Annotated in this window: 390 protein-coding genes, 23 pseudogenes and 1 riboswitch (1 of these 414 running past the window's edge); of the genes and pseudogenes, 169 read left to right on the top strand and 244 right to left on the bottom strand. The window is 62.5% G+C overall.

Features of this window, described 5'->3' with window-relative positions:
- Positions 1-369, top strand: the end of a protein-coding gene (gene nhaR / locus ABIE53_RS23680; RefSeq protein WP_006047663.1) for a transcriptional activator NhaR. 528 nt of this gene lie to the left of the window's left edge; 369 of the gene's 897 nt are visible here — the last part of the coding sequence; the start codon falls outside the window, past its left edge; its stop codon occupies positions 367-369.
- A gap of 570 nt (positions 370-939) precedes the next feature.
- On the opposite strand, the gene rpoD is transcribed toward nhaR, so the two are convergent.
- From rpoD to ABIE53_RS23655, 5 genes are all read right to left on the bottom strand, one after another.
- Entirely contained in the window at positions 940-3363 is a 2424-nt protein-coding gene (gene rpoD / locus ABIE53_RS23675; protein WP_192700447.1) for an RNA polymerase sigma factor RpoD, read from the bottom strand.
- Positions 3364-3454: 91 nt separating this feature from the next.
- The gene (gene dnaG, locus ABIE53_RS23670) at positions 3455-5329 is read right to left on the bottom strand and encodes a DNA primase (protein ID WP_029971451.1); all 1875 of its coding nucleotides are present in this window, start codon (positions 5327-5329) and stop codon (positions 3455-3457) included.
- A 102-nt stretch (positions 5330-5431) separates the two neighbouring features.
- Positions 5432-5878, bottom strand: coding sequence for a GatB/YqeY domain-containing protein (locus tag ABIE53_RS23665; RefSeq protein ID WP_006047659.1), 447 nt, complete (start codon positions 5876-5878; stop codon positions 5432-5434).
- Between the two features lie 259 nt (positions 5879-6137).
- A complete protein-coding gene (gene rpsU, locus ABIE53_RS23660; protein ID WP_006047658.1) occupies positions 6138-6350 on the bottom strand; it encodes a 30S ribosomal protein S21 in 213 nt (70 codons plus the stop codon).
- 68 nt (positions 6351-6418) lie between these two features.
- The gene (locus ABIE53_RS23655) at positions 6419-7636 is read right to left on the bottom strand and encodes a BaiN/RdsA family NAD(P)/FAD-dependent oxidoreductase (RefSeq protein WP_192700448.1); all 1218 of its coding nucleotides are present in this window, start codon (positions 7634-7636) and stop codon (positions 6419-6421) included.
- Between the two features lie 112 nt (positions 7637-7748).
- Between ABIE53_RS23655 and tsaD the strand changes: the two genes are divergently transcribed.
- Complete coding sequence (gene tsaD, locus ABIE53_RS23650) at positions 7749-8777, top strand: tRNA (adenosine(37)-N6)-threonylcarbamoyltransferase complex transferase subunit TsaD (protein ID WP_029971448.1); 1029 nt, start codon at positions 7749-7751, stop codon at positions 8775-8777.
- Positions 8778-8887: 110 nt separating this feature from the next.
- On the opposite strand, the gene folE2 is transcribed toward tsaD, so the two are convergent.
- From folE2 to ABIE53_RS23630, 4 genes are all read right to left on the bottom strand, one after another.
- The gene (gene folE2 / locus ABIE53_RS23645) at positions 8888-9694 is read right to left on the bottom strand and encodes a GTP cyclohydrolase FolE2 (protein ID WP_053859668.1); all 807 of its coding nucleotides are present in this window, start codon (positions 9692-9694) and stop codon (positions 8888-8890) included.
- Positions 9695-10008: 314 nt separating this feature from the next.
- Positions 10009-11916 carry a 1-deoxy-D-xylulose-5-phosphate synthase gene (gene dxs / locus ABIE53_RS23640; RefSeq protein ID WP_006047654.1) on the bottom strand — a complete coding sequence of 636 codons (1908 nt, stop codon included), beginning with the start codon at positions 11914-11916 and terminating at the stop codon, positions 10009-10011.
- 84 nt (positions 11917-12000) lie between these two features.
- Positions 12001-12882: a polyprenyl synthetase family protein gene (locus ABIE53_RS23635; RefSeq protein WP_053859669.1), complete on the bottom strand. Its 882-nt coding sequence runs from the start codon at positions 12880-12882 to the stop codon at positions 12001-12003.
- Complete coding sequence (locus ABIE53_RS23630; protein WP_006047652.1) at positions 12879-13187, bottom strand: exodeoxyribonuclease VII small subunit; 309 nt, start codon at positions 13185-13187, stop codon at positions 12879-12881. The genes ABIE53_RS23635 and ABIE53_RS23630 overlap by 4 nt, the downstream gene beginning before the upstream one ends.
- A gap of 288 nt (positions 13188-13475) precedes the next feature.
- Between ABIE53_RS23630 and ABIE53_RS23625 the strand changes: the two genes are divergently transcribed.
- Entirely contained in the window at positions 13476-14582 is a 1107-nt protein-coding gene (locus ABIE53_RS23625; RefSeq protein ID WP_029971445.1) for an aromatic ring-hydroxylating oxygenase subunit alpha, read from the top strand.
- 163 nt (positions 14583-14745) lie between these two features.
- Positions 14746-15615, top strand: coding sequence for a sulfurtransferase (locus ABIE53_RS23620; protein WP_053859670.1), 870 nt, complete (start codon positions 14746-14748; stop codon positions 15613-15615).
- Between the two features lie 111 nt (positions 15616-15726).
- Here the strand turns inward: ABIE53_RS23620 and ABIE53_RS23615 are convergent, their stop codons facing one another.
- The 3 genes from ABIE53_RS23615 to polA form a co-directional block, all read right to left on the bottom strand.
- Positions 15727-16599, bottom strand: a complete 873-nt coding sequence (locus tag ABIE53_RS23615; protein ID WP_192700449.1) for a dienelactone hydrolase family protein — start codon at positions 16597-16599, stop codon at positions 15727-15729.
- A 121-nt stretch (positions 16600-16720) separates the two neighbouring features.
- Entirely contained in the window at positions 16721-18067 is a 1347-nt protein-coding gene (locus ABIE53_RS23610) for an NAD(P)/FAD-dependent oxidoreductase (RefSeq protein WP_192700450.1), read from the bottom strand.
- Between the two features lie 155 nt (positions 18068-18222).
- Entirely contained in the window at positions 18223-20964 is a 2742-nt protein-coding gene (gene polA, locus ABIE53_RS23605; protein WP_029971444.1) for a DNA polymerase I, read from the bottom strand.
- A gap of 1 nt (position 20965) precedes the next feature.
- Here polA and ABIE53_RS23600 point away from each other — a divergent pair, with 1 nt between their 5' ends.
- Entirely contained in the window at positions 20966-21709 is a 744-nt protein-coding gene (locus ABIE53_RS23600) for an LOG family protein (RefSeq protein ID WP_013342013.1), read from the top strand.
- A gap of 85 nt (positions 21710-21794) precedes the next feature.
- Here ABIE53_RS23600 and ABIE53_RS23595 read toward each other — a convergent pair whose 3' ends face one another.
- Complete coding sequence (locus tag ABIE53_RS23595) at positions 21795-22709, bottom strand: transcriptional regulator GcvA (protein ID WP_006047644.1); 915 nt, start codon at positions 22707-22709, stop codon at positions 21795-21797.
- A 97-nt stretch (positions 22710-22806) separates the two neighbouring features.
- On the opposite strand from ABIE53_RS23595, the gene ABIE53_RS23590 reads away from it, so the two are divergent.
- Positions 22807-23376, top strand: coding sequence for a chromate transporter (locus tag ABIE53_RS23590; RefSeq protein WP_006047643.1), 570 nt, complete (start codon positions 22807-22809; stop codon positions 23374-23376).
- Positions 23373-23900: a chromate transporter gene (locus ABIE53_RS23585; protein ID WP_006047642.1), complete on the top strand. Its 528-nt coding sequence runs from the start codon at positions 23373-23375 to the stop codon at positions 23898-23900. Before ABIE53_RS23590 ends, ABIE53_RS23585 begins: the two co-directional genes overlap by 4 nt.
- Before the next feature lie 73 nt (positions 23901-23973).
- Here the strand turns inward: ABIE53_RS23585 and ABIE53_RS23580 are convergent, their stop codons facing one another.
- Positions 23974-25500, bottom strand: coding sequence for an AMP nucleosidase (locus ABIE53_RS23580; RefSeq protein ID WP_006047641.1), 1527 nt, complete (start codon positions 25498-25500; stop codon positions 23974-23976).
- A 199-nt stretch (positions 25501-25699) separates the two neighbouring features.
- On the opposite strand from ABIE53_RS23580, the gene ABIE53_RS23575 reads away from it, so the two are divergent.
- From ABIE53_RS23575 to ABIE53_RS23560, 4 genes are all read left to right on the top strand, one after another.
- Positions 25700-26095, top strand: coding sequence for a hypothetical protein (locus ABIE53_RS23575; protein WP_006047640.1), 396 nt, complete (start codon positions 25700-25702; stop codon positions 26093-26095).
- A gap of 254 nt (positions 26096-26349) precedes the next feature.
- The gene (locus tag ABIE53_RS23570) at positions 26350-27345 is read left to right on the top strand and encodes a homoserine kinase (RefSeq protein WP_006047639.1); all 996 of its coding nucleotides are present in this window, start codon (positions 26350-26352) and stop codon (positions 27343-27345) included.
- Complete coding sequence (locus tag ABIE53_RS23565; protein WP_006047638.1) at positions 27336-28145, top strand: BPSS1780 family membrane protein; 810 nt, start codon at positions 27336-27338, stop codon at positions 28143-28145. Before ABIE53_RS23570 ends, ABIE53_RS23565 begins: the two co-directional genes overlap by 10 nt.
- An 18-nt stretch (positions 28146-28163) precedes the next feature.
- Positions 28164-29645: a cryptochrome/photolyase family protein gene (locus ABIE53_RS23560; protein WP_192700451.1), complete on the top strand. Its 1482-nt coding sequence runs from the start codon at positions 28164-28166 to the stop codon at positions 29643-29645.
- A 163-nt stretch (positions 29646-29808) separates the two neighbouring features.
- Here ABIE53_RS23560 and ABIE53_RS23555 read toward each other — a convergent pair whose 3' ends face one another.
- Together ABIE53_RS23555 and ABIE53_RS23550 are read right to left on the bottom strand one after the other, a co-directional pair.
- Positions 29809-29985, bottom strand: a complete 177-nt coding sequence (locus ABIE53_RS23555; RefSeq protein ID WP_006047636.1) for a DUF3563 family protein — start codon at positions 29983-29985, stop codon at positions 29809-29811.
- A gap of 119 nt (positions 29986-30104) precedes the next feature.
- A complete protein-coding gene (locus ABIE53_RS23550; protein WP_192700452.1) occupies positions 30105-31295 on the bottom strand; it encodes an extracellular catalytic domain type 1 short-chain-length polyhydroxyalkanoate depolymerase in 1191 nt (396 codons plus the stop codon).
- A 336-nt stretch (positions 31296-31631) separates the two neighbouring features.
- On the opposite strand from ABIE53_RS23550, the gene ABIE53_RS23545 reads away from it, so the two are divergent.
- The 4 genes from ABIE53_RS23545 (at position 31632) to ABIE53_RS23530 (ending at position 34662) form a co-directional block, all read left to right on the top strand.
- Complete coding sequence (locus ABIE53_RS23545) at positions 31632-32333, top strand: phosphatase PAP2 family protein (RefSeq protein WP_192700453.1); 702 nt, start codon at positions 31632-31634, stop codon at positions 32331-32333.
- Positions 32334-32464: 131 nt separating this feature from the next.
- Positions 32465-33238 (top strand): molybdate ABC transporter substrate-binding protein, encoded by a 774-nt coding sequence (modA, locus tag ABIE53_RS23540; RefSeq protein ID WP_192700454.1) that lies wholly within the window; start codon positions 32465-32467, stop codon positions 33236-33238.
- A gap of 46 nt (positions 33239-33284) precedes the next feature.
- The gene (gene modB, locus ABIE53_RS23535) at positions 33285-33959 is read left to right on the top strand and encodes a molybdate ABC transporter permease subunit (RefSeq protein ID WP_006047632.1); all 675 of its coding nucleotides are present in this window, start codon (positions 33285-33287) and stop codon (positions 33957-33959) included.
- 1 nt (position 33960) lies between these two features.
- Positions 33961-34662, top strand: a complete 702-nt coding sequence (locus tag ABIE53_RS23530; RefSeq protein WP_192700455.1) for a sulfate/molybdate ABC transporter ATP-binding protein — start codon at positions 33961-33963, stop codon at positions 34660-34662.
- Positions 34663-34756: 94 nt separating this feature from the next.
- On the opposite strand, the gene ABIE53_RS23525 is transcribed toward ABIE53_RS23530, so the two are convergent.
- Both ABIE53_RS23525 and ABIE53_RS23520 read right to left on the bottom strand, forming a co-directional pair.
- Positions 34757-35593 (bottom strand): TOBE domain-containing protein, encoded by an 837-nt coding sequence (locus tag ABIE53_RS23525; protein ID WP_192700456.1) that lies wholly within the window; start codon positions 35591-35593, stop codon positions 34757-34759.
- 79 nt (positions 35594-35672) lie between these two features.
- Positions 35673-36056 carry a tautomerase family protein gene (locus ABIE53_RS23520; protein ID WP_107710466.1) on the bottom strand — a complete coding sequence of 128 codons (384 nt, stop codon included), beginning with the start codon at positions 36054-36056 and terminating at the stop codon, positions 35673-35675.
- 99 nt (positions 36057-36155) lie between these two features.
- Between ABIE53_RS23520 and ABIE53_RS23515 the strand changes: the two genes are divergently transcribed.
- On the top strand, positions 36156-37007 hold the full coding sequence (locus tag ABIE53_RS23515; protein ID WP_029971433.1) for a LysR family transcriptional regulator: 852 nt from the start codon (positions 36156-36158) through the stop codon (positions 37005-37007).
- A 20-nt stretch (positions 37008-37027) separates the two neighbouring features.
- On the opposite strand, the gene ABIE53_RS23510 is transcribed toward ABIE53_RS23515, so the two are convergent.
- On the bottom strand, positions 37028-37564 hold the full coding sequence (locus ABIE53_RS23510; RefSeq protein WP_192700457.1) for a hypothetical protein: 537 nt from the start codon (positions 37562-37564) through the stop codon (positions 37028-37030).
- Between the two features lie 112 nt (positions 37565-37676).
- On the opposite strand from ABIE53_RS23510, the gene ABIE53_RS23505 reads away from it, so the two are divergent.
- Both ABIE53_RS23505 and ABIE53_RS23500 read left to right on the top strand, forming a co-directional pair.
- Positions 37677-38114: an MbcA/ParS/Xre antitoxin family protein gene (locus ABIE53_RS23505; RefSeq protein ID WP_029971431.1), complete on the top strand. Its 438-nt coding sequence runs from the start codon at positions 37677-37679 to the stop codon at positions 38112-38114.
- Entirely contained in the window at positions 38111-38812 is a 702-nt protein-coding gene (locus ABIE53_RS23500) for an RES family NAD+ phosphorylase (RefSeq protein WP_006047625.1), read from the top strand. Before ABIE53_RS23505 ends, ABIE53_RS23500 begins: the two co-directional genes overlap by 4 nt.
- 21 nt (positions 38813-38833) lie before the next feature.
- Here the strand turns inward: ABIE53_RS23500 and ABIE53_RS23495 are convergent, their stop codons facing one another.
- The gene (locus tag ABIE53_RS23495; protein ID WP_006047624.1) at positions 38834-39571 is read right to left on the bottom strand and encodes a metallophosphoesterase; all 738 of its coding nucleotides are present in this window, start codon (positions 39569-39571) and stop codon (positions 38834-38836) included.
- 370 nt (positions 39572-39941) lie between these two features.
- Here ABIE53_RS23495 and ABIE53_RS23490 point away from each other — a divergent pair, with 370 nt between their 5' ends.
- The 8 genes from ABIE53_RS23490 (at position 39942) to treY (ending at position 59551) form a co-directional block, all read left to right on the top strand.
- On the top strand, positions 39942-40604 hold the full coding sequence (locus ABIE53_RS23490) for a DUF1345 domain-containing protein (protein WP_192700458.1): 663 nt from the start codon (positions 39942-39944) through the stop codon (positions 40602-40604).
- Between the two features lie 441 nt (positions 40605-41045).
- The gene (locus ABIE53_RS23485) at positions 41046-44510 is read left to right on the top strand and encodes a maltotransferase domain-containing protein (RefSeq protein WP_192700459.1); all 3465 of its coding nucleotides are present in this window, start codon (positions 41046-41048) and stop codon (positions 44508-44510) included.
- Positions 44507-47968, top strand: a complete 3462-nt coding sequence (treS, locus tag ABIE53_RS23480; protein ID WP_192700460.1) for a maltose alpha-D-glucosyltransferase — start codon at positions 44507-44509, stop codon at positions 47966-47968. Before ABIE53_RS23485 ends, treS begins: the two co-directional genes overlap by 4 nt.
- Positions 47961-50171: a 1,4-alpha-glucan branching protein GlgB gene (glgB, locus tag ABIE53_RS23475; RefSeq protein WP_006047620.1), complete on the top strand. Its 2211-nt coding sequence runs from the start codon at positions 47961-47963 to the stop codon at positions 50169-50171. The genes treS and glgB overlap by 8 nt, the downstream gene beginning before the upstream one ends.
- 150 nt (positions 50172-50321) lie before the next feature.
- On the top strand, positions 50322-52529 hold the full coding sequence (gene glgX / locus ABIE53_RS23470; protein WP_006047618.1) for a glycogen debranching protein GlgX: 2208 nt from the start codon (positions 50322-50324) through the stop codon (positions 52527-52529).
- Positions 52530-52563: 34 nt separating this feature from the next.
- Complete coding sequence (treZ, locus tag ABIE53_RS23465) at positions 52564-54492, top strand: malto-oligosyltrehalose trehalohydrolase (protein ID WP_192700461.1); 1929 nt, start codon at positions 52564-52566, stop codon at positions 54490-54492.
- Positions 54489-56699, top strand: coding sequence for a 4-alpha-glucanotransferase (gene malQ, locus ABIE53_RS23460; protein WP_192700462.1), 2211 nt, complete (start codon positions 54489-54491; stop codon positions 56697-56699). Before treZ ends, malQ begins: the two co-directional genes overlap by 4 nt.
- The gene (gene treY / locus ABIE53_RS23455; RefSeq protein ID WP_192700463.1) at positions 56696-59551 is read left to right on the top strand and encodes a malto-oligosyltrehalose synthase; all 2856 of its coding nucleotides are present in this window, start codon (positions 56696-56698) and stop codon (positions 59549-59551) included. Before malQ ends, treY begins: the two co-directional genes overlap by 4 nt.
- 20 nt (positions 59552-59571) lie before the next feature.
- On the opposite strand, the gene ABIE53_RS23450 is transcribed toward treY, so the two are convergent.
- Positions 59572-60912, bottom strand: a complete 1341-nt coding sequence (locus ABIE53_RS23450; RefSeq protein ID WP_006047614.1) for a hemolysin family protein — start codon at positions 60910-60912, stop codon at positions 59572-59574.
- A gap of 128 nt (positions 60913-61040) precedes the next feature.
- Positions 61041-61853 carry a sensor histidine kinase gene (locus tag ABIE53_RS23445; RefSeq protein ID WP_053859686.1) on the bottom strand — a complete coding sequence of 271 codons (813 nt, stop codon included), beginning with the start codon at positions 61851-61853 and terminating at the stop codon, positions 61041-61043.
- Between the two features lie 185 nt (positions 61854-62038).
- Here ABIE53_RS23445 and ABIE53_RS23440 point away from each other — a divergent pair, with 185 nt between their 5' ends.
- Positions 62039-62380, top strand: coding sequence for an FKBP-type peptidyl-prolyl cis-trans isomerase (locus ABIE53_RS23440; protein ID WP_006047612.1), 342 nt, complete (start codon positions 62039-62041; stop codon positions 62378-62380).
- Positions 62381-62425: 45 nt separating this feature from the next.
- Positions 62426-63220 carry a helix-turn-helix transcriptional regulator gene (locus ABIE53_RS23435; RefSeq protein WP_192700464.1) on the top strand — a complete coding sequence of 265 codons (795 nt, stop codon included), beginning with the start codon at positions 62426-62428 and terminating at the stop codon, positions 63218-63220.
- 130 nt (positions 63221-63350) lie between these two features.
- Here ABIE53_RS23435 and ABIE53_RS23430 read toward each other — a convergent pair whose 3' ends face one another.
- The 30 genes and pseudogenes from ABIE53_RS23430 to ABIE53_RS23285 form a co-directional block, all read right to left on the bottom strand.
- Positions 63351-64541 carry an O-succinylhomoserine sulfhydrylase gene (locus ABIE53_RS23430; protein ID WP_192700465.1) on the bottom strand — a complete coding sequence of 397 codons (1191 nt, stop codon included), beginning with the start codon at positions 64539-64541 and terminating at the stop codon, positions 63351-63353.
- A gap of 319 nt (positions 64542-64860) precedes the next feature.
- Entirely contained in the window at positions 64861-66411 is a 1551-nt protein-coding gene (purF, locus tag ABIE53_RS23425) for an amidophosphoribosyltransferase (RefSeq protein WP_006047609.1), read from the bottom strand.
- Positions 66412-66558: 147 nt separating this feature from the next.
- A pseudogene (locus ABIE53_RS23420) lies at positions 66559-67054 on the bottom strand (CvpA family protein).
- 8 nt (positions 67055-67062) lie between these two features.
- Positions 67063-67980 carry an SPOR domain-containing protein gene (locus ABIE53_RS23415; protein ID WP_192700466.1) on the bottom strand — a complete coding sequence of 306 codons (918 nt, stop codon included), beginning with the start codon at positions 67978-67980 and terminating at the stop codon, positions 67063-67065.
- 29 nt (positions 67981-68009) lie between these two features.
- Entirely contained in the window at positions 68010-69320 is a 1311-nt protein-coding gene (gene folC, locus ABIE53_RS23410; RefSeq protein WP_192700467.1) for a bifunctional tetrahydrofolate synthase/dihydrofolate synthase, read from the bottom strand.
- Positions 69321-69500: 180 nt separating this feature from the next.
- Positions 69501-70373, bottom strand: coding sequence for an acetyl-CoA carboxylase, carboxyltransferase subunit beta (gene accD, locus ABIE53_RS23405; RefSeq protein WP_006047605.1), 873 nt, complete (start codon positions 70371-70373; stop codon positions 69501-69503).
- Positions 70374-70452: 79 nt separating this feature from the next.
- Positions 70453-71265 carry a tryptophan synthase subunit alpha gene (trpA, locus tag ABIE53_RS23400; protein ID WP_107710454.1) on the bottom strand — a complete coding sequence of 271 codons (813 nt, stop codon included), beginning with the start codon at positions 71263-71265 and terminating at the stop codon, positions 70453-70455.
- 41 nt (positions 71266-71306) lie between these two features.
- Positions 71307-72218 carry a DNA-methyltransferase gene (locus ABIE53_RS23395; RefSeq protein WP_053859692.1) on the bottom strand — a complete coding sequence of 304 codons (912 nt, stop codon included), beginning with the start codon at positions 72216-72218 and terminating at the stop codon, positions 71307-71309.
- Positions 72219-72229: 11 nt separating this feature from the next.
- Positions 72230-73423 (bottom strand): tryptophan synthase subunit beta, encoded by a 1194-nt coding sequence (trpB, locus tag ABIE53_RS23390; RefSeq protein WP_029971417.1) that lies wholly within the window; start codon positions 73421-73423, stop codon positions 72230-72232.
- 56 nt (positions 73424-73479) lie between these two features.
- A complete protein-coding gene (locus ABIE53_RS23385; protein WP_029971416.1) occupies positions 73480-74202 on the bottom strand; it encodes a phosphoribosylanthranilate isomerase in 723 nt (240 codons plus the stop codon).
- Complete coding sequence (gene truA, locus ABIE53_RS23380) at positions 74199-75011, bottom strand: tRNA pseudouridine(38-40) synthase TruA (RefSeq protein WP_192700468.1); 813 nt, start codon at positions 75009-75011, stop codon at positions 74199-74201. The genes ABIE53_RS23385 and truA overlap by 4 nt, the downstream gene beginning before the upstream one ends.
- A complete protein-coding gene (locus ABIE53_RS23375; RefSeq protein WP_192700469.1) occupies positions 75008-77539 on the bottom strand; it encodes a FimV C-terminal domain-containing protein in 2532 nt (843 codons plus the stop codon). Before ABIE53_RS23375 ends, truA begins: the two co-directional genes overlap by 4 nt.
- A gap of 140 nt (positions 77540-77679) precedes the next feature.
- A complete protein-coding gene (gene asd / locus ABIE53_RS23370) occupies positions 77680-78801 on the bottom strand; it encodes an aspartate-semialdehyde dehydrogenase (RefSeq protein ID WP_192700470.1) in 1122 nt (373 codons plus the stop codon).
- Positions 78802-79197: 396 nt separating this feature from the next.
- Positions 79198-80265 carry a 3-isopropylmalate dehydrogenase gene (leuB, locus tag ABIE53_RS23365; RefSeq protein ID WP_029971412.1) on the bottom strand — a complete coding sequence of 356 codons (1068 nt, stop codon included), beginning with the start codon at positions 80263-80265 and terminating at the stop codon, positions 79198-79200.
- Positions 80266-80302: 37 nt separating this feature from the next.
- Positions 80303-80956, bottom strand: coding sequence for a 3-isopropylmalate dehydratase small subunit (gene leuD / locus ABIE53_RS23360; RefSeq protein WP_107710452.1), 654 nt, complete (start codon positions 80954-80956; stop codon positions 80303-80305).
- Between the two features lie 86 nt (positions 80957-81042).
- Positions 81043-81201, bottom strand: coding sequence for an entericidin A/B family lipoprotein (locus tag ABIE53_RS23355; RefSeq protein WP_006047595.1), 159 nt, complete (start codon positions 81199-81201; stop codon positions 81043-81045).
- 5 nt (positions 81202-81206) lie between these two features.
- Positions 81207-82616, bottom strand: a complete 1410-nt coding sequence (leuC, locus tag ABIE53_RS23350; RefSeq protein WP_053859696.1) for a 3-isopropylmalate dehydratase large subunit — start codon at positions 82614-82616, stop codon at positions 81207-81209.
- A gap of 210 nt (positions 82617-82826) precedes the next feature.
- Positions 82827-83129, bottom strand: coding sequence for a DUF3331 domain-containing protein (locus ABIE53_RS23345; RefSeq protein ID WP_244231048.1), 303 nt, complete (start codon positions 83127-83129; stop codon positions 82827-82829).
- Positions 83130-83336: 207 nt separating this feature from the next.
- The gene (locus ABIE53_RS23340) at positions 83337-83852 is read right to left on the bottom strand and encodes an Ohr family peroxiredoxin (RefSeq protein WP_044020415.1); all 516 of its coding nucleotides are present in this window, start codon (positions 83850-83852) and stop codon (positions 83337-83339) included.
- Between the two features lie 194 nt (positions 83853-84046).
- Entirely contained in the window at positions 84047-85039 is a 993-nt protein-coding gene (locus ABIE53_RS23335) for a LysR family transcriptional regulator (protein ID WP_029971854.1), read from the bottom strand.
- 227 nt (positions 85040-85266) lie between these two features.
- Entirely contained in the window at positions 85267-86145 is an 879-nt protein-coding gene (locus tag ABIE53_RS23330) for an RNA polymerase sigma-70 factor (protein ID WP_053859698.1), read from the bottom strand.
- A 139-nt stretch (positions 86146-86284) separates the two neighbouring features.
- Positions 86285-87265 carry a DedA family protein/thiosulfate sulfurtransferase GlpE gene (locus tag ABIE53_RS23325; protein WP_192700471.1) on the bottom strand — a complete coding sequence of 327 codons (981 nt, stop codon included), beginning with the start codon at positions 87263-87265 and terminating at the stop codon, positions 86285-86287.
- A gap of 30 nt (positions 87266-87295) precedes the next feature.
- A complete protein-coding gene (locus tag ABIE53_RS23320) occupies positions 87296-87709 on the bottom strand; it encodes a carboxymuconolactone decarboxylase family protein (protein WP_165919864.1) in 414 nt (137 codons plus the stop codon).
- Positions 87706-88905 (bottom strand): DUF3734 domain-containing protein, encoded by a 1200-nt coding sequence (locus tag ABIE53_RS23315; RefSeq protein WP_192700472.1) that lies wholly within the window; start codon positions 88903-88905, stop codon positions 87706-87708. The genes ABIE53_RS23320 and ABIE53_RS23315 overlap by 4 nt, the downstream gene beginning before the upstream one ends.
- A gap of 10 nt (positions 88906-88915) precedes the next feature.
- Complete coding sequence (locus tag ABIE53_RS23310) at positions 88916-89698, bottom strand: 3-hydroxybutyrate dehydrogenase (protein WP_192700473.1); 783 nt, start codon at positions 89696-89698, stop codon at positions 88916-88918.
- A gap of 16 nt (positions 89699-89714) precedes the next feature.
- Positions 89715-90494 carry an acetoacetate decarboxylase gene (locus ABIE53_RS23305; protein ID WP_114157917.1) on the bottom strand — a complete coding sequence of 260 codons (780 nt, stop codon included), beginning with the start codon at positions 90492-90494 and terminating at the stop codon, positions 89715-89717.
- Positions 90495-90534: 40 nt separating this feature from the next.
- The gene (locus ABIE53_RS23300; protein WP_107710446.1) at positions 90535-91524 is read right to left on the bottom strand and encodes an alpha/beta fold hydrolase; all 990 of its coding nucleotides are present in this window, start codon (positions 91522-91524) and stop codon (positions 90535-90537) included.
- A gap of 175 nt (positions 91525-91699) precedes the next feature.
- Positions 91700-93157: a mechanosensitive ion channel domain-containing protein gene (locus tag ABIE53_RS23295; RefSeq protein WP_192700474.1), complete on the bottom strand. Its 1458-nt coding sequence runs from the start codon at positions 93155-93157 to the stop codon at positions 91700-91702.
- A 108-nt stretch (positions 93158-93265) separates the two neighbouring features.
- Positions 93266-94474: an NAD(P)/FAD-dependent oxidoreductase gene (locus ABIE53_RS23290; protein ID WP_192700475.1), complete on the bottom strand. Its 1209-nt coding sequence runs from the start codon at positions 94472-94474 to the stop codon at positions 93266-93268.
- 225 nt (positions 94475-94699) lie between these two features.
- Entirely contained in the window at positions 94700-95422 is a 723-nt protein-coding gene (locus ABIE53_RS23285) for a hypothetical protein (RefSeq protein WP_192700476.1), read from the bottom strand.
- Between the two features lie 299 nt (positions 95423-95721).
- On the opposite strand from ABIE53_RS23285, the gene ABIE53_RS23280 reads away from it, so the two are divergent.
- Positions 95722-97302, top strand: a complete 1581-nt coding sequence (locus ABIE53_RS23280; protein WP_310076462.1) for an ATP-binding protein — start codon at positions 95722-95724, stop codon at positions 97300-97302.
- Between the two features lie 76 nt (positions 97303-97378).
- Here ABIE53_RS23280 and ABIE53_RS23275 read toward each other — a convergent pair whose 3' ends face one another.
- Both ABIE53_RS23275 and ABIE53_RS23270 read right to left on the bottom strand, forming a co-directional pair.
- Positions 97379-97957, bottom strand: coding sequence for a YbhB/YbcL family Raf kinase inhibitor-like protein (locus tag ABIE53_RS23275; protein ID WP_192700477.1), 579 nt, complete (start codon positions 97955-97957; stop codon positions 97379-97381).
- Between the two features lie 186 nt (positions 97958-98143).
- Positions 98144-99076: an MBL fold metallo-hydrolase gene (locus ABIE53_RS23270; RefSeq protein WP_006047577.1), complete on the bottom strand. Its 933-nt coding sequence runs from the start codon at positions 99074-99076 to the stop codon at positions 98144-98146.
- A 277-nt stretch (positions 99077-99353) separates the two neighbouring features.
- A riboswitch (FMN riboswitch) is annotated at positions 99354-99513 on the top strand.
- Between the two features lie 70 nt (positions 99514-99583).
- Between ABIE53_RS23270 and ABIE53_RS23265 the strand changes: the two genes are divergently transcribed.
- Entirely contained in the window at positions 99584-100084 is a 501-nt protein-coding gene (locus ABIE53_RS23265) for a 6,7-dimethyl-8-ribityllumazine synthase (protein WP_192700478.1), read from the top strand.
- Between the two features lie 65 nt (positions 100085-100149).
- On the opposite strand, the gene ABIE53_RS23260 is transcribed toward ABIE53_RS23265, so the two are convergent.
- The 9 genes from ABIE53_RS23260 to ABIE53_RS23220 form a co-directional block, all read right to left on the bottom strand.
- Entirely contained in the window at positions 100150-100941 is a 792-nt protein-coding gene (locus tag ABIE53_RS23260) for a glucose 1-dehydrogenase (protein WP_107710440.1), read from the bottom strand.
- Positions 100942-100968: 27 nt separating this feature from the next.
- Positions 100969-102438, bottom strand: a complete 1470-nt coding sequence (locus ABIE53_RS23255; protein WP_192700479.1) for an FGGY-family carbohydrate kinase — start codon at positions 102436-102438, stop codon at positions 100969-100971.
- Positions 102439-102472: 34 nt separating this feature from the next.
- Positions 102473-103555: an ABC transporter permease gene (locus tag ABIE53_RS23250; protein WP_310076461.1), complete on the bottom strand. Its 1083-nt coding sequence runs from the start codon at positions 103553-103555 to the stop codon at positions 102473-102475.
- A 20-nt stretch (positions 103556-103575) separates the two neighbouring features.
- Positions 103576-105114: a sugar ABC transporter ATP-binding protein gene (locus ABIE53_RS23245; RefSeq protein ID WP_006047572.1), complete on the bottom strand. Its 1539-nt coding sequence runs from the start codon at positions 105112-105114 to the stop codon at positions 103576-103578.
- Complete coding sequence (locus ABIE53_RS23240) at positions 105111-105746, bottom strand: DUF2291 family protein (protein ID WP_192700480.1); 636 nt, start codon at positions 105744-105746, stop codon at positions 105111-105113. Before ABIE53_RS23240 ends, ABIE53_RS23245 begins: the two co-directional genes overlap by 4 nt.
- Positions 105747-105818: 72 nt before the next feature.
- Positions 105819-106763: a D-ribose ABC transporter substrate-binding protein gene (locus ABIE53_RS23235; RefSeq protein WP_006047570.1), complete on the bottom strand. Its 945-nt coding sequence runs from the start codon at positions 106761-106763 to the stop codon at positions 105819-105821.
- A 67-nt stretch (positions 106764-106830) separates the two neighbouring features.
- Positions 106831-107628 (bottom strand): GolD/DthD family dehydrogenase, encoded by a 798-nt coding sequence (locus ABIE53_RS23230; protein ID WP_192700481.1) that lies wholly within the window; start codon positions 107626-107628, stop codon positions 106831-106833.
- A gap of 32 nt (positions 107629-107660) precedes the next feature.
- Positions 107661-108605, bottom strand: coding sequence for a transketolase family protein (locus tag ABIE53_RS23225; protein WP_029971834.1), 945 nt, complete (start codon positions 108603-108605; stop codon positions 107661-107663).
- On the bottom strand, positions 108598-109452 hold the full coding sequence (locus tag ABIE53_RS23220; RefSeq protein ID WP_114157911.1) for a transketolase: 855 nt from the start codon (positions 109450-109452) through the stop codon (positions 108598-108600). The genes ABIE53_RS23225 and ABIE53_RS23220 overlap by 8 nt, the downstream gene beginning before the upstream one ends.
- A 176-nt stretch (positions 109453-109628) precedes the next feature.
- Here ABIE53_RS23220 and ABIE53_RS23215 point away from each other — a divergent pair, with 176 nt between their 5' ends.
- Both ABIE53_RS23215 and ABIE53_RS23210 read left to right on the top strand, forming a co-directional pair.
- Positions 109629-110426 (top strand): DeoR/GlpR family DNA-binding transcription regulator, encoded by a 798-nt coding sequence (locus ABIE53_RS23215; RefSeq protein ID WP_114157910.1) that lies wholly within the window; start codon positions 109629-109631, stop codon positions 110424-110426.
- Positions 110427-110795: 369 nt separating this feature from the next.
- Complete coding sequence (locus tag ABIE53_RS23210; RefSeq protein WP_006047565.1) at positions 110796-111047, top strand: GlsB/YeaQ/YmgE family stress response membrane protein; 252 nt, start codon at positions 110796-110798, stop codon at positions 111045-111047.
- Positions 111048-111158: 111 nt separating this feature from the next.
- Here the strand turns inward: ABIE53_RS23210 and ABIE53_RS23205 are convergent, their stop codons facing one another.
- Positions 111159-112484 (bottom strand): DUF1479 domain-containing protein, encoded by a 1326-nt coding sequence (locus tag ABIE53_RS23205; RefSeq protein WP_376916122.1) that lies wholly within the window; start codon positions 112482-112484, stop codon positions 111159-111161.
- Between the two features lie 77 nt (positions 112485-112561).
- Here ABIE53_RS23205 and ABIE53_RS23200 point away from each other — a divergent pair, with 77 nt between their 5' ends.
- A complete protein-coding gene (locus ABIE53_RS23200) occupies positions 112562-113659 on the top strand; it encodes an AraC family transcriptional regulator (protein ID WP_192700483.1) in 1098 nt (365 codons plus the stop codon).
- 163 nt (positions 113660-113822) lie between these two features.
- On the opposite strand, the gene gltA is transcribed toward ABIE53_RS23200, so the two are convergent.
- The 7 genes from gltA to ABIE53_RS23165 form a co-directional block, all read right to left on the bottom strand.
- On the bottom strand, positions 113823-115124 hold the full coding sequence (gene gltA / locus ABIE53_RS23195) for a citrate synthase (RefSeq protein ID WP_006047562.1): 1302 nt from the start codon (positions 115122-115124) through the stop codon (positions 113823-113825).
- Between the two features lie 72 nt (positions 115125-115196).
- The gene (locus ABIE53_RS23190; protein WP_006047561.1) at positions 115197-115469 is read right to left on the bottom strand and encodes an FAD assembly factor SdhE; all 273 of its coding nucleotides are present in this window, start codon (positions 115467-115469) and stop codon (positions 115197-115199) included.
- Between the two features lie 85 nt (positions 115470-115554).
- Positions 115555-116259, bottom strand: a complete 705-nt coding sequence (locus ABIE53_RS23185; RefSeq protein WP_006047560.1) for a succinate dehydrogenase iron-sulfur subunit — start codon at positions 116257-116259, stop codon at positions 115555-115557.
- A 30-nt stretch (positions 116260-116289) separates the two neighbouring features.
- On the bottom strand, positions 116290-118065 hold the full coding sequence (sdhA, locus tag ABIE53_RS23180; RefSeq protein WP_006047559.1) for a succinate dehydrogenase flavoprotein subunit: 1776 nt from the start codon (positions 118063-118065) through the stop codon (positions 116290-116292).
- 4 nt (positions 118066-118069) lie between these two features.
- Complete coding sequence (gene sdhD, locus ABIE53_RS23175) at positions 118070-118438, bottom strand: succinate dehydrogenase, hydrophobic membrane anchor protein (protein WP_006047558.1); 369 nt, start codon at positions 118436-118438, stop codon at positions 118070-118072.
- Positions 118439-118440: 2 nt separating this feature from the next.
- Positions 118441-118857, bottom strand: a complete 417-nt coding sequence (gene sdhC, locus ABIE53_RS23170; protein WP_006047557.1) for a succinate dehydrogenase, cytochrome b556 subunit — start codon at positions 118855-118857, stop codon at positions 118441-118443.
- Positions 118858-119026: 169 nt separating this feature from the next.
- Positions 119027-119827, bottom strand: coding sequence for a GntR family transcriptional regulator (locus tag ABIE53_RS23165; RefSeq protein ID WP_006047556.1), 801 nt, complete (start codon positions 119825-119827; stop codon positions 119027-119029).
- Between the two features lie 584 nt (positions 119828-120411).
- Between ABIE53_RS23165 and ABIE53_RS23160 the strand changes: the two genes are divergently transcribed.
- The 6 genes and pseudogenes from ABIE53_RS23160 (at position 120412) to acnA (ending at position 128627) form a co-directional block, all read left to right on the top strand.
- Complete coding sequence (locus ABIE53_RS23160) at positions 120412-121395, top strand: malate dehydrogenase (protein ID WP_006047555.1); 984 nt, start codon at positions 120412-120414, stop codon at positions 121393-121395.
- Between the two features lie 189 nt (positions 121396-121584).
- On the top strand, positions 121585-122583 hold the full coding sequence (locus tag ABIE53_RS23155) for an HpcH/HpaI aldolase/citrate lyase family protein (protein WP_192699479.1): 999 nt from the start codon (positions 121585-121587) through the stop codon (positions 122581-122583).
- Positions 122584-122608: 25 nt separating this feature from the next.
- Positions 122609-123778 (top strand): bifunctional 2-methylcitrate synthase/citrate synthase, encoded by a 1170-nt coding sequence (gene prpC, locus ABIE53_RS23150; protein WP_192699480.1) that lies wholly within the window; start codon positions 122609-122611, stop codon positions 123776-123778.
- Between the two features lie 100 nt (positions 123779-123878).
- Positions 123879-124382, top strand: coding sequence for a hypothetical protein (locus ABIE53_RS23145; protein WP_192699481.1), 504 nt, complete (start codon positions 123879-123881; stop codon positions 124380-124382).
- Positions 124383-124407: 25 nt separating this feature from the next.
- Positions 124408-125859: a bifunctional 2-methylcitrate dehydratase/aconitate hydratase gene (locus ABIE53_RS23140; protein ID WP_192699482.1), complete on the top strand. Its 1452-nt coding sequence runs from the start codon at positions 124408-124410 to the stop codon at positions 125857-125859.
- Between the two features lie 45 nt (positions 125860-125904).
- A pseudogene (gene acnA, locus ABIE53_RS23135) lies at positions 125905-128627 on the top strand (aconitate hydratase AcnA).
- Between the two features lie 1157 nt (positions 128628-129784).
- Here the strand turns inward: acnA and ABIE53_RS23130 are convergent.
- On the bottom strand, positions 129785-130039 hold the full coding sequence (locus ABIE53_RS23130) for an Hpt domain-containing protein (protein WP_374710220.1): 255 nt from the start codon (positions 130037-130039) through the stop codon (positions 129785-129787).
- Here ABIE53_RS23130 and ABIE53_RS23125 point away from each other — a divergent pair.
- Positions 130004-130345 carry a hypothetical protein gene (locus ABIE53_RS23125; RefSeq protein WP_310075643.1) on the top strand — a complete coding sequence of 114 codons (342 nt, stop codon included), beginning with the start codon at positions 130004-130006 and terminating at the stop codon, positions 130343-130345. The two genes, ABIE53_RS23130 and ABIE53_RS23125, sit on opposite strands and share 36 nt — an antisense overlap.
- Here ABIE53_RS23125 and ABIE53_RS23120 read toward each other — a convergent pair.
- The 6 genes from ABIE53_RS23120 to ABIE53_RS23095 form a co-directional block, all read right to left on the bottom strand.
- Positions 130342-130977, bottom strand: a complete 636-nt coding sequence (locus ABIE53_RS23120; RefSeq protein WP_006047547.1) for a response regulator transcription factor — start codon at positions 130975-130977, stop codon at positions 130342-130344. The two genes, ABIE53_RS23125 and ABIE53_RS23120, sit on opposite strands and share 4 nt — an antisense overlap.
- A gap of 138 nt (positions 130978-131115) precedes the next feature.
- The gene (locus ABIE53_RS23115) at positions 131116-132177 is read right to left on the bottom strand and encodes an OmpA family protein (protein ID WP_192699484.1); all 1062 of its coding nucleotides are present in this window, start codon (positions 132175-132177) and stop codon (positions 131116-131118) included.
- 154 nt (positions 132178-132331) lie between these two features.
- On the bottom strand, positions 132332-133171 hold the full coding sequence (locus tag ABIE53_RS23110; RefSeq protein WP_006047545.1) for an ABC transporter permease: 840 nt from the start codon (positions 133169-133171) through the stop codon (positions 132332-132334).
- A gap of 15 nt (positions 133172-133186) precedes the next feature.
- Positions 133187-134464 carry an ABC transporter permease gene (locus tag ABIE53_RS23105; RefSeq protein ID WP_192699485.1) on the bottom strand — a complete coding sequence of 426 codons (1278 nt, stop codon included), beginning with the start codon at positions 134462-134464 and terminating at the stop codon, positions 133187-133189.
- Between the two features lie 117 nt (positions 134465-134581).
- A complete protein-coding gene (locus ABIE53_RS23100) occupies positions 134582-135631 on the bottom strand; it encodes an ABC transporter substrate-binding protein (protein WP_006047543.1) in 1050 nt (349 codons plus the stop codon).
- A 105-nt stretch (positions 135632-135736) separates the two neighbouring features.
- Positions 135737-136855 carry an ABC transporter ATP-binding protein gene (locus ABIE53_RS23095; RefSeq protein WP_006047542.1) on the bottom strand — a complete coding sequence of 373 codons (1119 nt, stop codon included), beginning with the start codon at positions 136853-136855 and terminating at the stop codon, positions 135737-135739.
- A 130-nt stretch (positions 136856-136985) separates the two neighbouring features.
- On the opposite strand from ABIE53_RS23095, the gene pdxR (ABIE53_RS23090) reads away from it, so the two are divergent.
- A complete protein-coding gene (gene pdxR, locus ABIE53_RS23090; RefSeq protein WP_192699486.1) occupies positions 136986-138536 on the top strand; it encodes a MocR-like pyridoxine biosynthesis transcription factor PdxR in 1551 nt (516 codons plus the stop codon).
- Between the two features lie 35 nt (positions 138537-138571).
- Here the strand turns inward: pdxR (ABIE53_RS23090) and ABIE53_RS23085 are convergent, their stop codons facing one another.
- Both ABIE53_RS23085 and ABIE53_RS23080 read right to left on the bottom strand, forming a co-directional pair.
- Positions 138572-142435, bottom strand: a complete 3864-nt coding sequence (locus tag ABIE53_RS23085; protein WP_192699487.1) for a DUF748 domain-containing protein — start codon at positions 142433-142435, stop codon at positions 138572-138574.
- A gap of 211 nt (positions 142436-142646) precedes the next feature.
- A pseudogene (locus ABIE53_RS23080) lies at positions 142647-144081 on the bottom strand (DUF1254 domain-containing protein).
- Positions 144082-144357: 276 nt separating this feature from the next.
- Here ABIE53_RS23080 and ABIE53_RS23075 point away from each other — a divergent pair.
- Together ABIE53_RS23075 and ABIE53_RS23070 are read left to right on the top strand one after the other, a co-directional pair.
- Entirely contained in the window at positions 144358-146679 is a 2322-nt protein-coding gene (locus ABIE53_RS23075) for a heavy metal translocating P-type ATPase (RefSeq protein ID WP_310075639.1), read from the top strand.
- A 197-nt stretch (positions 146680-146876) separates the two neighbouring features.
- Entirely contained in the window at positions 146877-148850 is a 1974-nt protein-coding gene (locus ABIE53_RS23070; protein ID WP_192699489.1) for a methyl-accepting chemotaxis protein, read from the top strand.
- Between the two features lie 166 nt (positions 148851-149016).
- Here the strand turns inward: ABIE53_RS23070 and ABIE53_RS23065 are convergent, their stop codons facing one another.
- The 7 genes from ABIE53_RS23065 to ABIE53_RS23035 form a co-directional block, all read right to left on the bottom strand.
- Positions 149017-149628, bottom strand: coding sequence for a flavin reductase family protein (locus tag ABIE53_RS23065; RefSeq protein WP_006047536.1), 612 nt, complete (start codon positions 149626-149628; stop codon positions 149017-149019).
- A 160-nt stretch (positions 149629-149788) separates the two neighbouring features.
- Entirely contained in the window at positions 149789-150751 is a 963-nt protein-coding gene (locus tag ABIE53_RS23060) for a 3-hydroxyacyl-CoA dehydrogenase family protein (RefSeq protein ID WP_374710219.1), read from the bottom strand.
- Between the two features lie 113 nt (positions 150752-150864).
- Complete coding sequence (locus ABIE53_RS23055; protein WP_006047534.1) at positions 150865-151170, bottom strand: hypothetical protein; 306 nt, start codon at positions 151168-151170, stop codon at positions 150865-150867.
- A 428-nt stretch (positions 151171-151598) separates the two neighbouring features.
- Positions 151599-151757 (bottom strand): hypothetical protein, encoded by a 159-nt coding sequence (locus tag ABIE53_RS23050; protein ID WP_167450680.1) that lies wholly within the window; start codon positions 151755-151757, stop codon positions 151599-151601.
- 198 nt (positions 151758-151955) lie between these two features.
- Positions 151956-152261 carry a hypothetical protein gene (locus tag ABIE53_RS23045; RefSeq protein WP_192699490.1) on the bottom strand — a complete coding sequence of 102 codons (306 nt, stop codon included), beginning with the start codon at positions 152259-152261 and terminating at the stop codon, positions 151956-151958.
- A gap of 188 nt (positions 152262-152449) precedes the next feature.
- Positions 152450-154084 (bottom strand): hypothetical protein, encoded by a 1635-nt coding sequence (locus tag ABIE53_RS23040; RefSeq protein WP_192699491.1) that lies wholly within the window; start codon positions 154082-154084, stop codon positions 152450-152452.
- Between the two features lie 128 nt (positions 154085-154212).
- Positions 154213-154899, bottom strand: coding sequence for an MgtC/SapB family protein (locus tag ABIE53_RS23035; RefSeq protein ID WP_006047530.1), 687 nt, complete (start codon positions 154897-154899; stop codon positions 154213-154215).
- Between the two features lie 227 nt (positions 154900-155126).
- Here ABIE53_RS23035 and ABIE53_RS23030 point away from each other — a divergent pair, with 227 nt between their 5' ends.
- A complete protein-coding gene (locus tag ABIE53_RS23030) occupies positions 155127-156236 on the top strand; it encodes an AGE family epimerase/isomerase (RefSeq protein ID WP_192699492.1) in 1110 nt (369 codons plus the stop codon).
- Positions 156237-156477: 241 nt separating this feature from the next.
- Entirely contained in the window at positions 156478-156681 is a 204-nt protein-coding gene (locus tag ABIE53_RS23025) for a cold-shock protein (RefSeq protein ID WP_006047528.1), read from the top strand.
- A gap of 111 nt (positions 156682-156792) precedes the next feature.
- On the opposite strand, the gene ABIE53_RS23020 is transcribed toward ABIE53_RS23025, so the two are convergent.
- A complete protein-coding gene (locus tag ABIE53_RS23020; RefSeq protein WP_192699493.1) occupies positions 156793-158424 on the bottom strand; it encodes a methyl-accepting chemotaxis protein in 1632 nt (543 codons plus the stop codon).
- A gap of 269 nt (positions 158425-158693) precedes the next feature.
- On the opposite strand from ABIE53_RS23020, the gene ABIE53_RS23015 reads away from it, so the two are divergent.
- On the top strand, positions 158694-159128 hold the full coding sequence (locus tag ABIE53_RS23015; RefSeq protein WP_053859731.1) for a PaaI family thioesterase: 435 nt from the start codon (positions 158694-158696) through the stop codon (positions 159126-159128).
- A gap of 59 nt (positions 159129-159187) precedes the next feature.
- Here ABIE53_RS23015 and ABIE53_RS23010 read toward each other — a convergent pair whose 3' ends face one another.
- The 9 genes and pseudogenes from ABIE53_RS23010 to ABIE53_RS22970 form a co-directional block, all read right to left on the bottom strand.
- Positions 159188-160036: an ureidoglycolate lyase gene (locus tag ABIE53_RS23010; RefSeq protein ID WP_029967367.1), complete on the bottom strand. Its 849-nt coding sequence runs from the start codon at positions 160034-160036 to the stop codon at positions 159188-159190.
- 77 nt (positions 160037-160113) lie between these two features.
- Positions 160114-160857: an SDR family oxidoreductase gene (locus tag ABIE53_RS23005; protein WP_006047524.1), complete on the bottom strand. Its 744-nt coding sequence runs from the start codon at positions 160855-160857 to the stop codon at positions 160114-160116.
- A 55-nt stretch (positions 160858-160912) separates the two neighbouring features.
- Positions 160913-161743 carry an amidohydrolase family protein gene (locus ABIE53_RS23000; protein WP_192699494.1) on the bottom strand — a complete coding sequence of 277 codons (831 nt, stop codon included), beginning with the start codon at positions 161741-161743 and terminating at the stop codon, positions 160913-160915.
- Between the two features lie 7 nt (positions 161744-161750).
- Complete coding sequence (locus tag ABIE53_RS22995) at positions 161751-162791, bottom strand: aldo/keto reductase (protein ID WP_053859733.1); 1041 nt, start codon at positions 162789-162791, stop codon at positions 161751-161753.
- 111 nt (positions 162792-162902) lie between these two features.
- Positions 162903-164217 (bottom strand): annotated as a pseudogene (locus ABIE53_RS22990) (UxaA family hydrolase).
- A 42-nt stretch (positions 164218-164259) separates the two neighbouring features.
- Complete coding sequence (locus ABIE53_RS22985; RefSeq protein ID WP_192699496.1) at positions 164260-164586, bottom strand: UxaA family hydrolase; 327 nt, start codon at positions 164584-164586, stop codon at positions 164260-164262.
- A gap of 36 nt (positions 164587-164622) precedes the next feature.
- Positions 164623-165690: an ABC transporter permease gene (locus tag ABIE53_RS22980; protein WP_192699497.1), complete on the bottom strand. Its 1068-nt coding sequence runs from the start codon at positions 165688-165690 to the stop codon at positions 164623-164625.
- On the bottom strand, positions 165680-167221 hold the full coding sequence (locus ABIE53_RS22975) for a sugar ABC transporter ATP-binding protein (protein WP_192699498.1): 1542 nt from the start codon (positions 167219-167221) through the stop codon (positions 165680-165682). The genes ABIE53_RS22980 and ABIE53_RS22975 overlap by 11 nt, the downstream gene beginning before the upstream one ends.
- A gap of 8 nt (positions 167222-167229) precedes the next feature.
- Entirely contained in the window at positions 167230-168291 is a 1062-nt protein-coding gene (locus tag ABIE53_RS22970) for a sugar ABC transporter substrate-binding protein (RefSeq protein WP_310075631.1), read from the bottom strand.
- 281 nt (positions 168292-168572) lie between these two features.
- On the opposite strand from ABIE53_RS22970, the gene ABIE53_RS22965 reads away from it, so the two are divergent.
- Both ABIE53_RS22965 and ABIE53_RS22960 read left to right on the top strand, forming a co-directional pair.
- Positions 168573-169361: an IclR family transcriptional regulator gene (locus ABIE53_RS22965; protein ID WP_006047516.1), complete on the top strand. Its 789-nt coding sequence runs from the start codon at positions 168573-168575 to the stop codon at positions 169359-169361.
- A 163-nt stretch (positions 169362-169524) separates the two neighbouring features.
- Positions 169525-170070 carry a hypothetical protein gene (locus tag ABIE53_RS22960; RefSeq protein ID WP_053859735.1) on the top strand — a complete coding sequence of 182 codons (546 nt, stop codon included), beginning with the start codon at positions 169525-169527 and terminating at the stop codon, positions 170068-170070.
- A gap of 66 nt (positions 170071-170136) precedes the next feature.
- Here ABIE53_RS22960 and ABIE53_RS22955 read toward each other — a convergent pair whose 3' ends face one another.
- The 3 genes from ABIE53_RS22955 to ABIE53_RS22945 form a co-directional block, all read right to left on the bottom strand.
- Positions 170137-171744 (bottom strand): ShlB/FhaC/HecB family hemolysin secretion/activation protein, encoded by a 1608-nt coding sequence (locus tag ABIE53_RS22955; protein ID WP_502922746.1) that lies wholly within the window; start codon positions 171742-171744, stop codon positions 170137-170139.
- A 336-nt stretch (positions 171745-172080) separates the two neighbouring features.
- The gene (locus ABIE53_RS22950; RefSeq protein WP_192699499.1) at positions 172081-173991 is read right to left on the bottom strand and encodes a two-partner secretion domain-containing protein; all 1911 of its coding nucleotides are present in this window, start codon (positions 173989-173991) and stop codon (positions 172081-172083) included.
- A gap of 273 nt (positions 173992-174264) precedes the next feature.
- Positions 174265-176643, bottom strand: coding sequence for a bifunctional acetate--CoA ligase family protein/GNAT family N-acetyltransferase (locus tag ABIE53_RS22945; protein ID WP_192699500.1), 2379 nt, complete (start codon positions 176641-176643; stop codon positions 174265-174267).
- 266 nt (positions 176644-176909) lie between these two features.
- On the opposite strand from ABIE53_RS22945, the gene ABIE53_RS22940 reads away from it, so the two are divergent.
- The gene (locus ABIE53_RS22940; protein ID WP_029967355.1) at positions 176910-177779 is read left to right on the top strand and encodes a LysR substrate-binding domain-containing protein; all 870 of its coding nucleotides are present in this window, start codon (positions 176910-176912) and stop codon (positions 177777-177779) included.
- 147 nt (positions 177780-177926) lie between these two features.
- Here ABIE53_RS22940 and ABIE53_RS22935 read toward each other — a convergent pair whose 3' ends face one another.
- From ABIE53_RS22935 to ABIE53_RS22890, 10 genes are all read right to left on the bottom strand, one after another.
- Positions 177927-179528 (bottom strand): peptide chain release factor 3, encoded by a 1602-nt coding sequence (locus tag ABIE53_RS22935; RefSeq protein WP_192699501.1) that lies wholly within the window; start codon positions 179526-179528, stop codon positions 177927-177929.
- 558 nt (positions 179529-180086) lie between these two features.
- Positions 180087-181469 (bottom strand): MFS transporter, encoded by a 1383-nt coding sequence (locus tag ABIE53_RS22930; RefSeq protein WP_192699502.1) that lies wholly within the window; start codon positions 181467-181469, stop codon positions 180087-180089.
- A 65-nt stretch (positions 181470-181534) separates the two neighbouring features.
- The gene (locus ABIE53_RS22925; RefSeq protein WP_192699503.1) at positions 181535-182974 is read right to left on the bottom strand and encodes an NAD-dependent succinate-semialdehyde dehydrogenase; all 1440 of its coding nucleotides are present in this window, start codon (positions 182972-182974) and stop codon (positions 181535-181537) included.
- Positions 182971-184008, bottom strand: coding sequence for an aldo/keto reductase (locus tag ABIE53_RS22920; protein WP_006047507.1), 1038 nt, complete (start codon positions 184006-184008; stop codon positions 182971-182973). Before ABIE53_RS22920 ends, ABIE53_RS22925 begins: the two co-directional genes overlap by 4 nt.
- 62 nt (positions 184009-184070) lie before the next feature.
- On the bottom strand, positions 184071-184595 hold the full coding sequence (gene fae, locus ABIE53_RS22915; RefSeq protein WP_006047506.1) for a formaldehyde-activating enzyme: 525 nt from the start codon (positions 184593-184595) through the stop codon (positions 184071-184073).
- 598 nt (positions 184596-185193) lie between these two features.
- Positions 185194-185484 carry an H-NS histone family protein gene (locus ABIE53_RS22910; RefSeq protein ID WP_006047505.1) on the bottom strand — a complete coding sequence of 97 codons (291 nt, stop codon included), beginning with the start codon at positions 185482-185484 and terminating at the stop codon, positions 185194-185196.
- A gap of 126 nt (positions 185485-185610) precedes the next feature.
- Positions 185611-186810: a serine hydrolase domain-containing protein gene (locus tag ABIE53_RS22905; protein ID WP_192699504.1), complete on the bottom strand. Its 1200-nt coding sequence runs from the start codon at positions 186808-186810 to the stop codon at positions 185611-185613.
- A gap of 78 nt (positions 186811-186888) precedes the next feature.
- Positions 186889-187092: a hypothetical protein gene (locus ABIE53_RS22900; protein WP_006047503.1), complete on the bottom strand. Its 204-nt coding sequence runs from the start codon at positions 187090-187092 to the stop codon at positions 186889-186891.
- Between the two features lie 531 nt (positions 187093-187623).
- The gene (locus ABIE53_RS22895; RefSeq protein ID WP_006047502.1) at positions 187624-187887 is read right to left on the bottom strand and encodes a hypothetical protein; all 264 of its coding nucleotides are present in this window, start codon (positions 187885-187887) and stop codon (positions 187624-187626) included.
- 88 nt (positions 187888-187975) lie between these two features.
- Positions 187976-189451: a sigma-54 interaction domain-containing protein gene (locus ABIE53_RS22890; RefSeq protein ID WP_006047501.1), complete on the bottom strand. Its 1476-nt coding sequence runs from the start codon at positions 189449-189451 to the stop codon at positions 187976-187978.
- Between the two features lie 328 nt (positions 189452-189779).
- Between ABIE53_RS22890 and ABIE53_RS22885 the strand changes: the two genes are divergently transcribed.
- From ABIE53_RS22885 to ABIE53_RS22865, 4 genes and pseudogenes are all read left to right on the top strand, one after another.
- Positions 189780-191180, top strand: a complete 1401-nt coding sequence (locus tag ABIE53_RS22885) for a GntP family permease (RefSeq protein ID WP_006047500.1) — start codon at positions 189780-189782, stop codon at positions 191178-191180.
- 709 nt (positions 191181-191889) lie between these two features.
- The gene (locus tag ABIE53_RS22880) at positions 191890-192291 is read left to right on the top strand and encodes a RidA family protein (RefSeq protein WP_192699505.1); all 402 of its coding nucleotides are present in this window, start codon (positions 191890-191892) and stop codon (positions 192289-192291) included.
- 770 nt (positions 192292-193061) lie between these two features.
- Positions 193062-193181, top strand: a pseudogene (locus ABIE53_RS22870) (ESPR-type extended signal peptide-containing protein); the annotation flags it as partial.
- A 255-nt stretch (positions 193182-193436) separates the two neighbouring features.
- Complete coding sequence (locus ABIE53_RS22865) at positions 193437-196835, top strand: YadA family autotransporter adhesin (protein ID WP_310075621.1); 3399 nt, start codon at positions 193437-193439, stop codon at positions 196833-196835.
- A 159-nt stretch (positions 196836-196994) separates the two neighbouring features.
- Here the strand turns inward: ABIE53_RS22865 and ABIE53_RS22860 are convergent, their stop codons facing one another.
- Entirely contained in the window at positions 196995-200522 is a 3528-nt protein-coding gene (locus tag ABIE53_RS22860; RefSeq protein ID WP_192699507.1) for a response regulator, read from the bottom strand.
- Between the two features lie 371 nt (positions 200523-200893).
- On the opposite strand from ABIE53_RS22860, the gene ABIE53_RS22855 reads away from it, so the two are divergent.
- The 6 genes from ABIE53_RS22855 to ABIE53_RS22830 all read left to right on the top strand — a co-directional run bounded on the left by ABIE53_RS22855 (position 200894) and on the right by ABIE53_RS22830 (position 207179).
- Positions 200894-201499: a DinB family protein gene (locus tag ABIE53_RS22855; RefSeq protein ID WP_192699508.1), complete on the top strand. Its 606-nt coding sequence runs from the start codon at positions 200894-200896 to the stop codon at positions 201497-201499.
- 401 nt (positions 201500-201900) lie between these two features.
- Positions 201901-202152, top strand: a complete 252-nt coding sequence (locus tag ABIE53_RS22850) for a hypothetical protein (protein ID WP_006047495.1) — start codon at positions 201901-201903, stop codon at positions 202150-202152.
- Positions 202153-202480: 328 nt separating this feature from the next.
- A complete protein-coding gene (locus ABIE53_RS22845; RefSeq protein WP_192699509.1) occupies positions 202481-203473 on the top strand; it encodes a DedA family protein/thiosulfate sulfurtransferase GlpE in 993 nt (330 codons plus the stop codon).
- A gap of 95 nt (positions 203474-203568) precedes the next feature.
- Positions 203569-205284: an FAD-dependent oxidoreductase gene (locus tag ABIE53_RS22840; protein WP_006047493.1), complete on the top strand. Its 1716-nt coding sequence runs from the start codon at positions 203569-203571 to the stop codon at positions 205282-205284.
- Between the two features lie 206 nt (positions 205285-205490).
- Positions 205491-205766 carry a hypothetical protein gene (locus tag ABIE53_RS22835; RefSeq protein ID WP_006047492.1) on the top strand — a complete coding sequence of 92 codons (276 nt, stop codon included), beginning with the start codon at positions 205491-205493 and terminating at the stop codon, positions 205764-205766.
- Positions 205767-205913: 147 nt separating this feature from the next.
- Positions 205914-207179, top strand: coding sequence for a winged helix-turn-helix domain-containing protein (locus ABIE53_RS22830; RefSeq protein ID WP_114157877.1), 1266 nt, complete (start codon positions 205914-205916; stop codon positions 207177-207179).
- A 21-nt stretch (positions 207180-207200) separates the two neighbouring features.
- On the opposite strand, the gene ABIE53_RS22825 is transcribed toward ABIE53_RS22830, so the two are convergent.
- From ABIE53_RS22825 to ABIE53_RS22815, 3 genes are all read right to left on the bottom strand, one after another.
- Entirely contained in the window at positions 207201-207800 is a 600-nt protein-coding gene (locus tag ABIE53_RS22825) for a LysE family translocator (RefSeq protein WP_192699510.1), read from the bottom strand.
- A gap of 127 nt (positions 207801-207927) precedes the next feature.
- Positions 207928-208191, bottom strand: coding sequence for a hypothetical protein (locus ABIE53_RS22820; RefSeq protein WP_006047489.1), 264 nt, complete (start codon positions 208189-208191; stop codon positions 207928-207930).
- 221 nt (positions 208192-208412) lie between these two features.
- On the bottom strand, positions 208413-209324 hold the full coding sequence (locus tag ABIE53_RS22815; RefSeq protein ID WP_192699511.1) for a DMT family transporter: 912 nt from the start codon (positions 209322-209324) through the stop codon (positions 208413-208415).
- 171 nt (positions 209325-209495) lie between these two features.
- On the opposite strand from ABIE53_RS22815, the gene ABIE53_RS22810 reads away from it, so the two are divergent.
- Positions 209496-210416, top strand: coding sequence for a helix-turn-helix domain-containing protein (locus tag ABIE53_RS22810; RefSeq protein ID WP_192699512.1), 921 nt, complete (start codon positions 209496-209498; stop codon positions 210414-210416).
- Between the two features lie 35 nt (positions 210417-210451).
- Here the strand turns inward: ABIE53_RS22810 and ABIE53_RS22805 are convergent, their stop codons facing one another.
- From ABIE53_RS22805 to ABIE53_RS22790, 4 genes are all read right to left on the bottom strand, one after another.
- Complete coding sequence (locus tag ABIE53_RS22805; protein WP_192699513.1) at positions 210452-213472, bottom strand: FAD-binding and (Fe-S)-binding domain-containing protein; 3021 nt, start codon at positions 213470-213472, stop codon at positions 210452-210454.
- A gap of 40 nt (positions 213473-213512) precedes the next feature.
- Entirely contained in the window at positions 213513-214298 is a 786-nt protein-coding gene (locus tag ABIE53_RS22800; protein ID WP_192699514.1) for a 2-keto-4-pentenoate hydratase, read from the bottom strand.
- A 3-nt stretch (positions 214299-214301) separates the two neighbouring features.
- Positions 214302-215588 (bottom strand): MFS transporter, encoded by a 1287-nt coding sequence (locus ABIE53_RS22795; RefSeq protein ID WP_029967320.1) that lies wholly within the window; start codon positions 215586-215588, stop codon positions 214302-214304.
- A gap of 173 nt (positions 215589-215761) precedes the next feature.
- Complete coding sequence (locus tag ABIE53_RS22790; RefSeq protein WP_192699515.1) at positions 215762-216982, bottom strand: pyridoxal-phosphate-dependent aminotransferase family protein; 1221 nt, start codon at positions 216980-216982, stop codon at positions 215762-215764.
- A gap of 162 nt (positions 216983-217144) precedes the next feature.
- On the opposite strand from ABIE53_RS22790, the gene ABIE53_RS22785 reads away from it, so the two are divergent.
- Positions 217145-217873 carry a GntR family transcriptional regulator gene (locus ABIE53_RS22785; protein WP_192699516.1) on the top strand — a complete coding sequence of 243 codons (729 nt, stop codon included), beginning with the start codon at positions 217145-217147 and terminating at the stop codon, positions 217871-217873.
- 330 nt (positions 217874-218203) lie between these two features.
- On the opposite strand, the gene ABIE53_RS22780 is transcribed toward ABIE53_RS22785, so the two are convergent.
- Positions 218204-218662: a hypothetical protein gene (locus tag ABIE53_RS22780; RefSeq protein WP_107710654.1), complete on the bottom strand. Its 459-nt coding sequence runs from the start codon at positions 218660-218662 to the stop codon at positions 218204-218206.
- Between the two features lie 112 nt (positions 218663-218774).
- Here ABIE53_RS22780 and ABIE53_RS22775 point away from each other — a divergent pair, with 112 nt between their 5' ends.
- On the top strand, positions 218775-219014 hold the full coding sequence (locus ABIE53_RS22775; protein ID WP_192699518.1) for a hypothetical protein: 240 nt from the start codon (positions 218775-218777) through the stop codon (positions 219012-219014).
- A gap of 105 nt (positions 219015-219119) precedes the next feature.
- Here the strand turns inward: ABIE53_RS22775 and ABIE53_RS22770 are convergent, their stop codons facing one another.
- The 4 genes from ABIE53_RS22770 to ABIE53_RS22755 form a co-directional block, all read right to left on the bottom strand.
- The gene (locus tag ABIE53_RS22770) at positions 219120-220451 is read right to left on the bottom strand and encodes an MFS transporter (protein WP_192699519.1); all 1332 of its coding nucleotides are present in this window, start codon (positions 220449-220451) and stop codon (positions 219120-219122) included.
- A 60-nt stretch (positions 220452-220511) separates the two neighbouring features.
- The gene (locus ABIE53_RS22765) at positions 220512-221501 is read right to left on the bottom strand and encodes a hydroxymethylglutaryl-CoA lyase (RefSeq protein WP_310075607.1); all 990 of its coding nucleotides are present in this window, start codon (positions 221499-221501) and stop codon (positions 220512-220514) included.
- Positions 221498-222691: a CaiB/BaiF CoA transferase family protein gene (locus tag ABIE53_RS22760; RefSeq protein WP_006047477.1), complete on the bottom strand. Its 1194-nt coding sequence runs from the start codon at positions 222689-222691 to the stop codon at positions 221498-221500. Before ABIE53_RS22760 ends, ABIE53_RS22765 begins: the two co-directional genes overlap by 4 nt.
- Positions 222692-222810: 119 nt before the next feature.
- Positions 222811-223749, bottom strand: a complete 939-nt coding sequence (locus tag ABIE53_RS22755; RefSeq protein ID WP_006047476.1) for a LysR family transcriptional regulator — start codon at positions 223747-223749, stop codon at positions 222811-222813.
- Between the two features lie 228 nt (positions 223750-223977).
- Here ABIE53_RS22755 and ABIE53_RS22750 point away from each other — a divergent pair, with 228 nt between their 5' ends.
- A complete protein-coding gene (locus ABIE53_RS22750) occupies positions 223978-224940 on the top strand; it encodes a GlxA family transcriptional regulator (RefSeq protein ID WP_029967308.1) in 963 nt (320 codons plus the stop codon).
- An 81-nt stretch (positions 224941-225021) separates the two neighbouring features.
- Positions 225022-225780, top strand: a complete 759-nt coding sequence (locus ABIE53_RS22745) for an SDR family oxidoreductase (protein WP_192699520.1) — start codon at positions 225022-225024, stop codon at positions 225778-225780.
- A gap of 691 nt (positions 225781-226471) precedes the next feature.
- On the opposite strand, the pseudogene ABIE53_RS22740 reads toward ABIE53_RS22745, so the two are convergent.
- The 3 genes and pseudogenes from ABIE53_RS22740 to ABIE53_RS22730 all read right to left on the bottom strand — a co-directional run.
- Positions 226472-226796, bottom strand: a pseudogene (locus ABIE53_RS22740) (response regulator).
- A 272-nt stretch (positions 226797-227068) separates the two neighbouring features.
- On the bottom strand, positions 227069-227362 hold the full coding sequence (locus ABIE53_RS22735; RefSeq protein WP_376916090.1) for a diguanylate cyclase domain-containing protein: 294 nt from the start codon (positions 227360-227362) through the stop codon (positions 227069-227071).
- Positions 227343-228221 (bottom strand): annotated as a pseudogene (locus tag ABIE53_RS22730) (CHASE3 domain-containing protein); the annotation flags it as partial. The gene ABIE53_RS22735 and the pseudogene ABIE53_RS22730, both read right to left, overlap by 20 nt.
- A gap of 316 nt (positions 228222-228537) precedes the next feature.
- Between ABIE53_RS22730 and ABIE53_RS22725 the strand changes: the two are divergent.
- The gene (locus ABIE53_RS22725; protein WP_192699521.1) at positions 228538-229323 is read left to right on the top strand and encodes a YkgJ family cysteine cluster protein; all 786 of its coding nucleotides are present in this window, start codon (positions 228538-228540) and stop codon (positions 229321-229323) included.
- A 30-nt stretch (positions 229324-229353) separates the two neighbouring features.
- On the opposite strand, the gene ABIE53_RS22720 is transcribed toward ABIE53_RS22725, so the two are convergent.
- From ABIE53_RS22720 to ABIE53_RS22710, 3 genes are all read right to left on the bottom strand, one after another.
- Entirely contained in the window at positions 229354-229938 is a 585-nt protein-coding gene (locus ABIE53_RS22720; RefSeq protein WP_374710218.1) for a hypothetical protein, read from the bottom strand.
- A gap of 256 nt (positions 229939-230194) precedes the next feature.
- Entirely contained in the window at positions 230195-230674 is a 480-nt protein-coding gene (locus ABIE53_RS22715) for a nuclear transport factor 2 family protein (RefSeq protein ID WP_006047470.1), read from the bottom strand.
- A 30-nt stretch (positions 230675-230704) separates the two neighbouring features.
- Positions 230705-231397, bottom strand: a complete 693-nt coding sequence (locus tag ABIE53_RS22710; RefSeq protein WP_192699523.1) for a TetR/AcrR family transcriptional regulator — start codon at positions 231395-231397, stop codon at positions 230705-230707.
- 108 nt (positions 231398-231505) lie between these two features.
- On the opposite strand from ABIE53_RS22710, the gene ABIE53_RS22705 reads away from it, so the two are divergent.
- On the top strand, positions 231506-232156 hold the full coding sequence (locus ABIE53_RS22705; protein WP_029967296.1) for a YceI family protein: 651 nt from the start codon (positions 231506-231508) through the stop codon (positions 232154-232156).
- A 41-nt stretch (positions 232157-232197) separates the two neighbouring features.
- On the opposite strand, the pseudogene tdh reads toward ABIE53_RS22705, so the two are convergent.
- Both tdh and ABIE53_RS22695 read right to left on the bottom strand, forming a co-directional pair.
- A pseudogene (gene tdh, locus ABIE53_RS22700) lies at positions 232198-233230 on the bottom strand (L-threonine 3-dehydrogenase).
- Positions 233227-234442, bottom strand: a pseudogene (locus ABIE53_RS22695) (glycine C-acetyltransferase). Before ABIE53_RS22695 ends, tdh begins: the two co-directional pseudogenes overlap by 4 nt.
- Before the next feature lie 130 nt (positions 234443-234572).
- Between ABIE53_RS22695 and ABIE53_RS22690 the strand changes: the two are divergent.
- The 3 genes from ABIE53_RS22690 (at position 234573) to ABIE53_RS22680 (ending at position 236853) form a co-directional block, all read left to right on the top strand.
- Entirely contained in the window at positions 234573-235211 is a 639-nt protein-coding gene (locus tag ABIE53_RS22690) for a helix-turn-helix domain-containing protein (protein WP_192699525.1), read from the top strand.
- Between the two features lie 102 nt (positions 235212-235313).
- Complete coding sequence (locus ABIE53_RS22685) at positions 235314-235715, top strand: DUF2471 family protein (protein ID WP_029967289.1); 402 nt, start codon at positions 235314-235316, stop codon at positions 235713-235715.
- A gap of 55 nt (positions 235716-235770) precedes the next feature.
- Positions 235771-236853: a tyrosine-type recombinase/integrase gene (locus tag ABIE53_RS22680; protein ID WP_192699526.1), complete on the top strand. Its 1083-nt coding sequence runs from the start codon at positions 235771-235773 to the stop codon at positions 236851-236853.
- Between the two features lie 84 nt (positions 236854-236937).
- Here ABIE53_RS22680 and ABIE53_RS22675 read toward each other — a convergent pair whose 3' ends face one another.
- Positions 236938-238143 (bottom strand): DNA-binding protein, encoded by a 1206-nt coding sequence (locus ABIE53_RS22675; protein WP_192699527.1) that lies wholly within the window; start codon positions 238141-238143, stop codon positions 236938-236940.
- A gap of 1839 nt (positions 238144-239982) precedes the next feature.
- Between ABIE53_RS22675 and ABIE53_RS22670 the strand changes: the two genes are divergently transcribed.
- On the top strand, positions 239983-241332 hold the full coding sequence (locus tag ABIE53_RS22670) for a replication initiation protein (protein ID WP_114157863.1): 1350 nt from the start codon (positions 239983-239985) through the stop codon (positions 241330-241332).
- Positions 241333-241455: 123 nt separating this feature from the next.
- Here ABIE53_RS22670 and ABIE53_RS22665 read toward each other — a convergent pair whose 3' ends face one another.
- Both ABIE53_RS22665 and parA read right to left on the bottom strand, forming a co-directional pair.
- Positions 241456-242514 (bottom strand): ParB/RepB/Spo0J family partition protein, encoded by a 1059-nt coding sequence (locus tag ABIE53_RS22665; protein ID WP_029967283.1) that lies wholly within the window; start codon positions 242512-242514, stop codon positions 241456-241458.
- Positions 242515-242539: 25 nt separating this feature from the next.
- The gene (gene parA / locus ABIE53_RS22660) at positions 242540-243202 is read right to left on the bottom strand and encodes a ParA family partition ATPase (RefSeq protein WP_006047459.1); all 663 of its coding nucleotides are present in this window, start codon (positions 243200-243202) and stop codon (positions 242540-242542) included.
- 1261 nt (positions 243203-244463) lie between these two features.
- Between parA and arsC the strand changes: the two genes are divergently transcribed.
- Both arsC and ABIE53_RS22650 read left to right on the top strand, forming a co-directional pair.
- On the top strand, positions 244464-244823 hold the full coding sequence (arsC, locus tag ABIE53_RS22655; RefSeq protein WP_192699528.1) for an arsenate reductase (glutaredoxin): 360 nt from the start codon (positions 244464-244466) through the stop codon (positions 244821-244823).
- Positions 244824-245008: 185 nt separating this feature from the next.
- Positions 245009-245299, top strand: a complete 291-nt coding sequence (locus ABIE53_RS22650; RefSeq protein WP_192699529.1) for a DUF1272 domain-containing protein — start codon at positions 245009-245011, stop codon at positions 245297-245299.
- 59 nt (positions 245300-245358) lie between these two features.
- On the opposite strand, the gene ABIE53_RS22645 is transcribed toward ABIE53_RS22650, so the two are convergent.
- Positions 245359-245562, bottom strand: a complete 204-nt coding sequence (locus tag ABIE53_RS22645) for a zf-HC2 domain-containing protein (RefSeq protein ID WP_192699530.1) — start codon at positions 245560-245562, stop codon at positions 245359-245361.
- Positions 245549-246157 carry an RNA polymerase factor sigma-70 gene (locus ABIE53_RS22640; RefSeq protein WP_029967272.1) on the bottom strand — a complete coding sequence of 203 codons (609 nt, stop codon included), beginning with the start codon at positions 246155-246157 and terminating at the stop codon, positions 245549-245551. Before ABIE53_RS22640 ends, ABIE53_RS22645 begins: the two co-directional genes overlap by 14 nt.
- A 453-nt stretch (positions 246158-246610) precedes the next feature.
- On the opposite strand from ABIE53_RS22640, the gene ABIE53_RS22635 reads away from it, so the two are divergent.
- Entirely contained in the window at positions 246611-246742 is a 132-nt protein-coding gene (locus tag ABIE53_RS22635) for a hypothetical protein (RefSeq protein WP_006047453.1), read from the top strand.
- Between the two features lie 137 nt (positions 246743-246879).
- On the opposite strand, the gene ABIE53_RS22630 is transcribed toward ABIE53_RS22635, so the two are convergent.
- A complete protein-coding gene (locus tag ABIE53_RS22630) occupies positions 246880-247086 on the bottom strand; it encodes a hypothetical protein (RefSeq protein ID WP_006047452.1) in 207 nt (68 codons plus the stop codon).
- 280 nt (positions 247087-247366) lie between these two features.
- On the opposite strand from ABIE53_RS22630, the gene ABIE53_RS22625 reads away from it, so the two are divergent.
- The gene (locus tag ABIE53_RS22625; RefSeq protein ID WP_192699531.1) at positions 247367-247921 is read left to right on the top strand and encodes an NADPH-dependent FMN reductase; all 555 of its coding nucleotides are present in this window, start codon (positions 247367-247369) and stop codon (positions 247919-247921) included.
- 94 nt (positions 247922-248015) lie between these two features.
- Here ABIE53_RS22625 and ABIE53_RS22620 read toward each other — a convergent pair.
- A pseudogene (locus tag ABIE53_RS22620) lies at positions 248016-249126 on the bottom strand (hypothetical protein).
- Between the two features lie 218 nt (positions 249127-249344).
- Positions 249345-251627, bottom strand: coding sequence for a hybrid sensor histidine kinase/response regulator family protein (locus tag ABIE53_RS22615; RefSeq protein WP_053859768.1), 2283 nt, complete (start codon positions 251625-251627; stop codon positions 249345-249347).
- 675 nt (positions 251628-252302) lie between these two features.
- Here ABIE53_RS22615 and ABIE53_RS22610 point away from each other — a divergent pair.
- The 8 genes from ABIE53_RS22610 to ABIE53_RS22575 all read left to right on the top strand — a co-directional run bounded on the left by ABIE53_RS22610 (position 252303) and on the right by ABIE53_RS22575 (position 259750).
- Positions 252303-252671 (top strand): response regulator, encoded by a 369-nt coding sequence (locus tag ABIE53_RS22610; protein ID WP_006047448.1) that lies wholly within the window; start codon positions 252303-252305, stop codon positions 252669-252671.
- Complete coding sequence (locus ABIE53_RS22605; protein WP_006047447.1) at positions 252664-253287, top strand: chemotaxis protein CheC; 624 nt, start codon at positions 252664-252666, stop codon at positions 253285-253287. The genes ABIE53_RS22610 and ABIE53_RS22605 overlap by 8 nt, the downstream gene beginning before the upstream one ends.
- A complete protein-coding gene (locus ABIE53_RS22600) occupies positions 253284-254222 on the top strand; it encodes a sensor domain-containing diguanylate cyclase (protein ID WP_006047446.1) in 939 nt (312 codons plus the stop codon). The genes ABIE53_RS22605 and ABIE53_RS22600 overlap by 4 nt, the downstream gene beginning before the upstream one ends.
- A gap of 210 nt (positions 254223-254432) precedes the next feature.
- A complete protein-coding gene (gene hpnD, locus ABIE53_RS22595; RefSeq protein WP_006047445.1) occupies positions 254433-255281 on the top strand; it encodes a presqualene diphosphate synthase HpnD in 849 nt (282 codons plus the stop codon).
- 4 nt (positions 255282-255285) lie between these two features.
- Positions 255286-256581 (top strand): hydroxysqualene dehydroxylase HpnE, encoded by a 1296-nt coding sequence (hpnE, locus tag ABIE53_RS22590; protein ID WP_044020292.1) that lies wholly within the window; start codon positions 255286-255288, stop codon positions 256579-256581.
- Positions 256581-258623 carry a squalene--hopene cyclase gene (gene shc / locus ABIE53_RS22585; RefSeq protein ID WP_192699533.1) on the top strand — a complete coding sequence of 681 codons (2043 nt, stop codon included), beginning with the start codon at positions 256581-256583 and terminating at the stop codon, positions 258621-258623. The genes hpnE and shc overlap by 1 nt, the downstream gene beginning before the upstream one ends.
- 3 nt (positions 258624-258626) lie before the next feature.
- On the top strand, positions 258627-259376 hold the full coding sequence (locus tag ABIE53_RS22580) for a phosphorylase (protein WP_192699534.1): 750 nt from the start codon (positions 258627-258629) through the stop codon (positions 259374-259376).
- Positions 259373-259750, top strand: a complete 378-nt coding sequence (locus tag ABIE53_RS22575; RefSeq protein WP_192699535.1) for a pentapeptide repeat-containing protein — start codon at positions 259373-259375, stop codon at positions 259748-259750. The genes ABIE53_RS22580 and ABIE53_RS22575 overlap by 4 nt, the downstream gene beginning before the upstream one ends.
- 53 nt (positions 259751-259803) lie before the next feature.
- Here ABIE53_RS22575 and ABIE53_RS22570 read toward each other — a convergent pair whose 3' ends face one another.
- Together ABIE53_RS22570 and hpnN are read right to left on the bottom strand one after the other, a co-directional pair.
- Positions 259804-260874, bottom strand: coding sequence for an MlaA family lipoprotein (locus ABIE53_RS22570; RefSeq protein ID WP_192699536.1), 1071 nt, complete (start codon positions 260872-260874; stop codon positions 259804-259806).
- Positions 260875-260876: 2 nt separating this feature from the next.
- Positions 260877-263492 (bottom strand): hopanoid transporter HpnN, encoded by a 2616-nt coding sequence (hpnN, locus tag ABIE53_RS22565; RefSeq protein ID WP_053859773.1) that lies wholly within the window; start codon positions 263490-263492, stop codon positions 260877-260879.
- Between the two features lie 349 nt (positions 263493-263841).
- Between hpnN and ABIE53_RS22560 the strand changes: the two genes are divergently transcribed.
- Positions 263842-264447 carry an MlaC/ttg2D family ABC transporter substrate-binding protein gene (locus tag ABIE53_RS22560; RefSeq protein WP_006047439.1) on the top strand — a complete coding sequence of 202 codons (606 nt, stop codon included), beginning with the start codon at positions 263842-263844 and terminating at the stop codon, positions 264445-264447.
- Between the two features lie 77 nt (positions 264448-264524).
- Here the strand turns inward: ABIE53_RS22560 and hpnH are convergent, their stop codons facing one another.
- Together hpnH and ispH are read right to left on the bottom strand one after the other, a co-directional pair.
- Positions 264525-265679 (bottom strand): adenosyl-hopene transferase HpnH, encoded by a 1155-nt coding sequence (gene hpnH / locus ABIE53_RS22555; RefSeq protein WP_006047438.1) that lies wholly within the window; start codon positions 265677-265679, stop codon positions 264525-264527.
- Positions 265680-265689: 10 nt separating this feature from the next.
- A complete protein-coding gene (ispH, locus tag ABIE53_RS22550; RefSeq protein ID WP_006047437.1) occupies positions 265690-266634 on the bottom strand; it encodes a 4-hydroxy-3-methylbut-2-enyl diphosphate reductase in 945 nt (314 codons plus the stop codon).
- Positions 266635-266975: 341 nt separating this feature from the next.
- On the opposite strand from ispH, the gene ABIE53_RS22545 reads away from it, so the two are divergent.
- Positions 266976-268157, top strand: coding sequence for a glycosyltransferase (locus tag ABIE53_RS22545; RefSeq protein ID WP_006047436.1), 1182 nt, complete (start codon positions 266976-266978; stop codon positions 268155-268157).
- 81 nt (positions 268158-268238) lie between these two features.
- Here ABIE53_RS22545 and ABIE53_RS22540 read toward each other — a convergent pair whose 3' ends face one another.
- Together ABIE53_RS22540 and hpnA are read right to left on the bottom strand one after the other, a co-directional pair.
- Positions 268239-268781 carry a hypothetical protein gene (locus ABIE53_RS22540; protein WP_192699537.1) on the bottom strand — a complete coding sequence of 181 codons (543 nt, stop codon included), beginning with the start codon at positions 268779-268781 and terminating at the stop codon, positions 268239-268241.
- Between the two features lie 93 nt (positions 268782-268874).
- Entirely contained in the window at positions 268875-269885 is a 1011-nt protein-coding gene (gene hpnA / locus ABIE53_RS22535; protein ID WP_192699538.1) for a hopanoid-associated sugar epimerase, read from the bottom strand.
- Between the two features lie 125 nt (positions 269886-270010).
- Between hpnA and ABIE53_RS22530 the strand changes: the two genes are divergently transcribed.
- Positions 270011-270304: an acylphosphatase gene (locus ABIE53_RS22530; RefSeq protein WP_006047433.1), complete on the top strand. Its 294-nt coding sequence runs from the start codon at positions 270011-270013 to the stop codon at positions 270302-270304.
- Between the two features lie 132 nt (positions 270305-270436).
- Here ABIE53_RS22530 and egtD read toward each other — a convergent pair whose 3' ends face one another.
- Entirely contained in the window at positions 270437-271417 is a 981-nt protein-coding gene (gene egtD, locus ABIE53_RS22525; RefSeq protein WP_006047432.1) for an L-histidine N(alpha)-methyltransferase, read from the bottom strand.
- A gap of 467 nt (positions 271418-271884) precedes the next feature.
- On the opposite strand from egtD, the gene rarD reads away from it, so the two are divergent.
- Positions 271885-272775: an EamA family transporter RarD gene (rarD, locus tag ABIE53_RS22520; RefSeq protein ID WP_006047431.1), complete on the top strand. Its 891-nt coding sequence runs from the start codon at positions 271885-271887 to the stop codon at positions 272773-272775.
- A 49-nt stretch (positions 272776-272824) separates the two neighbouring features.
- On the opposite strand, the gene ABIE53_RS22515 is transcribed toward rarD, so the two are convergent.
- Positions 272825-273364, bottom strand: coding sequence for an Mpo1 family 2-hydroxy fatty acid dioxygenase (locus ABIE53_RS22515; protein ID WP_006047430.1), 540 nt, complete (start codon positions 273362-273364; stop codon positions 272825-272827).
- A 110-nt stretch (positions 273365-273474) separates the two neighbouring features.
- Between ABIE53_RS22515 and ABIE53_RS22510 the strand changes: the two genes are divergently transcribed.
- On the top strand, positions 273475-274188 hold the full coding sequence (locus tag ABIE53_RS22510) for a Crp/Fnr family transcriptional regulator (RefSeq protein WP_192699539.1): 714 nt from the start codon (positions 273475-273477) through the stop codon (positions 274186-274188).
- Between the two features lie 184 nt (positions 274189-274372).
- Here the strand turns inward: ABIE53_RS22510 and ABIE53_RS22505 are convergent, their stop codons facing one another.
- The 6 genes from ABIE53_RS22505 to ABIE53_RS22480 form a co-directional block, all read right to left on the bottom strand.
- Positions 274373-274765, bottom strand: coding sequence for a hypothetical protein (locus ABIE53_RS22505; protein ID WP_114157847.1), 393 nt, complete (start codon positions 274763-274765; stop codon positions 274373-274375).
- A 182-nt stretch (positions 274766-274947) separates the two neighbouring features.
- Entirely contained in the window at positions 274948-275208 is a 261-nt protein-coding gene (locus ABIE53_RS22500; protein WP_006047427.1) for a hypothetical protein, read from the bottom strand.
- Entirely contained in the window at positions 275201-275950 is a 750-nt protein-coding gene (locus ABIE53_RS22495; RefSeq protein WP_053859779.1) for a DNA/RNA non-specific endonuclease, read from the bottom strand. Before ABIE53_RS22495 ends, ABIE53_RS22500 begins: the two co-directional genes overlap by 8 nt.
- Positions 275951-276265: 315 nt before the next feature.
- Positions 276266-276625: a DUF3564 domain-containing protein gene (locus ABIE53_RS22490; RefSeq protein ID WP_006047386.1), complete on the bottom strand. Its 360-nt coding sequence runs from the start codon at positions 276623-276625 to the stop codon at positions 276266-276268.
- 190 nt (positions 276626-276815) lie between these two features.
- Entirely contained in the window at positions 276816-278531 is a 1716-nt protein-coding gene (locus tag ABIE53_RS22485) for an acid phosphatase (protein WP_192699540.1), read from the bottom strand.
- 129 nt (positions 278532-278660) lie between these two features.
- Positions 278661-278948 (bottom strand): hypothetical protein, encoded by a 288-nt coding sequence (locus tag ABIE53_RS22480; RefSeq protein WP_006047384.1) that lies wholly within the window; start codon positions 278946-278948, stop codon positions 278661-278663.
- A 140-nt stretch (positions 278949-279088) separates the two neighbouring features.
- On the opposite strand from ABIE53_RS22480, the gene ABIE53_RS22475 reads away from it, so the two are divergent.
- On the top strand, positions 279089-280045 hold the full coding sequence (locus ABIE53_RS22475; protein WP_053859781.1) for an IclR family transcriptional regulator: 957 nt from the start codon (positions 279089-279091) through the stop codon (positions 280043-280045).
- Between the two features lie 38 nt (positions 280046-280083).
- On the opposite strand, the gene ABIE53_RS22470 is transcribed toward ABIE53_RS22475, so the two are convergent.
- The gene (locus ABIE53_RS22470; protein WP_192699541.1) at positions 280084-281157 is read right to left on the bottom strand and encodes a porin; all 1074 of its coding nucleotides are present in this window, start codon (positions 281155-281157) and stop codon (positions 280084-280086) included.
- Between the two features lie 430 nt (positions 281158-281587).
- Here ABIE53_RS22470 and ABIE53_RS22465 point away from each other — a divergent pair, with 430 nt between their 5' ends.
- The 14 genes and pseudogenes from ABIE53_RS22465 to ABIE53_RS22400 all read left to right on the top strand — a co-directional run bounded on the left by ABIE53_RS22465 (position 281588) and on the right by ABIE53_RS22400 (position 294997).
- Positions 281588-281902 carry a non-heme iron oxygenase ferredoxin subunit gene (locus tag ABIE53_RS22465; RefSeq protein ID WP_006047381.1) on the top strand — a complete coding sequence of 105 codons (315 nt, stop codon included), beginning with the start codon at positions 281588-281590 and terminating at the stop codon, positions 281900-281902.
- A gap of 1 nt (position 281903) precedes the next feature.
- Complete coding sequence (locus tag ABIE53_RS22460) at positions 281904-282215, top strand: recombinase-like helix-turn-helix domain-containing protein (RefSeq protein WP_006047380.1); 312 nt, start codon at positions 281904-281906, stop codon at positions 282213-282215.
- A gap of 54 nt (positions 282216-282269) precedes the next feature.
- A complete protein-coding gene (locus ABIE53_RS22455; RefSeq protein ID WP_192699542.1) occupies positions 282270-283349 on the top strand; it encodes an aromatic ring-hydroxylating dioxygenase subunit alpha in 1080 nt (359 codons plus the stop codon).
- Positions 283342-284109, top strand: a complete 768-nt coding sequence (locus ABIE53_RS22450) for an SDR family oxidoreductase (RefSeq protein ID WP_006047378.1) — start codon at positions 283342-283344, stop codon at positions 284107-284109. The genes ABIE53_RS22455 and ABIE53_RS22450 overlap by 8 nt, the downstream gene beginning before the upstream one ends.
- Positions 284110-284135: 26 nt before the next feature.
- The gene (locus ABIE53_RS22445; RefSeq protein WP_006047377.1) at positions 284136-284663 is read left to right on the top strand and encodes a cupin domain-containing protein; all 528 of its coding nucleotides are present in this window, start codon (positions 284136-284138) and stop codon (positions 284661-284663) included.
- Positions 284664-284696: 33 nt separating this feature from the next.
- Positions 284697-285600 (top strand): annotated as a pseudogene (locus ABIE53_RS22440) (alpha/beta fold hydrolase).
- A complete protein-coding gene (locus ABIE53_RS22435; protein ID WP_192699544.1) occupies positions 285601-286494 on the top strand; it encodes an IclR family transcriptional regulator in 894 nt (297 codons plus the stop codon).
- A complete protein-coding gene (locus ABIE53_RS22430) occupies positions 286491-287303 on the top strand; it encodes an SDR family oxidoreductase (RefSeq protein ID WP_006047374.1) in 813 nt (270 codons plus the stop codon). The genes ABIE53_RS22435 and ABIE53_RS22430 overlap by 4 nt, the downstream gene beginning before the upstream one ends.
- On the top strand, positions 287296-288954 hold the full coding sequence (locus ABIE53_RS22425; protein WP_192699545.1) for a thiamine pyrophosphate-binding protein: 1659 nt from the start codon (positions 287296-287298) through the stop codon (positions 288952-288954). The genes ABIE53_RS22430 and ABIE53_RS22425 overlap by 8 nt, the downstream gene beginning before the upstream one ends.
- Entirely contained in the window at positions 288947-289777 is an 831-nt protein-coding gene (locus ABIE53_RS22420) for an aspartate dehydrogenase (RefSeq protein WP_029967225.1), read from the top strand. The genes ABIE53_RS22425 and ABIE53_RS22420 overlap by 8 nt, the downstream gene beginning before the upstream one ends.
- A 48-nt stretch (positions 289778-289825) precedes the next feature.
- A complete protein-coding gene (locus tag ABIE53_RS22415) occupies positions 289826-291316 on the top strand; it encodes an aldehyde dehydrogenase (RefSeq protein WP_192699900.1) in 1491 nt (496 codons plus the stop codon).
- Positions 291317-291343: 27 nt separating this feature from the next.
- Positions 291344-292310, top strand: a pseudogene (locus ABIE53_RS22410) (VOC family protein).
- The gene (locus ABIE53_RS22405; protein ID WP_192699547.1) at positions 292303-293568 is read left to right on the top strand and encodes an NAD(P)/FAD-dependent oxidoreductase; all 1266 of its coding nucleotides are present in this window, start codon (positions 292303-292305) and stop codon (positions 293566-293568) included. The pseudogene ABIE53_RS22410 and the gene ABIE53_RS22405 overlap by 8 nt, the downstream one beginning before the upstream one ends.
- Positions 293569-293593: 25 nt before the next feature.
- Positions 293594-294997 carry an MFS transporter gene (locus ABIE53_RS22400; protein ID WP_006047368.1) on the top strand — a complete coding sequence of 468 codons (1404 nt, stop codon included), beginning with the start codon at positions 293594-293596 and terminating at the stop codon, positions 294995-294997.
- Between the two features lie 118 nt (positions 294998-295115).
- Here the strand turns inward: ABIE53_RS22400 and ABIE53_RS22395 are convergent, their stop codons facing one another.
- The 3 genes from ABIE53_RS22395 to ABIE53_RS22385 all read right to left on the bottom strand — a co-directional run bounded on the left by ABIE53_RS22395 (position 295116) and on the right by ABIE53_RS22385 (position 297189).
- A complete protein-coding gene (locus tag ABIE53_RS22395) occupies positions 295116-295577 on the bottom strand; it encodes a GNAT family N-acetyltransferase (RefSeq protein ID WP_029967215.1) in 462 nt (153 codons plus the stop codon).
- Between the two features lie 150 nt (positions 295578-295727).
- Positions 295728-296831, bottom strand: a complete 1104-nt coding sequence (locus ABIE53_RS22390) for an NAD(P)/FAD-dependent oxidoreductase (RefSeq protein ID WP_192699548.1) — start codon at positions 296829-296831, stop codon at positions 295728-295730.
- A 154-nt stretch (positions 296832-296985) separates the two neighbouring features.
- Entirely contained in the window at positions 296986-297189 is a 204-nt protein-coding gene (locus ABIE53_RS22385; protein WP_006047365.1) for a DUF3562 domain-containing protein, read from the bottom strand.
- Positions 297190-297537: 348 nt separating this feature from the next.
- Here ABIE53_RS22385 and ABIE53_RS22380 point away from each other — a divergent pair, with 348 nt between their 5' ends.
- The 4 genes from ABIE53_RS22380 (at position 297538) to ABIE53_RS22365 (ending at position 301800) form a co-directional block, all read left to right on the top strand.
- Positions 297538-298137 (top strand): cytochrome b, encoded by a 600-nt coding sequence (locus ABIE53_RS22380; RefSeq protein ID WP_192699549.1) that lies wholly within the window; start codon positions 297538-297540, stop codon positions 298135-298137.
- A gap of 53 nt (positions 298138-298190) precedes the next feature.
- Complete coding sequence (locus ABIE53_RS22375; RefSeq protein ID WP_192699550.1) at positions 298191-299642, top strand: glycosyltransferase family 2 protein; 1452 nt, start codon at positions 298191-298193, stop codon at positions 299640-299642.
- A 144-nt stretch (positions 299643-299786) separates the two neighbouring features.
- Entirely contained in the window at positions 299787-300995 is a 1209-nt protein-coding gene (locus ABIE53_RS22370; RefSeq protein ID WP_006047362.1) for a Rieske 2Fe-2S domain-containing protein, read from the top strand.
- A 352-nt stretch (positions 300996-301347) separates the two neighbouring features.
- On the top strand, positions 301348-301800 hold the full coding sequence (locus ABIE53_RS22365; RefSeq protein WP_192699551.1) for a rubredoxin: 453 nt from the start codon (positions 301348-301350) through the stop codon (positions 301798-301800).
- Here ABIE53_RS22365 and ABIE53_RS22360 read toward each other — a convergent pair.
- Positions 301797-302645 carry an oxidoreductase gene (locus tag ABIE53_RS22360; protein WP_006047360.1) on the bottom strand — a complete coding sequence of 283 codons (849 nt, stop codon included), beginning with the start codon at positions 302643-302645 and terminating at the stop codon, positions 301797-301799. The two genes, ABIE53_RS22365 and ABIE53_RS22360, sit on opposite strands and share 4 nt — an antisense overlap.
- Positions 302646-302780: 135 nt before the next feature.
- Entirely contained in the window at positions 302781-303701 is a 921-nt protein-coding gene (locus ABIE53_RS22355) for a LysR substrate-binding domain-containing protein (protein WP_192699552.1), read from the bottom strand.
- A 132-nt stretch (positions 303702-303833) separates the two neighbouring features.
- On the opposite strand from ABIE53_RS22355, the gene ABIE53_RS22350 reads away from it, so the two are divergent.
- On the top strand, positions 303834-304604 hold the full coding sequence (locus ABIE53_RS22350; protein ID WP_192699553.1) for a transporter substrate-binding domain-containing protein: 771 nt from the start codon (positions 303834-303836) through the stop codon (positions 304602-304604).
- Between the two features lie 40 nt (positions 304605-304644).
- A pseudogene (locus ABIE53_RS22345) lies at positions 304645-305761 on the top strand (succinylglutamate desuccinylase/aspartoacylase family protein).
- A 106-nt stretch (positions 305762-305867) separates the two neighbouring features.
- On the opposite strand, the pseudogene ABIE53_RS22340 reads toward ABIE53_RS22345, so the two are convergent.
- Together ABIE53_RS22340 and ABIE53_RS22335 are read right to left on the bottom strand one after the other, a co-directional pair.
- Positions 305868-308019: pseudogene (locus ABIE53_RS22340) on the bottom strand (phosphocholine-specific phospholipase C).
- A gap of 57 nt (positions 308020-308076) precedes the next feature.
- Positions 308077-308403, bottom strand: a complete 327-nt coding sequence (locus tag ABIE53_RS22335) for a hypothetical protein (protein WP_192699556.1) — start codon at positions 308401-308403, stop codon at positions 308077-308079.
- Between the two features lie 176 nt (positions 308404-308579).
- On the opposite strand from ABIE53_RS22335, the gene ABIE53_RS22330 reads away from it, so the two are divergent.
- The 5 genes from ABIE53_RS22330 (at position 308580) to ABIE53_RS22310 (ending at position 316556) form a co-directional block, all read left to right on the top strand.
- On the top strand, positions 308580-310547 hold the full coding sequence (locus ABIE53_RS22330; RefSeq protein WP_192699557.1) for an amylo-alpha-1,6-glucosidase: 1968 nt from the start codon (positions 308580-308582) through the stop codon (positions 310545-310547).
- Positions 310548-310598: 51 nt separating this feature from the next.
- Positions 310599-313406 carry an MGH1-like glycoside hydrolase domain-containing protein gene (locus ABIE53_RS22325; protein WP_192699558.1) on the top strand — a complete coding sequence of 936 codons (2808 nt, stop codon included), beginning with the start codon at positions 310599-310601 and terminating at the stop codon, positions 313404-313406.
- 88 nt (positions 313407-313494) lie between these two features.
- Entirely contained in the window at positions 313495-315114 is a 1620-nt protein-coding gene (gene zwf, locus ABIE53_RS22320) for a glucose-6-phosphate dehydrogenase (protein ID WP_192699559.1), read from the top strand.
- Between the two features lie 35 nt (positions 315115-315149).
- A complete protein-coding gene (locus tag ABIE53_RS22315; RefSeq protein WP_006047351.1) occupies positions 315150-315950 on the top strand; it encodes an ROK family protein in 801 nt (266 codons plus the stop codon).
- A gap of 72 nt (positions 315951-316022) precedes the next feature.
- Complete coding sequence (locus ABIE53_RS22310) at positions 316023-316556, top strand: YbhB/YbcL family Raf kinase inhibitor-like protein (protein ID WP_374710217.1); 534 nt, start codon at positions 316023-316025, stop codon at positions 316554-316556.
- A 52-nt stretch (positions 316557-316608) separates the two neighbouring features.
- Here the strand turns inward: ABIE53_RS22310 and ABIE53_RS22305 are convergent, their stop codons facing one another.
- Positions 316609-317604 (bottom strand): aldo/keto reductase, encoded by a 996-nt coding sequence (locus ABIE53_RS22305; protein ID WP_107707079.1) that lies wholly within the window; start codon positions 317602-317604, stop codon positions 316609-316611.
- Positions 317605-317826: 222 nt separating this feature from the next.
- Here ABIE53_RS22305 and ABIE53_RS22300 point away from each other — a divergent pair, with 222 nt between their 5' ends.
- On the top strand, positions 317827-318144 hold the full coding sequence (locus ABIE53_RS22300; RefSeq protein ID WP_192699560.1) for a high-potential iron-sulfur protein: 318 nt from the start codon (positions 317827-317829) through the stop codon (positions 318142-318144).
- A gap of 120 nt (positions 318145-318264) precedes the next feature.
- Here ABIE53_RS22300 and ABIE53_RS22295 read toward each other — a convergent pair whose 3' ends face one another.
- On the bottom strand, positions 318265-318738 hold the full coding sequence (locus ABIE53_RS22295; RefSeq protein ID WP_192699561.1) for a GNAT family N-acetyltransferase: 474 nt from the start codon (positions 318736-318738) through the stop codon (positions 318265-318267).
- 876 nt (positions 318739-319614) lie between these two features.
- On the opposite strand from ABIE53_RS22295, the gene ABIE53_RS22290 reads away from it, so the two are divergent.
- The 6 genes from ABIE53_RS22290 (at position 319615) to ABIE53_RS22265 (ending at position 324230) form a co-directional block, all read left to right on the top strand.
- Entirely contained in the window at positions 319615-319884 is a 270-nt protein-coding gene (locus tag ABIE53_RS22290) for a DUF1488 family protein (RefSeq protein ID WP_006047345.1), read from the top strand.
- Between the two features lie 854 nt (positions 319885-320738).
- Positions 320739-321212 carry a hypothetical protein gene (locus ABIE53_RS22285; protein ID WP_192699562.1) on the top strand — a complete coding sequence of 158 codons (474 nt, stop codon included), beginning with the start codon at positions 320739-320741 and terminating at the stop codon, positions 321210-321212.
- A gap of 380 nt (positions 321213-321592) precedes the next feature.
- Complete coding sequence (locus ABIE53_RS22280; RefSeq protein ID WP_006047342.1) at positions 321593-321946, top strand: YciI family protein; 354 nt, start codon at positions 321593-321595, stop codon at positions 321944-321946.
- Positions 321947-322089: 143 nt separating this feature from the next.
- Positions 322090-322503 (top strand): YciI family protein, encoded by a 414-nt coding sequence (locus ABIE53_RS22275; protein WP_192699563.1) that lies wholly within the window; start codon positions 322090-322092, stop codon positions 322501-322503.
- 40 nt (positions 322504-322543) lie between these two features.
- Positions 322544-322951 (top strand): VOC family protein, encoded by a 408-nt coding sequence (locus tag ABIE53_RS22270; protein WP_006047340.1) that lies wholly within the window; start codon positions 322544-322546, stop codon positions 322949-322951.
- A gap of 4 nt (positions 322952-322955) precedes the next feature.
- Positions 322956-324230 carry an RNA polymerase sigma factor gene (locus tag ABIE53_RS22265; RefSeq protein ID WP_053859809.1) on the top strand — a complete coding sequence of 425 codons (1275 nt, stop codon included), beginning with the start codon at positions 322956-322958 and terminating at the stop codon, positions 324228-324230.
- A gap of 87 nt (positions 324231-324317) precedes the next feature.
- Here the strand turns inward: ABIE53_RS22265 and ABIE53_RS22260 are convergent, their stop codons facing one another.
- The 3 genes from ABIE53_RS22260 to ABIE53_RS22250 form a co-directional block, all read right to left on the bottom strand.
- Entirely contained in the window at positions 324318-324935 is a 618-nt protein-coding gene (locus ABIE53_RS22260) for a LysE family translocator (protein WP_029967175.1), read from the bottom strand.
- Between the two features lie 12 nt (positions 324936-324947).
- A complete protein-coding gene (locus ABIE53_RS22255; RefSeq protein ID WP_192699564.1) occupies positions 324948-325526 on the bottom strand; it encodes a DUF4337 domain-containing protein in 579 nt (192 codons plus the stop codon).
- Positions 325527-325654: 128 nt separating this feature from the next.
- On the bottom strand, positions 325655-326599 hold the full coding sequence (locus ABIE53_RS22250) for an AEC family transporter (protein WP_192699565.1): 945 nt from the start codon (positions 326597-326599) through the stop codon (positions 325655-325657).
- 137 nt (positions 326600-326736) lie between these two features.
- Here ABIE53_RS22250 and ABIE53_RS22245 point away from each other — a divergent pair, with 137 nt between their 5' ends.
- Both ABIE53_RS22245 and ABIE53_RS22240 read left to right on the top strand, forming a co-directional pair.
- Positions 326737-327603, top strand: coding sequence for a LysR family transcriptional regulator (locus ABIE53_RS22245; RefSeq protein ID WP_114157820.1), 867 nt, complete (start codon positions 326737-326739; stop codon positions 327601-327603).
- A gap of 135 nt (positions 327604-327738) precedes the next feature.
- On the top strand, positions 327739-328278 hold the full coding sequence (locus tag ABIE53_RS22240) for a GNAT family N-acetyltransferase (RefSeq protein ID WP_053859813.1): 540 nt from the start codon (positions 327739-327741) through the stop codon (positions 328276-328278).
- Between the two features lie 61 nt (positions 328279-328339).
- Here ABIE53_RS22240 and ABIE53_RS22235 read toward each other — a convergent pair whose 3' ends face one another.
- Entirely contained in the window at positions 328340-329068 is a 729-nt protein-coding gene (locus ABIE53_RS22235) for a GNAT family N-acetyltransferase (protein WP_192699566.1), read from the bottom strand.
- Positions 329069-329184: 116 nt separating this feature from the next.
- Here ABIE53_RS22235 and pdxR (ABIE53_RS22230) point away from each other — a divergent pair, with 116 nt between their 5' ends.
- The 3 genes from pdxR (ABIE53_RS22230) to ABIE53_RS22220 all read left to right on the top strand — a co-directional run bounded on the left by pdxR (ABIE53_RS22230) (position 329185) and on the right by ABIE53_RS22220 (position 331967).
- On the top strand, positions 329185-330699 hold the full coding sequence (gene pdxR / locus ABIE53_RS22230) for a MocR-like pyridoxine biosynthesis transcription factor PdxR (protein ID WP_192699567.1): 1515 nt from the start codon (positions 329185-329187) through the stop codon (positions 330697-330699).
- A 199-nt stretch (positions 330700-330898) separates the two neighbouring features.
- Positions 330899-331300 carry a hypothetical protein gene (locus ABIE53_RS22225; RefSeq protein ID WP_006047331.1) on the top strand — a complete coding sequence of 134 codons (402 nt, stop codon included), beginning with the start codon at positions 330899-330901 and terminating at the stop codon, positions 331298-331300.
- 67 nt (positions 331301-331367) lie between these two features.
- Positions 331368-331967, top strand: coding sequence for a flavin reductase family protein (locus ABIE53_RS22220; protein ID WP_029967167.1), 600 nt, complete (start codon positions 331368-331370; stop codon positions 331965-331967).
- Here ABIE53_RS22220 and ABIE53_RS22215 read toward each other — a convergent pair.
- On the bottom strand, positions 331874-332401 hold the full coding sequence (locus ABIE53_RS22215) for a GNAT family N-acetyltransferase (protein WP_192699901.1): 528 nt from the start codon (positions 332399-332401) through the stop codon (positions 331874-331876). The two genes, ABIE53_RS22220 and ABIE53_RS22215, sit on opposite strands and share 94 nt — an antisense overlap.
- A 404-nt stretch (positions 332402-332805) precedes the next feature.
- Between ABIE53_RS22215 and ABIE53_RS22210 the strand changes: the two genes are divergently transcribed.
- Together ABIE53_RS22210 and ABIE53_RS22205 are read left to right on the top strand one after the other, a co-directional pair.
- Positions 332806-333834: a hypothetical protein gene (locus ABIE53_RS22210; protein WP_029967162.1), complete on the top strand. Its 1029-nt coding sequence runs from the start codon at positions 332806-332808 to the stop codon at positions 333832-333834.
- A gap of 871 nt (positions 333835-334705) precedes the next feature.
- Positions 334706-335182, top strand: coding sequence for a hypothetical protein (locus tag ABIE53_RS22205; RefSeq protein WP_192699568.1), 477 nt, complete (start codon positions 334706-334708; stop codon positions 335180-335182).
- A 90-nt stretch (positions 335183-335272) separates the two neighbouring features.
- On the opposite strand, the gene ABIE53_RS22200 is transcribed toward ABIE53_RS22205, so the two are convergent.
- The 20 genes and pseudogenes from ABIE53_RS22200 to ABIE53_RS22105 all read right to left on the bottom strand — a co-directional run bounded on the left by ABIE53_RS22200 (position 335273) and on the right by ABIE53_RS22105 (position 354059).
- Positions 335273-336106, bottom strand: a complete 834-nt coding sequence (locus tag ABIE53_RS22200) for an AraC family transcriptional regulator (RefSeq protein ID WP_107707060.1) — start codon at positions 336104-336106, stop codon at positions 335273-335275.
- A gap of 209 nt (positions 336107-336315) precedes the next feature.
- Positions 336316-337827, bottom strand: coding sequence for a DHA2 family efflux MFS transporter permease subunit (locus tag ABIE53_RS22195; RefSeq protein WP_192699569.1), 1512 nt, complete (start codon positions 337825-337827; stop codon positions 336316-336318).
- 222 nt (positions 337828-338049) lie between these two features.
- Positions 338050-338274: a DUF3658 domain-containing protein gene (locus ABIE53_RS22190; RefSeq protein WP_376916059.1), complete on the bottom strand. Its 225-nt coding sequence runs from the start codon at positions 338272-338274 to the stop codon at positions 338050-338052.
- Positions 338275-338475: 201 nt separating this feature from the next.
- On the bottom strand, positions 338476-339147 hold the full coding sequence (locus tag ABIE53_RS22185) for a glutathione S-transferase (protein ID WP_192699571.1): 672 nt from the start codon (positions 339145-339147) through the stop codon (positions 338476-338478).
- A gap of 90 nt (positions 339148-339237) precedes the next feature.
- Positions 339238-340461 carry a dienelactone hydrolase family protein gene (locus ABIE53_RS22180; RefSeq protein ID WP_192699572.1) on the bottom strand — a complete coding sequence of 408 codons (1224 nt, stop codon included), beginning with the start codon at positions 340459-340461 and terminating at the stop codon, positions 339238-339240.
- 43 nt (positions 340462-340504) lie between these two features.
- Positions 340505-342146: pseudogene (locus ABIE53_RS22175) on the bottom strand (AMP-binding protein).
- Between the two features lie 61 nt (positions 342147-342207).
- Complete coding sequence (locus ABIE53_RS22170; RefSeq protein ID WP_107707047.1) at positions 342208-342603, bottom strand: RidA family protein; 396 nt, start codon at positions 342601-342603, stop codon at positions 342208-342210.
- Positions 342600-343043 carry an acyl-CoA thioesterase gene (locus ABIE53_RS22165; RefSeq protein WP_192699574.1) on the bottom strand — a complete coding sequence of 148 codons (444 nt, stop codon included), beginning with the start codon at positions 343041-343043 and terminating at the stop codon, positions 342600-342602. Before ABIE53_RS22165 ends, ABIE53_RS22170 begins: the two co-directional genes overlap by 4 nt.
- Positions 343040-344272, bottom strand: a complete 1233-nt coding sequence (locus tag ABIE53_RS22160; RefSeq protein WP_192699575.1) for an acyl-CoA dehydrogenase family protein — start codon at positions 344270-344272, stop codon at positions 343040-343042. The genes ABIE53_RS22165 and ABIE53_RS22160 overlap by 4 nt, the downstream gene beginning before the upstream one ends.
- 1 nt (position 344273) lies before the next feature.
- Complete coding sequence (locus ABIE53_RS22155) at positions 344274-345125, bottom strand: enoyl-CoA hydratase family protein (RefSeq protein ID WP_192699576.1); 852 nt, start codon at positions 345123-345125, stop codon at positions 344274-344276.
- Positions 345126-345156: 31 nt separating this feature from the next.
- Complete coding sequence (locus ABIE53_RS22150) at positions 345157-345729, bottom strand: MarR family winged helix-turn-helix transcriptional regulator (protein WP_192699577.1); 573 nt, start codon at positions 345727-345729, stop codon at positions 345157-345159.
- On the bottom strand, positions 345726-346499 hold the full coding sequence (locus ABIE53_RS22145) for an SDR family NAD(P)-dependent oxidoreductase (RefSeq protein ID WP_192699578.1): 774 nt from the start codon (positions 346497-346499) through the stop codon (positions 345726-345728). Before ABIE53_RS22145 ends, ABIE53_RS22150 begins: the two co-directional genes overlap by 4 nt.
- Positions 346496-348868, bottom strand: a complete 2373-nt coding sequence (locus ABIE53_RS22140; RefSeq protein WP_192699579.1) for a bifunctional salicylyl-CoA 5-hydroxylase/oxidoreductase — start codon at positions 348866-348868, stop codon at positions 346496-346498. The genes ABIE53_RS22145 and ABIE53_RS22140 overlap by 4 nt, the downstream gene beginning before the upstream one ends.
- A 118-nt stretch (positions 348869-348986) precedes the next feature.
- Complete coding sequence (locus tag ABIE53_RS22135; protein ID WP_192699580.1) at positions 348987-349730, bottom strand: SDR family NAD(P)-dependent oxidoreductase; 744 nt, start codon at positions 349728-349730, stop codon at positions 348987-348989.
- Between the two features lie 32 nt (positions 349731-349762).
- On the bottom strand, positions 349763-350899 hold the full coding sequence (locus ABIE53_RS22130) for an amidase (RefSeq protein ID WP_192699581.1): 1137 nt from the start codon (positions 350897-350899) through the stop codon (positions 349763-349765).
- The gene (locus ABIE53_RS22125; RefSeq protein ID WP_192699582.1) at positions 350896-351411 is read right to left on the bottom strand and encodes a nuclear transport factor 2 family protein; all 516 of its coding nucleotides are present in this window, start codon (positions 351409-351411) and stop codon (positions 350896-350898) included. The genes ABIE53_RS22130 and ABIE53_RS22125 overlap by 4 nt, the downstream gene beginning before the upstream one ends.
- Positions 351412-351415: 4 nt before the next feature.
- On the bottom strand, positions 351416-351796 hold the full coding sequence (locus ABIE53_RS22120; RefSeq protein WP_192699902.1) for a hypothetical protein: 381 nt from the start codon (positions 351794-351796) through the stop codon (positions 351416-351418).
- A gap of 53 nt (positions 351797-351849) precedes the next feature.
- The gene (locus tag ABIE53_RS22115; protein ID WP_192699583.1) at positions 351850-352224 is read right to left on the bottom strand and encodes a tautomerase family protein; all 375 of its coding nucleotides are present in this window, start codon (positions 352222-352224) and stop codon (positions 351850-351852) included.
- Between the two features lie 54 nt (positions 352225-352278).
- Positions 352279-352779 carry an aromatic-ring-hydroxylating dioxygenase subunit beta gene (locus tag ABIE53_RS22110; RefSeq protein WP_029967127.1) on the bottom strand — a complete coding sequence of 167 codons (501 nt, stop codon included), beginning with the start codon at positions 352777-352779 and terminating at the stop codon, positions 352279-352281.
- A complete protein-coding gene (locus ABIE53_RS22105) occupies positions 352776-354059 on the bottom strand; it encodes an aromatic ring-hydroxylating oxygenase subunit alpha (protein WP_029967125.1) in 1284 nt (427 codons plus the stop codon). The genes ABIE53_RS22110 and ABIE53_RS22105 overlap by 4 nt, the downstream gene beginning before the upstream one ends.
- A 155-nt stretch (positions 354060-354214) precedes the next feature.
- Here ABIE53_RS22105 and ABIE53_RS22100 point away from each other — a divergent pair, with 155 nt between their 5' ends.
- The gene (locus ABIE53_RS22100) at positions 354215-355135 is read left to right on the top strand and encodes a LysR family transcriptional regulator (RefSeq protein ID WP_192699584.1); all 921 of its coding nucleotides are present in this window, start codon (positions 354215-354217) and stop codon (positions 355133-355135) included.
- 18 nt (positions 355136-355153) lie between these two features.
- Here the strand turns inward: ABIE53_RS22100 and ABIE53_RS22095 are convergent, their stop codons facing one another.
- From ABIE53_RS22095 to ABIE53_RS22065, 7 genes are all read right to left on the bottom strand, one after another.
- Complete coding sequence (locus ABIE53_RS22095) at positions 355154-356122, bottom strand: PDR/VanB family oxidoreductase (RefSeq protein WP_114158103.1); 969 nt, start codon at positions 356120-356122, stop codon at positions 355154-355156.
- A 40-nt stretch (positions 356123-356162) separates the two neighbouring features.
- Entirely contained in the window at positions 356163-357467 is a 1305-nt protein-coding gene (locus ABIE53_RS22090; protein ID WP_006047302.1) for an MFS transporter, read from the bottom strand.
- Between the two features lie 142 nt (positions 357468-357609).
- Positions 357610-358530 carry a LysR family transcriptional regulator gene (locus ABIE53_RS22085; protein WP_029967122.1) on the bottom strand — a complete coding sequence of 307 codons (921 nt, stop codon included), beginning with the start codon at positions 358528-358530 and terminating at the stop codon, positions 357610-357612.
- A gap of 48 nt (positions 358531-358578) precedes the next feature.
- The gene (locus ABIE53_RS22080; protein WP_192699903.1) at positions 358579-359268 is read right to left on the bottom strand and encodes an ethyl tert-butyl ether degradation protein EthD; all 690 of its coding nucleotides are present in this window, start codon (positions 359266-359268) and stop codon (positions 358579-358581) included.
- Positions 359269-359270: 2 nt separating this feature from the next.
- Positions 359271-359774, bottom strand: a complete 504-nt coding sequence (hpaC, locus tag ABIE53_RS22075) for a 4-hydroxyphenylacetate 3-monooxygenase, reductase component (protein ID WP_192699585.1) — start codon at positions 359772-359774, stop codon at positions 359271-359273.
- Between the two features lie 21 nt (positions 359775-359795).
- Positions 359796-361010, bottom strand: coding sequence for an acyl-CoA dehydrogenase family protein (locus ABIE53_RS22070; protein ID WP_192699586.1), 1215 nt, complete (start codon positions 361008-361010; stop codon positions 359796-359798).
- A gap of 32 nt (positions 361011-361042) precedes the next feature.
- Positions 361043-362401 carry an MFS transporter gene (locus ABIE53_RS22065; RefSeq protein ID WP_258196072.1) on the bottom strand — a complete coding sequence of 453 codons (1359 nt, stop codon included), beginning with the start codon at positions 362399-362401 and terminating at the stop codon, positions 361043-361045.
- 290 nt (positions 362402-362691) lie between these two features.
- On the opposite strand from ABIE53_RS22065, the gene ABIE53_RS22060 reads away from it, so the two are divergent.
- The 3 genes from ABIE53_RS22060 to catA all read left to right on the top strand — a co-directional run bounded on the left by ABIE53_RS22060 (position 362692) and on the right by catA (position 365150).
- The gene (locus tag ABIE53_RS22060; RefSeq protein ID WP_192699587.1) at positions 362692-363828 is read left to right on the top strand and encodes a muconate/chloromuconate family cycloisomerase; all 1137 of its coding nucleotides are present in this window, start codon (positions 362692-362694) and stop codon (positions 363826-363828) included.
- 25 nt (positions 363829-363853) lie between these two features.
- Positions 363854-364144 (top strand): muconolactone Delta-isomerase, encoded by a 291-nt coding sequence (gene catC / locus ABIE53_RS22055; protein WP_006047295.1) that lies wholly within the window; start codon positions 363854-363856, stop codon positions 364142-364144.
- A 70-nt stretch (positions 364145-364214) separates the two neighbouring features.
- Positions 364215-365150 carry a catechol 1,2-dioxygenase gene (gene catA / locus ABIE53_RS22050; protein ID WP_192699588.1) on the top strand — a complete coding sequence of 312 codons (936 nt, stop codon included), beginning with the start codon at positions 364215-364217 and terminating at the stop codon, positions 365148-365150.
- Between the two features lie 64 nt (positions 365151-365214).
- Here catA and ABIE53_RS22045 read toward each other — a convergent pair whose 3' ends face one another.
- The 3 genes from ABIE53_RS22045 to ABIE53_RS22035 all read right to left on the bottom strand — a co-directional run bounded on the left by ABIE53_RS22045 (position 365215) and on the right by ABIE53_RS22035 (position 367253).
- Positions 365215-365826: a hypothetical protein gene (locus ABIE53_RS22045; RefSeq protein WP_192699589.1), complete on the bottom strand. Its 612-nt coding sequence runs from the start codon at positions 365824-365826 to the stop codon at positions 365215-365217.
- Between the two features lie 54 nt (positions 365827-365880).
- Positions 365881-366801, bottom strand: coding sequence for a hypothetical protein (locus ABIE53_RS22040; protein WP_107707033.1), 921 nt, complete (start codon positions 366799-366801; stop codon positions 365881-365883).
- A gap of 104 nt (positions 366802-366905) precedes the next feature.
- Positions 366906-367253 (bottom strand): hypothetical protein, encoded by a 348-nt coding sequence (locus tag ABIE53_RS22035; protein WP_192699590.1) that lies wholly within the window; start codon positions 367251-367253, stop codon positions 366906-366908.
- 591 nt (positions 367254-367844) lie between these two features.
- Between ABIE53_RS22035 and ABIE53_RS22030 the strand changes: the two genes are divergently transcribed.
- Positions 367845-369215, top strand: coding sequence for an MFS transporter (locus ABIE53_RS22030; RefSeq protein WP_192699591.1), 1371 nt, complete (start codon positions 367845-367847; stop codon positions 369213-369215).
- A 41-nt stretch (positions 369216-369256) separates the two neighbouring features.
- On the opposite strand, the gene ABIE53_RS22025 is transcribed toward ABIE53_RS22030, so the two are convergent.
- Together ABIE53_RS22025 and ABIE53_RS22020 are read right to left on the bottom strand one after the other, a co-directional pair.
- On the bottom strand, positions 369257-369910 hold the full coding sequence (locus ABIE53_RS22025; RefSeq protein WP_192699592.1) for a Vgb family protein: 654 nt from the start codon (positions 369908-369910) through the stop codon (positions 369257-369259).
- A gap of 9 nt (positions 369911-369919) precedes the next feature.
- A complete protein-coding gene (locus ABIE53_RS22020) occupies positions 369920-371146 on the bottom strand; it encodes a helix-turn-helix domain-containing protein (RefSeq protein WP_192699593.1) in 1227 nt (408 codons plus the stop codon).
- 123 nt (positions 371147-371269) lie between these two features.
- On the opposite strand from ABIE53_RS22020, the gene ABIE53_RS22015 reads away from it, so the two are divergent.
- From ABIE53_RS22015 to ABIE53_RS22005, 3 genes are read left to right on the top strand one after another with little or no spacing between them, the layout of a single operon-like run.
- Positions 371270-372037 carry a DUF899 domain-containing protein gene (locus ABIE53_RS22015; RefSeq protein ID WP_192699594.1) on the top strand — a complete coding sequence of 256 codons (768 nt, stop codon included), beginning with the start codon at positions 371270-371272 and terminating at the stop codon, positions 372035-372037.
- 8 nt (positions 372038-372045) lie between these two features.
- Complete coding sequence (locus tag ABIE53_RS22010; protein ID WP_192699595.1) at positions 372046-372873, top strand: DUF2182 domain-containing protein; 828 nt, start codon at positions 372046-372048, stop codon at positions 372871-372873.
- A gap of 40 nt (positions 372874-372913) precedes the next feature.
- Positions 372914-373423 carry a DUF1697 domain-containing protein gene (locus ABIE53_RS22005; protein WP_114157796.1) on the top strand — a complete coding sequence of 170 codons (510 nt, stop codon included), beginning with the start codon at positions 372914-372916 and terminating at the stop codon, positions 373421-373423.
- 105 nt (positions 373424-373528) lie between these two features.
- On the opposite strand, the pseudogene ABIE53_RS22000 reads toward ABIE53_RS22005, so the two are convergent.
- From ABIE53_RS22000 to ABIE53_RS21975, 6 genes and pseudogenes are all read right to left on the bottom strand, one after another.
- A pseudogene (locus tag ABIE53_RS22000) lies at positions 373529-375269 on the bottom strand (ABC transporter substrate-binding protein).
- A gap of 106 nt (positions 375270-375375) precedes the next feature.
- Positions 375376-375657, bottom strand: a complete 282-nt coding sequence (locus ABIE53_RS21995; protein ID WP_006047285.1) for a DUF2160 domain-containing protein — start codon at positions 375655-375657, stop codon at positions 375376-375378.
- Positions 375657-376469, bottom strand: coding sequence for a carbohydrate ABC transporter permease (locus tag ABIE53_RS21990; protein WP_006047284.1), 813 nt, complete (start codon positions 376467-376469; stop codon positions 375657-375659). The genes ABIE53_RS21995 and ABIE53_RS21990 overlap by 1 nt, the downstream gene beginning before the upstream one ends.
- A complete protein-coding gene (locus ABIE53_RS21985; RefSeq protein ID WP_029967086.1) occupies positions 376459-377355 on the bottom strand; it encodes a carbohydrate ABC transporter permease in 897 nt (298 codons plus the stop codon). Before ABIE53_RS21985 ends, ABIE53_RS21990 begins: the two co-directional genes overlap by 11 nt.
- On the bottom strand, positions 377352-378476 hold the full coding sequence (locus ABIE53_RS21980) for an ABC transporter ATP-binding protein (RefSeq protein WP_192699596.1): 1125 nt from the start codon (positions 378474-378476) through the stop codon (positions 377352-377354). Before ABIE53_RS21980 ends, ABIE53_RS21985 begins: the two co-directional genes overlap by 4 nt.
- A complete protein-coding gene (locus ABIE53_RS21975; RefSeq protein ID WP_192699597.1) occupies positions 378463-379557 on the bottom strand; it encodes an ABC transporter ATP-binding protein in 1095 nt (364 codons plus the stop codon). The genes ABIE53_RS21980 and ABIE53_RS21975 overlap by 14 nt, the downstream gene beginning before the upstream one ends.
- 343 nt (positions 379558-379900) lie before the next feature.
- Between ABIE53_RS21975 and ABIE53_RS21970 the strand changes: the two genes are divergently transcribed.
- From ABIE53_RS21970 to ABIE53_RS21955, 4 genes are all read left to right on the top strand, one after another.
- Complete coding sequence (locus ABIE53_RS21970) at positions 379901-381844, top strand: putative bifunctional diguanylate cyclase/phosphodiesterase (protein ID WP_192699598.1); 1944 nt, start codon at positions 379901-379903, stop codon at positions 381842-381844.
- Between the two features lie 59 nt (positions 381845-381903).
- Positions 381904-382332: a hypothetical protein gene (locus ABIE53_RS21965; protein WP_192699599.1), complete on the top strand. Its 429-nt coding sequence runs from the start codon at positions 381904-381906 to the stop codon at positions 382330-382332.
- Between the two features lie 125 nt (positions 382333-382457).
- A complete protein-coding gene (locus tag ABIE53_RS21960; protein WP_192699600.1) occupies positions 382458-384146 on the top strand; it encodes a purple acid phosphatase family protein in 1689 nt (562 codons plus the stop codon).
- Positions 384147-384288: 142 nt separating this feature from the next.
- Positions 384289-384729 (top strand): hypothetical protein, encoded by a 441-nt coding sequence (locus ABIE53_RS21955; protein ID WP_006047277.1) that lies wholly within the window; start codon positions 384289-384291, stop codon positions 384727-384729.
- A gap of 93 nt (positions 384730-384822) precedes the next feature.
- Here the strand turns inward: ABIE53_RS21955 and glnQ are convergent, their stop codons facing one another.
- From glnQ to ABIE53_RS21925, 6 genes and pseudogenes are all read right to left on the bottom strand, one after another.
- Positions 384823-385551 (bottom strand): glutamine ABC transporter ATP-binding protein GlnQ, encoded by a 729-nt coding sequence (gene glnQ / locus ABIE53_RS21950; protein ID WP_006047276.1) that lies wholly within the window; start codon positions 385549-385551, stop codon positions 384823-384825.
- Entirely contained in the window at positions 385548-386204 is a 657-nt protein-coding gene (glnP, locus tag ABIE53_RS21945; protein WP_029967077.1) for a glutamine ABC transporter permease GlnP, read from the bottom strand. Before glnP ends, glnQ begins: the two co-directional genes overlap by 4 nt.
- A 65-nt stretch (positions 386205-386269) precedes the next feature.
- Entirely contained in the window at positions 386270-387022 is a 753-nt protein-coding gene (gene glnH, locus ABIE53_RS21940; RefSeq protein WP_192699601.1) for a glutamine ABC transporter substrate-binding protein GlnH, read from the bottom strand.
- A 271-nt stretch (positions 387023-387293) separates the two neighbouring features.
- On the bottom strand, positions 387294-388049 hold the full coding sequence (locus ABIE53_RS21935; RefSeq protein ID WP_114157789.1) for an enoyl-CoA hydratase: 756 nt from the start codon (positions 388047-388049) through the stop codon (positions 387294-387296).
- A pseudogene (locus ABIE53_RS21930) lies at positions 388046-389213 on the bottom strand (CaiB/BaiF CoA transferase family protein). Before ABIE53_RS21930 ends, ABIE53_RS21935 begins: the two are co-directional and overlap by 4 nt.
- A gap of 146 nt (positions 389214-389359) precedes the next feature.
- Positions 389360-390247 carry a LysR family transcriptional regulator gene (locus ABIE53_RS21925; protein WP_053859854.1) on the bottom strand — a complete coding sequence of 296 codons (888 nt, stop codon included), beginning with the start codon at positions 390245-390247 and terminating at the stop codon, positions 389360-389362.
- A gap of 250 nt (positions 390248-390497) precedes the next feature.
- On the opposite strand from ABIE53_RS21925, the gene ABIE53_RS21920 reads away from it, so the two are divergent.
- Positions 390498-391811, top strand: coding sequence for an MFS transporter (locus ABIE53_RS21920; RefSeq protein WP_029967070.1), 1314 nt, complete (start codon positions 390498-390500; stop codon positions 391809-391811).
- A gap of 163 nt (positions 391812-391974) precedes the next feature.
- Here the strand turns inward: ABIE53_RS21920 and ABIE53_RS21915 are convergent, their stop codons facing one another.
- On the bottom strand, positions 391975-392772 hold the full coding sequence (locus tag ABIE53_RS21915) for a hypothetical protein (protein ID WP_192699603.1): 798 nt from the start codon (positions 392770-392772) through the stop codon (positions 391975-391977).
- A 352-nt stretch (positions 392773-393124) separates the two neighbouring features.
- Here ABIE53_RS21915 and ABIE53_RS21910 point away from each other — a divergent pair, with 352 nt between their 5' ends.
- A complete protein-coding gene (locus ABIE53_RS21910; protein ID WP_192699604.1) occupies positions 393125-393418 on the top strand; it encodes a DUF1330 domain-containing protein in 294 nt (97 codons plus the stop codon).
- Between the two features lie 106 nt (positions 393419-393524).
- Here the strand turns inward: ABIE53_RS21910 and ABIE53_RS21905 are convergent, their stop codons facing one another.
- The 3 genes from ABIE53_RS21905 to ABIE53_RS21895 form a co-directional block, all read right to left on the bottom strand.
- The gene (locus ABIE53_RS21905; protein WP_006047266.1) at positions 393525-394376 is read right to left on the bottom strand and encodes a carbohydrate ABC transporter permease; all 852 of its coding nucleotides are present in this window, start codon (positions 394374-394376) and stop codon (positions 393525-393527) included.
- Positions 394373-395263 (bottom strand): carbohydrate ABC transporter permease, encoded by an 891-nt coding sequence (locus ABIE53_RS21900; protein WP_192699605.1) that lies wholly within the window; start codon positions 395261-395263, stop codon positions 394373-394375. Before ABIE53_RS21900 ends, ABIE53_RS21905 begins: the two co-directional genes overlap by 4 nt.
- Positions 395264-395361: 98 nt before the next feature.
- Positions 395362-396594 (bottom strand): ABC transporter substrate-binding protein, encoded by a 1233-nt coding sequence (locus ABIE53_RS21895; protein WP_192699606.1) that lies wholly within the window; start codon positions 396592-396594, stop codon positions 395362-395364.
- Between the two features lie 276 nt (positions 396595-396870).
- On the opposite strand from ABIE53_RS21895, the gene ABIE53_RS21890 reads away from it, so the two are divergent.
- From ABIE53_RS21890 to ABIE53_RS21880, 3 genes are all read left to right on the top strand, one after another.
- Positions 396871-397644, top strand: a complete 774-nt coding sequence (locus ABIE53_RS21890) for an SDR family oxidoreductase (RefSeq protein ID WP_006047263.1) — start codon at positions 396871-396873, stop codon at positions 397642-397644.
- 27 nt (positions 397645-397671) lie between these two features.
- Positions 397672-398748 carry an ABC transporter ATP-binding protein gene (locus ABIE53_RS21885; protein WP_192699607.1) on the top strand — a complete coding sequence of 359 codons (1077 nt, stop codon included), beginning with the start codon at positions 397672-397674 and terminating at the stop codon, positions 398746-398748.
- 63 nt (positions 398749-398811) lie between these two features.
- A complete protein-coding gene (locus ABIE53_RS21880) occupies positions 398812-399672 on the top strand; it encodes a MurR/RpiR family transcriptional regulator (RefSeq protein ID WP_192699608.1) in 861 nt (286 codons plus the stop codon).
- Here the strand turns inward: ABIE53_RS21880 and ABIE53_RS21875 are convergent.
- The 3 genes and pseudogenes from ABIE53_RS21875 to ABIE53_RS21865 all read right to left on the bottom strand — a co-directional run bounded on the left by ABIE53_RS21875 (position 399669) and on the right by ABIE53_RS21865 (position 403170).
- Positions 399669-401207, bottom strand: coding sequence for a Fic family protein (locus ABIE53_RS21875; protein ID WP_192699609.1), 1539 nt, complete (start codon positions 401205-401207; stop codon positions 399669-399671). The two genes, ABIE53_RS21880 and ABIE53_RS21875, sit on opposite strands and share 4 nt — an antisense overlap.
- A gap of 244 nt (positions 401208-401451) precedes the next feature.
- Positions 401452-402207: pseudogene (locus tag ABIE53_RS21870) on the bottom strand (IclR family transcriptional regulator); the annotation flags it as partial.
- Between the two features lie 107 nt (positions 402208-402314).
- Positions 402315-403170: pseudogene (locus ABIE53_RS21865) on the bottom strand (IclR family transcriptional regulator).
- A 277-nt stretch (positions 403171-403447) separates the two neighbouring features.
- Between ABIE53_RS21865 and ABIE53_RS21860 the strand changes: the two are divergent.
- From ABIE53_RS21860 to ABIE53_RS21840, 5 genes and pseudogenes are all read left to right on the top strand, one after another.
- Positions 403448-404409: pseudogene (locus ABIE53_RS21860) on the top strand (MBL fold metallo-hydrolase).
- Positions 404410-404474: 65 nt separating this feature from the next.
- Complete coding sequence (locus tag ABIE53_RS21855; RefSeq protein WP_192699611.1) at positions 404475-406184, top strand: FAD-dependent oxidoreductase; 1710 nt, start codon at positions 404475-404477, stop codon at positions 406182-406184.
- Positions 406185-406232: 48 nt separating this feature from the next.
- On the top strand, positions 406233-406469 hold the full coding sequence (locus ABIE53_RS21850) for a DUF2783 domain-containing protein (RefSeq protein ID WP_006047255.1): 237 nt from the start codon (positions 406233-406235) through the stop codon (positions 406467-406469).
- A gap of 101 nt (positions 406470-406570) precedes the next feature.
- On the top strand, positions 406571-407911 hold the full coding sequence (locus ABIE53_RS21845) for an MFS transporter (protein ID WP_053859863.1): 1341 nt from the start codon (positions 406571-406573) through the stop codon (positions 407909-407911).
- A gap of 69 nt (positions 407912-407980) precedes the next feature.
- Positions 407981-408682 (top strand): 4'-phosphopantetheinyl transferase family protein, encoded by a 702-nt coding sequence (locus ABIE53_RS21840; RefSeq protein ID WP_192699612.1) that lies wholly within the window; start codon positions 407981-407983, stop codon positions 408680-408682.
- 124 nt (positions 408683-408806) lie between these two features.
- Here the strand turns inward: ABIE53_RS21840 and ABIE53_RS21835 are convergent.
- The 7 genes and pseudogenes from ABIE53_RS21835 to ABIE53_RS21805 form a co-directional block, all read right to left on the bottom strand.
- Positions 408807-409281: pseudogene (locus ABIE53_RS21835) on the bottom strand (Lrp/AsnC family transcriptional regulator).
- 530 nt (positions 409282-409811) lie between these two features.
- Entirely contained in the window at positions 409812-410612 is an 801-nt protein-coding gene (locus ABIE53_RS21830; protein ID WP_029967052.1) for an SDR family oxidoreductase, read from the bottom strand.
- A gap of 141 nt (positions 410613-410753) precedes the next feature.
- Complete coding sequence (locus ABIE53_RS21825) at positions 410754-410909, bottom strand: DUF3309 family protein (RefSeq protein WP_006047249.1); 156 nt, start codon at positions 410907-410909, stop codon at positions 410754-410756.
- 143 nt (positions 410910-411052) lie between these two features.
- Positions 411053-412282 (bottom strand): YbfB/YjiJ family MFS transporter, encoded by a 1230-nt coding sequence (locus tag ABIE53_RS21820; RefSeq protein WP_192699613.1) that lies wholly within the window; start codon positions 412280-412282, stop codon positions 411053-411055.
- Between the two features lie 76 nt (positions 412283-412358).
- Positions 412359-412985, bottom strand: a complete 627-nt coding sequence (locus tag ABIE53_RS21815) for a TetR/AcrR family transcriptional regulator (protein WP_192699614.1) — start codon at positions 412983-412985, stop codon at positions 412359-412361.
- Between the two features lie 177 nt (positions 412986-413162).
- A complete protein-coding gene (locus tag ABIE53_RS21810) occupies positions 413163-413369 on the bottom strand; it encodes a hypothetical protein (RefSeq protein ID WP_029967048.1) in 207 nt (68 codons plus the stop codon).
- A gap of 343 nt (positions 413370-413712) precedes the next feature.
- Positions 413713-413931: a hypothetical protein gene (locus ABIE53_RS21805; RefSeq protein ID WP_114158097.1), complete on the bottom strand. Its 219-nt coding sequence runs from the start codon at positions 413929-413931 to the stop codon at positions 413713-413715.
- Positions 413932-414413: 482 nt separating this feature from the next.
- On the opposite strand from ABIE53_RS21805, the gene ABIE53_RS21800 reads away from it, so the two are divergent.
- A complete protein-coding gene (locus ABIE53_RS21800) occupies positions 414414-416597 on the top strand; it encodes a serine/threonine protein kinase (protein WP_192699615.1) in 2184 nt (727 codons plus the stop codon).
- Positions 416598-416658: 61 nt separating this feature from the next.
- Here the strand turns inward: ABIE53_RS21800 and ABIE53_RS21795 are convergent, their stop codons facing one another.
- The gene (locus ABIE53_RS21795) at positions 416659-418653 is read right to left on the bottom strand and encodes an SUMF1/EgtB/PvdO family nonheme iron enzyme (protein WP_192699616.1); all 1995 of its coding nucleotides are present in this window, start codon (positions 418651-418653) and stop codon (positions 416659-416661) included.
- A 380-nt stretch (positions 418654-419033) separates the two neighbouring features.
- Between ABIE53_RS21795 and ABIE53_RS21790 the strand changes: the two genes are divergently transcribed.
- The 9 genes from ABIE53_RS21790 (at position 419034) to ABIE53_RS21750 (ending at position 431698) form a co-directional block, all read left to right on the top strand.
- Entirely contained in the window at positions 419034-419537 is a 504-nt protein-coding gene (locus tag ABIE53_RS21790; protein WP_192699617.1) for a DUF4399 domain-containing protein, read from the top strand.
- A gap of 38 nt (positions 419538-419575) precedes the next feature.
- On the top strand, positions 419576-420010 hold the full coding sequence (locus ABIE53_RS21785; protein WP_006047241.1) for a DUF4399 domain-containing protein: 435 nt from the start codon (positions 419576-419578) through the stop codon (positions 420008-420010).
- A gap of 265 nt (positions 420011-420275) precedes the next feature.
- Entirely contained in the window at positions 420276-420557 is a 282-nt protein-coding gene (locus ABIE53_RS21780; protein ID WP_006047240.1) for a hypothetical protein, read from the top strand.
- A gap of 318 nt (positions 420558-420875) precedes the next feature.
- Positions 420876-422213, top strand: coding sequence for an efflux transporter outer membrane subunit (locus ABIE53_RS21775; RefSeq protein ID WP_502922739.1), 1338 nt, complete (start codon positions 420876-420878; stop codon positions 422211-422213).
- 259 nt (positions 422214-422472) lie between these two features.
- Positions 422473-425100, top strand: a complete 2628-nt coding sequence (locus ABIE53_RS21770) for an FHA domain-containing protein (RefSeq protein WP_192699619.1) — start codon at positions 422473-422475, stop codon at positions 425098-425100.
- Complete coding sequence (locus ABIE53_RS21765) at positions 425078-426451, top strand: beta-barrel domain-containing protein (protein WP_006047237.1); 1374 nt, start codon at positions 425078-425080, stop codon at positions 426449-426451. Before ABIE53_RS21770 ends, ABIE53_RS21765 begins: the two co-directional genes overlap by 23 nt.
- A 37-nt stretch (positions 426452-426488) precedes the next feature.
- The gene (locus ABIE53_RS21760; RefSeq protein WP_107707003.1) at positions 426489-427241 is read left to right on the top strand and encodes a peptidylprolyl isomerase; all 753 of its coding nucleotides are present in this window, start codon (positions 426489-426491) and stop codon (positions 427239-427241) included.
- Positions 427242-427283: 42 nt separating this feature from the next.
- Entirely contained in the window at positions 427284-430340 is a 3057-nt protein-coding gene (locus ABIE53_RS21755) for a peptidase domain-containing ABC transporter (protein ID WP_192699620.1), read from the top strand.
- Entirely contained in the window at positions 430340-431698 is a 1359-nt protein-coding gene (locus tag ABIE53_RS21750) for a sigma-54 interaction domain-containing protein (RefSeq protein ID WP_192699621.1), read from the top strand. Before ABIE53_RS21755 ends, ABIE53_RS21750 begins: the two co-directional genes overlap by 1 nt.
- Before the next feature lie 19 nt (positions 431699-431717).
- Here ABIE53_RS21750 and ABIE53_RS21745 read toward each other — a convergent pair whose 3' ends face one another.
- Positions 431718-432488: a PP2C family protein-serine/threonine phosphatase gene (locus tag ABIE53_RS21745; RefSeq protein WP_029967036.1), complete on the bottom strand. Its 771-nt coding sequence runs from the start codon at positions 432486-432488 to the stop codon at positions 431718-431720.
- A 5-nt stretch (positions 432489-432493) separates the two neighbouring features.
- Positions 432494-432781 (bottom strand): hypothetical protein, encoded by a 288-nt coding sequence (locus tag ABIE53_RS21740; RefSeq protein WP_006047232.1) that lies wholly within the window; start codon positions 432779-432781, stop codon positions 432494-432496.
- Between the two features lie 462 nt (positions 432782-433243).
- Here ABIE53_RS21740 and ABIE53_RS21735 point away from each other — a divergent pair, with 462 nt between their 5' ends.
- Together ABIE53_RS21735 and ABIE53_RS21730 are read left to right on the top strand one after the other, a co-directional pair.
- Positions 433244-433738 (top strand): lecithin retinol acyltransferase family protein, encoded by a 495-nt coding sequence (locus ABIE53_RS21735; protein ID WP_192699622.1) that lies wholly within the window; start codon positions 433244-433246, stop codon positions 433736-433738.
- Positions 433739-433778: 40 nt separating this feature from the next.
- The gene (locus ABIE53_RS21730; protein ID WP_006047230.1) at positions 433779-434033 is read left to right on the top strand and encodes a hypothetical protein; all 255 of its coding nucleotides are present in this window, start codon (positions 433779-433781) and stop codon (positions 434031-434033) included.
- Here ABIE53_RS21730 and ABIE53_RS21725 read toward each other — a convergent pair.
- A complete protein-coding gene (locus ABIE53_RS21725; protein WP_006047229.1) occupies positions 434030-434908 on the bottom strand; it encodes a LysR family transcriptional regulator in 879 nt (292 codons plus the stop codon). The two genes, ABIE53_RS21730 and ABIE53_RS21725, sit on opposite strands and share 4 nt — an antisense overlap.
- 100 nt (positions 434909-435008) lie before the next feature.
- Here ABIE53_RS21725 and bla point away from each other — a divergent pair, with 100 nt between their 5' ends.
- On the top strand, positions 435009-435956 hold the full coding sequence (gene bla, locus ABIE53_RS21720) for a class A beta-lactamase (RefSeq protein ID WP_192699623.1): 948 nt from the start codon (positions 435009-435011) through the stop codon (positions 435954-435956).
- A gap of 37 nt (positions 435957-435993) precedes the next feature.
- Here the strand turns inward: bla and ABIE53_RS21715 are convergent, their stop codons facing one another.
- The 3 genes from ABIE53_RS21715 to ABIE53_RS21705 all read right to left on the bottom strand — a co-directional run bounded on the left by ABIE53_RS21715 (position 435994) and on the right by ABIE53_RS21705 (position 438535).
- Positions 435994-436344: a response regulator gene (locus ABIE53_RS21715; RefSeq protein WP_006047227.1), complete on the bottom strand. Its 351-nt coding sequence runs from the start codon at positions 436342-436344 to the stop codon at positions 435994-435996.
- 5 nt (positions 436345-436349) lie between these two features.
- Positions 436350-437822: an ATPase domain-containing protein gene (locus ABIE53_RS21710; RefSeq protein WP_006047226.1), complete on the bottom strand. Its 1473-nt coding sequence runs from the start codon at positions 437820-437822 to the stop codon at positions 436350-436352.
- A 242-nt stretch (positions 437823-438064) separates the two neighbouring features.
- Positions 438065-438535 carry a MarR family winged helix-turn-helix transcriptional regulator gene (locus ABIE53_RS21705; protein WP_044020370.1) on the bottom strand — a complete coding sequence of 157 codons (471 nt, stop codon included), beginning with the start codon at positions 438533-438535 and terminating at the stop codon, positions 438065-438067.
- Positions 438536-438630: 95 nt separating this feature from the next.
- Here ABIE53_RS21705 and ABIE53_RS21700 point away from each other — a divergent pair, with 95 nt between their 5' ends.
- Positions 438631-439677, top strand: coding sequence for a squalene/phytoene synthase family protein (locus ABIE53_RS21700; RefSeq protein WP_192699624.1), 1047 nt, complete (start codon positions 438631-438633; stop codon positions 439675-439677).
- A 119-nt stretch (positions 439678-439796) separates the two neighbouring features.
- The gene (locus ABIE53_RS21695; protein WP_107706996.1) at positions 439797-440045 is read left to right on the top strand and encodes a hypothetical protein; all 249 of its coding nucleotides are present in this window, start codon (positions 439797-439799) and stop codon (positions 440043-440045) included.
- 214 nt (positions 440046-440259) lie between these two features.
- Here the strand turns inward: ABIE53_RS21695 and ABIE53_RS21690 are convergent, their stop codons facing one another.
- The 5 genes and pseudogenes from ABIE53_RS21690 to ABIE53_RS21670 form a co-directional block, all read right to left on the bottom strand.
- Complete coding sequence (locus ABIE53_RS21690) at positions 440260-440577, bottom strand: DUF4148 domain-containing protein (protein WP_006047222.1); 318 nt, start codon at positions 440575-440577, stop codon at positions 440260-440262.
- A 165-nt stretch (positions 440578-440742) separates the two neighbouring features.
- Positions 440743-442272 carry an alkaline phosphatase family protein gene (locus tag ABIE53_RS21685; protein WP_192699625.1) on the bottom strand — a complete coding sequence of 510 codons (1530 nt, stop codon included), beginning with the start codon at positions 442270-442272 and terminating at the stop codon, positions 440743-440745.
- A gap of 227 nt (positions 442273-442499) precedes the next feature.
- Positions 442500-443363, bottom strand: coding sequence for an ABC transporter permease (locus tag ABIE53_RS21680; RefSeq protein ID WP_192699626.1), 864 nt, complete (start codon positions 443361-443363; stop codon positions 442500-442502).
- 16 nt (positions 443364-443379) lie between these two features.
- Positions 443380-444174, bottom strand: coding sequence for an ABC transporter ATP-binding protein (locus ABIE53_RS21675; RefSeq protein WP_006047219.1), 795 nt, complete (start codon positions 444172-444174; stop codon positions 443380-443382).
- Positions 444175-444212: 38 nt separating this feature from the next.
- Positions 444213-445233: pseudogene (locus tag ABIE53_RS21670) on the bottom strand (ABC transporter substrate-binding protein).
- 241 nt (positions 445234-445474) lie between these two features.
- Here ABIE53_RS21670 and ABIE53_RS21665 point away from each other — a divergent pair.
- Complete coding sequence (locus tag ABIE53_RS21665; RefSeq protein WP_006047217.1) at positions 445475-446152, top strand: response regulator; 678 nt, start codon at positions 445475-445477, stop codon at positions 446150-446152.
- Positions 446142-447540, top strand: a pseudogene (locus ABIE53_RS21660) (sensor histidine kinase). Before ABIE53_RS21665 ends, ABIE53_RS21660 begins: the two are co-directional and overlap by 11 nt.
- A 7-nt stretch (positions 447541-447547) precedes the next feature.
- Here the strand turns inward: ABIE53_RS21660 and ABIE53_RS21655 are convergent.
- From ABIE53_RS21655 to ABIE53_RS21635, 5 genes are all read right to left on the bottom strand, one after another.
- Entirely contained in the window at positions 447548-447835 is a 288-nt protein-coding gene (locus ABIE53_RS21655; RefSeq protein ID WP_006047215.1) for a transposase, read from the bottom strand.
- A 101-nt stretch (positions 447836-447936) separates the two neighbouring features.
- Positions 447937-449205, bottom strand: coding sequence for an isoprenylcysteine carboxylmethyltransferase family protein (locus ABIE53_RS21650; protein ID WP_192699627.1), 1269 nt, complete (start codon positions 449203-449205; stop codon positions 447937-447939).
- Between the two features lie 76 nt (positions 449206-449281).
- Positions 449282-451048 (bottom strand): collagen-like triple helix repeat-containing protein, encoded by a 1767-nt coding sequence (locus ABIE53_RS21645; RefSeq protein WP_192699628.1) that lies wholly within the window; start codon positions 451046-451048, stop codon positions 449282-449284.
- A gap of 275 nt (positions 451049-451323) precedes the next feature.
- Positions 451324-452487: an iron-containing alcohol dehydrogenase gene (locus tag ABIE53_RS21640; RefSeq protein WP_192699629.1), complete on the bottom strand. Its 1164-nt coding sequence runs from the start codon at positions 452485-452487 to the stop codon at positions 451324-451326.
- The gene (locus ABIE53_RS21635) at positions 452484-452792 is read right to left on the bottom strand and encodes a putative quinol monooxygenase (protein WP_006047209.1); all 309 of its coding nucleotides are present in this window, start codon (positions 452790-452792) and stop codon (positions 452484-452486) included. The genes ABIE53_RS21640 and ABIE53_RS21635 overlap by 4 nt, the downstream gene beginning before the upstream one ends.
- On the opposite strand from ABIE53_RS21635, the gene ABIE53_RS21630 reads away from it, so the two are divergent.
- The 3 genes from ABIE53_RS21630 (at position 452791) to ABIE53_RS21620 (ending at position 456723) form a co-directional block, all read left to right on the top strand.
- On the top strand, positions 452791-453030 hold the full coding sequence (locus ABIE53_RS21630; protein ID WP_157140579.1) for a hypothetical protein: 240 nt from the start codon (positions 452791-452793) through the stop codon (positions 453028-453030). The genes ABIE53_RS21635 and ABIE53_RS21630 overlap by 2 nt on opposite strands.
- A gap of 80 nt (positions 453031-453110) precedes the next feature.
- Entirely contained in the window at positions 453111-454160 is a 1050-nt protein-coding gene (locus ABIE53_RS21625) for a TauD/TfdA family dioxygenase (RefSeq protein ID WP_006047208.1), read from the top strand.
- A 334-nt stretch (positions 454161-454494) separates the two neighbouring features.
- On the top strand, positions 454495-456723 hold the full coding sequence (locus tag ABIE53_RS21620; protein ID WP_114157766.1) for an NADP-dependent isocitrate dehydrogenase: 2229 nt from the start codon (positions 454495-454497) through the stop codon (positions 456721-456723).
- A 164-nt stretch (positions 456724-456887) separates the two neighbouring features.
- On the opposite strand, the gene ABIE53_RS21615 is transcribed toward ABIE53_RS21620, so the two are convergent.
- Positions 456888-457115 carry a hypothetical protein gene (locus ABIE53_RS21615; protein ID WP_006047206.1) on the bottom strand — a complete coding sequence of 76 codons (228 nt, stop codon included), beginning with the start codon at positions 457113-457115 and terminating at the stop codon, positions 456888-456890.
- Positions 457116-457406: the final 291 nt, after the last annotated feature.

The raw sequence follows: 457406 nt of genomic DNA, 5'->3' as shown, positions 1-457406 counted from the left end.
CTGCTGCAGGGCGTTCGCAAACGCTTCCCGTTGTCGCTCGGTCAGTTGCCGTTGTTGCTGCCCGGCACCGAGTCGGCGGTGCGCCGCAAGCTGGATCACTGGCTCGCGTCGCGCGCGATTTCACCGCGGATCGTCGGCGAATTCGATGATGGCGCGATGGCCCTCGCGTTCGGCCGCGAAGGACGCGGTCTGCTGTTCGCGCCGACCGTGCTCGAGGCGCAGTTGCAGGCGGAACACAAACTGACCACGGTCGGCCAGATCAATACGATCGTCGAGGAATTCTTCGCGATCTCGATCGAGCGCCGCATTAGCCATCCGGCTGTCGCGATGATCATCGACGCCGCGCGCAGCGAACTGTTCAATGCGTAGACGGCAACGCGCAGGCACGCACCAAGAAAAAAGCCACTCGCGATGAGTGGCTTTCGAAATGTTTGGTGGGCCTCCCGTGAGTCGAACACGGCACCAACGGATTATGCTAACCAGCTACGGCTTTCGCCGCCCCTTTCGGGTTTGTGGTCTGGACTGTCTCTTGTCTTTACGACCTGCCCGTTCAGTCTCTACACGTTCTCTCAAAGAGAGCTTCGCTCGGGATTGCCACGCTGCGAGCAGCAGAGGTTTCCCCGAATTTGAGCAGTTCTACCAGGGGGCAGAGCTAACTTACCCCAAGGCAACCCATTCACGACTCACCATGCCAAGCCGCATGGTTTAGGTGAGCCTTTGCTAAGTCCGCTGCTCTAACCAGGCATGAGCTAGAGGCCCTGAGAACTCGGGATTTTACCGTATCGGATGCAAACAACGAAGGGCTTCGCGTGCGGCCCGCCTTCTGACTGGCCGACTACATGAAAAATGGGCTTCCGCAACCGCTTCGCTTTTGCGAAACGACCGGGAAGCCCCTTCAACATCATGTGCCGCTAACAACGCTTCAGACAATCGCGTCGATCAGTTGCCTTCAAGGAACGACTTCAGTTTGTCGGACCGGCTCGGGTGACGCAGCTTGCGCAGCGCCTTCGCCTCGATCTGACGAATCCGCTCACGCGTGACGTCGAACTGCTTGCCGACTTCCTCGAGCGTGTGATCGGTGCTCATCTCGATACCGAAGCGCATGCGCAACACCTTGGCTTCGCGCGGCGTCAACGAGTCGAGCACGTCTTTCACGACATCGCGCATGCTCGCGTGCAACGCGGCGTCTGCGGGCGCGACCGTGTTCGTGTCTTCGATGAAGTCGCCAAGATGCGAATCGTCGTCGTCACCAATCGGCGTTTCCATGGAGATCGGCTCTTTCGCGATCTTCATGATCTTGCGGATCTTGTCTTCCGGCATTTCCATCTTCTCGGCCAGCGTTGCCGGGTCCGGCTCGAGTCCGGTTTCCTGCAAGATCTGACGCGAGATGCGGTTCATCTTGTTGATCGTCTCGATCATGTGAACCGGAATGCGGATGGTGCGCGCCTGGTCCGCGATCGAACGCGTAATGGCCTGGCGAATCCACCACGTTGCATACGTGGAGAACTTGTAGCCACGACGATATTCGAACTTGTCCACCGCCTTCATCAAGCCGATGTTGCCTTCCTGAATCAGGTCGAGGAACTGCAGACCGCGGTTCGTGTACTTCTTCGCAATCGAAATCACGAGACGCAAATTCGCCTCGGTCATTTCGCGCTTGGCCTGACGCGCCTTCAGTTCGCCGGCCGCCATCTGACGGTTGGTTTCCTTCAGGTCCTTCAGCGGCAGTACAACACGCGCCTGCAAATCCAGCAGACGTTGTTGCTGCTCGCGAATGGCCGGAATGTTCCGCGTGAGGATCGCGCTATACGGATGCCCTTCGCTGACGATCTTGTCGGCCCATTCGAGATCCGTTTCGCTACCCGGGAAACGCGCGATAAATTCGGCGCGCGGCATGCCGCACTTGTCGACGACCGTGTGCAGAATCTGACGCTCGACCTGACGCACTTCATCCACTTGCGCGCGCAACGTGTCGCACAGACGCTCGACGGTACGCGCGGTGAAGCGGATCGTCATTAGCTCGTTCTGGATGGTTTCCTGCGCCTTCAGATAGGACTTGGACTTGTAGCCTTCCTTCTCGAACGCGCGACGCATCTTGTCGAACCATTCGCTGATGAGGGCAAATTTTTCGAGCGACGCACGCTTGAGCGCTTCCATTTGCGCTGCGTTGGCCGTGGCCTGCGCGGTGCCGTCGTCTTCTTCCTCGTCCTCTTCGTCCTCTTCCTCTTCTTCCTCGTCTTCGCTCTCGATGGCTTCCGCTTCCTGCACCGAGAAGCCGTCCGCGTCTTCCGCGTCGGCGTCGATCAGGCCGTCGACCAGTTCGTCGATGCGGATTTCCTCATTCGCGACGCGCTCGGCCATGGCCAGAATGTCGGCGATCGTAGTCGGGCACGCGGAGATGGCCATCACCATGTGCTTCAGGCCGTCTTCGATCCGCTTCGCGATCTCGATTTCGCCTTCGCGCGTGAGCAGCTCGACCGTGCCCATTTCGCGCATGTACATGCGGACGGGGTCGGTCGTGCGGCCGAATTCGGAGTCGACGGTGGAGAGCGCGACTTCGGCTTCCTCTTCCACTTCGTCGTCCGACGAAGCGGCCGGAGCGTTGTCGTTCAGCAGCAGCGTTTCGGCATCGGGCGCCTGCTCGTAGACAGCCACGCCCATGTCGTTAAACGTGCTGATGATGCCTTCGATCGCCTCGGTCTCGGTGAAGTTGTCCGGCAGGTGATCGTTGATTTCAGCGTACGTGAGGAAGCCGCGCTCCTTGCCGAGCTTGATCAGCGCGCGCAGTTTCGAACGACGCTCTTCCAGTTCCTCGACCGTGCCGGGCTGCGACGACGAAAACGCGTCTTTCAGCAGCGCCTTTTCTTTCGCACGGCGGTCGCGAGCCTTGGCCTTTTCCACTTTGCCGGGAGCGGCCACAGGGGTTTCTTCGCTTTGGGTTGCGTCGTCATCGACGGGTACTTCATTCAGCTTTTTCGTCATGGAGTTCGCCGTACCGGCTGTAGTCTCGACTCGCGGCTGGTGGACAACAGCCGGTTGAACCGTGGATACTGGAGTCTCGCGCACTGCCGCATCGTCCTGCGCGACAGCCGCTTCCCTTGCGCTTCTGACACCCGGCCGCCTCGCAGCCGGAGGCGGTACGGCTTGCGCCGTCTTCGTGACCGCCGTTGCCACTCCTTTTGCCTTGCCTGCCGGCTCCGCTTGCGCGGGCGAAGTGGTCGATGATTTTCTCCTGGCAGCCGGTGTCACGCTGGCAGCAGACACCTTCCGGGTAGAAGAAACCAACTTGGCCGAGGCGACCTTTGGGGTCTGCTCCGTGGAGCGTGGGCCTGTTTTGCTCTTTCCACCTGTAGTCTTTGCCATCGCATCGCCTTTTCGCCTTTGCTAGGAAAACCCTTGAAAAACAAACCGCTGGAAACCTTTTATTATACCACTCAGGCTTCTGCGGCTCCGCCTACAAGCCGAGCTGGCGCTTCATGTCAGCTCGCTTACGATTAAGCTCCGCGAGTTCCGCGAACTCCTCCGGTGTGTGCCGGGATTGCCGCGAAAGCTGCTCGAGACGATCGCAATAAGCGTCGTAACGCATCTTCAGAATCGCCGCTTTCAATTCCTCTCCGACGATCCGTTCCTGCTCGCGCCGCTCCTCGATGACGGTCGCATCTTCCGGGTCCTTCAGCAACAAATCCCGGACATTTTCATCATAGTCCAGAATTTTGCGAAAGATTTCCTCGAAAGTTGGGGCGTTTGCACCGTTTCGCAATAGGTCGGAGAGCAACTGGAACTCCGCCGAATCGCCGAGTGCGCGCGCGTGCGTCGTCACTTCCTCGAATAGCTCGCCGTGCCGCGTGACGGTCAGCAGCGCCTGTTCGGCCTCCTCGTCGAGCACCGCGACCGTGCGCGGATACATCACAAGATTGCGCAGTGTCTTTTCCTCGATGCCCGTGACGCTGCGCCGGTCCTTGCGAGCCGGCGCGAGGCGCGCGGCCGCCGCGATGCGCGAATCGACCTCGCAGAGCGCGGCCACCTCGTCGAACGGCACGTCGAGCCGGTCGGCGAACATATGCATGATCTGCGCGCGCAACGCATTGGCCGGCAGCGCCTGCAACAGCGGCTTCGCGTCGAACAGCGCGCGCGCCCGGCCTTCGGGCTGATCCAGTTCCTTGCCGGCGAGTACCTCGTTCAGCATGAACTGTGACAGCGGCATCGCACGCTCGACCTGCTCGGCGAACGCCTCCGTGCCGAATTCGCGCACGTAGCTGTCCGGGTCGTGCTCCGTGGGCAGAAACAGGAAGCGGATGGTCCGGTTGTCCGCCGCATGCGGCAAGCAGGCGTCCAAAGCCCGACGCGCGGCGCGCCGCCCAGCCGAGTCGCCGTCGAAACTGAAAATGACCGTGTCGGTCTGGCGCATCAGCTTCTGCACATGGACCGGCGTGCAAGCCGTGCCGAGCGTGGCGACCGCGTTCTGGAACCCCAATTGAGCCAGCGCGACCACGTCCATATAGCCTTCGACGACCAGCACGTAGCCCTGTTCCCGAATCGCGAGACGCGCCTCGAAGAGGCCGTATAACTCGCTGCCTTTGTTAAATAGCGGCGTTTCCGGAGAATTCAAATATTTCGGCTCACCGCCGTCCAGCACGCGGCCGCCGAAGCCGATCACCTGTCCCTTCACATTGCGTATCGGGAACATGATCCGCTCGCGAAAGCGGTCGTAGCGCCGGTTCTGACCCTGTGCGTCCGATTTTTCGCTGACGATCACGAGACCCGATTCGACCAGCGAGTCATCGCGATAGTTCGGAAACGCGGCTTCGAGGTTCTGCCAGCCGTCCGGCGCGTAGCCGAGGCCAAAGCGCGCGGCGATCTCGCCGGTGAGGCCGCGCTTCTTCAGATATTGGATCGCGACCGGCGCGCCGCGCAGTTGCTTGCGGTAGTAATCGCAGGCGGTCTGCATGACGTCGGAAAGCGCGGTGGTGACTGCTTTGGAAGCGGCCGGCGAATAGCCGCCGCCCGAGCCGCCTGCGCCTCCGTAGCCGGGCGAAGGCTCGTTCGGCACTGTCAGGCCGACGGATTGCGCAAGTTCGTTGACGGCTTCGGGAAACGAGGCGCCGACGTGTTCCATGAGGAAACCGATCGCCGTGCCGTGGGCGCCGCAGCCGAAGCAGTGATAGAACTGCTTCGTCGGACTAACGGTGAACGACGGGCTTTTCTCGTTGTGAAACGGGCAAAGCCCCATGAAGTTCGCGCCGCCCTTCTTCAACTGCACGTACCGGCCCACCACGTCGACGATATCGACGCGGTTGAGCAGATCCTGCAGGAATGACGGAGGAATCAAGGTAGATGACGCTGCCTGAATGACTGCCTGAAACACCCGATGCGGCGCGCGCCACGCTCAACCGCGGGCACGCGAACCACACACACAGCCCGCGCTTTCGCCTTACTTCGCGAGCGCGGCTTTGACCTGCGCCGACACCGCCGTCATGTCGGCACGGCCCGCGAGCTTCGGCTTCAGCACGCCCATTACCTTGCCCATGTCCTGCGGACCGGCGGCGCCGGTTTGCGCGACGGCGGCCTGCACCTCGGCAACGATTTCCGCCTCGGACATCTGCTCGGGCATGTATGCCGAAAGAATGGCCAACTCCGCCTTTTCCTTGTCAGCGAGATCCGTGCGGCCCGCGCCTTCGAACTGGCTGATCGAGTCCTTGCGCTGCTTGATCATCTTGTCGATGACAGCAGTCACCGCGGCGTCGTCCAGCGTCACACGCTCGTCGACTTCGCGTTGCTTGATCGCGGCGAGCAGCAGCCGGATCGTGCCAAGACGCTCGGTCTCACGTGCCCGCATGGCGGTTTTCATATCGTCGTTGATCCGGTCTTTGAGGCTCATCACTCACCTGAATGCGTTGAAAATTGAGAACCGGCCGCGTCGGACATACGCACAAGCACGCACAAGCACGCATAAGCAGCGCATGAACACAAACGCCCGCTTGGGACTGCTTCCTCAAGCGGGTTGACGCAATTGTGCGTAGTGGATGCGACCCTGCTGGCTGGTCCGAAGAGACCGTGTTTTCCGTGACGGCACTGGTTGCGCCGTCACCGGTTCGTTGTCGTTGTTCCGTTGGACTGCAACAGCGGCAACACCAGAATCAGTAGAACTTCTTTGGCAGCATCTGGCTGCGCAGACGCTTGAAATGACGCTTCACCGCGGCGGCCTTCTTGCGTTTGCGCTCAGCCGTAGGCTTTTCGTAAAACTCGCGCGCCCGCAGTTCCGTCAGCAACCCGCTTTTCTCCATGGTGCGCTTGAAACGGCGCATGGCGACTTCAAACGGCTCGTTGTCTTTTACGCGGATGGTCGTCATTTTTCAATAACGGAACTTTGTAAAGGTTCAGGAGTATAGCAGAGCTTTTACACAAAGCCACTGCGCCGTCAAGCCCCCCGAGCGTACTCCGCGGCAGCCTGGCCGGCCGCCACGCCCGACGCCCAGGCCCACTGAAAATTGTAGCCGCCGAGCCAGCCGGTGACGTCCACCGCCTCGCCGATGAAGTACAGGCCCGGCGCGCGGGCGCTCATCATCGTCGTCGACGAAAGGTCGCGGGTGTCGACGCCGCCGCGCGTCACTTCGGCCTTGCGGTAGCCTTCGGTGCCGTTGGGCGTGAGCGTCCAGCGCGACAGCGCCTCGCCGATGCGCCGTAGCGCCTTGTCCGGCAGATCGGCCACGCGCGCTTCGGCGGGAATCTGATGGGTGTCGAGCCACACGTGGGCGAGCCGCTGCGGCACCCATTCCGACAACAGATTCGCGATCTGGCGGCGGGTCCCGGTCTTCGCTTCGAGCAACGCGGCAGCCGCATCCTGGTTCGGCAGCAGATCGATGTGGATCGGCTCGCCCGGCTGCCAGTAGCTCGAAATCTGCAGCACGCCAGGGCCGGAAAGCCCGCGGTGCGTGAGCAGCAAATCCTCTTCGAATTCGGCGCCCGTCTTCTTGTTCCCCGTCGCGATCCGCACTTCCAGCGAGACGCCCGACAGCGCCGAAAACGGCTCCCAGTCGGCGGCGGCAAAAGTCAGCGGGACGAGCGCGGGGCGCGTGTCGATCAGCTTGTGGCCGAATTGCTTCGCCAGACGATAAGCAAAATCCGTCGCGCCGATCTTCGGAATCGACAGCCCGCCCGTTGCGACGACGAGCGCGCGCGCCGCAACCGGACCCGCATTCGTGTCCAGCGTGAAGCGGCCTTCGGCGTCCTGCCTCACATGTTCGACGGACAGCGGCGTGCGCCAGGCGACGTGCCCCGCGTCGCACTCGCTTTTGAGCACGTTGATAACCGCGTCGCTCGACTCGTTGCAGAACAACTGGCCCTTGTGCTTCTCATGCCACGTCACGTGATGGCGCTTGAGCAGCGCCATGAAATCGCGCGGCGTGTAGCGTGCGAGCGCGGAGCGGCAAAAATGCGGATTCGCCGACAGATAATTGACCGGGCCCGCGTACAGATTCGTGAAGTTGCAGCGGCCGCCGCCCGAGATGCGGATTTTTTCCGCGAGACGCTGCGAGTGATCGATCAGCACGACACGCCGGCCCAGTTGCCCGGCCACGGCCGCGCACATCATGCCGGCCGCGCCCGCGCCGATCACTGCGATATCGAAAGATTCCATGGGGCCGCATTGTACCTGCGGGCCGGCGGCGCCTTGCCCGCGCTGCTATACTTTCAGGCTTACTTCTCTGCGTTGCGGACGCTCTCAAGCGTCCGTTTCAGCCCCACCAGACATGCTCGTTCTCGGCATCGAAAGCTCCTGCGACGAAACCGGCCTCGCGCTCTACGACACCGAGCGCGGCCTGCTCGCGCATGCGCTGCATTCGCAGATCGCGATGCATCGCGAGTATGGCGGCGTGGTGCCCGAACTCGCGTCGCGCGATCATATCCGGCGTGCGCTGCCCTTGCTCGAAGAGGTGATGGAGCGCGCGGGCGCGGCACGTGGCGACATCGACGCGATCGCCTACACGCAAGGGCCGGGGCTCGCGGGCGCGCTGCTGGTGGGCGCAAGCGTCGCCAATTCGCTGGCGATGGCGTGGGACAAGCCGACCATCGGCATTCATCATCTGGAAGGGCATTTGCTGTCGCCGCTGCTCGTCGACGAACCGCCGCCGTTTCCGTTTGTCGCATTGCTGGTGTCGGGCGGCCATACACAGTTGATGCGCGTGACCGACGTGGGCGTGTACGAAACCCTTGGCGAGACGCTCGACGACGCCGCCGGCGAAGCCTTCGACAAAACCGCCAAGTTGCTTGGCCTAGGCTATCCGGGCGGCCCGGAAGTCTCGCGCATGGCCGAATTCGGCACGCCGGGCGCGGTCGTGCTGCCTCGTCCGATGCTGCATTCCGGTGACCTCGACTTCAGTTTCAGCGGTCTGAAAACGGCTGTGCTCACGCACGCGAAAAAGCTCGGCGGCGCGAACATCTGCGAGCAGGCGAAAGCGGACCTGGCGCGCGGTTTCGTCGACGCAGCCGTCGATGTGCTGGCAACCAAGTCGATCGCCGCGCTCAAGCGCACGAAGTTAAACCGCCTCGTCGTGGCGGGCGGCGTGGGCGCGAACCGGCAGTTGCGCGAAGCGCTCTCGGCGGCGGCGCAAAAGCGCAACTTCTATGTGCATTACCCGGACTTGTCGCTGTGCACGGACAACGGTGCAATGATCGCGCTCGCCGGTGCGTTGCGGCTGCAGCGCTGGCCGGATCAGTCGGGCAAGGACTACGCGTTTACCGTGAAGCCGCGCTGGGATTTGAGCTCGCTCGCGCGCTGAACGTGAGTCAGATTTTCACGTAGCGCCCGACGCATCCCGTGTAAATGCCGACAAAAAAGCCGCTTCAGCAAGCGGCTTTTCATTCAGTCATTGCCGGCTATCAGTCGGCGTTAAACCACTCGCTTATCGCGTTCGATCACCGCATACGCGCTGTGATTGTGGATCGACTCGAAGTTCTCGGCCTCGAGCACATAAGCGACGATCCGCTCGTCCGCGTTCAGACGTTGCGCGACGTCGCGCACCAGGTCTTCGACGAACTTCGGGTTCTCGTACGCGCGCTCAGTGACGAACTTCTCGTCCGGGCGCTTGAGCAAGCCCCACAGTTCGCACGACGCTTCTTCTTCGGCGATACGGATCAGGTCTTCCACCGCGACCTCGCCTGCCAGTTCCGCGTTGATCGTGACGTGCGAGCGCTGGTTGTGCGCGCCGTACTGCGAGATCTTCTTCGAGCACGGGCAGAGGCTTGTGACCGGCACCAACACTTTCAGGAACAGACGCGTTTCGCCATTACGCGTCTCGCCGGTCAGCGTGACTTCGTAATCAAGCAGGCTTTGCACGCCCGACACCGGCGCGGTCTTGTTCACGAAGTAAGGAAACGACACCTCGATGCGGCCCGCCTCGGCCTCGAGCTTTTGGAGCATCGCGGCGAGCATCGTGCGGAACGTCGCCGGTTCGAGTGGCGCCTTGTTCTCCTCGAGCAACGCGACGAAGCGCGACATGTGCGTGCCCTTCTGATCGGCGGGCAAATGGACGTCGAGGTTCCAGGTGCCGACCGTCGGCTGCGCATCACCGCTTTGTGTACGCACCGTCAGCGGATGGCGCACCGCCTTGACGCCAACCCGCTGAATCGGAATCTGGCGGGTATCCGGCGTGCTTTGCACGTCGGGCATCACAAAGGCGGGATTCATCTGATTCATGTTCTTGTCCTTTCAGGAAGACGCTGACTCGCCACCCTGTTTTCAACTTCGCAGAAAATCTCCGCTCCTTGAAGGAAGTCTTCGTGGATGGAGAGTCGCCCCTTTGAGGCGTTCGCGAAGCGACAGGTTTGTGAGTCGTCAGCGGCCGCGCGAAGCAAAAACCGCAACGGCAAACGCCGGCCCCTGCCGGCGTTCGATGATGGGCACACGCCCATCGACTCAAGTTAGAGATGGCGCATCGTGACGGCCGGCGCGTTGATCAAGCGGCTAGCCTGACTGGTCAACAGATGCGATCGACCAGCTTAAGCCTCCGCTCAAGCAACCCGCTTAACCGACGATTGCGCGCCGACCGCGCCGCTCGACAGGAAGCGTTCGCGAATCGACTTCGCGATGCCCGCGGCGTCCAGTCCGCATGCGGCGAGCAGCTTGGCCGGATCGCCATGATCGATGAAGCGGTCGGGAAGGCCCAATTGTAGTACCGGACGCATAACCCCACTCTCAAGCAGGGCTTCGACGCACGCCGAGCCTGCGCCGCCCATCACACAGCCTTCTTCGACAGTGACGATGGCGTCGTGCGTTTCCGCCAGTTGACGCACGAGGTCGGCGTCGAGCGGCTTCACGAAACGCATGTTCGCCACCGTGGCGTCGAGTTGCTCGGCAGCCGCGAGCGACGGCGCGACCATCGTGCCGAACGCGAGGATCGCAATGCGCTTGCCCGCCGGTTGCGAGGTTTCGCGACGCACTTCGCCCTTGCCGACCGGGAGCGCGGCCATCTGCTTGACCGTCGCCACGCCGGTGCCGGCGCCGCGCGGATAGCGAACCGCCGTCGGGCACGACTGCTGCAGCGCCGTGTACAGCATCTGGCGGCTTTCGTTTTCGTCCGACGGAACCATCACCATCATGTTCGGAATGCAGCGCATGAACGCGAGGTCGTAGGCGCCCGCGTGCGTCGCACCGTCCGCGCCGACCAGACCCGCACGGTCGATGGCGAACACCACCGGCAGATTCTGCAGCGCGACGTCGTGGATCAACTGGTCGTAAGCGCGCTGCAGGAACGTCGAATAGATCGCGACGACCGGCTTCATGCCGTCGGCGGCAAGACCGCCGGCGAACGTGACCGCGTGCTGCTCGGCGATGCCGACGTCGAAATAGCGATCCGGGAAGCGCTTCTCGAACTCGACCATGCCCGAGCCTTCGCGCATGGCCGGCGTGATGCCGACGACGCGCGCGTCGAGTTCGGCGGCGTCGCACAGCCATTCGCCGAACACCTGCGTGTAGGTTTTCTTCGACGGCGCGGAGGCCGGCTTGATGCCCTCGGCCGGATTGAACTTGCCGGGGCCGTGGTACAGCACCGGATCGGCCTCGGCCAGCTTGTAGCCCTGGCCCTTCTTCGTCACCACGTGCAGGAATTGCGGACCGCGCAGTTCCTTGATGTTTTGCAGCGTGGGAATCAGCGAATCGAGATCATGGCCGTCGATCGGGCCGATGTAGTTAAAGCCAAATTCCTCGAACAGCGTAGCCGGCACGATCATGCCCTTCGCGTGCTCTTCGAGCTTGCGCGCCAGATCGAGCATGGGCGGAGCGACACGCAGTACGCGCTCGACGCCCGCGCGCGCCGCAGCGTAGAAGCGTCCGGACATGAGCCGCGCCAGATGGCGATTGAGCGCGCCCACCGGCGGCGAAATCGACATGTCGTTGTCGTTCAGGATCACGAGCAGCGGCACGTCGTCTTCAACGCCCGCGTTGTTCATGGCTTCGAACGCCATGCCCGCCGTCATGGCGCCGTCGCCGATCACGGCGATGCCCATGCGGTTGTCGCCCTGCAGCTTGCTCGCGATAGCCATGCCGAGCGCCGCCGAAATAGACGTGCTCGAATGCGCGGTGCCGAACGTGTCGTACTCGGATTCGTCGCGCTTCGGGAAGCCGGAGATGCCGCCCAACTGGCGCAGCGTGTGCATCCGTTCGCGGCGGCCCGTCAGAATCTTGTGCGGATACGTCTGATGGCCGACGTCCCACACGATGCGGTCGTGCGGTGTGTCGAACACATAGTGCAGAGCAATGGTCAACTCGACCGTGCCGAGGTTGGACGAGAGATGGCCGCCCGTCTGCGACACGCTGTCGAGCACAAAAGCGCGCAACTCGTCGGCAAGCGGTTGCAATTGGCGGCGATCGAGGCGGCGCAGGGCGGCCGGGTCGTCGATGGTTTTCAGCAAGTCGTACATCGTCGTTCCATTGTAGGAAAACTTACGCGCCCGCACTTCATACACGCACCTTGTGGGACGGTGCGCGGCGGCGGGCTTTCGCGTTCAGCTAACCCGGTTCACCACCAGGTCGGCCAATTCGGCAAGACGCTGCGCGCGTGCGCCGAACGGCGCCAGCGCGGCGTGCGCGTCGCTGCGCAACTGCGCGGCGAGCGAACGCGATGCGTCGAGCCCAATAATCGACACGTAGGTCGGCTTGCCGTCCTTCGCGTCCTTGCCTGCTGTCTTGCCGAGCGTCGCGGAATCGGTCGTGACGTCGAGAATATCGTCGACGACCTGAAACGCGAGACCGACCGCGGCCGAATAGGCGTCGAGCGAACGCATCGCGTTTGCGTCGGGCGCCTCGCCCGCCAGCGCACCCATGCGCACCGCGGCGCGCAGCAACGCGCCGGTCTTCATGCGGTGCATGGTTTCGAGCTGCGCGCGCGTCAGCGTATGACCGACGCTCGCGAGGTCGATTGCCTGTCCGCCGCACATGCCGATCGAACCGCTCGCGAGAGCCAGTTCGCGCACGAGCGCCGCCTGTTGCTGCGGCGCCAGCACATCGGACGTCAACGAAACGAAAGCCTGCGATTGCAGCGCGTCGCCAACCAGCAGTGCCGTGGCTTCGTCATATTTGACGTGTACCGTGGGCTTGCCGCGACGCAGTGCGTCGTCGTCCATGCAGGGCATGTCATCGTGCACGAGCGAATACACGTGGATCATTTCAAGCGCCGCTGCCGCCGCATCGAGACACTCGGCGCGCGCGCCGGTGAGTTCGCCCGCCGCATGGCACAGCAACGGGCGGACCCGCTTGCCGCCGCCGAGCACCGCGTAGCGCATCGCTTCGTGAAGCTTTGCAGGCTCCGTTGTTTCAGCCGGCAAGTAGTGTTCGAGTGCCGCTTCGACGCGCTCGAGCACCGAGCGAGTCCATTGTTCGAATGTCATAGGTCGTCCCCGCTTTCAGTAGCGGCTGTTCCTGCTGTATTCACGGGCAGTGGCTTGAGCGTCTCGCCGTCGAGCACCCGTACCTGCTGCTCGACCTTCTCGAGCTGCTGCTGGCAAAACGCCACCAGAGCCGCGCCGCGCCGATACGCGGACAGCGACTCTTCGAGGCTCAGATTGCCGCTTTCCATGCGTGCAACCAGGCCCTCCAGCTCCGCCTGCGCCGCCTCGTAATTCTCGGGCAGCGGCGTGTTGTCGACGCCCTCGGCTGGCGCGGCAGCGGTATCGTTCGACGCGGTCTTCGCCATGAATAGTCGCAAAAATTAAAACAAGTCGGACATTCTACGGCAAAAGCGATAAATCCGATCTCTCAGCCCACCTTCGGGCTGCGTGTTCGCCGGTGGCCGCCCTGTCAGTCTCGCAGAAAAAAATCGATCGGTCTGTGCCGAAAAGGCCGAACTTTCCCGACATTTTTGACCCAAATCAGTGACTTAACTGTCCCAAGGAGGGGGAAACAGGTATAATCTCGGGCTCCCTAAATCGAATCTTCGATGGTTGGGTTGTTCACTGCTTTCACGTCTTCATCGGGAGTGGGAATGTCCAATCTGAGCAATGCATTGCAGTTGCGGTCTGTTCACAGCCAACTGCCAGTCACGGCTTACTTTGACGAAGCGCTTCTAACGCGCGAAATCGAAACCCTTTTCAGGAAAGGTCCCCGTTACGTCGGGCACGAGCTCATGGTGCCGGAAGTGGGGAATTATTTTGCCTTGCCCAGCGAAAGCGAGGGGCGCGTGCTCGTTCGTAACCAGCAGTCGCAAGTCGAACTTCTGTCGAACGTGTGCCGCCACCGGCAGGCCATCATGCTCAACGGCCGCGGCCACGCGGAGAATATCGTCTGTCCCCTGCACCGCTGGACATACGACCTCAACGGCCAGCTTCTCGGCGCTCCGCATTTTGCGGACAACCCCTGTCTGAATCTCGGCGCCACGCCGCTGCAGAACTGGCAAGGGCTGCTGTTCGAAGCACAAGGCCGCGACGTCGCGCGCGATCTGTCCAACCTCGGCACCAGGCAACACTTCGACTTCTCGGGCTTCATGTTCGATCACGTCGAAGTGCACGAGTGCAACTACAACTGGAAGACCTTTATCGAGGTCTATCTGGAGGACTATCACGTTGCGCCGTTCCATCCGGGCCTCGGCAGCTTCGTCAATTGCGACGACCTCGCGTGGGAATTCGGCGAGTGGTACAGCGTGCAAACGGTGGGCGTCCACAAAGGCCTCGAGCAGCCGGGCAGTCCGACGTACCGCAAATGGCACGACGAAGTCCTGCGTTTTCGCGGCGGCAATCCGCCCGAGTTCGGCGCGATCTGGATGGTGTACTACCCTGGCATCATGATCGAGTGGTATCCGCACGTGCTGGTCGTGTCATGGCTGATTCCGCGCGGTCCGCAGAAAACCACCAACGTGGTCGAGTTCTATTACCCTGAGGAAATCGCGTTGTTCGAGCGTGAGTTCGTCGAAGCGGAGCGCGCCGCGTATATGGAAACGGCGCGTGAAGACGACGAGATCGCCGAACGCATGGACGCGGGCCGCCGGGCACTCATGGAACGCGGCGAGTCGCAGGTTGGTCCATACCAGAGCCCGATGGAAGACGGCATGCAGCACTTCCACGAGTTCCTGCGGCGCGAACTGGGCACGATCTAGAATCGGCGCTCACGCATCACCTCATTCGCGTTTGCACGAACGCATGGAAAGACGGGCTTCGGCCCGTCTTTTTTTGTTTAGACTAACGATATAGCCCAGCCATCCGGTCGCGTCATGAGGCCGCCGGCAAGGGAGCCGCCATCGCCCGCATCGAGGAGACGTCATGCCCCACACTCACTACACCACTTTGATCTCCGCGACCAATCTCGCGGAACGGCTCGCCGAGGCACCGGGCAGCGTGTTCGTCATCGACTGCCGGTTCGATCTGGCCGACCCCGAAGCCGGCGAAAAGGCGTATCTCGCCGGACATCTGCCGGGCGCGCATTATCTGCATCTCGACCGCGACCTGTCGGGGCCGAAGACCGGCACCAATGGACGCCATCCGTTGCCGGATCGCGAGCGGCTCGTCGAAACGCTGGAATCGCGCGGCCTGAAGCAAGGCCAGCAAGTTGTCGCGTATGACGCGCAAGGCGGCATGTATGCCGCACGCGCCTGGTGGCTGCTGCGCTGGCTCGGCCACGACGCCGTCGCGCTGCTCGACGGCGGATTGCAGGCGTGGGAAGCCGCGGGCCAGCCGCTCACGCAAGACGTGCCGCCGCAAAACACCGGCGACTTCAAGGCCGGCGCGCCGCTTTCCGTTACCGTCGACGCGCACATGATCGAGCGCAATCTCGGCTCGAAGGAACGCGTGGTGGTCGACGCCCGCGCGGCCGACCGCTATCGCGGCGAGAACGAGACGCTGGATCGCGTAGGCGGCCATATTCCCGGCGCGCTCAATCGCTTCTTCAAGGACAACCTCACCGCCGACGGCCGCTTCAAGCCGGCTCACACGCTGCGCGACGAGTTCCACGTGCTGCTCGGCGACACGCCGCCGGAACACGTCGTCCTGCAATGCGGCTCGGGCGTGACAGCGTGCGTCAATGCGCTTGCAATGGAAGTGGCCGGCCTGCATGGCGCCGCGCTCTACGCGGGTTCCTGGAGCGAATGGAGTTCGGACCCGAAGCGGCCCGTTGCGACCGGGCCGAAGCCTTGAGGCCGCGCGAAGATTAAGTCTGAAAGACGAAAGGCCGTTGCCGCTTATAAGCGGCAACGGCCTTTTTTCATTCAGCAAACGCACCCGCCTCCAAACACTCCGAATCGCCCGTCAAGCCACGCCGTGCTGCTTGAACCAGGTGAGCGCGCGGCGCCAGCCATCTTCGGCATCGGCCTTCTTGTAGCTCGGCCGATAATCCGCGAAGAACGCATGGCCCGCATCGTCGTAGACAACGAACTGCGAACCGCGCGCGACGTTCGGCCCTTGCGCGATCGCCTGCTTCATCTGCTCGAGCGATTCCTGCGGAATGCTCTGATCCTGCAAGCCGTAAAGACCGAGCACCGGCGCGTGAAGATCGGCCACGCGGTCGAGCGGATTCGCCGGGTTGGTGGCCGTGTGATCGCCGGCTACGCGCCCATACCACGCGACCGCCGCCTTCAGCCGCGGCTCGTGCTCGGCATACAGCCAGGCCATGCGGCCGCCCCAGCAAAAGCCCGTCACACCGAGGCGCTTCAGATCGCCGCCGTGCTCGCCGGCCCATGCAACGGTCGCGTCGAGATCGGCCAGCGCCTGGTCGTCCGGCACTTTGTTGAGGATCTGCTGACTGATCTGCGCAATGGTCGGCAGCGCCATCGGATCGCCTTCGCGGACAAACAGATCCGGCGCAATGGCCAGATAGCCGAGTTTGGCGAAGCGCCGGCAAACGTCGGCGATATGCTCATGCACGCCGAACGCCTCGTGAATCACGATGATCACCGGCAGATGCGTCTTGCCCTTCGGCTGCGCGCGATAGGCGGGCACCAGCGTGCCGCCCGAGCGCACGGCAATTTCGCCGGCCTCGAGACCTTCGCTATCGGTATGGATGGTTTGCGCCGACACCGGCAACACCGCAGCCGCGAAGCCGGTGCCGAGTGCGGCCTTGATGAAGGTGCGTCGATTGAAGGGAACGTGCGGGGCGAGGCTGTCGACATCGGGGTTCAGCATGCGGGCGCTCCTCGTTGAACGGTGGAGGCAACAGGATACGCCTCACGCGTGTCCCGTTGCAGATCCGAACATGCGAACATGCAACCACGCGCGAACGTGCGGACAGCGACATGCCGCGCAGTCAGTGCAGCTTGACCCGCGGCAACGTGGTGCGCCGCAGCCAGTGCGCGAACGTGTCGAGCACCATGCGCGCATAGCCGTGCAGCGCGGCGATATGCAGCCGGTACAGCGACATGTACATGAAGCGCGCGAACAGCCCTTCAATCAGCATATTGCCGCCGATCACCCCGCCCATCAGATTGCCGACCGCGCTGAAGTGCCCGAGCGACACGAGCGAGCCGAAGTCGCGATACGTGAACTCGGGCAGCGGCCGGTTCTCGAGCCGCGCCGCCAGCGCCTTCAACAGAAAGCTCGCCTGCTGATGCGCGGCCTGCGCGCGCGGCGGCACATTCTTCTCGTTGCCCGGCCACGGACACGCCGCGCAATCGCCGAGCGCGAACACGTTGTCGTCGATTTCGGTTTGCAGCGTGCGGCGCACGTTGAGTTGACCAAGCCGGTTGACGGGCAGGCCGTCGAGCTGGCTCAGGATAGCGGGCGCCTTGATGCCCGCCGCCCACACGGTCAGATCGGCGCGCACTGTTTTGCCGCTCGCCGTGCGGATGATGCCGGGCGCGACCTCGGCCACCGTTTCGCTCGTCATCAGCCTGACGCCGAGCTTGGTCAGCAATTCGGCCGTTGCCGTCGACACGCGCTCCTGCAAGGCCGGCAAAATGCGCGGCCCCGCTTCGATCAATACAATGCCCACGTCATGCCGCGGATCGAGCTTGTGCAGACCGTACGCCGACAACACCTGCGCCGTGTTGCGCAATTCCGCCGACAGTTCGACGCCAGTCGCGCCGCCGCCGACAATCGCCACCTGAATGCGCGGCTCGGTTGAAGGCGACGTGCCCGGTCCCGACTCGACCGGTTCATGCGCCTGATGCTCGGCCCGCATGCAAGCCGCGATAAGACGCTTGCGAAAGCGCTCGGCCTGGCTGACGGTGTCGAGTGCAAGGGAGAATTCCGGCGCGCCTTTCACGCCGAAGAATGCGGTCGTGCTGCCGATCGCGATGATCAGCGTGTCGTACTCGAGCTGGCGTACGGGCAGCAGTTCGGCGCCGTCGTCGTCGAGTACGGTGCCGAGCGTGAGGCGCTTGTTCGCGCGATCGAGTCCCGTCAGCTCGCCCTGCTGAAACTCGAAGCCATGCCAGCGCGCTTGCGCCGCATATTCGAGTTCCTGCGTGAACGGGTCCATGCTGCCGGCCGCCACTTCATGCAACAGCGGCTTCCAGATATGCGTCGGGTTACGGTCGACGAGCGTGACCTGCGCACGCGTGCCCGCCTTGTTGTTGTGACCATAGCGATCGCCCAGGCGAGTTGCCAGCTCGAGTCCTCCTGCGCCTCCGCCAACGACGATAAAACGATGCATTGAACTCTCCGTATTTGCCGATGGGTTGTGCGTCGTAATCGCGCGCCGCGGGCACGCGTTCTTACCGATTGTCCGTGAGCCGCACGGGTTGTCACAAGCTGCCAATTTGCATGTGTGACATGCAAACGACGCTATTGCGCGCCGTCACACCTGCGTCAATGCGCTTCCTCCCAGTTGAGCCCCGCGCCGACTTCCGCGACCAGCGGCACTTTCAGCGCGGCGACGCCGCACATCAACTCCGGCAGACGCTTGCGCACGTCGGACAGTTCTTCGTCGGGTACTTCGAGGATCAGTTCGTCGTGCACCTGCATGATCATGCGCGTGCCGATGTTCGATTCTTCGATCCACTTCTGCACGGCGATCATCGAGAGCTTGATGAGGTCGGCGGCCGTGCCTTGCATCGGCGCGTTAATCGCCGCGCGTTCGGCGGCCTGACGACGCGGACCGTTGCCGCCGTTGATTTCCGGCAGCCACAGCCGTCGGCCGAAAACGGTCTCGACGTAACCCTTGGCTTTCGCGCTCAAGCGCGTCTCGTCCATATAACGCGCGACGCCCGGATAACGTGCGAAATAGCGGTCGATATAAAGCTTGGCGGCATCGCGCGTAATGCCGAGATTCGACGCGAGGCCGAACGAGCTCATGCCGTAGATCAGGCCGAAGTTGATGACCTTCGCCACGCGCCGCTGATCGTTCGACACTTCGAGCGGCGTCACGCTGAAAATTTCCGCGGCGGTCGCGCGGTGAATGTCTTCACCTTCCGAGAAGGCGCGTAGCAACGATTCGTCGCCGGAAATGTGCGCCATGATGCGCAGTTCGATTTGCGAGTAATCCGCGGAAACGAGCTTGTGTCCCGGCGGCGCAATGAAGGCTTCGCGAATGCGGCGGCCTTCGCCGGTGCGCACAGGAATGTTCTGCAGGTTCGGATCGTTCGACGCAAGACGCCCCGTGACCGCGACGGCCTGCGCATAGTTCGTGTGCACGCGGCCCGTGCTTGCGTTGACCATGCGCGGCAGCTTGTCGGTGTACGTGGACTTCAGCTTCGACAAGCCGCGATGTTCGAGCAGAATCTTGGGCAACGGATAATCTTCGGCGAGCTTTTGCAGCACTTCTTCGTCCGTCGAAGGCGCGCCGCTCGGCGTTTTCTTCACGACCGGCAACTCGAGTCGTTCGAAGAAGATCTGGCCAATCTGCTTCGGCGAACCGAGGTTGAATTCGCCGCCGGCGAGCACATATGCCTCGCTCTCCAACTGGATAAGCCGCGTTGCAATTTCGCTGCTTTGCTGACGCAACTTTTCCGCGTCGATCAAAACGCCGCTGCGCTCCATCTTGCGCAAAACGCGCGACGTGGGCACTTCGATGTCGCGATACACATGCTCGAGCGTTTCTTCCGCCGCGAGCTGCGGATACAGCGTTTGATGCAGACGCAACGTGATGTCGGCGTCTTCGGCTGCGTATTCGGCGGCCTTGTCGAGCGCGACTTCGTCGAAACCGATTTGCTGCGCGCCCTTGCCCGCGACGTCTTCATACTTGATCGTCTTGATGCCGAGATGGCGCAGCGCGAGGTTGTCCATGTCATGCGGACGATGCGATTCCAGCACGTACGATTGCAGCAGCGTGTCGTGTTCGACGCCGCGCATTTCAATGCCGTAATTGGCGAGCACCTGTTCGTCGTACTTCAGATGCTGACCGACCTTCTTGTGCTCCGCGCTTTCGAGCCACGGCTTGAGCTTCGCGAGCACTTCATCGCGCGGCAGTTGCACGGGCGCATCCGGGCCGCGATGCGCGACCGGCACATAAGCCGCATGACCTGCCTCAACCGAGAACGACAGGCCCACGATTTGCGCGACCATCGGATCGAGCGACGTGGTTTCCGTATCGAACGAAGTGATCTCCGCTGTGTTGATCTTTTGCAGCCACGCGTCGAATTGCTCCCACGTCTGCACGGTTTCGTAGTGCCGTTCGTGATCGACGGTGAGCGCCGGCGGCACGTCGGTTTCCGGACCTTCGACCGCATCGGCAATTTCCACCTCGCGCAGCCAGGTCTTGAAGCCGTGGCGCGTGAACACGTCGCGCAATTCCTCCCGCGATTCCGGGCGGCTCTGCAAATTTTCCTCGATCGACGCGATATGTTCGGTCAGATCGCAATTGCGTTCGACGGTGACGAGCTTGCGCGCCATCGGCAGAAAGTCGAGCGCGCGTCGCAGATTGTCTCCTACCGCACCTTTGATCTCGTCCGCATGTGCGACGATGCCATCCAGCGACTCATATTGCGTCAGCCATTTGAGCGCGGTTTTCGGCCCGCATTTCTCGACGCCCGGCACGTTGTCGACGGTATCGCCGATCAACGACAGGTAGTCGACAATGCGCTCCGGCGGCACGCCGAATTTGGCGAGCACGCCGGCACGGTCGAGCTTTTCGTTGGTCATCGTATTGATGAGGGTGACATGATCCGACACGAGCTGCGCCAGATCCTTGTCACCAGTCGACACGATCACGTTCATGCCGCGCTTTTCCGCCTCGGTGGAAAGCGTGCCGATCACGTCGTCGGCTTCCACGCCGTCGATCATCAGAAGCGGCCAGCCGAGCGCGCGCACGGCCACGTGAATCGGCTCGATTTGCCGCGACAGATCGTCCGGCATGGAGGGACGATTCGCCTTATAGTCGGGATACCAGTCGTCGCGAAACGTTTTGCCCTTGGCGTCGAACACGCACGCGCTATACTCTGCTGTGACTTCCTTGCGCATGCGCCGCAGCATGTTGATCATCCCATAGAGCGCACCCGTGGGACCACCGTCGGGCCCGCGCAGATCAGGCATCGCATGGTAGGCCCGGTACAGATAACTCGAACCGTCGACCAATAGCAGGGTCTTACCTTCAAGGCTTCGTTCTTCAGGCATTATGACTAAGAGAAAAGTGATTCCGAGTCTGCGATCACTCGCAGATCAAGAGCGCGCAACGGCAAAAAAGGCCCGCGCATCGTGGCAGATGTTCACGATTATGGCAGAGTTTATTGAGGCGACCGAGTACCTCTCGGAGATTCGCCCGGCTGTCAGCATCTATGGTTCAGCGCGCCTGAAACCGAACTCGCCGTATTACAAACTCGCCACGCAAATCGCGCGCAAGCTGTCGGATGCGGGCTTCGCCGTGATCTCCGGCGGCGGCCCCGGCATCATGGAAGCCGCGAATAAAGGCGCGCATGCAGGCAAGGCGCCTTCGGTTGGCCTCAACATCGAGTTGCCGCACGAGCAATCGGGCAATCAGTGGCAAGACATCTCGCTGCGCTTTCGTCACTTCTTCACGCGCAAGGTCACGTTCGTCAAGAACTCCGACGCAGTGATCGTCATGCCCGGCGGTTTCGGCACGTTGGACGAACTCGCCGAAGTGCTCACGCTCATTCAAACCAAGAAGTCGCGCCACGTGCCGATCATTCTGGTCGGCGCTGAGTTCTGGGAAGGTCTGCTTGCGTGGTTCAAGAATTCGCTCACGCCAATGGGTCTCATCAATCCGACCGACATCGACCTGATGCAGGTGATCGACGATCCGGACCAGGTGCTCGAAGCGGTGTTGAAGTTCTACGAAGATCGCGAAGGCGCCGAGCCGCAGCCGACCAAGTCGGAAGAAGACCGGATGTTCTATCTGTAACGCAAGCACGCGGAAGCGTTAAAAAAGCGGGCAGCCTTTGTGCTGCCCGTTTTGCGTTTGTGCTTCATGTTTAATGTTTAACGGCCTACGTCTGCGCCTGCACCTGCATTTGCATCTCGTCCGTCTGATCGCCTTGCGCCTGCAACCATTCGCAGAATTGCGCGACGAGCGGCGCATTCGCGACCTCCCTGCGTGCGACCCACCAATAGCCGCGCGCGTCGATCCGCGGTCCGGCGAGCGGCACGACGAGCCGGCCCGACGCGAGTTCGTCGGCGAGCAGCGGCAATGGGCCGAGCGCCACGCCGAGTCCATCCACCGCGGCCTGCAACGCCAGATAGAAGTGATCGAACGATTGCTTTTTGCGGCACTTGGCCGTCACGCCCGCCGCTGATAACCAGTTGCTCCACGCATCGGGCCGCGTGTCCGAATGCAGCAGCACATGCCGCGCGAGATCGTCCGCGATTCGGATCGGCGAGCGCTGCAGCAACGCGGGACTGCATACGGGCAGCTCGCTCTCGCCGAGAAAATGGCCGCTCACGCAGTTCGCCCAATGCGCGGGACCGCGCCGCACCGCGACGTCGAAACTGTCCAATGTCTCGACGGGCGCATTCGACGTTGCGAGCCGCAGTTCGGCGTTGGGCACCTTGCGCTGGAACTGATGCAGGCGCGGCAGCAGCCACTTCATCGCGAACGTCGGCAGCGCATTCACGCGCAGCACGTGCACGACGCCGGTGTCGCGCAACTGGTCGGTGGCGTGCGCGATGCTGTCGAACGCGGCTTGCACCGTCGACAGATAGCGGCGGCCGTCGGCCGTCAGCCGCACACGCTTGCCGTGACGCTGGAACACCTGCACGCCGAGCCAGGACTCGAACGCGGCGACCTGCCGGCTGATTGCACCGTGAGTCACATGCAGCTCGTTCGCGGCGGCGCTGAAGCTTTCGTGACGCGCCGCAGCTTCAAAGGCGCGCAGCGCGGGGAAGGGAGGAAGATTGCGAGCCATGCTTGTGATTGTAGGTCACAAGGCGCGGCGCAAAAATCGTTTTGTCGCGCGGCGGTTCGGCGCTAACCTTCTGAGCTTGAACTGGAAGCGAAGCGCCATGGACCACAACCTCACCTCACTCGATTCCGCCACGGGCCCGAAGCCCACCGTGCGGGAAATTTTTAGCGGCTTTCTCGGCCTGGGCCTGATCTCGTTCGGCGGCGCGTTGCCGCTCGCGCGCCGCGCGCTCGTCGAGCAACGCCGCTGGTTGAGCGCCGAAGACTTCACCGATCTGCTCGGCCTCTGCCAGTTCCTGCCAGGCGGCAATGTGATCAATCTTTCGGTCGCCGTTGGCATGCGCTTTCGCGGAATTGCGGGCGCGCTTGCCGGATTGCTTGGGTTGATCGCTGGGCCGTCGCTGGTCGTGATCGGTCTGGGCGTGCTGTACGAACGCACGCAAGACGACCCGCATGTGCGCCATCTGTTCGCGGGGCTTGCGGCTGCCGCGGCGGGCCTCCTGATTTCGATGGCGATAAAAATCGTGCTGCCGTTGCGCAATAAACCGATGGCCGCGCTGATCGCCGCGCTCGGCTTCATCGCGATTGCGATCATGCGGCTGCCGCTCCTGCCTACCATGCTGGTGCTGACGCCGCTCAGCATCTACGTTGCATCGAGGAACGCGCAATGAACGACACGCTGATTTCCCTCGCGATCATTTTCAGCCAGCTTTCGCTGCTCGCATTCGGCGGCGGGAACACCATTCTTCCGGAGATGCAGCGTCAGGTGGTCGAGGTGCATCACTGGATGCCGGCCAGCGAATTCAGCGCGCTGTTCGCGCTCGCGCAAGCCGCGCCGGGGCCGAACCTGATGATCGTCACATTGATCGGATGGCACGTGGCCGGTTGGCCGGGCATGCTGGTCACGTCGATTGCGAAGTTCGGGCCGTCGTCGATCGTGACGATATTCGCGCTGCACGCGTGGGACCGTTTCAAGGACCGCCCGTGGCGGCGTTACGCGCAAGTCGGACTCGTGCCGGTGACGGCCGGCATCGTCGCGGCGAGCGCGGCGCTGATTGCGCAAGCGTCGGATTCGACGGCGATCGCATGGGCAATTACCGCGTTGACCGCGGCGGTCGCGTTGAAGACGCGCATTCATCCGCTGTGGCTGCTGGCCGCCGGGAGCTTGATCGGGCTTACGGGCTTCGGGCAGTAAGGCGGGTTGCGGTCGCGGTTGCAAACGCAGAAGCGCGCAGCGAAAACCACTGCGCGCTCCCGAAAACGCCGCGTTACTGAAACGCCACTTCCGCGAAACTGCGCAGCTTGCGGCTATGCAAACGATGCAGCCCATTCTCGCGCAAAAGCTCCATCGCCTTCACGCCGATTTGCAGATGCTGATCGACCTGCGCGCGATAAAACTGGTCCGCCATGCCGGGCAGTTTGAGTTCACCGTGCAGCGGTTTATCGGACACGCATAGCAAGGTCCCGTAAGGCACACGGAAACGGAACCCGTTCGCGGCGATCGTCGCGCTCTCCATATCCAATGCAATCGCGCGGCTTTGCGACAGCCGTTGCACCGGCTCACGATGATCGCGCAACTCCCAATTACGGTTGTCCACACTCGCGACCGTGCCCGTGCGCATCACGCGCTTGAGTTCCACACCGTCGAGTTGCGTGACCTGCGCGACCGCGCGCTCGAGCGCGACCTGCACTTCGGCGAGCGCCGGAATCGGCACCCACAGCGGCAAATCGGCGTCGAGTACATGGTCTTCGCGCACATAACCGTGCGCGAGCACATAGTCGCCCAGACGCTGCGTATTGCGCAGACCCGCGCAGTGGCCAAGCATGATCCACGCATGCGGACGCAGCACGGCGATGTGATCGGTGATGGTCTTCGCGTTCGACGGCCCCACGCCGATGTTGATCATCGTGATGCCGCTGCCGTCCGCGCGCTTCAGGTGATACGCGGGCATCTGCGGTAGACGCGGCGGCGCCGTGCCTTCCTGCGCCTGCTCGCCGAGATTCTCGTTGTACATGACGACATCGCCCGGTTCGACGAACGACGTGTATTCGCTGCGATAGGCGCGCAGTTCCTCGTCGTCGGTATGGGCCATCATCGTGCGGCCCAGCTTGACGAACTCGTCGATATAAAACTGATAGTTCGTGTACAGCACGTAGTTCTGGCAATGCGTCGGCGAAGTCGCCGTGTAATGCTTCAGCCGATGCAGCGAGAAATCGACGCGCGCCGCCGTGAAGAGCGCGAGCGGATGCGGATCGCCAGCCAACGGCTCATACGTACCGTTGACGATGCGGTCGTCGAGCAGCGCGAGGTCCGGCGTGTCGAACACGTCGCGCATCAGGAACAGACGCTCGCGATCGAGATCGCCCTCGAGGTGAATGCCTTCGGCGAACGCGAAGTGAATCGGAATCGGCTGATCGGACACGCCGACTTCGATCTTCACATGATGGTTCTTCGCCAGCAGCCGCAATTGCTCGCGATAGTAGTTGCCGAACAGATCGGGCCGCGTCACCGTGGTCTCGAACACGCCAGGCCCCGCGACGAACCCATAGGAGCGGCGCGAATCGATATGCGTGTTCACTTCGGTGCAGACGCGCACGAACGGATAGCATGCGCGCACCCGCCGCTCGAACAGTTCGTTGCGGCGATAGCGCGCGAAGGCGTCGCGCAAAAAGGAGGTGTTCGCTTCGTAGATCGCCGACAGGCGGGTGACAGCTTCGGCAGCGTCGTCGAAGGATTCGGTCGGGAAGCTGTTCGCGGGAGTTTGCACCGCGCGTTGATTGGTATCGTTGTTCATCTTCGTTCGCCTCGATTGATGAGACGACATTACCACGGAACCCGTGATCGCCAAATGACCGCGCCGCGCGTCGACATGCGCCGCCGCGGCGTTCGCGCAATCGCGGACGCGTCGCGCGAAAGCGGCGCAAAATAAGGGATCGCGCCCGTGGCAGAGGTCTGGATTTGCTAGAATCGGGGCACCCTTCCGGAGAATCACCATGAAGCCGCTCCTTCCCGTCGCCGTTGCACTGGCCCTTGCCTTTGGCAACGCCGCGATGGCTGCTCAGCCTGTCGACGCCACGCCGCCTCCAGGCGCGCCGCAGTCCGCCAACGAACGCGCCGGTCTGCCCGACCTTGACAAGATCAACCGGCCGGCCGCCGAGGTCAGTTCGAAGGTCGAGATCAACGTCCCGCGCACGCCGAGCTTTTACGAGCGCAGCGCGAACGGCACCGAAATCACCGAATACCGCGACAAGGGCAAGCCGGTCGAAATCAATGTGCATTCGAACCTCGGCACGCGCTATCAGATGAGTGCGCCGCTCGACACGTCGCCATCCGTGCGCGACAACGGTCGCGCGAGCACGCGCTTGCCGTCGGTGAATCTGAGGTACTGATGAATCGCGGGGCAGTGGCCTCGCCCCGCTTTTGCCAACGCGCGCGTGGATATGGCGTCGCGAAGTTGGCCGCCTGACCGCTTGTGCGGCTTCCGCTGCTTTAGCCGCTGTAACCGTTTCGATGCCGCTGTTGCCGTGAATCCCGCTGCCGTTTGCGGACCCGCTGTTCGCGCGTTCGCCACTGCCTTGACCACCGCACGTATGTTGCTGGCCGCACCGCGCCAGCCCGACCAACCTGATCCGACGTTCCCCGCATGGCTGTCTTCACCGCTGTCACCGAATCCCAACTTGCAGAATGGATGCGCCATTACGATCTCGGCGACGTCGTCGAATTTCGCGGCATCACATCCGGCATCGAAAACAGCAATTTTTTTCTGACGACGACGCGCGGCGAATACGTCCTCACCATTTTTGAAAAGCTCACGGCCGGGCAGTTGCCGTTCTATCTGAACCTGATGCGCCATCTGGCGGCGCACCGCGTACCCGTGCCGGACCCGATGCCGCGCGAGGACGGCTCGCTGTTCGGCATGCTGCACGGCAAGCCCGCGGCGATCGTGACGAAACTGGAAGGTGCGCCCGAGCTCGCGCCGGGCGTCGAACACTGCATCGAAGTCGGCCAGATGCTGGCGCGCATGCATCTCGCTGGGCGCGATTACAGCGGCTATCAGCCGAATCTGCGCAGCCTGCCGTGGTGGAAGGAAACCGTGCCGACCATCGTGCCGTTTCTCGAAGGCGAGCAGCGTGAACTGCTGTCGTCGGAACTCGCGTATCAGGAAGCGTTCTTCGCATCCGCCGATTACGCGGCGCTGCCCGAAGGCCCGTGCCACGCCGATCTGTTCCGCGACAACGCGATGTTCGCGCACGCCGCGCCCGACACCGGCCACGAAGTGCGGCTCGGCGGCTTCTTCGATTTTTACTTCGCCGGCTGCGACAAGTGGCTGTTCGACGTCGCGGTGACGGTGAACGACTGGTGCGTGGACCTCGCCACCGGCAAGCTCGATCACGCGCGTACCGAGGCGATGCTGCGCGCGTATCAGACCGTGCGTCCTTTCACCGTCGAGGAAAACCATCATTGGGGCGACATGCTGCGGGCGGGCGCGTACCGTTTCTGGGTGTCGCGCCTGTATGATTTTTATTTGCCGCGCGCGGCCGAGTTGCTCAAGCCGCACGACCCCGGCCATTTCGAGCGCATTCTGCGCGAGCGCCTGTCCGGCGTCGCACTTCCTGGCATCCATACCTCATGCAACTGATCGAAGTCCCCGCGAAAACCGGCTATGTGTGGTTCCGGCAAGGCATCTGGCTGTTCCGCAAGAATCCGCTCGCGTTCCTGACGCTCTTCTTCACCTATCTGCTGGTGATGACGCTCGTCGCGCAAATTCCGCTGATCGGCAGCGTTTTGCCGCTCGCGTTCATTCCCGGCGTCGCGGTCGGCTTCATGGCCGCGTGCCGCAACACGATCGCCGGCAAGCCGGTGTTCCCGACGATTCTCGCGGACGGTTTCCGTTCCTACGGCTCGGTAGTCGCGCGCCGGCTGATCGTGCTCGGCGTGTTCTATGTGATCGCGATGGCGCTGGTGCTGGCGGGCTCGGCGCTCGCCGACGGCGGCATGCTGCTCAAGGTGATGCTCGGCGCGGCCGGCGCAATGGACCCCGAGGCGATGGCCAATAGCAATATGCCGCTTGCCGTGGTCACGGCCTTCGCGTTCTACATTCCGGTGGCCATGCTTTTCTGGTTCTCGCCGATTCTTGCTGCCTGGCATGACGTGCCGCCCATCAAGGCGATGTTCTTCAGCCTCGTTAGTTGCTGGCGCAACCGCGGCGCGTTTGTCGTGTTCGGCGCGCTGTGGTTCGCGGTGGCGACAACCGTATCGCTCGGCTTGTCAGTGCTGATGCAGGCGCTCGGCGCCGGCGACTTCGCGTTCGCCGTGCTCATGCCGGCCACGATGATCGTCACGACCATGCTGTATTGCTCGTTCTACGCGACATATCGCGGCTGCTACGGCGTACAGGCGCCGCAGACGCCCGATCTGCCGAGCACACCGGCGACCTGAGGGCGCCGCGCGTCCGTCGTGAACGACACTTTCGACACCGCGCTGGTCTGGTTCCGCCGCGACCTGCGCACCACCGACCACGCCGCGCTGTACCACGCGCTCAAACACTGCGAGCGCGTCTGGTGCGTGTTCGTGTTCGATACGACGATCCTGCAACCGCTCGTCGACACATGGCAGGCCCGCCATCCGGGTGCGCCGGCGCAAGACCGGCGCGTCGAGTTCATTCTTGCGTCGCTGCGCGAACTGGACGACGCGCTGCGCGAGCAAGGCGGTGGTCTCATCGTGTTATACGGCGATCCGGCGGATCTCGTGCCGAAACTGGCCGACGAGCTTCGCGTCGACGCGGTGTTTGCGAACCACGACTACGAACCCGCCGCGATCGAGCGAGACGAGACCGTGCGCGAGCGGCTCGCCGAAGCGGGCCGCGCGTGCCTGACGTTCAAGGACCAGGTGATCTTCGAGCGCGCGGAATTGCTGACCGGCCAGAACAAGCCGTTCACGGTGTTCACGCCATACAAAAATGCCTGGCTCAAGCAGTTGACGGGCTTCTATCTGAAGCCCTACCCGGTCGAAACTTACGCGAATCACCTCGCCGCGCTGCCGCCGCAACTGAACAGCCAGTTACCGACGCTCGAGCAACTCGGCTTCGCGCCGGGCAACCTCGCGGAACTGGACTTGCCTACGGGCATGAGCGGCGCACAGCGTCTGCTTGACGACTTCGTGACGCGAATCGCCAGCTACGCCGAGCGGCGCGATTTTCCGGCGGCCAGGGGGCCGAGCTACTTGTCGGTGCATCTGCGCTTCGGCACGGTGTCGATCCGCACGCTCGCGCGACTCGCTCACGAGATATCGCTGCAGCCGGATGGCCTGGGAGCGGCGACGTGGTTGTCGGAACTCATCTGGCGGGATTTTTACTTCATGATCCTGTCGCATCACCCGAGGCTTGCGGGCGGCGCATCGTTCAAGCAGGAATATGACGCGCTGCGCTGGGAGCAAGGCCCGGCAGCGGATGCCGCGTTCGCCGCATGGTGCGAAGGCCGCACGGGCTACCCGCTGATCGACGCGGCGATGCTGCAACTGAACCGCACCGGCTACATGCACAATCGCCTGCGCATGGTGACGGCGAGTTTTCTGGTCAAGGATCTGGGTATCGACTGGCGGCGCGGCGAACGCTATTTCGCCGACCAATTGAACGACTACGACTTCGCAGCGAATAACGGCGGCTGGCAGTGGGCGGCGTCGACGGGATGCGATGCTCAGCCCTATTTCCGCATCTTCAATCCGATCACGCAGTCGGAGAAATTCGATGCCGACGGGCGGTTCATCAAGCGCTATTTGCCGCAGCTCGCGAAGTTGCCGGCCAAATGGGTTCATGCGCCGTGGTTGGCTGGCGCGCAAAAACTGGCGGCGTTCGGCGTGGTGCTGGGCGAAGATTACCCGGCGCCGATCGTGGATCACGCGCAAGCAAGGGCGCGGACGTTGGCCCGATTCGGCAAGTGAGCACACGCTCACATGAAACTAACGATGCAGCCGGAGGATGGCTCGCTTCGGCTTAATTGAGTTCGAAAGCTCAAAAGCTTGAAAACTCGGGGGCAAAAGCAAAGTCGCTCAAGCCCCGCACCGGCGTCCTTCACTACCGCCGATGCTTCAACTGACGCGCAGCTTAGTGCTGGCTCATCCACGACGGCTGACGGAAGTTCGCTTCGCGATCCAGCTTGCGCATGCGGAATTCCAGGTCGTACAGGTCAGTGGCTTCGGCGAGGAACGCGTCAGCGCGTTCTTTGGCGAGTTGTTCGGGCGACTTCGTCAGAAACAGGAACAGGCGGCTAAGCAGGTACATGGTGAACCTCGGCAATGAGTGTTGGCGTTAGCTTGGTGTTAACGCCTAGGGGATAACCCCTATTATAGGGAAAACCCTAGGCGCGCGCCAGCATTCATTTTCGAAGTGTTGCTCGGATGTCACCGGGCCTGAGCGGACGCCTCGTCGGCGGTGCTTTCAACAACGCCCGCGCCCACTCGCCGTTGATGCTTGAAGAACTCCCACACCATTGCGCTCGCGTCCGGACCCTTGGACGAATGGAACGGCACGGCGTCGTCGCCGCCGGCCCACGCGTGCGCGAGTCCCTGCACGCGGCACAGGCGCACCACGCGCCGGCCGCTGCGGAAATAGTCGCGAATCGTCACGCCGCCTTTGCGCTCTTCGCGCAATTCGCCGGCTTTGCGCGCGCCCTTCGGATCGACCATCCGGTTCAGCCGCAGAAACTGGGTCGCGAGCTGGTCGGCGTTGACCGCCGCAACGACATGGTCGGCGTCGCCGTGAAGGATGATCGCCGGCATGCCCGGATAATTGGTGACGTCGGCCACTTCGTCGGCGAGTTCGACGGGATCGCGCCGTGCGCCGCGCCGCATCACGTCCATCGCCGTGATGCCCGAGCGGGCTTCGCCGAAAGCGGGGCCCGAATGCAGCGCGACCGCGGCGAAGCGCTCGGGATAACGCAGCGCGAGCAGCGCCGTCAGCCCGGCGCCGGCGGAAATGCCGGCGACATACACGCGCTCGCTGTCAAAGCCGTGCTGCACGATCAACGAATCGACGAGCGACGCCACCGCGCGCGCCTCGGCGCCGCCCGCGTTCTCGCCCGCGTCGTACCAATGCCAGCAACGGTGCGAGTGCGCGTGCTTCGATTGTTCGGGATAAACGACCGCAAAGCCGTAGCGATCCGCCAGCACGTTCATCCGTGTGCCTTGCGCGAATTCGTCGATGGACTGGGTGCAGCCGTGCAGCATCACGACGAGCGGCATGCTCTCGAGTGCGTGGCCCGACGGCACATACAGCCCATATTGGAGATGATTGACGAGCCGTCCCGGCGCCGCGGGCGCCGAATGAAACGAACGCGTCCACGCACCGCTCGCCCACGCGGCCGCGCGCGGACGCACCCGCGATTCGCGCGCGGCAGCGTGCGGCGTCTCGCGTTTGGCGGGAGTACGGAGCGCGGCGGACTTGAGCGGGCGAACTTTCGTCGACGGCTTGCTGGACGCCGGCCGGGCCGGGCGCGTCGTGGTGCGCTTGGTGGTCTTGTGGGCGTGCTCGCTCTGAATCGCCAGCAGGCGCTTAAGACCGCCGAGCCAGATCTTCGATAGACTTTTTGCCATCGGCGCAAAAACCTCGCAAAAAGGGGCAGGACTGCCGGGTGAAACCGGCTTCTTGTGCAATGCACAATAACATCAATCGAGCAGCGATGCAGAACGCGTCACGCGAATTCGCCGCCCCGTTTTTTTGCGATGAACCCGTGCGGTGACGACGCGCGCGCAGCGCTGCCGGCCCCTGTTGGCCACCTAACGTCCCGAAACAAAAAGGCTTTTCGTACGGCGCGAGCCGTCGATGGCCGCCGTCTATACTGGCGGTTGTCGCGCGCGTCGTCGATTTGCCCGGCTCGCGCGTTGCAGTCTGATATGAACGATTCTATGCGGCCCTGATCGCCTTTTCCGATGCCTGAATTGCCTGACTATCTGTGGTACTCCATCACCAGCCTGGGCGGTGCCGGGATGACGCTGCCGCTCGCGTTCGCCATCGCGCTGTGGCTCGCGGTCGGCTATACGTGGCGCATGGCGGCGGGCTGGCTGGTGCTGCTCGGCGCGGCGATCGGCGTCGTGACCGTCACGAAACTCGCGTTCCTCGGCTGGGGCGTCGGCGTGCGCGAGCTGGATTTCACGGGCGTCAGCGGCCACGCGATGCTGTCCACGGCGGTCTATCCCGTCGCGCTGTTCCTGATGCTGCTGTGGACGCGTCCACCGCTTCGCGTGCTCGGCGTTCTGCTCGGACTCGGGGCCGGCATGGCCGTGGGCGTGTCGCGCGTCGTGCTGAGCGCGCACTCGCCTTCGGAAGCGATCACCGGCTGTCTCGTCGGCGCCGTTGCCGCGCTGCTTTTCGTGCGGATGGCATGGAAGGCCCAGCCCGAGCGCCTTTCGGCGGTTCCGGTCGCGGTGAGCCTGATGGTGCTGGCGGTGCTGATGCACGGCGTGCACGTGCCGACGCAGCGCTGGGTGACGCACATCGCGCTGAAAGTGTCGGGGCATGACCGGCCCTTCATCCGCGCAAAATGGAAGGCCGTGCGCGATGTCCAGCCGGGCGCCGCGCCGGTCTCGCAGACGCGCGACACGCTCGCGCTCATCAGTTCTTCCCACGTTTAAACGCGTTTTCGCTCTGGCTCGCTGCTGTATTTGACCGGCCGAATGTCGGTCATGCCAGCGCTATAACCTCGTCTATATTACGATAAGCGTTTTAACCACCGCTCCGGCATACGCCCGAGTCTGATACGTTCATGACGCCTCCCCGCCGCCTGCTGAAACAAGCGCTGCTTGTCGCCAGCGCGTTTTCCGTTGCCTTGAGCGCCAACGCACGCGCCGATGAGTTGATCGTCTCGGCCGCCGCGAGTCTGACCAACGCATTCAAGGCCGTCAGCGACGCCTTCGAAAAGCAGCACGCCGGCACCAAAGTGCTGCTCAACTTCGGCGCGTCCGACGTGTTGATGCAGCAAATCGCCAAAGGCGCGCCCGCCGACGTGTTCGCCTCGGCCGATCAGAAGGCGATGGACAAGGCCGCCGCCGAAAAGGTCATCGTGCCGGCCACGCGCAAGGATTTCGCGGCCAACTCGCTGGTGCTGATCGTGCCGACGGAGAGCCGTTTTGCGCCGTCGAGCCTGAACGAACTGGCATCGTCGAACGTGAAACGGATCGCGTATGGCGATCCGGCGTCCGTGCCGGTGGGCCGCTACACGCAAGGCGCGCTGCAAGCTGCGGGCGTGTGGGACGCGGTCAGCGCCAAAGCCGTGCTGGCGGCGAACGTGCGTCAAAGTCTCGACTACGTGTCGCGCGGCGAAGTGGACGCCGGTTTCGTGTTCGGCACCGACGCCGCGATCGTGCCGGGCAAGGTAAAAGTCGCGCTGAGCGTGCCGACGCAAACGCCGATTACCTATCCGATCGCGCAAGTGGAAGGCAGCCGGCACGCGGCGGATGCGCAGGCTTTCGTCGACTTCGTGTTGTCGCCGGCGGGCCAGGCGGTGCTGGCGAAGTACGGCTTCAAGCCCGCTCACTGATCGGCCATCACCGCCCATCCACTTACGCCCACAGGAACCGCAAGTCATGCAACAAGCCTGGATTCCGCTGATGCTGTCACTGAAAGTGGCGGGCTGGGCGACCGCGCTGAATCTCGTGTTCGGCGTCGCGGCAGGCTTCGGCTTGTCGCGCTGGCGCTCGGGGGCGCGCGACATCGTGGATTCGTTGCTGACACTGCCGCTCGTGATGCCGCCGACCGTGCTCGGCTACTACCTGCTGGTTCTGCTCGGGCGACGCGGCGTGATCGGCGCGTGGCTCGACCGCTTCGACATTCAACTGGTCTTCACCTGGCAAGGCGCGGTGATCGCGTCGACGGTGGTCGCCTTCCCGCTCGTGCTGAAGTCCGCGCGCGCCGCATTCGAAGCCGTCGATCCGCAACTCGAGCGCGCCGCGCGCACGCTCGGCGTCAGCGAAACGGCGGTGTTCTTTCGCGTGAGCCTGCCGCTTGCCGCGCGCGGCATTCTCGCGGGCGGCTTGCTGGCGTTCGCGCGGGCGCTCGGCGAATTCGGCGCCACGTTGATGATTGCGGGCAATTTGCCGGGCCGCACGCAAACGCTTTCGGTCGCGGTCTACTCAGCCGTGCAAGCCGGCGACGACAGCACCGCGAATTTCCTCGTGGTCGTGACTTCGGTGACGTGCGTCGTCATCCTGCTGCTCGCCGGCCGCCTCGTGCCGCAACGCACGCTTCTGGTTTCCCGCTGATATGCCGCTAAGCGTCGACATCCGCAAGACTTTCGAGAGCGCCGAGCGCCGCTTCACGCTCGACGTCGCCTTTACCGCGACCACGCAGCGGGTGGTGCTGTTCGGCCCGTCGGGCGCGGGCAAGAGCCTGACGCTGCAGGCGATCGCCGGCCTGCTGCGTCCCGACGAAGGCACGATCACGCTGCATGGCAAAGCGCTGTTCGACAGCGCGCGCGAAATCGATCTGAAGCCGCAGGCGCGTCAGGTCGCGTATCTCTTCCAGGACTACGCGCTGTTTCCGCATCTGAACGTGCGCCAGAACATCGGCTTCGGCTTGCAGCGCGGCTGGTTCAATCCGCGCGCGCGCAACAGTTCCGCGCAAGTCGATTACTGGCTCAATGCATTGGAGTTGCGCAGCGTCGCCGGCCATTATCCGGCGCAGCTTTCCGGTGGACAGAAGCAGCGTGTGGCGTTGGCGCGGGCGCTGGTGGCCAACCCGCAACTGCTGTTGCTGGACGAGCCGTTTTCCGCGCTGGACAGCCATTTGCGCCAGCGCATGCGCCAGGAATTATCGGAGTTGCAAACGCGGCTCGACATTCCGATGGTGTTGATCACGCACGATCCCGACGACGTCGCCGCGTTCGGCGATCAGGTCGTGCAGATCGGCGACGGACGCGTCCGCGAACACCAGGCATTCAGCGGCTACGTGCGCAGCGAGACGTGAACGTGATCTGAGCGCACTTTCGTCGCGCGTTTCACCGTTTCAGTCCGCTCAGTCCGCTCAGTCCGCTCAGTCCGCTCAGTCCGCTCAGTCCGCTTCATTCCTTTACGCCGAGTATCACGCTCGATGCCTTGAAGGCCGCGACCGCGCTCGCGCCCTCCACGAGACCGAGCGCCTCGGCACTCTGGTTCGTGACGACGGCGGTAATGACCGCGCCGCCTTCGAGCACGAGCGACACTTCCGCATTGACCGCGCCGCGCTTCACGCTCTGCACACTGCCGCGCAACTGATTGCGCGCGGACAGTTTCAGCGGCGCGCCGCTTTCATCTTCGACGAACAGCACGACCCACGACGCCTTGATCAGCGCGAACGCCGCCGCGCCGACCGTGAGGCCGAGCGCCTCGGTGCTTTCGTGCGTGAGAACGGCGACGATCGTATGGCCGCCGGGCAGCGTCAGCGAGATTTCGTCGTTGATGGAGCCGCGCGTGATCTGCGAAACCGTGCCGTATAGCTGATTGCGCGCGCTCGTCTTGACGCCGATGCGGCCGATCAGATCCCAGTCCGTCGCAAAGCCTTCGATGGCCGCGCCCGCGCGCTCCAGAAAGCGCCGATGCTCGCGCTCCACTGCGCGAAACGTCTCGATGAGCTTGACCGCGCGCGGCGTCAGCGTCGTGCCGCCGCCGCCCTTGCCGCCCGTGAGCCGCATGACGAGCGGCTCACCGGCGAGATTGTTCATGGCGTCGACGGCGTCCCACGCGCCCTTGTAGCTCATGCCAACGGCCTTCGCGGCGCTGGTGATGGAGCCCGTTTCGCCGATCGCCGCGAGCAGCGCGATTCGCGACGCGCCGCCGAGCGTGTTCGCGCCCGCCTGGAACCAGACGGAGCCGCCGAGTTCCAGCGGCTCGTGGGACGAATCGTTGCGGTCGGATGTCATGGCGCGGGCGGTCGGGGATCAGCGGTCTGGAATGAAAAGGGCAGCGGATCATTATAGCGACCGGCCTTCCTGGCACCGCTCACAGCGCGTAGTGCGCAATCCCGTTGCCGAACGACCAGTTCTCCTTGACCACTTCCACGAGACTGATCAGCACGTCTTCGCGCCGCAGTCCCGGCGACTCGTGCAGTTCGTCGACGAGGCGTTGATAGAGCGCCTTCTTCTGCTCGAGCGTGCGGGTGTTGCTCACGGTCAGTTGAATCATCACGAGATCGTCCGTTCGCTGGACGTTCAGATACTGATTGTCATAGACAAAGTTCGCGGCGTCGTGCTCGCTAATGAGCATGAAGATGTCGTCTTTCGGCACGTTGAACGTGGCGACGAGCGCGCGCTGGATGCTGTCCGTGAGCGCCTTCCGGTATTCGACGGGTTTGCCGGCGCGCAAAGCGATGCGGGTGAAAGGCATGACGTTCTCCTTCGAGGTGGTGAATACATGCACACAGCGTAGGCTCGCTCAGCCATAATAAACAGACATCTTTCGCTATTTCATCTATGTTGGATTGAAATGAAAGTCCTCGATCTCGACGCCGTTCGCGCGTTCGTGCTCGTCGCCGACCTGTGCAGTTTCACGCGCGCCGCCGACGCGCTCGGCACCACGCAATCCGCCGTCAGCCTCAAGCTGAAGCGGCTGGAAGCGCATCTGGGCAAGCAGTTGCTGGAGCGCACGCCGCGCGTCGTACGGCTTTCCGTCGACGGCAAGGCGTTTCTCGGCGCCGCGCGCGAACTGCTGGGCGCGCATGAGCGGGCGCTGGGGTCGCTGTCGGTGGAGCGTCGGCGGCTGGCGCTCGGGTTGAGCGAACACGTCGCGGGCCCCGATCTGCCGCAATTGCTCGCGCGGCTGAATGCGCACGATCCGGCGCTGGTGGTCGAACTGCACCTCGGCACGTCCGCCGCGCTGCTGGCCCAGTTCGACGAGCGCCGGCTGGACGCGGTCATCGTCCGTTATGGCGCTGACGAGCCGCCGCGCGACGACGCACAGGTGCTGTTCAGCGAACCGGTCTGCTGGCTCGCGACGCCGGCGTGGCTGCCGCGCGTCGGCGAGCCTTTGCCGCTGGCGCTGTTGAGCGCGCCGTGCAATGTGCGCGACGTGGCGCTGCGGACGCTGACGGAGGCGTCGGTGGCATGGCAGGAGGTGTTTGTCGGCGGTGGCGTCGCGGCTGTCGGCGCGGCCGTTGCAGCAGGGCTCGCGGTGTCGCCGCTGGCGAGAAGAGTGGCGCCGCGCGGTTTAGTCGATGTCGGCGCGCGGCTCGGCTTGCCGTCGTTGCCGGAATCGCGCGTGACGCTGCACTCGCGCGTGAAGGACGCGCGTTTGAGGGAAACGCTGCGGCTGGTGACGAGCGGGCTGGCGGGCGGTTGAGCGCGCGCCGGCTCGGGCGTTCAGTGCAAAATCGGCGGAAGAGAGCCGCTGCGGGCTGTCGCAGGATTGGCGACTGCGTCTAACTGATCCGCGGCAGTGTTAGCGGCGAGCGCCGGCGTCTTGTGGTCCGCTGGCGCCGGGCGGGCAACCGAGCCTTTCGCTGTGCCGGCAATCTTCACTACACCGCCATGCGCGCTCTGACCTTGCGCGATGTTTGCATGAATGGCCTTCGCGTGATCGGACTTCGTCTGAACGACTTGGGCCGGGCGCTTGGCGGCATCCGCGACGCCCGCGCTCTTTGGCTTTGCCTTGCCGCTCGCGAGGCCCGAAGCCTTATTAGCGCCCGCGGTTGTCACATGCTTTACGTCTGTCTTCGACTTAGCGGTCCCCGCAGACGCCACATGCTTGGCAGCACTCTTCGCCCGCGCCTTCGCCGCTCCATGCTTCCCGTGCGCCGCCGCCTCAGGCGGATTCCACACTTCGCTATAACCGCTCGCCATTGCCGCGCCGGACGCGCACAACACCGCAACCGCCGTTGCTACTGCACGAAACCTCATCTCCTGAACTCCTGAATTCTTTGCTTTACGACGAGCCGGGATTATATTCCCTTGCAAAAATCCCGAAATAGACTAGCATAGGAAATAAGTACATATAAGGACTTACCCGCTCATGGCACATGCCGCCCGCGCCGCCCAAGCTGAAGCGCCGATTCGTCCGCCGCTTTCGGAACCCTCGTTTGCAGAAATGTCCGCAGCGGGATTGCGCGCGTTCTTCAACATCGCACGAGACTGGGACTTGAGCGCGGACGAACAGATCGTCCTGCTCGGCTCGCCAGGCCGCTCGACTTTCTTCAAATGGAAGCAGGCGCCGGAAACGGCGCGGCTAGGCCGCGACACGCTGGAACGTCTGTCGCTGCTGCTAGGCATCTACAAGGCGCTGCAAATTCTCTTGCCGCAACCCAGCGCCGCGGACAACTGGGTCAAGCGTCCCAACAGCGCGCCGCCGTTCGGCGGCCGCCGCGCGCTGGATCGCATGCTGGCCGGCAACATTAGCGACCTCGTCGCCGTGCGCCAGTATCTCGACGCAATGCGAGGCGGCTGGGCGTGACAGAACCGCATTGGCAGGACCGCTGGCGCAGCGCGCCACTGGATTGGTCGCCCGCGTATCGCGTGATTCCCACACGCTTTCCGGCCGTCAATCTGTTCGACCGGGTTGCATCGGCGGAAGATTTCGACGCGCTCTACGCGCTCGAAGCCATGACCAACGACCGCCTGCGCACCGAAATCGGCGAACTCGATCTCGTGCCGCGCGAAGAACGCCGCTTCGGGCCGGGTTATGGACCGATCATGGCCGCGCTCACGCATCTCAATCCGCTCGGCAGCCGTTTTTCCGACGGCACGTACGGCGTGTTCTATTGCGCCCGCTCGCGCGCGACCGCCATCGCCGAAACGCGTTATCACACGGGAAAATTCCTGGAAGCCACCGCCGAGCCGCCCATGCGTCAGCAGATGCGTCTCTACACGGTGGCGGCGCAAGGCGAAGTGGTCGATCTGCGCGGCGACCCGAAGCTGGACCTCGCGGTGCTGTCGCCGGACGACTATCTCGCCGGCCAGTCGCTCGGACGTGCGGTGCGCGAAGCGGGAGCGCCGGGCATCGCGTATCCGTCGGTGCGCGACCCCGAAGGCGAATGCCTCGCCGCGTTCAGAACGACGCTGCTGCGCGATTGCCATCACGCGGCGTACCTGGAATACAACTGGAACGGCAGCAGCGTGGATATGGTGTTCGAACTCAGCCAGGTCGGCTGACACGCGTCGAGCAACGCGCGATCAGGGCAGCGCCAACGCCGCCGCGCCTTCCGCGCGCGCTTCTTCGACGGAAATGGACCAGCGCCGCAGCGCCCTCGGCTCGACCAAAGTCAGCCTGCCGCCAGGCCCGAACGCGCCCGTATCGACGAACACCTGCGAGCCGATCTGCTTGATGTCGCGCATCGGCGTATGGCCGCAGTAAGTGAGCGACAAACCGCGTTGCCGTTGCGGATCGCCGTTGCCCATCGCGAGTTCGCGTCCCCACAGCATTTGCTGGCGCGTGTCGGAAGAGAAATTGCCGGCGTCGAGTTCGGCGTCGGTGCCGAAAAATTCGGCGTGCAGAACATTGAAACGCTCCGGCCCGCTGCCCACCACGCGCGCGAGCGGCAGCGTGCGCAGCCGCTCCGCATAGCGGCGCAAACTTTCGTCGGGCAGGTTGGCGGCCCACGCGCCGCCTATGCCGTACCACCACTGACGCCGCAAGCGGCCATCGGCGACGGCGCACAGCGCGTCTTCGTGATTGCCGAGCACGGCGAAGAACCACGGCTTGTCGAGCAGCGCGAGCGCCTGCTCGGAATGCTCGCCGCGATCCACGAGATCGCCGACTGAAAACAGCCGGTCGCACGCCGGGTCGAACGAAACCAGGCGCAGCAGATAGCGCAATGCATCGACACAACCGTGCAAGTCGCCGACGACGAAGTCGCGGCCGCTCCGGTTGGCCGGGTGGTGCTGAACAGAGATGTCGAGTACGGAAGCCATAAGCCCATGATAATGCGCAATGTCCGACGCGTATGCGCGCTGCCTCTCGTAGCGCGGCAATCGAAAGCGCAAAGTTGACACAAAATCACGCGAAAACGACAGGTTACGGGCAGATTTTGCCGGAAAATCGCCGACTTGAGGGCGCGTCCTTGCTGGCTTCGCAAACTGCCAACTGGCTGTGCTCATTGGCCGATAAACGCCGATTCGACGCCCATGCGCGGCTAAAGTTGCGGGAAGCGCCACGCGTAGGGCTCGGCCTGCAATGCGCTTTCGATTGAAAGCGGCCCGCAAGGCCGTTACGGAACACTACGGGCGCATCAACAGACTCCGCGCCACTTCAGCGCCACTTCAGCGCCTCGCTCGCCATTCCATGTTCACAAAATATTATCCGCAAACACTTCGCAACCGCCCACGCATGCTGATCGCCCTCGCGTTCGGCGTCGCGGCTGCCGTGTTGATCCCCGCGCACATACGCCCGATGGCGCGCGTACTCGTCGGCTGGGACACGACCGTGTGGAGTTACCTCGTGCTGATCTGGGCGCACATGGTCCGCGCCGACGAAGGCAACGTGCGCGATTCCGCGCGCCGCGACGATGAGAACGCAGGCGTCGTGCTGTTCGTGATATGCGCCGCCACCGTCGCCAGCATTGCCGCGATCGTGCTCGAGCTTGCTTCGGCGAAAGGCACGGCGGGCGCGTCGACGGTATGGCACTACACGCTGACCGGACTCACGATGATCGGCGCGTGGTTCATGATTCCCACCATCTTCACGCTGCACTATGCGCGGCTCTATTACGACACCGACGTGCCCAAAACGCCGCTGCTGTTTCCCGACCGCTCGCTCACGCCCGACTATTGGGACTTCCTGTACTTCTCGTTCACGATCGCGGTCGCTTCGCAGACGTCGGACGTGGTGCTGCGCTCACGCACCATTCGCCGCGCGGCGCTCGCGCAATCCATCTTGTCGTTCTATTTCAACGTTGCCGTGCTCGGCTTGTGCGTGAACATCGCAGCGGGCTTGCTCGGCTCGTGACCTGCTCCGCTGGGCGCGCGCATCGCCGCCCGGCAACCTCTCCTTTTCCGCTCCGCTGAATTCCGCGCAGACGAGTCCCGTGTAAAACGCGGACGATTGCAGCGCCTTTTACACGCGCCCGCCCTCTGCGGCAGCGTCGGGCCGCAAGCCCCGGAGCAAGCCTCCCCATAAGGGCACCCGCACCCCTTCATAGCGCGCCGGCCGAGTTCACTGGCACAGGCCTTGCTGACTTCCGCAGACGTTCTGGCCGGCTCGCGTCGCGACGCCTGGCGGCGAGGCACCCGTAACTGGCCAGCGGCGTGACGATCTTTGCACTACATTGACCAAGTACGCGCCGACAGTTCACGAATCGCGCGGCCGCCGGCTCTGGAAGCCCAATGAGCGCTGTGATCGCATGCCAACTGCATCCACACCGCAGCAGGACAAATCTGGAAACGACCGATGGAACCTCCAAAAGGGTACGCGCCGCGGATCTATTTTTTTCATTCACTTCTTGTTGGGCCGCTTGACGCGTGGCCGGCGCAGTTCGCCCACGCGGCCGCGCTCGGCTTCGATCATGCGCTGATCGGCAGTCTGTTCGAGCCGGGCCGGGCGAGTCATGGCCAGGTGGTCGGCAATCATGCGCGCCTGCATCCGGTGTTCGAAGCCGGGCAGTCCGCCACGGACGCTATCCGCACGCTCGCGGACGCCGCGCACCAGCATGGCCTGACATTGCTGGTGGATCTCGTGATCGACCGCGTGGCCGCCGACGGCGCGCTTTACGCCGAGCATCACGACTGGTTCCATCCACTCGAGACCGAAGAGGCGCGCCTCGATCCGCGCCACGTGCATCGCGAGGACAACGTCGCGTACGCCAACTTCAACGATGCCGGCACGCGCGCCGCGCTCGTCTCATGGTGGACGCAGCAACTGCTCGCGCTCGCCGACGCGGGTATCGGCGGCTTTCGCTTCGACTCGCCGCATCGCGTGCCCGCCGACGTGTGGCGGCAGTTGCGCGATGCCGTGCGCGCCGCGCATCCCGACGTGCGCTTTCTCGCCGCGACGCCCGGCCTCGCGCGCAGCGATCTTCCGGCGCTCGAAGGCGCCGGCTTCGACAGCGTGTTCTCGTCGCTGCGCTGGTGGGACTATCGCGAAAGCTGGATGGCCGACGAGTACGCGGCGCTCGCGCGCATCGGCGGACCCATTGCTTTTCCGGAAGCGCCTTACGGTACACGGCTCGCCGCCGAGTTGAGCGATCCGCACGATTCGGGCATCGTCGAACGGGCTTATCGGCGCGCGCTCTTCACGTCCGCGTCAATCGGCGCTGGCTGGATGATGCCGATGGGCTTCGAATACGGCGTAAGCGAACCGATGTCGCAAACGCGCGGCGACGCGTCGCAATTCGCGCTCGCTTGCCAATCCAAACGATTCGACCTCTCGCAACAGATCTCGCGCGCGAACGAACTCGCACGCACGGCCGGCGCGCTGCACGCGAACGGCGAGTTGCGTCCGTTGAGCGGACCGGGCGCGCCCGCCGCCGTGCTGCTGCGCGCGGATCGGCCCGACGTGCGCGATGCCGGGGAAGCGGTCCTGATCGCGATCAATCCCGAACTCGGTGCGCCGGTTCGCGTGGACCCGGCGCGCTTTCTCGCGGGCGTACCCGGCAATTTCACGCGCTTCATTCCGCTCGATGCACCGGGCCACGCGTCGCCCACGACATTGACGCCGTTCACGCTGGCGCCCGGCGCGGTGCGGCTCTTTCAGGCCGTGACGGAAAAACCGATCTGCCTCGCGCCGCCCATCGACAAGGCGAACAGCAAGCGCAGCGGCCGCAAGACCGTGCTCGAAGCACTCAACGCGCCGCGCGTGGCAATCGAAAGCGTGATGCCTTCCGTCGACAACGGCCGCTTCCCCGCGAAGCGCAGCGTCGGCGAGCGGGCCGAGATCAGCGCCGCGATTTTCGCCGAAGGCCACGACAAGATTGCCGCCGCGGTGCTGTGGCGCGCCGCCGACGAAAACACATGGCACGAAGTGCTGATGACTCCCGCGCAACCCGCGGGCCTCGACATCTGGAAGGCGCGCATTCCACTCGAACGCATGGGCCGTCATGAATTCACGGTGATTGCGTGGCGCGACGACTTCGCTTCGCTCGTCGAACATGTCGAGAAGAAATTGAAGGCGGGGCAAACGGTCGAAACCGAACTCGACGAAGCCGCGCATCTGTTCGCGCTCGTCCTCGCCGAAGTCGAAACGGCCGAAGGCGCGGACAAGGAGCCGCTCGAACACATCGTCAAAGACTTCACGAAGGCCGACGACGAGACGAAGCTCAAGCTGCTGCTCGATCCGGCCACCGCGAAGGCGATGACCGCCGCGCGGCATCGCCCGTTCCTGAGCCGCGATCCGGTGACCTACAAGATCGACGCCGAACGCACGGCCGCGCGCTTTGCAAGCTGGTACGAGATCTTCCCTCGTTCGATGAGCGACGACGAAGCGCGCCACGGCACCTTCGCCGACGTCACGAGGAAGCTGCCGCGCATTCGCGACATGGGCTTCGACGTTTTGTACTTTCCGCCGATTCATCCAATCGGCGTGACCAATCGCAAGGGCCGCAACAACACGCTGAACGCGCAGCCGGGCGACGTGGGCAGTCCGTATGCAATCGGCGCCGCGGAAGGCGGCCATACCGCCGTGCATCCGCAGCTCGGCACGCTCGACGACTTCAAGGCGATGCTCGCGGCCGCGCACGCGCACGGACTCGAAATCGCACTCGACTTCGCGATTCAGTGCTCGCCGGATCATCCGTGGCTGAAGGAGCATCCGACATGGTTCGCGTGGCGTCCCGACGGCACGCTGCGTTACGCGGAAAATCCGCCGAAGAAGTATCAGGACATCGTCAATCCTGACTTCTATGCACACGACGCTAAGCCCGACTTGTGGCTCGCGCTGCGCGACGTGATCCTGTTCTGGATCGAAGCGGGCGTGCATATTTTCCGCGTGGACAATCCGCACACGAAGCCGTTGCCGTTCTGGGAGTGGATGATCAACGACGTGCGTTCGCGCTATCCCGACACGATCTTCCTCGCCGAAGCATTCACACGGCCGCGCATGATGAACCGGCTCGGCAAGATCGGCTTCTCGCAGTCGTACACGTACTTCACGTGGCGCGAGTCGAAGCGCGATTTCATCGAGTATCTGACGGAGCTCACGCAAACCGGCGCGCGCGATTTCTATCGGCCGAACTTCTTTGTGAATACGCCGGACATCAACCCGCGTCATCTGCAATCGCAGGGACGCACCGGCTTTCTGATTCGCGCGGCGCTCGCGTCGACGCTCGCCGGATTGTGGGGCGTGTATAGCGGCTTCGAACTATGCGAGGCGGCGGCGTTGCCGAACAGCGAGGAATACCTCGACTCCGAGAAGTACCAGTTGCGCGCGTGGGACTGGAACCGGCCCGGCAACATCATGGCCGAGATCACCACGCTGAACCGCATTCGCCGCGCGAATCCCGCGCTGCAAACGCATCTCGGTCTCACGTTCCTGCCCGCGCACAACGACAACATTCTGTTCTTCGAAAAGGCGACCGAAGCGCGCGATAACGTGATCCTGGTCGCGATCAATCTCGATCCGTTCAACGAACAGGGCGCGGACATCGAACTGTCGTGGGACACCTTCCAGAAATGGAATCTGCATGACCACGGCCCGCTTGAAGTGACCGACCAGATGACGGGCGCCCGTTTCGAATGGCATGGCCGCTGGCAGCATGTGCGGCTCGGCACGGGTCAGCCTTTTTCGATCTGGCGCATCGCGCCGCTCGGCGGCCTGCCCGCCGAACGTCCCGATGAAGCCGACAGCGATTCGAGCAGTGCCCCGCCTGGCGCCTTTCACGCAGACGCCGGCAACCCTACCCCGACGGAAGGTGCGATATGAAGCGTGACGATCCCTCTCAGGCCGCGTCGCAAGCACATGCGAGCGCGGCGACTGCCAGCGCAACCAACGCGCGCACGCGTCGCCGCGGCAAGCCGGCGGCGCTCAGCGACGATCCGCTCTGGTACAAGGACGCGATCATTTATCAGGTGCACATCAAGTCGTTCTTCGATGCGAATAACGACGGCGTCGGCGATTTTCCCGGCCTGATCGCGAAGCTCGACTACATCGCCGAACTCGGTGTGAACGCGATCTGGCTGCTGCCGTTCTATCCGTCGCCGCGCCGCGACGACGGCTACGACATCGCCGATTACCGCAACGTGCATCCGGATTACGGCCAGCTCTCCGACGTCAAGCGCTTCATTCAGGAAGCGCACGCGCGCGGCATCCGCGTGATTACCGAACTGGTAATTAACCACACGTCGGACCAGCACCCGTGGTTTCAGCGCGCGCGCCGCGCGAAGCCAGGCTCGAATCATCGCAACTTCTATGTGTGGTCCGATACCGATCAGAAGTACCAGGAAACGCGCATTATCTTTATCGACTCCGAGCCTTCGAACTGGACACACGATCCGGTCGCGGGCGCGTACTACTGGCATCGCTTTTACTCGCATCAGCCCGATCTGAACTTCGACAATCCCGCGGTGCTGCGCGAGGTGTTGCAGATCATGCGCTTCTGGCTCGATATGGGCATCGACGGGCTGCGTCTGGACGCGGTGCCGTATCTCGTCGAACGCGAAGGCACGAACAACGAGAACCTGCCCGAAACGCACGAAGTGCTGAAGAAGATTCGCGCGACCATCGACGCCGAGTATCCGAACCGCATGTTGCTTGCCGAAGCCAACCAATGGCCGGAAGACGTGAAGGAATATTTCGGCGACGAAGACGAATGCCACATGGCCTTCCACTTCCCGCTGATGCCGCGCATCTACATGTCGATTGCGAGCGAGGACCGCTTCCCGATCACCGACATCATGCGGCAAACGCCGGACCTCGCGCCGTCGAATCAATGGGCGATCTTCCTGCGCAATCACGACGAACTCACGCTCGAAATGGTCACGGATTCCGAGCGCGACTACTTGTGGAACACCTACGCAAGCGATCGCCGCGCGCGCCTGAATCTCGGCATTCGCCGCCGTCTCGCGCCGCTGATGGAGCGCGACCGCCGCCGCATCGAGCTGATCAATTCGCTGCTGCTGTCGATGCCAGGCACGCCCGTGATCTATTACGGCGACGAGCTCGGCATGGGCGACAACATTCACCTCGGCGATCGCGACGGCGTGCGCACGCCGATGCAATGGTCGTCGGATCGCAACGGCGGTTTCTCGCGCGCCGATCCCGAGCAACTCGTGCTGCCGCCGGTGATGGGCTCGCTCTACGGCTTTGACGCGGTCAACGTCGAAGCGCAAAGCCGCGATCCGCATTCGCTGCTCAACTGGACGCGGCGCATGCTCGCCACGCGTCGCGCGAAACAGACGTTCGGGCGCGGCACGATCCGTTTCCTGAAGCCGGAGAACCGCAAGATTCTCGCGTATCTGCGCGAATTGCCCGGCGAGCCGCCGATTCTTTGCGTCGCGAATCTGTCGCGTGCGCCGCAAGCGGTGGAACTCGATCTGTCGGAATTCAACGGCGCGGTGCCGATTGAAATGACCGCCGATTCCGTGTTCCCCGCGATCGGTCAATTGACTTATCTGCTGACCTTCCCGCCGTATGGCTTCCTGTGGTTCCTGCTGTGTGAAGGCGGTCAGCGTCCGACGTGGGCGCAGGCGCATCCCGAGCCATTGCCGGAATTCGTGACCATCGTGATCCGCGAAGGCCAGGCCGGCCCGACGCCTGAAAACGTGCGGCTGCTCGAATCGGAAGTGCTGCCTTCGTGGTTGAGCCGGCGCCGCTGGTTTGCATCGAAGGATCAAAAGATGCATGCGGTGCGGCTCGCCGCGTTGACCACGATCCCGAACGGCGGCTTCGCGTTCACCGAAATCGAAGCGGACGTCGGCAAGCACACGGAACGCTACGTGGTGCCGATCGCGATCACGTGGGGCGGCGAGACGACGACGCCGCTCTTTCTGCAGCTTGCGTTGGCGCGCGTACGGCGCGGCCGCAACGTCGGGCATCTCACCGACGCGTTCGCGCTGCCGATTTTCGCGCACGGCGTGCTGCGCAAATTGCGCGAACGCGCGGTCGTGCCGACCGTGCAAAAGAGCGAGATCAGGTTCATTCCAACCGACCGTTTCGCGGAGCTCGACAATCTCGGCGAACGCCCCGAAATCCGCTGGCTTGCGGCCGAGCAAAGCAACAGCTCGCTGATCATTGCCGATGCCGCGGTGCTCAAGCTCGTGCGGCGTCTCGTGAGCGGCATTCATCCGGAAGCGGAAATCAGCCGCTATCTGACGCAACTCGGCTATGCGAACACGGCGCCGCTCTTTGGCGAAGTCGTGCGCGTCGACCCCGAGGGCGTGCCGCATACGCTCGCGATCGTGCAAGGCTTCGTCGACAACCAGGGCGATGCGTGGAACTGGTCGCTCGATTATCTGCGCCGCTCCGTCGACGAACTCGCGATCACGATCGATACGGAAGCGTCGTCGGCACCCGATCGCGGCAACGAGGCGATTCTGCTCGAAGGCTACGCGGCGTTGGCCGGCATCATCGGCAGACGGCTTGGCGAGTTGCACGTCGCACTCGCTTCGCCGACCGACGACCCCGCGTTCGCCCCCGAACCGACGAGCGCCGAGCAGGTGAAGGCGTGGGTCGACGGCACGCAGTCGATGCTCGCAAGCGCGCTCGATCTGCTCGCGCCGCGCATCGACCAGTTGCTCGATGCGGACACGAAGGCGCTCGCGCAAAGTCTGATCGACCGGCGCGCGGCGCTCGCCGAAGCTGTCGACAAGCTCATCGCGCCGGACACGCAGGCGCTGCGCATTCGCATTCACGGCGACTTCCATCTGGGCCAGGTGCTGGTCGCGCAGGGCGACGCGTATCTGATCGACTTCGAAGGCGAGCCCGCGCGTTCGCTCGAAGAGCGTCGGCAGAAGTCGAGCCCGCTGCGCGATGTGGCCGGCCTGATGCGTTCGCTGTCGTATGCGAGCGCCGCGGCGCAGTCCACGACGGAAGCCGCGCCGCAACAGACCGCGGACCGCAAGCGCGCGCTGTTCGACCGTTTCCGCGCGGAAGCCACCAACGTCTTCCTGAAGGAATACCGCGCGGCCACCGCCGAAGCGCCGACGCCGCTCGTCGCGCCCGAGGCGGAGCAGGCGCTCCTCGATCTGTTCCTGATCGAGAAGGCCGCGTATGAAATCCGCTACGAAGCGGCCAACCGTCCGACGTGGCTCAGCTTGCCGGTGCGAGGCCTTGCGGCGCTCGCGAGCCGGCTGCTCGGCGACACCGGCGCGCCGCACGATTCCTCAACCCAGGCGCCAGACGCCGCCACACCGCCTCATCCGGCCGAGGGCGATCATGAGTGAACACGATCCGGCCGCAGGCCTCCAGCCGCTCGACATCGACGCGCTCGTCGAGGCGCGCCATCCCGATCCTTTCTCGCAACTCGGGCCGCATCACACCGACGGCGGTCCCGTGGTGCGCGCGCTGTTGCCGAATGCCGCGCACGTCAGCGTGATTTCGCGCGCCGACGGCGCGCTGCTCGGCGAGCTTCAGCAGTTGCGTCCTGGCCTGTTCGCGGGCCGCGTGAGTTCGGCGGCGCCGTATCGCTTGCGCATCGACTGGCATGGCGTCGTGCAGGAAATCGAGGATACCTACTCGTACGGCCCCGTTCTCGGCGATGAACCGCTCGGCCGTCTCGCGGGCGGCGATCCGTATGCGGTGCTCGAATGCCTCGGCTCGCGTCCGATGGAAATCGACGGCGTGCCCGGCGTGCGCTTCGCCGTGTGGGCGCCGAATGCGCGGCGCGTCTCCGTGGTCGGCGACTTCAATGCGTGGGACGGCCGTCGTCATCCGATGCGTCTGCGTCATCAGGCCGGCGTGTGGGAACTGTTCGTGCCGCGCGTCGGGCCGGGCACGCGCTACAAATACGAGTTGCTCTCGCGCGATGGTCATCCGCTGCCGTTGAAGGCCGACCCTTGCGCGATGCAAAGCGAGAAGCCGCCAGGCACGGCGTCGGTGGTCGCGCATGTCGACGAGATCGAGCAGTTTCCGTGGACCGATCACGAGTGGATTCAGTCGCGCGGCGCGAAGCAGACGCCGCGTTCGCCGATCTCGATCTACGAGGTGCATGCGGAGTCGTGGCTGCGCGTCGCCGAAGAAGGTCAGCGCGGTCTCAATTGGGAAGAGCTCGCCGAGCGCCTGATTCCGTATGTGAAGACGATGGGCTTCACGCACGTCGAATTTCTGCCGGTCGCGGAGCATCCGTTCGGCGGATCGTGGGGCTATCAGCCGCTCGGGCAGTTCGCGCCGTCCGCGCGCTTCGGCAAGCCGGAGCAGTTCGCCGCGTTCGTCAACAAGGCACACGAAGCCGGGCTCGGCGTGATTCTCGACTGGGTGCCCGCGCACTTTCCAAACGACGCGCACGGTCTGATCGAGTTCGACGGCACGCCGCTTTACGAGCATGCCGATCCGCGCGAAGGCTACCACCAGGACTGGAACACGATGATCTACAACCTCGGCCGCAACGAGGTGAGCGCGTTCCTCGTCGCCTCCGGTCTCGCGTGGCTGAAGCGCTATCACGTCGACGGCCTGCGCGTGGATGCGGTCGCGTCGATGCTGTATCGCGATTACTCGCGCGCGGCCGGCGAGTGGGTGCCGAACATCTATGGCGGACGCGAGAATCTCGAGTCGATTGCGTTCCTCAAGCGTTTGAATCATGAAGTCGGTTATGTGCCCGGCGTGCCTGGCGCGATCACCATCGCCGAGGAATCGACGGCATGGCCGGGCGTGACGGCGCGCGTCGAAGACGGCGGCCTCGGCTTCCATTTCAAGTGGAACATGGGCTGGATGCACGACACGCTGCACTACATGCACGAAGATCCGGTGTATCGCCAATACCATCACCACAACATGACGTTCGGCATGGTGTACGCGTATTCGGAGCGCTTCGTGCTGCCGCTTTCTCACGACGAAGTGGTGCACGGCAAAGGCTCGCTGCTCGGCAAGATGCCAGGCGATACATGGCAGAAGTTCGCCAATCTGCGCGCGTATTTCGGCTTCATGTGGACGCATCCGGGCAAGAAGCTGCTCTTCATGGGCGGCGAATTCGGTCAGATCGCCGAGTTCAATCACGACGCGTCGCCGCACTGGCATCTGCTCGACGACGCGCATCATCACGGCGTGCAGTTGCTGGTGCGCGACCTGAATCGCCTGTACCACGACGAGCCGGCGCTGCATCTGCTCGACAGCGAGCCAGGCGGCTTTGGGTGGCTGATCGGCGACGACAGCGCCAACAGCGTGTTCGCGTATCGACGCACCGACGGCGCGGGCCGCGAGCTCGTCGTGGCCTGCAACATGACGCCGGTGCCGCGCGTCGGCTATCGCATCGGCCTGCCGCGCGAAGGGCGCTGGTCGGAAGTGTTGAACACGGATGCGGGCGTGTACGGCGGCTCGAACATGGGCAACGGCGGCGTGATTCACACCGAGGCGATCTCGAGCCACGGCTGGCCGCATTCGGCTTCACTGACCTTGCCGCCGCTGGCGACGATCGTGCTGCGCGCCGATTGAGCGGCACTGACCGCGGAATCCGGCAGCGCCGCCCGATTCCGCCCGAGTCCGCAGAAGGCGAGCGCGCGGCCTGTGCGATGACAGGCCGCGCGCTCGTCGCATGAAGCACCGCGCTCGCGCTCCATCGAATCAGAACAAGGAAGGGGAACCATGTCGCATGCAATGCCCGACCGGCTTCTGCCCGGCTCGCCGTATCCGCTCGGCGCGAGTTGGGACGGTCTAGGTGTCAACTTCGCGGTGTTCTCGGCGAACGCACAGAAAATCGAACTGTGTCTGTTCGATCCCACCGGCCGCAAGGAAATCCGACGCTACCCGATGCCCGAATGCACCGATGAGGTCTGGCACGGCTACCTGCCGAACGCGCATCCCGGCACCGCATACGGCTTTCGCGCGCATGGGCCGTATCAGCCACAACACGGGCATCGCTTCAATCCGCACAAGCTGCTGCTCGATCCGTACGCGCGCAAACTGGTCGGACAGTTCCGCTGGTCGGACGCGCTGTTCGGCTATCGCGTGCATTCGAATCGCGCGGATCTTTCCATCGACCGGCGCGACTCCGCGCCTGCCATGCCGAAATGCGTGGTGATCGACGAAGCGTTCGACTGGTCGCACGACAAGCGCCCGAATGTGCCCTGGGGCGAAACTGTGATCTACGAAACGCATGTGCGCGGCGCGTCGATGCTGCGCGCCGATCTGCGTCAGCATGAGCGCGGCACGTTTGCCGCGCTGTCGTCGCCGGAATTTATCGAGCATCTGCTGAAGCTCGGCGTGACTGCCGTTGAGCTGCTGCCCGTTCATGCGTTTCTGAACGACCGCTTTCTCGTCGAGCGCGGCCTGCGCAACTACTGGGGCTACAACACGGCGGCGTTTTTTGCGCCCGAGCCGTCGTATCTGAGCACGCATCGGCTCGACGAAATGCGCATTGCCGTGCGCCAGTTGCATGCGGCCGGCATCGAAGTGTTTCTCGACGTGGTCTACAACCACACGTGCGAAGGCAACGAAATGGGCCCGACCGTTTCGTGGCGCGGTCTCGACAACGCGAGCTACTACCGCCTGATTCCCGGCGACGAGCGGCATCACATCAACGACACCGGCTGCGGCAACACGGTCAATCTGCTGCATCCGCGCGTGCTGCAGATGGTGATGGATTCGCTGCGCTACTGGTCGACCGCGTTCAACATCGACGGCTTCCGTTTCGATCTCGGCGTGACGCTCGGGCGCGAGCCGCATGGTTTCGATCCGGGCTCCGGTTTCTTCGACGCGTTGCGCCAGGACCCGGTCCTCTCGCAACGCAAGCTGATTTCCGAACCGTGGGACATCGGTCCGGGCGGTTATCAGCTCGGCAACCATCCGCCGGGTTTCGGCGAATGGAACGACCGTTTCCGCGACACCGTGCGCCGCTTCTGGCGCGGCGACGCGGGCCTGCGCCAGGACCTGGCCGCGCGCCTGACGGGTTCCGCCGATCTCTTCAACCGCCGCTTTCGCAAGCCGTGGGCGTCGATCAATTTCGTCGCGTCGCATGATGGTTTTACGCTCGCCGACATGACCGCCTACGAGGACAAGCACAACGAGGCGAATCGCGAAGACAACCGCGACGGCCATAACGAAAATTGCAGCAGCAACTGGGGCGTCGAAGGACCGACCGACGACCCCGCGATTCTCGAAACACGCAAACGCGTGGCGCGCTCGATGATGGCGACGCTGTTCGTCGCGCTCGGCACGCCGATGATGCTTGCCGGCGATGAATCGTTGCGTACGCAGAACGGCAACAACAATGCGTACTGCCAGGATAACGAAATATCGTGGATCGACTGGGAACGCGCCGATTCGCCGGACGGACGCCAGATGACCGATTTCGTCGCGCGCGTGGTGGCGCTGCGCAAGCAGCATCCGCTGTTGCGCGAAACGCGTTTTCTGTTCGGCGACCGCGAAGTGCTGCCGGGTCTTTTCGACATTGGCTGGTTCGACGAAAACGGCGAGCCGCTGACGATCGAAGCATGGGAAGACCCGGAAGGCCGCGCGTTTACCTTGCGGCGCGCGGGCCCAGGTCTGAACGGGGAAACCGAAGTATTGTTGATGATGCTCAACGCGAGCGCGGAAACTCTGCGTTTTACACCGCCTCCGCCGCACCTGGAATGGCACGTGCTGTTAGACACTGCGGATACGCAAGGCGCCCCGCACCGGCTCGCCGCAATGGATCTGGAAGTGGCCGCTCGCGGGCTCGTGATACTCGCCGCGCACCCGGTCGGCGAAGCCGACTGGCAAGCGGGCTGGAAAGCCGGCGCGCAGCACGGGCAGCGGCTATTGACGGCGTTGCCGCCGCGTCCGGGCGAGCATCCGTTTGCGAACGATGCGTGAGCAATCCGACAGCAAAACCGAATGGTGAAGAGTCATGTCCGAACATCCAATCGATCCTCACGCGCATCATTACGCGCATTGCCTGCCGTTCGGCGCGCAATTGCTCGGGCCCAAGGGCGCGAATCCGCGCACGCGTTTTCGTTTCTGGGCGCCATCGTGCAAAAGCGTGCAGGTCGAAATCGAGAACGGCGCCGCGCAAGGCGCGCATGAAATGACGCCGGCCGGCAACGGCTGGTTCGAAGCGAGCGTCGAGAGCGGCGCGGGCACGCTGTACCGCTTTCGTCTCGACGACGGCAATGCGGTGCCCGATCCGGCGTCGCGCTTTCAGCCGCAAGACGTGCATGGTCCGAGCGAAGTCATCGACCCGCGCGCGTATCGCTGGGAACATTGCGACTGGCATGGCCGGCCGTGGGAAGAAACCGTGTTGTACGAACTGCACGTCGGTGCGATGGGCGGCTATCAGGGCGTGCAAAAACGCTTGCCCGCGCTCGCGGCGCTCGGCGTGACGGCGATCGAACTGATGCCCTTGAACGACTTTCCGGGCAAGCACAATTGGGGCTATGACGGCGTGCTGCCCTACGCGCCCGATTCCGCATACGGCCGCCCCGAGGAACTGAAGGCGCTGATCGACGCCGCGCACGGTCTCGGCCTAATGGTGTTTCTCGACGTGGTCTACAACCATTTCGGCCCTGACGGCAACTATCTGCACGAATACGCGCGCTCGTTTTTCCGCGAAGGCACGCATACGCCGTGGGGCCCGGCCATCGACTTCGAGCGCAGTGAAGTCAGCGACTTTTTCATGGACAACGCCGTCTACTGGATCAACGAATACCGGATAGACGGCCTGCGTTTCGACGCGGTTCACGCGATCGACAATCACCGCTGGCTGCGCGAGCTGTCCGATCATATTCGCGCCCATGTGCAGCATGGCCGCCATGTGCATCTGGTGCTGGAAAACGAGCACAACAGTGCAAGCCTGTTGGAGAACCACTTCAACGCGCAATGGAACGACGACGCGCACAACACGCTGCATGTGCTGCTGACCGGTGAGACCGAAGGCTATTACCACGCGTACGAGGATCAGCCGATCCGCCGTCTTGCTCGCGTGCTCTCCGAGGGCTTCGCGTATCAGGGCGATCCGTCGCCGCTGCACGACGGCGCGCCGCGCGGCGAATCGAGCGGGCATTTGCCGCCCACGTCGTTCGTGATGTTTTTGCAGAACCACGATCAGATCGGCAATCGCGCATTCGGCGAGCGTCTGCGCAAGCTCACGTCGGATGACGCATTGCGCGCGGCCACCGGCTTGCTGCTGCTGTCGCCGCAAATTCCGCTGCTCTTCATGGACGAGGAATACGGCTCGACGCAGCCGTTCCTGTTCTTCACCGATTACACCGGCGATCTCGCCGACGCCGTGCGCGAGGGACGTCGCCGCGAGTTCGCGCGTTTCTCGTCGTTCAGCGACGAAAAACGTCGCGCGCAGATTCCCGATCCGAACGACGTGAAGACGTTTGCCGCATCGTCGCCGCCCGAGCCCGTGACCGCCTCGTCTTCTACTGCGCAGGATGACGAAGCAAAAGACCGCCTCGACTGGATGCACTTCTACAAATCCGCGCTGACGGTACGCGCAAAACTGATCACGCCGCGTCTGAAGCACGGCAAGGCGCTCAACGCAACGGTGCTTGTGGATGAAAACGGCACGGACGCGAATGCGCTGATAGCACGCTGGAAACTCAGCGATGGCGAGACGCTGTCGCTCGCGCTCAATCTGTCGAAGCAAAGCGTGCCGTTTAACGATGTGCCTGCCGGCAAGGTCATTTTCGAAACGCCGCCGCGCGTGCGCGAGCAGATCGACGCAAACGTGTTGCCGCCGAATGCGTTCGTCGCGTGGCTGACCGGCGACATCAACGACTATGCGATCGGTCATGATGCGCGCATCGTCGGCAAAGAGGAGCGCCGCTCGTGAGTACCCGACGCTCTGGCGATACGATCGACACGCTCGCGGCGCGCGCCGGCTTCGAGGTGGAGTGGGAAGACGCGCATCACAAGGTGCATCGCGTGCCCGAGAAGACGCTCGCGGTTCTGCTCGAACGCATGGGCTTGCCGTGCGGCAACGCGACGCAAATCCGGCAAAGCGCGGCCGCACTCGACGCCGAATTGTCGGGCCGCAAACTGCCGCCGCTGATGACCGCCGAAGTCGGGCGCGGCATTGCGTTGCCCGCGACCGCGCTCAAGTCGGGCAGCCATTACCGCATCGAACTGGAAAGCGGCTCCATCATCGACGGACGCTTTACCGCGCCCAAAGGCGAAGAGGCGTTGCTCGCGCCCATCGACGAACCCGGTTATCACACGCTCGTCATTCACGAACAGCGCGTGACGCTCGCGATCGCGCCGTCGCGCTGCTATACCGTCGCCGACGCATGGCGCACGTTGCGTGACGACGAGCGCGCCGAGGCGCCGCCGCTATGGGGCGTGGCCGCGCAGTTGTATGGCTTGCGACGCGTGGGCGACGGCGGCATCGGCGATTATTCGGCGCTCGCCCGCATCGCGACGGAGAGCGCAAAACGCGGCGCGCATGCGCTCGCCGTGAGCCCGACGCACGCGATGTTCAGCGCGGAGCCCAATCGCTTCAGTCCGTATTCGCCGTCGTCGCGTTTGTGGTTGAACGTCACGCATATCGATCCGGCAGCGGTGTTCGGCGCGGACGCTGCGCGCGCCGCGATGGAGTCCGCACAAGCCGCGGACGCGTGGACCGAACTCGAAGGCTTGCCGTTGATCGACTGGCCGAAGGCGGTCGTGCTGAAGCTGAAGGTGTTGCGCGCGTTGTTCGAGAATTTCTGCGCGCATGACCGGGCCCACGACGGCGCGCCCGATACGCCGCGCGCGCTCGAATTTCACGGCTTTTGCGAACGCGCGGGACGAGCGCTCGAAGATCATGCGCGCTTCGAAGCGCTGCAGGCCGCGCAACTCGCGCAAGGCGGCAACGGTCATTGGCGCGACTGGCCGGAAGCATTGCGCGATCCGCGCAGCCCGGAAGTGGATGCGTTCGCGCAAGCGCATCGCCATGAAGTCGACTTTCATCTCTTTCTGCAATGGCTTGCCGCGAAAGGTCTGTCGCACGCGCAACACGCGGCGCGCGAGGCGGGCATGGCGGTCGGTGTGATCGCCGATCTCGCCGTGGGATGCGACAGCGCGGGCAGCCATGCATGGTCCTACCGCGACGACATGCTGCAAGGCGTGTCCGTCGGCGCGCCGCCCGACCTCTTCAATCAGGCGGGACAAAGCTGGGGCCTCACCACGTTCTCGCCGCGCGCGATGCGCACGCAAGGCTTCTCCGCGTTCATCGACATGCTGCGCGCCGCCTTTGCACACGCTGGCGGAATTCGCATCGATCATATTCTTGGCTTGCGGCGCCTGTGGCTCGTGCCGGAAGGCGAGAGCGCGCGCAACGGCGCGTATCTGCGCTATCCGCTCGAAGACCAGTTGCGTCTGATCGCGCTCGAATCGTGGCGGCATCGCGCGATTGTGATCGGCGAAGATCTCGGCACCGTGCCGCCCGGCTTTCGCGAGCGGCTCAACGAGCATGGCATTGCCGGCATCCGCGTGCTGTGGTTCGAACGCGGCGAAGACGGCACAGGCTTCAAGCCGCCGCAGGCGTGGGACCGCAATGCGGTCGGCACGACGACCACGCACGATCTGCCGACCGTCGCCGGCTGGTGGGCCGGCAGCGACATTAGCTGGCGCAACAAGATCGGCCAGACGATGGCGCGCCCCGATGGCCGCGATCCCGAAGAAGCCGCGCAGGAAGAGCGCGCGAGCGACCGCGCCGACCTGTGGCGCGCGTTCCAGGAAGCCGGCGTGGCCGCGCCGGATGTCGACGCGCCGCCGCTCGAGAGCCCGCCCGTCGACGAAGCTCTCGCCTTTGTCGCGGCAACGCCCGGCCCGCTCGTCACGTTTCCGCTCGAAGACCTGCTCGCGCAGAGCGAACAGCCGAACTTGCCCGGTTCGATCGACGAGCATCCGAACTGGCGCCGCCGCATGAATCTGCCCATCGACGAAATGTTTCTCGACGACGCCTTCTGCGACCGGCTGCTCGCAGTCGACCGGGCGCGCAGCGCCGCAACCGTTTCCACTCCTTCAGCCAATACCGCTTCGGAGCCTGATACGCCATGACCGTCCCACGCTCCACTGTTCGCCTCCAGTTTCATCGGGGCTTCACTTTCGACGATGCCGCGAAGCACGTCGAGTATTTCGCCGCGCTCGGCATCAGCCATGTGTACGCGTCGCCGATCACCACGGCCGAGCCCGGTTCGATGCACGGCTACGACACCGTCGATTACACGCATGTGAGCGCCGAATGCGGCGGCGAGGCGGCCCTGAAGCGCCTCGTCGAAAAATTGCACGCGCACGGCATGGGGCTGATCGTCGACATGGTGCCGAACCACATGGGCGTCGGCGGCTCGAGCAATGTGTGGTGGCTCGATATTCTCGAATGGGGCCGTCACAGCACGTACGCGCGTCACTTCGATGTGGACTGGCATTCGCCCGATCCGGCGTTGCGCGGCAAGGTGCTGCTGCCGACGCTCGGCGCGCCGTATGGCGACGAGCTGGCGTCAGGCCGCATCGCGCTGCATTTCGCCGCGGACAGCGGGCGCTTTTATGTCGGCTACGGACCGCACGTGTTTCCGGTGTGTCCGGTCGATTACCCGTCGATCCTGCAAAGCGCCGATCGCGCCGATCTCAGCGCGCTCGCCGAGCGCTTCCAGGGACTGACGACGCAGCCCACCGATCAGCCGCGCGCCGCCGAAGGCCGCGAGATGCTGCGCGAGTTCGTTGCGCTAAACGGCGAGTCGGCCATTCAATTCGCGCTGCAAACCTATTCGCCCGAAGATCCGCTCACGCGCGACCGCCTGCATCGGCTGCTCGAACGCCAGCATTTCCGCCTCGCGTGGTGGCGCACCGCCGCCGACGAAGTCAACTGGCGGCGCTTCTTCGACATCTCGACGCTCGCCGCCGTGCGCGCCGAACGGCCCGAGGTCTTCGAAGCGACGCATGCGCTGGTTTTCCGTCTGTATCAGGAAGGCGTGATCGACGGTCTGCGGATCGATCACGTCGACGGCCTCGCCGAGCCGCGCGAGTACTGTCAGCGGCTGCGGCAACGTCTGACGGAATTGCGCGATACGACGCCGTATGTGGTCGTCGAAAAGATTCTGGCGCGCGGCGAACCGCTGCGCGACGACTGGCCGGTGGACGGCACGACCGGCTATGACTTCATGAACGACGTCGGCGCGCTGCTGCATGACCCGGCAGGTGCAGAGCCGCTTGCCGACGCGTGGGCCGAACTCACGGGCCGCAGCCCGAATTTCGCGGATGAAGCATTGGCCGCGCGGCGCAAGATCGTCGCGGAGAATCTATCGGCGGAACTCGACCGCGCGGCGCGCGCGCTGCATCGCATTGCGCGCGACTCGCTCGCCACGCGCGATTACACGTTCACCAGCCTGCGCCGCGTGTTGACCGAACTGGTCGTGCATTTTCCCGTGTACCGCATCTATCCGCAAAGCGGCTTGCGCAGCGCCGCCGACAACGTGTTCTTCGAGCAGGCGCTGGCGGGCGCGCGCGCGACGCTTTCGCGCGCCGATCATGGCGTGCTCGAACGTGTCGATGCGTGGCTCGGCGGCGGCGTCGACGACACGCAGAGCGCGCGCCACGGTCAGCCGCAGCAAGGCCCGAACGGCGCACCGCCCAACCATGCCGGCTCCGCGCGGCGCACCGCGCAAACGCTGTTCTCGCAGTTGACCGCGCCGGTTGCCGCGAAGGCCGTCGAGGACACCGCCTGCTATCGCTATGGCCGGCTGTTGTCGCGGTGTGAAGTCGGCGCCGATCCGGGCGAGTTTGCGTTGTCGGTCGAGCAGTTTCACGCGGGCAACGTCGAGCGCTCGCAGCGCTTGCCTCACGCAATGCTGACCACCGCCACGCACGATCACAAGCGCGGTGAAGACGTGCGCGCGCGGCTCGCGGTGCTGAGCGAAATTCCGCACGAGTGGACGGCGACGTTGCGCGCGTGGTCGACGTTGAACGCGCCGCAGCGCCGCTCGCTCGACGGCAAGCCGGTCAGCAGCGTCGGGCAGGACACGAGCTACGACTGGGCGCCCGGTCCCGCCGCCGAGGCGATGCTGTATCAGACGCTGGTCGGTTGCTGGCCGCCCGACCTGCAGCCCGACGACCAGGCGGGCGTCAAGGCATTGGCCGAGCGCGTCGCGCAATGGCAGTTGAAGGCGCTGCGCGAGGCGAAGCTGCAAACCAACTGGTTCACGCCCGACGAAGCCTACGAAGCCGGTTGCCGCGACTTCCTGTTCGACATTCTCGCGCCGCAGCGGCGCGACGGGTTCCTCCAGGAACTGGCCGCGTTTGTCGCACGCATCTCGCGCGCCGGCGCGCTCAACAGTCTGCAGCAGACCGTCTTGCGGCTTGCATCGCCTGGGATTCCCGATCTTTATCAAGGCACCGAGTTGTGGGACTTCAGCCTCGTCGATCCGGACAATCGCAGGCCCGTCGATTTCGACGCGCGCGCCGCGTTGCTCGCGGAAACGCCGCCGTCCGAATTTCTGTCGACGTGGCGCAACGGACGCGTGAAGCTCGCGGTCGTGCAGCGCGTGCTCGCGCTGCGCGCGCATTTGCCGGAGTTGCTGAGCCAGGGCACTTATCTGCCGCTGACCGTGCGCGGCGCGCATGCGTCGAATGTGATCGCGTTTGCGCGGCGGCATGGCAATGCGTGGGCGGTTGTCGTCGCGAGCCGGCTTGCGGCCGGGCTGCTCGGCGGCGAAGGCGATCTGCCGATGGTGGACCCGGAGAAGTGGCAGGACACCGCCGTCGAGATGCCCGCCGATCTGTCCGCGCGAGCGCTCTTCGACTGGCTGAGTCCGGCCGCGCCGAAGGTCGATGAGAACGGCTTGTTGTGTCTACGCGATGCGCTCGCCGCGATGCCGATTGCGGTGCTGGTTGAGGACGGCGTGCCGCGGAGTTGACGGCGGCTTTAGCGCTTTCGCTAACCGCCTTCGTCGTCGAACACCTTGGGGTACACGCGCACGAGCACGATGCGCGGTCCCTTCATCTTTTTCACGACCACGTCGAAGCGGTCGAATTCGACGCGCTGCCCTTCGGTCGGCAAATCGTTGAGCGCCTGAATCACGAGGCCGCCAACGGATTCGGCCTTGCCTTCGTCGATGTCGATGCCCAGTGCGCGTTCGAGCGACACGACCGGCAAGCTGCCCTTGCCCATCAACGTGCCGTCGTCCATGCGCGACCAGTCGGCGTCGCCCTGGCGGAATTCGTCGTGAATCTGGCCGACTAGCGCGCCGAGCAGATTGTCGAGCGTGAGAAAACCAATGGGCTTCGAATTCTTGTGGCCCACCAGCGCGAAATGCGGCGCGCCCTTGCGGAATCGGCGAAACAGTTCGAGTGCCGGCATATCGGGCTTCACGTATTGAACGGGCCGCGCGTAGTGCGACAGATCGTCGAGCGTGCTGCCGGCATGGCGCGCGAGCAGCAAGTCCTTCAGGTGGATCATGCCGGCCACGCGTTCGCCGGACGCATCCTCGAAAAGCGGGTAGCGGCTGAAGCGATGCCGCGCGACCACCTGCATGTTTTCGCGCAATGGCAGATCGACACGCAGGCCGATCATTTCGTAGGCCGGACGCATCAGGTCCGACACGGTCATGCGCGAAAAATCCAGCGAATGCGCGATGGTGTTCCACTCGTCCTGACTGTACGCGTCTTCCGGCGCGCCGCGCTCCGACGCGACATTACGGCGGCTGCGCAGGATGAGCTTCAGTTCGTCGGTCGAATAATGCGAGTCGTGCGCATGCTCCGCGTGGAGGCCGGCGAGTTTGAGGACCGCGTTCGCGCTCGTGTTGAGCAGCCAGATCGCCGGATACATCGCCCAATAAAAACCGTACAGCGGCGTGGCGGCCCATAGCGAGACCTTTTCCGCTTCGCGAATTGCGAGCGACTTCGGCGCGAGTTCGCCGACCACGATATGCAGAAACGAAATGCACGAAAACGCGAAGAACAGCGAAATGCCGTGAATCAACTGCTCGGACTGCACACCGGCGATGCTGAAGAGCGGCGTCAGCAGTTCGGCAAACGCGGGCTCGCCGATCCAGCCAAGCCCGAGCGAGGCGAGCGTAATGCCCAACTGACACGCGGACAGATACGCGTCGAGGCGGCCATGCACCTTGGCGAGCAGGCGCCCGCGCATGCCGTGGTGTTCGGCGAGACTGCGCACGCGCGTCTGCCGTAACTTGACCAGGCCGAATTCGGCGGCAACGAAGAAACCGTTCAGGGCGACGAGAAGCAATGCCCCGAGAAGGGCGACAACCTGGATCAAAGCGGCGGGCTCCGGCAACAAAAGTTGTCAGTATAGAGGGTGAAAGCTCGTCGAAAAGTTAATCGCCGATGACGCGTGCCATGAGTAAGTGCCGTAAGCGCCGTAAGCGCCGTAAGCGCTGCAAGCGTTCATCGCGCTGCCGGGGCGCTCAACGGAACGCGCAACGACAGGGTGGCGGGAGCGGCGTCGGTGGCGTCCTGTTGCTCGAAGCCGCCGCCATGCGCTTCCGCGACGCGCTTGCACAGCGCGAGCACCCACGCGATGCGATTGGCTTCGCGCGGCTCGCGAGCCTGCTTCCGCGCAAACGCTTCGAGCAGATGAGGCAGCGACGCATCGACCAGCGCGGCGCTCGCCTCGTACGTGACCGCGGCATGCCAGGCCGTTGCATCCGCACGCGCTTCAAGCGTGACAGCCGAGTCTTGCGCGCTCGATTCGACCGCAAAGGTGAGCATCATCCATAACGCGGCGGCGAGGCGCTCGCGGTCGCCATTCAGTTGCTCGGTGCCGAGTTGAGAATTGACGACGACTTCGACGCCGCGCGTGCGCGCGAGGCCCGAGCGCACTTCTTCCGCGGTTTCGTCGAGCAGCGGATGCAGCGGAAACGGTGCATACGCGAGCGCGAGCGATTTCGTCTCGGCGCGGGTGGCGTCGACGACCGTTTCGAGCAACTTCACCTGTTGATCGACACCGTTGCGAATGCCGGTCACCGCACGCTGCGAATTGGGATCGTTGGGGTCGAGCTTGCGCTCCAGCACATAAGCCCAGCTATGAATAGCGTTCAACGGACCGCGCAAGTCGTGCGACACGAGCGACAGCACATGGTCGCGCATGAAAAGCGCGGCTTCGGCGCGCAGATGCGCGGTGCGTTCGGATACGGCGAACGCGGAAGCCGCCGGCTGGGTCCCGGTTGCCCCGGCCGTTCCCGTTGTAGACGTTGTCACGATCGACCTCTCAGGCAATGCATCATGATTGGGAAAGTCCCATTATAGGCATGCCACCGGACGCCACCAGCCTGGCCGGATGGCTATTGCTGGCCGCAATCCGCGTGCCGCGCCGCGCTGTTCGACTGGCCTGCGTCAACGCGCCTACAATGTCGGTTTTACGTTTGTGAACCAAGGAGCGACATATGTCGACTGTGACTACCGAATCCGGCTTGAAGTATGAAGACATCGTTGAAGGAACGGGCGCGGAAGCGGTTGCTGGCAAGACCGTCAGCGTGCATTACACCGGCTGGCTGACCGACGGCCAGAAGTTCGACTCGAGCAAGGATCGCAACGATCCGTTCGCGTTCGTGCTCGGCGGCGGCATGGTCATCAAGGGCTGGGACGAAGGCGTGCAAGGCATGAAGGTCGGCGGCACGCGCAAGCTGACCATTCCGCCGCAACTCGGCTACGGCGTGCGCGGCGCGGGCGGCGTGATTCCGCCGAATGCGACGCTCGTGTTCGAAGTCGAACTGCTCGACGTTTGAGGCTTCGGCCATCCGTTTCGCCGCTGGTCTGTTGCCTGACTTTCGATGACGCACGCCGCCGTTACCGCACCTAGCGTTTCGCTGCGCCGCTTCGGCGCGGCGCAGGCGTCGGACGTGCACGACTTCCACCAGGTCGTGCTCGGACTCGACGGCGCGATGGTGATGGCGGTGGACGGCGTCGCGCAACGAATCGACGCGCGCTGCGCGTGGCTGATTCCAGCAGGCGCGCGGCACGATTACGCGGGGCTCGGCGAAAACCGGCAGTTGGTGCTGGACTTGCCGGCCGCGACGCTCGCCGTGCCCGAGCGATTGTTCGATCGGGCACGGGCTGTTGTCGTCGATGCGCCGTTTACCGAACTCGTGCAGCGCATTGCGTCGCACGCGGCGGAGGGCGCGGACGACACGCAGCGCGCGCCGGCGGACGATCTCGATGTGCGGCGTTTTCATTGGGACGCGGCTGCGCGACTCGGCGCGGCGTTGATTGCCGGCGCCGGCATGCAAGGCGCCGAAGCGCCCGCGGCCGGGCTCGACTTCGCGCGGATCGACCGCTGGTTGCGCACGCATCTGTCCGAACCGCTGCGTATTGCCGGCCTTGCCGCGCATTGCGGCTTCGGCATGCGGCGCTTCCATCAACTTTTTATCGACGCGTTCGGCGAAACGCCGCATCGCTATTTGCAGCGGCTGCGGCTCGATACGTCGCTCACGCTGCTCGCCGATCCGCGGCTTTCGCTGGCGGACATCGCGCTCGACATCGGTTTCGGCGATCAGAGCGCTTATACGCACGCATTCACGCGACGGTTCGGGTTAGCGCCTGGGCAGTGGCGCGCGTTGCGGCATTGAGCGGTTTTGGGTCGAGGGCGTTGAGCTTCAGACGCTGCCGCATCGACGCATCAAACTTCGCCGCATAAAAAAGCGCGCTGGCCAATAAGCTCAGCGCGCCCTATACCTACTCTCTGCGATAACTCAGCACTCAGCCAGCGAGGCCGCGCTCCAGATCGGCGCGAATATCCGCCGGATTCTCCAATCCCACCGCGAGACGAATCAGGCCCTCGGTGATGCCGGCCGCTTCTCGCGCTTCGGGCGTCACCCGGCCATGCGTTGTCGTCGCCGGATGCGTGATGGTCGTGCGCGTGTCGCCGAGGTTGCCCGTGATCGAACAGATCTTCGTGCTGTCGATCACGCGCCACGCGTTCGCGCGCATCTGCTCGGGCGTGTCGCCCTTCAACTCGAACGAAACGATCGCGCCGCCCGCCTTCTGCTGACGCATCGCGAGCGCGTGTTGCGGATGCGATTCGAGACCGGGATAGAACACGCGCTTCACGGCAGGATGCGAGTCGAGCCAGCGCGCGAGTTCAAGCGCATTCGCCGACTGCTTTTCGACGCGCAGCGACAACGTTTCCAGGCCCTTGAGCAGCACCCACGCGTTGAACGCGGACAGCGTCGGCCCGGCGCTGCGCACGAACGGAAAGACCTTTTCCATGATGAACTTCTTCGAGCCGACCAGCGCGCCGCCGAGCACGCGCCCCTGGCCGTCGAGGAACTTGGTGGCCGAATGCATGACCACGTCCGCGCCGAGCTTCAACGGCTGCTGCAACGCCGGGCTGCAAAAACAGTTATCCACGACGAAGAGCGCATTCGCCGCCTTGGCGATCTTGCTGATCGCCTCGATGTCGGCAATCTCGGTCAGCGGATTCGACGGCGTTTCGAGGAAGAACATCTTCGTCTCCGGACGCACCGCGTTTTTCCACGCATTGAGATCGGTGGGATCGACAAACGTGGTCGTGATGCCGAACTTGCTGAATATCTGCGAGAACATGCCGAGCGTCGAGCCGAACAGCGCCTGCGAGCTGACCAGATGGTCGCCGGCCTGCAGCGTGGACATCACCACCGACATGATCGCGGCCATTCCCGAAGCCGTCGCCATGCAGGCTTCGCCGCCTTCGAGCGCGGCCAGACGGTCCTGGAACATCGAGACGGTCGGGTTCGTGAAGCGCGAGTACGTGTAATAGTCCTCGGACTTCTTGAAGCGCTCGGCTGCGTCCGCGGCACTCGCGAAGACGAAGCTCGAGGTGAGGAAGATCGCTTCGGAATGCTCGTTGAAGTCGCTGCGCACCGTGCCCGAGCGGACTGCCAGCGTATCGAAGTTCAGGGAGTCGTCCATAGTCGTTGTGGTTTCCAAAGTTCCATGACTGCATTCGGCGCGCGGCTTGCGTCATGCAACCAGACCGCGTGGTCGAATGGCAGTAACAAAAAAAGCCCGTTTTTGCGCCGGCGCTTTTTGCGTCGGTACAAACGGGCTTCATGTGCGGGGAAAGCTGGAGCGGAGGCGGACAAGTGCGGCTTTTCCACCATTCGCTTTAGCTGTTTCGGGTTGCCCCGCGTCCGCAAGCTGAGATCAAATCGACGCAAGCCATCATGCTAACACGCTCGCGGCGCGGCGTGCAGCGACGCACGCGATGCCGCGAACGCGCGGTCGGCATTTAACCTACCGACAACTGCAAGTGTAACTGCGAGCGAGCGGGACCGCCGCCGTCGATGGCTTCGCTCGCGGCGTCGCGATCCGATTGCGACGACGGCGCGAGACGCGCGGTTTCGATGCGGTCGAGATACTCGGTCGTCACGTCGCCGGTCACGTAGTTGCCGTCGAAGCACGAAGCCTCGAACTCCTTCAGCGCCGGATTGATGTCGCGCACGGCCTGCTTGAGGGCGTCGACGTCCTGATACACGAGATGATCCGCGCCGATCATGCGCGCGACTTCTTCGTCCGAGCGGCCATGCGCGACCAGTTCGCCGCGCGTCGGCATGTCGATACCGTAGACGTTCGGGAACTTCACCGGCGGCGCCGCCGAAGCGAAGATCACCTTGTTCGCGCCGGCATCGCGCGCCATCTGCACGATTTCATGCGAGGTGGTACCGCGCACGATCGAGTCGTCGACGATCAGCACGTTCTTGCCCTTGAACTCGATGCCCATTGCGTTCAGCTTCTGGCGCACCGACTTCTTGCGCACCGCCTGGCCCGGCATGATGAAGGTGCGGCCCACGTAACGGTTCTTGAAGAAGCCTTCGCGATACTCGACGCCCAGCTTCTTCGCGACCTGCATCGCGGCCGGACGGGACGAATCGGGAATCGGCATGACGACGTCGATCGCGACATCGGGCAGTTCGCGCCTGATTTTCTCGGCGAGGTAATCGCCCATGCGCAGACGCACGTTATAAACCGGCACGCCGTCGAGCACCGAGTCCGGACGCGCGAGATACACGAGTTCGAAAATGCACGGGTTCAGGCTCGGGCTCGTCGCGCATTGCTGCGAGTGCAAGTTGCCGTCGAGGTCGATAAACACCGCTTCGCCCGGCGCCACGTCGCGTACGAATTCGAAGCCGATACCTTCGATCGCCACCGACTCCGACGCCAGAATCCATTCGACGCCTTCCGCCGTCTCCTGCTTGCCGAGACACAGCGGGCGAATGCCGAACGGGTCGCGGAAAGCGAGCAGGCCGTAACCGGCGATCAGCGAAACAATCGCATACGAACCCCGCACCCGCCGATGCACGCCCGACACCGCCTTAAAGAGCGCCGCCGGATCGAGCTGCAGGCCCGAGCTCGAAAGCTGCAATTCGTGCGCGAGCACGTTGAGCATGACTTCCGTGTCGGAATTGGTGTTGATGTGGCGGCGGTCGATGCGGAACATCTCATCTTTCAACTGCTGCCAGTTAGTCAGATTGCCGTTGTGCGCGAGGATGATGCCGAACGGCGCGTTCACGTAGAACGGCTGCGCTTCTTCTTCGCTCGACGCCGAGCCGGCCGTCGGGTAACGCACCTGGCCGATGCCGGTATTGCCCGGCAGGCTGCGCATGTTGCGCGTGCGGAACACGTCGCGCACCATGCCGTTGGCCTTGTGCATGTGGAAATTGCTGCCGTTCGCTGTCGCGATGCCGGCGGCGTCCTGACCGCGGTGCTGCAAAAGCAGCAGGCTGTCATAGATCAGCTGGTTGACCGGAGAATGGGAAACTACGCCTACGATGCCGCACATGGCATGTCCTTCAAAGGTACGAAATTCGTCAGAGCGGCCGGTGCCTCGCGAAGCGCGCGCGATATGCCGCGACGGTTCGCGACATGATGACAAGGCAACCGGTTTGAGCCGGAGTCCTGCCGCGTTCCCTTTTCGCTTAACTGATCGTCACACGCGGACGTACGCAGCGAGCGTTTCCGGAAGCAGCGGTTTCATTACGTGCACGCCCTCTACCGCATATGGCCGCAGCAAGGCGTTGCGCCAGAATTCCTGTTGGGGCAGTTCGGTCAGGCCTGCGAGGGCGACCAGAATCAGCACCAGAACGACCCCTCGTACGAGGCCGAACATCAAAACCGAGCGAGCGGTCCACGCCGCTCAAGCCGGAAGCCTGCACGATGCGGCTCAGGAGCGCATTCAGCACGCTCGCCACCAGCACCACGCCGATCGCCACCAGCGCGAAGGCCAACAGCCACTGGGTCAGCGCGCCGCCCGGCCACGTGGACGGGATATACGGCACGACATAACCGACGAAGCGGCAGGCAATGAAAAACGCCGCGATCCAGCCGATCAGCCCGAACACCTCGGACAAAAACCCGCGCCATGTGCCGCGCAAGGCCGACAAACCGATCACCGCCATTACAGCGTAGTCGAAGGCAGTGAACATCGCTCGCTTTACTGGCCAGCGCCGTTGTTCGTGCCCGAACCCAGACCCGCCTCGCGAACCTTCGCGATGGCGGCGCTTGCCGCCGCGCGATCCGCGAATGGTCCGGCGCGCAACAGCGTGAGCGTCGAGCCGTCAGCCTGCTTCCGATGTTCGGTATATGCGGGCACTCCCGCCGCTTTCAACTTGCTTGCCCAGTTGCGCGCATTGGCTTCGTTTGCAAAAGCGCCGAGCTGGACGGCGAAACGGTTGCCTGGCGGCGAGGCCGGCGTGCCGGAATTCGCGTCTGCGCTCGCGGCGACGTTGCTTTCATCCGCGGATGGCGCGGCGGCCGTGGCATTGCTGCGGGCCGCCGGCTTGCTGGTCGGCTTGGCCGTCACGGCAGGCGCTGTCGATGTGGCGGGCGCCGGTGTCGGCGCGGTGTTGGCTGCGACGGCGGGCGCTTGCGGCTTCGTAGCGGGCTTCGCGGCGGACGCCGAAGCTGCGTTCGCGTCGGCCCGCCTGGTGTCCTTCGACGGCGCTTGCGTGGCCGGCGCGAGGCTCGAAGCGGCGAGTGCCGCGTCCGGCGTCGGATTGTCCGGCGCGACGCCAGCCTGCGTGTCGATTTCGTGCTTTGCGAGTTTCGGTGCGGGACGACTGGGGATGTCGATGGAGATGTCGTCGGTAACGGGCTTCGGATGCGAGTCAAGCACCATCGGCAGGACGACCACTGCCGCGACGACCATCGCGATCGCGCCGACGAGCCGCCGCCGCGCGCGCTGCTTTTCCGGCAACGTGGGGTCGAGCAGCATCGCATCGGCATCGACGGTGCGCTCGGTGCGGCGGGTCCGCCGCTCCACGCGCTCGCTACGGGCGGCCCGGGTGGAACTGGTGTTTGCGCCGCGCCGGCTTGGCGCGTCGTCTTTCTTGCCGAACGAGAAAATTCCCATGAATCGCTTGGTTCGAGCGTGGCGCCCGTTCAGTGTTGCTGCGATTTACGGTAGGCCATCACGCCTGCTACCGTATAGAAACTGCCGAAAACCACGATTCTATCATTCTCTGACGCCCGCTTTAGCGCATCTTGGTACGCGTCGGCGGGGTTGGCGTAACGCGTGACGCTGCTGTCGGCGCTGTCTTCCACGCCCTGCTCGCGCAACGCGGCTTCCAGTTGCCCGGCCGAGGCCGCTCGCGGCGTGGGCAGATCGGTCACGCACCAGTGATCGATTTCGCCCTTCAGATGCGCGAGCACGCCGGCGATGTCTTTATCGCCCATCATGCCGAACACGCCATAGGTGTACGGAAAAAAGCCCATATTGCCGAGATTCTGGCCCAGCACCGCGGCCGCGTGCGGATTGTGGCCGACGTCCAGCACGACCGCCGGCTTGCCCGGCAGGACCTGGAAACGGCCAGGCAACTCGACGTTCGCGAGCCCAAGCCGGATATCCTGGGCCGAAACCGGCAGGCGATCACGCAGCGCCTCGAGTCCGGCCAATGCAGCGGACGTGTTGATCAATTGATTCGCGCCGCGCAACGCCGGATAGGCAAGCGCCGAGCGCCGCAGCGTCGGGCCGACGTAGTTCCATTGCTGACGCTCGCTGCCGGCCTGGCCTTCGTAGCGGAAATCGCGGCCGAATAGCCACAGTTCAGCGCCGATCTGCTCCGCGTGCTCGATCAGCGTTTGCGGCGGCACCGGGTCCGCGCAGATCGCCGGCTTGCCGGAGCGGAAAATCCCCGCCTTTTCGAGCGCGATTTTCTCGCGCGTGTCGCCGAGATATTCGGTGTGATCGATGTCGATACTGGTGATGATCGCGCAGTCGGTGTCGAGAATATTGACGGCGTCAAGGCGCCCGCCGAGGCCCACTTCGAAGATCACCGCGTCCAGTCCGCGCGACGCGAACAGGCTCATGATCGCGAGCGTCGTGAATTCGAAATACGTTAGCGACACCGGTTGGGCGAGGCTTGAACGCGCGGCCTCGACCTTCTCGAAGTGCTCGAGCAGATCGGCATCCGTCGCCATCTGGCCGTTGATCCGCGCGCGCTCGTTGAACGACAGCAAATGCGGCGACGTGTGACAGCCCACCGTGAAACCGGCGCGCAGCAGGATCGATTCGAGAATCGCGCAGGTCGAGCCCTTGCCGTTCGTCCCGCCAACCGTGATGACCGGGCACGCAAACGAGAACTGCATCGCGTCGCGAACCTGGCTGATTCGCGCGAGCCCCATGTCGATGCCGACCGGATGCGCGGATTCGAGATGCGTGAGCCACGCGTCGAGGGTGGGGAATGTGGTCATCGGGTGAATCGCGAGAAAATCATTGAGCGGTGTGGCAAACATGCGCGGCGCAGGGCCTCGCGCAGTATGTGAGACCGTGATTATCCCGGAAATGACAGCGCGCCGCTTGATTGCTCAAGCGGCGCGCTGTTTTTTGCGTTTTTCCCGACGACGAAGACGTCTGTCGTTGGCCTTCGCAGCTTACGCGACGGCGTCCGCCGGCTGATGGCTCAACAGCGCCATCAATTGAGCGAGTTCCTCGCGCAGCTTGCGGCGGTCCACGATCATGTCGATCGCACCCTTCGTCAGCAGAAACTCCGCGCGCTGGAAGCCTTCCGGCAGTTTTTCGCGCACGGTCTGTTCGATCACGCGCGGGCCGGCGAAGCCGATCAGCGCCTTGGGTTCGGCGATCACGACGTCGCCGAGAAACGCGAAACTCGCGGATACGCCGCCCATGGTCGGATCGGTCAGCACCGAGATGAACGGCAGCTTGGCCTCGGCCAGCTTTGTCAACATCGCCGTGGTCTTGGCCATTTGCATCAGCGAGAGCAGGCTTTCCTGCATCCGCGCGCCGCCCGATGCGGTGAAGCAGATAAACGGCACCTTTTGCTCGAGCGCGTTCTGCGCGCCGCGCGCAAAGCGCTCGCCGACCACCGAGCCCATCGAGCCGCCCATGAACGAGAACTCGAAGCAGGCCACGACGACCGGCAACGTGTGAATCGCGCCGCCCATGACGACCATGGCGTCGGTTTCGTCGGTGTCGTCCATCGCCTCTTTCAGGCGGTCCGGGTACTTGCGGCTGTCCTTGAACTTGAGCGCGTCGACCGGAACGATTTCCTGGCCGATTTCATAGCGTCCTTCCGGGTCCAGCAGGCCGTCGAGCCGCTCGCGCGCGCCAATGCGCATGTGGTGATCGCACTTCGGGCAAACATGCAGATTGGCCTCGACGTCGTTGCGATACAGCACGGCTTCGCATGACGGGCACTTGATCCACAGGCCTTCCGGAATCCCCTTGCGGCTCTTCGGGTCGGTTTGTTTGATTTTTGGCGGCAGCAGCTTATCGAGCCAGCTCATATTGAATCCTTCTGGGGTCAACGGTTGCGCAAACGGCGGGACGAACCCGCCGCTCACACTACAGACGACAAAATCACTGTTATCGGGCAGTCGCGACGCTATCGAGCGCCTCGCGCACCTCTGCGATGAAACGCGTGAGCGTCTCGGCAGCGGTTTCGGGGGCCGCCTGCTCGAGCAATTGCACGATACGGCTACCGATCACGACGGCATCGGAAACTTCGCCCACGAGACGCGCCGTTTCCGCGTCACGGATGCCAAAACCGACGCCGACCGGTAGGGGCACGCGCGACTTGATCGCCGGGATTTTACTCGCGATGCTGGAAACGTCCAGATTTGCCGCTCCGGTCACGCCTTTCAGCGACACGTAATAGACGTAACCGCTCGCGATCTTGCCGACTTCGGCGATGCGCTCGTCAGTCGACGTGGGCGCCAGCAAAAAGATCGGATCGATCCCCGCCGAACGCATTTTTTCGGCGAAGTTAGCGCATTCTTCGGGCGGATAATCGACCACCAGCACGCCGTCGACGCCGGCTTCCTTCGCCGCCTGCGCGAAGGCTTCGGTGCCCATGCGCTCGATCGGATTGGCGTAGCCCATCAGCACGACCGGCGTCGTGTCGTTGGTTTCGCGAAAGCGTTTCACATCGGCGATCACATGGCGCAGCGACACGCCGTGTGCGAGTGCCCGCTCGGACGATTGCTGGATCACGGGGCCGTCCGCCATCGGATCGGAAAACGGCACACCGAGTTCGATGACATCCGCGCCGCCGGCGGCGAGCGCATGCATGAATTCGACCGTGCGGGCCGGGTCGGGGTCGCCGGCCGTCATGAAAGGAATCAGGCCTTTTTTGCCCTGCTCGGACAGTGCGGCGAACGTGTTCTTGATACGGGACATGGAGTTGTTCTCGATTGAGCTACTGCGCTCGGCGCGTAGCGTCATTGCACTTCGGCTTGCCGTTGCGTTTTGGCTTTGGCCGGCCGACGCGCGGCGGGCGCGGCAGCAGCGGCGCTGACGCGTTCCCGCGCTATCGCGCAGTAACTTTCATTGATCTCATAGCCGACGAATTCGCGCTGCTGGCGGGCGCAAGCGACTGCGGTGGTGCCGCTGCCCATGAAAGGGTCGAGCACGCGGCCGCCCTTCGGACAACTGGCCAGCACCATTCGCTCGACAATCTCCAAAGGCTTTTGCGTGGGATGATCGACGCGTTCGGCGTGTTGCCGATGCAGCCTCGATACAGACCAGACGTCCTTTGGATTATAGCCAAGCTCCAGCCACTTACTGCCTTCGAACAATTTACGAGAACGCGCCTTCTTCGTGACGGCATCGTACGGGATGCGGACGGGATCGAGGTCGAAGTAATAATCTTTCGACACCGCGAAGAAACCGATGTTGTCGTGCACCGAGGTGAATCGGCGCGTCGTTCCGCCCATGCTCGGCACGCGCCGGTCCCAGATGATTTCGTTGATCATCGTGAGCTTTGTCTTCAGGAAGCTGAAGATTTCCGGCGCGTACTGCCAGGTGCAGAAGATGTAGAGCGAGCCCGACGGCTTGAGCTTCGGAATAGCAAGCTCGAGCCAGCCACGCGTCCAGGCGAGGAAGTCGTCGCCGGTGCGCATGTCGGAGTCGTTGCCGTAGTCCTTGCCGAGCCCATATGGCGGGTCGCAAAGAATCAGGTCGATCGACGCGTCGGGAATATTCGCTACATCGGTCAAGAAATCGCGGTTCAACAACTGGATGCCCGCGGGCACCTGCGGCAACAGCAGCGCAGGCGCCTCGGGCGCCAGAAGCTCGCCGGCCGGCGTCGTTTCACTGGTCGCCGGCTGCGGCTCGTCGAACTCGTCGCGCATCGTGGCGGCGCTCAGAACTGGATGCCCGATCGCTCCGCGACCGTGTGCATGTCCTTGTCGCCGCGGCCGGACAGGTTCACCAGCAGGTGCTTGTCTTTGGCCAGCGTCGGCGCGAGCTTGGTGGCGTAAGCCAGCGCGTGACTCGACTCAAGCGCCGGAATAATGCCCTCGATGCGGCAGCAGTCGTGGAACGCCTTGAGCGCTTCTTCGTCGGTGATGCCGACGTATTGCGCGCGGTTGCTCTCTTTTAGCCACGCGTGCTCGGGCCCGACGCCCGGATAGTCGAGGCCGGCGGACACCGAATGCGTCTCGATGATCTGGCCGTTCTCGTCCTGCAGCAGATACGTGCGATTGCCGTGCAGCACGCCGGGGCTGCCGCCGATCAGCGAAGCGGCGTGACGACCGGACTCGATGCCGTCGCCGGCCGCTTCGACGCCGATCAACTGCACCGAAGTATCGTCGATGTACGGATAAAAGATGCCCATCGCGTTCGAACCGCCGCCCACGCACGCAATCACCGCGTCCGGTTGCCGCCCGATGAGCTCGGGCATCTGCACCTTGCATTCGTCACCGATCACGCGCTGAAAGTCGCGCACCATCATCGGATAAGGATGCGGCCCCGCCACCGTACCGATGATGTAGAACGTGTTTTCGACGTTGGTCACCCAGTCGCGCATGGCCTCGTTCAGCGCGTCTTTCAGCGTGCGCGAGCCCGACTCGACCGGCACCACGGTCGCGCCCAGCAGTTTCATGCGGTAGACGTTGGCGGCCTGGCGGCGCACGTCTTCGGCGCCCATGTAGACGATGCACTCCATGCCGAAGCGCGCGGCGATGGTCGCGGTGGCAACACCGTGCTGCCCGGCGCCGGTTTCGGCGATCACGCGCGGTTTGCCCATGCGCTTCGCGAGCAGCGCCTGGCCAATCACGTTGTTGATCTTGTGTGCGCCGGTGTGGTTCAGGTCTTCGCGCTTCAGAAAAATCTGCGCGCCGCCGAGCATCTCGCTCCAGCGCTGCGCGTGATAAATCGGCGAAGGCCGGCCGACGAAGTACTTCAGCTCGCGCTCGTACTCGGCGACAAACTCAGGATCTTTCTGGAATTTTTCGTAGGCTGCGCGCAGCTCGTCGAGCGCGTGAACCAGCGTTTCGGCGACGAACACGCCGCCAAACTGGCCGAAATGGCCTCTTTCGTCAGGCAAGTTATACATGTGGATCACTCTTTTCGTGGCGCGCGGCGAGCTCTTTGGAGCGCCGCGCCGCGGAATCATCCGGCGTCCGCCGCGCGCACTGCGCGTACGAACGCCGCCATCCGGGCGTGATCTTTCACGCCCTTGGCGCCCGGCACTTCGATGCCGCTCGAGACATCGACCGCGTACGGGCGCACGCGATGGATCGCATCACTGACGTTTTGCGCGTTCAACCCACCACTCAAAACGGCCCGACGCGCGAGCTCTGCTGGAATAAGTGACCAATCGAAAACCTTCCCGCCGCCGCCATAGCCTTCGACGTGTGTGTCGAACAGAAAGCCATTGGCGCCTGAATAGTTGAGAGCCGATTCTACCAAATCGGCCGGTCGAGTATCCGCCGCAACGCGCAGCGCGCGCAACCAAGGCAAACCCGCAATGCCGGCGAGCGATTCGCACTGCTCGGCGGTCTCGTCGCCGTGAAACTGCAACAGCGAGAGCCCGACGTTGCTGACCACTTCACGCACCCATTCCGGCGACGGATTCACGAACAAGCCGACTACCGACACGAACGGCGGCACATCCTGCATGATTTCGACGGCCTGCGCGACGCTCACCGAGCGCGGACTTGGCGGATAGAACACGAGGCCGATGGCGTCCGCGCCCAATTCGATCGCGTGGTTGACGTCGGCCGGATTCGACAGGCCGCACAGCTTGATGCGCGTGCGCCGGGGCACGGCTTGCTGTGCGGCGCCCGTATCTGACTCTGACGCTGCTGTTGCGAGGTTTTCGGTCGAACTCATGTGTGTGCCTGCTCGTTCCATACGGTGCTCCACGGCACGCTGCCGGTCTGCGGCGCGGGCACCTCGAAGTGCTCAGGATAGCCCACCTGCGCGAGATACAACCCGTCCGGCATGAAGGTCGGCGCCGCCGACTCGCGATCGCGGCTCGCCAGCACCTCGGCCATCCACTCGACCGGACGACGCTTCTTGCCGATATACACCAGGCATCCCATCAGGTTGCGCACCATGTGATGCAAAAACGCGTTCGCCCTGAAACGGAAATGCACGAAGTCGCCGTACTGTTCGATGTCGATCTGATGCAGATGCTTGATCGGCGTCTTCGCCTGGCATTGCGACGAGCGGAACGCCGAAAAGTCGTGCTCGCCGATCAGATGAGCGGCCGCCGCCCGCATCGCTTCAATGTCGAGCGGCGTGTGCACCCAACCCGCCCGCGCCGCCAGCATCGGCGAACGCACCGGATGCACGTACAGCAGATAGTAATAAGTGCGCTCGAACGCGGAAAACCGCGCGTGGAACGCCTCGGGCATCGGCTTGGCCCATTGCACGGAAATCGTCTTCGGCAAAAACGTATTCGTGCCGCGGACCCATGAGACGTCGGCCCGCTCGAGTTCGGTATCGAAGTGCACGACCTGGCCGAGGCCATGCACGCCCGTATCCGTCCTGCCCGCGACGACGGTATGCACAGGCGTCTGTGCGAACTCGCGCAGCGCCCGTTCCAGCTCGTCCTGAACCGTGTTGCCATGCGGCTGCGACTGCCATCCGCAGAACGCCGATCCGTCGTACTGAATGCCTAAAGCAATGCGCTTCACGACAACGGAGCGAGCGTCGAGAGCAACGCGCGGGCATCGTTGCGCGTGGCCGGATCGTTGGCTTCGATCACTTCGTTGATCAGCGTGCGCGCGCCGGCCAGATCGCCCAGTTCGATGTACTCGGCGGCCAGATCGAGCTTGTTTCGCGCGATGCGGGCAAGATCCGCCGGCGTGAACGCGGGCAGCGGCTGCGCGGGGCTCGGCGGGAGTTCCAGGTCGAAGTCGAGCTTCAGCGCGCCGAAACCGGCCGCGCCCAAGGTGCCCGCGCCAAGACCCGCTACGGCGCCAGGCCCGGCGGTGCCGGCCGCGATTTCGTCGGCGGCATGCGGCGCTTGTTCGGCGTTGGGCGGCGGCGGCACCGCTTGACGAGCGGTGGCTTCCGGCGACGCCACGGGCTGGCTGCTTAGCGACTGCGGTGCGCTCACGGTGTCGGCTGCCGACCCCACGCGCGGCGGCAACGGCATATCGAGGCTGCCGAACGCGGTGAGCGCGTCGCGCGGGAATTCCGCCGATGCGGGCGCGCGCGGCTGGTCGTGATCGACTTGGGCGCGCGTTGCCGGTGCTTCTGGGATCGACGGCTCCATCGGCTCGGGCGGCAACGGCTCGTCATCCCATTCCAGACGATGGGACACCGGCTCGGGCTCCCACGCCTCGTTGAACGGCTGGAGCGGCGCTCGCGGCAACGCGTCGGCGCCTAGTTCGGCGGCGGCGTCGAGGCTCGCGGCTGTCGTCGCGTCGTCCAGGTTGTGGCGATGTTCTTCCGATGCGAGGCCGCTTTCGTCGAAGGCAGCGGGTTGTTCCGGCGAGTGTGATTCGAAAGCCGCCGATGGTTCATGAGGCGCCGCTCGATCTGCCTGTTCCGATGCAGGCTCGTGCGCTGCTACGCGTTCAGCCGCGGGCTGCTCCGACGCGAGTTGGACTTGCCTTGCAGTTGCCTCGTCTGCCGCGGCTTGCTGGGCTGCGGTTTCCTCGCTGGCGCTAGCGCCAGTTGCGGCGTTTTCCGCTGTCGAACGCTCGGCCGCGAGGCGTGCTGCGTCGAGGTCCTGCTCAGCCGCGACGCGGTCATGCGCAGCCTCGTCGGCTGCCGCGCGTTCTGCCGCTTCGCGCTCGACGGCGCCTTGCGCAGCCGCCTGCTCCGCCGCTTCGCTCGCCTCTGCCTCGCGTGCGGTTGCGGTGCGGATTTCCGCCTCGCGCTCGGCCGCGATGCGCTCCGACATTTCGCGTGCGGCGGCGTCGCCTTCAGCCGCTTCGCGCTCCGCCTCGGCCATCGTTGCGGCGTGGCGCGCGGTCGCGGCGTCTTCGGCGGCGTCTTCGGCGTCGGCTTCGGGTTCGCGTTTGGCGATGTCAACGGGGATAGCAGCCGGAACTACCGGCACGGCGTCATTGGCCGCCGCAGCCTTCTCGGATGCCTCCGAAGCCTCCGCTCGCTGCGCGTCGGCCAAACGCTCCCGCTTACGCCGACCGAGACGCAACGCAGTCAGCAGCACGACCAGCGCCGCGCCGACCGCCGCGCCCACGGCGAGATTCGTCTGCGAAAGGCCGGCCTGGTTCGACGTCGATACAGCAGCGCCCGGATGACCCGACACGACAGCCGGGGCCGATGCGCCCGCCGCCGGTTGCACGCCGCTCGCCGACGACTGCGCAGCCGGCGCCGCTGGCGAGCCGCCGATGCCATGCTTCTGCAACTCCATCAGCACGCGATTCTTGAGCGCGAGCAGTTGCTGCAAGCTCGACACCTGCGCGCGCGGCTGCGATGCACCCGTGCCCGCGCTGGCGGCTTCGCTCGCTGACGGCTGCACGGACCCCGCCCACACATGCGTGCCGCTCGCGGCGGACGTCGGCTGCGCACCAGCAGCAGCCTCCGACGACGCGGCGCCGGCCCCGGCCGACGCTGCCGAACCCGCGTCCGATGCCGCATTGGCGTTGGCCTGAACCGCAGGCGCTGCCGACGGCGCAGCCTGCGTCGCGGGAGTTTCCGCCCCTGGCGCGCTCGCCGCCGCACTCGCCGCCGCATTGCCTTGCGCGGCGCCGCTCGCGGCCGCCGCGACCGAAGCATTCGACGACGACCCGCTGCCAGCCGCCGGCCCCGAAGCAGCAGCCGCTGGCGTTGCACCCGCCGCCGCAACCACTGCGCCCGACGCGTCCAGCGGCGGCACCGTCAGCACCGCCCCCAGACGCATCCGGCTCGGATCGTGGCCCATGAAGGCGTTCGGGTTCGCGTCGAAGACAGCGCGTGCCGCGCGTGCGAGCGTGGCGCGATCGTGTGATTGGGTGACGGCAATTGCCACGTCGTTGAGCGACTGCCCCGGCTTGACCGTGTATTGCCCACCCGCCGAATAAGAGGCCGACGCGGCTTGAGCCGCAGATGCCGTGGCGCCTTCGGGCGCGCTCGCGGCGTCGCCGGGCGCGGCCATCGCGCTGCCCAAACCGGCGCCCGTCAGCATCAACGCCAAAGCGGCCGTGGCCGCGGGGCGGCCGGTACGTGGGCGCGCAAACATGGCCCGAAGGGAAGAGAGTCGAGGTTTCATCGGGACTCCTGGCGCGTCAGCGCGCGGCCCTTTTTTGCGGTTATAAAGAGACAAGATAATCGGAGCACACAAATGAAAAAAGCGCCGCGCAAGCGCGACGCTTCTTGAGTTTTCTACGCGTCGTGAGCGCGTAGTTTACTTTACTTGTCGAGCACAATGCGAAGCATGCGGCGCAGCGGCTCGGCCGCGCCCCACAACAGCTGATCGCCGACAGTAAATGCCGACAGATATTCGCCGCCCATGGCCAGCTTGCGAACGCGGCCGACCGGCACCGTCAGCGTGCCCGTCACCACTGCCGGCGACAGATCGCGCATCGACGCTTCGCGTTCGTTCGGCACCACCTTCACCCAGTCGTTGCCCGAAGCGAGGATGCTGTTCACTTCGTCAAGCGGCACGTCCTTGTTCAGCTTGATGGTCAGCGCCTGCGAGTGGCAACGCATCGCGCCGATCCGCACGCACAGGCCGTCGACCGGGATCGAACCCGGCGTGCCCATGGCCGGCTTGCCGAGAATCTTGTTGGTTTCGGCGCCGCCCTTCCACTCTTCCTTCGACATGCCGTTGCCGAGATCCTTGTCGATCCACGGAATCAGCGAGCCGGCGAGCGGCACGCCGAAGTGATCGGTCGGCATGCTGTCGCTGTTCATCGCTTCGAGCACGCGACGGTCGATATCGAGAATCGCCGAAGCCGGGTCCGCGAGTTCGTTCTTCACTGCGCCGTGCAGCGTGCCCATTTGCGACAGCAGTTCGCGCATGTTCTGCGCGCCCGCGCCGGAGGCGGCCTGATACGTCATGGCCGTCATCCAGTCGACGAGGTTTTCGCGGAACAGACCGCCGAGCGCCATCAGCATCAGGCTGACTGTGCAGTTACCGCCGATGAAATTCTTTTGGCCCTTGACCAGCGCGTTCTTGATCACGTCGAGATTAACCGGATCGAGAATGATGACCGCGTCGTCCTTCATGCGCAGCGACGAAGCCGCGTCGATCCAGTAGCCGTTCCAGCCGGCCGCGCGCAGCTTCGGGAACACTTCGTTCGTGTAGTCGCCGCCCTGGCAGGAGATGATTGCTTCGCACTTCTTCAGGTCGTCAACGCTTGTCGCATCTTTGAGCTTGGTCTCGTTTTTGGCGAACGACGGCGCGTTGCCGCCCGCGTTGCTGGTGCTGAAAAACACCGGTTCGATCAAGTCGAAATCGCCTTCCTGCTGCATACGCTGCATCAGGACGCTGCCGACCATGCCGCGCCAACCTACGAGACCTACGTTCATGACTTCATACCCTTCGAGTGGAAACTTCCCCGCATCTTTGCCCGCAGTGACCGCGCGGGGAAGATGAGCGGGCACGACGGACGATCAGCGTTTCGTGATCGTTTTCGGGGTAATCGTTTTAATCAGTGCTTTGGTGGTAATGGCGAGCTCAACCACACGGGCCGTTTTGCCGTGCAGTTTCGAAATCGAGGAGATTTGAGCCATCTGTGCCATCGCTACAATATACACGAAAACCGGAATCCGGCGACGTCCCTAACCGTCGCTGCCGCCCGTATTACACGCACGAATCGGCCTGTTGCAGGCCGATTCGCGTATTAAAGATCATTTTAACGAACTGATTACCGCCGACTTAAACGCGGGGCGCGGCCATCTACGCCCCACATGCACGAGCCTCTTTTACAGTGCTGCGACCACTGCGTCGCCCATCGCCACCGTGCCGACCTGCTTGCAACCGGGCGTGAGAATGTCGCCGGTACGGTAGCCCTGTTCGAGCACCTTCTTGACCGCGTTCTCGATGCGATCCGCCTGCTCCGCCTTGTTCAGCGAATAACGCAGCATCATGGCAGCCGACAGAATAGTCGCGAGCGGATTCGCCACGCCCTTGCCGGCGATGTCCGGCGCGGAACCGTGCGACGGCTCGTACAAGCCCTTGTTGTTCTTGTCGAGCGAGGCCGACGGCAGCATCCCGATCGAACCCGTGAGCATGGCGGCTTCGTCGGAGAGAATGTCGCCGAACATGTTGCCGGTCACGATCACGTCGAACGACTTGGGCGCCTTCACGAGCTGCATCGCGGCATTGTCGACATACATGTGCGACAACTCGACGTCCGCGTATTCCTTGGAGACGTCGATCATCACGTCTTTCCAGAACTGCGACGTTTCGAGCACATTCGCTTTATCCACCGACGTCAGCTTCTTGCCGCGCTTTTGCGCTGCCTGAAACGCGACGTGCGCGATGCGGCGCACTTCGGGCTCCGAATAACGCATGGTGTCGAAGCCTTCCTTCGCGCCCGCAAAAAGACCGTCCGGCGCTTCACGCACGCCGCGCGGCGCGCCGAAGTAAATGTCGCCGTTCAGTTCGCGCACGATCAGGATGTCGAGGCCCGAAACGATCTCTTCCTTCAGCGACGAAGCGCCGGTCAATTGCGGATAGCAGATGGCCGGGCGGAAGTTCGCGAACAGTTGCAGATGCTTGCGCAGGCCGAGAATGGCCTGCTCCGGGCGCAGCGCGCGTTCGAGCTTGTCGTATTTCCAGTCGCCGACGGCGCCGAACAGGATCGCGTCGGCTTCCTTCGCGAGCGCGAGTGTCGAATCGGGCAGCGGATGACCCTTCGCCTCGTAGCCCGCGCCGCCAACCGGCGCTTCTTCCAGTTCGAACTTTTCGCCGAGCACGTTGAGAACCTTGACGGCCTCCTTGACGATTTCGGGGCCGATGCCGTCGCCCGGCAACACTGCGATCTTCATGCGAATTCCTTGGTGATTTTCTTCGAGACTTCGAGTCTTATCCGACGATGCGGTGAGCAAGCCACGGCTGCTTCGCGATGCGTTCGGCTTCGAACTGGCGGATCTTGTCGGCGTGACGCAGCGTGAGGCCGATGTCGTCGAAACCGTTCAGCAAACAGTATTTGCGGAATGCCGCCACTTCGAACGGATACTCGGCGCCGCCGTCCGCCGTGCGCACGACCTGCTTGTCGAGGTCGATGGTCAACTGAAAGCCGTTGAACGCATACGTCTCGTTGAACAGGTGATCGACTTGTTGCTCGGTCAGCACGATCGGCAACAGGCCGTTCTTGAAGCAGTTGTTATAGAAAATGTCGGCGAAACTCGGCGCGATGATCGCGCGGAAGCCGTATTGCTGAAGCGCCCACGGCGCGTGTTCGCGCGAGCTGCCGCAGCCGAAGTTCTTGCGCGCGAGCAGCACCGACGCGCCTTGATAACGCGGCTGGTTCAGCACGAAGTCGGGATTCAGCGGACGCTTCGAATTGTCCTGACCCGGCTCGCCGTGGTCGAGGTAACGCCACTCGTCGAACGCGTTCGGACCGAAGCCCGTGCGCTTGATCGACTTGAGGAATTGCTTGGGAATAATCGCGTCCGTGTCGACGTTCTCGCGATCGAGCGGCGCCACGACGCCGGTGTGTACGATGAATTTATCCATGACGCTTGCGCCTGTTTCAGGACCGGCGATGCGCGTGGCGGCACGAAAGCCGCTCGCTGCGTCGCCGGCAAAAAATCAAAAACCGGTTATTTCTCAGCGTGATTGCTGATCGAATTGCCGAGGTGCGACATGTCCTGCCCAAATCCGTGCACCGTGTTGCAGCCGGCCAGGCCGAGCAGCAACCCAGCCAGAGTACCGAGCGCGAAGCGGCGCAGTAGAGTAGTGCGATTCATGTTCTTCATCATGCGATTTATCCCAGCTTGCGAATATCGACAAAATGCCCTTCGATAGCCGCGGCTGCGGCCATGGCGGGGCTCACGAGATGGGTACGGCCACCGGCGCCCTGACGACCTTCGAAATTACGATTCGACGTGGACGCGCAACGCTCGCCCGGATCGAGCCGGTCGGCGTTCATCGCGAGGCACATCGAGCAGCCCGGCTCGCGCCATTCGAAACCGGCGTCGGTGAACACCTTGTCGAGGCCTTCACGTTCGGCCTGCGCTTTCACCAGACCCGAGCCCGGCACGACCATCGCGAGGCGAATGTTCGGCGCGACGCGGCGGCCCAGTTTCTTCACGACGTAAGCCGCGGCGCGAATGTCTTCAATGCGCGCGTTGGTACACGACCCAATGAAGATTTTATCCGGCTTGATGGACTCGATCGGCGCATTCGGTTCGAGCGCCATGTATTTGAGCGCGCGCTCCATCGCCTCGCGCTTGCCCGGGTCCTTCTCGCGCTCGGGATCGGGCACGCGGCCGTCCACGGCGGTGACCATTTCCGGCGACGTGCCCCACGTGACTTGCGGCACGATATCGGCCGCGTTCAGTTCGACCACGCGGTCGAACTGCGCGCCTTCGTCGGACTTGAACTGCTTCCAGTAATCGACTGCGATGTCCCACTCCGCGCCTTCGGGCGAGAACGGACGGCCTTTCAGGTATTCGATCGTGGTGTCGTCCACAGCGACCATGCCGGCGCGCGCGCCGGCTTCGATCGCCATGTTGCAGACCGTCATGCGGCCTTCCATGGAGAGCGCGCGAATGGTCGAGCCGCCGAATTCGATGGCGTAGCCCGTGCCGCCCGCCGTGCCGATCTTGCCGATGATCGCGAGCACGATGTCTTTCGCCGTGCAGCCGCGCGGCAGCGGTCCTTCGACCTTGACCAGCATGTTCTTGCTTTTCTTCTGCAAGAGCGTTTGCGTGGCGAGCACGTGTTCCACTTCCGACGTGCCGATGCCGTGCGCGAGCGCGCCGAACGCGCCGTGCGTGGACGTGTGCGAGTCGCCGCATACGATCGTCATGCCCGGCAGCGTGGCGCCCTGCTCCGGCCCGATGATATGGACGATGCCCTGGCGCAGGTCGTTCATCTTGAACTGCGTGATGCCGTAGGCGTCGCAGTTCGAATCGAGCGTGTCGACCTGCAGCTTCGAAACCGGATCGGCGATGCCGTGGCTACGGTCGGTGGTCGGCACGTTGTGATCCGACACGGCCAGATTCGCGCTGATGCGCCACACCGGACGCTCGGCCAGCTTCAGGCCTTCGAACGCTTGTGGGCTGGTGACTTCGTGCAGCAGGTGACGGTCGATATAGAGAATCGTCGTGCCGTCTTCTTCCGTGTGGATCACGTGCGTGTTCCACAATTTGTCGTAGAGAGTCTGTGCCATGGTATGCGGGGGTAGTAATGACTGCGGGCTGACTGTGTCGGTCGATTATGCCACGCGAAGTCACGCCGTGGGCCGCGCAACCATGCAAAAAAGCGATAAAAAACAGGGAGTTGGGTGGTAGTGTCGATACCTGTATCGGCGGCACCCGGCAAGGTTTAATGCCGGCGCTGGTGCCGGGATCGAACGATGCAGCGCCGATCGCGCCACACATCACCCCAGCACAAGCAGCCTCTCCGCATACCCCGTCAGCACCGAAGCCAGGATCATCTCAAGCGCATTCGACGGCGGTGCGGTGCCGCGGTGGAACGGCCGGAACACCACATCGCCCCGCTTGACGGACATGCCGCTCAGCGCGCAAACACCTCTGACGCGCGCATAGCCGGCGCGCCAGGTCTGATCGAGATAGCTGCCGCGCGTGGCGTCGCTCCACGAAACGAGCACCGTCGTGTCGGTTTGCCATTCGATGCTTCGAATCGTAGGCAGGCGGCCGTTGAACACCGCATGCGCAGCCAACGGGCGGCTGCGTCGGTTGCGGCGCCCCGACGCCTCGCAAACCGCCGATGCAGTCTCATGCCAATGCGCGCTCAGCCGTCCGATAATTTGCGACCAGGGGTCGGGTCCACACATCTCCGGTTCTCCTGCGACTTGCAGCGGCGATCGCCTGCACAATGCATCGCCTCTGGCTTTAGAGTCTCATGGCTGCGGGCTGACGCTGCCGGCTTACCGCTTTGGCACGCTGTCCGGCCGCGCGAGTGCGACGACGCTCACGATCCCCTCGCGCGCCATCTTCGCGTACGGACAGAAACGTTCGGTGTCGCGCACGAGTGCTTCCGCAATGGCCGGCTCAACGCCCGGCAAATGAATGCGGACCTGCGCAATCAGCCTGAACAGGCCATCGACGGGGTCCCGCCCGAAATCGACCGTCACTTCCACCTTCGCGTCGACGATCGCTATCTCCGCCTTGGCGGCGAGCAGGTTCAACGCGCCGTGAAAGCATGCGGCATAGGCGGCGGCAAACAACTGCTCGGGATTCGTCCCGCCGCCCGGGCCGCCGAGCGCTGCGGGCAGGCGCAAGTCGAGGTGGAGTTGGCCGTCGTCCGACTGGACTACGCCGGATGCCCGGCCATGACTCGTCTCGCCGCCCGTGGCGGTCACGGTCGTCGAATACAGTGACTGAAAGTCTGGCCCGAAGTACTTATCGAGCAGCGTGAGGGGCGGCGGATGCAAAGGGCTCATCATGTATGTCCGACAGCCGTTGGCTCACGCCGGGGCTCGCAACCAGTCGAACCATGCGCGTGAGTTCGCGACTCTGTAGGTAGTGCGCCGGACCGGCGTGGATGCGCCGTCAGCGTATGAGTGCATCGTAGGTGCGCGGCCGCCCGTCGGGAAGGCTTGTGCGGCGACGCACCGTGTTGCCTCCAAAGCACCAATCAGAGCGCCGGCACCGCCATCATGGTGCTTAGGCATTGCAGGTCGAGCGCGCGCGTTTGTTCCGCCATGTAGTCGATGAACACGCGGATTCTGGCGGGCAAATGCTTGCGGCTGAGATAACAGACATAGTGACCGCGGTCGTCCGGCGCATATTGGGCGAGGCAGGAAACCAGGCGCTCTTTCCGCAACAGATCGCAGACCTGGTAGGCCGGCAATTGAGCGATGCCCTCGCCGTCGAGCACGGCCTGCACGATGAGGTCCATGTCGTTGAAGGTGTGCTGCGCTCGCGGCAACTGCTTTTGTATGAGTCCATCGACCTTGAACTCCCAATCGCTTACGCGCCCCGACGCACTGCGGAAGTTGATGCACCGATGCTGGGCGAGATCGTCGACATGACGCGGCACACCATGTTTTTTCGCGTACTGGGGCGACGCGCAGACGATCATCTGCATCGGTATCAGTTGCTTTGCCACGACTTCGCTGTCCTCCATGCGCCCGTCGCGAAAGCCGACATCGACGCGATCCGCGATGAAGTCGGCAGGACGATCGTTCAGCAACAGTTCGAGCGCTATGTCTGGATACCGCGAGCGAAAACCGCGCAGCAGCGGCGCGACGATCTTGCGGCCGAATCCGGGTGTCGAGCAGATACGCAGATGGCCGCGCGGCGGTCCGTTACGCAATTCGCGCATGTCCTCGAGCGCCTGCACGATGCGTTCGACGCCCGGATGACAGTTCTGATAAAACAGTTCGCCTTCGCGGGTCAGCGACGTGCTGCGCGTGGTGCGCAGAAAAAGCCGCGCATCGAGCTGCGCTTCGAGCTTTTGCACGTTTCGGCTGACGGCGGAGCGGCCAATGCCGAGGCGGTCACCCGCCTTGGCAAAGCTGCCTTCATTGGCCACGGCGAGAAACGAAACGACACCGGCGTAACTCGTGGCAAAGCTGCTCGCGAGCGAATTGTCGGTCAAGGGGCGGGCGGAATGATCGTCGGACATGGGCGGGCACGATTTAAAGGTTTCGTACTCGACAAGACGTTTTAACCCGGCCGTCTGTGACAAACCCGGCTCACGAATCCGCTGGGATAGACAATCTGCCAGTCCGCCCGCAATTTCAGCCGCGCGATGGCGGGCGCGCCCTTCCCGTTCAGCAATGTTGCCGCATCGATTTCGCTGCTATTGCAATTAATCGTATAAACGTTGTCCAGACCTGGCGGGGTCGCGAATCATCGGCCGTCGAATCTGGCCGCGATGCGCGCCAGCTTGTCGGGATTTCGCTGCACCTGAATGCGCACAATGCGCTCGCCATCCGTCTCGTACGTCTGCGCCGATTCGAGTGCGCCGTCGAAAAAACGCAACAGTGCCGCCTGGCTGTTGAGGACGATGAGTTCGACGCGCAGTCCGCTTTTGTAGCGAAGCGCAGCCGCATAAAAAAGCTGCGCGATGCGCCGCCCGCCCACCATCGGTTTTGGAAAGCTCTGCACCCGGCCGCCGCCATCGCCCATGAGCACGGCATCTTCGGCAAGCATTGAATTGATCGCCGCAAAATCGCCGCGCTGCAAAGCGTGCGCAAAAGTCTGCAACAACCGATGATGCGTCTCCCGCGACACGACGTAGCGCGGACGATCGTCGCGCAACTGCGCCTTCGCGCGGCTCACCAGTTGCCGGCACGCCGCTTCGCTCTTGCCGATGGCTTTTGCTATTTCATCGTAGTCGGCATCGAATACTTCGCGCAGCAGGAAGGCCGCGCGCGCCTCAGGACTCAGCCGTTCGAGCAGCATCAGAAAGGCGACGGACACATCGTCAGCGCGCTCCTTCGCCTGCTCCGGCGTTGCGGGATAGTCGGTAACGTGCGGCTCAGGAAGCCAGATGCCGGTGTAATGCTCGCGCTGGATTTTCGCGGCGCGCAAACGGTCGATGGAGATCCGCGTCGTCACGGCGACAAGCCACGCTTCCGCGTTCTCGATGGTCTCCCGTGTGGTCGAATGCCAGCGCAACCAAACGTCCTGCACCACGTCTTCCGCTTCTGCGACCGAACTCAGCATCCGATATGCAATGCCCTGCAAACGCGGGCGTAGCTTGTCAAAAACGCTGGTGTCGTCCATGGAGCGGTCCTTGTGCACAGTACATGGGATCTATTGCGTTTCCGTGGCAGAAACGCATGACCAAACCGCGCACATACGCCCGCGCGATCATTCGCGCCGATCAGTATACCGTCATGAAATCCGGCACCTCCGCCAATCTTTACTGCGCACGGCGCTCGCTGCCGGCTGCTGGTACAGGGGCAACGTTGAAACCCGCGTCGCGCCATGCGTCGATGCCTCCGGTCAGCGGCAACGCAAGTCTGATTCCGGCGCGCCGCAAACGGCCGGCCATCCATGCGGCGGACACTTCTCCCGGGCACGAGCAGTAAATGACGAACGTCCGGTTCGCGTCGTACGCCCGTACTATCTCGCTGCATTTGCGTTCGTCGGCGAATACGGCGCCCGGAATGACGAACGGATCGAGCGTCCGCCTTTCCGGGGAACGAATGTCGAAGATAACCGGCCGCGGTTCGTCGGTTAGCAAACCGTGCAACTCCACCGCATCGATCCGCGACGTTTCGAGCGCTTTGGACAGCATGAGATGCCGGCAATAGCGATAGCAGCAATACAGCGCGAGTGCACTTGCGACGATACCCAGCGCCCGCCAGCCGAGATGCGAAATCACCGCGAATAACAGGTCGATCTGCGCGGCGAAAGCTCCGCCAATAGCGAGCGCGATGGAAGCCCACAAGGCCACTCCAGCGCAATCGCAGGCGATGAAGTACCGCAACCTCACCGCCATTGCCCCGCACAACGGCACTGCAACGAGCGACAGGCCGGGGACGAAACGGGCGACGATCAGAACTCGCACGCCCCAGCGCCCGAAGAACCGCTCGGTTTTTCTCACACAACTATCACGCGACGACGATAAGAGACAAACCGTTCGAAGCGTGCGTTCGCCGAATCGTCTTCCGCCTTCATACCAGACGAGATCGCCAAGCACTCCGCCCAACGCGGCAGCCCCTAACGTCGACGCGAAATGCGACACTGCCGATTGCTGGGCACCGGTTGCAATCGTGATGCTGGCGCCGACCGTAATCAACGTTGGCATAGCGGGCACAGGCAGACCGAGTGACGCGCCAAGCACACTCAGGAATACGACGAGCGCGCCGTACTGCGCGATGAGTTCATGGGAAAACACGTTGCCTCCTGACCCGGGAACGGCCGGGTGCTATTGGACGTGCCAGGGAACAGCGGAATTGACCGCGATACCGGCGGTGCAACAACGGATGACCTCGCCGGTCGACCACAATGCGCTGCTGCTCCAGTACCTGAACAGCTCTGAGATTTGCGTCTCGTTGAAGTACTTCCGCATGCGCGACCAGATTTCATCGGACGCCGATTGTTCGCTGACACCCGAAAGATGTTCAGTCCAGGCCAACGCGGCCTTCTCCGCATGACAGAAAACATCGGCGCGCCGCCAGCTTCCGATATGCTCGATCTTCGATGTGGCGACGGCAGCTTGCAGCGCGAGGCGCAGGCCGTGCTGAACGCACAGCAAACAACCGTTGATTTGCGATGCGCGCAACTCGAGAAGCGCGATCAGGCCCGCATCGAGCGAGCCGCAGTGGATTGGCCGCGTCACGATTTCGCACCCGGCCTGTATCGATGCACGTCGTGACTGATAAAGCCGACTTCACGGCTGGGAATATCGAACCACTCGGGATGACAGAAGGAATTGCGAATGTCGTCTAATCCACTTGCCCAGTGCTCATTCAATGTGTCCTTGCTGAACTCGTAGTCCTTATAGTGGCCTTCGAACGACTTGTTCTTGTAGATCAGATGCACGACATTCACCGCGCTGCCATCCGCCGTCTTCTGCGCTTCCTGAATGACCGCATGATCACGGCGCGCGGACTCGGGGATATGTTCGAGCAGTGCCTTGATGAGCTGAGCGTGCTTCTGGTTCTGCGCCATGAAGGCGGTGACGGCCCGCGTACGGCTTGAATACTGAATGTCCTTGACACGCTCGTTGACGTCGAGAAAATCACCTGGCAACTTGCCGCGCGAACTCCACAAATCGACCTGCAGAACGAGCGTGTCTCTGTGCTGACTCTCCCTGATAATTTCCGTCAGCGGCGTATTGGAGACGAGCCCTCCGTCCCAGTAAAACTCTCCATCGATCTCGACGGCGGGAAACCCTGGCGGCAGCGAGCCGGACGCGATGAAGTGCTCCGGCTTCAGTCGCATCGTCGAGTTGTCGAAGTACACGAGATTGCCATTCCGTACGTTGACAGCGCCCACCGAAACACGGATGCCTCCATCGTTGATCCGGTCGAAGTCGGCGTACTTCATCAGCGTTTCACGCAACGCAGTGGTGTCGTAATAGCTGACTTCGTCGGGACGCCTCTTCACGAGATCGGCCGCAAGCGTGCGCATACGCGGCGAGAAAAATCCCTGCTGCCCCTCGACCAGCGTGCGCGTTGCCGCCCACGCGCTCGACCACTTGCGCGCCATGTCTTCACAGCCCGGATAGACGGGCAGCAGGGAACGGACATGCGAGAAAACATCCGCGGGTTGACTTATCGTGTTCCAGAATCCGCGTAGCGCCTCGACCCGGTCTTCCGGCGCGTTCCCCGCAATCACTGCGGTGTTCAACGCGCCGATCGATATGCCGGAGATCCGGGTCGGCTCAATACCCACTTCGGCAATCCCTTCGTATACGCCGGCCTGATACGAACCCAGGGCTCCGCCACCCTGGAGCACAAGTCCGATTTCATCGTACCGGGGCAGCCTGAAAGGAGACGGCTGCTGCAACTCTTTGCGCTGACTCGATCTCACGGTTATCCCCTTACTGCATGAACCAGCCGTGGCTCACCACGACGGACTGGCCGGTCAGCGCATTCGATTCGAAGCCGGCGAGAAACGCGACCGTATTGGCGACATCGGCCAGCGACGTGAACTCGCCATCTACCGTGTCCTTCAGCATCACGTTTTTCACGACCTCCGCCTCTGAAATTCCGAGCACTTTCGCCTGCTCAGGAATCTGCTTGTCCACCAGCGGCGTTCTGACGAAACCAGGGCACACGACGTTCGCGCGCACACCGTGCGGCCCGCCTTCCTTCGCGACAACACGTGCAAGCCCAAGCAGCCCATGCTTGGCCGTCACATAAGCCGACTTAAGTTGCGATGCCTCGTGCGAATGCACCGAACCCATGTAGATAACCGCGCCGCCTTTGCCCGATGCATACATATGCCTCACCGCTGCCTTAGTAGTGAGGAACGCACCGTCGAGATGGATAGCCATCATCTTTTTCCAGTCGGAAAATGCGTAGTCCTCGATCCGGTTGACGATCTGAATACCGGCGTTCGACACCAATACGTCGATGCCGCCGAATCGGCTTACCGTATCGGCAATGCCCGCATTGACCGCCTCTTCGTTCGTCACATCCATGGAGAGAGCAACCGCGCGGCCACCGCTGCGGACGATGTCTTCGGCCACTTTCGTTGCGCTCGGGAGATTCAGATCCGCTACGACGACCGTCGCTCCGTCCGCGGCCAGCTTGCGTGCGCATTGCTCGCCAATTCCGCTCGCCGCGCCCGTGACGAGCGCCACTTTGTCTTTCAATGCCATATATCCTCCGGGAGAGTTATTGGTTCACTACGAGTTTCATCGGATCGACGGAGGCAAGGTAGTCGTGCGCCACCTCGCCCACATCGAGTGTGAGATTGGCGACGACGTGACGCGCGCCGATTACCTTGCGAACGGGCAGGTCCGCGACCGAAGCCAGCGCGTGCGGATGAAGTTCGAGCGCAGCCGGCCCTTCCCAGGCGCCGGTCACCTGAACGTCGCGCAAAAAGAAGCGGACGAGTTCGCATATTCGAACCGAACCGTCGACGTGCGGTATTACCTTGAGCAGATAGTTGGGTGTGTCGGCGAGCTTGTGTTGCTCGGCAGCGGCGTCGAGCGGACGATACTTATAGCCCATCGTGCCGGTGGCAATTCGCTGCGTGCCGTAGTCGAGCGTTCCGAGCAAGGTGTCTTTTCCATCAATCGAAAGCCGCGGCGAAGCGAGCTTCTTGGGAAAGCCCCAGATTTCCCGGCCGCCGGCGATCGGACCTTCGTCGTCCAGATACATCGAGTGCGTGTAGTTCGCCTTTCTGCCCTGCTCGTCCAGAACCGAGATGACCTGACCGCTCTCCGTATAGTCGCCAAACCCCGACGAATCCGGCATACGAATGAACTCGTAATGAACGATCGCGTTATCGACCTTCAAAGGTTCGGGAACGACGGCTCTTAGCGCCTCGATATCCGTCTCGTAGGAAATAATGAAGTACTCCCGGTCGACGAACCGGAACGGCGGACGCGGGTATGCCGGATTGTGCAGCGGCATCGAAAAAGCATGTTTGCGGATATCGTCTTTTGTCACGGCTCACTCCTTGGTTGCTTTGAATCACGCTTTCCGCAAACTAGCTTCGCAGGAAAGACAAGAGGTCCTGATTGAGCTGGTCCTTGTGGGTATCGGTCAATCCATGCGGCGCACCGGGATAAATCTTCAGGATCGCGTGAGGCACGAGTTTCTTGCTCGAACGGGCTCCAACATCCACGGGAACGACCTGGTCGTCGTCGCCGTGAATGATCAGCGTCGGTCGGTCGAACTTCAGCAGATCCGCCGTGAAATCGGTTTCGGAATAGGCTTTGACCGATTCGTAGACGTTCTTGAAACCACCGCTCATTCCCTGACGCCACCATGCGTCGATCAGACCTTGCGACACCTTGGCGCCCGGCCGGTTAAAGCCGTAGAACGGACCGGCGGGAATGTCCTTGAACAATTGCGAGCGGTTGGCGATCATCGCGGCGCGAACGCTATCGAACGATTCAATAGGTACACCTGTCGGATTGCCGGGCGTTTTAACCATCAGCGGCGGCACGGCTGAAATCAATCCGATCTTCGATACGCGTGACGTACCGTGCCGGCCCACATAACGCGCGACCTCGCCCCCGCCGGTCGAGAACCCGATAACGGCTATCTCGCGCAGGCCGAGGGTGTCGATGACTGTCGCGAGATCGTCCGCGTAGTGGTCCATGTCGTTGCCGTCCCACGGTTGGCTCGAGCGGCCGTGACCGCGGCGATCATGTGTGATGACTCGAAACCCGTGCGACGCCAGAAAGAAGGCCTGGTTTTCCCAGCTATCCGAGTTGAGCGGCCAACCGTGACTCAGCGTGACGACGGGAGCGTCTTTCGCGCCCCAATCCTTGAAGTACAGGCTCACTCCGTCCCGGGTGCGGATAACGTCACCGGTATGGTTTGCGGACGACATGTGCGCGACCGCCGCGCCGGGTCCTGACTGCTTGCCGGCGGCCGATGCCACCGTTGTCGTCAACGTTGCGGCAACTCCGCCAATCAGCAGGTTGCGGCGTTTTGCGTCGGGGGAAACGTGTCCCAAGTCTTTAGTCATGGCTCAAGTCCAGGAATTATTCGACCGGGAGATAAGGGAATTGGCTTGCTTACCGGTCGAGTATTCAGAGTAACGACGACGCGTTTATCGGCCCAGTTAAGCGCTGCAAAACTCCGTTTATCTTTCTACGTACACCCAACTAAAAATAGCCGTTTCCTTTAACGACGCTTAACAATCAGAACTTCAACGCATGCAGCCGATGAATCTTATCCAGAAGCCAATGGAAGCTGGCGTGCTCATCGTCTGCATGAGCGGCGTTCTTCATCGCCATCTTGTGCAACATGTCTTGCCGTTGGGAAAGCAGCCGGCACATCCGATGAGTCACTTCCTGGCTATCCCTCAATAGAGGCGTCACAGCGTCTTTACTCAATCTGTAAATGACACTCCGGGTGAGCGTCACGATCTTCACCTGAACCGGCAAACCCGCGAGTAGTCCGGTCTCGCCCATCGTATCGCCAGGTCCGAGACGCACCACTTCGACGGCCCCGGTAGATTGCTCCGTTGAAACACTCAGCACGCCCGAGTCGACGATTGCGAGACTGTCGGGCACCACTTCCGGCGTGAAGATCACCTGCCCCGCGTCGTATTCATGCCGCACCATGCAACTGGAAAGCATCTTCAACTCGTCGTCGCCGATGGCGGCGAACAGTTCGATGCGTCTAAGCAGGCGCTCCTCGGCGTTTGCCACAATGGCCGTGACAGATGGCACGCCTGGTGGCCGCAAAGCGACTCCCGCGGCGGTGAGGTGTCGATAGCAGAGGTCGTACAGTTCGTTCGTCAATGGCGTCTTTTTCGCCGTGTCATCCACGAAAGCCGTTGCTTCGTACTGAATGGAATGTATCGTCGATTTTCTCGCCTGCACGAAGGGAGCCGGTGTCGGCAGAATGGAACGCGCCGCAGCCAGTGCGCATTCAAGCGCTGCAATCACCGTTGCAGGCCGCTCGTCGGGCGAAATTTCCAGAGACACCGTCACGCCATGCAAAGCGTGCGGCCGGTTCGTATTGGTGATATTTGCCTTTGCCGCCGCGGCATTGGGAACGATGGTTACATTGCCGTGCGAATTGAGAAGATGCGTTGCTCTCCAGTTCATCTCGATCACCTTGCCTTCGGCGCCGTCAATCGAGATCCAGTCACCCACGCGGTACGGTTCCGTGGAATTCAGTACGATGCCCGCAAAGACATCGTGCAAAGTACTTTGAATAGCCAAACCGAGAATAACGGCCAATGTTCCCGACGTCGCAATCAGGCCGCGAACGGGTATTTCCAGAACGAATCCCGTCGCGGCTACTGCCGCGGCAAGAAACACCACGGCGCCGAATACGTCCTGAAACAGTCTCTGCTTGCGCCAGGTCTGCGGCAGCAGAAGTGCGTCGAGAGCAAGCGTGAACAGGCGGGCACCTGTCAGCCACCAGAATATCTTCAGGGCCTGCGCCGCTTCGTGAAGCAGCGACGCTTCAAGATGCGTAGCCTGTCGGAAGGGGCTGAGGCCCGCGGTGAAAATGCTCGCCGTGAACACGGCAAAGATCGCGAGCCGAAGCAATAGACGCGAAACGTCTTGCTTCGGCACTTTGAAACGCCACAGTGCCACGTCGATCAGAACGACGGCATAACCGAACACCAGCGAATCGCTCACGGACGCTCCGACGGGAAAAACGCGCCTGACGAGTACTCATGCCGCCCCCGCCCGGAGCCATAGTGAACGACTAACCGCGATGCCCGAACGCACTAACGTACTAACGCATTAGCCAAATGACGCGAGCGGGTCGCCTGCCGCGAGTGCATCGGCGCGATTCGGCGCCGGTGGATAGATCCACTGCGTATTGATCATCTGCTTGCGTGCTTTTCCTTCTGCATGCGTCAGCTTGATCTGGCGGTCCCAGCCTTCTGAATAGACCGCGCCCCACTCGCCGAGATCGAGACAAGTCGCATAAAACGGCTGGGTATACGCAAGCGTCGATTCGCCGATCAGATCGGCCGCGACATTGTGGCCGCCGAATTTGCCCATCACCATTGCGTGCTGACAGGACATCAACGCGTAGTGCCCTTGATCGTCGCTACGCACTCGCGCCACATCGCCTGCGACGAACACGCCGGGCGCTTCTTCCACGCGCAGATCGGGTGCGACTTCGACACGGCCAAGCGGGTCGAGTCGCGACGAAACCTGCGCTGCAAGCGTGCTCGCTCGCATGCCGCCCGCCCATACCACCGTGTGCGCTTCGATATGTGTACCCGAGGCGGTTCGGACGCCACTCGCGTCGACCGATACGACACTCGAGCCCAATACCGCTTCGATGCCCAGCGAAGCGAATGCCTCGGCGACGAAAGGCCGCGGGTTAGGTCCAAGATCGGGACCGATGTCGGCCTGCGAACCTACGACGATCACTTTGATCGCCGCATCCGGGCCGAATAGCGCGCGCATTCGTTTAGGCAATTCGGTTGCGATCTCGATGCCGGTAAAGCCGCATCCCACCACGGCAACGGTATTTCGAGCGCTTGAATCGGGCAGCTTCGCGAGTTCCTTCAGATGGTCTTCAAGTGCCGATGCGTCCTCCATGCAATCGACCGAGAATGCATACTCGGCGAGCCCTGGAATCGACGGCCGGCTCAGCTTGCTGCCGCTCGTAAGCAGCAACCGGTCGTAACCGAGCGTGCGGGTTGCGCCGCTCGCGGCTATCACACGCACGGTCTTATCGCCGACAGCGATTTCATCGACACTGCCCTCGACGTAGTTCACACCGACGGCGTCAAGCAGAGGCAAAAGCGGCGCGGACATCAGATGCGGCTCGCTTTCGTACATCCGTGGCCGGATCTCCAACTCGGGTTTCGGCGAGATAAGCGTAATGTCGATGTCGCCAGCCGTTGCGCCGGCACGGTCGCGCACGCGAGCCGCGCCAAGCGCGCCCCACACTCCGGCGAAGCCGGCACCCACAATCAAGATCTTCTGCGACATGATTCTTGCCCTAAGTTTTTAAATTGCCAAGTTGACGATGTGCACCGGAACTCACGACAAACCGAGCTCTGCTGCGCTGCGCGACGATCGCTAATGATCGCGGCGGCCGACTCATCTGCCGCCCGCCGTCACGACAAATCGTAGACTTGGTGTTCGAATGGCAGTAGGCACGCAAAGGAGATCACCGTGTTGTCTCGGGGACAACAATCGACGGCTTCAATGTCGTCAATTCATTCTGGCGAGCTCGGCTTCGAGCGTCGCATGGGGATGTTCGCCATCCTCCTTGGCAAGATTCACGATGGTGCGAATGCTCCACGGCGCTTCTGATCTGGACGCGTGTTGTTCAGCCGCAGTCGCGTGTTCCTGCATTGCCTGCTTTACGCCATTGGGAAAGGCAACCCTCGTGTCTCCCACCGCCGTCTGCAATACATGCAATACGGCTTGGCCAAACTTCACGCATTCTTCGCGCGTCGGCATTTTTCCTTTCTGCATGACCGAGTCTTTCCAGTCGTTCTGTTGGTGGCTGAGTAGAACGGGACGCCGCGCGCAGAAGTTCCGGTAGTTCAGCAAGTAGGCTTCCTGGCGATTTTGTGGGCTAATGCCCAGCAGCTTCCACGCGGCATCGAAACGCTCTTTCTTTATTCCGTTCTCGTACGCCATCGCGCGCAGAAAGAATTCGTGAAAGGCTTCGAGACTCGCGGTGCAGGACGATACCGATTGTCGATAGTGTCCATCGCGTATCGCGTAAGCGGCGAGTTCAAAAAGAATCTCGAACTTCTGCTGCCGCAATGCCACGATCTGCTGATGACCGCGCGAGCACTCGGATCTATACCTTCCGTCGCCGTCGGGTCGAAGATCCAGCAAAACAGAAGAAAGAACGGAATTCCCTGCGGAGCTTCCGTCCGGGTTGCATTCGAGGCAAATAATGGGAACCGATATCTTTGTCATGGCATGTCTCACAGTTGGATGTTGTTTCTCGCTTCTCGCCGCATCAACTCTTCTCTTCTCGCCCCACCAGCAGATCACGCGCGGAGGCGCAAACCTCGTTCGAGACCAGGTCTCGCTGGCACTCTATGCCCAATCAACCGCTTCTGCAGATGAGGTACGGTGAATGGGCTAGTACGCCAATCGCTCGATGGTCCGATGTTGTCCTGGCGGCAACACTGTGATATCCCGCTGGCGTCTTCCATGTTCTCACCGGCGCAACTAGGATTGCTTGTGACGCAATGTTTCGTCGCGGAGAGACCGTGGTATGGGTCTATTCCAATGCACCTGAATCGCGCAATCCGGAGTCTGCTGAGAAGATGAATGCCAAGGAAGATTTTTTGCGTTCCGGCGTGGTGACAAATAGCGACCGGCAGGACTACGGCGAGGCCATATCATTTGGGCCGTTCACGCTGTTTCCGGCCGAGAGGCGTCTCGAACGGTCAGGTTCATTCGTGCAAATAGGCAGCCGCGCGCTGGATATTCTTATTGCGCTTATTCAGAACGCCGGACAGGTCGTGGAGCGGCGCATGTTGATGTCGCATGCGTGGCGGAATATCGTCGTGGACGAAAGCAACCTGCGCGTGAACATTGCTGGATTACGCAAAGCACTGGGCGACGGCGAGGACGGTGCGCGCTACATTAAAAACGTTCAGGGCATCGGCTACTGCTTTGTTGGTCAGCTTACGCGTGAACGCATCGTTGTCGAATCCAGTTCGTTGTTTGCTGAACCGTCTTCCCGAGTACATTCCGGCGACTTCACACCAGGAGCCGCCTGCCCGCAAGGTCGCGACGAGGTCTTGCGAACGCTTGCGTCCGACTTGGGCAGACATCGGCTCATATCTATTGTGGGACCGGGAGGCATCGGCAAAACGACAGTCGCCATTGCTCTCGCGAAGAGACTGTCCGGAGTGTTTCCTTCGGAGATCCACGTCGCCGATTTGAGCGAAGTTACTCATGGCGATACGGTAGCGCTCACGCTCGCTCGTCTGCTTGGGTTAGGCGATCTTCACCACATACCCGTCGCATGCATCGCCAATTATCTTTGCACCCGGCGCGCGCTGATCATTCTGGACAACTGCGAGCATGTCATCGACGAGGTGACGTCGCTCACAACGCAAATCCTCGCGGTCTCATCCGCGACCTATTTCGTGCTGACAAGTCGCGAGGCGCTACGAGTGAAATACGAACACGTCTGCCGCCTGCCTGCGCTCGAAGTCCCGCCGGGACCCGAGGTGATTTCGATCGAACATGCGCATACTTATCCCGCCGTGCAGGTATTCATTCAACGCGCTCTGGAAGCGGGCGCGAGATTCCCGCAGACCAGCAAGAGCTATGCAGCCATTTCGGAGATGTGCCGCGAACTGGAAGGCGTCGCGCTTGCAATCGAACTTGCTGCGGCGCGCGTCGCGACGTTTGGCCTGGCCGGCACCATGACGCTGCTCGGAACCCGCTCACGTCTTCAATGGCAGGGATGCCGCAATGCGCCTGCGAGGCATCGGAGTCTCGCCGCATCGATTGGATGGAGTTACGCGCTGCTGTCGGACGAGGAGAGGTCCGCTTTCCGTCGGTTGTCGTCGTTTGAACAGCCGGCAACGCTCGATGCGGTCCTCGCGGCGGTGGCGAACGGAACGAATGGAACGGGCGATCTTTCGAATGCGATAGACGTAGTTGAAGGTCTGGTTGCAAAGCACATGCTGCACATCCAGCCCGGACCGGACGACTTGCCTCGCTATCGGCTCGCGGCTTCGGAAAGAATCTATGCACGAGAACAACTCAATCAGCCTGCGCTCGATAAGCGGAGCATCGTGCAATTGAACGGCGTGCAGAGGATTTGTATTTGAAATACTGCAACCGTTCACCGGCAGCCGAGCTGCCAGGAACGGTTGCCGATATCCTGGTTCTTGCACCCGTCAATCGTTAATCGTTAGTCGACGCGCGATGATATCTCGCGACATACTTCGCCTGAGCAATGACTTTCCCATGCATCTGATAGGCGACGACTGCGGGACTCGCCGCCGGGGCGACATCGATTTGCGCCACGTCGAGAGCAGACGCCGTCACGACATATCGATGCGATTCCCCTTTAGGCGGACACGGTCCGCCGTATCTGGATTCGCCGAAGTCCGTCAACGTCTCAATGGCGCCTGCCGGCAAGAGCTTCGGATTGCCGGAAGCGCCTTTTTCGAGCGACGACTCGGCAGGTGGAATATTGGCGATCTCCCAATGCGTCCAGCCGAGCCCGCCAGTCGGCGCATCAGGGTCGAAGATGGTCACGACAATGCTCTTTGTGCCGCGCGGAACGTGAGCCCATGAAATGCGCGGCGAAACGTTGTTGCCGTGACAGCCAAAGCCTCCGTACACCTGCTCGTTCGAAAAGTGCCCGTCACGCAGGTCATCGACCCTGATCGTGAACGGCTCGGCGCCGGCTATCGCGGGGATGACCGCCAGCGCCATCGACGTGCATAAAATTGCGGGCAACAAACTCTTCACTCTCATGATGCGCTCCGTTGAAGGATGAAAGATGCGTGCAACCGGTATCAACGGCACCGCATTGATCTGCCGCGGTCACACCAGGGCAAGTGACCGTTTGCAAAAAACCGCCGTGAGCCTTGTGCGCTCGTGGCGGTTTTCTGACAAACGTCAGTGCAATCTATACGGCGATGGTTGATCGTCGGGCACCGATCAGTAGTCCCACACCACCGGCACAAAATGGAAGCCGTTGTCCGTCTTCGCAACGTGACCGATGGATGGGAACGCGACGTGCGCTGCGGCCAGCAGAGCGCCGGTTTCAGCGGCTTCATTGAGTAGCGCGATACGCACGTCCGCAGCCAGTTCAGGATCGTGCTCGAAGCCGTTTTGCCAGTCGGGATGGTCGAAGTTGACCTCGAAAATCGCGTCGCCCACGAACGTCAGTTTTTCGCCGTTCGATGCGACGTCCACGACGCAATGCCCCGGCGTGTGTCCACCCGTCACGCGCGCCGACACGCCCTTGGCAACTTCCACGGTCTGATCGAACTGCACGATGTTTTCGCGGTAGAGTTCCGCGAACGTCGCAGCAGCCTTGCGTAGCGCCGGAGGAACAGTTTCCGGCATCACCGTCCTGCTGAAGTCCGGATTTTTCCAGAACTCTACTTCCTTCGCCGACACGTGAATGCGCACGTCCGGGCGCAGCTTGGCCCTGACGCCGGCAACGTTCAGGCCGCCGACGTGGTCCATGTGCATGTGCGTGATCACGATGTCGGTAATCGCAGCGAGGTCGATGCCCGCCGACTCCAGGCGCATCACCGAGCGGCCGGCGCGCGTGAAGTATTCGAAACCGTCGCCCACGCCCGAGTCGATCAGGATCAGGCGGTCGCCGCTGCGCACGAGCGCAATATTCAGCGCCCAGTCGAACATGTCGCGCTGCAGGAAGCGACCATCGAACCATTCGTTGCGGTCAGCTTCGCTCACGTTAGTCGACATGGTGGAGGTGGGCAGCGGCAGAACGCCATCGCTGATCAGCACGACGTCAACGTCGCCCACGCGCACGCCGTAGCGGGAAGACACGAGTTCGCCTGACCCTTCTTTGCCGACGTTGGCGATAACCGGCCGCACATTGCGAGTTGTTTCGCTCATGTTCAATAGTCCAATTGATTAAGTGGGGTGAGCCGCACTGCACCGCGCGACGCGGCTTACGAGCACGACTACGAGTGTCACGCGCTCCGTATTGCCTGCATTTCGAAGGAGCGTGTGACAGATAGTAGTCAGCGAGGACGAGCGCCAGTAGCATCGCGAATGCGTACACCATGTTGCCTGGAGGGCAACAATTTCAGGCGGGCGGAGAGTGAAATTTGGTGCGGGTGGCGCAGCAGATTTGCCGGATACGTGGTAATTTACGCACCGTTCTTCAAGAACACGTTCTCGGGGCGGGGTGCGATTCCCCACCGGCGGTAATCGTCTTTTGCAGACGTAGCCCGCGAGCGCTCTGTTTCGATATTGCTGCGATAACAGAGGTCAGCAGACCCGGTTGGATTCCGGGGCCGACGGTATAGTCCGGATGAAAGAGAACAGAACAGCCAGAATGCCCGCACTGGCGGGAGACGGCTGTTCTTCGCCCTGTTCACACAAAACAGGCTGAACTCCATGAACACATCTCACTCGATCGAAGCACAAGCAGCATTCGTTTCCGGCGGCAACCGCGGTCGCATCGCTTTTGTCCAGGCGTGCTGGCACCGCGACATCGTCAACCAATGCAAAACCTCTTTCCTTAAGGTCATCGAGGACTTTGGTTATGCGAGCGGCGACATCGATCTTTATGAAGTACCCGGAGCGTTCGAGATCCCGCTGCACGCAAAACGGCTGGCACAGAGCGGTCGATACGCTGGCATCGTTGCGGCCGGACTCGTTGTCGACGGGGGCATCTATCGCCATGAATTCGTCGCTCAAGCAGTCATTTCAGGCTTGATGCAGGTTCAACTCGAAACAGGTGTTCCTGTGTTCTCTGCCGTGCTGACGCCGCACCACTTTCACCACGGGGAAGAGCATGTGAAGTTCTTCACTGAGCACTTCGTCGTGAAGGGCGCAGAAGTGGCGCGCGCTTGCGGCGAGACAGTGAATAAGCTTTCGCTATTGCAGACCGCCTGACGCTCACGGACCGATTCCGATAGAAAGTCGCGAGGCAACGTGTCTCGCGACCTGCGAACGCGGCCTCAGGACATGAACATTCCGCCATCGACGTTCACGGTCTGCCCCGTGATGTACGACGCGTCATCGGACGCCAGGAACGCGACCAGACCTGCTACATCCTTGTCGCTACCTGCACGCTTCATGGGAATGTTCTCGACCCACTCGGCCATGAGTTCGCCAGGCTTGTAATTGCCCAGCAGCTTGCCCCACGCTTCGTCGTTATACGACCACATGTCAGTCGCGATGATGCCGGGGCAGAACGCGTTCACTGTGATGCCCGTTGGCGCCAGTTCTTTCGCGAGGCTCTGCGTGATGCCCAGAACGCCAAACTTGCTGGCTGCATAGTGCGGGGTATAGACGAAACCTTGTCTGGCCTGTCCCGACGCCGTATTGATCAGACGGCCCGCTTTCCCGGCACGCAGCATCCGTCTCGCCGCTTCCTGGCAACACAGAAAAACGCCTTTGGTGTTCACCGCAAGTACGTTGTCCCATTCCTTCTCGGTCAGATCTTCCAGCTTCGCGATCGTAATGACGCCCGCGTTCTGGACTGAAACATCAACCTCACCTAGCGTGGCCGCCACTTCCTCGTAGAGCGCGACAACCTGTTCCTTGCTCGTGACATCGGTTTGCACGGCGATGGCCTCGAAGCCGGAATCGCGTAGCTGCGCGGCAGCGTCGTGCACGGCTTTTTCATTCGCCGACACGCACACTTTCGCGCCCTCCTGCGCAAAGCGCCTGGCAATGCCCAATCCGATACCCCGGCTGCCGCCAGTGACAACCACCACCTTGTTTTCGAAACGCTGCTGGAATGCCATATGCCGATCTCCACTAATCGACGGAGCTCAAAGCCGTCGTATCCATTGCAACCATTGCTCGTGATTTCTTGCAGCCGCTTCGACGCCTGGCCCTGGTTCGACGCGTCGTGCCACCACGCGAGTCTCGCGATAGGCATCGAGCGAGTTGATTAATCCGAGCTTCAACGCGGCAAGCACTGCTGCGCCCGCAGCCGATATCTCGCTCAGCGTCAGCGTGCTGACTGGCCGGTTCAATGTGTCCGCCAGGTATTGAAGAAGGAATGGCCGCTGAACCAGTCCTCCGTCGAGAAAGAGTTCGCGCAACGGGACGTCGGCAGCGCGCTCCATGACTGCGATCACGTCCCTGATCTGATAGACGATCGATTCATAAGCTGCGCGCACGACGTTTTGCCAGGACGTCGAGAAATTCAGCCCGACGATTTGCGCGCCGCCTGGATATTTCCAGTGCGGGCAACCGATTCCCGAAAAAGCCGGAATAAGAAACACGCCGCCGTTATCGTATTCCGTGAACGCCTCTTCTGCTTCCGCGAAATCCTTGACGATGCGCAGCTTTTCCTTGAGGAACGAAGGCGTTGACCCCGCACTGATGACGATGCCTTCCAGCGCGTAATCCACCCGCTGTTCGGTGGCAAAGCAAAGCGTCGACACGAGACCGTGGTCCGCGGGCAAGGGCTTGCCGCCCACGTTCATCATGATCGAGGAGCCCGTTCCCATTGTCGCCTTGGCAAATCCGGGACTGAGGCAGCCTTCGCCAACGGCCGCCGCATGGGAATCGCCGATCATCGATACGATCGGCACGGGTCGATCGAAAATGCCGTTGAAATCGCTCGCGCCGAAATCGGATGCCGACGGACGCAATTCAGGCAGCCGCAGTTTCTGCAAACCGAAATCGGCGAGCAGTTCGCGATCCCATTCAAGTCCTGCAAGATTGAACAGCATGGTTCGCGACGCGTTCGTGTAATCGGTGCGATACACGTCGCCGTTTGTCAAACGGTACAGAAGCCAGCTATCGACCGTGCCGAAGCGAGCGGTGCCGGCGGCAATATGCGTGCGCACCCGCTCATCGTTTTCGTTAAGCCAGATGAGCTTCGTTCCCGAAAAGTACGGGTCGATCAATAGTCCCGTCTTCTCTGCAATGACCTGTGCCCTGCCTTCCTGCTTCAGACGCTCGCATATCGCGAGAGAACGTTGGCACTGCCACGACACTGCCGGAACGATCGGGCGACCTTCGTCATCCCACAGCACGACCGTCTCACGCTGATTCGAGATGCCGACACCTGCTATCTGTTTCCGGTCGCCTTTGAATTCACCGAGGCAAATGGAGACCGCTTGCAGTACCGACTCATAAATCAGCTGCGGGTCCTGCTCGACGAATCCGTTGCGAGGATGCGTACACGGTACGGCCACGAAACCGCGAGCGTGCACCTGCCCTTCCGCATCGAACACGAGTGCTTTTGTACCGCTCGTGCCCTGATCGATTGCCAGAACATATTGCATGTTGCTTTCCAGAAGACGGCTCAACTCGTGACGCTCACGCGGTGAGCGAAACCATGCGGCTTTGCAGGCGCTGCTGCAACTGATCGATGACGACAGCGAAGATGATGACGAGGCCCTTGATCACCATCTGCCAGAAATCGCTGATACCGCACATCACCATGCCGTCGCCGAGAATGCTGATCACACAGGCGCCGACGACCGAACCGAAGACCGTACCGCGGCCACCCATCAACGCAGTTCCTCCCAATACGACCGCGGCAATCGCGTTCAGCTCGAACGTCTGGCCGGTCAATGGGTGAGCGGTCTGCAACTGCGCAGTGATCACCAGTCCGACGATCGCCGCACAGAATCCCGAGAACATGTACACGAACAGCTTCACGCGGTTGGTGCGGATTCCCGAGAAGCGCGCCGCCTGCTCGTTGCCGCCGATCGCATAGATGCGCCGGCCAAGCGGCGTGCGCCTCGCAACAAAAATGGTGATGGCAGCAAGAATCACGAGAATCCACACGGGCATGGAAAGGCCGAGAATTGTGCCGTTGCCGAGGAATTCGAAGCCCGTATTGCCCAGAGCCGGATTGCCTCCGAGATCGGCGAACGTGCTGCCGTTATTCACGAGCAGTGCTGCGCCGCGTACGACATACAGCATGCCGAGGGTTGCAATGAACGGTGCCACATTGAGCGCCGTTATCAGGTAACCATTCACCGCACCGATGATCGCGCCGAGCGCGCATGCAATCAGCGTCACGCCCCACGGGTTGAAGAACACGACGTGATGATCGATCTTCACGCCTTCGAGCAGAAGATAGCCCGCCGCCATCCCGCTTATTCCGACAATGGAACCCACGGACAGGTCGATGCCGCCCGTCAGAATCACGAGCGTCATGCCGATCGACAGAATCGCGACGATAGTCACGTGTTTCGCCATGATCAGCATGTTGCTTGTCGACAGGAAGTTCTCGGTTGCAAGCGAGAACACGATAATGATCGCAAAGAGCGCAATGAAGATTCGCAGCTTGAGCAGGTTCACCGCCATGCGCGAAGCCATGTAAGCGGATTGCCGGTTGTGCTTGCCGTGAACCGGTTGAATCGAAGGAGTGCTGCTGTTCTGAGTAGTCATGGTTTCCACCTCATGGTGCTTCACACTACGGCTGTCGCGGGCGTTGACGCGCGCACGATGCGCTCGCTGTCAAACTGTGCACGTTCCATGATCGCCGTCAGCTTGCCGCTGGCCATCACGAAGACCCGATTGGAAACAGCCATTGCCTCGTCCAGTTCCGAGGTCGCATACACGACTGCAATGCCTGACTGCGCGAGCACGCTGATCGTCTTGTACACGTCCTCTTTTGCACCTACGTCGATTCCGCGCGTCGGCTCGTCCATCAGCAGTACTTTCGGCGACGTCAGCAATGCCTTGCCGATCACCACCTTCTGCATGTTTCCGCCCGACAGCGACGTGATCGGCGCATCCACCGACGACGCCTTGATTGCGAGGCGCTTGACGATATCGTTGGACGCAGAGAGCTGCCGGTCGCGTCGCAGTGCACCGAACGCGAGACGGCGAGTGAATCTGGACAGACTGGACAGCGTCATGTTTTCGAGGATCGACATGAGCTGCACCATCCCCTGCTTCTGTCTGTCTTCGGGTACGAGCGCAATGCCCGCCTCGATCCGTTTCGGAATTGGCAGATCTTCGATTGCCTTGCCGGCGAGTTCTATTTCGCCGAGAGCCAGCGGCTGCGCGCCGAGTAAAGACTCGAGCAGTTCAGTGCGGCCGGCGCCCATCAAGCCGTAAATTCCAATGACTTCTCCGGCCCTGACGGAAAACGAAACATGGTCAACCGCGTAGATGCCATTCGAGCGCTTCAGCGCAAGGTCCTTGACCTTCAGGACTTCCTCGCCGATTGCGTGCTGCTCGAATGCGAAACGCTTCTTCGACGATCCGACCATCGCTTCGATGATCCAGGGAATGTCGATATTCGCGATGTCGTCTTCTGCGACGAGGCGCCCATTGCGCAATACCGTAATGCAATCCCCGATCGCCATGATTTCCTCAAGACGATGCGAGATGTAAATGACCGTGACGCCCTCTTCCTTGAGCTGCGCAATGATCTTGAAGAGAATCTCGACTTCCGTCTTCGAGAGCGCGGAAGTCGGCTCGTCCATGATGAGCACCTTGATGTGCTTGGAGAGCGCCTTTGCAATTTCGACCAGTTGCTGTTGCCCGACGTAGAGATCGCCGAGCCGCATGCGCGGGTCGATTGGAATCTGCAGACGGTTAAGCAGTACTTTCGCCTGATGGTTCTCGTCCTTCGTGCGGATTACACCGGAACTGGTCAACTCATTCCCTGCGAAGATGTTCTCCGCCACGGTCATATCGGGAAAGAGGTTCAATTCCTGGAAGATGATGCCGATGCCGTGCTTTTCGGCGCTACGCACGTCCGTGATGTGGGCAATCTTTTCATCGACCCATATCTCTCCCGATGTCGGCGTCTCGGCACCGGCGAGCAGCTTCATCAGCGTCGATTTGCCGGCGCCGTTTTCGCCGATCAACACATTGACCTTGCCGCGTCGCACCTTGTAGTCGACTTCGACCAACGCAGCGGTGCCCGGATAGACCTTGGACAGTCCGCGCGTCTCGATCACGTTGGCGGGATTCATGGTGTGCGGTTGGTTCATTTCCATGTCACCGGAATTGCGCGGATTTCGCCCGTCGGTTCGCTCCAACTGCTGAATACCGCGGCTACGTCGACCGTGTCGCCCACTTTAGGCTTGAGCGACTTTTGCGCTCGCGCGACCACCAGCTTGTTCAGGTCCTGTCCGAATACGGCGAAACGCGTCTGATCGTCGAAGTCGCTGTACTTGACGCCGGGGAATCCGTCGCGCACGCCAGTACCGATCACGACCGGCCCCGTCTCGAGTGCGACATGGACGGGCTCGCCGCCCGAAGCGGGCGTGACATCGACGAATACCTTCCCAACGCGCGACGAAGTGTCGACCTTGATAACCTTGCCCTGCACGCGTATCCAGAAGTTGCATGGAAAAGCCGCGCTTTGGCGAAAGCCGTACTCCTTGCAGGCGTTCTCGAAGTTCTGACCGGCAGCGCCGATCACCTGTGCAGCGGGCCTGGCATTCTTGTCCGCATACGGAATCAGTTGTTCATTCAGGATCTTTTCCGGGTCCGGGCCTTGATGCTGGCCCTGACTGCGAATCTGGGCCAGCTCGGTATCCGTCACGACGTGACACCCGGCAACTGAAACGAGAGCGACGACCACCAGCGCGAACCTGGCTACAGATGGGGAAAACACCATGACAACCTCTCCTGACGACACGTCAACAGGTGCAGCGCCGGCCGCACCCGCCTACTTGAAAAGCTGGCGCGCTTACTTGTTGTAGTAGAAGTCTTTGACGTGCGACGCGTTGTCCTTCGTAATCAGGATGCCGCGCGTGAGCTGGCGCTCCGGTTCGCCGGTCTTGCCCGTCGTGATGTACTTGTTGAGCAGGTCGACGCCGTGAATCGCGAGGCCCTGCGCTTGCAACATGACGCTCGCCTTCAACTTGCCTTGCATGAGCGAATCGCGCTCGTCATTACTGCCGTCGATACCCATCACGACAACGTCTTTCTTGCCGGCGGATTCGAGCGACGCAATCGCGCCGAGGGCCACGGGCCCATTGCCGCAGATCACGCCCTTGATGTTCGGATGTTCCTGCAGGATCGAGTCCATTGCCTGCTTGCCGGGCAGCAGCGCGCCCTTGGCATCCTGACGCGCAACCATCTTGAGATCCGGATACTGGTCAAGCACCTGGTGGAAAGCCTGCGAACGGGTCACACAATTCTTGTCTGCCTGATTGCAGGTGAGCTCCACATATTCGCCCTTTTCGCCGATCGCTTCCACGAACTTCTGCGCGACTTCAGTACCCGCCTGCAGATTGTTGTGGCTCAGTTGTGCGATGGCAATGCCATCCTTCGGGATCTCGCGGTTGATCAGCACGACCGGCACCTTCTTTTCCTGCGCGGTGCGAACCGTGGCGACGCTACTGTTCGAATCCGCATTGTCGAGAATGATGCCCTTCACGCCTTTGCCGATCACCAGATTGACCAGTTCATTCTGCTTGTTCACATCCTCGCCGTGCGACAGCACGATGGTGTCGTAGCCAAGCTTCTTCGCCTCGGTGTCGGCGCCCCTGGCTTCGGCGGCGTAATACGGATTGTCGAGCGCGTTCACCAGAATGGCGATGGTTCCTTTAGAAGCGGCGAGTGCATCGACGGAATGAACCGCTGCGAACGAAGCAGCGACGGCAGCAACAAGTGCGATCTTCTTCAGCATTTTTTGTCTCCAGATTGATCTCTTTCTTAACGTGTTGCAGCCTCGGACCGGCTGCGCTCGAACTGCATCAGCAGATGGTGTATCCCCCATCGATCATGATGTCAGCGCCGGTGATCATGTCCGCTCCATTCGAGAGCAGAAACAGAATGGCCGCGGCAATCTCATCCGTGTACGCAAAGCGTCCGACGGGTATTAGCTTCTTCATCGCTTCGCCCTTTTCGCCCTCCCAGGCGGCTGCGCCCATCGGCGTCAGCACAACGGTCGGCGAAACGGTATTCACCGTTATTCCGCGCAACGCCCATTCTTTGGCCAGCACTTTCGTCATACCGATCAGCCCGGCCTTGGCAGACGTGTACGCACAATGCTTGTCGATCGCCACGGTTGCAGCCTGCGAAGCAATATTGACGATCTTGCCTCCGTGGCCGCTCGCGAGAACATGCCGCGCGAAATGCTTCGCGCACAGGAACGGACCCGTGAGGTTCACGCCGATCTGCTGCTGCCATTCGTCGACAGCGATGTCTTCGGCTGCCGTCAGCGTGATGCAGCCGGCCGCATTGACGAGCAGATGAAGATCGCCGAAGTGGCTGAGCGCAGCCTTCATTGCCTTTTCGACGTCGGCCTCGTTAGCGACGTCGCATGGAAACGCCCGGGCGTTAGCGGCTCCGAGTTCTTCGATCGCCGCCTGCACGCGCGGCTCTTCGAAGCTCGGATAGAAGATCGCAACGCGGGCACCCTTCGCGATAAGCGCTGCGTTCGTCGCCATCGCGATACCGCCCAGACCACCCGTGACGACGGCGACCTTGCCGTCGAGCCGGAAGTCGAAGTCGACGCCATGACGCAGCGACATGTCGTACTGAATTGCCATTCCAGTGTCTCCTTGAGGTCTTTGCTATACGTTCAATGCGCGCACTGGGCGCGAATTGCGTCGGCGATACCTGCCGCGTCGATTCCGTAATGGCGCCGGATGCCTTTGCGCGTACCGTAGTTTGCGAATTCGCCTTCGGTGATGCCGAGCATGGTCAGCGGTTTCGAGAGCTGACGCCGAGCCATCAGCACAGCGGTAAGCGCGCCGATGCCGCCATGAAGCGAATGTTCCTCAACGGTGACAATCGAGTCATGAGCCGCAATGATTTTTGCGAGCGCATCGGCATCGAGCGGCCTGATCGAAGAGAGGTTGACGAGCGTCGGCGCAATGCCATGCTCTGCCTTCAGCGACTCGCAGGCTTCGAGCGCCTCGCCGACCACGGAGCCCAACGCAATCACCGCGACGCGGCTGCCCTCGATCACCACGTCCGGGCGACCAGGCTCGAAACGGTAGCTCGCCTCGTGAACGATCGGAAACTTCGCGTTATCGAGCCGGATATACACGGGACCTTCGACGGCCGCGGCGTATTCGATCATCTGCACGACTTCGATCCCGTCGCACGGCGCAAGAATCTGCACGTTGCCGAATCCGCTCATGATCGAAATGTCGTCGATGGCATGGTGCGTCGACGCCAGCGGGCCGTAGGCGACACCGGCGTTCAAGCCCAGCATCTTCACGTTTGTCGCGCTATAGCAGACGTCGTTCTTCACCTGCTCGTTAGCGCGAGCCACGAGGAACGGTGCAGCGTTGGCCGTGAAGACGACATGGCCGCCCAGGGCCAGGCCCGCGGCCATACCGACCATGTTCTGTTCCGCGATGCCGACATTGATGACCCGTTCGGGGTACGTCTCGAGAAACGGGCTGATCTTCGACGTGGACGTCGAGTCCGCGACCATCACGACAATGTCGCGGCCTTCGGCCGTCAACCGTCCGAGCGCGCTGACCGCACCGTCCCGCAAATCGGCGTACTCACGCATGGTCCAGTTCCTCCAAGGCCTGCTTCAGTTGCGTTTCGTCCGGGACCTTGTGATGCCATGCCGGCACGTTCTCCATGAACGACACGCCGCGGCCCTTGATCGTATGAGCGATGAGGACTTTCGGCTTCCCGTTTTCGTAGTCCAGACTTTCGATCAGTTTCCAGATGGCGTCGGCCTGATTACCGTTGACGTCGTGCACTTCGAAGCCGAAGGCCCGGAATTTTTCGTCGAGCGGGTCCATGTCCATGATGTTGTGGGTGAAGTCCGCCAGTTGCAGCCGGTTGCGGTCGACGATCACCACGAGATTGGCCAGTTCGAAATGCGCCGCCGCCATTGCGGCTTCCCAGTTCGAACCCTCTTCCAGTTCGCCGTCGCCTGTGAGAACGAAAACGCGGCCGACTGAGCCTTGCGTGTTAGCGGCATGACGCCGCTTAGCCATCGCGAGCCCTGCCGCGATCGGGAAGCCGTGTCCGAGCCCGCCCGTGTTGACTGTCACCAGCGACGGCAGCTTTTGCCTGACCGGATGTCCCGGCAGACGCGAACCGTCCTTGAGATACGTGAGAAGTTCTTCGTCAGCCAGCCAGCCGAGTTCGGCAAAACAGGAATAGAGGCCGCCTACGCCGTGTCCTTTGCTGAGGATGAATTCGTCGTGCCATTTGACGGTGCCGTCCGACTGAACTTGGTAGCGGAGCACATGGAAGTACAGCGCCGCGAGCACATCGGCCTCGGACATGTCGCCGCCCGTGTGGCCGCTCTTTGCAGCGGAATTCATCACGCAGATTTTTTTACGGATTTCCTGCGCCCGCCGATGTAGGGCGTCGCCAGACTGCTTGTAGGGGTTTTCCATTCCCAACTCCCGAACTTCCCGTTTGCTTGAGATTCAGTTTCTGTTACTTTCTTTCGAAAGTCAAAGAGAAATAGATGGAAAGCGGGAAAACCCCTGGCCGGGCCATACTGCTGCCGTTTAGGGCACAATATCGACGGGTGTTGTGAAGCCGCACCGACGCTTCGCGGGATGAGCAAATGGACCAACGGACAAGAACAGAGAAGATCTTTGAGAAAGTGCAGGCCGCCAGGCTGGTAAAGCTTTCCGAGCTTTCCAGCGAGTTTGGCGTTTCGATGCCAACTATTCGAAAAGACATTGATGAGCTGCAGAAGCAGGGACGCGTTGAACGCGTTCACGGCAACGTCCGCCTGGTCACGTCGGAGGCGGGTCCGAAGCGGCATTTTGTCGATCGGGCCAACATCCTTCCGACAAGTCCGGAAAAAGCGCTGATCGGACGGATGGCGGCGAGCCTCGTCAAGAACGGCGACTCCATCATTCTGGATTGCGGTGCGACGACGACCGAACTCGCGAAAAATCTTCTTGATCGTCAGAACCTGCGGATCGTGACGAATGCGCTCAACATCGCGATCATTCTCGGCGCGGAGCCTACCAACCGGATCATGCTGACGGGCGGCGAATTTAAGCCGGAAACCATTGCGGTCTCAGGAGAAAAGGCGTCGGCCTTTTTCCAGGGCATGTTCGTCGACAAGCTGTTTCTGGCTGCCGGTGGTGTGTCGAAAGAATCCGGTATTTCGTACCCCGACTTCATCGACCTGCACGTTAAGCGGGCGATGATCGATGCGGCAAAGACCGTCTACCTTCTCGCCGATTCCGGCAAGTTCGGAAAACGCGAGTTCGCGGCGTTCGGGGCGATGGACCGAATCGACTACCTTGTCACCGACGGGGGCTTGACGGACGACTTCGCAAAGTGGCTCGGCGATAACGGCACGCAGATCATTTACGCTGCGGACGAGACGGACGAGTTGGCGCGCTGAGGGACAGCAGCGCTAAGTGCTTCGTCCGACGTTGCGGCGGCGGCTCCTGGTTCCGCGATGATTTCCACGCCGTCGGGCTCGAACGCAATTCGCCTATCGCGCGGCCAGGTCGAGCCGACAATCGATACCCGCATCAGCATCACCGACAATCCAACGCAGTGCTCAACGGCAAAAGTGCGGGACATTCCCGGACGTCGTAGTGGCGCCTGGACCTGGGCGCGATTGTTGCGACGGCGCACGCGATGCACAAACCAATGCGCCTTTTTTGGCCCTATCCCGCGTCTCGCGTATGCTCCGAAAAGCGTCGCCGGGAAAGCGGCAGCTCGTAGTAAAGAAGACTGAAGTACTCACACTCTTTGGGAGGTCAGCATGTTTTCCTTCATTGGTACAGTGATCGTAGGGCTGGTCGTCGGATTGATTGCGCGCGCGCTGAAGCCAGGCGACGACCGCATGGGTCTCATCATGACCATCATCCTCGGCGTTGCCGGCTCGCTGATTGCGGGCTACGTCGGACGTGCGCTGGGCTGGTATCAGCCGGGGCAGCCGGCAGGCTGGGTGGCGTCGGTGATTGGGGCGATCGTGCTGCTGGTCATTTATGGAATCGTGCGGCGCCGGGCATGAGCACCTGGCAGTGACGCGCCGCGCGTCATGACGAAACGCGGCGCGCCCGCCGGAGTCGGCTCTGGTCTGCAAGCGAATAAACCGAGTCGCCGCCGGCGGGCATCCGATGCTTTAGCGCGAAAGATCGAAGCCGAGTTGCGCGCGGCCAAGCGTCGTCAAATCGCTTTCCTGCGCGCGGCCGGCGAAGTCCGTTTCGAAGTGGTCGGCGGGAAAGTCGGGCGGGCTTTCGCCGCGCAAGAAGCTCGGCAACTGACGCTTCAGGTAGGCCTCGTTTTTCGCGCACCACGGCGCCGAAGCGATGTACATCACGTTGCTGTAGCCGCTGCCGCGATGCGCGTCTTCGACGGAATGCACGACGTCGCTGTGCCAGAACACCGCGTCGCCCGGCTGCATGTGCGGAATCGGCGTGACTGCTTCGAGCAGCAGGCCGTGCCATTCGGGCTTGATCGACAGCGCGCGGGCGGGTTGAGCGCCGCATAGTTCGTCGTCGGGAACGTCGTCCTGCAATGCTCGCAGAATCACGTAAGCCATCGCGTTGGCGATCGGGATCAATTGCAATGTGCCGTCGCCGGGGCCTTGCGGCGTTAGCGCAGTCCAGCCCTGGAAAGTGCGAAACATCGAACACACGGCCGGCGACGGAATTTCCTGCACGTCCGGCCGATACGCGGCGTCGAACGGGTCATACGCGCGCCAGTTGCCCGACAGCACATGCCGATAAACCTGCTGAAAATTCGTGTCGAGCCAGCGCTCGACCGAGCCGCCATCCACGTGCGGCGACAAACCGAGCGACTCGGAACCCGGCGGCCGGCGACGAATCCGATCCGCGTACACCGGCACGCGCTCGGGATCGAAGTGCCGCCGGCCTTCGCTCTCCGACGTCCACAGGCGGTTGAGGAACACGCGCGTATTCGTTAGCTGTTGCGACTGGCGCGCGGCCGTTTGCGGCTTCGACCAGTAGACGCCGTAAATCTGCGGCTTGCTCGACGCGAGGTTGCCGAAATACTTGTCTTCCGCGCGATGCGCCAGCTTGGCGTCGAGGTCGTTGCGCTGCACGTATTCGGCGATTTCGTCGTTCCAGTCGCTTGCTTGCTGCCGGTCGAAAACGCCGCGCACGACGCATGCGCCGCGCGTTTTGATGCTGGCGATCGTCGCCTGATCGACAGCGCCGGACACAATCGACGAATAATCGAACACGCGGAATCGCATCGCGCCCCTGCGCGCGGTCGCGGTGAATCGCGTCGATCTGCTGGCGGATCGCGCCTTCCACCTGCTCGAACACTTGCTTGTGGTTCGGCAGCGCGGCGCGCAACGTGCGCTTGGTGCTGCGAATAGCCTCGGGAAGATTGTCGATGACGAGCGGCATGGGTTGTCTCCTTGAGATGATCTGTGTGCTTCGGCCTTCCTGCAGATTAAGGATGTTCGGCCATCGCCAAGCATGCTTTACGGCCACATACCGATACAATCCAGACATTCGCCGCCGTTTCCGGCTCCCCAGTGCGGCCAGGCTGCCTATCGTGAAACCTCAATACGAACGCGTCACCATTCCGGACGGCTGCTCGATCCGCGTCTACCATCGGCAGCTCGCGCAGATACCGTTCGAGTGGCACCACCACCCGGAATACGAACTCACGCTGACGATGAATAGCCGCGGCCGCCGTTTTATCGGCGATCACATCGCGGACTACAGCGGCGACGATCTCGTGCTCGTGCCGCCCGACATGCCGCATACGTGGGCGTCGACGGCACCGATCGACGCAAGCGCGCCTCAGGTGGCGATCGTCGTGTGGTTCAGCGGCGACTGGGCGCGGCGAATCGCGGACTGCTGCCCGGAGTTCGCGTCGCTGCGCACGCTGCTGCGGCGCGCCGCGCCGGGGCTGCGCTTTCCGAGCGAGGCCGCTGCGTCGATGCGCGAACGAATGGAGGCGTTGCTGGACCCGTCGCCGCGCGTGCGGCTTGGCGCTGTGCTCGACGTGCTCGCGCGGCTTGCGGAAGGCGCTTCGGAGCCGTTGGCGTCGCCAGCGGCGTATCGAAGTGCAACGAAGCGAGGCGGTGCGTCAACGTATAGCGCCGTGCGATTTACCGGGGCGGGCCGACCGGCCGATTCCGTCGAGGCGGGAGCGGGAGGTGAAGCAGAATCAAGAACGCGTCGCCCCGTCGGAGGCGTTACCGTCACGCCGGGCGCAAGCGCGTCCGAAGCCGAGCGGCTGAACCGCGTCCTCGATCTGCTCGACCGGCGCTTTCACGAGCCGCTGCGGATCACCGAACTGTGCGAGGTAGCGAACCTGTCCGAGCGCTCGTTGCACCGCTACTTCGTGCGGCATCTCGGCGAAAGCGTCGGGCGCTATCTGAACCGTCTGCGGATCGGCTATGCCACGCGTCAACTGACGGACACGACATGGCCCATCGCGCTGATCGCAGCGAAGGCCGGCTTTGCGAATCTGGCCAATTTCAATCGACAGTTTCTGTCGGCGCGCGGCATGACGCCGAGCGCGTATCGACGCTTCTTCGAGACGCATGGCCGGACCGCGAAAGACGCAGCCGCGACGCCGCACAATTTGCAAATGCGTCCGCCTTCGCTCGAAAGGTCGGGAAGGCGGCAGCGGCGCGAATGAGCTTCCACGACGAACGGCTCGCCGCACGCAACACGCGTCGCAATACGCGTCGCAATACGCGTCGAAAACAGAAACGCCCCAACGGTGTGCCCGTTGAGGCGTTTTCTATCTCAAGCGTTGAAGCCCACTCAAGCCCGTAGCAGGCCAGGCAGACTCAACCCGCTCAGCGTTGCCCGATCGGCTTCGCCTCACGCGGCGTATCGCCGATGAACAACTGACGCGGACGGCCAATCTTCTGCTCAGGATCGGCGATCATTTCGTTCCACTGCGCAATCCAGCCGACCGTACGCGCCATCGCGAAGATACACGTGAACATCGACGTCGGGATGCCCAGCGCGCGCTGCACGATGCCCGAGTAGAAGTCGACGTTCGGGTACAGCTTGCGCGACACGAAGTATTCGTCTTCCAGCGCGATCTTTTCCAGTGCCATGGCGAGCTTGAACAGCGGGTCGTCGTGCAGGCCCAGTTCGTTCAGCACTTCGTGGCAGGTTTCGCGCATCAGCTTCGCGCGCGGATCGTAGTTCTTGTAGACGCGGTGACCGAAGCCCATCAGCTTCACGCCCGAGTTCTTGTCCTTCACCTGCTTGATGAACTCAGGAATGTTGTCGACGGAGCCGATTTCTTCCAGCATGTTCAGCGCCGCTTCGTTCGCGCCGCCGTGCGCCGGGCCCCACAAGCAGGCGATGCCCGCTGCGATACACGCGAACGGATTCGCGCCCGACGAACCGGCGAGACGCACGGTCGACGTCGACGCATTCTGCTCGTGATCCGCGTGCAGAATCAGGATACGGTCGAGCGCGCGCACCAGCACGTCGTTGACCTCGTACTCCTCGCACGGGTTCGAGAACATCATATGCATGAAGTTCGCGCTGTACGACAGGTTGTTGCGCGGATACGCGAACGGCTGGCCGATGCTGTACTTGTACGCCATCGCGACCAGCGTCGGCAGCTTCGCGATCATGCGAATGGCCGACACTTCACGGTGACGCGGATTGTTGATGTCCAGCGAGTCGTGATAGAACGCCGACAGCGCGCCGACTGCGGCAACCAGAATGGCCATCGGGTGCGCGTCGCGACGGAAACCACGGAAGAAGAAGTGCATTTGCTCATGCACCATCGTGTGATTCGTGACGGTCTTCACGAACTCGGCCTTCTGCTCCGTGTTGGGCAGTTCGCCCTTCAGCAGCAGATAGCACGTTTCGAGGAAGTCGGCGTTTTGCGCGAGGTTGTCGATCGCGTAGCCGCGGTACAGCAGTTCGCCCTTATCGCCGTCGATGTAGGTGATCGCCGAGTTGCACGCCGCCGTCGACATGAAGCCCGGGTCGTACGTGAACTTGCCGGTCTGGCCGTACAGCTTGCGGATGTCGATCACGTCCGGGCCGAGAGTGCCCTTGTAAATCGGCATTTCAACGCTCGGCGAATTGTCGCTGAACGATAGCGTGGCTTTAACATCTGACGGGGTCATAGCACATCCTCAATCGAAGTATGTAAACAGGGTTTCGATAATTGCACGCCTGGAACAACGCACTCGCGGCGCTCAAGCGTTGCGCAGCAGCTCCAGGACCCGAATCACATCGGGGTCGGCAAGCTCGCCTTCAGGTTCCTTGCGCGCGAGAAGCAAGTCCATCAGGTCGTTATCGCTCAGCTCGAGCAGGCGCGTAAGTGCGCCCACATCGGCATCGCTGAGGTCATGCTCATATCGGCTGAAAAAACGTTCAAAGATCAGATCGTTTTCCAGCAGGCCCCGCCGCGCGCGCCAGCGAAGACGCGCGCGGCGGAGAGGATCGGACTGATGCGATGCATCGTTCATGTCAATACTTGCCGGGTCGCTCCGCGGCGCTCCGACCGCTCTTTCGGGCAGCCAACGACACGAAGCGTGGGTTATTCACTTCACTCTAGACAGTACGGCGAACCATCAATTCCTTGATCTTGCCAATCGCCTTCGTCGGGTTCAGTCCCTTCGGGCAGACGTCGACGCAGTTCATGATCGTGTGGCAACGGAACAGACGGTACGGATCTTCGAGGTTATCCAAACGCTCGCCGGTCGCCTCATCACGGCTATCCGCGATAAAACGATAAGCCTGCAACAGACCCGCCGGACCCACGAACTTGTCCGGATTCCACCAGAAGCTCGGGCACGACGTCGAGCAGCTCGCGCACAGAATGCACTCATACAGACCGTCGAGCTCGTCGCGCTCTTCCGGCGACTGCAGACGCTCCTTCTCCGGCGGCGGCGTGTCGTTGATCAGGTACGGCTTGATCGAGTGATACTGGTTGAAGAACTGCGTGAAGTCGCAGATCAGGTCGCGCACCACCGGCAGTCCCGGCAGCGGACGCAGCACGATCTTCTGCGGCAGATCGTTCAGGTTCGTCAGACACGCCAGACCGTTCTTGCCGTTGATGTTCATCGCGTCCGAGCCGCACACGCCTTCGCGGCACGAACGGCGGAACGACAGCGTTTCGTCGAGCGCCTTCAGTTTCACCAGCGCGTCGAGCAGCATGCGCTCATGCGAGTCGATCTCGATCTCATACGTCTGCATGCGCGGCGCCGCGTCCCTGTCCGGATCGTAGCGGTAGATTTCAAATGTACGCTTGGCCATATTGTGGGTCCTTTGACTTGTGCGTGTGCCTTAGAAGGTCCGCGCCTTGGGCGGCACCGATTCAACCGTCAGCGGCTGCATGTGCACCGGCTTGTAGTCGAGGCGGTCGCCCTCGCTGAACCACAACGTATGGCGCAGCCAGTTTTCGTCGTCGCGATGCTCGAAGTCGTTCTGCGCATGCGCGCCGCGGCTTTCCTTGCGTGCCTCGGCCGAGACCATCGTCGCGCGCGCGACTTCGATCAGGTTCGCCACTTCCAGCGCCTCGACGCGCGCGGTGTTGAACACCTTCGACTTGTCCTTCAGGTGGATATTCTCCACACGTGCGGCCACTTCGCGGATCGCCTCGACGCCTTCGGAGAGCAGCGCCGACGTGCGGAACACGCCCGCATGCTTCTGCATCGTGCCGCGGATGTCGTTCGCCACCGACTGCGCATACTCGCCCGACGACGAGCTTTCCAGCTTCGCCAGACGCGACAGCGCGAAGTCCGCCGCATCGGCCGGCAGCGGCTTGTGGTCCTTGATTTCCTTCACGTGCTTCACGATGTGATTGCCCGCCGCGCGGCCAAACACCACCAGATCGAGCAGCGAGTTCGTGCCCAGGCGGTTCGCGCCGTGCACCGACACGCACGAGCATTCGCCGACCGCGTAGAAACCGTTGACCGGCTCCTCGTGACCGCGCGCCGTACCGACCACCTGACCGTGGATGTTCGTCGGAATGCCGCCCATCTGGTAGTGAATGGTCGGCACGACCGGAATCGGCTCCTTAATACAATCGACGTTGGCGAACTTCAGCGCGATCTCGCGGATCGACGGCAGACGCTTCATGATCGTCTCGGCGCCGATGTGCGACAGGTCCAGCAGCACGTGGTCCTTGTTCGGACCGACGCCGCGGCCTTCCTTGATTTCCTGGTCCATCGAGCGCGAAACGAAGTCGCGCGGCGCGAGATCCTTCAGCGTCGGCGCGTAACGCTCCATGAAGCGCTCGCCGTCCGAGTTACGCAGAATGCCGCCTTCGCCGCGCACGCCTTCGGTGATCAGCACGCCCGCGCCCGCCACGCCCGTCGGGTGGAACTGCCAGAACTCCATGTCCTGCAGCGCGATGCCCGAGCGCGCCGCCATGCCCAGACCGTCGCCGGTATTGATGAACGCATTCGTCGATGCCGCGAAGATGCGGCCTGCGCCGCCCGTGGCGAACAGCGTCGTCTTGCCTTCGAGGATATAGACGTCGCCCGTTTCCATTTCGAGCGCGGTCACGCCGAGCACGTCGCCGTCGGCGTCGCGGATCAGATCGAGCGCCATCCATTCGACGAAGAACTGCGTCTTCGCCGCAACGTTCTGCTGATACAGCGTATGCAGCAGCGCGTGACCGGTGCGGTCAGCCGCCGCGCACGCGCGCTGCACGGGCTTCTCGCCATAGTTTGCGGTGTGGCCGCCGAACGGGCGCTGGTAGATCGTGCCGTCGGCGTTACGGTCGAACGGCATGCCGAAGTGTTCGAGTTCGTACACGGCGTTCGGCGCTTCGCGGCACATGAACTCGATCGCGTCCTGGTCGCCGAGCCAGTCGGAGCCCTTGATCGTGTCGTAGAAGTGGTAGTGCCAGTTGTCCTCGCTCATGTTGCCGAGCGACGCGCCGATGCCGCCTTGCGCGGCGACCGTATGCGAGCGCGTGGGGAACACTTTCGAGAGCACGCACACCGACAGACCCGCGCGCGCCAGTTGCAGCGACGCGCGCATTCCCGAGCCGCCCGCGCCGACGATAACCACGTCGAACTTGCGACGCGGCAGGGCATTCTTGATTGCAGCCATGCTTTTACACTCTCCAGAGAATCTGCGCGGCGTAGCCCGCACACGCGAGCAGCCAGACGATCGTCAGCGCCTGCAGCAGCAGACGCACGCCCACGGGCTTCACATAGTCCATCCAGATGTCGCGGATGCCGACCCACGCGTGATAGAAGAGCGAGAGCAGCGTGACGAAGGTGGCGAGCTTCATCCATTGCGTGGCGAAGATCGACGCCCAGCCTTCATAGGAGAAGTCGCGCGCGCCGAAGAACCAGGCGAGCAGGATCACCGTGTAGAGCGCCATCACGCAGGCGGTGATGCGCTGCGCGAGCCAGTCGCGCAGACCGTAGTGGGCGCCCACGACCAGACGCTTCGAGCCGATTCGGTTATTGGCTGCCATGTTTAGAATGCTCCGAAGAGTTTGAGCGCGAACACGATGGTCAGCAGCGACGACACCACGAACACCACGATCGAGGTCTGCTTGCCTTTCTCTTTGGTGACGGCTTCATGGTTGGTGTCCATCAGCAGGTGGCGAACGCCGGCGCAGAAATGGAACAGGTAGGCCCACGCGAGCACCAGCGTGATGAGCTTGACGATGAGGTTGGAGAGAAAGCCCTTGAAGACCTCGAAGCTCAGCTCGGAAGTCAGGCTCTGGTCGAAGAGGTACAGCAGGAACGGCAACGCGACGAACAGCAGGCCGCCGCTCAGCCGATGCAGAATCGACACGCGCCCCGCAAGAGGCAGGCGATACGCCGTCAATATCTGCCCGATACCGATGTTCCGGAACTCCGGCCTCGGTTTTTTTACCGCTTCAGCCATGCTAGACCCCCTGCTATGTAGTTCACACCAATCCGCAATTTTAGCGCCTTTTCATTTCGCGCTGCAGCGAAAACCCCGACAGGTCCATTGCAGCGCGCGCAATAAAGGCGCCGTCAAACGGCGCGCGTGTGGGACGCCGCGCCTTCAATCCAGCTCGGTCCAGCCCGATTTAGCTAAGATCGTTCTGATAGTAGTACCCGGTTGTGACATACCAACCTCGCCGGACTTCCACCGGCCGATCCCCATAGGTGTAGGACACGCGCTCGACGGACAGCAGCGGAAAACCGGGCGGCACCTGCAGCAGATCGGCCACCGACGGCTCCGCGGCGACCGCGCGGATTTTCTCCGTGGCGCGGATCATGCGCGTGCCGAACTCCGTCTCGAACATCGCGTAAAGAGGACCCTTGTACTCCGACAGCCGCTCCAGCGTCAGCCCGCGAAACACGGCGCCTGGCAGCCAGATTTCATCGAGCACGGTCACTTCGCCGTCGAACTGCAACAGACGCTTGATGAGCACAACGGGATCGGCGGGCTTCAGGTCAAGTTGCCGCGCGATGTCCGCCGATGCACGCAAGCGCCGGCACTCGAGCAGGCGGCTAACGTGGGGATGTTCGGCGCCGTCATCGGCAAGTAACCGCAAAAAGCGAAACTGCGCGCGATCTTCGTTGTGCGTCGCAACGAACGTGCCCTTGCCCTGGCGGCGCACGAGCAGGTTCTCGGCGGCGAGTTCGTCGATCGCTTTACGCACCGTGCCCTGGCTGACCTTGTATCTGGCCGCTAATTCGACTTCACTAGGAATGATCTCGCCGGGCTTCCATTCACCGCTTTCGAGACTCTGCGTGATCAGCCCTTTGATCTGCTGGTACAGCGGGCTGAAAGTGGGTGACGCAGCGGGGACGGCCGCGGATGCACCTTCGCCCGCGGCCGCCTGGCCGCCGGGATTCGTGGTGTTGGCCGGGTTCGAATTCATGCGCGCATTTCATCATAAAGCGCTGGCTCGCGTCCAGCGTTTCCCCGGCAATAGATGTGTCTTATATAAGACATAAGATAATGTTGACTTTGCCTCTGCCGACTCCTACACTCCTTGTCGAGCAAGGGTTTGCGGGCGTTTTGACGGCCCTGCGCTGCATCCGGTTTGGCAGCGCCGCCACGCACCGGAGCCACTCTGCACCATGCTGTTCCCACGCAGTCCAGGGTTTCGATTCGCCGCCGTTCGTTGGTCCGACGCTTGCCGAAACGCGCTGTTTGCAGGAGCCCGCACCGTGCAGCGGCTGCCCCGGCGCCTCAATGACCGCTCCCGCTCTGAAGAAACGGCCGCTTCCCCGTTTGATATGTCGGCGGAAGAAGGGCGAAGCGCCGGCTCAAGAGAGCTCAGCAGTACCGGTTTCCGGCATGGCGGTCTTGCCGCAGCGCCGCTTTCGGCCCGCAATTAACGGGCCGGCAGCGAGCCTCCCGCGAACAGCGAATTCCGCCGTGTTTAACAACGCTTCGCTGAACGCGCATATAGAATGGCGTTTTCCCTAGCGTCTAACGCATCGTCCTGGAGATTTCTCAATGGCTAAGCCCGCAAAGCGCGTTGCCGTCACCGGCGCCGCAGGTCAAATTGCTTACTCCCTGCTGTTCCGCATCGCCAATGGTGATCTGCTCGGCAAGGATCAGCCGGTGATCCTGCAACTGCTCGACCTGCCGCAAGCGCAAGGCGCCGTCAAAGGCGTCGTGATGGAACTGGATGATTGCGCATTCCCGCTGCTGTCGGGCGTCGTGATCACGGACGACCCGAAGGTCGCATTCAAAGACGCCGACGTCGCCCTGCTGGTCGGCGCGCGTCCGCGTTCGAAGGGCATGGAGCGTAAAGACCTGCTGTCGGCAAACGCCGAGATCTTCACGGTTCAAGGCAAGGCGCTGAACGAAGTCGCCAGCCGCGACGTGAAGGTGCTGGTGGTCGGCAACCCGGCCAACACGAACGCCTACATCGCGATGAAGTCGGCACCGGACCTGCCGAAGAAGAACTTCACCGCCATGCTGCGTCTGGACCACAACCGCGCGCTGTCGCAACTGGCCGCGAAGTCGGGCAAGCCGGTCGCTTCGATCGAAAAGCTGGCTGTGTGGGGCAACCACTCGCCGACCATGTACCCGGACTTCCGCTTCGCGACCGCAGAAGGTCAAAACCTGACCAAGCTGATCAACGACGACGAATGGAACCGCAACACGTTTATCCCGACCGTCGGCAAGCGCGGCGCGGCGATCATCGAGGCACGCGGTTTGTCGTCGGCGGCGTCGGCGGCTAACGCTGCAATCGACCACGTGCGTGACTGGGTGCTCGGCACGAACGGCAAGTGGGTCACCATGGGTATTCCGTCGGACGGCTCGTACGGCATTCCCGAAGACATCGTCTACGGCGTTCCGGTGATCTGCGAAAACGGCGAATACAAGCGCGTGGAAGGCCTGGAAATCGACGCGTTCTCGCGCGAAAAGATGGACGGCACGCTGCAGGAACTGCTGGAAGAACGCGAAGGCGTTCAGCATCTGCTCGGCTAAGCACCTGATGCAGACCAACCGGAACTCCGTAGCGTCACCGCGGCGGGTTCCGGTTTTTTTCGTGCGAATCGAGCAGACCAGTCGATTCGCACCTGATCCGAGCGCGTTTTGCCTGTCTGCCTGTACGACCGGACAGAGCGCGCCCGAATCGGTTTTTCCTCAACAAAACCCACGCCCCTGACGCCGAAGATGCGCGCCCTCACACCCGCCGAAGTGCTGTTTGACGGCGAAGTGCCGCCCGCTGTGCTGCCTGCCTGCGATCACTACGCCGGCAGCGAAAAGCTGATGCTGAAATCGCTCGCGTTGCAGCAGCAACTGGGTCCCGTGTTCGACATCACACTCGACTGCGAAGACGGCGCGCAAGTCGGCCGCGAAGCGGAGCATGCGGAGTTGGTCGCGTCGCTCATCGGCAGCGAGCATGACCGCTTCGGACGCGTCGGCGTGCGGATTCACGGCTACGATCACCCGTACTGGCGTGACGACGTGCGCCTGATTCTGCGCGCGGCGAAGCGAGCGCCTGCTTTCATCACGCTGCCGAAAATCCGCAATGTGCTGGACGCAGCCGAAATGGTCGCGTTCATCGAAGCCACGCGGCGTGAGCTTGGCATCGCAAAAGCCATCCCGGTGCAACTGCTCGTCGAAACGCATGGCGCGCTCACGCGTGTGTTCGATCTTGCCGCATTGCCGGGCGTCGAGGCATTGAGCTTCGGCCTGATGGATTTCGTCTCCGCGCACAACGGCGCGATTCCCGACACGGCCATGCGCTCGCCCGGCCAGTTCGATCATCCGCTCGTGCGGCGCGCGAAGCTGGAGATTTCAGCGGCTTGCCATGCGCACGGCAAGGTGCCGTCGCACAACGTCAGCACCGAAGTGCGCGACATGAGCGTGGTCGCGAGCGACGCCGCGCGGGCTCGCAACGAATTCGGCTACACGCGCATGTGGAGCATTCATCCCGCGCAGATTGAGGCCATCGTGGGCGCGTTCGCGCCGCGCGACGAGGAAATCGCCACCGCCGCCGAAATTCTGCTGGCCGCGCAGTCCGCTCAATGGGGACCCACGCGCCATCGCGACACCTTGCACGACCGCGCGAGCTACCGCTATTACTGGTCGGTGCTGCGTCGCGCGCGATCCACCGGCCGCGCGATCCCGCAAGATGCCGCGCCGCTTTTCGGGGACGTGAAGCAATGAGCACGCAAACAGGAGACAGCGGCAGATGAGCGAGACAACGCAAACCGCCGGCGTACAAGGCGGCTTCAAACCGAAAAAATCCGTCGCGCTGTCCGGCGTGACTGCGGGCAATACGGCGCTGTGCACGGTCGGCAAGACCGGCAACGATCTGCATTACCGCGGCTACGACATTCTCGACATCGCGGGCAATTGCGAATTCGAAGAAATCGCCTATCTGCTCGTGCATGAAAAGCTGCCGACGCAAGCCGAACTTACCGCCTACAAGACGAAGTTGAAGGCGTTGCGCGGCCTGCCCGCGAACGTCAAGGCCGCGCTCGAATGGATTCCGGCGGCCGCGCATCCGATGGACGTGATGCGCACCGGCGTGTCGGTGCTCGGCACGGTGCTGCCGGAAAAGGACGATCACAACCTGCCGGGCGCGCGCGACATCGCCGACAAGCTGATGGCGTCGCTCGGCTCGATGCTGCTCTACTGGTATCACTATTCGCACAACGGCAAGCGCATCGAAGTCGAAACCGACGACGATTCGATCGGCGGCCACTTCCTGCATCTGCTGCATGGCGTGGAGCCGCCGAAGTCGTGGGTCGAGGCGATGCATGTGTCGCTCAATCTGTATGCCGAACACGAGTTCAACGCGTCGACGTTCACCGGCCGCGTGATCGCGGGCACGGGTTCGGACATTTACTCGGCAATTACCGGCGCAATCGGCGCGCTGCGTGGCCCGAAACACGGTGGCGCCAATGAAGTGGCGTTCGAAATCCAGTCGCGCTATCAGACGCCGGACGAAGCGGAAGCCGACATCCGCAGGCGCGTCGAGAACAAGGAAGTGGTGATCGGCTTCGGTCATCCGGTCTATACGATCTCGGACCCGCGCAACAAGGTCATCAAGGAAGTCGCGAAGAAGCTGTCCAAAGAAGCGGGCAACAACAAGCTCTTCAATATCGCCGAGCGTCTTGAAACAGTTATGGCTGAAGTGAAAAAGATGTTTCCGAATCTCGACTGGTTCAGCGCGGTTTCGTACCACATGATGGGCGTGCCGACGGCCATGTTCACACCGCTCTTCGTGATCGCACGCACTGCAGGCTGGAGTGCGCACATCATCGAGCAGCGGATCGACAACAAGATCATCCGTCCGAGCGCGAATTACACGGGACCTGAGAATTTGAAGTACGTGCCGCTAAATAAGCGAAAATAGCGGTCGCTGTGCGCTTTGAAGGCGCTGCAGTTCAACCCCGCGGCCGCCAGGACCGGTAGACCGCGTACCGTTTAACTGAAATTAGATAGAAAGGTTCTCCATGAACAAGTTGATGATCGCCGCCGTGATTGGCGCCCTGTCCACGACGATGCTGACCGTCGCGACTGACGCCGCCGCGCAAACGGCGACCACCACAAAGCCCGCCGCCAAGGCCGTGGCCAAGAAGCCGCAGCCGCGCCGTCTGATCAAGCGCAAGGCAAACCCGGTGAAGGAAGCGAAGCTCGATCCGGTCCCGGAAGGCGCGGAAAAATGGTCGTGCAACGAAGGCCTGTCGTTCGATCTGAAAGGCGACATGAAGCGTGACCAGATCGTCACGGTTCACTGGGCGAACAAGAACTACAATCTGCCGCGTCAGTCCACGACCACGGGTGCGGATCGTTTCCACGACGCCGCCACCGGCATGGATCTCGTCGTGATCCCGACGAAGGCCATGCTGTTCTCGGACAAGGACAGCTCGCGTCTCGCCGACGAATGCAAGACGGCAGCCATGGTGCAAGGCGCGCCGGCTCCGACGCAATCGAACGCGATCAACAAGACGAACTAACTGTCGTCATCAGGAAGAGCTCTCGATGTCCGCTCCGATTTCCAACGTGCGACCCGACCCGGACAAAGTCCTGGTCGATATCGTCGACTACGTTCTGGACTATCCGATCGACAGCGCGCTCGCGCTGGAAACCGCGCGTCATTGCCTGATCGATACGCTCGGCTGCGGACTCGAGGCGCTCACCTACCCTGCCTGCACCAAGCTGTTGGGACCCATCGTGCCGGGCACGATCGTCCCCAACGGCGCCAAGGTGCCGGGCACGCCGTTCCAGCTCGACCCGGTTCAGGCCGCGTTCAACATCGGCGCGATGATCCGCTGGCTCGACTTCAACGACACCTGGCTTGCCGCCGAATGGGGTCATCCATCGGATAACCTCGGCGGAATTCTCGCGACAGCCGATTGGCTCTCGCGTACGGCCATCGCAGCGGGCAAAGCGCCGCTGACGATGAAAGACGTGTTGATCGCGATGATCAAGGCGCACGAAATTCAAGGCTGTATCGCGCTCGAAAACTCCTTCAACAAGGTCGGGCTCGATCATGTATTGCTGGTGAAGCTCGCGTCCACGGCGGTCGTCGGTCAGCTGATCGGCCTCACGCGCGACGAGCTCATCAACGCGGTCTCGCAGGCGCTCGTCGACGGGCAAGCGCTGCGCACGTACCGCCATGCGCCGAACACCGGCTCGCGCAAATCGTGGGCCGCCGGCGACGCGACCTCGCGCGCCGTACGTCTCGCGCTCATTTCGAAAACTGGCGAGATGGGCTATCCGTCGGTGCTGACGGCGAAGACGTGGGGCTTTTACGATGTGCTCTTCAAGGGCAACGCGTTCAAATTCCAGCGCCCGTACGGCTCCTATGTGATGGAGAACGTGCTCTTCAAGATCTCATTTCCGGCCGAGTTCCACGCGCAGACCGCCGTGGAAGCGGCCATGACGTTGCAGGCGCAGCTCGTCGCGCACGGCAAGCATGTGGACGACATCCGCAAGATCACGATCCGCACGCACGAAGCCGCGATTCGCATCATCGATAAAAAAGGTCCGCTCAATAATCCGGCCGACCGCGATCATTGCATTCAGTACATGATCGCGGTGCCGCTGATCTTCGGCCGCCTGACGGCTGCCGATTACGAAGATTCGATCGCGCAAGACGCGCGTATCGATGTGCTGCGCGCCAAGATGCAATGCGTCGAAGACGCGCAGTTCACGAAGGATTACCACGATCCCGAGAAGCGTTCGATCGCCAATGCACTGACGATCGAATTCAACGACGGATCGCAGTTCGACGAAGTCGTAGTCGAATACCCGATCGGTCATAAGCGTCGTCGCGAAGACGGAATTCCGTTGCTGGTCGAGAAGTTCAAGACCAACCTCGCGCGCCGCTTCCCGGTCAAGCAACAACTGGCGATCCTCGACGTGTCGCTGGATCAGGCGCGGCTCGAAGCCATGCCGGTCAATGAGTACGTCGATTTGTACGTCATCTAGTCAAGTTAAGTACTGTAGTTCCGCGATCAAACCAAGGAAAACACCATGGCCCACAACCTCCACAAAACGCTCAAGGAATTCGACAGCGGTTCCGGCAAAGGCAAGTTCTACTCCCTGCCGCAACTCGGCAAGGCACTGAACATCAAGATCGACCGCCTGCCGGTTTCGATCCGAATCGTGCTGGAATCGGTGCTGCGTAACTACGACGGCAAGAAAATCGCCGAAGAACACATCACGCAACTGGCGAACTGGAAGCCGACGGCGGCACGCGTCGACGAAATCCCGTTCGTCGTGTCGCGCGTGGTGCTGCAGGACTTCACCGGCGTGCCGCTGCTCGCCGACATCGCTGCAATGCGCGGCGTCGCGAAGCGCGTGGGCAAGAATCCGAAGTCGATCGAGCCGCTGGTGCCGGTCGATCTGGTCGTCGATCACTCGGTGCAGATCGACCACTTCCGCGAAAAGAACGCGCTCGACCTGAACATGAAACTGGAATTCCAGCGCAATAACGAGCGCTACCAGTTCATGAAGTGGGGCATGCAGGCATTCGACACGTTCAAGGTCGTGCCGCCGGGCGTCGGCATCGTTCACCAGGTGAACCTCGAGTACCTCGCACGCGGCGTGCACAAGAAGGCCGACGGCACGGACACCGTGTACTACCCGGATTCGCTGGTCGGCACCGACAGCCACACGACGATGATCAACGGCATCGGCGTGGTCGGCTGGGGCGTGGGCGGCATCGAAGCAGAAGCCGGCATGCTCGGCCAGCCGGTGTACTTCCTGACGCCGGACGTGGTCGGCGTGCACCTGAAGGGCAAGCTGCGCGAAGGCGTGACGGCAACCGACCTGGTGCTGACCATCACCGAACTGCTGCGTAAAGAGAAGGTTGTCGGCAAGTTCGTCGAGTTCTTCGGCGAAGGCACGCGCTCGCTGTCGCTGCCGGACCGCGCGACGATCGGCAACATGGCGCCGGAATACGGCGCGACCATGGGCTTCTTCCCGGTCGACGAAAAAACCATCGACTACTTCAAGGGCACGGGCCGCACGGACGCAGAAATCTCGGCGTTCCAGAACTACTTCAAGGCTCAGAACCTGTTCGGTATTCCGAAGGACGGCGACATCGACTACACGAAGGTCGTCACGCTGGATCTCGGCACCGTCGCGCCGTCGCTGGCAGGCCCGAAGCGTCCGCAAGACCGCATCGAAATCGGTCATGTGAAGTCGACGTTCAGCGACCTGTTCTCGAAGCCGGTTGCCGAAAACGGCTTTGCGAAGAAGCCCGACGATCTGAACGCGCAATACACGACGACCAACGGCGTCAACGTGAAGAACGGCGACGTGCTGATCGCCGCGATCACGTCGTGCACGAACACGTCGAACCCGAGCGTGCTGCTGGCTGCCGGCCTGCTCGCGAAGAAGGCTGTCGAAGCTGGCCTGACGGTCGCTCCGCACATCAAGACGTCGCTGGCTCCCGGATCGCGTATCGTCACCGAATACCTGACGAAGACCGGCCTGCTGCCGTACCTCGACAAGCTCGGCTTCACGCTGGCCGCTTACGGTTGCACGACCTGTATCGGCAACGCGGGCGATCTGACGCCGGAACTGAACGAAGCGATCACGAAGAACGACATCGTGGCCGCAGCGGTTCTGTCGGGCAACCGTAACTTCGAAGCGCGTATCCACCCGAACATCCGCGCGAACTTCCTGGCTTCGCCGCCGCTGGTCGTGGCTTACGCGATCGCCGGCAACATCACGCGCGACCTGATGACCGAACCGGTCGGCAAGGGCAAGGGCGGCAAGGACGTCTACCTCGGCGACATCTGGCCGACCAGCGACGAAGTGAACGACCTGCTCAAGTTCGCGCTCGACGCCGAAGCGTTCCGCAAGAACTACTCGTCGCTGACCAAGAAGGGCGACCTGTGGAGCAAGATCGAAGGCGAGGAAGGTCAGGTCTACGACTGGCCGAAGTCGACGTACATCGCAGAGCCGCCGTTCTTCGGCGACGACTTCTCGATGACGCCGGCCGACAGCATCGCCGCCGTGAAGAACGCGCGCGCGCTGGGCATTTTCGGTGACTCGGTCACGACCGACCACATCAGTCCGGCTGGCTCGATCAAGGAAGACTCGCCCGCAGGCAAGTGGCTGAAGGCAAACGGCGTGCAGAAGGCCGACTTCAACAGCTACGGCTCGCGCCGCGGCAACCACGACGTGATGATGCGCGGCACGTTCGCGAACGTCCGGATCAAGAACCTGATGATCCCGGCGAAGGCAGACGGTTCGCGCGTGGAAGGCGGCCTGACGATTCACCAGCCGAGCGGCGAACAACTGTCCATCTATGATGCAGCGATGAAGTACATCGACGCCGGCACGCCGACCATCGTGTTCGGGCCGCGGGCGAAGAGTACGGCACGGGCTCGTCGCGCGACTGGGCGGCGAAGGGCACGCAACTGCTGGGCGTGAAGGCTGTGGTCGCACGCAGCTTCGAGCGGATTCACCGTTCGAACCTGGTCGGCATGGGCGTTCTGCCGCTGCAATTCAAGGGCTCGGACAGCGTGCAATCGCTCGGCATTACCGGCGAAGAAACGTACGACATCGAAGGGCTCGGCGCGGACTTCAAGCCGCAGCAGGAAGTGACGCTCGTGATTCGCAGCAAGGACGGCCAGGAGAAGCGCGTGCCGGTGCTGCTGCGTATCGACACGCCGATCGAAGTCGACTACTACAAGCACGGCGGTATTCTGCCGTTCGTGCTGCGTTCGCTGCTGGCTGCTTAAGGCTCGCGACGACGCAAACAGCTTGCTGTTTTGCAGGGGCTGCGTCCTGTGGAGGGCGCAGCCGACTTTTGAAGCCCGACCTTGGTCGGGCTTTTTTTTCGTCGATTTTCGTCGCTGGTTTCTCGGCGCTTATGGTTGTGCGCGGTCGGCCTGGAAAGCGGCGGGATTGTCGGTAATCCGGCGCTGCGTCATGTGAGCATTCCAGTCGGAGTCGGCTTGCGAAGATGCCGGCGACGTTGCACGTGTGTTGGCGTTTGCGCGCCGCTGTTGAGCGGCCCAATCGAACAGTGCCGCGCTCTCGGTTGAGTCGTTTGCGAGAGTTCGCGGTGTGGGCCGCTCGGGTTGCCCCTGTCCCCTCGATACCGAAGAGTTCGCCAGCGAATCAACCGAATGGTTCGATCCGCGACGCAGTCTTTCAATTTCCACGCGATCCGCCAGTGCCGCTGTAGTTGTCGCAGTGCGATACGCTTTTGCCAAGCGGTTGTCCGCGGCGATATGGCGTTGCGTACCGGCGTTACGCTGCGAGTCGGCACGTTGTTGCGGCGAACTCGCTGTGTCGACGCGATGTGCGGCTTGCGGTGACCGAGCCGTCACTGACGATGACGCCTGCGCCTGCGCAGTACGTTGAGGCGCTTCTGCCACGCGTGGCATCGGCTTGGGTGCGTCCGGCTGGACGTCTGCTAATGGCTGAACTGTCACGCGGCCAGTACGCGTCGACGTTGCAGACGGCTTTGCCGCTGTTGCGAATTGATCGGCGACGTCGTGCGTGGAACAGGTCGCCAGGAGCCACGCGAGCGCAATGCTGCAGCCCACGAAGATCGCGGCGCCAAGCATCCGATCCGAACGCGACGAATGCGGACGCACGTACTCCGCCTGGAGATAATGCCGCGCTTCTGCCAATTGCTCGTCGAAACGGCTGTCCGAATTGGGCCGCTGCGGCAACTTGTAGAAGAATCGGAACCTGTTGTTCGGTGGATTCCGTCGGCGAGGTTGCGACCTTGGCGTGTATTGCGGCACGCCCGGCATTGCCGGTTGCGGGACGCGTTCCTGCGTGTACGACGCCGACCGTCGCCACGAGCCGAAAGGCGGCGGCAAACCGGACAGCGGACGCGAACTGGGAAGCGCAAGCGCGCCCTCGATCAAGGCCAACGGCCTGTTCATGGTCGTGCGCTCCGATGTTCGTCACGCACGCCTTCGAGTTGCTCGATCAGCGCCCGCATGCGTGCGGCAAGCGCATCAATTAGTCTGCAAGTGTGCTCCGATCGCGTGCTGGGTACGCGCCGCAATGCGTCCATCAAACTGTGCGCGCCGACAAGTCCTAGCGCCCCGCTGAGCCTGTGCAATAGCGGCGGTAAATCGTCGAAGTCGCCTTCGCTTTGCAGATTGCCGAGACGGTCGAGATCGTTGCGCATCGCCACGCACCATCCTTCGAGAAATGCGCCGAGATCGATCCCTTCGTGGATCAGTGCATCAAGATAGCGGCGATCGAATGGCTCGAAAGAAGGACTCACGCCTTTGCCGGAATCGCGAGCTTGCTCGCGCGAGTCGGACGGCCGCGCGTCAGCGTCAGCCCGCGACGTGCTTCTCCCAACAGCGGGGAGGGTGACCTGCTGCGTTGCGCGCGCGCCTTCCAGCTCAACAGCGCGCTGCGCCGGCTGGTGGCAATCGGCGCCTTCGCCGCAATGCAGACTGGTCTTGTGCATGGCGCGTGGAACTAGCTGATCAGCTTGTGCAACGAAGCAAACTCGATCAACGCTGCGAGCGACGACACCCCGAGCTTCTCCTGGATACGGCTCTTGTAAGTGCTCACGGTCTTGTCGCTCATGAAGAGCGCGTCGCCGATCGCCTTGTTCGACATGCCTCGCGAGAGCATCTGCAAAATGACGAGTTCCTTGTCGGACAGCAGCATGATCCGGCCTTCCTCGCCGCTCGGCGCCATGCCCGGCGCAATGCTCGCGCCGTTGGGTCCGACCGGAAAAACCGTATAGCCCGCGAGCACCGCTTCGACGCCGCGCAAGATTTCCTTCATGTCCTGCGACTTGCCGACGAAGCCATGAACGCCCGAACGCATTGCGCGCGGCGCGAAGGTCGCCGCGTCGTGGCCCGACAGCACCATCAGGCGAATCGACGGATGCACGAGCTTCAGACGCGGAATCACATCGAGTCCGCTGATGCGCGGAATGTCCAGGTCGAGTATCGCGAGGTCGGGCTTGTATTGACGAGCCATCTCGACAGCGGTCTGGCCGTTGTCCGCCTCGACCACTTGTTCGACGCTAAGCAGTTGCATGAGCTGCAACCGGACAATCATCCGGAACGCTGGGTGGTCATCGATAATCAGAATAGTCGACATGTGTTGCATTTCTCCTGAAAAACTTCCATTTCCGGTTGGGTCGATCATGGACTTCTGACGGCCCTCTCGTGACCTCCCGGCAGCCATAAGCCGTTGGCGTCCGCGGGGTACGACGTTCGTGTGCGCAGCCTGAGCACATCAGGAAGGCGCGACGACGAACTCGATCTCCACCCTCCGGTTCGGTGCGAGACATCGCACCAGTTCGTCGCGCCTGGTTTGCCGGCATTGCGCCACCGGTTTCGCACTGCCAAGCCCGCGAATCGCGATGGGCACGGTGACGCCGCGAGCGCGCAGATAGGCTGCTACCGTTTGCGCGCGTTGCAGCGACAGGCTCTGGTTACGGGCGTTGTCGCCGAGACGGTCGGTGTAGCCGGTGATTCTGAGTTCGCGAAGCGTGGCCGTTGTCTTCATGCTTCGCGCCACTTTGTCGAGCTCGCGTCTGCCGGCGCTCAGCATCGCGGCATCGTTGCCGCCGTCGAAACGGAACAGCGAGTCGGCGCGCAGCGTGACCGTTCGCGGTATTGCCGGACTCTGCGCCGCAGCGCTCGCGGGCGCGGCCTGCTTGCATTGCAGCGCGCTCTCGGCCGATTTACGCAAGTTATCCTGAATGTCCGGCAGACGCTTTTCGGCATGAGCGAAGTTGCGTACCCATGCATCATGGCCCGCTTGCATGAGCTCGACTTCAGCGCATGCGAGCGGCTGCTGCGCTTCGCGACAGGAAGCCGTGACCGGGTCCGACTTGATGGTATTGACGATCTTCCACAGATCGGGACGCACCACGGAGACGGTGCGCAGCGCCGGATTGGCAGCCGATAACGACGTGCCATTTTCAAGGCCCAGGGTGATGACCGCCGCCTGACCGATGGCCTCTTCGACGAAACCCCAATGGTCGCCGGCTTGCCGCGCCTCGTGGCCCGCGCTGATCCAGCACTGCGCCTTCGCGCGGAAATAGCCGTTCTGTTCAGGCGGCAGGCGGTTCAGCCGTGCTTGCAATGACGCGAGCGCCGTGCCGCCGCTGGCAGCGGGCGCGTATGCGTTGATCCATTGCGGGTTGGCGGCGCCTGCCGCCTCGTCTTGCGAGGCGCCAATGCCGGATTGAAGCAGGGTGGGGTCTTGAATGCCGAGCCGTGCGCGCGCGGCGTGATCCGCGCAAGCTGTCAGCGTGAGCGCACACACAAGCACGGTTAGCGGGATTTTCATTGGTTATCTGCGCCTCGCGCATCTTTTTATCAAGGGATAAAAGTATGACGAGACGCAGAAGCCCGCGGAATGGGATGAATCTTAGAACGGTGTCAAGAGTTGTCGATTCTCATGTTGCATCAACGAAGTTACCGACTATTTGCTCGCGCCGCATTTACGCCCGAACCGCGCGCGCCGCATTGCGGCCACGAAGCCATTCCAGCGCCAGCAATAAGCACGTCGAAAAAATAATCAGAATGGTGGCGAGCGCTGCAATCGTCGGGCTGATATTTTCGCGGATGCCGGTGAACATCTGGCGCGGCAGTGTCGTCTGGTCCGCGCCGGCCAGGAACAGTGTGACGACGACTTCATCGAACGACGTCGCGAACGCAAACAAGGCGCCGGAAATCACGCCTGGTGCAATCACGGGCAATGTGATGCGAAAGAACGTCTTCACCGGATTTGCGCCAAGCGACAAGCTCGCGCGCACGAGGTTGTAGTTGAAGCCCTGCAAGGTCGCGGCCACCGTCGTCACGACAAACGGCACGCCGAGCGACGCATGCGCGAGAATCAGCCCGACATACGTATTGGCGAGTCCGAGCGGCGCAAAAAACAGATACATGCCGACGCCGACAACAACCACCGGCACGATCATCGGCGAAATCAGGATTGCCATGAGCAAGCCCTTGCCGCGGAAGTTGGCTTTCGTGAGGCCGATTGCCGCCAGCGTGCCAAGCACAGTCGCGACTACGGTCGCGGACGGCGCGACAATAAAGCTATTCTTAGCCGCCATACGCCATTCATCGGACGCAATCAGATTCTGATACCAGCGCAGAGACCAACCCGGAATCGGATAGACGAGGAACGTACTCGATGAGAACGACAGCGGCACGATCGCGAGCACGGGCAGGATCAGATACAGCAGCGTGAGCACGGCAAGCGCACGCAACGCGAAATACCACGCGCGCTCCACCCAGGACGTGTGCGGCGCGAACAGGGGCTTGGCAAGTTTCATGTCGGTAGGCTCCGTTCAGCCGAGGCTCAGCGATGAACGCGTGAAGCGTCCATAGATCACATACAGCACCAGCGTCGCGGCAAGCAGCAGCGCGCCGAGCGCACACGCCATGCCCCAGTTGATCGTCACGTTGGTGAAGTAGGCCACGTAGTAGCTGACCATCTGGTCGTTCGGGCCGCCGAGCAGCGCCGGCGTGATGTAGTAGCCGATCGCCAGAATGAAGACGAGCAACGCGCCGGCGCCGATGCCGGGATAGGTCTGCGGCACATACACGCGCCAGAATGCGGCGAAGGGATGGCTGCCGAGCGAAATGGCCGCGCGCTGATACGTCGGCGGAATCGACTTCATCACGCTGTAGAGCGGCAGGATCATGAACGGCAGCAAAATGTGCGTCATCGAAATATAGACGCCGGTACGGTTGAACAGCAGCGCGAGCGGATCGTGCAGCAGGCCGCTGCCCACTAGCGCCTTGTTCACGAGACCTTCGCTCTGCAAGATGACGATCCATGCCGCGACGCGCACGAGGATCGACGTCCAGAACGGAATCAGCACGAGAATCATCACGAGATTCGCGCGACGCTCCGACAGCGTCGAAATCCAGTAAGCGAGCGGATAGCCAAGCAGCAGCGCGAACAACGTAACGGCAGCGCCGATCACGAAGGTGCGGGTGAACACGGCGAGATAGATCTGCTGGTCGGGATCGGTCGGAATGATGTGACCGAACGCGTCCTGCTTGTGATCGAGCGAAGCGAGCACGTAGAACGGCGAATACGGACTGCCGTTCTTCGCGATGGCTTGCCAGTACGCGATGTTGTTCCAGCGTTCGTCGAGCTCGGCGAACTTCGCGTGAAATTGCGCGGGCGTCAGTTGCAACGGCTTGCTGTTGTCGTCGACGAAAGGCATCGCGCGCGCCGACTTTGCCACCAGCGAGCGATAACCAGAAATCTCCACATTGAGCCGGCGGGCGAGCGCGCCCATGCCGTCGCTATCGGCGATGGCGGTCAGGTCGGTCGCTAGCGCGGCGTATGCGGCATCGGACGGCGGCGTCTTGCGGTCCCATGCGTGCAGTGCGCTGAGCGTATGCGGCAACGCGTTCACGACTTCGGGATTCTGCGCGGCGCGGGTCAACAACGCGCCGATCGGCACGACGAAGATCAGCAGCAGAAAAATCGCGAGCGGCGCGATGAGCAGCAGCGCCATCGCACGCTTTTTCGCTTCCGCGGCCTTCAGTTCGCGCTTGAGCCGGCCGGTTGATTCCGGCGTGGAATCGGCGGCGATCGTCATCGTAGTCACACCTGGTCTCCCTGCAAAGCTGCGGACCGGAGTCAGCGTTAGTCCGGCTCCAGTCCATCCACCCGCGCGCGCAGCGGATCGCTCCAACGCGCGCGCGTCATCGCATCACTTCACGGCTTACTTCGAAGCCCACGACGAGAAACGCTGCTCCAGCTCGTCGCCGTGATCGGTCCAGAACGACAGGTTCTGCAGCACCGCGTTCTTGCCGTTAGCCGGCGAGTTCGGCAGATTCGAGAGCGTCTTCGCGTCGAGCCCCTTGATCGCCGCCACGTTCACCGGACCATAAGCGATGTGGTGCGCGTAGTCCTGCTGCGGCTTGGACGAAAGCGTGTACGCGATGTACTTTTCGGCCAGCGCCTTGTTCGGCGAGCCCTTCGGAATCGCCCAATAGTCGAGGTCGTAAATACTGCCGTTCCACACGACCTTGAGGTTCTTGCCTTCCTTCTGCGCGGCGTCGATGCGGCCGTTATACGCGGTCGACATCACCACGTCGCCCGCCACGAGAAACTGCGGCGGCTGCGCGCCCGCCTCCCACCACTGGATGTTCGGCTTCAGCTCGTCGAGCTTCTTGAACGCGCGGTCCTGGCCTTCCTTCGTCGCCAGCACCTTGTAGACGTCTTTCGGCGCGACGCCGTCGGCCATCAGCGCGAACTCGAGGTTGTAGCGCGCGCCCTTGCGCATCGCACGCTTGCCCGGAATCTTCTTCACGTCCCAGAAATCGGCCCAGCCGGACGGCGCACTCTTCAGCTTGTCGGCGTTATACGCGAGCGCCGTCGACCACACGAAAAAGCCCACGCCGCAAGTTTGCGGCGCTTCAGGAATCAGATCCGACTTCTTGCCGATCTTCGACCAGTCGAGCTTTTCATACAGACCTTCGTCGCAACCGCGGCCGATGTCGCCCGACTCCACTTCCACCACGTCCCAGTTGACATGCTTGGCTTCGACCATCGCCTTGACCTTGGCCTGCTCGCCGTTGTATTCGACGGCGGTCACCTTGCTGCTGGTCTGCGATTCGAACGGCTGGTTGAACGCTGCCTTTTGCGCGTCCCCGTTGGCGCCGCCGAAGTTGACGACCGTCAGTTCGGCCGCATTCACCTGCGCCGCGCCCAGCGCGAGCGCCACAGCACCGACAGCGATGGCGCAGCGCGATTTCCCGATCTTGCTCATGGTGTGTTGCTCTCCTTTGGTGGTGGTTTCAAGCATGAGTCCATGCGACGTTCTTATGTGCTGCTGACTGCCCCGCTGATGCAATCATGCTCGCGTTTGCCGCGCTTACGCCCCCGCGAATACCCGCAGATGCTCGGGCGCGAACTCGAGCGCGACGGGCGCGCCGGGTGCGAACGCGTTGAGCGCGTCGGTGCCGAGCGGCACCTTGACGAAGCACTCGTCCTGCTGCGGCAAACCGCAGCGCATACGGACGTGATCGCCGAAATAGATGAGTCCGCGCGCTTCGCCGGCAAGCGCGTTGGCGCCCGGCCGCGCAGCGCCGTTGGCATGTCCATTGCCGCCCGCCGAGAGCTTCATGCGTTCCGGCCGGATGCACGCGATGGCCGGCGTGCCCGCCCGCGCGCCGCCGATGTTGCGGCCCGTCACTCGTGTGCCGTCAGCCAGATGAAGCTCGCAATATTCGCCGTTTACGTTCGCGATCGTGCCGCGCAGCTTGTTGCTGTCGCCGATGAAGTTCGCGACGAATTCGTTGCACGGCGATTCGTACAGACGGTCCACCGTATCGAGTTGCTGCACGATGCCTTTATCGAAGACGGCGACGCGATCGGACATGGTCAACGCCTCGCCCTGATCGTGCGTGACGTAGACAAAGGTCACGCCGAGCTTCTCGTGCAGCGACTTCAGTTCGTACTGCATGTGTTCGCGCAATTGCTTGTCGAGCGCGCCGAGCGGCTCGTCCATCAGCACGAGTTTCGGCTCGAACACCAGCGCGCGCGCAAGCGCAATGCGCTGCTGCTGTCCGCCCGAAAGCTGCGCGGGATAGCGCTTGGCGAAGCTCTCCATGCGCACCATCTTCAATGCGTTATTCGTGCGATGCGCGCGCTCTTCCGCGGAAACCTTGCGCACGGTCAGCGGATACGCGACGTTCTGCTCGACCGTGAGATGCGGGAACAGCGCGTAGTTCTGAAACACCATGCCGATGTTGCGCTTGTGCGGCGGCACGGTATTGAGCAATGTGCCGTCGAGCCAGATCTCGCCGCCGGTGGGAAATTCGAAGCCGGCGAGCATCATCAGACAGGTGGTTTTGCCGGAGCCCGACGGCCCGAGCAGCGTCAGGAATTCGCCCTGATAGATGTCCAGATCCAGTTGCTTGACGACCAGCGTTTCACCGTCGTACGTCTTGCGCACGCCTCGAAAGCTGACGATCACTTCATCCGTTTTCATCGCCGTAGTCTCCTCTGCGGTCGAGCCGGCTGCTCTTGCGTAACAGCGGGCTTGCATCAATTGCGTGGCCCACTATAGACCGTTACGGTTCTACAATATGGAACCATTTCATTATTCCGGATAGAACCACTTGGATACGATCATCTTGTCGGATTGGCTCGCCGCCAGGCTTGATCGCGCGGCCTCGGAACCGCTCTACCGGCAGACGTTGCGGCTGATGCAGCAGGCCATTCTCACCGGTCAGTTGCCGCCTGGCACCAAGCTGCCGAGTTCGCGCACGCTCGCCGAAGACCTGGGCATCGCGCGCAATACGGTGCTGCATGTGTACGACCAGTTGACCGCCGAAGGCTACGTGATCTCGACCACGGGCAGCGGCACTTATGTCGCCGACACGCAGCCGGACACCGCCGCCGTCAACGCGCGCCGAAAGCCGGCGGTGGCGGCGGTTGGCGCTACGGCCGATGCGGCAGTCGGCACGCAAACCAAACCGCCGAAGCGCGATCTGAACGATCTGTCCAATCGCGGGCGGCGTCTGATCGGCCAGGCCGGCGTCTCGGCGAAACAATGGGGCGCCTTCATGCCGGGCGTGCCGGACGTCGCGGAATTTCCGGCCCGAACGTGGAGCCGCCTGCAAGCGCGTTTGTGGAAAGAAGCGAATCCGGATCTGCTGACGTATGCGCCCGGCGGCGGCTATCGTCCGCTGCGCCGCGCGTTGTCGGACTATCTGCGCGTCGCGCGTTCTGTGAATTGCACGCCGGATCAGATCATCATCACTACGGGTATTCACCAATCCATCGATCTCGCCGTGCGTCTGTTAACCGACGTCGGCGATCGGGCCTGGGTGGAGGAGCCGTGCTATTGGGGCGCGCGCAGCGTGTTGCAGTCGTCGGGAATCACGCTGGTGCCGGTGCCCGTGGACGATGAAGGTCTTAATCCGCGTGAAGAGGATTTGCGGGAGCCGCCGCGCCTCGCGCTCGTGACGCCGTCGCATCAATACCCTCTCGGCATGGTGATGAGCCTCGCGCGCCGCCGCACGTTGCTCGAATACGCGCGTCAGCACAACGTGTGGATCATCGAGGACGATTACGACAGCGAGTTTCGCTACGGCAGCCGGCCTCTTGCGTCGCTGCAAGGTCTCGACGAAGCCGGTCAGGTCATTTACGTGGGCAGCCTCGGCAAGATGCTCTTTCCGGGTCTGCGCATGGGCTACATGATCGCGCCGGAGCATCTCGTCGATACATTTCGCATGGGCGTCGCGGAGCTTTATCGCGAAGGACAGTTGATGCAGCAAGCCGTCATGACCGACTTCATCATGGACGGCCACCTCACGTCGCACGTTCGGCGCATGCGCGCGCTGTACGGAGAGCGCAGGCAAATTCTGATCGATGCGATCACCGCGCGTTTCGGCAGCGAACTGCCGGTCATGGGCGACGAAGCGGGCTTGCATCTGGTGCTGGGTCTGCCGGATCACGCGGACGACCGCGCGGTGACGGCGGCCGCATTCGACGCCGGCGTGATCGTGCGGCCGCTCGCGACCTATTACAGCAGCGATCCGCCCGCGCGGCGCGGGCTGTTGCTCGGCTATGCGTGCGTGCCGAACGAGAAGATCGGGCCCGCGTTCGACACGCTCGCGCGCGTCATCGAGCAGACCGCGTTGAAGACGCCGACGCGCGCCGCCTGAGCGACGCGCCTACGACGGCGCGCACGTGACCTTACTCACTTCAGCCCGAAGTCAACGCGCGTAGTCGCGCCTTTGTCCTTGATGCCGTCCGCGTCGAGCTTCGGCGCGACGACAAACACGCGGCTGCTGTCGATCTTGCCATCCAGATACTGCTGCACGCTTTGCGCCCGCTGCTGCGCAAGCTGCCGCAGGCTGGCCTCGTCGATGGGCGCGTTCGCTGCGAGCGCGCTCTTCATGTCGTCGTCGGGCAAGGACTTCGTCAGGCCGACGAAATTGCGCGGCTTCTTGAAGTCCGCGGACTTGTAGGCCTTCGTCAGATACTTGTCGTATTCCTTCGGATCGACGGTGACGCTCGACAGGTCCACGCTCTCGCCGTTGCCCACCACGTCCTTGATTTTCTGCTGCTTGACGAGGCGGTCCACGTAGCGCATGCGCAACGCGGGCTCGTCGATCTTCGGGTCGACGCGGCCGATCAGATCCATCTTGATCGACGGCTTCGCGCCGAGCGCCTTCACGATCGTCTCGAGCTTCTTGGTGTCGGCGTCGGTGAGTTGCGCGGAGCCCGGTTCGAACTCGACGTAGCCGAGTTCCTCGCCGCTGCCGCCGAACGCGTTCGCGATCAGCGAGAACGGCGCGGTCACCGCCTTTTGCAGCAGATTCAGCACCGCATGCCAGATCAGGCCGCCAATGCTGAACTCGGGGTTCGACAACGAGCCGGACACCGGCAGATTGACGTCGATCTCGCCGCGCGAATTTTTCAGGAGCGAGATGGCGAGCCGTACCGGCAGTTTGGTCGCCGTATCGTTTTCGATGTGATCGCCGAACGTCAATTGGTCGATGAACAAATGGTTGTCCGCGTTCAACTGGTCGTTCTCGAGCTTGTAGTGAAGATCGACGTTCAGCTTGCCCTTGGTGATCGGATAGCCCGCGTATTTCGCGGAATACGGCGTGAGATTGGTCAGCTCGATGTCGTGCGCGCTCGCGGTCAGATCGAGCGCCGGTTTCGCGATCAGCGGATTGACGGTGCCGCGAATCGACAGCGGACCATTGGCGGCCAGCTTCGCCGCGATGTCGACGGGCGCGGACGTGGTCGACTGCGTGCCGAATGCGCCGACGGTGCCCTGAATGCCAACCAGGTTCGCCGTGAAGTTCGGCTTGATGAAGTTGTCGGTGTAGGTCACGCGGCCTTGCTGCAAGACCAGTTGGCCGAAGTGCAGCTTGACCGGACTTTGCGGCGGCGTCGCGGCAGTGACGGTGGCGGGCGTGGTGGGCGCAGCGGTCGTGGTGGACGACGCCGGCGCGGACGCGGACGCCACGATCGGTACCGACGCGGCAACCACGGCCGAGGCCGTCGGCGGCGTCAACGGCACGGGCTCCGCGCCGTCCTTGGCGTTCTTGTCGCGCGTGAGCGACTGCGCCGCGCCGCTCTGATGCGCGACCACGTCGTTAAGGTTGAGCTTGCCTTGCGCATCGAGCAGCACGCGTCCATAGAACTTCGTGAAGGTGACGCGCTCCGCGTCCACGGACGTCCCGCGCTCGTCGTAATCCGCCTTCAGCCCGGTCAGCGCGAGCGAGCGCCACCCGGCGAACGGATCGGAGGTGGCCTTGTCGAGCATGCGCACGTCCACAAGCGCCACGTCGCCGCGATAAGTCGCCTTCAACGACTTCGCCTGAGTCAACGCAAGATCGCCGCTGCCGTTGAGCAGCGCGCTCGCAATGGTCGCATTCAACTGGCTGCCGAAGTACGGTTCGAACGCCGCCGCGTCGAGCCGGTTCGCGTTCACCTTGACCGCAACCTTGAGCGGCGTCGCGGTGACGTCGCCCTTCAGGCCGAGCGTGCCCTTCTTGTTCAGCGTGGCTTGCAGTTCCACGGGCAGCGGACGGCTCAGGTCGTCGCTGATCTGCTGCACTTTCAGTTGCAGCGGCGCGATGCCGAGTTTGACCGGCTGCGGCGTGGTGTTGTCGGTGAAATTGGCGGTGCCGTCCTTCACGTTCAGCTCGCCGATCTTGTAGTGCCATGCCGGACCTTCCGCCTGCGCCTTCTTCACAGCATGAATGGCCGTGCGTTTCGGCTCCGCCTCATGCGGACCGGCGAGCGACGCAAGGTTGATGCTGCCGTCTTTCAGCCGTTGCACGTCGACGGCGAGGCCGGTCGTGTCGACGCTCGTCACATCGGCGGTGCGCGCGTTCAGGTCCACCTGCTTGACCTTGACGCTGCCCTGCGCGAGCGAGATCACAGGAGCCTTCGCGCCGCGCGTCGTCAATTTCAGCGATTGCAGATCGAGCTGCGAGTCCGCGACCATCACCGCGGCCGGCGACTTCGACCAGTTCGCGCCGATATTCGCGGTCGTCGAAAGCGTGCCGTCGGTGACTTGCGCCACGGTTGCCGCATCGAGATAAGGTTGCAGCAGCGGCAGATTCAGCGACCTGATATCGAGTTTGGCGCTCGCGGTTTTGGCGGCCAGGCTCAATGCGCCTGCGACGCCCAGTGAACCGCCGCTGCGTTTGAGGTTCGTGTTGAGCGTGTAGTGCGCGGGCGCGGTGGCGAGCGTCGAAAAATCGGTCAGCGTGACCGCGAGCTTTTCCATACCGACGTCGACGGGACGCGACGTAGCTTCGTCGCGTGCGTTGACGGTGCCGTCGTTCAGTACGAAGCGTTTGATCGAGAGGTCGAGCGGCGGTGCGGGTTTGTCCGCGCTTTTTTGCGCTTCGTGCTGAGCGTTGTTCTGCGCGCCGCTTGCCGCCGATGCCGCCGACGGTGCCGCCGCTGCGGAGCCAGGCGCCGGCGAACTCGCCGCTTGCGCCGCATTCTTCGCAGCCGAAGGCGCCGGCGCGGGGGCGAACATCTTCTCGACGCTCAGCGCTCCGTTCCTGTCGCGCGCGAGATTCGCGATCGGCGCGTCGATACGAATGTCGTCGAAGTGATAGACGCTCTTCAGCGGCTCGAGTGTGCGCACCGCGACATGCACCGCGCGCGCGGCGAAAAACGGCGCCTTGCTTGCGTCCCGCACGTCGACATCGTTCAGATCGACGGTGCCCGCCACGCGCAGCGTGGGCGCGTCGTTCGACATCACGAAGTTGAGCTTCAGATCCGTCGAGAGCTTGCCCGCCTGCACGATCACCGGCAGTTTGGTCGGCACATATGAGATGAGGCGCGGCACGTCGAGCCCTTCGAAGCGCAACGACACTTCCGACTCGCGCGACGCGGCGAACGGTTTCGTCTTGCCGTCGATGGCGAGCGGACTGCCGTCGATGCGCGCGCGCAGCAACGGCTCGACGAAGATATCGGTTTTCGACGGCAACGTGGCGATAAACGGAATGCCGAGCTTCCATTGATCGATCACATGCGTCGCGCCGAGCAGTTTGTCGTCGAACGTAATCTGGCCGTTCTCGAGACGAATGTTCGACACGGAGAAGAGCGTCGGCTTGCTGTCGGGCGTGCTTGGCTGCTTCGAGAATTTCTCGATCAGATCGGTGAAATTAAAGCGCTGCGCGTCGTAGCGAACAATATGAAAACGCGGCGAATCAAGCTGTATTTCATCGACAATCGGCGCCGCGCGAAACAGCGAACTCCACGACGGCTGAACAATAAGCCTTTCGATGTCCACGAAATCGCCCGCGCCGCCGCGCTCGCCGATATGCACGCGGTCCGCTTCGAGTTTCAGCGTATAGGGATTGAGCGCAATGCGGCCAATCGTAGCGGGCCGGTCGAGTTGCTTGCTGAGCTGTTGTTCGGCGATATGGCGAATCAGCGGCGGCGCCGCGAAAAAGCCCAGCAGTCCGAACACTACGATGAAGATCAGCAGACCGGTGATGACGCGACGTGTGCGGCGCGACTGCGCGACATCGCGCATGGTCTGCATGGAAGACGCGAGTGATGCTTTATTGATGCTTGCCATGCTCGGTTTTGGGTAATGCGGCGGCAAGCCGGCCGCGACACGAAAATCCCGCAAGCGGCAGTATAAGTCGTGAATCTTTCGTCGGATAGAAATGTAAGCCGTGCTTACACAATCGCCGGCGCTCTACAACCGCGCGTCCGTCATTGACCGCGAAGTCGTGACGGACGCGCGCTGCCGGCCTTCGAATCTTGCCGACTATGCGAAGCGCAAGTTACTGACGCACGACGGCGGGCGGCTGCCACGTGCCGTCGGTGGCTTGAGGCTTCGGCGCATAAAGGCGCAGCACGAGTTGCAGATCGGCGCGCGGCGCCGGGCAGCCAGTTGCCGCTCTTGCCGCGCGTCGACGAGACCGTGACATCAAGCGATCCATCGCGATTGCGGCGCGCGCCGTTGCGATCGCCGACCGCAATACGCGCCGGCGCGCTTTCGCCGAGCGCGCCGTCCTTCGTATAAGCGGTGATCGACCAGAAGCCGCGCACCGGCGGCAACTGATTCGGCGCGAAGTGAATCACATAGCGATTCGCGCCGTTGAGCGCGTGACCGTCGCTGTCCTGAGTGACGACCGCGCGCACTTCATCGTCTTTCGTGCCGATGCCCGGCTGCGCGAAAGCGGCGTAAGCGCGCAGCGCATAGTCGGGGCCGTAGCTACCCACGCCGTCGCCGAACCAGCTCCAGCCGTTGCCCGTCAGCAGGTTGGACGGCGGCGTGACCACGCGCTCGTGGCCGTCGGCAAGACCCGCTGCAATGGCGTCCGATGCGCCCGGCAGCTTCACCGGCTGGCCCGGCGTCACGCCGAGGTCGGAGAGAAACTTGAGCGCGTGCGGATCGGCTGGCGTCGGCGGGTTGTCGGGCAGCGCCTGCGCGAGCCGGTTGAAGAAGCCGTTTGCGTCGAGCGCGGCGACCTGTGCGGCGGGCGTGCCGGATGCACCCGCGGCGCCAATGGCGCCGGTGGGCGCATCGGCATTACTGCGCGGCGGCGCAATCGACGCCGAGCGCGTGCTGCCCGCGTACACCGAAAGCGGCGCCACGCGAATCGCGCGCTGCAGTTTGCGAACCGCCGTCAGATCGCGCGTGCCGTTCGACTGGACGCGCACGCTCACCCATGCGTTGCGGGTCGGCACGTCGACGCGCTTGACGTTTTTCGGCAGATCGCCCTGCCAACCGGGTCCGACGAACGCGATGGCCTGCGCCTTGATGCCGTTCGCGCGCGTCGCGAACTGGTCGGCCGTCGACCACACCACGTTGGTCCACATATCGAGCACGCGGGCGTCCACATAGCGGCCGCGCGAGTCGGGCAGCGCGAGGATCACCGGTTCGCTGCCGACGTCGAGCCAGCCGGTGGAGTCCAGCGTGTCGAGGCTCGGCTGCATCGGATTCGCCGCGCCGATGGGCGGCAGCGCCTGCGCATGGCGCAGCGTATTGAGCGGCGCCTGGCCGGGCTCGGTGCCGACGGCCGCGTCGCGCGCCACCCCCATCAGCACCAGTGGATAGCCGAATACATAGGAATCGGCGACTTCGTCCTTGATCCAGCCGGTGGATTTTTGCGTCGTGGACGGCGTCGACGCGCAACCAGCCAAAAATGCGAGGCCTGCGAGCGATGCGCAGGTCCAGTAATTCGTAAACACTGCTCGGCGATTTTTTATCATTCGTTCAGAGGGCGGAACGTGCTGTCCAAAGGGAGACGCCGGCGTGAGGGCAACAGTGCTCGCGCGGTCTCCCAAAACCAGCGCAGCCAGTCCGCGTTGCATCGCCGACAACATCGCGTTGTATCGTATCCGCGCTCACCAGGCAAGCGCAAAGGCGTGAATCGCTGATTGCCGCAAAGCCCGGCGCGTGGCGAGACTGCGCTTGACCTTCCCATCATGGGAAGGTCGATACTAGGCTTCATCATGCGGCCGATGCCGCCACGAGCCTTCATCACCATGACCGAACTTGCCGCTGCTGCCCGTCCTGCCGACGCCGATCCGATCCACACCGCCGAGCTGGAAATCGGCGGAATGACCTGCGCGTCGTGCGCGATGCGCGTCGAAAAAGCGCTGGCGAAGGTGCCGGGCGTCGCCGGGGCGTCCGTCAATCTGGCGACCGAGACCGCGAGCGTCAATCTGATGAGCGATGCGGCGACCGGCGCGGCGGTCACTGCCGACGCGCTCATCGCCGCCGTCAAGAAAGCCGGCTACGAAGCCGCGCTGGTCGCGCCGCCGGACACCGCGCCGGAATCAGTCGATGCCGGCCCGTCCAGCGCTGCCGGCGCTTCCGGCGCCGCCGCGCCGTCCGCCGCCGAGCGCAAACGCAGCGAGGCACGCCGCGAACTCGCGGCCGTGCTCGTCTGCGCTCTGCTGACGCTGCCGCTCATCGTCCCGATGATCGCCGCATGGTTCGGCACAGAGGCGATGCTGCCGGTCTGGCTGCAGTTCGGCCTCGCGTCGGTCGTGCAGTTCGTGTTCGGCGCGCGCTTCTATCGCGCGGCCTACCGCGCGGTGCGCGCCGGCGCGGGCAACATGGACTTGCTGGTCGCGCTCGGCACGTCGGCGGCGTATGGCATCAGCGTTTATCAACTCGCGCGTCATCCAGACGACGCGATGCATCTGTACTTCGAAGCGTCGGCGGTCGTCATCACGCTCGTGCGCTTTGGCAAATGGCTCGAAGCGCGCGCGAAGCGCCAAACCACCGACGCAATCCGCGCGCTCCAGGCGCTGCGGCCCGAGCGCGCGCGCATTCGCGTCGGCGCGGGCGAGCGCGAAGTGCCGCTCGCGGAAGTGACGGTCGGCAGCGTCGTGATCGTGCGGCCGGGCGAACGCGTTCCGGTCGACGGAGCGGTGCTCGAAGGCCGCACGCACATCGACGAATCGCTGATTACCGGCGAAAGCCTGCCCGTCGCCAAACAGACTGGCGACGCGGTGACCGCCGGCTCAATCAACGGCGAAGGCGCGATTGCCGTGTCCACCACCGCGACCGGTGCGGAAACGACGCTCGCGCGGATCATTCGGCTTGTCGAAAGCGCGCAGGCCGAGAAGGCGCCGATCCAGCGGCTCGTCGACCGCGTCAGCGAAATCTTCGTGCCGGCGATTCTGGCGATTGCGGCGCTCACGCTGATCGGCTGGCTGCTGGCGGGCGCCGGCGGCGAAACGGCGATCCTGAACGCGGTCGCGGTGCTGGTGATCGCCTGCCCGTGCGCGCTCGGCCTGGCGACGCCGGCCGCGATCATGGCCGGAACCGGCGTCGCGGCGCGGCACGGCGTGCTGATCAAGGACGCCGAGGCGCTCGAAACCGCGCATCGCGTGAATCTTGTCGCGTTCGACAAAACCGGCACGCTGACCATCGGGCAGCCTTCGGTGACGGCGTTCGAACCGGTCGGCGAGATCGCTCGCGATGAAGCGCTCGCGCTCGCGGCAGCCGTGCAGCGCCAAAGCGATCACCCGCTCGCGCGGGCCGTCGTCAGCGCGTATGAGGCGGCGAAATCCAGCGCGCACGCGCCGACCGCCAGCGACGCGCGCGCCGTGGCCGGCCGCGGCGTCGAAGCCGAAGTCGGCGGCCGCAAGCTCGCGCTCGGCAGCACGCGCTGGCTCGATGAACTGGGCGTCGAACTTCCGCCGCCAGTCGCCGCGCGCGCCCGCGAACTCGAAGCGGCCGGCAATACCGTGTCCTGGCTCATGCAGCTCGATCCGTCGACGCCGGTCGCGCTCGCGTTGATGGCATTCGGCGACACCGTCAAACCGACCGCGCGCGCGGCCGTCGCGCGGCTCGCGGCAATGGGCGTGAAAAGCGTGCTCGTGACCGGCGACAATCGCGGCAGCGCGGCGAGCGTCGCGCAAGCACTCGGCATCGACGAATTTCATGCGCATGTGCTGCCGGATGACAAGGCTCGCGTGATCCGCGATCTGAAAATCCGCAGCGCGGGCATCGTCGCGATGGCCGGCGACGGCATCAACGATGCGCCCGCGCTCGCCGCCGCCGACATCGGCATCGCGATGGCGACCGGCACCGACGTCGCGATGCACGCGGCCGGCATCACGCTCATGCGCGGCGACCCGGCGCTCGTGGCCGACGCAATCGACATTTCGCGCAAGACGTGGCGCAAGATCCAGCAAAACCTGTTCTGGGCATTCGTGTACAACCTGATCGGCATTCCGCTCGCCGCCTTCGGCTTGCTGAATCCGATGCTGGCCGGCGCGGCCATGGCGTTCTCGAGCGTGAGCGTGGTCACAAACGCGCTGTTGCTGCGCACGTGGACGACGAAGCGCTGACGGGCTGACGCCGCGTTAAGGCGCTGTCAGACGGTGCGTTGAGACGTGCAGACAGGCGCTTTGAAGCGCCGCAGTATTACGAAAAGCTTCCAGTTCGCTAAAGGAAGCGTTATCGGCGGCCGTAAACCAGACACGATGCCGGCGGGTGCCTGCGCGCCCGCCGTGCATCGTTTGTCCTTCTTACTCCGCACACGTCCATGAAATCATTCTCTTTGCGCGGCGCCAGCGTCGGCGCGCGGCTCGCCGTACTTTCGTGCGTGCTGGTCGCGTTGATTTTCGCCTCGTTCACGTGGGCGCTCACGCGCAGCGCCGGCGAGCAGGTCAGCGACCAGGTGCTTGAACGCATCGCCGAAAAAGATCGCTCGATCGCCGCGATGATCAGCTTGTTCGACAAGGCGCTGTCCGCCGAAGTGGACCGCTCGACGTCGCTGTTCGCGAGCTTCCTGCCCAGCACCTATACGCTCGACGAAACGCAGAAGATCGACGTGAACGGCGTTGCCACGCCCACGTTCAAAGCCGGCGACAAGGTACTGAACATGGACTTCACTATCCCCGACCAGTTTCTCGAACGCAGCGGCGCGGTCGCCACGATCTTCGCGCGCACGGGCGACGACTTCGTGCGCGTGACGACCTCGCTGAAAAAACAGGACGGCTCGCGCGCAATCGGCACGCTGCTCGACCGCAACGGACCGGCGTATGCGCTCGTCGTCGCCAACAAGACCTATACCGGGCTCGCCGCGCTGTTCGGCAAGCGCTGGATCACGCAATACCGGCCGGTGACGGACGCGAGCGGCCGCGTGATCGGCGCGCTGTTTGTCGGCGTGAACGTCGATCCGGAAATCCAGCAGGTCCAGGACGGCATCCGCAAGCTGAAGATCGGCGACAGCGGCTATTACTTCGTGGTCAACGCGTCGAAGGGCGCGGACCGCGGCAAGCTGGTCGTGCATCCGGCCGCCGCCGGCCAGAACGCGGACAACGCGAACGCGCCGTATCAGCAAATGCTCGACATGAAGGAAGGCCGGCTGGAATACAGTTCCGCCGACGCCACGCTTGGCGAGCAAGGCGCGCGCGACAAGTTCGTTTCGTTCATCACCGTGCCGGAATGGCAATGGCTCGTGGGCGGCGTCGCGCCGCGCGACGAAGTGATGGCCGAAGTCAACGCGACGCGCAATCACTTCCTGATCGCTGGCTTCGTGCTGGTCGGCGTGTTCGCGGTCGTGTTTCTGTTCGCGGTGCGCCGCCTCGTCAGCCGGCCGCTCGACGAAGCGGTCAAGGCGTCCGAGCGCTTCGCGTCGGGCGATCTGAGCGTGCGCGTCGCCCAGGGCGCAAGCGGACGCGCCGACGAAATCGGCCGCCTGATGCGCTCGATCGACGGCATCGGCGAAGGTCTCGCGCGCATCGTTTCGCAGGTGCGCAGCGCGTCGACGGATATGTCGGAAGGCACCGAGAAGATCGCCACGGGCAGCGGCAACATCGCCTCGCGCATCGCGACGCAGGCAAGCAGCCTCGAAGAAACCGCGGCGAGCATGGAGCAGATCACGTCGACGGTGCAGCAGAACGCCGATCACGCGTCGCAAGCGAATACGCTGGTCACGCGCGCGGCGGACGCGGCGCTCGAAGGCGGACGCGCGGTCGAACGCGTGGTGTCGACGATGGGCGACATCAGCCGCTCGTCGCAGAAGATCGCCGAGATCACGAGCGTGATCGAAGGCATCGCTTTCCAGACCAACATTCTTGCGCTTAACGCGGCCGTCGAGGCGGCGCGCGCTGGCGAGCACGGCAAGGGCTTCGCGGTCGTCGCCTCGGAAGTGCGCGCGCTCGCGCAGCGCAGCGCGGCTTCGGTGAAGGAGATCGAAGGTCTGATCGCCGAATCGACCGCGACCGTGCAAAGCGGTTTCCAGATTGCCGAGCAGGCCAGCTCGACGATGCAAGGCATCGTTCAGCAGGTCGGCCAGGTGCGCGCGATCATGGGCGAGATCAGCGTGGCGTCGCGCGAGCAGTCGGGCGGCATCGAGCAGGTCAATCTCGCCGTCACGCAGATCGGCGAAGCGACGCAGCAGAACGCGACCATTGTCGGGGAAGCGGAAGAGGCGGCTGCGGAATTGCGCGACCATGCGGCGCGTTTGGCGCAAGTGGTTAGCGTGTTTAAGCTTGAGAGTGGGCGGGATTGAGTGGGTTCGAGGCGCGGGTGCGGTTGGGATGAGGCGCGCTTGAATGCGCGCTCGGGGCGGGACTGAGCCGCGCTCGAAGGCGCGGTCCAAGCGTGCTCCCGCTGTGCATTGCTCGGGCTGTACGTTGCTCGGGCTGCGGGCGCGCCACCTCTGCAGAGGCCTGCTGTTACGCGGTCGGCCTGAACATCTCGAACATATTGCCAATCTCCGCGTAATCCGCGCGATAACCGGCGCGCATGATGGGTTGCGCGGCGTGCGTATCGAACAATCCATCCTTCAGATAAGCCTCGTTGATGTGCACGCCGACCACCTGCCCGAGCGACAGGTAGTTGTCCATCGGCTTGCCGTCGAGCGTATGCAGCCGCACGACCTGCAGCAGCTTGCATTCGAGCGCGGCCGGCGATTCCGCGACGTGCGGCACCTGCACGTTACGCCCCGGCGCAGGCGTGAGCCCCGCGAGCTCGAATTCATCGACATGCGGCGCAACCGGCGCGGACGAACGGTTCATCTGCTCGGCGAGCGGTTTCGTCGCGAGATTCCAGACGAATTCGCCGGTGGCCTCGATGTTGGAAACGCTGTCTTTGCGCCCCTCGCTGCAAAAACCGATGATCGGCGGAAAAGTCGCGAACGCGCCGAAAAAGCTGTACGGCGCGAGATTCAACGTGCCGTCGGTGTCGCGAGAAGAAATCCATCCGATCAGACGCGGCGCGACGATCGCCTTGAACGGATCGTGCGGAAGGTTGTGGCCGGCGGCAGGGTCGTAGAAGTAGTGGGACATGGGCGTGGCGCGTGTTGGAAGGATGATGGGTAGTTATAGCGCAGAGTCGCGGCGGGCGGTGCAACATGCGTTTAACAGGGTTTAGCTTGTAATTTGCGAATACAGGCTTAAGCCTGTATTCGCGATTTATATGCCTTAAGTCAGCCGTATCGCCGTAACCCTACCCCCGCCCGATCACCCGCTTGCGCCCTTCCTTCACCTGCGCGAGATGCGCTTCGTCCCAGTCATAAAACCCGGCACCGCTGCGCACGCCGACGCGCCCCGCGTCCACCTGCCGACGCAGCAGATCGAGCACGTCTTCGTCTTTCGCGAGCTCGGGCATCAGATGCGTGGATATATCGAGGAAAGTGTCCAGCCCGCCCATGTCCGCCGCCTCCAGCGGACCGACGATTCCCCAGCGGCGCCCAAGCGACGCCTTCATGACGCGGTCGACCACATCCGGCGTTGCCGCGCCCGAGCGCACGATGTTCAGCGCCTCGCGCAATACCGCGAACTGCAGACGGTTGCCGACGAATCCGGGAATCGCCTTCGCCAGAACCACCGGCTCCATGCCGATCGCGCTCATCAATTCCGCGGTCTTTGCGGTGACGTCCGGCGCAGTCGCGCTTCCCGGCACCACTTCGACGAGCGGAATCATGTGCGGCGGATTCCAGAAATGCGCGATGACAAAGCGCTCTTTTGCGCGCAACGGCGTGACCAACTGATCCGGCGGGAAGCCGCTTGTGTTGCTGGCGAGAATGGCGTCGTCGGCGAGAAGCGTCGACAGCTTTTCGTATAGGCGGTGCTTCACTTCCAGCACTTCTGGAATCGCTTCGATGACGAAATCGGCGGAGCGCATTACGTCCAGCGCGGCATGCGTCTCGATATGCGCGAGCGCCGCCTGCTTCGCCTCCGGCCCGATGCGGCCCGCGTCGATCAGTTCGTCCAGCACCGCTTCGGCTTTCGGCACGACGCTCGCGAGACGAGCCGCGTCGACGTCATGGACGACCGTCCGGTGTCCGTGCAACGCGCTTTGCGTCGCGATGCCGACGCCCATCAACCCGGTACCCACTACGCCTATCACTGCCTTTGCTGCCTTGCTCACGCCGCTACCTCGCTGACAATCCATAAAGCGTTGAAGCATAGCGCAGCCCGAGCATGCGTCATGCCGAACGCGACAAAGCCGGCCTTCCTCGCGGAAGAGCCGGCTTTGTCAGCTTCGCGCCGTTTCAGGCGGCACGAAGGTTCATGCGCGAATTAGTAGCGCGCAGGCGGACGGTGCTCGTCGCGGCCGTGGTGACGCGGATCATAGTCGTGCGGGTGATGACGCATCCACTCGTCGTGCTGCCAATAGCGATGGCCGTCGTAATAACGATCGCCGTGCCAGCCGATGTCGATCGACACGCCGACCGGCATCATATGCGGCTGACCATAAACGACCGGCGCCGGGCCGTGTTCGACGATGACGCGTTCCTGAGCGGACGCGCCGCCGGCTGCCAGCATGGCGCCGCCGGCCAGCAATGCCGCGACGATAGTCCGCGATGTCTTGTTGAAGGCTTTCATGGTTCTCTCCCGTAAAGTTCGGATCAAGCCGGCGCCGCGCTGCATTTGACCCGGGTTTTGGGCCTGCACACGACGCCGTGCGCTTGAAAACCACTTTAACGACGCAAACCGCATGAAGACGTGAGCACTTGTAAGCGCACATTTCAAAGATAGGGACGGATGGCGTTAGCGCCTTCTCGGCTGAGACCTGCGGGCAATAAGGCTCTCGGGGCCGAGCGCGCGCTTTGCGCGGCGCAATCACGTCAGCCGCCGTTACATTCATTTCGGCGGGGAAATATAAGACGGCAGAGAACCCGCTGAAGCGGCGCGCCAGGCGCCGAATAAACAAAAGCCACGGCACGCTTTCGCGGGCAGTGGCTTGAAATGATGCGCGCGCACTCGAGGTGCGCACCCGGCGCTTTAACGCGCGCGGGCCGAACAGCTTGCTATTAGTCGGTCAGCTTGATGCCGAACAGCGTGGCTTGCGCCTTGCGCTGACGCTCGGCTTCGCGGGCGCGTGCCGCGTACGAGTAGTCCGCGTCCAGCGGCAGGTGGGGCGACGCAAAGAGGTCGCTGACCTTTTGAAACAGTGCAAAGATGAAGCTCATGGCGACTCCCGGTTGATTGCTGCATTTGCTAGGGTTTTCCCTTAAGAAGAATTATAGGGTTTTCCCTAGGCGAAAGCTAGTGCAGCGCAGCAATAAATCGGAGGTGCGACGCCTGGCCGCATGTACGGACATATTGCGTTGCAACATGACAACGTCCCTTTTTTTGCCCAGCCTTCCGTTTGTCGCCGTCAGCGCTTATTACAGCGTCGTCGGCCCTGCTTTCGGGCTGGCCGCTCGCCGCTTTGACGGCCCGCTTTTGCGCGGGTTGACGGCGGCGGCGTCGACGGAGCCTTCCGCCGACGGGTCAGCCGCCACCAGCGTCGCGCCGTTGACGGACACGATCAGCCCCGGCAGCGTGCGCGTCGGCTGGTCTTGCGGCTTGACGGCGGCGCCGGTGGCCGAGAACTCGACGTTCAGGGCCCAGTGTCCGTCATGTATGCCTTGATCGCGCAGAAGCGCGCCGATCAGGTCGTCGATGGAATATTTGTGTTCGCTCGTCGGCATGTGGCTCGGGTCGGATGAGGCGCTCGCGTGTCCGATTCGGCTTCGCGGCAGCATGCAGAGTGTAGAGCGCGCGATCGCGATTGCGGCGGACGGCGGGCGGCGTCCGCCTTACGGCGTCTATCCGGGCGAGGCGGTGGAAATCGCGGCGCGGCCGGCATTGCGCCGGCGCGGCGGGGACTCGCGGACGATCAGCGCGTGGCGGTCTTCGGCTTGTGCGCGTGTTGAGTACGGATGGCGCGCTTGCCGTTCGCTGTCGGCGTCGTGGTGGCTTGCTGCGGTGCTGCGCCCGCTGCGGCGCCCGCCGTCTGCATCACGGCCGGGGAAGCGGCCTTCGCAGCGGCTGCATTGGCCATCGCCAATTGGGTGTCGAGCAGACTGGCCATCGCGGCCTGCTGGTTCTGCATCATCTCTTCGACGCGATGCTGCTGCGCCGTCGTCTCGCGCGTCAGGCGCATGAGGAGCAGCGTTTGCGTGATGCCGATCGCGACCGTCATCAGCAGCGCGCCGACCACGATCGACAGCATCCATTTCATGCGGCGCGAATGGTCGGTCGCCGCGCGGCGCTGGTCGGCGATCACGCCGTACAGCGCATCGACGGTGTCCGCGAAGGCGGTTGCACGGGCGCGGTCGAGTTCGGGCGCGGTGGGCGCGGTGGGCGCGGTGGGCGCGGCGGCGGCGGGTTCGGCGCGTTGGGCTTCTGTCGCTGCTGTCGCGGTTGACGTTGCGCCGCGCGCCGACGTCAGTGCAGTGGCGGTGCGTTTAGTCTCTGGCGCTTCGGTGGCCACGGTCGCAGTCGGTGTCGTATCGCGCGCCGAGGTGGGCGCGGTGACTGTGCGTTTAGTGTCGAGTGCTTCTTTCGCTGCAGTTGCGGTTGACGTTGTATCGTGCGCCGACGCGGCCGCGGTGCCGATGCGTTTGGTTTCCGGCGCTTCTATGCCTGCGGTTGCAGTTGCCGTTGCGTCGCGCGCTGATCCAATCGCCGATGGCTTCGTCTCGTCCGCAAATGAGCTCGCAAATCTGTCCGTCGACGCGGCCGTCCGACGCGCTTGCGCGTCCGCCGCCCTGGACGACGCCACGCCTGCGGCCAACCCAAGCCCAGACTCCAGCGCTACAGCCGCTCCGCCGCGCGGGCTCGCTGCAGTCGCATCCGCCAAGCCAGGCAGCGCCGCTTCCGTTCGCTCGGTCGAAGCCAACCGCTGCCCGGATTTGGCGTTCCCCTGTCTTGCGCCGTCACCAGCCGCCGAGTCCACACTCGCGCCGCCAGGCTCCACGGCCTGACGCAGCGCGGTCACGCTGCGCGCGACGGTCGCGGCCGCCATAGCCGGCGTAAGCGCCGGAGTCGCCAGCTTATCGCCGTCAGCCGAATCCACAGCCGACGATTCGCGCGCCACATCCGACGCAACGGCCGCCGACGGCTCGATCTCCAGCCCAGTCAATTGCGCGCTCACCACCTCAGATTCGTCACTCTTCCCGCCGCGACCTGTCCGCCGCGCCGCCTTACCACCATCCATCGACGCACCCTCAGCCGACGCATCCAAAGCGCCCACCGCCGCGAGCACCACATCGGGCAGCTCGAAGCCATGCAGCGTGCCTTGGCGGATGTCGATATTCATCGCTTCCAGCGTCGCGCGGGTGGGGTCGTCGGGGAACAGGTCGAGCGTGCTGTCGTCGCGCGCGACGTCGCTCAGTTGCGCGAGGCGTTGCGCCGAGCGCGCGGCGCGCGCCAGCTTCTTTTCGGTTTCGGTTGGGACGGTGGCCTGCCGACGCTTCTTCGAAGCGGCGCGCTCAGGCCGGGACTGCTTGGTTACTGCGGAATCTGCCATAGAGAAGAAAGCGGCCGTCGCCGGGGAGCGGGCGCCGGCACCGCTCGTCAAATGCCATTGGAATTTTTCGAGACCGCATTGTCGCATGGCGCCCACCGCCGCCGAAGCCATTCGCCGACGATTTTCGCTTAACCCGACGCGTCGTCCTGACGGAACTCCCTCACGCCCTGCAACTGACGCAAGCGCGTGCAAATCGCCTCGTATTCGACACTCGACACGCGATGCAGCGTGATCATCACCTCGTCGCATTCGGGCGTTTCGTCGCTCTGCTGCATCACGAATTGCTTCACGCGCGGGCTCGCCGCGCCCAGCTCGTCGTGCAGCGAGTGAAACGTGAGAGTGCCGCGCTCGACGAGCATCGTCACCTGGCGCCGCTGCTTCACGGTGATGAAGCGCCGCTCAAGCGGCTTGATGCCCGCGAGGATGATCAGAATGATGACGGTCGCCGCAATCGACGCCGTATAGAGCCCGCCGCCGACCGCAAGACCGATCGCGGCGACCGACCAGAGGCTGGCCGCCGTCGTCAGCCCGCGCACGATTTCGCCGCGCAGCAGAATCGAACCCGCGCCGAGAAAGCCGATTCCAGAGACGACCTGGGCCGCCATCCGCGAAGGATCGAGCACGACGTGTTCGCCGGTGAGCACCTCGGCGAAACCGTAGGCCGACACGATCATGATCAGCGCCGAGCCCACGCACACGAGCATGTGCGTGCGCAAGCCCGCGGCCCACGACAGACGCTCCCGCTCGAAGCCTATGACGCTGCCGAGCGCCGCGGCCAGCACCAGACGGGAGATGAGATCAAAGTTGCCGAGCATCGTCTTCTCTCCTTCTTGAAGTTATTAAGCCTTTTCGCTGCCGATTTTGGGTGCCGGCTCGCATCCGTTTGCATTATGCTAAGCCGCGTGCCGTTGCTGGTTCCGCCGCTCCTGCTGCACCCGCCGCTCCTGTCGTACCCGCGAGGCAGGCCGCACGCCGCAGCCGCGCTGCCGCCGAACCCGGCCCGCTCTCACGGGCGCCTTGAAACCCGCGCTTGAATTTGATTATGCCCAGCACCCACTCTGACGCCGCCTCGACGATCGCGCTCGCCGCCGGCCTGCGCGACCACTTCAACGGCGTCATCCTGCCCATGTGGCGCGGGCCCGGTTTCAACCCCGCGCTCAGGTTGCCGTACGAAGCGCTCGTCGCGGAAGACCACCGTCCGGCGCCCGTCGAGCGTTACCGGGCAATGGCGTGCGCGCGTCAACTGTTCGTGTTCTCGCAGGCCGGCGATGCGGCCCACGCGCAAGTCCTGTTCGATTCGCTCACGCGCACTTTTCAGGACACGGAACACGGCGGTTGGTTCTACAGCGTGGACGCGCAAGGCGCCCCGCTCGACACCGTCAAAGACCTGTACACGCATGCGTTCGTCGTCTTTGCGTGCGCGGAATATGCCGGCCGCTCGGGCAATCGCGACGCGCTCGAGATCGTGCATTCAACGTCGGCGCTGATCCAATCGCGCTTTACCGCCGACGACGATCTCTTCAACGCCGCGCTCACCGCCGACTTCGCGAACGTGACCGGCACGCCGATCCAGAATCCGTTGATGCATTTGACCGAAGCGTGGCTCGCCGCGCGCGAGGCCACGCGCGACAACGCTTTCGACGCCGCGCTGCGGCGCCTCGCCGGCGCCGTCGCTCGTCACTTCGTGCATGCGCCGTCGGGCTGCATCGCCGAATTGCCGGTCGGCGCGCCGGACAATCGCCTCGAGCCAGGCCATCAGTTCGAATGGTTCTGGCTGGTCACGCAGGCACGCGAACTGTTCGACGGCTCCGGGCTTGCGGAAGCGTTGCCGCGCGCGTTCGCCTTCGCGCAACGTCATGGCGTGGATCAGGAAACCGGCGGCGTGTATGCGTCGCTGAATGAAGACGGACAAGTCAAAGACCCGATCCAGCGCATCTGGGCGCAGACGGAATATCTGCGTGCACTCGCGAGCCACGACGATGCCGCCGTACGCGCGGCGCTGCCGCGGCAAATCGAACTGTTCCAGCAGCGCTTCCTGCGGCCGCAAGGCTGGTTCGAATGCAAAACCTCGGCCGGTGAAGTCGCGCGCGCCGACATGCCGTCGACTACCCCCTATCACCTCGCCACCGCTTTCGACGCGTTACCGGCCTGAAGCGCCGAAAATTCCGGGGCGGGAACGGCCGGGGCAACCCTTAATACCAAGGGTTTACCCTGGTTCGAGTAATGCGTTTTTTGCGCCGTTGACACCGGAAAAACCCCCAAACCTGGGAATACCCGAATACTGGTTGATTGGCGTCCGTCATAAAGACGTGATACAACTCGTACTTCGCGCTCGATCTCGGGTTGAGAAGTAGCGGTCGCGAATGCAATACACAACATTTACTGGATTAAAAATGGCAACAGGTACTGTGAAGTGGTTTAACGATGCAAAGGGCTTTGGTTTCATTACGCCGGACGACGGCGGCGAAGACCTGTTCGCGCACTTTTCGGAAGTTCAAGGCAGCGGCTTTAAGTCCCTGCAAGAAAACCAAAAGGTGTCGTTCGAAGTGAAGCAAGGCCCGAAGGGCAAGCAAGCTGCGAACATCACGCCGGCCTAAGTACTTACGGTACTTTGAGCTTTGCGTAGGCGCTTGCGCCTGACAAAAAAATGGCCCGCTTTTGCGGGCCATTTTCTTTTTGCGGCTGCCTGATTTTTATGCGCAGACGATTTAAATCGCGCGCATTCGCGACAACGCAAATTGCGCAGATTGCGCAGATTGGACCGGCATTGCGTCGAACTGTTGTGTCCGCAACACAGCTTCAGAAATTTCGAAGACGGAAACCGCCTCCTTCAATTGCTGCGTCTGTTGATGCAGCGAAGCCGCCGCTGCCGCCGCCTCTTCCACGAGCGCCGCGTTCTGCTGCGTCATCTCGTCCATCTGAACCACGGCCTGATTCACCTGCTCGATGCCCGTGCTTTGTTCGAGCGACGACGCGCTGATTTCCGCCATCATCTGCGTGACGCGGGAAATGGACGCCGACACGTTGCTCATCGCCTCGCCGGCGTGCTCGACCAGCGCGGAACCGCCCTGGATTTCGGCAACCGACTCGCTGATCAGCGTCTTGATCTCCTTCGCCGATTGCGCGCTGCGCTGCGCGAGCCCGCGCACTTCGCCGGCCACGACCGCGAAGCCGCGGCCCTGCTCGCCCGCGCGCGCCGCCTCGACGGCCGCATTCAGCGCGAGGATATTGGTCTGGAACGCAATGCCGTCAATCACCGAAATGATCTCGGCAATCTTGTCCGAGCTTTGCGCGATGCCGCGCATCTTGTCGACGACCTTGTCGACCACTTCACTGCCGCGCGAGGTGGCCTCCAAAGCGGTCTCGGCGAGCGCATTGGCCTGACGCGCGTGGTCGGCATTCTGACGCACGGTGGCGGTCAGTTCCTCCATGCTCGATGCCGTTTCTTCCAGCGATGCCGCCTGGTTCTCCGTGCGTGCAGACAAATCGGCGTTGCCGGTCGCGATTTCATCGGCGCCAAGGTGAATCGAATCGGCGGATTCGCGCACGGTCTGCACAGTGCGAGCGACGCTTGCCTGCATCTTCGCCAGGCCCGAGAACAGCCGGCCGATTTCATTCGTGCCGCGCGCGGCGATCGGCTGATCGAGGCGCCCTTGAGCGATGCGCTCGAAGTGACGGCCGGCTTCCTCGAGCGGCGCGACCACGCCACGGCGCAACGCCAGATGCACGGCGAACGTTCCGCCGACCAGCGCCAGCAAAATCACAATGCTGACGACGCGGAAAGTCGCCATGCGCGCGTCGATCGAATCCAGCGACGCGCGGCTCGCGGCGTTACCGAACTGCGTGAAGTTATGGAGCTCGGTCAGATAGGCATCCTGGAACGACTGCGTCGGCTGATCGAGAAAAGCCTGAATGTTGTTCGCGTCGAGAAACTGCGCGAGCTCGCTGAGCGCGCCATGCAGCTTCTTGTAGCGCTCGGCGAGCGCCGCCGCGCGTGCGCCGTTTTCGTCGCTGGTTTTCGGCGCGCTCGAGAACGCGTTGAACGACTGCTCGGCGGCCGTGAGCTGCTCGCGGGCATGCTGGACGATGTCCGTCGGCTCCGCGCCGCCGCGCACCATCCGCGTACCGGCGCGCGACAGGTTGATACGGGCGTCCATCAGATGCTGCGTCGTTTCGTTGACGGCATCGACCTGCTTCAACGCGATATTCGCGAGGTCGCCAACGTCGTGATGAGTGCGCGTCAACGACCAGAAACCCAACCCCACCGTGACAAGCTGGAAAACGCAGAACGCGGCCAGGACACATAACAGGCCGGATGCGACCTTGATCTTGCTGAACATCGTGAACACCTGAAGGCAAAGAATAACGGGAGCTACGTCAGGGTTAACGGCAGCATCAAAGCTGGCTGAAGATCAAATTCGTCAAAGTTCGCCTTACGATGCGTTTACGTCGGCCATCGTCTGAATTTCTGTCGACCGACACAAGCATGCCGCGCAGATATTTCCGATTCACCTTGACGGCGTGCGTCGGCGCTTCCTAGAGTGGGTAGGGACCGACGAGCGCACCCTCGTGCGCAATGCCACCGCGGGCCTTCCTCGAAGGAATCACAATGACTGACCTACTCGACCGGGCGCGCGGCGCATTGCACGCCCAGCCGTTCAGCATGCTGTTAGGCGCCGAGCTGATGTACACGGGCACCGGCGAACTCGCGCTGAGCCTGCCGATCCGCGACGAGCTGCGGCAGCAGCACGGCTTCGTGCACGGCGGCGTGATCAGCTATCTCGCCGACAACGCGCTGACCTTTGCCGGCGCGCTCTCGCTGGGGCCGAAGGTCGTGACGGGGGAATATAAGATCAACTATCTGCGTCCGGCCGTGAACGGGACGCTGATTGCGAGGGCGCAAGTGGTGTATGCAGGCCGCCATCAGGCGACCTGCCAGTGCAACATCTTCGTGATGGACGGCAACCGCGAGAAACTCGTGGCGGTTGCACAAGGCACGATCAACCGGATCGGTGAGAACGGCGACCACGAACCGGCGAATTGAAGTTGCAGGCGCGAAGCTCATGCGCCGCGCGCCCCGCGCCCGCATCGGCCGCGAGCGTTTTACTCCGCCGCGTAGGTCTTCTGCGTTTGTTCGCCGAGACCTTCGATGCCGAGGCGAATCGTCTGCCCCGGCTTCAGATACACCGGGTTCGGCTTCACGCCCATGCCCACTCCAGGCGGCGTGCCAGTGGAAATCACGTCGCCCGGTTGCAGGCTCATGCACTGCGACACATACGAAACCAGCTTGGCGACGCCGAACACCATCGTCTTCGTGTTGCCGTTCTGATAGCGGTGACCGTCCACTTCGAGCCACAGGCCCAGGTTCTGCGGATCGGCGACTTCGTCGCGCGTGACCATCCACGGGCCGATCGGGCCAAACGTGTCGAAGCCCTTGCCCTTGTCCCACGTGCCGCCGCGTTCGATCTGCCATTCGCGTTCCGACACGTCGTTGATCACGCAATAGCCGGCGACGTAGTCGAGCGCATTCGCTTCGTCCACGTACTTCGCGGGCTTGCCGATCACCACGCCGAGCTCCACTTCCCAATCGGTTTTCTTCGAGCCGCGCGGAATTTCCACGTCGTCGTTGGGACCGGAAATCGCGCTCGTCCACTTGTTGAAGATCACCGGTTCGGCGGGCACGGGCAGATTCGATTCAGCCGCGTGATCCGCGTAATTCAAGCCGATGCAGATGAATTTGCCGATCTTGCCGACGCACGGACCAATGCGCGGATTGCCTTCGACCACGGGCAGCGAGGCCGCGTCGACTGCACGCAGTTTGGCGAGGTTTGCGTCGGTCAACGCCGCGCCGTCGATGTCGGCGACCACGCCGGACAGATCGCGAATCTTGCCTTGCGCGTCGAGCAAGCCCGGCTTTTCCTGGCCTTTCGGCCCGTAACGAAGCAGTTTCATCGTTGCACTTTCCTCTGGGTTTCAGTGGTGTTCAGTTGGTACGTCAACGCGCGCCGGCTCAGGCAGGCGCGCATGAATCAGTTCGACCAGCCGCCGTCGATCACATGCGCATGGCCAGTCGTGAACGCCGACTCGTCCGACGCGAGATACAGCGCCAGCGCGGCGATCTCTTCCGGCTTGCCGATGCGGCCCATCGGCTGACGCGCGACGAACGCGGCCTGCACGGCTTCGAGCGTCGCGCCTTGTGCCGCGGCCTGCGCGGCGATTCGCTGTTCGAGCGACGGCGACGACACCGTGCCCGGGCAAATCGCGTTACAGCGTACACCACGCGTGATGAAGTCCGCGGCGACCGATTTGGTCAGCCCGACCACCGCCGCCTTCGACGCGCTGTACGCGAAGCGATTCGGCACGCCCTTCACGCTCGACGCCGCCGACGACATATTGATGATCGAGCCGCCGCCGCGCTCCAGCATGCCGGGCAGGAATGCGCGGATCATCCGGTACATCGCCTTCGCGTTCAGGTCGAACGCGAAGTCCCAATCTTCCTCGCTGCATTCGAGGATCGAGCCCGCATGCACAAAGCCCGCGCAGTTGAACAGCACGTCGATCGGACCGATTTCGGCGGCCAATGCCTTGATCGCCTCGCCGTCGAGCACATCGAGCTTGCGCGCCTCGACCGGTTTGCCGGCGAGGCCGTCGATGCGAATGTCCGTGGCGATCACACGCGCGCCTTCGCGTGCGAACATTTCCGCGGTCGCGAGCCCGATGCCTTGTCCCGCTGCGGTAATCAATGCTGTCTTGCCGGCCAGTCTTTGCGTCATCTACGACTCCAGTTGAATGGGCTTAACCTGTGTTGGTCTGTTTGCTTGGGTCACATCACAGTCGATAAAACGCTGCGGCGTTGCCGCCGAAAATCGCTTCGCGCTCGCTGTCGGCGAGCGACGAAAGCAGCGTGTTCGCCACCGAATGCCACAGCAGATAATCGCCGTTGAGTTCGAGCACCGGCCAGTCGCTGCCCCACATCAGCCGGGCGGGACCGAACATGGTCAGCAGATGCTCGACGTAGGGCCGCAGCGTGTCTTCGGTCCAGCCTGGCGACGCCTCGGTCGCGAGTCCGGACAGCTTGCAGTGCACGCCGGGCAACGCGGCGAGCCGCGTAATTGCATCGGCCCAGGTCTGCCAGCCCGCCTGACCGTAGCGGATCGGCGGCTTCGCGCCGTGGTCGATCACGATGCGCAGCGCCGGAAAGCGTCGCGCGAAGGTTTCAACGTGTTCGACGTGCCGCGCGTAGATCAGCGCGTCGAAAGCGAGGTCGTGTGCGATCAGCGCGTCGATGGCCGGCGCGAGATCGGGATTCGCGATCCAGGTGTCGTCGGGCAGATCTTGCAGCATCGGGCGCACGCCCTTGAACTTGGGCTCGTCCGCGAGCGCGCCGATCAAAGCCGGTGCGGTGGGCAGCAGCAGCGGCACCCAGCCGACCACGCCGGCAATCGACGGCTCGTTGCGCGCGATGTCCAGCAAATAACGCGTTTCGTCGATGGTCGGCGCCGCCTGCACGACCACCGTTTTCTCGATGCCGGTTTGCTCCCGCAACGGCGCGAGATCCGCCGGGCCGAACGGCCTGTACAGAATCTCGAGTTCCGGCGTGAGCCATTCGTAATCGCCGCGGGCGGGGTCCCAATAGTGCTGGTGGGCATCGATACGCATGTTCTGTTCAGTCCTCTGGCGCGGGCGCGCGGGCGTCGAGCAGGCCCTCGTCGCGCAACGCGGACCACAAGGCCGCCGGGATGGGCAACTCGAACGACGCCGCGTTCTCGCGCAGTTCTTCGGCACTGCGCGCGCCGGTCAGCACGGTGGCGACCGCCGGATGCGCATACGGAAACTGCAAGGCCGCGGCGGCGAGCGGCACGCCGTGCGCGCGGCACACCGCTTCAAGCCGCGCAACACGCTCGATCACTTCGCGCGGCGCCTCGCCGTAGTTGAATTTCAGATCGCCTTCGACACCGCGCGCCAGAATGCCCGAGTTGAAAGCGCCGCCCAACAGGATGCTGACGCCGCGCTGTTCACACGCCGGCAGGAGGTCGTCGAGCGTCGTCTGTTCGAGGAGCGTATAACGGCCCGCAAGCAACGCGCAATCGATATCGAACTCGGCCATCGCGTCGAGAATCACGGCGCTTTCGTTCACGCCGAGTCCTACGGCCTTCACCGCGCCGGCCGAGCGCAGTTCGTCGAGCGCCCGAAAGCCGCCGCCTTCGGTCAGTTGCCGCCAGTAATGCGGATTGTTGTCGCCGTGCGTGACGCGGCCAATGTCGTGCACCAGCAAAATGTCGATGTCGACGATGCCGAGCCGCTGCTGGCTGTCTTCGAACGAACGCAGAATACCGTCGTGCGTGTAGTCGTAAATCGCCTCGAAGGGCAGCGGGTTCTGCCAGCCTTCCTTGCCGTCGTAGGGCGTCGTGCGCGGCACGAAGCGGCGGCCTACCTTGGTCGACAGCGCATACTCGCCACGCGGATAGCGGCGCAATGCGTCGCCCAGACGATGCTCCGCCTTGGTGTGCCCGTAATGCGGCGCGGTGTCGAAATAGCGAACGCCGGCGTCCCACGCGGCCGCGATGGTCGCGTGCGCTTCTTCATCCGACAGGTCGCGATAGAGGCCGCCAAGCGGCGCGCTGCCGAGGCTCAAGCCGGTTAATTCCAGCGCGCTACGCCCGACGCGGCGGCGCTGCCGAACCTTCGAACCGATCGTTGCGGTCATGTACCCGTCTCCATCCTGGTCACACTCTGTCGAATGAGCTTTTTATCACACCGCGAGCCGACGCTCAGTGCGGTTCTTCACTGCGGTTCTTCGTTGCCTTATTGCGTTGCGTTACTGCGGCTCGACCGCAACAACACGACGCGGCGCCGCCACGCTCGACGGCAGGCACGCGGGCCCGACCGGCTCGAACGTCTTGTACGTCAGAATGAATTCCTGGTGGCCCAGCATTTCCGATTTCGACGCCGCGCCTTGCGACACCGCCACGGTCTGCTCGAACACCTCGCGGCCCACTTCGTCGAGCGTGCCGCGCCCTTCCAGAATGCGGCCTGCGTCGACGTCCATGTCGCCGGACAGATTGCGATATGTCGCGGGATTCGCGCACACCTTGATGACCGGCGAGATCGCCGAGCCCACCACCGAACCGCGTCCGGTCGTGAACAGAATCACATGCGCGCCCGCACGCAATCAGTTCGCCGATTTCCGCATTGTCGCTGATGTTCGGAAAGCCGAAACGCGGCTCGCCGTCCGGCACCACGTCGAGCAGATACAGGCCGCCGGTCGGCGGAATATCGCCCGGCTTGACGATGCCCGCGATTGGCGACGCCCCGCTTTTCGCATACGCGCCGAGCGACTTTTCTTCCTGCGTGGTGAGGCCGCCGTCCGCGTTGCCGACCGCGAAACTGCCGTGGCCGAGAATCGAGTAATAGCGCGCCGCCTTGGCCACACACTCGACGATCGCATCGCCGAGTTCGGGCCGCGCCGCACGCGTCTTCATATGAAACTCGCAGCCCACGAGTTCGCCGGTTTCCTCGAAGATGCAGGTCGCGCCCGCGTCGATCAGATGATCGAACGCACGGCCCACGGCCGGATTCGCGGTGATGCCGCTGGTGCCGTCGGAGCCGCCGCAAATCGTGCCGACCACGAGTTCGCTCAGCGCCATCGGCACCTTCTGCTGCGCGGCGAGCTGCTCGCGCGCGCCGCGAACCCAGTCCACGCCATACTGAATCGTGCTGCGCGTGCCGCCTTTCTCCTGGATGGTCAGCACTTCGACGGGACGGCCGCTCGCGCGCACGACATCGACGAGGTAGTGCTTGTTCATGCTCTCGCATCCCAGCGACACGAACAGCACCGCGCCGACGTTCGGATGCGTGGTCAGCCGCTCGAGCATTTTCTCCGCGTAGCCGTTTGGATAGCAGCCGGGAAAGCCGATCAGATGAACCGGCGCTTCCTGCGCGGCATGCGCGTCGCCGAACGCGTCGAGCGGCTCGCGAAACTGCGTGACGATCTCGCGCGCCACATGATGCGCGCACTCGACCAGATACGCGACCGCAACCACGTTGCGGATGCCCTTGCGGCCGTCGCTGCGCAGGTAGCCTTGCAGCGTCGGCTGTTGCGCAGAGGCGCTTGCTACGGATGTCTCAGTCATGTTCGTTCCAGCGCGGCGCAAGGCCGCCTCGTGATGCGCAAATCAGTGGTGGACGAATTGATAACCCGCGTCGTGCGTGTACGTCGGCAGGTAATCGCTTTCGAGGTTGTGCGTATGCAGATGCTCGCCGCGCGGCACCGCTTCGGTGACGTGGCCGATCACGGCGCCGTAGCGCAGCACCTTGTCGTCTTTCGCCAGATCGCGGCGCGCCACCTTGTGCCCGAGTTCGATGGTCCGCGAGAGCGTGACGCTTTCGCCTTCGATCTGCACCTGCGTGCCGGCGTCGAGACGCGCCGCCGCGATCAGGCAGTTGTCGTCCGGACTGAGCAGGATCAGTCGCGGATCGGTTTCTTGTTGGCGGCTCGTCAAATGAGTTCTCCGTCAGGCCGTTGAATGAGCGTTGTGTTAGTTCTGGCCTTCGCCGCTCGCGAGGCGCGCCACCATCAGCGAGCCGAGGATGATCGCGCCGTAGATCGCCTGAATCCAGAACGACGGCACTTGCGCCAGAGTCAGCAGGTTTTGCACGACGCCGAGCAGCAGCACGCCGGAGAGCGCGCCGATCATCGTGCCCTTGCCGCCGTCGAGCGAAATGCCGCCGATCACCGCTGCCGCGAACACCGTAAAGATCATGCCGTTGCCCTGGTTCGCATTGATCGCGCCGACATAGCCGGTCACGATCAGGCCGCCGACCGAGGCCAGCATGCTGCCGAGAATGAACACGCCCCACGTGATGCGCTCGACGCGAATGCCCGCCGCGCGCGCCGCTTCCGGATTGCCGCCGATCGCATAGAGCGCGCGGCCGAGCCGGTGATAGCGCAGCATGAAGGCGGCGATCGCGAACGCCACCGCGGCGAGCCACACCGACAACGGCAAGCCCAGCACGATGGTGGTCGCGAGCGAGAAGAACGACGGCGGCATGTCGAACAGCGTGCCGCCCTTGGTCGCGCCGACGAGCATGCCGCGCAGCACGATCAGCATGGCCAGCGTGACGATGAAGGCGTTCAGCCGCAAACGCACCACCAGAAAACCGTTGATCGCGCCGACTACTGCGCCGACCGCGAGAATCGCCAGCAAGCCGGCCGCGGCGGGCCATTGCGTGCCGAATCCGGCCGAGGCGGCCGGCATCACGAGCATCGCGCCCACGGCCGGCGCAATGCCGACCGTCGATTCCAGCGACAAATCGAATTTGCCCGTCAGCACGATCAGCGATTCGGCGAGCACGACAAGCGCGAGCGCCGCCGACGCGCCGAGCACGCTGATCAGATTCGCACGCGTGAGAAAGCTCGGGCTCACGAACGCGCCGATCACGATCAGCAGCACGAGCGCAGGCAACAGCGCGAGTTCACGCAAGCGGGCAAGTTGCGAGCGTCCGCGTTTGCCGCGCAAAGCCGATGCAGATGCGGATGCGGACGCTTGCGCGTGGACCTGGGCCTGCGCCGCGCCGAACGCGGGACTGGGCACACTATTCTTCATGGAGACTTACTCCTTCAACGGATGCAATCAGATCCTGGTCCTGCCAGCCCGCGGGAAATTCCGCGGCGATACGGCCACGGAACATGACCAGAACACGGTCACAGGTGCGCAGATCGTCGAGTTCGCCGGACACGACCAGCACGGCCTTGCCTTCTTCGCGCACGCGATCCACGACGGAGAGCAGCGCTTCTTTCGATTTCACGTCGACGCCCGCCGTGGGGTCGATCAGCACCAGCACGTTGGGATTGGTGGCGAGTGCGCGCGCCATCACGACCTTCTGCTGATTGCCGCCCGAGAGGCCCGATACGACGTGCTCCGGTCCTTGCGCGACGATGCCGAGCGCGTCGATCATCTTCTGGCCGAACGCGTTTTTCTTTGCGGGCGTCGCGATGCCGAACTTGCCGAAGAGCCGCGCGATCGTCATCGACGCGTTTTCCGCGATCGATTGCGTCAACACGAGCCCCTCGTGATGGCGGTCTTTAGGCACGCAGCCGATGCCGTGCGCAAGCGCCGCGGGCACATCGCCGGGCGGCAGGCTCACGCCGTCCACGCTGATCGTGCCGCGCTTCGCCGCGCGCAGGCCGGCAATCGCTTCCGCCACGCTCGTGCGGCCGCTACTCGTCGCGCCGGTCAAGCCGATGACTTCGCCGCGCTTGACGGCGAACGACACGTCTTCGTAATCCGCGCCGCTGAGCCGGTCGACTTGCAGCGCAATCGCGGTGTCGGCGCGCAACGGTTCGCGCGCCGCCGCGTCCGCGACCAGAAGGCCGCCGCGTTCGCCCGTCATCGCTTCGATCAACTGTTCGCGCGGCAACGCGGAAACCGGCGCGCTGACGATATGCCGCGCGTCGCGCAACACCGTGACCGCCTGGCAAATCTCGTACACCTCCTGCAGATGGTGCGAGATGAACAGGAAGGTCACGCCTTCGCGCTGCAATTCCTCGATACGCCGGAAGAGCCGCTTGATTTCGTCGCCGTCGAGCTGCGCAGTGGGTTCGTCGAGGATGATGAAGCGCGCGCCGTACGACAACGCCCGCGCGATCTCGACGAGTTGCCGCGCCTCGACGCTCAGGTCGCCGGCGCGCGCGTCTTCACGCACGTCGATCTTCCAGTGGTCGAGCAAGGCGCGCGCGTCGCGGCGCATGGTTCGCCAGTCGATCACGCCGCCTCGCGACGGCTGCCGGTTGATGAACAGATTTTCCGCGACGGACAGGTCGCGAATGATCGTCGAATGCTGATAGACGCAGGCCACGCGCTCGCGCCATGCATCGCGGTCGGCGAGCGGCGGCGCGGGCTCGCCGTTAAAGCGCACGTCGCCGGTATCGGGTTTGCGCAAGCCGGTCAGGATCGACACGAGCGTCGACTTGCCCGCGCCGTTGCGCCCGACGAGCGCATGCGACTCGCCGGGCATCACGCGAATGCTCACGTCGTTCAGCGCCGCCGTCGAGCCGTAGCGTTTGGTGACCGACAATGCTTCGACCACCGAAGCAATTCGCGCGCGTGACGTGCGCTCGCTGATGTCGCCGCTCATGTCGCCGCTCATTTGACGGTGTTGCCCCACAGCGCCTTGTCGTCGACATTCGACTTCGTGACGAGCGGCGCGGGCAACTGGTCTTCGAGGATGCCCGGCGCGAGCTGGATGATCGTGCTGCCGTGATCGGTCGGGCCCGGCTTGAAGGTCTGCCCGGCCAACGCCGCCTTGATGTAGTAGAGGCCGTACTTCGCGTACGAATCGGCGGGCTGCGACACGGTGGCGTCGATGTCGCCGCGGCGGATCGCGTCGAATTCCTGCGGAATGCCGTCGTTGCTGACGATCACGACGTGCTTTGCGTCGCCGGCCGGAAACAGCATCTGCTTGCGACGCAGCGTTTGCAGCGTCGGCGACAGATACACGCCGCCCGCCTGCATGTAGATCGCCTTCACGTCGGGATTCGCGGTAAGCAGGCTGTCGAGCCCGGTAGCCGCCACGTCGCCCTTCCAGCTCGCCGGAATTTCCAGCAGCTTCAAACCGGGAAAGCCCTTCAGGCATGAGCGGAACGCCTCGGAGCGGTCGCGTCCGTTCACCGAACCGAGGTCGCCCATGATCTGCACGACCTTGCCCGACTTCACGTGTTCGCCGATGTACTTGCACGCCTTCTCGCCGTACGCGTGATTGTCGGCGCGCACGACCATCGCGATCTTGCCTTGCGTCGGTGCGACATCGACGGCGACGACCGGCACGTTGCGCGCCGTCGCGGCGTCGAGCGCGCGGCTGATCGCGGCGGAGTCGAGCGGGCCGACCACGATGCCCTTCGCACCCAGGTTCAACAGGTTGTTCATGTCGGTGATCTGCTGCACCGGATCGCCGTTCGAATTCACCGGCGCGAGGATGTCGATGCCCATCTCCTTCGCGTACTTCGGCAGATAGTTGTTGTACGACTGCCAGAACGGCGACGTCAGCAGCGGCAGGCCGAGGCCGACCTTGCCTGTCTCGGCGGCCTGCGCAGCGCCGCCCAGACTCAAACCGGCGATGCACGCAGACGCGGCCGCGGTGAAGAGCGACTGACGGAACGAACGGGAAAACGATTGGCGAGCCGGCTTCGGCTCTTTCGCGAACGACATGACTGTGTCTCCTGATATGCGTTGTTGACTGCGTGAACCGGTCGTGGATGCCGGCACTTCGTCCTGCGCTTTCTTATGTGCATTGGCGACTCTGTGCGAATCTTGGCGTGCGCTCATTCACCAATGAACGTATTATTCATATACGGACTTTTCGAAGTCAAGCGAAGTGCACTGCACCAACCGTCCGTGTTTTCCCTGGACGCATCGGCGCGCACGGAGCGCGCTGCGGCACTTACACTCAAGCGCCACTTACTGAGAACAGCTCACGGAACTCGCTCACGATGGACGCAGAAGACAAGGACGATGCCGACCGTTATCGCGCGCCCGCGCTCGACAAGGGCCTCGACATCCTCGAGTTGCTGGCCGAGCAGAAGGAAGGGCTCACGCGCGCCGAGATCACGAAGCTGCTCGGGCGCAATGCGAGCGAGATGTATCGGATGCTCGAGCGTCTGGTCGCGCGGCAGTACGTGGTGCGCTCCACGGGCGGCGACCGCTATTCGCTTAGCCTGAAGCTGTATGCGCTGGCGCATCGTCATCCGCCGATGAACCGGCTCATCTCCGAGGCGTTGCCGCTGATGCAACGTTTCGCCGATGCCGCCGAACAATCGTGCCATCTGGCCGTGTACGACCGCGGCAATCTGCTCGTCATCGCGCAAGTGGATGGACCGGGCACGTGGGGCATGTCGGTGCGGCTCGGTTCGCGCGTCGGCTTGATCGACACCGGCTCGGGCCGCGTGATGCTCGCGTTCCAGACCGTCGAACAGCGCGCGCAGATGCTTGCCGAGCACACCAAGGTCAAGGGCGAAGTGACGATAGACCGCGAGGCGCTCGAAGCCGCGTGCGAGCGGATTCGAGCGGCCGGTTTCTCGCAGAAGGACAGCCAGCAGACGTTCGGCGTGACCGACGTCACATTCCCGGTTCTCGGCCCGTCCGGCCAGGCGATTGCGGCGCTCACCTGCCCGTATCTGAAGCGTATCGACGAATATGTCGCGCCCACGCTCGCGGCCGCAACGACGCTGCTGCGTGAAACGGTGCAGGCGCTTTCGATGTTTCGCGAGCAGACGGTTTGAGGTGTGGTGGAAGTGCAGTTGCGGTGTCTGCGGCGTGTGGTCGATGGAATTCGCCGCGGCAAGTTTGATTAGAAGCGGGCCGCTTGCGCATATGGTTTAGAATGGCGGCCCTCTCAAAAAACGACGCCGCGTGAAGTCATTCGTGCGCATCCATCGATAAGCAATGGCGAAACTTCTGACCGATTCCGAATTCCAGCGTTTTTCCGAACTCCAGCAGAAGCAATCGAGCTTCACGATCACACCGGAAGAAGCCGACGAACTGCGCGACATCGTCGCTCATGCGCAAAAGCGCCGCGACGATCGCGCGGCGGCAATGCAGAGCATCGAGACTTTCATCCAGCAATTCGACATCAGCCCGGACGAGCTGTTTTCGCCGGAGCAGATCGGCGAGGCGGCGCGCACCTATGGCCTGATTCCGGCCGCCAAGAAGGAGCGCGTGCTGCCGCCGTCGTTCACGTTCAACGGCAAGCCGTACCAGTGGACGACGCGCGCGCTGCCGGACGACATTCGCGTACCGCTGTTCGATGCGTTCAAGGCGGGGCAGTCGGTGAAGTCGTTTATCGCGACGCCAAAAGATGCCAATCGTTGCGCGGCGACGATCGCGCGACTGGAGCGTGAAACCGGTGCGGTGTACGCGGATGCGTGGCTCGAAGAGTTGGCGGTGACGCGGGCGCAGGTTGATGAGGCGGCGGGGAAGTTGGGGGCGTGACACCTGCGCCAACGGCCCTGATTTAGAAGCAACGAGACGCTGCGGGCGTCGTTATTGCCGCCTTTCCTAGAAGGTCGCGGACACAGTGACCCAGGTCTGCTGTCGCGCAGTCTGAGCGAGCGGCCGGCCCGCACGCATCGCATAACTTAGCTGCGCGGCGACGCCCTTGCCGCCGTAGCTGGCGCCAATGCCGTAACCCTGCAGCCGCGCATAAGCGGCGGGCATTGGGCCGTCGGCGCGCGTTCGACCTCGCGCGTCGTCATAAAACACCTGCACAGATGCGCCTGGCAGCATACTTAGGGACTTGCTGGCGGCAATCGACAAGATCAGCCCGTCGTCGACCGAGGCCGCATTCTGGTCATAAGCGCGCACGGCAAGCGGACCGCCAAGCCCCATTCTTTCCTGACTGTCGAGACTGCCGCTGGCGTATTGGCCGCGCACTTGTATCGTCGCGCGGATGGTCGGTGTAATGGCCTGGACGTAAGCGAAAGATGGCTCGGCTTTGTAGAAGTCGAATCGCCGGCCGTTCAGCGCCGGCGCGCTACCTGAGTAGTCCGCCTCTCTCAGCTTTGACGTACCTCGGCTAAGCACTGCGCTGTATTGGATAACGTTTCGGCGCTCGCCGATTTCGCCCGCCGCGACACCTTCCGCGCGCACCGACGCAACGGCACTGCGCTGCTCCGTGCGGAGTATGTCGCCGAACCGCTCATCGCTCGAACGTTTGAAGTCTAGACCGGCGCCTACATCGAGACTGGCCGCGTCTGAACGGATCAACGGACTGCTGCCATAAATGCTGACGACGTTCGCCGCTCCCGTTCCCAGACCTGCGAAGATTCCACCGAGCCGGTAATCCACATGCGAGTATGCGACGCTGGCGCGGCTCGCTCCGAGACCCGTCAGCATGTCGTAGGAAATGCGGCCGAGGCGAGTTCGCCCGTCTTGTCCGCCGCGCGTCTGCATGAAGCGCGGCGTGGCATAGACCGTCGCCTGCAACTGATCGCCTAGTCCTAACGGATTGTTGATGCCGCCGGTCAGCCCAACGCGGCGCCAGCCCGCTTGTCTCGAGCCGGCGTTGTCCATGACTGCCGCGCCGTAGAAGCGTTTTCCCGGCACCACGTCCACCGTGACGATGGTGCCACCCGGCTCCGTTCCCGCCGACAACGTCGACGCAGTCGAGTCAATGCCGGGGATACCTTCAACAAGACGCGTGTTGCGCTCAATGTCGCGCAAGGAAGGTGCTCCGTCATGGGTCGACTCAATGATTTCGCGCAGGTGGTCGGTGGCGACATCGGAGTGGTTTTCAACATTGACGGATTCAACGTGTCCGCGCGCGATCTCGAAGTGCACGATACCGTCGGTCATTGTCTGCGGAGGGAGGATGACGCGTACGAGAGAATCGCCGCCGTGGTATAGCACGGTGGTAAGCGCATCGCGCAGCAACCGCAACTGTGACAGCGTGACGTTACGCCCGCGCCACGGCGCGAGGAATTCATCGACGCGCTGTTGCTCCTCGTCAGACAGCGCACCGCCAAAGTCGAAACCGTACACGGGGAAAGTGAACTCGCCGCTGTCGGGTTTTGCTTCGTGCGAATTCGACGGCTCGCCAGGCATCGCTGGAACCATTCCGGGCTCAACTCCGACGCCTTGCTTAAGTTCAGGATTCTGCCGAAGCAAAGAACCGGCGTTCGTTGGCTCGTATGCATGAGCGGTAGCATGCCAGGCAGTCAAACCAAATAGCGGTAACCATGCGCCGCCAAGACTCTGGCGCAAATATCTGAATCGAACAGCGGCTTTCGGCATGAAGGATAGGCAAGCGCGTCGGCGACAGCTCATACGAGCGGCCGCGACGTCAGGAGGGGAAACGGGAAAATGGTGAAGCGACGCGGCAGCACGGAAAAAGACGAACAGAGGTGGTACACACCTCTGCGTCTCATGCTTGCGCGCTATTTCGCTTCATGAATAAAAGCCGCTGGCGCAACGAGCGTCACCTCGTCGCGCCAGCCGTAGTGCCTAGAGGTTCGCGGACTTCGGCAAGATGCGGATATTGCCGTCCTTGTTCGTTGTGTTGGCCGGCAGGTTGATTTCTTGCGCCGTCAGCTTTCCACCAAGGTGGGCAAAATTCGCGTCGACGGTGATCCGGTTTCCGGCCTGCACGGTACCCGTTTCAACATTGCGGCCACTCAGCGTAACGTTGTTGCCTGCCTTGGTACGCGAGAACCGACTCTGTGACAGGGAAGCGTCCGCGTGCAGCGCAACGTCGCCATTGCCGCTAACCACGTTACCCGTTTGCGAGAGCTGGCCGCCGGCCATTACCGCTATGCACGCCATGTCTGCGGGGCACGGCGGGTTGTACATTCTGGAATTGACCGAAATATTGCCGTCCGCCTTCACGTTCCCAGTGAGCGTAACGTCGCCGCCGTCGATGTTAATGGTCTTGGCCTGGACATTCGCCACGCGCAATGAACCGTTCGGGCGCCGCGGCCAGACCGGTAAGCGCGATTCGGACTTCAGGGTAACGCCGGTTCCAGCAGACGTGTTGACGCCGTCGGCCTGGACGAGATTCGCGCCGGAAATCATGTTAACCGAGCCCGTGGTCGCCATCACATTGGCGCGTTGATGCATATCGCCCGTGTAGGTTTGAGCGTACACACTGTCGAGAGCGCGAATCGGCGCATTCACGTTGACATCAGCCCCGTCCAGATACACGGACCTCGCGTTGATGCGGCCATTCGTCGTAACGACGCCGCTGGCGTCAGGCACAGTCATGTTGTCGCCGTAGTAGGCTGCGGACCCGATGTTGACATCGCCACCAGCGTTGATCAGACCGTTCATATCCACGCGACCGCCGTCAGAGTGAACCTGTACGGAGCCGCCGGTCTTCAAGGTTGCCCCGGCGCCGACGGTCACTTCACGGCTTGATGGTGCGGGAGATACTGCCCGGGGAGCGGCGGACGAATCGAACATCTGATAGAAAGCTGGCGCCACATTTCCCCTGACGGCCGAGGACGTGATCGAGATACCGCTGTCAGCCGTCATTTGACCGTTCGCGCTGATCTTGCCACCGTCGCGCGAGGCAAGCTGGACAGTGCCGCCTTGACCCGCCGACGCACTGGTTGCCTCGATCTGGCCGTTGTTCTGAATCACAGTGCCGAGCACCGCGCCAGTGGCCGCAGCGGACAGCGTGGCGTTGCCGCCCTTGGCGACGATCACACCGTAATTGGCGGCCAATGCCTGCTCCGCTTGCCGACCCACCTGGACTGAAAAGCCCGAGTCGTTGATGGCCATCGCCACGCCATTGGCAGCGCCGAGCGCGACGTCTTTAGCGCGAATCGACCCGTTGTTAACAACCTGAGGCCCGAGCAACGCCACGGATTCCTGCGCGGTCAGTTGACCGTTGTTCGTTACCTTGCCTTCTCCGCCGCTGGCAGAAAAATTCAGGTAGCGCTTATTCTGGACGAGCTTGCCGCCTTCCATGAACTGCTGGTCGTTCACATCCAGCGTGGACGCCACCAGGCTTCCGACATTGACCTTGGCGCCGTTGCCGAACACGACGCCCGCCGGATTCACCACGAACACCCTGCCGTTCGCCTTCAGCACACCGTCAATCTGTGTAGGATTTGCCGTGGTCACACGGTTCAGCAGCGCTGAACTCGTGCCCGGCTGATTGACGACCACCGACTGGTCCTGACCGATATTAAAGTTCTTCCAGTTGACGATCATCTTGTCGCTTGACTGCGAAATCGTCGTTTTGTTCGCCTGCGTTTTGATCGTGCCCGCGCCTGCGGCCACCATTCCGCCTTCGACAGCCCATGCTGTGCTGCTGCAGCCCAAGGCCGCAGCCAGCATGGCGGGAAGAACGGCGAAGCGATAATTCGGCTCTGTGACGCGCCCGCTTGTCTCGCGGGTAATTTTCTTAGTCATCTGTCAACCTGTTAAGACAGCTAAATAAAATCGTCATGCGAGCAAGCGTATAGAGCACGCGCGACGACACTCGAAAGGAAGCGTAATTAAGTCGTAATATTCTATTCACGCTTCTGTTGGGATGCTTGACGAAATCTCTGAACGTCCCGCTGGCTTGTCAGCGTGCAGTTGTCTGTTTGGCTGGGTCAATGTGCGTCAAGCATCACTGCGGCGTCAGTAGAAAGTCGGCGAACGGATAACGATCCTTCAATGGCGCACATGCCGCTGACATCGCTAACCCTGCTTATCCACCCCCTCATCCAGCGCCATCCGAAACCCCACCACGCCCGGATCTTCCGTCGGCGTCATCGTGAAGCCGCTCGCCCTCGCGAGCGCGATCATCGCGGTGTTCTCGCGCAGCGCCTCGCCCACCAGCCAATGCGTGCCGCGTGCCCGCGCATACCGGATGATCCGGTCCGTCAGCAAACGCCCGAGCCGTCGCCCCTTCTGATCCGAGCGGATCGCCACCGCGAACTCGGCCGTTTCGTTATCCGGATCGGCAACCGCGCGCACCACGCCGAGCGTGCGCGAAACGCCGGCTTCGTCCCGCACGGTCGCGATCAGCGCCATTTCGCGGTCGTAGTCGATCTGTGTCATGCGCGCGAGCTGCGAATGATCGAAGCTGCCGACCGCGCCGAAGAACCGCAAGCGCAAATCCTCAGGCGTCATTGCTTCGACGAAATCGTGATGCGCGGCCTCGTCTTCCGGGCGAATCGGCCGCACGGTCACACGCAGACCTTCCCAGTCGAGCGTCTCTTCGAAACGGCGCGGATACGGCACGATCGCGAGCCGGCTGCGTTTCGCCGCAATGCTGACGATCGGCTCAAGCACCGCGACGTGGTCGTCGTACACATTGAGCGTCAACGACAATCCGACGATCTCCTTCACATCGCACACCGCGTGCGACAGCGCCGTGAGCGCAGCGAGCGCCGGCTCGGGCGCGACGAGCCGCGCATAAGGCGACCGCGTGACGATGTCGCGCGCGAGAACCGGGTTCAGCGGCGGCAGGCCGTACACGCGCAACGGCTCGGAGACACCATCGGCGGATGGCGCGGTGAAGCGGAACACCGGGCCAAAATTATCGTCATCGTGAAGCGCGACCGCGATGCCGACTATCGGCTTGGCCTCATGCGCGCCGCCCGCTTCGTTTTCGACCCGAAGCCCGAACCGCTCCAATAGGCCCGCCGCGGCTTCGCCGGTTAGTTGGTGCTCACCTGCCGCGAGCGCCGCGCAAACCTGCGCTTGCGCGGCGTCGATTGCGTCGGGGACTTCGGCAGGCAAACCCTCCGGCGTCTGCATCAGCAATTCGCGCCCCATCCGATAATCGACGAGACGTGCGAACGCGCGGGCGAGCCGCTGCGGCGTCGTGTGAACCGGAATGCCTTGCGCGTGCAACGCATCGCGCGTAGCCGCGTCCACGCCGCCAAAGAAACAGGCGAGCAGACCGCGATAGGCGAACCGTTGATTCGCGATCAATGCCTGCGCGACCTCGTCGACCGGCGCGCTATGCGTCGATGCATGCACGACGAAAGCCGTGCCGGTGCCGCGATGTTGCGCCAGCAGCTTTAGCGCCGTGCCGAAATGCTCGGGACGCGCGTCGTCGCCGAGTTGCAGCGGATTGCCGCCCACCACGTTCGGCAACGCTTGCTGCAATGCCTGCGATGCTTCGTCCGGCCACGGCGCGAGCGTATCGCCAGCGGCGGCGAAGGCGTCGCAGGCCAATGTTGCGAGGCCGCGGTCGCTCGTAATCAGCGTCGCCGTCGCGCCCGCGGCGACGCGGCCCACGCCGAGCGTCTCGATTTCGTCGAGCAAATCGTCGAGTGCATCCACGCGGACCATGCCCGCGCGGCGGAAGGCAGCGGTGTACAGCGCGTCCGCCGGATCGGCGCGGCCCGAACGCAGCGCGAGCACCGGCTTGTTGCGCGCCGCGGCGCGAGCCGCCGACATGAACTTGCGCGCCGCCCGCACGCTGTCGAGTTCAAGCAGAATCGCGCGCGTGCCGGGATCGCTCGCCAGATAGTCGAGGACGTCGCCCGCGTCGACGTCGGCCTCGCCGCCCAGCGCGACCGCGTGCGAAAAGCCGAGGCCGCGCGCGTGCGCCCAGCCGAGCACGGCATTGGTCAGCGCATTCGATTGCGACACCCACGCGACGCCGCCCGCCTTCACCGTGCACGACGGCGCGCCGAAATGCGCGCGCAGCGCCGGCGACACGACGCCGAGACTACCCGGCCCGACGATCCGCAACAGATGCGGCCGCGCCGCCGAAAGCGCATGCCGCAACGCGAGCCGGTCGTCATCGCAGCGTGCTTCGCCGACGATAATCGCCGCGCGCGTGCCCAAGCCGCCGAGCTTGTGAATGATCGAAGGCCAGGTCGCGGGCGGCGTGCAGATCAGCGCGACGGTCGGCGCTTGAGGCAAGTCGCCGGCATCGGCGATCACGGCGTGGCCGTTGAGCGTGTGGTACTTCGGATTGACGGGCCACAGCGGGCCGTCGAAGCCGCCTTCCAGGAGCCGCGCCCACACCATCGCGCCGGTGCTGCCCGGCCGCTCGGAAGCGCCGATCACGGCGACGGATTTCGGTCGGAACAACGCGTCGAGATTGCGAACGGTCACAGGCGCTCCGCAGATGAAAGGGCGCGCCGCTCGGGCGTCGACGCGCGCGTCTTCGTCAGGATAGGCGAAGTGGAGCGATCGCGCGGCGCTTCTCGAACGCAAGCCTTGGCCGCCGTCAATCGACGCTTGATTAACGCGACCGCGCGCCGGGATTTTTTTAGCGTGCGCAGGCAAAATACCGCGCTTCAGTGCGACAATCGCAGACGATCCGCGCGCCTTCCCATCGGCCGCACTGCCCCGGATGTCAAAGAATCAGAAGGTGATGTATGCGACGCTTGCCATCGCTCATCGCGTTGCGCTTTTTCGAGGAAACCGCGCGCCACATGAGCTTTAATCGCGCGGCGAGCGCACTGTGCGTGACGCAAGGCGCCGTCAGCCGGCAGATCAAGCTGCTCGAGGAATCGCTCGGCGCGAAGCTGTTCGAGCGCGACCACAAGGGCATCCGCCTGACGCCGGTGGGCGTGCAGTTTCTGCCTTGCCTGTCCGACGCATTCGATACGATCGAGCGCGGCTTCCGTCAGATCACCGCGGCCAAGGGCCGGCGCCGTCTCGTGGTTGCCGTGCCGCCCACGTTCGCGACGCAGTGGTTCTCGCCGCGGCTCGGTTCGCTGGCCGACGAAATGCCCGACGTCGAATTGTCGATCCGCACCGAGCCCACCACGGACTGTCATTGCAACATCCGCTTTGGCCGGCACGCGCTGGCCGATACGCATTCCGAACTGCTGATGACCGAGCGCCATGTGCTCGTGGGTGCGCCGAGGTTGCTCGGCGAGCCGCTCGACAGGCTGCTTGAACACATGCCCGCGCTGCATGTGCTGCACAACGACGCAAGGCTCGACCTATGGCCGAACTGGCTGGCCACGGCGGGGCTGCCCGCGCGTTACGCGGAAAACGGCATTGAATTCTCGACGCTCGAACAGGCGATTCGCGCGGCGCGCAAGGGCGCGGGACTGGCTATCGTCGACAGGAACATGATCGTCGAGGAACTCGCGGACGGCAGTCTTGCGCGCTTCTCGGATGTGGAAGTGGCCGGCCCGTTCGGCTACTGGCTCGACGTCGCGCCACAGCACGCCGCGCTTGAATATGTGCAGGCGTTCGCGGCCTGGCTGCGGGAGGAAGTGTTGAAGATGGGCTGATGGAGCCGTGTCCGGCGGCAGTGCCCATGCAGGCAATGAGCCCGCAATCGAATGGAAAAAGCCGCGTGGGCATGACTGCACCACGCGGCTTTTTGTTGTTGCGTAAGTTTGTTACGTAAGCCGCTGTGAGCTCGCGGCCCGCCTGCGTTACATCGCCTTCTTGAACGGCGCGCCCGAATGCTCGCGCAACTCGTTGAACACGATCTTCGGCCACGCCTTTTGCGCGACTTCGATTTCCGAGACATGCGAAGCGAGATACGTCGGTGCGTCGGATGCGTCGAGCGCGATCCGCGCCGCGTATGAATCTGTGAAGCGGCGCAGCTCGGCCGGATCGTCGCAAGTGACCCAGCGCGACATGCGGTAGCGCGCGGGCGCCATGCGCACATCGACCTTGTACTCAGTCGACAGCCGATGCGACACCACTTCGAACTGCAGTTGCCCGACTGCGCCCAGGATCATCAAGCCGCCCACTTCCGGACGGAACACCTGAATCGCGCCTTCCTCGCCGAGTTGCTTCAACGCTTCGCCAAGCTGCTTGGCGCGCATCGGATCGACCACTTCGACGGTCTGAAAAATTTCCGGTGCAAAGAACGGCAGCCCGACGAATTGCAGAGCCTCGCCTTCGGTCAACGTATCGCCGAGACTCAGCGTGCCGTGATTCGGAATACCGATGATGTCGCCCGGATACGCCTCGCTCACCGTCTCACGCCGCTGCGACAGAAACGTCACGACGTTATTTGCGCGGAATGTCTTGTTGGAACGCGTCACCTTCACGGCCATGCCGCGCTCGAAACGCCCCGAACACACGCGGATGAACGCCACGCGGTCGCGGTGCGCGAGATCCATGTTCGCCTGCACCTTGAACACGACGCCGGTGAACTTCGGCTCGTCGGGCATCACCGGACGCTGCACGGTCATACGCATCGACGGCGGCGGAGCCAGGTCCACCAGCGCGTCGAGAATTTCCTTCACGCCGAAGTTGTTGATCGCGGAGCCGAACAGCACCGGCGACTGCTGACCGGCAAGAAACTGCTCGCGGTCGAAATCGGGCGTGGCGCCGGTAATCAGATCGATCTCTTCCTTCGCCTTCACCCAGCTTTGGCCGAAGCGGCGTTCGCCTTCCTCGCTGCTCAGCGCCTGCAGCGTTTCGACGTCGCCGCCCGCCTTATCTTGCCCGGCGCGGAACACGCGAACCTGATCGCGCTGAATATCGTAGACGCCCTGGAAATCCTTGCCCATGCCGATCGGCCACGTGAACGGCACCGCCGCCACGCCCAGATGCTGTTCGATTTCGTCGAGCAGGTCGAGCGGCTCGCGCACTTCACGGTCGAGCTTGTTGATGAACGTGACGATCGGCGTCTTGCGGCTGCGGCAGACTTCGAGCAGCTTGAGCGTTTGCGCTTCGACGCCGTTCGCGCCGTCGATCACCATCACCGCGGCATCGACCGCGGTCAGCACGCGGTACGTGTCTTCGGAGAAGTCTTCGTGGCCCGGCGTGTCGAGCAGGTTGATCACCGCGTCGCCGTACTCGAACTGCATCACCGAGCTGGCGACGGAAATGCCGCGCTGCTTTTCGATCTCCATCCAGTCGGATGTCGCGTAGCGATTGCTCTTGCGGCCCTTCACGGTGCCGGCGATCTGAATCGCGCCCGAGAACAGCAGCAGTTTTTCGGTCAGCGTGGTCTTACCCGCGTCCGGGTGGGAAATAACCGCGAAGGTGCGGCGGCGTTTGAGTTCGGAGACTGACATCGGGTCTGGCGGTCACGGATAGGGGTTCGGCGGTCTTCGGAAGCGGCTGGCTTCCGGGCTGCCGCGCGTGGCGCGGCGGCGTCGAGCTGCGGGAGTCGGGTCGGGAACCCGCATCACTATGGCAACCGGGCCGCGTCGGAAAACAGGTCGGGAACGAGCGTTCGACAATACGGATAATCGCCAGCGCAGAACAGCGCAGGGAACGAATGATACACGCCGGGACGCCGGACGTGGGAAAGCCGCCCGCGAGGGGCGGCTGTCTGGGGAGGGGGATTGGGGAGGCGGAGAGTGCGTTAGGTCGTTGCGGTGGTCCGCGGGCGGTCGTGCCTTCGTGCCGTAGTGGTCGCCGTGGCGAGCGGAACTTGGCGCCGGCCGCCGGGCAATTCGCGCGCGGTTCGAGGTTCGAGGTTCGAGGTTCGAGGTTCGAGGTTCGAGGTTCGAGGTTCGAGGTTCGAGGTTCGAGGTTCGAGGTTCGAGGTTCGAGGTTCGAGGTTCGAGGTTCGAGGTTCGCGGTTCGCGGCGCCCGGCTTCCGGCTCCCGGCTCGCCGCGAATACGCCCTACCCGCCGCTCGCCTGGTTCAACGTCAAATGCTTCGTTTCAGGCGCCCACGCGATCGACACAACCATGCCGACGAGCAGCACCGCCGCCAGCACCATCATCGTGACGTGAAACCCGAAGCCGGCAATGCCGAGCGGCAACAGAAACGTACCCACCGCCGAGCCGAGACGGCTGCACGCAATCGCGAGACCGACGCCGCACGCGCGCACTTCGGTCGGAAAGCACTCCGGCGGGAACACGCCGACGAGATTCGAGAACGCCGACATGGTCAGCGTGAAAATGCCGAACGCGACGATCATCGCGAGCGTCGCCGACTCCGGCAGCACGCTCAACGCGATCAGCGAAACGCACGTCACCGCGAACGAGCCGATCAGGAAAACACGCCGCGACAGCTTGATGGTCAGCCAGATCCCAATCAGTGCGCCAAGCACGAGAAAGCCGTTCAGCAGCAGATCCGCGCCGGAATCGTTGTTCAGGTGAATCGCTTTCAGGATGGTCGGCAGGAACGTGTAAATCGCGAAGTACGGAATGACGAGACACACGAAAAACGCGCAGTTGAAAATCGTCCGGCGAATCAGGTCTTTTTCGAAGAGACGCATGAACCCGCTGGCCGTTTGCGCGTGTTCGTCGTGCACGCCGTCGAGCGTCACGTTTTCGCCGAAGTGCTTCAGCACGACCGACTTCGCCTCCGCAACGCGGCCCTTGCCGAGCAGCCAGCGCGGCGACTCCGGCGTGCCCATGCGCGCGATCAGCACGATCACCGCGGGAATTCCCGCCGAGGCGAGCAGCCAGCGCCACGCATCGGGCGACGCATCGGCGTAATGCATGCCCAGCACGTTTGCGACCACATAGCCGACGGTCCATATCACGCTGAACGATCCAAGCAATGTTCCGCGATGCTTGCGCGGCGAGAATTCCGCGAGAATCGCATGTCCGACGGCGAAGTCGCCGCCCATGCCGAAGCCGATCAGCACGCGCAGCAAGCACAGTTCGAAAGGCGAGTGCACGTAGAACTGCGCAAAAGCTGCCACGGTGATGATGACAAAGCTCATCAGGAAAATCTTCTGCCGGCCAAGCCGGTCCGACAACCAGCCGAACACGAGGCTGCCGAGAAAAATGCCCATCAGCGCGGAGCTGCCGATCATGCCCATCCAGAAGGCGTCGATCGGCATCTGACGATTCATCGCGGCGAGCGCGTAGCCGATGGTGCCGAGCGCGAATCCCTCGGTGAAGTGCGCGCCGAACGTGAGGCCCGCAATCTTGATGTGAAACGCATTCAGCGGCACGTCGTCGATGGAAACGGCGCGCGTCGCGGACGACGCCGCAGCGGGGAACGCAGGCGCGAGGCCGAGCGCACTTGCCTGGATATCCTGATTATTCATCTTGTCTCCTGTGTTTGTTCTGAGCGACGGATGCCGCGTAACGACATCCGCCAACGGTCTAACGATCAGCGCCCCAAGCCGCCCATCATCATGTACTTGAGCTCGGTGTATTCATCGAGTCCGTACTTCGACCCTTCGCGGCCAAGGCCCGATTGCTTCACGCCGCCAAACGGCGCGACTTCGGTGGACAGAATCCCTTCGTTGATGCCGACCATGCCGCTTTCGAGCGCCTCGCCGACACGCCACGCGCGCGCCAGATCGCGCGTGTACAGATAGGCCGAGAGTCCGAACGGCGTTGCGTTGGCAGCGGTAACGGCTTCGTCTTCGGTCTTGAAGCGAAAGCACGCGGCGACCGGCCCGAAGGTTTCTTCTTGCGCGATCAGCATCGAACTGGATGCATCGACGAGAACCGTCGGCTCATAAAAGGTGCCGCCCAGCGCGTGCCGCTTGCCGCCGGTCAACACCTTGGCGCCTTTCTGCAATGCGTCGGCGACGTGCGCTTCGACCTTGCTCAACGCAGCCTGATTGATCAGCGGACCCTGTTCGACGTCGCCTTGCAACGCGTCGCCCACGCGCATCTTGCGCGCGGCCTGTGCGAGCGCCTGCGTGAACGCGTCGTAGATGCCGTCCTGCACATAGAAGCGATTGACGCACACGCAGGTTTGCCCGGTGTTGCGAAACTTTGAAGCCATCGCGCCTTGCACGGCGGCGTCGATGTCGGCATCGTCGAAAACGATGAACGGCGCATTGCCGCCAAGCTCGAGCGAGAGCTTTTTCAACGTATCCGCCGACTGCTTCGCGAGCAATTTGCCCACGCGCGTGGAGCCCGTGAACGACAGCTTGCGCACCACGTCGGATTCGGTGAGCGCGCCGCCGATCGCGACGGCATCGCCGGAAACGATGTTGAACACGCCCGGCGGAATGCCCGCTTTCGCGGCCAGCACGGCCAGTGCAAGCGCGGACAACGGCGTTTCTTCCGATGGCTTGAGCACCATCGTGCAACCGGCCGCGAGCGCGGGACCGGCCTTGCGCGTGATCATCGCGAGCGGGAAATTCCACGGCGTGATGGCCGCGACGACGCCCACGGGTTCACGCGTCACGATGATCTTCGCGTTCGGATTCGGGCTCGGAATCACGTCGCCATAGGCGCGCTTCGCTTCCTCCGCGAACCATTCGAAAAAGCTCGCCGCATAGCCGACTTCGCCGCGCGCTTCGGCAAGCGGCTTGCCTTGTTCGCGCGTCAACAGCTCGGCCAGCGCATCGCGATGCTCGAGCATCAACTCGCCCCAACGCCTGACACGCGCGCCGCGCTCTCTCGCGGTCAACAGGCGCCACGCGGAAAGCGCACGCTCGGCAGCAGCAATGGCTTGCGCCGTCTCCGCCGCGCCGCCCTTCGCGACTTGCGCGATCACTTCGCCTGTCGCGGGATTGCGGACGGGATAGGTCTCCGCGCTTTCATACCACTCGCCGCCGATGTAATGCCCGGTTCGAAGAAGTTCGCTCATGCCGCTTTCTCCAGGTTTTCGACGAACGCGCCTTGCGCAAGCCGCGGCTCGCGCGCAATGCGCTTGCCGGCGGTGTAATCGTTGATCAGATCGCACGGTGTGTAATTGCGTTCGAGTTCGAAGAACTCGTCGTCGGAGAGCGTCGTGCCGAGCGCGGCGAGCGCGCTGTCGAACTGCGCCGGCGTATCCGCGCCGACCAGCATGCTCGCCACGCCTTCGTGGTTGAGCACCCATGCCTGCGCGATCTGCGCAGCGGACACGCCGCGCCGCGCGGCGACGCGCGCGACCGACGCCGCGATTTCGCGCGACACGTTATCGCCGTACATTTGCGCGGTGAAGAAGTCGGTCTGATTGCGCGTCGAGTTGGCGTCGCTCGTCAACAGGCCGCGCGCGAGCGGACTGAACACCGACACGCCGACTCCCTGATCCTGGCAATACGGGATCATCTCGCGCTCTTCTTCGCGATACGCCAGATTCAACTGCAACTGCATGTTGATCGGCTTATGCCAGCCGTTGCGCTCGCAGACCTGCATGATCTTCGCGAACTGCCACGTGTACATGGTCGATACGCCGATATAGCGCGCCTTGCCCGCGCGAACGATATCGTTCAGCGCACTCATGGTTTCCTCGACCGGCGTGTTCACGTCGAAGAAATGCAGCATGTAGATGTCCACGTAGTCCATGCCGAGGCGCGCGAGCGAGCCGTCGATGCCGTCCATGATGTGCTTGCGCGAATGGCCGCCGGCGTTCTGATAGACGCCCATGTCGTAGCCGACCTTCGTCGTCACGACGATTTCCTCGCGGCGCGCGAGGCGCTTCAGAATGCGGCCCACGACTTCTTCGCCGACGCCCGTCGAATAGAAATCGGCGAGGTCGATGAAATTGACGCCGGCTTCGAGCGCGTGTCGAACGATGGGCTCGCTGCGCGCTTCGTCGAAAATCCAGGGCTTCCAGTGCGGCGTGCCCATGTTCATCGTGCCGAGGCACAAGCGCGAAACCTTCAGGCCGGATTGGCCGAGGCGAATGTATTCCATGAAACCTGTCTCCTTGTAGTTCGGATGCGGCGCGTGCAGTCGACGCCGCGCTCAGCGTGTGGTCAGCGTTGTTTCGGCGTGTAGAAGGGATTCGAGACGTCGCGCGCGGCCGCGAACACTTCGTCGCGATGCGGCAGCCCTTTCATCGCCGCGACAATGGCGTTCCTGCACGCGCGGTAGTTGTTTTCGAAGACGGCGTCGAGGTCGTCGGTGGCCGGATTGACCCAGTTCGCCGACACGACCACCCAGTCGTTCTCCGCTTCAGCCGGGAGCGTGCCGTTCTCGAGCGACTCGGCCACTGCCTTCGCGATGCCCGCCTGCGACGCGCCCCACGTCGCGTTGCCGTGAAACTCGCTGCCGATCTGCGCCTTGTTCACGTAGAGCGTCAACGGCTTGGTCGGCACGCCCGGACGCGCGATGACGACGAATGGCGCGTGACCCGCCGAAGGCGTCGCCAGCGCCGTCGCGAAGGCTTGCCCCGCAGGACCGTTGCGTGGGCCGACCAGCACGTTGATATGCGCGAGGTTCACGCCCGGCCCTTCGAATCCTTCGCCGATAAAGAGTTGTTTGTCCGCCGATACGCTCATGGTCTTTCCGTCGAGTTAAGTGGATGACCGATTGTGGCGTTCGGCGTCCGCGACCATGTATCGATGAGTTTTGATCCGGGGTATGAGGCGAACTCAACTCCGGGTTTGTCCCGACGAGTGCGGACGAACGTTACGACGCATCGCGTTGCCGGTGACGACGCGCGCAAAGGTGAGGGTTTTCGGGACTAGCAGCGACGAGGCGTGGAGGACAGCGAAAGGTGAGCATCCGCGAACTGCATATTGCACCGACAATACCGCGCGAGGCGCCCGCCGACGCCTATCCGCGAAAGACCGATGGACGCAACCGGAGCTTCGCCGGATTCTTCGCACAGCCTGGGAATGCCCGCCAGCAAAGGCTGGCGCGGGTTTTCGGCGCGTCGGTGAGACCCGATGCTTGCGCCGGGCTCACCTCGCGGCCGGTGCGCGCCGCAGAGAAACCAGGCTCACCGAAGCAATGCCGCCAGGTGCAAGCCGCCGGTTTCTATTCACCAGTCGAATCGGGAATTGAAGCAAAGGTGAGCGTTTTCGGGACTTGTGCAGCGGTGCGAAAAAAGCCGCGGGCATCGTCACCTGAGAGTGATGGGTCACGCAATGCGCGCTACGCGTCGATCAGATAGCGATCGCGATTCTTGCCCGCAAGCCAACCCGGCGAACGGCCACGCCCGCTCCACGTCTCGCCGGTTTTCGGGTTGCGATACTTGGCGACCGCAGCGCCTTTGCTCGCCGCCGTACGAGTTTTCGCGAAGCCGAGTTCCTCGGCCGTCAGGTCGTACTCGGCAATCTTCTGCTTGATGTCGGCGATAGCTTGCGCGATCTCCTTTTCGCGAGCCGCCGCGACTTCCTTGTGAAGCTTTTCGAGCTGAGCGGTCAACTGCTTGTAAGAGGCCATGACGAAATGCTCCCATTGATTGTGGCGGACCGACATGCGGACGCTATCAGACCAAAAAACGCTGGAAAGAGAAAGCCCGTCATCGTGCGGCGCTTGAACGAGCGGCGGACCATTGGCGAGGCGCGCTCAATCGTCAATTGCATCGTACACGCGACGTTCGAAGTCGACTGCCATGGGAAACGGATCGATTGAACGGCGCTGAATCAGCATGACGCCGATAAGATCTTCCACCGGATCGGCGAACCAGCTCGTGCCAAAAGCGCCGGGCCAACCGAAAGAGCCGATCGAACGATAGCCTTGCGGCAACTGCTGCGCGGGATCGTCGACGATCGACAAGCCGAGGCCAAAGCCCTGACCCGCCCACATCGCATGACCAAACGCCGGCAGGCGGCGCTGCTCGCGCGTCAGAAAGTTCGAACGCATCAGATCGACCGAGCGATGCGAGAGCAAGCGCGTGTCGCCGACACGTCCGCGCCGCAAAAGCAACTGCGCGAATTGCAGATAGTCCTGCGCGGTCGAAACGAGCCCGCCGCCGCCGCTTTGAAAACGCGCCGGATTCGCCCAACGGCTCGCCGACGCGTGATCCTCGACCACGCGCCGCCGCGTGCCGGCATCGACGCCATAGGCGGTGGCGAGCCGTGCGAGTTGCGGCTCGGGCACCCAGAAAGCGGTGTCGCGCATGCCGAGCGGCTCGAAAATCCGCGTGCGGAAAAACTCGCCCAGCGGCATGCCGGTCACTCGTGTGATCAATGCGCCGAGCACGTCGGTGGCGACGCCGTAATGCCAGCGCGAGCCGGGCTGAAACATCAATGGCAATCCGGCGATGCGCGCGAGCCACGCGTTCACATCGGCGCGCGCGTCGAGACCGTTGAAGGCGGCCGCATAGGCTTCGGCTAGCGGCCCGGTCGCCGTGAAGTGATAAGCGAAGCCCGCGCGATGAGTCAGCAAGTCGAGCACGGTCAGCGGCGCGCGCGCCGGGTCGGTTTGATCGAGCGGGCCGCCGGGGTCGCGCAGCACGCGCGGCGCGGCGAATTCAGGCAGCCACTGCGCGATCGGCGCGTCGAGCGTGAGCCGGTCTTCTTCCACCAGCATGAGGATGGCGGCGCTCGTCACCGGCTTGGTCATCGACGCGATGCGAAACAGCGTATCGCGCTCCATCGGCAATGACGGGGCTTCGTCGCGCAGACCGAGCGCCTCGAAGTAAGCGGTTGCGCCGCGCCGCCAGACGAGCGCGACGACGCCGGCCACATCGCCTCGTTCGACGTAGCCCAGCAACGTACCCGTCAGCACCGCGAGCCGAGGCGATGAAAATCCCACTGCTTGCATATCGATGTTGTCCGGCCTGGCTTCGTCGATGGATCGTAATGAGGCGAAAAACCGCTGCCGACAGCAGAGGCTATCGCCTCAGGCTTTTTGGCGCTCCTCGAGTGCGGCGAGCGCGGCATTCAGCCGTTTGATGCGATTGACTTGCGTCGGCACGCGAACCGCGCCGGAAACCGAATCGATGCGATTGCGCCAATAAGACAGCGGTATTCGGTCTTCAGCGGAAATGTGTGAAATGACGTGTTCTAGATGTCGGATGTCTTTTTCGAGTTGATGGTGATTCATTCGTTTCCCCGGAATGCTCGTTGACTTAATTCGAAACGCAACGTTAAGCACAGATTGTGCCGCTCTCAAAGCCTGTTTTTCTTGGTCGGCAAGTTCTTCCCGCCTTTTGCCGATTGGCCTCCCTATCCGGCAAAAGCTGCTCATCGCATGCGTTAGCGAACCTGTGAAAATAGAATACTGCCGCTTAATTCAGGGTTCCGTTACCTTCCGCACCGACTTCACTCCAGTGCGAAAAAATACAGTGACTTTTTATTGCTGTCGATCCGTTCGGAATAAATCTTGTCAAATCGAAATTCATTATGCGGCGCGCATAGTGGAACTTCCTTCGTCTGACCGCATTAGAAGCATATATTTATGACGCGGATGCACGTATCGAGAAACGCGCACGTGGAGTAATGAGGAGAGCGCAGACAACGGCGCGCGGATTAAGCCGCTTTTTAAAGGAAGGCGAGCGCAGCCCGTCGACGGGTTGCGAATCGCAGAATACAGTGAAAGTCCGGCCGCGCGCCGCATGACGCGGCGCGCATCGCGTTACTTCGCGCGGCAGGCGTAGATCAGGCTAAGCGTGCCGTTACTCGTGGATTGGCGCACGGTGTCGAACGCGCCGCCGCTGCAGCTTGCGGCCGCCTGCTGCGCGCAGGAGTCGGAACCCGCGGGGCATTCGACCAGCGTCGTCGGGCGGCCGTCCGACAGAAACAGCGGCGCGCTGCTGCCGCAGCCGCCCAGCGCGGCGCCGGCTGACACCGCCAGCATCAGGCCGAGATAGCGCGCAAGGAAAGAGAAGCTCCGGTTCATATGAAACCCCGATCACGTCTTGTTTTTCGATCACGCGATTGTGCCACGCGGCCATGACGCTGCGTGACAGGATGCAGGCCCGCTCCGCTCAAACCTGGATGCCGTGTGCCGCGATCTTCTTGTACAGCGTCGCGCGCCCCATGCCGATTTGCGCAGCGGTCTCGATCACGCGCCCGCCGTTCGCACGCAACGCATCGCTCAGGAAGCGCTTTTCGAACGCCGCCATCGCGTCGCTCCATGACGATGGCTCGCGCGCCGCATCCGCGCCGCTCGCAGCCGTCTGTGATGAGCCGTCCGGCGTCTGCGCCGTCGCGCCTTGCGCGCCGCTTTGTCCCGAACCGATGAACGGCGCAAGCGCGCGCGCGTCGATCCGTTCGCTGTCCGACAGCATCACGGCCCGCTCAAGCGTATTGCGCAACTCGCGCACGTTGCCTGGCCACGCATACGAGCACAAGAGGCGCAACGCGTCGTCCTGCAATTCGTAGTGACTGCCGCCGCGTGCCTGCGTCGACAGGTCCTCGAGCATTGCGTACGCGAGCGCTTCGATGTCCGACGTGCGCTCGCGCAGCGGCGGAGCATGAATCGTCAGCACGTTCAGCCGATAGAACAGATCGGCACGGAAACGGCCCGCCGCGACCAGCGCCGGCAAATCCGCGGACGTGGCCGCGATGATCCGCACGTCGGCGCGCACGATCCGGTTGGAGCCGAGCGGCTCGAACTCCTTGTCCTGCAGCACGCGCAGCAGTTTGCCCTGCAAAGGCAGCGGCATGTCGCCGATCTCATCGAGAAAAAGCGTGCCGCCGTTCGCCAGTTCGAACTTGCCGACCCGTCCCTTGCGATCCGCGCCCGTGTAGGCGCCAGGCGCCGCGCCGAAGAATTCGACTTCGAGCAGGGTGTCCGGAATCGCGGCCACGTTGACGGTCACGAGCGGCTGATTCGCGCGAGCCGAGCCGCCGTGGATCGCATGCGCGAGCAATTCCTTGCCGGTGCCGGTCTCACCCAGTAAAAGCACCGGCGATTCGAGCTGCGCCGCGCGGCGCGCCTGGCGCTTCACTTCCAGACTGGCCGCGCTGGTGCCGACAAAACTGCCGAATGTGTACTTGGCTCGGCGGGCCTGCGCGAGCGACTGACGCGTCGCGATCAATTCTTCCTGCACGCGCGAATAGTGGGAAAAAAGCGGCGTGAGCGCCTTCAACTCGTCGAACAGCGCGAAGCCGACGGCGCCGACCGTCGCACCGGCGTCGTCCTTCAGCGGAAGACGCGTGACGACGAGCGGCTCGCGGTCCGTTTCGAGAATGTCGAGCAGAATCGGCTTGCCGGTTTTGACGACCTCGCGCATGAGGCTGTTTGGAATCACCGCTTCGCAATCGCGGCCAATCGCCTGCTCGGGGTCGGCAAAGCCGAAGCGCGCCGCATAGCGCTTGTTGATCCACACGACGCGCGCATCGGCGTCGACGATAAACGTGCCTTCGCTGAAGTTCTCGAATGTGCGGAAGAGGGAATCCATCGCGCGGCGCAGCACGTCGCCGTAGATGGCGGGAAGTCCCGCCCAGTCGTTCATCATGTTGTCGATGTCTCCGGCTATCGTTCTATTTGTCGCTTGTCTCTTTTCGTGGACAAGCTTATCTCAACGTAGAGATCGCCGGCAACCCCATCGCCATGCGGATTTCGTGTCAATACCGGACACACTTCGCACGATTGACGTCCCCGTTTGGAGACGTTTGGGTACAATCGGCGGCGGCACGTCTCCCGGTTTTGCCGGCTTTTGGCCCGCCGCGTCAGCGCGCGAGCCAACGCCGGCCGCATGGCATGGAACCTGCGTTCGCGGGCGCCATGCCGTCGTCAGCGGGAGACGGCGTACACGTAGAACAAACCAAGCTTCTGGAGACTCAATGTCCTTTGTCATCGTCCTTGCCGCGCTGGCGTTTCTGATGTTCGCCGCGTATCGCGGCTACAGCGTTATCCTTTTCGCGCCGATCGCCGCGCTCGGCGCCGTCCTTCTGGTCGATCCCGCCGCCGTCGCGCCCGTGTTCACGGGCATCTTCATGGAGAAGATGGTCGGCTTCGTCAAACTCTATTTCCCGGTGTTTCTGCTCGGCGCCGTGTTCGGTAAGGTCATCGAACTGTCCGGCTTCTCGGAGTCGATCGTGGCGGCCGCGATTCGCTATATCGGCCGCTCCCGCGCCAATGCGGTGATCGTCGCGGTGTGCGCGCTGCTCACCTACGGCGGCGTCTCGCTGTTCGTGGTGGTGTTCGCCGTCTACCCGTTCGCCGCCGAACTGTATCGCCAGAGCAATATTCCGAAGCGCCTGATGCCCGGCGCCATCGCACTCGGCGCATTCTCGTTCACGATGGATTCGCTGCCGGGCACGCCGCAAATTCAGAACATCATCCCGACGACGTTCTTCAAGACGACGTCGTGGGCCGCGCCCGCGCTCGGCGTGATTGGCTCGCTGTTCATCATCGTGGTGGGTCTCACCTATCTCGAGTGGCGCCGCCGCTCGGCGATGGCAACCGGCGAAGGCTACGGCACGGAACTCGTCAACGAGCCGGAGCGCGTGGAGTCGAAGCAATTGCCGCATCCGTTGCTGGCGATTGCGCCGCTGGTTCTGGTGGGCGTCGCCAACTTCTTCCTGACTCGCTGGATCCCCGACGCGTACGGCACGTCGTACACCGTCGCGCCGGATATTCTGCCGGGCGTTCACACGCCGCTCACCACGACGATCAAAACCGTGCTGGGGATCTGGGCTGTCGAAGGCGCGCTGCTTCTCGGCATCGTCATGGTCGTGGTCACCGCGTTCGGCCGCGTGCGCGAGCGCTTTGCGATCGGCACGAAGGCCGCCGTGGCGGGCGCGCTGCTGGCGTCGCTGAATACGGCGTCGGAATATGGTTTCGGCGGCGTGATCGCGGCATTGCCTGGCTTTGTTCTGGTCAGCGACGCGCTGAAGAGCATTCCGAATCCGCTCGTCAATGCGGCCGTCTCGGTCAGTTCGCTGGCGGGCATTACCGGTTCGGCGTCGGGCGGCATGAGCATTGCGCTCGCGGCCATGTCGGACGTGTTCATCAAGGGAGCGGAGGCGGCGCATATTCCAATGGAAGTGCTGCACCGCGTGGTCGCAATGGCAAGCGGCGGCATGGACACGCTGCCGCATAACGGCGCGGTGATCACGCTGCTGGCGGTGACCGGGTTGACGCACCGTCAGTCGTATCGCGACATTTTCGCGGTGACGGTCATCAAGACGCTGGCGGTGTTCTTCGTGATCGCCGTTTATTACACGACGGGGCTGGTTTAAGAAGGGCTTGGGCGGGTTCGGGGACTGCTGGTCCTGAACCCGCCCATCAGCATCTGGCGCGGCGAGTCGCCCGTCTCGTTTGCGAGCCAGACGACATCGTCTTTCCACGGCTCGTTGCTCGTCAAGCGCGCTAACTTCTCCTGCAAAATCGCGATCCACGCGGTGGCGAATCTCGGTAGCTCGCGTTCCTGAAGTCGGAGCATGCGCTCGCGATTTTCGACAATACCGGGCTCGAGCAGCCGCAGATGAACTAGTCAGTCATGGCATCAAGTTTCTGCGCTGGCCGTGTAGAAAGTTAGTATCACTACCTATTAGTGGTCATGTCATATCCGGCTTCGAATAGCAAATTCAATTGAGTCACTACCTCCAGAAAACAGGCTCTCGCTGCAATCATTCTCTTGGTGTCCGTGTGCGCAAAGCGGTCGACGGCGCCGGAGATGGGCGAGAACGACGCAGTGGCGCCTCGCCGATTTTCGCAAGTGCTCGAGAACTTGCTCGGAGAGCGGGTGACTGTGTCGTGTTGCCCAACGCAGGTCACGCGATGGCGCCTGAGCAGCCGAAAGCAATGGCCGACGCGATCCCGACGTTCGCGAAGCGCGTCAATCAGTAAGTGATTCCACGATGTCCAGACATCGGCGTCGGCCACGCGTCGCGACTTTTGATCGGTTATCGTATCAACCCACATTCGCAGCCGTGAGGTGCAATCTCCATGAGCCCTACCCCCGCTTTCTGGATGGTCCCCGGCGCGCCGACGCCGGTCGGTCCGTTTTCGCACGCCGTGGAAACCGACGGCTGGGTCTTCCTCACCGGCCAGATGCCGACCTCGCCCACCGACGACGCCGCGCCGCTTCCCGAAGGCGTGGTCGCGCAGACGAAGCGCGTGATGGACAACCTCGTGCTCGTGCTGCAAGGTCTCGAACTCGGCTTGCAACACGTAGTCGCCGTGCGCATTTTCCTCACCGAGTTCAAGCGCGACTATGCGGCGATGAACGACACTTATCGCGCGTACTTTCCCGCCGACGCGCTGCCTGCCCGGACGTGCATCGGCGTAACGGCATTGGCGCGTGACGCGCTGGTGGAAATCGACTTCATCGCGCGACGGCCGGGCTGAGCGCCGAGGCCTCAGCACTGGCTCGATAGCCCATCCTGAGCAATTCGTTTTGCCGCAGCTTCAGGCCGTGCCGTGCCGCGGCCTTCACCCGATGTTCGCGACACCGTTCGAGAATCGCGAATCGGTTGAATGGGCAATGGCCTTCTCCATGACGTCCGGCTTATTGAGAGCGGACTAATTATCCAATCAAATGCGAATGGATTAAAACGGGCGATGTAAAAAGTCCCGTTGTGACCATTAATAATTGCATGCAGCGGGGAAGGCGGCGGCGTTTCTATTACATCTAATACGACCAGTATTTTCCGACATTCAATGCACATGTCCGGCGCTGATATTTTCGCTTTGTTGAAATTGAGGCGACTATTCAAGCATTTCTTCGCTACCACACCTTGCGGTACTTTTCGTTGGGACAATTCCTAAAAGCGTCCGCGCCACATTCTTGCGTCTTGCATTTTCTTGATCTCCGTCACCGCTGATTTCTGAATTTTCCCTGGTATTTAGGAATAGTCCTATTGAGCCATCGTTCAAGTCTCATAAAGTTCGGTTGTTGCCGGCAATTTTGAGACGGGGTGTGACTTAGCTATCGAGCTGAATTCAAATCCATAGTGGACGAGCAGTCGTCGCATAATCGTGAATCGGTGTGCGATTCATTTGATTTTTGGGCGATTTAATTGTGACGAGCCGAGCGCAGTAATCGTCACGTCCACTCCCAAGCCTGAGTTGAGCAGCGACAGAACGCGTGACGATATTTGTTCAATAAGGGGTTTTAAATGAATAAAGCATTTCGCTCGGTTTGGAACGAGTCAACCGGCACTTGGGTGGCTGCGCAGGAAGATGCAAAAGGAATAAGCAAAAATTCGAAGCCCGCTTGTAAGAGTAGGCTGAGCGCTATTTCCTGGTCGTTAGGCGGTACGGCGGGCATTGCGCTTGCGATTTTTTCTTTGCCGGCATCTGCAAGCGTTTTGTGTCTGTATGACAATAATGGAAAAGACCAGGTCTCCAGTAATTCGACATTTGCTAGTGGCTGTTCAAGCCGGTACGTGCCCTCCAGCGACTACTATGCCCTCCTCGAATCCGGCTCGCCGTCTGGAGCTGCCGGCATCGTGCTCCAGGCTGGAAACATAACGTACTACCTGGCCAGCACGATGACCCAGAACACGCTCACAATGAGCGTGTCCGACACCAACGTGTTGTTGGACGGCCTGGCGCCAGGAGCAGTAACAGCCTCAAGCCTGAATGCTATTAGCGGTTCCCAGCTTTACGGTACGGCAAGTACCACGGCGGCCGCGCTAGGCACGACGATGGCGGCGAACGGCACGATCGTTGCGCCTGGCTACGCGCTGCCGCAAGCGAATGCAATCGATGGGACGTCGGGCCCGGCTAACAACGTGAGTTCGGCGTTCGCTACGGTCGATACAGCCCTGGGCAAGTTAAGCGACAAGCTCAGCGCAGGCATCGAGTACTTCCACGCGAACTCGGCGCTGGCGGATTCGTCGGCGATTGGCTCCGAGGCAATCGCGATCGGTGGGGCCGCGGCCGCATCCTCCGGTGGTGCGATTGCCGTGGGCCAGCTAAGTATGTCCAACGGTACGGCTGCTGTTGCAATCGGCCAGAATGCAACCGCCACTGGCATTGCCAATATCGCGATCGGTCAACGCGCCACCAATGCGGCGACTCTCAACAATTCGATTGCAATTGGCGGAGACTCAAAATCGGGTGGTCAGTCAAGTTCGCTGGGTAATAGTGCCGACACGTCGGCAACCACATTCGCAGTCGCTGTCGGTCACAGCAGCGTGGTGACAGGTAGCTCCGGCACCGCGCTGGGTGCCGGAGCGTCGGCAGCGACGGCGAACTCGGTAGCGCTCGGCTCGAACTCGGTGGCGAACTCGACGACGCTGGCGACGGCAGGCTTCACGCCGACGGGCGGCACGGCGATTTCGGCAGGGACGGCAGCCGGCGGCGAAGCGTCCGTGGGCTCGGCAGGTGCAGAGCGTCGCATCACGAACGTCGCGGCAGGCCTGAACGCCACGGACGCGGTGAACCTGAGCCAACTGATGTCGGAAGACGCGAAGGTCAACACGATCAACAACAACGTGAACAACCTGAGCAACACGGTGAACAACATCGTGAACGGCGGCGGCATCAAGTACTTCAACACTAACTCGACGCTGGCGGATTCGTCGGCAACGGGCACGGATGCAGTTTCGATCGGCGGCAACGCTCAGGCGACGACGGCGAACTCGGTAGCGCTCGGCTCGAACTCGGTGGCCAACTCGGCGACGCTGGCGACGGCAGGCTTCAACCCCGGCGGCGGCGCAATCTCGGCAGCCACGGCGGCAGGCGGCGAAGTGTCGGTAGGCGCTTCAGGTGCAGAGCGTCGCATCACGAACGTGGCAGCAGGTCAGAATGCGACCGATGCGGTGAACGTGAGCCAGTTGCAGTCGGAAGACGCGAAGGTGAACCAGATCGGCACGAGCACAGCGGCGTCGCTGGGTGGCGGTTCGACCTACGATTCGACGACGGGCACGATCACGAACCCGACGTACTCGGTGGGCGGCACGACCGTCAACAACGTGGGTGACGCGCTCACCAATCTGGACGGCCGTACGACGCAGAACACCACGAATATCGGCAGCCTGACGCAGAACATCAACAACGGTACGGTCGGCCTCGTGCAGCAGGACGCAACGTCGCGCAACGTCACGGTGGCGAAGGATACCGGCGGCACGGTGGTGAACTTCACGGGTACGGCAGGTTCGCGCACGCTGACCGGTGTAGCAGCAGGCGCGCTCAACGCCACGAGCGTGGATGCGGTGAGCGGTTCGCAGTTGTACGCGACGAACCTGAACGTCTCGAACCTGACGAACGTCGTCAACAACATCAGCAGCGGCGGCGGCATCAAGTATTTCAACGCTAACTCGACGCTGGCGGACTCGTCGGCAACGGGCACGGATGCAGTTTCGATCGGCGGCAATGCTCAGGCGACGACGGCGAACTCGGTGGCACTGGGCTCCAACTCGGTTGCCAACTCGAGCACGCTAACGACGGCAGGCTTCAACCCGGGCAGCAGCGCAATCTCGGCAGCAACGGCAGCCGGCGGCGAAGTGTCGGTAGGCGCTTCAGGTGCAGAGCGTCGCATCACGAAAGTCGCAGCAGGTCAGAACGCGACCGATGCGGTGAACGTGAGCCAGTTGCAGTCGGAAGACGCGAAGGTGAACCAGATCGGCACGAGCACGGCGTCCTCGCTGGGCGGCGGTTCGACCTACGACACGACGACGGGCACGATCACGAACCCGACGTACTCGGTAGGCGGCACGACCGTCAACAACGTGGGTGACGCGCTCAGCAATCTGGACGGCCGTACGACGCAGAACACGTCGGACATCACCAACATCAACAACACGCTGAACAACATCACCAATGGCGGCGTCGCTACCAGGTACTTCCACGCCAACACGACGTTGCCGGATTCACAGGCGACGGGCGCGGAATCGGTGGCGATCGGCGGCAACGCGCAATCTCTCGCGACGAACTCGGTTGCGCTGGGTTCGAACTCGGCGGCTGATCGTGCCAACACGGTGTCGGTCGGCTCGGCGGGCAACGAACGCCAGATCACCAACGTCGCAGCCGGCACGGCCGACACGGACGCAGTGAACCTCGCTCAGTTGAAGGCCTCGGGCATCATCAACCCGAACGGCACGACCAACGCGGCAGTCACGTACGACCACAACGCCGATGGTACGACCAACTACAGCAGCGTGACGATGGGTAACGGTGCTGCGGGCGGCACGACGATTCGCAACGTGGCAGCAGGCACGTCCGGTAGCCACGCAGTCAACGTCGACCAGATGAACGCAGCGATCTCGACGGCGACGGACATTGCCAAAGCAGCCAGCAACCCGATGTTTGCAGCAGACGGCAACCAGGACACGCAGATGGCTAGCGCAACTGGCTCGTATTCGACTGCGATGGGTGCCAGCGCCAATGCCGGCGGCAAGCAGTCGATTGCAGCCGGCAACAATGCCAACGCAAGCAGTGAAGGTGCAACTGCGATCGGCGCCAATACTCAGGCGACCGGCAAGGGTTCGGTTGCCCTGGGTTCCGACTCGGTGGCAGACCGCGACAACACGGTGTCGGTGGGCTCGGCAACGAACCAGCGCCAGGTCGCCAACGTCGCAGCCGGTACGGCGACGCACGACGCAGTCAACTTTGGTCAGTTGAACGACGCGATCGGCAATCTGCCGGCCGGCATGACGGCAAAGACCTACGTCGATCAGCAGATCAACTCGGTGCAGAACAGCGTCAACCAGGTCGCCAGGAGCGCTTACTCGGGTATTGCGGCAGCCACCGCGCTGACGATGATCCCGGACGTCGATGAGGACAAAAGGATCGCGGTCGGTATCGGCGGCGGTTCGTACAAGGGTGCGCAGGCTGTGGCGCTCGGCATCTCGGCGCGTATCACTGACAACCTGAAGATCAAGGCCGGCGCGGGCACCAGCGCGGGTGACACGACGGTTGGCATGGGTGCTTCGTATCAGTGGTAAGTGCCGTGATGGATCGGACGCAAGTCCGGTCCATCAACCGGATCTGCGTTGACTGAACTGCAAGCGGCGCCCTTGTCCGTCGGACCCTTGGCAAGGGCGCCGCTTCAATCACTGCATTGGTGAAAATGAACACTTCTCTCTTTAAATCTATGCGCCGACTCAATGCGCCGACGCTTCGTCGACGCCATAGCGATCGCACAACGCTTCGTGCAGCGACACGGCGCGCTCGTCCATCTCCGTCGTCCAGCTCTCGCTTTCGTTGCATAGCCGCTGCAACTGCCTGCATTCGTCGACGAATCCCGGCTCCTGCACGATCACGAACGCGCCGCTCGCGCTATGCGCCCAGCCGGCCAGCGCCTCCCGGTCTTCTTCATCGACGATGGCGAGAAGCCGCGGCAAGTCGTTCTTCAAATGCTCCTTGAGCATCGCGGTGTAGCGCGCCCTCTTATCGACGGTGAGTGTGCTTGCAGCCGAGGCAGCGGACGCCGGCTCTGTCGTGCGCGCCGCGCTGTCCTTCGCGACGGGCGCCACCGCGACCAGCGCAGCCTCGAGTTCGCTCAACGAAGCGGGCTTCGACACATGACCGCTGAAGCCGCGCTCGCGCCAGCTATGCGCTTCCTGATTCTCCGCGACCGCGCTGAAGGCAAGCACCGGCACCTGCTGGTCCCGCTCGCGCAGCGCGGCAAGCAGTCGATAGCCGTCCATCGCCGGCATGTGGATGTCGGTGAGCACGGCGTCAAAACGCTTCGCCTGAAACGTGGCGAGCGCCTGCTCGCCGTCTGGCGCGATGGTCGGCACACAGCCGAGCGTCGCAAGCTGTTCGGCGATCAGGCTCTGGATCAGCGGATTGTCTTCGGCAACCAGAACCCTGAGTCCTTGCAACGCCGGATGCGTCGCCACGGAAGGCGCGGGAGCAGGCGCCGCGTCCAATGCGTTCGATGCGTCCATCTCCGATGCCGCCGCTGCCGCCGATGCGGACACCGCAGCAACAGGCACGCCGTCGACGGCCTGCTCGATGGCCCTGCGAATCGCCGTGGCGCTGAATTCGGTCACTTCGAGCACGCCTTCATCACGCGCGCGCGGTCGCGCCGGGCCCTCGCGAGTGATCCACACGGCGCTCAGCGGCTGCAACGCGCGCAAGCTCGCGATCGCCTCGAGATCGTATGCGTCGGAGACAATCAGCGCCATTGCGCAGTTCGTCCGCAGCCAGTTCTGCGCGTCAGCCAGCGTCGAGACGACGTGCGCGCTCCAGCCAAAGTGTTCGAGCCAGCGGTCGAGCAGATTGACGATCTCGCGATCGGGAAACAGCGCGAGCAGCGGTCCACGCGTTGCCGCCTGAGGCGCAGGTTTTTCGTCAGGCGACGCAACCAGCGGAATCGATACATTGAATACGCTGCCGACGCCCACCACGCTTTCCGCCGACACCGCGCCGCCCATCAACTCGCACAGCCGCGCGCAGATCGCGAGTCCAAGGCCGGTGCTTTCCGCGCCGCGCGAGGCGCCCGCCTCGCCTTGCACAAACGGCTTGAAAAGCCGCCCGACGAGTTCCTCGCTCATGCCGGGCCCCGAATCGGAGACGCGGCACTTCAGGACCGGGTGGCCTGGCGTGTCGTCGGCGAGTTCCGCTTGCAGCGTGATCTTGCCGCTCGACGTGAACTTGAATGCATTGCTCAACAGATTGTTGATGACCTGCGCGATCCGCATTCTGTCGCCGATCACGGTGCGATCGATCGCGGGCGAAAGCAGCGAATAGAAACGCACGCGCCGATCGCCCGCCATCGACGCATACGACAGCGCGATGTTCTCGAATGCGTCGAGCAGCGCAAAGGGCGCGCGCACCAGAAGCATTTCGCCCGCATCGATCTTGGAGAAATCGAGAATGTCGTTGACGACGCGGCGCAGCGCATCGCCCGCCACGTTCAGACTGGCGAGCCGCTGCGCATGCGCGTCGAGCCCAGGCGTACGCGCGAACAGTTCGAGATTGCCGAGCAGCGCATTCAACGGCGTCCGGATTTCGTGACTCATCGCGGCGAAAAAATTCGTGCGCGCGCGCATCATCGCTTCCGACGTCTGCTGCGCTTGCCGCAGTTGCTGTTCGAGCTCGTGCTGCGCGGTCACGTCGAGGATCGCGCAGAACAACACGTCCTCGCCGGCATAACGAGCGGGCGCATAGGTGAACTGCAGGAAGCGGGCGGGCGTGCTGTCCGTCTGAACCGGCGCCGAGGACGCTTGCGGAGGCGCCGGCTGAACTTCCTGCACGGGCCTCGCCGGTGCGACGAAAGCGGCAATCCGCGCCAACGCGGCCGCCGAAACCTGCTCCGGCACCTTCGTCAGAAACTCGGCGGCAATATGCGGCGGCAGGCGGCTCGTGCCCGGCTCGATACCCAGGAGTTCGGTGGCGAGTGCATTCGCGGTCAATATCGAACAGTCGCTTCGCCGGACGATGCACAGTCCGACCGGCGTCGCGCTCACCAGAATGTGATTGAGCGTCTCGCTTTCCAGCGCGCGCGAGGTCTCGGCGAACGCACTGCGCAGAAGCCGCAGTCCGAAGAAGCGCGCGGTCAGCGCGATAGCCAGCAGCACCAGCAACGCGAGCCCGCCGATCACGCCGAGTTGCCAGCCGAGCGCCACGGCGAGCGCGCCCCACGGCACGTAGCCGACCAGCGAGCCGAAGCCCGGCATCAACGGCTCGTGAAAAATCGCGCCTTCGCGGCCGAAGTGGAAGGCGTGAGACGGGGTCGCGGCTATCGTCCGTTGCAGCCTCGCGCCGGTTTGCGCGCTGAGCGCGGCGGAAGATACGAGAATGCGCCGGTCAGGGCCCATCAGCAAAGTCGCGCCCGCGCCGCCGGGCGGCGCAAGGCGCGCGGCGAGCACGTCGAGCGAAACGCTTGTGGCGATCAGCGTGACAGGCTTGTCGCCTTCGTAGTAGGCACTCACCACCGAGATGACCGGCGTGTTGCGCAGCGGATCGCGATACGGTCCGATCCACACGTGCTCGCCTTTGCCGGGCACGCGCTTGCCTGTTTGCGCTTGCAGCTCATGCTCGATCGTGTCGCGCAACGTGCCGATTACCGCCTCTTGCGGCGGCGGCGCCCGCGTGGCCCCGGCTCCAACGTCGGTTGCCGAATCCGCGAGCGAAGGCAAAATCACGGCGTAATTTTCATCGAGGCCGATCAGCGTCGCGTGCTGCGCGAGTTCGAACGCCTGCTGCGTGACCAGCGTCGATTGTGCGGATTCATACAGCCGCCAGACTTTGTCGCCGAACTGCGCACCCCACGCCGCGCGCGTTGCCTGGCCGATGACGATGTCGAATTCCGCGTCGACCCGGTCGACCTTGCCGCGCGCCGCGCCCGTCTGCGCGATGGATCGCTCCACCGCTTCGGGTGCGCGCCGCACCTGGGTCGCGCTGTAGTAATAGTCGAGAGTGAATTCGGTGCGCCGCAAGAACGACTCTTTGCGATGCAGAAGCAGCGACAGGTCGGTGGCGCTTTGCGTGGCGAACGCACGGCGGTATTCCAGTTGCTTCAGCCCCGCGACCACAGCCAGCAGGAGCGAAAAGATCACCACCATCAGCATCAATGAGCCGATTGTCGCGAGATAAACCCGCCGCTGGCGCTTCGCGTTTTTTGCGAGCGAGGCAAACGCCTGAGCGAGTGACTCTTGAGTACGATCAAGGATTTTCTGCATCGGCCCAAGTACGTTGCGGTTCGCGCAGGCAGACCGCTGCGATCTTTGGCGAACCACGTCTGCTGACCTATACCGGCGCAGTGTAGTCTTTTTGAAGATGATGCGCGATGCATCCGGCACCTTTTACGCATTGACCTTTCACGCATTGACCTTACGCATTGATCCGATAGATCAGCATTACTCCCACCTCGACAGCGATGAATTGGCGACCCACGATGCATGCGTCAGTGCCCGATGAATGCATGGGGCGGACTGACCCAAGTAACAACGGCGTTTAGCGGCCCGTCGCAAGACGGGCCGTTTTTTTTGTGCGCGGTCTATGCTGTTCAGGCGCAGAGGTCGATGTGCGCACACCATCCACGGAGGCAGACATGATTCGTTCCGACTCGCGAGGCGCTGCGCCGCGCGATGCGCTGTCTGAGCATTTCAGCGACATGGCGCGCAACAACGCGTGGTCCAACCTGCGCCTTTACCGCGCATGTCTGAGCTTGAGCGACGAAGCGTTCGCCGCGCACCGGGTGAGCTTCTTTCCGTCGTTGCAGCTCACGCTGAATCACATTCTGCTGGTGGACCGCTACTACTTCGACGCGCTGATCGGCGGCGGCCAGGGCCTCACGATTTTCGACGACGAAGTGCCCTATCCGCGCGCCGCGCAACTATGGCAGGCTCAGGCGGCCAGCGACCACGCGCTGCTGAGCTTCTGCGAATCGCTGACGGCCGACGACTTGCAGCGCGAAGTGCAAATCGACCGGGGCCCGTCGATCGGCGTGCAACGCGAACGCATCGGCAACGTGCTGCCGCATGTGTTCGTGCATCAGATCCATCATCGCGGACAGGTTCATGCGATGTTGAGCGGCACCGCCATCGCGCCGCCGCAACTCGACGAGTTCTTTCTCGATGCCGACGCGCCGCTGCGCGCCTCGGAGATGCGGGAGTTGGAGCGCATGCGTGACGAGCGTGATCGTCCGCCGCTATAGCGTCGCGGCGCGCAAGGGTTGCGGGCCGAGGCTGCGACACGCGCCTCATGATCTCTTCAGGTGCGCTTTGCATCGGGCGTTTTTGCCGATCAGCGCGCACGCGGTTGCGCGTCGCGTCTAACCGTACCGCGCGTCACCCGCATGACAACGTCGAAGAACGATTGCACCGCGACGGGGCAGGAAAAATGCAGCCGTCGTCGCGACGACTCCGTTAAACTCATTGTCACTGCGAACGTCATCGCCTGCGTGGGCGCGCGGCCCGCAAGGCCACGCGCACGGCGGCGCTCGGGCTTGCAGGCAGAGGCGCCGGCAATCGCCAAAAGCGTCAACATTGCGCGACAGACGGCGCGTCATGCTGCCCGTACAATGATTCGATCAACAACGGAACAAGGACAACTTCGATGCGCACTACCGGGTCCTCCGGGTCAATGGCCCTGCTCACCGAATACGACGACGCAACCGGGCGTGAACTGCGCACGCTGCGCCTCGAATCGACAGAAGACGGCAAAGGCATCCTTCTGGTCGAAGTCGACGAGCGCAAGCCTGGCATCCATCGGGAAGTCCGCTACGAAATCACGCCGGCGGAACTGATTGCCGCGATTCGCGCGCACGGCGCAGAGTTGCCCGGCGAGCAGCACAATCATCGTCAATAACGCAAAGGTGCGGCGCCTCGCGGTGGGCGCCGCGTAGGCAGCGGTTTTCGCCGGCATTGCAGTCGGCGTTTGTTGCTCGCGGTTCTGATGCTCGCCGCTCTGTTGCTCGTCCTTCCCGCAGTCTTCGCGCGCCGATTTTATTCAGAGCGCGCGAGCTTTAATCGTTTTTGATTATTAGAATCCGGGCCGCGCGGCGGTAGCGCTTCCAACCCCGAATAACCGGGGCATTTCAAGGGCTTTGCACGTCTTGAAAATGGTCCATAATCGCTCCATTCTCCTTTGCTTCCCTACTGCGCGCCGTGCCTGAAAAGGCCGCGGATGTAAGTCGATGCTACATGACCTCGTCGAGCAATATGGCCCGGCGCTCATCTTTGTGAACGTGCTGGCCGCCTCCATCGGCCTGCCGGTGCCGGCCATGCCGTCGCTCGTGTTGTTCGGCGCGATGGCCGCAATGCATCCGGGCTCCGTCGGCACGGAATTGCTGCCGGTGCTCGTGCTGTCGATCTTCGCGACGCTGATCGGCGACAGCGCCTGGTATCTGGCGGGCCGGCTGTACGGTGGCAATACGCTGAAAACCATCTGCCGTCTGTCGCTGTCGCGTGACACGTGCGTCAAGAAAACCGAGCGGTTTTTCGGGCGTTGGGGCGTGCGCGTGCTGGCCGTCGCCAAGTTCGTCCCCGGCCTGTCGATCGTGTCGATTCCAATGGCGGGCGCAATGGGCACGCGCTACCGCACGTTCCTCACCTACGACAGCATTGGCGCCGCGTTGTGGTCGGGCACGGGGCTCATCGTCGGCGCGTTGTTCGCGCGTCAGATCGACATGGTGTTCGCAGCCGCCGGGCGTCTCGGGCGCACTGCCGGCGCGGTCGCCATCGCGTTGCTGCTGTTGTATGCGGTGTACCGCTGGATTCGCCGTCGTCAGTTGATCAACAAGCTCGCGTCCGCCCGCATCGAAGTGGACGAGCTCGCCGAGCTGGTCGCCGCGGGCAACACGCCGGTGCTGTTCGACATCCGCTCGCAAGAGAAGCGCAAGCTCGATCCGTTCGTGATTCCCGGCTCGCAATTCGCCGACGAACGGCAGCTCGATCAGATCGTCGCCACTTATCCGCGCGATCAGAAACTGGTGATCTACTGTTCGTGCCCAAATGAAATTTCGGCCGCATGGATGGCCAAGCAGTTGAACGAAGCGGGCTTCGACGACGTGCTGCCGCTGCGCGGCGGCATGGAAGCCTGGCGCGACTCCGGCCGGCCCGTCGAGGGCTTGCCCGGCATGCCGCCACCCGAAGCCGCCGTCGAGCACATCGCGCCGAAAGCGGTCTGACGCCGCGCGCGGCACCTTCGCTAGCGCGCGCGCTGGCGGATGCGCGCCGTCGCGCCTTCGTTCAGTCAATCAACGAACATCGAGGGAGCGGTTCGATGCTTTCCACTGCAGAACCCGAAGTACAGCCCGATGCGGTAGTCGCGGACGCACCGTTTTCCAATCTGTCGACGCGCATGCACCAGATGTTTCCCGAGCTCACCGCGGCGGAAATCGATCGCGTGCGCAAGTTCGGCGAAGTCGGCCAATGGCAGGCTGGCGAGCTGCTGTTCGAGACGGGCCACACCGGCCCGGGCATGTTCGTGCTGCTCGAAGGGCGCGTGAAGATTTCCCAGCGCGACGGCATCGGCCGTGAAGTGGTGATCGGCGAACACGGGCCGGGGCATTTCCTCGCTGAGGTCGGTCAACTGTCCGGGCGTCACGCGCTCGTCAACGGCATGGCGCTCACTCACGTCAAGGCGTTGCTGATTCCGCCGGAGAGGCTGCGCGCGCTGCTCGTGGCGGAAGCCGAGCTTGGCGAGCGCATCATGCGCGCGCTGATTCTGCGGCGCGTATCGCTGATCGAAAAAGGCGCGGGCGGGCCGATCCTGATCGGCAGCAGTACCGACGCACGGCTCGTGATGCTGCAAGGCTTCCTGTCGCGCAACGGCCATCCGCACTCCACGATCGACGAATGCGATGAGGACGCGTTGCGCCTCGTCGAGCAGTTCGGCGCGCAGGACGGAGACATGCCGCTGGTGATTTGCCCCGACGGCTCAGTGCTGCGCCATCCGAGCATGCCGGAACTGGCAACCGCGCTCGGCCTGCTGCCCGATCTGAACGACTGCATGGTCTACGACGTCGCGATCGTCGGCGCGGGGCCGGCCGGACTTGCCACCGCGGTCTATGCGGCGTCGGAAGGTCTCTCGGTGATCGTGCTCGACAGCCGCGCGCCGGGCGGCCAGGCGGGCGCGAGCTCGCGAATCGAAAACTATCTGGGCTTCCCCACCGGCATCTCCGGTCAGGCGTTAGCGGGCCGCGCGTTCGTGCAGGCGCAGAAGTTCGGCGCACACGTCGCCATTCCTGTGCATGTGAAGGCGCTGCATTGCGGCGAGGCGCCGTACCGGCTCGAGCTCAAATGCGGCGGCCATATCAGCGCGCGGACCATCGTGATCGCGAGCGGCGCCGTGTACCGGCGCCCCGCGCTGGAAGGACTCGACCGTTTCGAGGGACGCGGCGTGTACTACTGGGCGTCGCCCGTCGAAGCGAAGCTGTGCAAGCGCCAGCAAGTCGTGCTGGTGGGCGGCGGCAATTCGGCCGGCCAGGCCATCGTCTATCTGGCGACGCACGCGGCCAAGGTCCACGTACTGATCCGGCGCAGCGGCTTCGAGGCGACCATGTCGCGCTATCTGATCGACCGTATCCGCTCGTTGCCGAACGTCGTCGTTCATCCGAATTCGGAGATCGGCCAGCTCATCGCGGACGAAAGCGGACTCGCGGCGGTCGCCCTGAAAAAGCCTTTGCCCGACGGCACCGAGCAGATCGACACGCGGCATCTGTTCCTCTTCACCGGCGCGGACCCGAACACCGACTGGCTGCGCACCTGCGGCGTGGAACTTGACGAGAAGGGCTTCGTGTTGACGGGCACGGGCGCGGACGGCGCGTCGGCTTGCGACCTCGCGACCACCGTCAAAGGCGTGTACGCGATCGGCGACGCGCGCGCGGGTTCGACCAAACGCGTGGCGGCGGCGGTCGGCGAAGGCGCGGCCGTGGTCGCGCAAATTCACCAACTGCTGGCCGTTTCCGCGGACGAAGCCGTCGCCTCCGTGGCCTGAACCGCGCTCATACAAGGGCCGCTGCCGCCGCCACACGCGGAGCGGCGGCCCTGCAGTAATCCCCTCCGAAGTAATCCCCTGTTACACACGCCTGCAACTCGTTGCACCTGCTTTTCTTTCTGCCTCGTAAGATAGACGTCAGCCATTCGACAGTGAATGCCGACCGTCGAAACAGCCATTGTCTTGCTGGGACACAGGAGAAAAGCATGAACACACGCGCGATCGTCTTCGCCGCCTTCGGACTTGCCGCCGCCTGCGCATCGACTGCCGCTTCCGCTCGCGTCGACGTCGGCGTGTTCGTCAACACGCCGGGCCCCGTCTATGCCGCGCCGCCGGTCATGTACGCGCCGCCGCCGGTCGTCTATGCGCCTCAGCCGGTCTACGGTTACGGCTATCGCGACGACTATTACCGGGAGCGCCGCTGGCATCACGATCACGGCCGTCATCGCGGCTGGGACAAGCATCACGGCCGCGGCTGGTAATCGTCGGAGCGAGCAACTCGGCCGCGCGCCGCTTCGCTCGTCACGACGTCAACCACGGCGCCGACGCATTCACGCTACAGTAGCGTCTGCTGATTCAGGCGGGCTTTCTGCCCGCTTCATGGCAGTCACTTACTGAACGACGTCCGCGTGAAGACTCTTTCGCTTTCCGCCGCTCGCACACTCCACCTGGCCGCGCAAGGTCTGCTGTCGCCGCCGCGCCGCAAGGCCACCAAAGCCGACGTGCTCGAAGCAATCCGCCGCATGGCGCAATTGCAGATCGACACGATTCATGTGGTCGCGCGCAGTCCTTATCTCGTGCTCTTTAGCCGGCTCGGCGCCTATCCGCAGCAATGGCTCGACGAACATCTCGCCGCAGGCAAGCTGTTCGAATACTGGTCGCATGAAGCCTGTTTTCTGCCGATCGAAGACTACGGGCTGCTGCGCCATCGCATGCTGGACCCGAGCGGCATGGGCTGGAAATACGCGGCCGATTGGCACCACAAACATCGCAAGGACATCGACGCACTGCTCGAACACATTCGCGCAACGGGCCCCGTGCGCTCGGCGGATTTTGCTCGCGAGTCCGGCAAAGGCAACGGCTGGTGGGACTGGAAACCGGAGAAGCGTCATCTGGAAGTGCTGTTCGCCATCGGGCAATTGATGGTGGCCGAGCGGCGCAATTTTCAGCGCGTCTACGACGTCACGGAACGCGTGTTGCCGCACTGGGACGACGCTCGCGATCTGCCGCCGCAACAGGCCGTCGCCGACGAACTGCTGCGCCGCACGTGCCGCGCGCTCGGCGTCGCGCGGGCCGACTGGGTCGCGGACTACTACCGGCTGCCGCGCCGTCCGTATCGCGACGAACTTCATGCGCTTGCCGATCAAGGGGAACTGATTCCTGTGCAGGTGCCCGGCTGGAAGCAGGACACGTTCGTGCATCGCGACTTCGGCCCCATGCTCGACGACGCCGCGAGCGGCAAGCTCGCATCGACGGTGACGACGGTGCTCTCGCCATTCGACCCGGTCGTGTGGGATCGCAAACGCGTGGCCGCGCTGTTCGACTTCGACTACGCGATCGAATGCTATACGCCGGCAGCGAAGCGCAAATACGGCTACTTCGTGCTGCCTCTGCTAAGCCGCGGGCGTCTGGTCGGCCGCGTCGATGCGAAAGCGCACCGCGCGGAAGGTGTTTTCGAATTGAAATCGGTGCACATGGAAGCGGGCGTACGCCCAAGCGCGCGGCTCGCGGGCGATCTGCGACGCGCGTTGCAACGGTGTGCAGATTGGCACGGCACGCCGCATCTGCAGATCACGTCGGCGGCGCCGGAATGGCGCGAAGCGCTCAGCGCGGGCGAGGACGAAGCGGAAACCGAAGCCGAAGACGTGAAACCGAAAGTGAAAGCGAGCGCATAGGCACGCCTTCAGCGCGTGCCGTCAATGCAACGCCGACCATGCAAGCGTCAGCGAAAACACGCCGAGCACGACCGACGCGCCGCGCTGGATCTTCGCCGGATCGAGCCAGCCGAGCTTGCCGCTGCCGAGCGCCGCGCCGAACGCAATCCACGCGAGCGCGATCGGCGCGAGAAGGCACGCGAATATCAGCATCGACAGCAGATACGCCGGCCAAAGCGCGAAAGCAGCAGCCGGAAAGATGGTGCCCGCGAACAGCAGCGCCTTGGGATTGAGCAGCGTCGCGATGAACAGGCGCAGCGTGCCGCTCGCTTTTTGCGTCGAGTCCGGCAGCGCGACGGCCGCGCGCCACATATCGACGGCGAGCCACGCGATGTACGTCCCCGCCGCCACGCGCAGCAACGCGGGCAGCCAGGGCAGCGCGTGCGCGGCCTGTGCGAGAAAGCGTCCCCAGACGGAAATGGCGACGAGATAGCCGGCGAGTTCGGCGGCTATGAGCGGCAGCGAGCGCCGCACGCCCTGGCGCAGACCAGCCGACGCGAGCAACGTATTGGTGGGGCCCGGCGTGATGAGCACGACGACAATGCCGACGGCTAATAACGCGATAGCGGACGCAGAGAACATGGAAAAGGCGCAATGGTGGAAACAGTGCGCCTTTTTATCACAGAAGCGGATTCGGCCCGCAAACAGGCTCTATCGCGATAACCGGCCGCAATCGTCAAGGGTCAAGCGGCCAGCCGCGAGAGTCCGCTCAGTGCTCGAGCTTCGCGCGCAGTTCGCGGGCGGCTTCGAGCAAGCCTTCGTAACCGGAACGCGCATGCTCGGGCAAGTCGGGATCGCCGACGAACGTGCCTAGCGTTTCGATCAGGCTGTACAGAATGCCCTTCGCGGCACCCGACGCAATGCTGCCGGATGACACCTGCTGATTCACGTGACTGAGCGCCGCGTCGAGGTTGTCGAGATCGGGCCGGTCGCCGGTGGGCGGCTTGGGCGTGGGCGTTACGTCTTGCGTCATGATGATGCATCTCCCCGTTGAAGCTTCGGTAAACGAGCGATCCTTTCACGTTTGTTATATACCGATCGCGCGTTGCCGTCTATTCGTGATCCGCGCGAGGAGCCCGCAGCGATTCGCCGCACGGGCCCGCGCGCTGAGGTTCGCAGCGCTCCCGAAATAGCTCACCGATGGCCTTGACGAACGCGGCGTCCGTGCGTCGTCGTCTCTATGTCGTTATGTCCTTACGCCTTCATGTTCGTGCAATGGCCGCGTCGCCCGAAGATGCGCCGGGTCATGTCGAAGGCGATGAGGTTGCCGGCCACCACGAGCAGCAATCCGACCACGGCCAACGCGGACCACTGGTAGCCTTCGAATACCGTCGACACCGCGAGCGCCACGATCGGAAAGAGCACCGTCGAATAGGCCGCGCGCTCCGGGCCGATGCGCCCCACCAGCATCAGATAGGCGGTAAAGCCAATCACCGAGCCGAAGATCGCGAGATACGCGAGCGCGCCGACGTAACGCGCGGAGGGCTCGATCGCGAACGGGAAACCGGCCACGACGCTGCCCACTGTCAGCACGCTCGCGCCGATCAGCATGGCCCAGCTATTCGTGGCGAATGGATGCAAGCCCATCGATTGCATGCGGCTCGACAGCAGATTGCCCGCCGAAAAACACAAGGTGCCGAGAAACGCGATGCCAAGCCCGAGCCACGCCGCGTGATCGCCGAGATGCCCGCTCATCTGCTGGACGAACAGACACACGATGCCGACGAGGCCGAGCATCGCGCCCGCAATCGCCGAAGGCTGCAACGGGCGCCCCATGAAAAGCCGTCCGTTGATCGAATTGAGAAGCGGCGCCGTCGAGAATACGACGGCGACGAGCCCGCTCGGCACCACCTGTTCGGCGTAGTAAAAGCACAGAAAGTTGACGCAGAAGAGCGCGAGCCCCTGCGCGAACAGAAAGCGCCATGCGGCGCGCGGCGGCCACATCGGCCGGCGCATGATGCGCAACAGCGCGAACAGCACTAAGGCCGCGATCCAGAAGCGCCACGCGATCGACACCGGCGGCGGCACCGAGCCCAATTGCCATTTGATCGCGATCCACGTGGTGCCCCAGATCAGGACGGTAATGGCATAAAGAAAGAGATTCATGGTCAAGCCTGCAAGCGGCGGATACGGGAGTTCGACTATGCGTCGGCGCGGCTCGCGGCACTTGTCCAGGATTGCGCATTTTTTGGCGCGCGTCGCCAGGGCGTGTGTTGTCATGCGCGGCGGGTCGTATACTTGCCACTATTCCTCGCAAGAAAGACACCCGCCCATTCCGTGAACACGAGCCCGCCCGTCCCCGCGATCGACGCCACTGAAACGCCGTTCGGCATTCAGTCGGTATGTCACACGCTCGGCACCTCGAATGCGAATCTGGACCGCTTCGCGTGGCTCGGCGACGGTCTCGCGATTGCCGTCTGGACGCGCGACACCGAAGTCGCGGAAACCGTCTACGAGCGACCAGGCCATCACACGTTGTCGTGCTATCTGGACGGCGGCTATCGCACGGAGCGTCAGAAAATGCCGGGGCGTTATGGCGCGCCGTCCCGGCTGTGCGCATTGCCCGGCGATCATGAATCGCGTTGGTGGGTCCGCGGCCATATGCACTTCATGCACCTGTATTTTCTGCCCGAGCACTTCACGCAGCGCGCCGTGCAGGAACTCGACCGCGAACCGCGCGAGCTGACGCTCGCCGATCGCACGTATTTCGAAGATGCGCGCATTGCCGGGTTATGTCAGTCGCTCGCCAACGAGCATTGGGACGATGCCGACGGCTTGCTGCGCACCAACGAAACCGCGCATGAAGTGCTGAGTCTGCTGCTGCAGGCGCAAGGTGTGCGGCGCAGCGGCGTCGCGCTGAAGGGCGGCTTGTCGGTCGGGACGCGGCGGCGTCTGCGCGATTACATCGAGAGCCATCTCGCCGAGCCGCTCACGCTCGGCGAACTCGCGAGTATCGCCGCGTTGTCGGAGTTTCACCTCGCGCGGATGTTCCGCACGTCGTTCGGATTGCCGCCCGCTGCATGGATCGCGCAGCAGCGGCTAGAACGCGCCCGGACGCTGCTGCGCACCACCGCGCTGCCGCTCGCGCAAGTCGCCGGACTATGCGGCTATGCGAACGCCAGCCACTTGAGCCATCGTTTCCGCGAAGGCGTCGGTGTGTCGCCGGGCGCGTACCGGCAGGCTATGTCGGCGGTGTGATAGCAGCGGGCTTTTAGCGCAGCGCCCGCGCCGTGTCATTGCAGCGCCATCGCCAGCACGCGCGCGACGTGGATCGCCTCGACACCCGCGCCGTCATGAATCTGATGACGGCAGCTCGTGCCGTCGGCGACCATGATCGTGCCGGCGTCCATTTTGCGCACTGCCGGCAGTAGCGACAACTCGGCCATCGCCTGCGAAGTCGCGTAGTGCTCCGCTTCGTAGCCGAAGCTGCCGGCCATTCCGCAGCACGACGATTCCACCGTCGATACCGTCAGTTCAGGAATCCATTTCAACACCGTTTGGACGGGCGTGAAGGCGTCGAACGCCTTCTGATGGCAATGGCCATGCACGAGCGCCTGTTGCGTCGCCAAAGGCTTCAGCGCAAGCTGCAAGCGCCCGGCCTGTTGCTCGTGCACGAGGAATTCTTCGAAGAGAAACGCCTGTTTGGCGAGCCGCTTCGCTTCGTCGCCGAAACCGTAGTGCAGGAATTCGTCGCGCAACGACAGCAGGCACGAAGGCTCGAGTCCGACAATCGGCACGCCGCGCTCCACATACGGCTCGAACAGATCCAGCATGCGCCGCGCTTCGTGCTTCGCTTCATCGACAAGCCCCGCGGCCAGGAACGTGCGCCCGCAGCAGACCGGCCGCTCGCCTTGCCGCGTGTTGAAATGCACCGTGTAGCCCGCGGCTTCCAACACCTTCTGCGCGGCCCGCGCGTTGTCAGGCTCCATGTTGTTGTTGAACGTATCGACGAACAGCAGCACTTCCTTCAACGCCGCGCCGCGCGCGTTCACAGTCGGCTTCGCGCTCGACAGAAACGGTTTTGCGAAACGCGGCAAGCTCCGTTCGCTTGCAAAGCCGACCGAACGCTTGAACCACGTCGACAGCAACGGCACGTTGTCGGCAAATGCGATGAGGCCCGGCACGCGGCTCGCCGTTGCCGCGTAACGCGGCATGAAGGCAACCAGCTTGTCGCGCAGCGTCAGTCCGTGCCGCTTCACGCGCGCCGCGCGCGCCTCGATCTTGAACTTCGCCATATCGACGCCGGTCGGGCAATCGCGCTTGCAGCCCTTGCACGATACGCAGAGATCGAGCGTGTCCTTGACGTCGTCGCTTGCAAGGCCGGCTTCGCCGAGTTGTCCCGAGATCGCGAGGCGCAACGTGTTCGCGCGCCCGCGCGTCACATGCTGCTCGTCTTTCGTCACGCGATAACTCGGGCACATGGTGCCCGCGTCGAACTTGCGGCAGTGGCCGTTGTTGTTGCACATTTCGACGGCCTTCGCGAGACCGCCCGACAGATCGTTGCCGCTGCCCGGCGCGCTCTCGCGGCCCGTCAGCGGATCGCGTTCCACATTCCACGCGGACCAGTCGAGCGCGGTGTCGATGCGCCGTTCGCGATAGCCTGGAGCGAAGCGGAAGTAGCGCGCGTCGTCCATTTTCGGCGGACGCACCATCTTGTCGGGATTGAAGCGGTTGTCCGGATCGAACAGCGTTTTGATCTCGCTGAACGCCTCGTTCAGTTTCGGGCCGTATTGCCACGCGACCCATTCACCGCGGCACAGGCCATCGCCGTGTTCGCCCGAATAGGCGCCCTTGTATTCGCGCACCAGCGCCGCGGCTTCGTCGGCGATCGCGCGCATTTTGACGGCGCCGTCGCGACGCATGTCGAGAATCGGCCGCACATGCAGCGTGCCGACGCTTGCGTGCGCGTACCAGGTGCCTTCCGTGCCATGCCGATGAAAAACTTCCGTCAGCTTGCTCGTGTATTCGGCGAGATGTTCGAGCGGCACGGCGCAGTCTTCGATAAAGGACACGGGTTTGCCGTCGCCCTTCATGCTCATCATGATGTTGAGCCCGGCCTTGCGCACTTCCCACAGCGCCTTTTGCGCATTCATGTCCGGCATTTCGACGACAGAGCCAGGCAAGCCGAGATCGGCCATCAATTCGGTGAGCTGCCTGAGTGACTCGAGTTGCGCGTCGCGCGATTCGCCGGCGAACTCGACGAGCAACACCGCTTGCGGTTCGCCGACCAGCGCCCTCGCGACCACCGGACGAAACGCGGGGTTGCTCATCGCGAGATCGATCATCGTGCGATCGACCAGTTCAACCGCGACCGGCTTCAGCTTGACGATGTGCTGCGTGAAATCCATCGCCTGCCAGAAGGTCGGAAAGTTGACGACGCCGAGCGTTTTGTGCGCGGGCAGCGGCGCGAGCTTCAACGTCAACTGACGGCTGAACGCGAGCGTGCCCTCGGAACCGACCAGCAGATGCGCGAGGTTGGCGACGCCGTCGTCGGTATAAGCGCGCGGGTTCTGACAATCGAACAGGTCGATGTTGTAGCCGGCCACGCGGCGCAACACTTTCGGCACGCGCGCCGCGATTTCGTCGCGCTCGCGCTCCGCGATCCGCTTCACGCCTTCGAGTATCTGCTGCAAGCGTGCGCCTTGCGGCGCGTCGCGCAACGACGCGAAACGCGCTTCGCTGCCGTCGGCGAGAATCGCGTCGATGGCCTCGACGTTGTGCACCATGTTGCCGTATTCGATCGAACGCGAGCCGCACGAATTGTTGCCCGCCATGCCGCCGATCGTGCATTGCGCTGCCGTCGATACATCCACGGGAAACCACAAGCCATGCGGCTTGAGCCACGCGTTCAGATGATCGAGCACGACGCCTGGCTCGACGGTAACCGTGCGTGCGTCCGCATCGAAATCGACGATGTTATTGAGCCACTTGCTCGTGTCGATCACGAGCGCTTCACCTACAGTCTGTCCGCATTGACTCGTGCCGGCGCCGCGCGCGAGCAGCGGCACTTTTTCGCTGCGCGCGATGTCCAGCGCGATGCGCAAATCATCCTGATCTCGCGGCACCACGACACCGACCGGCATGATCTGGTAGATGGACGCATCGGTCGCATAACGGCCGCGGCTCGCTGCATCGAACAGCACGTCGCCGCGCAATGCCTTGCGCAGATGTTGCGCAAGCGGACTCGTCAGACGCGCGGCGGACGGCACAAGATGAATCGGCTTGACCAGCAAAGCGGAAGTGGGATTCGTCATAACGTCGATGGTTATTGCGTTGCGTGCGTTGCGCAAAGGTTCAGTACAACGTGCCGCTCACGGACGGCAGTCCTTCAATGCGTCCGTGCGCGAGGCCCGCGCTTCGCGGGAAGAACATGCCGGTGTATGAACCCGTGGTGACGACCATGTCCGGCGTCACCGCAATGCCGCGCGATGTCGCGTGATTGACGAGCCACGTGAGCGAGCGGCGCGGATCGCCGGCCGGGTTGGCGGGCGTCAGTTCGACGACATCGCGTCCGTTGAAATCGAATCGCAGCGCAGGCGAGGCAAACGGAAAATCGTCGTGATACGGCATGAATTCGCCGACGATCAGCGCGCCAAAGTTCTGCAAGTCCGCGAGTTGCGCGAGCTTGTCGATGTCGGGCCACGCGGCGAAACGGCTCGCGACAATTTCAATCGTCGCGCCGAACGAACCGATTGCCGCGTGCACGTCGGCCTCGCTATAAGGCGTTGCCGAAGGCTCGAAGCGGCGGCCGAAGCGAAAGGCGATTTCGAGTTCCAGCCCCAACGGTGCAAAGGCCGCGCGCGGCAATGTGGAGCCGTCGGAATGCAAGTCGATGCGCGGCAGCGGCGCACCCTGGATCGGGCCCGTTGGCGACTTGGCGCCGATCTTCCAGCCGCCGATGCGCGCGCCGCCGATCGCCAGAATCTCGTGCTGGATCGCATAGGCCGCGTCGGCGTCGGCGGGCGTGAGGTTGGGCTGCGGCTTGCCGAGCGTCGCATGATCGTGGCGGGCATCGGCAAGCAGGCGGCTAAGGGGCGAGGCGCCCGGCTTCATTGCGTCGGCGTGAGGGGACTTGAGCATCGCTCAAACGCCCATGCTGGTGGAAACCTGCCCCTTGTCCGCGGCATTGCCTGCGAACTTGCTTTCCGGCTGCATGCGGAACGCGAGCACGACACCGAGCGCCATCAACAGCATGCTGCCGACGAACGGCAATTCCCAACTGCCGAAATAGTCGATCAGGAAGCCGCCCACCACTGGCGAGATGATCGCCGCGAGCGCCGAGCCCGTGTTCATCATGCCGCTCGCGGTGCCCGAGGCGTCCGGCGCGATGTCCATCGGAATCGCCCACATCGGTCCAATCGTCATTTCGGCGAAGAAGAAGCCCGACGCGAGACACGCCATCGACAGATACAGGTGGTGCGTGAACATCAGCGGAATCAGCGACAGCAGGCAGAAGAACATGCACACCGACACCATCCAGCTACGCGCGCGCTTCAGGCTCCCCGTGCGCGTATAGATGAAGTCGGTCACGATGCCGCCGAGCGTGTCGCCGACGACACCCGCGAGAAACACGGCCGAAGCGAAGATCGCCGACTTCTTCAATTCCAGGTGATAGCTGTGCAGGAAGTACTGCGGAATCCAGCTCAGGAACAGCCACAGTGTCCAGCCGTAGCAGAAGTAGACGATCGTGACCGGCGCCATGCGGCGAAACAGCTTGCTCCAGGGCACGCCCGCCGACTTTGCTTTCGGCGCGGGCAGCACTTCGAGTTCTTCCTTCGTGATACGCGGATGGTCTTTCGGATGCTCGGTGAACGTCAAAGCCCACACGACGACCCACAACAGACTGAACGCACCGCAGATGTAGAACGATTCGCGCCATCCCCAGTTCGCCATCACGAGTACGACGATGCCGGGCGCGACCGCATTGCCGACGCGCGACGCCGCATGCGTGATGCCCTGCGCGAAACCGCGTTTTTCTTTCGCGACCCAGCGCGCCATCGCGGATGTCGCCGCCGGAAAGGTCGCGCCTTCACCGAAACCGAGCAGCACGCGCGCTGCCAGCAGCGAGATGAGGCCACCGGCAAAACCGGTCAGCAAGGTCGCGATGCCCCACACCGCGCCGCACGCGAGCAGCGTGCGTCGAGCGCCGAAACGGTCGCTGACCCATCCGCCGATGATCTGGAAAAGCAGATACGGATACGCGAAAGCCGAGAACACCAGGCCGACTTCCGTATGCGAAAGATGGAATTCCTTGCCGAAGCCCGCCGCCGCCGTACTGACGTTGACGCGGTCCAGGTAAGTGATGAAGTACATGATGCAGAGCATCAATAGAACGATACTGGTCGCACTGGTCACACGAAACCGCTTCATCGTCTCTCTCCATTTGCATGTATCGACGGCGTTCCTGAGATGGCGCGCTTCGTCGTCGCGAGACGGCACGCGCCGCCTCGCCATCGCATTGTTCGGGGCCGCGTTCTACTGCGCGGCTTCATGACGGAACTGACTTCGTTGATGCCTGCTTGTTGTTATTGATGCGGCCTCGCTTACGCTGCCGCCCTCAAACCCGAGGCTTGCGTCGGCTCGCTCAACCAGTCCATCGCGGCAGGCAGACCGCTTTCGTCGAGCGGCACGCCCGCGAGCCGCATGCCCATTTCGCAGCCGGCCAAGGTGGCGAGCAACATCAGATCGTTGCAATCGCCCAGATGGCCGATGCGGAACATGCGGCCTTTCATCTTGCCGAGGCCCGTGCCGAGCGACATGTCGAACCGTTGGTAGATGAGCTTGCGCACCGCGTCGGCGTCGATACCCTCGGGCATCATCACGCCGGTCAACACCGGGCTATACACGGCCGGATCGGCGCACTGAATGTCGAGCCCCCACGCACGCACCGCGCGACGCGTCGCCTCGGCAAGACGCTCATGACGCGCAAAGACGTTGTCGAGCCCTTCGCCGAGAATCATGTCGATTGCCTCGTGAAGGCCGTAAAGCAGATTGGTATTCGGCGTGTACGGCCAGTAGCCGGTCTTGTTCATCTCGACGATGTCGCTCCAGTCCCAGAAGCTGCGCGGCAGTTTTGCCTGCTTGCTGGCGGCCAGAGCCTTCGGCGAAATCGCGTTGAAGCTGATGCCCGGCGGCAGCATCAAGCCCTTCTGCGAGCCTGACACCGTCACGTCGACGCCCCACTCATCGTGGCGATAATCGGCGCAGGCGAGACCCGAAATCGTGTCGACGAGCAACAGCGCGGGATGGCCCGCGGCGTCGATTGCGCGGCGCACGGCAGCAATGTCCGACGTGACACCTGTCGACGTTTCGTTGTGCACGACGCACACTGCCTTGATCGAATGCTGCGTGTCGGCGCGCAGCCGTTCTTCGATCAGGTTCGGTTGAACGCCGCGCCGCCATCCTTCGATACCAGGCAAGCCGAGAAACTCGGGCTTCAGGCCGAGACTCTCCGCCATCTTTTTCCAGAGCGTCGCGAAATGCCCGGTCTCGTACATCAGCACGTGATCGCCGGGACTCAATGTGTTCGAGAGCGCCGCTTCCCATGCGCCGGTGCCGGACGCCGGATAAATCACGACCGGATGCTGCGTCTTGAAGATCTTCTTGATTCCGTCGAGCACCTTCAAACCCAGTTCGCCGAATTCCGGCCCGCGATGGTCGATGGTGGGATAGCTCATCGCCCGGAGGATGCGATCCGGCACCGGACTCGGCCCAGGGATCTGCAGGAAGTGACGGCCAGCGGGGTGGAAATCTAACTTCAGCATTACGCTCCTCCGATTGAATTTTGCATGCAAAAAACTATATCAGACGAAGTTGCGCGAGCGAAAGGCGAAAATTGCGTGCGGGCACAGGTGTTTACCCGCGCCGTATCGCTGTGGGCGGTGATCCGATAAAATTGCGGCAGAGAGGCATCTGAGGACGTTTGTATGCAAAATTCTGAAATTGAAGCAGGTTCGGCGGGTTCGGCAGTGTTGCCGAAAGTAGAGCGTCAGCGTTTGCACGACACGGTGGTCGAGCACATTCGCCGGTTTATCGTCGAAGGCGTATTGGAGCCGGGCAAGAAGTTGAACGAGCGCGAGTTGTGCGAAACGCTCGGCATTTCACGCACGCCGTTGCGCGAGGCGCTCAAGGTATTGGCCGCTGAAGGGCTGATCGAGATTTCGCCGAATCGCGGCGCGTCGGTGTCGAAGATGTCGGAAGCCGAACTGCGCGAGACCTTCGAACTGATGAGCGGTCTCGAGGCTTTCTCGGGCGAACTCGCGGCCGAGCGAATGACGGCGGCCGAGCTCGCCGAAATCAAGGCATTGCATTACGCAATGCTCGCTTGTCGCGCGCAGAACGATCTGGCCGGGTACTACAGCCGCAATCAGGCGATTCACGACAAGATCAACGAGGCCGCGCGCAATTCCGCGCTGCGCCAGACGTATGTGTCGGTGAACCGGCGTTTGCAGGCGCTGCGCTTTCGCTCGAATTTTCAGATTCCGAAGTGGGATCGCGCGATTCATGATCACGATGAAATGCTGAAGGCGCTCGAGGCGCGCGACGGCAAGAAGCTCAGCGCGATTCTTCGGCAGCATCTGCTTGATAAGCGCGATGCGGTGTTGCAGGTTCAGTCGCGGGAAGAGGTGGCGGGGGGAGCGGGGTTATCCACGTAAATTGTGCGTATTGCTGTGGATAACGTTCTTATAGTCGGCGCAAGTGGTTGATGCGATGGCTGAATTTGCAGGCGAGTGATGTATGGGCAGGGAGGGGTGGGTTTGAGTACTCTGCCCTTGGTACGCTTTCATCGCGGCCTGCGCGGAAAAATGTATTCCTCGCTGTCGTTCGAACATTTGTTCACCTACGTTTCCCCGCACGCCCGCTGCGGTGCAGGGAAAACGGCCATTCTCCCAATCGCTGTCTCGAATAGCCTATGGATGACATCTGCCATTCCGCGCCGAAAGGTGGCAAAACCCCAGGCGCAACGCAGTGGCAGCGATGCAACTTCATGGCCTCAGCAGTTTGTACACCGTCGCTGACTTCCGCCAACGGGAGAACGCCCATGCATTCATCGCCAAACCCGCGAGAAGGCAAACGACGGTTCCGACCGTATTGGCGCCTCCACTGAGGACTTCACCCAACCACTTAATTGAAAAAGCGGCTGAGATAACGGCAATAACGACAAACGAACCCAAAGACTTTACGGGCGAATTGACGCCGCAGATCTGCCCAGTCGCGTGATCCACCCAGCCGACCAGTGTCTGCCAGTTATCCGGGTCGCGCAGTACTGCGGTCACTACCGTGCCGCTTTCAAGCCTCGGCTTGCCGTCCATCTTCACGGCGTACTGACGTCGTCCAGCGATTGTTACGTTAAACATTGTGGCGACCGTGCCGCCACTCCTGTCTTTCTCAAAAACAACGCCTCCTATGTCGTCAAGGGTTACTGTAATGGCGCGGTAGGTCATGGGCAAATGGTGCGGTGATTGATTCAAGAAGTTCTACGGGCTCATTGTGCCAACTCGAGCGTATCGTTCTCGATTTTTATCAACTGCGCACGCATGAAGGAGCAGGACCTCTATGATTCAAGATCAGGCGATCGCGCAGCAAGTAAGCGACCGACTATTGCAAGTGAACGGCGCGCTAGACGAAGCCGTCGTCTTCGTTCAGGACAACTGTTCTGCTATCGAGATTCAGGCGTTCAAACGGGCTATGGGCGAGATCATGTACAAGGTGTTCGAAGAAGCCCTCATCCCCATCTACAAGAAGCATCCGATTCTTGTCCCCGAAGGACTGCGCGTGAGTGGCATCACTGATTGAGACACCGCAGGGCAAAGCAGGGCGCGGGACACCGCGCCCCAACTGCGCAAACGCGCACCAAAGTGCGCGTCTCCCCACATAGAAACGCACTACACCTCAAGCGCCCTACCGCACCCCATCCCTGGCCCTGAGCGACTCCGGCAACCCCCGCAACACAATCAACGCACAAATCACGCTCATCGTCCCAATCACATACAAAGCCGGCGTCGTGCTCCCAGTCAGATCCCTGACGCGTCCCACCATGATAGGACTCACGATCCCGCCAAGCTGTCCGAGCGTGTTGATCAACGCGATGCCGCCCGCCGCGCCCGCCCCCGTCACCAGCTTCGGCGGCAATGCCCAGAATGCCGGGATCGACGCCACCACGCCCCCGCCCATCACCGCAAGCGCGACGATCAGGAAGCCCGTCTGTTTGTCGAAGAAACCGGCCGCAAAGAATCCGATCGCCGACATCACCAGCAAACCGAACACGAACTTGCGACGCTCGCCGCTTGCATCGGACAAGCGCCCCACAACCACCATGCAGATCGCGCCGCACACATAAGGCACGGCTGTCAGCAAACCGATCAGCGTCGGATTATGCGTACCTGCCACGCGGATCAAATGTGGCGCCCAGAAATTCAATCCATACGACGCCACCTGAATCAGAAAATAGACGAGCCCCAGCGTGAGAAATCCCGGCGTCTTTATCGCGCCGATGAACGAATGCCCAGTCTCAGGATGACGGCTCTGCTGCGCAATCTGCTCAGCCAGGAATGACTTCTCCGCGGGCGACAGCCAGTTCGCGTCGTCGATGCGATCTTTCAGCAGCTTCAGCACAAGATAACCAAGCAGCACGCACGGCAGGCCGCCGAGCAGGAACAGCCAGTGCCATCCCGGCATGCCAAGCACGCCGTTCATATGGCCGATGACAAGCCCCGCCAGCGGCGCGCCGACCAGCCCCGAAAACGCCGACGCGAGAAACAGCATCGACGTAATGCGACCGCGATAGCTCGGCGGAAACCACAGCGTGAGGTAGTACAGCACGCCCGGCGCGAAGCCGGCTTCCATCGCGCCAATCAGAAAGCGCAGGCCGTAAAACTGCCATTCGGTGTTGACGAACACCATCGCCGCGGTCGCGAGTCCCCACGAAATCATGATGCGCGCAATCCAGCGCCGCGCACCGACCTTGTAGAGGAACAGATTGCTCGGCACCTCGAACAACACATAGCCGATCACGAACAAACTCGCGCCGAGACCATATGCGGTGTCCGACAAGCCGAGATCGCTTTGCAACTGAAACTTCGCGAAGCTGATGTTGATGCGGTCGAAAAACGCAAACAGATAGCAGATCATGATGAGCGGCATCAGCCGCCATGCCACTTTGCGGATGATGGCCGCCGCGCCGTCCGCGCTCTGTTCACGGCCGCCGGTTGCGATTGCGCCGAGGTCACTCATGATTCGTCTCCAATGCCGGATTCGGCTGCGCCGTCCGGTCGTTTAGTGGATCAGGGAAAGTCAGATTTGCAGCACGTAGTCCGGCACGGGATGCAGGTCACGATTGCGCCCCGCCTTCGCCACTTGCCCGGGCACGTCGTGGCCCAGCAAAGCCGGCAACGCTCGCGACAGCGCGAGCAGTTTCTCGAGGTCGATTCCCGTGGGAATACCCATTTCGTCGCACAGATTCACGAGGTCCTCAGTGCAGATGTTGCCCGACGCACCGGGCGCAAACGGGCATCCGCCGAGACCGCCCAACGCGGCGTCGAAGCGCCGCGCGCCGGCTTCGTAGGCGGCCAGCACATTGGCGAGCCCGAGTCCGCGTGTATTGTGAAAATGCAGCGTGAGCGCCGACGACGGCACGCGTTGCAGCACTCGCTCGACGAGCCGCGTCACCTGGCGCGGATTAGCCATGCCCGTCGTATCGGCGAGCGTGATGCCCTCAATGCCCATCTCGCGGTACGTACCGACAATGCTGACCACGCGGTCCTCGTCGATCGTGCCTTCGAACGGACAGCCGAACGCCGTCGCGACGGATGCGTTCAACAGCACGCCCGCGCCCTTCACGTGACGCACGATGTCGCCAAACGCCGCCAGCGACGACTCGCAGCTCATGCGCATGTTGGCGCGGTTGTGCGTCTGACTCGCGGACATCACGAGATTCAGTTCGTCCGCCTTCGCGGCGAGCGCGCGCTCGGCGCCCTTGAGATTCGGCACGAGCGCGACGTAGATCACGCCCGCGCGCCGCTCGATCTGCTGGAACACGGCCTCGCCGTCGCGCAACGCAGGAATGGCTTTCGGCGATACGAACGAGCCGGCCTCGATGCGCGTGAAGCCCGCCGTCGAGAGCGCGTTGATCAATTGGATTTTGTCGGCGGTGTCGACCCACGTCGGTTCGATCTGCAAGCCGTCGCGCGGCGCGACTTCCTGCACGATGAGCTTGTCGGCGACTTGTGAGTTCAATTCGCGGTTCGTTGCACCGTTCGTTGCATGTGTCGTTGCATGTGTCATTGCACGGCTCCTTCGCGGCGCAGCCGCTCGATCTCTTCACTCGCGAAGCCGAGTTCGCTCAGCACGCTTCCCGTATGTTCACCGAGCGCGGGGCCTTGCCAGCGCACTTCGCCTGGCGTCTCCGACAGCTTCGGCACGATGCCCGGCATCTTCACCGAGGCGCCGCCCGGCAGTTGTGCCTGCAACAACATGTCGCGCGCCTGGTAGTGCGGATCGGCGACGATGTCCGCGACGGAATAGATGCGCCCCGCCGGCACTTCAGCGCGTTCGAGCGCGGCCAGCACGTCGTCGGTGGAATGATGCGAGGTCCATGCGGCGATCGCCTCGTCGAGCATCGCGCAGTGTTTGGCGCGGCCGTCGTTGTGCGCGAGCGCGGGATCGTCGGCGAGGTCGGCGCGGCCGATCACCTGCATGAGGCGCCGGAAAATCGGATCGCTGTTGCCGGCGATCACGACATAGCCGTCGTCTTCGGTGGGATAGGTGTTGGACGGCGCGATGCCAGGCAGCGCCCCGCCGCTTCGCTCGCGAACGTGGCCGAGCAGATCGTATTCGGGGACGAGACTTTCCATCAGATTGAAAACGCTTTCGACGAGCGACACGTCGACCACTTGCCCGTCGCCCTGCCCTGTCTTCACACGCAGCAGCGACATCAACGCGCCGATCACGCCATGCAGCGACGCGAGCGAATCGCCGAGACTCACGCCGACGCGCGCCGGCGCGCCGTCCACCTCGCCCGTCGTGTAGCGAATGCCGCCCATCGCTTCGCCGATTGCGCCGAAGCCCGGACGGTCGCGGTATGGGCCCGACTGGCCATAACCGGAGATACGCACCATCGTCAGTTTGGGATTGATCGCGTGCAGCACGTCCCAGCCGATGCCGAGCTTTTCGAGCGCACCAGGACGCAGGTTTTCGATGACGACATCGGCCTCGGCCGCGAGCCGCTTCACGATCTCGACGCCCTCCGGCGACTTCAGATTCACGCACACCGACTTCTTGTTGCGCGACTGCAGATACCACCAGAGCGACGTGCCTTCGTGCAGCTTGCGCCATTTGCGCAGCGGGTCGCCGGTTTGCGGCGCTTCGATCTTGACGACGTCCGCGCCGAACTCGGCCATCAGGCGCGCGGCAAACGGCGCGGCGATCAGCGTTCCGATTTCAACGACGCGGATACCTTGAAGGGGTCCACCCATGTGCTGTCTCCGAAGTGGTTTTCTCTTGGGAGACAGCTTGCAGGCGTGCGGCGGCCGCGTCCAACCGCAATTCGCCAACGACCGTTCGCGAACGACGAACGCTCAAGCGCGGCGCAGATTCATGCCGCCGGCGTTTGCGTGGCTTCGGAGGCTTCTATCGAACGCAGATGATCGAACAGCAAACGGCTCACGGGCGAGAGCGCATCGACATCGCGCACGACCAGCACGAGGCTGCGCTCCGACCAGTCGTCTTCGAGCGGCGCGCCGACAAGCCCGAGCGGCCGTCCCATGAGTTCATAGACTTTGCGCGGCAACACGCCGACGCCCATGCCCGCCTGCACCATCCGGCAAACGGCGTCGAAGCCCGGCACGTGGATGCGCAATCGCAACGGCTTGCCGGCGACGCGCGCGGCGATATGCGTTCGCGCATTGATCGAACTCGCGGCGTGCAGACCGACGTGATCGCCGTCGAGCGTTTCGGCAAACGCCACGCTCGTGCGCGCGGCGAGCGGATGATCGTCGCGCATCACGAGCACCAGCGAATCGCGGCGATAGTGCTCGACGTGCAGCTCGCGCGTGTCGGCATCGGCGGAACAGATGCCGAGATCCGCGAGGCTATCGTCCACCGCTTCGACCACGCCGCCGCTGGGCCGCTCTTCGAGGTCGAGCTTCACGCGCTCATGCAGCAACTGGAACGCGCGCAAATCTTCAGGCAAAAATTCGACGATGGCAGACAGGTTCGCCATCATCCGTACATAGCCGCGTACGCCGCTCGCATGGCCAGCCAGTTCGATGCCGATGTTTTCGATGTCGCGCATCACGCGCCGCGCATGATGCAGCAGCGTTTCGCCGGCCGGCGTGAGCGTCATGCCGCGCGCGTTGCGTTGAAAGAGCGTCGCACCCACGGCCTGTTCCAGTTCGAGCAGCCGCTTGCTCGCAGCGGAGACGGCAATGGCCTCGCGCTCCGCGGCACGCGTGAGCGTGCCTTCCTCGTAGACGGCGAGGAACAGTTGAAGCGTGGTCAGGTCGAGCTTGCGGAGAAGGTTTTTAATCACCATGACGCGGCGCCGGAAGTTCGGTCAGTGGCTAATCATCCCATATGCGGCGCGTGAATCATTGCTTGCGCGACGAGTATGCGAGGCTGTTTGGCCTCGCCGTGCAGCGTCAAAGCGCGTTTGGTATGCTGGGCCACCGCGTTTTCCCCGACAATCGCGCGAGGCCGTCGAACGCTGCCCATCGCACCGCGTTCACTGCCGCGGTTTGCTTATCGTGAAAGGAATCATTCGATGCCCACCGTCGCGATCGCGATCTTTGCTGGCGTGCAGGCGCTCGACGTCGCCGGTCCCGTCGACGTCTTCTCAGAAGCGAACCGCTTCATCGCGCCGGACGCGCGCTACGAGGTCACGCTTCTGAGCGCGCAACAAGCACCGCTGCGCGCGTCCAATGGCATGACGCTGATCGCCGACGCCGTGTTCGCGCGCGCTCGCAAACCGTTCGACCTCGCGTTAGTCGCGGGCGGCCCCGCGCTCCCCGAAGGCGCTCCGCCCGAGGCGTCGTTGCTCGACTGGTTGACCAACATCGCGCCGCAATGCGGCCGTTACGGCTCCATCTGCACGGGCGCTTTCGCGCTCGGCCATGCCGGTCTGCTCGACGCGCGCAACGTCACGACGCATTGGCAGCACGCGGCCCAACTCGCCGCGCAGTTTCCGAAAGCGCGCGTCGACTACGACCGCATTTATCTGCGCGACGGGCAACTGGTCACTTCCGCGGGCGTGACTGCGGGTATCGATCTGTCGCTTGCGCTCGTCGCCGAAGATCACGGTGCGCATATCGCGCTCGCGGTGGCAAAGCGGCTCGTCGTGTTCGCACAGCGCCAGGGCGGACAGTCGCAATTCAGTCCGTATCTCACGGCGCCCGTCGACGAAACATCGCCGGTTGCAAAAGTCCAGGCGCATGTGATGGAGCGCATTCACGAGAGTTTTACAGTCAAGCAACTCGCCGATGTCGCCGGCATGAGCTCACGCAATTTCGCGCGCGTGTTCGTGCAGGAAACCGGCGTGACGCCGCATGAATTCGTCGAGCGCGCGCGTGTCGATGCGGCGCGCAAGCTGCTGGAAAGCAGCGGCGCGGCGCTGAAAGCGATTGCCTACGATTGCGGTTTCGGCACCGCGGATCGCATGCGGATCGTCTTCGTGAAGAGAATCGGCGTCACGCCGATGCAATACCGCGAGCGCTTTCGCGCGGCCTGAAAGCGCGCGAGCGGCGCCGCTGCGCGTGCGAAACATGCGTGAGAAGATAACGGCCTGCATGAGCTATCTTCAAGGAACGACATGAATCCCTCTTCTCCCATTCGCGCGATCGTCACCGGCCATACGCGCGGCCTCGGTGCGGCGCTCGCCACGCAACTGCTTGAGCGCGATGTCGCGGTGCTCGGTCTCTCACGCTCGCGTCATGCGTCGCTCAAACAGCGCTTTCCCGCGCTGCTCGATGAAGTTGAACTCGAACTCGCCGATACGTCGCGTGTTGCGCAATGGACGGCGACCGATGCACTGCGCGCGTTCGTCAGCGGCGCGAAGACTGTGCTGCTGATCAACAACGCGGGCATGGTGCAGCCGATCGGTCCGATCGACGCGCAGGACGCAGCGGCCATTGCCAGCGCAGTGAGCCTGAACGTCGCGACGCCGCTGATGCTCGCAAGCGCGCTAGCCGCGGCAAGCTCCAACGTAAGCGACCGGCGCATCATGCATATTTCGAGCGGCGCGGCGCGCAACGCTTACGCCGGCTGGAGCATCTACTGCGCGACGAAGGCCGCGCTGGACCATCATGCGCGCGCCGTCGCACTCGATGCCACTCGCGCGCTGCGTATTTGCAGTCTCGCGCCGGGCGTCATCGATACGAACATGCAGGCGGAGATTCGCAGCACCGGCGTCGAACAGTTTCCAATGCGTGAGAAGTTCGAGGACTTGAAGCGCAACGGTCAGCTTTCGACGCCCGAGCAAGCCGCGGCTCAGTTGCTCGACTATGCGTTCAGCGATGCATTCGGCGAAACGCCGGTGGCCGATATTCGCGAGGTTGGGAAGCGGGCGTGATGCGCTGTTGATGCGCTGGGGTGCACAGTCACTATCGCGGCTCCTGAAAAGTCTCACCTTTGGGCGCGGGCGGCGATGATTCGTGTGCTTTTTGCAGCGGCGCGTCGCGCGAATTGCGCTTGATATGCAGTGGTTTTACCGCGCTGCTGCTGCGGCTTGCATCGCCACCTGCGCCCAGAACAGCGGGCTCCCGAAAATCCTCACCTTTGGCACACAGCAGTCGAAGGCCGGCAGGAGGGAGCAGTTTCACAACTCCCGAAAACCCTCACCTTAAGCGCTTGCGGACCGCCCGCAAAGCCATGCTGGGCGTGGGCCGAAGGCGTCAGAACAGGCGAATCCCGAAAACTCTCACCTTTAGAAGCACGCGAATGATCGGGATACCCAGGTAAGACGTTGACGTGCGGTGCGGTGACAAAACGACTCGCAAACCGCGAACCGTCCGACTCGATATGGACGGTGAGCCACACGCGCTGCACTCGCTCACGGATCGCCGCAGCGTCGAAGTGCTCCCGAATTCCCTCACCTTAGAGCGGATGAAGCCCCGGGACGACACAGCTTTGGCCTCCGCACCAGGCGGACATTTAGCGGATTTCGCCCATTTCCGCGACGATAATGCGTGCGAATCAAGCGCGGAACTCACGCGCCGAACCGCTCCCGAAAACCCTCACCTTTGAGGCGTGGCGCGCAAGGGTCAGTTCGCGAGCTTATAAAACGTCTCCAGCACCGCGTCGCCCTTGAACGGCTTCACGATCGAGCGCTTGACGCCCGCAGCCTTGCGGCGTTCTTTCATTGCCGGGCTGCTTTCGGTTGTGAGCATGATGACGTTGACGGTCTTGTTCGCGAGCTCCCGCGAATTTTTTCGACCATCGTGAGGCCGGCTATATCCGGCGTGTCTACGTCGCTGATCAACGACCTTGATGCTTTGCCATGCATCGCTCATGTCGATGCCGAGACCGTTCCGGTTCCGAAAGAAAACCAGCCACTTCGTCGCGCACAGTACTGGACTCCTCCACGATCTCACCTTTGCGGCGACCTCCTGGAACTCCTCACCTTTGCGGCGACCTCCTGGAACTCCTCACCTTTACGCACGCTGTCGGGTGAAATGCAGCAAAGGTGCGGCGTGAATCCTGGGACGACTCACCATTGCAGGCGTCGCGTCATCTCCTGGAACATCTCACCTTTGCATTGAAGACGTCGATGGTGATGCCGTCTCCTGGAATTCCTCACCATCCTGGAACGGCTCACCTTTGGCGATATCCGCAAGCAACGTGCGGACTCACGCGATACGTTATCGCGTCAGCTTGATGACATTCGACAGCCCCGCAGCCGGCGAATTGCCGAAGCTATAGGTCGAACGCCCGCTGCGTTTGGCCGCGTACATGGCGGCATCGGCGACGTCGAGCAAGCCCGCGATGCTCTGCACTCTGTCGGGAAACGTGGCGATGCCGATACTCACGCCAAATCGCAAAACGGCCACCGTACTCTTTGTCGCCGATTGCTCGCACACCTGAGACAAGGCGCTCGGCGAGTTCCCGCAATTGGGCGTCGTCGCCGCAATCGGTTGCGAGCAGCACGAACTCATCGCCGCCGACACGAGCGAGCATGTCGCTCTGCCGCGTCGCGGCCCGCAGCGATTCTGCAAGCCGACGCAGCAACACGTCGCCGGCGCTATGGCCCATCGCGTCGTTGACCTTCTTGAAGCCGTCTATGTCGAGGTACAGAAGCGCGATTCGGCGCGACTCGGCCTCGTTGCCCGAGAGCGCGTCGATGGCGGACAGCAGCCGGCGGCGGTTCGGAAGTCCCGTCAGCGTATCCTGCGCGGCCTGTTGATCGAGCATGTTCGAATACGCGTGCACCCTCGCGAACGCACGACGCTGGACATACACCGTGTAACCCATCAGGCAGCACACGAGCACGGCAATGGCAACGAGCGCGGCGCTTCCGAACACGAGGCGCCGATGCGCATCCTGCGTGGCGACCTTGCGCCTTTCGCGCCACTCGTTCAGCAGTTCGCCGAGGTCCTGGCGCAGGCCATCCATATACGCCTTGCCTTCGTTGGTCTGCACGAGCTGGATGGCGGCCGCACGATTCCCGCTGCGAGCCAGTTCGATCGTGCGCGCGAGTTCGACCACCTTGTCGGTCTTCGCATGCTCGACACGGCGCACGAGTTCGAGCGATTTTTCGTCGCTGCCTGCTGTCTGCTGCAAACGCAAAACGGTGTCGTCGAGATCGCGAATGCCCTGGCGATAGGGCACGAGGTAGGCCTCGTCGCCGGTGAGCAGATAGCCGCGCTGGCCGGTCTCCGCGTTCTCGAGATCGTGCAGCACGCGATTCGCGGCGCCGAGCACGGCGAACGCTTCCTCGTCGCGCAGACCGTCGGCGACAATGATCTTCGCTTCGTACACGAACAGACCGGCTGCGACGAGCAAGCCAATGGCCATGCTGATGTAGAGCGCAATGAAACGGTTACGGTCGGCTTTCGCGGAGCGGAACAAACGCGCGGGCACGAGAGGCTCCAGGGCGGTGGGGATGGTGGAAGGGTGCAATGATACTGGAGAGCCGTGACAGGCTCTCGCGAAGCGTTTTTGCGTCGGCTATTGCCGTGATGCCACCGCATAACAATTTTTTTGAAAAGCAGTGTCAGGTTTTTGGTGCAGCCCCGACTAAGCCCAACATCACCCGTGCTGGATAGCGCGACAACGTCCGAACTATCAAACGCAACACGGGAAGAATGATTTGGCCAAAGGAGCTTGACGGATGGATATCGACTTCGACTGCACGATGTGCGGCAAATGTTGTCACAACCTTCGGTTGCCGCTGACCGTATCCGAAGCAATCGCGTGGCTCAAGCGAGGCCACGACGTTCAGCTATTTGTTGAAGCGCTGCCGTGGCCGGAAGAGCCGCCGGAAGACAATCTGGTCGCGGCACATAAGCGCCGGCGCTCGTTTGCGGCTACAAGCGGTTCTCTGCCCGTACGAGTGGTCGTTGTCATCGTTGCAGCATTCGATGGTCCATGTCCGAACCTGCAAGAAGACATGCGATGCGGCGCTTACGAGAGTCGGCCTCTGGTATGCCGCATTTATCCTGCGGAAATTAACCCGTTCATTTCCATGGACCCAGCGCAGAAAGCGTGTCCGCCGGAGGCCTGGACGGGTGCGAGCTCGCCACTGTTGCGTCAAGGACAAATTGTCGACGCGCAGATCGCCGCGCTAGTCGCTGAGTCGCGCAACACGGATGCTGCCGATGTCTGGTCGAAAGCCGCCCTCTGCACAACGCTCGGAATCAGCCGTGCGGCCTTGAGCAACGAAGGGTTCGTTGTTCACACGCCAGACCGATCCAGTCTCTTAAGCGCTCTTGAGTCGGCGCAAATGGTCAAGACGGCCACGGCAAGTTCCTGGCAATTTGTCTCGAACCGAAGTGAGACGGCGAACGCATTGGATTCAGTTGATGCGGTCGTATCGAGAACGTCGGCTTGGGAAGCAAAGGGCGCTACCTTCTTGGGCTTTTTCCCGGACGATGTCTCGGGGAGTGGGACTCACTGAAAGCGGCGCTCACTGAAAGGTGAATAAGCACTAAAACTTGACCTTCACCTGAAAGCCGATGGTGAAGGGAAGATCGTCGGAAGGGATCGGCGGAATCACGATGAAGTTCGCGCCGACACGCTTGTATTCGACCATGATGAGCGGCGCGAGCACGGGTCCGATCGTGTGATCGCGGCCGAGTCCCCAGTTGCCATAGTTATAGCCGGAGATGATGCCGCCCATCGCCGCTATGCGGACAATGCCCCAGTGCAGAAAATCCGGCGACCAGACGCCGCCGCCGTAATACGACGGCCGGCGCAGTGAATTGCGAAAGCCGCCCGCCGTCAGCGCCCATTGATTGTTGAGCCAGCATTCGACGCCGAGGCCGGGGTTGAACTGCTCGAAGTGTTTGTCTGGGTCGGGATTGATGTGATACGAGCCGAGCATCGCGTCGACCCATACGCCGCCCTCGCACCAGTTGCCCGCATGCGCCGCGGAGGTGCCTGCGGCGCTCGCGGCAAGCGCGAACAATACGCGGCAAAGGTGCGTTTTGAACTGGCCGGTATGCTGGCCGGTGTGCTGGCTTTTGTGCTGGCTTTTGTGCTGGCTGATTTGCCTGCCGATTTGCGTGGTCATCCGCCTGCTAATCTGCCGAAGATGCATGTCCTCTCCATCGCCAGTCGAACGCCGGCGCGATGCTGTTCTCATATCGGTGCGTGCCGCCCGTCGCGCACTGTACCGCAAGCCACTCGCGCGATGTTGAAGACGCACTCGGGCTTGCGGGCACAAGACGTGCCGGCAAGCGTCAACACAACTCTAATGGAGGACCGATGGCAAAGCGGTGAAGACGCGCGCCGCATTTTCACGCGTTTTCACGTTGCAGGCAGAGTGTTTATAGACCGAGGTCGGAAAGGCCAGGGTGATCGTCGGGACGGCGGCCGAGCGGCCAGTGATACAGACGGTCCGCTTCGCGGATCGGCAGATCGTTGATGCTGGCGTGACGGCGCGCCATCAATCCATGCTCGTCGAACTCCCAGTTCTCGTTGCCATACGAGCGGAACCAGTTGTTGGAATCGTCGTGCCATTCGTAGGCAAAGCGCACGGCGATGCGGTTATCGGTGAACGCCCACAGTTCCTTGATCAAGCGATAGTCGAGTTCCTTCGCCCATTTGCGGCGCAGTAAGCCGACGATTTCCGCGCGGCCATGTGTGAATTCCGCGCGATTGCGCCACACGCTGTCCTGCGTATAGGCGAGCGACACACGTTCGGGGTCGCGCGTGTTCCAACCGTCTTCCGCGGCGCGAACTTTCTGGATGGCGGTTTCGCGCGTAAAGGGCGGCAGCGGCGGACGGGTTTCGATCGGATCGGTCATGAGATACCTCGCTTTTGGTCAGGTGGGCAGTCAGGATGCGGGTCGCCTCGTCGGCGGGGACTTGCGTGAAGGTTGGCTTGAAGTTTTGTTGCGTGCGAGCGTGTTCCCGTTGCCGGCTGATTGTGCGTCAAGCAAGGTGACAGCGACGGCCTGCGCGTCGAGCGCCGCATCGGGCTCGCCGCTCACAAGCGCAACGGCGATCGCACCGTCGAGCAACACGAGCCATTGCCGCGACAAACGCGCGGCGCGCCTCGCGTCCAATTGTGTCTCGGCGATGAACTCGTCAAATTGCGTCCGCACGAAAGCCAGCAAGCGCTCCTTGTGCTCGCGGGCGACGATGCGAATCGGGTCTTCCGCCGAAGCGATCTCACCGGCCGCGTTCAGAAACGCACAACCGTGAAAGTCCTCCGACGCGAACCATTCGCGCAATACGTCGAACATGCCGAGCAGCCGTTTGCGCGCGCTCTTGCCGCGCCGCCGCGTGCCCTCGACAAACCAGTTCATCCAGCGTTCGTCGCGCCGCTCGAGCGCGGCCGCGACGAGCGCGTCTTTCGATTCGAAATGCGTGTAGAAGCTCTTACGCGCGGTGCCCGACTGCTTGACGATCGCGTCCACGCCGGTTGCATGAATGCCGCCCGCGTAGATCAACGCTTCGGCAGCGTCCAGCAGACGCTCACGCGCGCCAGCCGCCGATGCCTTTTCCATGAGAGTATCCGTAGCCATGTGCGAAGGGTAGAACGATCATTCTCCATCGTCAAGTCTTGCCGCTTTTTGCACGACGTGCGCGGCACCTGTTATCCTGGTTGCCAGCAAACAACCGGAACTCACTTGATGAATGCGTTCACTGCCCGCAGCATTGCCGTACGCGCTTTACTCGCCGCAATGCTGCTTACATCAATGGCCTGCACGCCGCTGCAAGTGCTGACGCATTCGGTCAGCCAGAACGAAGCGCGCGTGCCGGTCGGGCGCTACGACCTCGACCTGGATCATTGCAGCATTACGTTCGACGTCGAACACTTCAAGTATTCGCGCTTCACCATGCGCTTCGATCGCAAGAAAGGGCAACTGAACTGGAACGAAGGCGGTCTCGAGCAAAGCAGCGTGTCGGTTTCAATCGACGCCGCGAGCATCGACACGAACGTGCCGCTGCTCGACAAGATGGTGAAAAGCGCAAGCCTGCTGGACGTGGAGCGCTATCCGGAGATTCGTTTCGTGAGTACGAAGTTCGAGCGCACCGGCGAATCTCGCGGCACGTTGACGGGCAATCTGACCATTCATGGTGTAACGCAACCCGTCACGCTGGATGTCACGTTCAACGGTTTCGCGCGAGATCCGCTAACGAAAAAAGACACGCTCGGCTTTTCCGCGGAAGGACAGTTCAGCCGCGCGAAGTTTGGCCTCGCGACGTGGTATCCCGCAGTGGGCGACGACATTCACGTACGAATTCAGGCTGAATTCGGCAAAACGCCCGCGGGCGCGTGAGCGCATCGCGGGCGTGTGTGAGACGGCAAGCGTTGTGATGCTTACGCGGCCGTCCAGTCGAGAATGACCTTGCCGCTTTCTCCGGGAGAGCATGGTCGCAAACGCTTGCTGGTAATCGTCGACCTTGAAGTGATGCGTGAGAATCGGCGACAAGTCGAGCCCGCTTTGCAACATCGCCACCATCTTGTACCAGGTCTCGAACATCTCGCGGCCGTAAATGCCCTTGATTTCGAGGCCTTTGAAAATCACCTGAGTCCAGTCGATCGCGGTCTGCGCCGGCGGAATACCGAGCAGCGCGATCTTGCCGCCGTGGTTCATCGCTTCGAGCATGCTCGTAAAAGCGCTCGGCACGCCGGACATTTCGAGGCCGACGTCGAAGCCTTCGGCCATGTGCAGGTCCGCCATCACGTCGCGCAGCGATTCGCGCGACACGTTCACCGCGCGCGTCGCGCCCATCTTGCGCGCGAGGTCGAGCCGGTAATCGTTGATGTCGGTAATCACGACGTTGCGCGCGCCGACGTGCTTCGCAATCGCCACGGCCATGATGCCGATTGGCCCCGCGCCGGTAATCAACACATCTTCGCCGACGAGGTTAAACGACAGCGCCGTGTGCGTGGCGTTGCCGAACGGATCGAAGATCGCGGCGAGGTCGTCGGAGATTTCGGGCGGAATCTTGAACGCGTTGAACGCCGGAATCACGAGATACTCGGCGAACGCGCCCTCGCGATTCACGCCGACGCCCACCGTGTTGCGGCACAAATGCCGGCGTCCCGCGCGGCAGTTGCGACAGAAGCCGCAAGTGATGTGGCCTTCGCCCGACACGCGATCGCCGATCGAAAAGCCGCGCACTTCCTCGCCCATTTGCACGATTTCGCCGACATATTCGTGGCCGACATGCATCGGCACCGGAATCGTTTTTTGCGCCCAGTCGTCCCATTTCCAGATGTGAATGTCCGTGCCGCAGATCGCCGTGCGCGTGATGCGGATCATCACGTCGTTATGGCCGACTTCGGGCAGCTTCACATCGGTCAGCGTGAGACCCGGCGCGCGTTCGAGTTTTGCGAGTGCCTTCATGCGCCCTCCGCCTTGATCACGCCAAGCTCACGGCCGACGCGCGCGAACGCATCGACGGCGCGGTCGATCTGTTCCGTCGTATGCGCCGCGCTCATTTGCGTACGGATGCGCGCGCGGCCTCTCGGCACGACGGGGAATGAAAAGCCGATCACGTAGACGCCTTCCTTCAACAGCGCATCGGCCATTCTGGAAGCAAGCTGCGCGTCGCCGAGCATCACGGGAATGATCGGATGTTCGCCGGGGACGAGCGTGAAGCCAAGCGCGCTCATCTTCTCGCGAAAGTGCGCGCCGTTTTCGCGCACGCGGGCGCGTAGTTGCGCGCCTTCGTCGCTGGCGAGCAGTTCGAGTACTTTCAGCGACGCCGCCGCGATGCTCGGCGTCAGCGTATTGGAGAACAGATACGGGCGCGAGCGCTGACGCAGCAATTCGACGATCTCCTTGCGCGCGGCGATATAGCCGCCCGATGCGCCGCCGAGTGCCTTGCCGAGCGTGCCCGTGATGATGTCGACGCGCGAGAGCACGCCGCAATGTTCCGGCGTGCCGCGTCCGTGTTCGCCGATAAAGCCGACGGCGTGCGAGTCGTCGACCATCACGAGCGCGCCGTAGCGGTCGGCCAGATCGCAGATGCCGGCGAGATTGGCGATGATGCCGTCCATCGAAAATACGCCGTCTGTCGCGATGAGCTTAAAGCGTGCGCCGGCCGCGTCCGCCTCTTTCAGTCTGGCTTCGAGGTCCGCGAGATCGTTGTTCTTGTAGCGAAAGCGCTTGGCCTTCGAAAGCCGCACGCCGTCGATGATGCTCGCATGATTCAGCTCGTCGCTGATGATTGCGTCGTTCTCGTCGAGCAGCGTTTCGAACAGGCCACCGTTCGCGTCGAAACAGCTTGAGTAAAGAATGCAGTCGTCGGTTTGCAGAAACGCGGCGAGCGCCTGCTCGAGTTGCTTATGGACCGTCTGCGTGCCGCAAATAAAACGCACCGACGCCATGCCGAAGCCGTCGTTGTCGAGCCCTTTGCTTCGCGGCCTCGATAAGGCGAGCGTCGTTGGCAAGACCGAGATAATTGTTCGCGCAGAAGTTCAGTACTTCGGCGCCGTCGGCGAGACGAATATCGGCCGATTGCGGGCTGTCGATAACGCGCTCGCTCTTGTAAAAGCCGTCGGCGCGAATCTGCTCGAGCGTGCCGCGCAGATGGGCGAGAAATGAGTCACGCATGAACCGGGCTCCTGAATGGGTGAGACCGACGTGGGCGAACAGGCAACGGCCTGCTATAGTCGGTTGTCAGTTTTATCGGATATTTTCGTTTTTTCGAACTAAAATCCGGTATATCGAACAACTCTAAACGATGGGTCAGGAAATGGCAAGTTCGGGTATTCGCCGTGCGGCGGCCGGCGCGGCACCCACTCCGAGTGCAATCGCGGCTCCGACAATCGCGGCGCCGCCGCGCGTCGGCGAACAGATTCAGCGCCTGCGCGCCGAGCGGCGCATGACGCTCGACGATCTGTCGCGTGCGGCGGGCGTGTCGAAATCGATGCTCTCTGAAATCGAGCGTGACAAGGCGAATCCAACGATCGCAGTCGCCTGGCGGCTGACCAATGCGCTTGGCGTGAGCCTGGATTCGCTGTTCGCGCCGCAAAAGACGCCGGAGGCGATCGCCGTCGCGGGTCCGCACGAGATTCCTACGTTAAGCGGACACGACGCGAAATACCAGTTGCGCGTGTGGGGGCCGATCGAGCTGGCCGGCAAATTCGAGTGGTACGAGTTGACGCTTCAGGCGGGTGGTGCGCTCGTGTCGAACGCGCACGAACCTGGCACGCGCGAGCATCTCACGGTGCTGCAGGGGTCGATTGAAATCGAGGCCGCGGGGACGACAAAACGGCTCAAGGCTGCGGACACGGCGCGCTACGTCGCCGATGAGCCGCACGCTATCCGCAATACCGGCAAAGGCGAGGCAAAGGCCTTGCTGGTGGTGATTCACGGCTGAGGCATCGAGCAGCAAGAGGCGTCTACGCGGAATCGGGGCTTGCGCGAGGTTGCGCGGGATACTGTATGTTTGTACAGTACAGGCTATCGACTGGAGCCGATAATGAACGACCTGAAAACCGCCCCGACCGACCACGCTCTGGCTGCGCTGCGCTATCAAACCGCGGCGCGCGATCTCGAACGTATCGTCCGCAACATCGCCGGGCGCTATATCGTGCAGCAAGTGCCGCTCACCTGGCGCCTGCTTCACGCGATTGAAGCCGAGGCGCTCGCCGACCTCGGATTTGCCAGCCGGCATGACGCGCTCATGCTCGGTCTGTTTCAACGTCCGTCGGATTTGCCGTATCCCGAGACTGACGAGGCCGTGGACTTCGGCATGTCGACCGCGCTGCCCGCCGTGTTCGCGTTTGCTGTCTCGGCTTACGAGGAAGCCGCTCGCCGCGCCGCGCAACGTACCTCCGAAGGCGCTGCTGTCCACAAGCGAGTGCAAGCCTGGGGCGATTAAGCCGGCTGCGCTTGCACCACGTCTACAATATGCGCAACTAACCGATAGATAGCGCATGTCGCCTCCTCAGTTGTCCGACCCGGTGCCGCGTCCCCAATCGTCCACCGATCTGTTCGATCAGCAACGCGAAGACTGGCGCCGCGATCCGCAAGTCGCGTTCGACGCATGGCTCGCCCGGCAGCATTTCAGGCGCTCGTCGGCGCAGGTGTACCAGGCGCAGTGGGGGCTTTTCCTCGAGTGGCTAACGGCGCGCCAAAAGAGTCTCGTCACCGTCGATACGCAGACCATCGCCGATTTCGTCGCCGGGCTCGAGATACGCAAGCCGCAACGCGTACGCTATCTGCGGCTTATCGAGCGGGTGCTGGATCATGTGCGTGAAGTCGAGGCATCGTCGACCAATCCTGCCCGCTTCATCGCTCAGGATGGCGAAGCTGCGTGGCGCAACGCGCGCGACAACGAGCCGACCGGGTTCCTTCATCACGCCGAACGCGCCGCGCTAATCGCGCATCTGTTTTCGCCCGTGCAGGCGCTCTCACGCGCGCAGCGCTGGAAAGAACGGCGCGACCGCGCGCTGATCGCGGTGTTTCTCGGCGGCGGACTGAAAACGGGCGAGGCCGCCGCGCTTACGGTTAGTTGCGCGACGCCAGGCTCGCCGTGGATCACGATCGATTCGACCAATCCCATGCTGGTTCGGCGGACACGGCTTGCGCCGTTCGCTTCCGCGATTCTCGACGCCTGGCTGGCCGAGCGGCGTTTGGTCGGGCTCGCTGGCGATCTCGTTTTTGCCGCGTCGCCCTCCGGCAGGCCGATGCATAAAGCCACGATGCTTCGCGCAGTGGATGCGCTCGTGGAGGCGTCAGGGATCGCGGCGTCGCGCACCTCGCGCGCCAGTCCGCACACCTTGCGCAACACGTTTGCCGCGGATCTGTTCGAGAGCGGCGTGGAAGCGGAGCTGGTCGGACAATGGCTCGGATTTGTTCAGGCCGTGTCCGCGAATCGTCTGTATCGCGCGTGGCAAACGTGGATGGAACAGCAGAATTCACGCGTCACCGAGGAACCCGATCCGGCCGCGCCGCTCCTGCCCGAAGCTCGCCCCGACGGGCGTTTTACGAGGAAAGCGGGCTCGGCGGAATCCTGAAACTTCTCACTTTTCAGGTCCCGAATTTCCTCACCTTTGCGGGCTCTCGGGCTCTCGGGCTCTCGGGCTCTCGGGCTCCTTGCTTCAGGCCGGAGCGGACAAAGAGCCGCGCGACAAAAACCGGCTCACGGCTTCCAGCCGTGAATCGCCCGGCCCGGACGAGTGATCGCATTCCGGACATTGCAATTCGAACTGGTGATCGACTTGCGACAGTTCCGGCTCACCTTCTTCGCATTTAGGACAACGCAACGGCAAGCTCACGTGGCCATCGGCTGCGGTGCCGATCGTGCGCAACTCGTCGCTGGTGAGACGGCCGGCTTGCACGAGCGAGTACAGCAAACCGCCGATCGCCGGATCGATGCCCTGCTGGCTGCGCAGGCTCGCGAGTTCTTTCGTCAGCGCGTCGATCTCGTCGGATTGTTCGCGCAGTTGCGCATCCAGCCGGTCGCCGCGCGCTTTCGCCGCGGCAAGTTGCTGAATGAACTCGAACTCCTTGCGACTGGCGTCGCGCACACCCGACTGATAGGTCGCGGCCATGCTGCGCAACGAATCCAGTTCGACGAGCATCGGCTTGACCCGGCGCTCGGCTTCCGCGACGGCGTCCTTGATCTGCTGGGCATAGTGCTCGGTGCTCTGGCGCAGCTCGACATGTAAGGCGTCGATGCGATCGCGCAGCGTCGCGTTTGTCGCCTGCTCAGTGTCGACGCGTTGCTGAAGTGTCTGATTTTCGTGTTCGAGCCGGCGCACCGCTGCCTGAAGTCCTTCCTGATGGGCAGTGCCGTGCGTGGCGACGGCGGAGAGCTCGGCTTCCAGCGCCCGGATGCGTTCCCACGCGGCTTCCGCCCGTTGCTCACTGCGCTTGATGGCTTCTTCGGAGGCGTCGCGGCGGATTTCCGCGTCGTGCGCACGCTGCTCGGCCGCGGCGATTTGGGCGCGTGCTTCGTCGCGCTCGGCATCCAATGAGGTGCGTGCTTGTGCGACCGCTTCTTCAAAGAGTGCGCCCAAGAGTTCTCCGGCACGCTCTTCCAAAGCTTTCGGGATTGCGCCGCCGCCGATCTTCACACGCGAGACGTTGCGGATGCGCTCCCAGAAGTGGTCGATGTCTTTCGGGATGTCGCTGGCGCTGCCGGTCTGGGTCAGATCGCGCACGGCTGCCATCGACGGACGTATACCGAGATCGAAGAACAGCCGCTTGCAGGCGTGCAGTGAGAGTTCTTGCCGTCGAGCGCCTTTGGTTCGCATCGCATCCAGCTCTTCGCGTAGGGCTCGACGTTCGTCGTCCAGGTTCATTTAGGCCTCTGCGAGTCGTGAAGTGTAGCAATCATAACAAGTTACGTATCATGCGCTACGATTTTTTGTGTACTGGCTGTGGCAGAGCCTTTTTATGCTGGGTAGCCTGCGCTTCCTGTTCGTTGCGTCGTGCGTGCTGGTTTTTTCCGTGAAACAAAACGAAGAACGTCATGTAAGTCTTTGTTCTGTCGGCTGATTATCCACTTTTTCTTTCATTAGGCACTGTTTCACGATGCGCAAGCTTCGCAAGGTGGTTGGGGATGTGGCTCTTTCCGGAGGACTCGCGGGTTCGAGACTAGAGAGTAATAAAAGTAAACACCCTTGAACCTAGGTTAAAAACGTTAACGCCATGGCAAAGCCTTACCTGGCGAGGATTTCCCGGCGGCAAGGTGAAGCTTTCCGGGAAGCCAGGTGAGATCCTGCGGGACGCACGAGTGATGAGGTTCGGGGACAGTGGTGAGCCGGTGCGGGAAACATTGTGAGCGGGTTCGGGAAGCGTCCTTGCAGTGAGTGCCGGCACAAGGTGAGATTTTGCGGGAGCTTATCATTCGCGAGCGCCCGGCTGCGCTAGAAAGCGATCTCTCGCGCCGGCGGAGCCAAGGTGAGTGTTTACAGGACGGTCGCAACACGCTGTTTTTGCCCCTGTTCGGGGGTCCAAAAACCTCGAGGTGAGCGAAGACAGGAGAAAACGCGGATGCAAGGTGAGGTTTTACGGGGATCGGCAGCCTGTTTTGCCTTGATTTTGTGCAGTCGACTGGCGTAGGTGAGCTTTTTCGGGAGCGTTGGCGGCATTGGTGATGCTTTTTGCCACGACATGGCGGTGAGCGGTGACTGCTCTATGCAAAAGGTGAGGAAATACGGGACCTGCAACGAGGGGCTTGCCACGGCTGGTCAAAATCCGGGCGCCGACAGGCAAAGGTGAGGCTTTTCGGGAGATTTTCGGCCGCGTTTTTCGCCCAAAGGTGAGCGAATGCAGGAAAGCAGCCGACTTCATGGTCCGCAAATGTCCTGTGGACGGGGCTTGATCTTCATCAGGCCCGAGCGAGTTGGATCTGAACGGTGAGCGTTTTCGGGGGCGTCTTGCGCTGCACCAAGGCTCCTGGACAGAGACAATTCGGCGTTAAGGTGAGGTTTTACGGGAGATGCAGAGCCGCGCGCGGTGCATGGTGATTCTTTTGTGTTCGACGTAAGTCACTGACAACAAAGGGGAAAATTACTGGGTTAGCCGAAAGGTGAGGCTTTTCGGGAGGAAGGTTTGGCAACTGCGCCAGCGCATCGCCGATGCCAAAGGTGAGGACTTCCGGGACTGTTTTGAAGCAGTACCGATAGCCTGGGTTGCTGGAACCCGCGTCATCCGGAGCGCTGAACGCACTTAATGGTGAGCTTTTGCGGGAAGCTGCAGGCACTACTGATCGCATGCGTCGCCGGACAACTGGACTGAGTTGGCTGCGGCGCTCCGCGAACGCATAGGTAAAGGGTGCGCTTGCCCGCCGAGATCGCAGTATTCGCGTCGTCGATCTGTCTGCGTCCCGCTTGCCAGCGCCGTGACCGTGGACGACAAGCGTTGCGGTCCAAAACCCAAAAATTTTTAAGGTGAGAAGATTCGGGACCATCGAGTTCCCCTTTCCGTCCGCACAAAAAGCGCGGGTTTTTTCCCAAGCCGCGACGCTAAAGGATCGCCGGAATCTCGCGTCAAATGGTCAGGTGAGGGTTTTCGGGAGTCGCCCGAGGTGAGCCGCGTCGCGTAAACTGCCTTCACCCGCAACGGTGAGAGTCGCGCTATAGACGCGTATCACCACAGTCGGTATGCTCTCGCCAAATCCCTCCTTGACCAGACGCATGGCCACGAAGCGCGCCAAGAAAACCGATGTAGTCAGCCCGAGCTCGGCGGAGTTGCGCAAGGCCGTCGAGGCGATCGCCATTCAGCCGAAGAGCGGCAAGATCACGCTGCTGACGCGCAAGCTGTTCAACGTGCTGCTCGCCGTTGCACAACAGGCCGACGAATCGGGCGATACCTACCGCGCGTTGCTGTCCGACATCGTCGCCAATTCCGCGTTCGATTCCAACGACACCGCGCTCGTCAAGGAACACCTGCGCCGTATGGTGTCGGTTCAGGTCGAATGGAGCACCGGCACGTCCAGCCAGAAGCCCGGCCGCAAGTGGGGCATCTCCACGCTGATCGCCGACGCCGAAATTCTCGAAGATCCGACTACGCGGCGGGTCTGGGTGGAGTTTTCGTTCGCGCCGAAGATCAAGAAGAAGCTGCTCGATCCGGTCCAGTATGCGCGCCTGAGCCTGCAATTCCAGAGCCAGTTGCGCAGCAGCGCGGGTCTCGCGCTGTACGAAATCTGCGTGCGCTATCTGACTAATCCGAGCCATCTGACGATGCGCGAATCGTGGGAATGGTGGCGCCCGATCCTGTCGGGCACGCCCGACACGGAAGCCGGCGACGAAGCGAAGCGCGAGTACAAGTACTTCAAGCGCGACTACTTGCGCCCGGCGATTGCCGAGGTTAATGCGGTCACGAACATTTTCGTCGAGCTGATCGAGCACCGCGAAGGCCGGCGCGTCGCCGAAATCCAGTTCCGCGTGACCGAGCGCAAGCAGCCGATGCTCGCGCTCGATGAGCATCCGAACGTATTCGACAGCACGCTGGTCGACCGGATGGTCAAGATCGGCATCCCGCTCAAAGAGGCGCAGACGCTTTACGCGGACAGCGAGGAGAACCGTATCCGCGCGGCGCTGCAGATGACCGAGCAGCGCATGCGTAGTACGTCGTTGCCGCCGGTCCGCAGCGCGCCGGCGCTCTTCAAGGACGCGCTGAAGAAGGGCTACGCACCGCCGGTCGAAGCCGTGCCGTCCGTCGGCAGCGCGAAGGCTGCGGTGGCGGCGCCCGCGGACGACCTGAAGGCGCGCCTGTTGGGCGAGTATTCCGCGTATCGCCGCCGGGAAGCGCGCGAGCTCTACGACGAGCAGGGCGAGTCGGAACGCGAGATTGCGCGGCAGTCTTTCGAGGAAGAAGAATTGCCGGGGCTCGGCGCTCACATGCGCGACGACTGGCGCCGCCGGGGACTGGACTCGAAGATTGTGGAAACCGCTTTCTTCGATTGGCTCGCTCGCAAGACGTGGGGCGAACCGACGGATGGCGATCTGCTCGCCTTTACGCTGAGTCAGTCGCGCGCGGCCTGATTGCGCCGCGCCTCGCCGCATCCCGCTCTGATTGCTGGCGGCGGCGGTTGGCTTGCGCCGTTGTGCCGCCGCTTCGTTCCGCGCCTGGTTCTGCGCCTTGTTCCGCGCTTTGTTCCGCGTCTATTACTTCAGCATCTTCTCGATCTGGCGAAGAATGTCGTCGCGCTTTTCACGCGTGAGACCCTTCAGGCGCAACTCGATCCGATCATCTCCGTATGACTTCAGGTCGCCCACCGATACGCCGTCCAGCTTGATTTCCAGCCGCTGCGCGTAGCGCTGGCGACCCGCGGGCTTGGTGCTTTCCTGCGTGGTTGCCCTGCCTTTGACGATGTCGGCGACCTGCCGCGTGCTCAGGTCGTCGGAGATGATTTTGTTGATGAGGCGCAGCGTCGCGTCGGCACCGCGCGCGGTGTGGTAGCGGCCCACTTGATAAGCCATGTTGGAGCCGAAACGATCCGGCCGCGCGACCATCTCGTGCATGACCGCTTCCGGCAATTTGGCGATCGACAAGGCGACTGCAACCGTCGACTCGTCGAGGCCAAGGTGCTCGGCAAGTTCCTTCTGGCTCTGGAAATGGCGATCCTCCAGAAAGCGTTTCCAAACGACTGCATTGTCGAATACGGTCTGCGAATCACGTTGGACGTTGAGGTCGTAGCCGAGCTTGTAGCTCTGGATTCCGATTGGCAGGTCGATAACGATCGCCTTCACCGATTCCTTGTTTGCTTCCTTCAGCGCGCGCACGCGTCGGCCACCGTCACTGACGAAGTAGGTGCCGGGATTGTCGTAGTCGGGAATGACGTGAATTGCCTGCTGCTGCCCTTGCTTCGCCAGGTTGACGGCAAGTTCCGCAATCGACGACTTCAGATAAAAATGCCGCGGATTGAACGGGCTCGGCTTGATGGTCTTCAACGCGAGTTCGATCACCTGGCCGGGGCGGTACCCGTGTTCCATTCTCCACGCGCGATAGGCGGCGGACTCGTTCTCCGTATCAACGGTGTCGAGGTCGGTGTGTGCCTGCGGGATCACGGACGATAAGGTCCGCGCCGTCCCGTCCTGGGACTTCGCGACGTTGTTCTTGACCAGACCGTCGATGGCGTTCAGGCGGTCAAGTGCAGTTCGTTTCTCGCTGCTGGTCGTATCAGGACGTGCTTGAAAGCCTTTGGCGAATTGGGAGGGTTTCATTCAGGGTCCTTTATGCGCATAAACTTCACGGGAGCAAGGCGGCGATCTCATTCGCGCACGCCCGTACTTCGATCGCGGCGAGCTTCGCGCCTCGATCGCTCATCTGTAGCACTGTTTGACCCAGCGCCATCGCCTGCTTGTAGGCTTCGCGCGTGGGGATCTGGGTCTTAAGGAGAGGAAATCCGAGTTCCTCTAGCGCACGCTTCAGTTCACGCGTGAGCATCCGTTTCTCTTCCGTCTTGTTCAGGAGGAATACTGCGCGCAGGTCTTCGTTCATGACCTGTGCCTGCTGAACGAGTTTGACGAGGCCGATGCTCGACCAATAATCGGCCGGCGATGACGACGTCGGTATGACGGCGACGCTCGCCGCCAGCAGCACAACGCCCGACACTTTTTCCGTAATGGAAGGCGGGCAGTCGACGACGATGATGTCGTAGTCGGCCACGAACTTCTTGATCTCGCGGTGGATCTGGCTTCCGGCTTCGGAGAGGTTGACAACGGGGAACGGGATGCCGGTATCACCGTCGGATGAGGCGCTCGCCCAGTGGATCAGAGTGTTCTGACCGTCGGCGTCGACGACGAGGACCCGTTTCCCCTTCTCATGAAAAGCTGCCCCGAGGTGCATCGCGATTGTGCTCTTCCCGACACCGCCCTTCTGTTGAGTTACCGCGATGATTTCCGCTGCCAATGTTCACCTCCTTTTTTAGACGCAAAAGGATTTTACCTGGATGACTTCGCATTTCAATCGTTTCTTGTGTAAAGAGATAGAAATGGCCGATCGGGTTAGGTTTATGCGCATAAAGAAGGCCGGTGAATGTGGCGATTCGGAGGTTGGGGAGAAATGCTTCGCGGTTTGTGCTGTGCGGATGCGCCTCGTACCCGTCAACGTCGTGCCGGTCCCCAAAGATCGATTGGGGCGTCGCTGGCGATGAATGCGACGCGTGCCACGGTGGGCTCATGCGTCGGCTTGCCCGTGCGATCTCGTATTGCGGATAAGGCATGGGCACGAGGCATGAGACGCGAGAGACGCGAGACGCGAGACGCGAGACGCGAGACGCGAGACGCGAGACGCGAGACGCGAGACGCGAGACGCGAGACGCGAGACGCGAGACGCGAGACGCGAGACGCGAGACGCGAGACGCGAGACGCGAGACGCGAGACGCGAGACGCGAGACGCGAGACGCGAGACGCGAGACGTGGGCGCGGGCGCGGGCGCGGGCGCGGGCGCGAGCTTGGCAGCGTGGGGCGTGGGCGCAATGCAGTGGGTTCGTTCCGAAGCGCCCGAAGCGATTTATGCGCATAAACTCGCGTCTATCCCGGAGTGCTTGCGCGTGTCTTTGTGGGTCGACGCGATTGGTAGGTCCGTGGGCCACGTGTTGCGAGGGACGACTCGACGATCACCATGCAGTACGCAGTGTCCCGTGCGAGGCGGCGCCTGACTACCAACCCCGCGAACTAGACGTAACAACTGTCTTGGGTGAGGCTAGAGCTAACGCCTGCCCGGAGCGGTTTATGCGCATAAACCGCGGTTCGCGCGATCGGCCTCTCTGTCACGTATCGCAAAAGCCGCCAGAAAAAAACTGACAGCGGCGTGCAGGCAAGGCACAAGCTTCGGGGAGCCGCCAGCGAACGACCAAGAAACACCGCCTGCTCTATCGCACAAACGGACAGTCAATCGCTGCAAGACAGCCCTGCGCGCATTAGCCGCCTAGAAAAGTTGCTCAACGACGCATCTAGCGAAGCCCCGCCAACCATCGCCACGAAGCGTCCCGGATCCGCACAAATCTCCTGGCGCTCGCGTCGTTAGCAGTCCGCGCACCGCTCCACCGACACCCAACCCTCGCCCACAAGCCCCAACCTGTCCAACCGGAGCGGCTAAAATCAGGCCAAGCCCCATCCCCGGAACGAAACGACTGACTGGCTCACCCACCTCCTTTACTCACCGCACGATGATCACCATCTACCACAACCCCCGTTGCTCAAAATCGCGCTCGACCTGCGAGCTAATCACCGCGCAATACAACCGCGACGAAGAACCCACAACAATCATCGAATATCTGAAGCAACCGCTCACAGTCGCCGAATTGCATGAGCTGAATCGACAACTCGGCTGTCCCGTGCGCGACATGATCCGCGACTCGGAGCCCGAATATAAGGAACTGGGTCTTTCCAATGTGACGCTTTCGGACGCTCAGTTATACGAAGCATTGGCCGCGCATCTGATCCTTTTGCAGCGACCCATCGTGGTACGGAACGGACGAGCCGTGATAGGCCGGCCACCCGAAAACGTAGCGGCGTTGTTCGTCTGACGCCGTTGCTGCCTGCTCCAGTCGCGAGGCAAAGCACGAACGCAACTTGCAAACGCAATCACACTGGCAGCAATTGACGCAGCGCTGTCAGTTGCGGAAACGCCATGCCACCTACACTGGCGCTGCGCTCAATGCTAGCCAGGTTCGTCAGCGCGCGAACCGAAAGAACTTGATGCGGAGTCCGAATGCTTGAACTACGACCGTCCTGTGAAGGATGCGGCAAGTCGCTGCCGCCGAACGCGTCCGACGCGATGATCTGCACCTACGAATGCACTTTTTGCGAAGTATGCGCACTCACCACGTTGCGCAACGTGTGCCCGAACTGCGGCGGCAATTTCCAGCATCGGCCGATACGCACGCGCGCGCAATTAGCGAAACATCCGGCGCGCGATGAACGAAGCCCCGTCTCAATCGACGAAGCCGCGCACGCACAATTCCTCGAGCGTTATCGCAACACGCCGCCTGGCGAACGGTAACGCTGGCAGTCGCAACGGGCATCACCCCGCAAGGCAAGGCAAGCCAAGCCAACGCGACCTCAATCGTCGCCGTTCGCCGCGCCAGACGTCGAAATGCCGCTGATCGTGTGGGCGGCTTCACGCAGCAATCGGATCTGTTTGCGATAGTTGCGGCAGCCGCTGCACGTCGGCAAATGCAGCCGGATCGCGACCCACTCGCCGGTCGTCAAGGAACGATCGAGTGCATCGGACAACAGGCGAGTGATGTTCTTACACTTCCCCATTGGCGTCCTCGCTGGATAGACCCTTCTCGCTCAGGCACGTCCGCAAGCGCAGTCGCGCGCGATAAATCAGCACACTGCAATGGTTCGCGGTCATCTGCAATTCGGCGCAAATAGCGTCGGTGTCGAGGTCGAGAAATTCGCGCATCATGAAAACGCGGCCGATGTGCTCGGGCAGATGCTCGAGGCACATCTCGAACAGAGTCCAGAACTGTTGCTGACGCAGCGCCGTTTCCGGTGTGGGCCACGGTCGGGGTTTGGTCTGCTGCGACCAATGGCCGTTGTCCTTGAACAACTCGCGATCCAGCAGCGCCTCGTCCTCGAGTTCGGACTCCAGCGCCGAGAGATTCACCGTGCGTTGCCGGGCCCGCAACGTATCCACGAGCTTGTGCCTCAGGATGCCGAATACCCACGTCTTATGCTCCGATTGCCCGGCAAACCGGTCGCTCTGCGTCCAGGCGGCCGCCAGCGCTTCCTGGACGGCGTCTTCGGCAGCGGCGGCATCGCGCAACTGAAGGCGGGCGAAACGCACCAGGTCCCGGCGAAGTCGCGTCAGGTAGGCGCGATCGTCGAGTGCGGCGCCGCTCACCTGCGCCACGAAAAGCTCCGCGGCACATTTCGCGGCACGCGCAGGGTGTCGTTTGAATAGTTGTCGCTCATAAGCCGGGCGTCTGTCTCGTACGAGGTTCGAAGATGTGCGCCATTCTGCCGTAGGTTGCGGCCCAAGCGAATGAGTAATGGACATGCGCGATTCCCCCATCGAGCGATTCAAAGAGTTCTGTCGCGCCGCGCCGCCGGTTTATGACGAACGGAAATTGATTATTGCGGAAATCGAAAACCGCACGCCGTGCTGATATCGAAAGCCATAAGGCCGCCGGCAAACGCAGGCAGGCAACGGCGCGGCCGCAAAGAACGCTCGGCACCCGCACCGATCATTTCAAAAAGCGAAAAGATGTCTTCCGGTCCTCCCCATTTTTACGCAGACGCCGAATGGCTATTCTTCGTCCGTCGATCGACCGAGATCGCTGCCAACACCCTGAGGAGTAGCACCATGAAACGCATTCTGTCCGCCCTGATCGCTTCCATCGCACTGTTCGCCGCCGCTTCGGGCGCAGCCGAGGCCGCCGCTCCGTCGCAGTGCAACGGCCCGGCGTCCTACTGCAACGTGTTCTTCGGCAACTGATGGCCGGCGCCGGCTACACGAACCCCGAGCCGACGCAAACAAAAAAGGGCGCCCATTAAAAGGCGCCCTTGTCACATCCAACACCAGCGCGGCAACCCACGCCGCCCAGCACACAGCACACAGCGCAGAACCGACAGCTACGACTTCCCGCTGCCGTCCATGCCGGCGCCCGTGCGCCACACCTCTTTGCCGCGCTCCGACAGCTTCCCGCTGCTATGCGTCGCGTCCGCCTGCGTGCCGTCGACGGCCATCTCGCCGCCCGGTTGTTCCAGCGAGCGCGGCTTCTCCTTTTTGCGGGCCGCGACTGCTTCATCGTGCGATTTTCCCGCGTGATCCAGACTCATGGCTGATCCTCCGTGAATGCTTGCTGCCTCCAAATGGCATAGGCCGGAGGCAGGCTTGATTGACAAGGCAAAAGTACCAGTTATCCACAAGGTTATTCAGTAAATCTGTGGATAACTTTTGCTGGCCGTGGCTTATCCACCGGCCTAGCGCAAACCCGCCACACTTTTTCCGCCGATTCACCGCTCTGGCGCTCGACCACGCACCGGCGTCGGGCTTTTTGCCTATGATGAGCAGTTCGTACCCTTCGCGCTTCGAGCGCCTAATCCAAGGAAGCGAATCATGGCCCTACATATCGCAGTCGTCGTCGGCAGCCTGCGCCGCGAGTCGTTCAACCGCCAGTTGGCGCAAGCCGTCATTTCTCTCGCGCCGCCCGACTTCACCTTCGAATTCATCGACATCGGTTCATTGCCGCTTTACAGCCAGGAGTACGACGCCGACTTCCCCGAAGTCGCCAGGCAACTCAAGCAGCGCGTGGAAGCCGCCGATGGCCTGCTGTTCGTCACCCCCGAATACAACCGCTCGATTCCCGGCGTGCTCAAGAACGCGCTCGACTGGGGTTCGCGCCCGTGGGGCAAGAATTCCTGGGGCAACAAGCCGGGCGCGGTAATCGGCACGTCGGTCGGCGCGACCGGTTCGGCTCTCGCGCAACAACATCTGCGCAATGTGCTCGCCTATCTGGACGTCGCGACGCTCGGCCAACCCGAGGTGTTCATCAAGCACGACCCGGCGGTCATCAACGAGAAGGGCGAAATTCTCAACGACGGCACGCGCAAGTTCCTGCAAAGTTTCGTCGATCGCTACGTGACGTGGGTGAAGCGGCATACCACCGCCTAACGCCGGCACCTACGCTTCGCAAGACAAGCTGCTCACATCAGCCGCTCCCAAATGCAGCGGCGTCGCCATCGCTTCACGGCCCGCCGCTGCAGTTTCATACGTGATGATGCCCGGTCACGCGCTCCCAGCCGTGACGCACGGCCAGCTTGAAGCGCTCCCATGTGCTGTTCTCGGCCGACGTCGATTCCCAATGACGCCGCGCTTCCGGCTCGACGTCATCCCACGCTCGATCGCGATAACGCACGTCCTTGCCGATCTCCGCACCGTAGCGGTAAGCCGGCACGTAATCCTCGTAACGCGAGTCGTCGGCGGCGTACTGCTCGTCGTAATGCGTGCGGAAGTCTTCTTCGTATTCCAGATATTCGTTCGGAATCTGGCCGCTCAGGCCCGCGGTCGGCTGAGCGGTGCCCGACACGACTTCGGACGGCTGCATCACCGCGCCCGAACCCGGCGCCGAGCCCGCGGCAATGGCGCTGCGTCCGACATCGCCGGCCAGCGGATCGCGCACGGGTTCGCCGAGCGGATCGGCGGTCGGCCGCTCGCCAAGCGGCGGCGGCACGAAGGGTTCGGCGTCGGTGCTGCGCGGTGGCGTGGAATACAGCGGGTCGGCCGTTACATCCGACCGTGCGGCGGCGGCATTCGCAGCCGCGCTGCCGGGCGTTGCCACGCCAGCGGCCGGCGGCGTCGTCGTTCCGGTTCTCGGGGATGTCATCGTGTCCCGGCTCCCGACGCCCGTCGTTCCGACCGCGGAGCCGCGTGTGGCGCCGGGCGTAGGCGTGCCGATGCCCAGTTCGTCGAGCAGCGAATGTTCGCGCGCGGTTTTCGGTGCCGGTTTGGTTGCCCCAATCCGGCGAGCGCTCGCCGATGTCCGTCGCGCCGAGCCGCGTCAGCGTGTTGCGAGCGAGTTCCGCGTGCGATTCGCTGGCGGCGTCGATGACGACCAGCACCGCCCCGCGACGCAGCGCTTCGCTGTAGCGCGCCGTCTCCGGCGCGCGCGGGCCGCTCGCGAAGAGGCTCGCCAGAAACCGCTCAATGTTTGCGAGCACGCCCGAACCGGCGACTTCGTCGGTGGCCGAGCCGACCGACGGCTCGGCGTTTGCCTGCAATTCGATCGTCTCCCGCGCGAAACCGGTCTGCACCAAGGTGTCGCGGGCGGCTTCGGCCTCAGCGTAGGTGTTGAATAAACCAATCACGGTATGTCGCATGGCTGCCTCCCGTTTGGCTACGACGGACAGCGCAGCGCGCGCCATCCCCATTACCTGTCGGATGCCGCAACGTTCATGCCGGAACGCGGCCATGCGCCGCCCGCCCGCCGCCGTGGGCGTGAGCGAAACGCTTTGTCGACCCGCCGTGGCCGCGTCAACCGCGCTTTTTACAATTCCGCGTAACGGGAGGAAGAGGCAAAAAGCCGCCGGCGAACCGGTTATTGCACGTGATGCGCCGCCGGATCGAGGCCGCTCTGAGCGAGTTCATGCTGGATTGTCTTCAGCAAGCTTTCGAGCAGCGCGATGTCGAACGGTTTGGAAAGCACCCGCACGTTGACGTGCCGCGCGCGATCGAGCTCTTCCGCGTAGCCGGTCACGAGGATGACCGGCAGCCTCGAGTCGAGCGCCCTGATCGCCTCGGCGAGATCGATGCCGTTCAGGCTTCCCGGCATATGGATGTCCGACAGCACGACGTCGAACGGCAGCGGCTCACCGGTGCGCATTTGCCGCGTGTGGGCGTCGTCCAGAAGGCCCAACGCCATGTCCGCATTCAATACGCAGGTGACGTGGTGGCCCATCATCTGCAGCAGCGCTTCGGTGCCGGCCGCCACTTCCTCGTTGTCCTCGACCAGCAGAATGCGCAGCGCGTGCTGCGCGGCTGGGTCGTCGGCGCCGGTTTCGATCGGGCCGTCGACGGTCGCTTCTTCCGTCGCCCGCGGCAAATAGAGCCGCACGGAGGTGCCCGCGCCGACCGCACTGTCGATCGCGGCCAGCCCGCCCGAGCGCTCGCAGAACGCAAACACCTGCGGCAAGCCCAGCCCCGTGCCCATGCCCTTCGCCTTGGTCGTGAAAAGCGGCTCGAAGGCGCGCGCCAGCACCTCGGGCGCCATGCCGGCGCCGGTGTCCTCCAGCGACAACTGCACGAAATCGCCCGTCAGCGGGAAGCCGTCTTCATGACGGAACGTGATGTTGGTCGCGCGCACGGTGAAGCGCCCGCCGTTGGGCATGGCGTCGCGCGCGTTCACGGCGATGTTGATGAGCGCGAGTTCCAGCTCGGCGACGTCCACGCGCATCGGCCAGATATCGACGCCGATATCCATCACCAGGGAAACCTTTGCGCCGAGCGACGCGCGCAGCAGATCGCGGCACGCCGGCAGCCAGCGTTCGAGCGCGACGGTTTCGTTGCGAAGCGGCTGTTTGCGCGCGACGCCCAACAATTGCCGCGTGAGCGACTGGCCGCTTTTCAGCGCCCGTTCCATCGCCGACAGTTCGCGGTCGAGCCCCGCCGCGCCGCGCCGCCGCGCGACCTGGACGTTGGCCGAGAGGATCATCAGCAGATTGTTGAAGTCGTGCGCGACGCTGCCGACCAGCGTGCCGAGCGCTTCCATCTTGCGCGACTGCCGGTATGCCGATTCGATCGAGCGGCGCATGGACGCTTCCGCCTGCCAGCGCGCCCACGCTTCTTCTTCGGCGCCGAGCCGCCGCAACGACAGCCAGATCACGCACCAGAGCGCGACGGACGGCGTGAATATCGTCAGAAACAGCACCGCGAGATGCCGATACCAGGCGGCCCACATCGCCGACGCGCGATAACCGCACATCACGTACACCGGATACGAGCCGACGTGCCGGAACGCGACGATCATGTTGTCGCCGTCGATGTTCGAATGCATGCGCGTGACGCCGGCGCGGCGTCCCTCTTTCATGGCCTGGGCGAACGGCGAATCCGCGGCGACGGCCGCCGGCTCGCGCGGGCGGCGCGGATAGTGCGCGAGAACCGCGCCGTCGGCGCGCACGAGCGTCATGGTCATCGGCAGGCCGTCGTTGCCGCCGAGCAGTTCGCGGTAGAACGCGTCGAAATAGCTCGGACGCAGCGCGACGGACACGACGCCCGCAAACGTGCCGTCGGGCGCGCGCCGTTCCACGCCGGTGTTGAACACCTGCTCGCCCGCGACGTGCCCCGTCATCACCTTCGATACATGTTCGAGGTCGCGGCCCTCGCGAAGGCCGACGAAATCGTCGCGTTCGCCGATCGACACCACCGGCGCGGGATAAAACCGGCTGCTGACGAGCAACGCGCCGTCGCGGCCGAAAATCGACACGGCGGCCACTTGCGGATAGCCGCCGCCCATCGTTCGCACTTTCTGGTGAATGACCGCCGCGCGCGCACGAATGCCGTCGTCGTCGAGGCCTTCCGTCAAATCGACGATGCGCGTGTCGAGCGTTTCGTTCATGTCGAACACTTTCAGCGCGTGTTCCTCAGCGACGCGCACGGTGCGCAGGGTCATGTCGGTGGCGTCGGCTTCGCGGGTGCGCAGGTCGCTGAACGCCATGGCCGCGACGTAAAGGCACGGCAGCACGACCGCGGCGACAAGCAGCGCGATCAAAGTCATGCGCCGAACCTGAAAATTCTGCTCCGGCACGGCGGGAAATACCGCCTCGCCCTGCCCGTCAGCGGAAAGGCGGCTCGCTCGATGCGGGTCGAACCGGTCTTGTGTCATTAATAAACGCTCGGTGTTTCAAGGCGGAAAAAGAAAGGATACGAGAAGCATAGTCGCAGAACGGCGGTAGAAGTTACCGTTATGAACTGGGCTTGCCGCTTTAATGCGTAATTCGTCGCCCTTTTAAAACAGTGACAAATCGAGAAGCGCAAACGTACACAAAAGTATAAACGGTATAAAAACGATTATTATGCGGCGCGTATGTTTTCGAAAAGCGTCGAACCAAGGAAGATATTGTTAGCGGGACGCGAATACCGTGTATTGCTTTTCGGCTGCTTTACTTCGAGAATCGACGCACGATAAAAAGTGCGTCCGCCATGTTCGAACGCATACGCCGCGAGGGCACCGGATCATGCGTACGCGCGTGAGTGCCGGCGTTCGCGGAAACCACGCGCGCGCGGCACGGAATCAGCCAGGTTCAGCGAGCCGCGCCGATTCATATACGGGGTAGGCTCAGCACATGCCGGTCATAGCCGTCGTCCGCCGCACACGCGCGCATTCCTGCGCGAGCAATGGTTACGCCAGGCGCGCGTCGCCGCGCCTTCTCCACGTCTTGCCGTTCTCCGCTTTCCCGCCAGCATCGGCGCGGTTCGCCGCGCGCCGTCAGACTTCTCCCTAAAGAGATCCCGCTATCCGCCGTTAACACGCACGAGCTCATTCCGTCTTTCGTCCGCCATGCCTTTGCCTATCGTGATCGCCGATGATTCATTGCTTGCCCGCAAGGTGCTCACCAAGGCATTGCCGCCGGATTGGGACGTCGACGTGTCCTACGCCACGAACGGACGCGAAGCGCTCGCTTTGTATCGTCAAGGGAAAGCCTCGGTGATGTTCCTCGACCTGACCATGCCGGACATGAACGGCTATCAGGTGCTCGAGGCGTTGCAGCATGAGGATCTGAATACCTTCGTCATCGTCGTCTCAGCCGATATTCAGCCGATGGCCCAGGCGCGCGTGCGCGCGCTCGGCGCCGCGGCGTTCATCGCCAAGCCCGTGACGCCCGAGGCGGTACTGCCCATCCTCAAGGAGTACGGGTTGTATGTCTGAGCCAGTCCTCACCGAAGATCAGCGCGACGCGCTGCAAGAGGTCGCCAATCTGGCGATGGGTCAAGCCGCGACGCGTCTCGCCCGGCTGCTCGATTCGTTCATCGAGTTGTCGGTGCCGCGCGTGAGGGTAGTGGCGGTCAGCGAGGCGGCGCAGGCGCTGCGCGAGATGACCGGGATCGAAGACCCGGTGAGCGCGGTGCGCCAGGGTTTCCGCTCGGACATCAAGGGCGAGGCGCTGGTGATTTGCCGCAGCGACAGCGTCGACGATCTGTGTGCGCTCGTGAGCGATCCGTACTCGCGCTCGGCCTACGAATCGGTGAGCCAGAAAGAGTTGATGTTCGACGTCGCCAACGTGCTGACCGGCGCGTGCGTGTCATGCATCCTCGACCAGCTCGGCCGCACGCCGGTGTTCTCCGCGCCCGGTCTTCTCGGCGACGCCATGACGCTCGACGAAGTGTTCCAGCCGGGCGTGCTGCAATGGGAAGTCGCGCTGCTCGTCGAGGTCAATTTCACGCTCGAAGATCAGAGCTTCCGCGCGCATCTCGTGATGCTGATGGCGGAAGAATCGATCCGCCACATGAACGACGCGCTCGACGCGTTGCTGTCCAGCCTATGAGCTCGCCCGCGCAATCGTTGAGCGACCTGGTCGTGGAGCGTGTCGGCTTCGGCATTTTCGTGCTGGATCGCGACATGAACGTGCTGATGTGGAATCGGTTCATGCAGGATCACAGCGGTTTGTCGGCGGAACAGGTGGTCGGCAAATCGCTGTTCGTCCATTTTCCCGAACTGCCGCGCGTGTGGTTGTCGCGCAAGATCGAAAGCGTGTTTCAGTTGGGCAGTTTCGCGTTCAGTTCGTGGGAGCAGCGCCCGTATCTCTTCAAGTTCGATCACGACCGGCCGATCACGGGCGGTGTCGATTACATGCAGCAGGACTGCACGTTCATGCCGCTCACTCGCGAGCGTGAAGTGGTGGCCGTGTGCGTGACGATCTCGGATGTGACGCACGTGAGCATCGTGCAGCGCGAGCGCGAAGAGGCCGTCGCGAAGTTGCAGGAGTATGCGGATCGCGACGGGCTCACCGGCATTGCCAACCGCCGCTATTTCGAGGCGCGTCTGCTCGACGAATACACGCGCTGGCAGCGCTACGGCGGCGACATGTCGGTGCTGCTGTTCGATCTCGATCATTTCAAGAAGATCAACGACCAGTTCGGTCACGGCGTCGGCGATACGGTGCTGCGCGTGATGGCGCAGCGCGTCGCCGGAGTCGTGCGGGCGCAGGACACGTTTGGGCGTTTCGGCGGCGAGGAGTTCGCGTTGCTGCTGCCGTGCACGCCGCTCGAGGACGCAATGCGCGTCGCCGAAAAAATCCGCTGCACGATCGCGGATACGCCGGTCGAAGTGCAGGGCACCAGCGTGCCCGTGACGGCGAGCGTGGGTGGCGCGGCTGCGCGCCCAGGGTTGCCCGCCTACGAGGTGCTGATCAACGAGGCCGATGCGGCGCTTTACAGCGCCAAGCGGCAAGGACGCAACCGCTCGGTGGCGTTGACGTGACATCGTCTGTCGCCGGGCGATCTGGCGGCTCGCCCCCGTATACAGCAGCGGAAACTGCGTCGTCCGACAAACGTTGATATACTTTTCGCCGTTTCCGGCATCCCAGCCGTCTGTTTCGCGCGTGTCCGCGCGCGCGGACCGCCCGCCCTGCGGCGAGGCATAAAAAATTCCTGAACGCCTTTCAGCGGGCGCCCTCCTGCGGAGATCGTCTTGGCTGTTTCCAATCTTGTCGTGGACGATACTGAAATCGACGCCGCTGCCGCCACATCCGGCAGCTCGTTCTATCTCGCAATGCGCATCCTGCCGGCCGCGCAGCGCGACGCGATGTATCAGGTCTACGCTTTTTGCCGCGCCGTCGACGACATCGCCGACAGCGATCTGCCGCGCGCCGACCGCGCCGCCGCGCTCGAGCGCTGGCGCGCCGACATCGACGCCTGCTACGCGGGTGCGCCGCGCGCTTCGTTGCGCGCGCTGACGCGGCACATTCACACGTTCCATCTGCAGCGCGAGGATTTTCACGCGATGATCGACGGCATGGCGATGGACGCCGCCGGCGACATCTGCGCGCCCGACGAAGCCACGCTCGACCTGTATTGCGACCGCGTCGCGAGTGCGGCGGGCCGTCTATCGGTGAGAATATTCGGGATGCAGGAGGAGCCGGGCCGTTTGCTGGCGCACCATCTGGGCCGCGCGCTGCAGCTCACGAACATTCTTCGCGACATCGACGAAGACGCCGGCATCAACCGTTGCTATCTGCCGCGCGAGTTGCTGGCGCGCGAAGGCATCGCCGTCGAAAACCCAACGCAGATCGCCGACGACCCGTCGCTGCCGCGCGTCTGCGCGACGCTTGCCGAGCGGGCCAAGGCACACTTCGCCGCGTCCGACGCGATCATGGACCACGAGCCGCGCAGCCACGTGCGCGCCCCGCGCATCATGTCCGGCGTGTATCGCGTGCTGCTCGAGCGGACCCTTGAGCGCGGTTTCGACATTCCGCGCACGAAGGTCAGCAAGCCGAAACTGCGCCTGCTGTGGATCGTCGCGCGTTACGCGCTTTTCTGAGCCGATGCCGAGGCTCGTACATGTGGTCGGCGCGGGTCTCGCCGGCCTCGCCGCCGCCGTGCAGTTGCAGCGGCGCGGGGCGCGGGTCGTGTTGCACGAAGCGGCCGCGCAGGCCGGCGGCCGGTGCCGTTCGTATTACGACGCGAAGCTCGGCGCGACGATCGACAGCGGCAATCACCTGATCATGTCGGGCAACGCGGCCACGCTGAACTACCTTCGGGCGATCGGCTCGGCGGACGAACTCACGGGGCCGGCGCTGCCGGAATTGCCCTTCGTCGACCTCGCCACGCGGGCGCGCTGGACGGTGCGCATGTCGCCGGGGCGACTGCCGTGGTGGATCTTCGACCCGAACGCGCGCGTGCCGAACACCGGCCCCGGCGATTACCTGAGCGTGGTGCCGCTGTTGTTCGCGAAGCCCGGCCGCAGTGTCGCGCAGACCATGCGCAGCAACGGCCCGCTGTGGGACCGTCTGCTGGCGCCGCTGTTTCGCGCGATGCTCGGCGTCGAGCCGCGCGAGGCGTCGGCGGAACTCACCGCGGCGATGGTGCGCGAGACGCTGATTGCCGGCGGTCTGGCGTGCCGTCCGCTGGTTGCGCGCAACGGCCTGAGCCATGCTTTCGTCGACCCGGCGTTGCGCCTGCTGCAGCATGGCGGCGCGACCATCGAACTCGGCTCGCGGCTCGAAAACCTCGTGTTCGCCGAAAGCGCCAACGTGAGCGCGAGCGCAACGTCGAATTCGAACCGCGTAAAGGCACTGAATTTCGTCGATGAAACCATCGCGCTCGACGCGAACCATGCCGCGATCCTCGCCGTGCCGCCGGACGTCGCGCAGACGCTGGTTCCCGGTTTGCGCGCGCCGACTCGCTTTACCGCGACCGTCAGCGTGTATTTCGCGGTGGAGCCGCCGTTCGGCTTGCCGTCCGTGACCGGCCTCGTCAACGGAACGGCGCAGTGGCTGTTCGCGTTCGACGGGCGTCTGTCGGCGACGATCCACGGCGCGGAATCGCTCATCGACACGCCCGCCGAAGAGCTTGCGGCGCGCGTGTGGGCCGATGTCGCGCAGGCGGCCAATCTGCCCGCCGCGCCGATGCCGGACTGGCAAGTCGTCGTCGACAGGAATGCGACATTCGCCGCGCTGCCGGACCAGGAAACGCTGCGTCCCGGCACGCGCACTCGCTGGAATAATCTGATGCTCGCGGGAGACTGGACGGCTACCGGCCTGCCCGCGACGATTGAAGGCGCGATCCGCTCCGGCCAGAAGGCCGCGGATACGCTGCTGAATCAACCGATGGAACGCTGATGAACGACTTATCTCAAGCCCACGCGCTGGGCGCCGCCATGCCCGAAACCGCCGGCGAAGCGCCGGGCGCGCAGGCCACGGCGAGCACCGCAGCCGAAGCATCCGCCGCACTGGCTCCTTCGCTCGACGCCGCCATCACGCGCGCGACCGATGCCATTCTCGCCGCGCAGAAACCGGACGGCCACTGGGTCTACGAACTCGAGGCGGACGCAACCATCCCCGCCGAATACGTGTTGCTGGTCCATTACCTCGGCGAGACGCCGAACGTGGAGCTGGAGCAGAAGATCGCGCGCTATCTGCGCCGCATCCAGTTGCCGAACGGCGGCTGGCCGCTTTTCACCGACGGCGCCATCGACATCAGCGCAAGCGTAAAGGCGTACTTCGCGCTGAAGATGATCGGCGATCCCGTGGATGCCGAGCACATGGTCCGCGCGCGCGAAGCGATTCTCGCGCACGGCGGCGCGGAAACCGTGAACGTGTTCACGCGCATCCTGCTCGCGCTCTTCGGCGTGGTGTCATGGCGCGCGGTGCCGATGATGCCCGTCGAAATCACGCTGCTGCCGATGTGGTTCCCGTTCCATCTGTCGAAGGTGTCGTACTGGGCGCGCACGGTCATCGTGCCGCTGCTCGTGCTCAACGCCAAGCGGCCGCTCGCGCGCAATCCGCGCCGCGTGCGTATCGACGAACTGTTCCGCGGCGCACCGGTGAACACCGGCATGCCGGCGCGCGCGCCGCATCAGCACGTCGGCTGGTTCGGCTTTTTCCGTGTCGTCGACACGGTGCTGCGAGCGGTCGACGGCCTGTTCCCCAAAGCCACGCGCGAGCGCGCGGTGCGCGAGGCGGTGGCGTTCGTCGATCAGCGTCTGAACGGGGAAGACGGCCTCGGCGCGATTTTCCCCGCGATGGCCAACTCGGTGATGATGTACGACGTGCTCGGCTATCCGGCCGATCAGCCGAATCGTGCGATCGCGCGCCGGTCGATTGAAAAGCTGCTCGTCATCAAGGACGACGAAGCGTATTGCCAGCCGTGTCTGTCGCCGGTATGGGACACGTCGCTCGCCGCGCATGCGCTGCTCGAGACGGGCGAGGCGCGCGCCGAGCAGGCGGCCGAGCGCGGCCTTGCGTGGCTGCGTCCGCTGCAAATTCTGGATGTGCGCGGCGACTGGATTTCGCGCCGGCCTAATGTGCGGCCGGGCGGCTGGGCGTTCCAGTACAACAACGCGTATTACCCCGATGTCGACGATACGGCAGTGGTCGCGATGGCCATGCATCGCTCGGAGGCGCTCACGCACTCGGGCGCGGATCGCGAGGCGATTGCGCGTGCGCGCGAATGGGTCGTCGGCATGCAGAGCAGCGACGGCGGCTGGGGCGCATTCGAGCCCGAAAACACGCAGTATTACCTGAACAACATTCCGTTCTCGGATCACGGCGCATTGCTCGATCCGCCGACCGCCGATGTGTCGGGCCGTTGCCTGTCGATGCTCGCGCAGCTTGGCGAATTCCCGCAGAACAGCGAACCGGCGCAACGCGCGCTCGACTACATGCTGAAGGAGCAGGAAGCCGACGGTAGCTGGTACGGCCGCTGGGGTTTGAACTACATCTACGGGACGTGGACCGCGCTGTGTTCGCTGAACGCGGCCGGCCTGCCGCACGACGATCCGCGCATCCGGCGCGCCGCGCAATGGCTTCTGTCGATTCAAAACGAAGACGGCGGCTGGGGCGAGGGCGGCGAGAGCTACAAGCTCGACTATCGCGGCTACGAGCGCGCGCCGAGCACGGCGTCGCAAACGGCATGGGCGCTGATGGGTTTGATGGCGGCGGGCGAGGTCGATCACGAGGCTGTGGCGCGCGGCATCGAGTACTTGCAGCGCGAACAGCGTGAGCATGGTCTGTGGGACGAGACGCGCTTTACGGCGACGGGCTTCCCGCGCGTGTTTTATCTGCGTTACCACGGTTATCGCAAGTTCTTCCCGCTGTGGGCGCTGGCGCGCTACCGTCATCTGAAGCGCAACGGGCTCACGCGCGTCGCGGTCGGGATGTAACGGATGGTTCGTTCAACAGGGCGGTCCGCCGATGCGGATGCCGGCTCACGCTCCGGCTCCGGCGATCTGCCGGTGATCGTCGTGACGGGCATGGCCTTCGAGGCGCGGATTGCGCGCGGCGAGGGCGTCGAAGTCGTGTACGCGGCACGCGCCGATCTGCTCGAGCGCGCGCTGAGCGCGGCGGTGACGCGCGGTTGCTCGGGCATCGTCAGCTTCGGGACGGCGGGCGGTCTCGCGCCGGATCTGAAGCCGGGCGCGCTGGTTATCGCCGATGCAGTCGTCGGCCCGTTCGGCCGTGTTCCGACCGATGCTGCCTGGGCCAACCGGCTCGCTGCCGCGCTCGGAACCGCGCCGCTCGCGTCGCGTTTGCGGCGCGGTCCAATGGCCGCGGTGGCCGCACCGCTCATGTCCGCCGATGACAAGCGCGCGCTCCATCGCTCGACGGGCGCATTGGCTGTGGATATGGAGTCGCATCTGGCGGGCGCGGTGGCTGCGGCGCGCGGCTTGCCGTTCGCCGTGTGCCGCGCGATTGTCGATCCGGCGTGGCGCACGTTGCCGTCGGCGGCGACTGCCGGACTGCGCGACGACGGCAGTACCGCGCTTGCGCCGATTTTGCGTGAACTGCTGCGGCAGCCGTCGCAGATTGGCGCGCTGATTCAGGTGGCCGTCGATGCTCGAGCGGCGCGGGTTTCGTTGGTGCAGGCGCGGCATGCGCTTGGCGCGGCTCGTGCGTTGGATATGCGCGTGGCTTGACTGCGCGCGGTGAGGGCGGCTGGGCCAGTAGTTTTGCCCCGGCCGCCCGCGCCGCATCCGCACAGTTCTGGCACGGCCAGCCGCTGCTCGCCCATCCGCAGTGCTTATCTGCGACGTTCAGCTATGACGCCTACTTGCCGAAAACGCACCTGCGGCGAACCCACCTGCGGCGAACCCACCTGCGGCAAACCCACCTGCGGCAAACCCACCTGCGGCAAACCCACCTGCGGCAAACCCACCTGCGGCGAACCCACCTGCGGCAAACCCACCTGCGGCGGCGCACCCACCTGCCGCCACTTCGATCCGACTGCTCTGCTATCCTCGCCCGCCTGAGCACACCCATCTGCCGCCCGACTGCCTGCGGCACTTTATAAGCGGACTGCTTGCCTATCCCCGCCCACCTCGGACCATGACTCGCCGATGGCTCTTATTGCGCGGCGGGCGCCGAAGCCGGCTGTTTATTATCAGCAGGCGCAGACTGCGGAGCCGGCGTGGTTGTGCCCGGCGCGGAAGCCGCAGGCGGTGCAGTTGCTCCAGCATTCGCTCCCGCATTCGCACCACCCGCCGCACCACCCGCCGCACCACCCGCCGCACCACCCGCCGGCGCCTCCCCCGGGTCCGTGTAATCCGGCACTGCCGCCGGCACCCCCGCCGGCGCGCCCGTAGCCGCACCAGACGCCGCATCGGGCGTCCCCGCCGTATCGCCCGGGTCCGCGTAGTTCGGCAGCGCGGCCGGCGCGCCTGCCGCAGCGCCTTTCGCCGGAACCGTCGCGGCGCCCGAGTCGCCCTCATCGTCGTATTCCGGCAGCGGCGCCGCGTTATCGCTCGTGCCGCGCAGACGCGCCCGCCGTTGCTGCGTGTACGCGTCGCGCACGAACGAGTATTTGTCCAACGCCGCCTGTTGCAGCAGATCCGTCGCGCCGAGCAGGTCCGAGCGCACGCTCACGAACTGCAGCACATACAGCGGATTACGCACCGCCGGCTCCATGTAGTTCAACGGATTGAACTTCACGTCCACCACCAGCCCCATGCTGTCGCGCACCGTGCTCGGGCCGAACAGCGGCAAGACCAGATACGGTCCCGACGGAATGCCCCAATGCCCAAGCGTCAGTCCAAAATCCTGGTGATGCTTCGGCAAGCCGGCGGGCGTCGCCCAATCGAGCAGGCCGCCAAGACCGAACGTCGAGTTGAACGCGAAACGGATGATGTCCTCGGTCGCGTCGGTGATCTTCAATTGCAGCAGCGCGTTCGCGGCGTTGCTGAGGTCGCCGAGGTTCGAGAAGAAGTTGCTCACGGCCGTGCGCAGCGGTTGCGGCGTCACCTTCTGATAGCCCTTCGCGACGGGCACCGCGACGTAGCGGTCGAGGCCGTCGTTGAAGTTGAACACCGCCCGGTTCATCGGCTCGAACGGATCGCCTGGCTTGCGCTCAGGACCGGTCGCGCAGCCCGATATGAGGCCGGTGGCGGCGAACGCCAGCACAGTGGTACGCAGTTTCATGCTTATATTCCTTGGTGCTTCGCGCGACGTGGGCGCGGCTTGCCCATCAGCACAGGTTGAAAAACCACGGCGCCGATGAGTGTGCAAAAGAGCGAAAGCGCCAGCAGGCGACCCATGCTGGACGTCCCCGGATGATGCGATAACCAGAGGCTGCCGAACGCCGTCGCCGTGGTCGCGGCGCTGAACAGCACGGCATGCGTCAGGCTCGACTGCAACAGGCCGGTCTGGCCATTGCGCCACGCCATCACGAAGTAAATCTTGAAGGCCACGCCGACGCCGAGCATCAGCGGCAATGCGATGATATTCGCGAAGTTCAGCGGCATGCCGAACACCACGCACAATTCGAGCGTGACGAGCGCCGACACGAGCAACGGAACCAGCGTGCGCAACATGTCGCCGAGGCGCCGCAGCGCGACCCACAACAGGATCGCGATGGACAGCAGCGCCCAGCCGGCAGCCTGCAGGAACGCCTTGATGATCGTGTCCGCGGAATGCAGGATCGAGATCGGCCCGCCAATCGCGCCCGGCTCGGCCTTCTTCACCGCATGCGCGAAGCGGGCGAGCGCGACGTCGTCATTCGGATCGGCGCCCGGTTTTACTTTCGGCGCGATGTCGACGAGCGCCCGGCCGTCTTTCGAGACCCAACCCTTCGAGATTTCCTTCGGCAGATTGTCGCGCGTGATTTCAGTCGGTTGCAGCAGGTTTTCGAGTTGCTTCAGCGCAATGCGGAGCGGCTCGGACATCGCGTTTTCCGCGCGGTCGCGCGTGGCGGCATCGGCGGCGGCGAGCTTTTGCAGCGTGTCCGACAAGTGTTTGGCTTCGGCCGCGCCGGGGCCGGGGTGATCGTCGGCGGCGAGCGAGAGCTGGTTCGACGCGCGCTTGAGCGCCGCGACGCGCACGGCGTCCGTGGCTTGCGGCGCGGGCTGCTGTTGAAGCGCGGGCAGCAGTTGCTGCGCGGCGCTTGCGATCAGCATCATCTTTTGTTGCTGCTGCGCCGGAACGAACGTGTCGAGCGTCGTCACGCGGCCGACTTCGGGCAACGCGCGCAAGCGCTCGGCCATGCGGTCCGCGTCGACAAGCGAGGGCGCGAGCGCATGCACGTTGTTCACCGCGGCCTCGGGCGAATCCTTCAGCGACAACAGCGTGGCCATCGACTCCGTATGCGGATCTTTCAGATGCAGCGGATTGAAGTCGAAGTGCAGACGCGTGAGCAGCGGCGTCGCGCCGATCACGACGATCAACGTGCCGATCAGCACGGGCTTGCGGTGACGAGCAAGGAAGTCGTCGACGGGAGCAAGCTGTTTGAAGCCAGGCGATGCGGGCTCGCCCGGCGGATTGAAGATCTTCAGCAATGCCGGCAGCAACGTCATGTTGGTCAGATACGCGACGAACATGCCGACGCCGGCAATCTCGCCGAGCTCGGACACGCCGCGATACGCCGTCGGCAGAAACGAGAAGAAGCTGAGCGCGACGGCGACCGCCGCGAGCGTGAGCGGCACGCCGATACTGTGCGCGGTATGGGCGAGGGCGGCGGACAGCCGGTCGTCGCGATTGCGCTCCTCACGATACTTGACGCCGAACTGCACGCCGAAGTCCACGCCGAGCCCGACGAACAGCACCATGAACGCAACCGAGATCATGTTCAGCGCGCCGACCATCATGAGGCCGAGCGCCGCGGTGATCGCTAGTCCCACGAAGAGCGTGATGAAGACCGCGGCGATCATGCGGCCCGAGCGCAGCGCGAGCCACAAGATCACCAGCACGACGACGAACGTGCCGATGCCGTTGAGCACCGCACCGTCCTTGACCGACGCGAATTCCTCGTCGGCGAGCGGCTGTTCGCCGGTCAGGCGCACGCTCGCGCCATAGCGCGAGTCAAGGTGCAGCGAAGCGGCTGTATCGCGGATCGCCTTCGACGCGCTTGCGCCCGGCTCGAGCGCATCGTAGTTCACGACCGGCTGCACGACCACGAATGCGCGCGCCGGATTGGTGGCCGCACTCTTATCGACGAACGCGCGCCACGAGAAGGCAGCGGGCTTGCCCGCCAGCACAAGATCGAGCGTGTTGGCGCTTTGCGACAACAGGCGGCTCATGTCCGAGAGCTTCACCTGGCCGATTTGCAGCGGCAGTAAGAGGCTCGTGGTGAGCGTGCCGGCAAGTCCCGTGAGACTCGGGTCGTGCGCGAGCGTGTTCACGAGCGGGCGCGACTGCACCAGTTGCGAGGTGGTCGACATGACTTCTTCCGTCGACGGGAACAGCAGGCCGTTGTGTTCGAAGAACGGCCCGCCGGCGGGCTGCGAGACCGCGACGAACTCCTTCGTCTCGGCCTTCAGTGCGGCTGTGAGCGCATTCGCGGCAGCGTCGGCGAACTCGGGCGCGCGCGCCTCCACGACGACCAGCACCGTTTCGCCGCGATCGGGGAAGGCCTGGTCCATCGCGTGCTCGAGCGTGGACCATTGCTTGTCCGTTTCGATGAGACGGCTGATGTCCGTGTTGATCTTGAAGTGATGCGCGACATAGATCCCGCTCAGGACGGCGAGCACGATCGACAGTGCGATGATCCGCAGCGGATGACGCACCGAGTAGGCGACGAGGCGAACGATAGATGACTTCAGCATGTAGGCGGAGCTGGCCTTATCACGGGTGGCATTTTCAGGAAAGTGCACAAGTATACAGAGCCGGAGCAAACCGGACCGCATTCGACGGCAATGCGCGTCGGCGGCGCGTAGTCGCGTCGGCATCGCCGGCGTGCGCGGCATGGCCGGCAGCAAGGGCGGTAGCAAATGCGGCTCCCGGACGCGCCGTTGGATGGCACTGCTCGCCGGCATCGCTCGATGGGGCGGGAACGCAATCTCGGTATACTGGTCTATCCAGCTTTCGCCGCCAGCTTGCTTATCCGTTGTGCTTGCTGGTTCGCTGCTTCGCGGCTAGCGGGCGGCGCACACTTTTTCCAGGTTGCCTGAGCGTATGAAACGTTATCTATCTGCTTTTCTGGCTGCGGCCGTTGTGTCGACGGCTGCCTATGCGCAAACTGCGCCCGACGCCGTGGTAAAAAGTGCCGTCGAAGGCACGGTCTCGGCAATGAAGGCCGATCCGCAGGCACGCGGCGGCGATATGTCGAAGATCACGCAACTGGTCGAGACGCGCTTCGTGCCGGCAACCGACTTTCAGCGCACCACGCGTATCGCGGTGGGTAAGGCCTGGAGCACCGCGACGCCCGAACAGCAGAAGCAACTGTACGAGCAGTTCACGCTGTTGCTCGTGCGCACTTATGCTTCGTCGCTTTCGCAGTTGCGCGATCAGGACGTGAAGTTCAAGTTTCTGCCGGTCAACGCGCCGGGCGGCGCAAAAGACATCGTCGTGCAATCGCACGTGCTCAGCAATGGCGGCGATGACGCAATCGACTACCGGCTGACCAAGGGACCGTCCGGCTGGAAGATCTACGACATCAACATGATGGGCGCGTGGCTGATCCAGGTGTATCAGACGCAGTTCGCCGATCAACTGGCCAAAGGCGGCGTCGACGGATTGATCAAGTTCCTGACCGCGCATAACGCGCGCAGCGCGGGATAACTGCACTGCAAAGAAAGCTGCAAAGAAAAAGCGCGGTGGCCTCTAAAGCCACCGCGCTTTTTTATTCGATCCAACGCTCAGTGCGCAGCCGTAGCCGTCTGCACCTTCTTGCCCTTGCCCGCCACCTTGATCTCTTCCAGCTTGATCTCGACGTGGCGCGAGAACACGTACTCGGCCGGGCGCTGCTTGTCCAAAGGAATGTCTTTGGTGAAAGCACCGCTCGTCTTCGGGCCGCGCAAGCTCACCTTGAGCGCCTTCAGCGGATGCGCAACCGTATCCATCACGGCCGTCGCTTCGAAACCGCAGTGGACCATGCAGTCGGCGCACTTTTCGTAGTTGCCCGTGCCGTACTTGTCCCAGTCCGTGGTTTCCATCAATTCCTTGAAGGTCTTCACGTAGCCTTCGCCGACCAGGTAGCACGGCTTCTGCCAGCCGAACACCGTGCGCGCCGGGTTGCCCCACGGCGTGCATTCGTACGTCTGGTTGCCGGCGAGGAAGTCGAGGAACATGGCCGACTGGCTGAACGACCAGTTCTTGCCGTTGTTGCCGCGCTTGAAAATCTCGCGGAACAGATGCTTGGTCTTGTCGCGGTTCAGGAAGTGCTGCTGATCCGGCGCGCGCTCATACGCATAGCCCGGCGACACGGTGATGCCGTCCACGCCCATCGGCCCGACCGTGTCGAAGAACGCGGCCACGCGCTCCGGCACGGCGTCGTTGAACAGCGTGCAGTTGATGTTGACGCGGAAACCGCGGCGCTTCGCTTCCTTGATGGCCGCGACCGCCTTGTCGTACACGCCGTCTTGCGACACCGAATGGTCATGCATCTGCTGATCGCCATCCAGGTGAACCGACCAGACGAAGTACGGATTCGGCTCGTAGTCGTCCATCTTCTTTTCCATCAGCAGCGCGTTCGTGCACAGGTACACGAACTTCTTGCGCGCGATGATGCCCTTGACGATCTGCGGCATTTCCTTGTGCAGGAGCGGCTCGCCGCCTGCAATCGACACCACCGGCGCGCCGCATTCGTCGACTGCGCCAAGACATTCTTCCAGCGACAGACGCTGATTCAGGATGGGGTCCGGATAATCGATCTTGCCGCAGCCATTGCAGGCGAGATTGCAGCGGAACAGCGGCTCCAGCATCAGTGCGAGCGGGTAGCGTTTGTTGCCGGAAAGGTGCTGACGCATGATGTATGCGCCGACCCGGACTTTCTGTAGCAGCGGAATAGACAAGACGTCCTCCTTAAACTTCGCGTGCCGCGAGTGGTTGCATCAGCTTCGATGGCAACTTGAATTCGACTTTCTCTTCACGGCCCGCCATTGTCGTGACGTCGACGGGCCCCATTGCGCTCAGCGCATCAATTACGTTCTTGACCATTTCTTCCGGCGCTGAAGCACCGGCGGTGATGCCGATGGTCTGCGCATTCGCAAACCATTCCTGCTTCACCTCCGAACCGTCGGCGACGAGATAGCTCGCCACGCCGCTTTCGCTGCCGATTTCGCGCAGCCGGTTCGAGTTCGAGCTATTGGTTGCGCCCACCACCAGCAATACGTCGACCTGCTTGCTCAACTCGCGCACCGCGGCCTGGCGGTTTTGTGTCGCGTAGCAGATGTCGCGCGTGTCCGGCCCGACGATGTCGTTAAACCGGCGCAGCAGCGCGTCGATAATGCCGCGCGTGTCGTCCACCGACAGCGTGGTTTGCGTGACATAGGCGAGCGGCGTATCGACCGGCAGGTTCAGATGCTCGACCTCGGCTTCGCTCTGCACCAGCAGGACCTTGCCCGGAATCTGGCCGATCGTGCCTTCCACTTCCGGATGCCCGGCATGGCCGATCAGGATCAGCGTGCGCCCGGCGGCCACATATTGGCGCCCCTGCACGTGAACCTTGGTGACGAGCGGGCAGGTCGCGTCCAGCACGTCGAGCCCGCGCGCTTCCGCGTCGCGTTCGACCGTTTGGGCGACGCCATGCGCGCTGAAAATCGCCACGGCGCCTTGGGGCACTTCATCGAGTTCTTCGACGAAACGCGCGCCTTTCTGGCGCAGATTGTCGACCACGTGGCGATTGTGGACAATTTCGTGGCGCACGTACACGGGCGCGCCGTGCTGCTGCAGCGCCCGATCGACAATCTCGATTGCACGAACAACGCCCGCGCAAAAGCCGCGGGGTTGGGCAAGGATGACTCGCATATGTTGGCGGACTCCGACTGACGCGGGTTTCGAAGAAGCCGGAAATTCTGACTTTATCGCCGCGACCATCTAATTAGTTAGCGTCTTGAGCTCCGGCGACGTGCCGGGTACAGCAAAACCAAACGCGCATTCTAACGCTATCAGGCCAGCTTTGCTTTGGCGGCCCCGCCACAGTGTTGGGCGCACGCGGCACTTTCAATCGGCGCGCCGATAATTCGGGCGGCAATAATTGCACGCTGCATCGCTTTGGCGGAACCCTTAAACTACGTCGTCCCGTGGAGCGCTTCGCGCCCACATTAAAAATGATTGCGACGCTTGCTGGAAATCGAGGGTAACGCTTAATGGGCCTGGTGGCGGTAATTCTGTTTTTTCTCTCCTGTTTGTCCCTGCTGATTTGGGCCGTGCTGCTGTTCGCTCGCGGCGGCTTCTGGCGCGCGCGGCCGGCCGCGCCGCTCACGCCCGCGCCGCGCGACGCGTGGCCCGCGGTGGCCGCCGTGGTGCCCGCCCGCAATGAAGTCGACGTCATTGCCGAGGCCGTCACGACGCTGCTGGAGCAGGACTACCCCGGCGAGTTTCACGTGATCGTCGTCGACGATCACAGCACCGACGGCACCGCCGACGCCGCGCGCGCGGCGGCATTGCAGCTGCAATGCCCGGACCGCCTGACCGTGCTGAGCGCGAAGCCGTTGCCGCCGGGCTGGTCGGGCAAGGTGTGGGCGCAGTCGCAAGGCATCGAGGCGGTACGCACGCTCGGCCTGCCGGCGGATTTTCTGCTGCTGACCGACGCCGATATCGGTCATCCGCCCGACGCCGTCACGCAACTCGTGACCCGCGCCGACGTCGAAAGCCGCGATCTCGTCTCGCTGATGGTCCGCCTGCGCTGCGATTCGTTCTGGGAGAAGGCGCTGATTCCGGCCTTCGTGTTCTTCTTCGCGAAGCTGTACCCGTTCGCGTGGGTCAATAACCCGCGTAATCGCACGGCGGCTGCGGCGGGCGGCTGCATGCTCGTGCGCCGCAGCGCGCTCGAGGAAGCGGGCGGCATCGAATCGATCCGCGCGGAATTGATCGACGATTGCAGTCTGGCCGCGCGCATCAAGCATCGCGGCGCGGGGCGTCATGCAATCCGGCTCGACGTGGCGGCGCGCAGCGTGTCGCTGCGTCCTTACGACAGTTGGCGCGACATCTGGAACATGATTGCGCGCACAGCGTTCACGCAACTGCATTATTCGCCGGTGTTGCTTGCGGGCACGCTCGCCGGCATGACGGTCATCTACCTCGTGCCGCCCGTCGCCGCGCTGGTGCTCGGGCCGACCGGCTGGCCCGCATGGCTCGCCTGGGCGGCCATGTGCTGCGCGTATGCGCCGATGCTCAGCTATTACCGTCGCTCGCCCCTGTGGGCGCCGTTTCTGCCGCTCATCGCGCTGTTTTATGTCGGCGCGACGTTCGCGTCGGCGGTGCGCTACTGGCGCGGGAAAGGCGGGCAATGGAAGGCGCGGGTTCAGGCGCCGGTGCAGGAACGTTGAGATGGGTGCGGCCCGCATCGGGCCGCACGAAGCAGTGCAGGGCGGTAACGAAAAAGCGGCGCACAAGCGCCGCTTCGTCATTTAGCCCTTCGTGAGCAGCATATAAAGCTGAATCACCATATCCGGCGAAAAAGTGAACGGCACCCAACCGTGACCGGTATGGCGCATGACCAGCAGACGGTCGCCGTTCGACTGCTTCTGCACGGCCATGACCGGATTCTTCGTCGACACGAAACGCCAGCCCGGCGGAATGCCTGGCGGCGGCTCCGGCGTCATCGACGCGCGCGCGTTCGACAGTTCCTCGATCAGTTGTCCGATCTGCTCGGCACGCAGCGCGACGGTCTGACCGCCGATCGTCATGGTGATTTCGTTCTGCGCCGGACGATTGATTTCGAGCGTGGGCGGAACCGGCTCTGCGGCGGCTTCGTTCACCGCAACATCAACTTCCGCGTCAACCGCTTCTGCTTGCGCTTCGTGCGCTACGGACGCAGCCTGCTCCACCACCTCATGCGCGGCGTTCTCGTTGCGTGTCCTGGGGATATTCTCGGCCGGCGGGGCCACGACAGCCTGAATGAGCTGATCGACGCCCACTTCCAGCGCGCCGAGCTGTTCGTGAAGATTCATGCGAGGTTTCTCTGGTAAGACCCACGATTTTAACTGCTGCGCGCAGGCTTTTACCTTTCGCAACCACAGCGACGTTGTAACAAAATGCTTGCGCTACGGCTTCAGATAGCCGGCCTGCCGGAACCATTCGAGCGCATCGCTCAAACCCTCGCGATACGGTCGGGCTCGATAACCGAGTTCGCGCTCGGCCTTCGCGGAACTGAAATACATTTTGTTCTTCGACATCTTCAGTCCGTCGACGGTCACGAACGGTTCGCGCTTCGTGAACCTGGCGACGGCTTCCGCGCCCACGGCAAGCGGATAAAGCGGCCAGCGCGGCAAGCTGATGGTGGGCGCCTTGCGGCCGGTCAGCGCCGCGATGTCCGCGAGCATCTGCTGAAGCGGCAGATTTTCGCCGCCGAGAATATAGCGTTCGCCGATCTTGCCGCGTTCGAGCGCGAGAAAGTGGCCTGCGGCGACATCGTCGACGTGCACGAGGTTCAGGCCGGTGTCCACGAAAGCGGGAATCTTGCCGAGCGCCGCCTCGACGATGATGCGGCCGGTCGGCGTCGGCTTCACGTCGCGCGGACCGATCGGCGTGGACGGATTGACGATGACCGCCGGCAGCCCGTCTTCGGCGATCATGCGCTCGACCGCGCGCTCGGCCAGCACCTTGCTGCGCTTATACACGCCGATGGCCTGATCGGCTTTGAGCGGCGAGGTTTCGTCCGCGGAATTGCCGGAGTTGGTCACCTTGAGCGTCGCCACGCTGCTCGTGTACACGATGCGTTCGACGCCTTCCTTCAACGCCGCGCGCATGGTGGCCTCGGTGCCTTCCAGATTCGAGCGCTCGATCTCGCTCGGGTCAGGCGCCCACAGCCGGTAATCCGCGGCGACGTGCAGCAGGTAGCGCACGCCGCGCAGCGCGTTGCGCATCGACGCTTCGTCTCGCATATCGCCGACGACGATTTCCGCGTCGAGCGCTTCGACGTTTTGCCGTGGACTGGTGGCGCGCACCAGCACGCGCACTTTGAAGCCCTTCTGTTGCGCGATGCGCGCCACCGACGACCCGACGAAGCCGGATGCGCCGGTCACGAGCACGAGATCGCGATTCTGTTCGGTCATTCTGTTTCCGTTTCCTGCGTGACAGTCGGGGGATTGTACGTGGCGCGCGCGGCCGCTGTCGCCCAAGCAGGGTCGCCGCGACCCGACTAGAATGCCGGCTTGAAAGATTGTGAGGAGAGAACGGCATGGCCCCGGATCTGGATGAGCGGATCGAAACGTATTACGTGCGCGTGCGCGGCACTGTGCAGGGCGTCGGCTTTCGTCACGCGACGGTGCGCCAGGCGCACGCGCTCGGCATCAAGGGATGGGTGGCGAATCTCGAGGACGGCTCCGTCGAAGCCATGTTGCAGGGCGCGGCGAATCAGGTCGACCGGATGCTGTCGTGGCTGCGGCATGGGCCGCCGGCTGCGCGCGTGACCGAAGTGAGCGGCGAAGAACGCGCGACGGAAAAACGCTATGAGCGTTTCGAGCAGCATTGAGCGGTAAGAGGCTCAACCGCGGCGCCGTCTGACGCAAAAAACGGCGCGCGATTTTTAGCATCGCGCGCCGCTTCGACTGGCTGCGTTGAAAAATCCGCAGCGTTATGAAAAGCCTTAAGCGCCCAGCCTGGCCTAGCGCGCCACCAACAGGCTCTCCGCGAATCCCCACTCGTTTTCCACCCACTGATGGCTGCACGCAAAGCCCGCGTCGTCGGCGATCGCAGGCATTTCGTCGGCGCGATATTTGTGGCTGCTTTCGGTCCAGATCGTCTCGCCTGCCTTTAGCGTGACGGTGAGCTTCGCGGCCGCGATATGCGCGCTCACGTCGCGTTTCGCGCGCAAATGCATTTCGATGCTGCGCGCGTCCGGATTGAAACGCGCGACGTGCTCGAACGCGTCGAGCGGAAAATCGCCGCCCAGTTCGCGATTGATGCGCGCGAGCAGATTCAGGTTGAACGACGCCGTCACGCCGATTGCGTCGTCGTAAGCGGCAATCAATGTGGGCGTCGGCTTGATGAGATCGGTGCCGAGCAGAAGCGCATCGCCGGGCGCAAGCATGTTGCGGATGTCGCGCAGAAAACGCGTCGCCGCAAGCCGGCCGAAATTGCCGATCGTACTGCCGAGGAACAGCACGAGTAGCCGCTCGTCGGCCGCGCGCTTCTTGCTGACTTCCGCGAGACCGGCCAGATAATCGCGTTCGTAACCGACAATCGAAATACGCTCGATGTCGCCAAGTTCGCGCCTGCACAACTGCAACGCGCTGCGCGAAATTTCAATCGGGCAGTAAGAAGTGGGGCGCTTTTTACACAGCGCTTCAAGAATGCGCCGCGTTTTGCGGCCGCTTCCGCTGCCCAGTTCCGCGACCGTCACATCATGTGGCAGATGCTCGACGATGTCCGCCGCATGCTTCGCGAGCAGCCGTTCTTCCGCGCGCGTCACGCCGTATTCGGGCAACACGGTGATCACTTCGAACAACGCGGAGCCGACTTCGTCGTACAGATATTTGGAGGGCAACTCTTTCTGCGGCGAATGGGTGAGGCCGGCGCGGACGTCGGCGGCGAAAGCTGAGCGTAGATCTGGCGATGCGTCGTGCGAGATGGCTGGCTGGGTCATGCTGGCTCCAGTAGTCACATTCGGTTTGCGGGATTCGTGGCGGGACGCCGGCACGCGTGCGAGTATGCGATGCGTGCTGCGAAGGAAGCAGGTCCGGCAAAGCCGGCCCGGCTCGTGGATGTTGCAAACGCCGCAGGATGATCCCGAAGCAAGTTTCGCGCTTGAGCGACGGAGTGCTGCGTTGCGGATGCAGACGCGCGGGCGTTGCCGCCCGCGCGCGTGAAGTTATGTTCTAGTTCATCGACGCGAGATGTGCACGGATTAATTTGCCGCTGCAACGCGAAAAAGTGCAGAACGCGCGCAACGATCCCGCGGATGCCACGTCGATAATCCGGCTAGAATGCCCGGCTTGCATCGTCAGATCAAAAAGCAAAAAAGCGGCACGTAAGCGCTGCCGCTCACCGACTTTCACATCGAATGACAACAACTATAGCGATGCGCCGCCATGCCGCGCGACGGGCCGCGCAATGAACGCCTATTCGCCGAAGCGCGGCATTGCCTTATCGATTAGCGCCTGTGCGATGTTCGCGTTGCTGTCGGCTTACGCGACGCTGCTCGCGCCGCTTAGCGGCCTCGACATTTTCGCGTGGCGTATCGTGTGGACCGTGCCTGGCGCGTTGTTGCTCGTCGCGTTGCGCAAACGCATGCCGATTCTGCGGCAGCTTCTTTACCGGATGGTGACGCAACCCACGCTCGGCCTCGCGATGATCGCGGCCGCCGCGCTGCTCGGCGCGCAGCTGTGGGTCTTTCTGTGGGCGCCGCTGCATGGGCGCATGCTCGAAGTATCGCTCGGCTATTTCCTCTTGCCGCTCGTGATGGTGCTGGTTGGGCGCTTCTACTATCGCGAGCGCCTCGACGGCTTGCAGTGGGCCGCGGTCGTCAGCGCGGCCGTCGGCGTCGGTCACGAATTGTGGGTGACGGGCGCATTCTCGTGGCCGACGCTGCTGGTCGCGCTCGGCTATCCGCCGTACTTCGTGTTGCGCCGCAAAATCCAATACGATTCGCTTGCGGTGTTCACCGTCGAAATGATCTTGTTGCTGCCGGCCGCGGTCGCGTTTGTCGTCAGCGGAGGATCGTTGCCGCTTATCTCCGGGCGCATCGACATGTGGTTGCTGCTGCTGCCGGGGCTTGGCCTGCTGAGCACGCTCGCGTTGGCTTCGTATCTGACGGCAAGCCGTCTGTTGCCGGTCGCGTTGTTTGGGATTCTCGGCTACGTGGAGCCGGTGTTGCTGGTGCTGGTGTCGATCACGCTGCTCGGCGAAACGTTGAGCGCCGCGCAACTGGCCACGTATGTGCCGATATGGATCGCCGTCGCGCTGACGGCGCTGCATAGCATGCGGTTCTTGCGCTTCGGCTGAAAGATTAAAAGACTGAAGCCGCACGGTTCATGAGGCAAGGCGGCGCGTGTTATCGGTGTGCCGCGGCGCGGTCTTCGTTGATGCGCGTCGGCCCCACCTCGCGTTCTATCGCCTCACGCAATGCAGGCCGCCAGCCGATGCCGAACAGCGCTTCGGCCAACACAAACAGCGGCCCGATCAGGAGGCCAATTACATCGTCGATAAAAGCCGGCTTGCGATGCTCGTAGGCAACGTGCCCGATAAACTGAAACACCCAGCCGATCACGAAGAGCCCAACACCCGTTGCGAGCCAGGCCAACGTGGACTGCGCGGCGATCCACTCGCCGAATGCGATGCACAGCGCGGACACCACGGCCATCATCAAACCGAGCGGCACGTCGAGCACGAGGTAATAGAGCGTGGCCGCGACGAACAACAGCCACGCCGGCGATAACGCGAACGGCCACCCGCCCGGCACAAACGACGGACGGCTCAGCAGCACCGCCAACGCCAGCACGATCAGCGGAATGCCGATGAAATGCGTGGCGATGTTGCGCCGGTCGCGATGGTAAGCCGCATACTGCGTAAGCTGTTGCGTCAGCGTTCTCATGGATGCCGCTCCTCGGTCAAAGTCAGCATAATCGCGGCGATCGAAATTTGAAACCATCGGGTAGCCGACAATCGACAATCGGCAGTCCGCACTGGCGCGATTCATATTCAATGACCGAAGCTCTTTCTCCCACTCAGCTTGCCACGCGGCTCGCACGCAGCGCATGGTTTCGCTCGGCGCCGGCCGCGTTGCAGACGCAATTGATCGACGGCGGGCGAATTGAGCGCCTCGCTGCCGGCGAGCGTCTTTTCACGCGCGGCGATGCCGACGACGGCCTCTATTGCGTGCTAAGCGGTCTGATGCGGATCGGCGCCGCGAGTGTGAGCGGAAAGGAAGCGCTGCTTGCTGTCATCGAGCCAGTGAACTGGTTCGGCGAGATCGCGCTGTTCGATAATCGTCCGCGAACGCACGACGCGTATGCCGAGCGCGAAACCGAACTGTTTCATGTGCCGCGCGCCGCACTCGCCGCGCTGCTCGAACGCACGCCGGCCTATTGGCACACGTTCGGCTTGCTGCTCACGCAAAAGCTGCGTCTCGCCTTCGATGCAATAGAAGAAGCCGCGTTGCTGCCGGCCGCGCAACGCGTCGCGCGGCGCTTGCTGCTGATGGCGGGCGGCTATGGCGACGCGGGCGTTATGCGGCGTGTTATCGGCGTGCCGCAGGAAGATCTCGCGATGATGCTCGCGCTGTCGCGGCAAACGATCAATCAGGTGCTGAAGCAGTTTGAAACGCAGGGCGCGTTGAGGCTTGGCTACGCCGAAATAGAAATCGTCGATGCACGCAGGCTTGCCGAGTTTGCGCAGTCGAACGCGAAACAGGATTAATGGCATGCGCGCATGTGCAGGCATAGCGCGATTGCCACACAACCATTGCCCCGCTGAAAAACGCCATGAAAAAAGGGCGAATCATACGATTCGCCCCTCCCTGAACGGCTTCGCCCGGCTTCGATTATCTGCTTCTAGCTTTTAATACATGCGTGGCCGGTGCGCGCAGAAAACCGTACACGTGTTATTGCGTTTTGGTCGTGCCGGTCTTTGCGCCGTCGGCGTTCACCGGCGCGGTGCTGGTCTGCTGCGTGCCGTCCGTTTTCGTTTTCGCTTTCGCAGCGCTCGAATCGGCCGGCGTCTTCTTCACGGCTTTATGCTTCTTCGTGACGTGCTTCGAGGACGTCTTCACATGCGACTTCGCGGTCGTTGCAGTCGTTGCCGAAGGCGCTTTGGCCGTGGCCGCGCTGTCGTCCGACGCGCCGGTTTGCACGGCGGTGCTCGCCTTCAGATTCGCCTGGCCGGCGGGCTGCGTTTGCGCGGGCTGCGCGGATTGAGACGCTGCGGGTGCCGCCGTTTGAGCGAAAGCGGTCGACACGAGCAGAGCGGAAGCGAGAGCGGCGAAAAGCGTCTTCATGGTTTTGACTCCTTGTTGAACCGGTGGATTCCTGTTTGGATTCCTGATCGCGGCTGAATTGTTCAGCGCTGCCGGTTTAACGCAGTCCGGAAGACAGCAGTTGACGATGCTCTGGTGACAAAAAGTAACTGCGACGCAGTCGCGGAAACATATCGGCATGCGACTACGCTGCGCTTTAGACGTTACTGAAACGGGTTATCGACGACGCCCGGCTTCGCGTCTGGTTCCTCTTTCACTTTCGCGGGCAGCGCCGGCTGCGCCTGCAACGCCGCCACGATCGCATCCACCGCCTGCTTCAATGCGAGCGCGGCCTTCAGCCCGCGCTGATCTTGCGTGAGTTCGAGCGTGCCGTTGAGTACGACGCGCGTCGTGCCGTTGCTCACGGTCATGGCGTCGCCCTGGATGTTGAGCACGTCGTCGTCGTTCGAATAGGGTTTAAACACCTTTGAGTCCTCCCGGTCGCTGATCTTTGAGGTTCTCCGGAATGCCCGGAAAGCGGATGCCCGATACTGCCTCGAGTTCGTGAATCGTCCTGATGTCATAGCGGTTCGTGGATACATTGTCGACCACGACCGCGAACGCGAGTTGCCGCGAAGGCACATAGACCACCTTGAACAACTGCGTCGGCACGAACACGCGCGAGGAGCCGATAGTCTGCAACTGCTGTCCGCTGAACATCGGGCCTGTCACGACGTAAGTGTCGTCATACGCCATCGCGATTTTACGCACCGACGTTTCGATGCGCGCCCACAAGCGCTGATTGTTCTCGCGATTTTGCGGCACCACGTTGGCAAGCGAAAACGATTGTGCCATCGCGTCCCGATTCCAGCGATTGCCCGCGGGGCTCATATGCCCGCGGTCGAAGCCGCTGCGCTTGTAGTCGGCGAGCGTCGCGCCTTCGCCGTCGGGCAAGCGCGCGTCTTCGAAGAACTTGTTGGTGCGCACCATGTCTTTCGCGGCTTCGATATGGTCGCGCGTCAGATGTTCCGCGGACCACAACGGACCATGCGTGATACCGGAATGCATGACGGCGAAATCGCTATAGCAAAGCATGCGCGCTTTGGGCGCCATCTTCTGATTCGTCAGAACGGGCCATTGCGCATTCGGTGTGAACTGGGTACAGGAAGGCGCTGCATTCGCGTGAGCGGCAAACGCGACGAGCAGACAGGCGAACCACTTCTTCATGTGTCGAACGGTGGAGAGGGAAGGGGCGCAAAGTATAGCGTCGCGCGCACGCATGAGGCGATGTAATGCGATTCGCGCGGGCAAAAAAAATGGGCCGCCTTGCAGCGACCCGAATGCGTGGATTTCCAACTCTACGCACGCAAACTTAAGGCCGGCTTAAGGGCATGCATCGCGGAAACGCGTTTGGTGCGCTCGCACTCATATCGCGCTCACATCATGCTCACTTCGCGCCAGCGCGCGGACAAAAAAATTCCACGCGCGAGCCTCAACGACCCGCGCGTGGAATTTCGACCGAGCAGAAGAACGACGCGAGAATTAATTGCCGAACACGCTATTTTCAGCGTGCACGTCTTGACGATCGACCGCTTGCAAACGCCAGAAGCCGCTCGTCGGCGCGCGGTTGTGCATCGCGGTCCAGGCCGCGTCGCCTTGCGCCGCGCTCACACGCTGCTTTCGGTCGACATGCAAGCCGCGTAGCGTGCAAAGCGGCGCGTCGTTACTCGGCGCGCACAGTGTCGTCACGCCGTCTTCGTCGTGCAGTTCGCCCCACGGGGGCAGATCGATCCCTTGATGCGCTTCCCTCGACCACCGGTGCTGGTCGGTGTCGAGCCATAGAACAGCGTAGTCGTGACTGACGGTGGGATCGGAACCGTTGATAAGGATAGTCAGGCGCATATCAGTTCCGTGCAAAGTGCCAAGAATTGCTTTAACAGTCTATGTCGCGGCACCGGTTATTCAAGGCGAAGCTATGAGTTTCGGCGTTAAAAAGCGACGCCGAAGCCCGCGCGGAAACACGCCTGGATGGACGCGCAAACGCCCGCCTGCGACACGAACGCGCAGCTCGCGCGCGCGTCCTTCGACGAGCTCACGCGAGGTCCAGCGGCGCCGTCAAATCGCCAGGCGGCACAAGGCCGTTACGGGCGAACGCGCGATCGCGCGCAACGACGCCATCGAGCGGCGCGAGTCCGTGCACGCGGCTGATGAGCCGAAGAATCGAATTCGTGTCGTACACGGTGTGATCGACGTAGCCCTTTCTGGCAAGCGGCGAAATCACCAGCGCGGGAATCCGCGAGCCCGGCCCCCACCGGTCTCCCTTCGGCGGCGCGACCGGGTCCCACCAGCCGCCGTTTTCATCGACGGTGACGATCACGACCGTATTGGCCCACTGTGGACCGCGCTGAATATGCTCGATGACGCGCGCGATGTGCCGGTCGCCCGACTCGACGTCCGCGTAACCGGCGTGCATATTCAGATCGCCTTGCGGCTTGTAGAACGTGACGGCGGGCAGACGCCCCGCGTCGATGTCGGCGATCAGACGGTTCGTCGACGGCTCGCTGCCGAGGCCCGCATCGCGGAGATATTTGCGCCGCGCCGCCGTGCCCGGCGCGTAGTTGGCAAAGTAGTTGAACGGCTGATGGTGATACTGGAAGTCGGGCACCGCGCCCGTGTCCTGATGCTCCAGCGCGTATTGCCACGCGCCGCTGTACCACGCCCAATCCACGCCTTTGTCCGAGAGACGGTCGCCGATCGTCGCGTAATGCTGCGGCGGCAGCACGCGCGGATTCGACGCGTCCGCGAACGCCGGGTCGCCGCCTTCCGCCGGGCGCACGTTGCTCGGCTGATACGGCGGCGACATGGTGTTGACCGCGTAGCCGTCGGCGGTGAAAGCGCCGTCGTTGACGTATTTCGGCGGACCGTCCAATGCCGATGCCGGCGAGTCGGGCGCGGGCTTCAGCCGCACGCCGGTCGGATCGTCGCCTTCGACCACCGACACCATTTTCTTCGCCGGGCTGTTATGGATGTCCGGATAGAACGGCGCCTGCGCCGAAATCAGAAAGATGTGGTTCAGCCACGAGCCGCCGAACGCGGCCATGAAGAAGTTATCGCACAGCGTGTATTGCTGCGCGAGACTCCAGAGCTTGAGTGTATCGGCGGAATTGCGGTAATGGCCCATGACGAGGCCGCCCGAATCGCCCCACGCGGCGAACTGGTTGTTGCGCCCCGCGTTGATCTGCATCTGGTTCTGATAGAAGCGATGCACGAGGTCGCGCGTGATCACACCTGTGGGCAGCGGCGCGCCTTGCGCGTCGGTGAGATGAAAAGGCCCGTTGCGCAGATTGCCGAGGTCCTTCTGGCCGATCATGTAGCGCTTGCCGTCCACTTCCTGGGCTTGCGGAACGAGGCCGCCCCAGATGGCCGGCAGGCGCGGCAACGGCGTCTTGCCGTCGCGGTCGAGTTGCAGATAGCGCTCGGCGGCGACGGCGTCGAGTGGATGCTGGATGCCTGGAAAATTGCCGTAGAGATTGGCGAAACTGCGGTTCTCCGCGTAGATCACCACGATCTGTTTGACCTGGTCGCGCAGTGCGGCATCGAGCCGTATATCCGCCGCGCTGCGCGGGCCGGCGGCGCTCGCCATCTCTTCGGTCTTGCAGCCGCTCAGCGCGAGCCCGATGCCGACGGCGGCGAGGCCCGTCAGTACACGGCGGCGCTCGGGATTGAGAGGGTCGTCCGCGACGTTGGCGGGGTGATCGGCGCTGTCGGCGCTATTGGAGTTCGGCGGCGAGGAGTCGTGGTCTGTCATCGGTCGGTTCCCAGGTGGGCGTGGCGAGCGTCAAATGCGGCTCGGGGCGGCGCGCAAGACGCCGGCGAAAGCTACGATCGTGCTGATGGTGCGGCGGGGGTTTGCAGCTAAGCGGCAACTAAGCGGCAACTAAGGCAAGCGGCGCTTCACGCGCCAACTGTTGTGCGTTGCATCGACGGCAAACAGCAGCCAATGCCTTGAATTGACCGGATGGCGCTGTTGGGTCGCGTAACCGTCGACGGTCAGCTCGAGTTCGTCGTGCGCCCGCAGATGACAGGTGGCATGAGCGCCCGAGCCATCCGCGAATTCGACGATCGCGGCGGCCGCTCGCGCCGGCTCCGGTAAGTGCGCGATGTGCACCGCGCAGCCAGGATAGAGATGCGAATCGGCAACCTGAATCTGCACGGAATTAGGCATGAGCGTAGTCTCCGGACGCTTGAGCGGAACGAAGGCGCGGCTACGAGGCCTCGCGCAGCGGACCGCATCAAAGCATAGCACCGCAAAGACGCTATCATGCTGATCTGACCTCGATGAACAGCAGAAAAACGGCAGCCAAGATGGCAAAAGAAGAGCAGACAGGAGCGGCACGCAAGCAGACCAGGCCCCGCGCTGCGGCAGCGCCGGTTTCGCAGGACGATGTCATGCCTTCGGCGCAGGAAAGCGGCGTGGACGAAGACAGCGCCGGTGGCTCGACTTATCTCGTGCCGGGCCTCGAGCGCGGCCTGCGTATCCTCGCCGAATTCAGCGCGCGCGAACCTGTGCTCGGCGCTCCCGAATTGTCCAGGCGCATCGGCATTCCGCGCACCACAACCTTCCGTCTGTTGCAGACGCTCGAAGCGCTCGGCTTTCTCGAACGCGTCAACGGCGACCGTTATTTCCGGCTGAGCGTCGCGGTGCTGCGGCTCGGTTTCGAATATCTCAACTCGCTGGAATTGACCGACGTCGGCACGCCGATTCTCGAACGTCTGCGCGACGTCACCGGTTTGAGTTCGCATCTGCTGATTCGCGATCAGCGCGACGTGGTGTTCGTCGGCAAAGCGCAAACTCATGAGCCCATGTTCAGTTCGGTGAAGGTGCACGTCGGCACGCGTCTGCCCGCGCATGCCACGGTGCATGGCCAGGTGCTGATGGGCGATCTCACTTTCGACGAACTGCGTCAGCTATATCCCGAACCGCAGCTTGAACGGTTCACCGAACGCACGCCCGCGACCGTCGAAGAACTGTACGGACGAGTGCGCGAAAGCGCGGCGCTCGGCTATGCGCTGAGCGAGGCGTCGTTCGAGCGGGGCATTTCGGTGGTGAGCGCGCCGGTGCGCGACCAGAGCGGCAAGATCGCCGCCGCGTTGACGGTCACGATTCCGCGTTCCGATCTGGGCGAGAGCGAGGAGCGCGAGCCGCTCATTAGCGCCGTGTGCCAGGCCGCGCTCGAATTGTCGGAGCGGCTGGGCTATCGTCCGCGCGCGGACGACCCTACCGCGTCGCAGGCTCGCCGCAAACCGGTCACGGCGAGCTAGTTCGGAGGTTCCGAGGTTCCGAGGTTCCGATCTTCCGCTCAGAACGAGTGGTGGATGCCGGTCAGAATGATCGTCTGGTTGCGGCCACTCGACACGCCCGCAGTGAAGAACGCAGCGTCGGTATTCGAACCCGCACGCTCATAGAGCGCATTCACATACAGTTGCGTCGATTTCGACAACGCGTAGATGTCGCCGATCTCGAACTGCGTCCAGCGGTGCCCGGCGAGCGTGGTAGTCGCGGCGCCGCCCGACACGCTGTTGAACGGCGTGAACTGATAATTCGCGCCGACGTCGTAGCTCTGATACGTGTCCGAGTGCCCGGCCGACTCCAGTTTCACTCGCGTATAGAGACCGTGCACGAGCAGCTTGCCGAACTGGTACGACGCGCCCGCGCCCATGTTTTGCACCTTGTCCGCGCTGTAGCTGGCGGCGGGCACGCCCTGGAAACTGGTGATGCCCGTGGTGACGATCGACGGCGTGCGGTTGTGCTCGTTCGCATACGCCGCGCCGGCCTTGAACGGACCGTTCGCATAGCTAAGCGCAAAGCTCAGCGTCTTGCCGGTCGAGAAGTTCGTCGTGTTGCCCAGACCCATCATCGCGCCGACGCTGAAGCCGTTGAATGTGGCCGAGCGAAACTTCACCGAGTTGTCGAACGGCACGACGCCCGTGTCCGCGAGTTCGTCGATATTGCCCGGATGGAACGCATACCAGCTCGCCGCGAGGTAGGCGGTGCTGAGCGGACCCAGCACGTCGAAGCTGAACGGCGTCTGATGGCCGAAAGTCAGCGTGCCGATCTTGTCCGAACTCAAACCCACGAACGCCTGCCGATTGAACAGCGTGCCCGCCTTCGCGAACGCGCCGGTGTTCATGTAAAAGCCGTTCTCCAGCTGAAAGATCGTCTTCAGGCCGCCGCCGAGATCTTCGACGCCTTTCAGGCCCCAGCGGTCGGGCTGCATGTTGCCCTGTTCCTCGATCCACTTCGCGTGGCCGCCCACGTTGCTGATGTACGCGATGCCGGCATCCAGGCTGCCGTACAGCGTCACGCTGCTCTGCGCCCATGCGCCTGTCGTTACGCAGATTGCCGTCAAACCGGCTGCAATGATGTGCTTCACCGTTGGTTCTCCTGATCACACGACGCGTGGCTCGGGCCAGTTTCGTCGTCCCTGATCGCTTGCTTTTTGGGTTGATGCAGCTTTGGTCGAGCCGCCAAATCTGCCGCGCTTTATGTTCCACCTATGGGCGTGTGTATCGCCTATGGAAAGTATAGTGACTTCGAAAGTGGTCAAAATAAATTTTCGGTGTCCGTAGAAACCCGAGTCCAGGACTTGCCGGATGCGCTGGTTTTACGGCCGAAACCGCGCCGGCAAAGCGTTGTGGCCGTGTGTGCCGACCGGAGCAATGCCGGGCGTGGTCAGTGACCGTCAGTGTTTTCCCCTAACGCTTGAGATTTTTATTTGTCGCGGCTAGAGTCACTCCTATAATTATCCATACACGAACTGATGTTCCTTATATGGAACATAGAGCTTCAGGAGAAGGCGAGAAATGACTGAACAATGGCGCTGCGCCGGCCATGCCGGCGACCTGTCCGACGACGCGCCGCTCGAGTTCAAGCTCGACGGCACGGAAATCGGCATCTACAAGGTGGGCGATGCGCTCTATGCGCTCGAAAACGTCTGTCCTCATGCATACGCGCTGCTGACGCAGGGCTTTATCGACGGCGACACGGTCGAATGCCCGCTGCACGAAGCCGTGTTTCACATTCCGACGGGCAAGTGCCTGAAAGAGCCCGGCGGCCGCGACCTGAAGACGTATTCGGTGCGCCTCGCCGGTGAAGAAATCCAGATCAAGGTGGAATGACATGCGAGAAGTAGCCGTGAACTTCAATCCCTTTCTGAAGCCGTGGCTCGCGCCGCAGCCGAACAACGTCGCCGGCAAGGGCGTGATCGAGAAGCCGGGCGAGACGGAAAACTTCATCTGGCAAACGCGCAAGGCCGAGCCGACGCAATACGAAAACGACTTCGGCGATGCGCTTGAAAAAGTTTTCGAAGCCGGCGCGGTGGAGTTGCAGGAAGTCGTCGACGGTTTGAATGGCATTGGCTTTCGCACGCCGGAAGGCAATGCGTGGAACGCCGAACGCCTCGCCGCCGAATTTCGTCTGCTCGCCGAATAAGCGCGCTTTTTCGACCACGCTCACTGCGTCCGCATTCGCTTCCGGAGTCTCTTCATGACGTCCCCCGCTACAAGTCAACCCGCAGCCGATCCCATCCAGTCGTACCTGGATCGCGGCCTGCGCAACTACTGGTATCCCGTCGCGCCGAGCTGGCAAGTCGGCGATGCGCCCATCGGCATCACGCGCCTTGGCGATCAGATCGTGCTGTGGCGCGACAAGGAAGGCAAAGTCCACGCGCTCGAAGACCGCTGCCCGCATCGCGGCGCGCGTCTGTCGCTCGGCTGGAATCTCGGCGGCAGCGTCGCGTGCTGGTATCACGGCATTGAAATCAACGGCGGCGGCACCGTCACTAAAGTGCCGGCCGTGTCGAACTGTCCGCTTGAAGGCCAGAAGTGCGTGAAGTCGTATCCGGCCGAAGAACACGCGGGCGCGATCTTCCTCTGGTTCGGCGACGACGCTCATAAGGAACCCGCGCCGCTCAAGTTGCCGGAAGAACTGGTCGGCGACGAATACGCGAGCTTCCTCTGCATGTCGAACTGGAAGTGCAATTACCAGTACGCGATCGACAACGTGATGGACCCGATGCACGGCGCCTATTTGCACGCGACTTCGCATTCGATGGCCGAAGGCGACAAGCAGGCCGACATGCGCGTGCGCAAAACCGAAACCGGTTTGATGTTCGAAAAGGTCGGCCAGCGCGACGTGAACTTCGACTGGGTCGAACTCGGCGAAACCGGTTGCCTGTGGATGCGCCTCGCGATTCCGTACAAGAAGAAGTTCGGCCCCGGCGGCAACTTCGGGATCATCGGCTTCGCGGTTCCCGTCGACGAAAACAATTGCCAGGTTTATTTCTGGCGTACCCGCAAGGTGCAGGGCTGGCAGCGCGACGCGTGGCGCTTCATGTATCGCAATCGCCTGGAAGGTCTGCATTGGGCCGTGCTGGAGCAAGACCGCTATGTGCTCGAAAGCATGGCGCCGAATGCGCGCGAGCATGAGTTTCTCTATCAGCACGATGTGGGCATGACGCGTGTGCGGCGCATGCTGCGTCAGCGCGCGCAACAGGATTTCGCTGCGCTGGAAGCGCATCAGGCGCAAGCCGCGCAAACCGAAGCAGCGGGCCAGAACCATGCATAACGACGCGCCCGCGATGCTCAGCGGCCGGCGCGTCCTCGTGACGGGCGGCGCGCGCGGTCTCGGCGCGGCGTTCGTGCGGGCCTTGGTGCAAGCCGGCGCTCAAGTCGTATTCGGCGATGTGCTGCACGACGAAGGACGCGCGCTGGCGGCATCGCTTGCTGGCGAAGGCCATGCGGCGACGTACCTTCCGCTCGATCTGGCCAACCCCGAAAGCATCGCGCAATTCGCGCAGCAAGCGGCGACGCAACTCGGTGGCATCAACGCGCTGATCAACAACGCGGCCATCACGAACTCGGGCGGCAAGTTTGCCGACGAGCTTTCCGTCGATACCTGGGACGCCGTAATGAATGTGAACGTGCGCGGCACCTGGTTGATGAGCACCGCCGCGTTGCCTTATCTGCGCGACTCGGGCCGCGGCAGCATCGTGAACATTGCATCGGACACGGCGATGTGGGGCGCGCCCAAGTTGCTCGCGTACGTGGCGAGCAAGGGCGCCGTGATCTCGATGACGCGCTCGCTCGCACGCGAATTCGGCGCGCATCAGGTGACCGTCAACGCGATTGCGCCCGGCCTCACCGAAGTCGAGGCGACCGCGTATGTGCCCGCCGAGCGTCATCAGTATTACCTGCAAGGCCGTGCGCTGACGCGTGCGCAAGTGCCCGACGACGTGACCGGGCCGGTGCTGTTCCTCTTGTCCGATGCCGCGCGCTTCGTGACCGGCCAGTTGCTGCCGGTGAACGGCGGCTTCGTGATGAATTGATCTTGTCGAATCGAAAGGAGAAAGAGATGGCGGACGCCGATATCGAACGCAAATCGTGGGACCAACCCACGGACGCGAGCTTTGCGCAGTGGCTCGACAGCCGCGTCGCGCGCTTTGAAACGCGTCGCTACGACTGGGACGCGCTGAAATTCCAGGCTGACTACGACCCGAAGTATCGCCGCGCGCAAATGCGCTACGTCGGCACGGGCGGCACAGGTGTCGCCAAAGATTCGAACACAGTGCCCGCAGGCGGCTTCACGTTTTCGACGATGGTGATTCCGGCCGGCAACATCGGCCCGAGCCATATTCATATGGATGTCGAAGAAATTTTCTTCGTGCTGCGCGGCAAGATGAAAGTGATCTGCGAGAAAGACGGCGAAACGTGGGAAGCCGTGCTCGGCGAGCGCGATCTCATTTCGGTGCCGCCGGGCGTGTATCGCACGGAGATCAACATCGGCGAAGAAGACGCGCTGATGTGCGTGATGCTCGGTTCGCCGAAGCCGATTACGCCGACGTATCCGCCGGATTCGCCGCTCGCCGCGCTCAAGCGCTAAGCGCTTTTCGTCAAAACGTCCACGAAGGAAATCATGTCCGCAGTCCCGTCCGCTACCGCCGCAGCTTCACACGCCACGCTCGAAGCACGCGTTGCGCGCTTTCCTGCGCGGCAGGTCGAACTGGCATCGCAGCGCGTGCTGAGTTATCGCGAAGCATGCGAGACGAGCGATGCATTGCCGCTCGTGTTGCTGCACGGTATCGGCTCGGGCGCGGCTTCGTGGGTGCAGCAGTTCGAGGCATTGAGCGCGAGCCGTCGCGTGCTGGCGTGGGACGCGCCGGGTTATGGCGAATCGACGCCGGTTGCCGCCGCTTCTCCCGCAGCCACCGACTACGCGAATGTGCTCTACGAATGGCTGGAAAAGCTCGGCATCGAACGTTGCGTGCTGGTTGGTCATTCGCTCGGCGCGATCATCGCCGGTTCGTTTGCCGCGATGCATCCGCAGCGTGTGGCGGGTCTGTTGCTGTTGTCGCCGGCCGGCGGCTACGGCGCGGCTTCCGCGGAAGTGCGCGAGACGAAGCGCGATCAACGGCTCGCGATGCTCAACGAACTCGGCCCGCAAGGTCTCGCGGAAAAAGCGCAGCGCCAATATGTTGTCCGCGCATGCAAGCGACGAAGCGCGTGCATGGGTGCGCTGGAACATGTCGCGTGTGATTCCGCACGGCTACGCGCAGGCCACGCATCTGCTCGCCAACGCGGACCTCGCCAGCGACCTCGCGCGGTTGAAGGGCCGCTATAACGGCCGCCTGCATATCGCGGTCGGCGCGGACGACACCATTACGACACCCGCGGCCTGCGAGCGACTCGCGCTCGCCGCGGACACCCAACTGCAAGTCGTGCCACGCGCGGGGCACGCCGGCTATATCGAAGCAAGCGCCGCGTACACCGCGATCATCGACACGTTCTGCCGCGCAAGCGCCGGACAACGGAGCCAATGAATGACGCCCGACACCCTCAACGAGCGCGACGCGGACGAAGACCGCAACGACAGCAGCGATAGCAACAGCGATAGCAGTTACCGCGTGCCCGGTCTGGAACGCGGTTTGAAGATCCTCACCGAATTCTCACCGCACGAGCCGGTTCTCGGCGCGCCGGAATTGTCGCGACGCCTGAAGATTCCTCGCACGACAGTTTTCCGCTTGCTGCAAACGCTGGAATCGCTCGGCTTTCTCGAACGCGCGGATAAAGACCGTAACTATCGACTCGGCGTCGCCGTGTTGCGCCTCGGCTTCGAATATCTGAGCTCGCTTGAATTGACCGACCTCGGCTTGCCGATCATCGAAGCCTTGCGCGACGAAACGGGTCTCACCGCGCACATTGTGATTCGCGATGGACGCGATGTCGTTTTCGTCGCAAAGGCGCAGAGCCACGCGCCGATTTTCAGTTCGGTGAAGGTCAACGTCGGCACGCGCCTGCCCGCATATGCAACGACGCACGGTCAGGTCCTGATGGGCGACATGACGCTAGACGAACTGAAAAAGCTTTATCCCGAGCCGGAACTTGAACGTTTCACCCGACAGACGCCCGCGACGGTAGACGACCTGTACGAACGGATTTGCGACGACGCGCGCCGCGGTTTCGCGATCAGCGAGTCGTCGTTCGAGCGCGGCATTTCGGTTGTCAGCGCGCCGGTGCGCAATGACACGGGGCGCATCGTCGCCGTGATCACGACGACGATTCCGCGCCAGGAGATCGACGCGTCGCTGCTGGACAGCGGTCTGGTCGACAAAGTGCGCCGCGCAGCCGACGAGCTTTCGCAGCGGCTCAATTACCGGCCGGGCAACGGTTCGAATGCGGGCAGCAAATACATGAAGGCATTGGGACTCAAATGATTCAAATCGATCTCAGCGGGCAAGTAGCGGTGGTGACGGGCGGCTCGTCCGGCATCGGCCTCGCGTGCGCCGAACTGTTCCTGAAAGCGGGCGCTTCGGTTGCCATCTGCGGCCGCGATACCGAACGTCTCGCGCAAGCCGAGGCCGCATTGAACGCGCAGTTTCCCGCCGCGCGATTGCTCGCTCGCCGCTGCGACGTGCTGAACGCCGACGACGTCAACGCGTTTGCACAAGCGGTGCAAGCACGCTTCGGCCGCACTGACATGCTGATCAACAACGCGGGCCAGGGCCGCGTGTCGACCTTCGCCGATACAAGCGACGAAGCATGGCGCGAAGAACTCGACCTCAAATACTTCAGCGTGATTCGCCCCACGCGCGCCTTTCTGCCGATGCTGCGCGATGCAGCCAACGGCGGCGCGGGCAACGCGGCCGTGGTCTGCGTGAATTCGCTGCTCGCGCTGCAGCCGGAGCCGCATATGGTCGCGACTTCGTCGGCGCGTGCGGGCGTGCAGAACCTCATCAAGTCGCTCGCGGTGGAACTCGCGCCGCAGCGTGTGCGCGTCAATTCGATTCTGATCGGCATCGTCGAGTCGGGGCAATGGCGCCGACGCTATGCGAAAGAAGCGCAGCCGGGCCAGAGCTGGGACGACTGGACCGCCGAACTCGCGCGCAAGAAAAACATTCCGCTAGGCCGCTTCGGCAAACCCGAAGAAGCCGCTCAAGCGCTCTTTTATCTGGCTACGACGCTGTCGTCCTATACGACGGGCAGTCACATCGATGTTTCTGGAGGCGTTGCACGACATGTCTAACACAACCACCGTTGGCGAACTGATCGCCGCTTTTCTCGAGCAGTGCGGCGTAAAAACCGCGTTCGGCGTGATCTCGATCCACAACATGCCGATCCTCGACGCGATCCACAACCGCGGCAAGATTCGCTATGTCGGCGCGCGCGGCGAAGCGGGCGCTGTGAATATGGCCGACGGTCTTGCGCGCGTATCGGGCGGACTCGGTGTGGCGTTCACGAGCACCGGCACGGCGGCGGGCAATGCAGCGGGCGCGATGGTCGAAGCACTGACCGCAGGCACCGCGCTGCTGCATGTGACCGGTCAGATCGAAACCGAATATCTCGACCGCGATCTTGCGTACATCCACGAAGCGCCGGATCAACTGTCGATGCTCCAGTCCATCTCGAAGGCCGCGTATCGCGTGCGTTCGGTGGAGACCGCGCTGCCGACCATCCGCGAAGCCGTGCGCGTTGCGCAAACCGCGCCGAGCGGTCCGGTGAGCGTCGAGATTCCCATCGACATTCAGGCCGCCGAAATCGAATGGCCTGCCGACATGGCCGCGCCGCATATCACCACGCTCACGCATTGCAGCGAGCGCGTCGCGCAACTCGCCGAGCAACTCGCGAAGGCGAAGCGTCCGCTGTTGTGGCTCGGTGGCGGCGCGCGTCATGCGACGCATGCCGTCGAGCGTCTGGTCACGCTTGGTTTCGGCGTCGTGACGAGCGTGCAGGGCCGCGGCGTGTTGCCCGAAGATCATCCGGCGACGCTGGGTGCGTTCAACGTGCATTCGGCCGTCGAAAGTTTCTATAAGACTTGCGATGCGTTGGTCGTCGTCGGTTCGCGTCTGCGTGGCAATGAGACGCTCAAGTACAAGCTCGCATTGCCGCAACCGCTGTATCGCATCGACGCCGACGCGCTCGCCGATAACCGCGGCTATCGCAACGAGATGTTCGTTCACGGCGATGCGTCGGCGGTGCTCGAAGAACTCGCGACGCTGCTCGAAGGACGCGTGAAGGTCGATCCTTCATTCGGACCTGATCTGGCCGCGGCGCGCGAAAGCGCAGTCGCCGATGTAGGCAAGGGTCTCGGTCCGTACAAGCGTCTCGTCGACGCATTGCAGTCAGCGGTGGGCCGCGATTACAACTGGGTGCGCGACGTCACGATCTCGAACAGCACGTGGGGCAACCGCATGCTGAAGATTTTCTCGCCGCGCGCGGGCGTGCATGCACTCGGCGGCGGCATCGGCCAGGGGATGCAGATGGGCATCGGCGCGGCGCTTGCGGGTAGCGCTGCCAAGACCGTGTGCCTCGTCGGCGACGGCGGCCTGATGGTCAACGTCGGCGAACTCGCGACGGCCGTGCAGGAAAACGCCAACGTGATGATCGTGTTGATGAACGATCAATGCTACGGCGTGATCCGCAACATTCAGGACGCGCAATACGGCGGCCGCCGCTGCTACGTCGATCTGCATCAACCGGACTTCGCGCAGTTCTGCGAAAGCCTGAAGCTCACGCACTACCGCATCAAATCGCTCGACGAAGCCGACGCGATCATTCGCGAAGGCATGGCGAAGACCGGTCCGGTCTTGGTCGAAGTGGACATGCTATCGGTCGGGTCGTTCGCGACCGCGTTCGCCGGGCCGCCGGTCAAGAAAGAGGAGCCGGAACATGCGTGATGCGGGCTACGCGGGGCACCACGCTCCCGTCGATGTCGCGATGATCGGCTTCGGCGCGATCGGCCAGGCGGTGTACCGCTCGGTCGCCGCTGACCCGGCGGTGCGCGTGTCGCACGTGATCGTGCCGGAGCGTCATATGGCTTCGGTACGCGAAGTGGTCGGCTCGACGGTGGACGTGGTGGCTTCAGTGTCCGCATTGAGCAGCCGCCCGCATTTCGCTTTGGAATGCGCGGGGCACAGCGCACTGGTCGATCACGTTGTGCCGCTGCTGAAGGCCGGCACGGATTGCGCGGTTGCGTCGATCGGTGCGTTGTCCGATATGACGTTGCTCGACGCGTTGTCCGCAGCAGCCGACGAAGGCGACGCAACGCTGACGTTGCTCTCGGGCGCAATCGGCGGCGTGGATGCATTGGCCGCGGCGAAGCTCGGCGGCCTCGACGAAGTGTTGTACACGGGCCGCAAGCCGCCGACCGGCTGGCTCGGCACGCCCGCGGAACAGGTCTGCGATCTGAACACGTTGAAAGTCGAGCAGGTGATCTTCGAAGGCAGCGCGCGCGAAGCGGCGCGTCTCTATCCGAAGAACGCCAACGTGGCCGCGACGATTGCGCTCGCTGGCCTCGGCCTCGATCACACGACCGTTCGCCTGATCGCCGATCCGAATGTGACGCGCAACGTGCATAGGATTCTCGCGCGCGGCGCGTTCGGCGAGATGTCGCTGGAAATGTGCGGCAAGCCGTTGCCCGACAACCCGAAAACATCTGCGTTGACCGCGTACAGCGCGATTCGCGCGTTACGCAATCGCGCGGCGCGCTGCGTGATTTGAGACCTTGGCCGAATAGTTGAATAGCTGAAGCAAACCGGAATGACCGACATGACCCACTTCGATACCAGCCTTGTGCCGACCGGCGATATTTTTATCGGCGGCGAATGGCGGCAAGGGCGCGGCAACCCGTATAAAAGCCTGTATCCGGCGGACCAGTCGGTCAACATGGAAATCTCCACGGCGAACGCCGACGACGCCCGCGAAGCCGTGGAAGCCGCGGACATCGCATGGCGTCGCGCGGACTGGTCCGGTTTGAAGCCGCATCAACGCGCGCTGATTCTATATCGCATCGCCGATCTGATCATGGCGCGTCACGAAGCGCTTGCGCAATTGCAGCGTCGCGACAACGGCAAGCCGATTGGTGAGACGCGCGTGCTCGTGGCAAGCGCGGCCAACACGTTCCGCTATTTCGCGGCGTGCCTCGAAACGCTCGACGAAGAAGTCACGCCTTCGCGCGGCGATTATCTGACGATGAGCGTGTATGAACCCATCGGCGTGATCGCTGCAATTACGCCGTGGAATTCGCCGATTGCATCCGACGCGCAAAAGCTCGCGCCCGCATTAGCAGGCGGCAACGCCGTCGTGTTGAAGCCCGCGGAAGTGACGCCGTTGACGTCGCTGGCGCTCGCGCGCATCTGCGAGGAAGCGGGCGTGCCGAAGGGCGTGATCAGCGTATTGCCGGGCAAGGGCTCGGTGATCGGCGACGTGCTCGTGCGTCATCCGCTCGTGAAGAAAGTGTCGTTCACCGGCGGCACCGAAGTAGGCCGAGGCATCGCGCGCATTGCAGCGGACAAGCTGATGCCGGTTTCGCTTGAACTCGGCGGCAAATCGCCGACCATTGTTTTCGACGACGCCGATCTCGATCACGCGGTGAACGGCGTGCTGTACGGCATTTTCAGCTCGTCGGGCGAGGCGTGCATCGCGGGCTCGCGTCTGTTCGTGCAGCGCTCTATCTATGATGCGTTCATGAAGCGTCTGGTAGAAGGCGCGCGCAAGTTGCGCGTCGGCGATCCGTCGCGCGTGGAAACGCAGATGGGTCCGCTGATCACGCAGGCGCATCGCGAAACGGTCGAGCGTTATGTCGCGCTCGGTCTTGAAGAAGGTGGACGCCTGCTGTGCGGCGGCGAGCGTCCGGTCGGCGATGGTCGCGAACAAGGCACCTATTTTCAGCCGACGATTCTCGAAGGTCTCACCAACGACGCACGCGTCTGCCAGGAAGAAATCTTCGGCCCCGTGCTGGTCGCGATGCCGTTCGACGACGAAGCGTCGCTGCTCAAAGAAGCCAACAACAGTGTGTTCGGCCTCGCCGCCGGCATCTGGACGCGCGATTACAAGCGTGCTTACCGGATCGCCCGCGCGCTGGAAGCCGGCACGATCTGGATCAACACCTACAAGCTGTTCTCGATCTCGACGCCATTTAGCGGCTGGAAAGAGAGCGGCATGGGACGCGAGAAAGGCCGGCTCGGCATCCGCGAATACATGCAGCAGAAGAGCCTCTACTGGGGCTTGAACGACGCGCCGCTGGCGTGGGCTGACTGAAGACACACGATACGCAAGAGGCAGGTTATGACGATTCTCGGCATTGAACAGATTATCTACGGCGTGACGGATCTCGCTACCTGTCGACGCTTTTTCGCGGACTGGGGCTTGAAGGAAGTCGCGCACGACGAAACCCATGCGCGCTTCGAAACGCTCAACGGCTGCACGGTTCTCGCCGTCGATGCCAACGATCCGTCGCTGCCGCCCGCATTTGAAGAAGGTCCGACGCTGCGCGAAGTCACGTGGGGCGTTGCGACTCAAGCGGAACTCGACGAATTGCGCGGACGCTTTGCGGGTCAGCCGGGCCATTTCGAAACCGAAGATGCAGTCGGCTGCATTGATCCCAACGGCATGGCGATTCGCGTTGAAGTGACGCGCAAACGTGCGCTCGATATTCACGGCTCGCCTTCGAACGTGTGGGGGCCAAACGCTGCGCGTGGATCAGCCGTCGCCGATTTACGAGCGCGCCGAACCCGTCGAAGTGGGTCATGTCGTGTTCTTCACGAACAGGCTGGCCGAACAGGAAAAGTTCTACCAGGAACTGCTCGGCTTCGAAATGTCGGACCGTTATCCGGGCCGCGGTGCATTCATGCGCTGCGCGCCGCACGGCGGCCATCACGACATTTTTCTGCTCGCGTTGCCGAACGGCAAGCGCGGTCTGAATCACGTCGCGTTCACCGTTCGCGACATCCATGAAGTGTTCGGCGGCGGCATGCACATCAGCCGCTGCGGTTGGGATACGCAACTCGGGCCGGGACGTCATCCGGTTTCGTCGGCGTACTTCTGGTACTTCCAGAATCCCGCCGGCGGCCTGATCGAGTACTACGCCGACGAAGACCAACTCACGCCCGAATGGCAGCCGCGCGATTTCGAACCGGGCCCGACCGTGTTCGCCGAATGGGCGATCGACGGCGGCATCGACGGCAATACGCGTCGGCAGAAAAACGCGAAGGCGCCGGAAGGCAAGTTCATGACGGAGCGCAAAAATGACTGACGCTGCTACTGAAAAGGCGCGAGCCGCGCATGCCGAGCTCGAAACGCCGCGCACGATTGTCGTGATCGGCGGCGGCCAGGCGGCAGGCTGGGTCGTGAAGACGCTGCGCAAGGAAGGCTACGACGGCCGCCTCGTGATGATCGCCGACGAAGTGCATTTGCCGTACGAACGTCCGCCGCTTTCGAAGGCCGTGCTTTCCGGCGAAGCAACTATCGACACCGTGCGTCTCGTGAAGCCCGACGATTTCGACGCGCTGAAGATCGAAGCGTGGCAGCCGGATTGCGCGACGTCGATTGATCGCGAGAAGCGTGTTGTTCGCACGCAAGCGGGACGTGAAGTGCAATACGACCGCCTCGTGATCGCGACGGGCGGCGCGGCGCGTCGCTTGCCGGATGCGCTGGTAAAGACCTCGCACGTGACTTATCTGCGCACGCTCGATGAAGCCGTTGCGCTCGGCGAACGGCTGCGTGCGAGCAAGCGTGTGCTCGTGGTGGGCGGCGGCTGGATCGGTCTCGAAGTGGCCGCGACCGCGCGCAAGCTCGGCGTGGATGCAACCGTGGTGGAAGGCGCGCCGCGTCTATGCGCCCGTTCATTGCCGCCGATGGTCTCCGACTTCCTGCTCGACCTGCATCGTGCAAATGGCGTGGACGTGCGCCTCAAAGCCGCGCTCACGAAGCTCGAAGATCATCCGAACGACGTGAATCGCATTCGTGCAACCTTCGCCGACGGCTCGACTTTGGACGCCGATTTCGCGGTCGCCGGCATCGGTCTCGCGCCGCACACGGCGTTGGCCGAAGCGGCGGGCGTGAAGGTGGAAGACGGCATCGTGGTCGATCATTTCGGCGCGACCGACGACCCGCGCATCTTCGCTTGCGGCGACGTGGCGAATCATCCGAGCGCGTGGCTGAAGCGGCGCGTGCGTCTCGAATCGTGGGCCAATGCGCAGAACCAGGCGATTGGCGCGGCCAAGGCGTTGCTCGGCAAGTTCGAACCATACGCGGACATTCCGTGGTTCTGGTCCGATCAATACGACGTCAATCTGCAGATTCTCGGCGACATTCCCGCCGATGCGCAACTCGCGATACGCGGCGATTTGCCGGGCAAGCGCGCGACGCTTTTTCATCTGGAAGACGGCGCGATTCGCGGCGTGATCGCCATCAACACTCCGCGCGAACTGAAGCTCTCGCGCAAGTGGATGAATCAAGGCCGGACCATCGACCTTGCCACACTGACCGACGCCTCAACGGCGCTTGCCTAACCACATCTACGGACGGCACCACGGCATGAGAACCATCGACAACACCATTGGAGACCGCAGCGCCGCAGGCGTTTCGGGCCCTGTCACGAGAGGCTCGATCATCGCGCGGCTCGAGCGACTGCCGAAGAACGCGATGCAGGTGCGCGCGCGGATTCTGATCGGGCTCGCCACGTTCTTCGACGGCTTCGACGTGATCGCGATTGCGGCCACGCTGCCGGTGCTGATCGCGAAGTGGCATCTGACGCCGTGGGAAATCGGCTTTCTGATCGGCTCGGGGTCGGTCGGGCAACTGATCGGCGCGTTCGTGTTCCCGTGGTATGCCGAGCGTCATGGGCGCGTTCGAGCGATTGCGCTGAGCTCGGGGATTATCGGTGTCACGAGCATTGCGTGCGGATTTGCGCCGACGTTCGCGGCATTTGTCGTGTTGCGCGTGATTCAGGGCTTGGGACTCGGCGGCGAATTGCCGGTTGCCGCGACTTACATCAACGAGATTAGCCGTGCGCATGGGCGTGGTCGTTTCGTGCTGTTGTATGAAATTGTTTTTCCGGTTGGGCTGCTGGCTTCAAATGCGCTCGGCGCGTGGATCGTGCCGCGTTTCGGCTGGCAGGCGATGTATTTTATCGGCGGCATGCCGTTGATTCTGTTCTTCGTGTTGCGCAAGCTCGTGCCCGAGTCGCCGCGCTGGCTCGCCGAACGCGAACGCATGGCCGATGCCGATGCAGCAGTCCATGCGTTTGAACGCGCCGCGAAGGGTCCGTTGCCGCCGGTCGTGCATTCGGCCGAATTTGAAGCGATGGCGAATCGTCATCCGAAGCGCCGCATGGGCGATCTGTTTGGTCCGGCGTATTTGAAGCGAACGCTGGCCGTTGCGATGCTGTGGATCACATGCGGCTTCATTCAGTATGGTCTTTCGACGTGGCTGCCGACCATCTATCGCACGATCTATCACGCGCCGTTGCAACTGGCGTTGAACCTTGCGGTGGCGGCTTCGGTGCTGGGCGTGGTGGGGTCGCTGACTTGCGCGCTGCTGGTGGACAAGGTGGGGCGTAAGCCGATCATTAATCTGTCGTTTCTGGCGTGCGCAGTTTCGCTGCTGATGGCGGGCGTGTTGCACGATTCGTCGGTGTATGTGGTGGCGACGTGCTGTGCGTTGTCCTTGGGCTTTCTTGCATGCGGCTTCATCACGGCTTATGTATACACGCCGGAGTTGTACCCGACGAGCATTCGCGCGATGGGTTGCGGCGTCGGCGGCGCATGGCTGAAAGTGGCGGCGATTTTCGCGCCGGCGATTGTGTCGAAGACGATGATCGGCGGTAATTTACAGATCGCGTTTTATATTCTCGCGGCTGTGCCGTTTCTTGCGGCGGTGGCGGTGCATTTTCTCGGGATTGAAACCAAGGGCAAGGTGCTCGAGCAGTTGGAGGCTTGAGGGCCGGTTAGGTGGGCGGTGATTTGGTGCCGTAATTGCAGGGATGAAAAGCGCACTGGGTGGTGCGCTTTTTGTTTTGGGGCGAGCCGCGTGAATGTCTAAAGCAGCGGGGCGTTGCTCACACCTGCTTCCGATAAACCACAAACCCCGACTTATCCGCCACCGCGTCATACAACTTCATCGCCGTGTGATTCGTCTCGTGCGTTTGCCAATACACGCGCTGCGAACCGTCTGCTTTCGCGCGCGCATACACTGCCTCGATCAACGCGCGCCCCACGCCTTTGCCGCGCTCGGATTCCAACGTGTACAGATCCTGCAAATAACAAATCGGTCCCGCGAGCGTCGTGTGCCGGTGATACAGAAAGTGCACGATGCCGACCAACTGGCCATTGCGTTCGGCGACCATCGCATGCATCGGCTCGTACACATCGAAAAAGCGGCCCCACGTGAGTTGCGTGATTTCACGCGGCAATGCAGTCTCGCCGGAGCGGCCGTAGAACGCGTTATATGCGTCCCATAGCGGCAGCCATGCATTGAAATCGTCGTGTTTGACGGGGCGGATCTGAATCGTGTCGGACATGCGCGGCTCCTTTGTTATATCGACGCAAACCGTCAGCATAAGAAAATCGAGCCGCGATTGTTAGCTCCAGCGCATGCGCAGAATTTGGAACCATGCACTCAGTCAGCGCAAGATCAAGCGCCGTCGCTCACAACGTCGCTCATAACGTCCTCACACCGTTTCCGCTCTAAGCCACTGAACGAGCGTGGCGTCGTCATCGGTTTCGAGCGCATGCGCGACTCGCTGGCCCACGGCCGCGCCGAATTTGTAGCCGTGCCCCGAGCACGCCGACACGACGAGCGTCTTGCCGATGCGCTTCGAAAAGAACCGCTCATCTGCGGTGAACGTGTACGCGCAGGTCTTCACCTCCGTGACCGTGTATTCATCGATGCGGCTAAGCGGCGGCGCAAAGAGCCGTCGCAAGCGGTCGCCTTCGTCGGGCCCGGCGATGCGGTCGCTTTCCGCATCCGGCACCGACCGTTTGAATGCACGCGCACCGAACTTCAGACCAATACCGTCGCTGGGCGGCAATACATAGCCGTCGCTCGAACCGCCGATGTCGACGATTGCCGGCGCGTTCGACCACGCATCGTCGAGATCGGCGGGCGGCGTCAGATAAGCAACGGCGTTGCGATAGATCGAGAGGTTCTCGGCGAGCGACGGAAAGAGCCGCAGCGTCCAGGCGCCGGCCGTCACCACGAGCCGGTCCGCGTGAACCGTCGCGCCGCTTTCGATGCGCACGCTCGCGTTCTGCGGATCGATCGCCACGGCCTTCGTGTGCATGCGAATGTCGACGCCGCGCATGCGGAGCCACGCTTTCAGATCATGCGCAATGCGCTCGCTGAAAAGCGTGCCGCCGTCGCGATCAAAGTAGGCGTAGCGAAACGTAGCGGCATCGAGAAACGGGTAACGCTGGGCGGCCTCGCGCGGATCAAGCCGTTCGTACTCGAAGCCCATGCGGTCAAGACCGATGCGGAACCGCTCGGCGCCATCGCCGGCAAACTGCGAAATACCGAGCACCCCGCAATTTGCATAGTGCGAAACGCCGAGATCGTCCCATAGCATGTCCCAACTATCGAACGCTTCGGCGATGGCTTGCGCATAGCCGTCGGCTTCGCCATATGCCCGGCGAATCATGCGATGCCGGTCGCCCGATGCGGCGAGCGGATTCGGGATCGAGCCCTGCTCGATCAGCGTGACGTCATGCCCCAGTTTGGTGAGCGACCATGCCGTGCTCAGCCCGGCGATTCCCGCGCCAACGATTGCCACACGCATGCCAATCCCCCGGTCGGTTGAACGGAGTTCAGTCTAGCAGCGGGAAAAAATAAGCGGTGTTTTACGTGCAATGGCGCGGGTATCGGCGGCGTATATCGCCGCATGTATCAGGCTAAATCAACCGACGAATCGCATGACACACGCGCCGCGATATTCAATGCTTGCGATGTGACGCGTCGCGAAGCTTGTCGCGCACTTTCCTCGCCGCGAAGAGCGGCACGTAGTCCTGCACTTTGGCTTGATGGCGATAGTCGGCCAACGTGTCCGCGTACATCTTCGAGACCGTCTCGGTCGGCGTATCGGTCTCTTCCGCGATGCTTCTCACCACTTCTTCCACATTTGGCTCGGGTTGCGACATTGATGTCTCCGGTTAAGCGACGGTCGATAGGCGAATGCAGCCAAACACAGGGCTTTTATTAGAGGATGCGATTTCCGCCGATGCCAATTGAATTGGGCTATCGCGGGTTGCACGCCACAGAGATATTTTTTTTGCGCCACGAAGTTCTCGGGTCTAGCGCAAACTCGCCGACGCCTGCCGACGTGAAATAAACCGAAACACATCATTAAGCACGTCATGGAATAAAACGGCACACTCAGCAGTTCTTGTCCGTGAATAGTGCGTCGCTTAAGCCGCTGAACACGCTGAACACGCTGAACGCGCCATTACAAAGACATTGCAACGATTCTCTCGCCGATCACATCACTCATGAATACGCACACTCAACGTCTGGCCAACCAGACCCACGCTTTGGCGGCCCCGCGATACACGCGCACGGCGATCGCGCTGCACTGGCTCATCGCGTTGCTGATCATCGGCAACGTGGTGCTGGCCTTGAGCGCGGACTCGTTGCCCGACGACTGGGTGCGTCCGGTGATCAATACGCACAAGTCCATCGGCATCACGGTACTGGGCCTCGCGCTAATGCGGATCTTGTGGCGCGTATCGCACAAGCCGCCGCCGTTGCCGCGCGAATTTCCGTCGTGGGAAAAAGTGGCCGCGCATGTCGCGCACTTCGTTCTCTATTTCCTGATGATCGCGCTGCCGCTCTCGGGCTGGCTGCACGACTCGGCATGGAAGGACGCGGCCACGCATCCCATGCGGCTCTTCGATCTGTTTCCCTGGCCGCGCATCGGCTACGTGATGAACCTCGAGCCCGCGTTGAAGGAGACGCTGCATGACCGCTTCGGCGCATTGCATACGTGGCTCGGCTATGCGCTGTACGCGTTGCTCGCCATGCATATCGGCGGCGCGCTGAAGCACGAGTGGATCGATCGCAAATCGGTTCTGAGGCGCATGGTGCCGTGACAACCGCATCGCTCATTTTCTGAAACGGCAGCAACCATCGACGCTTAGCAATTTTGAAAAAGACCCTGGAACAGGCGTTCGCGCTTGCATCGCCCCGCATCGTGCCGCGCGGCACGACGTGGTTGAGCACGCTGATTCATACGGCCGTCGTCGCTGCATGGCTGCTGTTGTTTGCGCGTGCATTCTTTCTGCACGGCGTGGTTGCGTGGTCGACGGGTATCGCCTACGTGATCTACGACACGTTGCTGCTCGCGTTCGTCACCTGGAAAAGCTTGCCGTTGATGCGCCGTGTGCCGCCGCTCGAGCCCGATTACGATCGGCGCGCTCTGCCGGACATGGGCGTGATCGTCGCCTCGCATAACGAGGCGGCCGTGCTGCCGGTCACGATCGCGGCGCTGCTGCGGCAGGTGCACGGCCCGGCTCAAATCGTCATTGCCGACGACGGCTCGACCGATCAAACGCACTCGCTCCTTACCGAACGCTTCGGTCTCACCGCGCCTGCCGAGGGCACGCTGAGCGCACCGAGCGCGCTGCATCCGAACCTCTTCTGGCTGCGCATGCCGCACGGCGGCAAGGCGCGCGCGCTAAACGCCGCCATCACGTTGATGACAACGAAAACCGTGATGACCGTCGACGCCGACACGCTGCTCGATGACGACGCCACCTACGCGATGCGCGCCGCTTTTGCGAACGACGCGAAGCTCGTCGCCGCGGCCGGCATTCTGGTGCCGGTGTGCGGCAAATCGGCGTCGGGCCGCGTGCTGCAATGGTTCCAGACCTACGAATACATGCGCAATTTCATCGCGCGTTTTGCGTGGATGCGCGCCGACAGTCTGCTGCTCGTGTCGGGCGCGTTCGCATCGTTCAAACGCGAGGCGCTGCTGGACGTCGGCGGTTTCGATCCGCAGTGTCTGGTCGAAGACTACGAGCTGATTCACCGGCTGCGCCGTCATTCCGTCGATCACGGCCTCGGCTGGGACGTGCGTGTGATCGGCAACGCGCATGCGCACACGGATGCGCCCGACAACCTCGCCAGTTTCCTGCGCCAGCGCCGCCGCTGGTTCGCGGGCTTCCTGCAAACGCAGTACTGGAATCGCGACATGACCGGCAATCCGCGCTATGGAATGCTCGGCATGCTGATGCTGCCCGTCAAGGCGCTCGACACGATGCAGCCCATCTACGGCCTGACTGCGTTCGGATTGCTGCTCGCTTTTTTGCTGGGCGGGCACGGCGCGATCGTCGCCTCGATCTTCGGCGTGATCGGCGTCAAAACGGCGATCGATCTCGCCTTTTACCTGTGGAGCATCCATCTTTACCGACGCTGGACCGGCACGCGCAGCCGTGCCGGCATGGGGATGGCGATGCTCGCGGCAATCGCGGAGCCGTTCACTTTCCAGTTGCTGCGGCACCTGGGCGCGGCGCTCGGCTGGCTGCATTTTTTGCGCGGCGGACGCTCGTGGGGCGTGCAGCGCCGCACCGGCCTGATAGCCCGCGACGACGCGTAGCGACACCCCCGAGCACCCGGCCGCCGGGCGCGGCGCGATGTCCCGCCCGCCCCAGGCTCCGCCCGGTTCGAGTAGACTGACGGCGATAACGGCCGCCACGCGCGGCCTCCTACTCTATCCGCACGTGCACGGAGGCTCCACACTATGCATGCTGTTCCCCCGCTCGAACAAAACACCGTCGAGGCGTCGCCAACGCATGCGGCATCGCCAAAAGCCGCTCCCACACAGGGCCAGGCCGCCAACGACGCGCCGGTTCGCGACCTGCGCCGCGTCGGGATTCACCCGGACTACTGGTATCCGCTCGCGTGGTCACATGAGGTGAAGCGCGGCAAGACGCATGGGGTGACGTTCGCGGGCGATCCGATCGTGCTCGCGCGCACCGAGTCCGGCAAAGTGTTCGCGCTCGAAGACCGCTGCGCGCATCGGCAGGTGCCGTTGCACCAGGGCGTGGTCGATGGCGAATCGATTCGTTGCGGTTACCACGGCTGGACTTACGACTGCTCGGGCAAATGCATCGACGTGCCCTATCTCGGGCGCGAGCGTTTGCCGAACGGCGTGCGCTCGTATCCGTGCCGCGAAGTGGAAGGACTGATCTTCGTATTCCCCGGCGACCCGGCAATGGCCGAGGTTCGGCCGCTGCCCACGCTCGGCTCCGTGTCGGACAAGAAGTACAAGACGCGGCGCTTCGGCCGTCCGGTCAATTGCCACTACTCGTTCATGCACGAGAATCTGATGGACATGAACCATCAGTTTTTGCATCGCCGGCAAATGGGCCAGATGCGCGCGCGTTCGCTCGGGCGGCGGCGCGGCGAAGGCTGGGTCGAGGTCGACTATACGTTTGCGCGCATGGCCGGCCAGCAGCCGATCGGCGAGGCTATCGTATTCGGCCAGAGCCGTAAAACGGGCGGCGACAACGACAAGGACGTGATGACGATCCGCACCGAGTATCCGTATCAGACGCTGCAGATTCGCACGTCGGAGAAGACGCTCGTGATGGATCTGTGGATCGTCTATGTGCCGCTCGATCGCGAGCAGCGCACCAATCGCACATTCGGGCTGCTGTCGATTCGCAAGCCGGGCATTCCTGGCGCACTGAATCTCGCGTGGCCGCTGCTGGTGTGGTTCACCGAGCGCATCTTCAAGGAAGACCGCGAAATCGTCGAGGCAGAGCAACGCGCGCACGATTCGCAGGGCGCGGACTGGAATCACGAGGTGTTTCCGGTTATCAACGACCTGCGCGCGCTGCTGCGCGAATGCGGCTCGCCGGATCAGGTGGTCGGCGCGGGCACCGGGGATACCGAAGTGATCCGCTTCTGGGACTCGCGTCACGGCAGCCCGCTGGCGAAAAGCTGAGCGGAAGCGCGGGGCGGCCTACCGCGGGCGGCTTTGCGCCTGCCCGCGAATGAGTTCATCTCCGCCCCGTAAATAATCCGGCGCGTTCGCGCTGCGATAATGGCAACTGCTCGCGAATCAGGCGAGCCACCGCTTGCCCAACATCACACACGGGTTTGCGCAAATCGGCATGCGCCGCCGCGCGACCCGTGTACCATTTCGCTTTTTCCGATTTCCGAAGACCGTCTCGTGACCACGCAACAACTCCCTACCGCATCGCGCAAATCCCTCACTCTGCTTCAATTGCTTGGCCTGATCGGCGGCACTGCGCTTATCGCGGCCATCGTGCTGAATCTGGTCGTGTAACGCCGTCATGTACAAGAAGGGCGTAGCGCTGGAGATCCAGTTTTCCCCCGAACGGCTCAACGACGGCGCAGGCGATCCGTACTGGATCGACCTCACGCAAGACGAAGCGCAACGCCTGCTCGACAGCCTGCAGGCGCGCCTCGCAGCGAGCAGCGTAAGCGGCGCGAGCACGGAGGCGCCGCTTGTCGTCAGCCTGGACGAGACGCCGGCTTCACAGCAGCAAAGCGCGCCGGATTCGCCGTCGGCGAATGCCACCAACGCCGCCAACGCCGCCAACCCCGCTTCCGCCGACGACTTCAAGCAGTGGGTCTGCGTGATCTGCGGCTGGATTTACGACGAAGCCGCCGGCTTGCCCGAAGAAGGCATCGCGCCGGGCACACGCTGGGCCGACGTTCCCGCCGACTGGCGTTGCCCGCTGTGCGACGTGGGCAAGGAAGACTTCGCGCTCGTCGAGTTCTAGGCGTCCGGGTAATCGGCGCCCACGGTGGTCGCTTCCCACGCATCGAAATCGCCGCGCATGAAGTCGAGCTTCTTGCGCGCGAGTTCGAGCGCGGTCTTGCCGAGCAGCAAACGCAGAGGCGGCTTGTCCGATAGCGCGGCGTCGATAATCGCTTGCGCCGCGCGCACCGGATCGCCCGCCTGGTTGCCGCTGCGCGCTTCCGTCTGCTTGCGCCGCTCGCCGGCGGTGGCCGCGTAGTCGTCGATGACGGTGGCCGATTGCTTCATCGACGCACCCGCCCAATTGGTGCGGAACGGACCGGGCTCCACGATCAGCACGTCGATGCCGAGCGGCTTGACCTCGGCTGCGAGCGTTTCCGACAAGCCTTCCACCGCATATTTCGTCGCGTGGTAATAGCCGGTCGCCGCGAAACTCGCGAGCCCGCCAATCGACGATACGTTGACGATCAGACCGCTACGCTGCTCGCGCATGACCGGCAACACGGCCTTTGTGATGTCGACGAGACCGAACACGTTGGTCTCGAACATCGCCCGCACTTCCGCGTCTTCGCCTTCTTCGATTGCCGCCAGATAGCCGTAGCCGGCGTTATTCACGAGCGCGTCGATGCGGCCAAAACGCTGCTTTGCCTGTGCGACGACCTCCGCGATCTGCGCGCGGTTCGTCACGTCGAGCGGCAGAACGAGCGCGCGCTCGCCGTGCGGCTCGGCAATGTCTTTTACTTTCGATGCATCGCGTGCCGTGACCACGGCGCGCCAGCCGCGCTCGAGCACCAGCTTCGCGAGTTCGCGGCCAAAGCCGGTCGAACAGCCGGTGATCAGCCAGACGGGATTGTCTCGATTCATCATGTGGGAAAACTCCTGTTGATGGTCTGCGACATAGCCTCGCGCCTTTCTTTTTACTGACGCCTCGAAAGTTGTTCGCGCGAAGAAGGGGGCTTTGATTCTAGTCGCAGCGCGGCAAGCCTGCTTGCAGCGCCTCCATCAACGCGCCCGCACGGTGCGCGTGTATGACGCGATCATCGTGGCGAGTTCCTGCGCGGCGGGCGTGAGCGGAATGGCGGCGCGTTGCAACAGGCAGACGGTTTGCTCGATCGCGCGCTCGCGGACCTCGATCGTGGTCAGCGCGCCGGCAAACGCGCCCTGTGTTGCGACAATCGACGACTCCAGCGACAGGCAATCCGTCGCGCCCACGAGATGCAGCGTCTCGTACAAACCTTCGACGGTCGCGACGATTTTCGGCGGCGGCAAACCATGACTTTCGAACAGATGATTCAGCCGATTGACTTGCGGATCGTCGGTGAGATTCGGCGAGCGCGTGGCGATCCATGTGCAATCGACGAGTTCGGCAAGCGAGCGAGCCTGCGCCTTCGGATGACCCTTGCGGCAGACGATCACTGGATCGGAGCGATAAAGCGGCACGACGGAAAGATCAGCGGTATCCGTGTGCTTCGACACCAGCGCGACTGCGAAGTCGAGCGTGCCTTCACGAATCCACGAAATCATCATGCGCGATGTGCCGGTGCGCAGATGCAGCGCCACTCGCTCGAAGCGCGTGCGGAACTGCATCAGCACGGGCGCCAATGCATCGACTAACGGCTCGGTCGTCATGCCGAACGTGACCTCGCCCGCGTAGTCGCCGCGCAATTGCTGCACCTCCTGCTCGGCGCGCTCGCATTCGCCGATAATCGCGCCCGCTCGCTGCAACAGCCGCTGGCCGAGCGCGGTCAGTGCGATGCCGCGATTCGTGCGGATGAAAAGCGTCGCGCCCAACATCGATTCGAGGTTCTGTAACTGCTGCGTGATGCCGCTTTGCGCGACGCCGAGTGCACGCGAGGCCGCGCGCAAGCTGCCATGTTCGGCGACGGCCTTGAAGGCGCGCAGTTGAGAGATCGTCAACGCCATTGGAGCGTCCGTGGTTCACTGCCAGCGATCGGCAAAGGTGATCATGATAGTCCGAAGCTGACTTCTATGAAGCGGCGCAGCGGCATACGATGGGCTCGCCGTGTTCCGTCCACCTCGACAACTTCCGCTCCCATGAAACTGCCTCTGATGATGATCGTAAGCGCCGCGCTGGCCCTCAGCAGCGGCGCGTTTGCCGCCGAGTCCGACACGCTGCGCCTCGGCATCGACCCAAGCTATCCGCCGATGGATTCAAAGTCGCCCGACGGCAGCCTCAAAGGCTTCGACGTCGACCTCGGCAATGAAATTTGCCGCCGCATTAAAGCGCGTTGCCAATGGGTCGAGCTCGAATTTTCGGGGATGATTCCCGCGCTGCAGGCACGCAAGATCGACGCGATTCTTTCGTCGATGGCGATCACGCAGAAACGCGAGCAGCAGATTCTATTTACGTCGAAGCTCTTTCAGTTCAAATCGCGGCTGATCGCGCGGCAAGGCTCGCCGCTCGCCGCGGGCTTGCAGGCGCTCTCAGGCAAACAGATCGGCGTGCAATCGGGCACGCAGTTCGAAGGTTATGCGTTGAAGAACTGGACGCCGCTCGGCGCGCATGTCGTCGCGTACAAGAGCCAGGAGGAGGTGTTCGCCGACTTGCAGAATGGACGCCTCGACGGCGCGTTGCTTGGTTCCGTGGAAGCGGACTTTGGCTTTCTGCGCACGCCGTCCGGCAAGGGCTTTGCGTTTGTCGGCGAACCGCTTTCGATGGGCGATCGCGGCACGGGCATCGGCTTGCGCAAGGACGAGACGGCAGTGCAGGCGTCGATGAACGCCGCGATTGCCGCGATGTTGAAAGACGGCACCTATGCGCAGATCGCGAAAAAGTACTTCGACTTCGACCCGTACGGCAATTGATGCCCGCGCGTTCCGCTCTTTAACTCCACGCTCGTCTCTCATGAACAGGCAATCGCATCCGCTCATTTCGCCGGCAATCGGCACGCAGCGCGAACTCGTATCGTTTCACTTCGGCGCGCCAGGTAACGGGGAAAAAGATTTATATCCAGTCGTCGCTGCATGCCGACGAAACGCCAGCGATGCTGACCACGCTTCTATTGAAGCGTCGTTTGATCGAACTTGAAAAGCAGGGCGCGCTCAATGCGGAGATCGTGCTGGTGCCCGTGGCTAATCCCGTCGGACTCGGGCAATACGTACTCGGACAATTTATCGGGCGCTTCGACCTTGCAAGCGGCAAGAACTTCAACCGGCATTTTCTGCGGCTGACGAAACTTGTCGCACAAGCGCGCGAAGCACTAGGTTCGGATGCCGCCGAAAACGTGCGGATCGTTCGTCGTCTGATTGCCGACGAACTGGCCGCGCAAAAGCCGATGACCGAGTTGGAGTCATTGCAATTGGCGATGCTAAAGCTCTCGTTCGATGCAGACGTCGTGATCGATCTGCATTGTTCGCTCGAGGCCGCGATGCATCTCTACACGAGCGAGGCGGCGTGGCCTCAAGTCGAACCGTTCGCGCGCTATCTTGGCGCAGAGGCGTCGCTGCTGGCGACGAACTCGGGCGGCGAGGCCTTCGACGAAACGCATAGCCTGCTGTGGTGGGAGTTGCAGCAACATATGCCCGCCGACAAGCCGGTGCCTACCGGCACGATTGCAGTGACTGTCGAATGCCGCGGCCAGCGCGACGTTTCATACGAAGCGGCACAGCACGACGCCGATGCGATCGTCGACTATCTCATGTGGCGCAAGGCGATTCGGCTGGAAGCGAAGCCGCTGCCGCCGTTGCTGACTCCTGCGACGCCGCTCGCCGGAAGCGAGCAGTTCTATGCGCCCGTGAGCGGCATTCTCGTGCATCGCGCGAAGATCGGCGAGACGATTCGCGTTGGTCAACCGTTGTTCGATATCGTCGATCCGCTGACGGACGAAACCACTACGTTGACGAGCAATACGGAAGGCGTGTTTTACATGCGTCGCGCGATTCGGTTTGTGACGGCGGGCGCGCCGCTGGGGCGTGTGACGGGGACGCGGGCGTTTCGGACGGGGGTGTTGTTGGGGGCGTGATGACAGCAGCTTCGTGTGAACTCTGCTTGCAACCAACAGAGGCTGCGGCCAGACGCGCCGACACCACGCACGCGCAACCGCAACCGCAGCCTCAACCTAACCCGCCTTAACTTGCCACCAACACCGGCGCAATCGCAGCCGGATCGCTAATACTCGGCCGCCCATTCTCCACATGACCCGCAACGCGGCGCGAGAAGCTGTCGTCGTCGTTACTGGTTATCGTCAAGTCATACCAGTGATGGCTCGCTGCCAGCACCCACGCCTCTTCGACATGCGCGCCTGGCGGCACGATCACCGGACGCGGACGTGCGCCATACGCGTTATCCGTCACCGTCAAACGCGCGAAGCTGCCGCCCTTGTTGCTGAACTTGAGGAACACGTTGCCGTTCGCGACATCGTATTGCACCTTCACTTCGGGCTCCGCCGGTTTGCCATTGTGATGACCGCCGGCAAGCTGCTCCGCCTGCGCATTGCTCCCGACATTGCCCGCGAATTTGCGCACGAAACCATTCGGACCGAACACCTGAAAAGCGTAGACGCCGTTCGTCGATGTCAGATCGAACGACTCGCTGAGCGACTTGCCCGCTTCAACGGTGTAACGCCACGGACCGTCCGTGCGATTCGTCGCGTACACATAGAAATGCGCGCCCTGGTCGCCGGTATTGCCGAATGAAATTTCGAACGCGTTCTGCTTCCCGTCCGCGTGGCCGTTCACATGCAATTCATACGGCAAGGCGCGCGCGAAACGAATGCCGCTTTCCTGCGGATCGATTGAGCCGGGCGTCGCGGGCACGGTCGGTTTCGGCTGCGTCGCGCACTGGTTGTCGGCAATGGTCTTGTAGTTGCTCGTGTCGGGCAGCGGCGGAATGCGCGAGTCGGGCGTGCGGAAATCGAACGCTGTCGTCAGGTCGCCGCACACCGCGCGACGCCATGCGGTGATGTTCGGCTCATACACGCCAAAGCGCGTTTCGATGAAGCGAATCACCGACGTGTGATCGAACACCTGCGAGCACACAAAGCCGCCCTTGCTCCACGGCGAGACGATCGTCATCGGCACGCGCGGGCCGAGGCCGTAGGGCAGGCCATCGGCGGTATAGCTGCCGCCGCGTCCCGGATTGACCACGTTGTGAATTTCGCCTTCCGTGCTGACCGTCGACTTGCCTTGCGCGGCCGTGGTTGCCGGTTGCGGCGGCACGAGGTGATCGAAGAAGCCGTCGTTCTCGTCGTACATGATGAAGAGCACGGTCTTGCTCCACACCTCGGGGTTCGACGTCAACGCATCCAGAATCTGCGACGTATATTCGGCGCCATACGCCGGCGTGTATTTCGGATGCTCCGAGTACGCGGCGGGCGGGCACAGCCACGACACTTGCGGCAGCTTGTTCGCGAGCACGTCGGCCTTCAGATCGTCGATGGTGCGTACGGTTTGGGCGCGCTCATACAACGGCGAGCCAGGCTGCGCGTTGATGAAGTTGCTGAAGTTCTGCAGGATGTTGGTGCCGTAGTTGCCGTTCAGCGGATCGGCGCCGGTCAGACCCTGCTGATAGATCTGCCACGAAATGCCGGCGGCTTGCAGGCGCTCGGGGTACGTGGTCCACGAAAGCAACTGATAGTTCGGCGGGCCGTCGCCGTCCACCCAGTCGTTGTTGTCGAGCAGCGGTCCGCCGAACTTGGCCGTCGGGTCGACCGTGCCGCTCATCAGATACGAGCGGTTCGGATGCGTCGGCCCGGGCATCGAGCAGAAATACGCGTCGCAGATCGTGAACGCATCGGCGAGCGCATAGTGGAACGGAATGTCGCTGCGCAGGTGATAGCCCATCGTCATGTCGGTCTTGGTCGCGGGCCACTGGTCGTAGCGGCCGCCGTCTATCGCGGCATGCGTCTTGTACCAGCTATGATCGAGGTCGCCCACGCATTGCGCGCTTGTGGTCGACGTATCCAGATGGAAGGGCAGCACAGGCTTCGTGGGGTCCGCCCTTCGACGGCTGATACCAGACCGGCTTGCCGTTCGGCAGCGGAATCGGGAAGCGGTCGTTGTAGCCGCGCACGCCGCGCATATGGCCGAAGTAGTGGTCGAACGAACGGTTTTCCTGCATGAACACGACGATGTGCTCGACATCGTGAATCGTGCCCGTGCGCGAAAACGCGGGAACGGCCAACGCATTGCGAATCGACTCGGGCAGCGCGGTAAGCGCAGCGGCAGCGCCGGCGGACGAAGCCACGGTCTGCAGGAAACGGCGACGGCTATTTGATGTCATGGAATATCACCTTCTGCGGGGGGAAGAATAGCGCGCCACGCGCGCCAGTGGAATCGGTCAGTTGCTGTTCGCGCTGTCGCCCGGTGCATAACGCATGACGGGCGCGACTTGCTGGCTGTCGGCGGCGAGGCTGGCTTGCACGTTCTGCGTGATGGCGTCGGATGCGAGAGCGGGATTCGCGGCGAGCGCCGACGATGCATTCGGAATAGCGGCTGCGGACAATGCCGCGGAAGATGGCGCATCGAGCGAAGCATCAACATTCGATGAAGAAGACGCATTGGCCGATGCGGAGTCATCCGCGCCGCAGCCGCTTAATGCACACGTTAATGCGCACGTTGCGAGCGCAACGAAAAAGGCACTCACGAGGCGTTTGTCTCTTCTCATGTCGGCATCCGGTTTTGTGAAGGCGGATGCAGTCTCCAACCCTTTCAAGAAATAATTGTGAAACGTTTGCGAGTGGGAAAAATGACTCGCGTTTGTGAGTTCTTCGAAAGGAACCGGAAAGTGATAAGTAGGAGAATGGACACGCTAATGCCTTCCATCGCAAGATCACTCACGCCATGACACGCATTGAACGACCTTTCGACATGCCGCGGCTCGAAGACGAATGGCTCGAGGCAGACGGCTTCGGCGGCTTCGCGTCGGGGACCGTGGGCACCGAGCGCACGCGCCGCTATCACGCATTGCTGCTGGCGGCCACGCGCGCGCCAGGTGGACGCGTCGTGCTGGTCAACGGTGTCGAAGCCTGGCTCGAAGCGGACGGCGAGCGCTATCCGCTCAGCATGCAGCGCTACGTGCCCGACCTGCTGTATCCCGATGCGAGCGCGAATCTGCTCGAGTTCGCCACGGAGCCGTGGCCGACATGGCGCTTCGAGTTCAATGCGCAGATCGTCATCACGGCCGAAGTGTTCGTCAGCAAGGCGACGTGCGAAACGGTATTGCGCTGGCAATGGGAACGCCCGCAGGCGGCGACGCCAACAGGCGCGCTTACGCTGAAGGTCAGGCCGTTGCTGTCCGGCCGCGACTATCACGCGCTGCATCACGAGAACGCGGCGTTCAACTTTGGCGCGCAAATCAGCGACGACGCGCGCAACGTAAGCTGGCAACCCTACGGCGATCTGCCGCGCATTCATGCCGCGACGAATGGCAGCTACGCGCACGCGCCGGACTGGTATCGCAACTTCTGCTACGTTCGCGAGCGCGAGCGCGGGCTGGATTTCAGCGAAGACCTCGCGACGCCCGGCGTATTCAGCTTCAATCTCGCGAATGAGCAAGCGGTCATGATTCTCAGCGCATCGGATGCGACACAAACACACGTAACCGCATCGCGCCACGCAGAAACCCTCGCCGAAACCGAACAACAACGCCGCGAAGCATTAGGCTCGCGTCTGCAACGTTCCGCCGACGCCTACGTCGTCCAGCGTAACGAGGGCCGCACGATACTCGCGGGCTTCCCGTGGTTCACCGATTGGGGCCGCGACACGTTCATCGCGATGCGCGGCTTGCTGATCGCGTCGGGCCGTCTGGATGCCGCCGAGGCGATCCTGCTCGAATGGGCGGGCACGTTGTCCGAGGGCATGCTGCCCAATCGTTTCCCTGATTACGGCGACACGCCCGAATACAACTCCGTCGATGCGTCGCTGTGGTTCATCGTCGCCGTGCACGACTATCTGTCGACGGATCACGCGGGCGCGGCAACCAGGGCGCGTCTCCAGGCCGCCGCCGACGCGATCCTCGCGGGCTACACGCAAGGCACGCGCTTTAACATCAAGGCATCGGCGGAAGACGGTTTGCTGTGCGCGGGCGTCGCAGGCATGCAGCTCACGTGGATGGACGCGAAGGTCGGCGACCGGGTGGTGACGCCGCGCATCGGCAAGCCGGTCGAAGTGCAGGCGCTGTGGATCAACGCATTGCGCATTGCAGCAACGTGGAATGCGCAATGGCAACAACCGGCCGACCGCGCATGGCAGGCGTTCCGCGAGCGTTTCGTCGACCCGTCGACACAGGCGCTTTTCGATAACATCGACGTGGATCATGTCAGCGGCACAGTGGACCGCGCGATTCGTCCCAATCAGATTTTCGCGGTCGGCGGGCTGCCGTTCGCGTTGCTCGAAGGCGCGGCGGCGCGCGCCGTGGTCGATCAGGTCGAAGCGCAATTGCTGACACCGCTCGGCTTGCGCACGCTCGCGCCGTCGGACCCGGCTTATCGCGGCCGCTACAGCGGCGCGCCGTACGAACGCGACGGCGCCTATCATCAGGGAACGGCGTGGCCGTGGCTGCTCGGTCCATTCGTCGAAGCGTGGCTGCGCGTGCGTGGCAACACCGACGAAACGCGCCGCGAAGCTCGAACGCGTTTTCTCGATCCGCTGTACGCGCATCTCGATCACGCGGGGCTCGATCACCTTTCCGAAATCGCCGACGGCGATTTGCCGCACGCGCCCGCCGGCACGCCGTGGCAGGCGTGGTCGCTCGGCGAATTGCTGCGCGTCGAGCATTTGCTTGCCGGGTTGGATCGCCACATCGCGTAAACCGCGCTACGATGTGTGTCCCACCGCCAAGCCCGACGCAAGGAAGCTGTCATGCCACCGCTGCGCGCTGCGAATCTGTTCGCCACTGTTGAAGGTTCACGTCTGCATTCGGCGGATTGTGCCCACTGGCAGCGCTGGGGCCCTTACCTCAGCGAGCGTCAATGGGGCACCGTGCGCGAGGATTACAGCGCGGACGGCACTGCGTGGGACTACTTTCCGCACGACCATGCGCGCAGCCGCGCATACCGTTGGGGCGAGGACGGCATTGCCGGTTTCGGCGACGACACGCTGAGCTGGTGCGTGTCGCTTGCGCTGTGGAATCGCAAAGACCCGATCCTGAAAGAGCGGCTCTTCGGTGTCACGAACGCGCAGGGCAATCACGGCGAGGACGTGAAGGAGCTGTACTTCTATCTCGACGGCACGCCGACGCATTCGTACATGCGCATGCTCTACAAGTACCCGCACGCGGCTTATCCGTATCAGGATCTGATCGAGGAAAACGCGCGGCGCGGCGGCGACATGCCGGAGTACGAAATTCTCGATACCGGCGTGTTCGACGACTTGTGTTACTTCGACGTTCAGGTCGAATACGCGAAGCACGCGCCCGACGACATCGTGATGCGCGTCACAATCGAGAATCGCGCGGACGAACCCGCATCGCTCGATGTACTGCCGCAAATCTGGGCGCGCAATTCGTGGTCGTGGAAACCGAACACGGACAAGCCGTCGCTTGCAGCAGGCACGGACCACGACGGCCGCGCGCAGTTGATCGGCCATCAGCATGGGCATGAACCGATTGTCGTCACCGCGTGGTCAAAGGACGCGCCGCAAATCGCGTGGCTATTCTGCGAGAACGACACGAACGTAAAGCGCCTCTTCAATATGGAAGGCGAGGGTCCGTTCAAGGACGGCTTCAACGATTACCTCGTGCATGGCGATCAGCACGCGGTGCGCCGCGACCGCGGCACGAAGGCGGGCGCGCATGCGCCAATCGAACTCGGTCCGCATGGGCGCGCGGTCGTGTATATGCGCTGGCGTCCCGAGGCGACGCCCGACGAAGTGCCGTTCGACGCCGACGCGCTCTTTGCAAAGCGTATCGCCGAAGCCGACGAATTCTACCGCGCGCTGCAACGCGACATGAACGATCCGGACGCGCGTCTCGTGCAGCGCCAGGCGCTCGCGGGCATGCTGTGGTCGAAGCAGTACTACCGGTACGACGTGCATCGCTGGATCGAAGGCGATCCGTTGCAGCCTCAACCGGCGGCCGCGCGCAAACGTGGACGCAACGCGGACTGGATGCACCTGTGCAATGCGGACATCGTGTCGATGCCCGACAAGTGGGAGTACCCGTGGTACGCGTCGTGGGATCTCGCGTTTCATGCGGCGGCGTTTGCGTTGATCGATCCGGCCTTCGCGAAACGTCAATTGCTGCTGCTGGTGAAAGACCGCTATCAGCATCCGAATGGACAACTGCCCGCTTACGAGTGGGCGCTAGGCGACGCGAATCCGCCGGTTCACGCGTGGGCCGCGTGGCGCGTGTACGAGATCGACCGCGCGCTCACCGGCAAGCCCGATCGCGATTTTCTGGAGCTCATTTTTCATAAGCTGCTGCTCAACTTTTCGTGGTGGGTGAACCGCAAGGACGCCGACGGTCACAACATTTTTCAGGGCGGTTTTCTTGGGCTCGACAACGTGGGCATCTTCGATCGTTCGTCGCCGCTGCCCACGGGCGGCCACATCGATCAGGCGGACGGCACCGCGTGGATGGCCGCGTATGCACTCGACCTCATGCGTATCGCGCTGGAACTTGCGTATGCGAACCATGTGTTTGTCGACATCGGCGTAAAGTTCTTCGAGCACTTCCTGTATATCGCGCAAGCCGTGAGTTGCGACGACGGCTGCGATACCGGACTATGGGACAGCGAGGACGAGTTCTTCTACGACAAGCTGCGCCTGCCTGACGGCACCAGTGTTCCAATGCGCGTGCGCTCGATCGTCGGGCTCATTCCGCTTTTCGCGGTGCATGTACTCGAAGAGCGCCTGCATGGCGAGTTGCCCGGATTGCGCGAGCGGCTCGTGTGGTTCCTCAAGCATCGGCCGGATCTCGCGAAACTCGTCTCGCGCTGGAACGAGCCGGGTAAGGGCAATGCATTGTTGCTGTCGGTGTTGCGCGGACACCGGATGAAAGCGCTGTTGCGGCGCGCGCTCGACGAAAGCGAGTTTCTCTCCGATCACGGCGTGCGCGCACTGTCGCGATACCACCGCGATCATCCGTTCGTGTTCGATCACAACGGCAATAGCTTCACGGTCAAATATCTGCCGGCTGAATCGGATACGCGCGTGTTCGGCGGCAATTCGAACTGGCGCGGTCCGGTGTGGATGCCCGTCAATTATCTGTTGATCGAATCGCTCTACGAATTTCACCGCTATTACGGCGACGAATTCCGCGTCGAATATCCGACGGGCTCGGGAAAGACCTTGTCGCTGTCCGAAATCGCCGATGAACTCGCGCGCCGCGCGACCACGCTATTCCTCAAGAACCGTGACGGCGAGCGTCCGGTCATGGGCGCGTACCCGTTGCTGCAAGCGGACCCGCGTTCGAGCGATCTGATTCTGTTCCACGAATACTTCCACGGCGACAACGGGCGCGGTGTGGGCGCTTCGCATCAAACCGGTTGGACCGGGCTTGTCGCATTGCTGCTGCAACCGCGTGAGATGGCCGCATCGGGCAGCGTGCCGCTTGCGGGCGAGCCTGGGCGCGCGCCGATTCCGGCAGCGCCGTCGGCTCCGGCGCGGCCCACGGAGCCTGCGGTCGAACCTGAGACGGTTTCCGCGCTGGCGAGCAGTGCGGTCAAATAGCGCGTGACCGTTGTTGAACTGTGTGGGGGCGGGCGCGGTCTTCTCTCTATTGCCACGTCCGTTTCATTGGCTTACTCGAGTGAATCCCATGTCGACTCCATCGAATCCCCAAGCCGCTAATTCTCCGAATGCGGATGCTAACGGCAACCTTGCCGCGCCGCGCAGTTGCAAAGTGAGTGCGAGTGCGCACGGCGAGCCGCCGTCGCCCGCCGGCAAGCGCCCGGCGCCGCCTTGCACGCTGGTCATCTTCGGCGCGGGCGGCGACCTCACCAAGCGCCTTCTGATGCCCGCGCTCTACAACCTCGCCGTGGATGGCCTGCTCGACGGCGGCATGCAGATTGTCGGCGTGAATCACGGCGAGCGCGAAACGAGCGCATGGTGCGAAGAACTGCACCAGTCGCTGCAAAAATTCGCCGCCGACAAAGCCAGTACATTTCACGCCGGTCAGCTCGACGACAGCGCATGGGATTGGGTCGCGCAGCGCCTCACCTATATGGCCGGCGATTTCGACACGCCCGACACCTTCGCGCGTCTGAAGCAAACGCTCGCTCAGGCGCCCGGCGGCAATGTGATTTTTTATCTGGCCGTGGGCTCGCGCTTCTTCAAACCGATCGTCGAACATTTGGGCGAGACCGGTTTGCTGAAAGAGGACGGCGGCTTTCGCCGTATCGTGATCGAAAAGCCGTTCGGCACCGACCTCGCATCGGCGCGCGATCTGAACGCGCACATTCTTTCGCAGGCGAAGGAATCGCAGATCTATCGCATCGATCATTTTCTCGGCAAGGATACGGTGCAAAGCATTCTCGCCGTGCGCTTCGCTAACGCGTTATTCGAGCCTGTGTGGCGGCGCGAATATATCGACAGCGTGCAGATCACGGCGGCTGAAACGATCGGCGTGGAAGGGCGCGGCAAGTTCTACGAGCAGACCGGCGCGTTTCGCGACATGGTGCCGAACCACCTGTTCCAATTGCTCGGCATGGTGGCGATGGAGCCGCCCAATTCTTTCGACGCAGAAGCCGTGCGCAATAAAAAAGCCGAGATCTTCGACGCGATCTTGCCGCTCACGCCGAACGACGTCGTGTTCGGTCAATACGAAAAGGGCGCTGCGGGCGTGGGTTATCGCGAGGAACCGGACGTCGCGCCGGACAGCAAGACAGAAACGTATGCGGCCGCGCGCGTGTTCGTCGAAAACTGGCGCTGGGCCGGCGTGCCTTTCTATTTGCGCACGGGCAAGCGGCTTGCGGTGCGGGGCACTGAAATCTCCGTGCAACTGAAGCCGGTGCCGTTCCGTCTGTTTCGCGACACGCCCGTCGACGCGCTCACGCCGAACGTGCTGACGCTGCGTATCGATCCCGCGCACGGCACGAGCTTCGACTTCAACGTCAAGACGCCGGGCCCGGTGATGCAGATTGGTCCCGTGCAGTCTTCGTTCAACTATGGAGACTTTTTCGCGGAGCGCGCCAACGTCGGCTATGAAACGCTGCTGTACGACTGCATGCTCGGCGACGAGACGCTGTTCCAGCGCGCCGACAGCATCGAGACGAGCTGGTGCGCGGTGGACGATGTGCTGCATCCGAAGACGGGCGGCGCGATGCCCGTGCACGGCTATGCGGCCGGCAGTGAAGGGCCCGCCGAAGCCGATGCGCTGCTCGCACGCGACGGCCGCGCGTGGCGGCCATTAAAGACCAATGCAATCGAAAAGAAGTGAACGCGCTCGGTAAAACCACATCAACGGGGGGCAACATGGCGGCATCGAAAGACAAGGCAGCAACGCGTAACGAACGGATTCTTGCAATCGACGTCGGCGGCACTGGACTGAAAGCGGCGATCATCGACGCAAACGGTCAGATGCAAACCGAGCGCTTGCGCGTGGCGACGCCGCATCCGTGCACGCCGCAGCAACTCGTCGATGCGTTGGCAAAACTCGTCGAGCCATTGATCGCGAAGGCGCCGGCGCAGTTGATGTCGATCGGCTTTCCCGGCGTGGTCCGCAACAACCGCATTCTGACCGCGCCGCATTTCGGCGTGGAAGGATGGCGCGACTTTGCGCTTGCCGATCTGCTCGCGCAAAAACTGGGCGGCTTGCCCGCGCGCATGATCAACGACGCCGAAATGCAGGGCTTCGCCGCGATAGAAGGCAAGGGCATCGAATTCGTGTTGACGCTCGGCACCGGCGCGGGAACCGCGCTCTTTCGCGACGGCGAGTTGATGCCTCATCTCGAACTCGCGCATCATCCGGTCAGCAAGAAAGGCGTGGCTTACGACGAGTACATCGGCGACGCAGCACGCGAAAAAGCCGGGAATAAACGCTGGAATAAGCGTGTTCACAAAGTGATCGGCATTCTCGAATCGCTCGTGAATTACGACAAGCTATGGATTGGCGGCGGCAACGCGGCGCGGCTGACATTCGATTTGCCCGCGAACGTTGCAACCGTTTCGAACGATGCGGGTATTGAAGGCGGCGCGCGCTTATGGCATCCGCGGTCGGTGCGCGAAACGCGGCAATTGCCCGAAGCGAATGCACGCACGGGGAAGTTCAAATAGATCTCAACTGGCGCGAATCGCCGGGAGCAAACAACAATGATTCGAAGGGCTTACGTTGGCGCTGCGCGTCGCATGATTTCTTTGAGCGTCGGCGCGATGCTGACGTTCGCCGTTGCTCACGCCTATGCGGCCGAGGCTTTCACGTTGAGTTCGCCCGGTTTGGCCGATGGCGGCACACTCGAATCGACGCATGCGGCCAGCGCGAATAACTGCGGCGGCGGCAACGTGTCGCCCGCGCTGCAATGGCGCAACGTGCCGGCAGGCACAAAGAGTTATGCAGTGACGATCTTCGATCCCGATGGCGCCAAAGGTCTCGGCATCGTGCATTGGGTGCTATACGGCATTGCGTCTTCCGTGACCGCGCTTGGCGAGGGAGCCGCGCCGCCGCCTGGAAGCGTCGCCGGAACGAACCGCACCGGTGGCCCAGGCTATTACGGCCCGTGTCCGCCGGTCGGCGAGGTGCCGCATCACTATGTCGTGCAGATCTACGCGCTCGATCTCGGGCCTGATGCATTGCCGGCCGGTCTGACGAGAGACGCGCTGCTTGCCGCCATGAAGGACCATGTGATTGCGGCCACCAGCACGGTGCTCAGATACGGGCGATGATCGCAGCGCGCGTGTTGCGGCTCGCGATCACTCGCCATACTGACTGCAACGTTTAACGCGCCGCATCGCCCCAACGATATTCGACGCTCGCTTCGTCGAGTTGCTTCTTGATGTCGCCGTCGAGCACGAGTTCGGAGGCGGCGAGCGTGTCGCTCAGTTGCTCGGCGCGGCTCGCACCGATAATCGCAGACGTGATGAGTGGATTCGCCAGAACCCACGCGAGCGAAACGCGCGTGAGCGATTCGCCGGTCGGCTCGACAATGCTCTTAAGCCGCTCGATCGTTTCGAATTCGCGGTGATGCCAGTAGCGCTCCTGATACATCGCGCCCGCCTTGCCGACGCTTTCGGTGAAGCGGCCCGACGCAGGCGCTGCATCGAGCTTGTGCTTGCCGGTCAGCAAGCCGCCCGCGAGCGGGTTGTATGGCATCACGGCGAGTTCCTCTTCGGCGGCGAGCGGCAGCAGTTCGCGTTCGATCTGGCGGAACAGCAGGTTATAACGCGGCTGCACGGAGACGAAGCGCGCGACGCGCAGCACGTCCGCGCGGCCGAGTGCGCGCGCGAGCCGATACGCGAGAAAGTTCGACACGCCGATGTAGCGCGCCTTGCCCGAACGCACGATCACGTCCAGCGCTTCGAGCGTTTCGTCGAGCGGCGTGTTGGCGTCGTCGGAATGCAGTTGATACAGGTCCACGTAGTCGGTGCCGAGACGCTTTAGAGAGGCGTCGATGGCATCGAGCAGATGCTTGCGCGACGCGCCCTGATCCCACGCGGAAGGGCCCATTTTGCCGACTGCCTTGGTGGCCAGGATGAAGCGATCGCGCTTGCCCTTCAGCCAGCGCCCGACGATTTCTTCGGTGCGTCCCGCGTTGTCCTCGCCGCCGCCGAGCGGATAAACGTTGGCGGTGTCGATGAAGTTCACGCCGGCATCGGCGGCTGTGTCGAGAATGCGGCGCGAAGCGTCTTCCTCGGTTTGCAGGCCGAACGTCATGGTGCCGAGACACAGGCGGGAAACAGTCAGCCCTGTGCGGCCGAATTTGCGGTATTGCATGCTCAACTCCGAATGGGACCAAACGATTGCGATGGAGAACACTGCGAGAAACGAGCAAAGAGGATAAACGCAAAACGAGAGTCGCGTTCGCGAGCGCTCGGCGTGCATTCAAATCGTAAGCATGCGTGGTTGCGTGCGTGCGAATGGCCGCTCACGCTAGAATCGTTGCAGTTGATTCATCCCCGCGATGACACGCGCCATGACCACCATCGGAGCACAACAATGAAAACGTCGCGCCGCCATTTTCTATTGATGAGCGTGAGCGCCGGCTCTTCGCTCGTGATGTCACGCGTGGGATTCGCCGCGAGCGCAAACGCAAATGTACTCAGCGAGACCGACCCGCAAGCGCAAGCGCTCGGCTATAAGGAAGACGCGTCGAAGGTCGACAAGGCGAAGTATCCGCAATACGCAGCAGACCAGAAGTGCAGCACATGTTCGCTGTTTCAGGGCAAGGCTGCGGATGCCTACGGCGGCTGTACGTTGTTCGGCGATAAGCAGGTCGCCGCGCCAGGATGGTGCAGTTCGTATACGAACATGTGACGCGTGCGGGCCGATATTCGTCGGATCAGCTTGGGATCAGCTTCACATCAACGCATCTGTCGGCACGCGCGTTCGTGAATGGTCATGTCAGCTCGTGCGGTGTCAGTTCTTATCCGCCATTCATTCTGCTTCAGTTTCCGCCGACGCGCGTGGCGAGCGCCTCATGTGAAACTCTCTCTCATCTTCGCTCACGACTTCGAAGCCGAGCCGTTCGTAAAGACGCCGCGCCGGATTGCCCTTGAGCACCTTCAGCGTGACGGGCAAGGTCTCGGCGTCGGCGTCGCGCAGCACCGTTTGCAGCGCCCGTTCGCCGATGCCGCACCCTTGCAGTGCCGGCGCGATCTGCAATTGAACGACTCGCCATTCGGTATCGGAACGATGCGCCTTGAGCAAACCGGCAGGCGTGCCGTCGACGCAAATCACGCGCGCCGCGTCGTAACGATGCAGCAAACGAGCGCGATGCTCGGCGTCGTCCGCGGGTTCGCCGACGCGCGCGAGATGCTCGGTCATCGTCGCCTTGCGCAACTCGAAGAGGAACGTTTCGTCGTCGGCGGAAGCGGGGCGCAGGGTTATCGCAGGTTGGTGGTCGGACATGTCGTCGGGAGTCGGCGCGCGGGGCGTTAGTAAGAATGGGCGCGAATTGTCATGCTGCCTGCGCGTTTTTACCATGCATCGGCGTGTGAACGTGCTCGCTTGCGCAGTTGATCGACGTGTATCGCGGCTCACGCGACTGTCGACAACACGATGCACCACCGCGGCTTTACCCGCGACGCATCAAGCGCCGCCGATGCTTCGCCGTTCGCAGACCGCGCTACGTTTGCACTTTATGGTGCTCGACGGAAACCGGACGCGGCGCGTTCGACACAGATTGGCATGTGCCTTGCTTTTGCCCTTACCCGCGGATTGATACGCGCGCAGGTCGAGACCTCGCGGCGCGACACGCCGAAACGCCGACAGACGGCGCCACCTGGCATACGACGAACAATGCTGAACCCGAGAACCGAAGTTCTGACGCGCGCAATCGAGGGCGACGTGACGACGCTCGTCTTCTATCCCGACACGGGCTGCCTGCGTTTCCGCGATTCGCGTGGTGTGACGTCCCACGAATTGCGGCCGCCGCATTCCTGGTTCGCGATTGCGTCCGCGTCGCGCGGAGTGCGCGGCGGGACACACGCGATGTCCGAAGGTTTGAGTACGCTATTGCATGACTTCTGTGTGAAACGCTCGCGGTGGATGAGCGCGACGCCACGTATGCCCGAGCTGACGAACGCGCGTGCAGTTTCGCCTGCGCTTCGGTTGGGGCACGCTGACATGCACGCGTTTTCACGTTCGCTTACGATTGAGGTAGCGGCGGCGCAGTAGCGGATTCATCAGCCGAAAGACCGATGCGGGCTTGCGTGTCTATTCAGTTTTGTTCGGCGTCGCTCGTTGAATACGACGGGCGGCATAAGCAACTTTGCGAGGTGGGCCATGGAGATTATCGAGCTTGAACCAAGCGTCTCCCCAGACGGGCGCGCGGTGATTTTCCAGCTTTCGGCGCGAGGACGGGAACTCGAATGCGCCGTCACGCGTGAAGCACTGGAGCAGTATTTCTGGCTGCAACGCGGCGCCGCGGAAGACCGCATGCTGAAAACTTTCGCCGATGGCCGCAAGCGCATCACCGCTGTGGCCGAAAGAAAGATGCTGGCGCGTCCGGGCGAAAAAGTCCTGCTGACGATCAGCGACTTTGCCGCGCGCTGATGTCGATTGATCGTTGCGCATGCAGCGTCTACGTGATGCTGCGTGCGCATTCGTTGTGCTGTGTCCGCTTGCGCTGAGTTGCTCTGATTCGCGCCGAGTTGCTCTGACTTGCGCGCGGCGGTGTCCGTTCGCGTCGTTCCCCGCAGTGCTCTTCCACATGCGTCCCCGATTGTTACGTCCATTCGTCAAACAGGCGTGGCAATGCCCTTCCTTTTGCCCAATTGCTCGAGCGCTCGCTCGCATAAACTGTTTTTCATGGAGCGACAAATCACCGAGCCCATCGACGCGGTCTTCCCCCGCGTTGTTTTGAACCGTACCGTTGATGGCAGTTTGCCGTGGCAGTCGACACGGCAGGGCAGTAAAGCAGTAGGAAGTAGAAGCAAATGGCGCAGTGGCAGGTGAAGTAGCAGATCGTTTTTTTCAAGTTGCAGTTTGCAGTTTTTGCAGCACCGGTAATAGCTTGAGCAGCAATAACACAAGCAGTTGACGTCGCAACAAAAGTCTTCGCAGTAGCGGTAAAGCAGGCAGCAAACGTTTTGCTTTTCGCAGTAGCAGCACAAGCAGCAACAGCTTGGTTAGTTTCGATGGTTAAAGGTCGGCGAGCATCCACGCGCAAGCACGACTTCCATCCTGTCCGGCCCTGTTCTCTCGCGGGAACAGGGTTTTTTTTTTGTACTTGCGGCGCACGACCGGGAATTTCGCCGTTTAAGCCGGTCTTAATAAAGGCTTGCCATCATGCTTACACAGACTCACATTAGAGGCTGTCGAGCCGCCGGCGCATCGGCGGCATTCGTCGCCGGAAAATCGTACCGATGTGGCGACGAAGCCGAGAGTTAGCGAAGGAGGTTGAATCTATGTCCCGTAAAGCGCGAGTCCGCAAACACAATGTGCCGGCCATGTCGCCGCTATTGCGTGCGCTCACTCACAGCCGCAGCGCACACGAGCCCGTTACCGCCGCGATGATCCTGCAGTGCTATGCGTCGCTCGACGCGTTCCAGCACGGCCACGGTTCGCGCGACCTACACATGATGTTGAGCCGGCATTTATTGGTGTCGCAGGAACTGGCGCGCCTCGGCCTCGGCGAAGACACGCTCGACGATATTCAGAGCGGGCATGCGGCGATGGTTCACCTCGACGAGCGCGAGCAGCGAACCGGCGCATGGAAGTTGAATGACGACGAATACGCGCGACTCTGCACGGCGCTGGCGATTCTCGATGCGCAACTTTCGGTGGCGTCGTTGAGCGAGATCGCGAACGCGCAGGCGCGCATGATCGAAGGCTTGATGCGGTCCGCGCGGACGAGAGCGATCGCGGAAGCGGTGCTTTAAGTCGGTAAGTTGAAGACGATAGAACGCCCCACGTGGGGCGTTTTTTTTGCGTCTGCTTTGCGTCTGTTGATCGTTGTGCTGCGTCACATTGAAGTGCTCAATCTTCTTCCGACTGCCGCTTAGTTTGAAGCAGACGTTAGCGCGTTCGCAACCGCTTCAAATCGGCGCAACGCCACGCGCGTGGCGAAACTCAATTCGCTTGCCGTCCATCTATTACGAGTCTTCGTAAAACTCAACCGCCGACGGCCGATTACCCATCGAGGCAGGTTTACCGGAACGATGCGCGCTTGTTAGACTGGCTTTCCGCGCTCGCATGAGCGTCCATTTGTGTCATACGACTGCCGGGCTGACGGTCCGCAGCGTCATTCATTGGAGACGCCATGTCTTATATGCTGCTGATCGTCGAACCCCCCGAACAACGCGCGCAACGCGGCGAGGCCAAGGGCCGCGAAGTCTACGACGAGATGGTGCGCTTCGGCGCGGATCTCAAGGAGCGCGGCAAACTGCTGGCGGCCGAAGCGCTCACATCCTCCAGCGACGCCGTGCGCGTGCAGGTGCGCGGCGGCCAGCCGAAACTGGTCGACGGACCGTTCGCCGAAGCGAAGGAAATGATCGGCGGCTTCTACCTGCTCAATTGCGAATCGCGCGAAGAAGCCGTGGCGATTGCGCAAGCCTGTCCGGCGGCGACGTGGTGCACCGTCGAGGTACGCAAGCTCGGCCCGTGCTTCATGTAAGCGAGCGACGGCTTTTGACTCGGGGTTTTCCCCAGGCGACGCATCATAGCTGTCGAATCGTTCGTGCATTGCTCGTCGTGTGAGTAAGAGCGGCCAAGGCGCCGCACGCTCTCTACAACATCACGACAAAAGGAGTAACCGCGATGCGATTCATGATCCTGGTGAAGGCAACCGCCGCAAGCGAAGCCGGCGAAATGCCCGAAGCGTCCCTCATGGCCGCGATGGGCGCGTATCACGAAGAACTCGCGAAGGCCGGCGTGCTGCTCGACGCCACCGGCTTGCAGCCGACTTCGAAAGGGTGGCGCATTCGCTACAGCGGCGGCCAGCGTTCGGTGATCGACGGTCCGTTTGCCGATACCAAAGAGGTGATTGCCGGCTACACGCTGATCCAGGTGCGTTCGCGCGAGGAAGCGATGGAATGGGCGCGGCGTTTTCCCGCGCCGTTCGGCGAAAACGCCGATGGCGAAATCGAAGTGCGGCAACTCTTCGAACTCGAGGACTTCGAGCCGGGTCCGGAGCTCGACCGTTTCCGCGAACTTGAAGCGGGCCGCCGCTAAATTGCCGCTGAGCGCCGCGAACCGATTATTGGATTCCATCATGCACAAGCAAATTTTCGTGAACCTCGCCGTCGGTAATCTCGAACGGTCGAAGGCATTTTTCAGCGCGCTCGGTTTCGGCTTCGATCCGCAATTCACCAACGATCAGGCCGCATGTTTGATCCTCGGTGAAAACCTTTACGCGATGCTGCTCGTGAAAGACCTCTTCAAGTCGTTCACGCGTAAATCGCTTTGCGATCCGAAAGAAAGTACGGAAACACTCGTCGGCCTGTCGTGCGAAAGCCGGGGCGAAGTCGACGCGCTGGTCGCCAAAGCAGTCGAAGCGGGCGGCAGCGTGCCGCGCGCGCCGCAGGACTACGGCTTCATGTACGGCCACGGATTTGAGGACATCGACGGACATATCTGGGAGCTGATCTACATGGACCCGAACGCCAAGGCGGCGGGCTGAGCCTGTGACGAAACTGGCCACTCATCGTGCCATCGAGGCCGTCTGGCGGATCGAGTCCGCCAAGGTCATCGCCCACGTCGCGCGGATGGTGCGCGACGTCGGGCTCGCCGAAGAACTGGCGCAGGACGCGCTCGTGTCCGCGCTCGAACATTGGCCGGACGCGGGCGTGCCCGACAATCCCGGAGCGTGGCTGATGGCGACTGCAAAAAATCGCGCGCTCGACCGCTTGCGGCAGGAAGCGCTGCACGCGCGCAAGCGCCAGGAACTGGGCCACGACATGGACGCGCTCGAGGCGCATCTGGTGCCCGATTTCGTCGATGCGCTGGATGCGGCGCGTGCCGACGACATCGGCGACGACTTGCTGCGGCTCGTGTTCACCGCGTGTCATCCGGTGTTGTCGACGGACGCGCGCGTCGCACTCACACTGCGCCTGCTCGGCGGTCTGACGACGGACGAAATCGCGCGCGCGTTTCTCGTGCCCGAGCCGACCATCGCGCAACGGATCGTGCGGGCGAAGCGCACGCTGTCGGCGGCGAAAGTGCCGTTCGAGGTGCCGCAGGCCGACGCGCGCGCGCCGAGGCTCGCGTCGGTGCTGCAAGTGATCTATCTGATTTTCAACGAAGGTTATTCGGCCACGGCCGGCGACGACTGGATGCGCCCGGCGCTCAGCGAAGAAGCGCTGCGACTCGGGCGCGTGCTGAGCGGTCTCGTGCCCGATGAAAGCGAAGTGCATGGCCTTGTGGCGCTCATGGAGATTCAGGCGTCGCGCATGCATGCGCGAACCGATGCGCAGGGCCGCCCGGTTCTGTTGCTGGACCAGGATCGCAGCCGTTGGGACCCGCTGCTGATTCGTCGCGGATTGGCTGCGCTCAACACGGCGCATGCGCTTGGCGGCGCGAGCGGGCCGTATGCGCTGCAAGCCGCGCTGGCCGCGTGTCACGCACGCGCGCATCGCGCGGAAGAAACCGACTGGGCGCAGATCGTCGCGCTATATGACGCGCTTGCGCAGGTGGCGCCTTCGCCGGTCGTCGAATTGAATCGCGCGGTCGCGGTGGGCATGGCGTTCGGGCCGGCGGCCGGGCTCGATATAGTCGATGCACTTGCCGCCGATGCCACGCTCGCGAACTATCACTGGCTGCCGAGTGTGCGCGGCGATCTGCTCGCGAAACTCGGCCGCCTGGACGAAGCGCGCGCGGAGTTCGAACGCGCCGCGGCGATGACGCGCAATGTGCGAGAGCGTGAGTTGCTGCTGGAGCGCGCCCGCTCGGCGATGCAGTAGGGCGCCGTAGTTTGTGCGCATAAACTGGGGTGGACGCGGCGCGGCGTCATGCGGCGAGGTCCGCGAACATACGCCCCCACAAACCCCCTACCGTATCAACTGCCGCACGCCCAACGCGATAATCACGCCGCCGCACACGCGATCAACCCACGCCTTGCTGCGCCGATACGCCGATGCAATTCGCGCATGCGACAACGTCAGGGCGACAAAGCCATACCAGCTGCTTGCCACGACGAACACCATGCCGAGCATCGCGAGGAACGTGCCGACGCTCTCGTGCGGCGGCGCCGCCGACGAAAACACCGCGGCAAAAAACGCGACCGACTTCGGATTGGCGATATTGGTCGCGAAGCCTTGCGCGAACGCCTGACGAAGGCTGCCGCCAGGCGCTTGCGCGATCTGTTGCGAGTTGCCCGCCGAGGCTTTGAAGATCAACCGTCCGCCGAACCAGATCAGATAAGCCGCGCCGGCCATCTTCACGGCAAACGCCAGCCACGGAAACGCCGCAAACACGATACCGACGCCGAGAATCGCGCAGCTTGCCCAGAACAGATTGACGAGGACGATGCCCGCCACGACCGCGAGCGCTTCGGTGCGCGTGGTCGAGGCTGCCTTATGCGCGACGGCCACGAAGTTCGGTCCTGGAATCACGACGCCGGCCACATACACGGATAACACGCCGAGAACGGCTGAACTATCGATCACACGAAGCTCCCGTCAAGCCGAGAAAAATGCGAGCGCGCCAGTGGCGACACCCACGGCTGCCACCACGAAAGACAGATTGCGCAGCCACTTCTTGCGTGTCAGCAACGTGATTGCGCACAGCGTGATGGCCACCTGAATCAGCGTAGTAGCTTGCGCCCAGCGATGGTGACCGTGCAGCAGCACTTCGCTCTTCGCGTTGTTATCGAGGACTTCTTTTTCGATCTCTTCGGCTTTGGCGCGGATCGGTTCTTTCTGCTGCTTATATTTGTCGACGTCCGCGAGAAACTTTGCGTGTTCGTCCGACTGACCCGCGGACAGCGCCGCGCCCAACTCCGCGAGGTTCTGCTTTTCGCCCTTCGCCTGGTAGTAATTCCATTGATTCGATGCTTCGGTCTTTTTGATCGCGGCTTCGTTTTTGTAGTACAGCGCGAGGTTTTCGCTGTTCCCGCTTTGATAGGCGCACAGCGCGCCGATCGTCGCGAGGACTGCCGTGATCACGGCCATGCGGCTCCCGAAAGAGTCCGCGTCGTGGTGACCGGCGTGCTGCACCGCATGGTCGTGCGGACCATGCACTTCATACTCTTCAGGCATCAGATTCTCCGAGGCAAACTGTCTTGTCGTGCCGGGCGTCGCGCGGGCCCGGCGGCCTCAATCTTAGCGTGTGATGGGGCGTGGCTGGAAAAGCGCGCGTTTTGCGGTATGGGTGCGCGCGTTTGGATTCAGGCGCGATGACCCATCCATAGCAACAGCAGCGAGAGCGTCACGACGGAGCCTACCGTCGACAACAGAATGGTGCGCGATGTGATGTGCGCCTCGCGTTCATAGAACTCGGCCAGCATGAACGGGCCGGTGCCGGTGGGCAGCGCGGCGAGCACGACCGCCATTTCGACGAGCGCGGGTGAGAGGCGAAAGACGCGCGCCGCGAGCCACCATGTGAGCGCCGGTTGCACGATCAGCTTGACGAGCGTGAGCAGCCACGCAATGCCGCGCGTGCCCGATTCGGAAGGACGCTTTTCCGCGAGAAACAAGCCGAGGCTCACCAGCGCGCACGGACTGGCCGCGCCGCTCAACAGCTTGAGAAAGGTCTCCGCGCTCGGCGGCAACGGCACATGAAGACTGGCGAAAAGCGCGCCGGCAATCGGCGACACGATCAGCGGATTGCGCGCCAGCGAGCCCAGCACTTTCAGGCCGAGTTTGTGCGGCGTGCGCTCCGTCTGCAAGCCGACTTCGATCAGCACGATGGCGCCCGCAAACAGTACGCACGCGACTAGGATCGTCGCGATGGTGGTGGGCGTTAGGCTCGCCTGGCCGAACGCGATCATGCCGAGCGGAAAGCCGATATAGCCCGTGTTCGGATACGAGGCGGCGATCGCATCGACACTCGCGTCCGCGAGATGCCGTCCGTTCAGCAGGCGCATCACGAGTATCAGCGCGAAGATGCCCGCGCATGCAACGGAAAACGTGACGACGAACGCCGGCTGATACAACTGCTCCCACGTGGCGCGCGCCATCGTGTCGAAGAGCAGCGCCGGCAACGCCAGCCAGACCACGAAGCGATTCAGTTCCGATGCCGAGTTCGGTCCGAGCACGCCGCGACGGCGGCACGCAAAGCCCGCGAATATGAGGCCGAAGACTGGAAGCAGAATCTCGAGAGTGGCTAACATCGGTGTGGAACACGCGGGCAATAAACGCGGATAGAAGGGCGAGCCGTCAGCGTAGTGATTTGCGTTGATACAATCAAATACCGTTTTTTGCCTTCGACGATACCTTTTATGCATCGTTGGAAAAGGGGGATACCAACGTGATCGACATCAAGCCGCTGCGCTATTTTGTGATGCTTGCCGAGACGCGCCATTTTGGGCGTGCGGCGGCGCGCCTGAACTTGTCGCAGCCTCCGTTGAGCCGGCAACTCGCGGCGCTGGAAGCGAGCCTCGGCGTGACGCTCATTGAGCGCAGCCCGCGCAGCGTCACGCTGACCGCCGCGGGCGAGCGTTTCTACGCCGATGCGAAGGCGATCCTCGCGTCGGTCGAGCAGGCGGTGAGCAATGCGCAGGCAGCGGCGTCCGGCGAAGCGGGCAAGCTCGCCATCGGCTTCACGATGTGCGCGGCCTATAACGTGGTGCCCGGTTATGCGCGCGCATTCGGCGCGGCGTATCCCGAAGTCGCTTTGAGTCTGCGCGAGGTCGTCTCGAACGATCTCGCCGCGCAGGTGGTGGCCGGGCATATCGACGCGGCCATCATGTTTCCGCATGTGCCGGGCAAGGGACTCGCGACGCGCACGATTCTGCGCGAGCCGTTGTGCGTGGCGCTATCGCGTGGTCATCCGCGAGCCCGCGCGCGGCGGCTCAGGATCGCGCAACTGGCCGGCGAACCGTTCGTGCTGGCATCCGAGGAAGTGGCGCCCACGTTGCGCGCGACGATCCTCGAGCATTGCCGCTCGGGTGACTTCGAGCCCGACATCCGCTTCGAAGTGCAATTGCAGCAGACGGTGCTGAGTCTCGTCGATGAAGGCGTGGGTGTCGCACTCGTGCCGGCTTCAATGCGCAAGGCGCAGCTTGCGGGCGTGGTGTTCAAGCCGCTCGTGGATGCGCCTTTGGTCGAGCAGGTGCTGGCGTGGTCGCCGGCGAATCGTAATCCTTGTTTGGGGCGGTTTTTGGAGTTGGCGTGAGCCGCGGGCGGCAACTAACCGCCGCGATAATTTGGCGACGCGAGGAATCTGCGATGATGCAAGCGCAACGTCTTTGAGCGTCAACGTTCAACTTCTCAATCTTCAAGCTCACTCGCCGAGCCGCCGCTCAGTCAAATGCCCACGCCTCCTTCCACCCTCACCACCCCCCACCTCACCCTCCGCCCACACACGCGCGACGACTTCCTCGACAGCTTCTCTATGTGGTCCGATCCCGAGGTCGTCCGGTACATCGGCGGCAAGCCTTTTGCGCGTGAGGAAGTGTGGGCGCGTCTGCTGCGCTATGCCGGTCACTGGGCGCTGCTCGATTACGGCTATTGGGTAGTCCGCGAAACGGACACCGGGCGCTTTGTCGGCGAAGTGGGTTTCGCCGATTTTCAGCGCGAGATCGAGCCGTCATTGGCGGGCACGCCGGAAATGGGCTGGGCTTTGAGTCCGGCGATGCACGGCAAAGGCTACGCGACGCAAGCCGTGCGCGCCGCGTTGGAATGGGCCGATCAAAAATGGCCGGGCGCTGCAACCGCATGCATCGTCGCGCCGGAGAATGAAGCGTCGCTGCGAGTCGCGCACAAGGCCGGCTATCGCGAGCAGCTTCGCACGACGTATAAAGGTCAGCCGACCATCATGTTCAAGCGCGAGCCAGGCGCGGCGATGTAAAAGCAAAGCCGGCGCGAAAGCCGGCTCAAAAATTCATCGTTCGAACTGATATCAGCGGGACTCAATCAGACGCCGCTCTTCCCCGCGCAATCAAATCCGCCAGCCTTTCCACTTGCCCGCCTTCGGCATCGAAATTGGCATCACTCAGCCAACGCGTATAACTCGGCCGCAACACCGGCCATTCGCTGTCGATAATCGAAAACCACGCCGTATCGCGATTGCGCTGACGATAAACAATCGCCTGACGGAAGATGCCTTCGAACGTGAAGCCGTAACGCAGCGCCGCCGCGCGCGACGGTCCGTTCAACGAATCGCACTTCCATTCGAAGCGCCGATAGCCGAGCTCGTCGAACACATATTGCATCAGCAGAAACATGGCCTCGGTCGCGATGCGCGTTCGCTTCAGACGCGGCGAATAAACGACGTGTCCCACTTCGATCACGCCATTGGCCGGGTCGATGCGCATCAGCGCGAAGGTGCCGACCGCCTTGCCGCTCGCGCTGTCGATCACCGCGTAGTGCAGCGGATCAGCCGATGCGGCGAGCCGCGCCAAATGTTCGCGATACGCCTCTGCACTCTCGAACGGGCCGACGCCGAGATAGGTCCAGTCGCGGCCATCGTCGGCCGAATCGTAGGCTTCGAACAGATCCGCCGCATGGGCGTCGACGTCGACCGCTTCGATCCGGCAATAGCGGCCCGCCAACTGCGCGCGCCCTGGCGGCTTTGCGCCGCGCCACTGGGGCAGCGGCGCGCCGATCGGCTGGTCGAAGGCGTTACGTTGCGGTTCCATGTGTGCACTCCTCGCGTCGTGGTTGTCGTTGATCGTCGAAATCATGGAAGAACGATACGGCAATCGTGGTATGTTAAAAAGATCCAGCTCAATCGAATTCGATAGGTCCAGCCGTCATGATCGAGATTATTGGTCCGCTTGCTCATACGGCCGCGAACCGTGGCAACAGCGACCGCAGCGCCACTGGCAACCCCGCCGGGAAAACCGCGCCGCTGCAAAAGCAGCTAATCGAGCGCCTGCAGCAGGCCATTCTCGGCGGACGCCTGCCGCCCGGATCGCTGCTGCCGTCGTCGCGGCTGTTGGCGGCGGAAATGGGCGTGTCGCGCAACACCGTCGTCATCGCGTATGAGCACCTCGCCGCGGTCGGCTATGTGGTCGCCGACAAAAAGGGCACGCGCGTGACCGCGCTGTCGAGCCGCGCGGCGCGCGCCGAGCCGCCCGCGCGACCCGCCGCGCCGAAAGTGGCCTACGCGGCTCGCGTCGGCGAATTCAAGGCGACGCGCACCTACATGGATGGCGCGTTGCCGCTGACGCCCGGCACGCCCGCTTTGGACCGCTTTCCGCTAGCCGCATGGCGGCGCGCACTCGAACGTTCGATGGAGCGCGCGTTGCCGCTCGCGCTCGGCTACGGCACGCCGGCCGGCGAGCCGGCATTGCGCGACGCGATTGCCGCGCATTTGCGGATGGCGCGCGGCGTGCGCTGCGAGGACTCGCAGGTGATCATCACCGAGGGCGCGCAGGAGGCGCTGAACCTGTGTGTGCGGCTTTTCACCAATCCCGGCGACGTCGCGTGGATCGAGGACCCCGGCTATCGCGGCGCGAAGGCCGCGTTCAGACAGGGCGACGTGCGCGTTCAGCCGATTCCCGTCGACGAAGAAGGCATGTGCGTGCCGCCCGGCGCGTGGGCCGCGCATCCGCCGAAGCTGATTTACACGTCGCCCGCGCACCAGTATCCGACGGGCGCGGTGTTGTCCGTGGCGCGGCGGCTCGAGCTGATTGCCGAGGCGCGGCGCTGCGGCGCGTGGGTGATCGAGGACGATTACGACGGCGAATTCCGCTACTCCGGCGAGCCGATCGCAAGCATGCAAGGGCTCGTGGACGACGCGCCGGTTCTCTACGTCGGCTCGTTCAGCAAGACGATGTTTCCGGCGCTGCGCATCGGCTTCGTGGTGTTGCCGCCCGCCATCGCCGCGCATGCCGAAGTCGCGCTGTACGAGATGCTGCGCGGCGGGCATCGTCTGGAACAGCTTGCGCTCGCGCATTTCATGGAAGGCGGTGAATTCGGGCGGCACCTTGGGCGCATGCGGCGGCTTTATCGCGAGCGGCAGCAGGCATTGCGCGAAGCGCTTACAGAGCACTTCGCCGCATCTGAAATTCTGGGCGGCGACTGCGGGATGCATTTGACGCTGCGCTTGCCGGCCGGCATCGACGACGACACGCTGACCGAACGCGCGTTCGCCAGAGGCCTGGCCCCGCGGCCGCTGTCCAGCTTCGCGCTGGAGCAGCGAGCGGGCACCAACGGCCTCGTGATCGGCTACGGCAACACCGCCGCGGAGCAGCTCACGCCGGCCGTCCGCGTGCTCGCGGAACTGGCTGCGGGCATCGAAAAACCGCGTCGGCGGCGCGCGTAAGTTTTTGGGTTTGTCCGCGCGGCCCATGTCGCGCTATCGTGTCGTTTATGCGCGGCGACACCGGACACGCGATGTCGACCGATCGCCCGCATCATGTTCCGCGCGCCGTCTGGTGCGCGTCGCCGGATGGCTGTGCAGTCCGGGCATGAAGCTTCCCTTTGGTGTGTTTTCTATGACGATTTATCCGAGTGGAGATGACATGAAGGAAATCGAACCGACCCCGTGGTTTGAACTGGCCGCTCACTCGCCCGCGCGCGACGGCTGGTACGAGGTGCAACTGACGAGCGGGGACACGGCCTTTGCGAAATTCGGCGAGGGCGAGTGGACCGACAAGCCGGACGACGCGTTCACGCACTGGCGCGGGCTGTCCGCCGATCCATCGCAGGCGGCTGACGGCAAGGCGCAAGCCGACGCCGAGGCCACCGCCGACGGCGCCGAAGCCGCACCCGCAGCCGAGGCCAAAGGCGCCGATGAGCCCATCGACGCCGAGGCCACTGCGGCGAACGGCGTGCGAGCCGCATGGAACGCGTTTTTCCCCGGCCTCGGGGAAGAGCAGCATAAGCCGGTGGACGCCGTCCCCAATGGCAAAGCGCCGCATTGACGCATGAAGGGCGGCGGCTTGCTGGCTGCCGCCCTGACAAAACCAGACCTTCGGGCAGAAACCAAGTATGCAAGCTACCCGGGAACCCGTGGCATTGCCGCGGGCCACGCAGTTACTCAATCATGGACCTGTGACGATCATCACCAGCGCGCATGGCGGGCGCTCGAACGTGATGGCGGCTTCGTGGGCCATGCCGCTTGACTTCGACCCGCCGAAGGTGATTGTGGTGGTCGACAGCCGCACGCTCACGCGTCAATTGATCGAAGCGAGCGGCGTGTTCGGGCTGCAATTGCCGAGCCGCAAGTTCGCCGCGCAGACGCTGGCCGTGGGCACGAACGCGGGGCTCGAAGTCGACAAGTTCTCAGCCTTTGAACTCGGAACTTTCGCCGCCGAAAAAATCGATGTGCCGATGCTGGCCGGTTGCATCGCGTGGATGGAGTGCAAGGTGATTCCCGACGACAGCCAGCGTCACGATCTGATTATCGGCGAAGTGGTGGCGGCGTACGCGGACAGCCGCGTGTACTCGAACAACCGCTGGCATTTCGGCGACGACCCCGAGCTTCGCACCTGCCATTACGTCGCGGGCGGGACGTTTTTTGCCACGGGCGAAGCGTTCGACGTGTCGCCTGCGGCAAATGCCTTGAGCGCTTCGCCGGCGAGCCGGTAGCGAACCCATTCGCTTTGCGCGCTCGCGCCGATGGATTCATAGAAACCGATGGCGGGCGCATTCCAGTCGAGCACGCTCCATTCGAAGCGGCCGCAGCCGGTCTCGCATGGGATGGCCGCGAGGTGGCGCAGCATCAGTTTGCCCGCGCCGCTGCCGCGCGCTTTCGGCGACACGTACAGGTCTTCGAGATACAGGCCTTTCTTGCCGAGCCACGTCGAGTAAGAAAAGAAGTAGACGCAAAAGCCGATGGGCTCGCCGTTCATTTCGCAGATGAGCGCGGTTGCTGTCGATGCGTCGGAGAACAGGCTTGCTTCAATGTCTGCGACGGTGGCGACGACTTCATGCTCGGCCTTTTCGTACACCGCGAGTTCGGTGATGAAGTGGAGGATGAGCGGGGCGTCGGAGGTGGTGGCGGGGCGGAGGTGGGTGGTCAAGGGGGGATAGGTGATCTGTGGAGTTAAGGAGTAGAGTTTAGCGTTCGCTCTCGCATCATGCCGTAGCGGCCATTCAACGAAAAATAACGAGCGCACGCTGCCGTTTTCCCGAGTTGATGCCAAGAATATCGGGACGCTCTGCTGACGGCTGCAGATCGGAAGAGCGTCAGACATTAGACGATTGATATACGAACCAAGATGGCCGCTTCAGTTCAGACCGGCTCACGGTTGAGATCGCGCCGCAAAGTTGCCGACCGAAACGTGAGCCAGCGCTCAAGTATGGAGCATTCGGGCCGTCAAATAGATGGTGTCAAGCTTTTCTTGGCAAAGACACTCGCTTCGCGTCCGTATGCAGTTGGGTTAAGGCCGCGAGCTTTTCCGTACGACCAATTTTAAAGTACTAAATGAATTCTCGATTGCTTGAGGTCGTTTCCTTATTGTGGCGCAATGGCAGGGCACGTGGTGCACTGTTCATTATCATTGCATTGCTCGTACTGCACTATTTTCCGGCGAACGGTGGGAAGATGCTCGGAGCCGGACTGGTCTTATTCCTCGCGGTTGGGTTGTACCGAGAATGGAAAGAATATTTAAGGCCGGTTCGCACGCTATATGTGATCCATGGCATTCGCGCCCGGCGGTTCGTGAAGAGGTTGGCACGCATTCCACCCGATGTCCCGTTCCTTTATGGCATTGCGCTCATGCTCTCGTTGGCCGGGACGGTACTGGGTGCGTTCATGAAGCCGACCGAGTCAGCAATGTCATTCATGATCGCTACGGAGTGGATTATCGGGCTGGGGGCTTTTAGACACGGCTTGGTTGCAATTAGAACCATAGCCAAGCTAACTTGGAGCGGTACACTGGGAAAGTTGCTCTATGCGAGTCTTTTTTCCGTCGCCTTATGGCTCGGACGGAGCGACGCAGCGGCGGCAGTTCGGCAGCTGACCCATGCGGATGCGAAGTACTTTCCAATCTTTGTTGGTGTGATGTCAGGACCATACAGCATCTTTCGAATGCTCCAGTTCGGTAGCGCGTTAATATCGGTCTGTGCGGTGCTATTGTTGTTCGCGTCGTGGCCGAGAATTATTGGAAGAATGTTGCGTACGGGCCTCTCCCGCCAACGTCTATCGCAAGGTAACGACGAGCACCGCCGTCGGAATGTCCTACCCGATGCAATTTCACTTTTGACCCCGGTCGGATTGCTGTTGGTTGCCTCGCAGTTGTTGGAACTGCCGCAGCTAGGAATCGCCGCTCTACAGAAATTCAGTGCTCCCGCGCTCGTCCTGGCGCGGACCGAATATGTAGATGATCGTGCGTGCAAAAACATTCCCACTGGTGTCCTGACGCAACATCTCGGGGATAAGCAGGTCTCTGTTTTAACTATTGAGAACGGGACACCGGTCTTTTCGCAGTCCGCTTGCGATCAGCCGTCGTAGTCTTATTTGTCTCTCACGAGACGTCGACAGCGGAAACTTATAGGCCAAATTTGCCTCGCCGGTTATTTGGTGCTGCGACGGTTCGACCGCTGTCTGGCGTGCACGACGTTTTTCCTTACATCGGCTCTCCCGTCGGCTAATCTGTCAAGAGCGGCGCCTATTTTATCCGCCCCAGTTTTAAGCGTATTTTGTCCAGAGGCAGAAGCATCAACAGGAAGCTCAAAACAAATATCCCGAAGATAAACATAAGCGAATGGCGCTGACTCCTCAGTGTATCTAGGTAACTGTCCGCTCCTGGTTTAAACACGTCCCATAGCCCATTACCCGCCATCCCAAACAATAGCCTAAGCAGCAAGAAGCGAAAAATATAAGAACGAGGTCGAATGCCAGAAAATCTGGGTTTCAAGGCGTCAGATCATGCTCATCGCCGCCCACTGAGAGAGCGTGTGAAATTTCCGTGCACTTCAGAACAGTTCCAGCCTCCGCCGCCAGACTATCCCACAAGCGCGGACTACACGAGCGAGTGACCTTTCCTAATAATCCGAACCCTGCTCGCCTTGTTCGGTTCCCCAATGAGAGCGTTCCATTCATTTGCTCGGCAATGTCCTGGCCTGCCTCCCTTATAATCATCCAGTCGCTGGGAAACACTCAGCGGCCAGGTTTGACAGCCTGCGGCATAAACCGCACACCCGCTCACGCGGGTCGTGCGTCTACCTCTGCACGTCTATATTTCAATGGGCGGGCCTTGGTAGGGGAGCCGCAAGGCTCGCCGGTTTGTTTATGTCCCGGTCTGTCAACCCTACTTCGCGCCCGCTCACCCACGCTAAACCGAGTGCCCGGGCGACCTACCGAAACACAGGGAGATCGCACCATGACCAAAAAGTCACTCAAGCTTCAACCCACGACGCCCACCCGTCCCCCCGTCGACGCCCTTCAGTACGAAAAGCTCGCCCTGTCAGCTTTCGACCTCTGCGACCGGAGCCTGACACAATTGGACACACTGATCACACTCGCGTCGTCGATACATAGGAATCCTGCGCTCACGCGCGACGAGCGTCAGCGTCGCCAGAAGCTGATCGAATTGCTGGTGGACACGGCAGAGCAATATCAGCAGGAACTCGAATGCGACCGCGAGCTTTTTCAGGTCATCGCGTTGGATGCAAAGGGCGTCCCGCACAGCCGCATCACCGCGCGCCATGCGGCGAATCTGCTGGCGGAGGCAGCGCAGAAAGGCGGCGCGTCGCAGGAGGCTACGGCAAACGGAAAACGCGGCAAAACGTCGTTCGCGAAAAACGCCGCTGCATTGGGAGTGGACTCGACGCCGCAGCCGCCCGCCGCGCCTCACTGAGTCACAAAGACAAAGGCAAAGGAAGCCAAGGACCACGGCGGGCAGCATAAAAATGCCCGCCGACCGCGCCCATCCACAAACCAACCCGCATCACGCCTTCAAAGGCAACCAGATCTCCAACCCGCCCATCCCGCTAACCGGATCGAACTTCTCGTCGTAGCGCTCGAAGTTGGGCGCATCGGCGGGAAGGTGCCCCGATGCCGGCAGCCACGTGTTCCAGATCGTGTTCCACGTGCGTCGTATCGTCGACACATGCTCGCGATGGCTGAACACCGCATAGCGCTGCGCGGCAATCCGCAAGCGGCTGAATTCGGCGGGCAAGGCCGAGAAATCGCTGACTTCGACGCCGCACAGGTAGTCGATGTTGCCGGCATCGTCCGCGTTGTAGCAGACGCCATACGCGACGTTGCCCACCTGGCCCGGCACTTTGCCGAAGTACTCGTTAAAGCGCTGCCACTGCGATGGAATTGCGGCGGCGCTCTCGCACGTATAGCGCTCGCTCAGACCCGCGACGAGAAACGGCCTGCCGTCTTCAAAGCGCGGCGGCTCCAGATGCGTGAGAAGAGTTTCGTCCATTTTGATCGGCTCCACGATGACAAGATTGTCGAGATGACCACGCGCGCGCAGCGCTTCGGGCGTGAGCCCGAATTGCTCGCGAAACGCGCGCGTGAATGCTTCGTGAGAGCCGTAACCGGCGTCGATGGCAACCGTCAGTATGTCCGGCGCGCCGTCCGCGAGCCGACGCGCAGCCTCACTCAAGCGACGCCCGCGCACGTAGCGCATGACCGGCACGCCCGTCGCCGCTTCGAAAGCACGCGCGAGGTGAAAGCGCGACACGCATCCACAGTGGGCGATGTCGTCGAGCGTGAGTTCTTCGGCAAAGTGGCTTTCGATAAACCACAGCGCTTTTCCTACCGGATTCATAGCGGCTCTCATGTCAACATGAAGCCAGCATAGCCAGGCGCAACCGCGTGCGTTTGATCGCGCTTGCGGTTTTGCAATTCATGCACGCGATGCAAGCGGCGCGAGCGTTGTGACCACTGCGACCAGCGTGAGCGCGACAGCCAAACCGCATTCAGCAGCCAGCGAGCCGCCTTCCGCGCATCACGTCGCGCACCACGCGACGCGTCCGATCAAACGTTCTCCGTCGCCGCCGTATTCCCCGCCGAACGCGGACGTTCGGCAGCGGCCACGCCATGTCCATCACCCGCATCCGCATGAGCGCCAGCATCCGCAGCGCCCGGCCGTCCTGCGCGCAGCATCACACCGCCGATCACGCCCGCCGCCGCCGCGAAGATCGCGCCGACCGCAAACGCGACGTGATAGCCGCTGTTGAGCGCGGCGAGCGCGTTTTGCGTCGACAGCATCTCGCCGCTGCGCGCGGCCGCGAGACTCGCGAGCACCGCGAGGCCGAGTGCGCCGCCCATCATGAACGACGTATTGACGATGCCCGACGCGAGCCCGGAATCGGCGGGATCGACGTCGCTCATCGCCGCAAGCAACATGGGATTGAACGCGATGCCCGCGCCGAAGCCGAGCAGCATCATGCCGGGCAACACGTCGACGATGAAGCTGCCGCCCACCGGCGCGCGCGCGAACAGCGCAAGACCGCACGCGGCAACCAGCAGACCCACCGCGAGCGGAATCCGCAGACCGAAGCGCATCACGACGCGCGCCGACAGCCCCAGCGAAAAGAATCCCATGATGAGGTTCGCCGGCAAAAACGCGAGCCCGACTTGCAGCGGCCGATACCCGAGCACGCGCTGCAAATACAGTGCGGAAATGAAGAACCACGCGAACATCGCCGCGGCCCACAGCACGCCGACGACATTCGCGGTCGCCACGTTACGCAAGCGGAACAGGCCGAGCGGCATCAACGGATGCTGCACGCGCGACTCGATGATCAGGAACGCGGCGAGCAACGCAAGCGCGACGAGCAGCAAGCCGAGCGTTTGCGCCGACGTCCAGCCGGCTTCGTTGCCGTTGACCACGGCATAGACGGCGAGCATCAACGAAACGGTGACTGACACGGCGCCGGCCACGTCGAGCCGTTCGCCGTGCGCGTGACCGCGCGCGGACGGCAGGAGGGCGACGCACAGCGCGTACACGGCAATGCCGATAGGCAGATTGACGAGGAAGATCCAGTGCCAGCTCAGCAGGTTGGTCAGCAATCCGCCGAGCAGCACGCCGATGCTGCCGCCGCCCGCGCAGACGAAGCCATAGACGCCCATCGCTTTCGCGCGCTCGCCGGGCTCGGTGAACAGATTCATGATGAGCGACAGCGACACGGCCGATACGATAGCGCCGCCCAGGCCCTGCACGGCGCGCGCGCAGATCAGCAGGATCTGCGAATTGGCGAGGCCGCACGCGAGCGATGCCACGGTGAAGAGCGTAATGCCGCCGAGAAACAATCTGCGATGACCGTACAGATCGCCGAGCCGTCCACCGAGCAGCAGACAGCCGCCGAACGTCAGCATGTACGCGTTGACGACCCACACGAGCGATGTTTCCGTGAAGCCGAGATCCGCGGCGATAGAAGGCAACGCGACGTTCACGATGGTCGTATCGAGCACGATCATCAGCACACCGAGGCACAGCACCATGAGCGCGAGCCAGCGTTTATTGCCGTGGATGGAATGGGTCATGCGAAGGCTCCTGTGCCGCGATCGTTTGAAATTGCCGGCGGCTTCGAGCAAACGTGGGCTGTTTCAATGCGATGCCGGACGGGCCCGCCGCCCGGCGCGATGTTGATCAACCCGAGGTTGATCAAGCTAGTGGCAAGTTGTTGAGGGCGAGGGGTTTTTCAGTCTAGCACTCGCGAGTTTTGCGTCACAACTACGAATTCCTGGGCGGGTGGGGCGCGGTGGTTAGCTGGCGCGCTGCGGCAACCGGACCTCGCTATAGCCCATGCGCTTCAGATCGCCGACCGCCTCGACAAGACCCTTCTCGACCATCAGCCTTATCCGCTGCGCGTAAAAGACATCGCCCAAACCCGGATATAACGATTGGTCGGCGAGTCCGATAATAGTCGTACCCACGACTCTCGCAACCTTCCCGCCAGTTGTCGACAATGTTAGCAATGGTTGCAGCATCTATGGCATGCAGATCTGCTTCCGTGAGGCGACTGACCGCTTCCTGCTGTGCAGCGGTCAACGGCGGATTGTCGGCGTGCGGGTCGTAGTCTTCCGGGTATTGATGGACTGACTTGATCATCCTGCGGGTGTCCTTTGTTCTTTTTGAAATCGCGGGAGTTTAGTGCAACGATGCATTCCGCGCCATGGCTCGTCACCCGATCACCCCCCACCCAAAACCCCATACTCCCCACCCCTCTCCAAAGCCCGCCGATACGCCGCGCGCGCATGAATCCTCTGCAAAAACGCAGTCACAGCAGGCAGCCGCATCCCACCGCGCGCCGTCGCTGCCTCCAGCGGAAAACTCATCTGCACATCAGCGGCAGAAAACTCATCGCCAGCAAACCACGTGCTCTTACTCAACTGCTCCTCGATATACCCAAGATGCAGTTTCAACTGCGGATCGACGAAACCCGATTGCAGCGTCCCGGCAATCTTTCGCGCGATCGGTTTCGCAAAGAAGGGCATCGGCGCACTCGCGATACGCAGCGCGATCAGCTTCAGCAGCAACGGCGGCATCGCCGACCCTTCCGCGTAATGCAGCCAGTACGTGTAACGCAAACGCTCGGGCGTGCCGGCCGCCGGCGCAAAGCGCCCCTGCCCATACTTGTCGACCAGATATTCGATAATCGCGCCCGACTCGGCAATGGTCAGCCCATCATCGGTAATAACCGGCGACTTGCCGAGCGGATGCACCGCGCGCAACTCGGGCGGCGCGAGCATCGTTTTTGGATCGCGCTCATAGCGCTTGATCTCGTACGGAACGCCGAGTTCTTCGAGCAGCCACAAGACGCGTTGCGAGCGCGAGTTATTCAAATGATGGACAGTCAGCATGGTCGATAAACGGTGGCCAATGGAACGTCACATCATAGGGCCATTGTGCAGAGGCGGGCCTCTAGCCGCACCCTTGCACGAAACAAAGAGTCACACGCGCGACTTCGCTCCCATCAACTCATTAGAAGGCAAGCTCTCATCGAGCAACTTACGCGCGCTTTCAATCCCCGCCACCGGCAATCCCTCGGGATTGAGCAAACCCACCTGCACCAGCACACTCGCCTGATCCCAGTAGATATGCTCGTTATAAAGCTTGTCGCCGCGGAAGCACACCACAGCCAGCATCGGCACTTCAAAGTACTTTCCCGTCGGCGCAACACCCGGCAATAGCCAGTCGATTTCGCAGCTATGCGTGCAACTGAAAATGAATTCATCGACGATACGATCCGCGCCGATAGTCCGCGAAATCGGAATCAGCTTGGTGTCGGGCGGATTCGAGTTGACGAAGTGATGCGTGTAAAAGCGCTTGAGATTGTCGTGACCGACACCGCCCGTCATCGTCGGCACGTGATTGACGTAAGGCTCGGCGACCATCGTCGGCATGACCGCTTCCACGTCGCGCGTCGCGAACTCGTGATAGCAATGCGCTTCCCACAACGCGTTGAGATCGTAGACAGGCCCGAGTACTTTGCGCAGCAGCGCAAGCGTGCGCGAATACGCCATCATTGCAGCCGGCTTATCGTATTGCGGACGCGTAGGCGCGGCAAACGCATGATCGCAACCGGGGTACACGTACTGCTCGATTTGCGGACGCGTGCGCAATGCAGCGCTGATCCGCTCGCGCGTTTCGGGCGGACACATCGCATCGTTCGCGGGGAAGTGAAACACCATCGGACAACGCACGGCCGGTACTTCGTCCAGATACGCGTCGAGGCCCACGCCGTAGTAACTCACCGCGCAATCCACATCGGTACGCGCGGCGCTCAGGAACGCGAGCTTGCCGCCGAGGCAGTAGCCGACCGCGCCGACCTTGCCGGCCTGATCGGGCATAGCGCGCAACGCGGCAACGGTGGCCGCGATATCGTCGACGGCAAGGTCGGTGTTGAATTGCGCCAGATAGTCGAGCGCCTGCTTCATGTCGGCGTCGCCATAACCGAGTTCGATGCCTGGCTTGATGCGCCAGAACAGATCGGGCACCAGCACCACATAGCCTTCTTCGGCGAAGCGCTCGGCCGTCGCCTTCATGGTCTCGTTGATGCCGAAAATTTCCTGCAGCAGAACGAGCCCAGGTCCCGAGCCTTGCGCCGGACGCGCAACGTAGGCATTGAAACGGCCGCCGTCCTGGGCGACAACTTCGATGAAAGAGCCAGCCATGCGTGTGTCTCCTGACGTCTCGTAAGATTTGCGAGGAAGAGGGCTACGCCATCGTACGCAATTCGAAGCGCTTGAGCTTGCCTGTTTCAGTGCGCGGCAGTGAATTGACGAACACGACGACGCGCGGATACTTATACGGCGCCACCGTATTCTTCACGAATTCCTGCAACTGTGCGACGAGTTTGTCGTCGGCTGTATAGCCGGGATTGACGACGATGAACGCCTTCACGATCTGCCCGCGCGTGTCGTCCGGCACGCCGATCACGCCGCATTCGGCCCACGGCTTCATGTTGCAACAACACGCTTTCCACTTCCGGACCGGAGATGTTATAGCCGGCTGAAACGATCATGTCGTCGGCGCGCGCCTGGTAGAACACGTAGCCGTCTGCGTCGATATAAACCGAATCGCCCGGCAGATTCCAGCCGTCGCGCACGAATTTCAATTGCCGTTCATCGGCGAGATACCGGCAGCCGGTCGGCCCGCGCACCGCGAGCTTGCCGATGGTGCCTGGCGCGACCGGTTGCATCGCGTCGTCCACGGCTTGCACGACATAGCCCGGCACTGCGCGGCCAATTGCATGCGGGCGTATCTCATGGCCCTGCGCCGAAATGAAAATGTGGATCAACTCGGTGCCGCCAATTCCGTCGATCATGTCGATGCCCGTCGCGTCGTGCCATAAACGCCTCGTCGAATCAGGCAATGCCTCGCCGGCCGACACGGTTTTCTGCAAGCTCGACACGTCGTGATGCGCGACGAGCGGCGCCATCTGCCGATAAAAAGTCGGCGCGGTAAACATGATGGTCGCGTGAAAGCGCTCGACGGTCTGCAACAACGTCTCGGGCGTGAGCTTCTCAATCAGTACCGTCGACGCCCCCACGCGCAGCGGAAAACACAGCAAGCCGCCAAGCCCGAATGTGAAAGCGAGCGGCGGCGTGCCGCAGAAAATATCGCTGGCCGAAGGCCTCAACACATGACGCGGAAACAGATCGCACATCGCCAACACGTCGCGATGAAAATGCATGCAGCCTTTTGGCGCGCCTGTCGTGCCGCTCGTGAACGCGATCAGACAGACGTCGTCGGCTGCCGTATCGCATGCGATAAAGTCGTCGGGCTTATTGACGGCGAGCGTATCGAGCGAATCGGCTGCGTCGTCATGAAACAGCAGTGTTTGCTTTAAGTCCGCGCAATAGAACTCGTCTTGTGGATTTGTGCAGCGCGCGAGTTCTTCGGTCAGGCGCGCATCGCAAAGCGCGGCGCTCGCCTGCGCCTTCACGATGATCTGCTTCAACTCCTTCGCGCGCAACAGCGGCATGGTCGGCACGACAACAAGCCCGGCCTTCAGCGACGCAAGCATGGCGACCGCCATCTGCAACGTATTAGGCCCGCGCAACAGAATGCGATTGCCAGGGTGCAAACCCATTTCATCGACGAGTACATGCGCGCTGCGATTCACCATCGCGAGCAACTCGTTATACGTGGTGGCGCGCGGCTCGCCGTCCACCAGCGACCAAACAGCCGGACGCTCGCCGTGACCTGCTTCGATCGTGCCATCGAGCAACTCCGTTGCGCAATTGAAACGCGCCGGATAAGCGACGTCGGGGTTGTCCAGCAGAAAAACAGGCCATTGATCCTGCGGCGGAAGATTGTCGCGCGCGAAAGTATCGACGTGTGCTGACGGTTCCATCGTGGTCTCCCCGGTATCGAGCCGGCTCCATGCGCTTCAGTTGACGAGAGCTTGCGTGTCCTTACTGCGGAATGACGGCGGTGGCTTCGATCTCGACCTTGGCTTCGTCCTCGATCAACGCGACGACTTGCACCGCGCTCATCGCGATGTCGTAGTCGCCGATCAACTCGCGAAACGCGCGGCCGATTTCCTTCAATGAGTCCAGGTACGCGCGTTTGTCGGTGACGTACCACGTCATTCGCACGAGATGCTCGGGTTTGCCGCCGGCTTCGTGCAGCACGGCGAGTACATTTTTGAGCGCCTGAATCGCCTGGCCGGCGAAGTCGTCGGTCTGAAACTGCGCCTGTTCGTCCCAGCCGATCTGGCCTGCAATGAACACTTGCGTGCCGGTTGCCGCGACGCCGTTTGCGTAACCGCGTGGCTTGATCCAGCCGGCGGGAAGAAGTGCTTTTTTCATGAGCGTTGCGCCTCGCTGAATTCGGGCTGGGGAGCAAACATCGCGAGTGCGTTGGCGATGTCGATGGGAATGTCGATCGAGCGGCCGCTTTCAAGCGATGTCGTCACGAGTACCTGTTTCGCGCGGAAACGCACCTCGCCGTTGCAATGACCGAGAATGTCGATGCTGATCGAGCGTCGGCCGATCGCGCTCACGCTCAGCGTCAACATGATCGTTTCGCCCATCTGGCTCGGCCGCGAGAACTCGCAGTCGAGCTTGACGATAGGCAACCCGATGCGGCGCTGGGCGATCATCTGCGCATAGTCGATTTGCAAGCCCTCGTTGAACCAGTCTTCGACGAGCGCATTCGTCATCACCAGATACTGCGGAAAGAACACGATGCCCGCAGGATCGCAGTGGGAAAAGCGGATACGTACGGGCCTTTCGAAGTGCGCGGTCATTTCGCGCTTTCTCCAGCGACGGCGCTTGCGGCTGCGTGCGCCTTCAACAGATCGCGGCCGACGATCAATTGCTGCACCTCCGTCGCGCCTTCGTAAATGCGCAGCGCGCGAATCTCGCGATACAGCATTTCGACCGGCACGCCGCTTTGCACGCCCATACCGCCATGAAGCTGCACGGCGGCGTCGATGACCTGTTGCGCGCCTTCGCTCGCATGCCACTTCGCCATTGCGGCTTCGCGTGTCACGCTTTCGCCCTGATCGCGCAACCAGGCCGCGCGATAGACGAGGAGCGCGCTGCTGTCGATGGTCAACGCCATCTGCGCGAGCTTCGCTTGCGTCAGTTGAAAGTCGGCGAGCGTCTGGCCGAACATCTTGCGCGACGCGGCGCGCGCGAGTCCTTCGGCCATCGCATGCCGCGCGAATCCGAGCGACGCGGCCGCAACCGACGTGCGGAAAATATCGAGCGTGCGCATGGCGAGTTTGAAGCCTTCACCAGGCGCGCCGAGCATCTGGCTACGCGGCACGCGTGCGCCCGCGAAATGCAGACGCGCGAGCGGATGCGGCGCAATCACGTCAATGCGTTCGGCGATTTCGAGTCCCGGCGTATCCGCGTCGACGATAAACGCGCTGATGCCGCGCGCGCCCGGCGCTTCGCCGGTGCGTGCGAACACGACATAGAAATCGGCGATGCCGCCGTTCGAAATCCACGTCTTGTCGCCGTCGAGTATGTAGGCGTCGCCGTCTTCGCGCGCAGCCAGCGACATGGCGGCGACGTCCGAGCCGGCGTCGGGTTCGGACAACGCAAAGGCCGCAATCGCGGTGCCGTTCGCCACGCGCGGCAAGTAGCGCGTTTTCTGTTCATGCGTGCCGCCGAGCGAGATTGCGCCTGAGCCGAGGCCTTGCATCGCGAGTGCGAAATCCGCGAGGCCCGAATGTTTGGCCAGCGTTTCGCGCAGCAGGCAGACCGCGCGCGTGTCGATGGTGTCGCCGTGGCCGCCGTAAGCGACGCCGCCGACGCCATACTTAAGCCATCCGCTTGCGCCGAGTTCGCGCACGAGCCGGCGGCAGGTCGCATCGACATCATCGCGCTCGACGTTTGCCGTGTGTTCGGCATGCGATAGATTTTCGCGGCACCAGGCCTCGATGCCCGCAGCCAGTTCACGATGACGCGGCTCGAAAAAAGGCCACGCGAGCGCGCTATGCAAATCGATGTGCTTATCGGCGCTCACGTCAATCTCCCTCGAACACAGGGCGCGATTTCGCAGCGAACGCCTGATATGCGCGCTCGAAATCGCGAGTGCTCATGCAGATGGCCTGTGCCTGCGCTTCGGATTCGATCGCCTCGTCAATGCTCATGCTCCATTCCTGGTGCAGCATCTTCTTCGTGATGCCGTGTGCGAATGTCGGACCGGCGACGAGATCGGCGGCGAGCTTCTGCGCTTCGTCGAGAAGCGCGGCCGGCTCGCAAAGCCGGTTATAGAAACCCCATGCATAGCCTTCGTCGCCGCTCGCCGAGCGTCCCGTGAAAAGCAGTTCGGCGGCGCGTCCTTGACCGATGATGCGCGGCAGGATCGCGCAAGCGCCCATGTCGCAACCCGCGAGACCGACGCGCGAAAACAGGAAGGCGAGCTTGCTGCGCGCGGTGCTAAGGCGCATGTCGGACGCCATCGCGAGAATCGCGCCTGCGCCGGCGCACACGCCGTCGACGGCGGCAATCACGGGCTGCGGACAATGGCGCATCGCTTTGACGAGGTCGCCCGTCATGCGCGTGAAAAGCAGCAGTTCGGGCATCGGCAGGTCGATCAGCGGCGCGATGATGTCGTGCACGTCGCCGCCCGAGCAGAAGTTCTCTCCTGCGCCGTGGATCACGACGGCCTTCACGTCGGTCGCATACGCTAGCTGGCGGAACAGGTCGCGCAACTCCGCATACGATTCGAAGGTAAGCGGGTTTTTGCGCTCGGGGCGATTGAGCGTGATGGTCGCGACTTTGTTCGCGACCGACCAGCCGAAGTGCCGCGCTTTGTAATTCGCGAGTGTGACGCGGTTGCCTGCTAATAGCGCGTCGGCGTTTGCTTTTGACATGTTGGTGTCTACTCCTTCGGTGCGCGAGGCCTTAGTCCTTCAGACTATCCAGCAGATGCTTCTTCAACTTACCAAGCCGCTGATGCGTGCGCGACTTCTCCTCGAGACTCAAGCCGCCGAACAGCTCCACAACCCATTGCTCATGCGCGGCCGCCATCCTGTCGAACGCTTTGCGGCCCGCAGGCGTGAGGCACACGCTAATCGAACGGCGATCGTTTGGATCGTTATCGCGCGAGACGAGGCCTTCTTTTTCGAGCTGATCGGTAATGCCAGTGACGTTGCCGCCCGTCACCATCAGCCGACGCGAAAGTTCGGTCATCTTCAACCCTTCAGGATGACGCTCGAGTTGCGCCATCAAGTCGAATCGCGGCAACGTGGTGTCGAATTCGTTACGCAGACGCTTGCGCAATTCGGCCTGCACAAGGTTCGTCGTGGTCAGCATGCGCAGCCACAAACGCAAGCCCATGTGACTGTCGGCGCCAGTGCTCATTTCCAGATCCACGACGTTCTCCGCGGGTTTCGCGACGCCTTTGCGCGGCGCTTTGGCTTCTGCTGGCTTCGCGTCGCCGGTGGCAATCTTCTTGATGTTGGATGACTTGCTCACATCACTTCTCCACCGGCGATGGAAATGGACTGCCCCGTGATCGCGTCCGAACCAGGCTGACATAACCACAGCACCGCATTCGCAACCTGCTCGGGACTCACGAAACGATGCTGCGGATTCGAGCGAAGCAGGCTTTCGCGCGCCTGTTCTTCCGTGCGCGAAGTCTTGCTGGTGATTTGCTCGAGCGACGCATGCAGCAGTTCGGTTTCGGTGTAACCGGGACAAACCGCATTCACGGTGATGCCTTTGGTCGCGACTTCGAGTGCAAGCGAGCGCGTGAGACCGATCACGCCGTGTTTCGCCGCGCAATACGCGGCCACATACGCATAGCCGATTTGCCCCGCCGTACTCGCCACATTGACGATGCGTCCGCTCTTGCGTTCGAGCATGCCCGGCAACACCGCGCGCGTGCCGAGAAAGACGCCGGTGAGATTCACGTCGAGCATGCGCTGCCATAGCGTCATGTCGGTATGCGTGAACGGCGCGGCCTGGGCCTGACCCGCGTTGTTGATCAGTATGTCCACCGCGCCCGCTTTACTGAAAGCCTTCGCGACGGACTCTTCTTGCGTGACATCGACGGTGATGCTCGCGACATCGCCCAATGCGTGGCATTTTTCGCGCTGCATTTCGAGCCGCTCCGCATTGCGGCCCATCAAGGTGACGCGCGCGCCGGCGCGCAGCAGTGCTTCGGCAATAGCGGCGCCGATACCGCTGCCGCCGCCCGTGACGACGGCATGTTGTCCCGCGAGTGACGATTGGTTTGAATTCACGTGGTTCCTTCGGCGCGCTGTGCGCGCTCTTGCGCCGACAAACCCGCATTGGCCACAGCCTGTGCGCGTTCACGTTCCAGGTTGCGTTCGAGTTGCGACTTCGCGGCGATGTATTGATTGGGCCACGTTACGTCGAAATAGCCTATCTTTGCGGCCTCATTCAACGTCCACGATGGATTGGCGAGATGCGGACGCGCGATCGCGCACAGATCGGCGCGGCCGGCGGCGATGATGCTGTTCACGTGGTCCGCTTCCGAAATCGCGCCCACGGCGATGGTCGCGATGCCCGCTTCGTTGCGCACGCGATCGGCGAACGGCGTCTGAAACATGCGGCCATAGACGGGCTTTTCTTCCTTGCTCACCTGGCCCGACGACACGTCGATCATGTCGGCGCCCGCGGCTTTGAATGCGCGCGCGATCTGCACGGCGTCGTCGGGCGTCGTGCCGCCATCGACCCAATCGTTCGCGGAAATACGCACGGAAATGGGCTTGTCTTGCGGCCACACCGCGCGAATGGCCTTGAAGATTTGCAGCGGATAACGCAGACGATTTTCGAGCGAGCCGCCGTATTCGTCGGTGCGACGGTTAGTAAGCGGAGACAGAAAGCTCGACAGAAAATAGCCGTGCGCGCAGTGCAATTCGAGCCAGTCGAAGCCGGCTTCCGCGGACATCTGCGTCGCGCGCACAAATTGGGCTTCGATTTCGCGCAGGTCGTCGTGCGTGGCCTCGCGCGAATGCTGGCTGACGCCGCGCAGATACTGCTGCGGCGATGCGGAAATGAGCGGCCAGTTGCCTTCGTCGAGCGGCTGATCGATGCCTTCCCACGCGACGCGCGTGGAGCCTTTTGCGCCCGAGTGGCCGAGTTGAATGCCGATTTTCGCATCGGACTGACGATGCACGAAATCGACAATGCGCTTCCACGCGATGAGATGCTCGGGCGCGTACATGCCGGGGCAGGCGGGCGTGATGCGCGCCTCGGGAGACACGCAGGTCATTTCCGTCATGACGAGCGCGGCGCCGCCCATTGCGCGCGCGCCGAGATGCATCAGGTGATAGTCGCCGGCAATTCCGTCGACGGCCGAGTATTGCGCCATCGGCGACACCACCACGCGGTTTTTCAGCGTGACGCCGCGCAACGTGAACGGCGTGAACATGGGCGGGACCGAATGCTTTTGCGGCGCGCGCTCGAAGCCCGAACGCCGCGCGAGCCAGTCTTCGAAACTGGACACATAACGCGCGTCGCGCTCGCGCAGGTTCTCGTGCGAGATGCGCTGCGAGCGCGTGAGCAGCGAGTACGCGAACTGTTCGGGCTCGAACGATGTATAGCGTTCGACGTGCTCGAACCATTCCGTCGAATTGCGCGCGGCGTTCTGAATGCGCAATACGTCGACGCTGCGCACTTGCGTGTAGTGCTCCAACGCCGCATGCAGATCGTCGCGATGCGCGCCGATGCTGTTGGCAAGTTCGATCGAATCTTCGAGTGCGAGCTTGGTGCCCGAGCCGATCGAGAAATGCGCGGTGTGCGCAGCGTCGCCCATGAGCACGACCGGCGTTTGCGTGCCGTCTGCGTTGCCGCGCCAGTGTACCCATTCCTCGTTGACCACGCGCGGAAAGCGAATCCATTGCGATGAGCCGCGCAAATGCGCGGCGTTGGAGAGCAGCGGATTGCCGTCCAGGTACTTCGCGAAGAGCTTCTCGCAGAATGCGATGCTTTCTTCCTTGCTCATTTCGTCGAGTCCGGCGGCGCGCCATACGCGCTCCGGCGTTTCGACAATGAACGTGGATGTCTCGTCGTCGAAACGATAGGCGTGTGCCTGAAACCAGCCGAATTGCGTCTTTTCGAATGCGAAGGTGAACGCGTCGAAGAGCTTTCGCGTGCCGAGCCACACGAAGCGGCAATCGCGCATGTCTACGTTCGGCTTATAGGCCGACGCGTACTTCTGACGAATGGCGCTGTTCGCTCCATCGCACGCGACGATCAGGTCGGCTTCGTACTGGGTGTCGTCAGTGACCTGCGTTTCGAAGACGAGCTTCACGCCCAATTCCTCGCAACGCGCCTGCAAGATATTCAGCAGACGTTTACGGCCGATGCCGCAAAAGCCGTGACCGGACGAGCGCACTTTGCGCCCGCCGAAATGGATTTCGATGTCGTCCCAGTGATTGAACGCGTTCAGTATTGCGTCGGCGCTCGGCGCATCGGCGGCGCGCAGATTGCCGAGCGTCTGATCCGAAAAGACGACGCCCCAGCCGAAAGTGTCGTATGGACGGTTGCGTTCCACGACGGTGACATCGTGCGCCGGGTTGCGGCTCTTCATCAACAGGGCGAAGTACAACCCCGCCGGGCCGCCGCCGATACAGACGATGCGCATGCTGTTCCCCACTGTGGACTTTGCTGTGGGGTTAATTTAGGTCTAGATAGTTTAGATGTCAAGTAAAAGACGTTGCGAGACCAGGCGGCCAGCCCATGATCCACTTAACGCTCAACGCTTAACGCATGAAAAGCCCGCCGTTGATGTCCCAGCAAGCACCGTTGGTGAAATAGGCATCTGGCGATGCGAGCAACACGGCGACGTCCGCGATATGAGTTGCAGAGCCGAGGCGCCCCACCGGAATGCCTGCGATGATCTTCTCCAGCTTCTCTGCCGGTACGGTTTCATGAACGATGGCCAGATCGAGCGGACCCGGCGAGATAGCATTGACAGTCACCCCAAGCGGGCCGAGATCGCGCGCGAAAACTTTCGTGAGCGTGAGAGCGCCGCCTTTCGCGGCGGCGTAATGCGCGCCGGTCGCCGAGCCGCCGTTTTGTCCCGCGAGCGAAGCGATATTGACGATGCGCCCTGCGCCCTTTGTCGCGAAGTGCTGTCCGAAAACCTGGCAGCCGAACAGCACGCTGCGCAGATTCACGTCGATGACCTGATCGAACTGCTCGGCCGTAATGTCCATGACCGGAACGATTTTCGATGCGCCCGCGTTGTTCACGAGCGCATCGATCGCGCCCCAGCGCTCGAGCATCGCATCGCGTGCGGCCTCAAAGTCCGCCTTCGATGTGACGTCGAGCCTGATCGCAAACGCACGCGATCCATCGCTGCTCAGTTCGCGCGCGAGCGCTTGAGCGGCGTCGACGGCAATGTCGCCTAACGCGACCCGATACCCGGCATCATTGAAGCGGCGCGCGACCGCTGCGCCCAATCCTCTCGCAGCGCCTGTAACGAGTACGACTCTATTGGACATAAGCGCGGTTCCTGAATGTGCGTTCGACGCGCTCAGCGCATCAACATGGCTTCGATATGTGCCGCAACCGCGCACACCGTTTCATCTTCGCCCGTGCGACCCACGACCTGCAATCCCGCTTTAAGCGACGACCCGACGATCGGAACCGGCAACGTGAGCGCCGGATGTCCGCTGAGATTGAAAGGCCGGATAAGCGACGACATGCCGATCACCGACGTGCCGGCACGCGCGGCTTCGATCGTAATCGGCAGCGCGGGCATTGTCGGGAGGATAAGCACGTCGGCTTGCTCGAGCGCGCGGTCGACCTCATCGGTGAAGATGTGGCGGATACGTTCGGCCGAATCCAGATCAGCCGCTTTGGTGTTCGCCGCGGCACGCAGGCGCGCTTCGATGTCCGCGCCGAGCTTGCCGCCGTCGACGAGATGACCGAACGCGCGCCATGTCTCCGCGTTGATGACCGCAAGACCTGCCGCGAACGCATCGCGCATGGATGGCAGCCGCACGTCATGCGAGCCAAGTTCGCTGCGTGTCACGGCGGCCGCGATGGCGCGACTGATTTCGCCATCGGCTTCGACATCGAGCATGGCGATACGCGCGGTTCTTGCGTCACGGCGCGCACGGTCGACTTCAAACGATGGGTCGATGGCGAGCATCACGTCGATAATCGTCTTCATGTCGCGAGCGAAGGGACCGACGCAGTCGAGCGTGGTAACCCGCGGCGACACGCCTTCTCGCGACACGCGCCCGAACGTCGGCTTGAATCCGATCACGCCACAGCATGCAGCAGGACCGCGCACCGAGCCGCCCGTATCCGTTCCGAGCGCGGCATCGACGAGCCCGAGTCCAACAGCCGACGCGGAGCCGCTCGACGAGCCGCCCGGAATGCGCGCCGCGTCTTGCGGATTGCGCGGCGTGCCGCTGAAGTCGTTAATGCCGGTCATGCCGAACGCCAGCTCGTGCATGTTGGTCTTGCCCGTGATGCGCCAGCCTGCATCGAGCAGGCGCTGCACAACTTCCGCGTGACGCGAGGCGGGCGGCGTATCGGCGAGCGCGCGGCTTGCAGCGGTCGTTCGGTAGCCGGCAATGTCGATGCTGTCCTTGATCGCGATCGTGGGCGCATTCGCGCGCGGTTGCGCGATGAGATCGAACTGTTGCAGGAAAGCGCTCATGCGCACGCTCCTTGAACGGGGTTGACGTGCCAGGGCGCACTGAACAGACGCTCGGTGCGGAAGTGGCGAATCAGCCAGTTATCGTTGTCGCGCGGCGACGGCGTGAAATCCACTTCGAGGCGTGCCGAGATGAGCTCGGCGTTGGCACCGACATAGCCGGAAGCCTGCAACATGACCCAGCGGCCTTTGGCTGTATCGCCGTCTACTTCGATATGCTCGCTCGTCAGAAAATGAACGTTGGTCGCGAAGTGCGGCGTGGGCGGCAGATAGCGTTGCAACATCGCGACGATGTCCGCCGGTCCCTGCAAGCGGCCGAACTTGTTCGCGTACTGCGGGCCGATGCCTTCCCACACGGCGTCATAGGTGAATAGCGCCGCGAGCGATTCGTGTTCGAGTGCGCGCGCCGGTACATCGCAGAGTGCCATGTACCGAGCGATGGTGTTGCGCACGGCGTTTTGCGCTTCGAGTGCGTGCAGGCGCGCCTGCAGTCGTTCGAGAGTGATGTCGATCATCGCGTCATATATCTTTGTTGGCGGAGACAGGCGGCGCGGTCAGTGGTCGGCCTACACGCGCTTCGATCTTGCCGTAGCGCCAGAGGTTGTATCGGCCGACAGGCGTCGTGCGATACAGATTGCAGACCGCAACGGCGGTGTCGAAGTCGGCAACATCGGCCATGATGTAGAAGGTCCACGGCGCGCCGTCAGCGTTGCCGACGACCAGCCTGTCGTCGTCCATCACGCCGAGCACGCGTACATTTTCCATTGCTTCAATCGCGGCGAGCATGGTGCTGTAGGCTTGCCATACTTCACCGATCTCGTCGCGCGGCAGGTCGAAAAAATTCTGTGTGACGCCGCAGCAAAACAGCACGCGCAACGGTAGTTCTCGAGTGTCGGTCATCATGTTCTTTGGAGTGACAGCGGGTTGGTGAGCCGCGCGCACGCATCGCGTCGCTATCGGCCCAAAGCGCGAGCGGTTTTACCGCCAAGACCAAAATCCGTATTCGGAATGTCCTTGATCATCACGCGCGTGGACTGCAACGGCACGTCAAGCACGGCGGCGCTCGTTTCGCAAAGCTGTGCGATCAGCGCTTCCTTCTGCGCGTCGGTGCGGCCCGCGATCAGTATCCCGACGATCACCGGCAACGCGGCTGGCGTGAGCTTGCCGCCCAGCCCGATATTGGACAGCGGCAACTCCGACAATAGAATCCGCACCGATTCGGCGGGCGCGCCGATGGCATCGACGGTAGCCTGCGTGAGGCCATGAACGAGCGATGCCTTGCGGTCGTCGCTGTGACCTTGCGGCAAATAAACTTCGAGTGTCGGCATGATGAAAAGGCGAAAGCGCATCGGCGCATGCATGTGCCGATGCGCGATTGAACATCAAAGCAGGAAGCCGATCGCGTTCAGCGCTTCCGTCGAATTGATCAGGCGGATGACTTTCTCGACGAGACGCGGCTCGCCGTCGGCCATGCTGATCTTGTGCGTGAGATCGGCCGCGAAGATCGTCGACACGCCACGCTTGTACGCGATGATGATCTGCGAAGACTTCACTTCAACGAGGTCCGCGCTCTCCGACGACCGCGTGAAGCGCGACACCGTGCGCACCGTTCGCGCGGCATCGGATGCGGATGCCGAGTAGCCCGACGTCATGCGTTGCACACGCAATTCGCGCATGTGCTGATCGTCGAATGCATAGTTGAGCGTGGATGCGTAGTCGGTCGTATCGGGATCGATCGGCACGACATAAACGCCTTTCGGATCCCACATCTGCAACCACGCGTGATAGTCGCGCCGATCGAGAAGCTCGGCTTCGCGCCAGATAAACTCGATCGCGCGTGCAAAGGTCTGGTGCGAGAAAAGTGCGTTGCGCTCGTCCATCATGCTTGCTCCATCATTGCGCGCCATTGGCGGTACGCTTCGCGCATGCCGGTTTCGTCGGTTGCGTGCGCGGTTTTTTCACCGTTCGGCGCGGTCGTTTCGCGGTTGAGGCCACGGTTCACGAGAATCGGTACGTCGGGGCCCGCGTACGAGCCGCGCTGCACGCGTTCCCATGCTTCCGCGTCGTCGGGACTGCCGAAGCCAAACGGGCCCTGGAAGTGCTCGTGTATGCGAAGCCGCACGCGGTTCGCTTCTTCGGGGCCGCCGTCCATCGCGAGCGCGACGTGACGAATCTCCGTTTCTTCCGCGGAGATCGGGCGCAGCACGCGGAAGAAAGCCATCGACAACGCGAGGTTCGGGAACAGATTCAGATTGAAGCCGACGCCCATCAGCGATCGCACAATGCGGCGCACTTCTTCGGGCGTGTGCTTGTGCGCGAGTTGCGCGGCGAGTTCGTTAAAGCGCTCGGGCAACGGCGCGCCGTCGTCCTTATCCAGATCGACGATCTCGGGCACCAGCACCGCGAGGCTATGGCCATTGCCGAGCGAGCGGCAAAACGCGTCTTCGCTCGTCATGAAGCTGGTGATGGCGGCGGCGGTTTCGTCGTCGATCGACTTCATCCACGACTTGTGCACGACGGGGAAGTGATACAGGTCGGTCGTGTTCTCGAGCTGAATCTTCCAGTTGCCCTTGAACTTGAACTTGTGCTCGCCGTTGGCCTTGATCGGATAGCCGGCGCCTTGCTTCATGAAAAGGTCGATCCACGGTTTTGCACCGCCGAGGAAGTCTTCCAGCGATTCGATGTTTTCGTTGAAGCTCGCGAAAATCAAACCCTGGTACACGCCGACGCGCAGCTTCTTGAGCGGCAGATCGCCTTTCTCGCAAACGCCTTCGTAGCCGTCGCCATAGGGCAGTGCGCGCAGTGTGCCGTCGAGCGCATACGACCAGCTGTGATACGGGCACGTAAAGCCTTTTGCATTGCCCTTGTGCTCTTCGCAGACGGTCGCGCCGCGATGACGGCAACGGTTCTGCAGCACGTTCACCGCGCCCGTCTTGTCGCGTACGACGATGACCGGCTGCCGGCCGATCGTCGTCGTCACGAAGTCGCCTGGCTTTGGCAACTCGCTGTCATGCGCGACCCACACCCACGTCTTGTAGAAAATGCGCTCAAGTTCTTCTTCGAACAGTTGCGGATCGTAGTAAAGCGAAGGCGCGATGCGGTCGGCTTCCGCGCGCTTCGCGAGCGCGCTGGTGTCGATGGTTTGATAGGTCGGCGTACTCATCGTGATCGTGGGGAGGTTGAGTGGCTGAGAAGGGAGAGGCACTGCGACGTGAGCGCATCGTCTCGTTGACATCAGTCTCGCTTTGCGAAGATCATGCGTCAAATCGATTAAAAACAGGTCGCCCGATAAACGCGGCCGATTTAACGCGAGTCCCCATGACCTCCATCGACCACATCGATTTGAATCTGCTGCGCGTGTTCCAGGCCATCGTGGAGGAACGCAGTCTGACGAAAGCAGGCGAGCGGCTTGCGCTGTCGCAGCCCGCAGTCAGCTACTCGCTCGGACGACTGCGCACGCTTTTCGACGACCCGCTTTTCATTCGCACGAGAGCCGGGATGCAACCGACGCCCGTTGCGCTGGAACTCGCGGACATCGTGGGACGTGCGCTGGATACCGTGCGGCAGGCGCTGCGATACGCCGAGCGTTTCGATCCGGCGACGAGCACGCGCACGTTTCGTCTGTCGCTATCGGATGCAGGCGAAATGGCCTATCTTCCGGCGCTATGTGCCGCGCTCCAGAAAGCCGCGCCGCGCGTCAAGCTGGTGGTCGAGCCGATGCGCGTGGAAGAGATGGAAGAGGCGTTGCGTTCCAGCCGCCTCGACTTCGCGATTGGCAATCTGCCGCTGTTGTTGCCGCGCACGAAGCATGGGTTGCTGTTCGAGGAATCGTATGTCTGCATGACGCGCAACCGGCCGGATTTGCCGCGCGGAAATGAGTTGAAGCTCGAGCAGTTCCTGACCGCATCGCATGTGCAGATCAATTCGCTCGAGCACAGTCATCATGCGCTCGACGATGCGCTTCGTTCGCAAGGCGTCGGGCGCAATGTCGCGCTCGTGCTGCCGCATTTCGTGGCGGTGCCTGGCGTGCTCGCTGCAACGGGTTTGCTGGCGACGTTGCCGGAGCGGCTCGCGCATATCCTGAATCGCGGCGACGCTTTCCGTATTTACGCGTTGCCGGTGCATGTGCCGAAAGCGGCCGTCACAATGCACTGGCACGAGCATTTCAACGACGACGAAGGCATTGTCTGGATGCGAGGTCTCATCACCGACATCCTCGCCGGCTTCACGAAGATGTGAGAAGTACAGGTCGCAGAGCTACAGGTCGAGCACCAGCACCGGCGTACGCGAGCGCGATACACAGCAGCAGATCACGCTGTTGCTCGCGCGTTCCGCCTTGCTCAGGCAATGATCTCGATGCTCCGGTTCGCCGCTTATTACGTCGACCATGCAAGTGCCGCACACGCCCTCGCCGCATGATGTGTCTACTTCAATGCCGATCGTCGCGAGGGCATCGACGATGGATGTTTTTTCGTCCACCTTCACGGTCTGACCCGTGCTCGCCAGTTGTACCTGGAAGCTCGCGAGCGAGGTTCCCGTTTCGTTTGCGGGCTCGGCCTTGAACCGTTCGAGATGAATGGCATCGGCGGGCAAGCGCTTTTGCGCGGTGTCGACCACGAGGTCCATGAACGGCGCGGGACCGCATGTGTAGACATGCGCGTCGGCGCCCGCTTCGCTCACGCAGATGTCGAGTTCAGCGGCAAGCGCATCGCGCCGCACACCGAAGTGCAATCTCACATGGGAGTCGAACGGCGCGCGCGTGAGCAGCGTCATGAAGGCGGCATGTGCCTCGCTACGCGCGAAGTAGTGCAGCGTGAAGCGCGCGCCGCGTGCAGCGAGGCGATAGGCCATCGAGAGCAACGGCGTAATGCCGATGCCCGCGCCGATCAGGATATGCTCGCTGGCGCCGTCGTTCAGTTGGAACAGATTGCGCGGCGCACCGACTTGCAGTTCTGTGCCGATACTCACTTCCTCATGCAGCGAGCGCGATCCGCCGCGCGACTGCTCTTCTTTTTTAACCGCGAAAACCTGGGACGATACGCATTCGGGATCGCCGCATAACGAATATTGCCGCGTGATTCCCGAGGGACTCGTGACGTCGATATGCGCGCCCGGTTCGAAGCGTTCGAAGTCCATGCCGTCGAGGCGCGAGATTTTGAACGAGCGCACGCCGTGCGCTTCTTCAGACAGGGCGTCGACGCGGACCTTGAGGGCTTGAGCTTGCATGATGCTTTCCGATGACAATTTCAAAAACGATGAGTCGTGGTTAGCGCCGCGTCTCATGCGTGAACCTGAGCGTCACGACGGTAACGAGACCCAGACCGATGAGGAATAACGCGACGGGCCAGTAAGCGTGATACCGCACGAGCAGCGCCGTCGCGATGAGCGGCGACAGGCCGCCCGCGAAGATCGACGCGACCTCATGTCCGAGTGCAACGCCTGAATAGCGCACTTCCGTGCTGAACAATTCGCCGACCAGCGCGGGCAGCGTGCCGATCATCGCGCCGTGGCAGACGGCCGTTCCGAGCACCAGCGCGAGCCAGATCAGCGGTGTCGAATGCGTGTCGAGCAGCCAGAAGAACGGGAACGCCATGACCACGAGCGACACCGCGCCGATCATGTAGACGGGCTTGCGTCCAATGCGGTCGGAGAGCTTGCCCCACAGAAGCATTGCAAACATCTCGATGATCATCGCGAGCATCACACCGGTGAGCATGATCGAGTTGGAGATACCGGCAAACTTTCCGTAGACCAATGAGAACGCGAGAAAAATATAAGCACCGCCGTTCTCCGCGACGCGCAGGCCCATCGCCATGAGAATCTCTTTCGGGTGACGCTTGATGACCTCGATCACCGGCATGTGCGCGGTCTTGCCGGCCTTGTTCGCTTCCTCGAAATCGTGGCTCTCCGGCAGGTTGTGGCGGATGTAGACACCAATCGCGAAGATGGCGATGCTCGCGAGGAACGGCAGACGCCAGCCCCACGAAATGAACTGATCGTGCGGCAACGCTTGAGCGCCGAGAAATGCCGCCGACGAAAGTACGAAGCCGCCGCCCACGCCCAGTTGGCTCCACGCCGCGTAGTAGCCGCGTTTTTCGGGCGGTGCGCTTTCGCTGATCATCAGCACGCCGCCGCCCCACTCGCCGCCGGAGGCAATGCCTTGCAGCAGACGCAGGCCGACCAGCGCGGCGGGCGCCCACAGGCCGACGTGATCGTAGGTCGGCAACAGGCCGATTCCGAACGTCGCGACGCCCATGATGAGCAGCGTCCAGACCAGCGACGCGCGACGTCCGTAGCGGTCGCCGATATGTCCGAACACGACGCCGCCTAGCGGCCGCGCGACAAAGCCCATCGCAAACGCCGCGAAAGCGCCGAGCGTTCCGACCAGCGGGTCCGCGTTGGCCGGAAAGAACAGTTGCCCGAACACGAGCGCCGCGGCCGTGCCGTAGACGAAAAAGTCATACCACTCCATTGCATTGCCCGCGACGGACGCGACGACGATACGTCTGAGTGCGCGATCCGGCGTCGCTGGAATACGTTCGGCTGCCGAGGAGGATTGAACCGTGGACATGTCTGCTCGCTGGGTAGGTAGGTGGCGCGCGCCTCTCGGGCTTCGCATAGCGGACAGTTTCAAAGCGCCGGATAACTGCGTCAAATCGGCCGAAAAGGGCGGGGAATATCAGCGCGGCAAATAGTCCGGGCGGGCCCGCGCGTCAGGCTTGCGGCTGATGGAACATCGCGAACAGCGCGTCCCGCAGCCAGGCAATGCCGGGGTCGGACGCGGACTGCGTATGCGAATGCACCTTGATTTCGATCGGCGGCAAGGAGAACGGCAACGGCAGCACGCGGAACGCCTTGCCGCGATTGAACCGGCGCGCGATGCTCTTCGGAAAGATCACGGCGAGGTCGGTGTTCATCACAATCTCCGGCGCGACGACGAAATGCGGCAGCCGCACGACGACCTCGCGCTTGACGTCGAGTTCGTCGAGCCACTGCTCGACCATGCGGTGCCCGGTCGCGTTGGTGGTCGCATAGACGTAGCGCAGCGCGGCGAGGTCTTCGCGTGTCGGCTTCGTCTTACGCAGTGGATGACCCGCGCGCACCACGCACACATGTTCGTCGACGAACAGCGTCTGGCTCACGCAGCCTGCGTCGAGTCCGGGCACATAGCCGAGCGCCAGGTCGATCTCGCCGGCGCGCATCGCGGCGCTCACCGATTGAACAGGGATATTCGCCACTTCGATGCGAATGCCGCGCGCCTCGCGATCCAGCATCGAAACGAGCGGCGGCAGAAAATAAAACTCCGACATGTCGGACATCGACACGCGAAACACGCGCTGCGCCGTGGCGGGGTCGAACTTCGCGAGCTGCTGCACCGCGTCGTTGATGATCGCGAACGCCTGGGCGAGCGGCGGATAAAGGCGGTAGGCGGCATCGGTGGGCACCATGCCGCCGGGCGTGCGCAGAAACAGCGGGTCTTCGAAAAGATTTCGCAGACGACGCAGCGCGTGGCTCACGGCCGGCTGCGTCAAACCCAGGCGATCACCGGCGGCAGTGAGGCTGCGCAGATCCCAGATCGCAAGGAAAACGCGCAGCAGGTTCAGATCGGCGATGCCGACATGCGGCTTGGTCATGCGCTTCGCTCGCGGACAAAGGGGGCAACGCGCATCTCGCGACGCCGGTCAGTGTGTCCCGAGATTACCGTAGTTGCTGCGCATTGCAAAATGCGGCGTCGCGCCCGTGAAAGGCGGCAGCGCGTGGAAGTCGCGGCGCATCGCGTCGCGGACCGGAGAGGCAAGCGCGATCGCGAGTGCGGAGGCATCGTCGAATACGACCTTGTTGCGCTGCATCGCATTGGCTTGGGCAAAGGGCAAGCCGCTTCTGCTGTCGATGCGCGTGTAGATTTCCAGCTCACGCAGCGCCGGCAGTTGCAGCATCAATGGCGGGTGATGCTCCAGGTAATGCGAAAGCCACGCGTTGAAGTTGTCGGCGATGCCTTCGTAGGCGACCAGATAGGTGCAGCGTTGCGGTTTGGATCGCGCAGAGGCTTTATGCGTGCGCACCGCCATCACCTGCTGCGCGAACGATTGCCGGCTCAACGCGTGACTCGCCGCAGCCTGCAACGCGCGATGAATCGCGCCGTCTTCCGCGCAGGCGGCTTCGAGCGGCGCAAGATCGTCGAAGTACCACTGAAGTACGGTCGACGGCGCATCGCTCGAGGCCGCGATGCGCGGGTCGACGTGCTGCTCCAGCGGTTCGTGAACGATGAGCCTGCTCAGACCTTCGATGCCTTCCGCCGCCTGTTGCAGCGCGGCGCCGTCAAGCAGCGGCTGCATGCGCGGCGCGCCGATCACGAAAAGGCAAACTTGCATCGTCATGCCGCCTCGCCTGTGAGCAGGTGGAATCGTCTGCCGAAGTAGACGAGGCCGTTGCCTTCGCCGCACAGATCGATATGCTCGATCCGCACGAAGATCACGGAGTGCGAGCCTATCGTTTTGCTGTCGATGATCGTGCCTTCCAGCGTGGCGATTGCATCGTCGAGCACAGGGACCGCAAGGCGGCCCGCGTGCCACGCGCATTGATCGAAGCGCGCTTGCATCGAGCAACCGGTCATGCCCGCGAACACGCGCGCCGGCTCCTGGCCTTGCGCGCCCAGCACGTTGATGCCTACGCGGCCGTTGCCGTGCAGCACGTCGTGCACATAGCTCGACTGATTGATGCAGATCAGCATGGTCGGCGGGGAGTCCGTCACCGAACACACGGCGCTCGCCGTGATGCCGCATCTGCCGTGCGGACCGTCGGTGGTGATCACGTTGACCGCCGCCGCGAGGCTCGCCATCGCGTTGCGGAACTGCGTGCGTTGTTCGTCGTGCGTCATGGCCATCGCTCCTCTCACGGCTCAGGGATACGGCGTCACAGGCGGAATGCCGACGAAGACGGCTCCCGATGCGTCGTAGGTTCCTTCGCCGAGGAACGCGTGCTGCGTCACGACGATCGAATCGCGCACGAGCCGTTGCATGCGGCTCTCCCGGTAGATCGCGCCAACGCCCGCCATCTTGTACGCCTGCATCACGATGTCGGCACACGTATGCGCCGCGTGCGTCGCGGACAGGCGTAGCAGGTTCGCTTCCGCGGGCAGCACGGGGTCGCCTGCGAGCACGGTGCGCCACGATGCTTCCGCGGTGTCGAAGAAAAACGCGCGGGCGCTGCGCCACTGCGCTTCCGCTTGCGCGAGGCCGGAGCGATAGTAGGCGCGGTCCGCAAGACGCGGCGCGCCCGTGGTGGTCTTCGTCACGCCCGACATGCCTGCCAGCAGGTCGAGCGCCGCGCGCGCGAGGCCGACGTTGACGGCGGCATGCACCTGCGCCTGATAGCTGACGGCAGGGTAGCGATACAACGGTTCGTCGATCAGCGCGACGCCGCCACGAACGAAGGTCCATCGCTCGTCGACGTACTTGTCCTTCAGGCGCAAGTCGTGACTGCCGGTGCCCTGCATGCCGACCACGTTCCAGTTCTCGACGATTTCGACTTCGCTCGCGGGAAAGACCGCGGTGAACGGCTTACCCGCGTTTTTATCGTCTGCGCCGGCGGGAGCGCCGCCGATGCCGACGCCGATCCAGTCCGCGCCCTTGCAGCCGCTCGCGAAGCGCCATTGCCCGGACACGCGGTAACCGCCTTCCAGGCGCTCGGCTTTTTGCAGCGGATACAGCCCGCCGGCAAAGACCTGATCGGGTCCGGACGCATAAATTTCGGCCTGCGTTTCAACGGGCAATGACGCGAGATAGGTGTTGGCCGAGCCGAACGCGGCGACCCATGCGGTGGACCCATCGGCAATGGCGATGCGCTCGAGCACCTCGAGAAAGCGCGGCGGCGGCAGTGCGTCGCCGCCGAAACGCTTCGGCGTACTCGCGCGAAAAATGCCTGCGCGTTTCATCTTGGCGACCATATCGCGCGGCACATGCGAGAGTGCATCGAATTCATCGCGGCGGCGCTCGACCTCGTCGATCAGCGCGTCGAGCGAAAGGGGCGCGGCGTATTCGGGGTAGTCGTTCTGCGAGTCGATAATCGATTCGCTAATCGATCGGCTAATCGATCCGCTATGAAGGGCTTGCATGCGAAGTACCTCTTGGTCAATGAAGTGATGCGTCATTCGGATCGCTGATGCGCGGCGCTGCGCATCGCTTTGGGAAAGGTCTCGCGCGCGAGCAGCGTCGCAATCACGGTGACGAGGCCCAGGCCGCCGAGATAGATCGCAACCGGCACGGCGCTGCGATAGTGAGCCAGCATCGCGGTCGCGATCATCGGCGAGAGACCGCCGCCGAGTACCGACGACAACTCGCGGCCGATGCCAAGTCCCGAGAAGCGCAGATGCACCGGCAGCATTTCGCTGATGAAGGCAGGCTGTGCGCCTTCCAGAATGCCCAGCGTGAGGCTGTTCGCCAGCAGCAGTGCGGCGATGACCTTCCAGTATTCGCCCGAGCCCAACAGCGAGAAGTAAGGCCATGCGACCAGCACCATCGCGATGGCGCCCACGAGGTAGACCGGCTTGCGCCCGACCTTGTCGGTGATGTGGCCGGACAGCAGCGAGACCGGAATCATCAGCAGCATGGAGATGGTGAGACCGCCCAGAATCCAGCTCGACTTGATGCCGAGGAACTGCCCGTATGCAATAGAGAACGCGAAGAAGATGTACGACGCGCCGCCTTCGCCGAAACGCAGGCCGAACACGGTGAGCACTTCACGCGGACATTGCTTGAGGACTTCGATCACCGGCATCCGGCTTGCGTGGCGCGTCGCCTTGACTTCCGCGAAGGCGGCGCTTTCGCCGACCGAGCGGCGCATCCACAAGCCGAGTGCGACGAGTGCCGCGCTCGCGACGAACGGTATGCGCCAGCCCCAGCTCTGGAAGTCGCCGGACGGAAGATTCTGGACCAGCAGGAACGCAGCGGTCGACAGCACAAAACCAAGCGCGGCGCCGCATGGGCTCCACGCGGCGAGCGCGCCGCGCCTCGATTGCGGCGCGTTTTCGTGGATGAGCAGAATGCTGCCGCTCCATTCGCCGCCCGCCGCGAGCCCCTGCAAGATGCGCAACAGCACGAGCAGCACCGGCGCTGCGATACCGATCTGGTGATATGTGGGCAACAGTCCCATGAGCATCGTGGCCGAGCCCATCGTGAGAAGCGTGAGCATCATCACGACCTTGCGGCCGTAGCGGTCGCCGATATGGCCGCACAGTACGCCGCCTATCGGCCGTGCGATGAAGCCCACGGTAAAGCCGCCAAATGCAGCGATGGTGCCGGTCAACGGATCGGTGCCGACAGGAAAGAACAGCTTGCCGAAGACGAGCGCCGCAGCGGTGCCGTAAAGGAAAAAGTCGTACCACTCGAGGATCTGCCCAAGCACGGCAGTCGTGACGGCGCGCTGCACGTTGCTCACGCCGCGGGGCGCGGGCCTCGCGGCGAGCGTCGGCGCGCTCAGATCGGGATTCACGGCGTCAGGGTTCATAGTCATTCGGATAACGAAGGTTTTTAACCCGCTTCAAATTGCTCGAAGACGGCGCGGCGCTTTCAATCGACACGGAAACGGCATGCGTCGAACGATATAAGCCGCCATGACACCGGTCAAATTCGAGCCAAAAATGCGCGATATGAATTCGGTGCATGAGCTGTCCGTGAAAACCCTCGGCATTAATCGGCAAATCAGCGATATGGATGCGGCGCGCGATATTGATTTATTTGACCGGCGTTGCGGGCGACCTTACCTTGTGACGCAGCTATCAGTTCACTTCATTGGCCATGACTCAACCGACAATCGAACGTATCGAAACGCGCCTCGTCGACTTGCCGACGATCCGGCCGCACAAGCTGTCAGTCGGCACCATGCACGGCCAGACGCTGATGCTCGTGACGATCTATTGCAGCGATGGCAGCGTCGGTACTGGCGAAGGGACGACGATTGCCGGCATGGCGTATGGACCTGAAAGCCCGGAGTCGATGAAGCTCGCAATCGACGCATACCTGGGCCCCGCGATGATCGGCAAAGACGCCTCGCGTGTTCAGGCTTTAATGGCGCATTTGAGTAAGCTCGTCAAAGTGAATCACTTCGCCAGGAGCGCCGTCGAAACAGCGTTGCTCGATGCGCATGGACGGCGTCTTGGCGTGCCGGTCAGCGAACTGCTCGGCGGGCGTTGCCGCGATCGTCTGCCGGTTGCATGGACGCTCGCTTCGGGAAGCACCGAAAAGGACATCGCGGAAGCGGAGAAGATGCTCGAATTGCGCCGGCACAAGACCTTCAAGTTAAAGATCGGCGCAAGAGATCCCAAGGTGGATATCGAACACGTAGCGCGCATCAAGAAAGCAGTGGGGGATCGCGGCGCAGTGCGCGTCGACGTCAATATGGCGTGGAGCGAGACACAGGCGGCGTGGGCTATTCCTGCACTCGCCGATGCGGGATGCGAACTGGTCGAGCAACCGGTGAATTCCGCGGCAGCGCTCAAGCGGCTAATGCGTCGCTTCCCTGTTGCATTGATGGCCGACGAAGTACTCCAGGGTCCGCAGAGCGCTTTCGACATTGCGAAGAACGAGGGCGCCGATGTATTCGCGATCAAGATAGAACAGAGCGGCGGACTCTTCGCGGCACAGCGTGTCGCTGCTATCGCGGACGCCGCCGGTATAGAGCTTTATGGCGGCACGATGCTCGAAGGCGCGGTCGGCACGATTGCATCGGCGCATCTGTTTGCGAGCATTCCGAATCTGCAATGGGGAACCGAGCTCTTCGGTCCGTTGCTGATTACCGAGGAAATTCTCGTAAAGCCGCTCGATTACAGCGATTTCGAATTGACCGTGCCGGATGGTCCCGGCCTCGGCATCGAACTGGACAAAGACAGGATAAAGCGCTTTACCCGCGACGGCTCCGAGAAGATCACACAGTAATTCCCTGAAAGAGTGAGACACGACAATGCTCTACCACGTACGCATGGATGTCAGCATTCCGCCCGACATGCCGGCCGATAAGGCAAATGAACTGAAAGCACGCGAGAAGAGTTATTCGCAGGAATTGCAGCGTAGTGGCAAGTGGCGCCATATCTGGCGCATTGCAGGCGAGTACGCCAACTACAGCGTGTTCGACGTGGAAGGCAACGCTGAGCTTCACGACATTCTGATGGCCTTGCCGTTGTATCCGTATATGAAGATTTCCGTCACGCCGTTGTGCCGTCATCCTTCTTCCGTTCGTACCGGCGACGCGTGAGGCCGACAAAGCGCGCGATGTACTGACGCGCGCCCACGCCGCTTTCCCAATACAACATGGAGACAGAATCATGAGTGTCAAAGTATTTGCAACACAGGAAGTCCAAGACCTACTGACGGCAGCCGCGAATCTCAATAGCGATAGCGGCGATAAGCGCGCGAGACAGATCACGCATCGCCTGCTAAGCGACCTGTTCAAGGCTATTGACGATCTCGACATGACGCCGGATGAAATCTGGACTGGCGTGAACTACTTCAACAAGCTGGGACGAGACGGCGAAGCGGCCTTGCTAGCTGCCGGCCTTGGCCTCGAAAAGTACCTGGACATCCGCATGGATGGTGCCGACAGGCAGGCCAGACTCGACGGCGGCACGCCCCGTACCATCGAAGGTCCGCTGTATGTGGCCGGTGCGCCTGTGCGCGACAGCGTGTCGAAAATCGACCTCGATCCAGACAACGAAGCGGGCCCGCTAGTCATTCGCGGCACTGTCACTGGGCCCGATGGCGAACCTGTCGCGGGTGCGGTGGTCGAGTGCTGGCACGCGAATTCGAAGGGCTTCTATTCGCACTTCGATCCGACCGGGACGCAGAGCGACTTCAATTTGCGCGGTGCGGTAAAGACCGGTACGGATGGAACCTATGAGTTCCGCACCTTGATGCCGGTCGGTTATGGCTGCCCGCCGCATGGCGCAACGCAGCAACTATTGGATGCGCTCGGCCGGCACGGCAATCGTCCGGCGCATGTGCACTTCTTCGTCACGAGCAATCAACACCGCAAGCTCACTACGCAGATCAATATCGAAGGCGATCCGCTGATGTGGGACGACTTCGCCTATGCGACTCGCGAAGAACTTATTCCCCATGTGGTCGAGAAGACCGGCGGCGAGGCGTTGGGTCTCAAGACTGACGCGTACAAGGAAATCGTGTTCGATGTGCGCTTGACGCCGCGCGTAGAAGGCAAGGACAACCAGTTGGTCAATCGGCTGCGTGCATCGGCGGCGGCGTGACTCGCCGCGCAAGACATCGCGCAACGACAACAAGAACTGAACTAGCCGCCACGGCGACAGCCCGTTATTGACAGACCTTTTCCTCGGAGACTGCAGTCGGAACTTCTTTCGGCGCAGTCTTGAAGTGACCATAGGTTCTGTATGTTTTGCCTTTGACGGTCACTACTTCCACCGACTCTTTAGCAGCCGCGGATTTCCGGTCGGCTTCGACGCTGCTATTGCGCCACGAGCCGGACTTCGAAAAAGTTTCGGGCGTCACGCTTTGTCGCGGCATCGCATGATTCGATGCCGTGATCGCAGCAGTCGCCGGATTGCTGAAGCGCGGCGGATTGCCGTCCCGTGCAGTAGCGGCATTAGCCTGCTCTGACTTCGCGGTACTCGTGCCGATTCCATTCGGTGCCCAGCCGATTACGCCAGGTCCGACGACCAGCGGCGACAATTCGATCGCCACGATATGCGATTGCCGACGAGCAACGAGCAGGCATTTTTCGCCGCCTGCAGTACTTAAGGGAATGGCGCCGCTCCATTGCAGCAATGCAGGAGCCGACACGCTGGACGTTGCCGACACTCCGCCCGGCTCGCCAGCCCACACGCTCGCCGGTGGCGCCGCGGCCAGCGCATTCGCACCAGTCACCGCGGCGAGCGTCAGCATCGCGAATACCAAATGGCTCTTCATACAGTGCCTCGACTGTTCTCTCTTCGGTCCACTTTGCCATGCGCAAAGAAAGCCCTATTTGATTAGCGAAACCTTGAAGTTGTCGCTCGCGGGCGATGCCGGCTTTCCATCAGAGAGTTCGTCGTGTCCAACGTTGAGCGATGGCGCCTTGCGCGTTTCCGCTGCAGGTTGGGCCTTCACCGGCGCCGTGCGTTCGTTCGTTGCAGCCACAGGCAGACCGAGCCGGGCGCGAACAATCGGATCGCGATACTTTTCGTCCTCTGAGTATTGCGCCGCGTCGGGCGTGCGTGCAAGAGGCGCGGTCGTGCCGGGGCAGAGATGGCCCGTCGATTCGACAGCCTTGCGGTTCGCGTCGCTCTGACACAGCAATGCAAGCGCGACGTCGGTGAGGCCCATCGCGCGGAATTCGCGTGCGTCGAGTCGCCGGACGCAAGCCTGATCGACTTGGGTCGTACCGCCCGTCAGACCGAAGCCCGTCACCGAGATGCCGAAGCTGGTCGATCCCATGCAGGTGTCCGAGAGCGTCGTCGTCAGTGCGGGCGCGGCGATGCTCGGCGTCGTGCGCACGGAGTACGAACTCTGGTTGTAGTCGACCGTCGCTCGCGTGTCGTACGCGTTCGTTCCCGGACCTGCCGAAGCTTTGCTGGTCGTGTCGGCGCCTGTGCCGCTGCCCGACAAGCCTCCCGTCGACGCGGTCATCGTCGGCATCGTGACCGATACATTCACGTTGGACGAGCCGCCCGAAGCGGTGGCTCGCCCAATGCCGCCTACCGAAGTCGACGTCGAGTTCGTCGTGGCGGATGAGTTCGACGATGTGCCGATGTTGTTCAGGCTCGAGCCGCCGCCCTGGCCGATGCCGATCGAACTGGAACCCGATACGGAGCCCGACGACGAATCGGCGGTCGTATCGGCGTTAGCGGCGTGCGCGGCGCAAAGCGCAATGGCGCATGCCAGATGCAAGATAGTTTTGTTCACTTTTGTTCTCCCCAAACCCTTCTTCACTACAAACGAGGCGGCGTGCAAATGAGGCGGTGCCCATTGGGCCGCACTCGGCCCATGCACCGCCTCGAATGAGTTGCTTAGTGCCAGCCGCTGCCGAGCTTGCTCCATGCATTGGCCGCTGCGTCGGCGCCCGAGAGGCCGCCGGCTGTCGATCCGCCGAAGCCAAAGCCGCCTGCTTGCGACGTGTTGATGTGGCTCGTCGTTGCATTCGTCGTGTTACCCGTGACGCCATAGCCCGAACCGGCCGTGGCGGACGCGTGACCGTTGGCGGCGCCGGCATCGGTGGCGGTGAAGTGGCCGAAGCCGATCACCGCGGCGGTGGTCGAGCCGCCCGACGTCGAGCTCGAAGTGGAGCTTGTACCGGTAGCGAAAGCGGCGACGGAAATGAACGAGAGGACTGCTGTTGCAATAAGGTTGCGTTTCATAATTGATCTCCCATAGGACGCGCGTGGTTATCCCGCTACATCGGCGCGGATATGTAGCAGGTACTGCAAGAAAATTTTTGGATTGACGCCTGTCTCAGGCGTGCGGGCAGCGGGCGAACGTCATGGAGGCAACCCGTGGCCGTCGCGCGATGCAAGTGCACAAGTCGCGGAAGAGTTCGCTGCGAAGAAGTGGTGCTGTCGGGGAAGAAGACAGTGCCGTGTGGCGCCATGTTTAATCGGCACACACAGGTCAGCGTTCGCGCATGTCGGCGCGGCCGTGTCGGCCGCCCGCATGCGGTTTGTATTGGTGTTCATGACTGTCTCCCCGACGCATCTAATGATTGATGCTTGATGTGTTTCTGTTCTTTTGATGTCGTGCTTCTGAGTGGACTTTAGGCAAGAGGGACAGGTTCAACCGTGGGCGAACTAACACATGTGGTCATGCGACTGGGTAACGTCGCGCGCTTTGTGGGCAAGCGCTCAATATCAGCGGCGTGAGGCCAACAATCGGGCGATGCGATGGCAAGCCGGAACCTCCCCCCGCGCGACATGTCAATACAGCAATGTCGCGCATTCAATCGGGGGTGCGAAATGACTGCCACGCAACCAGGGGCGGTGCCCCTCTCCGACGAGGACGCACGGCGCCAACTGCGCCGCGCCGTTATCGCCAGCACGATCGGCACGACGATCGAATGGTATGACTTCTTTCTCTACAGCACGGTAACGGGTCTGGTATTTGCGAAGCTGTACTTTCCGCAATCGGACCCGCTCGTCGGCACACTCCAGGCGTTTCTCATCTACGCGGTCGGCTTTATCGCGAGGCCGGTGGGCGCGGCCATTTTCGGGCATTACGGCGATCGTATCGGCCGCAAAGCCACGCTTATCGTCACGCTGCTGCTGATGGGGCTGGCGACTTTCGCCGTCGCGTTTGTTCCGACGTATGCGTCCATCGGAATCTGGGGCGCGGTGATACTCACGGTGCTGCGCTTCATTCAGGGCGTGGGTGTGGGCGGCGAGTGGGGCGGGTCGGTGCTGATGTCGATGGAATGGGCGCGCACCAACGCGCACCGCGGCTTCGTCGCGTCGTGGCCGCAGTTCGGTGTGCCGGCCGGGCTGTTTATCGCGAACCTCGCGGTATTGGCAATGAGCGCCGTTTCCGGCGACGCGTTCCTGACCTGGGGCTGGCGCGTGCCGTTCTTCCTGAGCATTGTTCTGGTCGCAATCGGCCTCTACATTCGACTGAACATTCTCGAGACGCCGATCTTCGCGAAGCTCCTCGCGGAGCGCAAAATCGAAAAGACGCCGATGCTCGAAGTCATTCGCCGTCAGCCAAAAGACATTCTTCTTTCGGCGATTGCGCGCATGGCGGAACAGGCGCCGTTCTACATCTTCACGGCATTCGTTTTCACGTATGGCGTAACGACACTCGGCGCGTCTCGCGATCTGCTGTTGACGGCGGTGCTCGTGGCTTCCGTGCTCGAATTCGGCACTATTCCGCTGTTCGGCCATGTGTCCGATCTGATCGGGCGGCGTCGCATGTACATGATCGGCGCGGCCGCGGCGGGCCTGTTCGGCTTTGTTTATTTCGCCATGGTCGACACGCGCGATCCGACGTGGATTTTCGTGGCCATCGTGCTTTCGCTCGTACCGCACTCGATGATGTACGGGCCGCAAGCCGCATTGATCGCCGAGTCGTTCACGGGGCGGCTGCGCTATAGCGGCGCGTCGCTCGGCTATCAACTGGCGTCGGTGATCGCGGGCGGTCCCGCGCCGCTGATCGCGACGGCGCTGTTCGCTTACTATCACTCGGGCTACGCCATTGCCATCTATGTGTTCGTTTGCGGGCTGCTGAGCCTCATTGCTGCATCGCGTCTGGGCGACTACACGAACAAGGACATCTCGCAGGAATACGACGAGCCGCAGTCGATGAACAGCGGCGATCATGGTCATCGGCATGCGTGAACGCGCGGTGCGGCGCAGCATGCCGCGCGCCGCAACTGCTGCTATCTGACTTCGCCAGTCTCGCGTTCGGGGCGGCGCACGGCGCGCACTGTTGCGCTATTGCCGCCGCCGCAAAAGAATTGCTCGCCGCCGTCCGACTCGAGACCGGACACGCCGACGCCCGCCGGCATCTCGAGGCTTTCCAGAACTTCGCCGGTACCCGGATCGATGTGACGCAGCTCGCTCGCGTCGTCTTCCCAGGTGCCGTGCCACAGCTCGCCGTCGACCCACGTGACACCCGTCACGAAGCGATTCGATTGAATGGTGGACAGCACCGCGCCGGTCTCGGGATCGACCTGGTGAATCTTGCGCTCGCGATATTCGCCGACCCACAGCGAACCTTCCGCCCACGCAAGTCCCGAAGCGCCGTTGCCGCCAGGCACGGGGATCGACGAGAGTACGCGGCCGCTCGCCGGGTCGATCTTGTGGATGCGGCCTTCGGCGATCTGGTACAGATGCTGGCCGTCGAAGGCCGTGCCCGCGTCGGCGGCGATCTCTATGCTGCGCAGCGTGTCACCGCTCGCGGGATCGAATGCGTTCAGCGTCTTGCCGGCCGCGATCCAGACATGCTGGCCGTCATATGTGACGCCGCCGACTTGCTCGACGTCCGGAAAGGGACCGTATTCACGGATGATGGTGGCGTTTGATCGATTCATGCTGTCATCCTAATTGAGCGCGAGCGGCGCGGAGAGTAACAACGTTGTCGCGAATCCGGATGCGGGCGGCGCCATCCAGCGGCGCGCGCGTCCGCGGCCAAAAGACTGCGCCTTGCCTGCGGCCGCGAGCGAATCGAGCGTGCGCTGAACGGTGCGCTGGCTTGCGCCGAGTGCGAGCGCAAGCGCGGAACTCGACCACGACTCGCCATCGGCGAGCAGTGCGAGCATGGCCGCGTGAGTTTCTTCGACGGGACGCGCGAGCAGCACAACGCGATGCCCGTGACGCGGCATCAACGCAAAGCCGCGCCGCGTTGCACTCACTTCGGCGAGCGCGCCGAGCATCGTGCGCAAGCGGCCCATTTCTACACGCAGGCGCGCGCGATGCGAGTCGTCGGCGTGGCTCGTCCTGAAGGCGCGCGCGATCAACATGTCGCGCGGGACATCGGCGGGCCACGCTTCGGCGAGTTGATACGCGAGATCGAACAGCACGGGCCGCCGCGTCAACGAGACGATCGCGCCGGTCTTCTGCACGACGTGACGGCATGCGTCGACCACGAGCGCCTCTGACGCGAGCAACGCTTCCACTTCGTCGAGCAGTAAAAGCCGCTCTTCGCCGCTTGCGATCAGACGCGCGGCGGGCAGCTTCAGCGTATGCGAAGCGCTTTCCACTTCGGCGATCAGCGCGGGAATACGCGCTTCATAGGCGGCCTGTTTCGCGCGTGCGAATGCGACGCGAGCCGCGGCAGTTTGCAAGCGCCGCAGCGCGACGCCTGCGACGACCAGCTCATGCGCGGCCCGCAACGCAGGCGGCAAAGGTGTGGGATCGAGCGCGCCAAGCAGGCGTTCGGCGTCGTCGATATGACCGATCAGCACGAGCCGCCGCACCTCCAGATACGCTGCATGCGCGGCATTGGCGCGGTCGCCGTGGGCTTCGAGAATCGCGCGCGCGTCGCGGAGCGCTTTGGCTGGCCATGCAAGATCGCGCGAGGCGAGGGCGATCTCCGCTTCCGCCACCACGCATCGCGCACGCGCGACGGCTTGCCGGGCGCCGAACGCGCGCGCGGCACTTCGCACCAGCGCCTTCGCCCGAATCAGATCGCCGAGTTGCGCCAGGGCGATGCCGCGAAGGGCGAGCGCCGGCGCGTCGTCGCGCAAGGCGACGCGCTTCAATGCGCCGAGCGGATCACCGGCCGCGAGTGCCTGCGCCGCGGCTTGAATGAGCGGATCGGTCTTCATTGAAATCGCGCCACACTTGTCACTCCCACGCTCAGGAATCCCGGTACTAATCTAGCACGACCGCTAACCAGTACGTCGTATCGAAAGCGATCGAACGACTACGGAAACCGAACGGAGAGAGTCATGACCACGACACATAAGACCGGGACACGCGAAGAATGGCTGGCCGCGCGCCTCGATCTGCTCAACGCGGAAAAAGAATTGACGCGGCGCAGCGACGAGATCGCTCGGCAACGCCAGGAATTGCCCTGGGTTCGCGTCGACAAGACGTATCGATTCGAAAGCGAGCAGGGCAGTGCAACGCTTGCCGATCTTTTTGCGGGGCGCTCGCAGCTTCTCGTTTATCACTTCATGTTCGGGCCGGACTACAAGGCGGGCTGCCCGTCGTGCTCGTCGATTGCGGACGGCTTCGACGGCTTCGAGGTTCATCTCGCGAATCACGACGTGAGGCTGATGGCGATTTCGCGCGCCCCGCTTGCGAAGCTTCAGGAATATAAACGGCGCATGGGCTGGACGTTTCCGTGGGCGTCGTCGGCAGGCAGCGACTTCAACTTCGACTTCAATATCTCGTTCACCGAGCAGCAGCAGCGCGAGGGCACCGTCGAATATAACTATCAGCGCGGGCGTCACGCAATGGACGCCGTGCCGGCGCCCGAACCCGTCGCTCAGTTCGCGGAGACTTGCGGAACCGACCCGTCGACGTATGCGCGCGACCGGCCAGGACTCAGCGCGTTCGTGCTCGAAGACGGCCACGTGTACCACACGTACTCGACTTATGCGCGCGGACTCGACGGACTGTGGGGCATGTACCAATGGCTCGACCGCGCGCCGAAAGGGCGCAACGAGACGGGCATCTGGTGGCGCCGTCACGACGAATACGAGAAGCGCTGAGGCGCGTGATGGACCTCGTTAGCGTCGGCGAAAGCGGCGCGCGATGCTCTGCGCGCGCTGTTTTCTACAGCGTCTGCGGCTTGCTGTTCGCGATCAGTGCGGGCGCGACCATCGCGGCTTGCCTGTCGATGTCGGCGATGGGCGAGTTGCCGATGCGCGGCGGCTGGAGCTTGTCGATGATGTGGATGCCCATGTGCGGAAAGACGTGGCTGCGCGTCGCGGCATCGTTCGTCGGCATGTGGATCGCGATGATGACCGCGATGATGCTGCCTTCCGTCGCGCCTGTGTTGTGGCGTTATCGCGAAGCGCTCTGTAGTGTGACGCACGCGCGGGCAGCGATGCTCACATGGTTGACCTGGCTCGCAGGCATCGGCTATTTCGCCGTATGGGCTGCATTGGGCGCGGTGGTGTTCGCGCTCGGCGCGGCCTTCGCCGCACTTCAAATGCGAGTGCCGGCGCTTTCGCATGCTGTGCCCGTTATAGCCGGTGTAATGGTGCTGCTCGCAGGCGCGTTGCAATCCTCCGCATGGAAGGCGCATTATCTCGACTGCTGCCAACAGCCACAGGAATGCGGCCACGCTGCATTGCCGCTGCGTTCCGATGCCGCGTTACGATACGGCCTGCGTCTCGGGCTTCATTGCTGCTATTGCTGCGCGAGCTTCACCGCGGTGCTCGTCGCGATCGGCGTGATGGATCTTCTTGCGATGGCCGCGCTTACTGTGGCGATCACGCTCGAGCGTCTCGCGCCGCGTGGTCCGCTTGTCGCGCGAGGTATTGGGTATTCAATCGTCGGCATGGGTTTGCTGATGATCGCGCGAGCCGCTTCGCTCATGTAAAAGCATTCGTTGCAACGCTCAATAAAACAGAAACGAACTGATGACCCGATATATCGCTCTGCTGCGCGCCGTGAATGTCGGCGGCACCGGCAAACTGCCAATGGCTGAATTGCGAAGCATGTGCGAGTCCGTTGGCTTCACGAATGTCCGCACGTATATTGCGAGCGGCAATGTCGTGTTCGACAGCAAGCTTGCCGAAGCGTCGGTGAAGAGCCGGCTCGAGCGTTGTCTCGAAGCGTATGCGGGCAAGCCGGTCGGCGTCGCGGTGCGCACGAGCGCGGAACTTGCGCAAATACTCGCGGCGAATCCGTTCAAGTCGGCCCCAGCGAATCGTACGGTCGCGATCTTTCTCGACGCACCGCCGCCCGCCGATGCACTCGCTCACGCAAGCGGCCAGCGCGACGAAGAAATGGCGCTCGGCACGCGCGAGATTTACGTGCACTACAACAACGGAATGGCCGACACGAAGCTCAAAATTCCCGCAGCCAAAACGGGAACCGCGCGCAACATGAACACGGTTGCAAAGCTAGTCGAGATGGCGAACGAGTAGCTTAAAGTCTTCAATCGGCGCTAATAAGAAAGGAAAGGGCGGCACAATCAATCGTGCCGCCCTTTCACAAACTGACTGCGGATTGCCGATCGCAACGTTAGCCGCTTACCGCACCTTGCCCGCCTTCCACGCCGACAGCAACTGATCGTACTTGACCGTCTCGCCCTTCGGCTTTTCGTTGGCGAGCTTCTTCCACGGCGCGTGCTGATCGGACAACCACTTCGACGGATCGCTTGCCGCATTCATCTCCGGCGCGCATGCCTTCATGCCGGCTCTCTGCAAGCGCGACAACACCTGGTCCATCTCCTTGGCGAGGTTATCCATTGCGGCCTGTGGCGTCTTTTCTCCAGCGACTGCGGTGCCCACGTTCTTCCACCAGAGCTGCGCCATCTTCGGATAGTCCGGCACATTGTTGCCGGTCGGCGTCCACGCGACGCGTGCCGGGCTACGATAGAACTCGATCAGACCGCCGTACTTGTCCGCGTTCTTCGTGAAGTAGTCGCTATGAATATCGGAGTCGCGAATGAACGTGAGACCGACAATCGACTTCTTCAGCGACACGCTCTTCGACGTCACGAACTGCGCATACAGCCATGCGGCGGCGCGCTGATTGGCCGGCGTCGACTTGAAGAAGGTCCACGAGCCGACGTCCTGATAGCCGTTCTGCATGCCGTCCTTCCAGTACGCGCCGTGCGGCGACGGCGCCATGCGCCACTTCGGCGTGCCGTCCGGGTTCGTCACGTTGCCGGGTTTCAACATCGACGCGGTGAACGCGGTGTACCAGAACACCTGCTGCGCGATCTTCCCTTGCGCGGGGCACGGGGCCGGCCTCGCTGAAGGTCATGCCGGACGCTTCGGGCGGCGCGTATTTCTTGAGCCAGTCGATGTATTTGGTCGTCGCATAGACGGCCGCCGGGCTGTTGGTGCCGCCGCCGCGCGACACCGATGCGCCAACCGGATGGCAACCGTCCGGCGTCACGCGAATGCCCCATTCGTCGACGGGCATGCCGTTCGGAATGCCCTTATCGGCTTCGCCCGCCATTGAAAGCCATGCGTCGGTAAAGCGCCATCCGAGCGACGGGTCTTTCTTGCCGTAGTCCATATGGCCGTAGACTTTTTCGCCGTCGATGTTCTTCACGTCATTCGTAAAGAACTCGGCGATGTCTTCATACGCGGACCAGTTCACCGGCACGCCCAGCTCATAGCCGTACTTCGCCTTGAACTTGTCCTGCAGGTCCTTGCGGGCGAACCAGTCCGCGCGGAACCAGTAAAGATTGGCGAACTGCTGATCGGGCAGTTGATAGAGCTTCTTGTCCGGCGCGGTCGTAAAGCTGGTGCCGATAAAGTCTTTGATATCGAGCCCAGGATTCGTGTATTGCTTGCCTTCACCCTCCATGTAATCGGACAGCGGGATGATGACGCCATAGCGATAGTGCGTGCCGATCAGATCGGAGTCCGAGATCCACCCATCGTAAATGCTTTGCCCGGATTGCATCGACGTCTGCAATTTTTCGACGACATCGCCTTCCTGAATGATGTCGTGCTTCACCTGAATGCCGGTGATTTCAGTGAAGGCCTTCGCGAGCGTTTTGGATTCGTAGATATGCGTGTCGATCGTTTCCGACACGACGTGAATTTCCTTGACGCCTTGCGACTTCAGTTTGTTCGCGGTGTCGACGAACCATTTCATTTCGTCCATCTGCTGCTGTTTCGAGAGCGTGCTAGGTTGAAACTCGCTATCGACCCACTTCTGCGCTTCAGGTATGCCCGCCATAGCCTGGTTCCCAAAGGCACCCGACACGATGCTTGCCACTGCGAGCGCGACGATCCGTCTCCTCTGTTGCATGGTCTTCTCCTGTGTCCTTCGTGCCCCTTCGATCTTTCCGGCGCCCGCTTGGGGCATCAGCGGAACCGGCAATTGCGAGTGCTCATTGCGTGCGTTTCGTTTCTATTCAACCTTTCCACATGATCGCGAGCAGAACCAGTAGCGAAGCCAGCGAGCCCGGCCACGAAGTCGAGCCTTCGGCGCTAATGCCGATCCACGCGAGATTCACATACGCGGCCGCGAGCAGGCCGATAAAAAGGCGATCGCCGCGCGTGGTCGCGATAGGCAGAAAGCCCTTGCGTTCATGCGTCGGCGAGCGCAGTTCCCACACGGTCATGCCGGCCAGCATCACGACGATGCAGACGAAGAAGATCGCCACCTCGGGCGTCCAGTACATCCACGTGAACATCAGACTCTCCCCATCGCAAAGCCCTTCGCGATGTAGTTGCGCACGAAGTAGATCACCAGCGCGCCAGGCACGATGGTCAGCACGCCCGCCGCCGACAGCACGCCCCAATCCATGCCGGCCGCCGATACGGTGCGCGTCATCACGGCCGCAATCGGCTTCGCGTTGACGGACGTCAGCGTGCGCGCGAGCAGCAGTTCGACCCAACTGAACATGAAGCAGAAAAACGCCGTAACGCCGACGCCCGATTTGATCAGCGGCAGAAAGATCTTCACGAAGAAAGCAGGGAACGTATAGCCGTCGATGTACGCGGTCTCGTCGATTTCCCGCGACACGCCCGACATGAAGCCTTCGAGAATCCACACGGCGAGCGGCACGTTGAACAGCATGTGCGCGAGCGCGACGGCGATGTAGGTGTCGGTTAGACCGACACTCGAATAGAGCTGGAAAAACGGTAGTAAAAACACGGCGGGCGGCGTCATCCGGTTGGTGAGCAGCCAGAAGAACATGTGCTTGTCGCCGAGAAAGCGGTAACGCGAGAACGCGTAAGCGGCGGGCAGCGCGACGAGCACGGACATCACCGTATTCATCAGCACGTAGATGATCGAATTAATGTAGCCCCAGTACCAGGAGGGATCGGTGAAGATGATCTTGTAGTTGTCGAACGTGATGTGCTGCGGCAGCGTGGCGAACGTCGACATGGTTTCTTCGTTCGTGCGCAGCGAGATCGACAACATCCAGTAAAGCGGAATCAGTGCGAACAGCATATAGACGACGAGCACCAACGTGCGCATCCAGCGGCGCTTATCCTGCATGTTCGTCTCCTTCCGCAGCGGGGCCGCCTTTGCCTACGCGGCTCATCCAGTTATAGAGAATGAAGCACAGCAGCAGAATGATGAGGAAATAGATCAGCGAGAAAGCCGCGGCGGGGCCGAGGTCGAACTGGCCGACCGCTTTTTGCGTCAGGTACTGGCTGAGAAAAGTTGTCGAGTCGCCGGGGCCGCCGCCCGTCAGCACGAACGGTTCGGTGTAGATCATGAAGCTGTCCATGAACCGCAGCAGCACGGCGATCATCAGCACGCCGCGCATTTTCGGCAGTTCGATGTAGCGGAAAACCGCGAAGCGGCTCGCGCCGTCAATTTCGGCGGCCTGATAGAACGCATCGGGAATGGCGCGCAAGCCCGCGTAGCAGAGCAGCGCGACGAGCGGCGTCCAGTGCCAGATGTCCATCACCAGCACGGTGATCCATGCGGCCGTGGGGCTTGCCGTGTAGTTGTAATCGAAGCCGAGGCTATTGAGCCAGTAACCGAGCAGGCCAATATCCGGGCGCCCGAAAATCTGCCAGATTGTGCCGACCACGTTCCATGGAATCAGCAACGGCATGGCGAGCACGACGAGCGCCGCCGATGCGCGCCATCCGGAAGCGGGCATCGAAAGCGCGAGGCCCACGCCCAACGGAATCTCGAACAGCAACACGCAAGCGGAAAAGATGATCTGTCTGCCGAGCGCGTCGCGCAAATCGGGATCGGTCATGATGTTGCGAAACCATTCGGTGCCGACGAACACATGCTGCGTCGGACTAATGATGTCCTGCACCGAATAGTTGACGACCGTCATCAGCGGCAAGATCGCGGAAAAGGCCACGCAGATGAACACGGGTATTACGAGCAGCCACGCTTTCTGATTGACGGGCTTGTTCATTGCGCGGCTCCTTCTGCGTTACGTGCATCGATTCTTTCGTCATTGCAGAAGAACACCGTTTCTGGCGCGGCCACGCGCAGCCAGGCGGGCCCGTTCACCACGCGCACATGCGGCTCGAGTTTCGCGTTGAAGAGATGGCCGTCGCATTGCGCGGTCACGAGTTGATAGTTGCCGAGTTGCTGCGCGCGCAGCACCTCGACTTTGACGGCGCCGGCTTCGCCGTCGTGGGCGAGCCGCACGAACTCGGGGCGAATGCCCAATGTAAGCGGGCTCTTTGCCTGCTGATGCGCGTCGCCCAGCGCCGCGAGCGTGGCGGCGCCGAGCGTGAGACGCTGTGAGCCGATTCGCGCGCCCTCGGTGTCGAGTTCGATCGGGCAAAGATTCATACCCGGACTGCCGATGAAGTAGCCGACAAACGCATGATCCGGCCGCAGAAAGAGCGCATCGGCGCCGCCTTTCTGTACGACGCGGCCGTTGGTCATGACGACGACTTCATCGGCGAAAGTGAGCGCCTCGACCTGATCGTGCGTGACGTAGATCAGCGTGAGCTTCAGTTGCTGATGGATCTTTTTCAACTGCCGGCGCAGCATCCATTTCATCGCCGGATCGATCACGGTCAGCGGTTCGTCGAACAGAATCGCCGCGACGTCCTGGCGAACGAGGCCGCGTCCAAGCGATATTTTCTGCTTTGCGTCGGCCGCGAGATTGCTGGCCTTGTGCGGCAGATCGCGCGTCATGTCGAGAATTTCCGCGACTTCGTGCACGCGCTTTTTTACTTCGGCGGCCGGCATCCTGCGATTGCGCAGCGGAAACGCGAGGTTGTCGAACACGGTCATCGTGTCGTAGATCACCGGGAACTGGAACACCTGCGCGATGTTGCGCTCGCGTGCGCCGAGCGCGGTCACGTCGCGTCCGTCGAACAGCACCTTGCCCTCGGACGGTTTGACGAGGCCCGACACGATATTGAGCAGCGTGGTCTTGCCGCAGCCCGACGGCCCGAGCAGCGCATAAGCGCCGCCGTCTTCCCACACCATGCTCATGGGCTGCAGCGCGTAGTCGTCGAGTGTCGCGGGGTTCGGACGATACGCGTGCGCGAGATTCTGGAACTCAATGCGCGCCATGAGCGGCCTCCGGGCTCGATACCAGTTTCGTATCCGCGCCGAACACGAACAGTTCGTCAGGGTCGATGAAAACGTTGAGTTCGGTGCCGAGCTCGATCTGATGCACGCCCTGCAACTGCGCGACGAGGTCGATGCCGCCCGTGAGCGTGCGCAAATGCAGATAGGTTTCCGAGCCGCTCAACTCGGCCAGTTCGAGCCGGCAGGGAACGGCGACTGCATGCGGCGCTTTCGCGTGAAGACGCAAGTGCCCTGGCCGTATGCCGATGCGGCATGCGCCGTTCGCAGCGGTGCCCTGTCGAAGCGGCACGTCGACGCCGATCGGCAGACGCGCGCTGCCGTTGCCGTTAAGTTCGCTCGTCAGCATGTTCATCGGCGGATCGTTGAAGACGGCTGCTGCATCGACGTTGACGGGCGCGTTGTAGACGTCGAGCGTCGGACCGAATTGCAGCACGCGACCTTTGTCGATGATCGCGGTATAGCCGCCGAGCAGCAGCGCTTCGAGCGGCTCGGTGGTGGCATAGACCACGGTCGTCTTGCCGTCCGCGAAAAGCGTGGTCAACTCCATGCGCAATTCCTCGCGCAGCTTGTAGTCGAGATTCACGAGAGGTTCGTCGAGCAGCACGAGCGACGTGCGCTTCACGAGCGCACGCGCGAGTGCGCAGCGCTGCTGTTGACCACCCGACAGTTCGCTCGGCCGCCGCTCGAGCAGATGCTCGATATGCAGTTTCCCCGCGACCTCGAGCACGCGCCGGCGAATTTCCGCCGAATCGGTCTTCTGCAACTGGAGCGGCGACGCGATGTTCTGGAACACGGTCATCGCCGGATAATTGATGAACTGCTGATAGACCATCGCCAGATTGCGCTGGCGCACGCTGACGCCTGTCACGTCCTGGCCGTCCACCAGCACGCGGCCCGCGTTCGGCCTGTCCAGTCCCGCCATCACGCGCATCAGCGTGGTCTTTCCCGCCTGGGTCGGACCGAGCAGCACATTGATAGCGCCTGGGACAAGACGCAAATCCACGCCGTACAGATACGGTTGCCCGCCAGAAACGACACTGACTTGCTCCAGTTCCAGGACCAAATTGTTCTCCTTTCAGGCGCGCGCGATGCGACCGTCAAACCGCAGCTTGACGATGGCATCGATTGGGTTGCACTTTTATTACACGCAGCAGACAGAATTTCCCTTTTGTTGGTTTGCGTTTAAATCGGGGTTAACCTTACGAAAGGCGGAAATAGAGAGCCTCGTCGATACGGGTCTCCGTAAAGGGCCTACCAAGCCGTTTTCTGTCGAGCATATACCCAGCAAGTGGGAAAGCGGATTCGCGCCACTATTTGGCGGAATTAACCTTTTGCCGAACGTTTACGTGATAATCGATACGCACGCTGCCGGTTTCGAACCACTAACCACTAAAAATGCGCGGGTCATGGCTTTTAGCGAACCAAGGTCTCCATTTTTCAGGTGGCTCGTGTCTTCGGCTCAGAATCTGAGCGCGGAGAACCGCCAGATACTTCTCGCCAATCTTTTCACACGCACCGCGTCCATCGTCTTCGCATCCATTTGCGAAATCAGCGTCTGCGCGACCGCTTACTATCTGCACCCGAGCTTGCTGTATGCGACGTGGACGGGCGCCGTTGTCGCGCTGCTGATCGTGCGGCTCGCGCTCATCTGGTCGTGCCGCCGCCGCAGCGCGCTGGGTTTGCCCACACCTACCGCGGCCTTTCTGTTTGCGAGCGTTCTGTGGAGCGCGTTGTTCGGCCTGGGCGCTTTGCTGTGCAACATCAGCGGAGACGCAACGCTTTTCCTGCTTGGCAATGTCTGCGCGGTCGGCGTTGTCGGCGGACTCGCGGGACGCAATGCGGCCACGCCGCGGCTCGTGATGCTGCAGATCGTCTTCATCATCGGTTTGCTGGGCGTCGGCGCGGCGCTGTCGCCGGGCTCCGGAAAACTCGTGCTTCTGTTTCAGGCGCCGTTTTGCGCCGCCGGTTTTCTCACGGTTGCGCTGCGCAGTAATCGCGATACGGTTGCGCTGCTGCTCGCGCGCGAAAGCAGTCAGCGGCTCGCGCATCACGACAGCCTCACCGGCTTGCCGAATCGTGCGCGCATCAACGAATTGCTGTTCGAGCGCACGGCGGTCAGCGCGGCGCAGCGCGACGGATTGTTCGCTGTTCTATTGATCGACCTCGACGGCTTCAAGGCGATCAACGACAGTCTCGGCCATGCCGCGGGCGACCAGATTCTTCAGGAAGCCGCGGTTCGCCTGCGTGAAGTGATGCCGGCCACCGACATCGTCGGACGCCTCGCCGGCGACGAGTTCGTGGTGATCTCGGAAGCGCCAGAGCCGTCCCGCGAGGTGCGGCTCATCGCGGACAGCATCGTCAAGACGCTGGCGCGCCCCTTCGTACTGACGGAAGCGCTCGTGCACATCGGCGCGAGCGTGGGCGTGGCGCTGTACCCCGAGCACGCGTGCACGGGTCCGCAATTGCTGATTTGCGCCGACCGCGCGCTATACGCGGTCAAGCGCAGCGGCAAGAGCGCTTATCTGATTTTCGATGCACACGAACATGTCTCCGACGAAAGCCTGAGCCTGTTGCGCAGCGACCTGGAAGGCGCGTTGCGCACGTTCATCGGACTGCGCATGGAGTATCAGCCGATCCTGGACCTCGCAAGCGGCGAGGTGACGGGCCGCGAAGCGCTGATTCGCTGGACGCATCCCACGCGCGGCGAGCTCTCGCCGTCCGCTTTCATTCCGACAGCGGAACGTACCGGGCTGATACTCGCGCTCGGCGAGTGGGCTTTGCTGCAGTCGTGCAAGGAAGCGGTCATGTGGCGGGACAAGGTGCCGGTCGCGGTCAACGTGTCGCCGGTGCAATTGCGTGAGGAGGCATTTGCGTCGATCGTGGCGGGCGTGCTTCGCAAGACGCGGCTTCCGCCCGAGCGCCTGAACATCGAAGTGACGGAGACAGTGCTTCTGAACGACGACGTGGTGACCCGGCGCAACATCTCGCGGCTGCGTGCATTGGGCATCGGTCTTGCGCTCGACGATTTCGGCACCGGCTTCTCGACCATGTCGACACTCGTGCGCTTCACGTTCGACAAGCTCAAAATCGACAGCTCGTTCGTGAAGGAGTCCGTGCATCGGCGCGAATCCGCGGCAGTGGTGCGAGGGATCGTCGCATTGGCGCGCGAGATTGGCATGCCGACCACGGCCGAAGGCATCGAAACGCAGGAGCAGCTCGATTTCGTGCGGCGCTCCGGCTGCACGCATGCGCAAGGCTTCCTGCTCGGCAGGCCGGTGCAAGGCTGCGAGATCGCGCGTATCGACGACAAGCTGCCCGTGCAGTCCGTGCGCTCCGTGAACCAGTCCTGAGCCACGGCCTGTATTGCAAACGCGAGGGTTCTTATCCAACAGCGAACGGCGAGGCAAATGTGGATTCGACCTTGAAATTCCAGCTACGGCTTGCCGTATCGCCGGAACTTGCCGATGCGCTGCGCACCGACCGTTCGGGCGCGGCGCACGCGGAACTGCAGCGTATCTTGCGTCGGCATGATGCGACGCTGAAATGCCAGTACGACGCATTCGCGGACTACGTGAGCGAGGCTGAGCGGCTCGGCACCGAGAAGTACTCGCTCTATCAGTGGACGCGCGAAACGATCCGGAATCCGGAGAAGAAAGCGAAGTACCTGCGATCGTTCACGGTCTATGTGAAGGGCGAGCAGATCTACGACAAGCAGATCGCCGATGCGATGGAGAACGAACTATTGAAGCTCGCCGGCGTAGACAGCCCAGGTGGCATTGAAAGCGTTTCGAAGTTCGACACCAATCCCGCGAATAGTCCGCAGCCGCCAAAGCGTTAGCCGCTTGCGCATCATTTGCCCGTCGCTTGCTCATTAGCGGTTAGCCCTTTTCATTCAACTGTCACCGTTTCGCGACTAGGATCACTGGTCAAAGCCGCCAGTCCTTCCTACCCACAAACACAGACATGTCGAATACAAAGAACGCTAATGCCTCGCCAGCCGATCAGGGCGCATCCATCGTTTCGCGTCGCGGGTTCCTGAAGTTCGCGGGCGCATCGGGTCTTGCCGGCGCGGCCAACGCGCTGTCGACGGCACGCGCCGCGAGCAGCACGCCGGACGGCACGCCCGAGCAGATCCATCTGACGTGGGGCAACGATCCTTCGAGCGACGTCACCGTGTCGTGGACGTCGCTCGCGGCTGCCGTGAAGCCGCATCTGCGCATTGGCCGCATCGGCGACGCGAAGCACATCGTGCATGGCGTGCAGACCACTTACACCGACGGCCTGAACGGCGACGTCGTGTTCAGCTATCACGCGCGCCTGCGCGACCTGAAGCCCGACACGAGCTATGAATACGAGGTCACGGCCGAGAACGACAGCAATGCCGCGCAGCCTTTCACCGGCAGTTTCCGCACCGCGCCGCGCGGCCGCGCGCCGTTCCGCTTCACGAGCTATGGCGACCTCGCGACGCCGAACACCGGCTGGGTGCTGTCGTCGCCGCAAAGCCGCTTCGCGGTGCAGGCCGTGGAGCGCTTTCAGCCGCTGTTTCATCTGCTCAACGGCGACCTCTGCTATGCGAACCTGAATCCCACGCAGCAGCCGCAAGTGTGGCGCGACTTCGGCAACAACTGCCAGAACTCGGCGGCGAATCGTCCGTGGATGCCGTGCCCCGGCAACCATGAAATCGAATTCCATAACGGCGAGCAAGGCTTCGCGTCGTATCTCGCGCGTTATGCGCTGCCCGACAATCACACGCGTTTTCAGGGCCGCTGGTACAGCTTCCGCGTAAGCTCGGTGCTGTTCATTTCGCTCGATGCCGACGACGTCGTCTATCAGGACGCCGCCGCCTTCGTCGCCGGACCGGCCCCGCTCGTGCCCGCCGCAAGCACCGGAAATCCGCCGATCCAGCCAGGCACCTCGCTCTATGTGCGAGGCTACAGCGATGGCGAACAGACGCGCTGGCTCGAAAAGACACTGCGCCACGCGGCCGACGATCACGACATCGACTGGATCGTCGTGCAGATGCACCAGGACGCGCTGAGTTCGTCGAAGACAGGCAACGGTTCCGATAAGGGCATTCGCGAGGCATGGCTGCCGCTCTTCGACCGCTACGGCGTGGACCTCGTGCTGTGCGGCCACGATCACGACTACGAGCGCAGCTACCCCGTGCGCGGCTGCAATCACCACAAGGGCACCGACATCGCCACGGGCCACCCGGTCGATACCTTGCAGCCAAAGCCGGTGATGTCGGCGATCTCGGCGGGCGCGTCCACGTTCGATACGAGCCAGGGCACGATCCACCTCATTCTCGGCGGCGGCGGCACGAGTGCGCCGCTCGATGTCTATGGCGTCAACGCGGGCACGGGACTGCCGCAAGCGCGCATCTTCACGCGGCCGAATCGTCCGGTGCCGGGCACGACCGCGGGCACCTTCGTTCGTGCGAGCGCCGATGCCGTCGAAGATGCGATCTGGTCCGCGCAACGCGATACGGGCACGGGCTACGGCATCGCCGTGTTCGATCACGATCCGGGTCACGCGGGCGGCGAGACGACGATCACGATGAACTACTACCATGCGCCCGGCGCCGATCAGACGCCGACCGCCAACTACGAATTGTTCGAAACGATCGAGCTAAAAAAGAAGCGCAAGCGCTGAGGCCAGCGGACAGTAAAAAGGTAAAAATGACGGCGCTACATCATTTGTTACACGTCTTACCGGTAAGCCGTGCAGTGGTTACAGAGGGCTTTCATGTCACCGGTTATACTCGGCGCCGTCTCATAAAAACCAAAGACCTTTTATGTCCAGAAAAATCCTCCAGATTGTGGCTGTCGCGGCGCTTGCGAGCGCGGCGTCCTTGTCGGCTGTGGCCGGCGACATGAACAATGCGCTGGGCGGCGCGCTCGGTGGCGTTGCGGGTGCGGCACTGGGTGGCGCGGTCGGTGGCAGCACGGGTGCCGTGATCGGCGGCGCCGTGGGCGGCGGCGCGGGCGGCGCAGTGACGTCGAACCGCCGTGAGCGCACGGGTGCGATCGTCGGCGGCGCGCTGGGCGGCGGTGCGGGCACGGCGGCCGGCAATGCAATGGGCGGCCGTGGCGGCGGCCTCGTCGGCGCAGCCCTGGGTGGCGGTGCGGGCGCGGCGCTCGGCGGCAACATCTCGCGCTCGAACTCGTATTCCGACGACTACTCGCGTGGTTATCGTTCGGGCAAGAAGCGTCATAAGCATCGCCACTACGACTAAGCAGCACGCAGTAGCGTAGTGCGGTGAAGGCCGCGAAAAGCCTGGTGCGCCGCGCGAGCGGCGCTTGCTTCGGCGAATCGAGGCCGGGCTTTTTCAACCGACGTGCTTCAAAAAGTCCTTCAAGCGCGGCGTGGGCGGGTTGTCGATCAGCTCGCCCGGCGCGCCATCTTCCGCGATGCCGCCGTTGTCCATGAACAACAGGCGCGTACCGACACGCTTGGCGAAGCCGATCTCGTGCGTGACGACAATCATCGTCATGCCCTCCGTCGCGAGATCCTGCATGACCTTCAGCACTTCATGACGAAGCTCGGGATCGAGTGCCGAAGTCGGCTCGTCGAACAGCATTAGCTTCGGCCTGATCGCCAGCGCGCGCGCAATTGCGACGCGCTGCTGCTGGCCGCCGGACAACTCGGACGGATAGTGATTCGCGCGCGATTCGAGCCCGACCTTGTCGAGCAGCGCCATTGCCTGATCGCGCGCTTCGGCTCGCGATGCGCCGCGCACCTGAATCGGGCCGAACATCACGTTTTCGAGCGCGGTCATTTGCGGGAACAGGTTGAACTGCTGAAACACCATGCCCGCTTCCAGACGGATCGCGCGGATGTCCGACGCATTGCCTTTCACGCTCAGCCCGTCCACGAGCAGTTCGCCGCCGCTGATTTTTTCGAGTGCGTTAATGCAGCGGAGCATGGTCGACTTGCCCGAGCCCGACGGCCCGACGACCACCACGACTTCCGAACTCTCGATGCGAAGATCGATGTTGTTGAGCACCGGCAGATGGCCGAAGCTCTTTGAGACGCGCTGAAATTCGATCATGCTCATAGAATTCGCATCCTTCTTTCGACGACGCGCAGCGACAGCGTCATGACACCGGTCAGGACCAGATAAATGACCGCGACGGCGGACCAGATTTCCACCGCGCGAAAGTTGCCGGCGATGATCTCCTGACCCTTGCGCGTCAGTTCCCCGACGCCGATCACGATAAACAGCGACGTGTCCTTCAAACTGACGATGCACTGATTGCCCAATGGCGGAATCAGGCGTCGAAATGCGAGCGGCCCGATGATCTTCATCAGCACGCGCGGCGTCGAGAGTCCCATCGCGAGGCCTGCTTCCATCAAGCCCTTCGGGATCGACAGCAAGGCTCCGCGCACCACCTCGGCAAGATAGGCACCCGAATTCACCGTAATGGCGATGATGGCGGCGGTCAGCCCGTCGATTCGCAAATGCGCAAGCAACGGCAGCGCGAAGTAGAGAAACATCACCTGAACCACAATCGGTGTGCCGCGTATCAGTTCGACGTAAACCTGCGCAATCACGTTTAGCGCAAGCGGGCCGTAGGCGCGGCATGTGCCCGCCACGACACCGACGATAAAGCCGCCGATCAAGCCCACGAAGGCGATGAATACAGTCAGCTCCACGCCGTCTATCAGATCTGGAAGCGCACTCCAGATAACTGTCCAATCGAATTCCACGAACCGCTCCTTAGGTGTGCGTCTGCCGCGCGGCGCGGGAACTGCCGCACGGGACGTCGCAACGATTACGATTTGGGCGGCTCGGAGCCGAACCACTTCTTGTAGAGCGTCGCATAGCGGCCGTCGGCCTTCATCTTCGCGAGTTCCGCGTTGACGCTCGCGACGAGCGGACTGCCCTTCGGAAAGCCGATGCCGTACTTGTCGCCGCTCACCGGCGTGCCGGCGACCTTGACCTTGCCTTTACCGGCCGTGCTCGCGAAATACAGCACGTTGGGCGTGTCGTGCATCGCGGCGTCGACGCGGCCCGCTTCGAGCGCGAGGTACGCCTGGTCGATGTTCGGGAACTGGCGGATTTCCTTCGGCTTCAGATGCGCCTTGATCCAGTCGATGGTGGCCGTGCCTGTTTTCGCCGCGATCACCTTGCCGTTCAGATCGTCGATGGACCGGATGCTCGTGTTGCCGCTTTGGACCATCGCGGCGAGGCCGCTGTCGTAGTACGCGTCGGAGAAGTCGATGGCTTTCCTGCGCTCCTCCTTGATCGTCATGCCCGACAGCGCGACGTCGATATTTTGCGTCTGCAACGCGGGAATCAGGCCGCTGAAATCCATCGGCTGGACCTTGTATTTCCAGCCCAGGTCTTTCGCGATTTCGGCCCACAGGTCCAGGTCGAAGCCGACGTACTTGTCGCCCTGCTTGAATTCGAACGGCATGAACGACGTGTCCGTGCCGACCACGAGTTCTTTGGTGTCCGCGCGGGCGAGCGCGCTGCCGAATAGCGCGGCCGCAACGAGGGACATGAGGAAGACGCGACGTACCATGATTTTCTCCGCATTGATTGACGATGAACACGCGTTGTTTCTACAACATGCGGTGTTCCGTCGGCATAAGCGACAACATATGTTGTCAATGCGGATACTACGACATCAAAAAGTTTGGCAACAGGAATTTTTGTCGATGAAAACCCTGGCGTGACGCCACGTGCCCGCCGCGGTGGACGCTCGTGCGAAACAAAGGCATAAAAAAAGCGCCGCTGTTGCGGCGCCTCGAGCGAGTCTCTTATGCGAAGGTATCGCGACTGCGGCTACGCCGTCATGACTTCGACGTGAACGCCGCGACCGCTTCCCTGAAACGGCTGCTGCCGTAGACGCTTTCGATCAGATCCTCGTCGTCGAGCCGCTGATCGATCACGATGCGGCGCAGGCTTTCTTTCACCGCGTGCTGCGTGACGGGCGAAAGCGCAATCAAACGTTGCGCGAGCGAGTGCGCCGCTTCCTGCAATGCGTCTCGCCCGCAGATTTCGTGCACGTATCCGCACGCGAGCGCTTCGTCGGCGCTCAGATAGTCGGCGAGCATCAGCATCTTCTTCACGCGAGGTGTGCCGAAGGCTGCCTGAAGCCGCGCGATATTGCGCGACGACAGCGTGTTCGACAGCGTCTTCGCAATCGGTGCGCCGAAGCGCGAAGCGTCGGTGCACACGCGAAAATCGCAGGCCGTCGCGAGCGCGAGACCGCCGCCCACCGCCCAGCCGTCTATCACCGCAATGGTCGGCATGGTAATTCGCTCGATAGTGTCGATCACGCGCTCGACGAACGCTTCGTATGCGAGCCCATCGCGGCCATCGCGGAAGTCCTTGAAATAGCCGATGTCCGTGCCGGAAATGAACGACTTGCCGCCCGCGCCGCGCAGCAGAATGCAGCGCACGTCGTCGTTCGCTTCGCATTGCGCCACGAGTGCAAGCAGCGACTCGTACATGTCGAGCGTCATCGCGTTGTGCCGCTCGGGTCTGTCTATGAGGATTTCCGCCGCGCCCGAAGCGTGAACGGTCAGACGAACCGGTTCGCTCATGACGCGGCTCCGTTGATTTCGGCGAAGATCTCGTCGTTGTGCTCGCCGAGCAGCGGCGGATGACGGCGCACGGTCGGCGGCGTGCCGAGCAGTTTGACCGGAAAGCCGATGTTCTTGACCTTGCCCTCGTTCGGGTGGTCGATCTCCATGCACATGTTGCGATGCTGTGCGTGCTCGCTGGCAAATGCTTCGGGATACGAAAGAATTGGTCCCGCGGGGATGCCGGCCGCGAGCAGCAAATCGACCCACTCGGCGCTGTCCCGTTTGCCGAACTCCTGTTCCAGCACTTCGATCATCGCCTCGCGATTTTTCAGTCGCAGCGACACGCTTGCGTAATCCGCGTGATTGATCAGATCGCGCCGATCCAGCGTTTCGCACAGCCGGGTCCATAGCTTCTGGTTGGTTGCGCCCATCACGAAGTAACCGTCGCGCGCCTTCACGGCCTGGTACGGTGCGCTCATCTTGTTGCTCGTGCCGAGCGGTGTCGGCGGAACGCCGGTGCCCCAATAGTCGGACATGTCCCAGATCGAGAAGGCCATGATCGAGTCGAATAGCGACGCGTCGATATGCTGGCCTTCACCGCTTCGCTGCGCGCCGATATACGCCGACAGCAGACCGAACACCGCGAACATCGCACAGCCGATATCCGCGACCGGAACGCCGGCTTTCACGGGCTTGCCGCCTTTGTAGCGCCGTCACACTCATCACGCCCGACATGGCCTGCGCCATCAGATCGAAGCCAGGCCGCGACGCCCACGGTCCGCTTTGCCCGAAGCCGGAAATGCTCACGTAGACGATCGTCGGATTGATCGCCTTGATCGACTCGTAATCGATCCGCAACCGCTGCACGACGCCCGGCCGATAGTTCTCGACGATGACGTCCGCGGTTTTCGCGAGCTTGTAGAACATCTCGCGCCCTTCGTCGCTTTTCAGATCGAGCGTGACGGAGCGCTTATTGCGGTTGAGGTTGAGAAAACCCATGCTGTCGGGGCCTTTCATCTTGAAGCCCATCGAACTGCGCGTCTGGTCGCCCTCGGGCGGCTCGACCTTGATGACGTCCGCGCCGAGGTCGGCCAGCATCATGCAGGCGAACGGCCCCGCCATGACCTGGCTCACGTCGAGCACGCGTATGCCTTGCAGCGGTAGATGCGTAGATTGCGTCATGTCGGGCTTCCTCCTCGGTCGGTGAGTCATGTTGTGACTCCACTGTCGCCGGGCAGAAGCGTTGCCGCAAGAATCGCTACGTCATGGCTGGTTTCGCGGATCGCGAAACCGTCGCGCGCGTGTGCTCCAGCTAGACCGCTAGACTGCTAGGCACCCGCCAGCAACTCCGCGACGACGTTGCGCAGCGTTTGCTCCTGTGCGTGCCCCTCGACGCAAGACAGCACGTAACTGCGCCGCGACCAGTCTCCGTCGAGTTCGACCGATGCGAGCGATGCCTCCGGATGAAAGCTCTGCAACACATCGGGCGGCATGAAGCCGACGCCTAAGCCGTGACGCACCATCGCGAGCATGGTGTCGAAACCGTTGACGGTCAGGTTGTCTGGGAACAGCCGGCCGCGGCTGCGATACGCGCGCTCCACGGCGGACAGCACGGCCGAGCCCTTGCCGAGGCTCACAATGGGAAGATCGAGAATATCGTCGATGCCCACTGGTCCATTGCCGAATTCAAAATGCGCGCGGCTATAAACCAGCACGAGGCGATCTTCTCGATACGCGCATTTGTCCAGATCGAGAAAGCCGCTTTTCTTCTCGTAGATGCCGACGTCGATCACTTTGTCGCGCAGCAGTTGCTGCACGATCTTGCTGTTTTCCTCGACAATTTTCAGCGCGATGCGCGGATACTTGCGCTGAATCCCGGCGATTTCACGCGCCAGAAACTGAATGACGACTGCCTTCGGCGCACCGATGATGATGCGCCCTTCGAGCCCATGATTGAGGGCCTGTGCATCGCCTTCCATGCGGTCAATCAGGTTGTCGATCTGCCGAACGTACTCGATCAGCTTCGCCCCGGACTCGGTGATTTGCGCGCCATGCGGCACGCGTTGGAAGAGCTTCGCGCCGAGTTGCTCTTCGAGATCCGACACGCGCCGCGATGCCGCCGCGACTGCCAGGTTCAGCTTGTCCGCGGCGCGCGAGATGCTGCCTTCTTCCGCAATGGCAAGGATCAGCCGGACAGTTGTCGTGTCGAATTTCACTTGGTCTCCAATGGGTATTCAACGATGAATCGGCGCATGCGCCGCCCGCTAGTTTAGTGCGCCGCGAACCGCGGCAATAACGAAAACGCTATCACGGCATGCGGTTTCGACATTGGAGCTCTTGCGCCTGCATCCGTACACTTGTCCTTCAGCACCTGCATACAAGTGCCGCGCTCTGCGGCACGATGCATATCGACAACGACGAATGGCCTTTATCAACGTTGATGGCCATCTGGACGGAGACACGATTTTGGACAAGCCCACTGGTTCGCTCACGGCCGCCGCAGTGCGGCCCGCTCGCCTCAATTTCCGCTGGCATGTGCTTATCTGGCTGCTGATCGGCGGGATTATCAACTACATGGACCGTGCGAGTCTTTCGATCGCAGCGCCGGGCATGATTGCCGAGCTGGGATTGACTCGCACGCAAATCGGCCTGCTCGGCAGTGTGTTTGCGTGGACCTATGCGGTCATGCAATTGCCGGCCGGCTGGGTGATCGACCGCTTCGGCGCAAAGCGCGCTTACGCACTCGCGATGATCTGGTGGAGCGTCGCGACATGGCTCACTGGCGTGGTCGGTTCCATTTCGGGGCTACTGGTCATGCGCGCGTTGCTCGCGGTCGGCGAGGCGCCGTGCTGGCCGACATCCGCGAAAATTACCGCTGCATGGTTTCCCGCGAAGGAGCGCGGATTCGCGACGGGCGTGTGGGACTCGTCTTCGAAATGGGGACCGGCCATTGCACCGGCTGTACTCGTCGCGTTGATGGTCGCATTCGGCTGGCGCTCGCTCTTTCATGTGACAGGCGCGGTGGGTGTTGCCTTCGCGTTGCTGTTCCTGATGCTGTATCGCAACCCCGTGGACAGCAAGCGTCTTTCGAAAGATGAACGGGAGTACATCGAGGCGGGCGGCGGCGGGCACGAACGCTCACTCGCCAATTCATCGCTGCGGTGGCGTTCGCTATTCGCGCGACGCAGCGTGTGGGGCATGATTCTCGGCTACTTCTGCACGATCTGGCTGTGGAATATTTTCCTAGTGTTCTTGCCGCTCTATCTACTCGACCGCTTTCATATTTCGTTCGCACAGCTTGGCGTGTATGCGGGTATTCCGTGGGCAGGCGGCGCGCTGGGCGAGATTGCCATCGGCTATCTGGCGAAGAAGATGGTCGACCGCGAGATCGCTTCGCCGATCGCTGCAAAGCGTCTGTTGATTGCATGCTGCGCGGTGGGCGCCGCTGTATGCGCGATTGCGTTGCCGTTTAGCCATACGTTGAACGTGACGCTTGCACTCTTCACCGTCGGGCTGGCGTTCATTGCGGCCGTGGTGGGTTCCGCCTGGGCGCTCGCGGCGGACATCGCGCCTTCGTCGATGATCGCCTCCGTCAGCGCGATCCAGAACTTCGGCGGCTATTTCGGCGGTGCGTTTTCGCCGGTCGTCGCGGGATTTATTGTCGACCGCACCGGCTCGTATGCCTTGGCGTTTATTTCAGGCGGCGCGATTGCGGGATGCGCGGCGCTCTTCTACTGGTTCATGGCTCGCGAACCGATTGTCGATGATGCGGCTGCGTGAACAGCGGCGCGGCGATGACCACTGGCATGGTGGGCAGTTCGCCGTTGCGGGGATTACGGAGTCGTAAAGGCGCTCGATGCGTGTGGGCGCGAGTGGATGGAATCGGGAGAACGCATATCTGCCGATTCCATCGAGACGCGCGAGCGTACAACGCGCTCCGCGTCTACTGCGTGCCCGGCTGCTTTTGCGCGCCGGACGCGGGCGCAACTCGTGCCGACTCCTTGACCAGTTGATCGGTCATCGCGTCCGCGACCGGGTTCGAACTGCGGCGATTGAGTTCGACCGGAGCGGTCGGCGGCGGCGGGGGCAATGACGGATCGAGTTTCGCCGACTCGCGTACGAGCAGTTCCGTCATCAACGCACCAACGTCGCTTGAACCGCGGCGGCGCAGGTCATCATGACCACGCGAATCTTCGGCAGCGCGCTGCGCGGTCTTCGATCTGGTGTTGTTTGCGTGTTGCGGTTGTTGCCCTTGTTGCGGCGGTTGTACCTGCTGCTGCGTTTGCACGGGTTGCTGCGCTTGCACCGGTTGCTGCTGTATCGGCTGCGTCGGTTGCTGAACCTGTGGGAACTGCGCCTGCGTTTGCATGTCTGCCGCGGGCACGTTCGCGACGCTGGTGTTCGGAACGCCCTGCAACGCCGGTGCCGCCGGCAGCGCAGGCTGCGGCGCAACGGTCGGGGTCGGAGCCCGCGACGGCCGCACGTCCATGCGGCTCACCTTCGTGCCGCTAGGCGCGTTGCTATTAGCCTTCGCCGATGTCTCCGGCGACGCCGGGCGAGCAATGCTGCCCGCAATCACGTGGGTCTCGGCAGGGCGCGAATCGGTAATCTCGGGCGCGGTCAGCGCGGCCTCGGGCGCGGCAGCCGACTTCTTTTCCTCGCGCGGATAGAGCAAATAGGCGCAGATCACCAGGTCAGCCAGCACAAGGCCGATGATCAACGTCTTTCCGGTATTGGTCATATCTAAAACTGAATCTTCATCGAAAGGCACAGGTTCATGATAAACGACGACTCGTTGCCTTACCGCGAACAGCGGTCGCTGCGTTTCAAACACGAGCGGCCAGCCATCGACACGTCGCGTGGATCGCAGGGAAGAGTTTCCATACAAGTTGGCCGTTTGTCATGCGCCGTGGTTCAACTTTTTGGGCCATCTTTTTCGGACATGTGGCGCGATTCGCAGGGCAAACATTCGGATCGGCCCGCCGCGCCGATAGTCCTTTACGCAATAGGGCCATGACTGGCCGCCGCGTATTCTCCGGGGCGTTCTCTGTTACGCTCCTGCATTCATGACCGTCACTAACGAGGAGCGTCAAATGAGCAAGGGGTATTGGGTCACCACGTATCGCAAGATCAACGATCCGTCGAAGCTGGCCGCCTACGGTCAGTTGGCCGGCCCGGCAGTAGCGGCTGCGGGCGGCAAGTTCCTCGTGCGCGGCGTCGCGGACGAAGTTCATGAGCAGGGCTTGAAGGAGCGGACGGTGGTGATCGAGTTTCCGTCGTATGAAGATGCAGTCGCAGCGTATGCACACGACGACTACAAGAAAGCGCTCGACGCTTTGGGCGACGCAGTAGAACGCGATCTGCGCATTGTGCGCGGCGCGGAATAAGCACAAGGAATAACGGCAAGCGGGCTCAGCGGAACACGCACTAATTGCCAGGATCACCATGACCGCGCCGAAGATTGCAAACCTCGGCGCGGTGGGCAAAAACGTACTACTTCACCGCCCCCAAAGCCAGGCCCTTCACCAGATACCGCTGCAACCACGCAAACACGACCGAAACCGGTAGCGTTGCGCACAGCGTCGCGGCCATCACGAGATGCCACTGGACCACATACTTGCCGGCGACCATGTCGGTGACCTGCACGGTGAGCGTTTTGTTTTCCGGCGAGCGGATTAGCGTATACACAACGGCGAATTCATTCCACGCGTTGATGAACGTGAAGATCGCGGTGACGACAATTGCCGGCACGGCAAGCGGTAAAAACACTTTGAAAACCGCCCGCGTTCGTCCACATCCTTCCAGCCACGCCGCTTCCTCGAGATCGCGCGGCACCGTTTGAAAATACGAAGAGAGCATCCATACGGCGAACGCAATATTGAACGCCGCATACGAAACGATCACGCCGATTTTCGAATCGACAAGATTGCCGTCGCCATAAGGGATCATGGCGGCAAGCCGGAATAGCCCGACGACCAGCAGGATAGGCGACAGCATCTGCGTGACGAGCAGGAACTGGCGATACGGTCCGCGTCCCCGGAACGGGAAGCGCGCCAAGGCGTAAGCGGCGGGCAAGCTCACCGCGAGTGCGAGCAATGTCGACAGCAAGCTGATAACCGCACTGTTGCGCAGCGCCACGCCGAAATTGGCCGCTTGCCACATATCGGCGAAGTTGCTCCACTGCCAATGCACCGGCAACCAGCGCGCGGGATAAACGAAAATCTCCGATGCAGGTTTGAGTGCGGTGAAGAGCATCACGGCAAACGGGAACAGCACGACAATCACCAGCGGCGACAACGCGAGCCAGCACCACAGGGAGCGTTTCGTTTTCGTGCTGAGCGTCATGACGGTTCTCCTTCTTTTGCCGGCTGCATGCGCAAATACGCCATCGAGAAAACGAACAGCATGACGAGCATGATCAGCGACACGGCTGCGGCCTCGCCCGGTCGTCCGAGCCTGAAGCCGAGTTCGTACAGATACGTGACGAGAATATGCGTGCTGTTATCCGGGCCGCCTTGCGTCATGACCCAGATGATCGGGAACGAGTTGAACACGTAGATCACGTTCAACAGAATGGTCATGTTGATGAACGGCCGCATCAACGGCAGCTTCAGCTTGCGAAACTGCTGCCACGCGCTCGCACCGTCGATGCGCGCCGCTTCGTAAATGTCGCCAGGCACCGAGGACAATCCGCCAAGCAGAATCGTCACCGTGAATGGAATCGACACGAGAATGCCCACTGCGATTTCCACGGGAAACGCGAGTTCGGGAGTCGCGAGCCAATGAATCGGGCCGCCGATCAAGCCGAGGCGTTGCAGCGTGACATTGACCATGCCGTAGTCGTCGTTAAACGCCCAGCGCCAGACAACCGCGGTCATGGTGAGGGAAACCGACCACGGCAGCATGACGATGGTTCGCGCGACGCCGCGCCCATAGAAGTCCTGATTCAGCACCAGTGCAACAGGCACCGAAATGGCGACTGTGCCGCCGACCACGAACACGGTCCACACGATCGTGCGGCGCGCGGCCGCCAGAAACGTCGGGTCGCTGAAGATCGAATAGAAGTTCTGCAAGCCCGTGAAGTCGCGAATCGCCCCGAAACGCGATACCTCATGCAGCGATTGCCACACGATGTTGAAGATCGGATAGCTGATGATAAAAAGCGCCAGCACCAGGCTCGGTGCAATCAGTAACCACGGCGCTTGCAGACGCGAAGAGGCGGAACGGCTCATACATGCTCGATCGTGAGACGCGCCCGCATGAAGCATGCGGGCGCGTCGGAATGGGCCGGATAGTGACGGCTTACCGCGACGTCAGAGCGTCGCCCCGATCAATGGCCGAGCGACTTGTTGGCTTGCGTAGCCGCCGCATTCAGCGCATCGGCGGGCTTGGCCTTGCCCAGGTAGATGGACTGCATCGCGTCGGTCACGGCCTTCGCGGTGTCTTCCCAACCGGTCACGGTCGGTGCAAAACGCGCAGTGGGCAGCAAGGCGACAAATGCTTTGGTATCCGGATCATTGAATGCCGGGTCCGACGATTCCGCCTTGGTGGTCGGCAGGAAACCTTCAGTCGTCGTGAACTCGACGCGCGGTTCTTTGGTGAACAGATAGTCGAGGAACTTCCACGCGGACTTCTTCACCTTCGAGTTCTTGAACATCACGATCGAGTCCGTGACCGCGTACGTTGCGTGCGTGGTGCCCATCGGAATCGGATCGATGCCGTACTTCAGGTTAGGCGCTTCCTTCTTGATCTGCTTCGCGAGAAACGGTGCCGAAATCATCATCGCCACGCGGCCTTGCTTGAAGAGGTTCTGTACGTCTTCGCGGCTGTAACCGGTAACGCCCGGTTGCGTCAGACCCTGGTCGATCAGCGATTTATACAGCGTGGCCGCCTTGACGCCCGCCGCCGAGTTGAACGCCGCCCTGTTGTCCTTGCCGACTACTTCGCCGCCGTTCGTCCACAGCGCATAGTAAAAATAGACGTCCGTTTCGATTTCCTTGCCTTGCAGACCGAAGCCGGCAATGCCTTGCGCCTTCAGTTTCTTCGACGCTTCAATCACGTCGTTCCATGTTTTCGGGCCGTCCGGATAGCCGGCTTTCGCGAGCAGATCCTTGTTGTAGTACAGCGCGCGTGCGGACGCGGCGATCGGCAAACCGTACACCTTGCCGTTGATTTCGCCAGGTGCCAGGAACGGACCGATAAAACGTCCCTTGAAATTGGCGTCCATATAGCCGTCGAGCGGTTCGGCCACGTCGTCCTTCACGAAGTCGAGCAGCCAGCGCGTGCCGACGATAGCGAGGTCGGCGTTCGCGTTGCCGGAGATGTCCGTTTGCAGTTTCTGTTGCAACGTATCCCAGTTCACGTCTTCGATCTTGATGGTGGTGCCGGGATTGGCCTTTTCGAAATTGCGAGCCATCTTTTCGAAGTACGGCGCGGTTGCGTCGCTGTAATGCGCGACGGTCACGCGAACCGTGTCGGCTTGAGCCGATACGGCAATACCTGCAAACGCGAGCGCCACGGCGACTTTGCCAAGCGCGAGGGAAGCACGGGCATGCAACGACATCTCTCTCTCCTCATAGGTCCGCTGCCGTCGCCGGCTGCTGTGGGTTGAATTGTTTGAAAAAATCCTACACGGCTAAAAATGCGTTGTCACGTAGGGTCTGCGATATTTTTCTCGCCGGCGTTTGTGCATAAGATGCCTGTAAAACAGGGATATTCTGGATGCGGGCTGCGCGCCCGTTACCCAATATCCGGGACGAAGCGGCTTGTGCGGTGCGTCGCGCTGTAAGAAATTTACACGGTCTGCGAAGTGCCGGGCGTGTGGAAAAGCGAGGGCAAAATGAATCGAGTCGTATTAGTGACGGGCGCTTGCGGCGGCATCGGCAGCGTGTTGTGCAAGCGTTTCGTGGAGGAAGGCGATACGGTGCTGGCGCTCGACATCGACGGGGCCGCGCTCGATCGCCTGGCGAAGCAACTCGGTGAAACGCAGGTCACGCCGCTTGCCGTCGATCTCGGCGACGCCGCCGCGGTGCAACAAGCCGTCGCCGCGGCGGTGGCGAAGCGCGGACCCGTGGACGTGCTGGTCGCCAACGCGGGCGCAGCCGAGGGCCTCACGCTCGCCACCACCGACGCCGCAAGCTGGCAGCGCGACATTCATCTGAACCTGAACGGCACATACAACACGGTCGAAGCCGTGCGCGCGTCGATGATCGAGCGCGAGCAGGGCGCGTTGGTGTTGATCGGCTCGGTGAACGGCATGGCGGCGCTCGGACATCCCGCGTATAGCGCGGCCAAGGCGGGCTTGATCAGTTACACGAAGGCGCTCGCGCTCGAATTGGGCCGCTATGGCATTCGCGCGAACATCGTATGTCCGGGCACGGTGAAGACGCAGGCATGGCAGGCGCGCGTCGACAAGAACCCGCAGGTCTTCGAAGATTTGAAAAAGTGGTATCCGTTGCGCGATTTCGCGACGCCTGACGACATCGCCGATGCCGTGCTGTTTCTCGCGTCGCCGATGGCGCGCGTGATTACCGGCGTCGCGCTGCCCGTCGACGGTGGCTTGATGGCCGGCAACCGGCTGATGGCGCAAGAACTGACGCTCGAATCGCTTTGAGCGAAACCTGCAGACGACGAGGACAGCATGGCAGCAGTGCAACTGAGCGGCATCTTCAAACGCTACGGCGACACGCAGGTGGTGCACGGCATCGACCTTCATATCGACGACGGCGAGTTTGTCGTGCTCGTCGGCCCGTCGGGCTGCGGCAAGAGCACGCTGATGCGGATGGTGGCCGGGCTCGAGGAAATCAGCGGCGGCGATTTGATGATCGGCGGAACGCGTGCGAACCATCTCGCGCCGCAGCAGCGCAATATCTCGATGGTGTTTCAAAGCTACGCGCTGTATCCGCATCTTTCGGTCTACGAGAACATCGCGTTCGGGCCGCGCATTCGTAAAGAGTCGCCGGCGAATTTCAAGCCGCGCATCGAGGCTGCGGCGAAGATGCTCAATCTCGGCGGCTACCTCGACCGCTTGCCGCGCGCGTTATCGGGCGGTCAACGTCAGCGTGTCGCGATGGGCCGCGCGGTCGTGCGCGAGCCGTCGCTGTTTCTGTTCGACGAGCCGCTGTCCAATCTCGACGCGAAGCTGCGCGTCCAAATGCGCACGGAGATCAAGGCACTGCATCAGCGCCTGAAAAATACGGTGATTTACGTCACGCACGATCAGATCGAAGCCATGACGATGGCCGACCGCATCGTCGTGATGAACGCGGGGCGGATCGAACAGATCGGGCGTCCGCTCGAACTCTATGACCGTCCGTCGAATCTTTTCGTCGCGAGCTTTCTTGGCTCGCCGTCGATGAATTTCGCCGAAGGCATCGTAGTGGATCACTCGCAGGGACTTGCGCTGAAACTCGCGGACGGTGGCGAGATCGTGCTCGAAGGCGCGCCGCTGTCGGCGAACGTGGGCGCGAGAGTCACGTTGGGCGTGCGGCCCGAACACATCGAGACGATCACGCAGACGCCCGACGCAATCATGGAAGTCGAGGTGGTCGAACCGACTGGCGCCGAGACGCATTTGTACGGGAAAATAGGCGGCAACACGTGGTGCGTGACGACGCGTCAACGCTCGAAGGTTGAGCCCGGCGAGCGCGTCGCGTTGCGCTTGCCGGCTGCTCATATTCATCTGTTCGATACGGAGAGTGGACGCAGACTGGTCTGAACCGCGTGTTGCCGATTGAAGCTGCGAGCGACGCGGATTCATTTAACCCTTAAGGAACACCGGGTGTCCGCACCGAACTTGATTCCCCATATCCGCTGCGCACTCGCCAGTTTGCGGCCCGCAGAACGCAAGGTCGCGGACATGGTGCTGAACGACGTGGACTTCGCGATGCGCGCGAGCATCACCGAACTCGCGCAGCGCGCCGATGTCTCCGAGCCTTCGGTCACGCGTTTTTGCCGCGCGATCGGCGCGCATGGTCTGCGCGACTTCAAGATGCAACTGGCGCAGAGCGTGGCGGGCGGAATGCCGTATTCGTCGGCGGCCATTGCGCGCAGCGACGACGTGCAGACGCTGATGGACAAGGTAGGCGAAGCCGCCGTCGACGGCATCACGCACGCGCGCGGCGCGCTCGATCCGGCGGTGGTCGAAAGCGCGATTGCAGCGCTGTCCAGCGCGCGGCGCGTGTTCTTTTTCGGCGTCGGCTCAGGGTCCGGCCTCGTCGCGCAAGATGCGGCGTTGCGCTTCCTGCGGCTCGATATCGCGTCCACTGCGTTTACCGACGCGCATTTGCAGCGCCTCTACGCCGGGATGATGGAGCCAGGCGACGTCGCCTTTGCCATCTCGCATTCGGGCCGCAGCGTCGAGGTGAACGAGAGCATTCAGATTGCCAAGGAACGCGGCGCGACGACGATCGCCCTGACCAATGTCGGCTCGCGGCTTGCATGGCTCGTGGATATTGCGCTGCTGCTGCGCGTGCCGAGTCCCATCGATCCGAATACGCCTGGCGTATCGCGCCTCGTGCATCTTTGCATCATGGACGCGCTCGCGATCGGCGTCGCACTCAAAGCGGGTCCGAAGACGCTGGAGAAAATGCGGCATGCGAAGGCGAGGTTGTCGTCGCATGAACCGCAAACGGGCGATTAGGGAATGTTCTCTTCGGCGAAAGCTTCGGTGATCGCATTGACGATTTGCGCGGCCAGATTCGGCCGCTCATCGAGAAGCGGATAGCGTTTGCGCAAGCTGTTGGAAATGCTGTTGCCGTTTTGCCGGACGCTGCGAATGATGCTGTCGAGATCGTTGTCCGGCGCTTCCAGGAAGTTCTTGATCGCGCGCCGCGCCGTGTCGTTCGCATGCAGAAACCGCGCTTCGTTGCGCATCTCGTGGCGCAGCGTCACGTCGATGACATCCGCGAGATAGCTGACGTGCGCGGTGAAGTCCGGGTAGCGCCACGCGGGCAACGCGTCGTCGTAGGCGCGAAAGTGCAGGTTGAACTCGACGCCGTCGTCGGCCGTTTCCGTTTTCCCGAACGTGTACTGATCCGCGTAGTGCTTCATCAGCGGGCGCGAAAATCGTTCGAGCACTTTGTCGTAAGCGGCGCGATCGCGCGTGCTTTGTGTGATCGTCGCGGACACAGGCAGGATGATCGGCGCGGGCACGGCTCCATCGCGGCGCAATACGTCGTTGATCAGAAAGCGCGAGATGCGGCCGTTGCCGTCGGCCATCGGATGCACATAGACAAAGCCGAACGATGCCGCCGCCGCGCGAACAATCGGCGCACCGCCTTGCGTGCGTTGAAGGAACTGGCTCAAGCCCGCGAGCATTGCTTCGACCTGCTGCCAATGCGGAGCAATGTAATCGACCACCGGCTCATAGCGCGCGACGTGTCCCACATAGACCGGCGAGCGGCGAATGCCATAGCGCAACGCCGACTCCCCGAGGATGCCGCGTTGCAAGGCAACGAGCGTCTCGGCATCGAACGGATTGGCATGCCGGCCGCATTCGCTTTCCATGACCGCGGCAAAGCGGCGGATGCGATCCTCCTTGTCCTGTTCGTGCTCGATGAGAAAACTCGCGCGGCTCTCCTTCACCGTCAGCCAGACGGCACTGCGCATGATGAGATCCACGCCGTAATCGGCTTCGAGCTCAGCCAGCGGCGACGCAAGGTCGTACGTTTCTGCGCGCCGCACCGACTCCGCGCGCCGGATCACCGGGCAGAAGTCGCGATTGCCCGGCAGATTGTCCCGCACGCGCCAGCGCGAGTTGTTGACGGTCGTGCCCACGACGAACTCGTCGGGGTTCAGCGCATCGACGTAATTGCCTCGCGACGCGCCTTGCGCATCAAGACGCTCGGGGCGCAGCCATTCGTAAAAAAAGCACGCGCGGCGCGCATACGCGCCGGTCGGTTCTCTCGCGATCCACGCTTCCAGTTCCCCGCGAACGGACTTCAGCGCAAACAGCCGCGCGAGGAATTCCAGATGGATGCCTTCGTGGCGGAAGGCGAATGTCAGATGATCGGTCAGGCTCGAAACAGGGCGATAGGCGGCGGGATAGACCTCGCGGCTGATGTCGCCGTCAGTGGCGCTCGAGCGCGTCCGGCCGATTTCGCTCTGAACGGCGAACGGGTGGACCGGTACGACGCCGTACGTGTTGGCCAACCATTGATATCCGATGTGCGGCATGGGGTCGATCCGGGTGCGCTTGAGAGGCGGGAAGCAGGTCGTCTGCATCAGTTTCGATTATTCCACGTGCAAAACGATTACAAACAGCGCTTTTTCCAAAAAAACGCTTATTCGGGCCCCGGCCGTCCGCATCGTTTCGATTATTTCTCCGCCGAAACGATTACGAACCGCCGTTTTTCAAAAAAAACGATTACCGGACCGAGGCCGCCGACGACGCGGCCGACGCCGCGCAGAAACCCTTGATTCAGCCCATCCAGCCAAACCGCCGCGACAACCGCAGCGTCGCTGCACGCAGCGTCTGCGCCGGGCCGGCCGCCGCGGCGCTGTCGAAGCTGCCGCTCGGTCCCATCAGCGCGAGCACGAGGCAAATGCTGCCCGTGTGGTCGAACACGGGCGCCGCGAGCGTGTCGATGCCCGGCACGGGCCGGCTCAGCGCGGTATCGATTCCGTCGGCCCGAATCTGCGCGAGACGCTGCGCATAGCTTGCGTTCAGCGTCGGCGGCGCGCTTTTGCCGGCGAAAGCATCGGCCTCGTTCGCTCCTGCGAGCCGCAAGTGATCCTGCGCGAGCAGCCCGGCACGCACGTCGTCGGCGACATGGGCGGCGAAAACGCGCCCGATCGCCGTATTCACCAGCGACATCACCGTGCCCACCCGCAAGCTCACATGCAAGGGCCGCGGCGATTCCTCCAGCCGCACGACCGTCGGTCCAAGCGGACCGAGCACCGCCATGGCGACGCTCATTCCCGTCGATGCGGCCAGTTCGACCACTTCGGGCTCGGCCTCGCGCGTCGGCGAAAGACGCTGCAGGCCGATCAAGCCAAGCTCCAGCGCAAGCGGCCCGGCTTCGAAACAGCCGGACGCGCCGCGGCTCAGCAAGCCGGTCTTGAGCAGGCTCACCAGATGCGGAAACGCTTTCGCCGGCGGCATGCCGGCTGCGGCGGCGAGGTCGCGCAAGGTCAGCGGCCGCGCTGCCGCGACGAGCGCGGCCAGCAGTTCGCCGGTGCTGTCGAGCGACTGGATGCCGCGCTGCGGCTTTGTATCCGTGGAAACAGCCGTGGAAGCAGGCGCGGAAAGCGGCGTGGAAGAAGGGTTGTCAGTACGAGCGGTCACGATGCGGACGATGCAAGCAGTGAGGGTTGGGCGGCAAGCTCGGCGCCGATCTCGCGAGCCGCGCCGAGCAACGCGCGGGCGATGCGGCCATCGGCGGCCACGTCGATCGAGCCGGTCGAGCCGATCACCGTCAATGCCAGCGCGAGGCGCCCGTCCGGATCGAACACGGGCGCGCTCAGGCTGCTGATGCCAGGACTCGGCGCATCGACACTGCTTTCGAGGCCGCGCGCGCGAATCTTCTCGAGCGACGTCTGGAACGCGGCGTCGCGCGGCGCGGCCGTCGCGCTTTGGTCGGCGCCCGACTGATTCGCCCACATCGCGTCGAGCGTTTCGCGCGGCAGGTATGCGCAGAACACGCGTCCCGTCGACGTCGCCGGCAGCGACATGACCGTGCCCACATGCAGATTCACGTGCAGCGGAAAAACCCCCATGTTCATAGCGAACGATGGTCGGCCCCTGCGGCCCGGCGATACAGATCGCGACGCTAAAGCCGATTGCTTCGGCGAGCGCCGCCACGCGCGGCACGGCGGCGCGAAACGCCGGCTGATTTTCCAGATGCAACAGACCGAGCCGCAGCGACAGCGGGCCGGGCTCATAACGGCCCGACAACTCGTCGCGCTTGACGAGACCAAGCCGGCTTAGGCTCACGAGATAAGCATGGGCCTGTCCGGGCGCCAGATCGGCGGCGATGGCGAGATCCGACAGCGCGAGCGGCATGCGCGCCTGCGCGAGCGCGAGCAGCAGCCGGCCGCCGACTTCGACGCTCTGAATGCCGCGCTGCGTCTTGCCGCCTTCCGCTATTTCAGTACCGCTCGCGCCTTTGCCGGGGGCCGCTTTCGCTGCTTTGCTCACGCCTGCGCTCGTCCGTAAAAAGGGTCCATGTTAACCGAACCGTGACTGCGAACTGTCACCGTCCACGCTTCAATGTTAGGCGTTTGGTGGTTTGCGTATAGCGATACATTTCGCTATTGACAAATAAACAGGCGCGGCCATAAGATGCAATCACCCCGACACACCGGCGCAGTCACAGAGTCAAAAACGGGGCGAGACAACCTTCAATACCGCCAGCCCGCGCCGCAGCGCGCAGCCGGCCGTCTCGCCTCACATCCAACTTTTGAGGGAGACGAGCATGGCAAAGGCATTTGCATCGCAGGCCGATCTGGAAGTCAAGAAAGTCACGTGGACGAAGTTGTCCGAGAACGCCTACGCCTACACGGCCGAGGGCGATCCGAACTCGGGCGTGATCATCGGCGACGACGGCGTGCTGATCGTCGACACGACCGCCACGCCGGCCATGGCGCAAGACCTCATCGCGAAGATTCGCAGCGTCACCGACAAGCCGATCAAATACGTCGTGCTCTCGCACTATCACGCGGTGCGCGTGCTCGGCGCGTCGGCGTATTTCGAGGAAGGCGCGCAGGAAAAATCATCGCGAGCCGCGGCACGTACGAGATGATCGTCGAGCGCGGCGAAGCGGACATGAAGTCGGAGATCGAACGCTTTCCGCGTCTTTTTGCCGGCGTCGAAACGGTGCCGGGCCTCACGTGGCCGACGCTCGTCTTCGAAAAGGAAATGACGCTGTTCCTCGGCAAGCTCGAAGTGCGCATCGCGCATCTCGGCGCGGGTCATACGAAGGGCGATACGGTCGTGTGGCTGCCGTCGCAAAAGGTGCTGTTTTCCGGCGATCTCGTCGAATACGACGCGGCGTGCTATTGCGGCGACGCGCAGCTCGAACAATGGCCGGCGACGCTCGAAGCACTGCGCGCGCTCAATGCCGAGAAGCTCGTGCCGGGCCGCGGCCCCGCGCTGACCACGCCGGAAGACGTCAACAAAGGTCTCGATTACACGAAGGATTTCGTGACGACGTTGCTGCAGCAAGGCCGTGAAGCGGTCGAGCAGAAGCTCGATCTGAAGGCCGCGATGGTGCACACGCGCAAGGCGATGGACCCGAAATTCGGCCACGTGTTCATCTACGAACATTGCTTGCCGTTCGACGTTTCGCGCGCTTTCGACGAAGCAAGCGGCATCACGCATCCGCGCATCTGGACCGCGCAGCGCGACAAGGAAATGTGGGACGCGCTGCAAGCCTGACGGCATCGCATACAAAAGAACAGGCAAGCGCAGCAAAGCAAAGCGGAGCAGGACGGAGACACAACATGAGCATCAACTACCAGACGCTGTCGTTCGAATATCAGCCGTGCCGCGAACAGGACGCGCGCCACGGCACGGAACAGACGGTCTATCCGGTGATCGTGGTCGGCGCGGGGCCGGTGGGTCTTGCCACCGCAATCGACATCGCGCAGCAGGGCGTGCCCGTCGTACTCGTGGACGACGACTGCTCGTTGTCCACGGGTTCGCGCGCGATCTGCTTCTCGAAGCGCTCACTCGATATTTTCGATCGCCTCGGATGCGGGCAGCGAATGGTGGACAAGGGCATTAGCTGGAATGTCGGCAAGGTGTTCCTCAAGGATGAGCTCGTCTACTCGTTCAATTTGCAGCCCGAAGCAGGTCATCATCGTCCGGCGTTTATCAATTTGCAGCAGTACTACGTCGAAGGCTTTCTGCTCGAACGCGCGCAGCAAATGCCAAACATCGAGATTCGCTGGAAAAGCAAGGTGGTCGGTATCGAGCAGTGCGGAACGCCAGGCGCGCGCGACGCGTCGGTTACGCTGACGGTGGAAACGCCCGACGGGCAATATGCGTTGCGTGGCCGGTATGTCGTCGCCGCCGACGGTTCGCGCAGTCCGATCCGCAATCTGATGGGACTCGATAGTAAAGGCGTGACGTTCAAGGACCGCTTCCTGATCGCCGACGTGAAGATGGAAGCGGACTTTCCGACCGAGCGCTGGTTCTGGTTCGATCCGCCATTCCATCCGAACCAATCGGTGTTGCTGCATCGTCAGCCGGATAACGTGTGGCGAATCGACTTTCAGCTTGGATGGGACGCCGATCCGGTGCTTGAGAAAACGCCCGAGCGCGTGATTCCGCGTGTGCGTGCCTTGCTCGGACCGGATGCAAAGTTCGAACTGGAATGGGTTAGCGTCTATACGTTTTCGTGTTTGCGCATGGAACGCTTCCGGCACGGCAACGTGCTGTTCGCGGGCGATTCCGCACACGGCGTCTCGCCGTTCGGCGCACGCGGTGCGAATAGCGGCGTGCAGGATGCGGAGAACCTCGCATGGAAACTGGCAATGGTATTGGAGGGCAACGCATCGGATGCGTTGCTCGACACGTATGCCAGCGAGCGCGAGTTTGCCGCCGACGAAAACATCCGCAACTCCACGCGTTCTACTGACTTCATCACGCCGAAGAGCCCGGTTAGCCGCGTGTTTCGCGATGCCGTGCTGAAGCTCGCGCGTCACCATCCGTTTGCGCGGCAACTGACGAACAGTGGTCGGCTGTCGGTGCCGGCGGTGTTGAGCGATTCGCCGCTGAATACGCCGGATAGCGACACATTCGAGGGCCCCATGGTGCCGGGCGCCTCATGTGTCGATGCACCGGTGCAGGCGGCCGGCGAATCGGCGTGGCTGCTTCAGCATCTCGGTCAGCAATTCACAGGCGTGCTTTTTTGCGGCGATCAAGGCATCGACGCCGCGACCGAAACTGCGCTGAAAGCGCTTCGTACAAGCACTATTCCGTTGAAGCTCGTGGTGATTGCGCGCAGCGAAACGCCGCCGGCAGCAATCGCAGATGCAAAGATTTTGCGCGACACCGAGGGTCTCGCGAGCGCGCGCTACGACGCGCGACCCGGCACGTTCTATCTGATCCGCCCGGACCAGCATGTGTGCGCGCGCTGGCGGCAACTCGAACCGCTTGCTGTCGAGCATGCGTTAAAGCGCGCGTTGTGCGTGCAAGGCACAGCCTGAAAGAACGCCCCGCGTTCGCAGCAAAAAAATAGAATCCGGAGACAAATCATGGCACTGATCACGCAACCGAACCTCGCGCGTCCCGACGACTTTTACGAGGCGTTGATCGACATGCATCGCGGCCTCGACGATGCGCGCAGTCAGTCGGCGAATGCGCAACTCATTCTGCTGCTCGCGAACCATATCGGCGATCACGCGACGCTGCTCGAAGCAATCCGGCACGCGCGCGAAGGCGTGGCGGACGTGTCGCCGGAAGGCGGCGAAGTTCATCCGCTCGCGGCCTGATCAGAGCACGCGCACTTCAGCGACAACCACAACGCGGCGCATCAAGACGCCGGACCCGCGGGTCCGTTGGACCCATCACGCCTCATGTCTGGAGATAACCGATGAGTCAGTCCCTCTCGCCAGCGCTCGAGCCTGGTTCAAGCGCCGCTGCGCACGACGATCTGCTATACCGCAAGGTATCGCTGCGCATCATTCCATTTTTGTTTCTTTGCTACGTCGTGTCGTTTCTGGACCGCATCAACATCGGCTTCGCGCAGTTGCAGATGAAGCACGACCTCGGGTTCAGCGACGCAATGTACGGACTCGGCGCCGCTGTGTTTTACATCGGCTATGTACTGTGCGAAGTGCCAAGCAACCTGCTGCTTGCGAAGTTCGGCGCGCGCCGCACGTTCACGCGAATCATGTTGCTGTGGGGCGTGGCGTCGGTCGGCATGATGATGGTGTCGACGCCCGCGCATTTCTATGTGCTTCGCTTCATGCTCGGCGTGTTCGAGGCGGGCTTCTTTCCCGGCATCGTGCTGTATCTGACGTACTGGTATCCGGCGCGGCGGCGTGCGGCGGTGCTGTCGATATTTTTCGCCGGCGTGGCAGTCGCGGGCGTGCTCGGCGGGCTCGTGTCGGGCTGGATCATGCGCGATATGGGCGGCGTGCTCGGCCTGTTCGGCTGGCAGTGGATGTTCATCATCGAAGGGGCGCCCGCGCTTATCCTCGGTCTCATCGCCGCGGTTTATCTCGTCGACGGTCCGCAGCACGCGCAATGGCTCACCGCTGATGAGAAAGCGCAATTGATCGCGCAACGCGACGAGGACCGCGCGGCTTTATCGCAGCCGTCGCACGCATCGCATTCATCGCGCTCGTTCACGCAGGCGCTGCGTAATCCGCGCGTCTATCTGTTCGCGTTCATCTATTTCTCGCTGACGTGCGCGTCGTTGACGCTCAATTTCTGGATGCCGTTGATGATCCGCGACTTCGGCATTCGCGATGTTCTCGCGATCAGTCTGTACAGCGTCATTCCGAATGCAGTCGGCGCGGTCGGGCTGATTCTGATTGCTCGCCATTCCGATCGGCGCGGAGAACGGCGCCGGCACTTCGCGGTATGCACGATCGGCGGCGGCATCGCGCTTTCGCTTTTGACCCTGCATTTAAGCAGTTTTCCTGCGATGCTCGCGATTCTCTCGCTCGCCGCCGTGCTCATTTTCGCCGCGTTGCCGATCTTCTGGACGGTGCCGGCGAGCTATCTGTCGGGCACCGCGGCGGCGGGCGGCATTGCGCTGATCAGCAGCATCGGCATTACGAGCGGCATTGTGAGCCCGTGGGTGATCGGGCAGATCAAGACGCATACCGGCAGCATGGACAACGCGCTTTATCTGCTGACCGTGTTGCTGTTCACAAGCGGGATTGCATTGCTGTTCGGCGTGCCGAAGGAAACCAGGCGGGTTTAACGGCGCGGTGCTTTATAAAAGGACCATCGTGTAGAGTCGCGGTAATTCCATTGCGCCTCGACTCTTGCGATGTCCGCCCTTATCGCCCCCGTTCCGCTGCAGCATGAAGGCCCGCATGACCTGTCGTTGTGGCGTGTCGATCTGTCATTCGACACGTCGCTCGACGCCGCGTCCTTTGCATCGCTTTCCGACGACGAGCGCGCGCGAGCACGCAGCTTCCGCCGCGCCGAAGACGCGCTGCGCTTCGCCACAACGCGCGCTGCGTTGCGCGAGTTGCTTGCAGAACGTATTGACGCCGATGCGCACGCTCTGCGCTTTACGGTCGATGCAAACGGGCGACCGCGTCTCGCAGATTCGACGGCATTCGACTTCAACGTGTCGCACGCGGGCGCGTGTGGCTTGATCGCGATGTCGTCGGCGCGGCGCGTGGGTGTCGATATAGAGCAGTGCAGCGATACGTTCGATTGGCGCTCCATCGTCACGTTGACGCTTGATCCGCACGAGGCGGCGTGGATCGAGCGCCTTGATCGTTCCGCGCAAATGGCCGCGTTCTACGATGCATGGACCGCCAAGGAAGCGCTCGTCAAAACGACAGGCGTGGGCATTGCGCGCGGGTTGCAGCATTTGAGCGTGCTGCCGCGCGAAGGCCAGCGCGTGACGGTGCGCGGCCCGATTCCCGATGATATGCGTGCGATCGCCGCGCAATGGATAGCCGCGCCGCGCGGCTACGCGGCGTGTGTTGCGTGGTCTTTGACGCCGCTTGCTTCATAGCAAACCCACTGTTGGGCTCTTTTTGCAGCGCTTGTTATTGCGCCCATGACGCAACTAACGGTCAGCCCCGACCGGCGCCTCCGGGCAACGGCAGGAAGCGCTCGCAACGACTCCTCAGCGCGCATTAAACCTGCACAGACGGAATGCTCTTCATGCAGCGCAGCGCGAACATCGAGCGGCTATGACGAATGCCGGCGATCTTGTACAGCTTCTCGCGCAGGAAGCGCTCATAACCCGCCGTGCCGTCCACAGCCACCTTGACCAGATAGTCGTAATCGCCGGAGACGAGATACGCCTCGAGTACTTCGGTGAGTGTCGCGAGTTCCGCGCCGAAACGCGCGAGCGCATCGTCGTCGTGTCGATCGAGTGTGACTTCGAGCAGAACGATATCCGCCAAGCCGAGCTTCTGCTGATCGAGCAGCGCGACGTAGCCGCGAATGTAGCCTTCGGTTTCGAGTTGGCGTGTGCGGTTCCAGCATGCCGTGGTCGACATGCCGACGAGTTCGGCCAGTTCCGCATTGCTCACGCGTGCGTTCTTTTGCAACGCGCGGAGGATTCTGCGCGTCCTGATTGTCCAGCTCGCGGGTCCGGCTGTTCATGGGCTGACTCGGAAGATTGTTCGTTCAGACGTGATTCTATCGGAAGAACGTTCCGTTAGTCGCCGCATGGCACACCGCTTTAGGAAGCCTATCCAGCGAGCGTCCCGGTATATTTTTAGGGTGCATTCGCGCCCGGGAGAACCGTCCGGATCGCCGATCCTATGGCGTCCACGCGCGGCCACAAGCCGCTACCGGTATGACGCTGCTTTTACCGAAGCAGCCTGAGCGGAAACCGCGGCGCTACCCCGTCGCAGCGAACGCTCGCTCGGGCCCGAACGCATGTATTGCACTACATGAAAGAGACGCGCGGCCACAGAAGGCCCGCGCCGTGGAGCGTGTTTCGAATGATCAATGGAAGATGAGGTACAGAATGACCAGCACGATCACCGGAACACCGAGAAGCCAGCCGAGTAGGTAAGGCATGATGTATCTCCTTTCGTATCGAGTTGGAATACGGAGAGCATTCAGCATGGCCCGTGCCTGAGGTGTCCGCGGATTCGTGTGATCAGCGCGTTAAAGCTGCACACCGTCTAGCCGTTGTCGATGAACCCAGGATAGAGCGTCATTCCGCCGTCGACAAATAACGTTGTGCCCACAACGTAGTCGCTTTCATCCGATGCGAGCCACACGGCCGCCTTGCCGATGTCTTCGACTTCACCCACGCGGCCATAAGGAATCAATTGCAGTAGCTTTTGCTCTGCCGCGCGAGTCTCCCACGCGTCGCGATTGATCTTCGTGCGAATCGCGCCGGGCGCAATCGAGTTGACGCGAATGCGCTCGGGCGCGACTTCCTGTGCGAGCGATTTCATGAACATCTGAATCCCGCCTTTCGACGCGGCGTAGTTCACATGCCCGGCCCACGGAATGACTTCGTGCACCGAGCTCATGCAAATGATCTTGCCGAGTGCTTTGGATGCGGATGTCGGCCCGCGTCGCCGGAACTCTTTGACAGCGGCTTGCGCAGTGAGAAACTGTCCCGTCAAATTGGTGCCCAGCACTGTTTGCCATTCTTCCATCGACATATCGGCAATAGCGCTGTCCCTCTGCAAACCCGAATTCGCGACGACGATGTCCAGTGTGCCGAAGCGCGCGCGGCACGCGTCGAACATTGCATCGACATCGGCCGGATTCGATACGTCGGCTTTAACTGCGAACGCGGTGCCACCCGACTGGTTGATCTCGTCAGCGAGCTTCTCCGCCGATTCCGCATGCGAGTGATAGTTCAGCGCGACGGACGCGCCCGCATCCGCAAGCGCTCGCGCAACGCCATAGCCAATGCCGGAGCTCGCGCCCGTGACCAACGCAAACTGATTGGCGAGTAACTTTTCCATCGCAATTCCTCGGCGCTGAAAAGCGCATTCGTCTAGCTTCAGATGTAGCGAGGCCGCCGGATCTGCGAGCAGTTCACTGCATCGCAATCCGGCGGCCGGCCCTGCGTTTGACTTACTGATGTGAACGTGTCACCGCAATCGCTATATCACGCCGGCGACAAGCAGCACGATCACGACGATCAGCACGACGCCAAGACCACCCGTTGGCCCATAGCCCCACGAACGGCTATGCGGCCAGGTCGGCAACGCGCCAAGGAGAAGAAGAATCAGCACAACCAGAAGAATAGTTCCCAACATGTATGACCTCCGCTTGGTTGATGAAGCTCTCCTGTCCGCGGCTTTGCGCACTTACATAGTGAGCGCGCAAAGAGAAGACGGACCGGACAGCATCGTCACCTTTGAGGAGCAAGGCATGTGCCCAACGCGGAACATACGCAGTGTCACGCCGCTAAAGAACCCGCGGTTCTGATCCGCGAAACAATCAGATCAGCGATGAACGCGACGCCAAGCGCCGCGGCGCCACACATGAAGATCAACGCGTAGTTGTTATGCGAGTGCGAGAACAGATACGAGTAGCCATACCCGCCGAGCGCCTGGAAGAGAGCGAACGCTGTCGTCGCGCGGCTCCATGAGGCGCGCTGTTCCGTGTGATCGTGCGGCACGAGTTCATGAATGCGGCCGAGTGCGAGCGGCACGATGCCGGGCGTGAAGACTCCGAGAATAACGGTCGACAGTGCCAGCACCCACGCATTGCCGGAAAGCGCGATCATCGCGACGGCCACTGCCTGCAGTAACAAAGCCACGCGATAAGCCTTGCCGTAACCGATACGGTGCGCAACGTTGCCCGCGATCAGCGGCCCCGCGATGGCGGCGAGCCCGTACAACACCCAATAGTTCGCGCCGATTGCCGCGCCTCGGCCCAGACCGCGCGCCACGTAATCGACGAGAAGGATCATCGCCGGCACGAGTCCGAGTGCGTTCGCGGCGTATTGCGCGTACAGCACGCGAAGCGCGAGCGTGCTGGTCTGCGCGCCATGATGATGAGCGGGCGCCGCGGCGGGAGCGGGCGGATTCGTCGACGGCCAGCCGAACCAGCTCACTACTGTCAATACGAGTGCAACAGCGCCGAGCCCGAGCCATGTGGTTTGCAGGCCGAAGTGCAACAGCTCGGGAATCAGCGTACCGGACGCAGCAATGCCGAGCCCGAGTCCGAGAAAGATCATGCCGCTGACAAAGCCACGGCGCGCTGCGGGAATATGCGGAAGAATCGAGGTCGCCACCAAAACCATGATCGCGCCGCCCGAGATGCCCGACAGCAAACGCCACACGAAGAACCAGCTTATCGACAGCGGATACGCACACGCGAAGAACGCCGCCGTCACGACAGCCATCAGCATGCGCAACGCGGTCCGGTTCGATAACGCGGACGCAAGCGGACGGCCGATCAGCGCGCCGATCAGATAGCCCGCGAAGTTCGCAGCGCCCAATGTGACTGCTTGCGACGACGTGAACCAGTGCGCCTGGATCAGAGACGGAATCAGCGGCGTGTACGCAAAGCGCGCGAGGCCAATGGCAACGAGACTGCCGGAAAGCCCGGCGAAAGTGGCAAAGAGCGCGCGGGCGTCGAGCGATGTCGAGCTCGACGAGGACAAGGAGGGCGCTGTGGACATGACGGTTCCTTTACCGGCCAACGTGCATGACGCCGCGCCGGATGTCGGTGAAAGTGCGAAGGGATCGCTCGTTAGGTTAGACGCGTGTCTTTGACGCGCCGTGTTTGGCCGGCAGCGCCGGCAAGCCGAGCAGCTTCAGCGCGCCGGCAACCGCGCTCGTCAGCACGGCACGCTGCGGATCGACGCGTGCCAGCACACGCATGCCTAGCACGGTGGCGAGTAGATGAGTGGCGGTTTCGTCGGCGGAAACGGTTTTGGCAATCGCGCCGCTCTTTTGCGCCGCGACCAGGCAGCGATAAAAGAACTCGCGGATCTCGGCGATTTCGGTTGCGACGAGCTGACGAAATGCTTCGTCCTCCGATGAAATTTCGAGCGCCGAATTAACCAGCATGCAGCCGCGCTTGTGCGGATCGGACACCGACCGCTCGATGGTTTCTTCGAAGAAACCGGTAATGGCATCGGCAGGCGGCATGGTGCTCTCGAAGCGCTTGATGCGCTCGCGCAGCGAGTGATCCAGGTAGTGCTCGAGCGCGCGCAGATACAGCCCGCGTTTGTCGCCAAAGGCGTTGTAAAGGCTCGGCTGCGTGAGACCCGTGCATTTGACGAGATCGCGCGTGGACGTCGCCTCGTAGCCTTTCAGCCAGAACGTTGCGCTTGCTGCTTCGAGCACCTCTTGCTCGTCGAATCCGCGGGGTCGCGCCATGATGAGTGTCCTTTACCGCCTGCGTCGGTGGTTTTGTATCAATCGATATAGAACGGCATTATATATCGATCGACACAGAATGCAAGGGACGATGTGCGGCGGCGCGCATGGACGCCGCCGCGTCACGAGCGCAATGACGTGGCGCGGCGGTTTCCAATTGAGGACATCTCGAGCGTCCTACAGATAAGTGCCTTTGATGCGGCCTTCGAAGATGGCGGTGTTGATCGAGAAGTCGTCGACATGGCCGAGCGCGCCACCGTCGACGGTGACGACGACGGAACGGCCGCCGCGCACCAGCTTCAACTGCTCGGCGCTGAGCGTGACTTCTTCGTGGGCGGCCTCGGCGCCGCGAGGCAGGTCCTTGATGATGACGGTGGATTTCATGGCGATACTCCTTGAGGTGAATGGGCGAGCACGGCGGAGTGCTCGCTCATGTTTCTGCAAGGGATATGCCAATTTGCACGCGATAAAGAGTCGATCCGCAACGCGTCCGCCGATGCCCGGCCAGGCAAGGATGCGCATTGCGCGGCCTTTAATCGCAAAGCGCGATGATGCAAAACCAGCGGCCAGATGTATGGATACAGCAGACAGAGCGCACCCGAACTGTTGGGCCGCGTGTACGCCGAACGACGCACGAGATGCACGCGTCCCGAAACGCCTCGCGGCAACAACAAAAGCGGCACGCGTCGATGACGCGTGCCGCTGTACTGCCTTGATAAACGCGAATCTAGCTGTGCCGTGTATTGCGCGTCGCCGCCACTTTCACGATGGTTTGATGCGCCGCGGGAAAGCCGGGCGGATATTCGACGACGCGAGTCGCGGTCGGCACGAGCGGCGCGGCGCTCGAGAGCCGCGCCCCAATGCGTGCGCCGCCGACAATGGCGGCCATCGCCTCACGGTCGAGTTCGACGTTGTCTGCGAGATCGTTGATGAGAAGCTTGGCCATGATGTGTTCGCCGCGAAAGTCGAGCGATTGGCCGGTGCGATGATCCGGCGTGCGCTCGCGGGTGTCGTCAGATGTGCTGAGGTCTCGTCGCACTATGAGTATAGGAAATCTGTTTTTAATCTGCCTGCCCGATTCAAGGATGCACGGCCTGTGCCAGATTTATTCAAGGTTCCTAATAAAAGTTATGGTGCCTTTATGGATAAGGCTTGCAGCGCTAAGCCGCGCGTCTTTTCCTATCCGTGGAAGCTGCGACGAGCAAGGCGAGTGGTGGCATTCACCCGACAACCCGCCGCATTATGTTGGACGGCGCGCGACAAGCGCGAGCCGCGCATCGCGCGGGGCAATCCTGGTTTGCGAAAGAACAGGCCGGGAGCTAGTATCGAAGCGGCACATGTAACTGGTTACGACAGCTTTCCTAACGGCCGGCAGAGCCTTGGTCGAACGCGATCGGGGCTCACGGCAACGGCGGCAATTCGCACAACATGGCTAGCCTTGCGCGTGTGATTCACGACTTCCAGAACGGCGAGCTGTCACGTGACGAGTTCGTCGCTCAACTCGACAGCACGTTGGTGACCGAAGGCCTCGGTCCGACGCAGCTGCTGGAGACGCTTGGCGCCGCGCATCGTAAAGCGCCGCTGCCGGAGGACCTTTATATCGAAGTGCGGCGGCGCATCGAGCAACTGCGTGTATCGAACGTGGCGGCCGGCGGCGAGGAAACCGGCATACAGACCACGGTGGAGATGCCCTCGGTGGTGCCGGCCGGCGCGGGACGCACAGGCGCGTCCGCAAGTAGCGCGAACGTGCCCAACGGCGCAGGCTTCGACCAGATCAAAGGCATCGGCGATACGCTGAATAACCGCTTCGTTCTCGAAGAGTGCCTCGGCGTCGGCGGAATGGGGACGGTTTATAAGGCGCTCGATCTGCGCAAGCTCGAGGCGTCCGACAGAAAACCGTACCTTGCCGTCAAGGTGCTCAACGTTCAGTTCCGCGGCAATCCGAATTCGCTCGTCGCGTTGCAGCGCGAGGCGCGCAAGGCGCAGGTGCTCGCGCATCGCAACATCATCACGGTGTACGACTTCGATCGCGACGGCCCCATCGTTTATCTGACGATGGAGTACCTGTCGGGCAAGCCGCTCAGCCAGTTGCTGCGCACGCCGGGCTATCAGGGCATGCCGGTTCGCGCCGCGCTGCCGATCGTGCGCGGCATGTGCAGCGCGCTCGCGTATGCACACGAACGCGGCTTTGTGCATTGCGATTTCAAACCCGCCAATGTTTTTCTAACGACGAATGCCGAAGTGAAGGTCATCGACTTCGGTATTGCCCGCGTGTTTCAGCGGCCCGAAGAAGAAAGCGATGCAACCGTGTTCGATCCAGGCAGCCTCGGCGCGTTGACGCCTGCGTATGCGAGCCCGGAGATGATCGAGCATCGCGAGCCCGATCCGCGCGACGATATTTATGCGCTCGGCTGTATCACGTATGAGTTGCTGACCGGACACCATCCGTTCGACCGCTTGTCCGCGACGCAGGCGCGCAATGCCGAATTCAAGCTGCAGCGTCCGCCGAATCTCGATGCGACGCAATGGCGTGCATTACGGGCCGCGCTTTCCTTCGACCGCGCGACGCGCATGCCGAGCGTCGCGCGCTTCATCGCCGAGTTCGACAACGAGGCGCGCGCGGAAAAGTCGGGGACATTGGCGAAGGCGGGACTCGCCGGCTTTGCGGTGATTTGCGCAGCGGCCGTGGCCGTCTATGCGTGGCGCTCGGCGCCGAATCGCCACAGCGAAACGCAGTTGGCTGCGAGCGCGTCGCAGGGGCGGGTGGAGGAGGCGGCGTCGTCGGCGATGCAAGCGAGCGAGGCAGCGGCGACAGCGGCGACCAGCACCGCAAGTGCAGCGACAACGAATCCGACCGCAGCAACGTCCGCATCGGCGACCGCTTCAGCGGCAGTAGCAGCCCCCACCCCGCCTGCTGCACCCAAACCCAAGCCCGCACTGACACTCGCAGCGGTCGCTCCGACGCTCGCACAAGTGCCGTGCTCGGCGTTATCCGCGTCGACGCAGGACCACACGTTGACGGTGCGCGGCTATCTTTCGCAACGCTATGGCGTCGCGCGACTAAAAGACGGCCTCACGGCGCTACCCGGCGTGGACACGCTAAAGCTCGACGTCGAACCGGTCGCGGACGACAAATGCGACACCGTCAAGGCGCTTGCACCCTACTGGACGCAGAACTGGCAAGCCGGGCACATCGCGGGCTTGCAGGTGCGGCCGCCGAGCGGCCAATTGAACGAGGGCGATCCACTGGTTGTCGACGTGAGCACGCCCGGCTACGACTCGTATGTGAATCTGGATTACTACCAGCTCGACGGCAATGTCGTTCACATGGTGCCGAGTCCGCGCGCGAAGGACAACCAGGCGCCGCCGCACTATTCGGCGACGGTCGGCAGCGCGGGCGACTGGGTCATTTCAAAGCCGTTCGGTTCGGAGATGGTCGTGCTGCTGATCACGCCCGCGCCGCTCTTCGACAAGCCGCGCCCGGAAGCCGAATCGCGCGCCGACTATCTGCGCGCACTGGACACACGGCTCGCGCAAATAGCGACGAAATACGGCCGCGAGCGGATCGTGGCGGACTTCGCGCCGATCACCACGAAGCCGCACGCGCCATGATGTTTTCGTCGAGCGAGCGCTGCGGAGCTTGATGCTATGAGTTACTTCCCGGCGCAACAGATCACTTGAGATCTTTGACTACGCGGAAACCATCCTGCGATTGACGCACGCCCGCGCTGTATTTGAAGCGCGTCGCGCTCAGCATGTAGCCGCCGCCTTCGCGCCAGGAACCGCCGCGAATCACGCGCATGTCGCAACCGGGGTTTTCCCACGCGCGGCCGTCGACGGGCGCTGACTGATACGAGTTATGCCAGCAGTCGGCGGTCCATTCCCATACGCTTCCGTTCATGTCGTAGAGGCCGTACGGATTCGGCGCAAAAGAACCTGCGGCTTCGGGGCCTTCCTTGTGCCACGGCTCGCCGCAATCCTTGCAATTGGCGTTGCCCTTGCGCATCTGATCGCCCCACCAGTACGCGCTCGTCGTGCCGCCGCGCACCGCGTATTCCCACTCGGCTTCCGTGGGCAGACGGTACGGTTTGCCCGTCGTCCGCGTGAGCCACTTCACGTACTGCTGCGCGTCGTCCCAACTCACGTCGCGCGCGGGAGCTGACTTATTGGCATTCGTTTCCGGCGAGAGTTTCGGGCATGCATTCGCCGCGACGCAGGCATTCCACTGCTCGACTGTCACTTCGTATTTGCCGATAGCGAACGGCGCACCAATCGTCACGTGATGAACCGGCTTCTCGGACGGATCGTCGCTGTTGCTGCCCATCGAGAACGAGCCTGCGGGCAACGCGACCATGATCGGACACGTGGCGCAGTCACGGCTTTCGCCTGCTACTGGCGCACGCGTTGCAGGCTTTTGCGCGGTGGCTGCAGCGGGCGATGCTGGCGGTGGAGTGGTGCTCGCGGCTGGCGGTGCGGAAGCGGCACGCGGGCGCTCTTGCGCCGCCGATGCAGTGGGCGCAGCAGGTGTCGCCGGCCGCGCTGTCGGCGGCGGCGCAACTGACGGCGCAACCTGCTGTGTCGACGCGTTCGGCGCAGGCGCATTCGCCGACGCCGCCCGCAACCTATCGATTCGCGCATGCGCGAGCGTGGCGAAGCGCCCATTCGGATAGGCCTTCAAATACGCTTCGTAATCGGCGGGGTAATTGCTGTCCTTGATCGAATTCCAGAAGGTGATTTCGTATTGCTCGGTGCTGTCTTTCGGCAGAATGCCTCGGCTGTGCAGTGTGACGACATGCTCGTTACTGGCGATGAGTCGCGTATCCCTAACCTTTACGTTGCTCGTCGTTAAGGTGGAATCGGGCAACGACGACTCAACCCACGGTTGCTGTTCCCCTCCGGTTGCGTGTTCGACTTCCGCAGCGACGCTCGCGAGCAGGCTCATCAAAGGCTGCGTGGGCTTCTCGTCGAGTGCGCGCAGTAACGCTTGCGTATATATGCCGTGGCTGGAGCCGTCGGCCGCAAAGCCGCCTTGCGCCGTTGCATAGGCAACGACCGTGTTCGGCGGCAGTGCTGGCGCCGCCTGCGCGACATCGCGCGTGAATGGATTGTCGAGACAGGTGTCGAGAATCGCAATGTTCAATGGTGCATTGCGCGACGTGTGCATTGCCTGCAACACGTCATTTAGATCGATGCCCTCGCGAATTGGCGAGGCCGGCGAACGCATGTCGACACTCGCAGGAATCAATAGCGTTTGTCCGCCGAGCCGCATGCCATGACCGGCGAAATAGAACAGACCGACATCGCCCGCACGCAGACGCTCGCGGAATTCGCCAATCGCTCGCCGCATTTGCAGCGGCGTTGCATTGGCAAGCACGACGACGTCGAAGCCGAGCGCGCGCAATTGCTTGCCCAGCGCTTGAGCATCACGCGGCGCGTTTCGCTCGATAACTTTCGACGCATCGGGACCATAGGCGCCATTGCCGATAACGAGCGCGATGCGTGAAGCGCCAACATGGTCGTGCTGCGGAGCGAACGGCGCGATCACGCTATTAGCCGGTGCGGCCAGATTAGTCGCGCTTGTACTTTCACGCGGCGTTGCGGCAAATGCACCGCCGCAATTCACCAGAATGGCCCCGGCCATCCACGTCAGCAGGAATATTCGCCACATCTTCGCATCCTGTTTGTTCCGGACAGAACATAGGTATTCGCGCACCGCATCGCCGCTGGAATACGTTGCGATTCGCCGATACCCCCGCCCCGAAAAGCGAAGCATCGACGCGCTTTCGATCATCCGCGTTGCAACGTATCAACAACCATAGCACGCGCATGGCGGGCAACAACCAACACTTTTACCGAGTGCGCTATACGGTTAACGAGTGTGGCGTATCTTTTTGGCAAGTTACGTCCTAAGCTAATTCACAAAGCAACGTGGCACGGTCGTTTTAACTATGCGGCTGGCGCATCGCGCGCGCCCGCGATCAAGCACAATCACCCATCGCTGCATTGCGCAGTCGAGATGGTCACGACCGCTCTTCGGGAGAGTGCGCCATGCGAAGAACCGACGTCCCCGCTGTTCCCAACCCGAATCCCAGAAGCACGCTGCGCCTATGTGCATTGCGTGCGATTTCGCGGACCGTGCTCGCCGTGTCGATTGTCGGCATGGTTTTGCCGGTGGCGGCATTCGCGGATTCCACGGCATCGCCTGCCGGTGCGGAGGAGTACATCATCTGGCCGCCCGACGGCGCCGTGATTCACGGCGGCAAGCTGTGGGTGCGCATGGGCCTGCGCAATATGGGTGTGTGCCCGAAAGGCGTCGCGTTTCCCAACACCGGGCATCATCATCTGCTGATCGATACGGACCTGCCCGCGCTCGATCAGGAGATTCCGTCGGACCGCAATCACCTGCACTTCGGCGCGGGCGAGACCGACGCGCGTATCGAGTTGCCGCCAGGCAAGCACACGTTGCAGCTTATTCTCGGCGACCACAATCACGTGCCGCATGCGCCGCCCGTGTACTCGAAAAAGATCACCATCACCGTGCAGAAAGACTAGCGCGTTCATCGCGGCCTGCTCAGGACGGAGAAGCCTTCATGTATAAGTTCATTGCAGTCGCGGCGCTGGTGGCGTCGGCGACATGGGGCGCGGCGGATTTCGCCGTGGCGGCCGGGGCGGCGTCGCCTTCCGGCGCACATGCCTATATCGGCTATCCCAACGACGGCCAGGTGGTTACGGCCAACAAGCCGTTTCGCGTGTGGTTCGGTTTGCGCTATATGGGCGTCGCGCCGAAAGGCGTGAAGTATCCGAACACGGGACATCATCATCTTCTGATCGACACCGACTTGCCGCCGATGGACCAGGAGATACCCTCGGATCGCAATCACCTGCATTTCGGCGCGGGCGAAACCGAGACGATGATTCAACTGCCGCCCGGCAAACATACATTGCAATTGCTGATGGGCGACGACATGCACGTTCCGCACAACCCACCGGTGTACTCGAAGAAGATCACGGTCATTGCGCGTTGACGTTAGTTAGCGCCGATGTCATGCCGCAGCCAACCATTTCACACCTGCTGTTGGCCCCGATCCATCACATCGACGCTGATGCTTTCTGGTCACACGCTGTATTGCCCGGTCGACGTATTGTCCAAAGCTTTTATTCACGGCACTTCCATAAATTTCTTTGGATAGGGAAACGAAACTGGCACAGCCCATGCGTTAGTTACGTTCGAGTAGACAAGTTGCTCGAAACCAACCGCAAGACTGTGACCTTTCGTTCCGGAGATTTGCCATGAACACGCTGACGATCAAAGACCTGTCCATCACCGAACAACTCGACAGCAAGGCGATGAGCGCCGTGCGCGGCGGCACCGGCCACCTGTTACCGCCGTCGTATCTGAATTTCGCGCCGATCTATGCGCCGAACTTCAGCAGGAACGTCGACGCCACTCAACTGATCAGCACGACGATGAACATCCAGAGCGTCAATGGCAGCAACGGCGCGTTCATTGAGGGCGCGACGACCAACCTCAACCCGCATGTGACCGCGAGCAACAACATCTACATGCCGTAAGCGGCGCGTCCGCTAGCTGCGGTCCTCAAAAAGTTCGCGCACCCAATCGTTCTTTTCACGCGACACTTCCTCACCGCACATCTCCCGAGCTTTTGTCATGCGCCGCTTCGATGGTGAAGCGGCGTCGGAGATGCTTTACTTAAATGGTGCGCGCGGATTGTGCAGTGAAGTCGGCGTCATCGGAGAAAAATCGTGTCAGCGTTGCCTGATTCAAAGATGGTTCAGCGCTTCTTCAACCACTCGACAACGGCGGCGTTGCGCGGGTTGTGCGCGGCAACGATCTGCGCCGCCTCACTGTGTGCTTGCGTCGACGTCAGCATGCCCGACTACAAGCGGCCCGATACGCCTGGCAAGACTTCCTGGACGGGACAGAGCGGCGCGCCGGTTTCCGCGGCGGCCACCATTGAACCGGATTGGTGGAAAGGCTTTAACGATCCGGCTCTCGACTCGCTGATTGCCAAAGCCATAGGCGGCAACTTCGACATCAAGATACTGGCTGCGCGTATTGACGTCGCGCGCACGCAGATCGGCGAAGCCAAGGCCGGCGCGTTGCCGACCATGGACCTCGGTGCCGGCGCGAGTTTCCAGAAAACGACCGGACAGACCTTCGCGAAGCAATACAACGTCGCGGCGCAGGTGAACTGGGATATCGACATCTGGGGCAAAGTGGAAAAGGGCGTGCAGGCACAGAAAGCCGAATTCCACGCGAGCGAAGCCGACTGGCGTGCGGGTTATCTCGAACTGGTGTCGAACGTGTCGAGTACCTATTTCCAGATCCTTCAATTCGACGACCAGATCGAGCAGCAGCAAAAGACACTCGTCACCAATCGCCAGATTCTCTCGATCTACGAGGGCCAGCGCCGCAGCGGACTTGTTCCGCAGACGCAGGTGCTGCGGCAGCAGGCGGAAATCAATCGACTGACGAATCAGTTGCTTGAACTGCGTCGCTCGCGTGACCTCGCGAATAACGCGCTGTGCACGCTGACCGGTGTACCTGCCGGTGAGTTTCAATTGCCCAAAGGCCATCTGCAACAGCGCGTGCAATCGCCGGGAGTGCCCGACGGTCTGCCCGCACAACTGCTCGCGCGGCGCCCAGACTTGGTCGCCGCGGAATTCAGAGTACTCGAGGCCTATGACCTCGTCGGTCAGGCCAAACTCGCGCAATTGCCGACTATCAGCCTGACCGGGCACGGCGGCACGGCGAGTTTCGCGCTGACTGACTTGCTGAAGTCGTTCACCTACGGCTTCATGCCGAGCATCAATATTCCGCTGCTCGATCCCGGTGTGCGCGCACACGTCAAGGTGACGCAGGCGCAATCGACGGTGGCGGAACAGCAGTACCGTGCGACTGTAATGGGCGCGTTCGAGGAAGTGGAAAACGCGCTGGTGAATCTGAACGCGCATAAGGCGCAGCGCGTTGAATTGCAGCAACAGGTGGATCGTCTGCAAATTGTGGCCGATCAGATTCAGTCGCAACTGCGGCTCGGCGTGGTGTCGCAACTCGAAGTATTCGAAACCGAGCGCACGCTGCTCGAGGCGCAGTTGTCGTTGCTGGCGAATCATCAACTGATTTTGTCCGATACGGTGCTGCTTTATAAGGCGCTCGGCGGCGGTTGGCCGAATGTCGATGTGCAGGCGCAAGTGAAAGAGAAGTAGAAAAGAGGTAGAGCAGAAGTAAAGGAGCATTGAGCTAATCCGCTCAGGCGCGCATGTGAAACCCGTTGCGGTTTCTCATATCGTGTGCAGCGGCTTATCACCGACGACCGGGAATTGACACTCGCAATGCGTGACTTACAATCGTTGAGGAACCGTGTTTCCGCCGGTTCTTTCAAACAAGATTCTCTCGCCGTCGTCCTTCGTGCTGACTCCGTTGCGCTCTCGCAGCAGCGGGTAAACGATTAGTGATCCGGATAAAATGGCCGACGGCGAAATATCCATTGCCGAGAAGCGCGCGACAGTCGAAACCGCTTTCGACGTGCTGCTGTCTCCGCTTGCGTCCGCGCAACGCCCGGCACTGGACGCGATCCGCATTGTCGATAGCCTGTTCGCCATTGGGCGCAGCGAAGCGCCGTTCAACGACTACCCCGCCGAGTGGATCGCGCGTCTGTCGCGCCGTCATGCACGCGTGTTCATCGAGCACGGCGCGGTTTATGTGGCGGATCTCGGCAGCAAGAACGGCACCACGGTCAACGGCGTTGCCGTGCGCGAGACGCCCGCGCGCGTGCGAGCAGGGGACGAACTGTGCTTTGGCGGCGATCTCTGTTATCGCGTGAGTATCGAGCCGCGCGCCCGCATCGTCGCGAAAAGCAGCGCGGTGGTCGCGCCGCGCCTGCTACTTGTGCCGCAGCGCGGCGATCTCGGGCTTCAGCCGGTTGAAGTGCAGGCGTTTCCGTTTCTCGTCAGTAAAGCGGACGAAGTCTTTTCTCGCTACAAGGACCGCTATCCGCATCAGGTCAATTACATCTCGCGTCGGCATGCGCACATCTTTCTGAAGGGCGCGGAGCTTTACGTCGAAGATCTCGGCAGCACGAACGGCACATTCGTCGGCGGAATACGCGTCGGCGAATCCGCGCTGCCGCTTGCCGATGGCGACGTCGTTGCATTTGGCGGCGACCACTTCGTCTACAGGGTGACGCTGCAAAAACCGCCCGAAGTCGAGCCGACCGTGACTCAGCTGCTCCTCAATCCCTCAGTCGCCAAACTCTCGGATGTCGCCGATGTCGACGCCGACAAAACGACCTTCGTGGGCGCGGCGCATTCGTTTCTCGACATCTTCTGCGTCGACCCAGCGAGGCAACGCGAGGACGAAATCAACGAGGCGGCGCACGTTGCATCTGGACATGCGGGACGCACGCCGCCGGCTAGTGGTGGAGCGGCGGGTGCATCGGCAAAAAGTGCGAACGGATCGCATAGTGCGGACAGCGCCACGAATGAATCGAATGGCGGCCGCGTCGCCGGCGTTTCCAGGCGCAAGCAGCGGCGCTGGCGCCTCATCGCAAGCGAGTTGAGCAAGGCTTTCGCAGGCGACGATCGCGCGAGCATGCGACGCTTCGCCATGTGGGGCGGCGCGGGCGTCGTGTTGCTCGGCGCCGTCGCCTTCACACTTTATATGCGCGGTTCCTCCGAACGTGAACTGAAGAACCTGCTGGCGAGCGGCGACTATACGAGTGCTGTGCAATCCGCGAAGAACTACCTGGTGACTCATCCGGCGGACACGAAGGTGAGCGCGCTTGCAAGCGAAGCGCTGCTGAAGGCAAAGCTGCCGGATTGGCTCAACGTGCTGCAAAAGTCGCAATTCGATCAGGCCGATGCGCAACTCGCCGAGATGAAGTCGTTGACCGCGAATAACGCCGACGCACTTTCGCTTCTCGGCGAATTGCAATGGGTGGGCGATCTCGAACGCTTCGTCGCGGGGCGCGGCGGTGTTGAGGCACCGATCCGCATGTATCAGGATGAAGCGGCTATCGGCGGTTTGCTGCAACGCTGGGACGACGATCCGAAGAGTCATCAGCGAGCGCTCGACAGAATCGCGTCATATGTACCGGTCTTCACAGAACCGTACGCGCAGGCCATGAGTCATTTGCGCAAGCTCGAGAGCGACGACTCCGTTTATCTCGCGGCAATCGGACGTCTGGACGGCGCGATTCGCACCGAGTTGGCGCGCGACAAACCGGCGGCATTGCCATCGGTACTCGACGATTATGCGCAGCGCTATCCGCGTCTCGCGGGACTCGACCGTGTGCGCGACGACTTGCGCCAATACACCGCTTTGCTGGAAGCCGCGCTTGGCCGTCAATTGAGTACTTTGCTCGCGTTGATGAAAGCCGCGCGCTTCAGTACGCCGCCGTTTCAGGAGCAATATCGGCAACTGGCCGCGACGCGTTTGCCATCCGCCGATGTCGTTCAGCGGCACGACGCAATCGCCGCTGCGTGGCGGCGCGGTGACGCGCAACAGGCGCTGACCGGATTGCAGTCGATGCCGGCGGGGCCGTGGTCCGATGTACTGGCCGCCGAGTTTGCTCACAAGAAAGCACTCCTCGATCAGTACAACGACTTGCAGAAAACGCGCAACGGAAAAGATTACGACCAGCGTCTGCTGTCTTTCTATGCGAGCCTCGATCCGTCAACGGATGTGTGGTTCGCCCAATCCATTCAGAAAGACGTCGCCGCGTTGCACGATAAAGCGCTGTCACGCGCGCAAGATCTGATGCTGCGCGCACAGAGCCTGTGGAAGCAGTATCGCGCGAGCGGTCCGATTGGCGGCACGCAGCGCCTTGAAGCAGGCATCTCGCCGGGCTTTCGCAACGAGGCGCGCTTGCTGTCCGATGCGCAAACGGCCGCACAGCAGGGTATGCGCATCTATTCGCAGTTGAAGGCGGAATATCCCGCGGATTTCGACCGTTTGCTCGCCGATATAGAAGCGGAAACAACATTGCAGCGCCGCTCGCTGACCGAGTTGCGCATGGTGCTGGATCCGGCGCTGCTAAAAGCGAAGCTGGCGTTAATTGGAGGCGAGCAGAGTGAAGCGCGACAGTTACCCTAGGTCGCTGGCGCAAGCGCTGGAAGACCACAGTGTCGAAGGCATTGCGATACTCACTGCGGAGCCGGTGCGGATCGCACGTGCGCTGATCTGGGCGATGGTCGCGCTGGTGGTCGCAGGCTTGCTGTGGTCGTTCGTGGGACGTGCCGACGTAATCGTCAGCGCACAGGGCACGCTATCGCCGGAATCGGAAGTGCGCCGCATTTATGCGCCTATCGACGGCGAACTGGCCGACCTCTATATCGCCGAAGGCCAGCCCGTGTCGAAAGGCGATGTACTCGCGCGATTGAATGCGCGCGGCGCGATCGAGGCCGCAAGCAATGCGTTGCAGGCGCAATTAAAACTCGAAGACGCCGAGCGCGACTGGAAGCAGTTCCCGCAGAAGAAAGCGCTGATGGAGAGAAAAGCCGCGGCATTAAAGGCGCAAATGGAAGTGGAAGCACGTCTGCACGAAAACCGTGTTTCGGAAGGAACCACCAAGCTCGCCGAAGGACAGAAGGCCGAACTCGACGAAGCGCGCAGTGCACTCGACAACGCGCGGCGGGTACGCGAGGCCGCACACCAGGAACTCGACCGCTATTCGCGGCTATTCGCGCAGCCGGGCGGCGGCGGTATTGCGGAATTGCAGGTGGAGCAAAAGAGAACCGCATCGATGGAAGCGGATAACGCGTACCGTGTCGCGCAATCGAAGCTCGCCGAATTGGATTTCCGCTTGAGTCACGAGTACGCAAAGGCGAATGCTGAACTCGAAACGAGCGGCCAGCAGGCTACGGATCTTCAGCTTCAATACGACGCAGCAGTGCGCGACGTCGCCGACGCGGAAGGCAAGGTGCGGCTGCAACTACAAAGCGCACGGCTCGTCTCGGAAGCCGCCGCGCGAATCCGCTTCGAGAACATCGACAAGGACAACTTTCTGCTGATTCTCGCGCCCGTTTCCGGCGTGATTACCGATGTCACGTCGACGCAGCGAGGCGACAAGATTCAGGCCAATTCGCCGCTCGGAGGCATCGCGCCAAAAGACGCGAAGCCGGTGTTGAAGATCGAAATCGCCGAACACGATCGCGCGTTTCTTCACGAAGGATTGCCGGTCAAACTGAAGTTCAACGCATTTCCGTATCAGCGTTATGGATTGATCAACGGCACGCTGGCCTATATTTCGCCGGCCACCAAGCCGTCATTGACGGACAAGCAGCCGGTCTATGAAGGCCGCGTCACGCTCGACAAAAACTACTACGAGATCGCCGGTACGCACTATCCGTTGCGTTACGGCATGACCGCGAGCGCGGAAATCGTCGTGCGCGAGCGGCGGCTGATCGACCTCGGCCTCGATCCGTTCAGACAGGTGGCGGGTTGACCGCGCGGATCACACATCAACCAAAGGAGCGGACAACATGACCGCAATAGTGCGAATTGACGATGAAGTCGTGGATGTGGGCGAGTTCATCCGGCTTCTCAAACTGACTGGCCAGTTCGAAAGCCTGATAGAGCAGATAGTGCGCGACAAGCTGACGGTGCACGCGGCGAAGAAGCAGGGCATCGTCGTCACCGCCGACGACATTCAGGAGCGCGCCGATCAGTTTCGCCGCGTGCGAGGGCTGCATCGCGCGACGGATATGAACCAGTATCTCGACGTGCTGAACGTGAGTCTCGACGAATTCGAGGCGTTCATCACGGACGGCCTGTATCAGGAGAAGATGCTCGACCAAGTCGGCAACGAAGCGGCCGTCAGAGACTACTTCGCGCTCAATTCGCCGAAGTTCGATGCAATCGAAGTGAGCCATATCGTGCTCGACAGCGAGGGCAAGGCGAAGGAAATGATCTCGTATCTGCGCGACGATCCCGATAGTTTCGCCGACATGGCGCGCGAGCATTCGATTGCCGATACGCGAGAAGCGGGCGGTGTGATCGGCAAAGTACTGCGTGGCTCGTTAAAGCCGGACATCGAGGCAAAGATCTTTAACGCGGCGGTGGGCGATCTGCTCGGGCCGTTTCCGTCGGCGGATCGCTCGTGCTTCGAGATCTTCGCGGTGACCGCGAAATACCCAGCGACGCTCGACGCCGACGTGGCCGCTGAGGTCAGGCGGCTTTTGCGCGAAAGCTGGCTGATCGCGCGTGCGCAGGAGCATGTGATCGAAGCGCGCTAACCGGGCGCCACCGTCAGAAGTCGAACCGAGGTCCGCACGCTTATGGATGCACCCCAGACCGCGCCGTCCGCCGCCGAATTTCTTGCCTCGGTGGAGATACTGTCGCCTTTCTCGCGCGACGAGATCGAACGTCTAGCCGAATATGCGCAAGCGCGCTTCTATTCGTTTGGCGAAACCGTGTGCTCGACAGGCGAGACAGCCGACGGTTTGTATATAGTCCGCTCGGGCTCGGTACGCATCTTCGTCGAGGAGCACGGCAAGGAAACGAGCATGGGCGTGCGCAAGTCGGGCGAGATCTTCGCCGATATTGCAATGCTGCGGACGTATGTGCATGAGGCGTCGGTGCGGGCGTCGGCGAAAACGGAATTGCTGTTTATTCCGCGCGCGGCAATCGAGCCCGTCATGGCCGGCAATCAGGCGGCGCTCGCGTTTGTCGCGAGCTATGTGGCGATCAATTCGGCGGGTGGCTTTGTCGCGCAGCTATTCGATTTGCGCGGCAAACTGAACAAGGCCGAACTCGAAGAATATGTGCGTAGCGTCGGCGTTAAACGCGTGGCGGCGGGCAAGGAAATCCTGCGGCAGGACGCACGCGACGACCGGCGCTTATACGTGGTGCGCCAAGGCGAGGTACGCATTGTCCGGCACGAAGAAGGGCGCGACTACACGCTCGCCACGCTCGGCGAAGGCGAGATATTCGGCGAAAAGGCGTGCTTGATGCGCCAGGAGCAAATGGCTTCGGTGATTGCGTCGACAGACGCGCGGCTGCTGGTGATTCCCGAGCGCACCGTGCACTTCATACTCGAACGCAATCCGAAGCTGCGCGAAGTACTGGACGAGCGCATTCGTTATGGCGATCGCGAATTGCAGCGGCAAAAGCGGCTCGAGCAACGCCGAAAACTGCCGCTTATGCTCGATTTGCAGAGCAAGCCCGCGTTGGGCGAGAAGATAATCAAGCGCTTCGCGTTGGTCGAGCAAGCGGAAGAAATGGATTGCGGCGCCGCGTGTCTCGCGATGATCTGCCGCCACTACAGCATTCCGATGACGCTCGGCAAATTGCGCGAGCTCGCGAATGTGACGACGCAAGGCGCGACGCTCGACAGTCTCGCGCGCGCGGGCGAATCGCTTGGCTTCACCGCGCGTGGCGTGCAGTGCACGTTCGATTCGCTGCGTGGTTTCGATTTGCCGTTCATCGTGCATTGGGAAGGCTATCACTATGTCGTGGTGTACGGCCTCTCTACCGAATATGTATGGATCGCCGATCCGGCGCTCGGCTTTCGCAAGTTGACGGTCGAAGATTTCGAGCGCGGCTGGAGCGGCACATGTCTGCTGTTTACGGGCGGGCCGCAACTCGTGCAAATGTCGGCGGCGCGTTCGCCGTGGATACGTTTTGTCGGCTACCTGAAGCCGTACAGAAAAATTCTCGGACACCTGTTTCTCGCGACATTCGTGATTCAGGTGCTGGGTGTGATTCCGCCGCTCATCATCCAGAACATTCTTGACGGTGTGATCGTGCATCAGAACGTGAGCCTGCTGCATCTGCTGATTGGCGGGCTCATCATTGCCAATGTGTTCTCGCAGCTCATGTCGTCGATTCGCGCGTATCTCGCGAATTTCATGGTGCGCAATATGGACTTTGCGATGATGTCGCAGTTCTTCAAGCACACGTTGTCGCTGCCGTTCTCGTTTTTTGCCAAGCGCAAAACCGGCGACATCTTCGCGCGCTTTCAGGAGAACCAGACCATTCGCGCATTTCTCACCGAATCGACGGTGACGACCGCACTGAACCTGCTGATGGTGTTCATCTACTTCACGATCATGTTCGTCTACAACGTGAAGATGACGCTCGTGTTGATCGGATTCGTTATTCCTATCATGGCGCTGACCGCGTTGGCCACGCCGAAGATCAAGAACTATGCGCGCGAGGTGTTCACGGCGTCGACGGAATCGAAGTCGTTTCTCATGGAGGCGCTGGCCGGCGTGGAGACGGTCAAGGGCATGGGCATCGAACGGCCCGTGCGTTTGCGCTGGGAAAAGAAATACGCAAAAGCACTGGAAGTGCAGTACCGTGCGCACGCTTTCAATATTCTTGTCGGGCTCGGCAGCCAATTGCTGAACGCCGCCACCACGATTGCAATTCTATGGGTCGGTGCGAATCTCGTGCTTGCGCGCGAAATGACAATCGGCCAATTGATTGCATTTAACGCATTCATGGGCAGCGTGTTAGGCCCGTTGATGGGACTCGTCGGCTTATGGAGCATGCTGAACGATGCGGGCGTCGCGATGGAACGGCTCGGCGACGTGCTCGACATCGAGCCGGAACAAAAGCCGGAAGATCTGCCCTCACGCGTGATGTTGCCCGAGCTGCAAGGCGAAATAAGCCTGAGCGGTGTGTACTTCCGTTATGGCGAGAACGACTCCGCCTATGTGCTGGAGAACATCAGTTTCGACATCAAGCCCGGCGAACTGGTCGCGATTGTCGGGCGCAGCGGGTCAGGCAAGACCACGCTCGCGAAGTTGCTGGTGGGCTTTTATGCGCCGAGCGAAGGCAAGATGTCGATCGACGGTTATGACCTTAGCGTGGTCGACAAAGCCTATTTTCGCGCGCAGATTGGCTATGTGATGCAAAGCAACCTGCTTTTTTCCGGCACGATTGCCGAGAACATCGCAAGCGGCGACGATGCGCCTGACCGCCGCCGTATAGAGGAAGTCGCGAGAATGGCCGACGCGCACGCGTTCATCAGCAAAATGCCGCTCGGCTATGAGCAGATTGTCGGCGAACGCGGAATTGGTTTGTCGGGCGGTCAGATACAGCGGCTGTGCATTGCGCGCGCGCTGTATCACGATCCGCGTCTGCTCGTATTCGACGAGGCGACGTCCGCGCTCGATTCGCAGTCGGAAAGCAACATTCTCGGCAATATGCATGACATTCTGAAAGGCCGCACGGCGGTGATCATCGCGCATCGGCTGAGTACGATCATGCGTGCCGACAAGATCCTTGTTCTTTATGAAGGGGCGATTGTCGAACAGGGCCGTCACGAAGAACTGCTGCAACGCGGTGGCATGTACTACCAACTCGTGCAGAAACAACTGAGTGCGTGATGATGAAGATACTCGACCAGATTGAAGACATCAGTCCGGCGATTTCGTATGCGGGTTTGATCGAGCGGATTGAAATTCTGCGCTCGACGCTGCGATGGTCGTCGCGACTCGAACGCACCGACATCGACAAGCTGTTGAGGCAGGCCACGTCGCTGCGCGATGAAGTCATGCAGCTATCGCACAAAGAGCGCTTCGTGCAGGCCGCGACGTCGGCGGAGCCGGAGCAGCGCGCCGAGCAGTCGCGCGGGGCGCGCAGGCAGGCACTGCTCGCGCGCAGCTTCATTTTCGAAGGCACGTTCGGCGACAATGCGCGGCTCCTGGAATCGCTGGAAATTGCCGAGAAGGCCGCGCCGACAGACTTGCCGGTTCTGATCGACGGCGAAAGCGGCACCGGCAAGGAACTGATGGCGAAGGTCATTCATGCGAACGGCTCGCGTGCGGATAAGCCATTTATTTCCGTGAACTGCGGTGCGATTCCGGACAATCTATTGGAGTCGGAACTGTTCGGTCACCGCAAGGGTGCGTTTACCGGCGCTTCGAATGACCGCAAGGGTAAATTCGAAAGTGCCCATACGGGTACTATTTTTCTCGACGAGATCGGCGAGTTGCCGCTCGCCGGACAGGTGAAACTGTTGCGCGTGCTCGAAGCGCACGAGATTCAACGCGTCGGCTCCGACGAAACCATTGCGGTGGATACGCGCATTGTCGCGGCAACGAATCGCAACTTGCGCAAGCTGAGCGAGGAAGGCAGGTTCCGCGAAGATCTGTTCTACCGGCTCAGTGTGATTCACGTCACGCTGCCGCCGCTGCGTGAACGGCGCGACGAAATTCCGCTGCTGATTGCCTGGTTCGGCGACGAAGCTGCCGGCACGCTCAAGCGCAGACCAGTGAGATTAACCCCTCGTTTACGGGACTTTCTGCTCAACTACGCTTATCCCGGCAATATCCGCGAATTGCGTAACGTGATGTACCGCATCTCGTGTCTCGCCGGCGACATGGCGGATGTCGACCACTTGCCGACCGACATGCGGCCCGCCGCGCCCGGTTCGGCGGCGGCCTTGCAAGGCGTCGCGAATGGCTCGGGACAGCAGCCGATCAGCGTGGCGAATCTCATGTCGCTCAGCGACGCGAAGCGCGCGGCGAGTGACGACGCCGAGAAAGCCTTTCTCGAACGCGGACTACGCGAAGTGAACGGCACCGTCGCGGAATTGGCGCGCCGTATTGACATGAACCGCTCGCATCTGCAAATGCTGCTGAAAAAACACGGGCTTCATTCGAAGGAGTTTCGCAATCGCAATGTTGTGCCTTTAGACCGGAACGGCGCGGACGAGCGCGAAGAAGACGATGGCGAGGCATAAAGCGACGATGTCCGCTCTGTCATGGCGCGGGATTCAGCAGCGTTTTGTCGGCGGCATAAGGATCTTCCGCGCGCACGACGACTGCCGTGATGTTGTCCCGGCCGCCGCGCTCGAGCGCGAGGCTCACGAGTAGATCCGGCGCGTCGGCGTGGGCGGCTGTGTTGAGCACCGCCAGCATGTCGGCTTCGTCGACCTCGTTGCTCAGGCCGTCGCTGCACAGCAGGAAGATGTCGCCGTCCGCGACTTCGATTGCATCGTCGTCGAGTTCGAGCAGATCGGTCGCGCCCACGGCACGCGTAATCATATGCTGCGCGGGATGATGCCGCGCTTCTTCATCGGTAATCACGCCGAGCGACTTGAGCGCTTCAACCTGACTGTGATCGCGCGTGAGTTGGCGCAGTTGTCCGTCGCGCACGAGATAGAGGCGGCTGTCGCCGGCCCACACATAGCCGCAAAAGCGATCGCACGCGAGAAGCACGACGACAGTGCTGCCGATGCGCTGCACCTGGCGGCGCGCGGCCTCTTCTCTCAACTGACGATTCGCGACCTGCAAATGCGCGCGTGCGTCCGCGATAAACGCCTTCATGCTGACGGGCGGCGCGAGCCGCTTTAGCGCGTCGATCACGAGGCGGCTCGCGAGGTCGCCGACCGCGTGCCCGCCCATGCCGTCCGCGACGGCCCAGCGTCCCAGTTCGGCGTCGTCGAGGCAGGCATCTTCATTGACTTCACGCACGCATCCCGCGTCGGAACGCGCGCACGACGTCCAGCGGAATTGGCTCGCGCAAGTCACAACGGCTACACCATATCGTTTCTGCTGCGTGCGTCGGGAGCGACGCTAATGTTCGAGTTCGCACCGGTATTGCGCACGTCGACCGACTGGAACTGGTTGATCATCTGGTTAGCATAGAAGTTGTTGGACACCTCGTACAGGTTCACGACCGGCCCAATGCTCGGCGTTTCCCGCACATAAGGCTGAATCCATCCATAGACCCACGGCGCACCGCCTCCGCCGCGAATCGCCGCCATTGCTTTGCGGTCGAGTGCGAGGTTCAGCGAAAGATCGTTGACAGAAATAGAAGCCATGTCGTTCTCCGGTTGACCGCGTGCGCGACGCGCGCGGTTTTTGTGGATCTGGGCGAGATAGTGCAAGCGCTATGCCAATTTGTACGCGACGTCCTGCGTTTCTTCGGTAATGCGTTGACTGGCGTGGGGCTGCGGGCCGCTCGGAGCGTGTCGGGCGAGTCGCATGCAAAGCGATAGGTCGGGCAGTAGCCAACATTCACGCGTCACGACCGGTGTGGGGCCCAACACTTTCTCAATGCATCGCGAGGCTTCCAAAAAGCTCTCCAAAGCACAGCTCGTGACGTGACAAAAGATCGCCAATCGCCAACACATCGACCCGATTTCTGTCGGTTCAAGGCCCACACTCGCGTCGTTAAAAGCCGCGCATTTTCGCGCAAAGCCCTATAGACAAGGGCTTCCGAGCGCATGGCCCGGATGATGCGAAAGACCTCGCAACAGTGTTGGAAACAAACGAGGCAAGCCATGAACACGAACTCTCTTCAGACGACAAGCGATGCGGCCGATGAACCGTCGTCCACCATCGACTTGGCGATCGGTTCGCATCTGGTCTCCACCCGCTGCGGTTACGAACATCACGGCATTTATGTGGGCAATGGCCGTGTGGTTCATTACGCGGGCTTTGCCGGTTCGGCGCATCGCGGCCCGGTTGAAGAAGTCGAACTCGACCGCTTCGCTGCCGGGCATCCGCTGACGATCAGAGCGACGCTCGGCGCGCGCTACCTCGGCGAAGAAGCAGTGCGCCGCGCGCGCTCACGTCTCGGTGAGAACCGCTACCGCCTCTTGACCAACAACTGCGAACACTTCTGCGCGTGGGTGCTGCTTGGCGAAAGCCGCAGCGAACAGGTGCATTGCAGCTTGCGCCATCCGCGCACCGGCATGCACGTGCTGATGTGCCTCGTGAAGGCATTCGTCGAGGCCGGCGCGAAGAACAGGCAGTTTGCCGCGCAAGTGGCGTGAGTTATCGAAAGAGATGAGTGAAGAAACCGAGGAGAACATCATGGCTGCTGCTGAAAAGACCTTGCACTGGGCCGTCGACAAATGGCTTGCACCTACGCCGTCGATGCCGGCACGAGTGGTCGAGTTCTGCCACCGTGCGTCACTGCATCAGCGTTTCGTGCGCGTCGAGGCGCTGCGTCCGGGCGGCCTGCTGTCGATCTTCTTCTTCCGTCACGACGACGGTTCGTGGAATGTATTTCCGCCGCAAGCCGAACGCCCCGCGATGAACGGCTATCGTCGCACGGGCTTGTGCTAATCCGGCGTGTGTGTGGCCGCTTCCTTGATGAGCCACTGACTGAACAGCAGCATCGCGGGCGTCATCGGCTTGCCCTTTAGCCATGTGAGCCAGTAACTGCCGGCATGGACTTCGACATCGAACGGACGCACGAGGCGGCCCGTATTGATCTCTCGATCGAACATCAGCGCGGGCGCGAGTGCGATGCCCGCGCCCTGCATCGCCGCTTCGACCATCAATCGCGAAGAATCGAACACGGGTCCGCGAATGGGCCGCGGTGGAATGCCCGCAGCGGCGAACCAGTTGCTCCAGTCATCCGCGCGATAGGAACGCAGCAGCGTTTGGTCGGCGAGATCCGCGGGCGTCGACAGACGCGCTGCAATTTCCGGCGTGCATAAGAGCGCGAGCGGTGCATCGAGCAGGCGTGTCGCGAGCGAACCGGGCCACGTGCCGTCGCCGAAACGGATTGCGAAGTCGAGGCCTTCGGTCGCGAGATCCACGAGATTGTTGTTCGTCAGAAGCCGCAATTCGACGAAGGGATGAGCCTCTCGAAACGATTTTAGCCGCGGCATGAGCCAGCCGACCGCGAACGTACCCACCACGCCGACCGTCAGCACTTCATGAAAGTGGCCGCCTTCGAATTGCTTGAGCACGGCTTCGATGCGATCGAATGCGTCAGTCAGGACGGGACGCAATGCAAGACCCTCGTCGGTCATCGCGAGACCGCGCGGCAAGCGTTTGAATAGCGTGGTGCCGAGACGTTCTTCGAGCGATCTGACCTGCTGGCTGACAGCGGCCTGGGTGACATTCAGTTCGAGTGCCGCGCGAGTAAAGCTCAAGTGCCGGGCGGAGGATTCAAAAGCGCGCAGCGCGTTAAGCGGAAGATAAGGTCTCATGGCCGAGGCATAAGTTTTTCTTGTGAGCGCATTAACTTATCATCGTTTGTCAGCGGCGGCGGGAAAACCGATAGTTGCGGCTTCACACAAAGGAGCGGCAATGATCACGAGAAGAAAATTCGCGGGTGCGATGCTGGGCGTTTCGATAGCTGGGGTTGCGTTCGGCAACGGCGGCGCGTGGGGCAAGAACGCGGAATCGGGCAAGGCAATCAATGGAGCGCGGCAGCGGCAACAGTTCGCGAAAGCCGATGCGATTCGCGCGCGGCTCCAAGAGATCGAAGCACAAAGCGGTGGACGGCTCGGCGTGTCGATCGTCGACACGACCTCGGGACTGCACGCCGGCTTGCATGCGGACGAGCGCTTTCCGATGTGCAGCACGTTCAAACTGCTCGCCGCGGGGGCGATCCTCGCGCGTGTCGATCGCGGCGAAGAAGATCTGCAGCGGCGCATCGTCTATCCGGAAAGCGAACTGGTGCCGTACTCGCCGGCGACGTCGAAGCACACTCGCGAGCGCACCGGCAACGCGGGCATGAGTATCGCGGAGTTGTGCAAGGCGGCGATCACGCTCAGCGACAACACCGCGGCTAATCTGCTGCTGCAAAGCTTCGGCGGTCCTGCTGCACTGACTGCATTCGCGCGTAGTCTCGGCGACGGCATCACGCGGCTGGACCGCAATGAGCCGACGTTGAACGAGGCGACGCCTGGCGATCCCCGCGATACGACGACACCGAATGCAATGCTCGGCAATATGCGCGAACTCCTGCTTGGCGAGCGTTTGAAGTCGTCATCGAGAGTGCAATTGCTCGCGTGGCTCGCGGGCAATGAGACCGGCGGCGCGCGTCTGCGCGCAAAGCTGCCGAAAGATTGGGGCGTGGGCGACAAGACCGGCACGGGCGATCACGGCACCGCGAACGACGTGGCGATTTTCTGGCCGCCGGGACGCGGCCCGGTTCTCGTCGCCGTTTATCTGACCGGCACTGCGGGCGACGCCGCGCGCAACAACGCGGCGATTGCAAACGTCGGCGCGCTGGTGGTGGAGTCGGTTTGACGCTGCAAGGCGGTGGTGAGCCGCAGTAAGAGAAGCGCTACACCGACATCCGCTTGAGCATTGCGAGCAACGCGTCGAACGCGATCGGCTTGCGCGCGTATTCGATAGACGGATTGGGTTGCACTGGAATATCCGCGGCCGCGCTGCATAGAATGATCGGAATGTCGCGCAGTTCGGGATCGGCGTAAAGCGCCGCGCACAGTTGCAGCCCCGACATGACCGGCATCATGCAGTCCGATACGATGATGTCGGGCCTCGTTCTGCGTATTTGCTCGAGCGCGACGGCGCCATTCGATGCGGTCAATACCGTATAGCCGTGGCGCTCGAGCAGCAGCCGCCATACCGTGAGGATGTCGAATTCGTCATCCACGACCAGAATGGTTTTCATGGGTGCTACGCCGGTCGCCGCGGCTGCAACGTCGCGGACAGACCTGATGCCGAAGAAACCGTGGCGCTGAGCGGGCTTTCGATAACATCGAGCCCTTGCGACGAAATCACCAGCTCATGCGTGGACGGATCATGTGCGCTTTCGCGCTGCTTGACGATGGAGATCGCGCGCCGCAGTCCCGCGTCTGTCTCAGCGTAACGCAGCAGCACGAGGTTCTCGGTGAGTGCCGAAACGCGCGTGGTTCTCGAATGGCCGTGATCGGAATGGAGCGGCATTTCTTCTATGACCAGCGTCGTGATGCCGGCCTCGCGCAATTGATGCAGCAATGCGTTAAGGAACAGCCCGAAGCGCTCCACGCGCAACGCGGAATCGCGGAAGCCTTCCACTCCGTCGATCACCATGCGCGTCGCCCCCATGTTCTTCGCGGTGGCGAGCGCCTTCGCGGCGATTTCGTCGACGGCGAGTTCAATGGCGGGCTGCCATTGAATCAGGAGACGGCCGTCTTCATACGCTTCGTTCAGCGGGATTGAAACGGCCTCGGCTTTGCCGAGGAGCCGTTGCGGTCCTTCGTAAAAGCCGAGATACAGACAACGTTCGCCGCGCGCGACGCCCGCTGCGAGAAACTGCAAACTCAGCATCGTCTTGCCGACGCCCGACGGTCCAATCAACGTCGCGGTCGAGCCTTGCGACAGACCGCCGCCGAACATGACATCGAGATGCGGCAAATCGAAGCCAACCCGCGCTTTAAGATCGACCGGTCCACTCGGCGCGGCGCATTGTGCTTCGAGACGCGGGAACATCAGAAGCCCGCTTTCGGCGATGCGAAAGTAGTGCTTGCCCATCAGATGATTGCGCGCGCGCATCTTGTGCACTTCGATTTCGCGCGCGCGGCGCATGCCGTCGCTATAGCGGTTGAGTTCGATCAGACCGTCGACAAGCGTATGTTCCGGATGCGGCTCGTTGCCGGACAGCGGCGCGAGAAGCAGCGTCGTGCAGTCCATTGCCGCGACGAGAGCGTTCAGCTCATGAATGAACTTGGACAACGACAGCTCCGTCTCGCTGAACTCGCGCGCGCTACGAAAGCCGTCGATGATCATCAGGCTCGGCCGGTAATCGTAAATGCTCGACGCAATGAGTTTCAGAAAGCCGTCCAGGCCGTCCTGCATCAGTTCGTGATAGCCAGAGACAAAAAGCATTTGCTGCGCGACGGCTTTTTCGTCGAAGAAAGTCAGGCCTTTCAGGTGCGCAAGCAACTTGTCGTGCGATTCGGCGATGAGCGTCATGTACAGCACCTTCTCGCCGCGGCTTACGCGATGAAAGCCGATCTGGCTCGACAGGATCGTCTTGCCGGCGCCGGCCATGCCTTCGAGAAGATAAACGCCGCCGCGCACGAGACCGCCGCCCAGGATCTCGTCAAGGCCGGGCACGCCCGTTTCGACGTTAGTGCGAGAGAGGGGCGGCGATTCGTGAATGTTCATTATCGTGTGTGGTTGGACTGCGACTAGCGGCGCTCGCTGACGTCAGTGCGTTGCTTAAGCTAACTACGTCAGCAAAGTGCGTTCCCGCTGTTTACCCGCAGTGGCGTGAATACGAAGCAGCGAAGATTGAAAAGTTGTGTTCGGCAAGCGCCCGAAAGTACAAAAGAAGTACGTGCGACGTGGCATATCGGGCGCGGCGGCACGAAGTCATCGCCATTATCAGACGCCAGTGCTCGCCGACGCTACCCGCGCAAATTGCGTACGAAACTTTCGAGGTGGCGCTGCACCGTGCCGGCTGTTTCCAGTTCGATGCCTTCGAGCATCTGCTTTTCAATGGCTTTCACCGCCTGCTCGCATTGGCGCAGTACGGTACGGCCCTCGTCGGTCAGTTGCAGCAGCACGATGCGGCCATGCGTGGGATCGGGCTCGCGGCTCACCCAGTTGCGGCTCGCCATCGCGTTCATCACTTCGTTGGCTGATTGCGGTGTGATGAACGAGCGCTCGGCAAGCTGCGCGTTCGACGCTTGCCCTTTCGCTTCAAGCACGGAGAGCGCGGTAAATTGCGCGAGGGTCAAGCCGAGCGGCGCGAGGGCTTCGCTCATACGACGCCGCAAGATACGGTCGAGGCTGCCGATCACATAAGTGAGCCGCAGGCTGGGTCGGCGAGTACGCGTGGCGCTGGGTTCAAGAGTCGAATTCTGGTTTTTGCTCATTGTCGGCACGAGATTCAGGCTATCCCGCATCTTAGCGCGGCTTGCCGTATACAATTGCCCACCGCCTGAATTTTGCCAATACTGACATCGCACCCATGCCGACTCCGACCCGGGCCTTTCTTCTCGGTCCGCTCCTGAAAGGCGTATCACGCTCGTTCTACCTTACGCTTCGCGTGTTGCCGGTGGGCATGCGCGATCCAATCGGCCTCGCCTATCTGCTCGCGCGTGCCGCCGATACCATCGCGGATACTTCATTGATCGCGCCCGAACGGCGGCTCCAATTGCTGCTGTCATTGCGCGATCAGATCAACGGCGTGGCAAACGACGGCGCGCTGTTTCAGCGCATGGCCGCAGAAGTGGCGGGCCAGCAGAGCCAGTCGGACGAGAAGCTGCTGCTCGAATCGCTCGGTCCCGCGCTAGACGTGCTGACGCAATTGAGCGAGCCCGACCGCAACGCCGTGCGCGCGATTGTGTCGACGTTGACCGAAGGCATGGAATTCGACCTGCGCACGTTCCCCGACGAACGCTCGGGCCGCATCGCGGCGCTGCGCGAATATGGTGAGCTCGACCGCTATACGTATCTGGTGGCGGGTTGCGTCGGCGAATTCTGGACCACGATGACCTACGCGCATATGCCCGGCACGCTGAAGGAGCGGCCGCACATCATGGCCGCCCGCGGTGTGCGCTTCGGCAAGGCGCTGCAAATGACCAACGTATTGCGCGATTGCGGCAAAGACCTGCGCATCGGCCGCTGCTACCTTCCGCAAACGATGCTGGAACAGCACGGCCTGAGCCCGCAAGATCTTTTGCTGCCAGCCAATTCGCTGCGCGCGCGTCCGCTGATGGTCGAGTTGTTGCGCAAGACGCTCGATCATTTCCGTGAGGCGCTCGATTACACACTCGCGATTCCCGCTTTTTCCGTGCGCCTGCGGCTCGCATGCTTGTGGCCGATTCTGATCGGCCTCGAAACGCTGCTGCTGCTCGTGGACAACAAGGCGTGGCTCGATCCGCAGCAGGTCTCCAAGGTGCGGCGAAACAAGGTGTATGGGATCATCGCGTCGTCGCTGCTGCTGGTGCCCTCCAATGCATTGGTGCGTCGATCAATCGAGCAACGCATTCGGGACATCGAAGCGCGCTTCTGACACGGTCTTCTCTGATCTCGCGCGATTTAACCTGCATCAGAAGACACCCGAGAATCGGGAAACCCCTAACACCGCGCGCAGAGGGTTCGCGTTAGTCTCCTCGAAGGAGGAGACGATCCATGAGACAGGCGTTCAATATTGCGGTGGTGCTGTTGCTTGGCTATCTGCTGGCCGACCGCGCGCTCATGCGCGCGCAGGCCGGTGAAGTAGGGACGATCACGTGCCATCAGGGCGCGGAACTCGTCAAGGCGAACGCGTTCAAGAAGGGTTTCGGAGAAGCCGGCGCAAGCAGCCAGGGTGAAAATTTCCTGTCGAGCTGCCTCGTCACGGGCCGCGGCCAGGTGGGCGATCTGATCGCTCGCGACTGATTCGCCAGTCGGCTCGTTGCACGCACAACTGTCGGCATTGGCAAAAAAAACGCCTGGACCGGTGCGATCCAGGCGAAGTCATCGGTAGCCGATGACGGAGGTAACACATAGCGAACTGGCCCGCGATCGGAACAACCGGTCGCGGGCCAGTTCGTTTGGAACGGATCAAACGGGATGCGCCCTGGCGGCGCGATAAACCGCGAACCGTTCCTTCTTAGTTGCCGAAGTAAATGGACTTCGCGCCATTAGCGGACCCCGTGCGGCCCGATTGCGATGAGCCGGTGGCCGCGCCGCCGTAGCTCGATATCGCCGGCTGGGCGGTGCCGTTTTGTTCGGCAACGCGGTTTTGTGCAGCCTGTAGATCGGCAGGATAGTAACGGTCGGCACGGCTCGGCTCGTAGCCGGCCTTTTCCAGTTGGACCAGTTCGGCGCGCACTTGAGCGCGTGTCACGGGCTCATTGGACTGCGCGAACGAAGCGACAGGAGCGGCCAGCACGGTGGCGACAACAACGGCTTGAATGAGCGATTTCATGATTAACTACCTCCAGTTCGGTCTTTATTGCGCTACGAACCTTGTTGTTCGCAGCCAGTGATTACATTGTAGGTTCGCAAACTGGAGAGAGTAATGGCGCATTTCGGTAAACTTCGTTGCTGGAAATGAGATAAACGTCCTGAGCTATCGAGGCTATATGCGCTCTCAATCGCCGCGTGTATCGGGAGCCTGATGAGGCTCATGCGCGCCTTCCGATAGCCGTGTGAATGCGTGGTTCGTGCGCGCGTCGCGTTGATCGCGCGCCTGATAGAAGTCTTTGCTAAGCCACTGTCCGACGCCGATCATCGCCGAACCTAACGCGCTTTTCATGCGCACCCAGCCGTTCTGCGCACGCGCGACATTCGTCGCCGACACGACCGCCTCCGTCGTCAATCGATCCAGTTCCGCGTGAAGAAAGTCCGCGAAATGGTGCAGCCCCTGCTGATTGTTATTCGACGACTTCTTTTCCAGTTCCACGTGTTCCGGAATGAGCGATTGATTGCTCACGCGAATGAACTGCGGTGTATCGGCACGCGCCGCGCCGGTAGCGCGGATTGCGAGTCCGACGCTTGCCGAGGCTTCAGTGCGCTTGCCGAGCGGCGCCATCTTCCACTTGTCGCAGAGATACTTCAGAAGGCTGCAATGGTCGAATTGCGCGTGACAAACGCCGCTATCGCACCACGGCGAAACGAGAATCGCGGGCACGCGCACGCCGAGGCGCTTGAAGTCGAAGCTGTTCGTATGCTCGTCTGGCGCCACCGCATCTCGCGGCGGCACCACGTGATCGTAAAAGCCGCCATGCTCGTCGTAAAGGATCACTAACAAAGTGCTTTCCCACAACGGCTGGTTCGAGCGCAGTGCATTGTAAGTGTCCGCGATCAGCTTTTCCGCTTTCATGATGTTGTGTGGCGGATGATCGTCGTTTTGCGCCTCGCCGAAGTACTTCGGCTCTATCAGTGCAAACTCGGGAAATGCGTCTTCGGCGCCGGCCGCATCGCGGAAGAACGTATCGAAGTAGCGGTAATTCGCGAGGTTCTCGGGTTTGCGTTGATTCTTCAACAGCAACGACGCGGGAAAGTCGTAGAAATAAACTCGCCAGCGTTTTTGCGCCTCGTTCAGGCGGTCGAAAATCGTGTCCTGGTCCTGTTCGGTGTACCACTTCGGATTAAGTGCATCGAGGCCGGACGGCATACCAACCCGGCCTTTCGAAGTGCCGCTAAGCGCGAAGTAGCGGTTAGGCCAGGTCGGGCCGGGCATCGACGAAAACCATCGGTCGCAAACGGTGAAGTGCTCGCCGAGCGTATGCAGCGCCGGCAGGAAGCCGCGTGGGTAGTAGCCCATGATGTCTTGCCGCGCGGCAAGACTGCTCTTGGGATAATCGTCCGTGAAGGAGCGTACGAAGCCGCTGTTGTCCCCGTCGATCTGCCTTAACACCGCCGAATGCCGGTGATCCGGATCGAGCTTCATTTGTCGCGCGTACGTGGGACGAGGTGAGAAGACGTGGCCTTTGCCGTCGTCATTTGTTTTCGCCGCAGCGTTGCGTACGCCGTCCAGATCCTTGTGGACTTCGTCGAGGCAGCCGAGCATCTGATCGAAGGAATGGTTTTCCATGAGCAGAACGACTACGTGGCGAATCGGGTCGTTCTGCGCAGGGGTTTGCTGTTGTGCCGCTTTGCCGAATGGGACGTCGTCCATGTGCATCGCTCCAGCAGGAAGTACGCAAGACTGAACTTGTCATGCGTGAGCTTGCAAACGTAGCGCAAAACGCGCGCTAGTGAAAGCGTCCCATGGAAAGGCCCGCACGCGCGCGGCGCTTGCAACAACTCAACGATGCAAAGAAAAAATGCCGCTCGGTCGGCGACCGAACGGCATTTCTTTTACTGCCAAGCCGTGCTTTTACACCACGGCGACGCGACTGAACTTCAAACTGCGGCGGGGCGCCATTTCAACAAGCGTTGTTCGACGGCCGTCAACAGATAGTCCGCGGCGAGTGCGACGACGGCGAGCACGATCATCGCCGCGAACACGCCGCTTGCGTTGAACGCGCCTTGCGCAGTGGAAATCAAAAGGCCAATACCTTGCTTCGAGCCCAGGAATTCGCCGACCACCGCGCCGACGAGCGCAAAGCCAAAGCTCACGTGCAAGCTCGCGAGAATCCAGCTCAATGCCGAGGGAATCACAACCGACGTCGTCACCTGGCGGCGAGACGCACCGAGAATCTGCGCGTTCGCAATCATGTAGCGATCCGCTTCGCGCACGCCCTGAAAGGCATTCGCGAACACAACGAAGAACACCATGACCACCGCGAGCGCGACTTTGGAAGCCATGCCGAGGCCCAACGCGATCACGAATACGGAACCCAGCACCACACGCGGAATCGAGTTCGCGATCTTGATGTACAGGCTGAATACGTCCGACAGCAGCTTGTTACGTCCGAGCACGATGCCGCAGAATATGCCGGCAACCGAACCGATGATAAAGCCGAGTCCGGTCTCTTCCAGCGTGACCCAAACCTGCGTGAGAAGCGGCCCTTGCGAGGTGCCGTTCACGAACCAGTCGACGATCTGATCGAAAATCGCGCTCGGCATCGAAAAGAAGAACGGGTCGATCCACTTCAGGCGAGCGGACAGTTCCCAACCGCCGAGCACGACCACGAGCACCGCGATACGCAGAGAAATCACCAGTAGTTGACGTTGGCGAATACGTTTTTGCGCGACCCGTTCGACCTCGTCGAGCGAAGCAGTGTCGATGCCGGTAGGCATGGTCTGTTGAGGGGTTGTCGACATGTTTGCCTTTCCTTGATTAACCGATCTGCACTTCTTCGCGCAGGTCGTGCCAGATGTCTCGCGAGATTTCGATGAAACGCGGGTCGTAGCGAACTTCCGACGTGACGCGCGGACGCGGCAGGTCGATTTCGTAAACCTTCTTCAGCGTAGCGGGCCGCGCGGTCAGCACGAACACGCGATCGGCGAGTGCAATTGCTTCCTCGAGATCGTGCGTGACGAACACCACCGACCCCGCGCCGCCCCACAATTGCAGCAGTTCGTCCTGCATCAACGTGCGCGTTTGCATGTCGAGCGCCGAGAACGGCTCGTCCATCAACAGGATCTCGGGGCGGTTGATGAAGGTCTGCGCGAGCGCCACGCGTTTGCGCATGCCACCCGAAAGTTGATGCGGATAATGCTTGCTGAACTTGTCGAGGCCCACGCGGCGCAGCCATTCGTTCGCTTCGTCGTAGGCGGCGGATTTCGAGCGGCCGCGATACAGCGGACCGGCCGCGACGTTGTCGATGACCGAGCGCCACGGGAACACCGCGTCCGCCTGGAACACGAAGCCGATGCGCGGATCGATGCCGTCAACGGGCGCGCCCATCACGCGAACTTCGCCGGTAGTGGGCTTCAGCAAGCCGGTAATCATGCTGAGCGTCGTGGATTTGCCGCAACCCGTCGGGCCGACGATAGCGACAAACTCGCCGCGCGCCACCGACATGCTGAAGTCGCGCAACGCAACGGTGGCCTTGCCGTCCGGCGAAATGAAACGGCAAGATACGTTGCGCAACTCAATCGCAGGCGTCTCGCGTGACATGGGTTGATTCATCGGCTGATGCCTCGCAGTTCTCTTGTTGTTGATCGGCGTTACTTCGCCGCGGTCTTGACCGGCGCCGCCCACGAAGTCGTTCGTGTAGGTCTTGGCGAGGTCGATATGCTTGCCCTTCACCGAAGGATTGAATGCGGAAAGTACTCGCAGCACGGTCTCTGGGCCGTCGGCGGGCATCTTGCCGTCCTTCGTGAACATCGGCAGAGAAGCCTTCAATGCGCCGATATACAGATCCTTGTTGCTGCCGTAGTAGTCCTTCGGCATTTTCGCGGCGATGTCTTCGGCGCTATGCGTGGCGATGAAGTTCAGCGTCTTTGCGAAAGCGTGCGAGAGTTTGGCGGCGTCGCTCTTGTGCGATTCGGCCCACGCGCGTTGCACGTAGAAGCTGGAAGCCGGATAGGTGCCGCCAAGCGCGGCACGCGTGCCTTCGAGCGTGCGCATGTCTATCAGTACTTTTGCATCGCCGGTCTTCAGCAATTGCGAGACTGTCGGCTCCGTGGTCATGCCGGCGTCGATCCGGTTTTGCTTGATGGCCGCGATGAAGCTGTTGTCCGCGCCCACCGGCAGCAGCGTGTATTGCGTGGACGGCACGCCCGCGCGCTGGGCGAGGTACTGCGTGAGGAAACTCGTCGATGAGCCCAGGCCCGTTACGCCCAGCGTCTTGCCCTTTGCGTCGGCCATGCTTTTGAAGGTGTCCGCGGCTTTCGTGGAAACCATCTCCACTTCACCGGGCACCTGGCCGAAGATCACCAGCGCCTCGACTTCCTTGCCTTTGCTCTGCAGGTCGATGGTGTGATCGTAGAAGCCCACCACGCCTTGCACCGCGCCTGCGAGCAGTTCGTTTTCCGCGTCCACGCCGGCCGGTTGCGAAAGAATTTCGACGTCGAGGCCTTCGTCCTTGAAGTACCCGAGTTGCTCGGTGAGTCGCGCCGGCAGGTAGATGATCTTGGCGGCGCCGCCGACCATGATCGTGATTTTCTCCGCATGAGCGGCGGTCGAAGCAGCGGCGAGGGCAAACGCAACACTGGACACGGCGGCAATCTGGCGCAAGGTACGCATGAGGCAGTCTCCTGGGTTTAGTCGCCGCCCGATGTTGCGCGCGGCGCTTTTTGGATGAATGACGGCGATTATAGAAATTGAAAACCTTCTGCGAGCTTTCGGCGCTGTAGGGAAACCATGAGTGTTAACCCCGAAGTGCCGCGGGGCGTGCGTCGCGCGCTGCGCGGCACATCGGCTCGCAATACGCGCAAAGCCCTTTTTTTACGGCACAATCGACGCCCTGACTTTTGCCGTTCCCGCCATGAAGCTGCTGCTCATCGAAGACAATCCCACGCTCGCGCACTGGCTCGCGAAGATGCTCGAGCAGGAGGCATTCGCGCTCGACGCCGTGCAGGACGGCGACGCGGCGGACCGTTTGCTGCAGTCGAATCACTACGACGTCATTCTGCTCGACCTGAATCTGCCGAAGCTGTCGGGCAAGAACGTGCTGCGCCGGCTGCGTCAACGAGGAGACGCTACGCCCGTTCTGATTCTGACGGCGAGCGGTTCCATCGACGAAAAAGTGGAATTGCTCGGCGCCGGTGCGGACGACTACCTCGTGAAGCCATTCGAAGTGCGGGAACTGATCGCGCGAATCAAGGTGGCGATCCGGCGGCAGTCGCCCTCCAAGGCGAGCGAAGTGGTGTGCGGCGATCTCACGTTCGACATCGACACGCGCCAGTTCACGCTGAAAGGTGCGCCGCTCAATGTGACGCCGCGCGAGCGCTCGGTGCTCGAAACGCTCATCTTGAGGCTCGGCAAAACGGTGACGAAGCCCGCGCTCGTCGACGCCATTTTCACGCTCGCCGATGAGCCGAGCGAAGACGCGGTGGAGATCTACATCTCGCGATTGCGCAAGAAGCTCGACGGCAGTTCGGCGGCTATCGTCACGCTGCGCGGACTCGGTTATCTGCTGCGCAAGAAAGAAGATGACCAATAGTTTGCGGGTCCGCTTGTTATGGTGGTTGCTGGTGCCGCTTGCACTGTACGTGTTCGTGACCGGCAAGGCGGCCTACGACAATGCGAGGCAAACCGCCGATCTCGTGCAGGACAATCAGCTCATTTCTTCCGCGCGGATGATTGCCGGCGAAGTGGAATGGGTAGACGGCTTTTTGCGCGTGGATGTACCGCCTGCGGCGCTCGAAATTTTCGCGTCGCCTTATCGCGATCAAGTCTTTTACAGCGTCAATGTCGACGGCCGGCATTTGCTTGCGGGCACGCCGGACTTTCCGCCGCGCCCCACGCAAGCGGCCGATACGCCCGACCACTACGACACCACGCTCTACGGCCAGGACGTGCGTGCTGTGGGAATCGTGCGGCTCATGTACGACAACGGCGCGACACGCCGCGTGCGCGTCACCGTCGGCAAGACCGTGCGTTCGCGCGACGCGATGGCCGAGCAGTTATGGCAACCGCAACTCGTGCGGCAGATCGAAATGATCGCACTGGCCGTTGCGCTCGTGTGCATCGGCTTGACGTTCGAACTGCGTCCGCTGATGAAGGTGAAAGAAGAGGTTGCCGATCGCGATCCGATGCAACTCGAACCGATTCGCGTGGACCGTTTGCATACTGAACTGCGGCCCATTGTCGAGGCGATTAACCAATGCATTGCGCGCCTCGGCGTGCAGGTTGCCGCGCAACGCCGTTTTATCGCCGACGCCGCACATCAGTTGCGCACGCCGCTTACGTTGCTCGGCACGCAATTGCAGTTTGCGCGGCAACAGGGCGGCGTCAATCCCGCGCTCGACGAAGCGCTCGCCGCCATGCATCGCAGTAACCGGTCGATGGTCGGGCTCACCAACAAGTTGCTGTTGCTTGCGCAAGCAGAAGCGGCGGACAACAGTCAGGTCGTTGTCGAGACAGTCGACCTCGTGCCGTTAGCCCTTGAAGTAGTCGAAGATCTCGCGCTGCTCGCACAAGGCCGCGAGATTGACCTGGGCGCGGAGCTTTGCGATAGCGCGCCAGTGGCAGGACACCGCGGCCTGTTGCAAGCGCTAATTGCGAACCTTGTGGAGAACGCGATTCGCTATACAGGGCAGCGGCGGGCATGTCACCGTGTCAGTGAAAGCCGATGCCGATAGCGTCACTGTTAGCGTGCTCGACGACGGTCCGGGCATTCCCGCCGAGTCCCGTAGCCGCATATTCGAACCGTTCTTTCGCGCGTCGACGGATACGGAGGGCACCGGTCTCGGACTCGCCATCGTGCGCGAAATAGCGGACGCACATGCGGGCAATATCACGCTCGACACGGGCGAGGGCGGCAAGGGTGTGCATATGCGCGTGTCTTTTCCGCGTGCGGCGGCGGCAGTGCATTCACGCGCCGCCTGATAATGCGTTACGTATCGCAGCCGTCAGCGTATTCCGCATTGCACTCAGGCAAGCGCTCGTTCACCTGATCGAGCACGCCCGACTTCTTCCACGCCATATACCGGAGATAACAGGTTTGCTGTGGCGGAAATGTTGCGGGCAGCCGGTGCCATTTTTCATTTCTCTGCTGCAACCAGAGTATTGCATTGAGAATCTCGCGGTCGCTGCGGCGCGGGCGCCCGCGAGTGGCAACAGGCTCCGGAAATAGACTCTGGACTCGCGCCCAATCGGCGTCGGAGAGGGGAATTTCTAGCATCGGCCAGCTTGATTGACTGTGTGCAGGACGCAGTCGTTGAGTTGCGTGGCTGACGATGCTAGTAAAAGTTCTGTGTCCGGTCAAATTGCCTCCTGCGTCTTCTATCGGCACGCGCGCGTTATCTTTGCAAAGAGGCCGTTTCTCGCGATCCATTCGGCGTATGCACGATAGTCGGGGTCGTTCATCAGATGCTTTTCTTCTGTTTTCGCCCGCACGAAATAGAGAAGATTGACTGCAACGAGTGCCGCGCAATGCATGAGTGCGACTCGCCAACCCAGAGGCTCGATGAACGGCACACTCACCATCCAGTACGACAGGTTCTTGGCAATATAGGCAGGATGCTTCGTCAAGCGATAAGGTCCGGAGGTGATGATTCCCCGGTTGGTCAGATTGGAGAAGCGCAAGCCAAAAGACATCGTGGCGCAGGCATAGCACAGCAGTAGCGCCACGATCACAGAGCCCCAGACTATCCGTAATACCGGCATCGAAATAAGCCAGTTGTCCCAGAACATCGAGCCTTCGTAGCGAATGTACTGACTGGAAATCAGCGACCAGAACGGCTGATAGCAGATGAGCGCAACGAGCCAGCCGAGCGTGGTCGGCTCCGCGCTGCGCACATGACTGTCCAGAATGCGAAGCGTGCATAAATAGCCGACGGTGCCGAACATCAGATCCATTGCAAACGAGAGGTCGTACATGAAGCGAAACGTTGCAAGAGAGAACGGCGCGTTCAATGCGGCGGAAAGCGAAGCGTTGAGTTGGGCTGCGTTGGTCGAGAGATAGACGGTCATCAGCGGCAGGAAGAACGCTTTCACCATCCAGCCGGCCAGCATTTCGCGTAGGGGCCGCCAGTTCGACGGACGTTCGCCGCGTAACAGCAGACGCGCGAGCAGCAGATAGGCGTCGTCGGTTTCGCGCTGATGCGTGTCCATCCACGCAAAGTAAAACGGCGCGGCCACTGCCACGTAAGGTGCGAGCGTTCCAATCAGCGACCAGAACGGGTGATAGAACGAACCGTGGTATTCGGGCAATAGCCAGTAAAGCGCGCCGATGCCTGCATAGATACAGGCCAGGGACGCAAGACGCATTGCGACGCGCGCGATGTTGAGCGACCGTAGCGCGCGACGCGTGAGCCCCGCGCTCGGACGCAAATAGACGCGCGCGACAAGCAGCTCGTAAGCACCCACGGTAGCGATGATCGCGAGGCAGGCCACGGTGCTGCGCGTGGCGCCGTCCAGCGCGGTGCTATCGCGCACGAGCCACAGCGTCAGCAGGCCGGCGAGCATGCCCAATAAGCCCACGGAAAACGGCGTTGCCGAGCGCGGAGCCGGATCGTCGGCACGCGCAAAGGTCTCGATGCTGGAGGTCATGTCATCCTCGTCGTCATGACATAAGCGGCGGCCGGGCGTTATTTTGTTTTGGGTCCCGGCCGCTTCGGGCTAGTGGTTATTTCTTCGCAGGGGTGACGCCGCCGAGCAATCCGCCGACGAGGTTTGTCACTGGCGCAAGCGGGTTGGTGCTGGACGACGTGCCGCCGCTCGAACGGCCTGTCAATCCGGTGATGAGGCCGGTGACCGGATTCGCGGCCGCGCCGGCTTGCGATCCGCCGGCCGCGCCCGTCGCGCCTGCTGCACCGGTCGCGCCGGCCGCGCCGACCGCCGATGTCAGCGATCCCAGAAGCGTCGTGACGGGGGCAAGCGGGCCGCTTGCGCTGCCGCCCGTGCTACCCGTCCCACCGCCCGCGCCGCCGAGCGAGCCCGCAGTGCCGAGAAGCGCGGTCACGGGCGCGAGCAGCCCCGCAGCGCTGCCTGGCGTGTTCGCGCCTGCATTGCCGCCGAGCGAGCCCAAGTTGCCGATGAGGCCAGTCAACGGCGGGATCGATACGCTGCCGCTTGCGCTCGCGCCGCCTAGCGGGCCGAGCACGCCGGTAAGCGGCGCGAGCGGATTTGTCGTCGCTCCCGTGAGCAGTCCGCCCGTGGTCGTGACTGTCTTGCCCAATTGACTCACGACTCCGCCGACGTCTTTGCCGACCTGATCGCCGGTCGCGGCCGACACGCTGAGTCCCGCGGAGTTGAGTCCATTGCCGACGGTGCTCAGCAGCGCGTTGAGCGGCGAGCCGAGGCCGGTTGCATTGCCGACGGTCTGCGTCGTGTTCGACACGGCGACCGTTATCGGATTGATGACCGAGCTGAGTTGAGTCTCGACCTGTTGCACGGGCGCGCCGGCCAGCGTGGTGCTGAGCCCCGAGCCGACCGCATTCAGGCCGCTTCCGACACCGCCGACGACACTGCCGAGCGTCGACGTCAGTGGCGCAGCCGGCGCGAGCGGTCCGCTGCCGAGGCTCGTGACCGCGCTGCCGAGCGACGTCACCGCGGCGGCCGCGTTGGACACGACGCCTGACGTCGAACCGAGTGTCGGGTTGAGCGGATTGGCCGAGCTGCCCAACGTGCCCAGGCCGGCGGCGCTGCCGTCCCCGAGAGCTTTGACGGCATTGCCGAGATCGGTCACGGCGTTGCCGAGGCCCGCGGTGGTTGCGTTGTTGACGCCGGGAACGGATGTGCCGGTGACTCTACTGCCGGTATCGGCGACGGTTGTGCCGACAGCGGTGATGAGGTTGCTGGCGTTGATGACGACCTGGCCTATCGGCGTCGAGGAGGTGCCGGAAGTACCTGAAGTGCCTGAAGTGCCAGTGCCTGAGGTTGTGCCGGACGAAGTGCCGGAAGTGCCCGAGGTGCCCGAGGTGCCCGAAGTACCCGAAGTACCCGAAGTACCTGAAGTACCCGAAGTACCCGAAGTACCCGAAGTACCGGAAGTACCCGAAGTGCCTGAAGTGCCTGAAGTGCCTGAAGTGCCTGAAGTGCCTGAAGTGCCTGAAGTGCCTGAAGTGCCGGATGTACCCGAAGTACCCGAAGTCCCCGAAGTCCCCGAAGTCCCCGAAGTCCCCGAAGTCCCCGAAGTACCCGAAGTACCCGAAGTACCCGAAGTACCCGAAGTCCCTGAAGTACCCGAACTACCGGAAGTGCCCGAACTTCCAGATGTCCCCGACCCGCCCGAACTCCCCGAAGTCCCACCCAGTCCTCCGCCGCCGAGTCCACTGGTGTTGGGCGTAAGCGGACTCTTGGTCGGCGTATTAAGCGTCGAACCGCAGCCGTAGAGCGCGAGTAATGTCGATGCCGCGACGGCGATAGCAGTGCGGCTGGCAAATTTGATCATGATGTCCCCGTTGAACGACTATTGACGGGGACATATCTGCAAGCTCCGCGCCATAGGCTGAGCCTGGCGCAAAATCGCACAAACGAGGCATCAAAACAATGTTTCGGCGCCGCGCATAGAATTTAATGCCAAAAACGATCTGAAAACCAAAGACGCACGCGCCGATGTTCCCGCGCACGCTACGTAACGCCCAGCTCCGTCGTAACGGCGCGCGCACCCACTTACAGCGCTAAGCGCGCGAGACCCACAGCCAAACCGCGAAGCCCAACGCAACCTCAAAACGCAGCCGTATAAATCGCCAGCGCATCTTCTTCAGCGACCGGCCGCGGATTATTCACGAGCAGGCGCGTTTGCAACATGGCGTCGCTGGCCATCCGCGGAAGGCCTTCGCGCTCGATGCCGACATCGCGCAATCGGGCCGGAATCGCCGTGGCGGCGATCATCTGTTCGAGCTTTTCGATCAGCGCATTCGTCTTGGTTTCAGCGCTGCCCGTTACGCCCGGCACAACGACATCCGCGAGTTCGGCATAAAGCGTCGCCGCCGATTCAGCGTTGAAGCGCAAAACATGCGGCAACACGAGCGCGTTGGAAAGCCCGTGCGGCACGTGATAAATGCCGCCGATCGGATACGCGAGCGCATGCACGGCGGCCACCGGCGAGTTCGCAAACGCCTGTCCGGCGAAGGTCGCGCCGAGCAGCATCGCCTCGCGCGCGCCGCGATTGCTGCCGTCTTCGCAGGCGGGCAGCAGGTTGCGCGACAGCAGGTCCAGCGCTTTGATCGCGAGCATGTCCGAGATGGGGTTCTTCAAATGCGCGGACGTATAGGCTTCGATCGCGTGAACCATCGCGTCGATGCCCGTCGCGGCCGTTGCCGCCACCGGAAGCCCGAGCGTGAGTTCGGCGTCGAGAATGGCGAGGTCCGCGATCAACTGCGGGGCAACCACGCCCATCTTCTTCGCCTCGCCGATGGTCACGATCGACACAGCCGTGACTTCCGAGCCGGTCCCCGCGGTCGTCGGCATCTGCACGAGCGGCAAGCGCGATACCGTGACCTTGTTCACGCCATACATGTCGCTGAGCGGCTGCTCCTGCTGTGGCGCGAGCACGGCGATGAGCTTGGCCACGTCCATCGACGAGCCGCCGCCCAGCCCGAGCACGATCTCGGCACCGGCGCTGCGCGCCCGCGCTGTCGCTTCGAGCACGATATGTTCGGGCGGATCGGCGATGACGTCGTCGATCACGGTCGCATTCCAGCCATGCGCCGCGAGGTCCGCGAGTGCGGGCTTCAGCAGGCCGCTCTTGTGCAGAAAGCCGTCGGTCACCACGCACACAGACTGAAGCGTGGGAAATTGCGCGCGCAACAAAGCGCCCAGCCGTCGCGCCGCGCCGAATTCGACGACGAGCGTCGGCACCGTTTGAAAACGGAATGCGTTCGTCATGCTGCGTCTCCCGGCACCATGTGGCTGGACACCTCGCGCCGCTCGAGCAACGGAATGATCGTGCCGAAGCCAAGACGCTGAAAATGTTCGGTCTCGCGATGCTCGGCGAGGCCGTTCGCGTCGCTGTACTGTTCGAGGATCACAAAATGATCGGGCTCGAGCGGCGAGCGGAAAAATTCGTAGTAGAGATTCTTCGGCTCGGCGCGGGTCGCCTCGGCGAGTTCGGCGAGATGCTTGACGATCGCATCGCCGTGGCCGGGCTTGGCGAAGAAATGCGCGATCACCTGCAGGTAGGCATTAGCCATGACTTACTCCAGCAAGAACGTAGTGGGTCTTTTTGTCGGCAGCGCGCGGCATCCGCTCGCTACGGTAGTTTGGGCAGGCGGCGAAAGCGCCGCGCAGTTCTCAGTTGTACCAGATTCGAATCCGCCGCTAGGCAGCTCGGCCGCGAAGTCGACGCTGTTCGGCATTCTCTTCAGCCGAGAGTGTTGGAGTTTAAGTTTATTTCACATGTTTATTGAGAATGATTCGCGTTTGCGTTAGATTGTCATCGTATCGTCGGCGCAGTTGCTCGTCTGCGGCTCTGGATGCAGCCGGCGCGCCGCTTCTGCAAGAGGACTCGTATGACCATGCTTTCGATGCCGCGGCCCTCGCTCGCGGATCTCTCCATCGAGCCGGGGCTGCCGGCCGTCGTTTCGCCGCGCGCGGGCGCCGCCACTATGTCGCTGCACGAGGCGGCGCCGCTGCTGCATGCAATCGTCGATGAACACCTCGAGCGCGCGGGCGGCGTGCTCTTCACCGGCTTCCGGGTCGAATCGATCGACGCGTTTCAGGCTTTCGCGGCGTCGTTCGGGCATCCGCTGATCGGTTATGAATTTGCGTCCACGCCGCGCAGCCAGGTTGAGGGGGCGGTGTACACGTCGACGGAATATCCGCCGCATCGTTCGATTCCTTTGCATAACGAACAATCGTACACGTGCGAATGGCCGTTGCGCATCTGGTTTCACTGCGCGCTCGCCGCCCGTTCCGGCGGCGCGACGCCGATCGCGGATAGCCGCGCGATCTACCGCGCACTCGATCCGGCGCTCGTCGCGCGCTTTGCGAGCCGCGAACTGCTTTACGTGCGCAACTTCGGACAAGGGCTCGACTTGCCGTGGCAGCAAGCGTTCGGCTCGGACGATCCGCGCGTGGTGGAGCGCGTGTGCCGCGCTCGCGGCATTGAATGCGAATGGCGCAACAGCGAAGACGGCGAACTGCTTCTGCGCACGCGCGAGCGCTGCCAGGCGGTCGCGCGGCATCCGCGCACGGGCGAGCGCGTCTGGTTCAATCAGGCAAACCTGTTCCACCTTTCGTCGCTCGATGAAGACATGCAGGAGGCGCTGATCGATTCCGTCGGCATCGAGAACGTGCCGCGCAATGTCTATTACGGCGACGGCGCGCCGCTCGAAGCGGACGCCCTCGCGCAGATTCGCGGCGTGCTGGACGAACAGCGCATCGTGTTTCCGTGGCGGACCGGCGACGTGCTGATGCTCGACAACATGCTGACGGCGCACGCGCGCGATCCGTTCGAAGGACCGCGCAAAGTGGTGGTCGCGATGGCGCAGAGCTACCGCGAGCGCGATGCGGTCGAAGGTGCGATTGAAGGTGCGGTCGGACATTCCGCCGACTGTTAAGCGGCCGATTACATCATCGAGGCGAGGTGGGCGGCGATAGTTGAGAGCGATTCTCATTAATCGCGAGTGGGTGGGTGCTGAGTCATCTATAAGACATATGTCTTTCGGCCTAGGGCAAATCGTTGAAACCCTTGTCTGGCGGGCATCCGGCTAGTTTGACCCGGTTCTTCGGCCTGTTTGTTTAGCAGCGGACGGACGAAAACACGCATATACTCACGGTCGGGCCGTAAAAAGTAGTGCCGCGGGTCGCGCTGCGTTTTGCTGCTTCGTCGCAACTCGCTGGCTCAGCGCTTCCCACGCTCTGTCTCTCACTTCACCTAGCAAAGCATCAAACATGTCCACACCGCCGAAGATCATCTACACCCTCACCGACGAAGCGCCTGCTCTGGCGACTTATTCGCTGCTGCCGATCGTCAAGGCGTTCACGCGCTCGTCCGACGTGATCGTTGAAACGCGCGATATTTCGCTTGCTGGCCGGATCATCGCTGCATTTCCGGACTACCTGACCGCGGAACAAAAGGGTTCCGACGATCTGGCGGAGCTGGGTGGACTCACCACGCGTCCTGAAGCGAACATCGTCAAGCTGCCGAACATCAGCGCTTCGGTGCCGCAACTGAAGGCCGCGATCACCGAATTGCGCGACCAGGGCTACAAGCTGCCGCCGTATCCGGACGTCGCCACGACGGACACTGAAAAAGACGTCAAGGCACGCTACGACAAGATCAAGGGCAGCGCGGTGAACCCGGTGCTGCGCGAGGGCAACTCGGACCGCCGCGCGCCGCTGTCGGTCAAGAACTACGCACGCAAGCATCCGCACAAGATGGGCGTGTGGTCCGCGGACTCCAAGTCGCATGTGGCGCACATGAGCGGCGGCGACTTCTACGGCAGCGAAAAGTCGGCGCTGATCGCAGCGGCCGGCACGGTGAAGATCGAACTGACGGCCGCCGACGGCACGAAGACGGTCCTGAAGGAAAAGACGCCGGTGCAGGCGGGCGAGATCATCGACGCTTCGGTGCTCAGCAAGAACGCGCTGCGCAGCTTCATCGAGTCGGAAATCAACGACGCCAAGGCGAAGGGCGTGCTGTTCTCCGTCCACCTGAAGGCCACCATGATGAAGGTGTCCGATCCGATCATCTTCGGCCAGGTCGTGTCGGTGTTCTACAAAGACGTGCTGGCCAAGCATGCCGACGCGCTGGCGCAAGCCGGCTTCAACCCGAACAACGGTATCGGCGACCTGTACGCGCGCCTCAAGGATCTGCCGGCTGAGACCGCCGCGCAGATCGAAGCCGACATCAAGGCTCAATACGAACAGCGTCCGCAACTGGCCATGGTCAATTCGGACAAGGGCATCACGAGCCTGCACGTGCCGAGCGACGTGATCGTCGACGCATCCATGCCCGCCATGATTCGCGAGTCGGGCAAGATGTGGGGTGCCGACGGCGCGCTGCACGACGCCAAGGCCGTGATTCCGGACCGCTGCTATGCGGGCGTGTATCAGGCAGTGATCGAAGACTGCAAGAAGAACGGCGCATTCGATCCGGTCACGATGGGCACAGTGCCGAACGTCGGCCTGATGGCGCAAGCCGCCGAAGAATACGGCTCGCACGACAAGACGTTCCAGATTCCGGCTAATGGCGTGGTCCGCGTGACCGACGCGAGCGGCGCGGTGCTGATCGAGCAAGCGGTGGAAGCGGGCGACATCTGGCGTATGTGCCAGACCAAGGACGCCCCGGTGCAGGACTGGGTCAAGCTCGCCGTGAACCGCGCGCGCGCTACCAGCACGCCGGCCGTGTTCTGGCTCGACGCGGCTCGTGCGCACGACGCGCAGATCATCAAGAAGGTCGAGCAGTATCTGAAAGACCACGACACGAACGGTCTCGACATTCGCATCATGACGCCGGTCGACGCAACGAAGTTCTCGCTGGAACGCATCCGCGCGGGCAAGGACACGATCTCGGTCACCGGCAACGTGCTGCGCGACTACCTGACCGACCTGTTCCCGATCATGGAACTGGGCACGAGCGCGAAGATGCTGTCCATCGTCCCGCTGATGGCTGGCGGCGGCATGTTCGAAACGGGCGCGGGCGGTTCGGCGCCGAAGCACGTTCAGCAACTGGTCGAAGAAGGCTTCCTGCGTTGGGACTCGCTGGGTGAATTCCTGGCGCTGGCGGCGTCGCTCGAACATCTGAGCAACGCGTATCACAACCCGAAGGCGCAGGTTCTGGCCAAGACGCTGGATCAGGCAACCGGCAAGTTCCTCGATAACGACAAGTCGCCGGCGCGCAAGGTTGGCGGTCTCGACAATCGCGGCAGCCACTTCTATCTCGCGATGTACTGGGCCGAAGCATTGGCCGCGCAAACCGAAGACGCCGCGTTGCAGGCTCAGTTCGCCGGCGTGGCGAAGGCAATGGCCGACAACGAAGCGAAGATTCTCGACGAACTGCGTGCAGCGCAAGGCAAGCCGGTGGACATTGGCGGTTACTACCGTCCGAACGTCGAACTGACGAGCAAGGCCATGCGTCCGAGCGCGACGCTGAACCAGATCGTCGACTCGATCGCGTGATGTGTTGGGCGATGTGCTGACGGGCGTGCGGAATGACGCGCGCGCCAAAGCACGGGTGCACGCACCTACGCACGCCCAAAAGTAGGCGGTAAGCAAGACGATGGCGCTCTCGAGCGCCATCGTCGTTTCTGGCTCCACCAAGTGGACGCGCGTCATGCGGTCCCTCAAACGTGAACGATTTCCCAGTCGCTCAGTTTCTCGGGAATTTCCAGCGTCGACGTATCGACTTCCGACAGATGCGGGCAGGTCAAGCCGCGCGCGAGATCGTCGGCCGCCTGTTGCGGGCTCGAGAACTCGCCGAGCTTGTCGTTGCCGTAGGTTGCTTCCCAACCGTCGTGGCCGGGCAGAATATAGAACGCTCCCTGAGCCGATCCAAAGCGAAAGCCTTTCATTTTTCGTCTCCCAATTGCCAATAAAAAACCGTGGTGCGTTGGCGGCGTCATGGGTGGGAGTGCGAGGGGTCGTCAGATTGCGTTTCGTCCCATCCAACTCACTGCACCGCATGAACCGCGTGCTCTTGTAAAAGAGTCTACGTCAGCAGTCGGGGCCGCAAGCCGGAGTTAGATGGTTGGTTCGAAGGAAAAATGTAGCGTAAAAACAGCCACTTACGCGCTTTGTTTCGCGATGTGCAACGCGGGGCGGCATTGCGAAATGGCGGATTTGTGCCACGCACCACGGTTTTT

The organism is Paraburkholderia sp. OAS925 (assembly GCF_040543975.1).
GTDB classification, from domain to species: domain Bacteria; phylum Pseudomonadota; class Gammaproteobacteria; order Burkholderiales; family Burkholderiaceae; genus Paraburkholderia; species Paraburkholderia graminis.
This window is presented reverse-complemented; position numbering and strand designations above follow the sequence as displayed.

What these genes read in the sequence shown, in the direction of transcription:
- ABIE53_RS23375 (WP_192700469.1), bottom strand. Translation starts at nt 77,539, where the DNA reads ATGAAACCTCGACTCTCTTCCCTTCGGGCCATGTTTGCGCGCCCACGT.
- ABIE53_RS22635 (WP_006047453.1), top strand. Translation starts at nt 246,611, where the DNA reads ATGAAACGCATTCTGTCCGCCCTGATCGCTTCCATCGCACTGTTCGCC.
- ABIE53_RS22785 (WP_192699516.1), top strand. Translation starts at nt 217,145, where the DNA reads ATGCAAAATTCTGAAATTGAAGCAGGTTCGGCGGGTTCGGCAGTGTTG.
- ABIE53_RS22210 (WP_029967162.1), top strand. Translation starts at nt 332,806, where the DNA reads ATGAATTCTCGATTGCTTGAGGTCGTTTCCTTATTGTGGCGCAATGGC.
- ABIE53_RS22920 (WP_006047507.1), bottom strand. Translation starts at nt 184,008, where the DNA reads ATGGAATACATTCGCCTCGGCCAATCCGGCCTGAAGGTTTCGCGCTTG.
- ABIE53_RS22820 (WP_006047489.1), bottom strand. Translation starts at nt 208,191, where the DNA reads ATGACGCAAGACGTAACGCCCACGCCCAAGCCGCCCACCGGCGACCGG.
- ABIE53_RS23255 (WP_192700479.1), bottom strand. Translation starts at nt 102,438, where the DNA reads ATGCAATATGTTCTGGCAATCGATCAGGGCACGAGCGGTACAAAAGCA.
- ABIE53_RS22465 (WP_006047381.1), top strand. Translation starts at nt 281,588, where the DNA reads ATGACTGAACAATGGCGCTGCGCCGGCCATGCCGGCGACCTGTCCGAC.
- ABIE53_RS23550 (WP_192700452.1), bottom strand. Translation starts at nt 31,295, where the DNA reads ATGGCAAAAAGTCTATCGAAGATCTGGCTCGGCGGTCTTAAGCGCCTG.
- ABIE53_RS23340 (WP_044020415.1), bottom strand. Translation starts at nt 83,852, where the DNA reads ATGAGCCCTTTGCATCCGCCGCCCCTCACGCTGCTCGATAAGTACTTC.
- ABIE53_RS21800 (WP_192699615.1), top strand. Translation starts at nt 414,414, where the DNA reads ATGGCTAGCCTTGCGCGTGTGATTCACGACTTCCAGAACGGCGAGCTG.
- ABIE53_RS21790 (WP_192699617.1), top strand. Translation starts at nt 419,034, where the DNA reads ATGCGAAGAACCGACGTCCCCGCTGTTCCCAACCCGAATCCCAGAAGC.
- ABIE53_RS23050 (WP_167450680.1), bottom strand. Translation starts at nt 151,757, where the DNA reads ATGAGCTTCATCTTTGCACTGTTTCAAAAGGTCAGCGACCTCTTTGCG.
- ABIE53_RS22645 (WP_192699530.1), bottom strand. Translation starts at nt 245,562, where the DNA reads ATGGGGAAGTGTAAGAACATCACTCGCCTGTTGTCCGATGCACTCGAT.
- ABIE53_RS22885 (WP_006047500.1), top strand. Translation starts at nt 189,780, where the DNA reads ATGTCCTTTGTCATCGTCCTTGCCGCGCTGGCGTTTCTGATGTTCGCC.
- ABIE53_RS23595 (WP_006047644.1), bottom strand. Translation starts at nt 22,709, where the DNA reads ATGGCTCGCAATCTTCCTCCCTTCCCCGCGCTGCGCGCCTTTGAAGCT.
- treY (WP_192700463.1), top strand. Translation starts at nt 56,696, where the DNA reads ATGACCGTCCCACGCTCCACTGTTCGCCTCCAGTTTCATCGGGGCTTC.
- ABIE53_RS21650 (WP_192699627.1), bottom strand. Translation starts at nt 449,205, where the DNA reads ATGACCTCCAGCATCGAGACCTTTGCGCGTGCCGACGATCCGGCTCCG.
- prpC (WP_192699480.1), top strand. Translation starts at nt 122,609, where the DNA reads ATGAGCGAGACAACGCAAACCGCCGGCGTACAAGGCGGCTTCAAACCG.
- ABIE53_RS23530 (WP_192700455.1), top strand. Translation starts at nt 33,961, where the DNA reads ATGCCGCTAAGCGTCGACATCCGCAAGACTTTCGAGAGCGCCGAGCGC.
- sdhA (WP_006047559.1), bottom strand. Translation starts at nt 118,065, where the DNA reads ATGGCTGCAATCAAGAATGCCCTGCCGCGTCGCAAGTTCGACGTGGTT.
- ABIE53_RS21735 (WP_192699622.1), top strand. Translation starts at nt 433,244, where the DNA reads ATGAACACGAACTCTCTTCAGACGACAAGCGATGCGGCCGATGAACCG.
- ABIE53_RS23020 (WP_192699493.1), bottom strand. Translation starts at nt 158,424, where the DNA reads ATGTTCAGCAAGATCAAGGTCGCATCCGGCCTGTTATGTGTCCTGGCC.
- ABIE53_RS22315 (WP_006047351.1), top strand. Translation starts at nt 315,150, where the DNA reads ATGGCGGCATCGAAAGACAAGGCAGCAACGCGTAACGAACGGATTCTT.
- ABIE53_RS23285 (WP_192700476.1), bottom strand. Translation starts at nt 95,422, where the DNA reads ATGACAAAGATATCGGTTCCCATTATTTGCCTCGAATGCAACCCGGAC.
- treZ (WP_192700461.1), top strand. Translation starts at nt 52,564, where the DNA reads ATGTCCGAACATCCAATCGATCCTCACGCGCATCATTACGCGCATTGC.
- ABIE53_RS22435 (WP_192699544.1), top strand. Translation starts at nt 285,601, where the DNA reads ATGACGCCCGACACCCTCAACGAGCGCGACGCGGACGAAGACCGCAAC.
- glgX (WP_006047618.1), top strand. Translation starts at nt 50,322, where the DNA reads ATGTCGCATGCAATGCCCGACCGGCTTCTGCCCGGCTCGCCGTATCCG.
- ABIE53_RS21915 (WP_192699603.1), bottom strand. Translation starts at nt 392,772, where the DNA reads ATGACCAATACCGGAAAGACGTTGATCATCGGCCTTGTGCTGGCTGAC.
- ABIE53_RS22450 (WP_006047378.1), top strand. Translation starts at nt 283,342, where the DNA reads ATGCATAACGACGCGCCCGCGATGCTCAGCGGCCGGCGCGTCCTCGTG.
- ABIE53_RS22380 (WP_192699549.1), top strand. Translation starts at nt 297,538, where the DNA reads ATGAATACGCACACTCAACGTCTGGCCAACCAGACCCACGCTTTGGCG.
- ABIE53_RS22545 (WP_006047436.1), top strand. Translation starts at nt 266,976, where the DNA reads ATGGGCCTGGTGGCGGTAATTCTGTTTTTTCTCTCCTGTTTGTCCCTG.
- ABIE53_RS22580 (WP_192699534.1), top strand. Translation starts at nt 258,627, where the DNA reads ATGGTTCGTTCAACAGGGCGGTCCGCCGATGCGGATGCCGGCTCACGC.
- ABIE53_RS22110 (WP_029967127.1), bottom strand. Translation starts at nt 352,779, where the DNA reads ATGATGGACGAGCGCAACGCACTTTTCTCGCACCAGACCTTTGCACGC.
- ABIE53_RS23510 (WP_192700457.1), bottom strand. Translation starts at nt 37,564, where the DNA reads ATGAGGTTTCGTGCAGTAGCAACGGCGGTTGCGGTGTTGTGCGCGTCC.
- ABIE53_RS22515 (WP_006047430.1), bottom strand. Translation starts at nt 273,364, where the DNA reads ATGAGAACGCTGACGCAACAGCTTACGCAGTATGCGGCTTACCATCGC.
- ABIE53_RS21935 (WP_114157789.1), bottom strand. Translation starts at nt 388,049, where the DNA reads ATGAGCGAACCGGTTCGTCTGACCGTTCACGCTTCGGGCGCGGCGGAA.
- ABIE53_RS22775 (WP_192699518.1), top strand. Translation starts at nt 218,775, where the DNA reads ATGATTCAAGATCAGGCGATCGCGCAGCAAGTAAGCGACCGACTATTG.
- ABIE53_RS23505 (WP_029971431.1), top strand. Translation starts at nt 37,677, where the DNA reads ATGGCACATGCCGCCCGCGCCGCCCAAGCTGAAGCGCCGATTCGTCCG.
- ABIE53_RS22940 (WP_029967355.1), top strand. Translation starts at nt 176,910, where the DNA reads ATGCGACGCTTGCCATCGCTCATCGCGTTGCGCTTTTTCGAGGAAACC.
- ABIE53_RS23005 (WP_006047524.1), bottom strand. Translation starts at nt 160,857, where the DNA reads ATGACGCAAAGACTGGCCGGCAAGACAGCATTGATTACCGCAGCGGGA.
- ABIE53_RS22070 (WP_192699586.1), bottom strand. Translation starts at nt 361,010, where the DNA reads ATGCAAGCCCTTCATAGCGGATCGATTAGCCGATCGATTAGCGAATCG.
- ABIE53_RS21770 (WP_192699619.1), top strand. Translation starts at nt 422,473, where the DNA reads ATGGCCGACGGCGAAATATCCATTGCCGAGAAGCGCGCGACAGTCGAA.
- ABIE53_RS22705 (WP_029967296.1), top strand. Translation starts at nt 231,506, where the DNA reads ATGAATGCGTTCACTGCCCGCAGCATTGCCGTACGCGCTTTACTCGCC.
- ABIE53_RS21700 (WP_192699624.1), top strand. Translation starts at nt 438,631, where the DNA reads ATGCCGACTCCGACCCGGGCCTTTCTTCTCGGTCCGCTCCTGAAAGGC.
- ABIE53_RS23655 (WP_192700448.1), bottom strand. Translation starts at nt 7,636, where the DNA reads ATGGAATCTTTCGATATCGCAGTGATCGGCGCGGGCGCGGCCGGCATG.
- ABIE53_RS22710 (WP_192699523.1), bottom strand. Translation starts at nt 231,397, where the DNA reads ATGGCTACGGATACTCTCATGGAAAAGGCATCGGCGGCTGGCGCGCGT.
- ABIE53_RS22080 (WP_192699903.1), bottom strand. Translation starts at nt 359,268, where the DNA reads ATGCAAGTTTGCCTTTTCGTGATCGGCGCGCCGCGCATGCAGCCGCTG.
- folE2 (WP_053859668.1), bottom strand. Translation starts at nt 9,694, where the DNA reads ATGAATCAGATGAATCCCGCCTTTGTGATGCCCGACGTGCAAAGCACG.
- ABIE53_RS23665 (WP_006047659.1), bottom strand. Translation starts at nt 5,878, where the DNA reads ATGAGCCTCAAAGACCGGATCAACGACGATATGAAAACCGCCATGCGG.
- ABIE53_RS22115 (WP_192699583.1), bottom strand. Translation starts at nt 352,224, where the DNA reads ATGCCGACACTCGAAGTTTATTTGCCGCAAGGTCACAGCGACGACCGC.
- leuD (WP_107710452.1), bottom strand. Translation starts at nt 80,956, where the DNA reads ATGGATAAATTCATCGTACACACCGGCGTCGTGGCGCCGCTCGATCGC.
- ABIE53_RS23600 (WP_013342013.1), top strand. Translation starts at nt 20,966, where the DNA reads ATGACTAAGAGAAAAGTGATTCCGAGTCTGCGATCACTCGCAGATCAA.
- ABIE53_RS22570 (WP_192699536.1), bottom strand. Translation starts at nt 260,874, where the DNA reads ATGAAACTGCGTACCACTGTGCTGGCGTTCGCCGCCACCGGCCTCATA.
- ABIE53_RS21840 (WP_192699612.1), top strand. Translation starts at nt 407,981, where the DNA reads ATGTCCGCCCTTATCGCCCCCGTTCCGCTGCAGCATGAAGGCCCGCAT.
- ABIE53_RS23055 (WP_006047534.1), bottom strand. Translation starts at nt 151,170, where the DNA reads ATGAAAGCCTTCAACAAGACATCGCGGACTATCGTCGCGGCATTGCTG.
- ABIE53_RS23245 (WP_006047572.1), bottom strand. Translation starts at nt 105,114, where the DNA reads ATGAACCAACCGCACACCATGAATCCCGCCAACGTGATCGAGACGCGC.
- catA (WP_192699588.1), top strand. Translation starts at nt 364,215, where the DNA reads ATGAGTGTCAAAGTATTTGCAACACAGGAAGTCCAAGACCTACTGACG.
- ABIE53_RS23515 (WP_029971433.1), top strand. Translation starts at nt 36,156, where the DNA reads ATGAAAGTCCTCGATCTCGACGCCGTTCGCGCGTTCGTGCTCGTCGCC.
- ABIE53_RS22650 (WP_192699529.1), top strand. Translation starts at nt 245,009, where the DNA reads ATGCTTGAACTACGACCGTCCTGTGAAGGATGCGGCAAGTCGCTGCCG.
- ABIE53_RS22950 (WP_192699499.1), bottom strand. Translation starts at nt 173,991, where the DNA reads ATGACTAAGAAAATTACCCGCGAGACAAGCGGGCGCGTCACAGAGCCG.
- ABIE53_RS22350 (WP_192699553.1), top strand. Translation starts at nt 303,834, where the DNA reads ATGAAACTGCCTCTGATGATGATCGTAAGCGCCGCGCTGGCCCTCAGC.
- ABIE53_RS23565 (WP_006047638.1), top strand. Translation starts at nt 27,336, where the DNA reads ATGCAACTGATCGAAGTCCCCGCGAAAACCGGCTATGTGTGGTTCCGG.
- ABIE53_RS22745 (WP_192699520.1), top strand. Translation starts at nt 225,022, where the DNA reads ATGAATCCCTCTTCTCCCATTCGCGCGATCGTCACCGGCCATACGCGC.
- bla (WP_192699623.1), top strand. Translation starts at nt 435,009, where the DNA reads ATGATCACGAGAAGAAAATTCGCGGGTGCGATGCTGGGCGTTTCGATA.
- ABIE53_RS22445 (WP_006047377.1), top strand. Translation starts at nt 284,136, where the DNA reads ATGGCGGACGCCGATATCGAACGCAAATCGTGGGACCAACCCACGGAC.
- sdhC (WP_006047557.1), bottom strand. Translation starts at nt 118,857, where the DNA reads ATGGCTGAAGCGGTAAAAAAACCGAGGCCGGAGTTCCGGAACATCGGT.
- ABIE53_RS21630 (WP_157140579.1), top strand. Translation starts at nt 452,791, where the DNA reads ATGACTTACTCCAGCAAGAACGTAGTGGGTCTTTTTGTCGGCAGCGCG.
- ABIE53_RS21710 (WP_006047226.1), bottom strand. Translation starts at nt 437,822, where the DNA reads ATGAACATTCACGAATCGCCGCCCCTCTCTCGCACTAACGTCGAAACG.
- ABIE53_RS22015 (WP_192699594.1), top strand. Translation starts at nt 371,270, where the DNA reads ATGACCACGACACATAAGACCGGGACACGCGAAGAATGGCTGGCCGCG.
- ABIE53_RS23030 (WP_192699492.1), top strand. Translation starts at nt 155,127, where the DNA reads ATGCCCAGCACCCACTCTGACGCCGCCTCGACGATCGCGCTCGCCGCC.
- ABIE53_RS21980 (WP_192699596.1), bottom strand. Translation starts at nt 378,476, where the DNA reads ATGGCGCGCATTGAGTTCCAGAATCTCGCGCACGCGTATCGTCCGAAC.
- ABIE53_RS22280 (WP_006047342.1), top strand. Translation starts at nt 321,593, where the DNA reads ATGTCTTATATGCTGCTGATCGTCGAACCCCCCGAACAACGCGCGCAA.
- ABIE53_RS22455 (WP_192699542.1), top strand. Translation starts at nt 282,270, where the DNA reads ATGACGTCCCCCGCTACAAGTCAACCCGCAGCCGATCCCATCCAGTCG.
- ABIE53_RS21845 (WP_053859863.1), top strand. Translation starts at nt 406,571, where the DNA reads ATGAGTCAGTCCCTCTCGCCAGCGCTCGAGCCTGGTTCAAGCGCCGCT.
- ABIE53_RS22405 (WP_192699547.1), top strand. Translation starts at nt 292,303, where the DNA reads ATGACTGACGCTGCTACTGAAAAGGCGCGAGCCGCGCATGCCGAGCTC.
- ABIE53_RS22770 (WP_192699519.1), bottom strand. Translation starts at nt 220,451, where the DNA reads ATGAGTGACCTCGGCGCAATCGCAACCGGCGGCCGTGAACAGAGCGCG.
- ABIE53_RS22270 (WP_006047340.1), top strand. Translation starts at nt 322,544, where the DNA reads ATGCACAAGCAAATTTTCGTGAACCTCGCCGTCGGTAATCTCGAACGG.
- ABIE53_RS22755 (WP_006047476.1), bottom strand. Translation starts at nt 223,749, where the DNA reads ATGGTGATTAAAAACCTTCTCCGCAAGCTCGACCTGACCACGCTTCAA.
- ABIE53_RS22815 (WP_192699511.1), bottom strand. Translation starts at nt 209,324, where the DNA reads ATGAATCTCTTTCTTTATGCCATTACCGTCCTGATCTGGGGCACCACG.
- ABIE53_RS22975 (WP_192699498.1), bottom strand. Translation starts at nt 167,221, where the DNA reads ATGAGCGGCGACATCAGCGAGCGCACGTCACGCGCGCGAATTGCTTCG.
- ABIE53_RS22025 (WP_192699592.1), bottom strand. Translation starts at nt 369,910, where the DNA reads ATGAATCGATCAAACGCCACCATCATCCGTGAATACGGTCCCTTTCCG.
- ABIE53_RS21695 (WP_107706996.1), top strand. Translation starts at nt 439,797, where the DNA reads ATGAGACAGGCGTTCAATATTGCGGTGGTGCTGTTGCTTGGCTATCTG.
- ABIE53_RS21665 (WP_006047217.1), top strand. Translation starts at nt 445,475, where the DNA reads ATGAAGCTGCTGCTCATCGAAGACAATCCCACGCTCGCGCACTGGCTC.
- ABIE53_RS21715 (WP_006047227.1), bottom strand. Translation starts at nt 436,344, where the DNA reads ATGAAAACCATTCTGGTCGTGGATGACGAATTCGACATCCTCACGGTA.
- ABIE53_RS22475 (WP_053859781.1), top strand. Translation starts at nt 279,089, where the DNA reads ATGGCAAAAGAAGAGCAGACAGGAGCGGCACGCAAGCAGACCAGGCCC.
- ABIE53_RS23630 (WP_006047652.1), bottom strand. Translation starts at nt 13,187, where the DNA reads ATGGCGAAGACCGCGTCGAACGATACCGCTGCCGCGCCAGCCGAGGGC.
- ABIE53_RS23525 (WP_192700456.1), bottom strand. Translation starts at nt 35,593, where the DNA reads ATGACATCCGACCGCAACGATTCGTCCCACGAGCCGCTGGAACTCGGC.
- ABIE53_RS23575 (WP_006047640.1), top strand. Translation starts at nt 25,700, where the DNA reads ATGAAGCCGCTCCTTCCCGTCGCCGTTGCACTGGCCCTTGCCTTTGGC.
- ABIE53_RS21750 (WP_192699621.1), top strand. Translation starts at nt 430,340, where the DNA reads ATGATGAAGATACTCGACCAGATTGAAGACATCAGTCCGGCGATTTCG.
- ABIE53_RS23145 (WP_192699481.1), top strand. Translation starts at nt 123,879, where the DNA reads ATGAACAAGTTGATGATCGCCGCCGTGATTGGCGCCCTGTCCACGACG.
- glnH (WP_192699601.1), bottom strand. Translation starts at nt 387,022, where the DNA reads ATGGTACGTCGCGTCTTCCTCATGTCCCTCGTTGCGGCCGCGCTATTC.
- ABIE53_RS23270 (WP_006047577.1), bottom strand. Translation starts at nt 99,076, where the DNA reads ATGAGCGAAACAACTCGCAATGTGCGGCCGGTTATCGCCAACGTCGGC.
- ABIE53_RS22760 (WP_006047477.1), bottom strand. Translation starts at nt 222,691, where the DNA reads ATGGGTGGACCCCTTCAAGGTATCCGCGTCGTTGAAATCGGAACGCTG.
- ABIE53_RS21885 (WP_192699607.1), top strand. Translation starts at nt 397,672, where the DNA reads ATGGCAGCAGTGCAACTGAGCGGCATCTTCAAACGCTACGGCGACACG.
- ABIE53_RS22205 (WP_192699568.1), top strand. Translation starts at nt 334,706, where the DNA reads ATGACCAAAAAGTCACTCAAGCTTCAACCCACGACGCCCACCCGTCCC.
- ABIE53_RS22415 (WP_192699900.1), top strand. Translation starts at nt 289,826, where the DNA reads ATGACCCACTTCGATACCAGCCTTGTGCCGACCGGCGATATTTTTATC.
- ABIE53_RS22835 (WP_006047492.1), top strand. Translation starts at nt 205,491, where the DNA reads ATGAACACACGCGCGATCGTCTTCGCCGCCTTCGGACTTGCCGCCGCC.
- ABIE53_RS21955 (WP_006047277.1), top strand. Translation starts at nt 384,289, where the DNA reads ATGTCCAGAAAAATCCTCCAGATTGTGGCTGTCGCGGCGCTTGCGAGC.
- ABIE53_RS21620 (WP_114157766.1), top strand. Translation starts at nt 454,495, where the DNA reads ATGTCCACACCGCCGAAGATCATCTACACCCTCACCGACGAAGCGCCT.
- hpnN (WP_053859773.1), bottom strand. Translation starts at nt 263,492, where the DNA reads ATGCTGAAGTCATCTATCGTTCGCCTCGTCGCCTACTCGGTGCGTCAT.
- sdhD (WP_006047558.1), bottom strand. Translation starts at nt 118,438, where the DNA reads ATGGCAGCCAATAACCGAATCGGCTCGAAGCGTCTGGTCGTGGGCGCC.
- ABIE53_RS22505 (WP_114157847.1), bottom strand. Translation starts at nt 274,765, where the DNA reads ATGAAGACGCTTTTCGCCGCTCTCGCTTCCGCTCTGCTCGTGTCGACC.
- ABIE53_RS23250 (WP_310076461.1), bottom strand. Translation starts at nt 103,555, where the DNA reads ATGACTACTCAGAACAGCAGCACTCCTTCGATTCAACCGGTTCACGGC.
- ABIE53_RS23490 (WP_192700458.1), top strand. Translation starts at nt 39,942, where the DNA reads ATGTTCACAAAATATTATCCGCAAACACTTCGCAACCGCCCACGCATG.
- ABIE53_RS23385 (WP_029971416.1), bottom strand. Translation starts at nt 74,202, where the DNA reads ATGAGTTCGACCGAAAACCTCGCAACAGCAGCGTCAGAGTCAGATACG.
- polA (WP_029971444.1), bottom strand. Translation starts at nt 20,964, where the DNA reads ATGCCTGAAGAACGAAGCCTTGAAGGTAAGACCCTGCTATTGGTCGAC.
- ABIE53_RS22185 (WP_192699571.1), bottom strand. Translation starts at nt 339,147, where the DNA reads ATGCTGACTGTCCATCATTTGAATAACTCGCGCTCGCAACGCGTCTTG.
- ABIE53_RS23070 (WP_192699489.1), top strand. Translation starts at nt 146,877, where the DNA reads ATGAAATCATTCTCTTTGCGCGGCGCCAGCGTCGGCGCGCGGCTCGCC.
- ABIE53_RS21675 (WP_006047219.1), bottom strand. Translation starts at nt 444,174, where the DNA reads ATGAATCAACCCATGTCACGCGAGACGCCTGCGATTGAGTTGCGCAAC.
- ABIE53_RS22250 (WP_192699565.1), bottom strand. Translation starts at nt 326,599, where the DNA reads ATGTTAGCCACTCTCGAGATTCTGCTTCCAGTCTTCGGCCTCATATTC.
- ABIE53_RS23625 (WP_029971445.1), top strand. Translation starts at nt 13,476, where the DNA reads ATGTCCAATCTGAGCAATGCATTGCAGTTGCGGTCTGTTCACAGCCAA.
- gltA (WP_006047562.1), bottom strand. Translation starts at nt 115,124, where the DNA reads ATGACCCCGTCAGATGTTAAAGCCACGCTATCGTTCAGCGACAATTCG.
- arsC (WP_192699528.1), top strand. Translation starts at nt 244,464, where the DNA reads ATGATCACCATCTACCACAACCCCCGTTGCTCAAAATCGCGCTCGACC.
- ABIE53_RS22310 (WP_374710217.1), top strand. Translation starts at nt 316,023, where the DNA reads ATGATTTCTTTGAGCGTCGGCGCGATGCTGACGTTCGCCGTTGCTCAC.
- ABIE53_RS23440 (WP_006047612.1), top strand. Translation starts at nt 62,039, where the DNA reads ATGTCGACTGTGACTACCGAATCCGGCTTGAAGTATGAAGACATCGTT.
- ABIE53_RS21890 (WP_006047263.1), top strand. Translation starts at nt 396,871, where the DNA reads ATGAATCGAGTCGTATTAGTGACGGGCGCTTGCGGCGGCATCGGCAGC.
- ABIE53_RS22490 (WP_006047386.1), bottom strand. Translation starts at nt 276,625, where the DNA reads ATGCGCCTGACTATCCTTATCAACGGTTCCGATCCCACCGTCAGTCAC.
- ABIE53_RS23580 (WP_006047641.1), bottom strand. Translation starts at nt 25,500, where the DNA reads ATGAACAACGATACCAATCAACGCGCGGTGCAAACTCCCGCGAACAGC.
- ABIE53_RS22300 (WP_192699560.1), top strand. Translation starts at nt 317,827, where the DNA reads ATGAAAACGTCGCGCCGCCATTTTCTATTGATGAGCGTGAGCGCCGGC.
- ABIE53_RS23520 (WP_107710466.1), bottom strand. Translation starts at nt 36,056, where the DNA reads ATGCCTTTCACCCGCATCGCTTTGCGCGCCGGCAAACCCGTCGAATAC.
- ABIE53_RS22355 (WP_192699552.1), bottom strand. Translation starts at nt 303,701, where the DNA reads ATGGCGTTGACGATCTCTCAACTGCGCGCCTTCAAGGCCGTCGCCGAA.
- ABIE53_RS21960 (WP_192699600.1), top strand. Translation starts at nt 382,458, where the DNA reads ATGTCGAATACAAAGAACGCTAATGCCTCGCCAGCCGATCAGGGCGCA.
- ABIE53_RS22540 (WP_192699537.1), bottom strand. Translation starts at nt 268,781, where the DNA reads ATGAATCTTCACGAACAGCTCGGCGCGCTGGAAGTGGGCGTCGATCAG.
- zwf (WP_192699559.1), top strand. Translation starts at nt 313,495, where the DNA reads ATGTCGACTCCATCGAATCCCCAAGCCGCTAATTCTCCGAATGCGGAT.
- ABIE53_RS22330 (WP_192699557.1), top strand. Translation starts at nt 308,580, where the DNA reads ATGACACGCATTGAACGACCTTTCGACATGCCGCGGCTCGAAGACGAA.
- ABIE53_RS23240 (WP_192700480.1), bottom strand. Translation starts at nt 105,746, where the DNA reads ATGGTGTTTTCCCCATCTGTAGCCAGGTTCGCGCTGGTGGTCGTCGCT.
- ABIE53_RS22725 (WP_192699521.1), top strand. Translation starts at nt 228,538, where the DNA reads ATGGATATCGACTTCGACTGCACGATGTGCGGCAAATGTTGTCACAAC.
- ABIE53_RS21725 (WP_006047229.1), bottom strand. Translation starts at nt 434,908, where the DNA reads ATGAGACCTTATCTTCCGCTTAACGCGCTGCGCGCTTTTGAATCCTCC.
- ABIE53_RS23615 (WP_192700449.1), bottom strand. Translation starts at nt 16,599, where the DNA reads ATGCTGAACCCCGATGTCGACAGCCTCGCCCCGCACGTTCCCTTCAAT.
- catC (WP_006047295.1), top strand. Translation starts at nt 363,854, where the DNA reads ATGCTCTACCACGTACGCATGGATGTCAGCATTCCGCCCGACATGCCG.
- ABIE53_RS23095 (WP_006047542.1), bottom strand. Translation starts at nt 136,855, where the DNA reads ATGAAAACGGATGAAGTGATCGTCAGCTTTCGAGGCGTGCGCAAGACG.
- folC (WP_192700467.1), bottom strand. Translation starts at nt 69,320, where the DNA reads ATGACCACATTCCCCACCCTCGACGCGTGGCTCACGCATCTCGAATCC.
- ABIE53_RS23140 (WP_192699482.1), top strand. Translation starts at nt 124,408, where the DNA reads ATGTCCGCTCCGATTTCCAACGTGCGACCCGACCCGGACAAAGTCCTG.
- ABIE53_RS23555 (WP_006047636.1), bottom strand. Translation starts at nt 29,985, where the DNA reads ATGTACCTGCTTAGCCGCCTGTTCCTGTTTCTGACGAAGTCGCCCGAA.
- ABIE53_RS21830 (WP_029967052.1), bottom strand. Translation starts at nt 410,612, where the DNA reads ATGGAAAAGTTACTCGCCAATCAGTTTGCGTTGGTCACGGGCGCGAGC.
- ABIE53_RS22180 (WP_192699572.1), bottom strand. Translation starts at nt 340,461, where the DNA reads ATGGCTGGCTCTTTCATCGAAGTTGTCGCCCAGGACGGCGGCCGTTTC.
- ABIE53_RS22530 (WP_006047433.1), top strand. Translation starts at nt 270,011, where the DNA reads ATGGCCCCGGATCTGGATGAGCGGATCGAAACGTATTACGTGCGCGTG.
- ABIE53_RS22285 (WP_192699562.1), top strand. Translation starts at nt 320,739, where the DNA reads ATGTCCCGTAAAGCGCGAGTCCGCAAACACAATGTGCCGGCCATGTCG.
- ABIE53_RS22735 (WP_376916090.1), bottom strand. Translation starts at nt 227,362, where the DNA reads ATGAGTTCGTGCTGCTCGCAACCGATTGCGGCGACGACGCCCAATTGC.
- ABIE53_RS22855 (WP_192699508.1), top strand. Translation starts at nt 200,894, where the DNA reads ATGATTCGTTCCGACTCGCGAGGCGCTGCGCCGCGCGATGCGCTGTCT.
- ABIE53_RS22290 (WP_006047345.1), top strand. Translation starts at nt 319,615, where the DNA reads ATGGAGATTATCGAGCTTGAACCAAGCGTCTCCCCAGACGGGCGCGCG.
- ABIE53_RS21760 (WP_107707003.1), top strand. Translation starts at nt 426,489, where the DNA reads ATGACCGCAATAGTGCGAATTGACGATGAAGTCGTGGATGTGGGCGAG.
- ABIE53_RS22910 (WP_006047505.1), bottom strand. Translation starts at nt 185,484, where the DNA reads ATGGCCTCTTACAAGCAGTTGACCGCTCAGCTCGAAAAGCTTCACAAG.
- ABIE53_RS21635 (WP_006047209.1), bottom strand. Translation starts at nt 452,792, where the DNA reads ATGGCTAATGCCTACCTGCAGGTGATCGCGCATTTCTTCGCCAAGCCC.
- ABIE53_RS23635 (WP_053859669.1), bottom strand. Translation starts at nt 12,882, where the DNA reads ATGACATTCGAACAATGGACTCGCTCGGTGCTCGAGCGCGTCGAAGCG.
- ABIE53_RS22780 (WP_107710654.1), bottom strand. Translation starts at nt 218,662, where the DNA reads ATGACCTACCGCGCCATTACAGTAACCCTTGACGACATAGGAGGCGTT.
- ABIE53_RS21740 (WP_006047232.1), bottom strand. Translation starts at nt 432,781, where the DNA reads ATGGCTTCTATTTCTGTCAACGATCTTTCGCTGAACCTCGCACTCGAC.
- ABIE53_RS22630 (WP_006047452.1), bottom strand. Translation starts at nt 247,086, where the DNA reads ATGAGTCTGGATCACGCGGGAAAATCGCACGATGAAGCAGTCGCGGCC.
- ABIE53_RS21805 (WP_114158097.1), bottom strand. Translation starts at nt 413,931, where the DNA reads ATGGCCAAGCTTCTCATCAACGATCTCGCAGACAACGTCGAACTCGAC.
- hpnE (WP_044020292.1), top strand. Translation starts at nt 255,286, where the DNA reads ATGCCGAGGCTCGTACATGTGGTCGGCGCGGGTCTCGCCGGCCTCGCC.
- ABIE53_RS23485 (WP_192700459.1), top strand. Translation starts at nt 41,046, where the DNA reads ATGGAACCTCCAAAAGGGTACGCGCCGCGGATCTATTTTTTTCATTCA.
- ABIE53_RS23590 (WP_006047643.1), top strand. Translation starts at nt 22,807, where the DNA reads ATGGACCACAACCTCACCTCACTCGATTCCGCCACGGGCCCGAAGCCC.
- ABIE53_RS22360 (WP_006047360.1), bottom strand. Translation starts at nt 302,645, where the DNA reads ATGATGAATCGAGACAATCCCGTCTGGCTGATCACCGGCTGTTCGACC.
- ABIE53_RS23215 (WP_114157910.1), top strand. Translation starts at nt 109,629, where the DNA reads ATGGACCAACGGACAAGAACAGAGAAGATCTTTGAGAAAGTGCAGGCC.
- glgB (WP_006047620.1), top strand. Translation starts at nt 47,961, where the DNA reads ATGAGTGAACACGATCCGGCCGCAGGCCTCCAGCCGCTCGACATCGAC.
- treS (WP_192700460.1), top strand. Translation starts at nt 44,507, where the DNA reads ATGAAGCGTGACGATCCCTCTCAGGCCGCGTCGCAAGCACATGCGAGC.
- modB (WP_006047632.1), top strand. Translation starts at nt 33,285, where the DNA reads ATGCAACAAGCCTGGATTCCGCTGATGCTGTCACTGAAAGTGGCGGGC.
- ABIE53_RS23265 (WP_192700478.1), top strand. Translation starts at nt 99,584, where the DNA reads ATGAACACATCTCACTCGATCGAAGCACAAGCAGCATTCGTTTCCGGC.
- ABIE53_RS22485 (WP_192699540.1), bottom strand. Translation starts at nt 278,531, where the DNA reads ATGACAGACCACGACTCCTCGCCGCCGAACTCCAATAGCGCCGACAGC.
- ABIE53_RS23165 (WP_006047556.1), bottom strand. Translation starts at nt 119,827, where the DNA reads ATGAATTCGAACCCGGCCAACACCACGAATCCCGGCGGCCAGGCGGCC.
- ABIE53_RS22370 (WP_006047362.1), top strand. Translation starts at nt 299,787, where the DNA reads ATGCATGCTGTTCCCCCGCTCGAACAAAACACCGTCGAGGCGTCGCCA.
- ABIE53_RS22860 (WP_192699507.1), bottom strand. Translation starts at nt 200,522, where the DNA reads ATGCAGAAAATCCTTGATCGTACTCAAGAGTCACTCGCTCAGGCGTTT.
- rpsU (WP_006047658.1), bottom strand. Translation starts at nt 6,350, where the DNA reads ATGACGACCATCCGCGTAAAAGACAACGAGCCGTTTGAAGTCGCCATG.
- ABIE53_RS22045 (WP_192699589.1), bottom strand. Translation starts at nt 365,826, where the DNA reads ATGAAGAGCCATTTGGTATTCGCGATGCTGACGCTCGCCGCGGTGACT.
- ABIE53_RS22890 (WP_006047501.1), bottom strand. Translation starts at nt 189,451, where the DNA reads ATGATGAACGACTGGGCGGGACTTCCCGCCATCTACGGCGACGTGCTG.
- ABIE53_RS23220 (WP_114157911.1), bottom strand. Translation starts at nt 109,452, where the DNA reads ATGGAAAACCCCTACAAGCAGTCTGGCGACGCCCTACATCGGCGGGCG.
- ABIE53_RS22060 (WP_192699587.1), top strand. Translation starts at nt 362,692, where the DNA reads ATGACTCAACCGACAATCGAACGTATCGAAACGCGCCTCGTCGACTTG.
- ABIE53_RS22105 (WP_029967125.1), bottom strand. Translation starts at nt 354,059, where the DNA reads ATGAGTACGCCGACCTATCAAACCATCGACACCAGCGCGCTCGCGAAG.
- ABIE53_RS22305 (WP_107707079.1), bottom strand. Translation starts at nt 317,604, where the DNA reads ATGCAATACCGCAAATTCGGCCGCACAGGGCTGACTGTTTCCCGCCTG.
- ABIE53_RS21795 (WP_192699616.1), bottom strand. Translation starts at nt 418,653, where the DNA reads ATGTGGCGAATATTCCTGCTGACGTGGATGGCCGGGGCCATTCTGGTG.
- ABIE53_RS22665 (WP_029967283.1), bottom strand. Translation starts at nt 242,514, where the DNA reads ATGAAACCCTCCCAATTCGCCAAAGGCTTTCAAGCACGTCCTGATACG.
- ABIE53_RS22120 (WP_192699902.1), bottom strand. Translation starts at nt 351,796, where the DNA reads ATGACCGACACTCGAGAACTACCGTTGCGCGTGCTGTTTTGCTGCGGC.
- trpA (WP_107710454.1), bottom strand. Translation starts at nt 71,265, where the DNA reads ATGTCCCGTATCAAGAACACGTTCGCCGCACTGTCCGAGCAGGGCAAA.
- ABIE53_RS22980 (WP_192699497.1), bottom strand. Translation starts at nt 165,690, where the DNA reads ATGAAGAATAGTGTGCCCAGTCCCGCGTTCGGCGCGGCGCAGGCCCAG.
- ABIE53_RS22420 (WP_029967225.1), top strand. Translation starts at nt 288,947, where the DNA reads ATGCGTGATGCGGGCTACGCGGGGCACCACGCTCCCGTCGATGTCGCG.
- ABIE53_RS22480 (WP_006047384.1), bottom strand. Translation starts at nt 278,948, where the DNA reads ATGCCTAATTCCGTGCAGATTCAGGTTGCCGATTCGCATCTCTATCCT.
- ABIE53_RS22425 (WP_192699545.1), top strand. Translation starts at nt 287,296, where the DNA reads ATGTCTAACACAACCACCGTTGGCGAACTGATCGCCGCTTTTCTCGAG.
- ABIE53_RS23310 (WP_192700473.1), bottom strand. Translation starts at nt 89,698, where the DNA reads ATGGCATTGAAAGACAAAGTGGCGCTCGTCACGGGCGCGGCGAGCGGA.
- ABIE53_RS22715 (WP_006047470.1), bottom strand. Translation starts at nt 230,674, where the DNA reads ATGACCGATCCGATCGAAACCCGTCCGCCGCTGCCGCCCTTTACGCGC.
- ABIE53_RS22125 (WP_192699582.1), bottom strand. Translation starts at nt 351,411, where the DNA reads ATGATCGACATCACTCTCGAACGACTGCAGGCGCGCCTGCACGCACTC.
- ABIE53_RS22100 (WP_192699584.1), top strand. Translation starts at nt 354,215, where the DNA reads ATGACCTCCATCGACCACATCGATTTGAATCTGCTGCGCGTGTTCCAG.
- ABIE53_RS23495 (WP_006047624.1), bottom strand. Translation starts at nt 39,571, where the DNA reads ATGGCTTCCGTACTCGACATCTCTGTTCAGCACCACCCGGCCAACCGG.
- purF (WP_006047609.1), bottom strand. Translation starts at nt 66,411, where the DNA reads ATGTGCGGCATCGTAGGCGTAGTTTCCCATTCTCCGGTCAACCAGCTG.
- ABIE53_RS22600 (WP_006047446.1), top strand. Translation starts at nt 253,284, where the DNA reads ATGAGCTCGCCCGCGCAATCGTTGAGCGACCTGGTCGTGGAGCGTGTC.
- ABIE53_RS23610 (WP_192700450.1), bottom strand. Translation starts at nt 18,067, where the DNA reads ATGCATCGTTTTATCGTCGTTGGCGGAGGCGCAGGAGGACTCGAGCTG.
- ABIE53_RS22800 (WP_192699514.1), bottom strand. Translation starts at nt 214,298, where the DNA reads ATGCTCAAGTCCCCTCACGCCGACGCAATGAAGCCGGGCGCCTCGCCC.
- ABIE53_RS21730 (WP_006047230.1), top strand. Translation starts at nt 433,779, where the DNA reads ATGGCTGCTGCTGAAAAGACCTTGCACTGGGCCGTCGACAAATGGCTT.
- ABIE53_RS21970 (WP_192699598.1), top strand. Translation starts at nt 379,901, where the DNA reads ATGGCTTTTAGCGAACCAAGGTCTCCATTTTTCAGGTGGCTCGTGTCT.
- ABIE53_RS21690 (WP_006047222.1), bottom strand. Translation starts at nt 440,577, where the DNA reads ATGAAATCGCTCATTCAAGCCGTTGTTGTCGCCACCGTGCTGGCCGCT.
- ABIE53_RS23035 (WP_006047530.1), bottom strand. Translation starts at nt 154,899, where the DNA reads ATGCTCGGCAACTTTGATCTCATCTCCCGTCTGGTGCTGGCCGCGGCG.
- ABIE53_RS22610 (WP_006047448.1), top strand. Translation starts at nt 252,303, where the DNA reads ATGCCTTTGCCTATCGTGATCGCCGATGATTCATTGCTTGCCCGCAAG.
- ABIE53_RS23395 (WP_053859692.1), bottom strand. Translation starts at nt 72,218, where the DNA reads ATGCGCGACGAGTTCGACGAGCCGCAGCCGGCGACCAGTGAAACGACG.
- ABIE53_RS21615 (WP_006047206.1), bottom strand. Translation starts at nt 457,115, where the DNA reads ATGAAAGGCTTTCGCTTTGGATCGGCTCAGGGAGCGTTCTATATTCTG.
- rarD (WP_006047431.1), top strand. Translation starts at nt 271,885, where the DNA reads ATGAACGCCTATTCGCCGAAGCGCGGCATTGCCTTATCGATTAGCGCC.
- ABIE53_RS22235 (WP_192699566.1), bottom strand. Translation starts at nt 329,068, where the DNA reads ATGGAACCGCAACGTAACGCCTTCGACCAGCCGATCGGCGCGCCGCTG.
- ABIE53_RS22905 (WP_192699504.1), bottom strand. Translation starts at nt 186,810, where the DNA reads ATGCAAGCAGTGGGATTTTCATCGCCTCGGCTCGCGGTGCTGACGGGT.
- ABIE53_RS21780 (WP_006047240.1), top strand. Translation starts at nt 420,276, where the DNA reads ATGAACACGCTGACGATCAAAGACCTGTCCATCACCGAACAACTCGAC.
- rpoD (WP_192700447.1), bottom strand. Translation starts at nt 3,363, where the DNA reads ATGGCAAAGACTACAGGTGGAAAGAGCAAAACAGGCCCACGCTCCACG.
- ABIE53_RS23620 (WP_053859670.1), top strand. Translation starts at nt 14,746, where the DNA reads ATGCCCCACACTCACTACACCACTTTGATCTCCGCGACCAATCTCGCG.
- ABIE53_RS23040 (WP_192699491.1), bottom strand. Translation starts at nt 154,084, where the DNA reads ATGGCAGATTCCGCAGTAACCAAGCAGTCCCGGCCTGAGCGCGCCGCT.
- ABIE53_RS22495 (WP_053859779.1), bottom strand. Translation starts at nt 275,950, where the DNA reads ATGAAGAAGTGGTTCGCCTGTCTGCTCGTCGCGTTTGCCGCTCACGCG.
- ABIE53_RS22430 (WP_006047374.1), top strand. Translation starts at nt 286,491, where the DNA reads ATGATTCAAATCGATCTCAGCGGGCAAGTAGCGGTGGTGACGGGCGGC.
- ispH (WP_006047437.1), bottom strand. Translation starts at nt 266,634, where the DNA reads ATGCGAGTCATCCTTGCCCAACCCCGCGGCTTTTGCGCGGGCGTTGTT.
- ABIE53_RS22135 (WP_192699580.1), bottom strand. Translation starts at nt 349,730, where the DNA reads ATGTCCAATAGAGTCGTACTCGTTACAGGCGCTGCGAGAGGATTGGGC.
- ABIE53_RS22090 (WP_006047302.1), bottom strand. Translation starts at nt 357,467, where the DNA reads ATGTCCACGGTTCAATCCTCCTCGGCAGCCGAACGTATTCCAGCGACG.
- ABIE53_RS23160 (WP_006047555.1), top strand. Translation starts at nt 120,412, where the DNA reads ATGGCTAAGCCCGCAAAGCGCGTTGCCGTCACCGGCGCCGCAGGTCAA.
- ABIE53_RS22825 (WP_192699510.1), bottom strand. Translation starts at nt 207,800, where the DNA reads ATGTTCTCTGCGTCCGCTATCGCGTTATTAGCCGTCGGCATTGTCGTC.
- ABIE53_RS21985 (WP_029967086.1), bottom strand. Translation starts at nt 377,355, where the DNA reads ATGAACAAGCCCGTCAATCAGAAAGCGTGGCTGCTCGTAATACCCGTG.
- tsaD (WP_029971448.1), top strand. Translation starts at nt 7,749, where the DNA reads ATGCTCGTTCTCGGCATCGAAAGCTCCTGCGACGAAACCGGCCTCGCG.
- ABIE53_RS21995 (WP_006047285.1), bottom strand. Translation starts at nt 375,657, where the DNA reads ATGTTCACGTGGATGTACTGGACGCCCGAGGTGGCGATCTTCTTCGTC.
- ABIE53_RS21910 (WP_192699604.1), top strand. Translation starts at nt 393,125, where the DNA reads ATGAGCAAGGGGTATTGGGTCACCACGTATCGCAAGATCAACGATCCG.
- ABIE53_RS22190 (WP_376916059.1), bottom strand. Translation starts at nt 338,274, where the DNA reads ATGCTGCAACCATTGCTAACATTGTCGACAACTGGCGGGAAGGTTGCG.
- ABIE53_RS22005 (WP_114157796.1), top strand. Translation starts at nt 372,914, where the DNA reads ATGACCCGATATATCGCTCTGCTGCGCGCCGTGAATGTCGGCGGCACC.
- ABIE53_RS21810 (WP_029967048.1), bottom strand. Translation starts at nt 413,369, where the DNA reads ATGAAATCCACCGTCATCATCAAGGACCTGCCTCGCGGCGCCGAGGCC.
- ABIE53_RS23025 (WP_006047528.1), top strand. Translation starts at nt 156,478, where the DNA reads ATGGCAACAGGTACTGTGAAGTGGTTTAACGATGCAAAGGGCTTTGGT.
- ABIE53_RS22880 (WP_192699505.1), top strand. Translation starts at nt 191,890, where the DNA reads ATGAGCCCTACCCCCGCTTTCTGGATGGTCCCCGGCGCGCCGACGCCG.
- ABIE53_RS23435 (WP_192700464.1), top strand. Translation starts at nt 62,426, where the DNA reads ATGACGCACGCCGCCGTTACCGCACCTAGCGTTTCGCTGCGCCGCTTC.
- ABIE53_RS23290 (WP_192700475.1), bottom strand. Translation starts at nt 94,474, where the DNA reads ATGTCGCAGAAGATCTTGATTGTGGGTGCCGGCTTCGCCGGAGTGTGG.
- ABIE53_RS23120 (WP_006047547.1), bottom strand. Translation starts at nt 130,977, where the DNA reads ATGTCGACTATTCTGATTATCGATGACCACCCAGCGTTCCGGATGATT.
- ABIE53_RS22085 (WP_029967122.1), bottom strand. Translation starts at nt 358,530, where the DNA reads ATGACCAAGCCGCATGTCGGCATCGCCGATCTGAACCTGCTGCGCGTT.
- ABIE53_RS22020 (WP_192699593.1), bottom strand. Translation starts at nt 371,146, where the DNA reads ATGAAGACCGATCCGCTCATTCAAGCCGCGGCGCAGGCACTCGCGGCC.
- ABIE53_RS21850 (WP_006047255.1), top strand. Translation starts at nt 406,233, where the DNA reads ATGGCACTGATCACGCAACCGAACCTCGCGCGTCCCGACGACTTTTAC.
- hpaC (WP_192699585.1), bottom strand. Translation starts at nt 359,774, where the DNA reads ATGACGCACGACGAACAACGCACGCAGTTCCGCAACGCGATGGCGAGC.
- ABIE53_RS23045 (WP_192699490.1), bottom strand. Translation starts at nt 152,261, where the DNA reads ATGCCGACGAGCGAACACAAATATTCCATCGACGACCTGATCGGCGCG.
- ABIE53_RS23235 (WP_006047570.1), bottom strand. Translation starts at nt 106,763, where the DNA reads ATGCTGAAGAAGATCGCACTTGTTGCTGCCGTCGCTGCTTCGTTCGCA.
- ABIE53_RS22385 (WP_006047365.1), bottom strand. Translation starts at nt 297,189, where the DNA reads ATGTCGCAACCCGAGCCAAATGTGGAAGAAGTGGTGAGAAGCATCGCG.
- ABIE53_RS22130 (WP_192699581.1), bottom strand. Translation starts at nt 350,899, where the DNA reads ATGAGCGCTTTCCTGCAACAGTTCGATCTCATCGCGCAACCGCGCGCG.
- hpnA (WP_192699538.1), bottom strand. Translation starts at nt 269,885, where the DNA reads ATGACCGAACAGAATCGCGATCTCGTGCTCGTGACCGGCGCATCCGGC.
- ABIE53_RS22255 (WP_192699564.1), bottom strand. Translation starts at nt 325,526, where the DNA reads ATGCCTGAAGAGTATGAAGTGCATGGTCCGCACGACCATGCGGTGCAG.
- ABIE53_RS22225 (WP_006047331.1), top strand. Translation starts at nt 330,899, where the DNA reads ATGAAGGAAATCGAACCGACCCCGTGGTTTGAACTGGCCGCTCACTCG.
- ABIE53_RS21645 (WP_192699628.1), bottom strand. Translation starts at nt 451,048, where the DNA reads ATGATCAAATTTGCCAGCCGCACTGCTATCGCCGTCGCGGCATCGACA.
- ABIE53_RS22560 (WP_006047439.1), top strand. Translation starts at nt 263,842, where the DNA reads ATGAAACGTTATCTATCTGCTTTTCTGGCTGCGGCCGTTGTGTCGACG.
- ABIE53_RS22675 (WP_192699527.1), bottom strand. Translation starts at nt 238,143, where the DNA reads ATGAACCTGGACGACGAACGTCGAGCCCTACGCGAAGAGCTGGATGCG.
- ABIE53_RS21705 (WP_044020370.1), bottom strand. Translation starts at nt 438,535, where the DNA reads ATGAGCAAAAACCAGAATTCGACTCTTGAACCCAGCGCCACGCGTACT.
- ABIE53_RS23060 (WP_374710219.1), bottom strand. Translation starts at nt 150,751, where the DNA reads ATGCTTCAACGCTTTATGGATTGTCAGCGAGGTAGCGGCGTGAGCAAG.
- ABIE53_RS22930 (WP_192699502.1), bottom strand. Translation starts at nt 181,469, where the DNA reads ATGAATAATCAGGATATCCAGGCAAGTGCGCTCGGCCTCGCGCCTGCG.
- ABIE53_RS21785 (WP_006047241.1), top strand. Translation starts at nt 419,576, where the DNA reads ATGTATAAGTTCATTGCAGTCGCGGCGCTGGTGGCGTCGGCGACATGG.
- glnQ (WP_006047276.1), bottom strand. Translation starts at nt 385,551, where the DNA reads ATGAGCATGATCGAATTTCAGCGCGTCTCAAAGAGCTTCGGCCATCTG.
- ABIE53_RS22965 (WP_006047516.1), top strand. Translation starts at nt 168,573, where the DNA reads ATGGACGCAGAAGACAAGGACGATGCCGACCGTTATCGCGCGCCCGCG.
- ABIE53_RS23330 (WP_053859698.1), bottom strand. Translation starts at nt 86,145, where the DNA reads ATGGACGACACCAGCGTTTTTGACAAGCTACGCCCGCGTTTGCAGGGC.
- ABIE53_RS21895 (WP_192699606.1), bottom strand. Translation starts at nt 396,594, where the DNA reads ATGTCGTTGCATGCCCGTGCTTCCCTCGCGCTTGGCAAAGTCGCCGTG.
- ABIE53_RS22335 (WP_192699556.1), bottom strand. Translation starts at nt 308,403, where the DNA reads ATGAGAAGAGACAAACGCCTCGTGAGTGCCTTTTTCGTTGCGCTCGCA.
- ABIE53_RS23000 (WP_192699494.1), bottom strand. Translation starts at nt 161,743, where the DNA reads ATGCGTATCGATGCCCACCAGCACTATTGGGACCCCGCCCGCGGCGAT.
- ABIE53_RS22065 (WP_258196072.1), bottom strand. Translation starts at nt 362,401, where the DNA reads ATGAACCCTGACGCCGTGAATCCCGATCTGAGCGCGCCGACGCTCGCC.
- ABIE53_RS22295 (WP_192699561.1), bottom strand. Translation starts at nt 318,738, where the DNA reads ATGTCCGACCACCAACCTGCGATAACCCTGCGCCCCGCTTCCGCCGAC.
- ABIE53_RS22840 (WP_006047493.1), top strand. Translation starts at nt 203,569, where the DNA reads ATGCTTTCCACTGCAGAACCCGAAGTACAGCCCGATGCGGTAGTCGCG.
- dxs (WP_006047654.1), bottom strand. Translation starts at nt 11,916, where the DNA reads ATGTACGACTTGCTGAAAACCATCGACGACCCGGCCGCCCTGCGCCGC.
- ABIE53_RS22900 (WP_006047503.1), bottom strand. Translation starts at nt 187,092, where the DNA reads ATGAATCACCATCAACTCGAAAAAGACATCCGACATCTAGAACACGTC.
- modA (WP_192700454.1), top strand. Translation starts at nt 32,465, where the DNA reads ATGACGCCTCCCCGCCGCCTGCTGAAACAAGCGCTGCTTGTCGCCAGC.
- ABIE53_RS23065 (WP_006047536.1), bottom strand. Translation starts at nt 149,628, where the DNA reads ATGTCCCACTACTTCTACGACCCTGCCGCCGGCCACAACCTTCCGCAC.
- ABIE53_RS23205 (WP_376916122.1), bottom strand. Translation starts at nt 112,484, where the DNA reads ATGCTTGGCGATGGCCGAACATCCTTAATCTGCAGGAAGGCCGAAGCA.
- ABIE53_RS22960 (WP_053859735.1), top strand. Translation starts at nt 169,525, where the DNA reads ATGGCGAAACTTCTGACCGATTCCGAATTCCAGCGTTTTTCCGAACTC.
- ABIE53_RS23570 (WP_006047639.1), top strand. Translation starts at nt 26,350, where the DNA reads ATGGCTGTCTTCACCGCTGTCACCGAATCCCAACTTGCAGAATGGATG.
- ABIE53_RS23155 (WP_192699479.1), top strand. Translation starts at nt 121,585, where the DNA reads ATGCGCGCCCTCACACCCGCCGAAGTGCTGTTTGACGGCGAAGTGCCG.
- ABIE53_RS23260 (WP_107710440.1), bottom strand. Translation starts at nt 100,941, where the DNA reads ATGGCATTCCAGCAGCGTTTCGAAAACAAGGTGGTGGTTGTCACTGGC.
- ABIE53_RS22510 (WP_192699539.1), top strand. Translation starts at nt 273,475, where the DNA reads ATGACCGAAGCTCTTTCTCCCACTCAGCTTGCCACGCGGCTCGCACGC.
- ABIE53_RS21900 (WP_192699605.1), bottom strand. Translation starts at nt 395,263, where the DNA reads ATGAGCCGTTCCGCCTCTTCGCGTCTGCAAGCGCCGTGGTTACTGATT.
- ABIE53_RS23300 (WP_107710446.1), bottom strand. Translation starts at nt 91,524, where the DNA reads ATGACTAAAGACTTGGGACACGTTTCCCCCGACGCAAAACGCCGCAAC.
- ABIE53_RS23335 (WP_029971854.1), bottom strand. Translation starts at nt 85,039, where the DNA reads ATGTCCGACGATCATTCCGCCCGCCCCTTGACCGACAATTCGCTCGCG.
- ABIE53_RS23185 (WP_006047560.1), bottom strand. Translation starts at nt 116,259, where the DNA reads ATGGCCAAGCGTACATTTGAAATCTACCGCTACGATCCGGACAGGGAC.
- ABIE53_RS22970 (WP_310075631.1), bottom strand. Translation starts at nt 168,291, where the DNA reads ATGTCGTTCGCGAAAGAGCCGAAGCCGGCTCGCCAATCGTTTTCCCGT.
- ABIE53_RS22395 (WP_029967215.1), bottom strand. Translation starts at nt 295,577, where the DNA reads ATGTCCGACACGATTCAGATCCGCCCCGTCAAACACGACGATTTCAAT.
- ABIE53_RS21815 (WP_192699614.1), bottom strand. Translation starts at nt 412,985, where the DNA reads ATGGCGCGACCCCGCGGATTCGACGAGCAAGAGGTGCTCGAAGCAGCA.
- ABIE53_RS23585 (WP_006047642.1), top strand. Translation starts at nt 23,373, where the DNA reads ATGAACGACACGCTGATTTCCCTCGCGATCATTTTCAGCCAGCTTTCG.
- ABIE53_RS21775 (WP_502922739.1), top strand. Translation starts at nt 420,876, where the DNA reads ATGCCCGACTACAAGCGGCCCGATACGCCTGGCAAGACTTCCTGGACG.
- ABIE53_RS22165 (WP_192699574.1), bottom strand. Translation starts at nt 343,043, where the DNA reads ATGACCGCGCACTTCGAAAGGCCCGTACGTATCCGCTTTTCCCACTGC.
- ABIE53_RS23085 (WP_192699487.1), bottom strand. Translation starts at nt 142,435, where the DNA reads ATGGCAAGCATCAATAAAGCATCACTCGCGTCTTCCATGCAGACCATG.
- ABIE53_RS23545 (WP_192700453.1), top strand. Translation starts at nt 31,632, where the DNA reads ATGCCTGAATTGCCTGACTATCTGTGGTACTCCATCACCAGCCTGGGC.
- ABIE53_RS21680 (WP_192699626.1), bottom strand. Translation starts at nt 443,363, where the DNA reads ATGTCGACAACCCCTCAACAGACCATGCCTACCGGCATCGACACTGCT.
- ABIE53_RS22460 (WP_006047380.1), top strand. Translation starts at nt 281,904, where the DNA reads ATGCGAGAAGTAGCCGTGAACTTCAATCCCTTTCTGAAGCCGTGGCTC.
- ABIE53_RS22010 (WP_192699595.1), top strand. Translation starts at nt 372,046, where the DNA reads ATGGACCTCGTTAGCGTCGGCGAAAGCGGCGCGCGATGCTCTGCGCGC.
- ABIE53_RS22925 (WP_192699503.1), bottom strand. Translation starts at nt 182,974, where the DNA reads ATGAGCGAACTTCTTCGAACCGGGCATTACATCGGCGGCGAGTGGTAT.
- ABIE53_RS22845 (WP_192699509.1), top strand. Translation starts at nt 202,481, where the DNA reads ATGCTACATGACCTCGTCGAGCAATATGGCCCGGCGCTCATCTTTGTG.
- asd (WP_192700470.1), bottom strand. Translation starts at nt 78,801, where the DNA reads ATGAACGTAGGTCTCGTAGGTTGGCGCGGCATGGTCGGCAGCGTCCTG.
- ABIE53_RS21990 (WP_006047284.1), bottom strand. Translation starts at nt 376,469, where the DNA reads ATGCAGGATAAGCGCCGCTGGATGCGCACGTTGGTGCTCGTCGTCTAT.
- leuB (WP_029971412.1), bottom strand. Translation starts at nt 80,265, where the DNA reads ATGAAGATCGCAGTGTTGCCGGGCGACGGCATCGGCCCCGAAATCGTC.
- ABIE53_RS21685 (WP_192699625.1), bottom strand. Translation starts at nt 442,272, where the DNA reads ATGGACGACGTCCCATTCGGCAAAGCGGCACAACAGCAAACCCCTGCG.
- ABIE53_RS23225 (WP_029971834.1), bottom strand. Translation starts at nt 108,605, where the DNA reads ATGCGTGAGTACGCCGATTTGCGGGACGGTGCGGTCAGCGCGCTCGGA.
- ABIE53_RS22670 (WP_114157863.1), top strand. Translation starts at nt 239,983, where the DNA reads ATGGCCACGAAGCGCGCCAAGAAAACCGATGTAGTCAGCCCGAGCTCG.
- ABIE53_RS21855 (WP_192699611.1), top strand. Translation starts at nt 404,475, where the DNA reads ATGAGCATCAACTACCAGACGCTGTCGTTCGAATATCAGCCGTGCCGC.
- ABIE53_RS22240 (WP_053859813.1), top strand. Translation starts at nt 327,739, where the DNA reads ATGCCCACGCCTCCTTCCACCCTCACCACCCCCCACCTCACCCTCCGC.
- ABIE53_RS23130 (WP_374710220.1), bottom strand. Translation starts at nt 130,039, where the DNA reads ATGCGCAACGATCTCGACCGTCTCGGCAATCTGCAAAGCGAAGGCGAC.
- ABIE53_RS22195 (WP_192699569.1), bottom strand. Translation starts at nt 337,827, where the DNA reads ATGACCCATTCCATCCACGGCAATAAACGCTGGCTCGCGCTCATGGTG.
- ABIE53_RS23110 (WP_006047545.1), bottom strand. Translation starts at nt 133,171, where the DNA reads ATGAAACTTGCCAAGCCCCTGTTCGCGCCGCACACGTCCTGGGTGGAG.
- ABIE53_RS22035 (WP_192699590.1), bottom strand. Translation starts at nt 367,253, where the DNA reads ATGAAACGCAACCTTATTGCAACAGCAGTCCTCTCGTTCATTTCCGTC.
- ABIE53_RS22750 (WP_029967308.1), top strand. Translation starts at nt 223,978, where the DNA reads ATGCCCACCGTCGCGATCGCGATCTTTGCTGGCGTGCAGGCGCTCGAC.
- ABIE53_RS22995 (WP_053859733.1), bottom strand. Translation starts at nt 162,791, where the DNA reads ATGACCGCAACGATCGGTTCGAAGGTTCGGCAGCGCCGCCGCGTCGGG.
- pdxR (WP_192699567.1), top strand. Translation starts at nt 329,185, where the DNA reads ATGATCGAGATTATTGGTCCGCTTGCTCATACGGCCGCGAACCGTGGC.
- egtD (WP_006047432.1), bottom strand. Translation starts at nt 271,417, where the DNA reads ATGACCCAGCCAGCCATCTCGCACGACGCATCGCCAGATCTACGCTCA.
- ABIE53_RS23275 (WP_192700477.1), bottom strand. Translation starts at nt 97,957, where the DNA reads ATGAGAGTGAAGAGTTTGTTGCCCGCAATTTTATGCACGTCGATGGCG.
- ABIE53_RS22865 (WP_310075621.1), top strand. Translation starts at nt 193,437, where the DNA reads ATGACCCAGAACACGCTCACAATGAGCGTGTCCGACACCAACGTGTTG.
- ABIE53_RS22365 (WP_192699551.1), top strand. Translation starts at nt 301,348, where the DNA reads ATGTACAAGAAGGGCGTAGCGCTGGAGATCCAGTTTTCCCCCGAACGG.
- ABIE53_RS22140 (WP_192699579.1), bottom strand. Translation starts at nt 348,868, where the DNA reads ATGCGCATCGTCTGTATCGGCGGCGGCCCGGCGGGGTTGTACTTCGCC.
- ABIE53_RS22850 (WP_006047495.1), top strand. Translation starts at nt 201,901, where the DNA reads ATGCGCACTACCGGGTCCTCCGGGTCAATGGCCCTGCTCACCGAATAC.
- ABIE53_RS22935 (WP_192699501.1), bottom strand. Translation starts at nt 179,528, where the DNA reads ATGTCAGTCTCCGAACTCAAACGCCGCCGCACCTTCGCGGTTATTTCC.
- ABIE53_RS22790 (WP_192699515.1), bottom strand. Translation starts at nt 216,982, where the DNA reads ATGCTGAAGTTAGATTTCCACCCCGCTGGCCGTCACTTCCTGCAGATC.
- ABIE53_RS22615 (WP_053859768.1), bottom strand. Translation starts at nt 251,627, where the DNA reads ATGACACAAGACCGGTTCGACCCGCATCGAGCGAGCCGCCTTTCCGCT.
- ABIE53_RS22325 (WP_192699558.1), top strand. Translation starts at nt 310,599, where the DNA reads ATGCCACCGCTGCGCGCTGCGAATCTGTTCGCCACTGTTGAAGGTTCA.
- ABIE53_RS23115 (WP_192699484.1), bottom strand. Translation starts at nt 132,177, where the DNA reads ATGAAAATCCCGCTAACCGTGCTTGTGTGTGCGCTCACGCTGACAGCT.
- ABIE53_RS21875 (WP_192699609.1), bottom strand. Translation starts at nt 401,207, where the DNA reads ATGCCGCACATCGGATATCAATGGTTGGCCAACACGTACGGCGTCGTA.
- ABIE53_RS23075 (WP_310075639.1), top strand. Translation starts at nt 144,358, where the DNA reads ATGACCGAACTTGCCGCTGCTGCCCGTCCTGCCGACGCCGATCCGATC.
- trpB (WP_029971417.1), bottom strand. Translation starts at nt 73,423, where the DNA reads ATGTATAACTTGCCTGACGAAAGAGGCCATTTCGGCCAGTTTGGCGGC.
- ABIE53_RS23010 (WP_029967367.1), bottom strand. Translation starts at nt 160,036, where the DNA reads ATGAAACTGCTTCGTTACGGGCCGAAAGGCCAGGAAAAGCCGGGCTTG.
- ABIE53_RS22030 (WP_192699591.1), top strand. Translation starts at nt 367,845, where the DNA reads ATGACTGCCACGCAACCAGGGGCGGTGCCCCTCTCCGACGAGGACGCA.
- ABIE53_RS23190 (WP_006047561.1), bottom strand. Translation starts at nt 115,469, where the DNA reads ATGAACGATGCATCGCATCAGTCCGATCCTCTCCGCCGCGCGCGTCTT.
- ABIE53_RS23430 (WP_192700465.1), bottom strand. Translation starts at nt 64,541, where the DNA reads ATGGACGACTCCCTGAACTTCGATACGCTGGCAGTCCGCTCGGGCACG.
- ABIE53_RS22680 (WP_192699526.1), top strand. Translation starts at nt 235,771, where the DNA reads ATGTCGCCTCCTCAGTTGTCCGACCCGGTGCCGCGTCCCCAATCGTCC.
- ABIE53_RS22605 (WP_006047447.1), top strand. Translation starts at nt 252,664, where the DNA reads ATGTCTGAGCCAGTCCTCACCGAAGATCAGCGCGACGCGCTGCAAGAG.
- ABIE53_RS23100 (WP_006047543.1), bottom strand. Translation starts at nt 135,631, where the DNA reads ATGAGCAAGATCGGGAAATCGCGCTGCGCCATCGCTGTCGGTGCTGTG.
- fae (WP_006047506.1), bottom strand. Translation starts at nt 184,595, where the DNA reads ATGAGCGTATCGGCGGACAAACAACTCTTTATCGGCGAAGGATTCGAA.
- accD (WP_006047605.1), bottom strand. Translation starts at nt 70,373, where the DNA reads ATGAGCTGGCTCGATAAGCTGCTGCCGCCAAAAATCAAACAAACCGAC.
- ABIE53_RS21825 (WP_006047249.1), bottom strand. Translation starts at nt 410,909, where the DNA reads ATGTTGGGAACTATTCTTCTGGTTGTGCTGATTCTTCTTCTCCTTGGC.
- ABIE53_RS22720 (WP_374710218.1), bottom strand. Translation starts at nt 229,938, where the DNA reads ATGACCACGCAAATCGGCAGGCAAATCAGCCAGCACAAAAGCCAGCAC.
- ABIE53_RS23015 (WP_053859731.1), top strand. Translation starts at nt 158,694, where the DNA reads ATGACTGACCTACTCGACCGGGCGCGCGGCGCATTGCACGCCCAGCCG.
- ABIE53_RS21625 (WP_006047208.1), top strand. Translation starts at nt 453,111, where the DNA reads ATGACCATGCTTTCGATGCCGCGGCCCTCGCTCGCGGATCTCTCCATC.
- ABIE53_RS22690 (WP_192699525.1), top strand. Translation starts at nt 234,573, where the DNA reads ATGGGTCAGGAAATGGCAAGTTCGGGTATTCGCCGTGCGGCGGCCGGC.
- ABIE53_RS22765 (WP_310075607.1), bottom strand. Translation starts at nt 221,501, where the DNA reads ATGACACATGCAACGACACATGCAACGAACGGTGCAACGAACCGCGAA.
- ABIE53_RS21640 (WP_192699629.1), bottom strand. Translation starts at nt 452,487, where the DNA reads ATGACGAACGCATTCCGTTTTCAAACGGTGCCGACGCTCGTCGTCGAA.
- ABIE53_RS21905 (WP_006047266.1), bottom strand. Translation starts at nt 394,376, where the DNA reads ATGACGCTCAGCACGAAAACGAAACGCTCCCTGTGGTGCTGGCTCGCG.
- ABIE53_RS21655 (WP_006047215.1), bottom strand. Translation starts at nt 447,835, where the DNA reads ATGCTAGAAATTCCCCTCTCCGACGCCGATTGGGCGCGAGTCCAGAGT.
- ABIE53_RS22625 (WP_192699531.1), top strand. Translation starts at nt 247,367, where the DNA reads ATGGCCCTACATATCGCAGTCGTCGTCGGCAGCCTGCGCCGCGAGTCG.
- shc (WP_192699533.1), top strand. Translation starts at nt 256,581, where the DNA reads ATGAACGACTTATCTCAAGCCCACGCGCTGGGCGCCGCCATGCCCGAA.
- ABIE53_RS22220 (WP_029967167.1), top strand. Translation starts at nt 331,368, where the DNA reads ATGCAAGCTACCCGGGAACCCGTGGCATTGCCGCGGGCCACGCAGTTA.
- ABIE53_RS21755 (WP_192699620.1), top strand. Translation starts at nt 427,284, where the DNA reads ATGGATGCACCCCAGACCGCGCCGTCCGCCGCCGAATTTCTTGCCTCG.
- ABIE53_RS22095 (WP_114158103.1), bottom strand. Translation starts at nt 356,122, where the DNA reads ATGCAAGCTCAAGCCCTCAAGGTCCGCGTCGACGCCCTGTCTGAAGAA.
- ABIE53_RS22895 (WP_006047502.1), bottom strand. Translation starts at nt 187,887, where the DNA reads ATGAACCGGAGCTTCTCTTTCCTTGCGCGCTATCTCGGCCTGATGCTG.
- ABIE53_RS22805 (WP_192699513.1), bottom strand. Translation starts at nt 213,472, where the DNA reads ATGACGAATCCCACTTCCGCTTTGCTGGTCAAGCCGATTCATCTTGTG.
- ABIE53_RS22685 (WP_029967289.1), top strand. Translation starts at nt 235,314, where the DNA reads ATGAACGACCTGAAAACCGCCCCGACCGACCACGCTCTGGCTGCGCTG.
- ABIE53_RS23415 (WP_192700466.1), bottom strand. Translation starts at nt 67,980, where the DNA reads ATGGGAATTTTCTCGTTCGGCAAGAAAGACGACGCGCCAAGCCGGCGC.
- ABIE53_RS22795 (WP_029967320.1), bottom strand. Translation starts at nt 215,588, where the DNA reads ATGAAGCGGTTTCGTGTGACCAGTGCGACCAGTATCGTTCTATTGATG.
- ABIE53_RS23210 (WP_006047565.1), top strand. Translation starts at nt 110,796, where the DNA reads ATGTTTTCCTTCATTGGTACAGTGATCGTAGGGCTGGTCGTCGGATTG.
- ABIE53_RS23355 (WP_006047595.1), bottom strand. Translation starts at nt 81,201, where the DNA reads ATGATGAAGAACATGAATCGCACTACTCTACTGCGCCGCTTCGCGCTC.
- ABIE53_RS22400 (WP_006047368.1), top strand. Translation starts at nt 293,594, where the DNA reads ATGAGAACCATCGACAACACCATTGGAGACCGCAGCGCCGCAGGCGTT.
- ABIE53_RS22170 (WP_107707047.1), bottom strand. Translation starts at nt 342,603, where the DNA reads ATGAAAAAAGCACTTCTTCCCGCCGGCTGGATCAAGCCACGCGGTTAC.
- ABIE53_RS22155 (WP_192699576.1), bottom strand. Translation starts at nt 345,125, where the DNA reads ATGTCAAAAGCAAACGCCGACGCGCTATTAGCAGGCAACCGCGTCACA.
- ABIE53_RS22275 (WP_192699563.1), top strand. Translation starts at nt 322,090, where the DNA reads ATGCGATTCATGATCCTGGTGAAGGCAACCGCCGCAAGCGAAGCCGGC.
- ABIE53_RS21820 (WP_192699613.1), bottom strand. Translation starts at nt 412,282, where the DNA reads ATGTCCACAGCGCCCTCCTTGTCCTCGTCGAGCTCGACATCGCTCGAC.
- ABIE53_RS22200 (WP_107707060.1), bottom strand. Translation starts at nt 336,106, where the DNA reads ATGAATCCGGTAGGAAAAGCGCTGTGGTTTATCGAAAGCCACTTTGCC.
- leuC (WP_053859696.1), bottom strand. Translation starts at nt 82,616, where the DNA reads ATGGCACAGACTCTCTACGACAAATTGTGGAACACGCACGTGATCCAC.
- ABIE53_RS23230 (WP_192700481.1), bottom strand. Translation starts at nt 107,628, where the DNA reads ATGGCAATTCAGTACGACATGTCGCTGCGTCATGGCGTCGACTTCGAC.
- ABIE53_RS22390 (WP_192699548.1), bottom strand. Translation starts at nt 296,831, where the DNA reads ATGCGTGTGGCAATCGTTGGCGCGGGAATCGCCGGGCTGAGCACGGCA.